The sequence below is a fragment of the Martinezella sp. CNPSo 3795 genome (assembly GCF_057784475.1).
Map to the genome: position 1 here is coordinate 396,648 of NZ_JBXSOQ010000001.1, position 459,232 is coordinate 855,879.

The following is a 459,232-nucleotide window of genomic DNA, read 5'->3' on the forward strand; positions in this document are numbered from 1 at the left end:
TATGGAATAGGCCGTTGGCTGGGACCTGCGCGTGGCGACCTCTTCGTGCTGAGGATGACCCGGCGTCTGGATATCAAAGAAGAGTGGTATCTGCGCCTGAAACGCAATTATCATGGTCATGCCATACGGGCCACGCTCTTCGGTCAGCTTGTGCCTATCGTTCGCGCCTATATGGCATTGCCAGCAGGTGTGCTTGCCATCCCGGCGCCAGGCTTTGCCATCGCGACATTCTGCGGCGCGTTGATTTGGAATACGCCGTTTCTGGTATCGGGTTATTTGCTGCGTCAACAAATATTGGCGCCAGATGCAGCAGCACCTGCCGCCGTCGCAGCAATCATCTTGGTCAATCTTCTGCTGCTTGCGCTGCTGCGATTTTACCGGCCAAGCCGCAGCGCGGCTTAGCCGGTCATCACGCTTGCCGTCGGCTATACGGTCAGAACGGCGTATATGACGCCGCCGTTTTCGCCGCGTGTAAGGGAAACATCGGCGATCGGGTGTTTGACCTTGTCGATGATCGACTGGACATCCTCGTCCGTTCGCCAGATCAGCGGCCAGTTCATGAAGGTCTCCATGTAGCCTTCGACGCCGATATCCTTGGCGAAGTTTGCGAGCAGGAACTTGCCGCCGGGCTTCAGCATCTGCAGGCAGCGTTCCGTCAGTCGTACGGCTACGCTTTCGGCCAGATAATCGTAAAGGCCGGCTGCATAGATGAAGTCGAACGTACCAAGCTTCTGCGCGCGCCCCAGAATGGTGCGAACGGAGCCGTTGATCGCTTCGATGCAGGTGCCATGGAAGGTCGAGCTCACCGCCCCGACACTGACCGGGTCCTGATCAAGCGCGACCCAGCGCTTGAGCCTGCCGCTTTGCAGAGCCTTTGAGAGCTCCGCTTCGCGAAGATGGCCGGCCGCGATTGCCAGGACTTCGGCGCCATCCGTCGCCTCCGCCACTGCATCGACGTGGGCTGCCAGGATCTCCCGCCTTTCTCGCACGGCGACGGCGGATGGTGCGCGCCGGGTGAAATCGTAAACTTCTGCGCCCAGCGCCGAAGCTTCCGCCACCTGTGCGGCAACGGCCGGATGTTCATAGATGAAATCCAGCAGATAGGCATCGCCGCTGTAGCCGCGCGGCTTTTCGAAGGACCATCGCGTCAGAGGGTCCTGCAGCAGGTAGGACGACACGGGATGCCCCTGCGCCACCGAGGCGAGATGTGCCCAGGTCAGGGGTGTCGTCTTGTTTTTCAGCGCCTGCAGACGCTCCGTCAAGGCTTGCATGGTGCCTGGAACGGGCGCGTTTGCTTCGAACGCCTGCTGCGTGAGGGAGAGAATGAGGGCGAGTTCGGCCTCGCCCTCCTTTATTTGGTCGGTTGCAATGTTGTTACCGGACGATCTCGTATGTTCCGAGATGGACTGGGAGGTAACGAGGCTGAAGCCATCAAGAGCGGTTTGAAATTGTTTCAATTTTAAATCATTCCGTGAACACTACGCAAACCATATCTCATATAAAAATTGAGCGCTATGGTTTTGTTAATGTCGCTGCGGCAACGCTGTCGTTATCAAACGGATCAAATTAGCCGCCGTGGTGAAGCGAGCGATTTGTTCATTCGAGCGACGCAAAGGTAACGCGGTGGACATGAGGTCTCGGCTAACTCGGGTGATGATGAGCATGCGTCGATTGTCGGGAAACAGCGATCTTGGTCAGAGCGAGGCTCGCATGACTAACCGCCCCGATGAGCTGCGCGGGCTCTACAAAGCCTATAGCAACGATGCGCGGCGCGTCTTGGCTCGCAGCGGTCTGTGGCTTGCCGTGCCCGTTTATATCCTCTTCCTGGTCACGGATCTGGTCTTCATTCCCGACGTCTCGCACGTGACGATCCCTGCGCGGTTTCTGATTGGGGGCTTTTCGCTTTTGATCCTGGAAATGCAGTTTTCGCGGCAACGTCGTGCCGGCGAGCTTGAGGCGACATGTGCTGCGGCCGTCGTTCTTGGATATGTCGTGTGGCTGCTGCCGGCATTGCAGACGGCCAATGCCGAGGCATTCTCCTATTATGCCGCCTTCGGCGCCATCTTCATGATGGGCGTTAACCTGTTCTTCAGCCTTGAGTTCGGCCTGGCACTGATGTCATCAGGGCTGATCTTCGCCTTTTTCCTACTGTCGCTGACGGAATTTCATTATAGCGCCGCCTACTGTCTGGCCTTCACCACCTTCTATCTCTGCTGCTTCGTGTTCACCTCCTATGTGAACTGGAAACTGAACAAGGAGCGTTTCAACGTCTTTCTCAATGCCAGGGAAGCGGAGCTGCAGCAGCGCCAGGCGACGGAACGCGGCGAGGCGCTTCTGCGGCTTTCGATTACGGATTCCCTGACCGGGATGGAGAACAGAAGAGCCGCGGATATAAGGCTGAAACAATTTTGGGATCGCTGGCGCGAGAAGGGCGCAGCATTCGCCATCCTGCTGGTCGATGTCGACTTCTTTAAGAAGTATAATGATTATTACGGCCATCAGGAGGGGGATCACTGCCTTGTGACGGTTGCCAATGCGCTGTCGAACATCGTTGCTCCACTCGGGGCAACGGTCGGACGTTATGGCGGCGAGGAATTCATCGTTATCCTCGATCTGGAGAGCAGTTCGGATGCGCTGGCTCTGGCGGATGCCATTTGTCAGGGGATAGAGGCTCTCGATATCGTCCATGCACAACGTCTGGACGGCTTCCGGCATGTCACGGTGAGTGTTGGAGCGACCATTACGAGAGACGTCGCCGGCGCGAAGCTGGAGAACGTGATCAACGAGGCCGACCGTGCTCTGTATTCGGCAAAGGCGAGCGGCCGCAATTGCGCACGGATCTTCGATCCGAACGAGCTGCCGGGCGGCGATGCGAGCGAGAATATCGCGGCCATTTTGAAGATCGCCATCCAGCAGAACCTCGTCTCGCTGGTCTATCAGCCGATCCAATATCTCCAGACTGGAGAAATCGGTGCCTATGAAGCTCTGATGCGCCTGCAGTTGCTCGACGGATCGAATGCTTCTCCGGCCGTCTTTATCCCGATAGCGGAACGCACCGGCGCCATCATGGAACTCGGCTATTGGGCGATCAGAAGGGCCTGCTGTGATTTGCTTACCCGCGACATTGTCGACACGGTCAGCATAAACGTCTCCCCGATCCAGCTGCGGGCTCCGGGTTTCGCCGCGCAGGTGGCCGCTATTCTGGCGGAAACGGGCGTTTCGGGTCACAGGGTGGCGTTCGAGATCACCGAGGGCGTCGATATGGAGATACGCCCCGATGTCCTCGACAGCATTAAGGATCTGAAGAAGCTCGGCATCAAATTCTGGCTGGATGATTTCGGTACAGGTTTTGCCGGATTGTCATGGCTGCGGCTGATGGAATTCGAAACCGTCAAGATCGATAAATCCTTCCTGCACGACGCGGCAAGCAACGACGGTGCGAAGATCCTTCTCGAGGACATCATCGGCCTGGTGCGCAATCGCGGCCATCGCATTCTGGTCGAGGGCGTGGAGGACGAGGAGCAACTCAATCTCGTCAAATCCTTTGGCATCGATGCCGTTCAGGGATACCATATCGGCCGTCCTGCACCGGCGCTCAAGCATCCGATTACGATGATGCATACGAGTCGCCGCCGTCTGCAGGCATCGGCCTGAAGCGCAGGCCGCCTCCAGGGCGTGGGTGATGAGAATGGCAAGCGTCGATCTGTCCGAGGTCTACCGAGGCTATATTGCCTGCCTGAACAAGCAGGATTGGTCGAATCTGGGTAAATTCGTCCATGAAGACGTGCATTACAATGACGCCTACATTGGACTATCAGGCTATCGGCAAATGCTCGAAGGCGATTTTCGCGCCATTCCCGATCTTCATTTCGATATCACTCTACTGATCTGCGAACCGCCACGCGTCGCAAGCCGCCTGCAATTTGATTGTAGGCCGACGGGAATGCTGTTCGGTATGGCGGTGAATGGCAGAAGGGTGCAGTTTGCCGAGAATGTCTTCTATGAGTTTCTGGACGGGCGAATCCGGAACGTCTGGTCTGTCATCGACAAGGCTGCAATCGCAGCTCAGCTCTAGGACTTCTTCCCAAGGCGCAACGCGATAAAGCCTGCTGCGAATGCCGCGAGGCCGCTTGCGATAATCGGGCCGGAATAGCTGCCGGTATGGTCGAAAATAAAGCCTGCTGCAGTTGGCCCGATCAGGGCTGCCACACCCACGGCCGAATAGAGATACCCGATAACCGCACCAATCTGGCGTGTGCCGAACAGATCGGCGGCGACAGCCGGATAAAGGCCGACGCACCCGCCATAGCTCATGCCGAAGATCAATGCGAACAAGATCAGCTGGATCATGCCTGATGCCGACGCCCATATGGCAAAGGAGGCCGCGACTGCAAGGGTGAGCGATGCCAGGAGTTGCCGACGGCCGAAGCGATCTCCCAGGCCTGCCAGAAAGAAGCGGCCGATGACGCTGCCGACACCGATAACGCTGACAAGGGCGGTTCCGTCCTGAATGGAAAGTCCCATGTCGCGGGCGGCGGCGACGATATGAACATAGGGGATGAAGGTGCACAGAGAGGACAGGAGAAGCACTATATAGAAAAGCCAGAACCGTCCGTCGCGCCATATAGCGGGGAGCTTGGGATTGCCGGCGTGCGCCGGGAACGAGATCGTACCGTCACGGCGCTTGCGGACAAGCAGAGCCGCCGGTATGCCAAAAATGGCGAAGATGCAGGCAAGCGCAAGGAAACACCCTCGCCAGCCGATGAAGGGAAGAGCCTGGCCGATGGCGAAGGGCAGGATCAAGGTCCCAAGCCCAATCCCGGCCGTCGCGACGCCCGACGCCTGGCTTCGTTTGTGGATGAACCAGGATTGCACCGCTCCGATCGCCGGAACGTATGACAGGCCGATCCCAAATCCGACGCCGAAGCCATACCAGATGTAAAGTGCGGTCAAGGATCCGGCACGACTAGCGGCGATATAGCCAATGATCATTGCTCCCAGTCCCAGAAGAACAAGGCTGCGCGACGACCATCTGTCGGCGAGAGGCCCGGCAATCGCGCCGAGCGAGTAGAAGAGAAATGCGGAAATGGAAAAGACGAGGGCGACCTCGCCGCGCGACGCATTGAACTCCGCAGCAAGCCCCGGCAAAGTGGCGGAGAAGGAGTAGGCGGCTCCGAACGTCACGGTCGTCAGCACATGGGTGGCGGCAACGACCTTCCATCCTTCCCGCGTATCGGCTTCTTCATGGTCGCGCGAAAGGATAAGGTCGGACATATCGGGCTCTGCAAAAGATCGTGCTGCCGGTCAATATGCTTCACGGGGCTACGTTCGAGAAATGAATAGTGCTGATGGCGCCTATTGATTCTCTTGATCCATCCCACCGTTGACGGACAGGGCTATTCGCGAATTGCCTGCGAGGCGGCCAGGTCGGTTTCAATGAAGACGCATGATCTGTCTGCCGTTTGCAGCAGTGTGTCTGCCACGCTGCCATAGGAGAGGCTGCCACTGGCTCGCTTGCTCACGCCGAGCACGATCAGATTATATTTGCCGCTTCGGGCGTGCCGCAGGATCGAGAGCTCCGGTGACGGTCCTTGCTGAACCACCTTCTCGATCTCGACGCCATAGTAATCCGCGATCGCGCCGACCTTGTTGAGAACGTCCCATTGGTCATTGCCTCGGTCGCTGATGCGCGGAATGGCTCTGACCTGTCGCGGTTCAACGATCCGCAGCAGGGCGCAATGGGCTCCCGCCGCCTTCGCAATCGCAAGCCCGAATTCGGCTGCCCGGACGGAGCGTTCGGTGCCGCTGACCGGCAGCAGGATTCTCAAGTCCTGGGGACGTTCGGGGAGCATACCGCGTGCTGTTACGATAGCTGACGTTCCCTGGAAGGCAGAGGTCATGATTTGCAGGGCCGTGCTGAAGCGCCCGTCTTCGCCCATGGTCGGTTCGATGCCCATGAAGAGGAGATCGTGGCCGGCACCCGAGACATCTTCGAGCATGGTTTCCAGCGTGTCGTTCTTCTCCCAGACCGTAACATGGATATCGCTTTCGCTGGCCATATCCTGCTTCGGGGAAGCCGACGCCAGTAAATCGGTCGCGCATTGTCTCAAATCGTCAGCGACGGCTCGACCTTGCGGCGCTGCGCCTGTCGTCGCTGTATCATTTGGATCGTATATTGCGTCGCGTGGTTCCCTGATATCCAGGACGGTGACAGGCATCTTGCGCGTCACGGCGAAGAAGGCGGCGATCCACGTGGCGAGGCGGCTGCTTTGCGAGCCATCCACGGTCAGCAGGATGCGTTCGAAATTTCCGAGGAAGCTTTCGCTTTCGAATTCTTCACGTTCGAGCCGGTCACGCTCCTCTTCGCGCAATGGCAGGCGGGCAAGCGCCCAGCGAAGTGTTGGTGGCATCGCCATCGTAGTGATGACGGCCATGGCGACAATGATGGAGAAGAGTTTCTCGTCCAATACGCCGACGGACAGGCCTATGGTCGCGACGATGACTTCCGTCGATCCCCTGGCGTTCATTCCACAGCCGAGCGCCAGAGCTTCGGATGCCGAATAGCCGCCAAACTTGGCGGCGGCAAAAGCGCCTCCGAACTTGCCGATGCTCGCTATGATGACGATGGCGGCCGTCAGCAGCAAGATGGAGGGATCGGCCAGCACGGTAAGATCGGTCTGCAGGCCAGTCAGCCCGAAGAAAACAGGCATGAACAGCGCCGTCGTCAAGCCGCGAAGCTGGACGTCGATCTGTCGGGTAAGGATCGGCGATTCACCGACGAGAATGCCGGCGACGAAGGCGCCGAGCACGGTATGGACGCCGATGAGATTGGTGATGATGGCCATCCCGCCCATGATCGCAACGATGGCGCTGAGCACGGGCAGGTCGCTGCGAAAATTATCGTTGGTCCAGCGGATGATCTCGAACACGATCCGCCGTCCTACAGTGAAGCTCACGGCCATGAAGGCCAGTGTGCCGATGACGCTGGTCGCCAGTGTCATGAGATCGACCGTCCCTTTTTCCGCAAGACCAAAGGTTATGGCGATGATGACCCACCCAACCGTATCGTCGATAATGGCCGAAGCGACGATCAGCTGACCGATGTTCCGGCGCATGAAATCCATTTCGCGGACGACGGAGGCGACGATCTTCACGGAAGAGATGGAAAGCGCGGTACCAAGAAAAAGTGATGTGACCAGCCGCTTTTCGGGATCGGGAAGAAAGGCGTCCGGGATGAGCTCGCCGAGTGCAAAGCCGGCCGCAAAGGGAATGACGATGCCCGTCAACGAAACGCCGGCCGCCGATTTGCGCAGGCGTTTCGCAAGAGCGAGATCGGTCTCCATGCCTGCGAGCAGCAGGAGAAAGAGAATGCCGAGCTGGCCGATCGCGTCGGTCATGCTCTTTTGTGCGCCCTCCGAAGGAAAAAGGCTCGCCTGTGCATGGGGGAAGATTAAGCCGAAAAGGGAGGGGCCGAGAATGATGCCGGCAATGATCTGACCCATGATCGATGGCTGGCCGATGCGCACCATCAATTCGCCGAGCAATCTGCCCGATACCACAAGCAGAATGATCTGGACCAGGAACAGCCCTTCCGAAGGGTGGCTGGCCTTCTGCCCTTCGACAGCGAAGGCGGATTGCGCAATCGACAGCAACAGGGTGATGGCAATGAGAATGATAACGGCGGCTGACGGAAATGCTTTTAAGACATTCTGGCGTGATGGCATGGACTGATCCCACTGAGCAGCAGGAAAAACGCGCCAGAACCTTTGCCGTTCCAGTTTTATCGCTGGTTGCAGCCTTCAATGACCCGGCGTCGGGTTTCGGCCGCGAGCATGATCCGCCGCTCATGTGGCGCCGGACCCCCGCCTGTTCGCAACGATCAGACCCGTTCCAGCGCGATGGCGATGCCCTGGCCGACGCCGATGCACATGGTCGACAGCGAATAGCGGCCGCCGGTTTCCTTCAGCTCCAGGGCGGCGGTACCGGTGATGCGGGCACCGGACATGCCAAGCGGATGACCGAGCGCGATGGCGCCTCCGTTGCGGTTGACGCGCGTATCATCATCGGCAATGCCGAGTTCGCGCAGCACGGCAAGCCCCTGCGAAGCGAAGGCCTCGTTCAATTCGATAACGTCGAACTGTTCCTGGTCCATGCCGAGGCGCGTCATGAGCTTGCGGGAGGCGGGAACCGGGCCGATCCCCATGATGCGCGGGGGAACACCGGCGGCCGCACCGCCGAGAATGCGGGCAATCGGTGTCAGGCCGTATTTCCTGGCAGCTGCCTCTGAAGCAATGATGAGCGCGGCAGCGCCATCATTGACGCCGGAGGCGTTGCCGGCCGTCACCGTGCCGCCTTCCTTCTTGAAGGGCGTGCCGAGCTTTGCAAGCGCCTCCATGGTGGTTGCGCGCGGATGCTCGTCCTTGCCGACAATGACAGGATCGCCCTTGCGCTGCGGGATCGTGACCAAAGTGATTTCCTTGGCAAGCCGGCCGTTTTCCTGTGCCGTGGCTGCCTTTGCCTGCGAACGAACGGCAAAGCCGTCCTGGTCTTCGCGGCTGACCTTGTAATCTTCTGCGACGTTCTCGCCGGTTTCCGGCATGGAATCCACGCCGTATTGCTTCTTCATGACAGGGTTGATGAAGCGCCAGCCGATGGTGGTATCGTAGATCTCGGCATTGCGCGAAAAGGCGCTTTCAGCCTTGGGGATGACGAAGGGCGCGCGCGACATGCTTTCGACGCCGCCGGCGATCATCAAATCAGCCTCGCCGGCGCGGATGACGCGGGCGGCTGCGATAACGGCATCCATGCCCGAACCGCAAAGCCGATTGATCGTCGTGCCGGGCACTGAAATCGGCAGGCCGGCCAGCAGGCTTGCCATGCGCGCGACGTTGCGATTGTCCTCGCCCGCCTGGTTGGCGCAGCCATAGATCACGTCGTCGACGGCTTCCCAGTCGACAGAGCCGTTGCGTTCGATCAGCGCCTTCAGTGGTATTGCACCGAGATCGTCGGCGCGGACGGAAGAAAGCGATCCGCCGAAGCGGCCGATCGGCGTGCGGATGTAATCACAGATGAAGGCTTCGGTCATGGTCTTCTCCCTACGGCATGGCGCGCAAAAGTGAGCAGCGGATTTGCGACAACGGCATGCGAAATATTATAAGCTTAAAGCATTGCGCGCGAATCTGAAAGATCGCAACGAGCTTTAGAGCGTCGGCACGATCAGGTCGGCAACCGGGCCGTCTGTATGCAGGGGCGCACCGGTCATCGCTTGCAGCTCGTTCATCGTCATGGCAGCGAGTTTTTCGCGCACGACGAAACCTTGCTTGCCAATGTCGATGACTGCATGGCTCGTATAGATACGGGTGATGCAGCCGACACCGGTCAGCGGAAAGGTGCAGGCCTCCACCAGTTTCGGTTTGCCGTCCTTCGTCACATGTTCGGTGATGACAAAGACCTGCTTGGCGCCATGGACCAGATCCATGGCTCCGCCGACGGCAGGTACACCCTTGGAGCCGACGCGCCAATTGGCAAGATCGCCGTTCTGCGCCACTTGATAGGCGCCGAGGATCGCGACATCCAGATGGCCGCCACGCACCATGGCGAAGCTATCGGCGTGGTGGAAAAAGGACGCGCCCGGTTTCAGCGTGACGGCCTTTTTGCCGGCGTTGATCAGATCCCAATCTTCCTCGCCTTCCGCCGGCGGCTCGCCGAAATTCAGGATGCCGTTTTCGGTGTGGAAGATCGCCTGGCGGCCCGGCGGCTGATAGCGGGCGACCATTTCCGGAAAACCGATGCCGAGGTTAACATAGGCGCCGTCTTCGATATCCTGAGCCGCGCGCCAGGCGATCTGGGCGTTGGAGAGCTTGATGTCTTCGCGTGTGTCGATGGTCATACGTAGGCCACTCCAGCTCGAATGAGATTTTCTTCCTGCTGCGGATCAGCGACTTCAACGACACCATTGACGAAGATGCCGGGGGTTACGATGTGCTCGGGATCGAGCTCGCCGGCGGCAACGATTTTCGAGACCTGTGCGATCGTCTTGGCCGCGGCCATGCACATCAGCGGATTAAAATTGCGGCCGGCCTTGTTGTAGATGAGATTGCCCTGCACGTCGCCGACTTCAGCCTTGACGATGGCAAAATCGGCCTTGAGCCAGCGCTCTTGAACATAGTGGCGGCCGTCGAATTCGGCGATGACCTTGCCGTTGGCGAGTTCGGTGCCATAGGCGGTTGGGGTATAAAAGGCTGGAATGCCGGCGCCGCCGGCACGGATACGTTCGGCGAGCGTCCCCTGAGGCACCAGCTCCAGCTCTATTTCGCCAGCTAGATAGCGGTCGGTGAAGGCGCGCGGATCGGACGAACGCGGGAAGGAGCAGATCATCTTCCTGACCATGCCGGCATCGATCATCGCAGCGATGCCGATACGCCCGTTGCCGGCATTGTTGTTGATGACGGTCAGGTTCTTCGGGCCTTTGTCGATCAGCGCATGAATGAGTTCGATCGGCGCACCGGAGCCGCCAAAGCCACCGATCATGACGGTCGCACCATCGCCGATCTCGGAGACGGCAGCCGCCGTGCTCGCAATTGTCTTATCCATGCGCAAACTCCCACTTGCCAATGCGGGCGGACCAAGGCGCCCCGTCCTCTTCCTTTCGAATAGATCAGCAAGGGCTGGACGGCAATTATTTTGTGCGATATTTGACATTTGTTCATATATCGCACAAAATGCCGCCAAAATCGGGGATCAGAGATGCGCGAAACGGATTTCGTCAGCGGCTTTGCCAAGGGATTGAAAGTCATCGAAGCCTTCGGCGAGACGCAGCAGCGCCTGACGATTGCCGAAGCATCGAAGCTGACCGGCCTCGATCGCGCCACCGTGCGCCGTTCGTTGCTGACGCTCTCCGAACTCGGCTATGCCACTTATGACGGCAAATTCTTCACGCTGACGCCGAAGATCCTGAGGCTCGGCCACGCCTATCTGGCCGCGACGCCGCTGCCGACGATCATCCAGCCCCATCTCGATCAGCTTGCTGAGCGCGCCGGGCAGAATGCGTCAGCCTCGGTGCTCGACGGCACGGAGGTCGTCTACATCGCCCGCGCCTCGCAGCGCCGGGTGATGTCGATCAACTTGACGCCGGGCAGCCGGCTTCCGGCCTTCTGCGCCTCGATGGGCCGCGTTCTGCTGGCCGCTTTGCCGGAAAGCGAGGCGCGCTCCGTGCTTGGGCGAACCGACCTCAAGGCGAACACGCCCAATACCAGGACCGATCCGGAGGAGCTGATGGCGGAATTCCGCCGGGTGAGGGAACAGGGCTACGCCGTTATCGACCAGGAACTGGAGATCGGGCTGTGCTCGATTGCCGTGCCGGTCGAAAACGACCGTGGCCAGACTGTGGCGGCGATCAATATCGGCGCACCGGCCGCCTATGTCGCGGCTTCCGACATGGCCGAGCGCTTTCTGTCGCTGCTGAAAGAGACGCAGAAGGCACTGCGGCTAGTGCTGCCGTAGCTTTTGTGTATTTTCGGGGCCATCCTCGTCCTTCGAGGCTCCGCCTTCGGCTGCGCACCTCAGGATGAGGATGGAGCATGCCCGACGCTCGATATGCTTTGGAGCCTCTTTTTGGCGAAGTGAGAGGATTAGCCCTCATGGTGAGGAGGCCTGTAAGGCCGTCTCGAACCACGAGGGCGGGTGATTACCCGATTGATTTCTGTTCACATTCCCAACCTCTCCCTCTCCTCGATGCGCCAGGCGCGCGGCGTCTGGCCGGTCTGCTTGACGAAGAAGCGGGAGAAATAGGCGGGGTCGGCAAAGCCGAGGCGATAGCTGATTTCCTGAACGGTCGCGAAGGTGAAGACCAGCTCGCGCTTGGCCTCATCCAGCAGCTTGCGTGTGATCAGCTCGTGCGCGCCATGCCCGGTTCTGCCACGCACGATGCGGCTGAGATGGGCCGGCGAGATGCCAAGGCTTTCCGCATAGAAGGCGGCCGGCTTGTGCGAACGGAGGTGGCGCTGGATGAGGCCCTGCAGCATCTCCATACGGCGCTCGCTCTCGTCGCCTGGGTTCGACCCGTCGTCGGCGTTTTGGGCGATCCGCGCCGTCAACAGCAAGGCCGCGGTCAGATAGGCCTCCAGCAGGTCGTTGCGGCCGCTGCGGTGGCTTGCGAATTCTTCGCCCAGACGTTTCAGCGTGCTGGCGACGTGCGCGGCATCTTCGTTGCCGGTGTCGAGCAAGGTCAGATGCGGATCGGCAAGCCATGTCCCGAGCCTGCTGCGATCGCCAGGCGAGGCCTTCAGATGCGAGATCAGCACCGTGATGACGAAGCCCTCTATGTCTCGCGAAAACCGGAAGCCGTGATTGAGGCGTGGCGGAATAGTAATCACGGCGGGTGGCGTAATGGCGTGGGAAATTCCGTCGAAGATTGCGTCGCCGGATCCGGCATCTATGTACAAGATCTGAAAGAAGCTCTCATGCCGGTGTGGACGGATTTCCCAGTGATGGAGGCTGCTGCGAGAGGAGATCGTCTCGCAATGTAGCCAGAAATCGGGCTTGCGACCGGTATTTTCGCCATAGAGCTCATAGGTCGGCACATTCTTCGTCATGGCACTCCTCGCTTACCATGTTCGATTTGTGCAATTTCGTGGCCGAAATGTCCATTGCGGACTTACCTCGCGCCGAAGAGACTTGAGGCAAGAAATACGCATGGGAGGAGACGATGCGCACTCAAGTCGCCATTATCGGTTCGGGGCCGTCCGGGCTTTTGCTCGGCCAGCTGCTGACGGAGGCCGGCATCGACAACATCATTCTCGATCGGGTCGGCAAGGATTATATTCTCGGCCGCGTGCGCGCCGGCGTGCTGGAGGAAGGCACCGTCCGATTGCTGGACGAGGCAAAATCCAGCGCGCGGCTGTATGCCGAGGGCTTGCCGCATGACGGCTTCTCGCTCGCCTTCGACGGCCGTGATCATCGTATCGACCTTCATGGCCTCACCGGCGGCAAGCGGGTCGTCATCTATGGACAGACGGAGATGACCCGCGACCTGATGGCCCGCCGCGAGGAAAGCGGCGCTCTAACCATCTACAGCGCTGCCAACGTCCAGGCGCACGGGTTCGATGGCGATATGCCCTATCTGACCTATGAGAAAGACGGCGTTTCCCATCGCATTGATTGCGATTTCATTGCCGGCTGCGACGGCTTTCATGGCGTCAGCCGCAAATCGGTTCCGGAAAAGGCAGTCCGCAGCTTCGAGAAGGTCTATCCCTTCGGCTGGCTCGGCGTGCTGGCGGAAGTAGCGCCCGTCAATCACGAGCTGATCTATGCCAACCATCCCCGTGGTTTTGCGCTCTGCTCGATGCGGTCGATGACGCGCAGCCGCTATTACATCCAATGTCCGCTCGACGAGAAGGTCGAGGACTGGAGCGACGATCGCTTCTGGGACGAGCTGCGCCGTCGATTGCCGGCCCATCATGCCGAGGCGCTGGTGACCGCACCACCCTTCGAGAAATCGATCGCGCCGCTGCGCTCCTTCGTGGCCGAGCCCATGCGTTTTGGCCGCCTCTTCCTGGTTGGCGATGCGGCCCATATCGTGCCGCCGACCGGTGCCAAAGGGCTCAATCTGGCGGCAAGCGACGTGCATTACCTGTTTTCGGGTCTTGTCGAGCATTATCAGGATCGCTCCAATACCGGATTGGATGCCTACTCGGCTCATGCGCTCGCCCGGGTCTGGAAGGCGGTGCGCTTCTCCTGGTGGATGACAACGATGATGCATCGCTTTCCCGATACCAGCGATTTCGACCAGAAAATCCAGGAAGCCGAACTCGACTATCTCACCCATTCGCGTGCCGCGTCGACCGCGCTCGCCGAGAATTATGTCGGCCTGCCGTTCTGAGCGAGCTTTTAGAGCTTCTTGGCGATCTCGCTTGCCGCTTGCCGGATGGTCTGCATCAGGATCGACAAGGGAAGGGTGGGGATGGCGTCGGTGCGCATGGTCAAGCCCACCGGCCCCTTCGTCTCGCTGGTATCGATCGGCAGAAGTGCTAATAGTCCGTCCTCGACATCGCCGGCAACGACGCCGGCCGAGATGATCCAGATAGCGTCGCTCGAGCGCACGAAGGCGCGGCCGAAGGAATCGGAGACGGTCTCGATCTGGTTGGGCAGCCCGCCGGCGCCGTTGGCGATCAGAAAGCTCTCGACGAAGGGTCGGATGATCGAGCCGCGCGTCGGCATCAGGACTGTATAGCGATTGAGATCGGAAAATAGCGACTGCCTGTCGGACAGAAGCGGATGGCCGGCCCTGACGGCGAAGACGACCTGTTCGGAGTAGAGGTGCTCGAAGGAAAAGCCGGTCATTTTGTCGGGGCTTGCCAATCGGCCGACGACCAGATCGAGATCGCCGATGCGCAACTGCTCCAGAAGGACCGCGTTTTCGCCGGTCACGATCTTGATGCGGCTCCAGGTCTCTTCCTTGAGAAACAGGTCCATTGCCCGCGGCATGATCCGCGTCGAAACCGTCGGCAATGCGCCGACGCGGATCGGCGGCGCTTCGCCGGAGCGCTCCTGCGAGACGGAATCCAGCCCTTGTCGGAGTGCTGTCAATGCGGCACCGGCATGGCGAAGGAAGACTTCGCCGTAGCGGGTGATGCGGATGCCGCGCCCGTCGCGCTCGAAGACGGCGACACCAAGCGCTTCTTCCAGCTCGCGGATGGTCTTCGTCACCGCCGGCTGGCTGATATTCAGCAGGCCAGCCGCCTTGATCACGCTTTTCTGGCGCGCAACCTCGACAAAGGTCTGCAGATGGCGGAACTTGATGCGTGCGTCGAGCATGCTCACCCATAACCCCGGAGTTATCGTAGAGCAAAGAAATATCATTTTACCTAACCAGATTATACATCCAATCTCGCACCCGAGGAGATTTCCAGTGCAGTTTGCCCGCATCAACGACGTCACGATCCATTACCAGATCATTGGCGGCCCCGCCGACAAGCCGGTTCTTGTCTTTGCCAATTCGCTCGGCACCGATTTCCGGATCTGGCGGGATGTGATCGTGCGGCTCGCCGGCGATTTCGCCATCGTGCTTTACGACAAACGCGGCCATGGTCTCTCCGATCTCGGCCAGATGCCCTATACCATTGAGGACCATGCGACCGACCTCGCCGGCCTGCTCGATTTTCTCTCGGTCAAAAATGCGATCGTTTGCGGCCTGTCGGTCGGCGGGCTGATCGCGCAGTCGCTCTATCAGCGGCGACCGGACCTGGTACGGGCGCTGATCCTCTGCGATACTGCCCCCAAGATCGGCACGACCGAGAGCTGGAATGCCCGCATCGCCAAGGTCGAGGCTGATGGTATCGAATCCATCGTCGATTCCATCATGGAGCGCTGGTTCACGCCCGCCTTCCGTCGTCTGGAAAACCTCGCCTATGCCGGCTATTGCAACATGCTGATCCGCCAGCCGGTTGCGGGCTATGCCGCTACCTGCGCGGCCCTTCGCGATGCCGATCTGACCGAAGCCGCGGCAAAGATCGCCGTGCCAACCATCTGCATCGTCGGCGATCAGGACGGCTCGACGCCGCCGGAGCTGGTGCTTTCGACGGCAAAGCTTATTTCGAATGCGCGTTATGAAGTTATCAAAGACGCGGGCCACATCCCCTGCGTCGAACAACCCGAGGCGTTGACCGAAGTCATCCGTGCCTTCATCGATGTCGTCCTGCGTGGAGAACAAGCCTGATGAATGATCCCACCGCGCCGTCCGAGCGTTATCTGCAGGGCATGGGAACGCGCCGCGCAGTCCTGGGCGACGAGCATGTCGATCGCGCGCAACAGGGCGTGACAGAGTTTGACAAGCCTTTCCAGGAGCTGATCACCGAAGCGGCCTGGGGGCACGTCTGGTCGCGCCCGACGCTCAGCCGTCGCGAGCGCTCCATCGTGACGATCGCGCTTCTGGCGGCACTCGGCCAGGATGACGAGGTGGCAATGCATGTGCGCGCCACGCGCAACACCGGCGCGACGCGCGACGATATCTGCGAGGCGCTTCTGCATGTGGCGATCTATGCCGGCGTGCCGGCGGCAAACCACGCGATCAAGATCGCCAAGCAGGTTTTCGAACAGATGGACGCCGAACAGGCGGCATGAAGCGAGGCAGACATGTCCGATAGAAGCAACAGCAAGCCCGAAACGGGCGCCTTTTTCGCGAGAGACCGCGCCTGGCATCCGCCGGCCCTCGCGCCCGGCTATAAGACGTCCGTATTGCGCTCGCCGCAGCGCGCATTGCTGTCGCTTGACGGCACGATCTCGGAGATCACCGGGCCGGTCTTCGGCCATTCCATATTGAACGAGCTCGATAACGACCTGATCCATAATTTTGCCAAGCCGGGCGAGAGCGCTATCGGCGAGCGGATTATTGTCCATGGCCGCGTGCTCGATGAGCGCGGCCGGCCGGTGCCGGGCGTCCTGCTCGAGTTCTGGCAGGCCAATGCCGGCGGCCGTTATCGCCACAAGAAGGAAACCTATCTCGCGGCCATCGATCCGAATTTCGGTGGGTGCGGCCGCGCCATCACCGATGATGAAGGCCGCTATGCCTTCCGCACCATCCGCCCCGGCGCCTATCCCTGGCCGAACGGCGTCAACGACTGGCGCCCTGCGCATATCCACTTCTCCGTCTTCGGCCATGGCTTTGCGCAGCGGCTGATCACGCAGATGTATTTCGAGGGCGATCCAATGATCTGGAAATGTCCGATCGTCGGCACGATCCCCGACAAACAGGCGATCGAGCAGCTGATCGCACCGCTCGACTGGGGCAATACGATCCCGATGGATGCCCGCGCCTATAAATTCGACATCGTGCTGCGTGGTCGCCGGTCGACCTTGTTCGAAAACCGGCTGGAGGGCAATTGATGGTACAGGATCTCGGTTATCTCAAGGAAACGCCGTCGCAGACGGCAGGGCCTTACGTCCATATCGGTCTGACGCCGAACTATAGCGAGATCGGCGGTGTCTACGAAACCGACCTTGGCTCCGTCATGTTGAACGACAAGACGCTCGGCGAGCGTATCACCGTGACGGGCAGGGTTCTCGATGGCGCGGGAGCGCCGGTCAAGGATGCTGTTCTCGAAATCTGGCAGGCCGACAGTGCCGGGCTCTACAACAGCCCCTCGGAGCTGCGCGGCACGGCTGATCCGAATTTTACCGGCTGGGGGCGTTGCCCAACCAGCTCGACCGACGGCGTCTTCCGTTTCGAGACCATCAAGCCGGGCCGTGTTCCCTTCAAGGACGGCCGCAAGATGGCGCCGCACATCACCGTCTGGATCGTGGCACGCGGCATCAATATCGGCCTGCACACGCGCATGTACTTCCCCGAAGAGGCCGCCGCCAACGCCGAGGATCCCTTGCTGCAACGGATCGAACATAAGGATCGTGCGGCAACGCTGATCGCCCACAAGGAAGGTTCCGTCTACACGTTCGATATCTATTTGCAGGGCGACAAAGAGACGGTTTTCCTCGATATATAGGCCATGAGCGTTTCTCCCTTCGACCACCCTTTTCTGTCTGGTCTTCTCGGTGACGAGGAGATGGCGGCATATTTTTCCGCCGAGGCTGATATCCGCGCCATGCTCTCTTTCGAAGCGGCACTTGCCAAGGTCGAGGCGCAGCATGGTTTGATCCCGCAGGAGGTGGCTGGACGGATCGCGGAGGTCTGCACGACTTTCGAGCCTGACCTGCCAAGCCTGAAGACGGCAACGGCGTCCGATGGCGTCGTCGTACCCGATCTTGTTCGGCAGTTGCGCGAGGCGGTCGGTGAGGATGCAGGCAAGCATGTCCATTTCGGCGCCACCAGCCAGGATGTCATCGACACCAGCCTGATGCTACGTCTGAAGGCGGCCGCTTTTGTCCTGATTGGTCGTCTTTTCGCGGTATCGTCCGCGCTTACCAAACTGGATGAGCGTTTCGGTTCGAACCGGCTCATGGGCCGCACCCGGATGCAGGCCGCGATCGCAATCACCGTGTCCGATCGGCTGCGGGCGTGGCAGCATCCGCTCGATCAGTATCGCGATCGGCTGACGCAGGAAAGCTTCCCGCTGCAGTTCGGCGGCGCGGCGGGCACGCTCGAAAAAATCGGCGAGAAGGCAGCCGAAGTAAGGAGCGCGCTGGCGCAGGCGCTTGGGCTTACGGACGAGCCGCAATGGCAGAGCCAAAGGGCGCGCATTGCCGAGCTGGCGGGGTTGCTCTCCATGATCTCGGGCAGCCTTGGCAAGATCGGCCAGGACGTGGCACTTCTGGCGCAGGCGGGCGACGAGATCGAACTCGCCGGCGGCGGCGGCTCCTCCGCCATGCCGCACAAGCAAAATCCGGTCGCGGCTGAAACGCTTGTCACGCTAGCTCGCTTCAATGCCGTCCAGCTTTCCGGCATTCACCAGTCGCTGGTACACGAGCAGGAGCGCTCTGGCGCCGCCTGGACATTGGAATGGCTGCTATTGCCGCCTATGGTGGTGGCAACGGCAGCTTCATTGCGCCACGCGTTGCAACTGGTCGGTTCGATCAAGCGCTTGGGAACGACGGCTGAGTAGGATATTCGTCGCATCCATAACTGAATCGGTATGGAAGCAAGGTTTTATTTCATTTTACATCACCATTTCTCATGAGAAATTGGCGATGATCAGAATTTGAATGATCAAGGGCAGCTCAAAAAGACGGCTGCCGGGAGGAGAGAAAATGAAACGGTTTGTCTTGGCCGCCATTGCGGCCGTTGCTCTTGGCGGTGCTGCCTATGCCGATACTATCAAGGTCGGCGTCATCGGTCCGTTTTCGGGTCCGTTCGCGCTGCAGGGCAAGAATTTCAAGGCTGGCATCGATGCCTATATGGCCGTCAATGGCAAGAAGGTCGGCAATGATGAGGTGGAGGTGATCTATCGCGACGTGCCGCAGGCCGATCCCGCCCAATCGAAGTCGCTCGCCCAGGAGCTCGTCGTCAAGGAGAAGGTCCAGTATCTCGCCGGGTTCTACTTCACGCCGGATGCGATGGCCGTGACGCCGATCCTCAAGCAGGCCAATGTGCCGATGGTGATCTTCAACGCTGCCACTTCGGTAATCGTCACCAAGAGCCCGCTCGTCGTACGCACGTCCTTCACCACTTGGCAGACCTCGACGCCGATCGCCAAGGTTGCCTACGATGCCGGCGTGAAGAAGGTCATCTCCGTCGTCAGCGACTACGGTCCGGGCGTCGATGCCGAAAACGCGTTCAAGGCCGGCTTCGAAAAGCAGGGTGGCGAAGTGGTGCAGGCGATCCGCATGCCGCTCTCGACCAATGACTTCAGCCCGATCATGCAGCGCATCAAGGATTCCGGCGCGCAGGGCGTCTTCGCCTTCCTGCCCTCCGGCCCGACTACGCTCGGCTTCGTCAAGGCCTATAATGAGAATGGCCTGAAGTCCGCCGGCATCAAGCTCTTTGCGCCGGGCGACCTGACACAGGAGTCCGATCTGCCGGCGCTTGGTGATGCCGCGCTCGGCATGCAGACGACCTTCCATTACGCGATTTCGCATGACTCGCCCGAAAACAAGGCTTTTGTCGCAGCCGCCGACAAGGCGATCGGCAATCCGGCCGAGCTGACCTTCCCGGCCGTGGGCGCCTTCGATGGTATGCATGTCATCTACAAGATGATCGAGGCGACCGGCGGCAAGCAGGATGCGCAGAAGGCGGTCGATGCCGTGAAGGGCCTGTCCTGGGTCAGCCCGCGCGGTCCCGTTACTATCGATCCCGAAAGCCGACATATCACGCAGAACATCTATTTGCGCGAGGTCGCCAAGGGCGATGACGGCAAGTACTACAACAAGGAAATCCAGACCTTCGAGAAGCAGGGCGATCCCGGCCTTGCCGCTGCGAAGTAAGTTGCGCCAAAACTTCATGCGCCTGAGTGTAGACATCCTCAGGCGTGTGATGGCAGCGGCCGCGCTACACAAACCGGACCAGCGATATCAATGCAAACCGTGCTCAGCATAGCAGTCGATGCCCTCGCTTACGGCATGGTGCTGTTCGTCATCTCCATCGGCCTTTCCGTCACCATGGGGCTGATGCGCGTCGTCAATCTGGCCCACGGCGCCTTTGCCATGATCGGCGGCTATATCGCTTCCTATGCGGCGCGCGATCTAGGGCTTGGTTATGGCGCCGCCGTATTGCTGGCGGTCGTCGGCACCGTCATCATCTCCATCCCGATCGAACGGTTGCTTTATCGGCGCATCTATGGCGCGCCTGAATTGACGCAGGTGCTGATGACGATCGGCATCACCTTCTGCATCATCGGCATTGCCAATTATGTCTTCGGCCCAACCTTGAAAACCATCCCCTTGCCGGGCAGTCTGCAGGGCTCCGTCGATCTTGGCTTCCGCACCATTGGCACGCATCGCATTTTCGCAATCACCTGCGGTCTCATCGTCGCCTTGGCCTTGTGGTACACGATCGAGAAGACCTCCTTCGGCGTCAAGCTGCGTGCCTCCGTCGATAATGCCGCGATGGCGGCCGCTCTCGGCGTCAGGACGGAAATCGTTTATGCGGTCAGCTTCGCCATTGCCGTCGGGCTGGCCGCCTTCGGTGGCGTGGTGGGTGCGGAGCTTCTGCCGGTCGAGCCCTATTATGCCCTGCGCTACATGGTGACCTTCTTGGTTGTCGTCTCGGTCGGCGGCGCGGGCTCGATCTCCGGTGCGCTGCTCGCCTGCCTCATTCTTGGCTGCATCGATACGACTGGCCGCTACCTCATGCCGGAATATGGGGAATTCTTTTTCTATCTGGCCGTCATTGCCATTGTCTGCGTCTTCCCGCGCGGCTTTGCCGGGAGAATGAAGTAACATGGCGCTGACGCTTGAAAGAGAGGCCGCTTCGATCGTGACCAGACATCGCACACTTGGACAGGATTTTATCGCGGTGGCGGTCATCGTCCTGCTGGCTGCCGCCGGCTACCTGCTGTTTCCGGATAATCTCGCTCTTCTCACCCGACTGATCGCGATCGCGCTTCTCGTCCTATCGCTCGATCTTGTCACCGGCTATTGCGGCGTGGCGACTCTCGGCCATGCGGCGTTGTTCGGCGCGGGTGCCTATGCAGCCGGCATTGCGTCAGCCCATTACGGCATCAACGATCCCTTGCTGATGACGCTTGCCGGCATCGCCGGCGGCGCGGCTGCCGGGTTGATTTGCTCCATTGTCATTTTGAGAGCTCATGGCCTGCCGCAGCTCGTGCTCTCGATTGCGCTGATCTATCTCTTCCACGAATTCGCCAACAAGGCGTCGAGCTGGACAGGCGGCAGCGACGGCCTGTCGGGTATTTCAGCTGATCCGCTGTTCGGTGTTTTCGAATTCGATCTCTATGGGCACACGGCCTACTTCTATGGCGTGGCACTGTTGCTGATCGTGCTCGTGCTTTTGCGCTTTCTCGTGCGTTCGCCCTTCGGCATGCTCTGCCGCGGCATCCGGCAGGATCCCTTGCGCATCCGCGCTATGGGTGCCTCGCCGAAAGTAGCTCTCATCAAGATGTATGTCATTTCCGGTGCTGTTGCCGGCATCGGCGGTGCGCTGAATGCGATCTCTACGCAGGTCGTCGGTCTCGACAGTCTCTCCTTCACACAATCGGCCGAGGCTCTGGTCATGCTCGTGCTCGGTGGCACCGGATCGCTGTTTGGTGCGCTCGTCGGCACGCTGATCTTCATGCTTTTCGAGGATTATGTCTCCGCCGCCAACCCCTTCCATTGGCTGACGATCGTCGGCGGGCTTCTCATCCTCGTTGTTCTCTTCGCGCCCAAGGGTATTTACGGCACGGCGGCTGCCTATGTGGCCCGTCGTAGGGAGGCGCGGGCATGAGCGTGATTTTCGAAGTCAGCAATCTGAAGAAGGCGTTCGGCGGGCTGACGGTGACGAACAATGTCAGCCTGTCGATGGCGCCGGGCGACCGCGTCGCTCTCATTGGCCCGAACGGCGCCGGCAAGACCAGCTTCGTCAATCTCGTGACGGGCAATCTGCAGGCGGATTCCGGTGAAGTCCGCATTGCCGGTCAGAACGTCAACAAGGTCGATGCCATCGGTCGTGTGCGACGCGGGCTGGTGCGCTCGTTCCAGGTGACGCGGCTGTTTCAGGATATGACGCCGGCCGAGCATGTCGGCATGGCGGTGCTGCAGCGGACGGGTCGCTCCGGTCGCATGTTCGGTAACTTCCTCTCCATGCGCGATGTCATGGCCGAAACGGAGGAACTACTCGGAACGCTCGGCCTCAGCGCGCTTGCGCATCGCAAAGTCAGCGAGATTGCCTATGGCCAGCAGCGGCTATTGGAAATTGCCGTTGCCATGGCGCTGAAGCCGAAGGTGCTTTTGCTGGACGAGCCCGCCGCCGGCGTGCCGCAGAGCGACACCGGCCGCATCGAGCAGGCGCTGGCCGATCTGCCTGCCGATCTCGCCGTGCTGATGATCGAGCATGACATGGACCTCGTTTTCCGTTTTGCCAAGCGCGTCGTGGTGCTTGCGGCCGGCACGATCATATTCGACGGATCACCGAAAGACGTGACGCAGGATGCGCGGGTGCGCGAAGCCTATCTGGGGAGCTACGCCAATGCCGGCCACGCCGCTTGAAGTCGAAAATCTGTCGGCCGGTTATGGTCCGACACGGGTGCTGGAAGGCGTCTCCTTTTCCGTGCCGGCAGGCGGACGGCTCGCCGTGCTCGGCCGCAATGGCATGGGCAAGAGCACGCTGCTGGCCACGCTCGCCGGGCAGACCCGGCGCTATGATGGCCGCATCCGGCTCGGCTCGGCCGATATCGCCGGCTTACCGAGCGCACGCCGCGCTCATCAGGGCCTCGGCTATGTGCCGCAGACGCGTGACGTCTTTCCGACGCTGACGGTGGAGGAAAATCTGTCCGTCGGGCTGAAGGGGCGGCCGAAGGCCGCCCTGCAGGAAGCCTATGACATGTTTCCACGCCTGCAGGAGCGCCGCAGAAACCTCGGCGGCCAGCTTTCCGGCGGCGAGCAGCAGATGCTGTCGACGGCCCGCACCATCCTCGGCCGGCCCTCAGTCCTGCTTCTGGACGAGCCGCTGGAGGGGCTTGCCCCCGTCATCTGCGAGGAACTGATGGCGGCCTTTACCAAGCTCGCCAAGGCGGGCGACATGACGATCCTGCTGGTGGAGCAGCGCATCCAGAGCGCATTGGATTTTGCCAGCGATGTCATTATTCTGGAGCGCGGCCGGCTGGCCTGGAAGGGTACACCCGAGGCGCTGGCCGCGGATCATCACGCGGTTGAACGCCTGCTCGGCGTTGGTGGCCTGCACTAGCACCTTTTACAGCGGCCTCGCGCCCTTGCATTTCATGACGGTTCATCGCTCCGGGAACGGTTGCGCCGCCAGCCTATCTGGTCTGGCTGATCGCGACTTTGCCCTCGCTTGCCTCTTGGCCGACTCGACATACTAGTGGTGAAACGCGCCGCTATCGGCGATTTATGTTGACGACAAAACGTTGACGATTTATCGATATATTGTCATCGTTGTTGGTGTCGTTCTGCTGGAGGCGGGTTTGTCGGAGAATATTTCGGGTCGTTGGGATTTCTGGATCGACCGCGGCGGCACCTTTACCGACGTTGTCGGGCGCGATCCGTCCGGCGCTCTCCACGCCCGCAAGGTCCTCTCTGAAAATCCGGAGGCTTACCGCGACGCAGCCGTTCACGGCATCCGCCTGCATCTTGGTCTTGGCAAAGGTGAGCCGGTTCCCGAAGGTGCAATCGGCGAGGTCCGCATGGGCACGACGGTCGCCACCAATGCTCTGCTCGAGCGCAAAGGCGAGCGCCTCGCTCTGGTAACGACAAAGGGTTTCCGTGACGCGCTGCGCATCGGCTACCAGGAACGCAAGAAAATCTTCGCGACCGAGATCGTCAAACCGGAAGCGCTCTATGAAGATGTCGTCGAGATCGAAGAGCGCGTGCTTGCCGACGGTACCGTCGAATTGGCTCTGGACGAAAAGGCCGCCGAAATGGCGCTGCGTGACCTTCTCGCCAAAGGTTATCGCTCCGTCGCCATCGTCTTCATGCATGCCTATAAATTTCCGGCGCATGAGGCGGCCGTTGCCCGGATCGCAAGGTCGATCGGCTTCGAGCAGGTCTCGGTCAGCCATGAGGTTTCGCCGCTGATCAAGCTCGTCGGCCGCGGCGATACGGCTGTGATCGACGCTTATCTCTCGCCGGTTCTCGGACGCTATATCCGCCAGGTCTGTGATGAGCTCGATGTCGAGCGGACCGGCGCGCGCGTCATGTTCATGATGTCGTCGGGCGGGCTGACGGCGGCAGACATGTTCCAGGGCAAGGATGCCATTCTCTCAGGCCCCGCCGGTGGCGTTGTCGGCCTTGCGAAGACCGGTGAGCAGGCGGGCTTTGCCAATGTTATCGGCTTCGACATGGGCGGCACCTCCACGGATGTGGCGCACTTCGACGGCGAATATGAACGCGCCTTCGAGACGGAAGTGGCCGGCGTACGCGTCCGTGCGCCGATGATGCTGATCCATACCGTGGCCGCCGGTGGCGGCTCGATCCTGCATTTCGATGGCGATCGCTTCCGCGTCGGCCCGGATTCGGCCGGCGCCTTTCCGGGTCCGGCCTGCTATCGCAATGGCGGTCCGCTGGCCGTCACCGACGCCAATGTCATGGCCGGCAAGCTGCTGCCGGAATTCTTCCCCTCCATTTTCGGACCCAATCAGGACCAGCCGCTCGATGTCGAGACGGTGCGGTCCAAGTTCGCCGCACTCGCAGCCGAAATCGGCGATGGCCGCAGCCCGGAAGACGTCGCCGACGGCTTCATCCGCATCGCCGTTGCCAATATGGTCGAGGCGATCAAGAAAATCTCGGTACAGCGCGGCTATGACGTGACGCGTTATGCGCTCAACTGCTTCGGCGGCGCCGGCGGGCAGCATGCCTGCCTGGTTGCCGACGCGCTCGGCATGAAGAGCATCCTTCTGCATCCGATGTCCGGTCTTCTCTCGGCCTATGGTATGGGCCTTGCCGATATCAGGGCAACGCGCCAGAAAGCGCTCGGCGTTTCGCTTGATGATGCCGCACCCGTCGCCATTGCAGCGCTCGGTAGCGAATTGCGCGGCGAATGCGTGCCCGAGTTGGAAGCCCAGGGCGTCGCAACGGGCGACATCAAGACGGTCCAGCGCGCCCATATCCGCTATGCCGGCACCGATACCTTGTTGGCGGTCGAGACGACTTTCCCCGAAATCGACGATCCCGCGCGGCTGCGCAGCCAGTTCGAAACGCTGCACAAGCGCCGCTTCGGTTTCGTTGCCGAGGACAAGCCTCTGGTCGTGGAAGCCGTCGAGATCGAAACGATCGGCGGTGCTGCTGCCGATATCGCAGTCGAGCTTGAAGCGGCGGCCGAGGGTGAGGCGCAAGCTGCAAGGCGCACCGCCTTCTACTCAAACGGCGAAAGTCACGATGCGGCCGTCGTCCTGCGTGAGGCGATCAAGCCGGGCCAGACTGTCACCGGCCCGGCCATCATCATCGAGCCGAACCAGACGATCGTCATCGAGGATGGCTGGCAGGCGCAGCTGACCACAAAGGATCATATCGTTCTCAAGCGCATCAAGGCGCTGCCCGAGCGCAATGCCATCGGCACCAAGGCCGACCCCGTCATGCTGGAGATCTTCAACAATCTCTTCATGTCGATCGCCGAGCAGATGGGTATGACGCTGCAGAACACCGCCTATTCGGTCAATATCAAGGAGCGGCTGGATTTCTCCTGCGCCGTCTTCGATGCCGAAGGCAATCTGGTCGCCAATGCGCCGCATATGCCGGTTCATCTCGGCTCAATGGATGCCTCCGTTGCGACCGCGATCCGCGAAAATGCCGTCATTCATCCGGGCGATGTCTTCCTGATCAATGCGCCCTATAATGGCGGCACGCATCTGCCTGACCTCACCGTCTGCACCCCTGTCTTCGATGATGCCGGTCAGAAGATCCGCTTCTGGGTTGCCAGCCGCGGCCATCACGCCGATATCGGCGGTATCTCGCCGGGATCGATGTCGCCGCTTGCCACCCATATCGAGGAGGAAGGCGTCTATATCGACAATTTCAAGCTGCTTGATCGGGGCCGGTTCTGCGAGGTGGAGCTTACCAAGCTGCTGACGGGTGCCCGCTATCCTGTGCGCACGCTGGCGCAGAATATCAATGACCTCAAGGCCCAGGTTGCCGCCAATGAAAAGGGCGTCGCCGAGCTGAAGAAGATGATCGCGCTCTTCGGCGAAGATGTCGTCGATGCCTATATGGGCCATGTTCAGGACAACGCGGCGGAAAGCGTGCGGCGTGTCCTCGATCGTCTGTCGGACGGCGAATTCAGCTATGAGATGGATCAGGGCTGCAAGATCGTCGTCAAGATTTCGATCGACAAGGACAAGCGCGAGGCGACGGTCGATTTCACCGGCACATCGGCGCAGCGCCCCGACAATTTCAATGCGCCGCAGCCCGTCACGCGCGCTGCCGTCCTCTATGTCTTCCGCGTTCTCGTCGAGGCGGATATTCCGATGAATGCCGGCTGCCTCCGGCCGATCCGGATCATCATCCCCGAAGGCACGATGCTGACGCCGAAATATCCGGCTGCCGTCGTTGCCGGCAATGTCGAGGTCAGTCAGGCCGTGACCAACTGCCTGTTCGGCGCGGTCGAGGCGCTTGCCGCAGCCCAAGGCACGATGAACAATCTGACCTTCGGCAACGATGCCTATCAATATTACGAGACGATCTGCTCCGGCGCGCCGGCAGGACCGGGCTTCAACGGCGCCGATGCTGTGCATACGCACATGACCAACTCGCGCCTCACCGATCCCGAAATCCTTGAGACGCGGTTCCCCGTCGTGCTGGAGGATTTCCATATTCGTCCGAATTCGGGCGGGCGCGGCAAATGGAACTCCGGCAACGGCACGCAGCGCACGATCCGCACGCGTGAGAAGCTGGAATTCGCGATCCTGTCGGGCCATCGGCGTGTGGCGCCCTTCGGCATCAAGGGCGGCGAAGCCGGACAGACTGGCCGCAATTATGTCCGCCGCAACGATGGCAGGATTGAAGAGCTGATCGGCTCGGCCCATACCGTGCTCGAAGCTGGCGAAGCCTTTACGGTCGTCACTCCCACCGGCGGCGGCTACGGAAAACGGGAGGAATAGCAATGTGATGCCGGGTCGAGCGGCCTTGATCGCTCGGCCCGTCGAATCTGCTGGGCCTTGATCCGGTTCGAAGGAGTTTTCAGGTGACGTCCGAGGAAAAGAGCAAACGACGCGAGTTGATCGTATCATCGGCCCATCTTGCCGGCGGCAGCTCGCCAGCCTTGTCGGAGCTGGAATACGGGTCGATCCTCTTTTCCCATGCCTTCAATCGTTGGCTAGTGCGCTGCATGGCAGCGGCCGGCGTGCCCGGTCTTTCACCGATCGAGATCCTGATCATCCATTCCGTGCGGCATCGCGACCGGCCGAAGACGCTCGCCGATCTCTGCCTCGTCCTCGATATTGAAGACACGCATGTTGCCAATTACGCCATCAAGAAGCTCGAGGCGGCAGGCCTCGTCAAGAGCGGCAAGGCCGGCAAGGAAAAGACCATCCGGGTGACGGATAAGGGCTTGGACGCGCTGAAGCGCTATACCGAAATTCGCGAGCGGCTATTGGTTGAGGCAACGAAAGTATCGGGTCTCTCGCAAGACGATCTCTCCGATATCGCTTCGCATCTAAGGGCATTGTCCGGCTATTACGAACAGGCGGCGCGGTCGGCCGCCACGCTCTAGGATAGACGCGCGCAAGTCTCGGCCAAATCTTCTCAGTCTCTCGCACAGGTTCGCATCTTGTTGTGGTCTAATATAGATTAGCCCATCGGGACCACACGCAAATTCCCCCTCTTATCTATTCTGCCATTTCATACCTATATTAGGCCTGTGCGATCCGTTGGCGACAATCCGCCCAACGATCTGTGTCGGCTGACCGATGAGATCCAGTTTTTACCACTGCACGACTTTTAGAAATTGCTGGCTTCGCACGATAGCAAAAGTGTGCTTTTTTTGACCGAAAGGGGAATGGTGTAAAAACTTCCATGAACAACGATAGTTTTGAGCTGAAATTTTGGGGCGTGCGGGGGAGCATCCCTGTATCGGGACCGGAATTTGAGCGGTACGGCGGTAACACGTCGTGCATTGAGTTACGGCATGACGGCAGGCATATCTTGTTCGACGCAGGGACCGGTTTGCGCGAAGCGGCGGCATCCCTTGCCAAGGAGGAGGTCCGCAACATCGATCTCTTCTTCACCCATTCGCACTATGACCACATCATCGGCCTGCCTTTCTTCAACGCGATATACGATCCACGCGTTAGCGTCGATCTCTGGTCGGGCCATCTGGCCGGCAAAACGACGACGCGGCAGCTGATCGGCCAATTCATGCGGCCGCCATGGTTCCCCGTCGAACCCGACATCTGTCGGGCGACGATGAATTTCCGCGATTTTGCCGCCGGCGACACGTTGAAGCCGCATCCCGGCATCGTCATTCATACGACGAGGCTGAACCATCCCGGCGGCTGTATCGGCTATCGCATCGAGTGGTCGGGGCGAGTGATCGCCATGGTCTATGATACCGAGCATGTGGCGGGCCGTCTCGACGAGGCGGCGCTTGAGCTGATGGCGGATGCCGATCTTGCCATCTACGATGCGACCTATCTCGAAACGGAGATGCAGAAATATCTCGGTTTTGGCCATTCTACATGGCAGGAGGGCATCAAGCTCGCGAAGAAGGCCGGTGCCAAGCGGCTTGCCATGTTCCATCATGCGCCCGGCCGGACGGACCGGGAACTGGATGACATGCAGCGCGATGCGCAGAAGAGCTTCCCCGAAGCGTTCTTCGCCTTTGACGGGCAATCGCTGCAGCTCTGAGACACCGTTTGGCTAGAAGTGTCCGTTATTACACGGGGTAACAACCCTTTGACTGAAACGGCTTTCGGGAGGTTGAAGAGATGGCCGTCAAGCGAATGGACAATGTCGGAATCGTCGTCGAAAACCTGGCAGGGGCGATTGATTTTTTTCGCGAACTCGGCCTCGAGCTCGAAGGGCAGGCGACGATTGAGGGAGAGTGGGCCGGGCGTATCACCGGCCTAGGCGATCAGCGCGTCGAAATTGCCATGATGCGCACGCCGGACGGCCACAGCCGGCTCGAGCTCTCCCGTTTCCTTGCGCCGGCCGTCGTCGCGGATCATCGCAACGCCCCGGTTAACGCTTTGGGTTATCTCCGCGTCATGTTTGCCGTGGACGACATCGACGACACCCTTGAAAGGCTTCGCGCGCGTGGCACGCAGCTCGTCGGCGAAGTCGTCCAGTATGGCGACGCGTATCGCCTCTGCTATATCCGCGGACCTGAAGGACTTCTCATCGGGCTCGCCCAGGAACTCGGCGCGTAGCTGAACGACTAATGTACGAAGTCGCCGACCGGCCGCCATTCGATGGCGGCATGGTCGGCCGTCTCCTCAAACAGCGCCTCCACGAAATTCCAGGCGAGATCGTCATGGGCGAGATGGTGCGTCATCACCCCGATCGGTTCGTCATGGCCGTCGAAACGGATCCGGAGTTCTTCCACGAGACGTCCGATTACTTCGGCATGCGGTAAACCACCACGTACGCCGTGCCATCTCATGATGTCGATATGGGTGTTGATCAAGCCGATGGGGGCCTGTTTTGCCAGTCCGAAAACGGAGACGGCGCGATAGCCGAAGGGGGCGAGATGTGGCAACAGCGCATCATCGATCCGGTTCCACGGCGGGACCAACAGCGGCACGAACTGTTGTGGGTAAAGGGTCTTCAGCTTATCGAAGCCGCGGTGCAGCTCGTCGAGCACGATCGACTGCGGCCGATGCAGACCGAGCTCCTGCTTTTTGGTTTCGTCAGGAGCATAGTTTTGATGCGTCCAGCCGTGCACCGTGGCGGTGATGTGGCTTTCCCGCGTCAGACGTTCGGCGAGTGCCTCGCCCGTCGGTCCCGGAATGATCGCCAGAGCCATCGGCATGTCGAAACGATTGGCAAGCGACAGAAGCCGGTCGAGGGCAGGGGTCGGCTCGATGGCGTCGTCGTCGCGGAACCAGAATTTCACCTTCCGTCCCGCCTCGCTCCATCGCCGCAGTTCGTCACGCACGGGCTGCCAATCGGCTCTATCGCTCATAATAGGTGTCTCCCAAATGGTTTCGAAGAATGGTTTCCAACCGCCGCGCTGCGGCGGTCAGCGAGCGCTCCTGATGCACGAAGTCATAGGCTGCGTCTGCCATGGTCTGCCGCAGGTTCTGATCGTTCAAAAGTCGAGCGATGGCACTGGCATAGGCCTCGATATCGCCCTCTGGTGTTAGAAGTCCGGTCTTGTCCGCCATCACCACCTCCGGCACGCCGGCCGTTGCCTGCGCGACGACGGGCAGGCCCGCCGCCTGCGCCTCCAGATAGGCGAGGCCATAGGCTTCGTTGCAGCCGGGCCAGACATAAAGACCGGCGGCCGCCAGTTCTTGCGCGATCTCTGGGGTGGAACGCTCTCCGCGCCAGATGATGCGGCTTTCGCCGAATGTGGAAAACAACGACCTTGCCTCGGCCCGCATCGGCCCGTCGCCAATGATGGTCAGGATCCAATCCTGATCGCGGATAAGATCGAGCGCACCCGCCAGCATGGCGTAGCTGTCAAACTTGTCGCCCTTCCGTAGCATTGCCACTGTAATCAGCCGTCGCGGATCGGAGGACGAGCGGGCGAAGGGTGCGGTATCGATGAAGGGCAGGAAGCGCTCGTAGCGGGCATCGGGGATCGCATCGAGCAAACCAAGCCGGTCCCGCTCGGTAAAGCACAGATTGACGGCGGCAAGCCTTACCGCATCGGCGATAAGGCGCTGGTTCTCGCTCCAGCCGGTCTCGTCATGACGGCGAGAGTAGGAGGCCTCGGCCGTCACATAGGGAATGCCCAGCGTCCTGGCGACGCGTGGACCGATGAGATCGGGTGTCTTGTAGTAGGGATGATAGGTGAACCACAGATCGGGTGCCGCCTTGTCCCGCCATTGCTCCCGCAGTCGGCCCATCTCGCTCTCCGCCTGCCGGGCGATCTCCGCGCGTGAGTCGGCTTCCGGGGTAAGCGTGAAGCTGCGCAGTTCGGACGCGACTTCGACCTCATGCCCGGCCATCTTCAATGCTGCGATGATCTGGCGCGCCATCAGCCGGTCGCCGGATGGGACCGGATGGGCAGGCGACTTCAAGGGAGCATAAAAGGCAATCTTCATGATGTCGTCGCACAGTTGACGATTAAGTGATGGCAGGAACCCGAATCGTGAGAGGATTGCCCGAATTCCGACCGGTTGCGTGACAATAAGGTCCCTGCTTCAAAAAGCCGCATCCTCGACAGTATGCGGTGTTGCGGCTACTGCATAATTCCTTAAATCGGAATCGATTTGAGGATAAAATTATGCAGCAGGTTAAAAGTGCTTCAGCGATTTTTGCGCGTCATATATGACGCGCGCCGCTGTAGATAAATAGGCGATAGCCGTTTTCGGATCTGTTGTGAACGGGCAATATACATTGGGTTTGATGACCATCGAGGCAAGAAAGCCAATCATAACCGATCGCCTCGTGCGAAAGCTCCGTCTCGGCTCCGGTCTGATCGTTTTTGCTTTCGTCATCATGCATCTGGCCAACCATTCCCTCGGTCTGATCTCGCTCGGCATGGCCGAACGTGCGCAGCATTGGTTCATGGCGGTTTGGCGCAATCCGGTCGGAACCGTGCTGCTCTATGGGGCACTGATCCTGCATATCCTGCTCGTGTTGCGAATGCTCTACAAGCGCAGGACGCTTGTCATGCCCGCGGGCGAGGCTTTTCAGATCGTTACCGGTCTATTGGTCCCCCTCCTGCTGATCGACCATATCGTTGCGACGCGCATCGTTCATGAGGTCTATGGCTATCACGATACCTACAAGGCGATCGTGCGCAGCCTGTGGGTGACGTCGCCATTCAACGGTGTGCGCCAGTCGCTCGTCCTTCTGATCGTTTGGCTTCATGGGTGTATCGGCGTTCATTTCTGGCTGCGCTACCGCCCCTGGTACATGGTGATCGCGCCCGTCATGCTGTCGCTCGCCATTGTTCTGCCGATCCTCGCTTTGCTCGGCTTTGCCGCAATGGGCAAGACGGTGGCACATGAGGTCGCCCAGGAGGATGAGCGCGGCTATCCCGGCGGCTATTACAGCGACGTTCGAAGCTTTGGCGAGTCAGGCTCGGCGCCTGGCAGTAAAATGGCGGAAGACTTGTTGCCGTACCGCGCCGGATTCTATGGCGCCTTCAGCCTGTCGATCGCCGCCCTTTTCGCCTTCCGGGCACAGCGCAGGCTAAAAGAGCGGCAATATCAGGTCGCCATTCGTTACGCGGGCGGGGAAGTCGTGCACGCGCCGCGCGGCTTCAGCGTGCTCGAGGCAAGCCGTCTCGGCGGTATCCCGCATTATTCGGTCTGCGGCGGCAAGGGGCAATGTTCCACCTGCCGCGTGCAAATCATCGAGGGAGCGGAAAACCTGCCGCCGCCCGAGCCGTTGGAGCAGAAGACCCTGAACCGTATCGGCGCCACGCCGGATGTCAGGCTTGCCTGTCAACTGCGTCCGACCGGAAACGTCAGCGTTGTGCCGCTGCTGACGCCGATGGCCGAGGCGACGATTCCGGTCTACACGCAAACGGCAAGTCCCGGCCGCGAGCGCGAGATCGTCGTCTTCTTCTGCGATCTGCGCCATTTCACGTCGTTGACGGAATCGCGGCTGCCTTTCGACATCGTCTTCCTGCTCAACCGCTATTTCGCGATCGTCGGCCGTATCATCGAAGAAAATGGTGGCCGGATGGACAAGTTCATCGGCGATGGCGCCATGGCGCTCTTCGGCCTTCGCACGACCCCGAAGGAGGCCAATCGCCAGGCATTGAAGGCCGCCGCGGCGATCATCCGCGAGATCGACAAGCTCAGTGCGGAGCTCGCTGATGAACTGGCTGCCCCACTCGAAATCGCCATCGGCATCCATACCGGCCTCGCTGTGGTGGGCTCGATGGGGTATGGCACCGTCAAGAACGTGACGGCAATCGGCGATACGGTCAACGTCGCCAGCCGCCTTGAGAGCGTCGCCAAGGAGTTCAATACCGCGCTCGTCTTTTCAGAACCGGTGGCGCAGCTTTCGGAAGCAGATATTGCCGGCACAGAAAGCCGGGAGATTGCCGTCAGAGGCCGGGGTGAGCCCTTGCGGGTCTACATCGTTTCGAAAGAGGCGAGCGCCCACTTTGCCTGATTTTCAGAGCGTAGCGGCATCGTCGACCTTGTCCGTTTGCAATGCAATGGCGCCGGTGTAGAGATGGCGCTCATGTTCGATCGTAGGATTCTCACAAAAAAATACTGGAGACGGGCTTTTCGCCGCAAGCGGGATGCGATCGCCACGCGCTTCTTCGACACCAGGCTGGGCCGGGATATCCTCGTCAGTGCGATTGGGCCTCGCGTCAAGATGATGACGGTCGATTGCGGGGATCACGTCCTCAGTTTCTCGCCGGCCGACTATATCGGCCGCAAGGTTTTTCGCAAAGGGCATTTCGAGCGCGACCATGTCGACCGCTTGCTGAGCGTATTGCGCGAGCGCGGCTTACTACGCAAGGGCTCGGCGCTGCTGGAACTCGGCGGCAATATCGGCACGCAGACCTGCTATTTTGCCTTGAGCGGCGCCTATGATCGTATCGTCAGCGTTGAGCCGGATCCGCGCAATTTTCGCCTGCTGGAGGCCAATATCGCCGACAATGGCCTGCAGAATATGGTGACGGCGGTCAATTGCGCCGCCGGCGATCGCGAGGGGCAGCTCGATTTCTATCTCAACCACAAGAATCATGGCAAGAGCAGCGCATTGCGGCAGAGCGCGACCGACGAGAAGATCTCGGTGCCTGTCCAGCCGGTCGGCGATATTCTCCTGCAGGCGGGCGTCGATTCCGCCGATATCGGGCTGATCTGGATGGACATCGAGGGCTATGAGCCGGTTGCCTGTCGTTCGATGGGTGCGCTGATGGCCTGCAAAGTGCCGCTTTATATGGAATTCACCCCGGCCTTCTACGGCAAGGATCAGACCAAAGACTTCATCGCCGATCTCGCCGGACACTATAGCGAATGTCTTGCGTTCTTCGAAGACGGCGAGCAGGTCATGAAGGTGGTCGAACTGCCGGTCGAAGGCGAACAGTTCGACGTTCTGTTTCTGCACTGAGCCTATTTGCGCCGATAGATGAAATAGCGGCCGTCCTTGACGGTCGAGGGCAGGGGCAGCGCCTCGAGATCTGGATGATCGAGAGGAAGGCCGCTGACCGCAAGCCCGCCCGGTGCCAGCACCCCAGCCATGATCTCGGGCAGCCAGGTCAATGTTATTGCATCCTTGTCTTCGTAGCCGGTGCCGATATCGGCATGGGCGAGCGAGGCATTGGCGCCGATGAAGGTTTTCGCCGTGTCCCTGATTTCGCCGAGCACAAGATCGTCGGCCGATGGCATCGAAGGACCGTAGGCATTGACCGTCCGGTCGAAGGCAATGATGCGGCGATCGGGAAAAAGTTCGCGCAGGTGATCGAAGGTGCGGCCATTGCCAAGACCGAGCTCCAGCACGGGGCCGGCAAGCGTTCTCACCTCGTTGGCAACGGTATTTAAGATATCGCGCTGCGCGCTGAGGCGGCGAATGAAACTATCGAGGCGGCTCATCGTATTTGAAGTATCCTTGGCGTCTTGTGCCTCTCCCGCAGTGGGCGTAGCACGGCGGGTATTGCGGCGTCGACCACCCGCTAGATTTTCGGCGCATTTGCTGTAGGGATAGATTGTCGCGGCGCTCAATGAAGGGGGACATCATGGCCGAGCCATCCAATGATGATTTCTTCCATAAGCTTGCGGGTTTCACGCGTTTCGAAGGCGTGACGGACAGCGCCAATTACCAGCCCCTACCGGATGACTGGCTGATTGCGATCGCCGATATCGTCAGCTCCACGAAGGCGATTGCCGCCGGACATTACAAATCGGTCAATATGGCAGGCGCCAGCGTGATTTCCGCCGTACTCAACGCTTTGGACCGAGGCGACTATCCCTTCGCCTTCGGCGGGGATGGTGCATTGGTCGCCGTCCCGCCTTCCGGCGCGGAGCAGGCGCGACAGGCGCTTGTGGCGGTACGAGGCTGGGTGATGGAGGAGCTGCAACTCGATCTGCGCACGGCTTTGGTGCCGATGAGCGCCATTCGCGGGGAAGGGTTCGACGTGCAGGTCGCGCGGTTCAACCCGAGCGACCATGTTTCCTACGCCATGTTTTCCGGCGGCGGCACGAGCTGGGCGGAACGACAAATGAAGGCAGGACGCTTCATCGTCGAAGACCAGCCGGAGAAGGAGGAGCCAGATCTCACGGGCCTTTCCTGTCGTTGGAACCCGATCAAGGCGCAAAATGGCGAGATCGTCTCCATCATCGCCATTCCCGGCGAGGGTGGAAACGGTCCGCAATTTCAGCAATTGGTCGCCGATATCATCGCGATCTCTGCAGAGCAGAGCCGCGACGGCCACCCTGTCCCGGTCGAAGGTCCGACGCCGGCATTGAGTTTCGGTGGCGCCGATATCGAAGCGCGGGCTTTGGCCACCCCGGCCAATCGCTGGTGGCGAAAGCTTGCAATTGACGCGCAGGTCATTCTGTTGTGGGTTCTCTCTAAGTTCGGAGCGAGGGCTGGAAGCTTTGATGTCAAGATCTACCGGCGTGATCTCGCAGCGAATTCCGATTTCCGCAAGTTCGACGACGGTCTGAAAATGACGATCGATGTCGACGCCATGCATCTTGAGCGTATCGAGGCGCGCTTGCGTCAGGCCGAGGCGGAGGGTGTCTGCCGTTTTGGTCTGCATCGCCAGGATAGCGCGTTGATGACCTGTTTCGTGCCTACCCCGCTGATGCGCGACCACATGCATTTCATCGACGGGGCGAGCGGGGGTTATGCGATGGCGGCCATGGCGCTGCGGGAAAAGAGGCCGCCCGAGCTTGCCGCGAGCGAATGATCTTCGATTGCCACGCGCAGCTGGCCATGGGTTTCAGTCGTGATTTTTATCGACCCATTTCGGTTTAGCCCATTGTTTCAGCTGAATATGCGCCTTATCTGAAAGAGAACAAAACGAGAGTCGCCGATTGCGACGGCTGTCGTTGTGCTGCATTTCTGGTGCGGGGGCGTGAGAGATGCAGTCGATTTTCTGGTGTCCGCGCGATCCAGGGGTAGCAAGGGAACGCGCTGGTGCCGTTGAATGATTGTTTCATCCAGCCTTGAACAATAGGCCGGAAATTCCGGAAGTGGACGTCGGCGAAAGAGCCGGTGCTCCATGGCCGGCGAGACATCGGGCATTGCAAGATAGGCCGCGGGGACAATGACTATCCATTCGAGTGTTTCTGATCTTCTTCTCGATAAAGTAGCGGAATGGCTGACACAGGCGGCGCTCACGGGCGAGAACCTGGAGACCATCATTCGCGGCTTCTGCGAACGCATGGCTGCGACGGGGATGCCGCTCAAGCGCGTGCATTTGACCTTTTCCATGCTTCATCCGCTCTATGATGCGCTCGGCTTTACCTGGCGGCGTGCCGGCGGTCTGATGATCGAGGGCTATCGGCATGGGAACGAGAAACCGGAACGCTTCGTGCAGAGCCCCTACTACTATCTCTTGTCCAACAATCTTCAGCACCTGCGTCGCCGGATCGATGTCGACGGTGCGGTCGAATTTCCGATTTTCGAGGATCTGCGCAAGGAGAAGGTCACCGACTATATGGCCTTCGTGCAGACTTTCGGCGCGGGCTCGGTGCAGGGGATGATGGGTTCCTGGTCGACCGACAGCATCGGCGGTTTCAGCGAAGAGATGATCGGCGCGCTGATGCGCATGCAGAACCATCTGGCCATGGCCGCCAAGATGGCGGTCCTCGGCAAGCTCGCCAACAATATGCTGACCACCTATCTCGGCGGCGATGCCGGAAAGCGCGTGCTGAACGGCCAGATTCGCCGCGGAGACGGCGAGACAATCCGCGCAGCCCTCGTCATGGGCGACATGCGGCAATCCACAGTTTATGCCGAAAAGGAAGGGCGCCAGGCCTATATCGATACGCTCAATGAGTTCTTCGACGCGATCGCGGCGCCGTTCAATCGCAATGGCGGCGAAATCCTGAGCTTCCTTGGCGACGGATTTCTCGCCGTCTACCCATGCGGGCGGCACAAGGACCCGTCAAAGGTGGCTTGCGAAGCCGCACTTTCGGCTGTTTTCGAGGCGCAACGCCGTGTCAAGGCACTCAACAGCGATCGCCAGTCGCGCAATTTGAGCGAAGTTCGCTATGGGATCGGCCTGCATGTCGGCAACGTCATGTTCGGCAATGTCGGCTTGAGGGACCGGTTGACGTTTTCCGCATTCGGCGCGGCGGTCAATGAGGTCGAGCGCCTACAGTCGCTGACCAAGAAATATGGGACCGAAGTCGTCGCGAGCCAGGCATTTTCCAGCTACACCGATTGCGAATGGGGAAAACTTGGAGAGGAGAAGCTGCGCGGTGTGCGTCAGCGCTTCACCGTCGTCTCCCCGAAAGCGGCGACGCCATCCAATGGCGCGCTCGAGACCTTTCAGGAGACGGCACCAGACAGCCTCTCCGAGGCCGAACAGGTCATTCTCTTGCATAGGGACGCCAAGAAGTTCGAGAGCCGTCTTCAAGTCGAAAACCTGACTCCGTGACTGCGCATGCCTCGCGCTTCAGCATAAGCCGATATATCACTGGAAAGGCGACAGTTTTTTTACAGTCTCCGCATTGCTTTGACCAGCTAGACACCCGTTATGGCCTACGTTAGTGTGCCGTCCAAGGCCACAAAGGTCATGTGAGCGGGAAGTAATATGTATGGCGTCAGGGACTGATCTACTGCGTATCGAGAACCTCGACGTCTCGTTTTCCCTTTACGGAGATAGTCTGCGCGTCGTCAAGAATGCCGGCTTGAGAGTGCTTCCAGGCAAGGTTACGGCGCTCGTCGGCGAATCTGGCTCCGGCAAGTCGATCATCAGCCAATCGATCATGGGCATTCTCCCAACGGCGGCAAAGGCGACGGGCCGGATTCTCTTCACCGATCCGCTCAACGGTCTGACGACCGATATTCTCCAGCTGCCGCGCGACGGCGCCGCGATCCGCGGGCTGCGTGGCGCGCGCATGGCAAAGATCTTCCAGGAGCCGATGACCTCGCTGTCGCCGCTGCATACGGTCGGCAACCAGATCAGTGAAGCGCTTCGCATTCACAGCGCAGGCACCAGTAGAGCTGAGCAGCGCGAAAAGACGGAAGAGATGCTGAACCTCGTCGGCTTTCAGGACCCGGTTCGCACTTTCGACATGTATCCCTTCGAACTTTCCGGAGGCATGCGTCAGCGCGCGATGATCGCCATGGCGCTGATCTGCAATCCGGCGCTGCTGATCGCCGACGAGCCAACGACGGCATTGGATGTCACCATTCAGGCGCAAATTCTCGGACTGCTGCGCAATCTCCAGCAGACGTTCAACATGGCAATGTTGCTGATCACCCACGATCTCGGCGTGGTTGCGAACATGGCCGATGAGGTCGTGGTCATCTATCACGGCGAGATCATGGAAGCAGGTCCCGTTGAGACGATCTTCCGTCAGCCGCAGCATCGCTATCTGAAGGCGCTGATGTCGGCGGTGCCGCATTTCGACATGAAGCCGGGAGAGCGATTGAAATCTTTGCGGGATGTCCCGGTCAATCTCGGCACTTTCTCGGGGAAGAAGAAGCTTATCGGCAACGGTGTGCCGGCTGCGGGCACCGCACTCGATGTCCTGCTCAGCGTGCGCAATCTGACCAAGACCTACACCTCGAAGGCCGGTGGGCTGTTCGGGCGGCGGGATGGCACGAAGTTCCGTGCGGTCGATGATGTCAGTTTCGATATTCGCCGCGGCGAATGTCTCGGCCTGGTCGGGGAAAGCGGTTGCGGCAAGACGACCGTCAGCAAGATCCTGATGCGGGGTGTTACCGCCGATAGCGGTTCCGTCACCTTCGATGACGGCAGCGGCAAGATCGATGTGCTTGCCGTCAAGGGCGATGAATTGATGGATCTGCGCACGAAGATCCAAATGGTTTTCCAGGACCCGGTCTCTTCGCTTTCTCCGCGCATGACCATCCGCAACATCCTGAGCGAACCCCTGGAAATCCACGGGCGGGGCGAAAGCGACGAGCGCAAGGAGAAAGTCACGGCGCTGATGCAGGCGATCGGGCTCGACAAGCACTATCTGAGCCGCTATCCGCACAGCTTCTCCGGCGGCCAGCGCCAGCGCATCGGAATTGCGCGCGCATTGGCGCTTGGGCCAAAACTTCTGATCCTCGACGAGCCCGTCTCGGCTCTCGACGTGTCCGTCCAGGCGCAGATTCTCAATCTCCTCAAGGATCTGCAGAAAGAACTCGGCCTGACCTATCTGTTCATTTCGCATAATCTGGCGGTGGTCGACTATATGGCTGATCGGATTGCCGTCATGGCGCGTGGACGCATCGTCGAAATCGCGCCGCGCGAGATCATCCTGCGCGATCCCGTTCATCCCTACACGCGCTCGCTGCTTGCGGCGGTGCCATTCCCCGACCTGGACCGGCCGCTGGATTTCTCCGCCCTGGGCAGCGAAGGCGCCGCGGCCAAGCAGAAATGGGGGCCGCAATTCTCCGAGGGATCAGACGGAGATCTGGCCTATGCCGATTTGGGCGGGGGGCATTTCGTGCGCGCCCGCCGGGGCCTCGGTGCCCGGGAGCTGCGCAAATGATCAATCGGCGCACTTTTCTTGGCCTTTTGGCCTCTACCGTTCTGCCTCAGCCCGTTCTCGCAGCCGACATCGACAACGAGCCGGAATATTTTGCCGATTGGCTGAGGGCGGGTCAGATGCCGCACCTTGCCAAGCGTTTGCCGAAATTCCCGCGCATCGTCAACGTCGCGGCCATGGGCCGTACGCCGGGTCAATATGGCGGCTCCGTGCGCACCATTGTCGGCAGCCAGAACGATATCCGCTTCATGACGATATACGGCTATGCCCGTCTCGTCGGCTATGACCGTACCCTGTCGTTGCAACCTGATATTCTGGAGTCATTCACCTCCGTCAACGACATGGTTTTCACCTTCAAGCTGCGCGACGGACATAAATGGTCGGATGGGCATCCTTTCACGGCCTATGATTTCCGCTATTGGTGGGAAGACGTCATCCTCAACAAGGAACTGACACCGGGCGGCGGCGCCTTGGAGTTGCGCCCGCACGGCAGCCTGCCGCGCTTCGAGCTGCTCGACGAACTGACGGTGCGTTATTCCTGGGATGATCCTAATCCCGATTTCCTGCCGATCCTTGCGGCGCCGCAGCCGCTCGTCATTGCCGGCCCTGCGCATTATCTGAAGCAGTTTCACAAGAAATATCAGGACAGCATTCGCCTTTCCTCGCTGATGAAGGAAAACCGCGCCAAGAAATGGCAGGACCTTCATATCAAGATGGCCCGTTCCTACCGGCCTGAAAATCCCAACCTGCCGGTACTCGATCCCTGGCGCAACACGACCGCCCCACCGGCCGAGCAGTTCGTCTTCGAGCGCAACCCCTATTTCCATCGCGTCGACGAAAACGGCCGCCAGTTGCCCTATATAGACCGGATGATCCTGAACATCAGCTCTTCCGCGATCATCGCTGCCAAGACCGGCGCGGGAGAAAGCGATCTGCAGGCAAACGGCATAGATTTCAACGACTATACCTTCCTCAAGGAAGCGGAGAGGCTGCACCCGATCAAGGTCAATCTCTGGAAGGCGGCGCGTGGGTCGCGGGTCGCACTGTTTCCCAATCTGAACAGCGCGGATACCGTATGGCGAGACGTTTTGCGCGATGTCCGGGTGCGGCGGGCCCTGTCGCTGGCGATCAATCGCCATGAGATCAACATGGCCGTCTTCTATGGCCTCGGCACTGAAAGCGCCAACACGGTCCTGCCAGACAGCCCTCTCTTCAAGCCCGAATATGCGGCGGCCTGGATTGCGTACGATCCGGATCAGGCCAATGTGCTGCTGGACGCCGCCGGTCTTGCCAAACGCGATGAAGACGGCGTTCGCCTGTTGCCCGACGGGCGGCGCATGGAGATCACGGTTGAAACACCGGGCGAAAGCCCGCTGGATGCGGACGTCCTCGAACTCGTCACCGATCACTGGCGCAAGGTCGGCATTGCGCTGTTCACGCGTGTATCGCAACGCGACATTTTCCGCAGCCGCGCCATGGGCGGGCGTATCCTGATGTCCTTGTGGTACGGCCTGGACAATGGCGTGCCGACAGCGGACATGAACCCGGCGGAACTGGCGCCGACAACCGACGACCAGATGCAGTGGCCGCTCTGGGGCATGTACTATCTTTCGCGTGAGACGCAGGGCGTTGCGCCCGATGTTCCGGAGGCGGCCAAGCTCGTCAAGCTGCTCCGCGAATGGGAGGCGGCCGCCTCTTCCTTCGAGCGCGCCGAGATCTGGCACGAAATGCTGTCGATCTATACGGACCAGGTTTTCTCCATCGGCCTCATCAACGCCACGCTGCAGCCGATCGTGCATTCGGCGCGCATGCAGAACGTGCCGGAGAAGGCGCTTTACGGTTTCGATCCAACCTGTTTTCTCGGTGTCTACATGCCGGATACCTTCTGGATGAAGGAGGATCGCCGGAATGCTTAGATATATCCTTTGGCGCATCGCGGTGATGATCCCGACCCTGATCGTCATTTCGATGCTGGTCTTCACGATCATCCAGCTTCCGCCTGGCGATTTCTTCGAAAGCCAGATCGCCGAGCTGCGCGCCCAGGGCGAGACGGCGAACCTTCAGGAGATCGAGAATCTTCGTCACGAATACGGCCTCGATCAGCCTATGCCGCTTCAATATGTCCATTGGGTTGCCGGAATGCTGCATGGCGATTTCGGTTATTCCTTCGAATATCAGCTGCCGGTTTCGGATGTCGTCGGCGACCGCTTGTGGCTGACCATTCTCGTATCGATGACGACGATTCTCGTGACCTGGCTGATCGCCTTCCCGATCGGCATCTATTCGGCGACTCATCAATATAGCTGGGGCGATTACGGCCTGACTTTCCTTGGTCTGCTCGGTATCGCCATTCCGAATTTTATGCTGGCGCTGATCCTGATGTATTTCGCCAATGTGTGGTTCGGCGTGTCGATCGGCCATCTGATGGATCAGCAATATCTCTCGCAGCCGATGAGCTGGGAAAAGGCGCGCTCGATCCTGTCGCATCTGTGGATTCCGGTCATCATCGTCGGCACGGCAGGAACGGCGGGCATGATCCGCCGCCTTCGCGCCAATCTGCTCGACGAGATGCAGAAGCAATATGTCATCACCGCACGGGCAAAGGGGTTGCACCCCCTGAAGGCTCTGGTGAAATATCCGCTGCGCATGGCGCTGAACTTTTTCGTCGCCGATATCGGCTCCATCCTGCCGTCGATCATTTCGGGCGCTGAGATCACCGCCATCGTGCTGTCGCTGGAGACGACCGGCCCAATGTTGATCCGGGCCCTGCAAAGCCAGGACATGTATCTTGCCGGTTCATTTCTGATGTTTCTCGCCTTCCTCAATGTTATCGGCGTGCTGATCTCGGATATCGCGCTCGGCTTTCTCGATCCCCGCATCCGCTTGCAAGGCAGGAGTACAAAGTGAGCGTATCTCTGCCAAAACCCGGGGCTCCCCTGGAGCATTACGTCTCGAACGCGGATTTCGATCCGGATCAGTTCGAAGCCATGTCGGCCGGCCAGCAGCGCTATTACATGGCTTCGCAGAAGAAGCTGATGTGGTGGAAGTTCAAAAAGCACAAGCTTGCGCTCGCCTCCGGTATCTTCCTGCTGCTCGCCTACGGCATGATCCTGATTGCGGAATTCCTGGCGCCCTACGGTCTGCACAGCCGCAATGTCGATTACATTCATTCGCCGCCGCAGATGGTTCATTTCTTCGACAAGGGCGAGTTCGTCGGACCGTTCGTCTATGGCCGGAAAATGACGCTCGATATCGATACGCTGCGTCGGATCTATACCGAAAATCCTTCCGACGTGCAGCCGATCCGTTTCTTCTGTCGCGGCGATTCCTATCGTTTCTGGGGCTTGGTGGATTCGAACCTTCATCTGGTCTGCCCTTCCGTCGGCGGGCAAATGTATCTGCTTGGAACCGATCGCCTGGGCCGGGACGTGCTGTCGCGCATCATTTACGGCGCGCGCATATCCCTGACGATCGGGCTGATCGGCATAGCGATCAGCTTCGTGCTCGGCGTCGTCATCGGCGGTCTGGCGGGCTATCACGGCGGTCTTTTCGATCTCCTCGTTCAGCGCGTGATCGAGGTGCTGCAATCACTGCCGAGCCTGCCATTGTGGATGGCGCTGGCGGCGATCATGCCCGTGAGCTGGAGTCCGATCATCGTCTATTTCGGCATTACCATTATTCTCGGCATTCTCGACTGGACCGGCCTTGCACGCGCCGTGCGCTCGAAGCTTCTGTCCCTGCGGGAGGAAGACTACGTGCTCGCCGCGCAATTGATGGGCGCAAGCACACGCCGCATCATCGGCCGTCATCTCGTTCCCGGCTTCATGTCGCATCTCATTGCCACGGCGACGATCTCTGTTCCCAGCATGATTCTCGGCGAAACCGCCCTTAGCTTTCTCGGATTGGGGCTTCGCCCGCCAATCACGAGCTGGGGCATTTTGCTGACCGAGGCAAGAAGCGTCAGCGTCATCGCCTTCTATCCATGGCTCCTTTTCCCTATGATCCCGGTGATTTTGGTCATTCTGGCGTTCAACTTTTTAGGAGACGGCTTGCGCGATGCCGCCGATCCCTACAAATAGCAGGATGAACGGCGAAGACAGGATTGCAATTCGAGAAGCGGCCCGCGGATGTCGTTTGCCGACATACCGCGTATAACTTTCACCCCCAGAGGTTTTTGCCTATGAAGCGGCGCTTAGAAGATGCTCGAATCCTCATGTATAGCCATGACACGTTCGGTCTCGGCCATCTGAGGCGGTGCAGAACGATTGCCCATGCGCTTGTCGAGGACTATCGCGGCCTGAATGTGCTGATCATATCCGGCGCGACGATCGCCGGCGCATTCGATTATCGCGCCCGTGTCGATTTCGTCAAAGTGCCGAGTGTCATCAAGCTGCGCGACGGCGAATACACGTCTATGGCGAGCCATGTCGCATTGCAGGAAACGCTGAAGATGCGGCAATCGATCATTCGCCACACGGCCGAAACCTTCCAGCCCGATGTTTTCATTGTCGATAAGGAGCCGATGGGGCTGAAAGGTGAGGTCGAGGAAACGCTGACCTATCTCAAGGCGCGCGGCACGACGCTCGTACTCGGCATGCGCGACGTCATGGATGCGCCGCATCTCCTGGAAGCCGAATGGAAGAAGAACAACGCCCTGCAGAAGATCGATCAGTTCTACGATCGCGTCTGGGTCTATGGCCCGCCGGACTTTCACGATCCACTCGTCGGCCTCGATGTTCCCCCCGGCGTGCGCCGGAAGATGGAGTTCGTCGGCTTCCTGCAGCGCAGCGTTTCCACCCTGGGCACGAAGTCGGAACATGTGCCTGACGAGGATTATATCCTGGTGACGACTGGCGGCGGCGGCGACGGCGCCGATCTCGTCAGCGATGTCATTGCCGCTTTCGAGGAGGATAGCTCTCTCACGCAGAAGACGCTGATCGTGCTCGGCCCCTATATGCCAGCCAAGGAGCGCGGTCAGCTTTTGGAACGCGCGAGCAAGATCGACTGTCTGCAGGTCATCGAGTTCGACAACAAGATGGAAGAGCTGATCGCCGGCGCCAAGGCCGTTGTTGCCATGGGCGGCTATAATACCTATTGCGAGATCCTGTCCTTCGACAAGCCGGCGCTGATCATTCCGCGCACGCGGCCGCGCGAGGAGCAGCTCATCCGCGCGCAGCGGGCAAGCGAACTCGGCCTCGTCGACATGCTGCTGCCGGAAGAATCGGCCGATCCGAAGCAGCTTGCCGCTGCGCTGAAGCGCCTGCCGAACAGGGCGCCACCTTCGGCGAGCAACAGCAACATGCGCCTGGAAGGGCTCGTGCATATTTCGCGCACCGTCGGCGAATGGTTCGATGACCGCGAGCGCTATACGCCGCTATCGATCGTTGCCGAGTAGATCACCGGAACCTGTCGATGCGGAAGAAAATACTGGTGGTCCTGAAAGGCTATCCCCGCCTGTCGGAAACCTTCATCGCGCAGGAGCTGCTCGGCCTGGAAAAGGCCGGCTTCGACCTGACGCTGATTTCGATGCGCAAGCCTACGGACAAGAAGCGCCACCCCGTCCATGACGAGATCAAGGCGCGCGTCATCTATCTGCCCGAATATCTGCATAACGAACCGTTGAGGGTGCTTCGCGCGTTCTTTGCCGGTATCGGCAAGCCCGGGTTCAAGCCGCTCCTAAAGCAGTTCTGGACCGATCTCAAGCGGGATATCACGCCGAACCGCGTGCGGCGCTTCGGTCAGGCCCTGGTGCTGGCGCATGAATGGCCCGATGGCGGCGAATGGCTGCATGCGCATTTCATCCATACGCCGGCCTCGGTGACATCCTATGCCAGTATCATGACCGGCATTCCCTGGACGTGTTCGGCCCATGCCAAGGATATCTGGACGTCACCGGACTGGGAGCTTTCGGAAAAGCTCGGCCGCGCCCGCTGGACTGTGACCTGCACGCGCACCGGTTTCGAGCACATGCGCGATCTGGTCGGAGCGGACGACAAGGTTCATCTGAGCTATCACGGGCTGGATCTGGATCGCTTCGGCTCCTTCACTGGCGAACATTCCAGCCGCGACGGCAAGGACGCTTCCGATCCCGCTTTTATCCTCAGCGTTGGACGTGCGGTGGAGAAAAAGGGATACGACGTGCTGTTGAAGGCGCTGGCATTGCTTCCCGGCGATCTCAACTGGCGCTTTACCCACATTGGCGGCGGAGATGGCTTGACGAAACTCAAGGCATTGGCTGATACGCTTGGCATCGCCGACCGCATCACCTGGAAGGGTGCGCTGGCACAGGAAGACGTGCTTGCCCAATATCGCCAGGCCGATATCTTCGCGCTCGCCTGCCGGGTGGCCGCCGACGGTGATCGCGACGGGCTGCCGAACGTGCTCGTTGAAGCCTCTAGCCAGCGCCTTGTCTGCGTTTCCACCGATGTCTCCGGCGTTCCCGAACTCCTCGAAGATGGTGCGAACGGTCTTGTCGTTCCTCCGGAGGATCCGCAGGCGCTCGCCGTCGCTATGGAATCCGCCATTCGCGACCCGGCGCTGCGCCACAGGCTGGGCGAAGCGGCCGAAAGGCGGGTGCGCGAGCATTTCGACTATCACGCCAGCATCCGGCAGCTGACGGGGCTGTTCGAGGAGCAATGGCAGAGAGAAGATCAATGGCGGAAATCCGCATGACAACCTCGCATAGCCTACCGTTGCGGGTCTTTTTCTACGTTCAGCATCTGCTTGGCATCGGCCATCTGGCGCGGGCGAGCCGCATCGCCAGCGCGCTGGCGAAAGACGGCTGCCAAGTGACGGTGGTCACCGGCGGCCTGCCGGTAAACGGCTTCCCGGGGGCGGATGTTACCTCCGTCACATTGCCGGCCGTGGTCGCGAGCAGCGCCGGCTTCTCCGGTCTTGCCGATCAGTCTGGCAATGCCGCCGGCGAGGAGTTCCTGTCTCGGCGCCGCGACTTGCTGCTGGAGGCGTTCCGGCAGGCGGCGCCCGATGTCGTCATCATCGAGGCCTTTCCCTTCGGCCGCAGACAGATGCGTTTCGAGCTTCTGCCGCTGCTCGATGTCATTTCTGAAGCCGATCCGAAGCCGAGGCTCTATACCTCGGTGCGGGACATTCTGCAGCAGCAGAAGAAACCGGGGCGCGACGAAGAGACGGTCGGCCTGCTTCGCGATCATTTTGATGGTGTGCTTGTCCATGGCGATCCGCATTTCGTCCGGCTGGAAGAGACCTTTCCCCTGACCGAGGCGATCGCGGACAAGATTGTCTACACGGGTCTTGTCGCACCCGCTTTGCCACCGGAACCAGTCGAAACCTTCGACATCGTCGTTTCAGCCGGCGGCGGCGCTGTCGGGCGCGACCTTATCCGCGCCTCGCTGGAAGCGGCAAGCCGAGTGGCGAGCGATCGCCGCTGGCTGTTGATCGCCGGGCCGAACCTCCCGGAGCGGGATTATGCTGAGCTCGCCAGCGACGCGCCCGGTAATGTCGAACTGGTTCGCTTCCGCAAGGATTTTCCCTCCCTTCTGCGCGGCGCCGAGCTTTCGATTTCGCAGGCCGGCTATAATACGGTCGGCGATCTTCTCGTGGCCGGTTGCCGCGCCATTCTGGTTCCTTTCACCGCCGGCGGCGAGACGGAGCAATCCGTCCGAGCCGAGCGGCTGGAGAGATTGGGATTGGCATTGGCCTTGCCGGAAGCGGGATTGACGACGGACATGCTGGTCGAGGCCGTGAGGACGGCGCTGTCCCGACCCAAGCCAGGCAAGCCGGATATCGATCTTGGCGGCGCCGCCAGAACATCCGCCATTCTGCGTGAGGTCATGTAGCGACGTGTGTGGCTGATATCGGAGACATCCTGTCGTTTTATCCTCCTGGATTCCCGCAATCTTGTGATATAAATCGAAAAATCGATGAATCGGGAGGAGCGTGGACGAAAGACCGGGCGGAGTCCCCTTTCACATATGGGGCCACGTATCCGTAACGAAACCTTCCCGCATCTCTGCAACATCGGTGCCGGCATCGCGCTGGCGCTGGGCGTTGAATTTGAAAGCCTGCAGTAAGCAATGGAAAAAAGCCTAGCGCGTTACATTTGGTCGAATACCCGGCTGGAGCAGGTCTGGATACTGCTCGTCGTCGCGGCCTCGATGATCCCGTACTTCCTGTCCTTCGACTTGCCGAAGCAGATCGTCAACGGGCCTATCCAGGGCAAAGGTTTCGAACATCCCGGCGATACGCAGACCTTCATGCACATTGCTTTCAATGTGCCGCTCATCGGCCATGTCGAGATTTTTCAGGGCGTGCAGCTGACGCGCATGTGGATGCTCGTTGCGCTGAGCATGGTGTTTTTGGCGCTCGTCGTCCTCAACGGTCTCTTCAAGCTCTATATCAACACCTATAAGGGACGTCTGGGCGAGCGCATGCTTCGCCGTATCCGTTTTGAGCTGATCGACCGGGTCTTGCGGTTTCCGCCGGCGCACTTCAAGCGCGTCAAGCCCGCGGAAATCGCCACCATGATCAAGGACGAGGTGGAGCCGATGGGCGGCTTTACGGGCGATGCCTTCGTGCAGCCCGCCCTTCTCGGCGGCCAGGCGGTGACGGCGCTCGTCTTCATCATCATGCAGAATTTCTGGCTCGGCATGATTGCCGCGGCCATCGTCGCCGTGCAGGCCATCGTCATTCCGCGTATGCGCAAGCGGCTCCTGGAACTCGGGCGCCAGCGGCAGCTGACGGCGCGCGAACTTTCCGGCCGCGTCGGTGAGATCGTCGATGGTATCGGCACTATCCACGCCAACGATACCACGAACCTGGAGCGCGCCGATATCGCGCACCGGCTCGGATTGATCTTCTCGATCCGCTACGATCTCTACCAATGGAAGTTCCTGGTCAAATTCATCAATAACTTCCTCGCTCAGGTAACACCGTTCCTGTTCTATCTGATCGGCGGCTTTCTGGCGCTGCAGGGCCGACTGGACATCGGTCAGCTCGTCGCCGTCATCAATGCCTACAAGGATCTGCCAGGACCGCTGAAGGAGCTGATCGACTGGGACCAGTCGCGTCAGGACGTCCAGGTAAAATACAATCAGGTAGTCGAACAGTTCAGTGTCGAGCATCTGATCGATCCGAAAATCCAGGCGGTTTCGCCCGCGCCCGCCGCCCGCATCACCCATTCTCTCGTCGCGACCAATCTGACCATCGTCGACGACAGCGGCGCGCGTGTGCTGGACCACGTTTCGGTTGAGATTCATCCGGGCGAAAGGGTAGCGATCGTCGGCGACAGCGGTGCGGGCGGCGAATATCTTGCAGAGGCGTTCGGACGCCTGATCTGGCCGGATAGCGGCCGCATTTCCATCGATGGCCACGATATTCTGGAACTGCCGGAATCGCTCATCGGGCGACGCATCGCCTACGCCTCCTCCGAGACCTTCTTCTTTCACGGCACTTTGCGCAGCAATCTCCTCTATGGTCTCAAGCACGCACCGCTCGTTGCCCCTGTCTACAGCGAGGATGAGGCGGCAAAGGTCAAATGGAGCATGGCCGAGGCACGACGTGCGGCCAATCCAGAATTCGATCTCAATAGCGACTGGGTGGACTATGCCGCCGCCGGGGCGACGGGGCCGGATGATATCTATTCCGCCATCCGTCCGGTTCTCGATGCCGTCGCCATGTCGCAGGATATTTTCGACATGGCCTTGCGCTCGAATGTCGATGCCACGGCACATCAGGATCTGACGTCGCGCATCGTCGAGCTGCGGCAGGCATTGCGGTCGCGGCTCGAGGAGGAAAAACTCGCGGATCTCGTGGTTCCCTTCGAGTTCGATGCTTATAATCCGCAGGCGACCGTTGGTGAAAATCTGCTTTTCGGTACGCTGAAGCGGCCGCAGATGACCAATCGCAAACTGGCGGCTCATCCCTATTTTCGGCAGATATTCGCCGAAACGGGTCTGGTCTCCGATTTATATGATATGGGCCTGGAGATCGCCGAAAACGCAGTCGAACTCTTCACGGACCTGCCGCCGGACCATCCGTTCTTCCAGCAGCTGACCTTCATGACGGCGGAAGACATCCCGACCTATGAGGCGCTGCTGCAGAAGCTGAACGGCAAGGGCTATGAGGCGGCCACCGACGACGAGCGCGCGGCCATCATCCGGCTGAGCTTTTCTTATATCGAACCGCGTCACCGCTTCGGTCTTCTGACGCAGGTGCTCATGGAAAAGATCGTGCAGGCGCGCGCGAAATTCTACGAGAATATTCCGGCCGATCTCGCCAAGGTCATCGAGCGCTACGATCCGGAGCGCTTCACTGCGTCTGCCACCTTGATGGACAACGTGCTGTTCGGGCGCATCGCGCATCAGCAGGCGAATGCGCCTGAGCGTATCCATCAGATCATGTATGATGTGTTCGGGCGTCTCGGCATGCATGATGCAGTTCTGTCGATCGGGCTGGATTTCGACGTCGGCTCGGGCGGCAAGCGCCTGACCAACGTGCAGCGCCAGAAACTTAATCTCGGTCGCGCCCTTTTGAAACGAGCCGATTACATCATCTGCAATCGCCCGCTGCCGGCACTCGACCATCGCGTCCAGGATCAGATCGCGAGAGCCATTCTGGGCGAACTCCATAGCGGCGATTATGCGCCGGCGATCATCTGGGTTCTCTCCAACCCCAGTTTTGCCGAATTGTTCGACCGTGTCATGGTTTTCGATCACGGCAGCCTCGTCGAAAATGGCTCTACCACCGATCTTTTAGAGAAAAACGGTATGTTCAAAGAACTGTTATCGTAATATCCTATCTCGACAGTGGCGTCTGGGGCCGAACACTGGGGGTACCGAAGCTCATGCTTCTGAAGGACGAAGTTGAAATGCTGAAGCGGGTGCCGATTTTTTCGCGCATTGCACCCGCGAAATTGAAACTCTTGGCGTTTACGTCCGATCGGGTCAGCTACAATGCTGGCCAAACCCTGTTTCATCAGGGCGATCAAGGTGATGCGGCCTATGTTGTTCTTTCAGGAACTGCTGATATTCTCGTCGATAGCCCAGCCGGCGAGATCAAGGTTGCCGAAGTCGACCTCAATTCCATCGTCGGCGAAATTGCCATCCTCTGCGATGTCTCCCGTACAGCCACGGTGAAAGCGACTTCCAGGCTGGAAGCCTTGAAGATCAGCAAGGAGCATTTCCTGAAGCTGCTTAGCGATTTCCCGGAGATGGCCGTCGAGATCATGCGCGTGCTCGCAGATCGCCTCAACCACACGACTTCGGAACTGACCGCTGTGCGCAGCCGCCTCGACCAGCCGCAGTCGATGTCCACTCATTGAGATTGAGGGAGCCGGTGCTCGTGCTTTTGAGAGGCAGGCGCCCCATTTCAATATGGCGAACGCAATTCCGAAATATGCGCGGCCCGAATATGAACGCCGATTTCTTGTCGGCGACATTCCAGATCTTTCCGGTATAGCATTCCGGCTGATCGAAGATCTTTATCTCGACGGCACCCGGCTGCGCCTGCGCAAGATCATCTGCGAGGATGGAAACGAGCAATACAAGCTCTGCAAGAGGTACCCTGGCCCGAGCGCCAATCCCCTCGCAATCGTCAATATCTACCTGACATCGCAGGAATATGATCTTCTTTCAGCGTTGAACGGCAAAGGTATTCGGAAGAGGCGGTACAATATCGCCTCTTCCGAATACCTTTGCCTGGATGTTTTCGAAGGTCAGCTTGTCGGCCTGGTTCTATGCGAGATCGAGGCGGAATCCGTCGCCTTGCTCGAAGCGCATGCATTGCCTCACTGGATTGGACGCGACGTTTCAGACGATCCGTTTTTCACCGGTGGCAATCTTGCTTCTATCGATGCTGCGCAACTCTCGGCGAGACTGGTGTCGCTCGGATCTTGCGCTTAGTCGTCAACGATCTCGCAGGCAATGAAGAAGCCCCACTGTAGGCAGCGCGATCCAATCAAGCCAATCGGAGGGAGGTGCGGCGTTGCGTCGTCCTTTTTCGCGAGGGGGTTTTTCTGCCGCCTCGTCGGCTCCGACGGCAAGGTTGCTGGTGGCCCGGACAGTCGTCGCGATGATACGGCGCGCTCTTACCCGTGAAGAATATTGACAATATATGCTACGAACTCCACAATTGAGGTGGAATGGAAGGATAGTTCCGATGGCGTCGGGTAGCATTCATGTGAAGGTCAGCGGTGCGCTGCAAGACCACATTCAGCAGCAGATCGGCGACACTGGTCTTTATGAGAACGCCAGCGAATACATTCGCGCCTTGATACGTCGCGACCTTCAAACCCGTAATGAGGCGTGGGATGCGCTGCAAAAGGAGCTTGCACCGGCCATGCGCGCGGATGACAGCGAGTTTATCGCAGTTTCCGCCGAAGATGTCATTCGCCGCAATACGCGTCGCTGATCATGGTGGTGTATCGCTTTTATCCGCGCGCGGATGCGGCGCAGGACAAGATTTGGCGGGATACAGTTGAGACATGGGGAGAGAAGCAGGCGGTGACGTATATCACCGGCTTGCATACCCATTTGCAGCGGCTATGCGAGGAAAGGGCGATATGGCGCAAGCTTCCGCAGCGTCTTGCAGTTCCCGCCGACGTGAAACACGAGGCGTATTTCAGTCGCTACGAGCATCATTATGTCTTCTTCCGGGAGCTCGATAACGGCGATCTTGGCGTGATGAGCATTTTGCATGAGCGCATGGACCTGCCCGTGCGCCTTGCCGAGGATCTGGCGGCGCTTTCCGGGAGAGCGGGATCTTTCAAGGCATAGGGTCGGTGTGGCCAATTCGCCTTTGAAGTCTCAGATCAATCCCCGCCGGGCCAGATTGCGCATCAGATGCGAGGCGCCGAAGGTCCAGGGCGGGCATTCGGTCGACAAAAGCACGCGGTTGCGCAGCGAACCGAGCTTGTCGTTGGAAATAGTGACGATGTCGCCGACCTTGTGGGTGAAGCCTTGGCCGGGCGTGTCGCGATCCTCGACGGGGGCGAAAAGCGTTCCCATGAATAGCACGAAGCCGTCGGGATATTGATGATGGCGGCCGATGGTCTGGGAGACGAGATCGAGCGGATCGCGGCTGATTTCCTTCATCGACGAGCGGCCGTGCAGCACATAACCGTCCTCACCTTCGACTTTGAGGTCGAGATCGGCGTTGCGCACGTCATCAAGATTATAGGTCTCGTCGAACAGACGGATGAACGGCCCGATCGAGCAGGAGGCGTTGTTGTCCTTGGCCTTGCCAAGGAGCAGGGCGGATCGGCCTTCCACGTCGCGCAGGTTGACGTCGTTGCCGAGGGTGGCGCCCTTGACCCGGCCCTGGCTGTCGACCGCCAGCACGATTTCCGGCTCGGGATTGTTCCACTTGGAGATCGGATGCAGGCCGACATCGGCGCCTTGTCCCACAGACGACATTATCTGCGATTTGGAAAAGACTTCCGCGTCCGGTCCGATGCCCACTTCGAGATATTGCGACCAGACACCCTCCTCGATCAACGCCGCCTTGACCTTGGCCGCTTCCGCTGAACCGGCCTTCAAATTGCGCAGACTGTCGCCGATCAGTGCGGTCACCTTGCCGCGGATCGCTTCGGCTAGGTCCGGATTACCGGCTGCGCGCTCCTCGATGACGCGCTCCAGCATCGAGCGGGCAAAGGTGACGCCACAGGCCTTGATCGCCTGCAGGTCGATGGGGGCGAGAAGGTGGATGGCCGAGTGGTCGGCCTTGGCGGCCAGCAGATCATCGAGTTTGGCGATGGCTTCGCCTTTCTGCGTGCGAATGAAAGCCACCGGATCATCTTTTTCCAGAAGGTCGCGCATGGTCGGCGTTTCCTTCGAGGTGATGTCATAGAGCGTGCCGTCGCGAAGGGTGACGAGAGCGGGGCCTTGCACATCCGGGCGCCAGATGCGGCCGACGAATGTTCCGGTGGTGAATGTGTTCGAGCTGGCCATGTCGTTCGTCTCCTCCAAACTGCGAGCGTTTCTAGCGCAGTCGATCCCGCTTTGCCATCTGTTATGACGGCATCATTCGCTGCATTTTGGATTTTCATCTTTTCCTGGAAGCTAAAAATGTAAGGCCCCGCGGCGCCACCGCGAGGCCTTTTGGGCCGCAAGCCGGGAGAGAGTGGCTTTACGCGGCCTGAACCTTGCGATTGCCGCGCGCCCATTCCGGCAGCCAGTCGCCATGGGCAGCCAACAGCTCGTCGACCAGCGACCAGATTTGGTCGAGATCGAGTTCGGCTGCCGTGTGCGGATCCATCATGGCGGCATGGTAGATGTGCTCGCGATTTTCGGTCATCAGAGCTTTCACGGTCAGCTCCTGCACGTTGATGTTCGTGCGGATGAGCGCCGTCAGCTGCGGCGGCAGATCGCCGACATAGGTCGGCTGGATGCCGGAGGCATCGACGAGGCAGGCGACTTCCGCCGCGCAATTATAAGGCAGCGAGGTGATGCAGCCATTGTTGCGGACATTGCCGTAGATGACGGAAGGCTCGCCGGTCCAGACCGAATTGATGATCGAGGAGGCATATTCCTTCGACTGCTTGACCTCGATCTTTTCCGCCGTGCGGTATTCCTCAGCCTGGTTCTTCCAGCGCGCCACCTGCTCGATGCAGCGTTTCGGATATTCGTCGAGCGGAATGCCGAACTTCTCGATCAGATCCTCGCGGCCCTCCTTGATGAAGTAGGGGGTGTATTCGGCGAAATGCTCGGAGCTTTCGGTGACGAAATAGCCGAGGCGGGTCAGCATTTCATAGCGCACCTTGTTCGGGCAGCGCGGGTTCCAGCCGGGCTTCGGCGCGCGTCCTTCGCGATAGGCGCGAACGAGATCCGGATAGAGATTACGATAGGAACCATCCGGCTGACGATGCTCGAATTCGAGATAGAAGGCCATGTGGTTGATGCCGGCCGAGCGGTAGCGGATCTCGTTGTAGGGAATGTCGAGATCGTGCGCCAGTTCCATGGCCGTGCCCTGCACCGAATGGCAAAGACCGACCTGCTTGATCGTTGGGTACTTCTCCCCGATCGCCCAGGTATTGATGGCCATCGGGTTCACATATTGCAGCATGATCGCGTTCGGGCAGACGGCGAGCATGTCCTCGCAAATCTTCCACAGATGCGGAACCGTGCGCAGGCCGCGCATGATGCCGCCGACGCCGAGCGTGTCGGCGATCGTCTGGCGCAGGCCATATTTCTTCGGCACTTCGAAATCGGTGACGGTGCAGGGCTCGTAGCCGCCGATCTGGAAAGCGACGACCACAAAGTGCGCGCCGTCAAGCGCCTTGCGCTGATCGGTAAAGGTTTCGACCGTCGCGGAGGTGCCCAGCGTCGAGGCCAGCTTCCGGGCAACAATGGCGCTTTCGTCCAGCCGCTGCGGATTGATGTCCATTAGCGCGATCCTGGCGTCGGCAAGGGCGGGCCGCTGCAAGACGTCGCCGATGATATTCTTCATGAAGACGGTCGAGCCGGCGCCGATGAAGGTGATCTTGGGAGTACCTGTCATGTCAAAATCTCCTGGGATGCTACGAAGCTACTTCGAACGCCGCTCTGACAAGGCGTTCTGTGTAAGCGGTCTTGGGATGGGACAGAACCTCTTCGACCGGCCCTTGCTCCATGATCTTGCCATGCTGCATGACGATGACGCGATGGCAAAGGGCGCGGACGACCTTGAGGTCGTGGGAAATGAAAAGGTAGCTCAGGCCTTTTTCATCCTGCAGCTTGCGCAGGAGGTCGATGATCTGGGCCTGAACGGAAAGATCGAGTGCGGAGGTCGGCTCGTCGAGCAGAATGAATTCCGGCTCGAGCGCGATGGCGCGGGCAATGGCGATACGCTGGCGCTGGCCGCCGGAAAATTCATGCGGGAAGCGCGAGAGAATGTTGGCCGGCATGCCGGCACTGACCAGTGCCTCCTTGACGCGCTCCAGGCGCTCCGCCTTGTTGGAACCGAGATTGTTGACAATCAGCCCCTCGCAAATGATCTGGCCGATGGTCATGCGCGGATTGAGCGACGAAAAAGGATCCTGAAAGACGATCTGCATGCGCGAGCGCAACGGCCGCATCTCGGCGCGAGACCGGCCATGGATCGGCTGCCCGTCGAAGAAAATCTCGCCGCCATCGGCATCGATCAGCCGCAGCAGCGCCTGACCGAAGGTGGTCTTGCCGGAGCCGGATTCGCCGACAAGGCCGAGCGTCTCGTGGCGGCGCAGCTCGATATTGAGGCTGTCGACGGCGACGAGCTCACGCATGTCGGGTTTAAAGAAGCTGCCGTGCCGCAGCATGAACGCCACCTTGACGGACTTGCCTTCGAGAATCGTGTCGCAGTTCGGCGGCAGCGGCTTTGCCTGTCCGCGTGGCTCCGAGGTCAGCAGGTGCTGCGTATAGGGATGCTGCGGGCGCGCAAAGAGCGCCTCCGTCGTATTGTGCTCGCGCATCTCGCCATGCTGCATCACATAGACGTAGTCGGAGAACTGGCGCACGACCGTCAGGTCGTGAGTGATCAGGATCACGGCCATGCCGAGCTGCTTTTGCAGGTTGCGGATGAGGTTCAGGATCTGCGCCTGCACGGTGACATCGAGCGCTGTCGTCGGTTCGTCGGCAATCAGTACGTCCGGGTCGTTGGCGAGCGCCATGGCGATCATCACGCGCTGGCGCTGGCCACCGGAGAGCTGGTGCGGATATTGTTTCAGCCGCGCTTCCGGATCGGGAATCTGAACCTGCTTCAGGAGATCGAGCGCCCGCTTCTCCGCGTCGCGGCGGCTGACCTTGCGATGGACCCGTATCGCTTCGACGATCTGGCTACCGATGGTGTAGATCGGATTGAGCGAGCTCATCGGCTCCTGGAAGATCATCGAGATGCGGTCGCCACGCAATTGCCGGCGCGCCCGCTCCGAGAATTTCAGCACGTTCTTGCCGTCGTAATGCACGGCGGACTTGTCGGAGACGACGGCGCGTTTGGTCAGCAGGCCCATCACCGTGCGGGCGGTCACCGATTTTCCCGAGCCGGATTCGCCGACGATGGCGATGGTTTCGCCGCGATAAAGCTGGAAGGTGATGTCTTTGACGGCATCGACCATGCCGTCCTCGACCTTGAACTTGACGGCAATATTGCGAGCGTCGATGACAGGTGCGGCTGTCTTGTTCGCAGCATCGAGTCGCCTGTCGGGAGCGAAGGAATTGACGAGTGCAAGAGCCATATCCGTTCTCCTCTCAATAGGGATCGATCGCGTCGCGCAGGCCGTCGCCAAGGGCGTTGAAGGCGAAGACGGTGACGAGAACGAAGGCGACGGGCGTCAGGATCCAGGGATAGGAGCCGATGACCGAATAGGTCGACGTATCCTGCAGCATCAGACCCCAGGAGATCAGCGGCGGTTTGACGGCAAAGCCGAGGAAGCCGAGGAAGGATTCCAGCAGCACGACGCTCGGGATCGCGAGCGTGACCGTCACGATGACGTGGCTCATGACGTTCGGGAAAATATGCTGCAGGATGATGCGCCGGTCGGTCGCGCCGACCGCCATGGCCGCCCGGACATAATCGATCCGCGCCAGAGCCAGCGTCTTGCCGCGCACCTCGCGCGACATCTGCGCCCAGCCGAGCGCCGACATGACGACGATGACGAAGGCGAGGAAGACGTTGGTCGGAGCCGTCACAGGGATCAGCGAGGTCAGTGCCAGGTAGAGCGGCAGTTGCGGGAAAGCCAGTACCACTTCGACGAAACGCTGGATCCAGGCATCGAGCGTGCCGCCGAAATAGCCAGATATCATGCCGACCGCAGTGCCGACGACGGTGACGATGGCGACTACCGTCAAGGCGATCATCAAGGAGATGCGCGAACCGTAAATGGCGCGCGACAGCACATCCCGGCCGAATTTGTCCGTGCCGAGGAAATGAACGGGGCCGCCGTCGGTGGCGCCGAAGAGATGCCGGTCACCGGGGATCAGGCCAAAGAGATGATAGGGGTCACCCTTGACGAAGAGACCAAGCAGGCGAGGGTGATCGTAATCCGGTCCGACGATCGGTTGGAACGTGACCGGATCGAGATCGCTGGTCTCGGCAAGCGCGTAGACCCGAGGCTGGAGGACGAAATTGCCGTCCTTGTCGTGAAAGCTGATGACCTGCGGCGGCGCGAAGCCGGTGTCGGTCGCCTTGGGGTCGAGCGGTGCGATGAATTCGGCGAAGATCGCCATCAGCAGCAGCAGGACGACGAGAGTAAGGCCGCCCATGCCGGTCCAGGAGCGCTTCAGGCGACGCCAGACCAGGGCGAGGTAGCTCTCATTGCCGCTCTTCTGCTTGATTTTCTCTTCGGGCGGCGGCGGGGAGTTGCTGAAGGCGAGCATCAGTGGATTCCTCCCTGTTGACGCACACGTGGATCGAGCAGGGCAAGCAACACGTCGGCGATGATATTGCCGACGATGAGGGTTGCCGAAAGCACCATCATGAAGGTTGCGGTCACGTAGACGTCGCCGACGGCCATCGAGCCGACGATCGCCGGCCCGACGGTCGGCAGCGTGAAGATGATCGCGGTCTCGATTTCGCCCGTCAGCATATAGGGCAGAACCACGCCCTGATACATGATCAGAGGATGCAGCGCATTCGGCACGGCATGGCGCATAATGACGGCTCCGCCGGAAAGGCCCTTAGCTCGCGCTGTTTCCACATATTGGGCATTCAGCGTATCGAGCAGATTGCCGCGCATGATGCGCATGTTGTAGGCGAGGCCGCCGAACGTGGCGATCGCGACGACCGGCCAGACATGCTTGACGAGATCGACGAATTTGGCCCAGGACCAGGGCGCACCGCCATATTGCGGCGAGAAGAAGCTGCCGATCTCCGAGACGTTGAGCTGGAAGACGAGGAGATAGACGATGATCAGCGCCATCAGAAAGCGCGGCACCGTCATGCCGAGGAAGGAGATGCCGGCAAGCAGATTGTCAATCCAGCTATATTGCCGCGTTGCGGCCCAGATGCCGAAACCGATGCCGAGAATGGAAGCCAGGATGTGGCACACGAGCGCCAAGGCCAGTGTTCGCGGCAGGCGCTCGCCGACGACATCGGCCACCGGCTTGTTGTAGACCATGCTGTAGCCGAAATCGCCCTTGGTGACGATGCCACCGATCCAGTTGAAATACTGGACGATCATCGGCTTGTCCAAGCCATGTTCCTTGCGATAGGCCTGCGCCTGGGCGTCGGCCTGTTCGAAGGACGCGCCGCCCTGGTTCATCAGTTGCGAGCGGATATAATCGGCATAATCGCCCGGCGGCGCCTGGATGATGGCAAACGTCACCACGCTCAGGATCAGGAGCACGGGAATGGCGGAGGCTATGCGAACGAGCAGGAATCGTAACATGGGACGGTTCGCTTCTCTTGATGCTGTCGACTGTCCCATTCTCCAGGAACGACATCGCCAGCGCTTCATTTAACCCGGCGATAGCTGATCGCTGGATGTTTCAGGTCCCATGGCAGCCTGCATCATACAGGCTGCCATGGGGTTGGTTGGAACCTTATTTGATCGGGCCGGCGCTGCCTGGGGCACCCGGCAGTTCCTCTGGGAACAGCTCGTATTTGCCCTGTTTGTCTGCCGCCACCCAGAGCCGCTCGCGGATGATCGAATCTTCTGCCCAGTTGAACAGGAAGATCGGCGTGCCCGGAGGAACGTTGGAGAAGCGCTTGTTGATGATGAGAGCGCCTGGATATTCGGTCAGGCCGATATTGTAGAGATGCCCGGTCGAGATCTTCTGGAACTGCTTCATCAAGGCCACGCGCTCGTCGTTATCTTTCGACGTGATGAACTTGTTGACGACATCGACCATGTCTTTTTCGAAGGGCATCAGGTCCAGCTGACCGCTTTCCGGGGCGCGGTGGTTCCAGCTGGTGCGGGGGCCGACCGGTGCAAGCTGTTCGGTATTCTGCACGACCGAGGCAAGCTCGGTGCTGTTGCGGCGGACCATCCAGTCGAAACGGCCGCTATAATTGGCATCGTCGCGCTTCGGACCAACGAGCGAGTTTATGATCACTCGAAGCCCGAGTTTTTCCATCTGGCTGACGACACCCTCGGCAAGGCTCTTGTCGGTGGTGTAGTCGCTGCTGACCAGAAGCGTGATCTCGACATCCTTGCCGCCGTTGATGCCGGCCGGGAAGTTGACGATGCCGTCGCCGTCCGTGTCCTTCAGGCCCGCTTTTGCAAGCTCGGCCTTTGCCGCCGCGAGATCGAACGGGTAATAAACCGTGGAATTGCGATCATAGAAGCTGCTGCCGGAGGATAGGCCGCCCGGATAGATCGCGGTGAACGGTCCCTTGACCAGTGACTCGCCAAGCGCCTTGCGATCGAGCGCCATAGTGACGGCCTTGCGGAAATCCTCATTGCGGTTCAACTCGCGCACCGCTTGTGCACGCTCGTCCGGACTGCCCCAGCCATTGGCAGAGAAATTCATCTGCAAATTATAGCCGATGAGGCGGGGACCGAAGGCGAGACGGGCAGGAGCATCGGGCTGTGCGGCGCGCTTCAGAGAGGCGACGAAGTTTTCCGGCTGCTCGAGGTTCGACAGGTCGCCAGAGCCGGCAACTGCCTGTACGTCGCGGTCTGCCCAGGTCGAGAGCTTGTAATGCAGCTCGTTGAGGTAAGGCAGTTGGTTGCCCTTTTCGTCGACCTTCCAGTAATAGGGATTGCGGCGCATGACGATGATATCGTCGGAACGGTATTCGACCGGGACCCAGGCACCCATGACCGGCATGTTCATATATTCCGGCGGGAAGGCGTTCTTGAACTGGTCGTAGGTGTTCTTGGAATATTTCGGGTGCTGCGGCTTCAAAAGATGCGACGGGCCTGGGCAGAAATTGGGATAGGCCATCGTGTAGAGATATTGTTTCGGGAAGGCGTCCTTGAAGGTCCATTCGATTGTGTAATCGTCGATCTTCTTGAGAGTTGTTCCTTCGCCGAAAGCTTCCGGAGATGCACCGCCGCCAAGCGGCGAGACGTTCGGATCGATGACCTCGTCATCCCAGTAGAACATGATGTCATCGGCGTTGAAGGGCGCGCCGTCGGACCATTTTGCACCTTCGATCAGGTGCATGGTGAGCTTATGGCCGTCCGACGACCATTCCCAGCTCTTGGCGAGGTTCGGCAGCGGTTCGGTGTCCTTGGCTTCCACCTGGAAGAGGGGAGCCGTGCGCGTCAGGCACTCCGAAAGGCCGATGTCGATGCCGCCCCAGCCCTGCGTCTGGCCGGCGCCGTAGTTCCAGCCTTCCGGCCGGCCGCCGATGACATGGCGCAGCGTGTCGCCATAGACACCGATGCCGTCGGGCATGTTGCCGGTTTTGAACACGAGCGGCTCTTTCGGCAGGCGATCCTTGACGGGCGGCAGTTTGCCGGTCTTCACGAACTTCTCCGTCACCCAGGCAGGCTCGTGATATTCCGGCAGCGCCTTGAACTCCAGAATGGAGTTGCGCTCGACATATTTGATTTTTCCTTCCGCCGGAAAGACCGGTGGAACGGGCGGCACAGTCGGGTCGGCCGCATGGGCGCTGATCGCGATTGCGGATGTGGCAATCGTCAACGCAGCCAAAAGGCCGATCGGTCGAAAATGTCTCATCTTTTCTCTCTCCCTAAATCGCGAGCGTTCCGTTCGAGACCTCGCGTTCCTCCTTTGAAACGAAAGATGGCTGGTTGAAGCGGGATATCCCCTTAAGATCCCGCCTCAACCTCCACCTTCCGGCCTGCCTGCTCGTCAGCCAGCCTGTTTCAAGGCTGCTTTCTCTGCGCGCAACTCCTCGATCGAGCGAATGTTGCGGCTCGCCGCGCCCTTCCAGTCGCGTGTCTTGACCTTGCCGCGCGACAGGCGCTCCTTCGCCTCGTCCACGGCATGTGCATATTGCGGCAGCCAGCGCGCTTCCGCGACGACCATTTCGTCGACCATCTGCCAGACCTCTTCCGGCGTGGCGACGGCGCCGACCAGCGGATCATGCAGGACGGCAAGTTTCAGGAGGTCGATATCGCCGCTAATGGCGGCATGAACCGACATACGCTGAACGTTGATCGAGGATATGCAGGTGGCCGCACATGCCTCCGGCAGTGTGATACCCGCCACCATATTGATGCCGAAGCGATCGACGAAGCCGGGTGACTCGATGATGGCATCGGCAGGCAAATTGGTGATGACGCCATTGTTCTTGACGTTGAAATGGCCGCGATAGACGCGGTTGGTTTCCAACGCTTCGAGAATATGGCTGGCGTGCTCGTTGGAGCGGCGTGTGGGATCGATCGGTTGCGACGCGCTGTCGAGGATCTGCTGGAATTCCGTCTCGAACCAGTTGCGCGTCTCGGTGGAGTGGCGAAGATAGCCGCCGGTCTCGCCATGGATCCAGTCCGACATGTCGATCCATTTGTTGATCTCGTCGGGGCGCTTGCGATACCAGGGCAAGTATTCCGACAGGTGTCCGTTGCTCTCGGTCGAATAGACGCCGAAACGCTTCAGCACGTCGATGCGCAGCTTTTCCTGCTGCGAATAGACTGGATGCGCCTCGAAGGCCGCGATCAGCTCGTCCCTGCCGATCTTGCGGCCGTTGAGGCGCAGGTCGACGAACCAGGTCTGGTGGTTGATACCGGAGCAGATATAGTCGAGTTCGCGCTTGTCCTTGGCGCCGAGCACTTCGGCAATCTGTTCGGCGCCGTGCTGGACGCCGTGGCAGAGGCCGATCGTATCGACTTTGCCGTATTCGATGGCCGCCCAGGTGTTCATCGCCATCGGGTTGGCATAGTTCAGGAATTTGGCGCCGCTCTCGGCGACTTCACGGATATCCTTGCAGAAATCGAGAATGACCGGAATGTTGCGCTGGCCGTAGAGAATGCCGCCGGCGCAGATCGTATCGCCGACGCACTGGTCGATGCCGTATTTCAGCGGGATGCGGATATCCTCGGCATAGGCTTCCAAACCACCGACCCGCACGCAGCTGATGACATAGCGGGCGCCCTCCAGTGCCTTGCGCCGATCCGTGCTGGCGGTGACGCGTGTCGGCAGCTTGTTGGCTTCGACGATCCGATCGAGGATCGCCTTGATCATCGTCAGATTGTGCTCACTCACGTCGGTTAGCGCGAATTCGACGTCGCGGAATTCCGGCACGCAGAGAATGTCGGTGAACAGCTTTTTCGTGAAGCCGACGCTGCCGGCGCCGATAATAGCGATTTTGAAACTCATGATCCTCACCTTCAAGTCGATCGAACAAGCAGCGGCAGGGAAATCGACGGCATTTTCGTCCAGTGTCGTATCGGTTGCGGAACAGGCCGAAATCGAGATTTTTCCTCCGATCGCCGTTCCTCGCCGGCGAGCATGCGCTGTTTTCTGGCGGGATTATGCCTATAATCGCCGAGGCGAACAGAGAACTATTATGCTTTTGAGGGTAATTTTGTGCTGCAAGAATTGATCGACAACGGACAGGTCATGCGGACGGTTTCGCTGCCGCGCGGACGCCACCGATTGCACGCCATGCCGACCAGTGCGGGATATGAAGTGCGCTATGACGAACCCTATGATTGGGATGGACGACGGCGCGGTCTGACACCCTTCACCGTGCTGCAGCACACGATCAGTGGCACCGGGCGCCTGCGCTATGAAAGCCGCAATTATCGTGTCAATGCCGGCGACACGCTCCTCGTTCTCGTGCCGCATAATCACCGCTACTGGCTCGAGAAGGGGGAGCGCTGGGAATATTTTTGGATTTCCATGAACGGCGAGGAAGCGCTGCGCATTCATCGGCTGATTCTCGCCGCAGCCGGTCCTGTGTTGAAGCTGCAGCAGGCGACGATCGATCATCTTGCCGATTGCAGCCTTCGGCTCGTCAAGGGCGCCACGACGCCGGCTTCGGCTTCGGCCATCGCCTATGAGGCGGCCATGGCGCTCTATGACGACGTCTTCGGCTCGCATGCCTTTGCCGCCGACCGATCCGTCATGCAGATCGTCATCGACTACATCAATGCCAATCTCGACAAGCCGCTGCCGGTCGAAGAGCTTGCGAAGGTGGGCGGCCTCAGTCGCGCGCATTTTTCGCGCGTTTTTGCCGAGAGCGAAGGCGTGCCACCCGCGGAATTCGTTCTACAGCAGCGCATGCAGCGCGCGGCGAAGCTGCTGACGAAGGCTGCCTTCATTCCGGTCAAGGAAGTCGCGATCATGTCGGGCTTCGACGATGCCAATTATTTCTCCAAGGTGTTTCGCCGCATCTACGGCATCAATCCGACGGAGTTCCGCACGACGGGCATGTATGCCGCGGTGCGCAGTCCAGTCGAGGAGACGAAGAATGCACGGAGCCGATAGAACCGTAATAGGTCGACGTTCTTGCTATCGCTTGCCTGTCTTGAAAATGGAAATCCGCCAACCCGTCGCATTGCGCAACGACGGCGAGCCTGTATAGATATCGCCCCGCGGCGTCCCGCCTGCCTCGCCGCGCGTCTGACTTCCCAGCAACATCTGTTCGTCATCCGATGCGACGGGCTTAATCGATAGGATTGAATATGCGTTCTGTTGTCGCCTTCAATGAATCCTGGACGTTTCATGAAGGGTTTTCGCCCGGAGATGCCGGCCGCCCGCAGGATGGACAGCAGGTCACTCTGCCGCATACGGCCGTCGAACTGCCCTTCAATTATTTCGACGAGAAATCCTATCAGCGCGCCTTCACCTATCAGAAAATCGTCAATTGGGATGAAAGCTTCGCAGGCCGTGAGGTATCGCTGATCTTCGATGCGGCCATGGCCGATGCCGTCGTCTATCTGAACGGCGAGGAAATCGTTGCCCACAAGGATGGCTACACGCCGTTCGAGGCGCGGCTGACTGGTCGCCTGCATAAGGGTGAGAACCTGATCACGGTCAAGATCGATGGCAGCGAGAATCCCGAGATCCCGCCTTTCGGCGGTCGGATCGACTATCTCACCTATGCCGGACTCTATCGCGATGTCTGGCTGAAGGTCGCTGCGCCCGTCTCGGTCGCCAACATCAAGATCGAGACGACAGATGTCCTTTCCGACCACAAATCCGCGACGGTGCGCTGCGACATCTCCAATCCGCAAAATCTCGCTTTCAAGGGTACGGTGACTGTTACTCTGCGCTCTGCCGACGGAGCAGCCATCGCTTCGGGTGAGGCTGACACATCAGGTGAAAGCGTCAAGCTCAGCTTTAGCGGCCTTTCCGGTCTTGCGCTTTGGGAGCTCGACAACCCCGTCCTCTATTCGGCGGAAGTGGAGCTTGCGAGCGAGCACGGCGCGGACCGTCTTGCTGCGACTTTTGGCTTCCGTACCGCGAGCTTCACAGCGGAAGGCTTCCTGCTGAATGGCAAAAAGCTGAAGCTGCGCGGTCTCAATCGCCATCAGGCCTTCCCCTATGTCGGCTATGCGATGGGCCGTTCCGCCCAAGAGCGTGATGCCGAAATCATGAAGCGTACGCTGAAATGCAACATCGTACGCACTTCGCATTATCCGCAATCGAAATGGTTCCTCGATCATTGCGACCGTATCGGCCTCTTGGTCTTCGAGGAAATCCCCGGTTGGCAGCATATCGGCGATAAGGAATGGCAGCAGGAATCGATCCGCAACGTGCGTCGGATGATCGAACGCGACTGGAACCATCCCTCGATCGTCATCTGGGGCGTGCGCATCAACGAATCCCAGGATTCTCACGATTTCTACGCCGAGACGAACCGCCTGGCACGCGAGCTCGATCCGACGCGCCAGACGGGCGGGGTGCGCTATATCACCGAGAGCGAAATGCTCGAGGACGTCTATACGATGAACGATTTCATCCTCGGCAACGAGGAACTGCCGGGTGCCAACCGGCCGCGCACGCCGCTGAGGCCGCAGCAGGAAAATACCGGTCTCTCCAAGGATGTGCCCTATCTGATTACCGAATTCGGCGGCCATATGTATCCGACGAAAATCTATGACCAGGAGCAGCGCCAGGCCGAGCATGTCCGCCGGCATCTGGAAGTCCTGAATGCCGCCTATGGTGATCCGTCGATATCGGGCGCCATTGGCTGGTGCATGTTCGACTACAACACGCATAGCGATTTCGGCTCGGGTGACCGGATCTGCTACCACGGCGTCATGGACATGTTCCGCGAGCCGAAATTCGCCGCTTATGTCTATGCCAGCCAGTGCGAGCCCGCCGAAGAGATCGTCATGAAGCCGGTAACGATCTGGGCGCGGGGCGAGCGCAACATCGGCGGCGCGCTGCCGCTGATCGTGCTGACGAACTGCGACGAGGTCGAACTGCGCTATGGGTCGCTGACCAAGCGTCTCGGCCCGGACCGGGAAACTTTCCCGCATTTGCCGCACCCGCCTGTCGTTTTCGATCATCGATCCTTCACACCGGACGAACTCGGCGTATGGGGGATGGAGTGGGAGGACGTGCATTTCACCGGTTACATCAATGGCAAGCCGGTAGCGCAGCAACATATGGTCGCCAATCCGCTGCCGACCTCGCTGCAGGTGGAAGCCGATGCCGATACTCTGCGCGCGGGTGAGCGTGACACGGTGCGTGTCATCGTGCGTGCCCTCGATCAGGCCGGCTCGCGTCTGGCTTTTCTCAATGAAGCCATCACGGTCAAGATCGATGGCCCGGGCAAGGTCCTCGGACCGCAAACGGTGGCATTCCAGGGTGGAACCACGGGCTTCTGGCTGCAGGCGACGGGCAAGTCTGGGACGATCAACCTCGAAGTCTCGTCCCCGCGCTTTGCCAGCCAAAGCTTGAGTTTTACTGCGAGGTGAGCGAGCAGCCGGCTCTTGCCGTCAGGCGACCGAGCCGGCAATTTCCCCCGCACCCTGGGGGATCGACTGTAACAGCGTCTGCCGCGCCGAGGCGAGATGCCGGCGGCACGCGGCCTCGATCCTTCGCTGGTCGCGTGATTGCAGGGCCTCGATATAGTCGAGGTGTTCGGTCACGGCGCGGGCATTGCGCTCGCGGGCGAACGTCTTGTTCCACTGGTAGTGATAGTGAAAGATGATGGCGATGACGTCGTAGAAATCGGCGATGAAGCGGTTCCTTGAGGCGCGATGGATGAGAAGATGAAACTTTTCATCGAGACGCGAGAAATCGCGGTAATGCGCGTCGAAATCCTCGAGCAGGGCGTGATGCTCCTGCTCGATCGCTTTGAGATCCTCCCAGGCGCGGTGATTGGCGGGCAGGCGGCCGAATTCGGCGGCGGAATGCAGCTCGAACATTTCGCGCACGTCGGCGAGCTCAAGCGCAAATTCGCTGGTGAAGCCCTTGAGGATCCAATGGCTGTTTGGTCGCTTTTCGATCAGGCCGAAGCGGCTGAAACGAATGAGGAATTCGCGCACGACCGAGGTACCGGTGCCGATCTCGCGCGCCAGTTCCAGCTCGTTGATCTGCATGCCGGGCTGTGCTTCATCGGACATGATGCGCATCATGAAACTGCGTTCGATGATGTCATGGAGTGAATCGGTCTCTTCCTTCGGGAAGAAATCGTCCTCCGTCGGCCGGCGCAGAACCGTCTTCTGCCGCTTGTTCCAGAGAATGATGCCGGCGTCATTTAGACGCATTAGGATCGCGCGCGCCGTGCTGCGGCTGACGCCGAGTTCGGCGGCGATTTCCGGCTCGCTTGGCAGCTCGGTATCGGGCTTCAGGCGCGCCGCATAGCGATTATACGCCTCCTTGAAGAGCGTGTTTTGCCTTGCCATTTCCCCCTCGCGTATCGTCGCCGCTCTTTACCGGCGGCGCTGTCTGAACCATGATCGAATGGCAGTCAATTGCAGGAGTGTTGATGGAGCGCACTGGCCACCTTCCTCCAAGGCGTCAGGCGATTTGCTCGTTGACACCAAAATGTTTATTGTAGATAAAAAACAAAATCAATTGGTGGATGGACTATCGGGAGCTGACCGCCACCAATGACGAAGGAGGAATGGGAGCGGCCCGCTTGGATCGCTCCGATAGGGATACAAGAGCGCCGGAAATGCGCTCATGGGAAATTGCGTGACAGCCATCACAAGGGAGAGGTGATGCAAATAAGAACAATCGGCAGGACGGCCCTCAAGGTCACGGAGATCAGCTTCGGCGCTGCGGCGCTGGGCGGCCTCTATCGTGCCTGTCCGCGCGACCAGGCAATGGCAACCCTCCAGGCCGCCTGGGACAGCGGTATTCGCTATTTCGACGCTGCGCCCTGGTATGGCTTTGGCCTTGGCGAACGCCGCGTTGGTGATTTTCTACGAGACCAGCCCGAGGACAGTTACGTGCTGTCGACCAAGGTCGGTCGTCTCATGCGCCCGGTGCCGACCGACAAGGTGCCGAATTACGGCTATGTCGATCCTCTGCCCTTCGATGCCGACTACGACTACTCGTATGATGGCATCATGCGCTCAGTCGAGTTCAGCTATGCCCGTCTCGGACTCAATCGCATCGATATTCTCTATGTCCACGATATCGGCGGCTATACGCACGGCAAAGCCTTGAACGAGCGTTACCTTGGGCAGCTCCTGGGGTCGGGATTGAAAGCTCTGGGGGAGCTGAAGTCGTCCGGCGCGATCAAGGCCTATGGTCTCGGCGTCAACGAAGTGCCGGTCTGCCTGGATGTGATGAACGCGGCTGATATCGACTGCATTCTGCTTGCAGGCCGCTATACCCTGCTGGATCGTTCGGCCGTTGCCGAGCTGCTGCCGCTTTGCGAGAAGAAGGGAACGTCGCTCATCGTGGGCGGCGTCTTTAACTCCGGTATTCTGGCGACTGGCCCCGTGCCTGGCGCGCATTTCGACTATCTGCCGGCGACGCCGGATATTCTGGCCAAGGTGGGGGCGATGGAGGAGATCGCCCGCAAGCACGGTGTACCGCTTGCCCAGCCGGCGCTTCAGTTCCCGCTGCGCAGCCCTTGCGTGGCGTCGGTACTGATCGGTACGGCGAAGCCGGAAAGTCTTGTCCGCAACATGCAGCTCGTGGAGCCAAGGCTTCCCGACAGTCTCTATGCGGAGTTCGAAGGTTTGACTGTGGTCGCGCCTCCATTGGGAGACGAGGCGGTCAGAGTCTAGCAGATTGGGAGCTATCGAGCCGTCGGGAGAGACGGCCTCGAAGAGGAGGAAAGCCTGTTTTGGCGTCGGTGGCCTTTCCGCCGCGCGATGCGTAATGCCGCAAGGCGTTGCGATACCGAGCCGTAAGCGTTCAGCGGCGGGTGTGCAGGAGAACAGAGCGCGTTGAGAGGAGAAGCAGATGAAAATTGCCAAGTCACTTCTATCCCGCCGCAGCTTTACCGGCCTTGCCGGCGCTGCCATCATAGCGATGGCGATGCCCGTGCAGTCCTTCGCGGCCGACGTGACCATTCCGATCATTGTCAAGGATACCACATCCTTCTACTGGCAGATCGTTCTTGCCGGCGCTCGCCAGGCGGGCAAGGATCTCGGTGTGAAGGTGCCGGAACTCGGCGCACAGTCGGAATCCGACATCAACGGTCAGATCAGCATTCTCGAAAACGCCGTTGCCGGTAAGCCGGCTGCTGTCGTCATTTCGCCGACCGAGTTCAAGGCGCTCGGCAAGCCCGTGGATGAAGCCGCCAAGTCCGTGCCGGTCGTCGGTATCGACTCTGCTGCCGATTCCAAGTCCTTCGTCTCGTTCCTGACGACCGACAACGTCCAGGGCGGCCGTATCGCTGCAGACGGTCTTGCGGCCGCAATCAAGGGCATGACCGGCAAGGAAGAGGGTGAGATTGCCATCATCACCAGCCTGCCGGGCGTCGGTTCTCTCGACCAGCGCCGTCAGGGCTTCCTGGAAGAGGTCAAGAGCAAGTACCCGGGCCTGAAGGTCGTTGCCGACAAATATGCGGACGGTCAGGCCACGACCGGTCTCAACATCATGACCGACTTGATCACGGCCAATCCGAAGCTGGTCGGCGTCTTCGCTTCCAACCTGATCATGGCGCAGGGTGTGGGCCAAGCGATTGCGGAAAACAAGCTCGGCGACAAGATCAAGGTCATCGGCTTCGACAATGACGACAAGACGGTCGGCTTCCTGAAGTCGGGCGTTCTTGCCGGCCTCGTGGTGCAGGACCCTTACCGCATGGGTTATGACGGCATCAAAACGGCGCTCGCTGCTTCCAAGAAGGAAAAGGTCGAGGCCAATGTCGACACCGGCGCCAACCTCGTCACCAAGGCGAACATGAGCGATCCGAAGATCGACGCGCTGTTGAACCCGAAGGTCAAGTAAGGCTTGAGGCCGCGCCTGCACAAAGCGGGCGCGGCCTTTTCGTCTGGCCGCTTCTCCGAGGCGGTCGCGCGGCGGTGCGAGAGGGAGGAGACCTCATGACGAGCCTTGAAGAAATCAGCCATCGGCACGACGATACCGTCAAGACGGAAGCAAACCGCATTCCGCCAGGCTCGCCAATCCTGGAACTCAAGGGCCTGCAGAAACGCTATGGCTTCGTCGAGGCGCTGAAGCCGGCGACCGTCACGTTTCTGGCTGGAGAGATTCATGCGATCGTCGGCGAAAATGGTGCGGGCAAATCGACCCTCATCAAGCTCCTGACCGGCGTCATCACCAGGACGGCGGGCGAAATTTTCTGGTGTGGGCATCCGGTTGCGCTCGCAACGCCGAATGAGGCAATCGCCCGCGGCATCAATGCGGTGCATCAGGAAGTCGTGCTTTGCCCGCATCTGACCGTCGCTGCCAATCTTTTCCTTGGCGATGAAGTCAATCGTTTCGGCCTGATGCGCAAGAAGCAGATGGTGGCGATGGCGCAAACCGTGCTCGATGATCTCGGCTTCGGACTGCCGGCCGGCGAACTCCTGAGCTCGCTCACCATCGGCCAGCAGCAGCTCGTGGCAACGGCAAGAGCCGCGATGCGCGGCACCCAATTCCTGATTTTCGACGAGCCGACTGCCTATCTCACCCGCCAGGAATCGGCGCAATTGTTCAAGCTGATCCGCCGTCTGCAGGGCGAAGGCGTAACGATCGTCTATATCAGCCACCGCATGGAAGAGGTGTTCGAGCTGGCCGATCGCGTCTCGGTTTTGCGTGACGGCACGCATGTCGGCACCCGCACGATCGCCGAAACCAACGAGGACGAGCTGATCAAGCTGATGATCAATCGTTCCATCGAGCAGATCTACCACAAGGAGGAGATCCCGATCGGCGATACCATCCTCGATGCCCGCGGCCTTTCCGGCCCCGGCTTCGAGAATGTTTCGCTCAGCGTCCGTGCAGGCGAGATCGTCGGTCTTTACGGACTGATCGGCGCCGGCCGAAGCGAATTCGCGCTGGGTCTTTATGGTCGCCAGCCGCTTTCTGCAGGCGAAATCTACTGGCAGGGACGCAAGGTCGACATCCGCAACGAGCGTGACGCGATGGAACTCGGTATTGCCCTGGCACCGGAGAGCCGACGCGATCAGGGCCTCTGCCTCAACCTGCCGATCGGGCTCAACATCAATCTCCCCGTGTTCCGGCGGCTGAGCCACGGTCCGATCATCAACAACAAGAGTGAAGCTGCGAATGCCGACAAGCAGATCCGCGATCTCAGCATCAAGACACCGAGCCGGCGGGTTCTGGTTTCAGCCATGTCCGGCGGCAATCAGCAGAAAGTGGTCATCGGCAAATGGCTGAGCCACGGTGCCAAGCTCTTCATCTTCGATGAGCCGACAGTCGGCGTCGATGTCGGAACGAAGGCGGAGATCTATCGGCTATTTGCCAAGCTGCTGCGCGCCGGCGCCGGCATCATCGTCATTTCGTCCTATCTGCCCGAGGTTTACGAGCTCGCGGACCGTCTGCACGTCTTCCGCCACGGCCAGCTGGTCGCCAGCCATGATTTCCATGCCGCGACGCATGAAGAAGTCCTCGGCGAGGCGATCGGCGTCTGAACAATAAACAAGTCTAAAGAGGGAGAACAAAAATGGCCGCGAATACGACAGAAGGCCCGACCGTTGCGCCCCGGCGCAAGATGAACATCCTCTTCAGCTTGACGCTGATCCTGCTGTTGCTGGCACTGTGGGTCGTGCTCGGACTCTGGACCGACAAGTTCTGGACGCCGCTCAACATCACCAATCTGATGCGTCAGGGCTCTATGACGGCCATTCTTGCGCTTGGGCAAACCTTCGTCATCATCACCGCGGGCATCGACCTTTCCGTAGGCGCGATCGTCGGCTTCTGCACCGTCATCATCGCCTGGCTGCTGCAGGCCGGGTTTCCGGTCTGGGCGGCCATCCTGATCACATTGCTGTTCGGGGTTCTGATCGGGGCGTTCCATGGTTTCGGCATCGTGCGCATGGGCCTGCCACCCTTCATCATCACGCTCGCGACATTGACATCGCTTCGCGGTATCGGCCTGCTGATTACCAACGGTTCGACGATCAATATCGTCAATGATGATTTCACCAATTTCGCTGTCTCGGATTTCTTGGGAATCCCGAGCCTGTTCTGGATGGTGATCCTCGTGGCGATCCCGGCCGTGATCTTCCTGCATCTGAGCCGCTGGGGGCGCTATCTCTTCGCCGTCGGCTCAAACCGCGAGGCTGCACGTCTGTCCGGCGTCAACGTCAACTGGATGATCTATCTCGCCTATATCCTTTCAGGGACCTGTGCGGCGTTCGTCGGCATTCTTCTTGCCTCGCGTATCGCCATCGGCAATGCCACGCAGGCCGACGGCTGGGAGTTGCAGGCGATCGCCTCTTCGGTGATCGGTGGAACCAGCCTGTTCGGCGCCGTCGGAACGGTCTACGGCCCGCTGATCGGCGCCTTCATCCTGGCAACCATCAACAATGGCGCCAACCTGCTGAACCTGAATTCCTTCTGGCAGCGCATTATCACCGGTGTCCTGATCATCGTCATCGTTTATTTCGACCAGCTGCGGCGCCGCCGGGCCTAGGAAAGGGACAGGGCGAGGCATGGGGCGACAATCGAGCGGGACGCTATCCCCGTTCGATTGTTGCCCATGCTTGTCGTCAAGGAAGGTCGCTTTGGAGCGCTGTGGGCCTAGACCTATCCGGGCAGGCGCCAGTTTAGAGGCTTGCAGGTAGAAGCAGGCATCAGTCTGCGCACAAGCTGCGCCGGAACCAACTGTCCTTTAGGAGAGGTCTACCGAGGCGTCCTCAAGCGTATGCGCGATATTGCGCAACGGGTGTGCGCAGCGCGGGCCTCAGGCCGGCGAAGGGCGCGATCTTTGCCAGCTCAGGTTTCTCAGCAGATTGCGCAGCGGCTTTTCGACAGCTTCGTAGGCGCAGATGCCGAGAATGGTGCCGCTGATGACGGCGACGAAGGTGATGGCGTCGGAGGGTATCTGCATCCGCGCCATCAGCTTGACGACCACCGAAATGGCCAATGTGTGCCAGAGGTAGATCGAATAGGAGCTGTTGCCGAGATAGGTAAGGAGCGGGATGGAGGGCAACTTGCCGCTGCGTTCCACCGACACCATGCCGAGTACGAGGGCAACAGCGAGGGGTCCGCAGGTCACCTCGTTGAAGTCCAGGCCGAGAATCTGGATCGCAGCAAAGCCCGACAATGCGACGGCGATCAGGGCAAGACCGAGGCCCGCCCCCGGCACGTGTCCGGATAGCCAGAGGCGTCCGAGGATTGCGCCGGCGACGAATTCCAGGATGATCGGCCGCGTATAGGTCAAAAGCAGCGGGGACTGTGAGGCGATGATGCCGCCGGCAAGGACAAAGGCGAGGAAGATCGCCGTCATGCTGGCAAGCCGCAGCCGTTGCGGCAGGAACAAGCAGGCCGCGAAGATGACGTAGAAGAACATTTCGAAATTCAGCGTCCATCCCTGCACCAGAACCGGCCAGATCTCATCACCGCTCGTGCTTGGCGAGCGGACAGGAATGAACAGCAGCGAACCGAGGATATGACCTGCCGTCAGCTTCATGTTCGGAAACAGGCCGATGGCGGCGCCGGCAATCATGATGGCGGTCACGATCCAGTAGGATGGCGCGATGCGCTGCAGCCGGTCGAGCGCAAAGCGCAGCGGCGTCACCGGTCGACGCTCGCTCATGGTCCACATGATGAATCCGCTGATGACGAAGAAGACGTCGACGCCAGCGGCGCCGATGCGGAAATGGCCGCCGCTGCGCTCGGCTGCGTGAAAGAACACTACCGCGAGCGCTGCAAAGGCACGGAGATATTGAATGCCGTAGAGTGTCTTCATTGGCCCGTTCGCGGCTCCCAGTTGACAGGCGGCGCGAATGGTATCTGCTCATCCGTTCGCAATGGCATGTTCGCCGGCATGCGCGCTCGCATGGAAAGCTTTCCTGCTGTGAAGTAAAACAGGAAGGACCCGACATGGTACGGATTGAGAATATCGATCTCGACGAAAGAGCGGATCAGCAACAGGGTCGCGACACCCAGAAGGATGTAGGATTCATCGTTTCTGATGTCGCTCAGAAAGCGGCTGATATGGCCGATGAAAGCCGTCAGCAGGATCGAGGCGAGCAGGAAGACGCCGACGAGTCCGGTTTCGACCGTAGTTTCGATATAGGTATTATGGAAATGGAAGCCAGCGCGGGAGGCGATAAAGAACTCATCCCACAGTCGCTCGGGCTCGGAGAAACCCTGGACCCAATAAGCTTGATAGCCGACGCCGAAGAAAGGATTCTGCTGTGCGGCCGCGATGCCCTGCTGCCAAAGATAGGTACGCCCGGTAAGCGTGGAATCCTTGCCAAACGCACCGAGAACAAGATCGACCGCACCGAGATAGACGCCGGCAACCGCGAGGATGACGCCGGAGACGGCCGCTGTCACAAACAGCCTTTTACGCTGCTTGGGAGACAGATACAGGATGACGCGCAGGCTTATGCATAACACTACGACCAGTCCCGTCGTCAGCACCGATGTTGCCGATGCCGAAGCATGGAGGCAATAGGCGGACAGCAGGCCGGCAAATCCTGCACCCAGCATCCAGATCCGACGTTCGCCAAGGACGAAGACGGCTGCGAAGGCGAAATAGATGCCGAGCGAGGCATAAAAGCCGAGCTGGTTCTTGGAATCGAAGGCGCCGACGAAGCTGTAGCTTCCGTCGATCGGATCATAGGCGTAATAGCCGAACAATATCGAATAGATGAGCACGATGGCGGTGCCCGCGATCGCGCCGCGCGTCAGCGTGCGGATATCGAGCGTGCGCATGGCGACCAAGGCGCAGAAGATATGCGTCATGTACTGGATCGCCGCGCGCGCCGTCACGGAGGGCACGACCGACCAGAAAATCGAAAGGCAGGTGAAAACGCCGAATGCGAAGAGCCAGAGCTGTCTATTATAGCTGCCGAGCACGTTCCGGTAATCGATCATGACGAGCGGAAACCAGAGGGCATAGTACAGCAGAATCGAGGGCTGGCCGAAGCGGGAGGAATAGGCAAATACGAAGAAGGAGAGAGCAATCGCCACCGCTCCGTAGGTGGCGTTGCTGCCTGGACGCACAAAGATCGATTTGGCTATCCGCATCGACTTTCCTATCGGATGGCAAGGCCGGTAGTGACCTTGATTAGGTCGCCCGGCAGTACCTGCGTGTTCTCCTGAGCCTGAATTTCCTTCGACTGGCCGTTTTCGTCACGAATGATGGTGTAGGAGATGCTGACACCCGGTCCGCTTGGATCGAGGTTGCTGGCGTCGGCGGATTGGGCCACGGCTTCCTGCATGAGCGATTGGCTGGTCGACAGTTTCAGCTGCAGCGTTTCCAGCTGCGTGTCGGTATCCTGCATGTCCTGGGCCAACGAGCTCTGCCAGTCGTTGTGCAGAGTGATCTCGTCCTGGTTGGCCTTGTTGATATCCTGTTTGGCTTTCAGGGACGCGGTTTCCGTATCGAGAAGCGTCGCTTCCAGATCGGAGGCGCGTTGTTCAGCGGAGATCCTGCGGGAGGCAAGCTCCAGGCCGCGTTCCGTCAGGCTTTCGACTTTGTCGCGATCGGCCTTGGCCAGATCGAGCTGGCGGCTCTGCGTGTCGTTCTTTTTCGAAAGCGCCTCGACTTCGTTCTGTAGGAGCGCCTTCAGATCTTCCAGTGATTTTAGCTGCGTCGTCATGCGCTTGGCGCGCGTGTCCATCAGCGCTTTCTCGCTTGCGAGCAGACTTGCCGTTTGGGGCAATTGCTTGAGCTCTGGCGGCACATCGATGTCATCCTTGCCAGCCAATTCGGCCAGCAGCCGCGCCTTGCGCATCAGCAGGCGGCTGCGCTCCGCCATGTAGACGACGGCGTCGCCCTTGGCATTGATGAAATCGCGCGCAAAGCGCTGTCCGGCATCGGCACGGCGCATGCCGCCGCCGAGGCTTACGGCTTTCAGCACGGTCAGGTTGGGTACGAACGGATATTCACCCGGATTCTGCACTTCCCCTGAAAGGTAGATCGGTCGGAACTGCGACATTTCAACTGAAGCCGATGGGCGATCACGCAGGCCGAACTGCTTCTGCAGCCCGAGGCCGATGGCTTCGGCGATCTGATCCGTGGTCTTGCCGACTGCGGGCATGTCCCCGATGAAGGGAATGGATATCGAGCCGGAAGGGCCGACCGTATAATCGCCCGAAATGGTGGACCAGTCACGAACCGTGCCTTCGGCGGTCTGCCATTCGGCGACGCGCACATGCAGCTTGTCCATGACGCCCAGATGATATCCGGGAAGGTTTTCGGCCGAGGCCGAGACGGAAGCTACGCAAAGGCTGAGAGCAACGATAGTTGCGCAGCGTAGCGATGTATTGACGCGTACAAGCCTCTTGGAAGGCCGAAATTCAATCATGCAGGATCTTCCCTGTTATTGGTAGGCAACCCGCAAGACGCGGGAGAACCGCAGGAAACCTCCCGCGGTATCTGTCAGTCATCATCAATAGCTGCCGCGCGAGAGGCAGACTGCAGGAATGGTTTTGGCGATGATCACCATGTCGCTGCTGAGCGACCAGTTCTTCACATAATGCGTGTCGAAGGCGACACGGCTTTCATAGGAGACGTCGTTGCGGCCGCTGACCTGCCACAGACCGGTCAGGCCCGGACGGGACTGCAAATAGTAGATTGCCGCGGTCTCGTAGCGTTCGAGCTCGTCTTCCACGACCGGGCGTGGTCCGACGACGCTCATTTCGCCGCGGATGATGTTGATGAGCTGCGGCAGCTCGTCGAGGCTGAGCTTGCGCAGGACGGCCCCGACGGTGGTGACACGGGGGTCGTTCTGCAGTTTGCGCGTTGCGCGCCACTCTTCCATTGCCTTCGGATTGGCCTGCAGGTAGGCATGCAGCACCTTGTCGCCATCGACGACCATGGTGCGGAACTTCAGGCAACGGAAGGTCTTGCCGTTATGGCCGATACGGCGATGACCGTAGAAAGCGGGGCCGCGGTCTGTAAGTTTTACCAGCAGCATCAGCATCAGAAAGAGCGGGCTGATGAGAACCAAAGCGAGCATAGCGGTAGAGACGTCGAAAACGCGCTTCAGTACTCCACCAGTGGGCGGAAAGACGTCGCTTTCCGCGGCGCTGAAAAAAGCCGATGTGGCCGATCTCGTCGCAGACTTCATAGAGAAAACTCCATTCATGTTGACGATTGGTCGGAAATTCTCGGACGCGTAATTAGAGCCGGGATGATCGGAGTGTAGGTTCCGATTTGGACTTTTTAAGCCAAACTTTTGTAGCGATATGGCATGGCGGTATAGAATTACCGCACCGATGGTGAATTGGTTTAATTTAGTGATCAACTATAGATGGGTTGTACTGTATCGTGTTGCGTATAATGTCACGGTTGACAGCTCTGCCGCGTCATAGTCGACGATTTCTAAGGATGTTATAGGCATCGAACGGTAAGTTGTTCATTATCATTGGCTTCGATAGCCTGTGTTTGGTTTCCCTTCAGCTATATGCTATCCCGATTTCTTCATGAGATATATTGCGCTGCAGCAATATTTTGCAGCGCACATACTGAGATCGGATTTTTCAGGACTTTGTAATAAAAGTTGATTGGATTGACGATGAAACGATGGAGGCGCGGCTGACCTCATGCTTCGTAAAAATTGCATTATTTCATTACATCTCCATATAATTGCAAAGAGAAAGATGAACAAATTCAATTGTAATTATAATCGAGGTGTAGTTTTAACAGGCCCGGCGTTAGGGTCGTCTCAAATCGCAACGGATCTGGGTAACTTGGTTGAATCTCAATGAATCATAAAATATATTTAAGACTTAGGTCTGATAAGGGAGGAAAGACCTTGATCGTTTTTCATTTGATGGTCGAGCGGGCGGGGTAAGATTATGTATGCGCCCCGCGTTTTCATCAGCATGCTGGGCACGCTGATCGTATTTGCCATCGCAACATATTTCCTGACGAACTCGCTTTCGACCACCCTGATCGAAACGGTCATCTGTGCCGTCCTTCTGCAGGTCGGTTATTTCCTGGGTGTGCTCTACCTTGTCTGGAAAGAGCGCAAGGCGCATGAAGCCCTGTCGAGCGAAGATAAGGTGCCGTCATCGGCCCAGGAGGACAGCAAGGTCGCCGGTCTGTCCGCCTCCAGTTTAAAGCGTTCGGAACCGTTCAACCCCTGAACCGGCTAGACGATTAGATCTTTTGATGATCCGGTAGTTGCCGGATCGGCGCCATGTCCTAAGTCTCCGCCTGAACCATTGGAGGCTGACGTGATCGACAGTGCAGAAAAAAGTGTCTGCGTAATCATTGCCGCAAAGAATGCCAGCGACACCATCGGGCTGGCCGTTGCCTCGGCCCTTCGCGAGCCCGAAGTGGCGGAAGTCGTCGTCATCGACGACGGTTCGACGGATGGGACCGCTGCCGCGGCGGCCAAGGCCGATGACGGCAGCGGCAGACTGACGATCCAGGAATTCGAGAAGAACCGTGGTCCCGCCGCAGCACGAAACCACGCGATCGACATATCCAAGGCTCCGCTGATCGGCATTCTCGATGCCGACGATTTCTTCTTTCCGGGGCGTTTTGCTGCGCTGCTTGCCGCTGACGATTGGGATTTCGTCGCCGACAACATCGCCTTCGTCAGTGCCGACACCGTTCCTGACGCGCATGCACGGCTCGATCATTTCGATGCGAAGCCGCGGTTTCTTGATCTTGCTGCTTTCGTCGAGGGCAATATTTCCAAGCGAGGCGTGCGCCGCGGCGAGATCGGCTTCCTGAAGCCCTTGATGCGGCGTTCCTTTCTAGATGCGCATGGCCTGCGCTACAATGAGGCGCTGCGCCTCGGCGAGGACTATGACCTTTACGTCCGCGCGCTGGCGAAGCGTGCACGTTACAAGGTCATCCATAGCTGCGGTTACGGCGCCGTGGTGCGCAGCGATTCCCTGAGCGGCCGGCACAGGACGGAGGATTTGCGTCGTCTCTATGAGGCTGACCGGACCATTCTTGCCAAGGGCGGGCTTTCTTCGGAAGATGCTGCGGTAATCCGCCGTCATGAGCAGCATATCCGCGATCGCTACGAGCTCAGGCATTTCCTAGACATCAAGTCGCAATCGGGGCTCTTGTCTGCTGCGATCTATGCGCTTTCGCATCCCTTCGCCGTCCCGGCGATTGCCGGCGGCATTCTGGCCGATAAGACCGAGCGCTTCCGCAAGCGGAGCGGTGCGCCCATTGCCCATGCCGGTGCGAACGGCCTGCGCTATCTTCTGCAGGCCGCTCCGAAATAGCGGTATCGCGGCTTACAGATAATCGCGGCGAACGCCTTCGACCACATTGAGGAGGCGCTCCTTGCAGGCGGCGAGCGCGCTATCCTTGCTCAGCTGCGGCCTCGCCTTGCTTGCCTGCCACAGAGCCAGGGCGGAAGGCATGGCAAGTGCCTGCTTTGCCATGATGCGCAGCGTAGTCTGCTCGGGATCGGCAAGCATCACGTTTTCCCCGTAGCGCTGTTTTCCGAGCTCGTCTGCTGCCAGCTTGCTGCGTTCGAAGCCGACTCCCCAGAACTTCGCGCCCTTGGCGATCGCCTCGGCGCGGGTCGAAACGGGGATGTGCTTCGGCTGATAGGTGACGCCGAGCGAGCGCGCCCAGTCGTTCCATTTGAAGCTGTTGATGGAGCGCGAGGAGCTGACTGCAATCCATGGAACGCGGAAAGCATCGGCAAGGATGGCGCCATGCATGGACTCCGCAACGATCATTTCTGAGGCGGCAATTTCGCGGATCACGGCCTTTGCCTCGCCGCGGGGATCGAGATAGGAAAGGCCCACGGTCTTGCAGATTTCAGGCCAGAGACCAGCGGCAGCCGATTCCCAATGCGGAATGAAGGTGCGCTTGCCGTTTTTCGAAATGCTCTGGAACTCGGGCATTTCCGTCACCAGGACGGCGGGGTCGACAATGCCCATTGTGGCAGGCAGGCCAGCCTTTTCCGCTGTCAGCGGGCCGCGTACGCTGCGAATGTCCCATTGCGATGTGTCGCGCATGTCGGGAAGGGAACCATAGCCGAAGCCGCTGCCGATGACGAGCTTGCGTCCCTCGTCGGGCAGGATCTCTGTGTTGAGGACGGTTCCGACGCCGACCAGCAGTGTTTCCTTGTGAACATCGCGAAGGCCGGGAAGTAGGAAATCCCAGAGCCAGAGATTGAGATCATCACCGAAATTGCCATGGGTGGATTCCCAGTGGAACGGCTTCATACAGGACTCCTTGCTGATCCAAACGATAGCGGGGCACGCCGTGGCTCTTCGATGCGGCATGCGCAGCTCATGCTGCGCTGCAAAATCTAGGGCGCGAGTTTGCCGACGGCAAGCTGCATGACGCTTTGTAAAATCGCCGGGTCGCGCAAGGCCCATTTTGCCAGCAGTCCAAATTGCGGCAGACGCCGCTGCCGCACCTGCCGCGCCTGGCTCCAGAGCGCCTGCCGCCGGGCGCGATTTTTATAGAGGCGGATGGACTCGACATCCTGAGGCCGCCGCGAAAATCTCTGTTCCAGCGTGTTGAGCGCCGTCCACGTGTTGAATTGCTGACGCAGGAATTCGGGGGAATCGTTATCGATGCTGTGGAAGATATTCACGCCTTCGCCACGCAGTGCACCGGCATTTTCACATAGCAATACCCGCTTGGCTGCGAGAACGCAGTCGCAGAAGAACAAGACGTCCTCTGCCGCCAGCCGCAATGACGGCTCGAAACGGATCTTTTCGAAGAGCGGCCGCCCGATCACCATGCAGGACATATGCAAAAAGCTCCAATCCTGCAGCATGACGCTGGCAATGTTCGGAATTTCGACGACGGCGGGCCTGTCCGACAATCGTATCGTATCGGCCGACTTTCCGAGTTCGGCGATGCTGAAATGATAATAGAACTCCTTGCCGCCATCGATGGAGTCCCAGTAGCAATCTGCATTGTAATGGGTCAGCGTTCCGAAGGCGTTGCTGAGATGTTCCGGTGCCCATTCGTCATCGGAATCCAGAAAGGCCACGAACCGGCTCTCAGCTGGCACGCTGTTAAGGCCGGTATTCCGGGCCCCGCCGGGACCCGCGTTGGTCTGACGGATCACACGAATGCGTTTTCTTTCTTCATTGCTCAGCGACTGCAGCTCGTCTTCCGCCGGAAGCGGCGATGCATCGTCGACGATGAGGATGTCGAAATCCTGAAATGTCTGCCGGGATATTGATTTCAACGCGCGCAGCAGAACGCCGGTTTGCTTCTGATAGAACGGAATAACAATTGTGATAGACGCCATTTTCCCGCCTTTACGGTTTTGATTCAGGGGCTTGCGGTCTCATCCCCGAGGGCATGATCATTGGCTTTCCAACGGCATCCGCGGCAATTTTCCGGCCGATTGACCCATAACGGAGGTCGTTGTGACGCCAACAGGTAGCGTCCAATCGGTGTCGAGCAATGTTGAGAAACGAGATTTTCTGAAACTTTATCCCAGCGCGACGGCATCCAGACCATCCCGCCGTGGGATCCCAGACCATCTCGCGAGGGATCATTGTGACACATTGCGCGCCATGATCTTACATTTATGCACCCATGAGGGGAGCGACGTAAGCCGCTTTTCTCACATGGATTGAAATGCTGTCGCATTTTGGTCATGGTTCGCCTACCAAACTCTGCTGCGCTGCAAAAAATCTTCACCTTCCAGTAAAAAAACAAGACGGGTCGAACTCTTCCTCGGAAGCCGGCATCGAAAGTTCGCGCGGGCGTCTAAGTGCCTTTCGCAGCAGAGCTTTTCTCCAATTCAAATCGATTATTCCATGCTCAAAGGCATGCAGACCGGTGTTTTCAGCACTGGTCCGCATATGATTTTTTACTCATTTTTGCTGCGGTGCCATATTCCCTTTCCAAAGAGCGCCCTAGGTTAAGTCTGCGAGCTCTGCTGTGCTCTGTTTGAAATGGCTGCAAGGGGGGATGCAGCACGAAGAAGGGGTGACAGACATCGTGAATGTGACTGCCAACGTATCTTCGCGGATAAACCTCATGCGTATCGTGCTCATCTCGGGCATAATCTTTGTTCATATACCGTTCGATCCGCATAGCAGCCCATTCAACGGCGCCTATGGCTTTTTCGATTGGCTGCGAGTGTTCCTGCGTGACAGCTTGTTCCGTGTAGGTGTTCCCTGCCTGAGCGTAATCTCCGGATACTTGCTGTTTCGAAATGGAAAGGCACCGCAGAGCTATACAGAGACCATTAGCCGGAAGACAAAGACAATTATTCTGCCGTTCCTGTTGTGGAATAGCGCGTTCTTCCTCTTCGTACTTCTTCTTCAGTATTATGGTATCGGAGATGGATACCTGCCGGATCTGTCGGAGGCTAATCCGTACACGATATCGAATCTCCTGCTCGCTATCGATGGCGAACCGATAAATCTGCCGCTCTATTTCCTGCGCGATCTTTTTGTTTGCATTTTGCTGTCGCCGGTGCTGGCTTTTCTTATTCGTCGTGCTCCGTTACCGACGTTGATCTTTCTGCTCTTGCTGGCGGCATGGCCAATATCTATCGGGATAGTGTTGCGGAACTCGATCCTCTTCAGTTTCAGCTTTGGAATCTACCTGAGCCTCCATCGTATCGACGTGACGCTCATAGATCGCTATGCCGCCCTGATCGCGCCCGCCTTCATTGCGCTTGCCGCGCTTCTGGCCACGGCTGCCTATATGACAGGGCCTGGATTGCCGTTGTGGCTCGAGGTTTGTCGCAATCTGATGGTGTTGGTGGGCATTCCCGGGTTCTGGGCAGTATCGGCAATCTTCATCCGCAGCCGGATCGGGATGGGTCTGGCGGGAACGGGCAGCCTCAGCTTCTGGATTTTTTGCGCCCATTATCCGTTGCTCTTCTGTCTATGGGTTCTTTGGAACCGCGGCGGCAGCGAACTCTATCCGATTTTCTATCTTTTGGCGGCAGCGCTTGCCTTACTGCTGCTGCCCTTGACCAACGGCATGGCGCGCTACGCCCTGCCAAGCTTCCACAACCTGCTGACTGGCAGCCGGGTACGCCCGCAAACCGGAATCCGTGCTGTCCAGAACCGCGCCGCCGAAGGTCGGCAAGTGCGTTCGAAGCAAAGGTGATGCCATGACGACATCGAAAAGAAGTTACATGCAAAGACTTGGTCTTGTCTCAATCGCTCTCCTGAGCGCGTGCTTCCTGCCACAGGCCGTGTCTGCCCAGGATGATCAGGCAACCGGCCAGTCATTCGTCGACAATTTCGAACGTTTGGATACCAGCCGCTGGTATATTTCCGATGGCTGGAACAATGGAGCTTATCAGAATTGCACCTGGTCGCGGAAACAGGTGAACGTCAAGGATGGGACGCTGCAACTGCAGTTCACCCAGTCCAAGACTGGCGATCGCAATTATGCTTGTGGCGAAATCCAGACGATGAAACGCTATGGATACGGCACCTACGAGGCGCGTTATCGCACAGCCAAGGGGCCTGGCCTCAACTCAGCCTTCTTCACCTATATCGGTCCCACCGACAAGAAGCCGCATGACGAGATCGATTTCGAAGTGCTCGGGAAGAATCCCGGCCAAGTTCAGGTCAACCAATATATTTCCGCCAAGGGCGGCAACGAAAAGCTGGTGCCGGTTGCAGGTGGCGCCGACCAGGACTTCAACGATTATGCCTTCGTCTGGGAAAAGGATCGTCTGCGCTACTACGTGAACGGCAAGCTCGTTCAGGAAGTCACCGATCCTTCGAAGATACCGACGAACGCGCAGAAGATCTTCTTCAGTCTCTGGGGCACCGATACGCTCAGCGGCTGGATGGGCAAGTTCGCCTATAGCGGCGAGCCGGCAACCATGGAGATCAAGCGCGTCGCCTTCACTGCGCCGGGAGAGAAGTGCCTGTTCCCGGAATCGATCACCTGCAAGCTCGATTGAACATGGCCGGCCGCGTGGCATCTCGCGCGGTCGGTTGCAATGCCACCATGCAACACCAACCACACAAGGCGCCCGGTCGTGGCCGGGCGCAAAAGCGGAAATTTTGATGCTGCATATACTGTATTTCGTCCATGATCTTGCCGACCCGGCTGTGCGCAGGCGGGTGCTGATGCTGCAGGCCGGCGGGGCACTCGTGACGCTCGCGGGGTTCCGGCGCGATGACAATGCGCTGGCTGCCATCCAGGGTGTCGAGCCGATCGAGCTCGGCAAGACGCGGGACGCCCAGTTTGCGCAGCGCATCGCGGCGGTGGCCAAATCGGCGGCGAAACTGCGTGGTGCGCTGCGCTCGGTCGCAAGGCCGGACATCATCATCGGCCGCAATCTCGAAATGCTGGCGCTGGCCCATCGCGCCAAGTCCATTTTTGGCGGCGATATGCCTGTTGTCTATGAATGCCTCGATATCCACCGGCTATTGCTGCGCGACGATGTCGTGGGCAGCGCGCTTCGCAGTGCGGAACGCCATTTCGGTTCGCAGGCGGCATTGCTGGTGACCAGTTCGCCAGCCTTCATCGAACGTTATTTCCGCCCGCGCTCCGGGCTGCATGTGCCGGTCATGCTGCTCGAAAACAAGGTGCTGGCGCTTGAACCTGCGGCGCGCGCCATCGCATCGACAGCAAGACCGCCGGCTGCGGGCAAGCCCTGGAAGATAGGCTGGTTCGGCGCTCTTCGCTGCCGCAAGTCCTTGGCCTTGCTCGATCAATTCTCGCGGCGGATGGAGGGCCGTTTCGAGATCGTCCTGCGGGGTCGCCCGGCCTACTCCGAGTTCGAGGACTTCGATCGCACCGTCCGCGATGCACCCTTCATGCATTTTGCCGGCGCCTACAAGAATCCCGAGGATCTTTCGGCGATCTATGGCGAAGTCCAATTCTCCTGGGCGATCGATTTTTTCGAAGAAGGCTTGAACTCCAACTGGCTGCTGCCGAACCGCCTCTATGAAGGCGGTCTTTATGGCGCTGTGCCGATTGCGATCAAGGATACGGAGACGGCAAGATTTCTTGCCAGCCGAAAGATCGGGCTTACGCTCGACCAGGCTGATGCCGAACATCTGACGGCGCTTTTGGGTGAGATGGACATGAGGCGTTATCTCGACGCCTTCGAGGCGGTGGCTTCCCAGGATCGCAAGCAATGGATGATGGATCGCGCCGACTGTCAGGGGCTGGTGCAGCGGCTGGCGTCGCTGACGCACGCCAATGAGCAGATTGCCGAAGTACAGGCCCTCCCACAACTGCATCGCAATAGAGGTGGATTGCAATGACGACTGAAAGCTCTGGGGACATGCGCTGCATAATCGTTATTCCTTGCCTCAACGAGGAAAAGCATATCGAGCCGCTGATCGCCAAACTCGGGCAGGCTCTGGACGAACTCGACGCCAGGATCGTAGTGGCTGATGGCGGCAGCACCGATCGCACGCGCGAGATCGTCCGGGATATAGCTGTAAGAGATCCCCGCGTTCTGTTGCTCGACAATCCGAAGCGGCTGCAGAGCGCAGCGATCAATCTCGCCATCGAGACGTTCGGCGACGATCATGAGTATTTCATCCGCATTGACGCCCATGGCGATTATCCCGACGATTACTGCCAGACGCTGGTGCAAGAGGCCGGTGCGACGGGCGCGGATTCCGTCGTCGTTGCTATGCGCACCATGGGTTTCAGCGCCTTCCAGAAGGCAACGGCCGTCGCGCAGAACTCCAAGCTCGGCAATGGCGGCTCCAAACATCGCGAAGGAGCCAAGGGCCATTGGGCGGAGCATGGGCATCATGCGCTGATGCGCGTTGCCGCCTTCCGTGCCGTCGGCGGCTACGACGAAACCTTCAGCCATAATGAGGATGCCGAGCTGGATTATCGGCTGAACAAGGCGGGGTATCGGATCTGGCTGACGGACAAGACTGCCATGACCTACTATCCGCGCTCCAGCGTCCCGACGCTCTTCAAGCAATATCTCGGTTATGGCCGTGGCCGCGCGCGCAATATTCTCAAGCATCGCAGCATGCCGAGCCTGCGCCAGATGCTGCCGCTTGCGGTCGTGCCGATTTTCATCGGTGCCTTCCTGGCGGTCCTTAACTGGATTGCGGTTATTCCGGTTGGTCTGTGGGCTGTGGCCTGCATCGCCTACGGTTTCTGGATCGCTCTCGGCCAGAAGAACCCCTACGGCCCCCTGGCCGCAATTTCCGCCATGGTCATGCATTTCGCTTGGTCCATGGGCTTCTGGATGGAAGTTTTCAGCTTTCGCAATCGCAGGGTCGCGTCATGACACAAGTCCATCGACGCCCCATTAAGATCGACATAGCGGTCTGCACCTATCGGCGGGCAGAGCTCGATCAGACGCTGCTGTCGCTTGCCGTGCTCAACGTCCCCACAGGTGCGGTCATCCGGATCATCGTCGCCGACAATGATGTGACGCCGAGCGCGCGGGGCCGTGTCGACGCCATGCGTTCGGCCGTACCCTTCGAGATCGTCTATGTCCATTGCCCGGCATCGAACATCTCGATTGCCCGCAATGCCTGCCTCGATCATGCAAGCGGCGATTTCCTTGCCTTCATCGATGATGACGAGACTGCTTCGGAAGACTGGCTGACGGAAATGCTCATCATGGCCGACACGACCGGCGCCGACGCCGTTCTCGGCCCCGTGCAGGCGGTTTACGCGAATGTCGCTCCGGCATGGATGCAGCAGGGCGATTTCCATTCGACTCTGCCGGTCTGGGTCGCGGGAGAAATCCTGACCGGCTACACCTGCAATGTATTGCTGCGCCGCGGCGCGCCTTCGCTTGCCGGGCGGCGTTTCAATATCGCCCTCGGGCGCAGCGGCGGCGAAGATACCGAGTTCTTCACCCATATGCACAAGGCGGGCGGCAGGATCGCCTATGCCGCGGATGCGCTGGTCTACGAACCCGTTCCCAACGGTCGGGCAACCGTCTCTTGGCTCTCGAAGCGCCGGTATCGCATGGGACAGACGCATGGTCGCATGCTGCTGGAAGCCAGGGGTGGCTTCGGGCGCTGGCGCGCGATCGCGCTTGCAGGCACGAAATCTGCCTATTGCTTTGTTGCCGCGGCGTTGCTCTCGGCATCGCCCATCAAGCGCCATCGCTATGGCCTGCGCGGCATCATGCATGCCGGCGTCGTCAGCGGCCTCTTCGGAGTTCGCGAAATAGAACAATACGGAAATCTGGAGAAGGCACCGCAATGACGGATTTCATCCCCGATGTCAGCTTCGTCATTGCTGCCTATAATGCCGAGGAAACGCTCGAGCGCGCCATTGACAGCGCGCTGGCGCAAGGTGCCGTCAGCATGGAAGTCATCGTCGTCGACGATTGCTCGACGGACGGCACGCGCGAGATCGCCAGCAACCATCCCGATCCGCGCGTACGACTCGTCGCCATGGCCCGCAATGGTGGCCCGGGCGCTGCCCGCAATGCCGGGCTCGATGCGGCCCGGGGTCGCTGGGTGGCCGTGCTCGATTCTGATGATGCCCTGCGTCCGGACCGCATGGCCCGCCTGATCGCCAGGGCGGAAAAGGCCGAGGCGCAGATCGCGGTCGACAATCTCGACGTCATCCGCGAGGACGTGGGCACGATGCTGCCGATGTTCCCCGAGGCGATGCTGGCACGCATGCCGACGCTGACGCTGGCAAAGTTCATCGCCTCCAACATGATTTTCCAGTCCGAGCACAATTTCGGCTATATGAAGCCGGTCTTCGAGCGAGCCTTCGTCGAGAAGCATCGCCTGCGCTTCGATGAAACCCTGCGGATTGGCGAGGATTACATTTTCCTGGCTTCCGCGCTCGCTCGTGGCGGCCTCTGCGTCGTCGAGCCGACCGTAGGCTACTTGTATTACATTCGCGATGGATCGATCTCGCGTGTTCTCAGGCAAGACCATGTCGAAGCCATGCTTGCCGCAGATACCAGATTCTTCGCCGAACATCCCTTCGGGGCTGCTGCCCTTGCCGCACAGCGGCGACGCACGCGCAATCTGAAGGACGTCATCGCGTTCCTGAAGCTGGTCGACAGCATCAAGGAACGTGAATTGCAGGCGATGCTCAAGATCGCATGCCTCAACCCGCGGGCGGTGCGCCATCTCAGCATGCCGATCTTTGCGCGTTTTCGTCGGTTGGCCGCATCTCTGCGGAGCGGTCGCCAGCCGTCGCCTACCTCCCAACTTTCCTCCCCCCTGCCCAACATGGGCGCAGGCCCTCACTCTAACAAAGGATAGAGCCATGGACCCCAAACGTCGTGTGAGAAAAGCAGTCATCCCGGTTGCCGGCAATGGAACGCGCTTCCTGCCCGCCACCAAGGCGATGCCAAAGGAGATGCTGACGATCGTCGATCGTCCGGTCGTGCAATATGCCGTCGATGAAGCCATCGAAGCCGGCATCGAGCACATCGTCTTCGTCACCAGCCGCAACAAGTCGGCGATCGAAGACCATTTCGACGACACGCCGGAGCTGATTTCTTCGCTGCAAAGGGCAGGCAAGAGCCACCAGGTCAGCGAGCTGGAACGCCTCCTGCCGCGGCCGGGCGCTGTCAGCTTCACCCGCCAGCAGGCTCCGCTCGGCCTCGGCCACGCTGTCTGGTGTGCCCGCGATCTGATCGGCAACGAGCCATTCGCGCTGCTTCTGCCTGACATGCTCTGCTACGGCATTCGCGGCTGCATGGCCGGCTTGATGGACCTCTATAATGAGACCGGCGGCAACATCGTCGCTGTCGAGGAATGCGCTCCGGAAGAAACCTCGAAATACGGCATTATCGGCAAGGGCGAGTCCGTGCGCCATGGCTTCGCCGTGACCAAAATGGTCGAGAAGCCGCATCCGTCCGAGGCGCCTTCAAACTTTTACCTCAATGGCCGTTATATTCTGCAGCCCGAGATTTTCGACATTCTGGCCCGTCAGGAGCGCGGCGCCGGCAATGAGATCCAGCTGACCGACGGCATGCTGCGCCTTTCCGAGACGCAGACCTTCCATGCCCAGGTCTATAACGGACGCACGTTCGACTGCGGGTCCAAGCACGGCTTCATCGAAGCGAACGTCGCCTTCGCGCTCGCTCGCTCCGATATCGGCAGCTTGGTCTATGACTCGATCCGCAACATGGTCGTCTCGCACGAAGCGCAGATGACCGCCGCTTAAGCCTGTTCACATTGTGGCCTGCGGCCGGTAAGGCCGCGGGCCATGGCTATTGTTCATTCGGGCTTCTCCGACAAGGTGGTCGCCATGCATCAGAAGAACTTCACTTTCCACAGCGCTCTTCCGCAAGCGGAGTCGCAGGATAGCTTTATCGATCTCGACCGGCTGATGGCCGTCGTGGTCCGGCGCATCCGCACCATCATTTTCGCCGTGGCCGCCTTTGTCATCCTGGCCGTCGTCTATCTGTTGACGGCCACCTCGAGCTATACGTCGATGACGCAGATATTGCTCGACGAAACCATGACGAAATATGCCGAGGATCAGCCGCCGGCGGCAAGCAGCCAGCAGGCGGACATGGAGATCGCCAGTGCGGTCGAAATCCTCAAATCGAACGAGATGGCGTTGCGTGTCGTCGACACGGCGGGCCTCGCGGACAACAATACCTTGCTCAATCCGCCCGTATCTCCGGCGGCCTTGCTCAAATCCGGCGTTAGCCTGATCGTCAGCGTCTTCACACCTGGCCGCCCACCTATGACGCCCGAGGAACAGCGGGAAGCCCAGCGCCAGAAGGTTGCTGCCGTTCTGCAGGATAATCTGAAGGTCGAGCGCGTCACGCGAAGCTCGGTCGTAGCCGTCTCCTTCAGTTCGACGGACAAGCGTCTCGCCGCCAAGGTTACGAGCGCTTATGCCGACGCTTATCTGACCGACCAGCTGAACGCCAATTTCGACGCAACCGAACGCGCTTCCGTCTGGTTACAGGAACGCTTGAACGACTTGCGCCAGCGCGCTCAGGAGGCTTCGCTGGAAGTCGAGAAATACAAGGCGGACAATGGCCTGACGTCAACCGGCGGCGAACTGATGTCGGAACAGCAGATTTCCGACCTCAACAAGCAGCTGATCATCGCCCAGGCCGACACGGCCAGCGCCGCCGCCCGCTACAATCAGTATAAGTCGATCATTGACCAAGGCCCTGATAACGCCGTCAAGAACGCGACCATCTCGTCGAGCTCGACCGACAATTCGGTGCTGCAGGATCTAAAGACGCGCTATCTCGCCGTCGAAAAGCGCGAACAGGATGTCACGCAGAATTTCGGCGCCGATCATCCGCAGGCCGTGGCGCTCAAGGCCGAGCGGCAGGACATCACCCGGCAGATCTATCAGGTCCTTCAGCAGCTCACCGCCAGCTACAAGAACGAGTATGATGTCGCTCAGTCGCGGGCGGAATCGCTGCGCGAAAGCATCGACAAGGTCGTCGGCAAGAATTCCGAGGCCAACAAGTCGCTGGTTCACCTGAATGAGTTGAACCAGAAGGCATCGGCGCTGAAGACGCTTTACGAGTCCTATCTCGGCCGCTTCGAACAGGCGACCCAGCAGCGCTCGTTCCCCATCGCCAAGGCTCGCGTCATTTCGGTGGCCGGCGTGCCCACTGCGCCGTCCAGCCCGAAGAAGACGCTCGTCATGGCGCTCTCGGTCATCCTCGGTCTGATGGTCGGCTGCGGTGTAGCTGCATTCCAGGAGTTCCGCGACCGTTACTTCCGCGTCGAGGCCGACGTGCGGGCTGCTCTCGGTTTGAAATTCCTGGGCTATCTGCCGCTGCTCGGTCAGCAGAGCAAGAGCAAGAGCAAGAAGAAGTCGCGCAGGGCCGATGCCGGAGCGGAGCCGATAACGGCGGAAGAGGGAGAAAACGGCGTCGCCTTCGAGCGCATAATGCGCATCTCCGTCGAAGCGCCGCGCTCGATCTTCGCCGAGACCTTGAGGAATGCGAAACTCGCCAGCGACGTGATGCTGCAAGGCCGTGCCGACCGTGTCATCGGCGTCGTCTCGGCACTGCCGGGCGAAGGCAAGTCAACGACGGCTGCCAATTTTGCCGCCCTGCTTGCGAGCAGCGGTAAGCGCACGCTTCTCATCGACGCCGACTTGCGCAATCCGGGCCTCAGCCGCACGCTGAAGACGCCGCCGCAGGCGGGCCTGATCGAGGCTGTGCTTGGCGAGGTGCCCTGGACGAATGCCGTGAAGGTCGACCCGCGCACCAAGCTTGCCATTCTTCCGGTCGCCGTGCGTGATCATCTGCTGCACACCAGCGAGCTTCTGTCCTCGCAGGGCATGCAGCATCTGATGGAAAATGCCCGCAAGATGTTCGACTACATCATCGTCGATCTTGCGCCGCTTGGTCCCGTCATCGACGCAAAGGCCTTCGCGCCGCAGGTCGATGCCTTCCTGCTGGTGACCGAATGGGGCGCAACGCCGACCAATCTGGTGCGTGATGTTCTCGAGCAGGAGCCGCAGATCAACTCGCGCATCCTCGGTGTGATCCTCAACAAGACCGACATGTCGGAACTGCCGCGCTACAGCGATTTCGGCGGAACGGAGCGCTACCGGCAGAAATATGTGAGCTACTATACCGAGGTGCAGCCGCGCGCCCAGGTGGATGCTTAGCCCGCCGGTCTCTTGCCGGTCTTGAGCCGGGTTCTCGCCAGGGCATGTTCGCGCCAGATCGTGAATATGCCCGCCGCGACAACGATAAGCGCGCCTAAGATCATGGGCGCGCTCAACTTTTCGCCGAATATCATGACACCGATAATGGCGGAAAAGACGAGCTGCAGATAGGTCAGCGGCTGGATCACCACCGCGTCCAGCATATCGTAGGCTCGGATGAGGAAATAATGGCTTGAAACGCCGGTCAGGCAAAGAATGCCCATGAAGATCCAGTCATGGGGCGCAAGCGGTGTCCAGAAGAACGGCCCGATGCAGGTCATGGCGATCGCGCCCACCACACCCGTATAGAAAAAGCTGGTCATGGCGCCGTCTTCGCGGCTGACATAGCGTGTCAGGACGACGTAAAGCGAAAATAGCAATGCGCCGAAGAGCGGCACCAGGAAGCGCGCATCGAAGACGCCGCTTTCCGGCTTCAGGATCAACAGCACGCCGAAGAAACCGAAACAGATCGCCAGCCATCGCCGCCAGCCGACCTTCTCGCCGAGGATGGGGATCGACAGCAAGGCCACCATCAGCGGACCGGATGAAAAGATCGCCTGAGAATGGGCAAGGCCGACGACGACGAAGGACGAGATGGCGACGACGATCTGCGCGGCGAGCAGCAAGCCCCGGGCAATCTGTAGGACAGGGCGTTTGGTCCTGACGTTGCGCCGCAAGCCGCCAGGCGCGCGCGAAGCCATTGCGATGGCGAAAAGCATGAAAGCCCAATAGCGGATCATCGCCACCAGAAGCGGCGGGTAGGCGCTGACAAGGTGCTTGGAGATGCCGTCCTGTATGGCGAATATGCTGATTGCCAACAGCGTGAAGACGTAACCGGTACTATTGGATTTCATGGCTTTCGAAGGAAGAAGATGTGCGGGGCCCCGGAGGCGCCGGGACCCGGCACCACATTCACATTAGGTCATTCATCGGTTCAATCATAGGCTCCATGTTTGCGGTCCGGTCCATCCGCAGAGCCACGCATCAGTCCTTTTTGCGATCCGCGACGAAGGCCGTGAAGCCATCGATGAAAGCCGCAAGATTGTGCTTCACTTTCTCGTCGACGATTGCGCCATCGGCATCAAAGACACTGCCGGCACGTGACACCATGAGCCGACCGCCGAACCAGGCTTCGGCGCCGAGCGTGCGCAACACCGTCAACCAGGCGTTCTGGCTGAGGATGGTACCGAAATTGCCCGGCGAAGCTCCGAGGACGGCGATCGGCTTTCCGCCGAAAACCTGAGCGATGTCTGTGGAGGGCCGGCTCATCCAGTCGATTGCGTTCTTGAAAACGCCCGGAAGCGAATTGTTGTATTCCGGCGTAAACAGGATCAGCCCATCGGCTGAAATGGCGAGGTCCTTGAGTTCCTGTACTTTTTCCGGAATGCCATCCGCAGCCTCGAGATCGGCATCGTAAAGCGGCACGCCATGGATGGTGCGGGCGATCAGCTCGACGCCGTTTGGTGCCAATTCGACGGCCGCGTGCAGCAGGGCCGTGTTGAAGGAGCCTTTACGCAGGCTGCCCGATATGCCGAGTATCTTCATCGCTTCCCCCATTTGCCGTGATGGGAAGACATTTATGTTTCGCCGTCCTTCGTCAAGGCCTGACGGAATCTTATGTGGTGAGCAATAACTTCGGTTTGACCGTGCTTACCGCCCGGAAGGCATGACCCGGATCGGCGCTGAAGCCGATGCTGGCCGCCGCCGGCATCACTGGCCCTGTTGAAGCCGCCTGGTTTTGGTTGCCGCTCTCAAGGAGTATAGCCTAAGTCATCAGCTCTAACTGGGTAGTCCGCGGGCAACTTGCCGTCCACTCAGTCATGCGAATGGGGTTCGGGGTGGTCTGCGCCGTTGTCGGATGGAATGATGTGCAAGTTCCCGAAGCGTACGCCGCGTTGCGTCACGACGCTGTCGGCAAAGGTCTTTATCTCGTCCACCTTACCCTTCAGCACGGAGACTTCGAGGCAATCTTGCCCATCGATATGAACATGAAGCGTCGAGACTGAAAGATCGTGGTGATCGTGTTGCGCCGTCGTCAGCCGGCGCGACAGGTCGCGGGTCTCGTGTTCATAGACGTAGGCAAGGGCCGCGTAGCATCGCGCTTCGCCATCTATGGTCGGCTGCGCGCGGGTCACGGCATCGCGCACGAGATCGCGCAAGGTTTCCGAGCGGCTGGCATAGCCGCGCTGCGCGCTGATCTTATCGATCGTCTCCAAAAGATCGTCGTCGATGGTGATGGTTATGCGTTGCATATCCTGATCCTCGTTCCACGCAGCGGTTGACATCGACTAGAGGAAATTTCGAAGCGATTTGCAACGGTATCAGGCGTTATTGGCGGCCACGGAAACGACGCTGATAGGTGGGATCGTAGAGCGAGCTTTCGCGGAAATCACTAGCGGCGAGCGACGGGCCGACGAAGATCAATGCGGTGCGCTCGATCGGCTCCGCCGCTACCTTTGCCTCAATCGTGGCAAGCGTGCCCCGGATAATCCGCTCATCGGGCCAGGATGCCTTGACGACGATCGCAACCGGGCAGTCCGCGCCATAAAGCGGCGTCAGATCCTCGACGACTTCCTTGAGTGCATGGATGGCCAGATGGATCGCGAGCGTCGCGCCGGTCGCGCCGAATTTCGCTAGCGTCTCATTGTTCGGCATCGGCGAGGCCCGACCGGAAACGCGGGTCAGAACTAGGCTTTGGGCGAGGGCTGGTATGGTCAGTTCGCGGCCGAGCGCCGAAGCTGCGGCTGCGAAAGCGGGAACGCCTGGGGTCAGCGTATAGTCGATGCCATGCTGCTCCAGCCGGCGGATCTGTTCGGCAACCGCGCTCCAGACCGAGAGATCGCCCGAATGCAGGCGCGCGACATCCTCGCCCGCTGCATTGGCTTTCAGGTATTCGGCCTCTATCTCGTCAAGCGACATCGGCGCCGTATCGATGATGCGGGCGCCGGGTGGGCAATATTGCAGCAGTTCCGGCGAGACAATCGAGCCGGCATAGAGGCAGACCGGGCATTTGCCGATCAGGTCGCGGCCGCGCACCGTGATCAGGTCGGCGGCGCCTGGGCCTGCGCCAATGAAATGCACTGTCATCACTCTACCTCATTCTCAATTATGGCTTGATCCAAGACCATTGCGTCACCGGCATGGCCGGCCGCCAGCCGGTCATGCGGCCGACAGGTGCGGCGCGCGCAATGTCGATACGGATCAGCGAGCCGCCGCGGCGTGCCTGTTCGGCCAACAGAAGGACTTCCATTTCGGTCGTGACGGCATTGGCGACCAGCCTGCCGCCGCTTTTCAATTGGCCGATGGCGGCCTCCAGCACGCCGGCATCGCTGCCGCCACCGCCGATAAAGATCGCATCCGGTGCCGGCAGGCCGGTAAGAGCAGCCGGCGCCTCGCCTTCGACAACGGTCAGGCCCGGTACACCGAAATTCGCTGCGTTTCGGCGGATTCGAGCGGCGCGTTCAACGGAAGCCTCAATGGCAATGACGCGCAGTGACGGATCGGCCAGCATCCATTCGATGCCGATCGAGCCGGAGCCGGCACCGATATCCCAGAGCAGCTCACCATAACGTGGCGCCAGCGCGGATAGCGTCATCGCGCGGATCTCCCGCTTGGTGATCTGGCCGTCATGTTCAAAAAGCTCGTCGGCGAGGCCTGCGCTTAGCGGCAAAATCCGCGCGCCGGCTTCCGCCTTGACCTCGACGCCGCAGATGTTCAGATCGTTGATGCCGGAGAGGCTAAAGCTAGCCGCAGTTTCCCGGGAGACTTTTTCGTATGGACCGCCAAGCGCTTCCAGAACCGTCAGTTCTGACGGACCGAAACCAGAGCTGCGCAGCAGGGCGGCCAATTCGGCGGGGCCTTTGCCATCGGATGTCAGCGCCAGGATCTTGCGGCCCGAATGCAGGTGCGGCCGGATCAGATCGATGGACCGGCCATGGAGCGACAGAACCGTCGTCTCCTGCAGGGGCCAGCCGAGGCGCGACGCGGCAAGGCTGAAGGAGGAGGGTGCTGGGATAACGGTCATTTCAGCGGCCGGAATGTGCCGCGAAAGTGTCGCGCCGACGCCGTAGAAAAAAGGATCGCCGGAGGCAAGAACCACTGTCGGTTCTCCGCGCCGGGCAAGAACCGCTTCAACGGATTTTTCGAATGGCGAAAGCCATTGATGGGTTTCGCCTGTTATCAGTGACCTCATCAACTCGATGTGGCGTACACCACCGAAGACCGACGGCGCGTCAGCGATCTGCCGTTTGGCCTCGTCGCCGACACCGGCTGGACCGTCTTCGCCGATGCCGATAAGAGTAAGCCAGCGTTGAACTGAAGGTGTCTCAGCCATGGGCAAGGTCCGCATTCTGATCCTCGGCGGCACGACCGAGGCCCGAGCGCTGGCGGCGGCGCTTGCCCCGCGCACTGATCTCGACATTGTTCTGTCCCTTGCCGGACGAACCGCCGATCCGGCGCCGCAGCCCGTTCCGGTGCGCAGCGGCGGTTTCGGTGGCGCAGAGGGGCTTGCCCGCTATGTCATCGATGAAAAGATCGATCTGGTGATCGATGCCACCCATCCCTTCGCGGCCCGCATTTCCGCCAATGCCGCGCAAGCGGCTGTTCAATGCGCTGTGGCGGCCTTTGCGTTGCGCCGTCCGGCGTGGATGCCGGTCGAAGGCGATGACTGGCTTTCCGTACATAGCGTTTCGCAAGCCATCGCTGCACTTGGCGCCAAGCCTTTGCGTGTCTTCCTTGCGACTGGCCGGCAGGAGGCGCATCAGGCGAACGCGGCGCGGCAGCATCATTACTGGGTCCGCAGCGTCGATCCCGTCGAGCCGCCGCTGACCGTGCCTGACGTCAGCTACATCCACAGCCGCGGTCCGTTCCGCCTGGAGGACGAGCTGGAGATGCTGCAACGGCATGGAATCGAGGCGGTCGTCGCCAAGAACAGCGGCGGTGACGCGACCTACGGGAAGATAGAGGCGGCAAGGCAGCTCGGAATCAAGGTGATCATGGTCGAGCGCGCGGATACCGCCGGGTTGCCGGTGGTCGAAACGGTAGACGCTGCGCTCGATCGGATCGATCATTTCGTCTCTTCCCTGATGAAGCGCGGCGTATAGACCAGATCGGGGCGTCCTTCGCGGGCAATGACGCGCGTCTCGGCCGAGCCGATGATGACGCAGGTCGCCATATCCGCCTGCGAGGCCTCGGCATCGGCGAGCCGAGCCACTGTCATGCGCTCGTCGGGACGACCGGCGGCCCGACCGAAGATGGCAGGTGTTTCGCCGGGCAGCACGGCGCGCAGGATCTCGAAGGCTTTGCCAAGCTGCCAGGGCCGCGCCTTGCTGATCGGATTGTAGAGCGCGATCACAAAGCCCGCTTCGGCAACGGCGCGGAGGCGACTCTCGATCAGCGGCCAGGGTTTCAGATTGTCCGAAAGCGAGATCGCGCAGAAATCGTGCCCAAGGGGAGCGCCGATGCGGGCCGCAACGGCAAGCATGGCCGTGATACCCGGCACGACGATAAGGTCTACCGTCCGCCATTCAACCGGACCATGATCGATCGCCTCGCAAACGGCGGCCGCCATGGCAAAAACACCGGGATCGCCGCCGGAAACAACGCAGACATTGACGCCGGCTGCCGCCCGCTGCAGCGCCACCTTGGCGCGGTCCAGCTCCTCGCGATTGTCGGATGCCTGACGGATCTGGTCGCTGCGCAACGTCAGGCGGTCGAGATAGGGGCCGTAACCGTAAAATTCATGAGCATCCGTGACGGCAGCAAGCGCCTCTGGCGTCGTCTGCTGGGGATTGCCGGGGCCGGTGCCGATTACATAGAGACGTCCGCTCATGGCCGGCTTTCCCAGCCGGGAACCAGCACAATGGAGAAATAGGGCGCTTCGGCATCGTCGCGGCTGGCAAGCGGCGTCATGGCGCCGTTCGCCATCGTGCCGCGCTCCACATAGATCGCTTCCTCCAGCCGGCCGGCGGCATCGAGCGCGCGGCGGATTTTTGGCAGATTGCGGCCAACCTTCATAATGACGGCAGCCTGTGTATCACCCAATCTGCGGGTTAGCTCGGCCTCCGCCATCGTTCCGGGGAGCACGGAGAGAACGTCGTCTCCCTGCACCATCGGCAATCCTGCAAGAGACCAGCAACCGGACATGGCTGTCACGCCCGGGATGACTTCAGTGGGGAAGCGATCGGCAAGGCGCACATGCAGATGCATGTAGGAGCCATAAAACAGCGGATCGCCCTCGCTGAGTACGGCAACCGTCTTTCCTTCGCGAAGATGCGCCGCCACCATCTCGGCCGAGGCGTCATAGAAGGCGGTGATCTGACGGAGATATTCCGGCGCGTCCTTCTCGATCTCGGTCGTCACCGGATAGTAGAGCGGCAGCAGCGTGACGTCCGCTTTCAGCAGGTCGCTGACGATGGCCTTGCCGTTGCCGTTTCTGCCTTGCTTGGCAAAATAGGCGACGACATCGGCGCGCTCCAAAGCCTTGACGGCCTTGACCGTCAGCAGTTCGGGATCGCCAGGCCCGGTGCCGACACCGATCAGATTTCCGTTGGATGGTGCGCTCATAGGCCCGGCCTCGCAAGCGCGTTGAGGGCGGCTGCCGTCATGGCACTGCCGCCTAGCCGGCCGCGCACGATGGCAAAGGGAACGCCGTAGGAGTTTTCGGCAAGCGCATCCTTCGATTCCGCCGCGCCGACGAAACCGACGGGCATGCCGATGATGGCAGCAGGCTTCGGCGCGCCATCGCGCAGCATTTCGAGAAGGTGGAAGAGGGCCGTCGGCGCGTTGCCGATAGCAACGACGGAGCCCGCCAGCCGATCGGTCCAAAGATGCATGGCGGCCGCCGAGCGCGTGTTGCCAATGGACTTGGCGATCTCCGCCGTGCGCGGGTCCTGCAAGGTGCAGATCACTTCGTTGGCGGCAGGCAGACGGGCGCGCGTGATGCCGCGAGCGACCATCTCCGCGTCGCAGAAAATCGGTGCACCGTCAGTCAGCGCCTTGCGGGCGGATGCGACGAAATCGGGAGAGAAGAGAAAATGTTCTGCCGCTTCCACCAATCCGCAGGCATGAATCATGCGGACGGCGACATCGGTCTCGGCTTCAGGGAAACGCTGGAGATCGGCTTCGCTGCGGATTATCGCAAAGGAGCGCTCGTAGATCGCATCCCCTTCGCGGATATAGTCATAGTCAGGCATTTCTATCCCTGTCGTAAGGCCGTCGCGATTGCGTCCCGGCCGAGCCGTTTAAGACACTGCTGTGCCGATTCGCCAGCAGCTTTGTTGTTTCGCACCAGTTCCCCGAGCGCAGCCAGCGCCGATTTCAGATATTCCTTATGGATGTAAGCCACGGGCTCTGATGATGCTGACCCATTTACGACAATAGCATAGCCCGTTGCAGCACCGACGATGGTCAGCATCGCCGGGAAAGGATGGGCGCAGCCTTTTGCGCAGCCGGATAGATGCACCTTGAGCGAACCATCCAGCAGCTCAGGCCCGATTTCGACCAGATCGGCGGCCGCCTTTTTCGTGGCGTAGTGGGCAGAGGCGCATGCGCCGGCACCGGAACAGGGAACGGCATAATTTGCAGGATCATCGGCGCGTGTCTGAAAGCCGCAATCAGCTGCCGCGGCGAGAATGCCATTGATCCGCTCGCGCGGGAGGCCGAGCAGCAACAGGCTGTGTTCGGGGCCGGTCCGTAATTCATGCGCCCCCGCCATCTCTGCATGGTCAAGAAATCGGATGAATTCTTGAGCGTGGATTTGACCGAAGGCGGGCCGCAATCCGAGTGCGGTCTGTTCGTTGTCGAGCGGAATGACACCGACAGGAAGGGCGGATGAGTTAGTTTCTCGTCGTGGGAAGCTGGAAGGGGCAGGAAACTGTAGTCCTAAAGCGGCGATGTCCAGGTCACGGCCACGGGCGCGGGGTCCGATTGCAGCCAAGGCTTTGAGCAATGCCATGACACAGGCTATCGCTTCTTCGCCAGGCAGGACGACAAGCCGTATGGCCGTCGCCTCGGTTCCCGCAATGGCAAGAGTCCAAAGCTTTCGGCCATCGGCGGCAGTGACAGCCTTCAGCCTGATATCCGCCGAGAGTTCGTCAAGGACGAGCCGGCCGCCGCCGTCAACGATAATGGCGAGCTTTGCAGCGAGCAATGGCTTGGGACGAAGTGCATCGATGGCGCTTCGCAGACGCTCAGAAAGCCCGCGTGCATCAGCGATCTCGGACGGATCGACACCGCTGAGCGGCGGGACTTCGATCGCGACGCCGCTCTCTGGCACGATGCCGGCCCGATCGATATCGGCGGCCAGTCCAGGCATGCTTTGCAGCGTCATGCCACGTAGCTGAATATTGCCGCGCGCAGTGATCTCGATCAGGCCATTGCCGTGTCTCTCGGCTGCTTCCGCCAAGAGGCGTAATTGCGCGATAGTCAGCCCCGGGGTCGACGGCCGCAAGCGAACAAGAAGGCCGTCGCCGGTCTGCATCGGTGCACTCAGCGAGGGGCAGGCACCGCGAACCATAGAGGGCAGGGGCGATGCAACGCCGTCCTCGGCAGCTCCCCCCTGAGAGAAGCACGCTTGTTCCTCCACTGTCTGCGCGTCGACCGCAACCATAAGACTGCCCTTCATAAGGGACATTTTCTTGCACAAACCGGATCGGCGGGCAAACGATTTGGTATTTGGCGCTTATTCGAGATCGTCGAAGTCCCGACCCTTACGCATAAGATAGATATCCATGATCCATCCATGCCGGGCGCGGGCTTCGGCGCGGGTCGCAAGAATCCGCTCGCAAACGTCCGCCAGCCTGCCGGCGATGATGATTTCATCCTTGGTGCCGAGATAGGCGCCCCAATAGATATAGGCATCGGGATCGTCGATCTTGCTGAAGGCCTGCTCGCCATCGAGCATGACGACGGCCGTTTCGGCAATTCCGGGAAAGCTTTCGGCCAATCGCCGACCGGTGGTGATCTGAACCGGCTTGCCGACCAGATTGAGGGGGATGCGATGACTTGCTGTCAGCGCTTGGATGCTGGTGATGCCGGGAATAACGCTATAGTCGAGCGCAACATTGCCGCGGGCGACGACACGCTCGAGAATGCGGAGCGTGCTGTCATAAAGGCCGGGATCGCCCCAGACGAGGAAGGCAGCACTTTGGCTTTCCGTCAGATGTTCCAGAAACAGCCGCTCGTAGGTCGCGGAAATCGCGTCATGCCATTCATCGACGCTCCGCACATAGCTGCGGTCCGCCGTCTGGCGTGATGGCACGTCGTAATCCACGTAGCGGGTGGCTGGATTGGTGACGTAGCGCTGGCAGATCTCGCGCCTGACGTCGGCAAGCTCGCTCTTGGCCGCGCCCTTGCTGGGAATGAGGATGACATCGGCTGAGTTCAGCGCATTGATTGCCTGCACGGTCAGATGTTCGGGGTTTCCCGTGCCGATACCGACGATGTGAATATGCCGCATATGCTTTGCCTCGCTCTTCAGCGCTGTTTGCCGGAAGCGCCTGCTCATTTCAAGAGGAGGCTTCAAGCTGATTGCCGCTCAAGGGTCCAGCGGTTGGCCATATAGCTGCGCGGCGAGGTGCCGAGCATGCGGCGGAACATGGTGGTAAACGCCGCCACGCTCTCATAGCCTGCTTCGAGCGCGATGTTGGTGACGGGCTGGCCCTCCGCCAGTTGCGGCAGGCAGGCAAAGACGCTTGCCTGCTGGCGCCAGGTGGTGAAGCTGATGCCGGTTTCCTTGCGGAACTGCCTGGTGAACGTTCGGCGGCTTACCGAAAGCTTTTCGGCCCAATCATCCAGCCTGGCATTAGGCGATGGGTTGGAGAGATAGTTGCGGCAGAGCGCAGTCAATCGGCGGTCGGACGGGAAGGGCAGGCCGAGCGGACGCTCGGGCAACGTTGCGATTTCCTCGACCAGTAGCGACAGAACGAGCTTGGCCTTGCGATGGCTGACCGGCGCCTCCCGCAGCCGGATGGCTTCGAGCAGCAGGCTGCGGGCAAGATCGGTCACTTCGACGACACGCGGCGCTTCACCCTTCGGCGGCTGGCCGCGCGGCGTCACGTAGACGGATTTCATGCTGACGTCGCTCAGGATCTCAATCGAATGCTCCAGCCCGACGGGGATGAATAGGGCATGGCCGGGCGGCACCATCCAGCGGCCGCGCGCCGTCATAATCAGGGCGACGCCGGCGAAGATGCAAAGCAGCTGCGTGCGGCGGTGGTGATGCCAGGGAACCGTGTAGCCCTGCGGCGGCTCGGCGCTATGGACGAGCACGTCGGCTGGCGATTCCTCCATCCAACGCATGTTTCGCACATGGTCGTCGTCGAGGGTCGCCAGCAACTGTTTCGATAGCTTTTCCATTTTGGCCCAATCGAGAAACTATTGGACCAAAACACGAAAGAAGGACATTCGCAAGCCGTGCTAAAGGCGGATCAAGTCATATCGTCGGCAAGTCTCGCCGGCGCAGGAGGATTCCCCACATGGTTGCGGAAGTGGCGGGTACGCAGGCCCGATATCAAAAGACGACGATGTCGATCGTTATGGCGGTCAGCACCTGTCATCTGCTGAACGATACGATGCAATCGCTGCTGACGTCGCTCTATCCGATGTTCAGAGAGAATTATGCGCTCGATTTCGTGCAGATCGGCCTGTTGACGATGATGTTCCAGATTACCGCCTCGCTGCTGCAGCCAGTGGTCGGTATCGTGACCGACAAATGGCCGATGCCCTATTCGCTGCCCGTGGGCATGGTCAGCACCTTTGCAGGCCTGGTGCTGCTTGGCTATGCCGGCAGTTTCGGCGTGCTCCTGATCGCTGCAAGCCTGATCGGCTTCGGTTCGGCCGTCTTCCATCCGGAGGCTTCGCGCGTTGCACGTCTCGCTTCGGGCGGACGTCACGGGCTGGCGCAGTCGCTGTTTCAGCTCGGTGGTAACGCCGGCTCGGCGATCGGGCCGCTCATTGCCGCGTTCTTCGTCCTCCAGCATGGCCAGAAGAGCGTCGCCTGGCTTTCGGTGCTGGCCGTCATTGGCTTCATCGTTCTGAGCTGGGTCGGCAACTGGTTCATCAACCATCGCCGCCAGCAGTCGGCCCGCCCTGCACCGAGCCGCGCCTTGCCGATCGCGCGCAACAAGGCGATGTGGGCGCTTGCCATCCTCATCCTGCTGACGGCGACGAAGAACGTCTACATGGCGAGCATTTCGAGCTATTTCACCTTCTACGTCATCGACAAGTTCCATCTCGATGTCCGGGATGCGCAGCTGATGCTGTTTCTTTTCCTCGGCTCGGTCGCGGTCGGCACGATCATGGGCGGGCCGGTGGGCGACCGTTTTGGCGCGCGTTTCGTGATCTGGTTCTCGATCCTCGGCGTCATCCCGTTTGCGCTGCTGATGCCCTATGCGAACCTGTTCTGGACCTGCGTCCTGACCGTCGTCATCGGCCTCGTGCTTGCCTCGGCCTTCCCGGCGATCGTGGTCTTTGCGCAGGAGCTGATCCCTGGCCGCGTGGGACTGATCGGCGGCATCTTCTTCGGCTTTGCCTTCGGGGCGGGTGGACTGGGTGCGGCCTGGCTCGGCGATTTCGCCGATGCGCGTGGCATCCCTTTCGTCTATACGCTCTGCTCGTATCTGCCGTTGTTGGGATTATTCACGATCTTCCTGCCACGAATTCCGCGGCATTGATCGAAACCGGCGGGCGATCAGCCCCGCCGCTGTTCTTGAGCGCCCGCGTTGAGACCCCTTTGTCAGGCGTAGCGGCTGATCGCGAGGTCGGTCGCGTCGATATCAGGCTTGCGGCCACTGACGAGATCGCTGATGACGCGTGCCGAACCGGAACTCATGGTCCATCCAAGCGTGCCATGACCGGTATTGAGATAAAGCCCCTTGATCCTCGTCGGTCCGATGACCGGCGTGCCATCCGGCGTCATCGGCCGCAGGCCCGACCAGAACGAGGCCTTGGCGACATCGCCGCCGGGGAAGAGATCGGTCACGGAATGCTCTAGCGTCCGGCGCGGGGCAAGGCCGAGATCATTGGTATAGCCGGAGATTTCCGCCATGCCGCCGACGCGGATGCGGTCGCCGAGGCGAGTGATGGCGATCTTGTACGTTTCGTCCATGACGGTCGATTCCGGTGCGCGCGAGGCATCGGTGATCGGGATCGTCAGCGAATAGCCTTTGACCGGATAGACGGACAGGTTGATGCCGAGCGGTTTCAGCAGCAGCGGCGAATAGCTGCCGAGCGCGACAACGATCGCATCGGCATCCAGGCGTCCACGATTGGTCACCACGCCACGTACTTGGCTGCCCTCGATGTCGAGCCCCTTGATCGTCGTGCCGTACTGGAACCGGACGCCAAGCTCAATCGCTTTTGCAGCAAGCGCATTGGTGAATTTGAAGCAGTCGCCGGTCTCGTCCTTCGGTGTCAGCAGACCACCGACGATCTTGCCGCGGACATGCCGAAGGGCCGGTTCGACGCGAATACAGCCATCGGGATCAAGCACCTCATACGGAATGCCGTCGGCCGCAAGAGCCTTGACGTCCTTGGCGGATGCATCGAGCTGCGCTTGCGTGCGGAAGAGCTGGAGCGTGCCCTGCATACGCTCGTCATAGGCAATACCCGTCTCTTCGCGAAGCTCAGCGAGCGAAATGCGGCTGTAATCGGCAAGGCGCAGCATGCGGCTCTTGTTGATCGCGTAACGCTCCGACGTGCAGTTCGACAGCATCTTGACGAGCCATGAGAGCATGGCGCCATCGACCTTCGGGCGCAGGATGAGCGGCGCGTGGTGCATGAACAACCACTTGATCGCCTTCATGGGAATGCCGGGGGCCGCCCAGGGCGAGCAATAGCCGAAGGAAACCTCGCCGGCATTGGCGAAGCTCGTTTCCAGCGCCGGGCCCTGCTGCCGGTCGATGACCGTAACCTCGTGGCCCGCCTTGGCAAGCTGATAGGCTGACGTCACGCCGATGATGCCGGCACCCAGAACGACGACTTTCATGATGTCCTCAGAGACTTGAGAGATGGGAAGGTCAGCGATATTGACGGTGGAAGCGATGGCCGAGACTGGTCAGGATTTCATAGGAAATCAAGCCGGCGTCGCGCGCAAGATCATCCACGGTCTGATGATCTCCCAGAACTTCCACCATGCTGCCGAAAGAGAGAGCGCCTTCGGGCAAGGCGCTGATATCGATTGTCGTGCTGTCCATCGACACGCGGCCGACGATGGGCAGACGCACGCCGTCGTAATAGACGGCGCCGCGATCGCTGAGGCTGCGCGGCAAGCCGTCGGCGTAGCCGGCGGCGATCGTCGCGAGCCGGGTCTTGCCTTTCGTCACATGCACGCCGCCATAGCCGACCCGAGCGCCTTCCAAAACGGTCCGTGTCTGCACCACGGCAACTTCGAGCCGGACAACCGCTTCCATGGGGTTGGCAACGCCACTGGTGGGAGCGCCGCCATAAAGAGCGATGCCTGGCCGTGCCAGTACGCCATGGAAATCTCCGCCAAGAAAGATGCCGCCGGAATTGGCGAACGAAACATCGTATTGCGGAAACTCCGTTGCGACGCGACACATCTCGGCAAGCTGATCACCGTTTTGCCTGCTGTCGGTCTCATCTGCGGAGGCGAGGTGGCTCATGATGAACAGGATATCGACGTCGTCGGATGTCTGCAGATGAGCTGCCACGGCGCTTCTGTCCTCCGGCGGTATGCCGAGCCGCGACATGCCGGTATCGAATTGGAGAACCGCGGGGAGCCTGCGGTGAAGAGAGCGTGACATCTCCGACCACTGCCGCAACTGTTGGAGCGAATTGATCACAGGCACGATGCCGCCATCGGCGCAGGCAGCCTCATTGCCGGGTAAAAGGCCGTTCAGCACAAAAATAGTTGCATCGCCACGGAGTTGCGGACGCAGCCGTAGCGCTTCAATGAAGTGGGCGACGAAAAAGTGGCGGCAACCGCGCTCGTAGAGTGCTTTCGATACCTGATTGGCGCCAAGTCCGTAGGAATCCGCCTTGACGACGGCGGCGGCCCGCGCCGGTGCGACGATAGTGGATAGCTTGTCATAGTTCCGGCATAGCGCGGCCAGATCGATCGTCAGATAGCCACACGCTCCACTATCGATCGCCAATTTTGGCGCCAGAGAATCCACAATACCGTCGTCCATGTCCGCCCTCGTCGTTCAATATAAGATTATTGAAAGGATCGCGAAATTGCTTGCTAAACAGTGATTGATTATTGTTTAAATGCATTGATATTGAAAGGATCTGCGAATTTTTGAAAGAATCCACATGCCCGCTCTCGACGCCATCGACCGCAATATTCTCCGCTTGCTTCGCCTCGATGCCCGAGTCAGCAACGCCAAGCTGGCAAGCGAGGTGGGGCTGTCGCCATCGGCCTGCCTGCGGCGTATCAAATTGATGGAACAGGCGGGCGTGATCAGGGGCTATACGGCCCTGGTGGACACGTCCCAGGCAGAGGCATCGATCGCCGTCATCATCAACATCACGCTCGAGCGGCAAACGGAGGAGCATCTCGATCGTTTCGAGGCGGCGGTACGCAAACATCCCGAGATCAAGGAGTGCTTTTTGATGACGGGCGGCTCCGACTATCTGCTGCGCGTCGAGGTCGCCAATCCCGGCGACTTCGAACGCATCCATAAGGATATTCTGTCGACCATGCCGGGAGTGCTGCGAATCCATTCGAGCTTCTCGATCCGCAATGTGCTTGCGACGCGGCCGAAAGGACTGCGTTGAATCGACCGGGATTGAGCACCGGGTGCGGCGTTACTCTGCCTTGTCGTGAGCTTGATCCCAGCCGATCCCTGCGGCGGCATCCACCGCGCAGATCAAGCCGCTCGGCTCGTAACGGACTTGGACCTTGCCGCTCAATTCCGCCGCCAGCAGGTTTTCGATCAAGCGGGAGCCGAAGCCCTTGCGGGTCGGAGGCTTTACGATTGGCCCTCCCGATTCCTGCCAGCGCAGTTTGAGGTGATCCGTCCTGCCCGTTTCCAGTGACCACGTGATCGCAACACGGCCATCCGCCACCGAAAGCGCACCGTATTTGGCGGCATTCGTCGCAAGCTCATGCAGCGCAAGCGATATGGAAACGACAGCTCTCGGCGCGAGTTTGATTGCCGGTCCGGAAATTTCGAACCTGTCCTTCGGATAGGGGGATAGCGCCTGGGCAATGACGGCAGTCAATTCCGCCTGCTCCCATTGGCCGTGGATCAGCAGATCGTGGGCGCGTGCCATCGAGGACAGCCGCGCCTCGAATGTCTCGACGGATGCCTTGTCCACATCGTCCCGCCCGAGCGTTTGGCGCGCGATGGCCATCACGGTTGCGAGCACATTCTTGACGCGATGATTGAGCTCGCCCACCAGCACGGTCTGCAGGCGCTCGGCCTCCTTCTTGGCGCTGATGTCATGAGCAGTTTTGGACGCCCCCACGATTCTGCCATAGACGTCATAGATCGGGGAAACGCTAAGCAGAACATCGACAAGCGCGCCGTTCTTGTTGCGTCGCTTGGTTTCGTAAGGCTCTACCTTTTGGCCCGCACGAATCCGCGCCAGGATCGCCGGCTCTTCGTCGCTGCGGTCTTCCGGAACGAGCATCATCACGGATTGGCCGATGGCCTCTTCGGCCGATTGTCCGTAAAGCCTCTCAGCACCGCTATTCCAGCTTGTAATGATCATGTTGAGATCGATGCTGAGGATAGCGTCGTCCGATGAGGCGACAATCGCCGCGAGTTGCCGCTCTACTTCCTGTGCACGCTTGCGCTCGCTTATATCGGTGACGATCGCGGCAGCCTGCTGGATGCGTCCCGAACCGTCTTTCAAGGCGGAAACGCAGTTCGCGACCCAGACGAGGCTGCCATCCTTGCGAACATAGCGCTTTTCGATCTCGAAGCTTTCTCCCGTCGCCATCATCGCTTCGAACAGACGAGTATTCTCATGCAAATCGTCCGGATAGGTGATGTCGTATGTCTTCATGCCGAGGAGCTCGCTCTCGGAATAGCCTACAATTTCGCAGAAACGCTCATTCACCCGAACGAAACGGCCGTCGAGTTCGCACTGGGCAAACCCTGTCGTCGATTGCGAGATGACGGCGCGAAACAGCTCTTCACTTTCACGCAGCGCCTGTTCCGTTCGGACCCGTTCCGTCGTCTCGTTGACGATGCAGAATACACCCAACGCCTTGCCGTCCGTACCGCGGACGGGCGAATAGGAAATGTCGAAGTAAACCGTTTCTGGATAGTCGTAGCGCTCGATATAGAAGGGCCGGTCCTTGGCAACGACCGCCATGCCATCATGAAGGACGGAGCGAAGAAGCGGTTCGAGATCGCTCCAGAGTTCGGCCCAATTTTCCCGCGCAGGCCGTCCGAGCGCTCGCGGATGCTTGTCGCCTATGGTTCGCGCGTATGCATCGTTGTAGAGTGCGATAAAGTCCTCGCCCCAGAACATGACGATCTGTGCTTGGGCAGGGAGCATGAGGTCGACTGCAGCGGTAAGGCACATGGGCCACGCCGATCTGGGGCCAAGACTGGTGGCTGCCCAATCGTAGCTAGAGATAAGTGCAGCCATCTCGTTCGTTTGTCTCGACAGTTCCGGCACGATATTCAGGATGCATCCTCTCTTTGGCGACCGTAATCCGCACGGATTGCCCGGTTCGTCTTATGCTTGCGAGAATTCATAGCATATTATCCCTCACGAAGTGCAGAGAGAAAAACTGCTGATTTCAATGTATTTTAGCTGACATAAGCAGCGTTTCCGTCGTGACTATTTCCGATTGCTCGAGGTGGTGTTGCAAAGCCTCTCATCCGAGGCGAGCGCAATCCGCCCCTGGCTCCGAGTGAGTTGTCAGGTGTCCGGCCTTGCATGCATTTCGGCCGTCAGCCATCTTTCGAGCGCTAGGGCATCCGGCCTTCCGGCAATGTGCGGCGCGATCCAAAGCACCATGCGGCGCGGGCCGGGTAGAAAACCGAAAGGTGCCACCAGCCGCCCGGAAGCAAGTTGATCGAGCACGAGCATTTGCGGCACGACCGCCATACCGAGGCCGCATGCGGCGGCCTGGATCAGCAGATAGAAATGATCGAAGGCCGCCTGTGGTGTCAGACGCAGATCCGCCTGTCCGGCTATGGCCTGCCAGTCGCTCCAGGCTTGCGGTCGTGTCTGCGTGGAGAGGATCGCTGCATGTTCCATATCGTCGGGACGCGAAATGCCGGAGCGGTTCAGATATTCCGGCGAACAGACAGGACCGATGGCCTCGCCGCCGAGCTCCCGGATGATCGCATCCTTCGGCGGATCGATGACACTGGAGCGGATGGCGAGGCTGATCTTGTCTCGGACGAAGTCGACCTGATCGTAATTCATGTTGAACTGAAGGGCGATATGCGGGTGGCGCTCGTGAAACTGGCCGATGCGCGGAATGATCCAGCCCATCATGATCGAGGAAGAGCAGGAGAGCGTCAGCGGGCTTGGGCGGACGCGCTCGACGCTTGCCTGCATCAGGCCGAAAGCACTTGCCAGCCCTTCAGCAAGCCGCGAGCCTTCCGGCGTCGGCTCTGTCGAACGGGCGCGGCGGGTCACGAGGATGACGCCGAGCGTCTCCTCTAGCCCGCGAATGTGCCGGCTGATCGCACCATGCGTAACGCAGAGCTCGTCGGCAGCAAGCGTCATCGACCTGTGCCGCGCGGTTGCTTCGAATGCCTTCAGCGCATTCAAGGATGGAAGAGGGCCGCTCATTTTTTAGATTCTGCTATCCCGTGATGTGATTTTTCCTCACATGATAGGGAGATTAAATCGTTTGCTTGCGGCTTGTCCATCCCGCTAGAGATCAAGGTCATTCGAAGGCGCATGCGGCCGAAGGCAGGGACTGGAGGGGAAGTCGGAGTTTCCGTCCTGTCAGCGACGCAAGCGGATCGCTGCGTTGTCAAGATTTCAGCACGGGGGAGGGATTTTCATTGCAGCCCGCAAATCAGGAAATGTCACAGGTCGAGCGTTCGGCCATATCAAAGGTTTCGAAGCGGCTGGTGCCGTTCATCGCCTTGATGTTCTTCATTAACTTTCTTGACCGCACGGCGATTTCCTTCGCCGGGCCGAACGGCATGACGACGGATCTGGCGCTGACGGCGGCGCAGTTCGGCTTTGCCGCCGGCATCTTCTTTTTCGGTTACATCGTTCTCGAAATCCCGAGCAACCTCGCGCTTCACAGATACGGCGCGCGCCGCTGGCTTGCCCGCATCATGGTAAGCTGGGGCATTGTGGCGATCTTGTTCACCTGGGTATCGAGCGCGACGGAGCTCTATGTGCTGCGCTTCCTGCTGGGCGTTGCCGAAGCCGGCTTCTTCCCGGGGGCCATCCTGTTCTTGAGCATGTGGGTGCCGGCCAAGCATCGCAGCAAGATCCTGGCACTGTTCTACCTTGCCCAGCCGCTGACAACAGTCGTCGGAGCGCCCTTTGCGGCCACGCTGATCCAGATGCATGGCCTCTTCGGCCTCGAAGGCTGGCGTGTCATGTTCTTCGGCGTTGCCATTCCGGCTGTCATCGTCGGCATCATCACCTGGTTCTACCTCGCTGATCGCCCCGATGATGCGAAATGGCTGACCCAGGCCGAGAAGGATTGGCTGAACCGGGCGCTTGCCGGCGAGGAAAAGGCAAAGGCGGCGGCGCATGGCAAGATGACCGGCCTTGCCTTGACGGACGGCCGCGTCTGGTTGCTGTCGGTCATCTATTTCGGCCTGATCTACGGCCTCTATGCGCTGGCCTTCTTCCTGCCGACGATCATTGCCGGCTTCGAAACGAAATTTGGCACCAAGTTCGATGTCTTCGACAAGGGGCTGATTACCGCTATCCCCTACCTGCCTGCGGCTTTTGCCCTCTTCTTCTGGAGCCGCGATGCGTCCAGACGTGGTGTGCGGCCGTGGCACATCGGCATTCCGGCCTTGGTGGGCGCCTTCAGCATTCCGGCCGCGCTTTATATGGGCTCGCCTGAAGCGACGATCGTGATGATCACACTGACGGCTTGCGCGATCTTTTCCGCCCTGCCGAATTTCTGGGCCATTCCGTCGCGCTTCCTGACTGGGCCGGCGGCTGCCGCGGGCATAGCCCTGATCAACACGATCGGCAATATCGCAGGCTTTGCCGCACCCTATGTGACGGGTCTCGTCAAGGATGCGACCGGCCTCTATGAGCTGCCGATGTTTATCGTAGGCGCACTGATGCTGTTGTCGGCCCTGCTGGCCTTCTCTTTGAATGGACGGGTCCGCGAGCCGGAACTGGTTGCTTACGGCAGCAAAGGCTGAATTCGCCTAGCCTGAAGGACGGATGTGTTTGATGGCGACCGTGGAAATGGCCGCCATTATCTTTCGTCAGGCTGCCCTGAGCAGCATGCCGAAGAGATCGCGCGGATCGTCCGGGTCGGCGATGATGTCGAGCTTCTGGAAATAGTTCGTGCCCGCCAGCTTCTCGCGAACGTAGCGCAGGGCGGAGAAATCTTCGATCGCGAAGCCGACGCTGTCGAACAGCGTGATCTGCCGGTCGCTGCTGCGGCCGGGTGCCCGGCCGCTCACGACCTGCCAGAGTTCGGTGACCGGATAATCCGGATCCATCTGCTGGATTTCGCCTTCGATGCGGGTCTGCGGCGGATATTCGACGAAAGTGTCGGAGCGCAGCAGGATATCGCGGTGGAGCTCCGTCTTGCCGGGGCAATCGCCGCCGATGGCGTTGATGTGCACGCCGGCACCGACCATATTGTCCGTCAGAATGGTCGCGAATTGCTTGTCGGCCGTACAGGTCGTGATGATGTCGGCACCTTCGATGGCGGCCTGGGCCGAAGTGCAGTGCACGAGCTTCAAGCCGGTCTTTGCGAGATTGCGAACCGTCTTTTCCGTGGCTCTCGGATCAATGTCGTAAAGGCGGACTTCCTCGATGCCGAGGACGGCCTTCATCGCCAGCGCCTGGAATTCCGCCTGTGCGCCATTGCCGATCAAGGTGAGGCGGCGCGAATTGGCCGGCGCCAGATGTTTCGCCGCCATCGCCGAGGTTGCCGCAGTGCGCAGCGCCGTCAGCAGCGTCATTTCCGTTAGCAGCACGGGATAACCGGTCGAAACTTCCGCAAGCAAGCCGAAGGCGGTCACCGTCTGCAGGCCCTGCGCCATGTTCTTTGGATGGCCGTTTACATATTTGAAGCTGTAGACGGCGCCATCCGATGTCGGCATCAGCTCGATGACGCCGTCATGCGAATGGGAAGCGACGCGGGGCGTCTTGTCGAAGAGGTCCCAGCGGCGGAAATCCGCTTCGATGGCGTCGGTGAGTTCGATGAGCACGGTTTCGATGCCGATGTGATGGACGAGCCGCATCATGTTCTCGACGCTGACGAAGGGAATGAAAGCTCTTTCCGATGGGAGCGGTGCGGACATTCTCGTATCCTCGATGGAAATCATTTCCCATAGGGTATCAAGCGGATCGATTGACTGAAATCGCAAAACTGTGCCAGTTTTGGTATGGGTTTGCACAAATTACCCATAATTTTTGACGGATTGAACAAGATCAGGATCGTGCGATGACGCTCGCCAAATATATTCCCGATGATCTCGACCGGCGTATCATCGCTCATCTGCGCGCTGACGGGCGGGCTTCGCTCTCCAAACTGTCCGATGTCTTGGGCGTCGCGCGTGGTACGGTGCAGAACCGGCTGGATCGACTGATAGAGACCGGCACGCTGCTTGGCTTCACCGTAAGGGTTCGGGAAGATTATGAGGAGCAGACCGTGCATGCCGTCATGATGATCGAAGTCGTCGGGAAATCGACGACGCAGGTCATCCGTAAACTGCGCGGCCTTCCCGAAATATATTCGCTGCATACGACGAATGGCAATTGGGATCTGGTCGCCAATATCCGCGCGACCAGCTTGTCGGACTTTGATCGGGTCTTGCGCGAAGTGCGGATGATCGATGGCGTTGCGAACAGCGAGACAAGCCTTTTGCTGAGCAGCCTGTGAGAGGCATCGTTGGCGGATGTGGCCGATGCGAACCGCATACAGCCAGCCATCATGGATTCTCGCGCTGTCGAACGGAAGCGCAGACAGGCCGTGCCCCGCAGCTTGAAAACTCGCGGCTTGTTGTTATGATTTTCGTATGGAACTTGCTCTGCTTGCCCATGCCCTTGCCTGGATCGTGCTTGGTCTGATCGCCGTGACGACGGTCGTTCCGGTCGGGACGAGGTATCCGTTCATGGCGATGGCGAGTATCGATAGCGTCATCCCGTTCGGCCTTCTGGGGTTTTTGTTTGTCATGGCTTACCCGGAAGACCGCCGCATCATTGCTCTTGTGTGCATATTGGTTGCAGCTGCAAGCGAGTCGCTCGCGCTCATCCTGCCGCAGAAGTGCCTCAGGATCGAGCGCGCGATCTTGAAAGTGCTTGCTACGGTTTCGGGCCTGCTTTTGGGCGCATTATTTATGGAGTGCATGCTGCAGGCATCGTAATTTGCCGACAGCACCCAGCCCATTCGACCCCCCTTGCATCCTTTGCGCCTTCTCAAAGCGAATGAATGATCATATCTTCCATATACAACTAACGATCAGACGGCTTGCCGCTTTGGCTCTCCAGCCGATAGCGATGCCCAGGATAAACGAGGCGCGCTGTGGAGACAATGCCGCGCGCCGACCATGTGCGCCTCCAGATCGTCAGGCAGGGTTCGGTCTTCAGGATCGTCAGCAGCTTGCATTCCCAGGCTTGCGGCATGACGGCTTCGACGACATGTTCCGATCCGCTGAGCGGAGCAACGGCCGAGAGATAGGCGTTCGGCGTCATGTCGGTAAAATCCTGCTGCAGATAGTCGGGTGCGGCGTCCGGATGGACATGCCGGTCCTCGATCTGCACGGGCACGCCGTTCTCGCTATGCACGATCAGCGAATGGAAAACCGGCGATCCGATGTCGAGTTCCAACGCGTCGGCAATGTCGGGCGATGCGGCTTCCCGGGCGAGAACGACTACGCTTGCCTGATGGGAATGGCCGCGTTCGGCGATCTCCTCGGCGATGTTGCGGACCTCGAACAGGGCGGAGGCGCCCTTGCGCTCGGCGACGAAGGAGCCGACGCCCTGGATGCGAACGAGCTCGCCTTCATTGGCCAGTTCCCGCAGCGCACGATTGGCCGTCATTTTGCTGACGCCAAGTTCGACCACCAATTCGTTTTCGGAGGGAACGCGATATTTGGGCGGCCACTCGCCACTATGAATGCGGTCGAGTATCATCTGCTTGACGCCGGCATAGAGGGGCGCGGCGTCATTTTCCGCCAGTTCGCGTTTCATCTCGCCGGAACGTTTCATTGCCTATTTCCTTTGCACAGAGTGAATCTGCCTCGAAAACAACTTTCCCACTTGCATATCATAAATTATCACATATGGTACCCTATACAACCTCGCAATCAATCCTAAAAATTAATTGGGAAAGCGGGCAAGCCGGCGAAGATCGGTAGGAAATGCTGCAAGGCTTATTTCAACCTCAGAGGAGCTCTACACGATGAGATTCAGTGCAATTCTCTTGTCAGGCGTCGTGGCTGCCGCCGCTTTTGCCGCGCCGGCCTTCGCCAAGGACTGGAAGACGGCAACGATCACCCTGGAAGGTGCTTACGCGCCGTGGAACATGACGAACGCCGATGGTACGCTCGGCGGCTTCGAGCCGGAGCTTGCCAAGGTTCTGTGCGAACGCGCCAAGATCGATTGCAAGCTCGTCGCTTCCGACTGGGATGGCATGATCCCGGCGCTGAACGCCGGCAAGTTCGACGTCATCATGGATGCTCTGTCGATCACCGACGAGCGCAAGCAGGTCATCGGCTTCACCATTCCTTATGCTGCAACGCCTGCCGCTTTTGCGACCGCCAAGGACAGCCCCCTTGCCAATGCTGCCGGCACCGGCACCACGATCAAGATGACCCCCGGCCAGACCGGCGTTAAGGAAATCGACGTGTTGAAGGAAGCCTTCAAGGGCAAGACCATCGGCATCCAGGCCGCAACCGTCTATGCCAAGTTCGTCTATGACAATTTCGGCTCGATCGCCACGATCCGCGAATACAAGACCGGCGCCGACCGCGATCTCGACCTGCAGAACGGCCGCATCGATCTCGGCTTCGACGATGCCGTCTACTTCGCGAACGCTTTTGCCAGCGCGAATGATTCGCTCGCCTTCACCGGCCCGGAAATCGCCGGTTCCATCTGGGGCGAAGGCGAAGGCCTTGGCATCCGCAAGGCGGATACCGACCTGCGCGACAAGTTCAATGAGGCGATCAAGTCCGCGCTTGCCGACGGTACCATCAAGACCCTGTCGATGAAGTGGTTCAAGGTCGACGTCAGCCCGAATTGATGAGTACGTCTTTGGGCCGTTATCATCGGTCTCCGGCTTTGCGGCCGGAGACCCTATGGTATCCTGACGCCTAAAACTGCCACGGACAGGGATTGGATCTATGGCAAGCTTGCAATTGCTGGGCTTCGGCTCGAACGGGTGGGGCGCGCTGCTGCTTGTTGCCGCCTTGATGACGCTGGCCGTGACGGCGACCGCCTTGGCCATCGGCGCCGTCCTCGGCGCGGCCATTGCCTTCGCGAAGCTCTCGGGAAGCATGGTGTTGAAGACGCTCGGCAATATCTACACCACCGTTTTCCGCGGTGTGCCCGAACTTCTGATTATCTATCTGATCTATTTCGGCGGGTCGTCGGCGGTAACCTCCATCGGCAAATGGCTTGGCTATGAAGGCTTTCTCGGCCTGCCATCCTTTGCCGCCGGTGCTCTCGCTGTCGGCATCATTTCCGGCGCTTATCAGGCAGAGGTTTTCCGTGGAGCCTATCTCGCCATTTCCAAGGGCGAGCTTGAGGCGGCGTCCGCAATCGGCATGCATCGCGGTTTGCGTTTGCGTCGCATCATCATTCCGCAGGTCTTCCGCTTCGCCATTCCCGGGCTCGGCAATGTCTGGCAGCTCAGCCTCAAGGATTCCGCTTTGATCTCGGTCACGGGCCTTGCGGAATTGATGCGCACCAGTCAGGTGGCTGCCGGTTCCACCCGCCAGTATTTCCTTTTCTTCATAGCCGGCGGCATTCTCTATCTGGTCCTGACCAGCCTATCGGATCGCATCTTCAACAAGGCTGAACGTCGCGCCAATCGCAGCATGCCGGCTGCGACGATCGGCCAGGCTTGAGGAGGACGGTATGGATTTCGATTTCCTTTCGAGCACGATGGTCACACTGCTGAAGGCAGTGCCAATGACGCTGCTGCTGTTCTTCCTGTCGATCTTCTTTGGCGGCATTCTGGCGCTTGTCATCGTCGCCATGCGCGTCAGCGGCAATCCGATTCTCTCCGGTTTTGCCAAGGGCTATATTTTCGTGTTCCGCGGCTCGCCGCTGCTGATCCAGATGTTCCTGGTCTTCTACGGTTTGGCGCAATTTTCGATCATTCGCTACTCCTTCCTCTGGCCCTTCCTGCGCGAGCCGGTCGTCTGCGCGATCCTGTCGCTGGCGCTTTGCACCGCCGGCTATTCGGCCGAGATCTTCCGCGGCGGCATCCGTGCCGTTTCGCCGAAGGAGATCGAAGCCGCCCGTTCGATCGGCATGTCCGGCTTCCTGCTGGTGCGTCGCATCATCGCGCCGATCGCCTTCCGGCATGCGCTCCCGGCCTATTCGACCGAGATCGTGCTGATGATGAAGTCGACCGCGCTCGCGAGCCTCGTCACGGTCTGGGAGGTCACGGGCGTTGCGCAGCGGCTGATCTCGCAAACCTACCGCACGATGGAGGTCTTCATCTGCGCGGCGATCATCTACCTCGTGCTGAATTTCATCATTCTGCAGGCCATGGCCCTGCTGGAATATTCTCTGTCCCGCCATCGCCGTGCGATCCCGCCGGCGCTGAAGGCTTAAAGCTTACTGGAGCAGGCAAATCATGCCAGGTGTCACCCGACTTTCCGTCCGCAACATCCGCAAGAGCTTCGGTACTCACGAGGTCTTGCGCGGCATTTCCCTCGATGCACAGGATGGCGATGTGATTTCGCTGCTGGGCGCTTCCGGCTCGGGCAAATCGACCTTCCTTCGCTGCATCAACCTCCTCGAAATCGCCACGGATGGCGAGATCTGGGTGGATGGCGAGCAGATCCGCATGGTCCACAAGAATGGCAAGAGCTATCCGGCGAGCCATAAGCAGGTGGATCATATCCGCTCCGAACTCGGCATGGTCTTCCAGAGCTTCAATCTCTGGTCCCATATGACGATCCTGCAGAATGTGATCGAAGGTCCGGTTCATGTCCTGAAGCGTCCCCGCGCAGAATGCATCGCCGAGGCGGAAGTGCTGCTGGAAAAGGTCGGTATTGCCGACAAGCGCCATGCCTATCCCGCGCATCTCTCCGGCGGGCAGCAGCAGCGTGCGGCGATTGCCCGCGCGCTTGCCATGAAGCCGAAGCTCATGCTGTTCGACGAGCCGACTTCGGCGCTCGATCCCGAGCTTGTCGGCGAAGTGCTGCGCGTCATGCGCTCGCTTGCCGAAGAAGGCACGACGATGCTGGTCGTCACCCACGAGATGAGCTTTGCCCGCAACGTCTCCAACCGCGTCGTCTTCATGAAGGAAGGCCTCGTCGAAAGCACCGGCACGCCGGACGAGATGTTCGGCAGCGGCGCCTCGCCGGCCTTCCGTCAATTCATCGGCCATTTCGGAAATGGGCAATGACCGTCATCGTCGATAAGTCGCTATCCTGGCGCGACGTCGCTCGTGTTGGCGGCGGCGAGCCGCTGACCCTGTCCGACAAAGCCTGGAAGCGCGTTGAGCAGGCAAGCCGCATCGTCGAGCGTATCGTCGAAACGGGCGTGCGCGCCTATGGCGTCAACACCGGCGTCGGCGCGCTCTCCGATACGGTGGTCGATCGCGATTCCCAGAGCCGGCTCTCGCGCAACATCATCTTGAGCCATGCCTGCGGTGTCGGTCCGCTTCTGCCGGCGCGCGAGGTGCGCTCGATCATTGCGGCGCAGATCGCCAATTTCGCCCATGGTTATTCCGGTGTGCGGCCCGAGATCGTCAGGCATCTTGCTGCGTTTCTCGAATATGACTGCATTCCGGAAGTCCCGTCCAAAGGCTCTGCCGGCTATCTCACGCACAATGCCCATACGGCGCTTGTCGTGATCGGCGAGGGCAGGGCTGTCGTCAAAGGAAAGTCGATGAGCGGCGCCGATGCGCTTGCCGCAATCGGCTTGAGCCCGTTGGTGCTTGGCGCCAAGGAAGGTCTGAGCCTCGTTAACGGCACGGCATGCGCCACGGGATTGTCGGTGCTTGCAGTCTCGCGTGCCGAACGCCTGCTCGATTGGGCCGATGCCATCGCCGCGCTGACCCTGGAAGCCGTAGGCTGCCAGATGGCAGCTTTCGAGGAAAATGTGCTTGCGCTGCGTCCATCGGCCGGGATCGCCAAGGTCGGGCGCAGGCTTCGCAGCCGCTTGAATGGCAGCGGCCTTGTCGCTGCTGCCCTTGGGCGGCGGACGCAGGATGCTCTGAGTCTGAGATCGGTACCTCATGCCCATGGCGCAGCCTGGGATGTCTTCGAGCAGACGGCGCGCATTGTCGATCAGGAACTGGCTTCGGTCACCGATAATCCGGCCGTCTCGGGCACGCCGGAGGAGCCTATCGTCTCGTCCGAAGCCCATGCCGTTGCCCCCGCTCTCGGCCAGGCGGCCGATAGTTTGGGGATCGCGATCGCCCAAATTGCCGCGATGAGCGAGCGGCGGACGGATCGTCTCGTCAATCCCCTGGTCAGCGGCCTGCCGCCGTTCCTTGCGAGCGACGCCGGCAGCCATTCCGGCTTCATGATCGCGCAATACACGGCTGCCGCGCTGAGCAACGACAACCGGCGGCTCGCCGCGCCCGCATCGCTTGACGGCGGACTGACCTCCGGCCTGCAGGAGGATTTTCTGGCCCATCCGACAGCGGCGGCGAACAAGCTGCTCGCGATCCTCGATAACGCGGAATACATCCTGGCGATCGAACTGATGGCGGCGGCCCAGGCGCATGATTTTCTTACCTCGCACGGGACGCGGGCGCCAGGAACCGAGCGTATCTACGCGGCCGCCCGTTCCTGCGTGCCCATCTATGGCGATGACCGTCCGCTGAATGCGGATATGGAAGCCTTGCGGGCCATGATCGCCAAGATCGCGCCACCTGCGGAAGATGAAACTGGAGCATGAAATGACTGCGGAATTCGACCTTGCCGTTATTGGCCTCGGCGCAATGGGAAGTGCAGCCTTGTCTTTCGCCGCAGCGCGCGGTGCAAAGGCGATCGGGATCGAGGCACATTTTCCCGCCCATGCGCTCAGCTCCTCGCATGGCGACAGCCGCCTGATCCGCCTCGGCTACTTCGAAGATCCGTCCTATGTTCCGCTGCTGAAGCGTGCCTATCAAAACTGGCGCTCACTGGAGGCGCGGCTGCGGGCCGAAATCCTGACCGTCACGGGTGTTCTGCAGATTGGCACGCCCGACAGCAAGATCGTCAGCGGCACGCGCGCCTCCTGTGACATGCATGGATTGCCGCACGAGATACTCGATCGCGATGCCATGAAGCGGCGCTTTCCGGCTTTTGCGCTGGAAGAAGGGGAGGTCGGCGTGCTCGATCCGCAGGGCGGCTATGTCAGGCCTGAAGCAGCGATCATGGGCTATTTGAAGCTTGCGGCGGAAGATGGTGCCGTTTTGCATTTCGGCGAGCGCGTTGTCGTGATCGAGCCCGACGATACGGGCGTGACGGTCGTTTCCTCGACGGGACGATATCGCGCCCGCAAGGTGATCGTTGCAACAGGTGCATGGATTGCCGAACTCGTGCCACAGCTGAAGGCGCACGCACAGCCGATCCGCCAGGTGGTTGCCTGGTATCAGCCGAGGGACGGTTTTGTTGCTGAGCCGCAGCGCATGCCCTGCTTCCTGCGGGATGAAGGCGCCGAAGGCTCCTATTTCGGCTTTCCGGCCATTGGCATCGATGGTGTGAAAATCGGCCGCCATGCTCACTTCAGGGAGCCGATCGATCCCGCCATGCCCAATCCGCCGGTCAATGACGCCGACACCGATCTGCTCGACAGCTTCGCCCGCAAGCGCTTGCCGAATGCCGCGTCATATCGCGTGCGGGCGACGACCTGCCGCTATACAATGCTGCCGAGCGAAGATTTTCTCATCGATAAAGTGCCTGGACAGCCGAATGTGGTGGTCTCGTCAGCCTGTTCCGGCCACGGCTTCAAGTTTACGAGCGTGGTCGGCGAGATTCTCGCCGATCTGGCGCTCCAAGGCGGCAGCGCGCTGGCGACTGCTCTGTTCTCCTTCGAAAAGCACTTTGGCGGCCAACCCGCTTAGCCGCCAATTTCGCAGATGACCTAGCCGATCGTCATGCGTCGCAGGACATCCGATTTGAAATAGAAGTGTTGAACAAACGCTCCGAATATGTGCAGTACGACAGCGATCCAAAGCAGCGTCTTGATCGGCCCACCATGGACGAAGGCGGCTGTATCGATACCGAAATAGTAGGCTGCCATTCCCGATAGGGGCATTGCGAAGATCAGTGCATAAAGCAGGAAATGCGTGATGTTTGCGATGTAATGCAGAAATGCGGGCTGATTGTCGGGCAATGCTGGGACATCGGACACCAATCTCAGGCAAAGGCGCACGATAGCCAGCAGCAGGATCGCGATACCGGCATAGGCATGGATGTTGGCACTGGCGACATCGGCCGGTGTTGGCACCTGGCCATGCCGCACAAGACGCCGCCACGCGTTCATGCCATCGGGAAACAGGAGATTGAAAAAGATGAGAATGGCCATGAGCCAATGAAGAATGCGTTGCGGAGCAGAGTAGGTCGATCTGGCAGGCATCGGGTCTCCTTAAATTGGAATTGTTCTAAAGGTAGAACATGATTCTAACGAGAACCTGAATGCGAGCCTTCCAGCGTACTTCGTTCGGCATCCTCATATCCTGGCGCATACCTGGCGGTATCCTGAGGGCGCCAGCCTTCGCGTTCGGCTAGGGAGATGCCCGGAAGGCTGTTAAGCTCTTCCGGGGCTCCGGGCTTCCTCACATCAGCTGAGCACCGCGCGCGGTTCGAGAAATGATTCCAGGCCGAAGGCGCCGAATTCTCGGCCTATGCCCGATTGCTTGAAGCCGCCGAAGGGTGCAGTCGGTTCATGCGGCGCGCCATTGATGACGACGCGGCCCGCTTCGATGCGATCCGCCATCCGCTTTGCCCTGTCGACATCGGCGGAGAAGATGTAGGCCTGCAAGCCATAGACGGTGTCATTGGCGATCTCGAGTGCATGCGTGTCATCGCGATAAGGGATGACACAGAGTATCGGTCCGAAAATCTCTTCGCGAGCGATCCTCATGTCGTTATTGACGCGGGAGAAGATGGTTGGACGAACGAACCAGCCGCGATCGACCCCTTCCGGCCGCCCTTCACCACCCGCGAGCAGCCACGCGCCTTCTTCCTGGCCGAGACGGATATAGGACTGCACGCGATCCCATTGTTTCCGGCTGACCATGGGGCCGATCCTGACGGCGGGATCGCTTGCATCGCCCACCTTGAGTGTCGCAACCGCTTGAGCAAGACGATCGTGGATTTCCGCCAGCCGGCCTTCGGGCGCGAGAATGCGTGTGCCGGCGATGCACGCCTGGCCGCTATTGGCAAATCCGGCTGCCAAGACCTGCGGGATGACAAGATCGAGATCGGCATCGTCGAGAATGATGTTTGGGCTCTTGCCGCCAAGCTCAAGCGTCACGCGCTTAAAGGTCGCCGACGCCGCCTGAAGGATCGCCCGTCCCGTCACCGTCGAGCCGGTGAAGCTGATCTTTGCGATATCGTGGTGGCTGCTGAGAGCGGCGCCTACCACATGGCCGTAGCCGTTGACGATGTTGAAAATCCCATTCGGCAGGCCGGCCGCATGCAGGCACTCGGTGAGGAGCTGCGTCTGGATCGCACTCATCTCGGAGGGCTTGATGACCATGGTCGCGCCTGCCGCGATGGCTGTGGCCAGCTTGTTGCAGATGAAGCCATAATTGCTGTTCCAGGGCGTGATCGCGGCTGCAACGCCGGCCGGGCGCATCTCTATTTCCGCATGGCCGATACGGCGGCGAAATTCATAGGTTTCGAGTGTCTTGGCCATGTTGAGGAATGCCGTGGCGGCATGTGGCACCGAAAAACCGATGAAGGATGCCGGCGCGCCATATTCCTCGCGCATGGCGTCGGTGAGGTCTGAGGCTCTGGCCGCAACCGCGTCGTGCAGGCTGTGCAGCATGGCGACGCGCTCGGCCTTCGAGCTTTGCGACTGGCTCGCAAATGCTGCCTTGGCAGCGCTGACGGCATTGTCGACATCCTGCTCGTCGCCAAGGCATACGGTGCCGATCTGCTCTTCCGTGGCCGGGTTGAAAAGAGGTGCTTCCTCTTTGCCATGGGGCCGAACGAAGCTGCCATTGATGTAAATCGTATCTATCGCGCGCATGAGCGTCTCCTTCATCTTCACGGCAGAGGTAAGATGCGCTATCTGTTCGGTCTAGTAGGACAAAGTGGGACAGGCTGATAAGGAAAATCGCGCAATGAAGGCCAGTCTGACGGAGCTTGAAGCGATCGCTGCGGTTGCCCGCCATGGCGGTTTTCGCGCGGCCGCCCGCGAACTCGGCATGTCCTCCTCGGCGCTCAGCCACGCGGTCGCAACACTGGAGGAGCGCCTGTCCGTACGGATATTCAACAGGACGACGCGCAGTGTCACGCTATCGGATGCCGGCGAGCGCTTCGTGGCGGAAGTGGCGCCGGCGCTCGTGGCAATCGACAGGGCGATCGAAAATGCAGGCCTATCTTCCGGTACGATATCAGGTACGCTTCGTCTCAATATGGCGCCCGGCGCAGCGCGCATACTACTGACGCCGCTTATTCTCGAATATGGCCGGCGCTATCCCGATGTCGAAATCGAGATCGTCACCGATAACGCCTTGGTCGATGTCATCGGCAAGGGCTTTGACGCCGGCATCCGGCTTGCCGAGGCAGTTCCGACCGATATGGTCGCAATCCCGATTATTCCGACGCTGCGCTCGCTGGTCGTCGGCTCACCTGCCTATTTCAGCAACAGGCCATACCCGCTTGTTCCGGGCGATCTCCTGCGACATCGCTGCATCCGTGCTCGCATGGCGAGCGGCAAGCTTTATCGCTGGGAGTTCGAGCGGCACGGCCAGTCCATCCTTGTCGATGCACCGGGAAGCCTCACCCTCGATGCTTCCGACCTGATGTTAAGCGCTGCGCTCGAGGGGGCGGGGCTGGCCTATATCAGCGAAGCCTCCGTTGCCGGGCACATAGCGGCGGGCAATCTGATCGCGGTGCTGGAGGATTGGAGCCCACCCTATCCGGGGCTCAGCCTGTATTTCGCCGAGCGCCGCCAGATGCCGGCCCGATTGCGGGCCTTGATTGATCTGATCCGCGAGCACAATGCGTCCCGCTGAACGTCGGTGAAAGATTAAGTTTCAGACATGAATCTCCATAGCGCTTGAGTGGCGCCATATCGAGATGTAGCCATATCGCCTGAGATATCGTCGAGATGATTGCTTGGAAGGTGAGCGTGTCATGGACCAGAAGATCGAAGCCGTTCTCGAAGCCTATCATGAGCTAATTCGCGAAGAGCACAGCAAGCCGAGGGAAATGCCGCCGGGCGGGCGTGACGGTGGTCAGGATCGTCGGTTGAGGGCGGTCGGACCGGAGACGGGTCGCTTCATCAACATTCTGGCGAAGAGCCTGAAGGCGCCCACCATTCTGGAGCTTGGCACATCCTTCGGCTATTCAGGTATCTGGCTTGCCGAGGCCGCGCGCGCCAGCGGCGGCAAGCTTATTTCCATGGAGTTGCACGCCTACAAGACCGAGTTTGCCAGAGAGATGGCTGAAAAGGCGGGGTTATCGGCGCATATCGATTTCCAGATCGGCGATGCGGTGGAGATGATCAAGGCGCTGTCGTCCGGCGTCGATTTCGTGCTCGTTGACCTGTGGAAGGATCTCTACATCCCATGTCTTGAGGCCTTCTATCCGAAGCTCAATGCCGGCGCCATCATTGTGGCCGACAATATGTTCATGCCCGGGAATGAGGATGTGAAACGCTATGGCGAAGCCGTTCGCGCCAAACCTGGCATTACCTCTGTTCTGTTGCCCGTCGGTTCCGGGATCGAAGTTAGCCGCTACGATCCTGTATAAGGACTGGAGGCAGGCGGCGGTTCATTCCTGAGCCGCCGCCTGCTTGAGTTTACTTGCCGGCGTCCTTGGCTGCCTTTTCGATGACGGCGGCGACCTTTTCCGGCTGCGAGGCGAAGACGGCATGGCTCGCCTTGATTTCGGTCACGTTGCTGCCGGCGCGCTTTGCCATGTCGCGCTCAAGCTCGGGGTTGATGGAGCGGTCGTTGGTTGCGACGACCGCCCAGCTCTTCTTCGCCCTCCAGGCGGGATCGCCGACTTTGGCGGTGAAGGCGGCCTTCGACGCGAAAACCTGTGACTTCGCCAGAAAATTGGCTTCATCCTTCGGCAGGTCGGCAGCAAAGTCAGCAGCGAAAGTCGCCGGATCGAGATAAAGATACTGGCCGTCCTTGGTTTCGCGGATGTTCATGCTACCTGCCGGCTTTGAGCTCGCAAGGCTGATCAGGCTCTCGCCCTTGTCGGGCTGGAACGCTGCGACATAGACGAGACCGGCAACATCAGGGCGATTGCCCGCTTCGGTGATGACCATGCCGCCATAGCTGTGGCCGACGAGCAGGCTCGGCCCGTTCTGAAGGTCGAGCACGCGATTGGTGGCGGCGACATCGTCGGCGAGCGAGGTGATGGGTTCCTGCACGACCGTGACCTTGAAGCCGTCCTTTTCAAGGATCTCGGCGGTCTTGCGCCATCCCGAACCGTCGGCAAGGGCGCCGTGGACGATAACGATGTTCTTGATCTCGGCTGCCTGTGCAGCAAAGGCAAAGGTGCTTGCGGCAAGGCCGAGAGCGATGATGGAGAGAAAACGGGTCTTCATGGGTATAACTCCTGTCAGTTGAGCTTCATGCTTGGGGGGGGGTGAAGGGGAATTTCAGCCGAAAGTGAAGGCGTAGGCCTGCACCGCGGGATCGAGGAAACGGATCTCGAAGTTGCGGGCGGTGACGTCGCCGGACTGGCGGACGAGCTGATAGAGCTTGGTGGCCGTCACTGTGCCGTTGCCGTCGGCGTCGATATCGGAACCGTGGTCGGCGCCGGGCGCCTTTCCATCCACGGTTACTTGGAAGCGGATCGGCTTTCCATCTGCCGAGGGACCGAGGACGAGGTGCAGGTCGCGGGCGCTGAAGCGGTAAGTGATGCCGCCGCCTGCCTTATCGAGCGATGCCTGTTCCGGGCCGATTGTCCAGGTGCCCGTCAGGCCCCATTGATTGAGGCCGGGATTGGCAATGGAATAGTCGGCGGTCGTATCTGCCTTCAGCCCTTCGGGGGAGACGAAGCCTGTTGCCTGGCTATAGCCGATATAGGTTTCGCCGGAGCGGATATGGCTGAGGTCCGGGCTTGCTTCCGCACCCTTTGCATTCGGAACCACAGGGGCGCTCTGGGCCATGTCGCTGCCTGCTTCGCGCAAGAGGTCCTGGATTGCCTGTTCGGTCTGGCGGTAGTTGCCTTCGCCGAAATGCTGGTAGCGGATCTGTCCCTTGGTATCGATCAGATAATGGGCAGGCCAGTAGTTGTTTTCGAAGGCTCGCCAGATGCGATAGTCGTTGTCGATCGCAACGGGGTAGCTGATCTTGAAGTCGGCGACCGCCTTCTTGACGTTGTCGACATTCTTCTCGAAGGCGAATTCCGGAGCATGGACGCCGATGACGACGAGGCCCTGATCCTTATACTTTTCCGCCCAGGCACGAACATAGGGGATGGTGCGGATGCAGTTGATGCAGGAATAAGTCCAGAAATCGATGAGGACGACCTTGCCGCGAAGCTCGGCCGTCGTCAGCGGCTGCGAGTTCAGCCAGGTGACCGCGCCATCGAGCGACGGAGCGGGGCCTTCGACGGGAAGATCGCTGTGGAACGGGCGCACCGCGTCTGTCGCAACCTTGACGGCGCTGTTGCTGGCAACCTCGGTTTCCGGGGCTGAGGTCTTGGGGTGCAGCTTCTCTAGCAAGGCCTGCTCGAAGGAACCGGTGCTTGCGTAGGAGAGGCGGGCGAGCAGGCCGGTATCGAGGCCAAGGGCGATCGCTGCAACACCGGCCAAAACGGCGGCGCCAGCGAATTGGCGGATGCGTTCGCTGACGCCGAGAGACTGCTTCATGCGGGCAAAGATCTTGCCGCCGGCAAAGAGAGCAACGGCAAGCGAGGTCGCGGCACCGGCACCATAGGCAAGCAGCAGGAATGTCGTCTGCAGATTGGCGCCCTTCAAAGCCGCACCAGTCAGGACCAGTCCGAGGATCGGGCCGGCGCAAGGTGCCCAAAGCAGGCCGGTTGCGATGCCAAGCACGAAGGAGCTTCTGACGCTCGCTGTTGCCCGATTGGCCCCGGCGGCGTTCAGCAGGTTGTTGCCGAGATCGACGGCCGGTCGGGAGAGGGCGCTGGCGATACGCGGCGAAATCAAGCTCAGGCCGAAGACGCCGAGCAGAACGATCGCCGCGAGGCGGCCATATTCATTGGCGCGGATCGCCCAGGCACCGCCGACAGCAGCCAGCGTCGCGACGACAGCAAAGGTGAGCGCCATGCCCGCAAGCATGGGAAGCGTGCTGCGGACGAAGGGCTGTCCTGCACGGGCAAAGACGAAGGGGAGGATAGGCAGGATGCACGGACTGAGAATCGTCAGCGCTCCTCCGAGATAAGCTATGATAAGAAGCGTCATCGTTCTTGTTCCTTTAGAAGCGATTGAGCGGCTGCGAACGGCCAGGTGCCGTGTGCAGCAGTGACGCTATCTGCCGGTGGCGACGTATCTCAAATGTGTCTGATTGGATGGCCGAATGTACCGAAACGTCGACGTCTCGGGCTGCGATACATTGCGATACAAATTGATTGTCGCGAGCCGATTTGGACGGGGGTCTCGGCGCCTATCGATTGTTTGCGGGTCAGGCCTAGTGGATTGTATCACACTGTATCTGTGCCGCCTGAAGCTACAAAGGCATTCAAAACGCCACCGGCTGCGACACATCGGCGATACATGCGGCTGGCTTTCTTATGCTCACGATCCAATCGACAGGAGATAGAGATGTCCGAGGAAATCAACCACACCCGCCGCCGCTTTTTCGGCATGGCCGCCATCGCCGTCGCCTCCGCCGAATTCGGCCTGCCTGCCATTGCCGGCGCACAAGAAACAAAGGCTTCCGCATCGACCCTGCCGGCGATCAAGGCCGGCACTCACACGTCCTTCGGCGCGCTGAAGCAGATCAATGCCGGCGTGCTCAATGCCGGTTATGCGGAAGCCGGCCCGGCCGATGGCCCGGTCGTGCTGCTGCTGCACGGCTGGCCCTATGATATCTATAGCTTCGTCGATGTCGCACCGCTCTTGGCTGGTGCCGGTTACAGGGTCATCATCCCCTATCTTCGCGGCTACGGGACCACCCGCTTCCTTTCGAAGGACACGCCGCGCAATGGCCAGCAGGCCGCACTTGCCGCTGATATGATCGACCTTCTCGATGCGCTGAAGATCGATAAGGCCGTCGTTGCCGGCTACGACTGGGGTGGCCGCACCGCTGACATCATGGCGGCTCTCTGGCCTGAGCGTTGCAAGGCGCTGGTCTCGGTCAGCGGCTATCTCATCGGCAGCCAGGAGGTCAACCGCAAGCCGCTGCCGCCGAAGGCGGAGCTTGCCTGGTGGTATCAATTCTATTTCGCCACTGAGCGCGGCCGACTTGGTTACCAGGAAAACCGGCACGATTTCGCAAAGCTGATCTGGCACACCGCCTCGCCGCAATGGGCTTTTGACGATGCCACTTTCGATCGCTCGGCCGCAGCATTCGACAACCCCGACCATGTCGATATCGTCATCCATAACTACCGCTGGCGCCTCGGTCTGGTCGAAGGCGAAGCGAAGTTCGATGCCTATGAAAAGAAGCTCGCCGGAGGTCCGGTGATTTCGATCCCAACCATCACAATGGAGGGCGATGCCAACGGTGCGCCGCATCCGGAGCCTGCGGCCTATCGCGGCAAGTTCTCGGGCAAGTACGAGCATCGCACCATCACCGGCGGCATCGGCCACAATCTGCCGCAGGAAGCGCCGCAGGCTTTCGCCCAGGCTGTAATAGATGTTGATCGTTTCTAGTTCAGCGGTAGCGTGTGGGAGGGTGCCGGCGTAAGCTGGCGCCTCCTGTCGTTGGTGCTATGAGGGAATGTTCGTAGCTCGATGCTTACGATGATGAGTGGGAAATCGAAATGGATCATATCGACCATATCCTGATCGTGGATGACGATCGGGAAATCCGCGAACTGGTGTCGAGCTATCTGAAAAAGAACGGTCTGCGGGCGACAACGGCCGCCGATGGCCGGCAGATGCGCAGTTTCCTCGAGGCCAATTCGGTCGATCTGATCGTGCTCGACGTGATGATGCCTGGTGATGACGGCCTGGTGCTGTGTCGCGAGCTTCGTGCCGGAAAGCACAAGGCGACACCCATTCTGATGCTGACGGCGCGCAGCGACGAAATGGACCGGATCCTTGGCCTGGAAATGGGCGCGGACGATTATCTGGCAAAGCCGTTTGCCGCCCGCGAGCTGCTTGCCCGCATCAAGGCGGTTCTTCGGCGCACCCGCATGCTGCCGCCCAATTTGCAGATCAGCGAAGCCGGTCAATTGTTGGTCTTCGGAGACTGGCGGCTGGATACGGTCGGCCGTCATCTGCTCGATAAGGACGGCACGGAGATCACGCTTAGCGGTGCGGAATACCGCCTGCTGCGCGTTTTCATCGATCATCCGCAGCGGGTGCTCAACCGCGACCAGCTTCTGAATCTCACCCAGGGCCGCGACGCCGATCTCTTCGATCGCTCCATCGACCTGCTCGTCAGTCGTCTTCGTCAGCGGCTGGGGGATGACGCGCGGGAGCCGATGTATATCAAGACGGTGCGCAGCGAAGGCTATGTTTTCTCCGTGCCGGTGGAAATTGCGGAGCTTCGCCCATGACGGTGATCGACCTTCCGGGTCACCGGCCATGGTGGCCGAGTACCCTGCGTGCTCGCATTTCGCTGATCCTGCTGGCTGGCCTCGCAATTGCTTACGGCCTGTCTTTCAGCGTGCTTTATATCGAGCGCTATATGTCGGCAAAGGCGGTCATGCTCGGCACGCTGGAGAACGACGTTGCGACCTCGATCGCGGTTCTTGATCGCCTGCCGGCCGATGAGAGGGCGAATTTCGTCGATTGGCTCAGCCGCGGCAATTACAATTTCGAGCTTGGGACGGGCCTGCCTGGTGTGCCCGATACCTCTGCGCACGGCGCGGAGATCGCCGCCAAGATAGAGGACGCGGTCGGCCATCGCTTTCCCATTCGCATGGAATCGATACCAGGCCCGATCTCGCGGCTGCAGGCACATCTCAATTTGAGCGATGGCAGTCCGCTGACGATCGATGTTACGCCCAAGGGCGTCATGCCGATCGCGGCCTGGCTGCCCTATGTCTTCGTTGTACAGATGCTGCTGATCGTGCTTTGTACCTGGTTTGCCGTCCGCCAAGCGACACGTCCGCTCGCCGAGCTTGCTGCTGCGGCCGATGCGCTCGATCCGAACAACAAGAGCCCGGCCTTGAGCGATCGGGGGCCGAGCGAAGTGGCGCATGCCGCCAGGGCCTTCAACGCCATGCGGGATCGAATAGCGCATTATCTCGAAGAGCGCGTGCAGATCCTTGCGGCGATATCGCACGATCTGCAGACGCCGATCACCCGCATGCGCCTGCGCGCTGACATTGCCGATGATTCGCCAGAGAAAACCAAGCTGCTGCAGGATCTCGGCGAGATCGAGCGTCTGGTGCAGGATGGGATCGTCTATGCACGCAGCGCGCACGGCAATGGCGAGAAGAGCGCCCGCATCGATCTCGCTTCCTTCATCGAAAGCATCAGCTACGATTATCAGGACACCGGCAAGTCCGTCGAGATTCTTGGCCTGATCCAGGGCACGGCGACGACCAAGCCGCATGCGCTCCGCCGCATCCTCACCAACTTCATCGACAATGCCCTGAAATTTGCCGGTGCGGCGGAGATCGCCGTGGAGCGGCGGGATACGGGCCAGATTGCGATCACCGTTCTGGATCGCGGTCCCGGCATTCCGCAGGACCAGATAGAGGCGGCCATGCAGCCCTTCTTCCGGCTGGAGCAGTCACGCAACCGCAACACCGGTGGCACTGGGCTTGGTCTGGCGATTGCCCAGCAGCTAGCCCAGACGCTCGGCGGCTCCGTCAGACTCTATAACCGCGAGGGCGGCGGCCTGGCCGCCGAAGTTGTTATTTCCTGATCAGTCCTCAAAAGATCTTCAGGATCTTTGTAAGCATTTGTATCCGGCGTGTTAAGGCCTACGTTTTGTAACACTTCCGGCGATTCCGGAAACATGCCGGATACGTCGATCCATCAAAAACAACTCCGTCAACAGACGTTGCTCCCACGACATAACAGATCGGGCAGCGCAACAAAGGAGTGTTCCATGACCAAGATCGACAAGGTTCTCTACACCGGCAAGACCCACACCATCGGTGGCCGCGACGGCTTCGCGCGCAGCGATGACAACCAGCTGGATGTCAAGCTTTCGCCTCCCGGCAGCGCCCATGCCGGCACCAATCCCGAGCAGCTCTTTGCCGCCGGCTGGTCGGCGTGCTTCATCGGAGCCATGGGCCTGGCCGCTGGCAAGCGCAAGATCAAGCTTCCTGCCGATCTCGCCGTCGATGCCGAAGTGGATCTGGGTACCACGGATGGTGCTTACTTCCTGCAGGCGCGCCTGACCATCAGCATGCCCGGCATCGAGCCAGAGCTTGCCCGTACGCTGGTCGAGGAAGCTCACCAGACCTGCCCCTATTCGAAGGCGACTCGCGGCAACATCAATGTCGAGCTGAAGCTCGCCTGAGAATCGCTCAAGCGTCGATATTGCGCGTCGTTCCGGAAGGTGCGGCGCGCCGAATCGTTAATTTTTCTGCATTGACTATCAAGCAGGCCGGCGCCTGCTTTTCCCTCTGGAGGATCTCATGCGACCAATCATTCTTCTCCTTGCAGGAGCTGCGATTTTTGCCGCTCCCTGCGTCTACGACCCCAGCTCCAACGAGCCTTCGGCGCTTGCGAGCCTCGCCGTTTTGTGGGGCGGTTCGGGCCCCAATCGAGCCCCGAATTAACCATTTGTTAACCATATCAACGGTACACAGGATCAACGATTTATTCACATAGATGACCAAAGTGCTAACAGACGCTCGTTCGATCCGTATCAAGGGCCGCTCTTTTCTTGCGGTCATGCTTTCGCCGGATCTTCCGCTGGATCAGTGGTTGACCAGGCTTGACGACCTCGCAGCCCGTTCGGCCGGCTTCTTTCTGGGGCGGCCGGTCGTGCTCGATATCACCGATCTGCCGATCGACAAGGCGCAGCTCAAGGAGCTGATTGCCGAGCTTTCGGCCCGCAATGTCAGCATCATGGGCATCGAGGGCGGTCGCCCGTCGATATCGGGGCCTGGTATGCCGCCGATCCTGAAGGGTGGGCGTCCGGCTGCCGATTTCGAAGTCTCCGAGGCCGAACCGGTCGTGGAGCGCCGCAATAGCGAGCCCAAGGCGCCGCCGCCGGAAGTTCGTGCGGTTACGCAGTCGCTGATCATCCGCGAGCCGGTACGATCCGGCCAATCGGTGATCTTTCCCGAAGGCGATGTCACTGTCATCGGTTCGGTGGCATCGGGCGCGGAAGTCATTGCGGGTGGATCGGTCCATATTTACGGCGCCCTGCGCGGCCGCGCCATGGCGGGCTCGATCGGCAATGCCTCGGCGCGAATCTTCTGCCGCAAGCTCGAGGCCGAGCTGCTGGCGATCGATGGCATCTACAAGATGGCGGAAGACATATCACCCGGCCTCAAGGGGCAAGCCGTCCAGCTCTGGCTGGATGGTGAAACGATCATGGCCGAAAAACTAATCTGAGCCGAAGCCGGCCAAAACAGGAGAGCAAGATGGGCAAGGTAATCGTCGTCACATCAGGCAAGGGCGGAGTTGGAAAGACGACTTCGACGGCCGCATTGGGGGCGGCTCTGGCACAGAGAAACGAAAAGGTCGTCGTCGTCGATTTCGACGTTGGCCTGCGCAACCTCGATCTGGTCATGGGCGCGGAACGCCGCGTCGTCTATGATCTCGTCAACGTCATTCACGGCGATGCCAAGCTGCCGCAGGCCTTGATCCGCGACAAGCGGTTGGAGACGCTCTTCCTCCTGCCGGCTTCGCAGACGCGCGATAAGGACAATCTGACGCCCGAGGGTGTCGAGCGCGTCATCAACGAGCTCAAGAACTATTTCGACTGGGTCATCTGCGATAGCCCGGCCGGTATCGAGCGCGGCGCCACGCTTGCCATGCGCCATGCCGACGTCGCCGTCGTCGTCACCAACCCGGAAGTCTCCTCGGTACGCGATTCCGACCGGATCATCGGCCTGCTGGACTCCAAGACGCTGAAGGCGGAGCGCGGCGAGCGCATGGAAAAGCACCTGCTGCTGACCCGCTTCGATACTGGCCGCGCCGAACGCGGCGACATGCTGAAGGTCGACGACGTGCTGGAGATCCTCTCCATCCCGTTGCTCGGCATCATCCCGGAAAGCACTGATGTCCTGCGCGCGTCCAACCTCGGCTCGCCGGTGACGCTTGCCGATGCGCGCTGCGCGCCGTCGCTTGCCTATTTCGACGCCGCACGCCGTCTTGCCGGCGAGCAGGTGCCGATCACTATCCCCGGCGAGAAGCGGGGTATCTTCGGCAAGATCTTCGCAAGGAGGGCCGCATGAGCATTTTCGGACTGTTCCGCAAGCAGAGATCTGCACCTATGGCGCGTGAGCGTCTGCAGATTCTCCTTGCCCATGAGCGCGCCTCGATAGGCTCGGATCTCGTATCCGTGCTGAGGGAGGAAATCCTCGCCGTCATCGCCAAGCATGTGCAGGTCGATCGCGACAAGGTGCAGGTGAAGATGGATCGCGACAAGGATGTCTCCATGCTGGAGATCGATGTCGAGATCCCGCGTGATGCGGCCTTGCAGGCTGCCTGACGAAAGATCAGCGCTTGTAAAATGTGCGAATTCTGTCACATGGAATTCTCGTGTGACAGAATTGCTAAAATTTTCGCAGCCGCCTCTTGCAAAGGGTGCGATTCGCGATTATTTGCAGCCCATCACCTGTATCGATGGCCTGCCGCGTTGACATTTCTGTGTCGAGCCGGTGTTCGCTGTCCGGGTCAATAAGCAAGGGCGCTCCCCAGAAATGGGTAGAGCGCCCTTTGCTTTTGTCGCATTCCTGATGCTTTTCTTGTTCCATGCGATATGCCAGTTTGCAGCGATGAGGCGGGAGGCGGCTGGCTTGAGCGGGTTGAATTATCGAAGGAATGCGATCTTCAGATGGCTGCTCGCCAGCCTCTTGGTTGCGGCCTACGCCGTCTCTGCTCGCGCTGCCGATAAGACGATCTTTCTGACTTTCGATGACGGCCCTTTGCCTGGAACGAAGAACATTCTTTCCGTGCTAAGTCAGGAAAATGTCCCCGCCGCCATGTTCATGGTCGGCCAGCATGTCGAAACTATTCCAGCCGGGCGTGATCTCCTGGCAGAAGCCAAGGCGATGCCGCTGGTGACCGTCGGCAATCACAGCTACAGCCACGCCAATAATCGCTATAGACGATACTATTCCAATACCCAGGCCGTGGTTGCCGACATGCTACACGCCAATGAGGTGCTGGGTCTGACGCCGATCGTCAATGCGCGACTGCCGGGCAGGGACGTCTTCCGGCTTCCGACCGTATCGCGGGAGGATCTATCCATCAACGTTGCCCAATGGGAACGCGAGTGGCTGGATTACGAGCTCGTCGCCGAAGCAGGCTTCTATCTCTATGGCTGGGATTTCGAATGGGTGCATAGCGACGACGGCAAGCCGGTCCAATCGGTGGACCATCTCGTCAACGAGATCGACCACCTTTTTCAATACGGTCGTTTCACGCAGCGTGGAAAGATGATCCTGCTCATGCATGACGAGATGTTTCAGGACCAGTTCAATGGTCGCGAAAACCTGCAGTCGCTGATCCGCAAGCTTAGGGAGCGCGGCTACGCTTTCGGCGACATCAGGAATTATGCGCCCTCGAAACCTTGAACACTTCTGTGTCTTCAGGTTCGGGTCTGTGATCTCTCGGACATAGCGTGAAATCACCGTGCATGTTTGCGCGGCAGGGCGAAGGCTCGAGACAGAAGCGATCGTCGTTTTCGAATATGCTCGCCTTATGTATTCGCGCGAGCGTCATAGTTTTCCTGTGCCTCTTCGATGTGCCGCAGATGGTTGATCGCCCATTCGTAGACCGCGCCGAACGGCACTTGAAGCGTCCGGCCAAGATCGGTGATCGAATATTCCACCGCGACCGGTGAGGTTGCCAGCACTCTGCGCGAAATCAGCCCGTTTCTTTCAAGCCGTCGCAATGCCTGGGTCAGCGCCTTGTGAGTAATTCCTTCCAACCTGCGCATGAACTCATTGAAGCGGGTGGGCTTTTCCTCAAGCACGGTCAGTATCATGACGGACCATTTGTTCGCGACCTGATCGAAGAACGAGCGCGCCGCACAGTCCGCGAAGAAGACGTTGTCCACCTTGCCGGGCATCTGGATATCCTCCGGTATATCTACGCACTTTAAGGTGCGTAATTGATCGTAGATTTCCAATGTATATCTACAAGTCACCCGAGCAATCAACACCGGGCTGCCGAGCGGGAAGCTGGCGGACATGCCAGAGATTTCAAAGGAGACTATCAGTGGCAGAGAGCAATTTCGACCTATCGCGGCGCGGTCTGATGACCATCCTTGGAATGACGGTTGCGGCTGCTGCTGCAGGCCCCGGTGCTGCCCTTGCCGCGCCGCCGCGCACCGCCAAGCTTTTCTATACGGTCTCCGGAAAGGGCCGGAACGTAATGCTGCTGCATGGCTGGACGTGTGATTCCCATGACTGGAGTTGGCAATTGCCCGCCCTTGAAAGCCGCTATCGGGTCGTTGCCGTCGATCTGCGCGGCCATGGCTGGTCCGAGATCATGCCATCAGGCAGCTACATGCCTGGCGACTATGTTCGTGACATCGAAGCTCTGATCGAAAGGAAATTCGAGGGTGAGAGATTTATATTGATAGGACATTCCATGGGTGGGCAGGTCGCCGCGCGCCTTGCGGCAAAGCGGCCGGATCTTGTCGATGCGGTTGTATCAGTCGATGGTTCTCTCGGCTTTGCGGACAGCCTTGGGCCGATCTTCAAGAAAACCGTCGACGGCCTCCAGACGCAGAGTCCCGGCGTGGTCGGTCCGGCCCTGTTCGAAAGCGTCTACGACCCTTCAACCGATCCGGCAATCAAGCGCTGGCATGCGAGACGACTTCAGGGAATGCCGGAGCATCCTGTTCGAGAATCCTTCGGACCGCTATTCTTCGGATCTGATCAAGTCGGCCTTGGCAGCAATAGCGAAACCTTCTGCAAGACGATCACAGTCCCTTTCTATCATCTCTGCCGCGACGAGAGCCAGGCCGTACGGATGCGCACATGGTTCTCGAACGAGAAGTCCAAGGTCGATGTCTGGAAGAACGCCGGGCACTGGATCATGCAGGACCGCAAGGACGATGTGAACTCGGCGATCGTGTCTTGGGTAGAGTTGCTATGAGCGACGGGGGGCTGAGTGCTCCCTTAATGAACTTCCAAGCTGACAGAAGGAGTCGACGAGGATATCGAGGCAGTCAGGAAACCGTTCGTTGAAGCGGCGGTCTGAACGGCACCATACGACGGAGCGCGTTTCCCTTACAACGGATGTTAGCCTTACCTCGCCGCAGCTCCTGCTGCGACCGTCAGGATGAAATCGTCGAGCTCCTGTTCCAGGCTTTCGATCGGCAAGCCGACGAAACGCCCTTCGAGGCTGATGCTGACGACGCCATGCACGGCGCCGAAGAGCGTTCTCGCCCGGATGGCGCGTGCCGTCTCCGACATGTTCGGCTGCAATTCCGCGAGCGGCTCGGCAATGACGCCCATCAGGAACATATGCTCTTCCAGATGCCATTCGGGGCTCGGGCGGTCATCCGGCGGGCGGTGATCGAAAAGCGCCTTCCACAGATTGCGATGGGTGACCGCAAAGCGCAGATAGCCGCGCGCGAGATTGCGCAGCCGGTCCGTCGGTGTGTGATCCTTGACTTCGGCGAGTGTCAGCGATGCTTCCAGCGCCTTCAGGGTTGCCGAATTGACGTGAATGACTAGATCGTCAAGGTCAGCAAAGACAGTGTAAAGACCTCCGAGAGCACAGCCGACATCCTGTGTGACGTCGCGCGCTCTCAGGTTGGAAAGCCCGTCGGCTGCGATGCGATTGCGCGCCGCCTCGATCAACCTGAGCTTCAGATCCTCGCGCTTTTCCAGAGTTTTTCTCGCCATTGACAATTCCAATTCGATTTTTTGAACGTCGTTCAAAATTTTCTTGAACGACGTTCATAATTCTGGCATAAGTCGTTTTGTGAACATCGTTCATAAACGGGAGACGACAAATGTTCAATTCAATTCTGACGCTCATTCGCGGTCGGTCCTACGATGCCGAACAGGCATTCATCGATCGCAACGCGGTGCCGCTGCTGGCCCAGCAGATCCGCGAGGCGGCCAGCGCGATTCAGTCGGCGCGGCGGGCCGTGGCGATTGCCATCGCGCAGAATGAGCAGGAAAAGAACCGGCACGCAGCGATCATCGGCCGCATTGCGGACCTGGAAACACGCGCCGTCGCCGCCCTGCAGAAGGGAAGCGACGAACTTGCGCGAGAGGCGGCCGAGGCGATCGCCCAGCTCGAAGCCGAGCGCGATGCATCCGAGAAGGCACAGGCGCAATTCACTCAGACGATCGGCAAACTCAAGGCAACCGTTCGCACATCGGAAGCGCGGCTGCAGGAACTGCAGCGGGGCGAACGCCTGGCGCGCGCCACCGAGCAGACACAGAAGCTCAATGCCGCCTGCGACGACAATTCCGGCCTGGCGACGCTTGATGACGCCGAGGAGACGCTTGCCCGTCTTCAGGCCTATCAGAGCCGCTGCGAGATCGCAGCCTCGGCCATGAAGGAGATGGATGCCGCGAGCCGGCAGGCACATATCATCGAAAAACTCGCCAATGCCGGTTGCGGCGCTCCGTTAGGCCCTTCAGCCGACGACGTGCTTACCCGCCTGCGTGAGCGCATGAATTCAGCAGCCTGAAACCGAACACAACGAACACATTTGAGAGGATACAATCATGAATGACAGCTTTCAGAAACATTCCCAGGCTTGGGTCAGCTTCTCCTACATCTCTTTTGCGGCCGCGGCTTTCATGCTCCTCATCGGCCTTTACATGATGCCAATCGATCTCTGGGGCAAAGGCTATCTCGCCATGGGCATCCTGATGCTGGTGCAGACGGCGGTCAACGTCACTAAGACGATCCGAGACAATAGCGAGGCTGACAAACTGATCCGCAAGGTAGAAGATGCCCGTACGGAAAAGCTTCTGGTTAAGTTCAATCGTGACGGTCAGGACTAGTCTTTATTAACGACGCCGTAGAGTTGTATCCGCGCTCAACCTTTGCGTAACAACTCTATGGCGTCCTGTTGGCCGAATGAGGGATACGCCATGCAAACGCACCTGATGAGATCGAGGAAGTTCGCGCCGCTGTTCTGGACGCAATTCCTGACCGCCTTCAATGATAATTTCTTAAAGCAGACCCTGGTTTTCGTCATTCTCGCGCAGATGGCGACGGAGGGTGCGGCGCTGGTGACGCTTGCCGGCGGCATCTTCATCGTCCCGTTCCTGCTCTTGTCGGCGATTGCTGGCGAGCTTGCCGACAAATACGACAAGGCCAAGATGGCAGAGCTTCTGAAGCGCTGCGAGCTCGGTGTCGCGGCGATCTCCGTTGTCGGCATCGCCTTCTCCTCCATCTGGATCCTGATGCTTGCCCTCTTCGGCTTCGGCGTCATTTCCTCGCTCTTTGGGCCGATCAAATACGGCATCCTGCCGGATCACCTGCAAAGCCGGGATCTTCCAAAGGCGAATGCCTGGATCGAGGGCGGTACTTTCATTGCCATCTTGACCGGCACGATGGTTGCGGCGGTCGCCTTCCGCGAGGGCGAAAATGTCTGGATCTTCGGGCCGATGATGATGGGGCTTTCCATCCTCTGCTGGTTCGCCGCCCGTCTGATTCCTGCGACCGGTTCCAAGGCACCTGATCTCATCGTCGACACCAATGTCGTGCGCTCGAGCTACCGGCTGGTCAACGAGCTTCGCGCTGACAGCCGCATTTGGCGCGCTTCGCTCATGAACTGCTGGTTCTGGTTCGTCGGCGCCTTCATCATGTCGATGCTGCCGGTCATGGTCACCGATATTCTCGGCGGCTCGGAAATCGTCGTTCCCGCCTATCTGGCGATCTTCGCCATATCGGTTGCCATCGGCTCGGCCATTGCCGGATGGATGGCGGCCGGCCGCATCGTGCTCTTGCCAGCGCCGATCGGCATGCTGATCGTCGCGCTCTTCGGCCTCGATCTCGGCTGGAACCTCTGGGGTCTGCAGTCGACCTCTCATGCCGAAACCATTCTCGCCTTCTTCGAGGGACCAAAGACCATCCGCGTTGCCATCGACCTCGCCGGCATGGCGATTGGCGGTGCCTTCCTGGCGGTTCCAACCTTCTCGGCCATGCAGAGCTGGGCGCATGAGGATCGCCGCGCTCGCGTCATCGGCGCGTCGAATGTGCTTTCCGCTCTCTTCATTGCCGTCGGCCTGGCGCTTGTGGCGGTGCTTCAGGCCGTAGGCCTGTCGATCCCGATGATCATCCTCTGCATCTCCGTGCTCAACGTGGCGATCGCCTGGCTCGTGCTGAAAATGCTGCCAACCAATGCCTTCCGTGATCTCATCTCCATCATCTTCCGCGCCTTCATGCGGCTGGAGGTCGAGGGCCTTGAGAACATCCGCAAGGCCGGCCCCGCACCGATCATCGCGCTCAACCATGTAAGCCTGCTCGACGGTGCTCTCGCGCTCGCCATCACCGAGGAAGAGCCGGTCTTTGCCATCGACTATGCCTTCGCGAGGAAATGGTGGGTACGGCCACTTTTGAAGATGTGCAAGTTCCTGCCGCTCGACCCGACCAAGCCGATGGCGACGCGCTCGCTGATCAAGGTCATCCAGGACGGCAGCCCGGTCGGCATCTTCCCCGAGGGACGCCTGACCGTCACCGGCACGCTGATGAAGGTTTACGACGGTGCCGCCATGGTGGCCGACAAGACCGGCGCCATGATCGTGCCCGTTCGCATCGATGGGCTGGAGAAGAGCTATGCCTCCTATCTGACCTCAAGCCATGTCCGCCGCCGCCTCTTCCCCAAGGTCAAGGTGACGATCCTAGAGCCGGTCAAGCTCGACGTATCCGCAGAACTCAAGGGCAGGAAGCGCCGTATCGCCGCGGGTGCCGCTCTCTACCAGATCATGTCGACGCTGATGTTCCGCACCGCCGACACCAATAATACCGTCCTTGGACGCGTCATCGACAGCGCCCATGAATATGGCGGCAAGAAACTCGCTGTGGAGGATCCGATTGCCGGCAAGCTCTCCTATGCCAAGCTGCTGACAGGCGCTGCGGTATTGGGTGCGAAGTTCAGGAAGATGTTTCCGAACGAGAAGACGCTCGGCGTGATGCTGCCGAATGCCAATGGCACGGCCGCGACTGTGCTTGGCGTCATGTCGGCGGGCAAGGTTCCGGCCATGCTGAACTTTACGGCCGGTGCGGCCAACATCCTGTCGGCCTGCCGGACAGCTGAAGTCAAGCATGTGCTCTGCTCGCGCGCCTTCATCGCGCAGGCCAAACTCGGCCCTGTGGTCGAGGAGCTCGAAAAGCATGTGACCTTCGTCTGGCTGGACGAGCTGCGCACTGAGGTCACCTTCGTGAACAAGATCCTCGGCCTCATGCGCAAGTACCGACCGCTGGTTAGGCGTAATGCCGACGACCCGGCCGTCATTCTCTTTACATCCGGTTCCGAGGGCGCGCCGAAGGGCGTGGTGCTGACACACCGCAATGTTCTCTCGAATGCGGCCCAGGCTGCCTCGCGCATCGACTTCCACCCTGGTGACAAGGTGTTCAACGTCCTGCCGATGTTCCACTCCTTCGGCCTGACGGCAGGCACGATCCTGCCGCTGGTCTCGGGCGTGCCGGTGTTCTTCTATCCGTCGCCGCTGCACTACCGCATCGTGCCGGAGCTGATCTATGTGTCGAACGCCACCATCGTCTTCGGCACGGATACGTTCCTGAACGGCTATGCCCGCACAGCGCATCCTTATGATTTGCGGTCGATCCGCTACATCTTCTCGGGCGCCGAGCCGGTGAAGGCATCGACCCGCGAGGTCTACATGGAGAAGTTCGGCCTGCGAATCCTGGAGGGCTACGGCGTGACCGAAGCCGCGCCGGTCATCTCATTGAACACGCCGATGTACAACCGCACCGGGACGGTCGGTAAGATCATGCCGGGCATGGAATGGAAGCTCGAGCCGGTTCCCGGCATCGACGAGGGCGGCCGTCTTCACATCCGCGGCGCCAACGTCATGGCCGGCTACCTGCGCGCCGACAATCCCGGCGTCCTCGAGCCGCTGCCTGAGGGTTGGCACGATACCGGCGACATCGTTACGATCGATGAGGACGGCTTCGTCAAGATCCGCGGCCGCGCCAAGCGCTTCGCCAAGATCGGCGGCGAAATGATCTCGCTTGCCGCGGTGGAAACGCTTGCCGCACAGCTCTGGCCGGGTGCTCTCAGCGTCGTCTCGGCGGTGCCCGACGTCAAGAAGGGCGAGCGTCTCGTGCTCCTGACCGATGCGCCGGGTGCGACGCGAAGCGATTTCCTAGCATTCGCCAAATCGAAGGGGGCCACGGAAATGATGGTCCCCGCCGAAGTGACCGTCGGCAAGGTGCCGGTTCTCGGCTCCGGCAAGGTCGATTTCGTGACGGCGCGTGCCATGGCTTTGGAAGCTCAAGCGCAGTCACAGGCGGCGTAAGCTCCGGATCCTGAAGCAGTGGAGCGGTCGATGGTTTCTGCCATCGGCCGCTTTTTGCTGCCAGTTCATGGCGGAGTGCATCACTTTCGTTTCAGGCGGCAATTGGCAGGATGATCTGAAACGTCGTGCCATCCTTGCCGCTATCCAACAACTCGACGCTACAGCCATGCGAGGCGAGCATTGCTCTCACGATGCCGAGGCCCATGCCCGTGCCGCCATCGTCCCGCCGCGTCGAAAAGAAGGGCTCGAAGACACGATCCCGATTGCCATCGGCAATGCCGCGACCATTATCGCGCACTTGGATCGTCATTCTCCGCCCTTCGTCGCTTGCCTTGATTGTAAGGCTTGTGGCGCCGTTCTGAGAGGCATTTTCTGCCAGATTGGCGAAGACAATACCGACGGCCTCGACTGGCAACGGCAGCATCATGACGACGCTGCCCTCGTCGCTAATGGTCAATTGGCGAAATTGCATCTTTAGCTCGGTTATAACGTCGCGAAGGCTGCTTGAACCTTGCTCGGACGGAAGCTCGGCTTTCGCCAGCTCTCGCAGGCGGGACAATAGCCTGTCCAGCCGTTCGGTGTCTGCGATGATGTTTGCGAGAAAGCGGTTGCGCTGCTCCTGGCTCATCGGATTGCTATCGTCATCGTCGCGCAGCAGTTCCGCCGCTCCCTTGATCGAGGTGAGGGGCGATTTCAGTTCGTGCGAAACATGGGTGGCAAAGGAGCGCACATAATCGGAATGATCGACCAGCTTGCCGGCGAGATCGAGAAAGCTCTGCGAAAGGGTTGCGACCTCGCGCGTGCCGTAGATGTCGAGCGGCCGGATTGCGGATCGTCCGCCGCGGGCGATCTCTTCGGTGCGGGCGATCAGGGCATTGATCGGCGTAGTCAGCGTGCGCGTGAGCACATAGGCGACGATGAGGGTGAGGATCAGAACGGCAGCGAGGGTGGCGATCTCCGCCGGTGCCATGGCTCCCGAGGCGGCGCGTACGGCGCGAAACCAGATGACAGTCAGCAGCGGCAGCATCATCACGGTCAGAAGCACGGCATAGACGATGAGGGCAAGCGGCGGCCGCCATTTCGGCTTTACCCTTGGCGCATGCATCAGACGCTTCCTTCCGTTGGTGATGTCAGCTTGAAGCCGATGCCGTGCACCGTGGCGATGATGCCCTTGCCGCCGGCGGCCGAAAGCTTGGCGCGAAGATTGCGGATATGGCTGTCTATGGTGCGGTCAGCGACCTGCATGTCAGCGCCATAGGCCGCTTCCATCAGTTGATCGCGGCTGAAGACGATCTCGGGGCGCGACAGCAGCGTATCGAGGATCGAGAACTCAAGTGCGGTCAAGGTGAGCGGTACATCGGCAAAACTGGCGGTGCGGCCACCGCGATTGAGCCGCAGAGATCCCACGGACACGGAGCTATTGGCCGCATCCGGCTCAGAGCCATGGCCGGTTCGCTTCAGGATAGTCTTTACCCGGGCAACCAGTTCGCGCGGGCTGAAAGGTTTGGTGACATAATCGTCGCCGCCGATTTCCAGGCCGAGGATCCTGTCGATTTCTTCGTCGCGCGCCGACAGGAAGAGGATCGGAAGGTTCGATGTCTTGCGAATGCGGCGGCAGACTTCCAGTCCATCCATATCGGGCATGCCGACATCAAGGACGATGAGGTCGAGACCGCCTTTGTGAAAGGCCATCATGGCCTCAGTGCCATTGCGCGCGGTCGTCGTCTTCATGCCGGCGCGGTCGAGCGCGAAGCAGATCACGTCGCGAATATTCGGTTCGTCGTCGGCGACGAGGATGCGCTGGGCCATGCTGTAAGGATCCTGGTTCACCCATTCGTTTTCTTCGTTTCCGCCTGATCTTGCAAGAGTTGCGTCCGCTTGAGGTAGCCGTCGAGGCGGGCTCCACGATATGTCCAGCTTCGCCAATCGTGCGAGCGTCCGAGATGCTGCCATAGTAGTGTTTCGCGCACCCTGCGAGCATCCGCGTCGGCGGGCAGCGATGCCAGATAGGTGTCGAGCGCCGGAATGGCTGCTGGGCCAAGTGTCAAGAGATAATCAAGATCGAGCACGATGCCTTCACCCGATATCTCGCGGCTATGGGCAACGTTGAAGCGGGCGATGAAGGCGGGAATATCCGCGAGCGCGGCGGCATAGAGCGTAAGAACCAGCATTGCGGAGCTTAACGCGATCAGCCACTCGTTGGAGCGATCCAGCAGGATGCGCAGAAGGATGAGGCAGAGACCGACCGCAACCAGCCCCATCCAGATGCCGGCAGCAATGCGCAGTTCCGTCAGGGAATAGACTTCGACATAGAGGTCGAGCCGCAGAATGGAGGAAAGGCAAAGCAGGATGTTCTGCGCGATCCAGAGATGCACCAGGCCGCGAAGCATGGGGCTTCTGTCGCCTGGCCCGCCGCGCCGCATGGCGGCAAGCACGAAGATGGCAGCGAGGATTGCGGTGAGCATCAGCGGATAGGCGCCGCGATGGGCGTATTCGGCATGGCTCATGCCATCTGGCAGGCTGGCGCCACCCCAGAGATAGGTGAGATCGAGCAGCGTCTGCACGGCAAACAGCACATTGAAGACCAGCAGCGAACGCAGCAGGGCACCATGGCTGAATAGCGCATCTTCAGCTCCGGTTGCGATATCGGGAACATCCCGTCGGCGAAGGCGCCGCCGCATGAGGCGTGGGCGAAGCAGCAAGCACAGGAAGGCTGCAACGGCAAGCCAGAAGCCGATCCGCCATATGCTCAACAGTTGCAGCAGGAAGGTAAGGTCGATGCTGCGCAGCGTCTTGTCGATCAGCGGATTGGCGGCTGCAAAGAGGGCAAGAAAGCCTGTTGCAAAAACCAGCGGCATGATCCAGTTGCGAAGATGATGCCGGACGCCGCGCGGTGACGGTTTTTGCAGGTGCTGCAGCCAGCGATAGCTCGCGCGGCGAAAAGGCCGCGCCGGCACGTCCAGAAGGAAACGCAGCAGCACGAGCGGCAGGCGAGTCCATTGCGAGGGGATCAATCCGCCGATGCCGAGCGAGATCAAGCAAAGGCCGAGAAGGCTGATTGCGATGCCCATCCAGGAGGTGGCTTCGGCAAGCGGAATGGACGCGACAAGGCCGAGGGCGACAAGCGCCGCGATTTTTTGAACGGATGGTCTTTTTCGGAAGGAGCTGAGCAGACCGGCGGCAACGGCATTGGTGAAGATAAAAAGATTGAGGCCGGGCTGTCTGTCGAAAAGGAGAAGGTCTGCCAGGGCGACAAGGGCAATGAATGTGAGGAGTTTGCGATGGGATTTATTTGTGGAGTTTAAGGGAAGGGGCGCTGCATCGGATAGGCTCATCGGTATCGGCTCCGTGCGAGATATTCGGCGAAAGGTATGATCTTGGCCCCTTGAGCGGGCGGATCGACTTGAGGATGATGATCGTCCCCGAGCCACCAGCCTTCTTTGAGAAGGCTGCGTGGCAAGCGGGTGGGCGGAGCGGTGATGGTCTCGGGCGTGTTATTCATGGCGCGACGATGGCGCCCGTCTTTGCAGAATCTGTGCAGAAGCCGAGGAGCTATTCAGGAAAATGGGTTAGGTTGGAAAGTTCAAATCATCGCACTTGTCTGAGATTTGAACAACAATTGCCGTGCGCAAGGCCAATCTGGGCAGGATAAATTTTAGCATTGCGTGAAAGATGTCTCAAAATGGGGCAGTCACTTGTGGAACTTAAGCATATATTTCCCAGCTTCCAGTCGGCCTATGGATTGCGGGTCTGAAAATCGATTTGTTGACGCGGCTGTCGTACTCACCCCTGACGACAGCCGGGAATCTCGGAAGCGGCCGCTCGGCCGCAACCGAGGTTCTCGTCAGAAGGTCGCGACGCCTACAGCTCTCCGCGCCGCGCGATGCAGACGAGGGTTCGTGCCTGTGCGCCGGGAATGAGCTTTCCACGCTGCATATTCTCGCTTGATCCCGCGGCTGCTTTTCTTAATAGAGGGCTCGGCACGGCATGTACTTTAGGGGTGCCTGAAAAAAGGCATAGAGGACGGCAGATGAGAATTACCACAATTACGAATTGGGCCTACGGTATCACCGTGGTCCTGACCGTGCTGTCGGCTGTGGCATTCATTCTCTCGGCCCGAAGTGCTGTGCAGGAGCGGCAGGCCGTGGAGCAGCATCTGCTGCTGAACAGCATGGGCGAGGAGCTTGCACTCGGCGCGGAGGAGACGACGGACGAAGCTCGCCTCTATGTCGTGCGCGGCGAGGAGAGGCATCTGAATGCCTTCACCGTTGATGAAGGTGAAGAGCGTCGTCGGGATGCGGCCATCAATGCTCTGCGCGGCCCCGGCATTCCGGATGCCGAGCGTCAGGTCATCGAGGAGGTGGCGGTCAATGCGCAGGCGCTCGATAAAGTGGAGGCGGCGGCGGTCGCCGCCTATACCGGCGGCGATCAGACCGGTGCGCGCGATACGCTGTTCGGCCCTGAACATGAGCGCATCCAGACGGCACTGCTCAACAGCGTCAATCAGTTTCGCGCCCTGGCGACGGCGCGCACCGAGGCCTCCTTCCATTCCGCGCAGGCACGCAGCGATCTCTGGGCCAACATTGCCAAAGTGATGCTGGCCTTGACTGCGGTCATATTCCTCGGCGTGCTCTATTTCATCCTGCGGCGCCGGGTGGCGCTGCCGCTGGTGCGCATGACCGGGATCGTCAACCGGCTGGCAAGACAGGATTATGCCGTCGAGGTGCCGACCGACCGCCGCCGTGACGAGATCGGAGAGATGAACGACGCGATCCAGATCTTCCGCGAGAACGGTCTGGAGCGAAACCGTCTCGACGCCGAGCGCAAGCGCGATCTGGAAACCAAGGATCTCATCCTGCAGATGATGCATCGCCTCCAGGCCTGCTATGCCCAGAACGAGCTTGCCGAAGTCGTCGCACTCTTCGTGCCGCAGATCTTTCCCGGTGTCGCGGGATGCCTCTACACGATGAACGAAAGCAGGACGGCGCTGAGCGAGGTCAGCCGGTGGCTGGAGCCAGAACATACCGAGCCGTCCTTTGCTGCTTCCGCCTGCTGGGGCCTGCGCCGTGGTCGCCCGCACGTCAGCCACGTGGCGGATACCGATATTCCCTGTCAGCATCTGGACCACTCCCGCGTGCCGGGTCTTTGCGTCCCCCTGACCGCGCTCGGCGAGGCGATCGGCCTGCTTTACTTCGAGGACCGCACGAAGGATGCGACGGCCGCCGATGCGCCGCGACTCTATCTGGAGCTGATCGCCGAGAATATCGGCCTTGCGATCGCCAATCTGCAGCTGCGCGACCGGTTGATCAATCTCGCCGTGCGCGACGCGCTGACAGGCCTGCTCAACAGGCGCTCCCTGGACGAGGCGCTCAACAACCTTCACAGGGATCAATCCGCCCGCACGGTCATCTGCATGATGATCGACATCGATCACTTCAAGCGTTTCAACGACGAGTTCGGCCATGATGCCGGTGACGAGGTGCTGCGGCATGTCGGGCAGATCGTTGCCGATACGGTTGGCGAGGCCGGTACAGTCTACCGCTTCGGCGGGGAGGAGTTGACGGTCATTGCCACGGATATGACCGACGAGGAAGGTTTTGCGCTTGCCGAGAAGCTGCGTACGAGTGTGTTCGGCACGCCTTTTTCTTATCGCGCGCGGATTGTTGGGCCGCTTTCCGTCTCCGTCGGCATCGCCTCTTCCCCGGTGTCGGGACCGACCACGACCCTGATCAACCGCGCGGACGGCGCTTTGCTGAAGGCAAAGCTGAACGGCCGCAATCGGACAGTGGCGGCGTTCGTCGTGGAGGCGGGCGGTGAATTGCGGGTGGAACGGAGCTGATTTCGACGGACGACAGCGGCGGCGAAATGCGGTGTGGTCACCTTGCCGAACACATGCTTGGATTGTAGCCTGAGCTGAAGGTCGCATGGCGGAGGAAGGTGATTTCATGGCCGTGACGCAGAGCAACTCATCCTTGTTACCTGATCGCGAGACCTTGCAGGCCATGGGCTTTGATCCCGGCCTCGGCCGCAAATTTGAAGCCGGCATCGAATCTGGCCTGCTGCGCGATCTGCATGTCGTGCTTGCCGCCCGTTCCGGGCGCGTATGCCTGGAATATTACGCCGTTGGTTCCGACGAAAATTGGGGAGATCCGCTTGGGGATGTCGCCTTCGACGCCGATACGCTGCACGATCTTCGTTCGGTCACCAAGAGCATTGCCGGCCTTCTTTATGGCATCGCGCTCGACAGGGGATTGGTACCGCCACTGGATGCATCGCTCTACGAGCAGTTCCCGGAATACGGCGATCTCGCCCGAGATCCTGCGCGCGCCAAGATCACTGTCGGCCATGCCCTGACGATGACGCTGGGGATGGAGTGGGACGAGGATCGCCCCTATACGGACCCGCTGAACAGCGAAATTGCGATGGAGAATGCGCCGGACCGATATCGTTTTGTTCTGGAACGTCCGGTGATCGCCGAGCCGGGAACGCACTGGATTTATTCCGGCGGCAGCGTCGCATTGGTGGGGGCGATCATCGAGCGCGGCACGGGCAAGCGCTTGCCCGATTTTGCGCGAGAGGTTCTCTTCGAACCGCTGGGGATTGCAAAATTCCACTGGAACGCCGGGCGTGACGGCGTGGCGTCGCCTGCATCCGGATTACGCCTGACCGCTCCCGATTTGCTGAAGATCGGGATGCTTTTCCTCCAGAAGGGCGTGTGGAACGGCAAAAGGATCGTCTCGGAAGAGTGGATCGCGCAATCTCTCGCGCCGGCGATTTCGACCGGGGACGGTCTGAGCTATGGCAGGTTATGGTTCTCGGGCGACGCGCCGGTGCCGGCGTTTGATGGGCCGCGTCCATGGTATGCTGGCTTCGGCAATGGTGGGCAGAGGCTCTGGCTGATGCCCGATGCGGATATCGCCGCTGTCATCTACTCCGGCAAGTATAATTCCTGGGACGCCTGGATCACGCCCACCCGCGTCTGGCGCGAAATCATCCTTGCCAATCTGCTGAAAGCGTGACGATGGCGCCTTCAAAGGCCGAGTTCCCCACCCTTGTCACCGAGCGGCTGCGGCTTCGCGAAGCGAGTATGGCCGATCGCGACGACTTCCATGCGCTGATTTCGATTCCGGAGGTCACGCGGTTCTCGAATTGGGTTGATGCGCCCAAAATGGCGCAGATTGAACGTTCCCTGCGATGGATGATCAAAATCTTCCCCAAGGGAGCAGGTTGTTCATGGATCATCGAGGATTGGCTTTCAGGCCACTTGCTCGGCGCGATCCGCTTCAATAGCATCGATCGGCGTGCCAAATGCGCCGAACTTGGATATGAGCTGCATCCTTCGGCCTGGGGCAAGGGGCTGATGAGTGAGGCGGCGAAGGCTATCGTCCGGTGCGGCTTCGACGATTTTTCGCTCAATCGCATCGAAGCCTGGACGTTGCCGGGAAACACAGCTTCCGATCGGGTTCTGGAAAAAGCGGGCTTCCAATATGAGGGCACACTGCGGCAGAAGGCGCGGTTCAAAGAGGCCTTCCATGATTTCCGCATGTTTGGCTGCCTGGCCAGCGACCGACAGAACTAGCCTAGTCAGTCCCCTGGCTGATTTCGCCGGTCAGTGTTGCGGTTTGAAAATAGTCTCGGGGCGAGCGCCCGAGCGCCCGCCGGAACATGGCCGAGAAGGCGCTTGGGCTCTCATAGCCGCAGTCCAGCGCGACATCGAGAACACTTCGACCTTCCGCGAGCAAGGTGAGAGCCTTCAGCATGCGTGCCTGTTGTCGCCACCGGCCGAAACTCAGTCCCGTTTCGCGCTGAAATAGCCGCATGAGGGTTGCCCGGCTCATATGCAGCCCATTGGCCGCCTCTTCGATCGAGATTGTGCTCGCAAGATCGCCGAGCAAGGTTTCACAGAACGCCGCAAGCCCCGGATGTTTCGGTAGAGGGAGCTTCAGCGGCTGTGCCGGCAAGAAGGTAAGTTCGAGAAGCAGCAGGTGAATGACTGCCTCCACAACCTCTTTCTGATCGGGTTTGTCGACAAGACCGGCGAGCCGCAGGATGAGTTCGCGCAGCAGCGGGGTGACTTCCACCACCGTGCACTCATTCGGTAACGCATCTCTGCCATTGGGATCGATCAATAATGAGCGAAACTGCACGCTCGTATGGCTTGCCGTCACGTGTTCGAGCTGCGGCGGCAGCCAGACCGCTCGGCTCGGCGGTACGACCCAGGTGCCGCTATCCGTGGTCAAGGAGATCACGCCGCTGACGGCGTAGAGCAGTTGCGCCTGCCTATGGCTGTGGCGAGAACTGGTGAAGCGATGATCGTCATGTGCGATGACGGCGACACCTTCAGCGACATCGGTGCCGTGCTGAAGATAGTACTGATCCTTTTGCGACGATGAATGATCCATACGCGCGAGAATATCAAAGATGTCGACAGTAACCTAGAGTTCCTTTCCAGCAGGATATCTACTTTCGTGTCTGCCGCATCCCACAATCTGCATCGATCGGATCGGCCGCATGGCGCTGCCGTCGCATCGCTGCGCGTGCGGATGGATGCCGACACCTCGTCCTGCATACCCGTTTTTCTTCAGTTTTCCGTTGCATTGCGACTTAGCCGCGGTCGTCGGGCCTGACGGCATCCCGGCGGCCGTATTCTGCTGTCCGCTTTCTCCCCAATTGACCGACATGCAACGGAACGGATCATGCTGAAGAATCCTGAAACCAAATATCGTCCTTTCATCTCGCCCATCGAATTGCCGGATCGGCGATGGCCCAACAGGCGCCTCGCCAAGGCACCCCGCTGGCTGTCAACGGATCTGCGCGACGGAAACCAGGCGCTTGCCAATCCTATGGATGTCGAGCGCAAGCTGCGCTTCTACGACATGCTGCTCGCCTCCGGCTTCAAGGAGATCGAGGTCGCCTTTCCGTCGGCCTCGCAGATCGAGTTCGATTTCGTCCGTGCGCTCATCGAGGAACACCGCATCCCCGAGGATGTGACGATCCAGGTGTTGACCCAATCGCGCGCCGATCTCATCGCGCGCACGTTCGAATCCCTCATCGGCGCCCGCAAAGCCATCGTCCATCTCTACAATGCGACCGCACCACTCTTCCGCCGCGTCGTCTTCGGCATGGAGCGACACGAGATTGTCGACCTTGCCATCAGCGGTGTTACCGCAATGCTGGAGGAAAGCCTGAAGCAGCCGGAGACCGACTGGACCTTCGAATATTCGCCGGAAACCTTCTGCTTCACCGAGCCGGATTTCGCGCTCGAAATCTGCGAGCGCGTGCTCGATGTCTGGCAGCCGACTGCGGAACGCCCAGCCATCCTCAACCTGCCGGCAACGGTGGAAGTGGCGATGCCGAATGTCTATGCAGACCAGATCGAATGGTTCTGCCGCCATATTTCGCGCCGCGATGCCGTCATCATCAGCGTTCATCCGCATAATGATCGCGGTACGGCGGTGGCCTCGGCCGAGCAGGCGCTGCTGGCGGGCGCCGATCGGGTCGAAGGTTGCCTGTTCGGCAATGGCGAGCGTACCGGCAATGTCGATCTGGTGACGCTGGCTCTAAACCTCTACACGCAGGGCATCGATCCCGGCCTGACCTTTCCGTCGATCCGTGAGGTGGTGAAGACGGTGGAATATTGCAACGGTCTGCCCATTCATCCGCGCCACCCTTACGCGGGCGAACTCGTGCACACGGCCTTCTCCGGCTCGCATCAGGATGCGATCCGCAAGGGATTTGCCGCGCATGAGCGGCGCAATGACGGCGTCTGGGAAATGCCCTACCTGCCGGTCGATCCCGCCGATATCGGCGAGAGTTACGAGGCCGTCATTCGCGTCAACAGCCAGTCGGGCAAGGGTGGGGTTGCCTGGGTGATCGAGCAGGACAAGGGCTTGAAGCTGCCGCGCGCCATGCAGGTCGATTTCAGCAGGCGGGTGCAGCTCCTCGCCGATGAGACGAAGCGCGAACTGACGGCCGAAGATATCTGGAAGGCGTTCGTCGACGCCTATCATGTTGACGATTTCGAGCGCTTCGAACTCGTCGATTACGAAGGTGGTTTTCGCAGGGGAACCGGCACCGAGCGCATCTTCACTGGCCGGATTCGCCATGGCAATCAGGATGTCGTCGTCAGCGGTCGCGGCAACGGCCTCGTTTCGGCGGTACTTGCCGCGATTGCCGAGGCCTTCGCAGTGGAGCTGAGCGTCATGGACTATCAGGAGCATGCCCTGCGTCGCGGCAGCGATGCGCAAGCGGCCGCTTATCTGCAATGCGTCCGGCCGGACGGATCGCAGCTCTTCGGCGTCGGTATCGATGCCGATGTTGCGACGGCAACCGTCAAGGCGGTCCTCAGTGCCGCCAGTGCGGCCGGTTGACGATCGTCTGTTCCGCCCGCGCTATCGGCTGCAAATCGGCCGATAGCCGGGCGGCGCCAAGACGCCGGATTGGATCATTCGATTGGCTGCAGCCAGCCCCGATAATGAACGACGGGGCCGATGAGAGGGAGGGCAATCGATACGTCGAAGTGGAAGCGATCGTCCTCCGCCCATTCACGAGCGATGCTTTGGGGCGCCAGAAGGCGCGGCAGCGGAATGCGCAGGAACGACCAGTGTCGCATCTCCATGCTGAGCCCGTTGCCACGGCTAGGAAGATCGAATGCAAAGCGGAAGGGACCGAAGCGTTCGACAAGGTGGCCATTCTCTTCGTTCAAATGGCTGTGGAAGCGCTGGCCGGAAAAATCCCGCGTCCATTCTTCTATGCCGTTGGTTTCCTCGAAGGACACATGTAATGCGTGCTTTCCTGCCGCGGGAAAGCCAAATATTTTCGCGACCAGCCGTGCAAGCGGTGAGCGCCCACGGGTGACGACCGCCTCGCCTCTGGCGCCGCCATCGCCGAAGACCTCGTGCATGGCACGGACCGGTTCGGATAGATGAGCAAATGCAGGCCCCATGACACGCTGATAGAGCGGCATATAGGGTGCTTCCGTCGTTTCCTCGGCAACCGCCAGATCGCGAAACAAGCCCCGGAAATCCTCAAGCGACAGGAGCCTGCCGGCGTGACGGGCGCCGGGCGAAAGACGGCAGTCGCGCAAGGCCCGCGCCAGCAATTGCGCCGGAAGCGTGGGAATTTCCACGCCGTCTCCATTTTCGGCGATCAGGGTCCAGCGACGAGCCTTCATGGTGCCTTGCTCTATGCCCTTGATCTCGATCATCACAGCCGATCGCGCCGTGCCAAGCCTCGCTGTCAGGCGTTGCAACGGCAGCAGAAAGCGGCTGATCTTTCTAAGCGATGTCAGCCAGCCCCAGGCGACCGGCCAGGACAACAGCCAGAGCGCCAAAGACTGAAAGACGAATTCCGGCCCCGCGCGGAAAATGACGCTGGGCTGTCCGGCAAAACTATCGACCAGAAGATCGTGATCCGGCACGTCGGCAAGCGCCACCAGCCGGCGCAGAGCGCGGTGGCCGGAAACCGCATAGGTTTCGCGCTTCAGCATGTGCCAGCCCGTCGCATCCTGCCAGTGCCGGCCGCGCCAGAGCCGCACCGGCTTGCCGACGTAACTCAGGATCGCGGCTGCGACCGAGGCGCCGGCGGTCGCGCGATTGGAGGCGCTGATCGACATTTTTATCGAGCGAACCTCCTCCATGTTCTTGGCAAGGGCGGCTACGACGGCGCCGGAGAGCGCCGGGACGCTCGACGCGCCCGAGATGATGGTGACGCCAGCGGTCTTAGCCTCTTCGTCAAGCGAGCTGATCGCGCCGACGAAATCGCGCGCGTCGGCAAGATCGATATAGTGGATACCGGCCTCTATGCAGGACCGCGGAACTCTCTGCTCACTATATTGGAAAGGGCCTGCCGCATCGATCAACAGAAAGGGTCTGTGCTCCCCGAGGATCGCAGAGATATCGCCATTTCGATCGGCTTGCAGGGCAAGTGCGTTGGGTAATCGAGCGGCGATTGCTTTTGCTGCTTCAAGATTGCGTCCGGCGACCAGAACCTCGAAGCCGTCTTCGGCAAGGCGCCGCGATAGCCGCGCGCCGAACCCGCCATAGCCGCCGAGAACGAGGGTTCTTTTCAAAGTATGCGGCTCGCCTGCTCGGGTGTCGGCAGCCAGCATGTCTCCCGTTTGCCGAAGATGCGATAGCGATTGCGGGCAAGCCAAAGGTAGATCGGGTCGCGCAGCATGCGCGGTACGATGCGCAGTACGGAAATGGCCTTCCAGGGCCAGCCGAGACCGGCATAAATGGCCAGCACCGCGTCACTATCGCGCAGCACCTTCGCGCCGTCGACGATGATGAGGCTATCCGGATCGGTGGGGTCCATGCCGCAGCGGCGATAGAGGGCGATGCCGGTTTCATTCTGCATGGAGGCAAGACGAAAACGGCCGAGGCGATCATGACGCAGCACGAACTGGGCGTTGGCGGTACACAGGACGCACATGGCGTCAAAGACGATGATCGGCCCTTGATAGTCGCTGATGGTGCTTTTGCTCATGTTGGCGGCATTGTTTTCCGTAGACCCGTCTGGTCACAGCTTTGACCGGTTGCATTGTCGCCGTCAATTGCACGTTTCCGTGGGCTGCCATGTCAAACCGGCAAACGACCGCGAGCTTTGCATCGCAGCGCTGGGCAGCGGAAGGATCGAGAGAAGCAAGCCGTTCGATCGCCGGTTGGCATGCGGCCCGATCTGCAAGATCGGGCCGCGCGCATCGCGGAAGAGTAGCTTAGCGATAACGCCAGCCACCATGCCACCACTCGCGATGCACCCAATAGCGATGCCCATCCCAGTAGCCGCGGCCGGGATAGTAGATGCCATAGGCCGGAACCGCCGGCACGACGACCACAGGCCGTCCATCCGGACGGCAGTAGCCATAGGGATTGCGATGCCAGCCGATGCCGCAGCCATCGCGGGCTTCGGCTGGAGAGATGGCCGCAAAGCAGGCGGTCGCGGCGAAAGCCAGCAAAATGATCTTTTTCATGATGTCCTCATTCGTCCTTGAAGAGCTTCAAGCTGTTATCCCTTCAGCGCTTGAACGGGGACGAGCGGCAAATCCGTCGCTGCATAGCGATGATTTTGCATTCGGACGGGAAAGGCTGGCATACGCGGTGCGTAAGCCGGCGAGCGATGCAGGAGAACTGTACTTACCGCGGAATCAGGCCGCGAGATCAGGATCGAATTTCAAGGGCTCGGGATGCGAGGCGAGATTGAGCCGGGCACGATTTTGCTGCAGGCACCGTTTTCCTGCCGATGAGCGGCATGCGCCGGATCAACGCGCGCAGAACGGCGAGAATTGCCTTGTATTGTTCCCCAGGACACAAGCGGCCGCTGGAATCATAGGCAAACAGGAGACGGCGTCGCGCGAATGCATGCGCGAGCCACAGGGCAAAAGCTACGCCGACGCCCCAGCCCATTAGCGTGTCGCTTGCCCAATGTGCGCCGACCCATTGGCGCGACAGGCAGATGAGGACGCCGACAGGCATGAAGACGGGGCGAAGGCGGGGAAAGACCAGCGCCAGCGACATCGCCATGGCGCCGGCCGTTGCCGAATGTCCGGAAGGAAAGGAGGCAAAGTCGGCGTGGAAGGCAAAGGGACGAAAGAAAAAGGCGCCGTTCGTATCCAGGAGTTCCGGCCTGGCGCGACCGATGATGTTCTTTGCGAGCGAATCGACAATGCCGCCGCCGGCCACCGCCAGGAAGACGAAAGCAGCCGCGGTCGCGATGAGATCTGCCCCCGTTCGCATGGATTTCCGCAGCTTATGCGCGGGCGCGAGGATCGCAAATATCAGCAGCGCTCCGCTGAATGAGAGCACCAGAAGCCCGGTGCCGAGGCTGCTGATCCATTTCGCCGTCCCACGCAATTGCGCGGGAAACGATTTCATCCAGATGCCCAAGGGATAATCGGCCGCCCACATGACGAGCAATGATAAGGCGAGGAAGATGGCGATGATAACGATCGGGCGCTCCAGAAATGCGCGATTCGCAGGCGGCTTAATGGTCGGGGTGTTGAAGAAGCAGTGAAGGCCGCCAGCCATGCGTCTGCGACCGGTGTCGGCGGAACGTCCCAGCATTTCTTTTATGGCCTCTCGGCCCCGCTGCCATGCCTGCATAAAGCCGACTTCCATCAATGTCGAAACAGCCGCTCGTGGAGCTGGGCTCACCAATCGCCTTCCGCTCCGTTTCCCTAGGAAGAAGCTGCTACAGCAACACGCTGACAGCGGCCTGAAAGGTCGCGATTGGCGGGTCAGATCTCGGTTGTGTAGGCGGCAAAACCAAAACGCACGGCATCTGCCAGACAGCTTCGATGTTCGGACTGTGCAATCATGGGCTGAAGAAACAACGGTGCCGAAAAAGACTGTGCCATCAACAAGGTAGCCGCCGAATTTCGCGGCCCTGGGCGAAAGTCGCCACGAGGATTGCTTCGATGGCCTTTTTTAGCGACAATTGGGCTAGCGTTCGGTGGGAGGAGCCAAATGCAGCACTATTCCGCACATGCGGATCAGGTTTACGCGTCGGCGCAATCGGCGGCGGCGAGTTCTTCGGTCGTTGCCTCCTGGCGACGGTGCATGGTCATGCATCGTCTGGCGCCGGAAGAGAAGCGTCTGCCGATGCGCTTGACCAGCCAGGAATTTCAAACAGCGCTGGAGCGATCGGAACGGCTGGTTGCCGAAGCGGCCAGTGAACTGGATCGTCTTTTTCTCGCGGTCGGCAAAGCCGGTTGCTGCCTGCTTTTGACCGACCGGGATGGCATCGCACTCGAACGCCGGGGTGCTGCCGGCGACGACAAGGATTTCCACGATCTCGGTCTATGGACGGGATCCGTCTGGACGGAAGCGAGCATCGGCACCAACGGCATCGGTACGGCGCTTGCCGACGAGCGGGCAGTTGCGATCTTCCGTGACCAGCATTTCTTCTGCTCAAACATCAATCTCAGCTGCACCACAGCGCCGATCCGCGATCATCGCGGCCAGCTTGCCGGCGCGCTCGACATTTCCACCTGCCGCGATGACGTGAACGACGCGACACTGGCGATCCTGTCGCAGACGGTGCGCGATGCGGCTGTGCGCATCGAACTCAATCTTTTCCGCAGCGCCTTTGCAGGTGCCCGCTTCGTCATGGTGCCGACGGATACGGCTTCCACCTCAGCACTGCTGGCCGTCGACCGCAACGACCTCGTGCTTGGTGCGACCCGCGCGGCCCGTCTAGCACTGCGGCTCGATGATCACCGCATTGCTGCAGGCATTCCTGCTTCTGACATTCTTAGCGAGCAGGGGGCCGGGAGTGAGGATCTCCTGGAGGCCGAGCGCGCTGCTTTGCTGAGGGCTCTTTCGCGCGCCAACGGCAATGTCTCCCAGGCGGCCGCAGCGCTCGGCATGAGCCGCTCGACGCTGCATCGGAAGATGAACCGCCTCAATCTCCACTGAAGCGCCATCAACGCGCATTCGATCTGGCAGCTGTCGCAGAGTTGCGACACTGTGCGCTGCAGCACGGCAAGCCGCCTCTATCGCCCGCCGCGATATGCCCTCAGACTTCTCCCATCGGTTCGCTTATTGAACCTGCCGACCAAGGGAGGATGGCATGCTGCATCAGAAGATCGTGGAATCTCCGTTCAAACTCAAATATGGCAACTATATTGGCGGCGAGTGGCGCGAGCCGATCGCGGGCAAGTATTTCGACAATCTCACGCCGATAACAGGCGGCAAGATCTGCGAGATACCGCGCTCCGACGAAAAGGACATCAACGCCGCGCTTGATGCCGCCCATGCAGCCAAGGACAAGTGGGGGCGGACGTCTACCACCGAGCGCTCCAATATCCTGATGAAGATCGCCCAGCGCATGGAAGACAAGCTGGAAGTGCTGGCGCAGGCTGAAAGCTGGGACAACGGCAAGCCGATCCGCGAAACCATGGCGGCCGATATCCCGCTCGCCATCGATCACTTCCGCTATTTCGCCTCCTGCATCCGTGCCCAGGAAGGCTCGATTGGCGAGATCGACCACGATACCGTCGCCTACCACTTTCACGAGCCGCTCGGCGTCGTCGGCCAGATCATTCCCTGGAACTTCCCGATCCTCATGGCCGCCTGGAAGCTTGCGCCGGCACTGGCCGCGGGCAACTGCGTCGTCATCAAGCCGGCCGAGCAGACGCCCGCCTCGCTTTTGGTCTGGGCCGAACTGGTCGGCGATCTCCTGCCGCCGGGCGTACTCAATATCGTCAACGGCTTCGGCCTCGAAGCCGGCAAGCCGCTCGCCACCAGCCCGCGCATCGCCAAGATCGCCTTTACCGGCGAAACGACGACGGGTCGGCTCATCATGCAATACGCCAGCCAGAACCTGATCCCCGTCACGCTCGAACTCGGCGGCAAGTCGCCGAACATCTTCTTTGCCGATGTTGCGGCCGAAGACGATGACTTTTTCGACAAGGCGCTTGAGGGCTTTGCGATGTTTGCGCTTAACCAGGGCGAGGTCTGCACATGCCCGAGCCGAGCGCTGATTCAGGAATCAGTCTACGACCGCTTCATGGAGCGTGCCGTCAAGCGCGTGGAAGCCATCAAGCAGGGCAATCCGCTTGATGCCGCAACCATGATCGGCGCCCAGGCATCGAGCGAGCAGATGGAGAAGATTCTCTCCTATCTCGATATCGGCCGGCAGGAAGGTGCCGAGGTACTGGCGGGTGGCGGTCGTGCCGATCTCGGCGGCGAGCTGTCGAGCGGCTACTACATCAAGCCGACCATCTTCAAGGGCCACAACAAGATGCGCGTGTTCCAGGAGGAAATCTTCGGTCCGGTCGTATCGGTCACGACGTTCAAGGATGAGAGGGAAGCGCTTGAGATCGCGAACGATACGCTCTACGGCCTCGGTGCCGGCGTATGGACCCGCGACGGCAATCGCGCCTATCGCTTTGGTCGCGAGATCCAGGCCGGCCGCGTCTGGACGAATTGCTATCACGCCTATCCGGCCCACGCCGCTTTCGGCGGCTACAAGCAATCGGGCATCGGACGTGAGACGCACAAGATGATGCTCGATCACTATCAGCAGACCAAGAATATGCTGGTGAGCTACAGCCCGAAGGCTCTGGGCTTCTTCTGAGACCTCCCAACGGAAGCTGACAAGGCTCCCGGCTGCGGCCGGGAGCCTTCGAGTATTCGCACATTGGGGATGGAGGATCATCATGGACGATAATGGGTCGGAACCGCGGGTGCTTGCGACCGAGAAGGCACTTGAGCTTATCCGCGAGATACAGAAGGACCATCCCGATATCCTGTTTCATCAGTCGGACGGGTGCTGCGACGGCTCTTCGCCGATGTGCTATCCGGCCAACGAATTCATGATTGGCGACAATGACGTCAAGCTCGGCGAGATCGGCGGTGTGCCCGTCTATATCAGCGGCAGTCAGTTCGAGGCGTGGAAACACACGCAGCTCGTCATCGATGTCGTACCGGGACGCGGCGGCATGTTCTCGCTCGACAATAGGCGGGAGAAACGATTTCTCACACGCTCGCGCCTCTTCGGCGGTGGCGAAGCCTGCGTAATCCCGGACATCAACCGTGCGCCGGTGCAATAGGCGGGGCCATAAACGGCGTGTAGTATTCGCCTAATACCTGCGACCGCAGACACTTTGCTAAAGTGCCGTCCGTTGGTTTTCAGGGAGGAAGACGATGCCAGCAGCAAAGATCCTGATGATTACAGGTGATTTCACCGAAGACTACGAGACCATGGTGCCGTTCCAGACGCTGCTTGCCTGCGGCTACACGGTCCATGCCGTCTGCCCTGGCAAGAATGCCGGCGAGACGGTGGCAACGGCCATTCATGATTTCGAAGGCGATCAGACCTATTCCGAGAAGCGCGGTCATAATTTTGCATTGAATGCGACATTCGCCAGCATCCGCGCCGAAGATTACGATGCGCTCGTCATTCCGGGCGGCCGTGCGCCGGAATATCTGCGCCTGAATCCAGACGTCATCAAGGCTGTTCAGCACTTCTTCGAGGCGGGCAAGCCGGTTGCCGCCATCTGCCACGGCGCGCAGCTGTTAGCCGCGGCCGGTGTCCTCAAGGGACGCACCTGCTCGGCCTATCCCGCGTGCCGGCCCGAGGTGGAACTTGCCGGCGGCATTTATGCCGACATCGCCATCAATGATGCAGTTGCCGACGGCAACCTCGTGACTGCACCCGCATGGCCGGCGCATCCGTCATGGCTGCGCCAATTCATGGCCGTGCTGGATGCCAATGCCTTGTCGTCAGCAAACGCTGCTTGAACTTGAGGGGAGACGCGCATGTGCGAATTGTTCATCAAGGCCGATGCCAGGCTCTGGGAAAGCACCACGCGCTCCCTGCGCATCGATGGCATGGTGACCAGTGTCCGGCTGGAAAATTTCTTCTGGTCGAAGCTGGAGGAAATCGCGCGACGTGACGGAATGAATGTGGTGCAGCTGATCACCAAGCTGCACCACGAATCCATCGACGCCGGCCACGATCTCGGCAATTTCACCTCGTTCCTGCGGGTGTGCTGCGCCCGCTATCTCGACCTGCAGCTGGCCGGCGACATTTCCAGCGATCTTTCCCAGCCGATCGCTGGTGTGGACGCGCCCGCCATCCTCGGTCGCGAGCGCCTGAAGTATCATTGAGCGTATTGCTATGCAGCGCCCGAGAGCCGGTTCTCGGGCGTCTTTGCATCCGACAATCGTTCGGCAATCAGCCGTGCCGCCGCATCAGCAGCGGTTTCCATGTAGCTCGGATCGCGATGGAGCAGGACCACCGCAAATGAACCGTCGAGGAGCAGCATGATCTGGCGCGCGAGCGGCAGGGCATTGTTGCCCGCGCCCGCCTCCACGAAGACCGATCCCAGCCACTCCTCAACCCGCTTCTTGTGAGCGCGCGCCGCAACCAGCGCGGGATGGCCGGGAAGGTTGATGAGTTCCACCGAAGTCCGCAAAAAACCACAGCCCTTCCATTTGGCGCTGCGTGCCGATTGCGCCAGCTGGCGGAAAATGCCGGCAACCTTTTCTGAAATGTCGCCTTCGGTTTCTTCGAACCAGCGTTTGAAGAAGGCAAGGTTCGGCTCGTCGCGCGCCTGCAGATGGGCGGCGATCAGGTCGTCCTTGCTGCGGAAATGATAATAGAGGGTGCGCTTGGTGACGCCTGCCTTCTCGGCGATGGCGTCGACACTGATCGCGCGGATGCCGTCGCTGTGGAAGAGTTTTGCGGCGGCCTGAAGAATACGCTCGCGTGTCGGCAGGGAACTGTCTCTCATGGCTCAATGTATACCGGGTAGTGAATATACACAACGCGGCGATCGTCCCATCTTGACGCCCATGAGCCAGCAACCTCGACCATCCTTGAATGAAGACAGTCTTTCGATTTCCATCCCCTGTCGGGATGACGTCGTTCTCGGTGGCCGCCTTTGGCTGGCGGAGACGAAAAGGCCGGAAGGCAGCGTCATCATCAACCCGGCCACCGGAGTTCTCGCACGCTATTATCACCGCTATGCGCAATTTCTGGTGCGGCATGGGTTCGATGTCCTGACCTTCGATTATCGCGGCATCGGCCAGTCGCGCCCGCAACGGCTGCGTGGGTCCCGTTATCGCTGGCGGGATTGGGGCGAGCGGGATTTCGATGCCGCGCTTCGGCTGATGTCCGATCACCGTCGCAACGGTCCGCTTTTGGTGGTGGGTCATAGCGTCGGCGGATTCCTGCCGGGATTGGCTGAGAATGCTCCGGAGATCGACAGGATGCTGACGGTCGGAGCTCAATATGCCTGGTGGGGCGATTACATGCCGAGCAGGCGGGCCGCTCTGTTCCTCAAATGGCATGTGGCTATGCCTGCGATGACTGCGCTCTGCGGCTATTTCCCGGGCCGGCGGCTTGGCTGGCTGGAGGATCTGCCGAAAGGTGTGGCAAACGAGTGGAGCTTTCGTGGCCCCCGGTTCGAGCGCAGCCATCCTGTGGGCGAGAGGCGGGAGGTGCTACGGCGAATGAGCGCCGTGAAAGCATTGATCCTGGCCGTTGCGGTTTCGGACGACGAACTTGGCACCGTACCGGCAATTCGCCGCACACTGAATTACTATACCGGCGCGCAACGTCAGTCGGTGCTGCTCCGTCCGGCTGATTTTGGTCGGGACGCAATCGGCCATTTCGGCCTCTTTCACGATAGCCATGCTGCCGGTTTCTGGGTCGATACGCTGTCGTGGCTTCGGGAGGGCCGTAATCCCTGGCCGGCATCCGAGCTGAAATAGCAAAGCCGAGTATCCGCATCGGCGCACCACTTCGCGCTTGTTGCATCGGCTGATTGTCTCGGGTAGATGCCATTCACAGATCGTGAATGAGATGAAAGCTAGGCATTTGCCGGCTTTGGAATACTCAAGAAACTTGCAGAATGGAGTTTGGCATGACCAGCCAAAATGACGAATATGTCTATGACGAAGTGACCGGCGAGTGGCGACCTGCCGCGGAGATGGCAGCGGCTGCCGTCGCTACGGAGCTTGTCGTTCACGATGCAAGCGGCAACGTCCTCGCCGATGGCGACTCCGTCACCCTCATCAAGGATTTGAAAGTGAAGGGCGCCAATCAGACTTTGAAGCAGGGTACCGTTATCAAGTCGATTCGACTGACCGACAATCCTGAAGAAGTCGATTGCCGTTACGACGGGATCAAGGGTTTGGTTCTTCGCACCGAGTTCATACGCAAGCGCTAGAACTGTTCCTCCCTCTTCGCATTGCAAAATTGAACGATATCGGGCCGATTATCCGGATTCCCGAATTGTAAAATTGGAAATTGGTGCTTATCTCCTTTGCTGGATGCTTTTACATAACCTGCACGGGTATGTAACGGTTGCAGGCCGGCTGGGGGATTATGCATGCATCTTGAAGACTATGCCGCACTCGGCCGCTCGGAGTTGCGCGTCAGTCCGCTTGCGCTCGGAACCATGACTTTCGATAAGGGGTTCATCCGGCATTCGCATGAAAATCAACCTGCGGCGATCCTGACGCGCTATCTCGAACTCGGTGGCAATTATCTCGATACCGGCAACGGAGCGATGAAAGCGGGCGGCCAGACGGTCGTCGGCAGCTATGTCGCACAAAACTCGATCCGGCGCGATCGTCTTGTCATCGCAGCCAAATTCGATGTCGCGCGACATGGCGAAAGGCTTGGCCGCAAAGCCGTGATCGACGGCTTCGAGGAGACCCTTCGTCGGCTGCGCACCGACTATCTCGACCTCTATTGGCTGAACAATTGGGACATACAGGCGCCTTTGGAAGAAATGCTGGAGGCGCTCCACGATCTCGTTCAGTCGGGAAAGCTGCGTTATTTCGGCATTTCAGATACGCCGGCCTGGAAGGTAGCGCATGCCCATCTCCTGTCGCAGTCCAACGGCTGGGCTCCATTCATCGGTTTGCAGATCGAATATTCGCTTGCCGCACGGCTGTTTGAAATCGAGCTCATTCCCTTGGCGCGCGGGTTGGGGCTTGGCGTCGTCTCGCATTCGCCATTGAGCGGCGGCCTCATCAGCGGCCGATATACGCGTGCCAACAATGCGGGCGCAAGAACAGGGCATGCGGCGCAATTGATGCAACGGCCCGACGAACAGGATCTTGAAATCGTCGACGCCCTGTTCCGCGTTGCCGATGAACTCGGTACGACGACCGCACGCGTCGCCCTTGCCTGGGCAATGGCGCGCCTTGGCGTATCTTCGACGATTATCGGCGTCCATACGCTGAAGCAACTCAATGAGGATATCGGTGCGCTCGAAGTCCGGCTCTCGCCCGAACAGACAGCGACGCTGGATGCGCTTACCATTCCCAATCACACCATCGCCCTGCCGTTGCCGTTGCAGAATGCCGCGCCTCTGTGCTGCGTCGATTGAACTCCCAGCACGTGTTTGAGGAGTTAGTGTAACGAAGTCGCATTACTCCAAATGCCAGCGTGTGCTTAATTTCGGTAATACTTAAAGTAATTTCATTAATATTGATGTCTTACGCTAGCGGTTGGATAGCTCAACCGATGGTTACCGATGTCAGAAGCAGGAAGACCGCCCCATATTCCGGCCCTAGATGGATGGCGTGGACTGGCCGTCTTTCTGGTGTTGATGGGTCATTTCGGCGGTGACAACTACCTGCCCGGTCTTGGATCCGCCGGTGTTGATCTATTTTTTGTCCTCTCAGGACGGCTTATGGCCGAGATCCTTTTCGTCAGGGAGATGCCTTTGGGCATTTTCTTCTTTCGGCGTTTCAGCCGCGTCTATCCGACTTTGTTTATATTTGTTTTGGTGAATGCAGCGATCTTCTCCTCAACGTCGCTTGCACCCGATCTTGCGGGTGTGCTCGCCGCGCTTTCTTTCACGCTGAACTACTTTATAATTACGAGCCATACTTTCATTTCGATATTCGATCACATTTGGTCATTATGCGTCGAAGAGCACAGCTATCTTCTGCTCGGACTGCTGGCCTTTGGCTTGCGCGATGCCGGCAACAAATTCGTGGGATTTTCCCTGTTGTTACTTGGTCTTACCGCACTTGCCACCGGCATTTTGCAATATGACGTTTACGGGCAAAATCCATTTATCGTCTTTTGGTCGAGCCAAGTGGCGGCAGCGCCAATTTTGATTTCTGCCGCGTTGTTCCTGCTGATCGGGCAGCGAAGCTGCGGATTATCCCTGGAATGGTTGGTACCTTTGATATTTTTCTGCGGCTTGGCCGCACGCTTGTTCGCGGACGCCGCCTGGCTGTTTTTTGGCGTTAAAACCTTGTTGCTGGCGATCAGCGTATGTTCGATCGGGAGTGCTACTCGCTTCTCTAAGATTTTATTTGAAGGCTCTGCCATCCGGCGACTTGGGCGGATGTCGTTCTCAATATATTTATGGCAGCAACCGTTTTACGTACTGGCTCGGCTAGATCGCTTGGCCGAACTGCCTGCGCTTGTCATAGCCGTATGCCTCGGGTTGCTTAGCTACTATCTGATCGAGCAGCCGGCACGCACGGGATTGAATGCGTGGTTCGAAAGAAGCAAGCGGCAAAATGCCGTCTCTGAGACCGGTTGAAAAGGGCGCGATCACCTTTGATCGCGCCCGATATCTTGCATCAAGCGATGTCGAAGCGGTCGGCGTTCATGACCTTGGTCCATGCCGCAACGAAGTCCTGGACGAACTTCTTCTCGGCATCGGACTGGCCGTAGACTTCGGCGATCGCGCGCAGCTGCGAGTTGGAGCCGAAAACGAGATCGACGCGCGTGGCGGTCCACTTCACGTCGCCCGTCGCGCGGTCCCGTCCCTCGAAGACGTCTTTGGCATCCGAAACCGCCTTCCACTCCGTGCCCATGTCGAGCAGGTTCACGAAGAAGTCGTTGGTCAGCGTTTCCGGACGCTTGGTGAAGACGCCGTGCTGGCTCTGACCAACATTGGCGTTCAGCACACGCAGGCCGCCGATGAGGGCGGTCATTTCCGGCGCCGTCAGCGTCAGCAGCTGTGCCTTGTCGATCAGCAGTTCTTCGGAAGAGACGGTGTAGGCCTGCCGCTGGTAGTTGCGGAAGCCATCGACGATCGGTTCGAGAACGGCGAAGGCCTCGACGTCGGTCTGTTCCTGCGTCGCATCGGTACGGCCGGGAGCGAAGGGGACGACCAGGTCATGACCGGCCTTCTTCGCAGCCTGTTCGATAGCGACCGAGCCGCCGAGAACGATCAGATCGGCAAGCGATACCGTCTTTCCACCGGTCTGAGCATCGTTGAACTTCTTCTGGATGCCTTCGAGCGTCGCCAGCACGGAAGCGAGCTGGGCCGGCTGGTTGGCTTCCCAGTCCTTCTGCGGAGCAAGACGGATGCGAGCGCCGTTTGCGCCGCCGCGCTTGTCCGAGCCGCGGAACGTCGAAGCTGAAGCCCAGGCTGTCGAAACCAGCTGCGGAATGGTGAGACCCGATGCAGCAATCTCGGCCTTGAGGACAGCGACATCGTTGGCATCGATCGATGCGGGACCGGCAGCCGGGATTGGGTCCTGCCAGATGAGCTCTTCGCTCGGCACTTCCGGACCGAGATAACGAACACGCGGCCCCATGTCGCGATGAGTCAGCTTGAACCATGCGCGGGCGAAGGCATCGGCGAACTCATCCGGATTTTCGAAGAAGCGGCGAGAAATCTTCTCATAGGCCGGATCGAAGCGCAGGGCGAGGTCGGTCGTCAGCATCGACGGCGCATGACGCTTGGACTTGTCGTGCGCGTCGGGGATCGAGCCGGCGCCGGCGCCGTGCTTCGGCACCCACTGATGCGCGCCAGCAGGGCTCTTCGTCAGTTCCCATTCATAGCCGAACAGGTTCCAGAAGAAGTTGTTGCTCCACTTGGTAGGCGTCGAGGTCCAGGTGACTTCGAGACCGCTGCCGATCGTGTCGCCGCCCTTGCCAGTGCCGAAGCTGTTCTTCCAGCCGAGGCCCTGTTCTTCGATGCCGGCTGCTTCCGGCTCGGGGCCGACATGGGCGGCATCGCCTGCGCCATGCGTCTTGCCGAAGGTATGGCCGCCGGCGATGAGGGCGACGGTCTCCTCGTCGTTCATTGCCATGCGGGCGAAGGTCTCGCGGATGTCGCGTGCGGCTGCAAGCGGGTCCGGATTGCCGTTCGGTCCCTCAGGATTGACGTAGATGAGGCCCATCTGCACGGCTGCGAGCGGGTTTTCCAGATCGCGATCGCCGCTGTAGCGCTTGTCGCCGAGCCAAGTGTCTTCCGCGCCCCAATAGATGTCTTCTTCCGGTTCCCAGACATCTTCACGACCGCCGCCGAAGCCGAAGGTCTTGAAGCCCATCGATTCCAGCGCAACGTTGCCCGTCAGGATCATGAGGTCGGCCCAGGAGATGCTATTGCCGTATTTCTGCTTGATCGGCCAGAGCAGGCGGCGGGCCTTATCGAGGTTGACGTTATCCGGCCAGCTGTTGAGCGGAGCGAAACGCTGCGTGCCGGAGGAGGCGCCACCGCGGCCGTCGCCCGTGCGGTAGGTGCCGGCGCTATGCCAGGCCATGCGGATGAAGAGCGGACCGTAGTGACCGAAGTCGGCTGGCCACCAATCCTGCGAATCCGTCATAAGGGCGGTGAGGTCCTTCTTCAGGGCCTCCAGATCGAGCTTCTTGAATTCCTCGGCGTAGTTGAACGCCTTGCCCATCGGGCTGGAAAGGGCCGAATTCTGGTGAAGAATCCGAAGGTTCAGCTGATTCGGCCACCAGTCTCGGTTCGAACGTGCGGAAACGCTCGTGTTTCCATGCGGAAACGGACATTTGCCGGCAGTTTCGACTTTTGTATCCATGATACTCTCCCTTACGATGATTTGATTTGTGACGACCGGAGAAGGAGCTTTGCCAGCCCGCCGGAAAATGGCCCGGTTCTAAAACGGGTATGGCAGCGACATGTCAGACGCATGAATCTCTCGTTGTTCTGGCCTCGCGTGAAACGGAGACGTGGAAGCAGGCAAAGCTTGGGTCCCCTGCCTTCCGACCGGCCCGTGCATCGATGGACTGAACGCAGTCAATGCTCTCAATATGAGCTTCGTATGACAGGCGGCCGCATCTCATCTCTGCTGCGGCACTATAGCCAAGCCTTTCCATTAATTTAAGTTGGATTTCCTGATTGGCACGATAAGATGGGCTTATGGCAAACTTCACGCTCAAACAGCTTCGCTATTTCGAAGCGCTGGCTCGGCTCGGCCACTTCGGACGTGCGGCCGATCTATGCGCGATCTCCCAGCCCGCCTTGTCGATGCAGATCAAGGAGCTGGAGGAGCAGCTCGGCACGGACCTCTTCGAAAGAGGCGCGCGCCAGGTCCGGCTGACCAATTTCGGGGAAGCTTTCGCGATTCGCGTCCGCGACATCCTGCGCTCCGTCGACGAGCTGGGAGATCTTGCCCGCGCATCGCATAATCAGCCCGTGGGACGGTTGCGGATCGGCATCATCCCCACGGTCGCGCCCTATCTCTTGCCGAGCATCATCGGCAACCTCACCCGTATCTATGACGGGCTTGATATCCATGTGCGTGAGACCCTGACCTCGAAACTGGTCGAGGAGCTGGAGGAGGGGAGGCTGGATACCGCGATCGTCGCCCTGCCGATCTCCGAAACATCGCTCACGGAAGTGCCGCTATTTGCGGAAAACTTCGTACTCGTGCGGCCGAGCGAGGACGAGGGCAAGCCGGTGCCCAACCGGGAAGCGCTTCGCGAAATGCGGCTGCTGCTCCTGGAGGAAGGACACTGCTTTCGCGATCAGGCGCTCTCCTTTTGCAACATCCACTCAGCCCTGCCGCGGGAGCTGATGGACGGCAGCTCGCTGTCGACGCTGGTGCAGATGGTCAGCGCCGGCATCGGCGTCACTCTGATACCAGAGATGGCGGTAGCCGTGGAAACCCGCTCGGCCTCGGTGTCGACGGTGCGCTTCCAAAGCCCGCAGCCCTCACGCACCATCGGCATGATCTGGCGCAGGACGAGCCCTCTCGCCAAGCAGCTTCTGCAGATTTCCGAAGTGGTCCGTGAGGCGGCCGATGCCATGCGCGAACAACACGATTCAATCTGGCGCGCGCAAGACCTGGAGCTCGAAGGGCGATTGCAACCGCCGGCTGCTCGCCGTCCCGGCTTTGGCACCATCGATGATCCGGCTTCGCATCGGTAAGCTCCGCATTGCGCATTAACGCTATTTGGATCTTTTCCACAGAAGGTGATATTTCAAACGATTGAAAATATTCTAATCGTTTAAATATTTTAATAGCTTGATTTACAAAGAAACTCCTCCATGTCATGCCAGTAACGCATGACAATGGAGGTCGTGATGCAAGAGCTTGAAAGCGTAAGAAATGAAATTCCTACGTATGTGATTGATCGCCTCGAAAATGAATGGCGGGTAATGCAGACTCGGAATGTGCAGCTGGAAACCGGGCTGCGGACTGAAACGCCTGCAAATACGGCGCCTGCAACGGGCGATAGTCGCGGATCGCTCGATAAGTAGTATTTATGAATGCAGGAATCGCACTGCTCTCGCAGGCCTGGCGTCGCTATTGAAGGCGTCGCATTCCGCTTTTTCCATGACATTCCAGAAAACGGACCAGCCCCGGCTTATTGCCAGGGCTATCGTTTATTGTCGCGTCGCCGGTTCCTCGTGCGATCGAGATAAGAATAGGTTCAGGCGTCGAGATAACGCTCGGTCAGGCGTGCCCACATCGCCGCACCGACGGTGAGACTTCCGTCGGCGAAATCATATTTGGCGCTGTGGAGAATGGCCGAATTCAAGCCATTGCCGAGGCGCAGGAAGCTGCCGGGCTTATGCTCCAGATAATGGGAGAAATCCTCGCTGCCGGGAATCAGGCCACAGGTGGTGACTTTATCAGCGCCGACGAGCTCCTCGGCAACCATCCGCGCGAATTCCGTTTCCTTCTCCGAGTTGACGACGACCGGATGGCCGTGGACATAGTCGATCTCTGCACTCGCACCATAGCCATCCGCGATAGAAGCCGTCAGCTTGCGAATACGGGCTTCAAGCAGCTCACGCACCTTCGGATCGAAGGAGCGGACCGTGAGTAGCATCTTCGCGCTTTCCGGAATGACATTCGAAGCCTCGCCGGCGTGGATGGCGCCGACGGTCACGACCGCCGTCTGCGTTGGGTCGACACTGCGGGCAACGATCGTCTGCAGACTGACGACGAGGTTGCAGGCGACGACGACGGGATCGATGGTCAGATGCGGGCGTGAAGCATGGCCGCCCTTGCCTGTGATGGTGATCTCAACTGTGTCGGCGGCGGCCATTAGCGGGCCGGAGCGTAGCAGCCACGTACCTTCCGGCGCACCCGGATGATTGTGCAGCCCGTAAATGACGTCGAAGGGAAAGCGTTCGAAGAGGCCATCCTTGATCATCGCGGGAGCGCCGCTGACCGCTCCCGCCTCTTCGGCCGGCTGGAAGATCAGGTTTACAGTACCGTTGAAGCGGCGGGTACGAGCGAGATATTCGGCAGCTCCGAGCAATATGGTGGTGTGGCCATCATGGCCGCAGGCATGCATCTTGCCGGGCACCTTGCTGGCATAGGGCTTACCAGTCTGCTCGGTAATCGGCAGCGCGTCCATATCGGCGCGGATCGCGATGCTCTTCTTGCCGGCACCGACCGTCATGCGCGCAACGACACCATGGCCGCCGACATTGCGCGTCACCTCATAGCCCCAGGCTTCCAGCTTCTCGGCGACGAAACGCGCCGTTTCCGCCTCCTCGAAAGACAGCTCAGGATGGGCGTGCAGATGCTGGCGAATATCTGTCAGTTCGGCCTTCATCGGCTCGAAGTGGGAAAGGCGGGCGAAATCGTTGTCGAGGGTCATGGCTATTCCAATGGTTCGCTTGAGCCGCCATCCGCCATAGAGCGTGCGGGCTTCACTGATGATATCTGTGTCGCGCTAGATGAAGCGCGACAGGAAACTTCTGGTGCGCGGATGCTGCGGATTGCCGATTACATCCTCCGGTTTGCCCTGCTCGACGATCTTGCCGCCGTCCATGAAGACGACACGGTCGGCAGCCTCGCGGGCAAAGCCGATCTCGTGGGTGACGACGATCATTGTGAGGCCCTGTCTGGCAAGGTCACGCATGGTGGCGAGCACTTCGCCGACCAGTTCCGGATCGAGCGCAGACGTCGGCTCGTCGAACAGCATCAGCTTCGGCTTGATCGCCAGCGCTCGGGCGATTGCGACGCGCTGCTGCTGGCCACCCGAAAGCTGGCGCGGATAATTGTTGGCCTTGGCTGACAAGCCAACGCGGTCAAGCAACGCCAGCGCATTTTCCGTCGCCTGCTTCCGGCTCTCGCCATGGATGCCGATCGGTGCCTCGATGACATTCTGCAGCGCCGTCATATGCGGATAGAGATTGAACTGCTGGAACACCATGCCGATCTTGCGCCGCTGCAGCGCGATCGCATGGTTGGAGAGCTTGACTAGCCGGCCCTTGTTCAACCGATATCCGATCTGTTCGCCGTCGACTTCGATCGAACCGCGATTGATTGCTTCCAGATGGTTGATGCAACGCAGAAAGGTCGACTTGCCGGAACCGGAAGGGCCGAGGATGACGACCACTTCGCCTGGCGCCACATCGAGGTCTATGCCTTTCAGAACTTCGAGATGTTCGAAGGACTTGTGGACGTTGCGCGCCTGTACCAGGGGACTGACGTTGATGGCTGAGTTCATGGGAGCGTTCATTGGCCCGCCTCCTGTGCCGGCACGAGCGCGGGCGTGCTCTCCGTTGCCGCCTTCGTCCCACCGGTGCGGCGGTCGGCGCGGCTGTAATAGCGCTCGATATAGCTCTGGCCGATGTTGAGCACCGAGGTAATCAGCAGATACCAGATGACGGCGACGAGCAGCATCGGGATCACTTCGAAGGTGCGGTTGTAGATCGATTGCACGGAATAGAGCAGGTCGGCCATGGCTATGACGCTGACGAGCGAAGTCGCCTTGATCATGCTGATGAGCTGGTTGCCGGTTGGCGGCACGATGGAGCGCATGGCCTGCGGGATGATGATGCGGCGCAGAGCCCGGATTCTCGTCATTCCGAAGGCCTCGGCGGTCTCGAACTGGCCTCTGTCGACGGAAAGCAGGCCGCCGCGAATGATCTCGGCCATATAGGCGGCTTCGTTGAGGGCGAGGCCGGCGATTGCCGCCGTCATCGGGCTGATGACGGAATTCGTGTCCCAGCTGACGAAGGTCGGGCCGAATGGAATGCCGATCGACAGCGTCGGGAAGAGCGTCGAGAGATTGTACCAGAAGATCAGCTGCACGAGCAGCGGCGTACCGCGGAAGAACCAGATGAACAGGGACGCAAGTGTGCTTGCCAGTCTATCCTTCGACATGCGGGCAATCGCCAAAAGCAGGCCGAAGATGATGCCAAGCGCCATGGCGACGACGGTCAGACCGAGCGAGACATAGAGGCCGCTGATGACGACGGGATCGAAGAAGTACTGGGCGACAACATGCCAGCCGAAGTTTTCATTGTGGGCGACCGACCAGGCCCAATAGGCTGCGATCGCAAGCGTGACGACCCAGGCCGTCACACGACCCTTCGGGAACGGCGTGTGGGCATTCGCCACATCCCGTTCCGACGCATCGCCAGAAGGCGATGCGTTGTTTCTGGAATTCGTATTCATTTCGGCAATGTCCCGCCAAGATTGATACCGGGTTCCTTGATCATGTTGTTCTCAAGGCCCCACTTCTTCATGATGGCGGCATAGGTGCCATTGTCCATAAGCAGTTTGACGGCATCCTTGAGGATGGGACCGAGAGGCGAGCCCTTCGGCACGACGGCGCCCTGATAGAGATCCTCGAAGCCGTTCTTCTGGCCGACGCCCGTCAGTTCGAGCTGGCCATTCGCCTGCGAGACAAAATAGGTGAGTGGGGCCTGCGAGGAGAAGAAGGCATCCGAACGCTTGGAGCGGACGGCGAGGATCGAGCTCGGCTGGTCTGTGAAGGACTGGACCTCGATCGCGCCCTTGCCATCCGTCTTGCATTTCTCGGCCTGAACCTGGATCACCTTTTCTGCCGATCCTCCGGCCATGACGGCGATGCGCTGCCCACAGGCGCTGTCGAGCGAGGTGATGCCCTTCGGATTGCCTTTCTGGACGGCGAAGACGACGAATTCCTGTACCCAGTCGACGAAGTCATTGGCTTCCTCGCGGCTCTTGAAATCGCCGATCGGGCCGAAGGCGAATTGATAGCGGCCGGAGTTGATGCCGGCGAGGATCGCAGGCAGCCCGCTGACGCTTTCATGCTCGATCTTCACGCCGAGCACCTCGCCGATCGCATCGGTCAGATCGGCGCTGGCGCCCGTCAACTTGGTGCCGGTGACGATTTCATAGGGAGGGAAGGAGCCGTTGTTGACGGAAATCATCTTGCCCGATGTGCGGATCGCCTCTGGCAGCTTGGCCTGCAGGTCCTTGTTGATCGAAAGTTTCGGCAAGCTCGCATCCTCGGCGAAGGCAGCGCCCGACATCATCAGGCTTGCCAGGGCGACGTAGGTCATTTTCTTCAGCGACATGTTCATTCCCCTTTTTTGCTTTGCGTCTCTGATTTTCAGTTGGTGGTCAGGCAGCGCTCGTCCGGCTGCCGTCGACGTCGAACGGGAAGAGTTCCTCCGGCGTCATGAGCCGGTGCAGGATACCCTGCACATGCAGTTCCCTGGCGAAATCGGCGATCATCTTGCGGTTGGCGGCAAAGCCGCTCGCGTCCCACCCTTCGGGCAGCTCGGTTGCCGATTTCAAGAGTTCGTCGAGCATGAAGGGCGTGGTGTCGGCATATTTGCGCCGCTTGCTGAGCCACATGCGTTGCGATTCATCGATAAGAGCGCTCAGTTCGCCCATGACCCAGGGATGCTCGGCGACGAGCTCGGCCTTCAAGCCGATCAGGTGCATGCCGGGTACATAGCCCACATCGGCAAAATAGCGATGCTCGGCGGCGCGGAAATCCGGCAATAGCTGGCGGAAGCCGGAATTGCCGGCGAAATAGCCATCCGGCATGAAGGGCGTGAAGATTGCGTCGAGTTTGCCTTCCTTCAGCAGATCCACCATCGGCCTTTCGCCAGGTGCTGCCTCAATGCGGCCGGGGCGGCCGAAGCCGTCGAGGCGATCGGTGATCGGATGGGCTTCAGTGAGGCGGCCGGCATACCACATGGCATCTTCGACGCCGACACCTTCGCGCCGTAGTGCTGCCCGAGTCCAGGTATTGCCGGAGTCGCGCCAGCCGGTTACGCCGATGCGCTTGCCGGCGAGCTCGGCAAAGCTTGTGATCGGGCTTTCCTTGGTGGTGATGACGCAGCGATGGCGGAAGCCGCGCATGATGAAATTCGGAATGCCGACGACACTTTCGTCACCGTCGATGCGCATCTGCGTGTAGCGGCTGAAGGACGTTTCCGCCGCGTCATAGGCGTCGCTCTTGCCGACATGCGGGATCAGCGTGCCGACCCGGTCCACTCTAATGTCGAGTTTTGGGGAAGAGACATCGCCCAGGACCAGAGGGGTCATGTAATCCCAGTCACGAAGGGCAAGGCGGAGAGCAAGGGGCATGAAATTCACTCGCAGGAAAACTTGTTTTCTCAACGAGTAAATGTTCAATATAGGTCGATCAAATGTTATTACGTTATTGAACATTAAAAATGGTGCGAAAATGAGCGAAGAGTGGGATGCGAAATGGTTTGCCTCGAAATTGAGCGATCGGACCATTCGCGGCATCGCGCTCGAGACGAGCGCGCTCATCCGAGCCGGTGCCCTACCTGTTGGCACCAAGCTGCCGCCGCTCCGCGACCTGGCCTTTGCCCTTGGTGTGAGCCCGGCTACCCTATCGGAAGCCTGGAGCGAGCTCAGACGCCAGAAGATCATCAGCGGGCGCGGCAGGAATGGCACATGGGTGAGCGGCGACCGCTTCGTCGCCAAGCCGGCACGGCTGGCAAGCGTCGGCGACTACGGTTCCGATGCCCTCAATCTGACGGCAGCCGTTCCCGATGTGCAGCTACTGCCGAAGCTGGAGGCCGCGATGGCCTATGGCGCCTCGGCCGAAAATCTCAACAGCTACGAGCGCAGCCGCATCCTGCCGGAGCTTGAGCGCGAGGTCAGGAAGACATGGCCCTATGAGCCGGAAGCGTTCCTGGCGACCAATGGCGGCTATAATGCCGTCTATACCCTGATCAATGCCTTGGTCATGCCGGGTGCCGCCGTTGCGATCGAGGATCCGACGGGAATGCGGCTTCTCGATATTCTTGAGGATCGGGGCGCCCGCATCATTCCGGTGAAATGTGATGAAGAGGGTCCGCTGCCGGCCTCGCTGGAGGAGGCGCTGAAATATCGCCCGGTCGCCTTCATCTTTCAGCCGCGCATCCATTCCGTCACGGGCCAGAGCGTGAGCCCTGCACGCATGGCAGGGATCGCGGAGATCCTTCGCGACAAGGATACGTTGATCGTCGAAGACGATGGTGTCGCCGACATCTCGATCTCGCCTCGCCATTCCATGGGGCATCTCTTTCCCGATCGGGTCATCCATATCCTGTCATTTTCGAAAACGCATGGGCCGGATCTGCGCCTCGCCGTATTGTCGAGCTCGCGCGCGATCATCGACCAGATCCAATCCTATCGCAGCTTCAGCTCCGGCTGGACCAGCCGCATTCTGCAGGCGGCGGCTGCCTGGTTGCTGCGCGATCCGGCAACGGCATCATGCCTCGATCATGCCCGCAGGACCTATCGGGAACGCCGCGCAGGCCTCATCGATGCGCTTCGCGAGCGCGGCGTCGATGCGTGGCATGGAGAAGGACTATGTGCCTGGGTGCCTGTCTCGTCGGAGCCCTTCGCAATGGTGACGCTTGCCGCCCGGGGCATTGCAGTGCATCCCGGCGCCAAGTTCTCGATCCTGCCCAGCAGCCATTTGCGGGTCGCGACGGCCAAACTCTTGGAGCGGCGCGAATATGTTGCGGATGCCATCGCACTGGCGGCCGTTCACACGTGAAGGGTGGAGCTAATGGCTTGAAGTTGCGCCCAGGCTTTTAGGCGTCTCCCTCCAAGAGGAAGCGTACTTGACGAGGATAGTCGCAAGCCTGGCCGAGATGAGCGAAATGATGGAAATTGCGACGAGATAGATCGCGATGTAGACGGGCTGCGGCAAGTGGATATTACGCATCAGATGCCCGTAGATCTCGGTAAAGCCGCGATGGCACATGTAGATCGGGTAGGAGAGATAGCCGAGAAAGATTCCGAGCCGCTGCAGCCTCTCCGGCAGTTCGAGCATGGTGCCGGCAAGGACGATGAGCGGCGAGATCAGAATGCAGAAGACAAGCGCATATTTCAGCGAATAGGTGGGGAGAAACAGCAAGGCTAAGATCGCCGCGATAGGCAATAGTGCGGCATAGCTGTTCACCGTGCGCCCCAGCACGGTTTTACCTCGAAGCCGATAGATGATCATTCCGAGGGTGAAGGAGAAGAAGACGCGGGCAAGGCCGCCATCCACAGAGTGCCATTCCCAGCCGAGATCGAGCGATTTGTGGAGAAAAACCGAGACGATCAGCATCGCCAGAGATGCGGCGGCAATGAGGATGAGGCTCCGCGTTTTCAGCCTGAACAGCACCAGTGCGAATACCAGATTGGCCAACAGCTCCCAGAACAGCGACCAGGCGGGACCATTCAGCGGGTAGAGCGCCAAGATGTCTCCGGCCGACCGCGTCAGAAAGCTTGGAGAAGGCAGCATGAAGACGGTGGTGAGGATGCTTGCGGCAAGATCGGCCCGCCCGACGCCTGCCGCCTGCCAATGTAGCAGCAATTGCACGAGGCCGTAGACGCTGCCGATCAGGAAGAGCGGATAGAGACGCGCGTATCGTGCCTTCATGAAGGCCAGCACCGTCATGCCGCCATCAAGCTTTTCACCATAGGCCCTGGCGATGACGAAGCCGCTGAGCACGAAGAAGAAATCGACGGCGATATAGGCCGAAGGCGCATAGGGCCTGTCGAGGTGATAGACGACAACGGCGAATGCCGCCAGGCCGCGCATCGCATCCAGGGCGGCATATCTATGTCTCGTCGCATCAGCCGGCATTGATCGAAACCTCGTTGAGCGGAAAGGATTGCGCTTACGCTATCCAGCGGCACGCGCGCCGAAAAATTCGCTTCTCAAATTTCGATCGAGCGGGCGCACCCGCGAAAGATTGCCCAGGAACTGACGGGGACTTGTCAGCACCGACCGGTTCAGGAAATGGGTCCTGATGAGATTGGAGGACTTGCTGTGGGCACCCGCATGGCCGACCCGATAGATCGCGCCGCGGAAAGGCAGCGAGCCGAGCGGCGCGCCGGCGTCTGCAAGCAGCTTGCCGATGCGCACATGGCTGCCGAGCATGGATTTGATATAGTCGATCTCGGCATCCTCGAAGGTCGCCGGCAAACGGTAGAGATCGGAGCGGATGATCAGCGATGTCCCGCAAAAATTGGCGAAGTCGTTGTGATGCATAAGCAGCCGGCCGCCTTCGTTCCAGAGATAGCCGCGGTCGATCTTCCAGCCGTTGGCATCGGGATTTCTAGCGGCGAAATCGACGATATTGGCGCTGACGAAATCATCGTCGTCGACGATCATGAAGAAGCGGGTATCGCGCGCGGACAGCATGCCGCTCAAGACGCGGCGGCCCTTGTCCAGCCGGAACGCATCGTAGACCTTTTCGCGATCGGCACCATCGATGTCGTGGAGCTGGTTCGGCGGGAAGGTCACGCGTTCCGCCGTAAAATTCGGCGGCAGATCCGGCAGATCTGCGCCTTCATTGGCGACGACTACGCCGCGCCAGTTTTTGTTGGACTGCCCGGCGATCGATGCGATCGTTTGCGACAGGCGTCGTTTGAGCGCCGGCCAATCATTGGAATTGGCCTGATGGCGAACGGGAATGATGAACGTGACCAGTGTCATGAGGCGCCTTTCCGACTTGGTATTCTATCGCGGGATCGAATGAGCGTTGTTTCCGTCCTTATTCGGGATGGCGGCTACTATGCCTTCGCGCGACGGCCTTGCAGCGTCGTCCGCACGAGGAAGAGGACCCTTTCCTTGCATAAGAGAAGGATGAGGGCCGAATAGGCGAGGCCACCGACCAGGACTTCGCAGACGAGGCGTTCCGCAAGGGGCCGGTCGATCAGCGCCGACGAGATTGCCAAGACGGCGACAAGCATGCCGAGATAAGCAGCGATAGGTCTTAGGAACTGGCCGAAATATTCCAGAATGCTGAGGCCGATCAATCGCGACACCATCCACAGCGTCACCGGCCAGAGCATCACCACTCCGAGCATGAGTCCGAAGACGACGGTTGTCACCCCATATTGGTGAAGAACGAGCACGGTGAGGATCGAGACGATGTTGCGCACCAGCTGATAGTAGAACCACCAGTCGGATCTGCCCTGGCTGGTAATCAAGGAAGCCTGGATGATGCCGATGCCGGCCATCAGGCCGATGACGCAGAAGAAGCGAACCGGCCAAACGGCGGCAGCCCAGTGCGGCCCGAAGATCAGCGGAATGGCATCGTCGGCGACCGCTGCAAGCCCCATGAAGGCCGGAAAGGACACTAGCGAGCACCCGAAGGTCGCCATGAGGAAGGCTTCACGCACTTTGTCCTTATCATGCTGCAGTGAGGAGAGCAGCACGTGGCTGACCGAATTCAGCCCGCCCGCCACGACATTGTTGAGCATCTCGTAGAGCCGCCGGGCGAAATTATAGATACCGAGAGCAGCCGGGCTTACCAGCGTGCCGATGATCAGCTGGTCGAGATTCATGGTCTGGAGGAAGCGGTTGCCTGAGGCGAAGATGCCGTAATGCAGCAGTTCGCGCAGGCTCGAGAGCTTTACCCTGAAGCCAGGCAGCCATTTCGCCCCCCAGAAAGCGGCGATGCAGGCGGCCGCCGGTGCTGCGATTTGAGCAATCGCAAGCGCCCACAGGCCGAAACCGGCGAAAACCAGCGAAAGACAGATGATCGCCGAAACAGAGGTGGCGATCGCGGTGCGGGCCGCAGCAAGATGGAAGGACATCGTGCGGCCGATCAGGGCATTGGGCACGATGATCATCATGTCGAAGAAGATTTTCAGGCCGATGATCAGCAGCAGTTTGACGATATCGTCATGTCCTAGCCAATGGGCGAGAAACGGCGAAAGCAGAAACAGCGCGGCATAGAGGATGGCTGCGGAGACGAAGGATAGCCAGAAGACCGTATCGAGATGGCTGCGCCGAATGGATTTCTGCTGGATCAGTGCCTCGCCGAAGGCCGTCGGGCCGAAGCCGGAGGCGAAACTGACGATGGCGAAGGCGAGCGCGACCAGGCCGAAATCCTGCGGCAGAAGGAAACGGGAGGTGACGACGAAGACAAGGCTGTTGAGTGCCGTCGGGATAAGCGTATCCAGCGCCGACCAGAAAGCGCCCCTCAATGCGGCCCGCGACCGGTTTTCGCTTAAGTGTTCAAAGACGATTTCATCCGCTTCGGACGCTAGCAATCGCATACCTCGCCGTTTTAGATCTGCAGCGGATGCCGGAGATCCGGCGCCCGCCATTGCCGCTTCGCCATCATTCGATGGAGCAGGACGGCGTGTTGGATGCTTGATCTAGGCCAGCCCCTCGATTTGTCTAGAGAGAATTGTTGCATTGCAACATTGCGTTGCTGAAAGTGATCTCGCGATCAAGGCAAACGCGAATTTTATCACTTCAGAGCGGCGAAAAGCGCCGCCTTCACTGCGCGGCCGAGCGGACTCTTGGCTCGTCCCATTCGATTTCGGGAGCAGCATCGGCTTCATCCAGAGGCTCGTTCATCTCGTAAAGATAGCCTTCGAGCATGTCGCAGGCGCGTTCGTTGGCGCCGATCTTGGCTTCCGTTTCGCTGATGGCGGTGGCGATCGCCTTGATGCGGGCGCGCAGCATGTGTCCGACCACGTCCTTGCCGGGGCGCTTACCGAGCCGGTCGAGATGAAGGCCGATGCGATTGGAGTGTCGCTCGAGCTCGCTCTTGCTGAAATTCGCCTTGCGAATTTCTTCCAGAAGGCTCGCTCGCATCTTGGCGACCGGATCGAATGTGCCGGGTTCCCGCTCGTCCAGCACTATCTCGGTAATCAGCTTTTCGATGGCGACCAGCGCCTGCAAGTCGACGGCATCGGTCAGTTCGACGTCATAGCCGGTATCGTCGAACACCTTGCGGCGAACGGGGTCGAGAAGAAGCTCGTAGGCCTTCTGCAGCTGCGCGAAAGCGTCGGTATCGCCGCCGGAATCCGGATGGGCTGCCTTCGCGCGCTTGCGATAAGCCGCCTTGATCTGCTCTTCGCCCGCATCGCGCGCAACGCCGAGAATATCGTATGGATCAGTCACTCCAACTCCTGCCGCCGCTTGTTCCTGTTTTAAGGCCTGGCCGCTGATATCGCCCGCGCGGTTTAAATGTCCCGCCCGGCCGTTTCAATCGGCTCCGGCGCTATTTGTACCATCACAAAGGCAGAGTTTGGACAAAAAGAGTCCTATGTCAAAGGCGAGCAGCCTCTTCTGTGGAAATTCAGCATCTCAAATCGTTCGGTCGAGCGCGACTGCTTGAGCCGGCAGAGTTGACAATGGTCAGCCTTGTGGAACGTCGGCGTCTTTTGGTGACATAACGGCAATCGGCCCGCTTCGTCGACGGAAGCGGGCCGATCATTCACTGCCTCAGATGCTTAAGCCGCCGAGAACGGCACGGCGACGAAGGTCTTGTTGCCGTCGCGCTCGATCAGAAGCAGCACGGATTTGCGACCATCCTTGCCGGCCTTGGCGACGGCCGTCTGCACCTCATGGGCGTTATGCACCGGCTGGTCGTTGACCGAGACGATGATGTCGCCGGTCTGGATGCCGGCCGCAGCGGCGGGCTTGTCCGGATTGACACTGGCAACGACGGCGCCTTCGACACCATGCGGCAGATTCAGCTGCTCACGCACATCCGGTGTGAGGTTGGCGAGGCCGACACCGATGCTTGGCTGGTTGGACGGCTGCACCTTGCCGTCGCCAGCGTCGTTGGCAGCCTGCTTGCTGTCGTCATTGCCGCCGATGGTGACATTGACGTCCATGCTCTTGCCGTCGCGCCACAGTGTGACCGAACGCTTTTCGCCGGGGGAGAGATCGGCGACCAGCCGCGACAGATCCTTCGGCGTCTTGACGGCCTCGTTGCCGACGGCGGTAACGATGTCGCCGCTCTTGATGCCGGCGCGTGCGGCTGGCGTATCGTCATTGACGCTGGCAACGAGCGCACCCTGGGTCTGCGAGAGGCCCATGGCATTGGCGATATCCGAGGTCACCGGCTGGATGGCGACGCCTAGATAGCCGTGATCGATCGAGCCGTTCTTCTCGAGCTTGGCGACGATCGCCTTGGCCTCGTCGGAGGGAATGGCAAAGCCGACGCCGACGCTGCCGCCATTCGGCGAGTAAATAGCGGTGTTGATACCGACCACATTGCCTTCGCGGTCAACCAGCGGCCCGCCGGAGTTGCCGTGGTTGATGGGCGCATCGATCTGGATGAAATCGTCATAGGGGCCGCTGTGCAGGTCGCGACCGCGGGCCGAGACGATGCCGGCGGTAACGGTCGTGCCGATGCCGAAGGGGTTGCCAATCGCCAGAATCTGGTCGCCAAGCTTCAGCTTGTCGGAATCACCCCAGGCGATTGTGGCGAGCGGCTTCGGCGCGTTGATCTTCAGGACGGCAAGATCGGATTTAGCATCGGCACCCAAAAGCTTGGCGGGCAGCTCGGTGCCGTCATCGAGCGTCACCTTGATGTCGACGGCGTTCTGAATGACGTGGTTGTTGGTGACGATGACGCCGTCCGGGCTGATGATAAAGCCGGAACCGAGCGCCATGGCGCGCTGGTTCTGTTGCTGGTGCGGCATCTGCTTCGGGAACGGGATGCCCTGATTTTCGAAGAATTGCCGGAACTGCTCGTCCATCGGCGAATTGCTTTCGGCACTGGTGTCGGTCGCCTTCATGGTGGTGGTGACGGTGACGACGGCCGGTTTATCGGCGTCGACGATCGGAGCGAAGGAGCCGCCGGGCGCGATGATGCCGGCCGGCTCTGCCGCCGAGGCGAGGGTTGCGGATGTGCTGAAGGCAAAAGGCAATGCGCCGGCGCCGACGATGATAGCGGCACCGACGATGGCGGCTGTGCGATGTTTGCGGAGAAGAGAAGGCATGGCAAAAGTCCCTTGCGAGATCGTTGGCGGTTTGGCAGCCCGTCCATATCGGGGATGGGCTGCGATTGGTCCGCGTCAATTTTGCGAGCGACTTCGTTTCCCATTTTTTACTACGGGAAGCAAAGTATAGATTTGAATTGGCGCTTGGTGTTAATATGATCCGCAAATTAACTTTTACAAATTAAATATTGATCATATTTTTATTGCAAAATTTTAAGATATTACATGAATTTAATGTTGGACGGCCGGAAATTTTCCATATTCAAAGCTGCGCTGCCGGCCAACGCTTGAGGGCCTCTGTTCCAAGCTCCGTCAGCGCGTAGATGCCGCGGTCGATGCGCTCGAACCAGCCATAGACATTATCCCTTAGAATTTGTGGGGCCTTCGGTGCCGCTTCGCGCATATCCTTAGGGCGCTGCACGCCGTTTTCGATGGCGGCGGCGCAGGCAAGGGCCTGTTGGCGGTAGGCGGTCATGATCGGCTTGCGGGTGCTGCCGCCGAGTGCCGGGTCACCCTTGCGCCGGCGATGTTCCTCGACAAGGCGCGATCTGCGCCGTGTGTTCTTGCGCGGCATTGGCGCGATGGGGCTGACGACGATATCCACGACGTCGTTGTCCGATACGGCGAGCATGCCAAAGCCCAGCCGGCGGCACAAGTCGCGGAACCGGCGATCGCCTTCCCGGCCCTTTCCCTTCTTCGAGACGCGGGCGGCGATCCAAACTTCATCGCTGGCAGCTGCGCGATCCACCGCCTGCAGGATGAGTTCGAGATTAAAGGTCATCTTCAGTTCGCAGATGACCACGACCGGCGGCTCGCCATCAGTCACTCCAACGAGGTCGCAGCCGCCGATTTCGCCTTTCACCGCATAGCCGGCGGCTTCGAGAAATGACTTGATGGGGAGATAGAGCGCCGTTTCCAAATCCGCCTCCGGGCTTTGCATGTCCGGACAAGGTTAGCCGATTCGGTTAACCAGACGGTCGATAAAGGTGCGAAGCGGGTCTTGCTGCAAAGGCGAATATTGCAGGCGTGTGAAAAAAAAGGGCCGATGGCGAGGCCCCTCTCACGGGTAGCTTACGCCTTGAAATCCAGCTTGACGTCGCAGGCGCCGATCGAAGCCGGCAACAACGGCTTGCGGATGCGCTGCCCGAATTGCCGCTTGAAACCGAAGATATTGCCGATGAGGCTCTTGGTATAGAGGCCGGGGCCGCTCGAATAGATGCGCCAGCCGCCATCGACGGCGATATCGCCTGCCTTGACGCGCGCCCATTCCGCGGAAGCCTGATAGCGGTCGTCGAAGGCCGCATCGCTGCTGCTGAAATAGGTATTGCGCTGGCGCAGCGACGCATGTTCCACCCGGCCGCTGACTGCGATCGGGTTGGCAAGTGCCAGTGCTGCCCATACGGCCTCTGCATCGTCTTCAAGCGCCAGGGCTTCGCAGTATCGCAGATGCGCATGCACATACATGAGTCCGATCTCGCGGCCGAAGAACGACGAGGATTCGGCACGCCGGAAGAGCTTTTCTGGGCCGCCGGAATAGGTCGCCGGCTTTTCCATCAATCGGACGCCATCCGGGAACAGCAGGTTCTCGCGGATGATCTTCATATGGACATGGCGCTGATCGGGCGTGAACAGGCCGCCGATCATCGGCTGCGTCATCGCGATCAGCGAATAATGCAGGCCCGTGCGCGTATCCTCTGGATGCAGAAGCAATTCGACGCCGTCATGGCTCGGATCGAAGACGCCATAACCGGCAACGATGCCGTCACGCATCAGGAGCCGGTTGAAATCGGCGCGCATGGCGACCGCAGTCGCTTGAAGCGACTGCGCTTCCTCATTGCGGCTGGCAAGCGTCAGGATATTGGCGTAGCGCACCAGCTGCTCGTAAAGAAGTGAAACGGTCCAGCTGCTGACCATCCAATCGCGCAGATGCGGGTCGGCCGGCTGCAGGCTGTCGTTCCAGTCGCCCTCGCCGTAGCGGATGAGGCTCGTGCCCGGCACGAAGCGGCTGCGTACGGTGTTCAGCAGTTTTTCGATGTGATCGGAGATCGTCGCGCGTTCCGACGTCAGCTGCATGGTGTCGTCGGCACGCCACGGCACGGTTTCTGCAAGGAAAGCGATGTCGCCGGTCGCCTCGATATAGTCGCAGAGCGCCTTCAGCGGCCAGACGACGATATCGCCGTGAGCCTCGCCGGCGCGGATGTTGGCATAGGGCTCCAGCATGAACCATTGCGGCCAGTCGCCGCGATCGCGATACTGCTCGGAAAAGAGCGTTGAAAGGATCTGCCGGACTTCTTCGTCATGCTCGTAGGAAAGCAGGAACTCGATCGGCCCCTGGCAGACGTCCCGCGTGCCCCAGGCAGCACCCGTATATTGTTCGAGCCCGTGCGGCACGCTCAAATGCACGATGGCATCATGCGCGATCCAGGGCAGCATGACCGCCTGTGCCGCCACATCGCGGCCATCGCCCTCGATGCGCGCGCTTCGCGTTACATGGCTCCAGAAACGTTGCGCGGGTGCGAGCATCTCTTCGCTCTCGACACCGGCGCTGTAGCGCGCGGCAAGCGCTTCCGCCGCATCCGGATCGGTCATCGAGCCCGTGACGGCAAAGCGTAGTGCCTTCGTCGGGCGCGATTTCAGGGCGATGAACGGGCCGTTGCGGGTGGTGCCATCGGTATAAAGCAGCTCATCGCCGCCAACGGTTTCGAAGGCATCCGGGGTCGACGTGACGAGGTGATAGCCGGCCTTCGGGTAGCGATCCCAGAGCCAGGACGGCTGCGGCCGGAAGGAGATGCGCTTGCCTACCGTATCGATTGCGATGTTCGCCACGGCCTCATAGTCTCGCTCGCCAAGCACGACATAGCCGAAGACGAGGAAACGGCAGGGTTCGCCCTCCACCGAAACGCTCCATTGCATGGCCGGATCGTCGCCAGAGGCGATTGCCGAAACGATGATGGTGCGACCGGGGAGCTTGTAGATCCACCTGGTATCGCTGAGCCCCATTTCGAAGGCGGCGGGCACGCCGAGCAGGCGCCAGCCGTCGCCAAGGTCGACGAGAATGCGCAGGCCGCTCGATCGCGTCATATTGTAGGGATCGCGCGAGACCGAGAACAGCTTATGGAAGGAGGTGTTGCCGATGGTCAGCTGCGCGGCGAAGATGCCCTGCATCCAGCAGGTGGCAGCCAGCGTCTGGTCATCGAGCAGCATATTCTGGCCGCTGCGAACGATGGCGCCGTGGCGGCGAGCCACCAGGCGTTCCTTTTCCTGGAGCACGATGTGCCTGTTATGCACTCCATCCGGCACGAAGAAGGAGAGCAGTTTTCCATCGGCCCGCTCCTCCAACATCCGCTTCGGATAAAGCGTGTCGATGGCGGCCTGATCCAGGCTGCCGCTCTCAGCAAGAGGGGCAGCCTGCACGAGACTGCGTGCCGATTGAGCGGCAGCAATCGTGTCGATCGCCAATTCGCCCTGAAGTTTCGGCAGGCCATCGAGATGGGCAAGGTCGGCATCGCTGGAAGCAGCCGGATGATCGGCGATGAAGAGGCCGAAGAAGGTCGTAGTGGCGGCGCCACCTGCTGCGAGCGAAAGCGGCTTCGACTGGATTGTCGGGCAGGCGACCTCATGCTGGCGGCGCGTGCTCGGCAGGCTGGCGCCGAAATCCGGCACCATGACGCCATCATTGCTCTTGGAGGGCACGAGGAGCTGGATGGCATCGGTCGCGTAAGCCGCGGCACCCTCAAGGCAGCCTTGCGCGAGCCACGGATTTCGCCCGCCGCCCTGCTTGAGATTCTGCCTGACCATAATGACAGGGCCGAAGGCGGCATGGGTGGCGATGTGATGGTCGATATATTGCGAGGCATAGGCCTCGCTGTTCATCAGGAAGCCGCGATCGCCGAGGCCGACATCCTGAACGAGGATGAGATCAGCCGAAAGCATCGCGTTGGTGCTGTTTTCCAGCGAAATTTGCCAGAACCATGCGGTCTGGCTCGGATGCAGCCGGAGGCTGACGGTGTGTCGTACGCCTTCCGTTTCGCCGCTCCAGGAAAAGCCGCTCTTGCCATGGCCGAACTCTACCGTGGCTTTCGGGCCGACGATTTCGGCCGTCGCCGGCTTAGGCCCGCCGATGCGCAGATAGAGCCGGCCAATACCGCCATACACAGGCGATCCGAGCACCTGATTGATCATGACGCCGCCCTGCTGGTCGGCAAAGTCGATCGAAAACAGTGTGCCGTTCGGCAGCGCCGAAGCCGAAAGACCGGCGGTATTGGCGAGCGTGATAAGGCCAAGTTCTTCGCGGCGGGGCGTTTGAAAGCTGCGATTGGTGTCCGAGGACATAAGCGTGATCTCGCTGATTCATGGATCGGATGAGGGGCACTAGATCACAAGGCGGCGCCCGATCATAGGAGGCAATTCGCCATTCACCAGCGCAATCTTTTGTGACGGCCTACGGAAAATACAGGCGCCGATCCGGCGCAATGCGCCGGATCTTTTCTGTGGGAGAGCACCCGGTGTCAGTGGTGCGGGTGCTCCGCAACCTGGTTGGCCGTGCGTATAACAGCCGAAAGATCGGCATCGTCGAAGGCTTCCTTGGAAATGCCTTTGACCTTGAACGTCCTGCTTTCGCCAGGCGCGAGATTGACCAGCATGTCGTCGACTTCGGCATTCGGGCTGATGCGATCGACGAACAGGCAGACATCGCGCAGGAAGGACTGGGCGGTGATGGTGACAGCAATGCCGTCCGGCGTCTGCACGCTCTCGATGTCGAAGCGGGGCTGCGGATATTGCAGCTGCATGTCCTTCTCGAAGAACCACCAGGCTTCTACATCGCCGAGGCGAGCGCGCAGATATTCGCGGCGCGGATCGCCCGGGGTCGCGACCTCGGACGGGATGTCGATATCGGTATTTTCGAAGCGATCGCAGAGGATGCGCCAGACGTGGTGACGGGCGAGCAGCTTGCCGGTGAAATCGAAACGCTCGACCGTGAAGGGCACACGCCAAAACAGGGTCGCGTCATTGACGGCAACGGCGGCCAACCCATCGCCGCGCGGCTGGATGGTGAGGAGATGCGGCGCATAGCTATGCTTCAAGGCATACCAGAGCGGCTTCTTCCTGCCAGCGCCATCGACGGCCGCCCAGGAGGTGACCGGCCAGCAATCGTTGAGCTGCCAGACGATGGTGCCCATGCAGGTCGGCCGATGCGAGCGCATATGGTCGATGCCGTAGCTGATTGCGCGCGCCTGGTTCAGCTGCGTGACGAAGAGCCAGTCGTCGAAATTTTGCGGGTGGGGAAACCAGCCTTCCAGCCCCTGTAGAAGCTTGTCATTGCCGCCTGTTGCCTTCTGGTGATGCAGGACGGCGGGGGAGGCCGGCGCGCGATCCTTCTCACGAACGGATTGGGCAAGCGTTGCGAAGGTCGGTGGCGCCTGCCAGCCGAATTCGGAGCAGAAGCGCGGGATATAATTGCGGTAGGTCTCGTAGCCCACCTCATTCCAGACATCCCAGATGTGCCGGCAGCCGTGCTCGTCGGCATTCGGCGCGATCTCCATCGAGCCGGAATAGGGGCTGCCTGGCCAATAGGGACGGGTCGGATCGATCTCGGCGACCAGCTTCGGCAGGAGGTCGAGGTAGTAGCCGGCGCCCCAGGGGCGATTGCCCAGCATGTCCTGCCAGCCCCAGTCGAAATAGCCCCAGATATTCTCGTTATTGCCGTTCCAAATGACCAGCGAAGCGTAAGGCATGAGCCTTGTGATCGCCTCGCGCGCTTCCGCCTCGATCTCGCTGTAGACCGGCTCTTCTTCGGGATAGGTGGCGCAGGCAAACAGGAAATCCTGCCAGACCATGATGCCGGCGGCATCGCATTCCTCGTAGAACGTATCGGTCTCATAGATGCCGCCGCCCCACACGCGCAGCATATTCATATTGGCATCCCGGGCCTGGGCGATCCGCTCGCGATAGCGTTCGCGTGTCACGCGCGGCAGGAAGCAATCGTCGGGAATCCAGTTGGCGCCGCGGGCAAAGACCGGCACATCGTTGACGACGAGGGTGAAGGCGGAGCCGACTTCGTCGGGCGTCGTATCCAACCGCACGGAGCGGAAGCCGACGCGCCGCTTCCAGCCGTCAAGCGCCGCACCATCCGAGCCGAGCAACTGCAGGTCGAGATCGTAAAGCGGCTGACCGCCCATGCCGTGCGGCCACCAGACCTGCGGATTGTCGATGCGGCATTCGATCAGCGCGTGGGTCTCCCCCTGCGCGACGCGCACTTCCGCGCGCTTGCCGCCGACGGAGAGCACGAGCGCCACGCTATCCGTGCCCTTGTCAGCCCATTCGATTTCGACATGCAGGCGCGCGACGCCCTGGCTGCCTTGCAGGGTGATTTCCGGGCGGATGCTGCCGAGACGGGCCTTCGACCAGCTCTCGATCAGGATCGGTTTCCAGATGCCCGAAGTGACGACGGTCGGGCCCCAGTCCCAGCCGAAGTTGCAGGCCATCTTGCGGATGAGATTGCTTGGGCCGGGATAGTTCTGGGGAATATCGGCGGCGCTGCCCAGCTGCTTGCGGACTTCCTCGCCATGTTCATAGGCGGATTGGAAATCGACGATCAGCTCGTTGCGGCCGCTTTTCAGATGATCGCTGATGCCAAAGCGGTAGCTGCGATGCATGTTGCGGGTTTCGCCAAGCAAACTGCCGTTCAGTTCCAGGCGCGCGGCAGTGTCGAGGCCGAGGCAGGAAAGATCGATGCGCTCGGCGTCCTCGCCGTCCCAGTCGAAGGCCAGACGATAACGCCAGGCGGCGCGGCCGATCCAGTCCTGCGAGATTTCGTTGACGTCGAGATAGGGATCGGTGATCAGCTGCGCCGCCATCAGGTCGAGATGAACGTTGCCCGGCACGGTCGCGGGAATCGAATTGGGCAGGGCCGGTGCGCTGGAGGGCGCGCGAAGGCGCGAGATGGTCCAGCCGGTGTCGAGCGTCTGTCTTTTCATGTCATGTATCCGTGATGAAATGGATGTCTCAAACAGCCTTTGGCGCGATGAACTGCAGGCCCGCCTGCAGGTGGCGGTTCATGTGATAGGCGTAAGCGATTCGATCCCGTTGTTCCAACGCTTCGATAATGGCGCGATGGTCATGATAGGCGCTGTCGACGGCCTCGCGTGAGCGCTTTCCCGCCTCCATCAGCCGCTGCAACAATGGCTGCAGAATGCCATAGACTTGTGACAGGGTCTGATTGCCGGCGAAGCCGACAAGGGTGGCATGAAACCTGAAATCCAGTTCCGCAGCTTCGGCCAATGTCGATGCGGCCTTCATCGCGTCGTTGATGGAGCGCAGCCTGTCGACGGCGACTTCATCAAGCGTTTCGAACAGAAGATCGCTGAGATTGACCTCGATGAGGCGACGAAATCCCTGGATATCGAGAAAGCTCTCCGCCGAGATGTCGATAGCGAAGGAGAAGAGGTCCATCAGTGCCTGCTGGCGGCGGTCCGTAATCACCGCGCCGACCTTCTGGCGGCTTTCGACAATGCCATAGGCCTTCAGGATGCGGATCGCTTCGCGCACCGTATTGCGGCTGGTATTGAACATGGAAGCGAGCTCGGCTTCCGAGGGCAGTGCGTCTCCGAGACCGAGATTGCGCTCGCGCATCAGTCGCCGCAGCGCGTCGACCACCTGATCGACCGCGGAACCTCTATCCTCGATATCAGCGGTATCCACCACCGTCTCTCCTCCGTTGTTGAAAGCATATTGTTGGTCAATAGTGGCGTCAAGCGACCAAAGATGATGGACATTTCGCTTTTCAGCGGTATTTTGACCGACAAATGGAGGGGACATCATATGGAAAGCTGCTGGCGGTGGTTCGGCCCGAAGGATCTCGTTCCGCTCTTGCATGCGCGCCAGGCCGGCGCGACAGGCATCGTCACGGCATTGCATGAAGTCTCGCATTCGCGCGTCTGGACGCCGGCCGAAATCGAGGCGCGAAAGGCGCTGGTGGAAGCGGCGGGGTTGCGCTGGAGCGTCTGTGAATCGATCCCGGTACCAAACGCGATCAAGCTCGGCGGGGCAGGAGCAAAGGCTGCGATTGGTGTCTGGAAGGACAGTCTCGCCCATCTCGCCCGCGCTGGCATCAAAACCGTCTGCTACAATTTCATGCCGGTCGTCGACTGGACGCGTACGGATCTGCGCTTCGAAATGCCGACCACCGCGCTCGCATTGCGTTTCGACATGGCGGAGTTCGTTGCCTATGATGTCTTCGTCCTGCGCAGGCAAGGTGCGGAAGAAAATTATGCGCCGGACCTGCTGCGGCGTGCCGAGGAGCGGCTGAAAGGGCTCTCGCCGGAGGCCGTGCAACGGCTGGAGAATAACATCATCGCCGGTCTTCCTGGCGGCGAAGACAGCTATGGCCGCGATGCCATACGCTCGGCCATCGCACTCTTCGACGGTATGACGGCTGAGGATCTCCAGGCCAATCTCGAAGCCTTTCTGCACGAGATCGTGCCAGTTGCCGCAGAGCTCGGTGCGAGACTTGCGATTCACCCCGACGATCCGCCCATCTCGCTTTTTGGCCTGCCCCGCGTCGTCTCGACGGCGTCGGATCTGCGCCGCATCCTCGGCAATGTCGACGATCCGGCCAACGGTTTGACGCTCTGTGTCGGATCTCTCGGCTCTCGCGCCGACAATGATGTGTTTGCTATCGCAAGCGAATTTGCCTCGCGCATCAATTTCGCGCATCTGCGCGACGTTGCGCTCGAAGCCGATGGTTCATTCGTGGAGGCCTCCCATTTGGAGGGGCGCAGCGATATGTATGCCATCCTGCGCACATTGCTCACGGAGGAGGCACGGCGTCGCAAGGAAGGCCGGGAAGACCATATGATCCCGATGCGGCCGGACCACGGACATCTGATCGGCGACGATATCGATAAGCCGACCAATCCCGGCTATTCCCTCATCGGCCGCTTGAAAGGTCTTGGCGAACTTCACGGCGTCATCCATGCGATCGGCAAAGCAGGGCTTTGAACCTCACGGCATTTGCCGTCCCATGTCGGTGAAAAGGGGCGGAGGAATAAAGCCTGCTGTTGCATATTCGATAGGCTTTTGCCTAAAGTTTAACCTTGTTACAATTTTGATTTTATTTAGTTTTCTCGTCTATCAATGTCCAATTCGCTGATCTTCAAACTCGAATTGGCAAGGTCGACCTTCCTATGAATTCCGTTTGGCCCGACGCCCCGAACGACGATTTTCGGTCACTTTTCAAGACGCATCCGTCTCCGATGTGGGTCTATGATCCCGAGACGCTGAAATTCCTGATCGTCAACGATGCCGCCCGCGATCTCTATGGCTATAGCCTCGCTGCTTTTGCGGTCATGACCGTCCTTGATATCCGGCCTCCGGAAGAGCGCGAACGCATGCTCGATGCGGTGCACCACCGCACCGACATCGAGACGGCGCAACGCTGGACGCATCTGAAGGCGGATGGCGAGACATTCGAGGTTCTGACCTATGGGCGGGAAATCCGCTTCGACGGCAAGATGGCGATTCTGGCGATCGTGCAGGACCGCACCGAGGTCAATGCGGCACGGCGGCAGGTCGATGCCACCCAGTCGCTGCTGGACAGCATCGTCGACAATCTCCCCGTCGGCGTTTTCGTCAAGGACATGGAGCGGGATGGTCGTTATATCCTGTTCAATGAGGCGTGCGGCGCCATCGTCGGGCAGGCAGCACCAGATGTGATCGGCAAGTCGGATCGTGCGATATTTTCCGATGAGCAGACGGCGCTTTTCCGGGAGCAGGACAAGCTTGCCTTCGAAACCGCCGAAACCGTCTACTTCGAGGAAACCATTCACACGGTGGACGGCGTATTGCGTATCCTGAAGACAGCGAAACGGGCGCTTCCCGCCCCGTCAGGGCAAGCGCCGCGCTATGTTCTCGGCATTTCCCAGGATGTGACCGAGGAGCGCAGCGTCGAGGCAAGGCTTGCGCATCTTGCCATGCATGATTCCTTGACCGGGCTTCCGAACAGAGCTTTCTTTTCCGAGAACATCGTGCGGCAGGTGGCTGCTGCGAGGCCGGAAAAGCCAATCGCGCTGCTCTATATCGATGTCGATCATTTCAAGCATATTAATGACAGCAAGGGCCATGCCGCCGGCGACATGCTCCTGCGCCAGGTTGCCGAACGCCTCCAGCAGCTTGCCGAGAGGAGCGATCTGGTCGCGCGCCTGGGTGGCGACGAGTTCGCGCTGGTTTTACGGATGACGGATGCCGGGCGAGCGCGCCGCTTCGCCGACCTGTTGTTGCAATCGCTGTCGGCACCCTTCGATCTCGATGGCGTCCGGGAACATGTGACCTGCAGCATCGGCATTGCCATTGCGCCCGAGCACGGCAACGATGCTGACGTGCTGATGCGGGACGCGGATCTGGCGCTCTATGCCGCCAAGACGAGCGGCCGTTCGACCTATCGGTTCTACCAGACGGAGATGCGGCTCGAAGCTGAACGGCGCCATCAGCTCACGCTGGAGCTTCGTGAGGCGTTGCAGAACGACGAATTCGAACTTCATTACCAGCCGATCATTCGTCTGGACGAAGATACTCTCTCCGGCTTCGAAGCTCTGATCCGCTGGCGCCATCCGAAGCGCGGACTCATCTCGCCGGCAGAATTCATCCCCATCGCCGAAGAAACGGGGATGATCGTTCCGATCGGCGACTGGGTGCTGAGGGAAGCTTGCCGGACCGCCATGGAGTGGCCCGGCAACCTGAAAGTGGCAATCAATCTCTCCGTCTATCAATTCCGTCATTCGAGCCTGCTGGCCACCGTCGTTTCAGCACTGAGCGAGACAGGTCTTTGTCCCGGACGCCTGGAGATCGAGGTCACGGAATCCATCCTGCTTTCCGAGGTCGAGCAAAGCTTATCGCTGCTGCGTGCCCTCAAGGAGCTCGGTATTCGCATCGCGATCGATGATTTCGGCACGGGCTATTCCTCGCTCAGCTATCTGCGCTCCTTCTCTTTCGACAAGATCAAGCTCGACCGCAGTTTCGTCGCCGGCATGGATGCCGATCCCGGTAATCTTGCCATCGTGCGGGCCGTAGTTGGCATCGCCTCCGGCTTCAATGCGGTCACATTGGCTGAAGGCATCGAGACGGAGGCTCAATTGGCAAAATTGCGAGCCGAGGGCTATCACGAGGTGCAGGGTTTCCTGCTCGGCCGGCCAATGTCACGCGAGGATGCCCTGGCGCGAATTCTCCGTGAGGCCTATCCCGCCCCGACGTTACGTGCCCGAAAACCAGCGCATGTATGACCGCCGAAACCTTCGGGCGGCCGTCGCAATTAATAACCAAAAAAATTTGGTACCTTGTTGTCGGGAAGGGTGGTTGACCAACGTCCTTGGATCAGCCCCGACAAGGGCGCGACACAAAGAACCGTTCCAAGGAGACCAACATGAGTGATGCAACAGAACAGTCCCAGCAGCCGCGCGTGCCGGTTCGCGGCGGCGTCGTAGCCTATCTGACGGTAGATGGCGCTGTGAAGGCAGCCGAATTCTACAAGCGCGCCTTCGGCGCCGAGCAGGCCTTCATGTATCCGGTCGATGAAAAAGGCCGGACCATGCATATTCATCTCTACATCAACGGCAGCTCGGTCATGCTCGGCGACGCTTTTCCGGAATACGGCCATGCGCTGGAAAAGCCGCAGTCCTTCACGATGCAGCTTGTCGTCGATGACCTCGATTTCTGGTGGAAGCGTGCCGTCGATGCGGGAGCGGAAGTGGTCGTCGAGCCGCAGGTTATGTTCTGGGGCGATCGCTGGGGCCAGCTGCGCGATCCATTCGGCGTCGCCTGGGCGATGAATGCGCCGGTCAACGGCTGACGATATAATGCCCTCGGTGTTTGTGGCGCCGAGGGCATTTCTTTTGGTCCGGCTGCGAAGACGCTATTCTGCAAGCAGGGTCCGCGAGAGAGGATGCTCAGCGTCCGTAAGGCCGTCCAGAACCGAATAGTGATGCTTGTCGGGCTCCACCACGACCTCGGTCGCCGCGCCGAGCCCGGTCCAGATATTGGCGAGCAGCGCATTCTGGCGGACGAATTCGGCGCGCTCGGCACCGCCAGCCCAACAGGTTAGGCGAATGTTGTCGACCGGCTCGAGGAGAGCCGGGCTTTCGGTCCTTGCTTCGGCGTCGTCGATCTGAAGCTGCGCGTTCATGCTGCGCTTCATGATCGGGCGCAGATCATGAAGGCCGGAAATGGCAAGCACATGGCGAATGCGTTTGCGGATTGTCTCGTTCAGCGGCGATGTCGTTGTCATCATGCGGGCGACAAGCTGACCGCCCGCCGAATGGCCGGTCAATACGATGGGTCCGCTGACGAGTTCAGCCGCTTTCGTGATCGCGGAGGCGATTTCCTTGCCGATCCCGGCGATGCGATTTTCCGGGCAAAGCGTATAGGACGGGATCGCAACCGCGTATCCTCTGATAATTGAGCCTGCTGCAAAGTGCGACCAGTAGCTTTTGTCCAGTTGCAGCCAGTAACCGCCATGGACGAAAACCACCAATCCCTGCGGCTGGCTTTCGGGCAGAAAGAGATCGAAGCGATTGCGCTCCGCAGGACCATAGGCCAGATCGAGTTTCGCGCGTCCCGCGGTCGTCAGCCTGTCACGGAAGGATTTTGCCGGCTCGACCCAGGCGGCTGGCCAGTGATCGCCGTCGACGATATAGGCGCCATTGGTATAGGCTGCGTCCCAATCGGTGACCCTGAAATAGCTCATGTTCAGCTTCCTCTCTCCAGCTGCCGACGCCTGTAGATCAGGTCACGGCCGCGCGCACCGCAAAGCGTGCGTCCTTCCATGATCCGCTGCTCAGGATTTCCTCAAGCACCGTCACGGCGCGCCATACGTCATGATAACCGACATAGAGCGGCGTAAAGCCGAAGCGCAATGTCGACGGGGCGCGGAAATCGCCGATGACGCCGCGTTCGATCAGCGCCTGCATGACCTCATAAGCATTGCTGTGGATGAAGGACACCTGGCTGCCGCGCTTTTCGCTGTCGCGCGTCGTCTCGAGTTCCACACCATATTGGCCGCATTTGGCTTCGACCAAACGGATGAAGAGATCGGTCAGCGCTATGCTTTTCCGGCGCAGCGCGTTCATGTCCACCTCATCCCAGATGGAGAGCGCTCCTTTCAGAGCCCGCAAGGAGAGGATCGGCTGCGTGCCGCAGAGAAAACGCTTGATGCCGGCATCGCCGTCGAAGCTTTGTTCGAAGGCGAAGGGACGGGCGTGGCTCCACCAGCCACTGAGCGGCTGGACGATCGATGCGTGATGACGCTTCGCCGCGTAGATGAAGGCCGGCGCGCCCGGGCCGCCATTCAGATATTTGTACGTGCAGCCGACGGCGAAATCGGCACCGGCACCGTCGAGATCGACGGGCAGGGCGCCGGCGCTGTGACACAGATCCCAGATGACGAGTGCGCCCGCTGCCTGGATGCGCTTCGTCAGTGCCACCATGTCGCGCAGTTCGCCGCTCTTGTAGTTGACATGATTGACGAGAACGACGGCGACGGTCTCATCGATCAATTCCTCGATGGTGTCGGCATCGCGGCCTTCGAGGCGCAGCGTGACACCTGGGCGCGTCGAAACGACGCCTTCGGCCATGTAGAGATCGGTCGGGAAACTGTCGCCCTCCGCCACGATCACGTTGCGATCCGGTCGCATCGCGAGCGCCGCATGAAGTGTCTTGTAGATGTTGATCGAGGTGGAGTCGGTCACGACAGTCTGCCCTTCGGCAGCGCCGATCAGTCTGCCGATACGATCACCGAGTTCCAGTGGCAGATGAAACCACCCGGCGCTGTTCCAGCTGCGGATCAGGCCATTGCCCCATTCTTCCATGGCGGCCTGGCGCACTTCGGCAAAAACCTCGTGCGAGGCCGCGCCGAGCGAATTGCCGTCGAGATAGATGACGCCAGCGGGCAGGGCGAAGCGGCTGCGGAAGACGCGCAGCGGGTCGGCCTCGTCCATGGCCTCGACGGCCGCGAGATCGGGAAGGCTATCCATGATGTCGTTGCCTCGTAAACTTATTCGCGAATGGTTTCTCGGGTGACGGCTCCGCCGCGGCTGCGGCGGATGCTCGGCAGCGCCAGCATGATCAGCACGAACAGGCCGGTAGCGAGTTTGAGGTTCGGCGGCGGCATGCCGGCGGCAAGGCAGAGCGATACGAGCTGATAATAGATGATGGAGCCGACGAAGGGCGCCAGCAACTGACGCAGGACTGTCTGCTTGCCGGTGAAAGCTTCGCCGATCATCAGCGCTGCAAGGCCGTTGATGAGGATGCCGATACCCATATTGACATCGGCAAAGCCCTGCGATTGCACCATCAGTGCACCGCTTGCGGCTGAAAAGGCGCTGGCGATGCCGACGCCGCCGATGGTGGCAGCCCAGACATTGATGCCCTGTGCCTCGGCCATGTCGGGATTGGAGCCGACCGCCCGCATGGCCGTGCCTTTCTCCGTCTTGAAGTAAAGGTTAAGGGCGATCAACACGATGATGGCAAGCAGGCCGGCGATGACGATCTTGCTCGCGGGAAAGCCGGGCTCGGTGAATGGCACGACATCGAACACGGTCGGAGAGCCGAAGACGGAGAGGTTCGATTTGCCCATGATGCCGAGGTTGACACTATAGAGCATGGTCGACATCAGGATGCCGGCAAGCAGCGTATGGATGCGGAAGCGCAGGTGAATGAAGGCCGTGCAGCAGCCGGCGGCAAGGCCGACGGCGAAGGCGACCGCAATGGCAAGCGGCGGCGCGACGCCGGCGGCAAGCAGGATGCCGCAGACGCAGCCGCCGAGCGGAAACGCACCTTCACTGGTCAGATCCGGAAAGCTCAGCATACGGAAGGGGATCATGATGCCGAGGACGACGAAGCTCAGGATGAAGCTCTGCGCCAGCGTGACCGGGATGAGCGAGACGAAGCTCGAAACGGTTGATTGAATGAAATCCATCATGATGTCAGCTCACCAGCAGCATGCGGTCGGTCTTGACGGCGAAGTGGCCGATCAGTTCGGGCACGGTGATGCGCCGCTTGCCATCTCCGGTTATTTCGAGATGGACGCGGCCGGCATCGAGCATGATGATGCTGTCGCCGAAATCGACGGCGTGCTGCATGTTGTGCGTGACCATCAATGTCGTCAGCTTCAGCGCCTCGACCGTGCGCACTGTTGCCTGCATGACGATATCGGCCGTGCGCGGGTCGAGCGCGGCTGTGTGTTCATCGAGCAGCAGCACATCTGGCGAGCCACCGACCGCCATGATGAGCGACAGCGACTGGCGCTGGCCGCCCGAAAGAAGCTCTACTTTTGTGTCCAGCCGATTTTCGAGGCCGAGGCCGAGGACGGCGAGCCGATCCTTGTAGGCGGCGAGCCGCGCCGCATTCAGGCCGGGCCGAAATCCTCTGGCTTTGCCGCGCAGTTCCGCCAGAAGCATGTTTTCGCCGACCGTCATGCTGGCGGCGGTTCCCTTCATCGGATCCTGAAATACGCGAGCCAGACGCGCGGCGCGTTTGTGGACCGGCATGTTCGTCACGTCATCACCGTTAATGAGGATCTGACCGGAATCGAGGCTGAGAGCGCCGGAAATCGCATTCAGCATGCTGCTCTTGCCGGCGCCGTTGGAACCGATGACGACGCCGAATTCGCCTGTCTTGAGGGAGAGCGTCAGGCCATTAAGCGCGACCTTTTCGTCGGGCTGGCCTCTGTAGAAAACCTTGCGCGCGGATTTGATCTCAAGCATCCGTGCCTCCCCTGCAGTGTAGGGTTATGAAATGGCGGCGTTCCTGACGCCGCCATGGATCGGATTGATCCTACAGCGCCGCGCGTCACATCTGACGCGCAAAAGTCGCTGTAGCACTTTAAAGCTGCTGCATAATTTTATCCTTAGATCGACATCGATTTAAGGAATTATGCAGTAGAAAATGCCGCCTATTACTTCGTGAAGCAATTGCAATCGGCAAGCGAAGCCGGAACTTCGGCGCCGAATGCTTTCAACACGGTCTTGTTGATCAGCGGCGCGTGGTCCTTGTAAGCCGGAACGGAGGGCTTGATCGTCTTCGGATCGGCACCCTTGAGGATCTCAGCGGCGATCTTGCCGGCATTTTCGCCAACCTGCTCATAGTTGACAGCAAAGCTTGCCGGCACGACGCCATTGCGGACGGCCGCGTCGTCGGAATTGACGATCGGGATCTGAGCCTGGCGGGCGGCGGCGGCAACGGCGGGGATTGCCGGCTGCAATAGGTTGGAAGCGGGCGTGTAGATCACGTCTGCCTTGCCGGCGAGCGATGCGATGCGCTGCTGAATGTCGTTGACATTGTCGACGCCGACCGGAACCACTTCGAAGCCGGCTGCCGGAGCGGCGGCCTTGACCTTGTCGATCAGCGCAACGTCGTTGGCCTCGCCCGGATTATAGGGCACGCCGATGCGCTTGGCATTCGGAAGCAGCTTCTTGGTGAAGGTGAGGATGGCCGAGATGTCCTGCAGGTCGCTCGAGCCGGTGATGCCTGTGTCACCGGCGTCCCAGGACGGGACGAGCTTGGCGGCGACGGGATCGGTGACGGCCGTAAAGACGATCGGAATGCCGGAGCCGGCCAGCGCCTTCTTGGCAATCTGCGATACGGGGGTGGTCACCGTATACATCAGCTTCGGATGTTCGGATTGCAGCTTGGCGATCATCTGCGGAACGAGCGAGGCGTCGAAGCTCGTGTTGCTTTCGGAATAGACGACATCCTTGCCTTCGACGAAGCCGTTGTCAGCAAGAGCCTTCTTAAAGCCGGCAATCGATGCGTTGAGCTGCGGATGCTCGCCGAAGTTGGCGATGGCGATCTTGATGGGCTCGGCCGATGCGGTTGCAACGCTTGCTGCGAAGGCGCCGACGACAGCGAGGCCGGCCAGCCACTTGGACGTAGATCTCAGCATATTTTCCTCCCGGTGTAATAAGGAGCCGTTTTCCTTCGGCTCTCTCGGGCAGGGATCATAGCGAGTGCTGCAGGCCTGTCAATTTGTGATATATGATATTCACGATGGGCATATATAATATATAATTTCCGGATAAGGAGCTTTTATATATAATCTGCGCCTGGGGAGGATCGGGACGAGGGCCATGCAGGACAAGGATGCGCTGAGCAAGACGGAAGCGGCTTACTGGCTGTTGCGACGCGACATCCTCAATACCAAGCTAAGGCCTGGTGCCTCTCTTCGGTTGAGCGCCCTTCGGGATATCTACGGCCTCGGCTGGACGCCGCTTCGCGAGGCGCTGTCGCGGCTGGAGGCCGAAAAGCTTGTGACTGCGATCAGCAATCGCGGCTTCGCTGTCGCTCCAGTATCGCGGGCCGAACTGGAGGACCTGACGCGGGCGCGCATGGTCGTAGAGCTGCCGCTTCTCATGGAGTCGATTGAGAAGGGTGGCCCGGATTGGGAATCGGCCGTCGTTACTGCACATTATCGCCTCTCACGCTGCAAGATCGTGCCCGACTCCGCCTCGGAGGAGATGGCGGACGAATGGGATGAGAAGCACAGCGCCTTTCACGCTGCGCTTGTCAGCGCGGCAACGTCGAACTGGCTCCAGCGTTTCCAGTCCACCATCTCGGATCAGCTTCGCCGCCACCATCGTTTTCTCGGCCTTGCGCCGACGCAGCGCGCGGCTGCTGGCCTTTCGATCGGTTATGAAAAAGCCGTTGCCGCTTTGCAGGATGCCATGGCGATCGAGCATCATACGGCATTGATGGAAGCGGCCCTCGACCGGGATCTGGAACGTGCCAGAGCGCTGATGACCGAGCATATCGGGTACACGCTGCAGGTTTATATTCGCTCGGAGGGTCATGTGAGTTAGGTCGAAACCGGATCATCGGAGAGCTGGAACGCTTGGCGCGCGAGATGTCTCCCCCTGCAGGTTTTCGTCGATAAGCCGCTCGTCAGCGCCGCCAAGGAAAATATCCTTGCCGGCGTTGCCGCTATCGAATGCGAACTGGTGCGCACCCCAGGGTCTTTCCAGCCCGTTCCAGTGATTGCAGCTCCATCGGTTCGATTCCCGTTAGGAGCGCTCAACTTGGGCCTGCCTGGGGTGGGTGATCGGTCATTGCCCAAAGCGACTGGGTAGGAAAGGGCATGCGTTGTCGCTGATGCGACGTTCCAATGCGTCGAGTACCAGATCCGCCGTTTTGGGAGCTGCCGCGATGCCGACATGCCCGTGGCCGAATGCGGCGATCAGGCTGGGATGGCGTGACAGTGGGCCGATCACAGGAAGCCCGTCGGGCGTGGATGGCCGATGTCCCATCCAGAGGCGAAGGTGGGGTGTCTTGTCGGCAGCCAGATAGGGGTAGCTCGCCAGGGCATGGCGTTGCAGCACCTGCGCGCGCTCCCAATTAGGGGGTTTGTTCACGGTTGCAAGCTCGACCTGGCCCGAAAGGCGCAGGCCCATATTGGTCGGCGTATTGGCCATCCGGCCGGTACTCGGCATGACGGGAATTTCGAAGGGTGCCTGCCCTGATGTCACAGTCACATGATAGCCCCGTTCGCTCTGCATCGGAATGCGCACGCCAAGCGGGCGAAGCAGGCGGCCGGAATGTATGCCCGCGGCCACGACGATGCGGTCGGCAGATAGCGTCTCGCCACCCTCCAGCACCGCCTGCGGCGTTACGCCGTCGAGGATAGCTGTCACGGCGGACTGGTGGAATTGTACACCCTTGCGTCGAGCGGCTTCCACAATGCCGGCTACATAGCTTCCGGTGTCGCGGCAATGGGCGCCGTTCACCACATGGATGGCGAAGCGATAGGGGGGACCGAGAGCCGGAAGCCTTTTCCGGATTTCGGTCTCGTCCCACTCCACATATGCTACGCCGTTTTCTCGGCGCAGTTCCCAGCTCAGCGCTTCCGCCTCGAAGGAGGCCCGGTCGGGATAAGCGTAGAGCAGCCCTTTCTGAAGAACGAGCTGTTCCTGTCCGGTCTTTCGCGCGAGTTCCAGATGTCGCTCAGGGCCATCATGCAGCAGGAAGTTCAGCAATTTCGCCGTCCGGCGTACGCGGGTCTTACTGGCGCCAGCCCACAAGAACCGCAGGAGCCAAGGCGTCAGCTGCGGCAGCGACCTCCAGTCGATCGTCAGCGGCCCGTTTCGATCGAGAAGGAAACCGGGAACCTTACGCCACAAACCGGGCATGCTCATCGGAATGATCGATGCCGGGCTGATCCAGCCGCCATTGCCGTAGCTTGCCCCGGCTTCGCTACCCGGGGCGTTGCCGTCGCAAAGCGCGACATCCCAGCCTGCCTCCGCCAATCTCAATGCCGCGGTGGCACCGATAATGCCAGCGCCAACAACGATTACCTTGCCTGTCATTGCCGTTTTCGTCCTGCTCTCAGGAAAGTCCGCCATGGAAATGGCTGAGGAATTCTCGCGTTCTCGCCTCGCGAGGCTCGTTGATGACCTGGCGCGCATCACCCGACTCGACGACGAAGCCGTCCTGCATGAAGATGACCGTATCGGCGACATCGCGGGCAAAGGCCATCTCATGAGTGACGAGGATCATCGTCATGCCCTGCTCGGCTAGCTGACGAATGACCGCCAGAACTTCGCCGACCAGTGCAGGGTCGAGTGCCGAGGTGGCCTCATCAAACAGCATGACTTCCGGTTTCATGGCGAGCGCGCGCGCGATCGCCACGCGCTGCTTCTGCCCGCCCGAAAGCTGCTCCGGGCGCGTGTCGGCTTTCGCGACCAGGCCGACCTTGGCGAGAAGCTCCATCGCGACGGTTCGCGCGGAATTCCTGTCCTGCTTCAGCACGCTCACAGGCCCAACCATCACGTTGTCGATGACGCTCATATGCGGGAACAGATTGAAGTTCTGAAACACCATACCGGTATTGGCACGGAAGGCCGCAAGGTCCCGGTCGCGCATGGCAACCCGGCCCGCGGAAAAATCCATCCGCCTCCCGCCGATGGTAATGCAGCCCGCATCCGGCAACGACAGCAGATTGAGGCTGCGCAACAGGGTCGACTTTCCCGAGCCGCTTGGCCCGATCATCGCCACCACATGACCGCGCGGCACCGAAAGGTTGATGTCCTTCAAGACGTCGAGAGGACCGAAGGATTTCTTCAGGCCCACGACCTCGATCATCGGCTCTTCTGCGCCCATTCTCTCTATCTTGCCATTCATGCCTTACGACCCTCCAGCCAGTGCGCCAGGCGCGTCATGGGGAACAGGACCGCCAGATAGACGAATGCAATCAAAGTGTAGGTTTCAAGCGGCCGGTAGGTGGCCGAGGTCACGAGCTGACCTTGATAGAGCAGGTCGGGCACGGCGAGCACGGAGAGAAGCGAGGTGTTTTTGAGCTGCAGGACAGACTGGTTGACCAGCGGCGGCACCATGCGGCGCAACGCCTGCGGCAGAATGATCTTGGCCATCAACTGGCCTCGACGCATGCCGATCGCGCGGCCGGCATCCCATTGCCCGGCATCGATCGAGACGATGCCGCCCCGAATGATCTCCGCATAGAACGCGGCGCCGTACATGGTCAGCGTGATGAAGGCTGCCATCGCAGGGGAGATCTGAATTCCGACCAGCATGGGCAAGGCATAGTAGCACCAGACCAATTGTACGAGCACGGGCGTACAGCGAAAGAGTTCCACGATCGTCATGATCGGAACGGTGACGATTTTCAGACCCGAAAGCCGGGCAAGAGCGAAGAGCGTGCCGACAAGGATTCCGGAAACGATGGTCAGAACGGTAAAGCCGACCGTGTAGCCCAAGCCCTGAAGAAAGAGGCCGCGATACTGCCATAGGCTGGAAAAGTCCCATTGATACTGCATCACAGCGCGCTTTGTTCGGCCCGGCTGAAAGTCCGGGGAGAGGTTGATGTAAAAAGCCACTCGCCCAATGTCAGGATGTCGAAGACGGGAAGGCCGAGAGCCGTCGCGATCGCCTGCGCAAAGGGTGGCATGTTGGTGCATTCCAGCACGATGGCGCCGACCGACGGATGCTCGGCGACGAGCTTGCGAGCAGCATCGATCACTTCGGCCTCCAGCGCCGCGTGATCGTATGCGGCAGAGCCTTCGATGAGCGCGTGAAATGCCCCGTTGGCGGGCACGCCGCGCACGGGCACGGATGGATCTGCTCCGCAGGCTTCGAACACCTCGGGAACGAGGCTTCCTGCATCATACGTTATCACGCCGGGGCGCAGGCCTGCGCCGAGCGCCATCTCGACCATGGGCAGCTGCATGAGACTGGAGGCAGCCACCGGCACGCCCAACGCCTCGGCCAGTTTCCGTTGGTGTCGCGCCATGAAGCCGCAGGACGTGACAATCGCGCGGCAGCCCTCCGAAATCAGCTCCCGTCCGGCGGCGACGAAATCGTCGACGAGACCCTCGCCGCCAGCACGGACGACGAGGGAAACGGATGCACCGCGCACCCGACGGAACCGGACCGGAAAGCGCCATGATCCAGCATGGCCGACATCGCCGGGCGGGCGTTCGAACGTCGTGTCCAGCATGATGATGCCCAAGGCACCCGAAGAGACAGACATGGTCGTGCCTGTCAGAAGGTCAGGCTTGCAGGCAGTGCAGCCTTGTCGACACCCACGAGCGCGAGGCTATCGACAATCCAGCCCGAGACCTTGCCTTGTCCGCGGCGTTCCGCAAGCCAGGCATCGACATAGTCGCGGAACTCGCCATTCGGATCGCGGCGCACGCCGATCGTGGTCGGCTGGCTTCCGTGAGGGTCGGGAATGATGAGTTTGACGTTTGGAGCGAGGTGTTTCGTCGTCACGACAGCGAGGAGCGCGACCTGGATGATGGCATCGGCGCGACCCGACTGAAGCGCCAGAATGGTCTCATCGGCAGATTTGAGCGCAACCAGCGTGCAGTTCGGCAGGTTCTTGCGGGCGAAGTTGTCCTGCGTCGAGCCGAGGTCGACGGCCACCCGCATCTCCGGTCTGTTCATTTCCTCCCACTTCGTCACCTCCAGATCCTTGCGGGCAACGAGTGTGAAGGTATTGTCCATCAGTGCCTTGGTGAAATCGACAACCTTGGCGCGCTCCGGATTGTTGCTGAGCCCGAACATGATATCGATCTTGTTGCTTTGGAGATCGATCACGGAGTTGCCCCAGGTCGTCTCGACCAGTTCCAGCTTGACGCCGATATATTGCGCGAGGTCTTGTCCCATCGCGACGCAGAAACCTTCCCATTTTCCGGTTGCGAGATTCTTGTGATAATAAGGCTCGGTGCCTGCAAACACGCCGATCCGTAGCGCCCCCCGCGCCCGGATCGCTTCGAGCGTCGGACCTTCGGTCGCTGCAAGAAGTGCGGAGGATGGAAGTAGCGCAGCAGCGCCTGCGAGCAGCACTGCCCTTCCGAAATCACGTCTGTTCATGGTCATATCCCAGTTGATTGCTCGTTCCCTATTGCGCCTTGCGGGCGATCAATGCGTTTTCGCGATTGATTTTGTTGGAAAGGACGACCGAATAGGTCACGCTTTCGATTTCTTCGATCCGCGCAAGCTCATCGATGAGCGCTTCCAGATCTTCTAAAAAATTGACGTTCACGCGGCAGAGAATGTTGGCCGGGCCGCTGATCGCGTCGGCGGTCAGGATCTCGGGATAGCCGCGCAATACCGCAAACAGCCTTTGCGTCGCGCGCAGGGCGGTGGTGATGAAGATATAGGCTGAAACGCTTTGATCAATCTCGCGACGGCCCACGATCGCACGATAGCCAAGAATGACGCCGCGACGTTCCAGCCGCTCGATACGCTCCTGGACACTTGAGCGCGCGAGGCCGACGCGTCGCGCCAGTTCACTGGCCGTTACGCGTGCGTTTTCCTCCAGGATGCTAAGCAGATTGCGGTCAATGCTGTCGCCGTAGTCCATGTCGTTCCCACTTTCTTTTGCGGGAAGACTGGGGCCAAATTTTCCCAAAGAAAAGCATTGAAAAATGGGTTCTTCATGACTTTTATTCATGCTGGTCAACAGGAGCTTCGTCATGCGCCGTTTTCTGCCGTCCTTGAGCGCCCTGCATGCCTTCGATGCATCCGTGCGTCACTTGAGCTTTACCAAGGCTGCCGAGGACATGGGGATCACGCAGAGCGGCATCAGCCGGCAGATAAAAAACCTTGAGGATTTTCTGGGGCTTACCCTGTTCGAGCGCGCCGGCCCGAAGCTGGTGCTGACGGAGGAGGGCGCGCGCTATTACGATGAGATTTCGCGCCTGCTCGACAAGTTGGAAGATGTCTCCATCGATGCCGTCCGCGGTCGAAAGGCGCAGAGCATGCTGAAGATCGGCTTTCCGCCGACATTGATGCGGCGCTGGGGTGCTGCGATGCTGACCGCCTTTGCAGCCGCGCATCCTCAAACATGGTTCGAGGTCTATCCCTGTCGTCACGATCTCGATTTCGCGGCATCCGAGCTGGATCTTGCGTTCGTGCGCGGTACGGGCAATTGGAGCGGGGCGCGCAGTCAGTTGCTCTTCGATGAAGAGTTGATCGTTGTGGGAGCGCCGAATCTGGTGCCATTGCAAGGCCTGCCAAACGACGAGGCGCTGCTGGAATACCCGCTGATCCAGAATTCCAGCCGGCCGAGCCTGTGGCTGCATTGGCTGCGGGGAGCAGGTGTGCACTACAAGAGCCGCATCTACGGTCCGCGTTTGCCGAACTTCGATATGATCCTCGAATGTGCCATCAGCGGCATGGGGCTGGCGGTCGTTCCCGAGCTCCATGTGCGCACCGAACTTGCCGCAGGAATTCTGAAGCCCGCCTTAAGCAGGCTCCAGACGTCGGGGGAAGGCTTTTATCTCTGTTTCCCGCAGGCGCGGATGAACTCGGCCAACGTGCGGATCTTCCGCGATTGGTTCGCCACCGAATTCACGCGCCGGCGGCAATTCCTGCCTCTGGCGTATCCCTTGGATCAAAAATAGGCCTTCTCCACCGGCTTTAGCTCGAGCGGATCCTCTCCCCGCTTCAATAGCCATGAATAGACCGGCGGTACCCGGTCTGCGATGGATTCGACATGAACGTCGATGAAGCACGGCCCATCGTCGTGAGCAAAGGCGGACGCCAACGCGGTATCGAGTTCCGAAGCCGTTTTGGCCGTCCATGCCTTGAGACCATAAGCCTCCGCGATTGCCTGACCGCGCGGCGCCAGAAAATCCACACCGAAGCACTGATTATGACCTTTGAGCCGGTGGAGGCCCTTGATCCAGCCGAATGTCCCGTTGTTGAAGAGGATAAGGATCGCCGGCACCTGCAGGCGCATCAGTGTTTCCAGTTCGCCGACCGTCATGCCGAACGATCCGTCGCCGAAGAGACCGATCGGCCTCTTGGATGGATCGGCCCGCCAGGCTCCGACTGTGGCGGGAAGCGCTGAACCCAGGCCGCCAAAGGCACGTGGTATGGCAAAGCGGGTCTCGCGGTCATTGATTTTGAGGAAGCGCGTCATGTATGGGGTCGGCGTTCCCGCATCGGAGTAGATGAGCGCGGGCTTGCCGGAAGATTGCAAAGCTTGATTGAAAGCACGCACGGCGCGCTCGGGCCGTAAAGGAACCCGCTCGTCGGAAAGCGCCTCCTCCGCATGCTCCCAAAAGACTTGCCGGCGCCGGTTGAGCTCGCCGACCCAGGCTTCGTGCAATGCGGGCTCGATACTTGCTTTCAGCTCCAGCAACTCCGTGAGGACAAGCAAGGCATCTCCCTGGATGGACAGCAGATTCTCGTAGTTGTTCGCCATGATCTCGGGCGAGATATCGATCTGCGCCAGGCGTTTATTGAGCGTGATCCGCGGAAAGGTCCAGCCGATGGTGACGACCGAACCAATGCGCGAGCCTACGAACAGCGTGAAGTCGGAATGTTCAAGCGCCCAGTTCGCATGCGGATGATATCCGTTGTCGCCGATGACGCCGATTGCGAGGCGATGGTCGTCATCGATTGCACCCTGGCCAGTCATCGTCGTGCACATCGGCACATTGAATTTTTCGGCAAGCCGGGTGATCTCGTTGCCTGCACGGGCGCGGTTCACCCCACCTCCCGCCACGATCAGCGGTCGCTCGGCCCTGGAAAGAAGCTCCAGCAGCTTTTCGAGCTTCGAGCGCGGCGGCAGCGTAGGATAAGCAGGGAAGGTACGGCATTCCTCCTCGACATGCAGAGATATTCGCGTCAGGTCTATCTCGGCCAGAAGCATATCCTCGGGGATCTGCAGATGTACCGCGCCAGGTTTGCCTGAGCAGGCGACGCGAAAGGCGCGGCGGATGATTTCGGGCAGTTTTTCCGGCGTCTTTACCTGCACGGACAGCTTTGTGACCGGTTCGAACAGTTTCGCGCAATCTAATTCCGTCAGGACGCCGCGTCCCTCGCCGGGTAGTGGAATGTCGATGGTCAGCAGGATTACCGGCACCGACGATCCGTTCGCTTCAGCGACCGGCGGCAAGGAATACATCGCGCCGGCGCCCGATGGGCATTCAAACACGCCGGGCTTGTTGGTGAACCGCCCGTAAGCATCCGCCATGAAGCCGGCAGAGCGCTCGTCGCGGGCCATCACATGCCGTATTTCGCCTTCGCGGTGCTGAAGTGCTTCATAGAGCGGCACATTGGTATCTCCGGGGACACCAAAGATCGTATCGACCCCGTATCCGATGAGCATGTCTACCAGAATGTCAGCACCGCGCATTCGTCTCTCCTGTATCTCGCTGTGCTGATCAGGATAATGAAGCAGAGGTTTGCCGGGGACCGGCAAATCGGCGGCTTGAAGCGGCAGCCGCCGGCAATCTGCCGGCTCTGTCCTTGAGATTGTATGGGGCTGGCGTGCGCCAAGCGCATTGCGATCATATCCGCGCTGTGACTTACCAAGCGAGGCGTTATCGATTGCTGTCGTGAGGTGGTGAGGCGACCGATCCGCGCTCGATCAGGCCTGTTTTGATGGCGGTTCGCCCGACGGGCAGATCCTTGCCGTTCAGCCGCGAGATAAGGCGCTCGGCCGCCTTCTTTCCCATTTCGTAGACCGGCTGGTCGACGACGGTGATCGGCGGTGTCGTGACGGTCGTCCAGTCCGCATCAAGGAAAGAGATCATCGATATATCGCGCGGCATGGACAATCCCAGTTTTTGCAAGGTCTTGAAGACCCTGAGCCCGACGAGACTGTCCGACGCTATGATGGCGGTCGGAGGCGCCGCATCGTGCAGCAGGCTCTTGACGACATCATCCGTCCTTGACTGGTCGGTCGCGCCGAGCCGCACGTAATATAGCGCGTTCTCGATGCCCGCATCGGCCTGCTCCTTCAACATGCCATCCACCCGTTCGCGCACGGCAGAATTGGAAATGCTGCTGATATCGCCAAGGGGTTCGCTCCCGGCATCCATCGCCGATATATAGGCGATCCGTCTATGCCCCATGTCGAGAAGATGGCGGGTGGCGACCATGGCGGCATCGAAATCGTCACCCGTCACGGCGTCGACGCCGAGCTCCGGAATGTTTCGGTCAAAGAGGACAAGAGGCACGCCGACGCGGCGTATGTCCTGAAGATGCTCCATTCGGTCGCAGCGTGCCGGCGTTACGATCAATCCATCGACGCGCTTGCCGATGAGCAGGTCGACCGCCGACTTTTCCGCATCGAGTTCTTCACCGGAATTGGCAATGATCACATTGAAGCCGGCCATGCGCGCGGCATCGCTGATGCCCCGGACGGCAAGGCTGAAGAAGGCATTTTCGATATCGCCGACCACGACCCCGATGATGCCGGATTTGCCTGTCGTCATGCTCCGGGCAAGTTCGTTCGGCCGGTATTCGAGCGCCGCCGCAGCGGCAAGCACCTGCTCGCGAACCTTGTCACTGACGGTGCCATAGCCGCCGAGCACGCGGGCAGCGGTCGCCTTCGAGACTTTAGCGACCCTGGCAACATCGGCGACTGTTACGGAGCGTTTCGAGGTGAGGGGCTCTTCCATGGTATGACGATTACAAGAGTTGTTGACGGGCGGTCAATCTGAAGTTAACAAATAGCATTGAGACCGGTCTCTTTATGCATGATACCGGTCTCTTGTCCAGAAAATCTCTTGCTGCCGCAAGGAGTGGAGATGCGGACGCGCATGCATGAATGCCGATAAGAGCATCCTTCAGAGCGGAGAACGAACATGAAACTATCCAGCATTTTCTCGGCCATCGCCGCGCCTCTGCGCGCTGGCGTGCTCGCCTATATCGTCGCGGCAAGCGTCGGCCCGGCGGTCGCCGCCGACAATCCCTATAACCTGATCGATCCGAACGTCATCAGCGTCGGCACGATGGGAGATTCCAAGCCCTACACCTTCACGACGGCCGATGGGCAATTCACCGGCTTCGATATAGAGCTCTTTCTGAACGTCGTTTCCCGCATGGGCTTTCCCAAGGACAAGGTGACGTTTACCGGCCAGGAGTTCTCGGCCTTGCTGCCCTCCGTTGCCAACCAGCGTTTCGACGTCGCCGTCGCGGCGATCGGAACGACCGAAGCACGCAAGAAGACGGTCGACTTCTCCGATGGCTATCTCGCCGGCTATCTCTCGGTTCTGACATCGGATGCCTCGATGAAGGATGCAGCCGGCCTCAAGGGCAAGCGCCTCGGCGTCGTGCAGGGCACGCTGCAGGAGGTCTATGCCACGAAGAATTTCACCGGCACCGATCTCGTCAAATTTCCGGACAACAATTCTGCCGTGGCGGCGCTGAACAACGGCACCATCGATGCACATTTCCTCGATTATGAAGCAGCCAAACAATATGGCGAGCGCTATCCGGCACTGAAGATTGCCGTGAATATCCCATCCTTCGACGCACCGGCGGGCTTCGTCGTCCACAAGGGCAACGACGCCTTCCGGCTGGCGCTCAACAAGGCGCTGCACGAAGCGATGCAGGATGGCACCTGGAAGACGCTCTATGAGAAATGGTTCCCCGGCTCGCCGATGCCCGATCAATATCTTCCCAAGAAGTAAGGCCGCGCTGCTGCCCGGCTTCCCGGGCAGCAGCATCAACCTGCCTCACGAATTTCATGGGGAATTGAATGGATTGGCTTGAAAATCTCCGTCGCAGCTTCCTCGATTGGGATGCGATGGCAGAAGTCCTGCCGAGCATGATCACGGTCGGACTGAAGAACACACTCATCCTGGCGGCAGCCTCCACCGTGCTCGGCGTCATCATCGGCATGGTGCTCGCCGTTATGGGCATTTCGCAGTCACGTTGGCTGCGCCTGCCGGCGCGCATCTATACCGATATTTTTCGCGGCCTGCCGGCGATCGTGACGATCCTCATCATTGGCCAGGGCTTTGCCCGCATCGGTCGCGAGATCTTCGGGCCGTCGCCTTTTCCGCTTGGCATCATCGCGCTGAGCCTGATCGCCGGTGCCTATATCGGCGAGATCTTTCGATCCGGCATTCAGAGCGTCGAGCGCGGGCAGATGGAAGCCTGCCGCGCGCTGAGCATGAGCTACGGACAGGGCATGAGACTGATCGTCATTCCGCAAGGGGTCCGGCGTGTCCTGCCCGCCCTCGTCAACCAGTTCATCGGCAACGTCAAGGATTCGAGCCTTGTCTACTTCCTGGGGCTGCTGGCCTCTGAGCGCGAAATCTTTCGCGTCGGCCAGGATCAGGCTGTGGTGACGGGCAATCTCTCGCCTCTGCTGCTGGCCGGCATCTTTTATCTGGTCATCACCGTGCCGCTGACGCATCTCGTCAACTACATCGACGCGCGTTTGCGCCTTGGACGGCAGGGGCGCGGATCCGGTGGCACGAGCGGCCTTGTCGAGGTCGGCGAGCTGGAGGCCGCTTCGGGTACCGGGATGCCTACAGACGCCGCTACTCCGCGCTCCAAAGGTGGGGCCGTTCAAATCCGCGATCTCAGCATGTCCTATGGCGATCTCGAAGTGCTGAAAGGCATCGATCTCGACATAGCCAGAGGCACGGTGACCTGCATCATCGGGCCGTCGGGATCGGGCAAGTCGACGCTGCTCCGGTGCTTGAACAGGCTCGTTGAGCCGAAACGCGGCGACATCGAGCTCGATGGCGAAAGCATCCTGTCCATGAAGCCGGAAAGCCTGCGCCGCCGCGTCGGCATGGTGTTTCAGCACTTCAATCTCTTTCCGGATCACACCGCGCTTGAAAACGTCATGCTGTCGCTGACGAAGATCAAGAGGATGCCGAAAGCTGAGGCGCGCCGGATTGCCGAGACCCGCCTGGCGGAAGTGGGGCTTGGTGGCCGCAAGGACCATCGCCCAGCCGGTCTTTCCGGCGGCCAGCAGCAGCGCGTCGCCATTGCCCGGGCGCTCGCCATGGATCCGGAAGTCGTCCTTTTCGATGAGGTCACGAGCGCGCTCGATCCGGAATTGGTGAAGGGCGTGCTCGACCTGATGGCCAATCTCGGGCGCCAGGGCATGACCATGGCGGTCGTTACTCACGAAATGGGATTTGCCCGCAGGGTCGCCGATCAGGTCGTCTTCATGGATGAAGGCCGCATCGTTGAAGCCGGCCCGCCGCAACAGATCTTCGACAATCCGCAAAGCGAACGGCTGAAACGCTTCCTCGCCGAGGTCCTCTGACAAACGGGCCGGCGAGAAATCGGACGGCCCTTCCATCGTAACAATTCCTACTGACAAGGTTTTCCAACATGCATGCTCCCACTCGTTCTTCAAAAGTCGTCGTTGTCGGCGGCGGTATCTTCGGGGTTTCCACGGCCGTTCATCTAGCGCGGCTTGGCATTCAGACAACGCTGATCAACGACGGCCCGCTGGCGAATGGCGCATCGGGCCGCTCGCTTGCCTGGCTCAATTCCGCAAGGCGCCGCTCCGATGCCTATCATCGGCTACGTCTCGCCGGCATCGACCGCTATCGCACGCTTTCCGCACGATATCCGGACGCGGCATGGCTACGTTTCGACGGCGGCCTGACCTGGGATGCCGACGAAGCCGATAACGACATTGCCGCCGTCTTCGATTACGAGCGTGACCTTGGCTACCATGCCCAATTGCTGACGCCGGGCCAGATTGCGAAAGTGACGCCAGGCGTCAATGCAAGCGCCGTCACGCAGCAGGGCGCAATCTTCAATCCGGGCGAGGGGTGGGTCGATCTGCCGTCCCTGATCGGCGTTCTTGCCGAAGAGTTCCGGGCATTGGGCGGCGAAATCGTCACCGATGCCGGCCGGGCGGCTGTCAAGGTGGAGGATGGCTGCGCCCGTGGCGTCACGACTGCGAATGGCGCCCGTTGGGCCGCCGATGCCGTATTGTTGGCGGCCGGCGGCGAGGTGCCGGCGATCGTTGCGGAAGCCGGTCAGCATATTGGCGACGATACGCCGATCGCTCTTCTCGTTCGGACGAAGCCGGTCAAGCATCCCCTGAAGGCTGTGCTGAATACGCCAAGGGTTGCCATCAGGCCCACTCCTGACGGCGCTTTTGCGCTCGATTCAGCCTGGTCGGAGGAAGAGGTTGTCGTAAAGGACGATGGCAGCTATGCAATCAAGCCTTCGACCCTTGAAGGGCTCCTGCAGGAAGCCTCAAAGGTGTTGGAGGGGAATCCGAAGCTCGAAATCGGCGACTACGGCGTTGGTCCCAAACCCATTCCGGGGGATGGCGAGCCGGTTTTCGGCGAATTGCAGGCCATACCGGGCTATTTCGTTGCCTTCAGCCATAGCGGTGCCACTCTCGGCCTGATCGCCGGCGAACTGCTTGCCGATGAGATCGCCACCGGCAAGCGTCATCCGCTTCTGGCCCCTTTCCGGCCGGAACGCTTCGTCAGATAGTTTGATCGGAACAGCAGCAGACAGGTTCAAGAGTGTCCGTGAGCGCACACAAGCGATCTTCACGGTCAAACCTGTCGCGCCTGCCGGCATTTCGGCCTTCTCCTGATCGAGGATGTTGGCGGCGATCAGGCATGCGGCGGCAAAGGAACGCCCGCCAGTTTGGTCTTGATCCAATCCGAAATACGATAATAGCGCAGCGTCAGCTTCGGACCGTAATTCATATAGAAGGGAGCCGCTGAAAGCGGCTCCAGCTTCAGCGACAGGTCTTTTTCCGGCACGCCTCTGGCCCATTCCGAGAGGATACCGCCGAGCATGCTTCCTGTTGGCACGCCGCGGCCAGACAGGCCCGTCAGCGCCACGACGCCTGGTGCCAGATCGTAGAGGCGGGGGATGGTGCGGTATTGCATGTCCAGCTCGCCAAACCAGAAATATTCCCAGCGGATCTCCTGTTTGATCTGCGGATGCAGCCATTTCAGCCGGTCGCTCATGACCTGCCGCGTATAGTCCATGTCGCGGCCGCGCCGTCCCATCGGGAACATGGAGGCGACGATCCGGCCTTCGGCATTGTATTTGTAGACATAGATATCGCCACGTCCATCATGGATGGTGGTGTTGCGCGGCAGCACCGACAGCCGCTCGTCGTCGGAAAGCGGCTGGGTAGCGGCGACGAAGACCCTCTGGATCTTGAAGGTCCGATCGAGTTTCGGCCAGCCGCCGACGGTATAGGCGCCCGTCGCGAAGATCACCTTGTCGGCAATGACTTTCCCTTTCAGCGTGCTGACCGCCCAGCCGCCCGCCACGCGCTCGCATCCGGTCACTGGCGAATCGGTGTGAATGACGCCGCCTTCCTGGATGACGGCACGTGCGAGACCACGAGAATAGCCGAGGGGATTAAGATGGCCGGCCTCTTCATGCAGCCAACCGCCGTGAAAGCGCGGGCTGCCGGTGATCGCTGCAACCTCGTCCCTGCCGATGGCCCGCGTTTTCGCGCCGACAGCATTGTAGGTGCGAACCTTCTCCTCGATTGTCTTCATCAAGCCGGGATAAAGCGCGCCCATGACATAGCCGTTCTGCTGCCATTCGCATTGGATCTGGTACTGCCGGATCATGCTGGAGACACGGTCGTTGGCGCGCGTCTGCCGGGCGATCAATCGCTCGGCCCAGGGCTCGCCTAGCATGGAGCGCAGTTCCGGCAGGCTGTAATGGGTGAAAGTCGGCGTGCAGTGCCCGGCGTTACGGCCAGAGCCGCCGAAGCCGATTTCCTCCTTTTCGAGAAGTACGACGCTTGTGCCGCTCTTCGCAAGCTCAAGAGCGGTGGTCAGGCCCGTATAGCCGCCACCGACAATGCAGACATCGACCTTGATCGTGCCTTCCAGCTCCGTCGTATCGGGTGCGGGGGCCGCAGTGGCATACCACAGGGTTGTTTTGAACGGCGAAAATTTCGTCATCCCGCATCCTCAGTGCAGATCGCTGCGGGCATCGAGCGCATCGCGCAGGCCGTCGCCGATGAAGTTGAAGCTGGTGACGGCGAGCGTGATGGCGACGCCCGGGACGATGGCCAGCCATGGTGCGCTGGCGAGATATTGCTGGGCGCCGTTCAGCATATTGCCCCAGCTCGGGAGCGGCGGCTGGATACCGTAGCCGAGGAAGCTGACATAGGCTTCGAGCAGGATGGCGCGGGCAACCGTCAGCGTAGCGGCGACGATGATCGGGCCGATTGCGTTCGGCAGCAGTTCGCGAAACATGATCCATCTGTTGGAGAGGCCGAGCATGCGCGCGGCGAGCACGAAATCGCGTTCGCGCAGCGATCGCACTTCCGCCTCGACGATGCGCGCGGTCTCCATCCAACTCGTCACCGCGATGATGACGGTGATCATGAACGGGCTCGGCTTGATGAAGGCGGCCAGCGCCAGCAGCAGGAAGATGCTGGGAAAGGACAGAAAGGCATCGACGAAGCGCATAAGCAATATCCCGATGCGCCCACCGTAATAGCCCGCCACCACGCCGATCACCGTGCCGATCAGTGTGCTGAGCACCATCGCGAAGAAGCCGACGAGGAGCGAAATCCGGCCTGCCATGAACAGGCGTACAGCAACGTCGCGCCCAAGCGGGTCAGTACCGAAAATATGGTAGCCGGCCGTAAAGGGCGGTGCGAAACGAGCCCGCAGGTCGATATAGAGCTCGTCATAGGGAAGCAGTGACGGCCCGAGCAGGCAGGCAAGGACTATGAGCGTGATCATGGCCACGCCGAGGAGCGCGAGCCTATGGCGGACGAAACGGCGCAAAGTCCGATTTTGCCACCAGCGCGAATGGGCGAATAATGATTGCGAAAGGGTTGCGGGGGAGGAGGAAGACATGGCGTTTCTCCTAACCAAGCCGGACGCGCGGATCGACGAAGGCGACGAGCAGATCCGCAAGCAGATTGCCGATCAGCACGAAGATTGCCGAGAACATCAGGAGGCCCATGACGACCGGATAGTCGCTGTAGCCAAGGCTATCAAGGAAAAGCCGGCCCATTCCCGGCCAGGTGAAGACGGTCTCCGCCACCAGAGCACCACCGAGAATGGTCGGCAATTGCAGGCCGGCAAGCGTGATCATCGGCAATAGCGCGTTGCCGACGACATGGCGCATCAGGACGCGCCGGGGCGAGAGGCCCTTGGCCCTGGCGGTGCGTACGAAGTCCTGGTTGATGACCTCGAGCGTGGCTGTGCGCATGTAGCGGCTCCAGACCGCGATGTTGACAAGCGCAAGCACGAGGCTCGGCATGATCAGATGGATCGCATAATCACCGAGCGAGCCGTTGCCGACCGTGTACATGTTGCCCGCCGGCAGCCATTTCAGCTTCAGCGAGAAGATATAGATGGCGACGAGACCGAACCAGAAGGTCGGTATCGACAGCGCCACCATGGCGCCGACGGTGGCGCTGTAATCGAAGATCGAATAGCGGCGGGTTGCCCCCTTGATGCCGATCCAGGTGCCGATCGCGATCGAGATCACCATCGATGTGCCCATCAGCAGCAGCGTGGCGAACAGATGGCCGAAAATGATCGACAGTACCGGCTGGTTGTCCCGGTAGGAGCGGCCCCAGTCGCCCATCAGCAGATGTCTCAACCAGTCGAGATATTGGATCGGCAGCGGCCGGTCGAGACCCATTTGGGCAGCGATCCTGTCGAGCGCTTCCTTGGTCATGCCTGGCGTCAGCGTATATTGCGACAGCGGACCGCCGGGAGCGAGGGTAAGTACGGCAAAGCCGATCATCGATACGAGGAGCAGCAGCACCAGGCTCTGCCACAGGCGGCTCAGGAGATAGCGCAACATGGCATTCGTCTCCGATGGTTGCGGAATGTGAAGCGATCAGCCCTTCGATGCTTCGGCCGAAGGGCTGGAACGAGCAGCCTATGCCTTGGCCCAATACCAGGTGCCCACATTCCAGCTGTCGATGCGCACATTGATGTTGGGAGTGACGTTTTCGACCCCCACCTTATGGCCGCGTACGGTCGCATACTGGAATAGCGGCAGGAAAGGCAGGTCGTGGCGCATGATCTCCTGGATCTTCTGGTAGACCTTCTTGCGTTCCTCCGGCACGAAGATCTGGCCGCCTTCCGCAAGGAGCTTGTCGACCTCCGGATTGGCATATTGCCAGGAGTTCTGGCCGGCTCCGCCCTTGGCGGTGATCGCCGAGGAACGGAAATAATCGGAGGTGTCGGGGTCGGAGCCGGTCTGGAAGTTGATGCCGACGATGACGGAATCGAACTTCGACATTGTCCAATAATCGCCCCACATGACCGCCGGCGGCAGGTTGGAGATCGTAAGCTCCACGCCGATGTCCTTGAAGGTCTGCTGCATGAACTGCTGCACCTGTTCGCGGATATGATTGCCGGCGGTGGTGGAGTTGGTGAAGGAAAGCTTGACGCCGTCCTTCATGCGAATGCCGTCGGGACCGGGCTTCCAGCCGGCATCGTCGAGGATCTTCTTGGCCTTGTCGGTGCTGAATTCCTGCTTCGGCAGGTCCGGATTATAATAGAAGGACTGCTGCGGAATGTAGCTCTCGGTCGGTGTCGGCAGGCCGTAGTAGAGCGCATCGATGATCGTCTGCTTGTCGATCGCGTAGTAGAGCGCCTCGCGCACCGCCGGATCCTTGAATTGCGGCTTCTCCATGTTGAAGCCGACGGATTCGACCGTGGCGGCCGGAACGACGGCAACAGCCTTTCCATCCAGCCCCTTGGCCTCGTCATAGTGATCCGGGGTGATCCATTGCAGGCCGACGACGTCGATATCGCCGGTCTTGAACTGCGTATACAGCACCGTCAGGTCGGGAACATATTTGTAGACCAGGGTTTCGAGATAAGGGCCGGTGCCGAAATAGTCGGTATTGGCCGCGAGCGTGATGTGATCGCCGGGGACGCGCTCGACCCATTTGAAAGGGCCGGTGCCGATGGGGGCATTGTTGAAGGGGGCGGTGTTCTTGTCCTTCTCCGCACCAAGGATATGCTTTGGCACGATGAAGGTCATGGCGAGGATCGACGGGTAGGGCGCAAATGGCTTTTCCATCCGCCAGGTGATTTCCGTCGGCGAGACGACGGTCAGGTCGCGTACCAGCTCATGGCCGGTCTTGCGCCAGCTGCGGAAGTTCGGATCGACCATGAGTTCGAGGGTGAACTTGACGTCTTCGGCGGTGAACGGCGTGCCGTCATGCCACTTCACGCCATCGCGCAGTTTGACCTTCCAATGAAGGCCGTCGGCCGAGATGCCGCCGTTTTCGACCGTCGGAACTTCGGTTGCAAGCGAAGGGGAAAACTTGCCCTCCGGTGTGACGGTAAAGAGCGGATCGAAGACACTGAAATGGATGCCCTCATCGACTTCGATGTGGATCAGATGCGGATTGAAGACGGTCGGCTCCTGCGAGAAGCCGATGACTAGCTGGCCGGTCGGCTTGGCGGGAGGTGCCGCGAAAGCCTCGCCGCGACCGAGGATATTGGGCATGATCAACCCGGAGGCACCGAGCGCCATCATAGTCAATGCCTGGCGGCGGGTTGGTTTCAGGAGGATGGTGTCATTTGCATCGGTCATGATCGTTCCCCTTTTTGTTGGTAGGATTCGGCTGTTTTTCTCTTTCGTCTTTGTATTGTCTGCTTGGTTCGGAGAGGTCAGAAACCACTGATCAGTTCGATCTTCGAACCGTCATGGAAGCGGGAAAAGCGGAAGTTCTTGCGATCCACCACTGGCGGCTTGCCGGTGACGATGTCGGCCATCAATCGTCCGGCCGCAGGCCCGATGCCGAAGCCGTGGCCGGAAAAGCCGGTGGCGATATGAAAGCCCGGAATGCTGTCGATCGCATCGATCACCGGCACGGCATCCGGTGTCACGTCGATATAACCTGCCCAGCGCTGAGCGATCTCGGCCTTCTCGAAAACCGGAAAGGCTTTCTTGAGGTTGGCAAGCGCCGCATTCGAAAGCTTGGTGGAGGGTTTGGGGTCGAGAACGCGGCAATATTCGAAGGGGCTTGCCTCGTCCATCGCCCACCGATTGGGAATGCGCGCTTCGTCGAAGAACCGGCCGGAAACGCGGAAGTTCAGCGAGCGCCACTCCTTTTTCAGCGCCGGCAGGAACTTGCCGGCGTAGCGGAAGGAGCTCGGCACGATGTCCACGATGTTCTCATGGCCCGAAGCGATGGTGTAGCCGCCATCCTGACGCTTGCGCAGGGCAAAGCCGCTCGCCCAGATGGCTTGCTCGGGGCCGCCTTCCAGCGGCTTGGTGCGCAAGACGGAATTCATCACCTTCAACTGCGGCAGATCGAGCCCGAACATGCCGGCAAACAGGCTTGACCAGGCGCCGCCGGCAAGCACGACGGCCTTGCAGGCGATGGGACCACGTTCCGTGATGACGCCGGAGATGCGGCCGCCGGCTGTCTCGATACCGCGCACGGCGCATTCGGTCAGAATGGAGGCTCCCTTGTCGCGGGCGGCCTCGGCAATGGCGGGGGCGGCTCGCTGCGGCTCGGCACGGCCGTCGGCGGCGGTAAAGAGCGCACCCTTGAGCTCCATCTGCGTGCCGGGAAAGAGGTTCTTGAATTCGGTGCCGCTAATCATGCGGCTTTCCAGCTGGTAGCCTTCCAGATTGCGGTTCCAGCGCTCATGATCGGCATATTGCTTGTCATCCGCGCAGGTGAAGATGATGCCGGCGCGCTTGTAGCCGGTGTCGCGGCCGGTACGTTTGTCGAGCGTGCTCCAGATGCGCAGGGCCTCCGCCATGAGGGGCACCTCGCGCGGATCGCGCCTCGAAATGCGCACCCAACCCCAGTTGCGGCTCGATTGCTCCTGGCCGATGCCACCCTTCTCGCAAAGCGCGACCCGCAGGCCCCGTTCGGCAAGTTCCAGCGTCGTCGAGGTGCCGATGATGCCACCACCGATGACGACGACGTCGACTTCCTTGGGCAGTTCCGCATCCCCGTGAACGGGAACAACATAGGGGCCGGGCATGGTCAGAAGGACTCCTCTAACTGGCAATTGATGGTAAATTCGGCAACGCTTGCCTCGTTCGGCAGCTCCATCAGCATGGAAATGATGCGGGCGAGGTCGCGCGGATCGGTCATCTCGCTATCGGGCTTGCTCGTAAGTCCGCGCGCCATGTCGGTCGCGACGAAGCCGGGGCAGATGGCGGTGGCGCGGATGCCAAGGTCAAAGCCGGTGTGGCGTATGGCGTGGGCCAGCGCGACCGCCGCGAATTTGGAGACGGCATAAAGGCCGGAGTTCGCGGACTTCACCCGCTTTCCCGAGAGCGAAGCGACGATGATGACGCGGCCGCGACCGCTTGACGCAAGGGCGTTCCACGCGGATTTTGCAAGTCTTCGCGGTGCCTTGACGTTCACCTCGAGCAGATCGTCGAGGTCGGCATCATCGGCTTCGATCACCGTCTTTGCGATGCCAATGCCGGCATTGGCGACGATCGCGTCGATGCGCCCGAAGGTGCGAAGCGTCTCTTCCACCCAGCGATCGGATGCGTCCGTATCGATGGCATCATAGGCAAAGGCGCTAACGTGCGCAGGGTCTGCCCAGGCGGGCATTTCAGGACGGCGCATGCCGAGCGAGAGCCGCCATCCCTTGGCGGCAAGTTCCTCGGCGAGTGCGGCGCCGATCCCCCGGCTGGCACCGGATATCATTGCTACCCGCTCGTCACTCATGCCCATGTTTGCTCTCCCACGGTTTGCCGGCTCACGATTGCGCCACGATGCGCCGGTAAGTCCGGCGCAGTATGTCGATCAGGAGCCTGTGTTCTTCGTCGGTGATGTCGGAAAAGAATTCGCGTGATTGCTTGGTGACGATGGCACGCACACGTTTTGCCAGTTCGTGACCTTTTTCCGTGATGTAGAGTTCCTGGGCGCGGCTGTCGTCCGCCGACGTCTCGCGCGTAAGGAGATCATGTGCTTCCATCTGTTCGATCAGCCTGCCGGTCGCCGAGCGGTCTTTCAGGATGATTTGCGCGATGGTGGAAGGCCGGATTCCCGGATTGTCGTCGACCAGGAACAGGGTCGTGATCTTTCCCGTTCCGCGGGCGACGTCCAAACCTTCCAGCTTCTCGTCCAGATCGCGCGAGACGGCGAGATTGATGCTGCGGATGTAAAAGCTCAGCGTATCCTCCAGGACGTCGATATCGATGTCCTTGACAGAAGTTGGCGGGGCCTTGGTCGGCGGCATGGCTCGGAACCTTTGAAAGGCGACGAAACACCGTTCCCGCCACCCCTAATGCGTGGCAGGTCCATGATCGTCTGCGGCGGATCGTCGCTGGAAATTTCATGCTCATGAAAGGACGGATAGTGGATAAATGCAACTATTTTTTCGCCCAATCAGATAAAAAATAATCAGTGCGGAAGGCTGCCCGTTTCTCAGGCATCAATCGCCGCCGGTGCATGCACGAATGGTGGTAATTAAGCAGAAGCGGGTCGCATTCGGCGCCGCCATGCCTCGTTGGTGGACATTTAGCCGACCGCTTCCCAATCGCCGCCGGGGATGGCAGCCAACAGGTTTTGGGTATAGGCATGAGCCGGCGCACGAAAGATCTGCGAAGGCGGCCCACATTCGACAATCTCGCCCTTGTACATGACGGCGACTTCGTCACAGATCTGGCTGGCGACGCGCAGGTCGTGGGTAATGAAGATCATCGCGACCCTGGTATCCTGCTGGATTTCGGCAAGAAGCTTGAGGATTTGCGCCTGGATCGAGACGTCGAGAGCGGAGACTGCCTCGTCGGCCACCAGCAGCACGGGGTCGAACATCAAGGCGCGGGCGATGCCGATGCGCTGGCGCTGGCCACCGGAGAACTCATGGGGAAAGCGGTCAAAGGCACCTTCGTCGAGGCCGACGCGCTTGAGAAGACGCAGTGCCTTCGCCTTGGCCTCATGCATCGACAGGCCGTGCGCCATCGGTCCAACGGTGAGAATGCGGCCGATCGTATGGCGCGGGTTTAGCGAGGCGAATGGGTCTTGAAAGATCATCTGTATATAAGGACGCAATGGCCGGAACTCGTCGTCTGACAGCGGAGCGATATCGCGGCCATCGAAGAGAATCCGACCACTGTCCGAGCTCAAAAGCTTCAACAGGACGCGGCCGAGCGAGGATTTTCCGGAGCCGGATTCACCGACCACTCCCAATGTGCGTCCCTTGCGGATCGAGAAGCTGACGTCGTTGACCGCCTGCACCGTCCGCGATTTCGACAGGAAGCCGCTTCCCGCTCGATAGGTCTTGTTGAGCTTATCGACTTCCAGCACCACGGGCGCTTCGGCAATGGTTTCGCGACCGGCGGTCGTCATGCGGGGAACGGCCGCGATAAGACGCTGCGTATAGGGATGAACAGGCGCATTCAGCACCTGCGCCGCCTGTCCCTGTTCGACAAGATGCCCCTTCTCCATGACGATCACCCTGTCGGCAATCTCGGCGACCACCCCGAAATCATGGGTGATGAACATGACGCTCATCTTCTTGCGCGCCTGTATCTTGCGGATCAATTCGAGGATTTGGGCCTGCGTCGTCACGTCCAATGCAGTGGTCGGTTCGTCGGCGATCAGCACATCCGGATCGAGCGCCAGCGCCATGGCGATCATCACGCGCTGACGCTGCCCGCCGGACAGCCGGAAGGGATATTGATGCTGGAGAAGATCCGGATCTGGCAGGCCGACTTCGCCGAGGAGTTCCTTCACCTTCTGTCGCCGGCTTTCCGGCGTGCCGATCTTATGAGCATCGAGAACCTCGATGATCTGGTCGCCGATCGTCATCAGTGGATTGAGTGCCGAGAGCGGGTCCTGGAAAATGATCGAAACGGCTCGTCCCCTCAGGCTTTGAAGGGTGGCAGCGTCGGCGCTTACGAGGTCCACGCCCTTGAAGCGGATCGTACCCGCCGTTACTCTTATGATGGATGGCAACAGGCCCATGATCGCATTCGCGGTCACCGATTTCCCCGAACCGGATTCACCGATGATGCAAAGGATCTCGCCTTGCATCAGGTCGAAGGTGATATCCTGCACGGCATGCACGCGTTCCATGTTCTTCGGGAGGCTGACCGTCAGACCGCGCACGGAAAGTACCGGCTCGTTCGGCAGGACTCTATCTTGAGTATCGGATGGGATCATGGAAGGCCTCCTTGCTCTGAACCAGCGAACACGCCCTCTCAGGGAGAGCTGACGAATTGCCAGAAGCAAGAAGAATGCCGGTATTGCTGCCCTGAAGGCAAGCGAAGGAAATTAATCGACAGATTTTTGCCGTCCACCCGCGCTTCAAGCGATCGGTCACAGCAACCTGCGGGTATGGAAATCTTCGCCTATGCACATTTGCTATCGTTCAAACGGTTCGCCAAGTGAGGCGACACCATTGAGCTTCAGGAGCCGGCGATCTACGGAGATGATGCCAAGGACGATGATCGTCACGAGATAGGGCAGGCATGCGAGCAATTGCGAGGAAATTGCGAGCCCGCTGGCCTGCGCCGCAAGACCCATCAGCGACACCGCACCGAACAGGCAGGCGCCCAGGAAAATCCTGGATGTCAGCCAGGTTCCAAAGACAACGAGGGCAATGGCAATCCAGCCCCGCCCGGCGATCATGCCGTCCGCCCAGAGCGGCGTATAGATCGTGGAGGCGTAAGCGCCGGCAAAGCCTGCCATCATGCCGCCAAACGCAACTGCCGCGAAGCGGATCGAGACAATGGGATAGCCGATAGCATGCGCAGCTTTCGGATTTTCGCCGACGGCGCGAAGAATAAGACCGACCTTGCTATAGGCAAACATCGCCCATATGCCGACCGTCACGACAAGCGAGATCCAGACGACGATATCCTGGCTGAAGAGGCCGCCCACGACTGGAATTTGTGAAAGCCCGGGAATTGCGATCTTTGGCAAGGTGGTGACGGTCAGGCTCTCATAACTCTTGCCGAATAGTGCCGAGAGGCCCTGGCCGAGAATGCCGAGGGCAAGACCGGCAGCAACCTGGTTTGCGTTGAAGCCCAGTGTGATAGCGGCAAAAATCATGGAGAGGAGTGCACTTCCGAGACCGGCCGCAAGGAAGGCAAGAAGATGACCGCCGCCATGATAAACGACAATGAACGCGATGACGGCGCCAACGGCCATCAAGCCCTCTACGCCGAGGTTCAAGACGCCGGCGCGCTCGGCAACAAGCTCGCCCAGGGCTGCCAGCAGAAATGGCGTTGCGGCTGCCAGCATGCCGGCAAGAATGAACTCGACGGCGCTCATGATGCGCTCCGGACGGGCATGGGGCGCCAGACGATGCGATAGCGCACGAAAGCCACGGCGATGAGATAGATGAGGAGCAGACTGCCCTGGAACACGCGGACGGCTGCAATGGGCAGATTGGCGGAGACCATGGCGTTATCGCCACCGATATAGAGAGCTGCCATGATGATCGCGGAGATGACGATGCCGATTGGATTGAGGCCGCCAAGATAGGCAACGATGATTGCCGCGTATCCATATCCGGTCGAGATCGAACGCTGCAGCTGGCCAAGCGGTCCGGCAACTTCAGCGGCGCCCGCAAGTCCGGCGGCCGCTCCGCCAATGATCAGCGACAGCCAGATTGCCCAGCTCTCCTTGAAACCGGCATAGCTCGCGGCCCGGGGAGCCAGTCCGCCGACCTGCAATTTATACCCGGCGAAGCTCTTCTGCATGAAGATCCACGCCGCGATCGACAGGCCGACGGCAAGGATAAGCGAGACATTGACGCGGGTTCCCTCGAACAGGATCGGCACCATTGCGTCGTACTGGAACATGACCGATTGCGGGAAATTGAAGCCGCCGGGATCTTTCCATGGGCCGAGAAGAAGATAGTTGAGCAATTGCGCGGCAACGAAGCTCAGCATCAGTGAGACAAGGATTTCATTGGCGTTGAGCCTGACGCGCCAGAAGGCAGTGAGAGACGCCCACAGAGCACCGCCGAGAGTGCCGAGCAGCAGCATTGCCGGCCATATCCATTGGCCCGTTGCCTGCGGCATCCAGATGGGTATGGCGGAGGCGAAGATTGCGCCAAGAATGAATTGGCCCTCAGCGCCGATATTGAAGACCTTCGCGCGAAAGCCGATTGCGAGACCCTGTGCAATCAGAAGCAGGGGGCCAGTCTTGAGCAATACTTCCGAGAATGAGGCCCAGGAGACGAATGGTTCGATCAGCATGGCATAGATCACCGCCATCGGATCACGGCCCATCGCGACATAGAGGCCGAGATTGAGTGCGATGGTGACGATGAGGGCGATCGGCGGCGCGAGCAGCTTTGCGGCGAACGAGGCTCGATCGCGGCGGACAAAGCTGGGAAGGATTGCAGAAAAGGAACGGCTCATGCGAATGCCTTTTCGCCTTGGGGCTGTGCGCCGATCATGTATCGACCGATATCTTCAGCTTTTGTATCGCGGGTCACGAGTGGCAGGCTCAGCGTGCCGTGGTAAAGGACCTGAATGACGTCGCTAAGCTCGAACAATTCCTCGAGCTCTTCCGATATGACGAGAATTGCCATGCCTTGATTGCGCAGCTCGATCAGTCGCTTGCGAATGGCGGAAGCCGCGCCGACATCCACGCCCCAGGTTGGTTGCGCAAGAAACAGCAGTTTCGGGGCGAGCATGATTTCGCGGCCGACGATGAACTTCTGCAGGTTTCCCCCGGAAAGCGACCCGGCTTCAGCCTCTGGACCGCGCGTGCGCACGTCATAATCCCGGATGCACTCGTTTGCGAAATCCGTAGCCTTCGCTTTGTCGATGAAACCATGCCTGACAAGCTTCAAGGGATGGGCCGTCAGTAAGCTGTTGAGCGTTAAGGACATTTCGGGAACGGCGCCATGCCCGAGCCGATCCTCCGGAACAAAGGCAAAGCCAAGCTTCCGGCGGCTGGCGGCGTCGAGACTGCCGACATCCTGTCCCATCATGAAGATCTGATCGCGTTTGTCTCGGGGCAGGGGCATTTCCCCTGAAATCAGGGCGGCAAGCTCCTTTTGCCCATTCCCGGAAATGCCGGCGATGCCCAGAATCTCGCCGCTGCGCACCGTCAGGCTGATCATGGAGAGCGGCATGCCAAAGGGGTCGTCCGGCCGGTAGTCGAGGCCGATGATTTCCAGGCGCTTTTCACCCTCGGCCAAAGCCAAGGCTGGCATCGCTTCGGGCATGTCGCGGCCGATCATCATGCGGGCGAGATCATGGGCGTCGTGTTCGCGCGGATCCACATGCCCGGTCACGCGTCCGCCGCGCAGGATCGTAGCCCGGTCACACAGGGATTGGATTTCTTCCAGCTTATGCGAGATGAAGAGGATCGACACGCCGCGATCGCGCAGCCGGCGCAGCGTGTCGAACAGCTTCTCGACGGCTTGCGGCGGCAGGACCGATGTCGGCTCGTCGAGGATCAGCAGCTTCGGATCAGTCATCAGGCACCGGATGATTTCCACCCGCTGCCGCTCGCCGACCGACAGTTCGTGCACATGGGCGAGCGGATCGACTTCGAGACCGAATTCATCTCCCAGGGCGCGGATGCGCTGCGCAAGCTCGGCCCTGCTCCCGGAGACGATCAGGCGAATATTCTCGACCACCGTCAGGCTCTCGAACAGCGAGAAGTGCTGAAAGACCATCCCGATGCCGGTACGCCTCGCTTCCGCGGGGGAGGCAAGGCTCAAGGGCTTTCCATGCCAGGCAATGGTGCCTTCGTCCGGTTGTTCGACGCCGTAGATCAGCTTCATCAGCGTCGATTTGCCGGCGCCGTTTTCTCCGAGGATGGCATGGATCGAGCCCGGGGCTACGTCCAGATCGATATGCTTGTTGGCATGGACCTGGCCGTAGCTTTTGGAGATGCCGCGCAGCGACAGCAGCGGAATGGTCATGAGCGACTTACTTCGGCAAAGGCGTCTTCACACCTTTGACATGCCAGTCCATCGCGACGATCTGGGCATCCGTCAGTGTCGCGCCCGAAGCCGCTCCTTCGCTGCCATCGGCCTTGGTGATCGGGCCGGTGAACGGCGAAAAGCCGCCGCTTGCGATCTTACCTTCGATTTCCTTGATCTTGGCCATGGTGTCGGCCGGAATTGCAGGGCTCCAGTCGACCACTTCGACGACCTTGTCCGCGACGCCGAGGAAAGCGTTGGCACCCTTGAAGGTGCCCGCGAGATGGGCATCGACCGATGCCTTGAAGAAGGGCGACCAGTCTGTGGACACGCAGCCGAGATAGGTTTTCGGCGCATATTTCTTCATCGAGGAATTCAGGTTGAAGGCGTAGACACCGGCAGCCTCGCAGGCTGATATGACCGAGGGCGTATCCTGTGCGTTCGAGAAGATCACATCGCAGCCTTGCGAGATCAAAGCTTTGGCGGCCTCTTGTTCCTTGGCCGGATCGAACCAGGAATTGACCCAGACGACCGATACCTCGATATCAGGCTTGACGGCCTGCGCGCCTAACGTGAAGGCGTTGATCGACGTGATCAATTCGGGAATGGCGAAGGCGGAAACCGAACCGAGCTTGCCGGTCTTGGAAACGGCGGCCGCTGCCATGCCGAGCAGGTAGGTTCCCTGGAAATACTTGGCGGCGAAGGGCGAGAAATTCGGCGCGACCTGGAAGCCGGAGGCATGCAGGACGGTCACCTTCGGGTTGCGGCGGGCAATCTGAAGCGCGCCGTTCTGATAGCCGAACGAGCCAGCGATCAGGAAGTGGTTTCCGTCGGCGACTGTCTTGTTCATGATGCGATCCGCATCCGGGCCTTCGGCGATGTTCTCGATCACGGTCACCTTGACCTTGTCGCCATAGGCGGCCTTGATCGGATCGAGGCCCGCGGCCAGCGCATGTCCCCAACCGACATCGCCGATCGGCGAGGGCACGACGAGCGTAATGCCGAGCGGTTCGGCGGCGGCAAAGGCGGAGCGACCGGTAAAGGCCGTTGCGAGGCCTGCGACGGCCGCGCTCTTCATCAATGTTCTACGGGTCAGATTCTTCTGCATCCCAGTTCCCCTTTTTGGCTTTTCAGAATTCTACTGTTGCAAGAGCCGCCTCAGCCGCGGCAAACAGCGCGGCCTCGTCCAGTCCGGTGAATTCACCGCCTTGCCAGACGATGCGTCCGTTGATCATGGTCAGATCGGTGGGCATGCCGATCCCGACCTTCGCAATCAGGCTCAGCGGGTCATGCCGCGTCCCGACATAATCCATTCGTCGCGTATCGATCGCGAAGAGGTCGGCGGCCATACCTGGGGCAAGTCGCCCGATATCCGTGCGCCCCAACAGGCTTGCGCCCCCGCTGGTCGCATATTGGAGGAAGTCGAGCGGGGCCGGAACGGCATGCGCGCGCGTGGATGCCGTCAGGCATTGCAGCATGTAGGCGGAATGGATGCAGTGCATGAGGTTCGAGTTGTCGTTCGATGCCGCTCCGTCGCAGCCGAGACCGATGCGCAAGCCGAAGGCCTGCATCGCCGGGATGTCGGTCACTTCGGCGCCGACAAGGTAAACCGGTTCCGGGCAATGGGAAACGCCGGTGCCGCTTGCCGCCATCTTGCGCAACTCGTCATGCGTCAGCTCCCAACAATGGGCGTAGAAGGTGTCAGGGCCTGCAAAGCCCAATTCCGCGCAGTAGTCGACCGTGCGCATGCCATGCCGCGCCTCGATGACTGGGCTTTCGCCTTCGCCGACATGGGTGTGCATTTGCACACCGCGATCGCGCGCCAGCGCGACCGATTCGACGAAGGTTTCGCGATAGCAATTGACCGGCTGGCAAGGCGCGACAACCACCTGGCGCATGCTGAAGGGGCTGGCATCGTGATAGCTATCGATCAGCCGCGCGCAGTCGGCGATGAATTCGTCGGTGGTTTCGAGCATGGCATCCGGGATCGTCGATCCCTCGGACTTCGGCAGGGTGTTGCCGCCACGGCCTGCGTGAAAGCGCATACCGAGCAATTCTGCCGCCTCGAACTGGCGATCGATCAGGCGCTTTCCGGCATGGCGGGGAAAGCAATATTGATGGTCGAAGGCGGTCGTGCATCCGTGCTTGATCATCTCGGCCATGGCGGTGACCGAAGAATGATAGAAGCAGTCTTCCGTCAGCCGTGAGAAGATCGGATAGATCCGGTCGAGCCATTCGATGACCGAAAGCTTCGTCCAGTCGAGGTCGGCCCGGTTGCGCGCGAAGCATTGAAAGAAGTGGTGATGGGTGTTGACGAGCCCCGGATAGACGAACCAGCCGGATGCGTCCTGGACTGCCGTTCCTTCGGGTAGGCCGTTCAACGACAGGTTTTCGCTAATCGCCTGGATCGCTGAGCCCTTGGTGAGCAGGTCGACGTTCCGGCGTACGCTCGGCCCATTGCCCTCATCGACGATAACAGCCGCACAATTCTTTAGGAGATAGCCGGTCATTCCATCATGCCTCTGCTGCCGGATGCGGATCGGGTTTCAACTCATGCAGGCGATGAATGCCGGGCATTTCGATGAAACCGGGTAGGCTGCGGATGGCGCGCATCCAGAGGCGGATCAAGGGATAGGGATCAAGCGGGATGCCGCCGTCAGGCGCAAGCGCGACATAGGGAAAGCAGGCGATATCGGCGATGGTCGCCCGGCTTGCTGCAAGGAATTGCATGCCGCGCTCGCCCTGTTCGAACAGGGCAGCTTCGAGTTCGCGCAATGCCGCAATCCCCTGAGCCTGTAGAACCTTGATGTCACCCGGTCGCAGGAGCATTTCGTGGAGCCGCGCGCCACCAAGATTGGCGGTCAGGCGATGAGAGAAGGAAAGCCATTGCTGTACGCGCGCCGTCTCCTGCGGCGAATCCCGGCCCAGCCATTCCGGCGCAGCATTGGCAGCGAGATAGGCAAGTATTGCCGAGGACTCGGTGAGCACGAGATCGCCATCCTCGAGGATCGGGATGGAGCCTGCCGGATTGAGCGCCAGAAGCTCCGGCCCGCGATGCTCCGCGCCGGGATGGAAGTCGACCGGCCGGATTTCGAGCTTGATGCGGAGGATCGCGGCCATCAGCCGGATCTTGTAGCAACTCGGCGATAGAACATAATCGTAGAGCTTCATTGTGCGACCAACTGTGCGCCGTAGGTATAGTTGTGGCGCTTGAGCCATCGCCGGTAGGCGACCGAGGTGAGGTCTGCCCTTGTCGGAATTTCCATGCCGGGATCGAGCGGAAGAAGCGCGGGTATCTGGTTTTCGAGGATCGAACGATCCTGCAGGAAGATCGTCTGTTGAAAGTGGATGAGGTCGGTCATCGGCGTTTCATCATCGAAGAGCGCCATCCAGGGCCATACGTCGCATAGGTCTTCGGCAAGAGGCTGGACGAATAAGGTGATGACGTCCCATTCGCTGGGGCGCGGAGGGCACGTCTTGTAGAGGACGGAACAGGTCGGGGCCGGCACGCGGTACATATATTCGGTCGTAATGCCACCGGTCGCGGATTTTGCAGCCTGCGGCTGGTAGAATTTTACCTGCGTTGCCCAGACTTCATCCACACCCTCGCGGATCTCGACCTTGTAATTTTCGACCTCCGTATGTGGTTCCGCACCGAGGATGTCAGTATGGACGAAGGGAAAATGCGCGATGTCCAGAAAGTTCTCCACCGCGCGAAGCGGCGAACAGCGCACGCGAACGACGCCGACATCGACGAAGCGCCGGCCCGGCTGATCGGCCTCCGGAATGGCGAAAAGCTCCTTATCCGGGTTGCCGAGGGAGGACCAGACATGGCCATACCGGACACGGATCGGGAGGGCTCTTCCCTCGGCGGTCGTCACACGCGCATTGCCATCCTGATCGCGCGCGACCTCGATGGCCTCGCCCATCAGCCAGGTCTTGATTGCCTTCTCGCTGAGCTGGCTGAAAAGGCCCACCGGATACCATTCGTCGATCATAGCGCCGCCTTTCATTCCGCACTCTCCTTCAGGCGCTCTTCCGCCGCGCGGCGGAGGGACTCGACAATCCTGGACGCCGCAATGCGGTCTGCCGGGCTCCGATCCCTATCGATCAAGAGAAGAAGGAGCGTATGTTTTCCCTGGGGTGCCAGCAGCAGCCCGATCCAAGGAAATTGAGGTAGGCGAACCAGCCCCCTTGCATCATTCTTTGCCCCTGCCGCAGCTTCGATCTCCGCGACGCCCGTTTCAACGATCAGGGAGCGCAGCGGGATGAATTCCTCGAGCTGAGGAGGCGGTGTTGCCGGTTGTCCGATTGCCACCCATAGAACACCATCCGCTTCTTCCACTTGCTGGACGGCGACGCGGATGGTTTCCGGCGGAACGAGATCGGGATGGGCCGGAATGCGAATACATCCGCCTGACGGCGAATAGCTCCACCCGTGGTAGATGCAGGAGAGTGCCTCGCCGCGGACGAAGCCATGTGACAAGCTCATTCCGCGATGCGGACAGCGATCGGATGATGCGGTTGCGCGACCCGACTGACTGCGCCATAGAGCAATCGGGCCAACCGATGTCCAGGCCGGTATGACGGTTCCTGGTGGCAGATCGGAGGAAAGGGCGACTGGCGCCCAGGATCCGGCCCCATCAAATGGCATGGTCTCAACTCTCTAATTTCACCAATGGCTTAGCGCCACAGGTCATAGGCAGGCACTGATGCCTGCATCCCCTTAGCGTTCAAAGATTTTGCATAAATAATTCGCATTGGCAACAATGATTAAATAAAAGGCAATAGATCAGGAATTCCTAAGATGCGATGTTTCCGGCCCATTCATGACCCTGCGTTGAATCTCCTCAACCCAGACGTCGATCGGACCGAGTGAGCAGCCCATTTCCAGCATGTCGATCAGTTCCACAGGTCCGGTGACCTCAAGTTCGATCCGGGCCGCATCGGAATGGAAGAATGTCTGCGCAAGTCCGAGCTTGTTGGCGTGACGCCGGATCCACGGGACGAATGAGGCTGCGTTAAGGTCGCCCAGTATCGTCATGCGCTCCCGAAATTCACCTTGCGGCACGTGCATTCGCCAATGATCCCTGCCTTGCATCAAGATTACAGAATAACCGCTTCATGGGTTTGCGAAAGGGGCATCTCCCAAAACAATGCTCCGCCGTCCCTGTGGGCAGCGGAGCTTGAGGCTGTGTCAATTCTTGACGGTGTCTTCCAGGAAGAATCGGCCAAGCGGGTTTTGATGGAAATTATCGATATTCTTGCGCGCGACGTTGATATACGGGCTGTAATATAGGTCGATCCAGTTGACGTCGTCCTTCGCCATCTTCTGCAGATCGATATACATCTGCTCGCGCTTCTTCGGATCCAGCTCCAGCCGCGCCTTGGCGACGAGATCCTTTACCGCATCATTCTTGTAGTTGGTCATGTAGTTGTTGTTGGAATCGTGGCCGAGAACGAAGGTCGTCTTCTGGTCCGGATCGAGAATATCGTTGGTCCAGTAATTGACGGAAATGTCGTAGTCGCCAGCGATGGTCATGTCCCATTCCTGGCTGGGGTCCACCTTTTGCAGGTCGGCGGTAATGCCGGCCTTGGCGAGTTGCTGCTGGACCAGCACGGCCGTCTGTTCATCCACTTCATCGCCGGCGCGAATGAGGTATTTTAACGTGAGATTGGAGACGCCGGCCGCTGAAAGCATCTGCTTGGCCTTTTCCGGATCGTAGGGGCGTTGCGGATTATCCGCATAGTAATACAAGGCGCCCTTGGGAATGTAGGAATTGGCAACGGTGCCCTGATGGAAGGTAACGGCGTCGACGATCGCCTTCTTGTCGATCGCCATATCCAGAGCCTGGCGGACCTCCTTCTTGCCGAGGTCGCCATGGGCGTGGTTGATCAGCAGGTGATCCTCACGCGTGGAAGGATCGATCAGCACGTTGAGGTTTGGGTCCTTTTTCAGCTCTTCGACACGCGAGAACGGAACGAAAATGGCGGTATCGAGCTGGCCGGCCTGCACGTTCAGCATCCGGGTGTTGTCGTCCGGTACCGAGATCCATTCGACGCCGTCGAGTTTCACGCGGTCGGCCTGCCAGAAATTCGGGTTCTTCTTCAGGATGATGCGATCGCCGCGGCGCCATTCCTCGACGGAGAAGGCGCCGGAGGCGATCGGCTTTTCCGCATAGGCATCCGGCCCCATCGATTCCATCCCGGCCTTCGAGATGACCGATGCGTTCGGCAATGCCAGCGTTGAAAGGAAGGGCGCCGATGCATGTTTGAGCTTGATCGTCAGCGTGTGCGGATCAGTCGCGACGGCGGTATCGATCACCTTGTATGAGTCGCTCCAGAGCGATGCCTTGTCGTCGCGGATGCGCAGCAGGCTGAAGGCTGCATCGTCAGCCGTCAGCGGCGAGCCATCGGAAAACTTCGCATCGCGAATCTTGAAGACATAGGTCAAGCCGTCATCCGAGGTCGTCCAGCTTTCTGCGAGACCCGGCTCCAGCTTCGTGCCCGTCTTGTCGACGCGCACCAGCACGTCGTAAACGTTGGAGAACACCCAGTTGTCGATATTCTGCGCTGTTTTGATCGGATCGAACGTCGTCGAGTCCTCACGGCGGCCGATGGTCAGCACGCCGGCGGCTTCCGCATAGCTCGCGCTCAGCGTCAGGCCGGCGAGGACGGCGGCAAGCCCGATTGTCTTCCATTTGTTGATCATGAATTCGTTCCCTTCGTTGTTATCGCATGCGTTTGGCTGATTGTGTCTGCCCTGCGGGTGCCGCATCGCGTTCGCCATGCAAGGGCTTGTCCGGATCGATATCGGGAATGGCTGCAATGAGCGCTGCGGTATAGGCATGCTTCGGGCGGGAGAAGATCTCCTGCGAGCGGCCTTCTTCGACGATCTCGCCGCGATACATCACAACGGTTCGCTCACAGAGGTCGCGCACGATGGCGAGGTCGTGAGCGATGAAGATCAAGGTCAGGTTTATCCGGCGCGTCAGTTCGCGGAAGAGATCGATGATCTGCGCTTGGATGGTGACATCGAGGGCAGCCACGCATTCGTCGGCGATGATGAGCTTCGGATCGACCGCAAGCGCCCTTGCAATGCCGGCACGTTGGCATTGGCCACCGCTCATGCTGCGCGGCTTGCGATCGGCGAATTCGCGCTCCAGCCCCACGAGATCCAGCAACTCGCCGATGCGCGCGGGGATGTCGGACTTTGCGATCTTGCCCTGGACTTTCAGCACCTCGGCAAGCGTCTGGCCGATCGTCAGCCGCGGGTTAAGCGCATTGAAGGGGTCCTGGAAGACCATGGCGGTTTCGCGCCGGAGCCTTGCGAGGCCAGCGCTCTTCTGCTGGGTCAGATCGACACCATCGAACGTGACGTGACCGGAGGAAATCGGGGTAAGGCCGAGAACGGCACGCGCAAGCGTGCTCTTGCCGCTGCCGGATTCTCCGACGATGCCGATGGTTTCGCCCGGCATGACCTGCAGGCTGACGCCGGAAACGGCGCTGACCGTCTTTGCGCCGCTGCCCCTATAGAGACCGCCGCCGACCCTGAAGTCGACACGCAGGTCATCGATTTCGAGCAGCGGCTTGGTTGACGTTTTCGGCCTGGTTGGCTCCGATTGCGTTGCAGCTTCGTCGGGCAGGGAAGGGTGGCTGTTGATCAGGTCGATCGTATAGGGATTTTCAGGCCGGCTGAGGATCGTCCTTTTGGGACCCTGTTCGAGCAGCCGGCCGTTGCGCATGACGGCGATCCTGTCGCAGGTCTGGGCGACGATGCCGAGATCGTGGGTGATGAGGATGATCGAAAGCCCGCGCTTGTCGCGAATGTCGATCAACAGTCGCAGGATCTGCGCTTGGATGGTGACGTCGAGCGCTGTCGTCGGCTCATCGGCGATCAGGATCTTAGGGTTGCAGGAGAGTGCGACACCGATCATGGCGCGCTGCCGCATTCCGCCGGAAAACTCGTGCGGATAGCTGTCATACTGTCTTTTGGGATCGGGAAAGCCGACCTGCTCAAGGATCTCGGTCGCGGCTGCGCGCGCCTCGCGTGCCTTGAGACCTTGATGATAGCGGATGCCTTCGGCGATCTGGTCGCCGATGCGCATGACGGGATCGAGATGGCTTGTCGGATTCTGGAAGATCATGCCGATCTCGCCGCCACGCACCTCGAGCATCTCGGCATCGCTGATTTCCGTCAGTTCCCGCCCTTCGAGGCGGATGGAGCCACTGTCGATCTTCAGAAGCGACGATGGCAGCAGTCGCAGCAGCGAACGGCACAGGAGGCTCTTGCCCGAGCCGCTCTCGCCAACAAGGCCAAGTATCTCGCCCTTGCAAAGATCGAGCGAAACGCCGTCGATCAGCGTGCGGGCACCATCGTCTAGGCGGGCCTTAACCACGAGGTCGCGGACGGAGAGGATGGGCTCGCTCATTCATGCACCCCGAGCAGTTCGCCGAGCGCATCGCCCAGCATGCTGAAGCCAAAGGCGAGGCAGACGATGGACAGGCCGGGAAACAGCGTGATCCACCAGGCCGTGGTGATGAAGCTCTGGCCTTCCGCGACCATGACGCCCCATTCGGCAAGTGGCGGCTGAACGCCGAGGCCGAGATAGCTGACGGCCGCACCGCTTAGGAGCACCAGAACGGCGTCCGACATGGAAAAGACGATCGAGCCGGCAATGGCATTCGGCAGCAGGTGACGGAACATGATCCTGGGCCGGCTGAAGCCGAGACTGACGGCGGCAATGGCATAATCGCTGCCCTTCAGCACCAGCATTTGTGCGCGGATCAGGCGCGCATAGGAAACCCAGCCGACGAGAGCCATGGCGATATAGAAGCTGCTGAGCCCCGGTCCCAGAATGGCGATGATCGACAGCATCAGCACCAGGAAAGGGAAGGCGAGGATGATATCGACGATGCGCATGAAGAGCGCATCGACAATGCCGCCGAAGAAGCCGCCGATGGTGCCGACCGTGGTGCCGATCAGAAAGGGGAAAAGCACGCCGATCACGGCGATCTGCAGATCGATGCGCACTCCCCAGATGACGCGCGAAAGAATATCGCGCCCGAAATTGTCCGTGCCGAACGGATGCAGGAACGACGGTGCCTGCAGACGCATGTCGGCATTCTGGAATATCGGGTCATAGGGAGCGACGATCGGTGCTGAAATCGCCAGAAGAAGGAAGAACAGAAGGATGCCTCCGCCAAGCGTCAGCGTCAGGTGTTTTCCGAAGAGCCTGTTCAAGCCGAGGGAGGTTGTCGCTGTCGTGCCGATGCTCATAGCTTCACCCGCGGATCGACGGCGACCGTGACGATATCGGCGAGGAAATTGACCAGCACCGTGGCGCAGGCAAACACCATCGCCACGCCCTGGACGACCATGTAGTCGCGCGAGAAGATGGCGCGCACCAGCAGTTGACCCATGCCGGGCAGGGCAAAGACGCTTTCGACGACGACCGTGCCGCCGATCAGCCAGCCGATGTTGACCGCAAGCAGGTTGATTGATGGCACCAGCGAGTTCGGCACGACATGCCGCCAGAAGACGATGCCCTCAGGCATACCCCGGGCGCGGGCCGCAGTCGCCACATCCGATTTCAAGGATTCGATCATCGCCGCCCGCAGGCTGCGGGTGAGCACGGTTGAAAGCGATAGCGCAACCGTCAGGGCCGGCAGGATGAGATGGGCGATCTTCTCGCCGATCGTCGAGCCATATCCCGAGACCGGCAGCATCCCGAGTTGAACGCTGAACAGGATGATCAGCATCAGCCCCAGCCAGAAGGGCGGGAAGCCGATGCCGAAGGTCGAGACCACGCGCACGATGTGATCCGGTGCGCGCCCGACATTGCGTGCGGCAATCGCCGACATCGGCACGGCAATCAGGATCGACAGGATGACGCTCGAGACGACCAGCGAGACGGTCGGTTCGATCCGCGTCGAAATCAGCGGCAGCACGTCGATCTTGTAGAGGATCGATTTGCCCATCTCGCCATTGCCGAGATTTCTGATGAAATAGAAATATTGCAGCCACATCGGCTGATCGAGGCCGTATTGCGCGCGAATGCTGGCAAGCGCTGTCGGGGTGGCGCGTGTGCCGAGGATATTGCGCGCGGGATCGCCGGGAATGAGGCGGACCAGAACGAATGTGATGACGCTGATGCCGAAGAGGACAGGCAGGAACTGCAGCGGTCGCGTCAGTACGAATCTATAGCGATGCATGGCGGCGATCGCCCCCTTGTCGTCGGTGGGATTGGATCACCTTAGCTTGCATCAGCTTGCCCTATGCCGCGACAGGAAGTCGAGGAGCGCCGGATAGTAATCCCACGGGTTCTCATAGAAAGGCATGTGGCTGGCATTGGCGAAGACCTTGAGTTCGGCATCCTTCAAGGCACGCTTCATCCTGAGCGCACAGGCCGGCGTCAATTCGTCATGTTCGCCCGCCGTGATCAGCACCGGCATGGCAAGCTGCGGAAGGTCCGGAATGCGGTTCCAGTCCTTGAGATTGCCGATATAGAGAAATTCATTCGGCCCCTGCATCGTCTCGTAGGGACCCATGTTCCAATCGTCGAGCGAGCGGCGGACGGGTGCCGGCCATTCCGGCAGACGGCAGACATGGCGATAATTGAGGATGGTGACGGCGGCGAGATATTCGGGGTGATTATAGGTGCCCTGCGCCTCGTGCTTCTGCATCATGGCGACCGTTTCCGGACCGAGTGCCGCGCGCAGCCGCTCCAGCTCGGAAATCAGGTGCGGCATATCGGCGACGGTATCTTCGAGGATCAGCGTCTTGAGGTTCTCGGGATAGGTCAAAGCATAATCGATTGCCAGCCAGCCGCCCCAGGAGTGACCGAGCAGATGGACCTTGCCGAGGCCGAGCGCCTTGCGGACAGTCTCGGTCTCCTCGACATAGCGGCCGATGGTCCACAAACCCTTGTCTGTTGGGCGGTCTGAGGCGCCGGTGCCGAGCTGGTCGAAGGCGACGACCCTGTACCCCTTGTCGATCAGGCAGGAATGCGCCTCGCGCAGATAGTCGCAGGGCAAGCCTGGGCCGCCATTCAGGCAGTAGACCGTCTCCGGCCCGCTGCCGAAGCTGTAGGCAACCACCTTGTAGCCATCGACCTCGACGACATACCGCGCCTCCGGCTCAATTTCACGCCACATTGATAACTCCGGCGAAAGATTCTGCTTGCTCAATATTTGAGCATGGCTAAATTTTTACCTTAAACCGTGCTCGGCACCAGCTATAAGAAGTGATAGGTTGGGAGGTCGCAGGCACAGACGGGAACCGCTGCATGTTCGATCAAATCGGAACCATCAGGCGCCAGTTCACGGCGCATCAGACGCTGGACGGCCGTATCGATCATATCTTCGAGAGCATGAAGGCGATCGGTTTCGAGGCTTTGATCTACGATTATTCGCCGGTGCCCTACGACCTAGACGGCAAGATCATGATCCCTTCGCTTCTGAAGCTCAGGAACATCTCCGACGACATGTATGAATATTGGTTCGATCGCGGCTATTTCCGCATCGATCCCGTACAGCAAGTGGCGCTACGGACTTCGGCGCCGTTCTTCTGGAATTACGATCCCGATGCCGATACGCTGATCAAGCGCTTCATGAGCGAGGACACGGTTCCCGTCGCGCGCTACCTGAGTGAGCGCGACATGTCGACGGGTGTCACAGTGCCTGTGCACATGCCGCGCGGCGATTATGCGACGGTCACCGGAGTTCGTTTTGGTACCAACAAGGAGTTCGAGCGCGACGCCCTGCGCTATATCGCTGATTTCAACCTGCTTGCGCATGTCTTTCATGAGACGGCCTATTCGCTCTTTGATACCGCAGCGCTGAGTGTCGGCAAAATCCGGCTGACGGAGCGCGAGAGGGAATGCCTGCGCTATTCCGCCGAGGGCTATTCCGCCAAGGAGATCTCGCGCATCATCGATCGCTCGGTGCCGACCGTCGTCATGCACTTGAATGCCGCGGCAAAGAAGCTCGGCGCCAAGAACCGCACGCAGGCAGTCGTCCGGGCCACGCATTATCGCCTGCTGGACGCACAGCCATCCTATAACTTGTGATAGCTGCCGTACCCGTTTCGGCCGCGTTATGGTCTGGTCCATCGAAGCCTGGAGATGGAGAGATACGTGGCCGCAATCCCGACGCAGGAAGCCTTTCTGCCCTTCCGTGAATACCGGACATGGTACCGCATCACCGGCTCGCTCGATTCCGGCAGGCTGCCGCTCGTCGTCGCCCATGGCGGGCCGGGCTGCACTCATGACTACGTCGACAGCTTCAAGGGCATTGCCGAAATCGATGGCCGCGCCGTCATCCACTATGATCAACTCGGCAATGGCAAGTCCACGCGCCTGCCGGAGAAAGGCCCCGACTTCTGGACGCCGGCGCTTTTCCTCGATGAGCTGGATGCGTTATTAAGGCATCTCGGCATTCAGGAGCGCTACGCCTTTCTCGGGCAATCCTGGGGCGGCATGCTGGGTGCCGAACATGCGGTGCGTCGACCAAAGGGTCTCAAGGCGCTCGTGATCGCCAATTCGCCGGCCAACATGCATACCTGGGTGGCGGAAGCGAACCGCCTTCGCGAGGAGCTGCCGCAGGAGGTGCAGGACACGCTGCTGAAGCACGAACGGGCTGGCACGATCACCGATCCGGAATATATCGCCGCTTCCCGCGTCTTTTACGATCGCCATGTCTGCCGTGTCGTGCCTTGGCCGGAGGAGGTTGCTCGCACCTTCGCCACCATGGACGAGGACAATACCGTCTACCGCAATATGAACGGCCCGACCGAGTTTCACGTCATCGGCACCATGAAGGATTGGACGATCGAAGACAGGCTTGCCCTTATCGAAGCACCGACCTTGCTGATTTCGGGCAAGTATGACGAGGCGACGCCGCTGGTGGTCAAGCCCTATGTCGATGGCGTGAGGGGTTGCGAGTGGGTGCTCTTTGAAAATTCGAGCCATATGCCGCATGTCGAAGAGAAGGATCTTTGCCTGAAGACGGTTTCAAGTTTCCTGGAGCGGCATGACTGATCGTTGGGCCTTAACAGTGTAGCTAATCCCGATGCCAGGCTCGCTTCTTCCGCGTGGACCAATCGGATTCCATAGCGGAATAGCGCGCTGTCCTAGATCGGTTTGTGGAGCATAGGGCGGCCGTTGTCGAAGCTCTTGCGCCCCTTTTTCCAGCCGGCAATCACTCGGGCAATCTCGCGCACGGCCGCACCGGGGCCGGCACTGTCGAGGAGCACGATCGTCGCTTCGTCGCCGGCCTGCAGACGCGTGCTGCCGTCGCGTTGGCCCGCTGCCATTCCGCTCACCATGTCGAAAGCCAGGCTCATATCTTCGTCACGCGAAAGCTGGGCGACATTGGCGTAAAGATTGGCCATGCGAATGAGCGAAGCGTCGCCATAGGGCGTGAAGGGATTGAGAATATTGTTGGTCGCGATGGAGGTGACGACCCCTCTTTTTGCGAGCAGATGGGCCGGCGCTACGCCACGTGGAATCAGCCGGTCTTGACCTCGGCCCATGAGGAACAAATCGGTCGCCGGAAGCACCGATAAAGCGATCCCTGCTTTTACCAGGTCGTTGGCAATGGCAAGAATCTGCGCCTGTGGCATGGCCGACAGATTGGTGACGTGGCCGATCGATACGCGGCCCTGCCAGCCATGACGGAGCGTCGCGTCAATCACGTCAGGCAGATCGGTTCGATCCGGATCGAGACTGAAATCGAGATGAAAGTCGACCGCGACATTGTGCTTTACGGCAAGGGCAAAAATCATGTCCACGTGCCGGCCGGGGGAGGGATCTGTATAGGGGCAGCCGCCGACCAGATCCGCACCATCGGCAAGTGCTGCGTCGAGCATATCGTATGTTTGGGGTTCGTTCGTAAGCCCGTCCTGGGCAAAGGCACAGATTTCGATGTCGATCGCGAAGGCATAATCCCGACGGAGACGCTTGATCGCTTCAAAGGAGCGGAAGCCCGCGCGCGGATCGATTTCGACGAAGGTGCGCATCCGCGTCGTGCCATGGGATATCGCTTTCTCCACGACGCGCGCAGCGCGCGAATAAACATCGGCTTCTTCGAAGCCTGCCTTCGCTTTGGCGACTTCCCGCACGGCCTCAGTCAGTGTCCCCTCGCACATTGCGCAACGATCGAGAATGCAGGCCTTGTCGAGATGAATGTGGGTATCGACAAATCCGCCAAAGGCGAAGCTTCCCCCGCCGTCTACGTTCGATACTGCGTCACATCGAATGCGGGGTTCGATGGCTGCAATCCGGTCATCCCGCACGCCGATGTCGACGAAATCGCCATCTTCTACAACACGGACATTTCGAATGATGAGATCGAACGGTTGGCCGTTGGCGCTCACAGCAGGATCGCGCCTCCGTCGCTCCGCGGATCATGCGCGCCGTCAATCGCCCCGTCTTCGCCGATGCGGATGATACCGGCTTGGCCCCCAAGTGGACTGAAGGCGTCGATGGTGGAGATCTCATGCCCCATGGCTGCGAGGGCAGAAACCGTTTCGGCGCCAATATTTTCCTCGATCTTTAAGCTATCCCGACTGTCGGAAAATGTGCGGCCGAGCAAGAAGCGCGGGCGTGCGAGTGCTGCAGCGGGATCAAGGCCGTGGTCGATCAGCAGGCTGAGCAGCAGCGACAGGGTCTGGGGTTGACCGTCCGCGCCCTGTGTGCCGTAGACCAGATGCGGACGCCCGTCCTTCAGCGCAAGGCCCGGGTTGAGCGTATAGAAAGGACGCTTTCCCGGTTGGATGCAATTGGGATTTACCGGATCGGTGCTGAAGGCCGCCCCTCTGTTTTGCCAGAGGAGGCCAGTGTCGCCGACCACTACGCCGCTGCCCCAGTCGAAATAGAGGCTTTGCAGCAGAGAGGCGCATCTTCCATTGGCATCCACGGCGGCAAGCAGCGCTGTATCGCCGTGTCGATAATCTTGTGGCCAAGGCAGGGCTCGTGCCGGATCGATCGCCGCAGCCTTGGCGGCAAGGCGCATTGGATCGAGGAGGTATTTCGAGGCGTCCTCGGCGAAACGAGGATCGGCGATCGCATGCCGATCGAGGAACGCCTGTTTCACGGCTTCGACCAGCGCATGATAATAGGCTGGACCGTCAGGTCGGAAATTCGCCATCGGCAGATGGTCGAGCACACCCATGATGGCGAGGGTGGTTATTCCTTGCGTCGGAGGGGGTGGAGCAAGAAGTATCGTGTCGCGATACGCCTTCTGGAGAGGAGCCGCGACATCAGTCCGCGTGGCAGCAAGATCTGCGGCCGAAAGAGGAGAGCCGGCCTCGGCAAGCCCGTTTACAATTCGACGGGCGAGAGCCCCCTCATAGAATTCGCGGGTGCCGTGACGCGCTATGGCTTTGAGCGTCTGCGCCAAGGCAGGCTGGTGCTGGATGCCGCCGGACTGGAAGAGCCCGGTAAAGCCCGGCCAGCCCTCCAGTTCATCGCGCCGGAATTCGTACCAGAAGGCTTGCGACCTGCTGACTTCGAAGCCGGCGTCCGCCAGTGCGATGGCGTCATCGAGAAGGGCCGGCAATCGCTCCGTGCCGCCCCATTCGTCGGCGGAATAGGCAAGCACTTTCTCCCAACTATCCACGAGGCAGGCCGTCGTCAGGGTAGAGGCTGCGCCCCGCAAAAGTATGTCTCCACGCGGAATGGCCGCAGCCGCCTGCCCGATGCCGAGGAAAGTCTGTGCATTGCCTATTTCGTCCGCCACCAGCCAGACAGCGTCACCGCCGAGCCCGCAGAAATGGGGGTAGGTTACCGATAGAGCAGCTCCGGCCGCGACCAGTGCCTCAATCGCATTGCCGCCGCGTCTGAGCACTTTCGCGCCTGCTTCGCTGGCCTGCCAATGCGGTGTCGCAATCATGGCGCGGGACGATGGCGAATTGGTTTGAGCGATCTGTCTGGTGGAGGGAATCATGAAATCAGCGGTCGCACTGATGGCGATGATGTCTTGTTCGGCATTGGTAAATCCTGGCGGCATGGTCTGGAAAACCGGACATGCAATACCGATGCCATAAGGCGACGCAGCCGGACGATCATGATTCAAGCCATTGTATCTATTCAGAATAAATCAGTTCCTTGTCGCCAAGGCGGCAAAGATGCCAAGGGCCGATCTTGCGTTCATGCCTCAGCGAGTGCCCAGGAATTCGCATGCTCGTGTATTGGTGATGGAAAAAGTGGCGGTTCAGCCCCCGATGCAGTCCGGAAGACGCCGCTGCCATTGGATGACGCGCTGGACTGTCTGCGAGTGCCACCCGCAATCTCGATCGCAGCGCACTACACCGCTGCCTGCGCCAAAGTGATGCTCGGATGCCTCCGTCACCGCCTCCAGCAATGAAGACGGTGATGAATGACTTTTTCAGCCATGAGAGGGGATGACAAAGCCGTTCGCTCTCCTATTCTCACGGAGCAGATCATTTCTTTGATATCGGCAGCCGCCGATTTCGATCTTGACCTTGGGAGGACATCATGACGCGCACGGTGATTATCGGTGCAACGGGCCATATCGGCACCTATCTCGTGCCGCGGCTCGTGGAAGCAGGGCATGAGGTCGTGGCGATCAGCCGCGGCCACGCCAAACCCTATTCGCCGAACAAAGCGTGGAATGATGTGGAGATGCAGGCGATGGATCGCTCCGCCATGGAGAAGGAGGGCAGCTTCGGTCGAGCCATTCGCGCCTTGAAACCGGATATCGTCATCGACATGATCTGCTTCACGCTCGATAGCGCAAGGCATCTGACTGAGGCGCTCACCGATCATGTCGGCCATTTCCTGCATACGGGTACGATCTGGACACATGGATTTTCGACCGTGGTTCCGACGCCGGAAGAGGCGCCGAAGCGGCCCTTCGGCGACTATGGCATCCAGAAGGCGGCGATCGAAGCGCATCTGCTCGAGGAGGCGCGCCGCAGGGGATTTCCCGCAACCCTGATCCATCCCGGCCATATTGTCGGTCCAGGCTGGGAGCCTCTTAATCCCGCCGGGCATTTCAATCTGTCGGCGTTTTCGACATTGGCGCGCGGTGAAACCCTCGTCCTGCCGAATTTCGGCCTGGAGACAGTCCACCACGTTCATGCCGACGATGTCGCGCAAATGTTCATGGGCGCTATCGCCAATTGGCGGGCCTCGACAGGAGAGGCTTTCCATGCGGTTTCAAGCGGTGCGCTGACGCTTAGAGGCTATGCCGAAGCGATGTCGCGCTGGTTCGGACATGAGCCGAAGCTGGAATTCCTGCCCTATGAAGCATGGGCCGAAGGCCAGTCGGCGGAAGATGCGCAGGCGACCTGGGAGCACATTGCCAGAAGCCCGAATTGCTCGATTGCGAAGGCCGAGAGGCTGCTTGGATACCGGCCGCGCTATACGTCGCTGCAGGCCGTTCAGGAGGCGGTTACCTGGCTGATGGAGAATGGTCGGATCGGTTGAAAGGCCAGTCTTTAAGCCTGGTCAGTGGTTTTGAGCCAGGCATCCATGCCTTTTGCTGCAGCATGACCAGTCGCAAAGCAGGCCGTCAGAAGATAGCCGCCGGTCGGCGCTTCCCAATCGATCATTTCTCCGGCCGCGAACAGGCCGGGAAGTTTCTTCAGCATGTATCTCTCGTCGAGCTCATCCCAGCGAATGCCGCCGGCAGACGAGATGGCTTCGGCAATGGGCCTTGGCCTCAGCAACGGAATCGGCAGGGCTTTGATCAGGCGGGCAAGCGTTTCCGGATGCGAGAGAACGGCGGGCTCGGCAAGCTCGCGCAAAAGGCCCGCCTTGACGCCCTCGATGCCGGCGCCCTTGCGCAGGCGATTGGAGAAGCTGGCCTTTGGGTCCTGCCGCGCCAGATCGCGCGCCAAGCGCACCTCATTGCGTCCGGGCGCCAGATCGACAATGAGCGAAGCCTCGCCCATTTTTGCCAACCGGTCGCGCAACGAGGCGGCATGCGCATAAACCAGACTGCCCTCGATTCCCGTTTTCGAGATGACGAATTCGCCGGGAAAAGTCCCTTCTTCCGATGTTGCCGTCACGGATTTGAGGGGTTCGCCGGCAAAGTGCTCGCTGAAGGTCGCATTCCAGGTGACGTCGAAACCGCAATTGGCCGGCTGGAAGGCGGCGATATCGATGCCTTTGTCGCGAAGCCAGCTGACCCATGCCGCATCCGATCCGAGCCGGGCATAGCTTGCCCCGCCGAGTGCCAGCAGAACGGCGTCATGATGCACGAGCTCGCGCCCGTTCGGTGTTTCGAAGACCAGGCCGCCATCTTCGAAGCCGCACCAGCGATGCCGCGTCATGATGCTGACATTACGCGCCTCCAGCCCTGCCAGCCAGGCACGCAGCAGCGGCGAGGCCTTCATGACTTTTGGGAAGACGCGGCCGGACGAGCCGATGAAGGTTTCCGTTCCCAGGCCTTTCGCCCAGGCTCTGATGTCATCCGGTTGGAAATCGTCAAGCGCTGCGCGCAATCGGGACGAGGCGGCGCCGAAGCGGTTGGCAAAGACATCGTAATCTTCCGAATGCGTGATGTTGAGACCGGATTTTCCGGCCAGCAGAAACTTGCGCGCAACCGTCGGCATGGTGTCGTAGATCACGACGCGATGGCCAAGCCGCGATAAGGTCTCTGCCGCCATCAACCCGGCAGGGCCGCCGCCAATGATTGCAATTTGCTTTTTTGTCATACTCACCCGGTGCCGCTTGCCTACTGTTCTCTAGGGCCGGATGGGGGCCGAACGCAAGATCGCCGCCGTCCCGGTCCAATCTCACTGTCGTTGAGCCGGGTTACGGCAGCGCCGGAAATCCCACGTTTCCTCTCGTATCCCGTGCCATATCCACGTTTAAATCGATATAACCATATGGTTACTATTGCTTCTGATTCACCGGGGGCTGTCAACTTATGCGATGATCGGTTACTTATCGGCGTGAGGGTGGGCCGCATAAGCCTTACGAAATGCCGCCGGGAGCCATGATGTCAGAAGCCAAGACCGTGAAGCGCAGCGCAAGGAATGCAGGCCTTGCGAATGCAGAGAAAGCTCCCTCGCGCGCAGCTTCGGAACGGCCCCGTCTCAGGGATGCGGAACGCACCAGCAAGGCGATTTTGGCGGCCGCGACCAAGGAATTTGCCGAGCGCGGCTATGGCGGTGCTCGCGTCGATGCCATCGCCGAACGGGCGAAAATCAATAAGCGGATGCTCTATCACTATTTCGGCGGTAAGGATGCGCTCTACGTCGCCGTTCTGGAAGGCAGCTATATCGCCATCCGTTCGGCGGAAGCACGGCTCGATCTCTCGCATCGCTCCCCTGCAGACGGCTTGCGGGAGCTCGTCGTCTTCACCTGGCAATATTTTCTGGATCACCCGGAATTCCTAGGAATCCTCAGCACGGAAAACATGCATAAGGCCCGCTTCCTGAAGCGTTCGGCGCGCATTTTCGAGCTGCACTCGCCGCTGGTGTCGGAGATCTCCGGCTTGCTGGACCGCGGCGCGGCCGCGGGCGTATTCCGCAGCGGCTGCGATCCGGTGAAGATCTATATGAGCATCGCGGCCCTCGGCTCGTTCTTCCTGACGAACCGTTGGACGCTCTCGACGATCTTCCGTCGCAATCTCTCGGACAAGAGCGAAATCGACGCCTGGGGGGAGCATATCGTCGACGTGATTTTCGCCTATCTGCGTCCCTGAAATCTCCCGCGCAACAGACTCAGCAACGATAGACGATTGCCGCTGTGACCATTGACGATGGCCGTTGACAGCATGGCTTTGCCATGTCAGTTATGTAACTATATAGTTATTTACGGGAGGAAGAAACTCATGGCAACGAAGCCGATCGGCATCATCATGCACGGCATTACCGGCCGCATGGGCTATAACCAGCATCTCGTGCGTTCCATCCTGGCGATCCGCGAACAGGGCGGCGTTCTTTTATCGAACGGCGACAGGCTGATGCCGGAGCCGGTGCTTGTCGGCCGCAATGCTGAGAAGATCGAGGCGATTGCCCGCAAGCACGGTCTGTCCAAGACGACGACCGATCTCGATGCCGCTCTTGCCGATCCCAGCAATACGATCTTCTTCGATGCCGGTTCGACGCAGATGCGCGTCGAGCTTCTCGAGAAGGCGATTGCGGCCGGCAAGCATGTCTATTGCGAGAAGCCGATCTCGGAGACGCTGGAGGAGGCGCTCTCGGTTGCGGCTTCGGCAGAGCGTCGCGGCGTCAAGAACGGTGTCGTCCAGGACAAGCTCTTCCTGCCTGGCTTGCGCAAGATCGCCATGCTGCGCGATAGCGGCTTCTTCGGCAAGATTCTCTCCGTGCGCGGCGAATTCGGCTATTGGGTTTTCGAAGGCGATTGGGGCGTCAAGGCACAGCGCCCATCCTGGAACTATCGCAAAAAAGATGGCGGCGGCATGATCCTCGATATGTTGCCGCATTGGCGTTATGTGCTCGACAATCTCTTTGGTGAAGTCAAGTCGGTCAGCTGCCTCGGCGCCACACATATTCCAAGCCGCGTCGACGAGAACGGTAACACCTATGTCGCCGATGCTGACGATGCCGCCTATGCTACCTTCGAACTCGAGGGCGGCGTTATCGCCCATATCAACTCCTCCTGGGCGGTGCGTGTACGCCGCGACGATCTCGTCACCTTCCAGGTCGACGGCACCCATGGATCCGCCGTCTGCGGCCTGATGCGCTGCTGGACACAGCATCGCGTCAACACGCCGAAACCGGTCTGGAACCCCGATCAGCCGCAGCCAATCAATTTCTTCGATACCTGGGAAGAGGTGCCTGACACGCAAGCCTTCGACAATGGTTTCAAGGCGCAATGGGAGCAGTTCCTGTGCCATGTGGCCGAGGACGCGCCCTGGAAGTTCACGCTGCGCGAGGGCGCCAAGGGCGTGCAGCTGGCAGAGCTGGCACAGAAGAGCTGGGCGGAACGTCGCTGGGTCGACGTGCCTTCCCTTTCGGCCTGCTAGGAGGCTGATCTCATGGAGAGAAGCCTTCACTTGCCAAGGGCGGACGGCACGATCACTGCCTTCTCGCCCGTCAATGAGCCGTTGATCGCGCCTGTAAAACCGACGGGCGGCCATCACTTCAATCGCGTGGCCTATGCGGCGGCGCATGTCGTGGTCGATGCGCTTGCGGACAACGATCCCTGGCTTGACCGCAACATCGACTGGGAGCGCACGATCGCCTTCCGCGAATATCTCTGGGGTCTCGGCCTCGGCGTCGCGGAAGCGATGGATACCGCACAGCGCGGCATGGGACTCGACTGGACCGGCGCAAAGGAGCTGATCGCGCATGCGCAGTCGGCCGCCCGCGGCCGGCCGGATGCCGTGATCGCCTATGGCGCCGGGACTGATCATCTGCAGCCCGGTCCCGATGTCACGATCGATGATGTCATCCGCGCCTATGAGGAACAGGTCGCTTATGTCGAAGGACAGGGCGGCCGCGTCATTCTCATGGCGAGCCGGGCTCTGGCGGCAGTCGCCAAGAGCCCGGACGACTATGTCAGGGTCTACGACCGCATCCTCGGTCAGGTCAAAGAGCCCGTCATCATTCATTGGCTCGGCTCGATGTTCGATCCGGCCCTGGCGGGCTATTGGGGCTCGGCCGACGACATGCTGGCCATGAAGACGGCAACAGCGATCATCAATCAGAACGCAGCCAAGGTCGATGGCGTGAAGATTTCGCTGCTTTCGGCAGAGAAGGAAATCATCATGCGCCGCCGGCTCGATCCGTCGGTCAAGATGTATACCGGCGACGATTTCAACTACGCAGAACTGATCGCCGGTGACGAGCAGGGCTATTCGCATGCCCTGCTCGGCATCTTCGATGCCATCGCGCCGGCAGCGAGCGCAGCTCTCGCAAAGCTCGCTCAGAACGACCTCGACGCCTTCCACGCGATCCTGGCGCCGACCGTCCCGCTATCGCGCCATATCTTCAAGGCACCGACGCGCTTCTATAAGACAGGTGTCGTCTTCCTCGCCTATCTTAACGGCTTCCAGGACCATTTCCAGATGCTCGGCGGCCAGCAGAGCGCCCGCTCGATCCAGCATCTTTCGGAGCTGTTCCGTCTGGCGGACACGGCGCGCGTACTGCGTGATCCGGATCTCGCAGTCTATCGCATGAAGGCAATCCTTGCCACCATCGGCATCGACTAGCGGATAAGAATGGGGGAGGATCACGATGGCCGTAGAGGGTCTGTCCATCAATCTGGCGACGGTGCGCCAGCAATATGACATGCGCCAGGCGGTCGAAGCCTGCCTGAAGCAGGATATCGTCGCTATCGCGCCCTGGCGCGATCAGGTGCATAAGATCGGGCTTTCGGAGGCTGCTCGCATCGTCGCCGACAACAAGCTCAAAGTGACTGGCCTTTGCCGCGGCGGCATGTTTCCCGCGGCAAGCGCCGAGGGTAGGGCGGCTGCAATCGACGACAACAAGCGGGCGATCGACGAAGCGGCGGCGCTGAATGCCGATTGTCTCGTCCTTGTTGTCGGTGGCCTGCCGGAAGGATCGAGGGATATCACGCATGCCCGCGAGATGGTAGCGGACGGTATCGCGGCGATCCTGCCACATGCGCGCAGCGCCGGTATTCCGATCGCGATTGAGCCGTTGCATCCTATGTATGCGGCCGACCGCGCCTGCGTGAACACGCTGGAGCAGGCGCTCGACATCTGCGATCTCCTCGGCGAAGGCATTGGCGTCGCGATCGATGTCTACCATGTCTGGTGGGACCCGAAGCTTTATCAGCAGATCGCGCGCGCTGGCGCCGGTGGCCGCATCCTGGCGCATCACATCTGCGACTGGCTCGTGCCGACCACGGACCTGCTGCTCGATCGCGGCATGATGGGCGACGGTGTCATCGACTTGAAAGGCATCCGCGCCGAGATCGAAAAGGCCGGCTTCTTCGGCCTGCAGGAGGTCGAGATCTTCTCTCAGAATAATTGGTGGAAGCGCCCGGGTGAGGAGGTCCTCTCCACCTGCATCGAGCGTTTCCGCAGTGTTTGCTGAGTGGCAGTACCCAGGATCGATAACAAAAAACCGGACCAGCAAGTGGCCCGGCTCTTTTTCGAAGCGATGAGGTGACGGCTTACTCGGCCGAAACGATCTTGCCGCCTTCCCATTTGTAGAGCGAGAAGCTCTGCGAGGTCAGGTCGCCGGTTTCGCCGTAGGTGACCTTGCCGATGGCGGTGTCGATCGGTTCGCCTTTCTTCAGAGCGGTACCGACTGCTTCGGCATCGTCTGCCTTGCCGGCCTTCTCGATGCCGGCCTTCAACACCTGCACGGCAGCATAGGCGTTCAGCGTGAAGGCTTCGGCCGGGATGTTGCGCGCCTTGAGGGCGGCAACGGCGCTCTGCGAATCCGGGTTCTTCAACGCGTCAGACGCGTTGGTGAAGAGCGTGCCGGCAGCCGAATCGTTGGCGATCGCCCAATATTCGGTATTGGAAAGGCCGTCGCCGCCGATGATCTGCGCCTTGACGGAGATGTCGTGCAGCTGGCGGGCCAGCAGACCTGCTTCCGGATGATAGCCGCCGAAGTAGATCACGTCGACGCCGGCCTGCTTCAGCTTTGTCGTCAGAGCGCTGTAGTCTTTCTCGCCGGGGGTCAGCGAGTCATTGACGACCTCAGTGATGCCACCTTTGTTGATCGCAGCCTTGAAGGCGTCTGCCAGGCCCTTGCCGTAAGCGCCCTTATCGTTGAGGATGGCGATCTTCTTGTCCTTGAAGTTCTTCACGACATATTCGCCGGCGACGACGGCCTGCTGGTCATCTCGGCCGCAGGTGCGGAAGATGTTCGTGAGACCACGATTGGTCAGGTCCGGAGCGGTTGCGGTCGGCGTGACCATCAGGATGCCGTTTTCGGCCAGCGCGTCCGAAACCGGAATGGCAACACCCGAAGTGACCGGGCCGACGACGAAGCGGATGCTATCGCCGACAAAGCCGTTGGCGACGGATACGCCCTGCTTCGGATCGCCGGCATCGTCGCCGAGCTTCAGGATGAGCTTCTGGCCGAGAACGCCGCCGCTCTTGTTGATTTCGTCGATGGCGGTCTGTGCGCCATTCTTGACCTGCTCGCCATAGGCAGCGACGGGGCCGGTCAGCGGCGCGATGAGGCCGATGGTGATGTCCGCATGTGCGAGAGGTGCGAAGGCCAGCGAAGCGACGAAGGTCGCGGCCGTCAATGTCTTCAGACTCATGTTAGCTCTCCTTGGATGGGCGCGGCAGCGCCCTTTGAACCCGCTCGCAATCGCCTGTCTCGACGCGCAAACTGCCGTGAGGCGTTCTTTTTAAAGAGACAAAGCTGATATCGAAGCCGATGATCGCCTTCGGACATTTTTTGATCTCGAAAGCGCTCATGAGGGTATTTTGTGTAGGAATATTGCGACGATTCCGCAAGAAAATAACCGTCGCGAAGACAATTTTAGCGTTTTTTCGAAAAATTTTGACGAGGGATGGTTGTTGCCTGCTTGCCGCAAGGGCCTAGGTAATAGGGCGGCAAAGCGAGGTGGATCTGAAAGTGGAAATCTGCATGCGGCGGATCCACATAAGCCGCGGCGTCTGTCATGGTGCGGCCCGGGCCAAGGAGATCAGTATCGCGTGAACGACAATGACGATTCGAAGGTCTATTTTGACCTCTGGCGGCTGATTCCCGACGGTACCCCGATCGTGACGCATTCCAGCCGGCTTTTTCCCGTGCGTCGTGATGGCGAGCCGGCGATGCTGAAGATCGCCGACGCACCGGAGGAGAAATCGGGGGCCGAGCTTATGGTCTGGTGGAATGGCATTGGTGCTGCGCGCGTTCTCGAGCATCAGGACGATGCTATCCTGCTCGAACGGGCAATAGGCAGCCGCTCACTTGCCGAGATGGCAAGGAATGGTGAGGACGACCAGGCAAGCCGGATCATCTGCAAGGCCGTCGCCGGGCTCCACGCCTCTCGCGGCGGCGCCTTGCCGCAATTGGTTCCGCTTGTCCACCGCTTTCGTTCGCTCGAAACCATGGCTCATTGTGAAGGCGGTATCTTCGTCCAGTCCGCGGTTGTCGCGCGCATGCTGTTGGCGGAGCCCCGCGATGTCGTCGCCCTGCATGGGGACATTCATCACGGCAATATCCTCGATTTCGCGGAGCGTGGCTGGCTTGCGATCGATCCCAAGGGCCTGGTGGGCGAGCGCGGCTTTGACTACGCCAATCTCTTCTGCAATCCCGATAATGCCGTCGCCACATCTCCCGGCCGTCTTGCCCGGCAAGTAACGGTCGTTGCCGAGGCGGCGGGAATGGAGCGCGGACGCCTGTTGCAATGGATCATTGCCTGGGCCGGCCTTTCGGCAGGTTGGCTGATCGAAGATGGCGAGGATGAACACGTCGAAGCAGCGTTGCGCGTTGCCGAAATCGCGGCGGCAGAACTCGCCAGAACCGAAGATTAGGAGATCAGGGTCCCGCGCCAGGACTGCCGATAGCGCGCCAACCCCGGCAGTTCGGTGCGAGTGGAGGAGCTGGCCGCGGCACTGATGGGTCTTATCCCCGTCAGCAAGGCGGCACCCTGGCTGGTGCCCGTTGAGCCGGCTAGTGCGATGACATCGGTGCTCGTCAAGGCAGAGAGGGCGATGAGGTAGGCGCGATTGAACGCAAAGGGACCTTCGACGAAGATTGGTCCTTTAGCGCCGATCAGATCGAGGCAGGCTTCCGTCATCAGCGCGAGATAGACGCTGACGGCGGCAAGGCGTTCGGCGGAATTGGTCGCACTGCCGATCCAACGCATTTTCCTGCCCGGAAACGGACCAGAGCCCTCGACTACATTGGGCAGTAGCATGAGGCCTTTCTCGATCACCCGTTCCAACGCGGCTTCGATTGCTTCATGGGATGCAATACCGATTTCCGCTGCCAGAATCTCGAACTCGCGGCCGCCCATGAAGCGGGAAGACGGCACGGCGCGGCCATAGGCATCGACATTGGCAAGGGTATCGCGGGCGGGATCGAGATGATCGAGATCGCCGCCGACGCCAAAACTGATAACCCATGTCCCCGTCGAGACGACGGCAAAAGGCGCTTCATTCTCGACAAGATGCGGCAGCAGCGAGGCGTTGGAATCATGAATGCCGCAATAGACAGGGACAGGCGACGAGAGACTGATATCGGCGGCAAGTGCTGGTAGCACCGGGCCTAGGGCGTCGAATGCCGAACGGACCGGCGCCATCAAGGCACGAATGCCAAGCGTGTCAACCAGGGACGAATAGCTTTGGGTCGTCGGGTTCCAGAGATCGGTATGGCAGCCAAGAGACGTCATCTCGTTGGCCGCGACGCCGGTCAGGCGAAACGCCCAATATTGCGGATAGGTCAGGATCGTTGCGACGCGGGCAAAATCAGCGGGGAAGGCGCTTTGCTGATAGTGGATCTGCGCGCCAGCATTCAGGCCACCGGATAGCCGCGGCGAAAAGGTTTCGGCAAAAGCCGGACGCACTTGCCCATAGGCTTCCTGAACGGTTTGCGGATAGATGTGTTCGTAATCGAGAACCGGCAAGGCAAGATCGCCGCCGGCGTCCAACAGGACCACCGAAGCACCGTGCGTCGTGATTGATATGGCATCGAAGCCGGGCGTGGCTGCAAAGCCCTTCAGCGCATCAATGATGAAGCGCCATAGGCTTTCGATATCGTAATGCGGGTAAGGACCTGACTTCAGGACGCTGTTTGTAGTCCTGACGGCGGCAATCTCGGCTCCGGTCCCGGCATCCAGCACAACGACCTTGGCGTTGGTCTTGCCGATGTCGATCACGGCGATGTGGCGGTAGGCTGTCTCGCTGTTCATGGCAGATGAAAGACCGTGACAAGATCGCTTTGGATGGGCGAGTTATCGGGATTGGTCGCCATGATGTCCGCCATATGTGCCCACCATTTCTTCATGATGGGATGTTCGGGCAGGCTGGCCATGGTGTGATCTTTCGGCCGGGTCAGCACGCCGAAAAGCGTATTCGTCTCGCGGTCGAGATGGATGGAGTAATCGCTGACACCTGCCTGATGCAGCAGATCCACCAGCTCAGGCCAGATTTCATCATGTCTCTTGCGGTATTCTGCTTCCATGCCTGGATTGAGCGTCATCTTGAAGGCGTGGCGTTCGTGAGCAGCGGTCATTTGGAGCTCATGGTCTTGATGCGCTTTGCCACGATCGGCAGCGCGATGGTGATGATGAGGAGGAGGCCGATGAAAATCGACATGACAATGCCGGGAACATTCAGCAGGCCAAGGCCGAAGGTGACCAAGCCCATGACGAAAGCAGCGATGACGACGCCGCCGATCGTCCCCGAGCCGCCGAGGATCGATACGCCGCCGAGCACGACCATGGTCACCACCTCCAGTTCCCATCCCAGCGCGATCGAGGGGCGCGTCGAGCCGAGGCGCGAGGTGAGGCAGACGGCGGCGATACCGCTCATGATGCCGGTTAGGAGAAACAGGATGAATTTGACCCGCTCGACTGGAATGCCCGAGAAGCGCGCAGCAAAATCATTGTTGCCGATCGTATAGACCTGCCGGCCGAAATTCGTCGCATGCAGCAGGATGGCAAAGGCGATCGCCAGCACGATGAAGAGCACGAATTCGAACGAGAAGACCCAGACGACATAGCCCTGGCCGAAATAGGCGAAACTATCCGGATAGTTGCCATAGGCCTGGTCGCCGAGAACGATATAGGAAATGCCGCGAAACAGGCTCATCGTGCCGATGGTGACGACGATTGACGGCAGCTTCAGCACGGAAACGAGGAATCCGTTGAAGATGCCGCAGACGAGGCCGACGCCGATACCGATCGCAACGAGGCCGGCCGTGTCGACGCCCATTTGCGCGGCAGCGCCCATCGCCGTCGACGCCAGCGCGATGATGGCTGCGACCGAGAGGTCGATTTCGCCCGCGATGACGAGCAGCGCCATGGCAAAGGCGATCATCGCCTTTTCGGTAAAGTTGAAGGTCGCGTCCGAGAGATTGAACGGATCGAGGAAATAGGGCGAGGCCAGCGAGTTGAAGATGAAGATCGCGACCGCGACGCCGAAGAGCAGTGTTTCCCAGCTTGCCATGATGCGCTTGAAGGGCGTGCCGAGGCGATCAGGAATGGCGCGCTTTTCCGCGGTTGCCGCTTGCGAACCGTTGCTCATGCGTGTGCTCCCTGGCTGGCGGTGTCCTTTGCGGCTTGATCGCGCAGGATGATGCGGCCGCGGTTGCGTTCGCGCCGGGCGTTGAAGACGACGGCAAGGATGATGACGGTGCCTGAAATCGCCATCTGCGTGAACGGCGAGATGCCGATGACCGGAAGTGCGTTCTTGATGACGCCGAGGAAGAGGGCGCCTAAGACCGCGCCGGCGACTGAACCGACACCGCCGGCGATCGATATGCCGCCGATGACGCAGGCGGCTACGCTATCGAGTTCGAAACCATTGGCGATATCGACATAGGCGACCGCATAGCGCGAAACCCAAAGGTAGCCGCTCAGTCCCGCGAGCGCACCAGAGAGGACGAAGGCGAGGAAGCGCGTCCAGCCGACATCGATACCGGCATAGACGGCGGCAACCGGATTGCCGCCGCTGGCATAGGCCGAGCGGCCGAACTGCGTGTAGCGCAGCACCAGATACATCATCAGAACGATGGCGATACCGATCCAGGCAAGCACCGGCAGGCCGAGAAGCGGCGTGCGCGGCACGTTCAGGAAAATCGGCGTGAATTGATGCGCATTGACCCAGGCGCCGCCCGATAGGACGAATGCCATGCCGCGATAGATCGTCAGGGTGCCAAGCGTGACGACGATCGGCGGGATTTCCAGCGCCCAGACGAGATAGCCATTGATGGCGCCGAGAGCCGCGCCCATCAGGATTGCCGTAATGACGAGTGCGATCAGCGGAATATCGGGATAGGATGCGTTCAGCATTGCAACCGCCATGCCGGTCAACGCCAGATTGGCGGCAACGGACAAATCGATCGATTTTGTCAGGATGACCGTCATCTGGGCGAGCGCGAGGATGATGAGGATCGATGTGTCATTGAAGATATTGGCGAGATTGGCGGGCTCGGCAAAGCCGGCTGCGCGCGTCGCGAAGCCGGCGATCATCACGACGATGATAATGGCGAGCAGAGTTTCGCGCTTTTTGAGGATGCGTGGCATCCCGTCCTCCCTATGCATTTCCAGTGGCGGCGCGCACCAAGGTTTCCGGCGTGAGCCCCTCGCGCTCGAAAAGGCCAGCGGACAGGCCTTCCTTCATGACCAGCACACGATCCGACATGCCGAGGATCTCGGGCAGTTCGGAGGAGATCATGATGATGCTGAGACCTTCAGCCGCCAATTCGCTGATGAAACCATGGACGGCGGCCTTTGAGCCGATGTCGATACCCTTGGTAGGCTCGTCCAGAATGATGATCTTCGGCTGCGTCGCCAGCCACTTGCCGATGACCACCTTCTGCTGATTGCCGCCAGACAGCGTGCCGACGGGCACGGAAAGTGCGGCAGCGCGCAGATCGAGCCGCTCGGCATATTTGCGGGCGAGAGCGAATTCGTTGGCTGCCTTCAGGAAGCCCTTGCGCGAGGTGCGCCCGAGTGAAGGCAGCGACATATTCTGATAGATCGGCATCGGCAGTGCCAGGCCGTGGCGACCGCGCTCTTCGGGCACATACACGATCCCCGCGCGAATGGCATCCTGCGGCGATCGCACTTGGATTTCCTGTCCGTCGAGCGTCAGGCGTCCGGACAGCGGTTTGGTAATGCCGAAGAGCGATTGGCAAAGCTCGGAACGTCCGGCGCCGATCAAGCCATAGACGCCGAGGATCTCGCCGCGCCGAAGCTTGAAGGAAATATCGCGGAATTCGGTGCGGTGACAGTATTTGTCGACTTCGAGAACGGTTGCACCGATCGTCACAGGCACTTTCGGGAAAGCGTCCTTGACATCGCGGCCGACCATCATACGGACGATCTCATCCTGTGGTGTCAACTTCAATTTGCCGTGGCCGACGGCCCGGCCGTCGCGGAAGACGACGAAATTGTCGGCGATCTCGTAGAGTTCGTCGAACTTGTGGCTGATGAACAGGATGGCCTTGCCCTTTGCCTTCAATCCCTCGACGATGCGGAAGAGATCATCGATCTCCTTGCGGGAGAGAGCGGCGGTGGGTTCGTCCATGATGACGATGCGGGCCTCGATCGACAAGGCGCGTGCGATTGCCACAAGATGGCGCTGCGCGATGGAGAGGTCCTTCAAGCGGGTTGTCGGATCGATCGCGCTTTCCAGCGATTGGAGAAGCTCTTTCGATCGGCTGTTCATCCTCTTCCAGTCGATGGTGCGCCAGGATGTGCGCGGCGCATGGCCGAGGAAGATGTTTTCGGCAACAGTCAGCTCGTCGAAGAGTACGGTTTCCTGATGAATAGCTGTGACGCCGGCATCGATAGCGGCCTGCGCATTCGCAAAGGCCATCGCCTTGCCATCGACGAGGATCTCGCCCTCGTTCGGGCGGTAGATTCCCGTGAGAATCTTGACGAGTGTCGATTTGCCCGCGCCGTTCTCACCGATCAGGGCGGTCACCTTGCCGGGATAGAGCGAAATGCTGACGCCATCCAGCGCCTTGACGCCGGGAAAGATCTGGGAAATGCCGCGCATTTCCAGAATGGCCTGATTGTTCGCGGCTGGTGCGTCCGCGATGGAGCGTTGAAGGACTGTGGTCATCAGCAATGTACCGGATCAATGAAACCAGGTCCGGCGGCTGATGCCGCCGGAGAGCTGCGAGTTCGATTTTCGATCAGAAAACCTTGGAGAACTGATCGATGTTCGAAGCATTGTAGACGAACGGATCGGCCATGGCGGCTTCGCCGTTTTCGCCAACCTTGATCTTGCCCATGCGGCCGGCATTGATCTCGCTGCCCGGCTTGCCGTCGGTCTCGCCCTTGACGAGGCGATAGGCGATCTGCGTTGCGGAATAGCCGAGATCGATCGGATTCCAGATCGCAAATTCCTTCGTCGCGCCGGACTTGATGGCGCCGGCCATTTCGGACGGCAGGCCGAGACCGGTGACATAGACCTGGCCGATCTTGCCGGCATCCTTGACGGCCTGCGAAGCGGCGAGCACGCCGACGGTCGTCGGAGCGACGATGACCTTGACTTCGGGATGCGAGGTCAACAGGCCCTGGGCTTCACGATAGCTCTTGTCGGAGAGATCGTCGCCATAAACGGTCGTGACCAGGTTGAGGCCGGGGAAATCCTTCAGCTGCTTCTTCATCTCGCCGATCCAGATGTTCTGGTTCGTCGACGTCGTCGTGGCCGACAGGATGGCGAAATTGCCCTTGCCGCCGTCGAGGTGATCCTTGGCGAGCGTCAGGCACATCTTGCCGATCAGTTCGTTGGACGAGGGGTTCAGCTGCAGGATACGGCCAGCCTTGGCGACGCCGGAATCCCAGGAGATCACCTTGATGCCGCGCTGTGCCGCCTTCTTCAGGGCCGGAACAACTGCGTCGGGATCGTTTGCGGAAATCGCGATGGCATCGACCCCTTGGGCGATCAGCGAGTTGATGACTTCGATCTGGCCTTCGGCCGTGGTCGAGGTCGGGCCGGTGTAGATCACCTGCACGCCGCCGAGATCCTTGGCTGCTTCCTGTGCGCCCTTGTTGGCGGCTTCAAAGAAGCCGTTGCCCAGCGACTTCACCACGAGGCCGATCTTGATGTCCTTTGCACTGGCCGCGCCGGCGAAAAGCGTGGCGGCGAGCGCGACGCCGATCGCCAATTTCTTTGCAATATTCATGTCACTTCCTCCCAAAGTTAATAGGCATGCTCACCCCACCTGAGCCGCGCGTCTCATGCGACCGACGGGGAATCTTCCTCCTCGGCTTCAGCCGAAACATTTGCAATAATGAGCGAAATGCCCGCATCCTCGATCATGCGCATGGTTTCGGCGGTAACACCGTCGTCGGTGATGATGGTCGAGACCTGATCGAGCGGGCAAAGGATCAGGCTGGAGCGCTGGCGGAATTTGCTTGAATCCACCATGACGACGAGTTCGTCGGCCTGGCGCATGAGCTTCTGCTCGCTCTGGATGACCAGCGCGTCGGCTTCCATGACGCCCAGCGGGCCTACGCCCTGCGCACCGATGAACATGCGCTGAGCATAGAAATTGCGGATCGTATCGTTGTCGAAGGGCGAGAGGATCAGGCTTTGTTCGCGATAGATCGCGCCGCCCGGCACCGTCACGTTATTCTTCGAATGCTTGACCAGGTGTTCGGCGATCGCGAAGGAATTGGTCATCACCTGCAGCCGGAAGGCCGAGATATAGTGAACCAGCTGGAATGTCGTCGTGCCGCCATTGATGATAATGGCGTCGCCGGGATTGCAGAGTTCGGCCGCCTTGCGCGCAATTGCGCGTTTCCTATCGATGTTGACGGCTTCGGATACACGAAACGGCCGCGCGGCCAGATTGCCGAGCTGCGGAGGATGGATCGATTCCGCTCCGCCGCGCACACGCCTGATCTTTCCCTGTACGTGCAGGGCAGCGATATCACGGCGTATCGTCGCTTCCGAAGCCTCGGTCAGCTCGGAAATATCCTGAATCGTCACGACAGACTTTTCCTGTACGGCGCTCAGAATAATGCGATGGCGTTCGCGTTCGTGCATTGGCTCCTCCTTGTCGGCGGTTATTTCGCAAATATGACAATGTGTCAATCATAAACGATCATAAACTTTCATATTGCATCGCAACATTATCGAATTTGATCGTTTTCGATTGACAAGGCGACTATACGTGAGCGATACCCTGCTCACAAAGGGCGGTTCCATCATGATCCGATCTGCCCGAAAGACTTGATTTCAAGGGAGGATGACATGGCGGCTGGCGTTCAGCTTCTGGAAAACCGTTGGGATGATGCACATGCTGATGGGCTCGATGAGCCTGGCAAGCTGCTTTATCGGTCGAATCTGCTCGGTGCCGATAAGCGTATCACCAACTATGGTGGCGGCAACACGTCGGCCAAGGTCATGGAAACCGATCCGCTCTCCGGCGAGAAGGTTAGGGTGCTCTGGGTCAAAGGCTCCGGCGGCGATGTCGGCACCATCAAGCTTGACGGTTTCGCCACGCTTTATCAGGACAAGCTGGACAGCCTGAAGAACATCTATCAGGGCGTTGCAGACGAGGATCGCATGGTCGGCTTCCTGCCGCATTGCACTTTCAACCTCAACGCCCGTGCCGCTTCGATCGATACGCCGCTGCATGGCTTCGTGCCGTTCACCCATGTCGACCACATGCATCCGGATGCCATCATTGCCATCGCCGCCTCGAAGAACTCGCGCGAGCTGACGCGCGAAATCTTCGGCGACGAGATCGGCTGGCTGCCCTGGCGCCGTCCGGGCTTCCAGCTCGGCCTTGATCTCGAAGCCTTCGTCAAGGCGCATCCGAATGCCAAGGGTGTTGTTCTCGAAAGCCATGGCCTCTTCACCTGGGCCAACGACGCCAAGGAATGCTACGAGCTGACGCTCGCGATCATCAACAAGGCGATCGAATGGTTCGCAGCCAAGACCGAAGGCAAGACGATTTTCGGCGGTGCCATCACCCAGAGCCTGCCGCAGGCGGAGCGTCGTGCGATCGCCGCCCGGCTAATGCCTGAGATCCGCGGCCGCATCGGCAAGGCCGAGCGCAAGCTCGGCGATTTCGACGACCAGGATGCCGTGCTCGAATTCGTCAACTCAAAAAACCTTCGCCCGCTTGGCGCGCTCGGCACCAGCTGCCCGGATCACTTCCTGCGCACCAAGATCCGGCCACTGATCGTCGATTTCGATCCGGCCAAGCCTGATGTCGATGCCGTCATCGCCGGCCTCGACAAGGCATTGGAAGATTACCGCGCCGACTACGCACGCTATTACAATGATTGCAAGCATGACAATTCGCCGGCCATGCGCGATCCGAACCCGGTGATCTTTCTCGTGCCCGGCGTCGGCATGCTGTCCTTTGCCCGCGACAAGGCGACTGCCCGTATTGCTGGCGAGTTCTACGTCAACGCCATCAACGTCATGCGTGGCGCCTCCACGGTTTCCGAATATCAAGGCCTGCCTGAGCAGGAAGCCTTCGATATCGAATATTGGCTGCTGGAAGAGGCAAAGCTGCAGCGTATGCCGAAGCCGAAAAGCCTCGCCGGCCGCGTTGCCTTCGTGACCGGTGGCGCCGGTGGCATCGGTCGCGCCACGGCCGCCCGGCTGGTAGGCGAGGGCGCCTGCGTCGTTTTGGCTGATATCGACCAGTCGGCACTTGAAGATACCCAAGCCGATTTTGCCAAGAGATACGGTGCGGATGCCGTGCGCAGCGTTAAGCTCGACGTGACGAAGGAGGATGCCGTTATATCCTCCTTCGCTGAGGCTTGCGTCGAATTCGGCGGTATCGACATTCTGGTCTCGAATGCAGGCATTGCTTCGTCCGCGCCGATCGAAAGCACCGAGCTTTCGATGTGGAACCGCAATATCGATATCCTCGCGACCGGTTATTTCCTCGTCTCGCGCGAAGCCTTCCGGCTGTTCCGCCGTCAGAACCTGGGGGGCAATGTCGTTTTCGTCGCGTCGAAGAACGGTTTGGCGTCCTCGCCGAATGCCGCTGCCTACTGCACGGCAAAAGCCGCCGAGATTCATCTCGCCCGCTGCCTGGCTCTGGAAGGTGCGGAAGCCGGCATTCGTGTGAACACGGTCAATCCCGACGCCGTGCTGCGCGGCTCGAAGATCTGGAACGGCGAGTGGCGCGAGCAGCGCGCTGCTTCCTCGAAGATTGAGGTGGACGAGCTGGAGGAACATTACCGCAAGCGCTCGATGCTGAAGCTCAATGTTTTCCCCGAGGACATTGCCGAGGCGATCTACTTCCTGGCATCGGATCTTTCCGCCAAGTCGACGGGTAATATCATCAACGTCGACGCCGGCAACGCGCAGAGCTTTACGCGGTAGTTGGCCGCACTTCCTTCTCCCCACTGGGGAGAAGGTGGCCCAAAGGGCCGGATGAGGGGGCGCGGCAGATGCAGTTCTATCTTTCGCTCACGCTCAAGATGGTCGTCGCTCCGCTCCTTATCCCCTCATCTGCCCGTTGGGCATCTTCTCCCCGCGGGGGAGAAGAGGGAATAAGCTGATCGAAACGCCGATATTTCGAATAACGCATTGGGAGGAAAGAATGGCCGAATACAGGATCGCGCCCGATCTGGTCGCCGCAGAAAACGACAAGCGCGCCGCCGCATTGAAATCCGATTATGAGGCGCTGGGCGCCACGCTCGCCCGCCGCGGCGTCGATATCGAAGCCGTCACAAAAAAAGTTTCGGAATTCTTCGTCGCGGTCCCGTCCTGGGGTGTCGGAACCGGCGGCACGCGCTTCGCCCGTTTCCCCGGCACCGGCGAGCCACGCGGCATCTTCGACAAGCTCGACGATTGCGCCGTCATTCAGCAGCTGACGCGGGCAACACCAAGGGTTTCGCTGCATATTCCCTGGGACAAGGCCGATGCGAAGGAATTGAAGGCGAAAGGCGATGCACTCGGCCTCGGCTTCGACGCCATGAACTCCAACACTTTCTCCGATGCGCCCGGTCAGGCGCATTCCTACAAATTCGGTTCGCTGAGCCATGTCGATGCGGCGACCCGCGCCCAAGCTGTCGAGCACAACATCGAATGCATCGAAATCGGCAAGGCGATCGGCTCGAAGGCGCTGACGGTATGGATCGGCGACGGCTCCAACTTCCCCGGCCAGACGAATTTCACCAAGGCCTTCGAGCGCTATCTCGCCGCCATGGCCGATATCTACAAGGCGTTGCCAGATGACTGGCGACTGTTTTCCGAGCACAAGATATACGAGCCGGCCTTCTATTCGACGGTCGTGCAGGACTGGGGCACCAACTATCTGATCGCGCAGACGCTCGGCCCCAAAGCGCATTGCCTTGTCGATCTCGGCCATCACGCGCCGAATACCAATATCGAGATGATCGTCGCGCGCCTCATCCAGTTCGGCAAGCTCGGTGGCTTCCACTTCAACGATTCCAAGTATGGTGACGACGATCTCGATGCCGGTGCCATCGAGCCCTACCGCCTGTTCCTCGTCTTCAACGAGCTGGTCGATGCGGAACGGCGCGGAGTGAACGACTTCAATCCGGCGCATATGATCGACCAGTCGCATAACGTGACCGATCCGATCGAGAGCTTGATTTCCAGCGCCAACGAGATCCGCCGCGCCTACGCGCAGGCGCTGATCGTCGATCGCGATGCACTTAGCGAGTATCAGGACGCGAATGACGCGCTGATGGCATCGGAAACGCTGAAACGCGCCTATCGCGCCGATGTCGAACCGATCCTGGCCGAAGCTCGCCGCCGCGCTGGCGGTGCCATCGATCCGGTCGCCACCTACAGGGCGAGCGGTTATCGCCGCAAGGTTGCCGGAGAGCGTCCGGCTTCCGTTGCCGGCGGCGGCGGTATTATCTGAGATTATCGGGTGCCGGCACAAAATGGCGCCGGCACCCGATGCCTATCGCGCCTGCCCCAATTGCTGGAGTTCGGCCTCTCGCCAGGCGGACCAGCGACGCCGCAATTCGCCTGGCCGCAGGCCATAGTTTTCGTCGAGCACCTCGACCGCGAGAATTCGCTCCGTGCGGAAATGCCGGAAGCCTCCACGTAGCTCGCACCACGCCACCAGAATGCGGCTCGTGTCGGAATAACCAAGGATGACGGGCCAGACGATCCTTGTGCTTTCCGCGCTCGCATCGGACCGATAACGCAGGCGAAGTTTTCGTCCTTCGCGGATTGCCGCCCGCAGCATTGGCAGGTCGATGTTTTCCTCTTCGGATTCCTGAAGAAGCGGTTTGGCGCCGACGCTCGGCTCGAGGATGAAGGGGCGCAGGTGCTCGGGCACGATGGCAGTGATCTTGGCAACCACATCGCGTGCGGCATTGGCAAGGGCCTTGTCGGCGCGGCTTGCAACCCATTGCGCTCCGAGGACGACAGCCTCGATCTCCTCCGGTGTCAGCATCAACGGCGGCATTTCGTAGCCGGGCGAGAGGAGATATCCGAAGCCGGCCTCACCCTCGATCGGCACGCGCTGGCCCATCAGATCGGCGACGTCGCGATAGACCGTGCGTTTGGAGACTTCGAGCTCACCCGCCAGCGCGGCAGCGGTCACCGGCCGGCTCGACCGGCGCAATATCTGTATGATCTGAAACAAACGGTCGGCGCGACGCATTCCTGCTGACTCCTGCTGTCAGTATGGTGGCAACAGCCTTATGCAACAAGAGCCTTCGAGCGCCAACGATATGTTCGGCCGGCCTTTTGAAGGAGTATGCGATGAAACTGGCATCCACGCGTCTGATCGCCTCAGACATCAGGAAAATGGTCGGCTTTTATGAGATGGTCACCGGCCATCGGGCCGAGTGGCTGGCACCGGTCTTTGCCGAGATCGTCACCCCCGCGGCGACGCTTGCGATCGGGAGCGTCGAGACCGTCGCTCTGTTCAAGGAGGGCAGTGCCGAGCCCTGCGCCAATCGCTCTATCATCATCGAATTCCAGGTTGATGATGTCGATGCCGAATTCGCAAAGCTAAAGGACATGGTGGAGGTCGTGCACGAACCGAAGCTGATGCCATGGGGCAACCGGGCAGCGCAGATCCGCGATCCCGAGGGTACGCTCATCAGCCTCTACACGCCTGTCACGGACTTTGCGAAGCAGCGTTTTGCTGGACGTTGAGCGATAAGGCGCCGGCGAAATCCTGCGGTTGGGCGATGCCGTCTGCCTGTCGGCATTTCTCGTCTTCAGTCACGCCTTGGCGTCTTGCGAGCGTGACCAACCGACCTAAATAACTGCATATTTGTCATGGTCGTCTGGCAGATTTGAAATCATCTTTCGGCACGACAACCGAAGATGGTCGCAGCCGTGCTTCGTCGATTTGCTTCAGTCGCATGTGCACTTTCGAGTGGCCCGACAGTGGGAATTGGGTATTGTCGCTTGCAACGGCTCGCCTTGATTTGACGGTCGAGGCTGGCAAAAAGCAGAGCCCTGCTGTTGATAGGTGAGGAAAGACGATGACGACTGACATGAACGGTTTTACCGGACGCCTGAAACGCCGCGAGAATGGCGGCATGATCTCCGGCTGGGTCGGCATACCCGATCCGATGCTCGTCAATCATCTGGCGCAGGAAGACTTCGACACCATCGTGCTCGATATGCAGCATGGCATGTGGAACATGGAGTCTGCCGCCAACGGGATTGCCTATGTGCGCCTGGCCGGCAAGCCGGCGATTGCCCGCATTCCCGTCGGCGATTTTGCCTCTGCCTCGCGCCTTCTCGATGCGGGCGCCTCCGCGATTATCGCGCCGATGATCAATTCTGCCGATGATGCGCGCGCGTTGGTGCAAGCGACGAAATATCCGCCGCTCGGTGAGCGGAGCTGGGGGCCATCGCTGGCGCTCAATCATTTCGGCCTGCCAGCTGAAGATTATCTGCAGAGCGCCAACAGCCTGACCGCCACCATCGCCATGGTGGAAACCCGCATGGCACTCGATGCGATCGACGAGATTCTCGCGGTCGACGGCATCGATGGTATCTTTGTTGGCCCGTCCGATCTTTCGATCGCGCTTTCGAACGGCGCCCGTCTTGCACCCGATAGCGCCGCGATCGATCAGGCGCTTGCAACCGTGCTGGCACGCTGCCGCGCCCACGGCAAGGTCATTTGCGCCTTCGGCGGCGATGGCGCCCGCGCCGGGGAATATCTGAAGCTTGGCCTCGATCTGGTTATCGCCGGCACGGAAACGGCGCAGCTGCGCGCCGGCGCCCGCACGGCCATTCAGGCTGCGCGAAAAGGCGCTGATTCATAATCGGCTGAGATAAAAGCTGCCCGAGGTATCCCACGGGCAGCGGTGGTTGCGCTAGAGCCGGATGATTTAGGTCTGTTCAACCTAAAATCTGGATCCGCTCTAGTTCACCAGCTTTACATAGCAGGGCCGATAGGTCTCGGTACCGCAGCCGCCACCGACCGCTTGTGCCGGCGTGATTGTGTTTTGGATGGCGATTGCCGCGAGCGCGACGGCGATGATTGTCAAAACAGTTTTGGTGTATTTGTCCATGAGTTTCCCCTAATGATAGAATGACTAACGATATGCATCTTAAAATTGCTTTTCTGAATGCGGGCTGAATACAGATGCTCAAGGTTGTGCCCCGATGTCGGGTGATACTATCGGATAACAGCCCAAACACGACCTTCCCCCCTTGTCGACTTTGATCGCAGCCTGCGCTTGCATCGTCACCCGCCTGCGGGCATTCTCGCTCCGACATGGCGGAGCGGAATGATTTGTCGAAGGTGCAGGGATTGGCGGCGGGGCGCGGCTTGCGTCGCGAAGTAGGTCAGCGCGTGACCTTGCGGACCGTTGCTACGGCTCTCGGTCTTTCGGTCACGACGGTCAGCCGTGCCCTTAAGGAGGGCGCAGAGGTCAATCGCGAGACCATCGAACTGGTCAAGCGCGTTGCGGGCGAGCTTGGCTATCGTCCCAATCTCGGTGGCATCAATCTGCGCACCGGCAAAACCCACGCCATCGGCATCGTGCTGCCTTTCGGGCGTGAGGGCGAGATGAACATTGTCGTTGCCTCGCTGATCGAAGGCGCTTCGCGCTATATGAAGTCGCGAGGGTACCGAACGACAATCGTCCCGCAGCTCCAGGCAGATGATCCACTCGCGACGGTGCGCGATATCGTCGAGGAGGGATCGGTCGACGGCGTCATCATCACGCATACGACACCACAGGACGATCGCGTCAAATACCTGCTTGAAGTCGGCATGCCTTTTGTCACCTTCGGGCGGACGGAGCTCTTGAGCGTTCATCCGAGCATCGATCTCGATCATGAAGTGATCGGCGCAGAGGCTGCACGCCTTCTGCTCGATGCCGGCCACCATATGCCGCTGCTGATCGCGCCCAACCAGCAATTCACCTACAGCCTGCAATTCGTAAGAGGGTGGCGCAGGACTTTTGCCGAGCATCATCTCGATGTGCCTGATGATGGCATCCATTTCACCACGGCGACACCCGACAATGGTCGCGAGATGGCAAAGCACATAGCAGCGCAGAATCCCGCAGCGACCGCCGCTTTCGTTGCCAGCGAGGAGGCAGCTCTCGGTTTCCTCGCCGGCTTGCGCGATGCCGGGCGGCAGGCCGGCAGTGATTTCGCGCTGATTACCTATGGCGGCACCGCACTGCCAGATTTCTTCAACCCGCCTTTGAGTACCTTTCACTATTCGAACCATGCCATAGGCGAGCGATTGGCGGCCTTCCTGCATCGGGCAATCGCCGGCGAAAATCCGGCCGATCTGCGCGAAGTCGTCCAAGCCGCCTTCGTCGATCATCAAAGCCAGTCACGTCACGCTTGAAAAATATTGCTGCTTGCAGGATGAGCAGGCGGCGAGAAGGTATTCGTAACGTTACGAATTTGCAGATTGCGCAATATTGAAACGTTAGTCGGCCAGAAAATCGCTGATTGACAGTCTTCCTCTTTTCCATAATCGTAACGTTACGAATTGCCGATTTCGAGTGAGGAAGCTCATCGGCAAGGCACATTGTTCAGGCGTGGAGGCCTCGCCGCGCGCGGCTTCACGCATTGTAAGGGGAGGATGACGTGAGCGACGGATCGCTTTTTTTCGGATCGCCTATTTGGACCTTCAATTGGAACCCGCCGTATCAAGCGCCGTTGCGGCGGCTCGCTGCGACAGGCTGCAAGGGATTTGAGCTCACCGCCTGGTCGGTGGACATGTTGAGCTACTACACGCGCGAAACCATCCGCGAGTTGAAGCAGATTGCAGACGGAGAGGGGCTGGTGCTCACCAACTTCTTCTTCAATCTACCCTTCAGCCGCGCAGCAAATGCTGCCGTCTCGACAGTTGACCTCGATGGCTACAGGCGCGGCATGGAAGTCGCCGCCGCGATCGGCACGCCGATCGTTACCAGCATGACACCCTATCCGTTTCAGTCCGAGGTCAGGCCGATCCTGCAGCGGCCGATCTCGCAGGAGTGGGGCGCGGCAGTCGAACCGCAATGGGATTGGACGGGTGAATATGAAGCCGTCGTGGAGGGTTTTATCCGGGCTTGCGAGATTGCCGCCGCCGCGGGTCTCAAGGTCGCGATCGAGCCGCATCCTTATCGCTGGGTCAGCTCCGGTCAGGGCATGCTGCGGCTGATCGAGCGCACCGGTGCCGCCAATCTCGGCCTGAACTTCGACCCGAGCCATCTCTTTCCGGCCGGCGACATGCCGCATTACGTCGTGCTGGCGCTCGGCGATCGGATCTTCAACACGCATTTTTCCGATAATGAAGGGCACACCAACGCCCATTGGCGCCCGGGGCGCGGCAAGATCGATTGGAAGGCGATTTTCGCGGCACTCAAGACCATCGGCTATTCCGGCCCGATCACGCTGGAGCTGGAAGACGCGCCGGGTGCATCGCATTGGACCCATTTCCGCGAAGCGACGACGGAATTCGATGACGAGATGCGCCGTGGCATGAGCTATCTGCGCGCCGCTGCCGCCGAACTCGATATCACCATTTCCTAGAGGCAAGCCAATGAGCAACGAACCCATGAAAGTCGGCATTGTCGGCGCCGGCAATATCAGCGCCACCTATGTTGCGACCCTGCATATGTTTGATTTCATTCGCGTGAAGTCTGTTTACGATCTTTATCAGGAGCCTGCCCGCAAGCTCGCCGAGCAGTTTGGCATCGAGGCCGTTGCGCTCGATACGATGCTTTCCGATCCGGAAATCGGTCTCATCATCAACCTGACGACGCCGGTCTCGCATTATGCCATCAGCAAGAAGGCGCTGCTTGCCGGCAAGCATGTCTATTCGGAGAAGCCGCTTGGCGTCTCCATGGGCGAGGCGGAGGAGTTGATGGCCATCGCGCGGGCAGGAGACCTGCGGCTCGGTTGCGCTCCCGACACCTTCCTTGGCGGCGGTCACCAGTTGACACGGCGCTTGCTCGATGAAGGGCGCATCGGCAAGACGATTTCGGCCACCGCCATGCTGCTGTTGCCGGGTCATGAGCATTGGCATCCCAACCCAGACTTCTTCTACGGCCGCGGCGGCGGGCCGATGCTCGATGTCGGTCCGTACTACGTGACGAACCTCATCGCCTTGCTCGGCCCCGTGCGCGAGATCTTTGGCACTGCGAAGATCACCCGCATCGAACGCACGGTGAAGACTGATCCGCGTCGCGGCGAGACGATTAAGGTACTGGTGCCGACCCATCTGACGGGCGTTATGGAGTTCCATAGCGGTGCGACCGTCACCATTGCCACCAGCTTTGATGTTATCAAGCACAAGCACAATCAGATCGAGCTTTACGGTTCGGAAGGTACTATGGTGACGCCGGATCCAAACAATTTCAGCGGCAAGGTTGAGATATTTCGCGATGGCGATGAGGCGTGGAGGGAGATCCCCGTCGATCACCCCTATACGGAAGGTGTGCCAGGTCATCTCGGTCTGCGCGGATTGGGCGCGGCGGAGATGGTGGATTCCCTTCGCTCGGGACGTCAGCATCGGGTATCGTCGGAACTAGCTTTCCACGCCCTTGAGGTGATGACGGCATTCGAGCGTTCGGCGCAATCGCGTTCTGTGGTTGCAATCCACAGTAGTTGCGGTCGGCCCGATCCAATACCGCGCGCAATAAATGAGGGACGTTTCTCATTGAGTGCGCTATAGAGTTGAGAAAATGCGGTCCTTTTGGACTGCGGGCTTGACGAAGGGGCAATGCCTGAGGAAGCATTGCTCACGTGCTGCAGGGAACGGAGGCCCTGCCGCACAGTTTTGGAGGATCAGGAGATTCGGCATCCGGTGTCTGGAGACGGCGGCGGCTGAGGAAAGGCGTTTGAAGAACGCCCTCAAAGGAGGAGGAACGCATGCGCAAATTGATGATGGCATTGGTCGGCGCTACGGCGCTGGTCGCGGCGAGCGTGACCGGCGCTCTGGCCGAAGGCAAGAAGGCCGAAGTTCTGCATTGGTGGACTTCGGGCGGTGAAGCCGCAGCCGTGAAGGAGCTGGCCAAGGCCTTCAACGCTGCAGGCGGCGAATGGGTGGATACCGCAATTGCCGGCTCCGGCTCGACTGCTCGTCCGATCGGCATCAACCGCATCATCGGCGGCAATCCGCCGACGGCCATGCAGTTCAACACCGGCACGCAGATGAACGAACTGGCCCAGCAGGGCCTGCTGCGGCCGCTCGACGATCTCGCCAAGGAGCAGGATTGGAAATCGGTTCTGACACCATCTTTCTATCAGGCCATCCAGTTCCAGGATCATATCTATGGCGCTCCCATCAACGATCACGGCCAGAATTGGGTCTTCTATTCCAAGGCCGTTTTCACCAAGGCCGGCGTGACGGAAGAGCCGAAGACCTGGGATGAAATGTTTGCCGCGCTCGACAAGATCAAGGCTGCCGGCCTGATCCCGGTTGCCGTCGGCGGTCAACCTTGGCAGCTGCAGTCGATGTTCAACGCCATCCTGCTCGGCGAGGGCGGGAAGGATCTCTATGCTAAAGTCTGGAAGGATCTCGACACGGATGCCGTCAAGTCCGACCAGTTCAAGCATGTGGCGGAAGTCTTCGCCAAGCTCCGCAACTATCAGGACCCTGGCAGCCCGAACCGCGACTGGAACGTCGCGACCGGCATGCTGATCGACGGCAAGGCCGGCATCCAGTTCATGGGCGACTGGGCCAAGGGTGAATTCATCCATGCCGGCCTCGTCGCCGACAAGGATTTCGGCTGCATCCTCGGACCTGGCGAATCCAACTTCATGATGGGCGGCGACATTTTCGTCTTCCCCGTTCTCAAGGATAAGACGGCGACCGACGCCCAGACCCTGCTCGCTACCGTCATCATGTCGAAGGAAGGCCAGCTTGCCTTCAACTCCAAGAAGGGTTCGGTGCCCGTGCGTCTCGACGTCGATACGTCAAAGCTCGACGCTTGCGCCCAGAAGGGCCTGAACGCACTCAAGGATCCGAGCCGCCAGATCCTGGCACCCGACGTGCTGACCCCTCAAGATATCGTCCAGACCGAAGGCGATCTCATTGCTCAATACTGGACGACGCCCAGCATGACGGCGGACCAGTTCGCCACGCAGTTTGCCCAGGTCATCGAACAGGCCAAGTAAGCTTCGATCGACATCCATGCGGCGGCAGGTGAGCCTGCCGCCGGTTTCCATGAATGCTGAGGAGGAGCGCGTCCATGAGCAGCCCCAATACGAGCGCCACTGCTGCAAAAGCGGCTGTCGCACCTGCGAGCGTCAGCCGCAGGAGGATACATTTTTCGCCCTACGTGGCCCTGTTTCCAGCCTTCGCCATCGTGCTTCTGGCCTATGTCGTCACCGTCGTCTGGAACATCTGGATATCGTTCACGGACAGCAAGGTGCTGCCGGTCAACACTTTCGTCGGCACGAAGCAGTATGAGCGGTTGTTTTCGACGGCGCGCTGGCTGCTGTCGCTGCAGAACGTCGTCGTCTTCGGCATTCTCTTCATTGCCGGCTGTCTGATCCTCGGCTTTCTTCTCGCCGTCGCGCTCGATCAGAAGGTCCGTTTCGAAAACACCTTCCGGACGATCTTCCTCTATCCCTTTGCCATGTCCTTCATCGTCACCGGGCTGGTCTGGCAGTGGATCATGAATCCGACGCTCGGCCTGCAAAAGGTTGCCGACAGTGTCGGCTTCACCTGGTTCCGCTTCGACTGGATCGTCCAGAGCGATCTCGCGCTCTACGTCATCGTGCTTGCCGGTGTCTGGCAATCTTCCGGCCTCGTCATGGCGATCATGCTTGCGGGCCTGCGCGGCGTCGACCGGGAATTGTGGAAGGCGACCCGCATCGACGGCATACCGAGCTGGCGCGTTTACCTGCATATCGTCATCCCGATCCTGAGACCGACCATCATCACCGCCAGCGTTCTTCTGGCGATTGCGGTTGTGAGGGTTTACGAACTGGTTCTGGCGACGACCGGCGGCGGTCCGGGTATCGCGACCGAAGTGCCCGGGAAATTCATCATGGATTACCTCTTCGGGCGCGGCAATATCGGCCTTGCAACCGGAGCATCGACCGTGATGTTCATCACGGTGGTTATCCTGGTGACGCCCTGGCTCTATTATGAATATTTCCGTGAAAAGCCGAGGGGGAACTGATGACGACGCCATCTTCCGTCACTGGTGCCATGCAGGGTCCGACCGGCCGCAAGCCGCAGCATCTGACCCCAGGACGCATCGGCCTTTATCTCTTTCTCGTCATCGCGGCCCTGTTCTTCCTGCTGCCGCTCTATGTGATGCTTGTCACCTCGTTCAAATCCATGCCGGAGATCCGTCAGGGCAATATCTTCGCCTTTCCGCAAATGTGGACTGCGGATGCCTGGATACAGGCGTGGAGCACGGCCTGCACCGGACTGGAATGCGGCGGCATCAGCGTCGGCTTCTGGAATTCGGTGAAGATCCTGATCCCGAGCATGATTTTGTCGATCCTGATCTCGTCGCTGACCGGCTATGCGCTATCCTTCTGGCGGGTCAAAGGGGCAAACGTGCTCTTTGCCATCCTGCTGCTCGGCGCCTTCATACCGTACCAGGTGTTCATCTATCCGCTGGTTCTGATCTATCGCGACGTGGGCATCTATTCGACGTTGCCCTGCATCATCATCACCCACACAGTCTTCGGTCTGCCGGTGCTGACGCTGCTTTTCCGCAACTATTATTCGAGCCTGCCGATGGAGCTCTTCAAGGCAGCTCGCATCGACGGCGCGGGGCTGTGGCAGATCTTCTTCCGGCTGATGATCCCGATGTCGATCCCGATCCTGGTGGTCGCGGCGATCCTGCAGGTGACCGGCATTTGGAACGATTTCCTCTTCGGCGTCGTCTTCGCCGGCCGAGAAAACTTCCCCATGACCGTGCAGCTCAACAACATTGTCAACTCCACCCAGGGTGAGAAGCTCTACAACGTCAACATGGCGGCGACCATCCTCACCGCCCTGGTTCCGTTGATCGTCTATTTCGGCTCGGGCCGCTGGTTCGTGCGCGGTATCACCGCCGGCGCAGTCAAGGGATAGTTCATGGCCAATGTTTCCATTCGCGAACTTGCAATCGATTTCGGCAGCGTCAGCGTCCTGAAATCGCTCAATCTTGAGATACAATCCGGCGAGTTCATCGTACTCCTCGGCCCCTCCGGCTGCGGCAAGTCGACCTTGCTCAACGCCATTGCCGGGCTGACCGATATCACGGACGGCCAGATCTGGATCGGCGACAGGAACGTCACCTGGGAGGAACCGAAGGACCGCGGCATCGGCATGGTGTTCCAGTCCTATGCGCTTTACCCGACGATGACCGTCGAAGGAAATCTCTCCTTCGGGCTGCGCATTGCGGGCATGGCGAAGGAGGAGATTGCCGAGCGTGTCGACCGCGCCGTGCAGATCCTGCAGATCGACCCCTTGCGCAAACGGCGACCGGGGGAGCTTTCCGGCGGCCAGCGCCAGCGTGTCGCCATTGGCCGTGCGCTGGTGCGTGACGTCGACGTCTTCCTGTTCGACGAGCCGCTCTCCAACCTTGACGCCAAGCTCAGAACCGAGCTGCGTGTCGAGCTGAAGCGCCTGCATAGCGGCCTCGGTTCCACCATGATCTACGTGACGCATGACCAGATCGAGGCGTTGACGCTCGCCGATCGCATCGCCGTCATGAGCGGCGGCGTCATCCAGCAATTCGCCACGCCGAAGGAGATCTATCGCCGTCCGGTCAATCGCTTCGTGGCAGGCTTCGTCGGCTCGCCATCGATGAACTTCCTGTCGGGGCAGGTGGCGAGCAATGGCGGCATGCCGGCGTTCATGTTGCCGGATGGCCGCGCGATCGACCTCAACGGCTACGAGTTTTCCGGCACGCCGGGCGAGGGCCGCAAGGCGACACTTGGCGTTCGGCCCGAGCAAATGCAGTTCCGGCCCGCGAGCGGGCGGGCTGCCAGCCTGCCGGCGACGTTCACCATCGTCGAGCCCATGGGCTCGGACAATCTGATCTGGGGCCAGGTCGGCGGCGAAACACTGTCGGTGCGGATCGATGCCGATGAGGATGTCGCACTCGACACCGAGCAGCCGGTTTATTTTCAGCCGGCGCTCGCGTCGTTGTTCGGGGAAGACGGGCAGCGTCTATAAGATGCGGTGCCGCGCGTTGGACGAAGCGTGCGGCACAATCTTCATGCCCTGACTTCGAAGATCATGTTGAACGGCGTTTCAGTCGCCTTGCGGAAATGCGAATAGCCCGCATCCATGGCAACCTTGCGCAGTTTCAGCTCGCCAGCCTGCGCGCCCAGACCAAGCCCGACCTCCTGCGACAGCGAGGCTGGCGTACAGATCATCGTTGAAGCCCCGTAGTAGACGCGGCCGACGGGGTTGAGATTGTCCTTCAGGCAATCATGGGCGAAGGGCTCGACGATCATCCAGGTGCCGTCATCGGCGAGGGTTTCCTTAATATGTTTGCCGGCACCGACGGGATCGCCCATGTCGTGCAGGCAATCGAACATCGCCACAAGATCGTAGTCGGCAGCCGGGAAGTCCTTGGCGGTCGCCTGTTCGAACGTGATACGGCCCGCAACGCCCGCTTCCTGCGCCGCAGCTTTCGCTCGTTCGATGGACGGGAGATGGTAGTCGAAGCCGAAGAAAGTCGAGTTCGGATAGGCTTCTGCCATCAGGATGGTCGAGGCGCCGTGGCCGCAGCCGACATCGGCGACGATCGCGCCGGCCTCGAGCTTTTCCTGCATGCCGTCGAGCGCCGGTATCCATTCCGAAACGAGATGGCTGTTGTAGCCTGTCCGGAAGAAGCGTTCCGTGCCGCGAAACAGGCAGGTGCTGTGCTCATGCCAACCAAGGCCGCTGCCGGTCTTGAAGGCGTTGACGACCTTCGGCTCGTCGATCCACATGGATTGAACGACATCGAAAGCGCCGGCGAAAAAGGCAGGGCTGTCTTCCTCCGCAAATACCATTGCCTGTTCCGGCGTCAGGTAGAAGCGCTCGGTCTTATCGTCATAACTGACATAGTCGGCGGCTGCCTGAGCTGACAGCCATTCGCGCACATAGCGTTCTTTCACACCGACTTTGTCGGCCAAATCGGCCGAAGTCCTTGGCGTTCCGTCAGCCATGGCCTTGAACAGGCCCAAATGGTCTCCGAGCGTTACCAACACGCCTGAGACCGCCGCGCCGAGATCGCCGACCAAGCGCCCGACAAGGGTATCGAGTTTCTGCATATCAGGTTCGCGCATGACATCCTCCCATCAGAATTGATGCAGCGTTCCGTCACGATGTATTCGGATAGGGAAAGATACTCCCAGGCTGGAGGGCAGGCAATTACGCCATCCGGCTGAACACGCCAGGCCCTCGCCCTGAAAAGTAGCGCAACCTATTGATGTGATGTGTTATTTTTGGAGGTCCAAAAGAGAGCTCACGCCTCAGTTGGCGCGCGCCAGCTCCTTTTCCAGAACTGAGAGCAGGCGCGGATCGTCGGCGGTTACGTCGGGCGCAAAGCGCGCGGCAACCTTGCCGTCGCGGCCAATCAGGAATTTCTCGAAGTTCCAGACGATGCCGCCATTGTCGCCGGTGTGCAGGCCGCGATCGGCGAGGCGGGCACGCATCGGACCGTCGCCGATGGTCTCGACGCCGGATGCGATCAGGCTGTCGTACAGCGGATGACGCTCGTCGCCAGTCACTGCGATCTTGGAGAACATCGGGAACTGCACGTCGTAGGTCAGCGTGCAGAAGTCCAGAATCTCTTTGTCGGTGCCTGGCTCCTGGCCCTTGAAATCATTGGCCGGGAAGCCGGCGATGACCAGACCTTCGCCGCGCTTTTCTTCATAGAGCTTTTCCAATCCTTCGTACTGTACCGTCAGGCCGCATTTGGACGCGACATTGACGACCATGATGACCTTGCCGCGATAGTCGGCAAGCGTCGTATCGCTGCCGTCGATCCTCTTTACCGGAATATCGAGCACGCTATCGGTCATATCATTCACTCCAGATGAGACGGAAAACAGGATGCCGATATTTGCCCGGAATTCGGTGGCGTCAAGGTCAGAATGCGCGTCAGGCAGCCTCCTCCATTCGAACCAGATGGCCCTGCGAGACTTCGCGGTAGTGTCGCGCGGGTGGCTGATAGCCGACGGGGCGCACCGGGCTCTTCAATTCGTCGACGGCGAGGTTGCGCCGGATGCCGCGCCGGGATGGATCCGGTACCGGGACGGCCGCCATCAGCTTCCTCGTGTAGGGATGCTGTGGATTCTCGAAAACCGACGCGCGCGGGCCGATCTCGACGATCTCGCCGAGATACATGACGGCGACGCGGTGGCTGACGCGCTCGACCACGGCCATGTCGTGCGAGATGAAGAGATAGGAGAGATTGAGGCTCTGCTGCAGATCCATCAGCAGATTGCAAACCTGCGCCTTGATCGACACGTCGAGTGCCGAGACGCTTTCGTCGGCGACGATTACTTTCGGATCGAGCGCAAGCGCGCGGGCAATACAGATGCGCTGACGCTGGCCGCCGGAGAATTCGTGTGGATAGCGGCTCATCATGTCGGCCTTTAGCCCGACGCGCTCCAGAAGATCGGCGGCTTTTTCCCGGGCTTCGGCGCGCGTGCCCAAGCGATGCTCGATGAAGGGTTCGGCAACCGCAGCGCCGATCGTCATACGCGGATTGAGGCTCGCGAACGGGTCCTGGAAGATCATCTGGATGCTGCGGCGCATCCGGCGCAGATCTAGCGTATTGAGCTTCATCACGTCATAGCCGTCGAGGCGAACCTCGCCGGATTTGGGATTGATGAGGCGCATGATGGAGCGCCCCGTCGTCGACTTACCGCAGCCGGATTCGCCGACCAGCGACAGCGTTTCCCCTTGTGCAAGATCGAAGGAGACATTCTCGACCGCATGGATCGCGCCCGTTGGGCGGGCCAGCAGGCCGCCACGAAGATCGAAGCGGGTGACGAGGTTCTTCACCTCGAGCACCGGTGTCTTGCCGTGATCGACGGTATCCGCGAGCGCCTTCGGTTCGCTGCGCTCGCCAGTGCTTGCGTCGACGACCGGGAAGCGCAGCGGCTGCGGCTGATCTTTCATGGAACCGAGGCGCGGCACGGCTGACAGCAGGGCGCGGGTGTAAGGATGCTGGCCGCGATGAAAGATATCGTCGGTCTTGCCGGTCTCCACCGCTTCGCCGCGATACATGACGATGGTGCGGTCCGAGATTTCGGCGACGACGCCCATGTCGTGGGTGATGAAGAGGACGGACATGCCTTCCTCTTCCTGCAGCACCTTGATGAGATCGAGGATCTGGCCCTGGATTGTCACGTCGAGCGCGGTCGTCGGCTCATCGGCGATCAGGAGTTTCGGGCGACTGGCAAGCGCCATGGCGATCATCACGCGCTGGCGCATGCCGCCGGAAAACTGGTGCGGATATTCGTCGAAGCGCGAGGACGCGTTGGGGATGCGCACTTTCTCCAGGAGGCGGATCGTTTCGGCTTTTGCCTCCGCCTTGGAAATATTGCGATGGCAGGTCAGCGCCTCGGAAATCTGCCGGCCGATGGTGAAGATCGGATTGAGTGAAGTCATCGGCTCCTGGAAGATCATCGCGACGTCCTTGCCGCGCACCTTGCGCATCTCGGCCTCCGGCAATGCCAGGAGATCGCGGCCGTTTAGCCGGATCGAACCTTCGGTGCGGCTGTTTGCTCTTGCAAGAAGCCGCATGATCGAGAGCGAGGTCACGCTCTTGCCGGAGCCGCTTTCGCCGACGATGGCGACCGTCTCTCCCGGCATGACATCGAAGGAAATGTCCTTCACGACCTTGCGCCACTCGCCATCGACGAGAAACGACGTGGTGAGATTGGAGATGGAAAGAACAGGCTGGGTGTGTGGATTGGTCATCTGCGCTGCAACGGTCGGCATGAAGTTCCCTTTTATGATTTTACCATTGGTCAGGCTTCAATCGCGATTGCTCACGATGGGACTGCCATCGTGGCACGGGAGGCTGAAGGGCGACCTTCGGCAATCCTCTTGGCCTCAAGCGCGGCAATCTTTTCGTCGACCTCGCGGCGGTCGGTCATCCCGCTGGGGTTCTGCCGCGTCGGCATGGTTTCTGCGACATGCAAATAGCGTTCCTGCGCAACTGTGTAGAGCCGCTCGAGTTCGGTCAGCGGATCGGCGCTGTCGTCGACTCGGATGTTCAGCCAAGCGTAATCCTGGTCACGGTGGATGACGAGTGCTGCCGATTGCTTGCCACGCTTATCCCCGCCTGCATCTTCGCCCGCCCGCATGGCTTCGAGCAACCGCTCCGCAAGTGGTTTGCCTGCGGCCTTCTTGAAGGTCGCAAGCGTTTCCGCAATCACCTGCGGTCCAGCCAGCATGTTGCCGGCCACCGATACATTGTCGTCGACCAGATGCCCCGCCCAATCGATACACCTGGCGCCGGTAAAGGCGGCATTGTTGCCCTTGTTGTCGATCAGGTGAAACTGCCGCTGTTCGCGGCCTTCGTCGCGGGCGCTCAGCGTTTCCAGAATTTCATGGGGCGCATGCCCGGATGCCAGCATCGCAAGTCCGTCGATGCCGTAAAGCGGGCTGGCAAAGGCCTGCGTCGCAACCGCGCCGATGCCGCCGCGAATATGCGGCACGATGCTGCCGACGGCAAAGAAGCGCGTGGCGACGGCGATGGCGAGATTTCCGGTTTCGGGTTCTCGGGCAACGATCGACCATGTCATCGGCTCTATCTCCCAACGGCATAGGCTTGCATCAAACGAGGTGTTGCCGCTGCGCGCAAGAGGCCATCGGCGTCGCGCCGTGCGGCGGTCAGCCGACCCACGGTCCACTCCGGTGCGACGGTCAGCTGGTGGCCTCTCTTGCGGAGCGTATCGAGCACGTCAGCGCCGAAATTCGCCTCCGCCGTCAGGCCACCCGGTTCGCGGGTGCGCGGATAGAAGGAGCTCGGGAAATGCGTGCTGTGGAACAGCGGCTTGTCGATCGCTTCCTGCAGGTTCAGCCCATGATGGACATAGCGCAGGAAGAAGGAGAGCTGCCACTGCTCCTGTTGATCGCCGCCGGGCGTGCCGAAAGCGAGCGTCGGGCGTCCTTCATGCAGTGCCATTGTCGGGGTCAGCGTCGTACGTGGCCGCTTGCCCGGTGCCAGCGAGGAGGGCAGACCCGGCTGCAGCCAAAACATCTGGGCGCGAGAATTGAGGCAGAAGCCGAGGCCAGGAATGATCGGCGAGGATTGCAGCCAGCCGCCCGATGGCGTGACCGAGATCATGTTGCCTTCGCGGTCGATGACATCGATATGCACGGTGTCGCCGCGCTTCTCGGTAAGATGCGACATGGTGGGCTCATAGACCGCGCCGCTCTTGGCTTCCGGTGCGTCGAGCATCGCCATGGTAAGATCGTACTGGCTTTCAAAGCCGGGCAGCTTGCCGGGGCGCAGGGCAAGCGACGCCTCTGACGAAACCAGCCGGCGGCGCTCGTCGGCATAGGCGTCCGACAGTAGGGTTTCGAGCGGTACGCGCGTGAAATTGGGGTCGCCGTAATAGACCTCGCGATCGGCAAAGGCGAGTTTCATGGCCTCGGTCACGGTGTGGACGAAATCGGCGCCGGCGGGATCCATGCCGGCCAGATCGAAACCCTTGAGCAGCGACAGTGTCTGGAGGAAGACGGGGCCTTGACCCCAGGGGCCGATCTTGGCGACCGTCCAGCCGTGATAATCATAGGTCAGCGGCGCCTCGACCGTCGCCTGCCAGTTGGCCATGTCGTCGGCGGTCAGCACGCCCTTGTGGCGCCCGCCGCTTGCATCCATGACCTCCGTCTTGCTGACATAGCTGTCGATGGCTTCTGCGACGAAGCCGCGGTAATAGGCATCGCGAGCGGCTTCGATCTGCGCTTCGCGATCGCTCTTGCTTTCCGCTTCCGCGACAACACGCTTCCAGGTGTCGGCAAGAACCGGGTTCCTGAAATTGGACCAGGGTTCGGGCGCAGCTCCCCCCGGCAGCCAGGTCTCGTAGGAGGTCGGCCATTCCTTGCGGTAGAAATCGGCAAGACCTGCGATGGTGGCGGAGACGCGCGGCAGGACTGGATGGCCTTTCTCCGCATAATGGATCGCCGGTTCCAGTACGTCGCGGACGGTCAGCCTGCCGTAATCGCGTAGCATCAGCATCCAGCCATCGAAGGCACCGGGGATGACGGTGGCGAGCAGGCCATCGCCGGGGATCAGTTTCAGCCCCTCGCGCCTGTAATGCTCGATCGTCGCGCCGGCCGGTGCCGGGCCTTGGGCACAGATGACCTCGACCTTATCCTTCTTCTTGGAATAGAGGATGGCTGGCATGTCGCCGCCCGGCCCGCAGAGATGCGGCTCGACGATCTGCAGCACGAAGCCTGTAGCAACGGCCGCGTCGAAGGCGTTGCCGCCCTTTTCGAGAATGCTCATGCCGACGGCGGATGCGATCCAGTGCGTCGACGTGACGACGCCGAAGGTGCCGAGGATTTCAGGGCGGGTGGTGAATGCGGTCATTGGGGGCATCCTTTTGAGTTTATTCATGCTTCGCGCGGGTCGAGCGCATCGCGCAGGCCGTCGCCGAGGAGATTGAAGCCGATCACGACGAGAAAAATAGCGGCACCCGGCCACATGGCCATCCAGGGCGCCTGTTCGAGATAGTTCTTGGCGACATTGAGCATCGAGCCCCAGCTAGGGGCAGGCGGCTGCTGGCCGAGCCCGAGGAAGGAGAGGCTCGCCTCGGCGATGATGGCGGTCGCGATGGTGAGTGTTGCCTGCACGAGGATCGGAGCAAAGACGTTGGGCAGGATATAGCGGGAGATGATGCTGAAATGGGTGAGACCGATCGAGCGGGCGCCCTCGACATAATCCTCCGTCTTGACCGCCAGCACCTGGCCGCGCGTCAGCCGCACGAAGACCGGCGTTGCGGACAATCCGATCGCGATCATCGCGTTGGTGAGGCTCGGGCCGAGGAAGGCGGCAAGCGCAATAGCGGTGATAAGGAATGGCATCGCCAGGAAGGCCTCGGTGATGCGCGAGATGATCTGGTCGATCCAGCCGCCATAGTAGCCGGAGATGAGACCGAAGGGCACGCCGATCGCGACCGCGATGGCAACCGAGAAGACGCCGGCCATCAGCGATGCCCGTGCGCCCCAGATCATGCGGGAGAGAATGTCGCGGCCGAGATCGTCGCTGCCGAGCCAGTGTGCGGCGGATGGCGCCTTGCGGATCGCAGACCAGCTGGTTGCGACCGGGTCCGGAATCGGCAGGAGCGGTGCAAGCGCAGCAAGTGCGGTAAAGAAAAGGATGATGGCAAGTCCGACCAAGGCCCCCTTGTTGGCCCTCAGCTTCCGCCAGGCCCGATTGGGAGCGCGCTTGGCGGGAGGGGCTGCAGCGGCCGTCTGAACGATGGTGCTCATAGGGCTGCCCTCATGCGCGGATTGAGGAGGACGTAGAGAATATCGGCAATAAGGTTCATGGCGATGAAGCCGATGGCCGTGCAGAGCACCACGCCCTGGACGACGGCGTAATCCCGGTTGAAGACCGCATCGACGATCAGCTTGCCGAAGCCGGGGATGGTGAATATCTGCTCGGTCAGAACGGCACCGGCCAGGAGCTCTCCGAACAGCAGGGCGCTGACGGTGACAACGGGCAGGATGGCGTTGCGGAAGCTGTGCTGCAGCACGACGGCCATCTCCGGCAGGCCCTTGGCGCGGGCAGTGCGGATATAGTCGGCGCTGAGCACGCTCAGCATCGACGAGCGCGTGTGGCGCATCAAGGTGGCAGCAAGCGCATTGCCGAGCACGAAGGATGGCATCAGCATCGTCTGGATGGAGCGCCATGGATCTTCGAAGAAGGGTTGGTATCCCGAGGCCGGCAGCCAATGCAGCTTCACCGAGACCAGCAGGATCAGCATGATGCCGAGCCAGAAATTCGGCACGGACAGGCCGCACAAGGCGATGATGTTGGCGAGAAAATCGATGAAGCTATTCTTCTTCACCGCCGCCAATATGCCCATGGGAATGCCGATGGCGAAGGCGAAGATCATCGACATGACGGCGAGCTGAATGGTGACCGGCAGCTTTTCGGCAACGAGCGTCAGCACCGGTTGGTTGGTGCGCAGTGAAACGCCGAGATCGCCCTTGGCGACGCCCTGCAGCCAGTAGCCATATTGGTAGATCACAGGGTCGCTCAGGCGATATTTCTCGCGCAACAGCTCCAGCACCTGAGGATCGCGCTCCTCGCCTGCCATGGCTAGCACCGGATCGCCGGGCAGAAGCTTCTGCAGCGAGAAGACGAAGATCGAAATGATCAGAAGCGTCGGTATGGCGACGAGCAGCCTCTTTCCGATATAGCTATACATGGGCAGATCCTTGCCGCGATGTCGAATGTGAAAGCGCCATCCGGAAAGAAGCCCGCATGGCGCTCATAGCTCAGCCGCTTTTCTTCACGCCTACGAGGCGGATCATGCCGTCCGGGGAGGGCACAAAGCCGGACACCTTCTTATTGTAGGCCCAGATCCAGGCCTGATGCCCGAGAAAGATGATCGGCAGGTCCTGGCTGAGGATCGCCTCGGCCGCATCGTATTTCTGCTTGCGTACGGTGTTGTCCTGAGACTGGCGCGCCTCAAGCAGCAGCTTGTCGACCTCCGGATTGCTGTATTTGGAATCGTTGAGGCCGGCGCCTGTTGTCACGAACTGCTGGATATTGCCGTCCGGATCGGAGCGGCCGGACCAGTCGGATCGGCTGAGCTGGTAGTTGCCGCTCGACTGCGCGTCGAGCAGGGTCGCGAATTCCGTCGTCTTCAGTGTCACGTCGAAGCCGGCTTCAGCAACCATCGACTGGATGATCTGCATCATCTGCATCGATACGGGATTGTTGGCGACGGCGAGCTCGACCGGGATACGGTCGAAACCGGCTTCCTTGACCAGAGCCTTAGCCTTGTCGACGTCGCGGGCGGGTACCGGAATATCCTTGTCGAACCAGGGGCTGTTCGGTGCAAAAGGCTGGTTGCCGGCAAGCCCGGTGCCATCGAAGACGATCTGCATGGCGGCTTCGCGGTCGATTGCCAGCGAGAAGGCCTGGCGCAGGCGCTTGTCCTTGCCCATTGGATTGTCGGCGCGAGCGCCATTGCCGACATTGGCGTAGACGCCAAGCCAGCCGGTGCCGACAGCGTCGGCATAGACGAGATTGGGATCGCTCTTGACAGTGCCGGCATCGGAGGCGGCCACGCGCTCGATCATGTCGAGGTCGCCGGAGCGCAGGTTTGCAAGACGCACCGTTGTGTCGGGGATCGGCAGATAGGTTACCTTATCGATGAAGATATTGTCCTTGTTCCAGTAATCCTGGAATTTTTCGAGCACGATCCGGTCCTGCTGCACGCGCTCGACGAATTTGAAGGGGCCGGAGCAGACGGGATGGTCGCCGAATTTGGCACCGGCAGCCTTTGCAGCCGTTGGCGAAACCATCATGCCCGAGCGGTCGGAAAGCTGGGCAAGCAGCGTGACATCAGGCGCCTTCAGGGTGAAGGTAGCTTCGTATTCACCGGATGCTTCGACCTTGGCGACAGAGGAAAGCTCGCTCTTGCGGCGTGATTCCGGCATGGTCTGATAGCGCTGGATGTTGTCGACAACAGCTTGCGCATTGAACGGCGTGCCGTCCTGGAATTTCACGCCCTGGCGCAGCTCCATGACGAGCTGCTTGCCATCGGCGGACCATTTCCAGGATGTGGCGAGCTGCGGCACGAACTTCAGGTCCGGTGTTACGTCGACGAGCTTGTCGCAGAGCGCGGTATAGACGATGCGGCCGACGAAGGTGCGGGATTGAGCTGGGTCCAGCGCATCGGCATCGTCCTGCAGGCCGATCTTGAGTTCGACGGCGAAAGATGGCAGCGCGATCAGGGCGCCGGCGGCAAGCGATGCCATGAATTTGGCGATCTTCATTTCGTTCTCCTGTTTATCGTTTTCGTTCTTTGCAGTTTCGACCGGTTTCCTCTCCGGTCGTGGTGGGCAGGCCGGCTTTGGGGTCAGCCCACCTCCTCGGTCAGTGGCTCCTCAGCTTGCTGCGCATCCAGCGACGTGATGCGGATCAGGCTTTCCTGCAGCATCAGCAAATGTTCGCGCATGGCCTCGGCCGCCTTCATCGGATTGCGCGCGGCAATCGCGTCGATGATCGTCCTATGCTGGGCGTAGGAGACCGGGCGGGTCTTGTTGATGCTGCGGGCCAATTCGCGAATGGTTTGCCAGGCTTCGTCCTGGCGGACATGGTTGATGACGTCGAAGATGGTCAAAAAGAACTGGTTGCCGGCGCTTTGCGCGATCAGCCGATGCAACGCGCCATCCCAGAGTTCGCGGCTGTCGGCGTCGTCGCTGGCGGTGATCTTCTTTGCCAGTTCGTACATGCGGTCGATGTCGTCGGGCTTGGCGCGCATGGCGGCGAGCTGGGCGAGTTGCGGCTCGATACGCAGGCGGACTTCCATGACCTCCATGAGATCCGTGCCTGCCACAAGCGTGCTGACATGCTGGCTCCAATCGTCCGGTCGCTGTCCGACATAGGTTCCCGAGCCTTGGCGCCGCCAGACGTGGCCTTCGGCTTCCAGCACCTCGAGCGCTCGCCTGATCGCTCGCCGGCTGACGCCGAGGTTCTCCGATAGAGCCCGCTCCGTCGGCAGCTTTCCATCCGCCGGGAGATCGGCCGAATTCAAGAGCCCACGGAGCCTTTCCAGGGCATGAACCGAATTTTCCGGAAGGCTGTTGATTGCCATATTGAAAGGTGAACCAATTTGGAATTGGTCCAATAGAAGTTGAACTCGATCGTCTCGTCAAGCGCTTTTTTGTGCAATTTCGGCAATGCACAATGTTTGTGCGCAATGCAGAAAGGCGACCCGCAAAACGAGTCGCCTTCTTGAGATGACGGATCAACGATGTCCGCCCTCGCGGTTATGGGACTTGAGCTTCAGCGACCGACGGCGCGTGCCGAAATGGCTATCTCAGGCGTGAAGTCGAAATCCTTGTCGAAGGGATAGGTCGGCTTGGCCTTGCGCAGGCGCGGCAGGCGTTCGACGAACTGGTCGACGACACCGGGGGAGAGAGCCATCAGGTTCGGGTTGGCGATCGGCGCCAGTTCCGGCGAGAGGTAGCCGGATTTGACGACGATGATCTTCGCTTTGTGCGGATCAAGGCCGAGGCGGGTGAAATCGGCGATATTATGGTAGGGGCGGCGCTTGGCCGACAGGACGAGATCGATGCCGCCGATGGAGACGACGGCCTGTCTGTCGCTGGCTTCCGTAGTGTCCAGCAGGTACTTGATCGTAAAGTTACCCTTGACCGGCTTGCTGCCTTTAGTGTCGAGCGATGCGCCTACGGAGAGATCGAGGGTGGCGCCGATGCCAGCGGCATAGCATGCTTCCGTAGCAGCCTTGTCGGCGATGCCAGCGAAGATGACGCCTTCTGCACCGTTGGCAATTAATTCAGCCAGCACATCGGCACGGTCGCCGACACCGCCGCCCGTCGGGTTATCGCCGGATTCCGCCAGAACCACGGGCGCGGTCGTACTGGCGATTGCCTTCGCGACGCATTCCTCGATCGAGCCGATCTCCGAGCCGAAAACGAAATCCTCACGCACGTCCCAATAGGCCTGGGCCAGTCGTTTCGCCTCGCGTTCGAGTATGCTGCGATCCGTGCCGGTCATGATGGCAGCAGCCGTTGCGCGCGGCTCGTCGGCCCAGACATAGCCGACCATGAGCGAGGCATCCCAGACGCCCTCGATGGCGTCGATGCCGGGCAACATGTCGTAGAGGCTCTTGGCCGGCTCATCGACCGTACTGGTACGTTCGCCCGGCAGCACTACGGGGATCGGCGCCCAGAGCAGGATCGGCTTCACGCCGGTCTTCAGGCTTTCGGTCAGCATCTTGACGGCGCGGCGCATGGTTTCCTCGACATCGATATGCGGCGCTGTGCGATAGGTGGAGTACATGTCGAGCGCATCGATGATGCGCTGGGTGACATTGCCGTGCAGGTCGTAGCTTGCCGAGACCATGCAATCCTCACCGACGACGGCGCGAGCCGCACTGATCCAGTCACCCTCGGCGTCTTCCATACCTTCGACATACATGGCGCCGTGCATGGCGAGATAGAGTCCATCCAGCGGCAGCAGGGCCTTCAGCCCTTCCAGAAACTCCGCCTTGAAGGCTTCGTATGTATGACGGGCGACCGGGCCGCCGGCGATCGCTCTGGCATGGATGGTTGGCAGGAATTCGCCGTCATAATCCCTAAGGAAGGCGAAGTAGGGCGAGGCAGTCAGCTCCGCGCCGCGCAGAACGCGAAAATCCTTCTCTTCGTTCAGGACGGGATTGTAGGTGCTGCATTCGATGTGAATGCCTCCAACGGCAATACGCATGGGAACCTCAATAGGGGTTGGGACCAATCAGGAAATTATGGGCGGCAATGCTGGCAGCGCCCCGCGCCCAGACATCGCCATCGACACGCTGCGTGCGGATCGGCGTCTGGCCGGCATAGCGCGGCAATACGTTCGCCTCGACCGCCTGCCGCATGACGGTGCCGAAGAGGCGATCAAACCGGCCTTCGACATGGGTAATCAGGATTAGGCCGGGATCGTTGAACTGGATGAGATGCGCAATCGCAAGCCCAAGTGCGCTGCCGGCGCGGTGCAAGATGCGGATTGCGGTGGCACTGCCGAGAGATGCTTCCGTCTCCAAGTCGTCGAGGGATTGACAGGCGAGACCTTCCGCTTTTGCCATTTCCTTGATCGCCTTCAGCGAGGCCACGGTATCGAGACAGCCGCGCTTGCCGCAGCGGCAGGGCGAACCATTGAGCTCGATCGTGCAATGAGCGATTTCGCCAGCGCCGCCATGATTGCCGCGGTAGAGCTTGCCGCCGACGAAATGGGCGCACCCGATACCGTCATCGAAGGAAACGACGCTGAAATTCTGCACGTCACGGGCGCCGCCGAACAGCTTTTCGCTGACGGCGACCGCCTTGGCGTCGTTTTCGATAAAGGTGGCGATGCCGGTCTTCTGCCTGACGATACCGGCAAGCGGTACATCCTGCCAGCCGAGTAACGTGGATTTGACGCAGCTCGCTTGCTTTTCATCGACGAAACCGGAGAGCGCAACACCAAGGCCTGAAAGCTTTCGTCCGGCATCTTTACATTCGGAAAGCAATTTCGGCAGCGTGTCGGCGATCATTGCGGCGATGACATCAGGATCGCGCGACAGTGGCATCGTCTGACGCGCGACGATATTGCCGTTGAAATCGCAGAGAACCAGCGGCGCCGGGTCTTCGAGAAGCGAGATGCCGCCGAAGAAGGCGCCTTCCGGATGCAGGTCCAGCAGGATCGAGGGGCGGCCCTGTCCGTAGATCGTTTCCGTTTCCCGCAAGATGCCGAGGGAAATCAGATCGCGCGCAATCCCGCTCATCGCAGCCTTGCTCAGCCCCATGGAGGCTGCCAGAACTGTGCGGCTGGAAGGGCCTGATTGGCTGATGACCCGTAAGAGCTGCTGCTGGGAGGACGTTAGCAATTCGACGTTCCGCCTGGATTTTTGCTTGTTTTGCCGAGAATAAGTTCAGAAAATAAACAAAGCAACCATATTTGGTTTCATTGCAGCCCTAATCACGCCGCGCTGCAATGTAGCGGAAGAACGCACCGATTGCTCGACCTGCTTTGTGAAAGGCGGCAGTCCAGGCGCCGTCATGGGGCGATTTCGCAAAACATGTTCGCGTTTAAATGGTTGACATCGACCCGTATCAATATGCAAAGCTTATCATAACGATTCAGCCGGCGCTCGCCCGCAATCGTCTCGTCCCTAGACTTTGATCCCACAAGCTTCGCGCTCGACCATGGCCGTTATGGCGGCATGTGCATGTTTCGATCCCGGGTGCAGCAGTCAGAAAGGAATGCCATGTCCAGCACGGTCGATCGTTCGAGACGCCCGTTGGTCATCGTCTCGATCATGCTTGCGACCTTCATGGTCGCCATCGAAGCGACCATCGTTGCGACCGCCATGCCGCGCATCGTTGGCCAGCTCGGCGGCTTCACCTATTACAGCTGGGTCTTTTCCGCCTTTCTGCTGGCGCAATCCACCACCACCGTCATCTATGGCAAGCTTTCCGATATTTTCGGCCGCAAGCCGATGCTGATCGGCGGCATCATCATCTTTCTCATAGGCTCAACGCTCGCCGGTTTCGCCTGGTCGATGGCGTCCCTTATCGTCTTCAGGCTGCTGCAGGGCCTCGGCGCGGGTGCCATTCAGCCTGTGACCATGACCGTCGTCGGCGATCTCTATAAGCTGGAGGAGCGCGCCAAGGTGCAGGGCGCGCTCGCCAGCGTCTGGGCCATCTCCGCCGTCATCGGCCCGCTTGCCGGCGGCATCATCGTCGACAATCTCTCCTGGGCCTGGATTTTCTGGATCAACCTGCCGCTTGGCCTGCTCGCCATCGTCGGGTTCATCCTCTTCCTGCACGAGTCGGTTACGCCGCGCGAGGCGAAGATCGATTATCTCGGCACGATCCTGTTTTCGATATCGATCGTGTCGCTTCTCGTCATCCTGACGGAAACCGATGCGGGCTTCGCCGTTCTCTGTCCCCTGGCGATCGTCTTTATCGTTACCGGCATCCTGTTCCTGTGGCAGGAGCGGCGAGCGCCGGAGCCGATCATTTCGATCGCTCTCTGGAGCCAGCGGCTGATTGCCACCAGCAATGCCGCAACGCTGCTTGCCGGCATGGCGCTGATCGGCCTGACGACCGTTCTGCCGATCTATGTTCAGGGTGTCCTTGGTCGTTCGCCGCTAGAGGCAGGCTTTACGCTGACGATGCTGATTGTCGGCTGGCCGCTGGCCGTGATGCTGGCGAGCCGGTTCTTCCGCACTTTCGGCATCCGCAACACCTTGCGCGCCGGCAGTCTCATGTTTCCCTTCGGCTCGCTTTTCCTGCTGTTCCTAACGCCGGAGAGCAGCCCGGTGATCGCCGGTATCGGCTCGTTCCTGATGGGCTTCGGCATGGGTCTCATCAGCCTGACGAGCGTCGTGCTGGTGCAGGAAAGCGTGGAGTGGTCGATGCGCGGCAGCGCCACCGCCTCGATCATCTTCTCGCGCAGCCTCGGCAACACGCTTGGCGCAACCGCGCTCGGCGCGATCATGAATGTCGGCATCGCCCATTATGGCAGCGGCGAGCTCGCAACCAGGCTGCACGATATCCTCAATCAGCCCAGCGGCCTTTCCGATCTTGTCACCGATCCCGCGATCAGAAGCGTCTTCGATGCGGCCCTGCACTGGAGCTTCTGGGGGGTCGTCATCGTCGCTCTGACGACCTGCGTGACCATCTGGCTGATCCCGGTCACCCGAGACGCCGGCCGTGGGTCGTCAGTACCCAAGGCGGATGCACAGGAAGCCATGACTCATTAGCGCGAGGTCCGGGCGGTCGGGCAGGGCTTGATCTGTCAGAAGCCGTAGTCGCGCGCGAGCCAGGCTTCCAGTAGGTTTCGCGATGCCTTGATTGCGGCGTCCGTATCCTGTGCGACGATGGCGTCGAGGATCGCCTTGTGGAGGGGCAGGGCGCGCTTTTGCCCTTCGGCGATGTCCTCATGGCCGGAAAGCGTGCGATTGGCGTAGATCCCGACGGCGATCAGATCGATCAGCTGCGAATAGATCATGTTGTGTGTGGCGGCGAAGATCGCCGTATGAAAGCGCAGATCGGCATCGGCATTGCTGTTGACGTCGCCAATGGTGGACGCCATCTCCTCGTAGGCGGAGCTGATCGCGGCAATATCGCTCTCGGTGCGGCGCAGTGCTGCGCGCGCCGTCGCCTCCGGCTCGAGTGCCAATCGCAGGTCCTTGATCGATCGCATGATTTCGACTGAGGGGCCGGTCTCATAGTACCAGACCATGACATCCGTATCGAGATGATGCCAGTTGGAGCGTTCCTTGACGCGCGTGCCGACGCGGGTCTTGATCTCGACCAGTCCCTTGCCGGCCAGGCACTTCATCGCTTCGCGGATGACCGTGCGGCTGATGCCGAATTGTTCGACCAAATCGGGCTCGTTTGGCAGTGTTGCGCCGACTGGATAGTCTCCGCCGACGATACGGCGGCCGAGCTCGTGGACGAAATAGCCGAAGACGCCACGCCGGGGGATCGTGCCGTATTTTCGCACAAAGGCATCGAAGGGCGACTGTGTTACGATCAGTTTCGACTCCGGGGTAGCCCTGGAGGTTATTGCGTCCTGGCCATGTTTCATTATGCGGGACTCTCGTTCCTTATTGATGCGCCGTTCGCGAGAACAATCATCAGCCTACGTCGATTTGCGAGGCTTCTTGCTGGTATCTCGGCCAGTTTGGGGCTGTTCCATGTTGATGTTGTATCGATCCCATTGTTCTTCCCGCGGCATTTTCCAGTGAAAACCCTAGCATGTCTTGCGTATGCATGCCTACTGGCACCGGGTTGATCGATCTGTTCACCAATTTGAACATGCTAATGCGTTTCGCCTTAAGGCCTCTATCGGGATCGGCAGCGGTGATCAAATTGCGCACCATCCGCTAAGCGAAACGTGATCGCTCAATCCATTGATGGGACGATTTCGACTATCGTAAACGTTACCGAACCGGTTAAATGCAGGCGGGATGCGAGGCGGATTCGGAGTTGCTGATCCATGAATGACATGTCCACGCCTGGGCAAAGGGAGGATGCGCAGGAAGCGGGCTCGCGCTCGCTGTTGATTGCATTGCTTGTAGCCGGTGCCTTCTTCATGGAAAATCTCGACGGTACGGTCATCGCGACCGCCTTGCCGCAGATGGCCGTTTCGTTCGGTGCTCGCCCGGTCGACCTCAATATAGGCATGAGTGCCTATCTTCTGACCCTAGGCGTCTTCATCCCCATCAGCGGCTGGATCAGCGATCGCTTCGGTGCGCGTCTGGTCTTCACAACTGCCGTCGTCATTTTCACGCTCGCCTCCGTTCTCTGCGGCTTTGCCAATGGGGTCGGCTCCTTCGTTGCCATGCGCATTCTGCAAGGCATCGGCGGGGCGATGATGGTGCCGGTGGGCCGGCTTGTCGTCTTGAACAATACGCCGAAGGACAAGCTGATCTCGGCCATTGCGACGATCACCTGGCCGGCGCTGGTGGCGCCGATCCTCGGGCCGCCGCTCGGCGGTTTCATCACCGACCATGCTAGCTGGCGCTGGATCTTCTTCCTCAACCTGCCGCTCGGCATTCTGGCCTTTATCTTCGCGCTCATGCTCATTCCGGAGACGAAAAGCATGGCGCGCCCGCCTTTCGACTGGATCGGCTTCGTCGTCAGCGGCATCGGACTTGCCGGCCTCATGTATGGGCTGGAATTGATCGGACGCCCCGATCCCGTCTGGCTGGAAGCCTGGACCTATGTGATCGTCGGCTTTGTCCTGCTGGCCATCGCCGTTTTTCATTTTCTCCGCACGGAGCATCCGCTCATCGATCTCTCGGGGCTGAAGCTGCCGACGTTCGCCATCACCATCTCAGGCGGATCGCTATTCCGCACCGCTATCGGCGCGGTGCCCTTCCTGCTGCCGCTGATGTTCCAGGTCGGCTTCGGGCTCAGCGCCTTTCACGCCGGCATGCTGACGCTCGCCGTCTTTGCCGGCAATCTGGCGATGAAACCGGCAACGACGCCCATTCTGCGCCGCTTCGGCTTCAAGCCGGTGCTGATCGTCAACGGCCTGTTGAATGCCGTCTTCATTGCCGCCTGTGCGCTGTTTTCGCCAGATACGCCGCTCTGGTTCATCGTGCCGGTACTGTTCATTGGCGGCATGTGCCGGTCGATGCATTTTACCGCACTCAACACGATCGCTTTTGCCGATATCCCACCGGGGCAGATGACGGGTGCCAACACGCTGTTCAGCACCGTCTTTCAGCTGACGATGGGCATGGGCATCGCCGTTGGCGCGATCGGCATTCGCATCGGTCAGGCGATCAGCGCACCGCTCGGAGTGGGGAGCATCGTCGCCATCGAGTTCCGCCTCGCCTTCGTGCTGCTCGGCATCATCGCGCTTCTGGCTGTGCTGGATTGTTTGCCGCTTGACCGCAAGGCAGGCGAAAACGTCTCGCGCAAGCCAAGGAAGGGTGTGTCGAAAGCGGCGTAGTGATGTCTTTTTCCGAAGCGGTTAGTATGAGAGTTGGATGAGATTATAATGCAGCAATATCGCTGGAATCGCCATCAGGATGATCAGAACTATTGCGACACTTGCCGCGCGCATCATCCGCCTCCGGCGGGCGCGCTGACCGGTCCAATCATATACTGTCATAATGAGCCCCTCCTTCTCATTAGTGATTAGAAAGACAAGAAATGGAACGCCAGTCAATATCGGCAATAGCGAGCTAAATAATAAGCCTTATCTAATATTTGGAGGGCGAAGCATACTTCGATGGCTGAAGAGAGCCGTCGAACTTCATCTGCAAGAGCCTAAAGATCGTTTTATGATGCCGGCTCACACGATATAACGGAAAAGGATTTCGTCCCTGTGTCAGCGGGACGCCGGCTGCTTTGGAAAAGAGGAAAAGGCAATGAGCAAGATGCGTGCCCTGGTTTTGGAACGTCAGCATGAACTGGCGATCCGCGATATCGATCTGCCGCAGGAGGTCGGGCCGGGCCAGGTGAAGATCAAGATCCATACGGTCGGTGTCTGCGGGTCGGATGTGCACTATTACACGCACGGAAAAATCGGCCCCTTTATCGTCAACGAACCAATGGTGCTCGGGCACGAAGCGGCGGGAACGGTAGTGGAAGTCGGCGCAGGTGTGACGCATCTGAAGGTCGGTGACCGGGTCTGCATGGAGCCCGGCATTCCCGATGCCAATTCCAAAGCGAGCCGTCTCGGCATGTACAATGTCGATCCTGCGGTCACCTTCTGGGCGACGCCACCGATTCATGGCGTGCTGACGCCATTCGTCGTGCATCCGGCCAACTACACCTTCAAGCTGCCTGATAATGTCAGCTTTGCGGAAGGGGCGATGGTCGAGCCTTTCGCCGTCGGTATGCAGGCGGCGACCAAGGCACGCATCACGCCCGGTGACACCGCTGTCGTGCTTGGTGCCGGCCCGATCGGCATCATGGTTGCGGTTGCAGCGCTTGCCGGTGGCTGCGCCCGGGCGATCGTTGCCGATCTCGCCCAGCCGAAACTCGATATCGCCGCGCAGTATCAAGGCGTCATTCCGGTCAATATTCGCGAGAAGAACCTCGTCGAGGAAGTCGATCGCCTGACCGATGGCTGGGGTGCGGATGTCGTCTTCGAATGCTCGGGCTCGCCGAAGGCCTGGGAGACGGTCATGGCGCTGCCGCGTCCCGGCGGCGTCATCGTGGCCGTCGGCTTGCCGGTCAATCCGGTCGGCTTCGATGTTTCCACGGCGTCGACCAAGGAGATCCGCATCGAAACGGTCTTCCGCTATGCGCATCAGTATGAGCGTTCGATCGCGCTGATCGCGTCCGGCCGCGTCGATCTCAAGCCCTTGATCTCTGAGACATTCGATTTCGAGGACTCGATCAAGGCTTTCGATCGCGCCGTCGAAGCCCGTCCGACCGACGTCAAATTGCAGATCGTCCTCGACCAATAGTCGCTCGCTGTCTCATCGCCTTGCCTCAAGTCTTCTTCTGGCTTCACGCACCGGCAAGGCGATGTTTTCCCTTAGGTTTCATATCTCCCGTAGACGGCCTGGCAAAAGCGATGCTAGGTAGCCTTTCACAGAGGGAAACAGGCTTTGACGCCGTGAAACGGGAAGGACCGCCGTGCCGCACGACGTTGCATTGATCGCATTGATTGCCGCCGGCTTCGTATTCGCGGCCATTTTCGGCTATCTGGCCGACAGGCTGCATTTGCCGCCGCTGGTCGGCTATCTGGTGGCCGGCGTCATCATAGGCTCGTCCACGCCGGGTTTTGTCGCCGATGTTTCGCTGGCATCGCAATTGGCCGAGATCGGCGTCATCCTGCTGATGTTCGGCGTCGGTCTGCATTTCTCGGCCGCCGACTTGTTGGCCGTGCGCGGCGTCGCCATTCCCGGCGCCATCGGTCAGATTGCAATCGCGACGTTGCTCGGGGTGGGGTTGACCTCACTATGGGGCTGGAGCGTCGGCGCCGGGGTTGTCTTCGGCCTTAGCCTTGCCGTTGCCAGTACGGTCGTGCTGTTGAAGGCGCTGGAAGAGCGCAATCTCGTGAGTTCGACGAATGGTCGTGTCGCCGTCGGCTGGCTGATTGTCGAAGATCTGGCCATGGTGCTTGCGCTCGTGCTCTTGCCGGCCTTTGCCGGTGTTTTGGGCGGTCACGCGGACGCCGGCGGCCATGCCGCTTCCGGTTCGATCTGGCTGACAATCGCCATGACGCTGCTCAAGGTCGCAGCCTTCGCGGCTGTCGCGATCTTCATTGGCCCGCGTGTGGTGCCATGGCTCCTGACTTCGGTTGCGCGCACGGGTTCACGTGAACTGTTCACGCTGTCGGTTCTGGCGATCGCGCTCGGTATCGCCTTCGGCGCGGCCGAAATCTTCGGTGTGTCCTTTGCGCTGGGCGCCTTCTTTGCCGGCCTCGTGATGAGTGAATCGCATCTCAGCCACAGGGCGGCGGCCGACTCCCTGCCGTTGCAGAATGCCTTTTCGGTTCTCTTCTTCGTGTCCGTCGGGATGCTTTTCGATCCGACCGTCCTGATCCGCGAACCGCTGATGATTATCGGCGTGCTTGCCCTGATCATGCTCGGCAAGGCATTGATCGCCTTCTGTGTCGTGCTACTGCTGCGCTATCCCGCCAGCATCGGCTTTGCGGTTGCAGCCGGCCTTGCGCAGATCGGTGAATTCTCCTTCATTCTCGCGGGGCTCGGCGTCTCGCTTGGATTGCTGACGCGGGAAGGGCAGGATCTCATTCTCGCCGGTGCGATCCTGTCGATCACCCTTAATCCACTGGCTTTCTACGCCACGGAAAAGCTGGAAAACTGGGCCTTTGCGCGCTGGCCGTTCCTGGCGAACAAATATGGCATGGCCAAGCAGGAGGCTCTTCGCCGCCAGCTGGCCGTCATCAACAAGCAGCGCGAGGAGCGGGATCGCCAGCATCATCTCGAGATCGAGCAGCTCATCGAAACCTTCCCGATGTTTGCCGAACTTGATGATAACGAGCATGAGGAACTTCTGCTGCTCTTCCGCCCGAGATCGGCGTCGCCCGGTGACCGGGTGATCAGAACCGGCGATCGCGGTGACAGCATGTTCTTCATCGCTTCCGGTGCTGTCGAAGTGCAGCTGGAGAATGACGAGATCCGGCTCGGCGCGGGCGCCTTCTTCGGTGAAATGGCACTGCTGACGGGGGCACGCCGCACGGCCGATGTCGTTGCCGTCGATTTCTGTCAGCTTTTCGTGCTGGACCGCCGAGACTTCAATCTGTTCATGTCGCGCCATCCGCAGCTGCGTGCCGCCGTCAGCCGCATGGCGCGGGAGCGGCAGGAGAGCAATGTGTCACGCCAGCGGCGCGATCTTTCCCAGGATGCCAGCTGATATCAGGCTGATATTTTATCGGCGTTTCAGCCAGCTTTTCGAAACGCGGCAGGCCATCGTGTAGGCAGGGTCGAAGACATTGCCGACATCATAGCGCACGACCTGACCGAGCAGGTGGCTGGCTGCGGTCTTGTCGAGACCGTAATCGGAGCCGAGCCAGCGCAGCATCTCGCTGGTGGCATGCTGCAGGGCTTGATCGAGCGGCCGGGCATTGCCGATGGTGAAAATATCCTCCGCCGTCTCGCCGCGCGGCCAGATGATCGTCTTTTTCTTTTCGACGCTGAGGCGCACCGTCACCTCGAAAGTGGTCTCGATCCCAGTGCCGACGATCTCGCCGTCTCCTTGCACTGCATGGCAATCGCCCAGGAAAAAGAGAGCGCCAGGCGCAGAGACCGGAAACCAGACGGTCGTGCCAGGCCCCAGCAGGCGATAATCCATGTTGCCGCCGAATTCGCCGCTGGTGGCGGTCGATATGGCCTGACCGAGAGACGGCGCAACTCCGAAGCAGCCGATCATCGGAGCCAGCGGCAGGGTAAGGGTTTCGAGACCCGTCACCGGTTCGGCCAATCGCGCCGTGAGATTCTGGCGGTCGATCTGCCAGATAACCCTCTCGCGTGCCGGTAGCGCCCGGACATCCTGCGGATCGACGACGTTGGCGGCGACCACGCTGCCGGTGAAACCCGTATCGCGCGTCGGCACCATTGCGACGATCTCAACCTTGAGAGAATCTCCCGGCTCAGCACCCTCGACGAAGATCGGCCCGTTCATCGGATTGGGGCCGGATATCTGGCGGACATCATGCTTGTCGTAGCCGGCGGCATCGAGCGTTTCGGTAACAACCGTATCGCCATCGGCAACATGCAAGGCCGGAGGCAGCGAGCCGATGACATTGTGATAATGGGTAGGAGCGAAACGGTGTATTGCCATTTTGCTTAAGCCTCACGTGGAATCCGGTCGCGTCAGCCTATGACGACTCCGAACGTCTGGGAAAGAGCGCAACGACCATATTTACGCATAAAGGCCACTTTGTTTGGTATGCGGTTAAATGCCTGCCACCGCAGACAGGCCTCAAGCAAAATGATCGCGAAATGCCTGCGGCGTCGTGCCGAACTTCCGCATGAAATTGCGTCGCATGGTTTCTTCCGAACTGAAGCCGCAGCGCATGCGTGCCTGATGCACGCTGAGGCCTTCCTCCAGAAGGCGGCGGGCTGCCTCGATGCGGATTTCCTCCACGGCGCGTGCAGGCGTCCGCCCGGTCGCCTTCAAATAATGGCGCGAGAAGCTGCGTGCGCTCATATTGGCCTGCTCGGCAAGCGTCGGCAGGGAAAGATCGGCGCGCAGATTGTCCATGATCCAGCCATGCAGACGGTCGAAGCGTTCGCCGCCCTCCTGAAGTTTCAGTGCCGCGCTGAACTGCGCCTGGCCGCCGGGACGCTTGAGGAAGACGACGAGTTCGCGAGCCACGGAAAGCGCCAGCGAGCGGCCGAGATCGGCTTCAACCAGCGCAAGCGAGAGATCGATACCGGCAGTCACGCCGGCGGAACTCCAGATCTGCCCGTCCTGAACGAAGATCGGATCGGGCTCAAGCTTCACTTGCGGAAAGCGCTTGGCGAATTCCTCGCAACGATTCCAATGGGTCGCTGCCCGCCGCCCGTTCAGAAGACCGGCTTCCGCAAGCAGAAAGGCGCCGCTGCAGACCGAGGCTATCCGTCGGGCATTCGCAGCTCGCCGGCGCACCCATTCGATCAGGTCGAGGTTCTCGCAGGCTTTATTGACGCCCCAGCCGCCGGCGATGATCAAGGTGTCGAGCGGTGTATCGATATTGCCGAGTGGGGCGGTCATGAGCACGAGACCCGAGCTCGTTTGCGTCTGCGGGTCTTCCGCGACCACGATGGCCTCGTATGGTTTCGGCCGATCGAGCTCATGCGCCGCCTCGTTGGCGCTGGTGAAAACCTGCAGCGGACCGGTAATGTCGAGCAGCTGGGCATTGTCGAACGCAAGAATTTCGATGCGGCGCATGATTGGCAAGAAATGACGGTGGTTTGGCAAATATGCCAGATCGTTGTCGCATAGGTTTGGAAAAGTCAATCCTTGGAGACATGTCATGACCATTCGCTTCGGCCTGCTTGCCTTTCCCGGCGTCCAGCAACTCGATCTGACCGCACCTTATGAGGTATTCGCCTCGATGGATGATGCGGAGGTGCATCTGGTGTGGAAGGACACGTCACCTATCGTGTCGGCAACGAAGCTGGTGTTGCAGCCGACGACAGCGTTTGCCGAATGCCCGCCGCTCGATGTGATCTGCGTGCCCGGCGGTGTCGGCGTCAATGCATTACTCGAGGATACGGCCGTCCTGAGCTTCGTCCGGGAACAGGCGACCCAAGCGCACTTCGTAACATCGGTGTGCACCGGTTCTCTCGTCCTTGGAGCGGCCGGCCTGCTCAAGGGCAAGAAGGCCACGACCCATTGGAATGCGTTTGATTTCCTCGAGAGTTTCGGAGCTGTTGTCACGCCGGGGCGCGTGGTGCGGGATGGCAATCTCTTCACCGCGGGCGGCGTGACTGCTGGCATCGATTTCGGATTGACGATTGCTGCCGCTTTGCGCGGTCGAGAGGAAGCCGAGGCGATCCAATTGTCGCTGGAATACGCGCCAGAGCCGCCATTTCATTCCGGATTGCCCGAGAAGGCCAGCGCTGGGGTGTTGGCGAGAACCAGGCAACGCCTTGCTGGCTCGAGAATGGCGCGGCGGGAGATCGTCGCTCGCCTCATGGCGGCCAGACATGAGCCTGAATGAACATCGGCTTGTCCACCGGTACTGTCACCTCAATGAAACGGAGCATCGATAGGGAAGCGATCAACGGTTGATCGTGTCGAGGCAATGATGGGCAGCGGATGACTGGAAATTCCAGTCTCACGTCGCCCATCATACTTGACACAAATAGCTTTTCTGCGACCGTGGCATCACAATAGCGTCCACGGCCTTACGGGGAAAAGGCTTATTTGATGAACGAGTTCCGATCGTTGCGCTGCATTTTCCGTTTCGTCATGGCAGTGACCGTTCTGATATGTGCAGGCCTGGGGTCGATATCGCACGCTGCAGCCGCCGAGACATCCGAGATCGCTCCGCAGACAAAGGCTTCGAGCGAGCAGATCGAGAAGCTGATCGGCACCTTGCGTGACAGCGGCGCGGTGGCCGGAGCCGACCTGTTGCAACGCCGCTCCGATTTCGAAAAGCTCATGGCATCGACGCCAGGCCCGGCGCGTGTCCAGATACGTCATGTCGACGCTAACGGGGTGGATGGCGATCTGATCTGGCCGGCACGATTGCATCATCCGATCGGGCGGCGTGCCATCCTTTATTTGCATGGCGGCGGCTTCTATAGCGGCTCCCTTCGGACGCACGCCAACATAGCGGGTTCGCTCGCCAAGGCCGCCTCGGCTGATGTGCTGTTGATCGATTATCGCCTCGCGCCCGAAAATCGCTTCCCCGCGCAAAGAGACGATGCCATTGCGGCCTATCGCTGGCTTCTGACATCTGGATACAAGGCCAGCAACGTTGTTATCGTAGGCGAGTCGGTTGGCGCGACTCTGGCCATCGAGGTCGTTTTGAACCAGCTTAGGCTGAGCGGTCCGCTTCCCGCTGCCGTGGTCGCAATGAGCCCGATTACCGATTTCGCTGCAACGGGCGCTTCCCTGGCCGCCAATGCCGTAAGCGATCCCTTGATGAACAAGGCCGAGTTGATCCTTATCCACGATGCGTTCGCGCGTGATCGCCCTCTCGCCGATCCCGATATATCGCCGCTCTATGGCAATGTCTCCGGGTTCCCTCCGCTGCTGATCCAGGTCGGCGCTCGCGAAGTGCTACTTGATGACGCCTCGCGGTTCGCAGACAAAGTGCGCCAGGCGGGTGGCAATGTGAGCCTGGAAGTCTGGCCGGGGATGATCCATCAATGGCAGATTTTCCCGTTCTGGCTCGATGATGCGAGGAAGTCGAACGAGCGCGTTGCGCAGTTCGCGATTGCGCATTTCGTCGATAAGCCAGTGCAATAGCTCGCACACCTGGTCGAGCTCAATCTGATTGCGAAAATGTCTGCTCTTCTGCGGTGCCTCATCAAGCGCGCTCGGTCGAACGGCTTATGGCGCCTAATTATTTATCGCAATAAATAATCGTGGATTAAATTTTTATATAGACAGGGCAGGCGAAAGCCATTATGCATGTCAATGTCGCGATAATAAATCGCACGATAAATTTAAGTGGAGATTGAAATGAGCCAGTCGATCCCTCAAGCTACTCGTCGGGGCGTTATGACAGCCGGGCTGGGCCTTGCCGCTGCTGCAGCTGCCAGCCCCTTCGCTCAACCTGCACAAGCCTCTACAAAGCAATCAACTTCGAAAGGTAAGGACACAATGAGCAGCAGCACGATCACCACCAAAGACGGCACCCAGATCTTCTACAAGGATTGGGGAACGGGCCAGCCGATTGTCTTCCATCACGGATGGCCTTTGAGCTCCGACGATTGGGACGCCCAGATGCTATTCTTCCTTCATCAGGGCTACCGCGTCATCGCCCACGACCGCCGCGGCCACGGCCGCTCCAGCCAGACGGCGACCGGAAATGAAATGGATACCTACGCCGCCGATGTGGCGGCTCTTGCCGAGCATCTCGATCTCAAGGGCGCCATCCATGTCGGCCATTCGACAGGCGGCGGCGAAGTTGCGCGCTATGTCGCCCAGTATGGCGGCCATGGCCGCGTCTCGAAGGCCGTGCTGATCGGCGCCGTACCGCCGATCATGGTCAAGTCCGACAAGAACCCCGGCGGCCTGCCGCTGGAAGTTTTTGATGGCTTCCGTGCAGCGCTTGCAGCCAACCGCGCTCAGTTCTTCCGCGATATTCCGGCAGGGCCGTTCTACGGTTTCAATCGTCCGGGCGCAGCTGTTTCGCAGGGTGTTATCGATAATTGGTGGCGCCAGGGCATGATGGGCGGCACCAAGGCCCATTACGATTGCATCAAGGCCTTTTCGGAAACAGACTTCACCGAAGACTTGAAGAAGATCGAAGTCCCGACCCTCGTCATGCATGGCGACGACGACCAGATTGTGCCGATCGCGGATTCGGCGCTTCTCTCCTCGAAGCTGCTAAAGAATGGCACGCTCAAGGTCTATAAGGGCTTCCCGCACGGTATGGCCACCACGCATGCGGACGTGATTAACGCCGACCTGCTCGCCTTCTTCAAGGCCTAAGCATTAAAATGGTCATGCGCCCGCCAAAAAGGCGGGCGCTTCACAGCCTGCCGGGTGCTGGTTACCACCCTCACCATTTCAGCTGTCGAGTTTCAACGAGAGCTGAACGGCGCGGGGCAAGGGCGGTAGCGGCCGGCTGATTTCAACGCGGCGCGTCCATGTGGCGCGCCGTTCCTGTTCGCGCTCCCGAAGGGCCTTCGAGACAGCGACAAAGGTCATTGCACGTTCGATGACTTGTTCTGCCTTGGTCATGGAAATCTCCATTTGTTCACTTTATGTTCTCATATGGAGTTCTGAAAGTCAAGCAAGACAGCGTTCGGGCCGCGGCCGCCGATAGGCGCAGCGGCTTCCCAATGAAAACGCCAACCAGCGACTCTAATTCCCTTGTAATTTATGGGTGATTTTCGGCCAAACTCGTCAATCAGAAAATGTGGTCTTGCCTTTGCCCTATCATTGACAAAGAAGCAGCGGGCTTTCGTTTTGAGCATCATTGACGGTGCAGATTGATCTCGCTGGTTACGACCGATTTGCCGGAGCTCAGATCCTTGTCGATGGTCCGGAGCGTCAGCTGGTCGTCGCCCTGCCTGCGAATGGTCATACTGGCATCGCGATCGCCGTTGACGAGACGTGCCCAGCGCACCGCCAGATTGATGACATCGCCCTGCCTGCTGCCCGACAGCTGCGATGTCGCACCGGAAGGACCGGTGTAGGTACCTGAGTATCTGTTTCCGCGCGCTGTGAGCTGGGCCGAGATCGCGCGACTGATGATGAGAAGGCCGCGGCAGTTTCCCCTCATCGAAATCGAGGAACCCGGTGCGCTGATGGTGAATCTGCAGGAGACATTGATCGGCGTGTCGCCGATCTTCCGAAGCACCTTGCCGGTTCCCGTCCAGCTGCCGTTCAGCGGCTTCAAAAATCCGATTTCATCGGCGGTGACAGGTGTCGCCAGGCAAACAGCGGCAAGGAGGGCAAGAAGGCACGCCTGATAACGCATGATATCAATCCCTTCGTCAGACTAACTAGGAACGTCGCAGGCTATGCTCAGTTCCCAGGCAGTCAGAGCCAGTTGATGCGCTTCAGAATATAGAGAGTGATGATGGAGGTGACGGCGACCAATACGACGATGATGATGAAGGCCCAGGTATCGTTGACGCCTGGAATACCGCCGACATTCATGCCGAACAGGCCGGCAACGACGCTCGGCGGCAGCAGCAACGCGGCAAGCGCTGCAAGCCTGTTGGAGTTGCGGGCGATGCGCTCGCTGATGACGGTCGAAAGGTCATCGTGCAGGATGCCTGTCCGGTCGCGGATTGCATCCAGATACTCGATGCAGCGCATCAGCTTGTCGATGACCTCACGCATGCGAAGCTTGTCGCGTTCGGCAAGCCAGGGAGCGTCGTCATGTTCGATGCGATTGAGGGCATCGCGTTGCGGCGAAAGATAGCGTCTTAGCTGCACGGCGCGTCTGCGAAGCAGCTTCAGGCGCTCGCGGACTTCGGCGGCCTCGCCATGGAAGATCAGCTCATCCAGCTCGTCAACTTCCTCATCCATTTGATCAAGAACGGGCTCCAGGTCCCTCACGAGCTTGTCGCTGACGAGGGCAAGCAGTTCGCCGGTACGCTTCGGTCCCTTGCCCTTTTCGAGCGCCTGGCGAATGTCCCGAAGAGCGGTGATGTAATGGCCGCTGTCGCGAAGCGTCACGACGCGGTTCTCGTCCACCCAGGCATGCAGGGGAACGAGATCCAGATCCTCGACCGTCACATCCGCTTCGTCGGGCGGTGCAGCGCAGACGCCGCGAAGAATGATCAGCAGGCCGTCGTCAACCGGCTCGACACGGGGACGTGATTCATCCTCGAGCAACGCGTCGGCGACGAGCGGATCGAAACCGCCATTTCGTGTTATCCAAGCGGCCGCCGCATCATGGTCACGCTCGAGATGAACCCAGAGAATTCCGTCTGTCGGCTTCCAACTCTGGAGGCCGGCGGCACCGATCTCGCGACAGCTGCCATTGCCGTCGAGAAGGACGGCGAAGCGTATGCCCGGCTCGGCGCCGTAGCTGAGTTGAACCTTCCGGCCCTCGATCTCCATCCGCTCCCATCCTCCCCCGAGTGTAAAAGGAAAGCGAAATCATGCAGCTATTTTCAATAGTTCTAGCACCGAGAACGTTAAGGTGAAACTGCAGTTTAACGCGAATGATCGGTTATGATGCCAGACCGTTCATTCTGCCGCCGCGGCAAGACAGCTATCGATGATCATACGGATCTCGGCACGGCAGGAGCCGCAATTGGTTCCAGCATTAAGCTTCTTGCCGACGGCTTCGACACTGTGACAGCCGCCGCGAATGGCCGCGACGATTTGATTGACGCCGACGCTGAAGCAGGAACAGACCGTCGCGCCGGCATCAATCGTATCGGCTCCCGGCCTGCCTGCGATCAGCGCAAACCGCTTGTTGAGATTGCCGTGCGATGCCGAAAGCTGGGCGATCGCCCAGTTTCGGGCGACCGCGACGGGCTGGCGGGCGACAAAGAGAGCCGCAAGCAGCCGTTCGCCATCGAAGAAGGCAAGGCGCAGGTCTCCGGAAGCCCGATCGGCATAGCCGAGCGGCTCGAGGTCAACTGGTATATCGAATGTCGCGCGGCACCAGCTGACCCAGTCGTCCGGTACCAGATCGAATGCAAGTTCTGTCCGCCATCCACCATCGGTCTTGGCAAGCGCCCAATAGGCACTCTCGAGGTCGCGCGGCTTTGCTGTGGAGACCGTGAAGCAATAATGCGAGGCTTGGAAGCGGCGTGCGCAGACTGCGACATTCTTCGACGCGGGCTGACCGGAAATCGGATCTGTAAGGGGAGCGACCACGGCGTCGATGCGGGCTTTGGCGGCGAAGCTATCGTTCCAGTGGATCGGTACGAAGAGGCTGCCGCGCGCCTGCCGCTCTGTCACCAAGGCGCGGACGATCACCTTGCCATGCGGGCTCTCGATCTCGACCAGGCCCGCTTCGGCGACACCGATCTCGATTGCATCACGCGGATGGATCTCGACGAAGGGCTCGGCGATGTGGCCCGATAGGCGGGCGCTTTTGCCGGTGCGCGTCATCGTATGCCAGTGATCGCGAACGCGTCCGGTATTGAGCGTCAGGGGGAAGCGACGGTCGGTTCGATCGGTAGCCGGCGGTTCTATGGCGACGAAGCGCGCCTTGCGATCGGAATGATAAAATCCGCCATCTGCGAAGAAGCGTGTGATCCGTGGTGCCGCCCCGGCTGGCTGTGGCCATTGGAACGGCGTGAGCGCGTCGTATTCTTCTGTGGCGATCGCTTGATAAGCGCCGATGTCGAAGTCCCGGCTGCCCTCGTTTTCGAAGCCGGAAAGGCCCGCGTGCTCGGCGAAGATCTCCGCATGTGTGCGAAACGAAAAGGCTTGCGAAAATCCCATGCGCCGGCCGACTTCGGCCATTTGCCACCAGTCGGGCCTGGCTTCGCCGGGGGCTGCGAGAAACTGGCGCTGCCTCGAAATCCGCCGTTCGGAATTGGTGACGGTGCCGTCCTTTTCCCCCCAACCCAGCGAGGGCAGCAGCACATGCGCGTGCCGCGTCGTATCCGTCTCGCGCAGGATGTCGGAGACAACGACGAAGGGACAGGCTCTGATGGCCGCCTCGACGGCATCGGCGTCCGGCATGGAGACGACGGGGTTGGTCGCCATGATCCACAATGCCTTGATGCGGCCGTCGGCGACGGCGCGAAACATGTCGACCGCCTTCAATCCCGGCTTTCCGGCAATCCGCGGTGACTGCCAGAAGCGCTGCACGCGGTCGCGATCCATAGCGCTCTCGATCGCCATGTGAGCGGCAAGCATGTTGGCGAGGCCGCCGACCTCGCGGCCGCCCATGGCATTCGGCTGGCCGGTCAGTGAGAAGGGTCCCATGCCGGGCCGGCCGATGCGGCCGGTCGCGAGATGGCAATTGATGATGGCGTTGACCTTATCGGTGCCGGATGAGGATTGGTTGACACCCTGGCTGTAGCAGGTAACGACCTTCTCGGTCTGCGCAAACAGTCGGTAGAATTCGCGAAGCTGCATGGCAGGCAGGCCGGTCAGCTCAAGCACGCGGTTGAACGACAGGGCGCCGGCGGCTGCGAAGGCTTCGGCAAAGCCGCCGGTATGCTCGGCAATATAATTCTGATCGATGGTGTTGCTTGTGATCAGATGCTCGAACAGACCCAGGAAAAGGGCAACGTCACCATCCGGCCGGATCGCCAGATGCAGATCGGCGATATCGCAGGTCATGGTCCGGCGCGGATCGATGACGACGATCTTCATCGTCGGCCGTGCCGCTTTTGCCGCCGCCAGCCGCTGGTAGATGACCGGATGGCACCAGGCGAGATTGGAGCCGGTGAGGATGACGAGGTCGGCAAGCTCGATATCCTCGTAGGTGCCAGGCACCGTATCCGAACCGAAGGCGCGGCGATGACCGGCGACCGAGGATGACATGCAGAGCCGCGAATTCGTGTCGATATTGCCCGAGCCGATGAAGCCTTTCATCAGCTTGTTGGCGACGTAATAATCCTCCGTCAGCAGCTGGCCGGAGACGTAGAAGGCAACGGAATCAGGGCCATGCTCGGCAATCGTCTCACTGAGGCGTCTCGCGACCAGATCAAGCGCATCGTCCCAGCTTGCCCTCTGGCCGGCAATTTCCGGATGGAGCAGACGGCCGTCGAGATCGATAGTTTCACCGAGCGCCGAGCCCTTCGAGCATAGCCGTCCGAAGTTGGAGGGGTGGTCGGGATCGCCTTTGACGGAGACCTTGCCGTCGTCATCGACCCTGGCGATGACGCCGCATCCGACGCCGCAATAGGGGCAGGTGGTTTTGGTTTCAATGGACATGGGTGGGGTCCATGAAACTCAAAGGACGTGGCGAAACACCCCCCTCTGTCAGCTTTGCTGACATCTCCCCCACAAGGGGGGAGATCAGTGGGAGCGTGAGATTGCCTCCGCGCTGCGAAAATGATGACTCCGCTTGCAGGAGCACCATATGATCTCCCCCCTTGTGGGGGAGATGTCCCGAAGGGACAGAGGGGGGTATTCTCCCGCGCACCGTCATCCTCATTCCGCCGCCATCATCAGGCTTTCAAGCGCAATGAAGAGCGCGCCATCCTCGTTGCGGACGGGAATGGTCCTGACCTCGCCCTGGTCGGCGCCAAGCGCCTTGCCGGTTTCGAGCGAGATCACCCAGTTGTGCAGCGGGCAGGTCACCGATGCTCCATGAACGATGCCCTGACTGAGTGGCCCACCCTTGTGCGGGCAATGATCCTCAATGGCGAAGACCTCGTTTTCGGCGGTGCGGAACACGGCGATCTTGCCCTCAGGGGTTTTCACGCAGCGTGCGCCGCGCAGCGGAATGTCCGAGATATCGCCGATTGCATGCCAGATTTCCTTTGGCCAGGTCGTCATATCCATCTCCTCACTCGGCGGCCTGCGGGAAGCCGACCGTCGCCATCGGCTTGAACTCGTGCTTGTCCTTGCCGGAGACACGCTCCGACCAGGGATCGACCTGGGCGAATTTCTGGCTGAAAACAAAGCGCTCGTAATAAGCCTTGCGCTTTTCGGCATCACCCATGATCTGGCGGCGGATCTCATCGAGGCCGATGCGCTTGGCCCATTTGTAGATGCGCTCGAGATAGCGGGCCTGCTCACGATACATCTGCGTCAGCGCCACGATATGCTCCAGCGCCTCGTCCTCGGTCTTGACGAGGCCCAGAACTTCCGTGCCCTTGATATCGAGGCCGGCGGCACCGGCGAAATGGATTTCGAAGCCGGAATCGACGCAGATGACGCCGACATCCTTGCAAGTCGCCTCGGCACAATTGCGCGGACAGCCGGAAACCGCCATCTTCACCTTCGCCGGCGTCCATGAGCCCCACATGAATTTCTCGATGCGGATGCCGAGACCGGTGGAATCCTGCGTGCCGAAGCGGCACCAGTCGGAGCCGACGCAGGTCTTCACCGTACGCAGGCCCTTGGCATAGGCTTGCCCCGAGATGAAGCCAGCCTTGCCGAGATCGGCCCAGACGGCGGGCAGATCCTCCTTCTGTACGCCGAGAAGATCGATGCGCTGACCGCCGGTCACCTTTACCATCGGGATTTCGAACTTGTCGACGACGTCGGCAATCGCGCGCAGCTCGTTCGAGCTGGTGACGCCGCCCCACATGCGTGGCACCACGGAATAGGTGCCGTCCTTCTGGATGTTGGCATGCACGCGTTCATTGATGAAGCGCGACTGGTAGTCATCGGCATATTCGTCCGGCCAATCGCAGACGAGGTAATAGTTCAGAGCCGGGCGGCACTTGGCGCAGCCGCAGGAGGTCTTCCACTCAAGCTCCTGCATAACGGCAGGAATGGTCTTCAGTCCCTTGGCTTTTATCAGCCTTCTGACATCGTCATGGCCGAGCTCGGTGCAGGTGCACATCGGTTGGACGGCGGCAGGGTTGTAGCTGTCGCCGAGCGTGATCGACATCAATTGTTCGACAAGGCCCGTGCAGGATCCGCAGGAGGCTGAAGCCTTCGTGTGGGCGCGCACGTCGTCGAGCGATGTCAGGCCCTTGGCCGTGATGGTCGAGGTGATCTTGCCCTTGCAGACGCCGTTGCAGCCGCAGATTTCCGCATCATCCGGCAAGGCTGCAACGGCCGCCATAGGGTCCAGCGGTGACCCTCCCTGATAGGCCTGACCGAAGATCAGGGTATCGCGCATCTCAGAGATATCCACCGCCTTCTTCTTCAGGTCGTTGAACCAGGCGCCGTCGGCGGTCTCTCCGTAAAGCACCGTGCCGATGATCTTGTTGTCCTTCAGCACGAGGCGCTTGTAGATGCCGGCCGCCGCGTCGCGCAGGACGATCTCTTCGCGATCGTCGCCATCGGCGAAGTCACCGAGCGAAAACAAATCGATGCCCGTGACCTTGAGCTTCGTCGGCGTGTCCGAGTGTACGAAGGCGGCGCTCGTATCGCCGGCCAGATGCGAGGCGGCGACACGCGCCATCTCGTAGAGGGGGGCGACGAGGCCATAGACCATGCCGCCGACTTCGGCGCATTCGCCGAGCGCCATGATCGAGCCATCCGAGGTCTGCATGCCGTCATCGACGACGATGCCGCGGTTGACGGCGATGCCCGCTTCCTTGGCAAGGCCGACATTGGGACGGATCCCGACGGCCATGACGACGAGCGTGGCCGGGATCACCCGTCCATCATCGAGTTCGATCCCCTCGACCTTGCCATCACCGATGATCGCCTTGGTATTGGCCTTGGTGATGACCTTGATGCCGCGCTCCTCGACCGCCTTTTGCAGGAGATAGCCGGCGGCCGGATCGAGCTGGCGTTCCATCAGAGTCGGCTGCACATGAAGAACGGTCACATCCATACCACGCAGGCTAAGCCCAGCGGCCGCTTCCAGACCGAGCAGGCCGCCGCCGATGACAACGGCCTTTTCGCGTGACTGAGCCGCAAGCAGCATGGCCTGCACGTCGTCCAGATCGCGATAGGTGATGACCCCGCGCAATTCCTTGCCCGGAACCGGAATGATGAAGGGGACGGAGCCGGTTGCGATGACAAGCTTGTCGTAGCTCTCCGTCACGCCGTGATCGGAGGTGACCGTCTTTGCCGCCCGGTCGATGGCGACGATCTTGTGTCCCTTGTAGAGCGTGATGCCGTGCTTGATGTACCAGCCGTCGCCATGGATGATGATCTGCTCGTAGTCCTTCTCGCCTGACAGCACCGGCGACAGCATGATGCGATCGTAATTGACGCGCGGTTCGGCGTTGAAGATCGTGACCTGATAGAGGCAGGGCGCCTTTTCCAGCAGATGTTCCAGCATGCGCCCTGGCGCCATGCCATTGCCGATGATGACGAGTTTCTGGGTCATGGTATCACTCCGCGGCTTCGACGAAGCGGTGGCGTTCGTAGAGGAACTTCAGCACGGCCTCGCGGCATTTGAGGTAGGTTCTATCGGACGCAAGCTCGATGCGGTTGCGCGGCCGCGGGATCGGCACTTCAAGGACATCGCCGATATGAGCGGCCGGGCCATTGGTCATCATGACGATGCGGTCGGAGAGCAGCACTGCCTCGTCGACATCATGGGTGATCATCACCATCGTGCTACCGAGGCGGGCGTGGATTTCCATGACGGCATCCTGAAGATGGGCGCGGGTGAGCGCATCCAGCGCGCCGAAGGGCTCGTCAAGCAGCAGGATCTTTGGCTCCATGGCGAGTGCGCGGGCAATGCCGACACGCTGCTTCATGCCGCCTGATATTTCCGAGGGACGCTTGTCCTTGGCATGGGCCATCTGCACGAGATCGAGGTTGCGCATGACCCAGTCATGACGCTCCGCCTTGCTCTTCGTGCCGCGGAATACCTTCGAGACAGCGAGATTGACGTTCTCGTAAACGCTGAGCCAGGGCAGCAGGCTATGGTTCTGAAAGACTACGGCGCGATCCGGACCTGGCGCGTTGACTTCCCGGTTCTCAAGCAGCACCGCACCGGCGGAAACCGGCGTCAGGCCGGCAATGAGGTTCAAAAGGGTCGACTTGCCGCAGCCGGAGTGGCCGATGATCGACACGAACTCACCCTTGTCGATGACGAGTTCGATGCCCTTCAGAACTTCGGCGCGCTGGCCGCCGCGGTCGAAATATTTGTCGATATGATCGAGCTTCAGATAGGCGCTCATTGGGTTCTCCTCAATTGCTCGTCATGCCGCGGGTCACGACGGCACCGAGGCCTGCGACCAGGCGGTCGAGGACGAAGCCGGTGATGCCGATGTAGGCGAGTGCGACGATGATGTCGGGCAGACGCGAGGAGTTCCACGCGTCCCAGATGAAGAAGCCGATGCCGACACCGCCGGTCAGCATCTCGGCGGCAACGATTGCAAGCCAGGAAAGCCCGGCGCCGATGCGAAGGCCCGTGAAGATGTAGGGAGCGGCCGCCGGCACCATGATGCGGAAGAAGAATTCGATCTGGTTTAGCCGCAGCACCTTGGCGACGTTGCGATAGTCCTGTGGAATGTTGCGAACGCCGACTGCCGTGTTGATGATGACAGGCCAGATCGAGGTGATGAAGATCACGAAAATCGCCGACGGGTTGGAATTCTGGAAGGCCGCGAGCGACAGCGGCAGCCAAGCAAGCGGCGGGACGGTACGCAGCACCTGAAAGATCGGGTCGAGACCGCGCATCGCCCAGACCGATTGTCCGATCACCGCACCGATCAGCACGCCGGCAACGGCGGCAAGGCCGAAGCCATAGGCGACGCGCTGCAGCGAGACGAGCACGCGCCACGCAAGCCCGATATCCTGCGGCCCGTTATAGAAAAAGGGGTAGACGATGAGGTCGTAACTGTCCTGCCAGACCTGCGAAGGCGGCGGCAAGCTGGCACCCGCCTGCTCACAGAGCAGCTGCCAGATAGCGAGCAGAAGCACCAGGACTACCAGGGGCGGCAGGGCGTTACGCAAGACCGAGACAGCGATACGACCTGGATTGATGCGCCGAGCCGGGCGGGCCGCCAATGTCACGACATCGCTCTTTGCGGGAGCAGGCGCTTGCGCAACGGCAGCTTGCTGTTTGCGGGCGGTTACGGACATTGAACGAATCCTTTTTGGAAGAGAGTGCCGAGCCTCATGACGCCACCTTGATCGAGAGGCTTTCGAGGTAGGCAGTGGGATTTTCGGGATCGAAAACCTTGCCGTCGAAGAAGGTTTCCTTGCCGCGCGAAGTCGATGCGGGAATGTCCGACGCGGCAACGCCGAGATCCTTGGCGGCATCGCGCCAGATGTCCTGGCGGTTCACCTGGCCGACCAGCGTCTTGATATCGGTATCGGGAGCGAACTTGCCCCAGCGAATGTTTTCGGCGATGAACCAGGCGTCATGGCTCGGATAAGGATAGGAAACGCCTCCCTTCCAGAACTTCATGTAAAGATCGGTGCCCTTGGCGATCCGGCCGTTGCCGTAGTTGATGTCGCCCTTGAGGCGGCCGAGCACGTCCTTGGGCGGCACGTTGAACCATTGCCGCTTGCCGAGAATGGCCGCCATCTCCTCCTTGTTGTCCATGCTGTCGCACCATTGCTGGGCTTCCATGACCGCCATCAGCAGGGCCTTGGCCGCATTCGGATTCTTTTCGATCCAGTCTGCGCGCATGCCGAGCGCTTTTTCCGGGTGGCCCTTCCAGATTTCGCCGGTCGTACAGGCGGTAAAGCCGATCCCCTGATTGACGAGCTGCTCGTTCCAAGGCTCGCCGACGCAGAAGACGTCCATGTTGCCGACCTTCATGTTCGCCACCATCTGCGGCGGCGGTACGACGATGGTCGAGACGTCCTTGTCGGGATGGATGCCGCCGGCCGCCAGCCAATAGCGGATCCAAAGATCATGCGTGCCGCCAGGGAAGGTCATGGCCGCCTTGATCTCCTTGCCCGCGGCTCTTTTCGCATCGAAGGCGGCTTTCAGCTTGGATGCGTCAAGCTGCACACCGGTTTCCGCATATTCCTTTGCAACCGAAATGCCCTGGCTGTCGTAATTGAGACGGGCGAGGATCGCCATCGGCACGGCTTGGTTGTTCTGCGTTACCTTGCCCGTGTGCATGAGGTAGGGGAGCGGTGAGAGGATGTGGGCGCCGTCGATGCCGTTTGCCGCCCCGCCGAGCACGAGATTGTCGCGGGTTGCACCCCAGGAGGCCTGCTTGGCCACATCGACGTTGGAAAGGCCATGCTTTTCGAACAGGCCTTTTTCCTTGGCAATAACCAGCGGTGCGGCATCCGTCAGCGCGATGTAGCCAAGCTTGACCCCCGACACTTCAGGTCCGGCGGTTGCTGCAAAGGCGCCGGAGGGGAGAGCGGTCCTGACGGCGCCGATCAGGGCTGCCGTGGCGGATGTCTTCAAAAGGTTTCGGCGCGTAATACCACCGGAAAGGATCTTCTTCACTTGCAGTTTCCCCTTGTTTTGCTCGTGACGCGTGGATTTTGGACATAAAAAAAACGCCGCTCGGTTGATGCAGCCCGGGACAGGAAAGGAATCCTCGGGGCAAGAACCTTGCGACGTCGATGTCTTTGCGAGCGCGTTTTCCGCGCATTGCGTGCTTCGATCGCCGTTGATCGAAGCGAAATTGAATAAGCAAGCCGCGTGCCAGTTTTTCACGGCGCGATCATAGCATTGTAATTGCTCGATTATTCAGGAAGATGGTTCGAAGGCCGCTGTGCGGGCAGTTGCGATTTCTGCAAATATTTTGAGCGGATGCCGCTCGCCGGCTTTTGATCCTGCGTTTATTCTGTGCAGCGCAGCATGCCTTGAGGCTAGATGTCGTCGCTCAAAGACTGCGTCGCGCTTGTCGTTTTCACGGCAAATCCGGCGACATAGGCGGCGATCTCCGCTGGATCGAAAATATGGCCGTCCATGAAGCGGTCGCCATCCCTGCCGCCCTCGATACGGATATCGGCATCGTCGGGCGACGCCTCGCTGCCGAGTGCCAGCCGATAGAGATCGGAACGGTAGGCCGAGGCTGCCATCTTCATGTTCTGCTCGGAAAATGCGCTTTGCCCCCAGCGTATCATCTGGCTGAAGATCCAAAGTGCCTGGCTCGGGCGCGGATAGTTGGCAAAGCCGCCATGGAAACTGAAATACCTGTCGATGATGCGGCGATGGCCTCTGGCATCAAGGTTGAATTCGCCTGCCAGCACATGGCGGATGATGTGTACAGGTGCCGCAATATAACGCTGATCGGCAAGCGCTTCGGCAAGGGAATCGTGATTTTCCGGCCGATCACACCAGCGCGCAGCTGCGTCCAGCGCCACGATAAGGCGCGACACGGTTTCCGGATGGTTTTCGGCCCATTCCGGGCGCATGCCGATCACCTTTTCGGGTGCGGAGGGCCAGATATCCTGCTTTGCTGCGACGATGCGGCCGACGCCTCGTTCGGATGCGACCATGTTCCAGGGGGCGCCGACGCAGAAGCCATCGATGGCGCCGGCGGCGAGCGCATCGGATGTGAGAGGCGGCGGCACGACGACGAGCTTCACGTCCCGGTCCGGATCGATGCCGCCGGCGGCCAGCCAATAGCGGAATTCGTAATTATGCGACGAGAAGGGATAGGTCATGCCAAGCGTCGGCGGCTGCTCCCCGCGCGCCTTCATGGTATCGACCACCTTCGCAAGCGCCTGCGAATTTTCCAGTGCGCTTGCCTGATCGCACAGGCCTGTTTCTTCGCACATGCGGTCGAACAGCCGCGTCGATAGCGTGATGGCATTGCCGCCACAGCCGAGAGAGAATGGCGTAATCGTGGGCGAGGGGTTTGAGCCGAGCCCTAGCATCGCTGCGACCGGCATCGGCGAGAGCATATGGGCGATGTCGAATTGGCGAAAGGCAAGACGGTCGCGGACATTGGCCCAGGAGACGTCCTTGACGAGATCGAGGGCGATCCCCTCCTTGCGGGCGAAACCGAATTCCGCCGCCGCAATCAGGACAGAAGCATCGACGAGCGGAATGAAGCCGGCGCGCAGTATGCGCGGGCCTTCGCCGGCAATCTGGGCAGGCGCCGAAGGATTGCTGTCACCCGCCTGTTGGGCTTTGGCGGAACGGGTTGCCTGCGCTCTCATATTCACTCCGATGCCTCCCCTCTCAAGGCGACGGACAAGATGGGGCTCGGTACGCTCACATCAGCAACCCCGCTGCCGTCACAACGCTTTGCGCGATCTCGGACATCTTCTTCTTCTCGTTCATGGCCGTCTGTCGCAGCAGCGCGAAGGCTTCCTCTTCCGAAAGGCCGCGCATCTTCATCAAGATTCCCTTGGCCCGCTCGACGATCTTGCGTTCTTCAAGCGCAGACTTGGCGTCCGCCAATTCCCGCTGTAGCCGGCTGAAGGCATTGAAGCGGCTGACGGCCATATCGAGGATCGGCTTGACCCGCTCCTTCTTGAGGCCGTCGACGATATAGGCTGATACGCCGGCCTCGACAGCCGCTTCGATCGAGGCGGTGTCGGAACGATCGACGAACATGGCGATTGGCCGCCCTACCGTCCGCGTCAGCTGAAACAGATGCTCCATCATGTCGCGGTTTGGATTTTCGAGATCGATGATAATGACGTCGGGACGCAACGTCTCGATCGTGCGTGCGACGCCCTGCACTTCATGGATGACCGTCACCCGCGCATGACCAGCCTCCCGCAGCCCCTCTTCGATAATCGAGGCGCGGATCGTGTTTTCATCGATCACAAGAATGGTCAGATCGAGACGGCTCATTGCATCTTTATGACGCAACGCAGCAAGGCGAACAAGTGTTGTTCGCTGAAATATTGGGCGACTTTAAAAATCGCCTAAATATTGGGCTGCCTCGACCTGTTCTGGCTATTTCCTCATCAACGCTGCCAATAGGCGGCGATGCTGAAAGTGCCAGGATCCCTGGCGATCTCGCTCTTGACGAAAGCGCGGACGGCACGCGCCTGCTTCTGTTCGCAGGCGACCCAGACAAAGGTTTTCGGATCGGCCGCAGGCACGATGTCGCGCAGGATGCGTTCAAGCGTATCCGTCGTCCCGGCAGCGGCATCATTGCGATGCAGCCAGGTGACATTCATCGATGCGCTTGATGTCAGCGGCTGCTCTTCTTGTTTGTCGGCGACCTCAAGAAGGATCCGCAACTCGGCATTGGCAGGGACGGAGGCTGCGATGCGGGCGATGGCCGGCAGCGCGGTTTCGTCGCCGGCGAGAATGAGCTTGCGTGCTGTCGGCACGCCGCCGCCACCGGGGCCGATCAGGCCGGCAGGATCGCCGGGGCGAGCAGTCAACGCCCAGGTCGCTCCCGGCACATCGTCGCCTTCATGTACGACGAAATCGATATGCATCTCGCCGCGGTCAAGATCGATGCTACGGATCGTATAGGCGCGGATGGTCAGCGCATCATCGCCCTTCGGCCAATGGATGCGGCCGTCCGGCTCCGTATGCGGCCAGACCGGCTCGCGGCCTTTCGGCGGAATGAGCAGGCGCGCATGCAGGCCGCCCTCGACGAAATGCCTGGCATCATCAGTCGCAACGACGACGCGGCGCATGTGCGGAGTGATATCGTAGGCATCGACGACCCTGATTTCGCGGAAGTTCGGTATGGCTGATGGTTGCGGGCCGTCGGCCCAATCGAGGGCGAGAGTGTTGCTGGTGGAGAGTTCGAACAGGTTTTCGGCGACCATGCTGCGGATCGTGAAGAGCATGGCTGCCGTCGGGCAACGTAGCTTGATGTCGAGACGATCCTTGCTGACGGCGATGTCGGCGCTGCCGATGACGGTATCGAGGCGGGCTCCGGCCTCACTTCTCGTGATGGTGACATGTTCGGCAAAACGCGCGCAGAACTGATCCAGCAATTGACCGGCATCCTTGTGGGTCGCCACGCCGGAAGCGGTGAAATCCCTTGAATGCATCATTTTTTCGTCTCCTTGCGGGTCAGGAACCAGATGAGATAGGGCCCGCCAATCAGCGCCGCGAACAGACCGACGGGAACCTCATAGGGAAAGATCACAATGCGCGACAGCCAGTCGGCCAGCACGAGCAGCATGGCGCCAAGCAGCAAGCTCGCGCCCAACTGTTTGAGGGTGCTACGAAAGCCTATGAGACGCCCAAGATGCGGTGCGATCAGCCCAGTCAGGCTGAGCGGGCCGACGAGGAAAGAGGGGATCGCAGTCAAGATGGCCGCAAGAACCGCCAGAGTGAGGCGGCTTGCCGCAACCGAGAGGCCGACGGAGCGCGAAACGTCGCCGCCGAGCGGCAGCACATCGAACCATCGCCTCAGGATCGGCAGGATCGGAACGAGAAGCACAAGCGAAATGACGCCGGTCCAGGCTTCGAAGGAACCGGCCCGATTGGTGGAGCCCGACAGCCAGGTCAGCAGGAGATAGGCGCGCAGATCGCCGCGTGAGAGAACGACAGTGACGATTGCCATGCAGAGGGCGCCAATGGCGACGCCCGAAAGCAGCAGTCGCTCGGGGTCGAAGCCGCCGCGCGCGCTGAATGCCATCATGGCAAGGAATGCAATCAGCGCGCCGATCGTCATTGCGGTGATCGTGACGACGGGGGAGGGGAATGCAAAGAGCAAGAGTGCAATCGTCAGGCCCGCACCGCCGCCGGCGCTCACTCCCAGGATCTCGGGGCTTGCGAGCGGATTGGCGGTGAGGCGCTGCATGATGAAGCCGGCTGCGGCGAGCATCGCGCCCGCAGTTGCCGCAACGACGGTGCGCGGCAGGCGGAAAGGCAGAAGTTCCCGAAACTGGCTGCCGATCGCTACGTGCCAGCCATCGAAACTGCGCCCGACCGACAGAACAATGAGGATCAGAAGAACGAAGCCGAGTGCGAGCAAGGCAAGCGCTCGTCCCAGTGCTGCAATCGTCAGCCGCGCGCGAGGACCGTCAACGGCGCGCAGCGCATTGCCGGAATGCAGGCGCCGCAGAAGCAGCAATAGGAGGGGGCCGCCAAGGAGCGCGGTCGCTGCTCCCGTCGGGGCAAGGTCGGTGAACCCCGGCGAGAGGAGCTGCACCAGGCAATCCGTCAGGAACAGCAAGCCGGCGCCGGCGATAGGGGCGGCGATCAGCAGGTGCTGCGTGCGCCGCGCGCCGCAGAATCTGGCGATGTAAGGTGCGGCAAGCCCAAGAAAGCCGATGATGCCGACCTGCGCCGTCACCGAAGCCGCCAGCCAGACGGCAAGCGCCAGAATGGCGAGGCGCATGCTGTGCAAGGCAAGGCCGAGGTTCTTGGCGCTGCTGTCGTCCAGGCTCATCACCGTCAGAGGGCGGACCAGTACCAATGCGGCTGCAAAGCCGATGATCAGGCGCGGCGCAAGCGTGATGACGCCGTCCCAGTTTTGCTGGTTCAGCGCGCCCGCGCCCCAGATGAAGACGGACATGGCATATTCGCCGCGCGCGAGAATGATGGTGACGCTAAGTGCGGTTGCAACCAGCGTCACCATCATGCCGCATAGCGCCACCGTCACCGGGTCGAGACCACGCCTCCAGCTCAATGCCAGAACGATCAGGACCGCAGCAAGCCCGCCGACAAAGGCAGAGATCTCCCGCGGCAGGCCGATCAGCAAGGGAAAGAGCCCGACAGCGATCGTCATTGCCAGCTGCGACCCGGCGGCGATCCCGAGCGTCGAGGCGTCGGCGATCGGATTGCGCAAGACTCTTTGCAGCAAGGCGCCCGAAAGGCCGAGAGCCGCACCGGCTATGATTGCGATAGCCGAGCGCGGCAGCAGGCTATCGGTGAGCAAGATATGGTTGAGTGCGGCTGCCTCGCGTACATCAGCGGCAAGCTGCGGCCGCAGCAAGAGCAGAGCTGCAAAAGCAAGGATGCAGAGAGTGGCGAGCAGAGCACCGTTGCGTGCCAGCGATTTGCCTTGGGCAATCACAGGCCGATCAATCATTCCATGCACGGTTGAGGCCTCCTGCAAGGAGATCGGCGAAGCGTTCTGCCGCCGGCAGCGCACCATAGGGATTGATCGAGCCGAGCATGAGGACACGACCTTGCCGTACCGGCGGAAGCGCATTCCAGAATGCGCTTTGCTGGAGTTCCGCCAGAGCTTCGGCCGGATGCGGCGGGATGAGGACGATCCATGCATCCGGCATGGCGGCTAGCCGTTCGATGCCGACCGGTGCGGTTGCCGAATAACTCGTCAAATCCGGCCAGGCATTGGTTAGGCCGGTGCGGGTGAGAACTTCGCCGAACATGCTATCGGAACCGAAGACGCGAAAGTGCCTGGCGTCGCCCAGATTGATCGGCAGGATCGGCCGGTGATCGCCCTTGCTGAAACTGACGCGATAGGCTTCGAGTTTTTCGCGCATTGCATCGACGAGGGTGCGACCTGTCATAAGTCCGAGCCGTTCGCCGATCGCAAGGGTTGCCTGTTCCGAAAGCCGGTAAGGGCTGGCTCCGGGTTGATAAATGGCGTGGCTCTCGACCGGTGCGATCAGCCGCATGCGATCGTCGGCCCAGGTATAGAAATTGGAATTGAAGATCAGATTTGGCCGGGATGCATAAAGGGCTTCGAAGTTCGGCGTGCCGCGCAGCCCGAGATCGGCAACGCCCGCGGGAATGGCCGGGGTCACGGCAACGTCGCGGAATTGCAGTAATTCGGTGCCGGCAACCACATTTGCGCCGATCGCCAGCAGGGTTTCCAGAATGGCCCAATCGAGCGTCGCCACACGCGGGCTCGCCGCGGCGCGCGCCGGCGTCACGCCGGCGATCGCACTTGCGCCTGCCATCGCAATGAACTCTCTTCGAGACAGCTTATGAGCGTTTCCTGCTGTCATTGGAAATAGCTGACCAGGCTGCAGCACTGTGACTGGGCAAGCATCCCTGCGCCGACGCGGTAAATTCGCAGCCACTGCGTCGTCATGCGTAAGCGTTGCCTTCGTTTTGAAACGAGTTAGAGGATTGCGTTGCGGCAATCCCCCGGTTCCTTGCCATGATTGAAAATAAAAGTATACCTTAATCCTCAACTTACCACTTCTTGCTGAGCTTGAAGGTGATGGTTCTCGCTTCGCCGTAGCCGCAGACATTCTCGCCGGCGCAACCCGAGACATATTCCTTGTCGAACAGGTTCGAGACGTTGAGCGCCGCACCCCAGCCCTTCTTCTCGTAGCGAATGCCCGCATCAAAGAGCGTTGCGGAGGGTACACGCAGCGTATTGGCCTGGTCTGCCCAGGACTTGCCCTGGTAGCGCACGCCGGCGCCGATGCTGAGCCCGTCAAGCGCATCGCTCGTGAAGGCGTAGTCGATCCAAAGGGATGCGGTGGAATTCGGCACCAGATAGGGCGAGTTGCCGATGATGGAGGAGTCGAGGTCCTTGGTGATCGTCAGATCCGTGTAGGAATAGGAGCCGAGGAGCTTCCAATTATCATCTAGATTGACCTTGCCTTCGAATTCGACACCGCGCGAGCGGACCTCGCCGACCTGGCGCTGCAGGAAGGTGACCGGATCGGTCAGCGCCATGTTCTTGCGGTTAATCTGGAAGATGGACGCCGTGAACAGGCCGTCGATGAAGTCGGGCTCATACTTGATGCCGGCCTCGTATTGCTCGCCCTTTTCCGGGGTCAGGCCGCCGCCGCTGACGCTGGTGCCGATCAGAGGATTGAAGAAGGTGCCGGCGCTGACATAGGGCGTGATGCCGTTGGAAAACTCGTAGGCGAGGCCCGCACGGCCGCTTGGCGCTGATGCGTTCGACTTGTAACTTGTGCCGACCTTCGAGTCGGAATTGGTGTCGACGAAGTCGTAACGGCCGTTGAGCGTGACCAGCCAGCCATCGCCGAAGCGCATCTGGTCCTGCGTATAGATACCGAGTTGCTGCTGCGTCATGACCTGATTGAGGTAGACGAAGTTGGTTCCCTGCGGCGTGCCGTAGACCGGGTTCGTTGCGCTGATCGGATTGGAGCCGCAGCACGCCTGGATCTGGTCGAGGCGGTAGATCGAATAGTCCGTGCCGATCAGGAAATCATGGCTGATCGGGCCGGTGTCGAACTTGTTTTCCGCGCGTGTGTCGACGGAGAACGTATCGACCTTTGAGCGCTCGAAGAAGCCGATGCGGTTCAGCATGTAGTTGGGATCGTCATAACCAGGGCTGAGCGGATTGCCGTCGACATAGCCGTTCAGATAGGGGCCTTCCTCGCGCTTGTAGAGATGGCCGTAACGCGCGTTCTGCGACACGGTCCAGCCGCCGTCGAAATCGTGTGAGAATTCGTAGCCCAGCATCTGCTGGGCATATTTGAGATTATCGATGCTTCGCTCGCCATAGAAGGCATCGCGCTTGATCTTGCCGAAGGGCGCATCGACAACGGTGCCGACATAGGGGAAGAAGCCGTTGCCGCTATGGATTTCATCCAGGCCGCTCAGCATGCCGAAGACGGTCAGCTTGGTGGACTCATCGGGTGAGATGGTGACCTGCGGCATGATGAAGCCGCGCAGGTCGTGGGTGCCATCGCTATAGGTGTCGCCGCCGGCGATCTTGCCGGTCAGGCGGTAGCGATAGACGCCGTCGGCCGAAAGCTTGTCGGAAAAGTCGAAGCCGACGAAGGCATTGCCGAGATTGTTGATGCCGATCTCGGTCGAATATTGCGGAATGTCCGTTGGCTCCTTGCGAACCATGTTGACGAGGCCGCCCGGATTGGCGCCGCCATAAAGCACGGAGGAAGGCCCCTTCAGCACTTCGACGCGCTCGAGCATATAGGGATCGATTTGGAAGCCACCGAAGCCGTAGCTATAGAGCGTCAGGCCATTCATGAAGACGCCGCTCTGCGTCGCGTCGAAGCCGCGAATGTAGAACCAGTCGGTATCGCCATCATTGCCGAAGGGCTGCGCGGTGACGCCGGGCGTATAACGCAGAGCCTCATCCACCTTGTTGGTGATGCCGCGATCCTGCATTTCCTGCTGGCCGATGACGGAGACCGATTGCGGTACCTCGGTGATTGGTGTGTCGGATTTTGAGCCTGCCGTGGTCTTCCTGGCGACATAGCCCTTAACCGGCGCGGTACCGTTGTCTTCACTCTTCTGTTGCGAACCCTGAATAACCAAAGGCTGCAACTCCGTCGGCGTTTCCTGCGCCATGACCTTGGAGCCCGCCAGCAGCGCGATAAGGGCTGCGCCCGTTGCCATGAGCCGCGCTCGCGATACGTCCTGCTTCAATCCCTGCATTTCCGTCAATTGTCCCGAATTCTTGCGCCCGTTCAGCCCCGGTGGCCGATCCGTCGATAAGATGAGCAGTTAACTCATATTTACAGGCGCGGCTTGTCTGTCACGGGGGAAATTGAATGTTTTTGGGCAATTCTCCGCAAAACCTACAATTGCTCGCGGGCTGTGGTTTTCAGGCAAGCCTGCTGCGCTTCCAGCTGGCAGGCGCAGCGCCGACATTCTTGCGGAAGACGCGGGTGAAATGCGCCTGATCGGCAAAGCCGGTTTCGACGGCAACGGTTGTCAGCGGCATCTCGCTGTTCAGGAGCAGATGCTTGGCCTTTTCGAGTCTGGCCTGCGTTTGCCATTGATGCGGCGGCAGGCCCGTCGACGCCTTGAAGGCGTGGCTGAAATGCGACTGCGAGAGGCCGGTCAATTCAGCCAGTTCTTCCAGCCGGATGGCGCGCGTGCAGTTCTCTTCGATATAGTCGACCGCGCGCCGCAGCTGCCAGGTGGCAAGGCCACTGCGCTTGCGCGGCTGGGTGCCGCGCAGTTGCAGCACATTGATCAGCAACGAAAGTGTCAGGCCGTCGCCGTAGAGATCGTGCAGCGGCTCCGGGTTTTCACACTCGGCCGCGATCAGCTCGGCAAGCGCCATTATGCGCGGGTCGTTGAAATGCAGCTGCGGACGGTCGAGCCGCGCCGCGTCGATATGTTCCATCAGGCGCTGGCTGATGATCTCGGCGTCGAAATGAATGTCGAGGTGGCGGACGAACTCGACGCCTGCCATGTCGACCCAGAGCTCCATGCCAGCGGGAATGTAGGAGATGCGACCACTACTATAATCCTGCAGCTGGGCCTGCGCGCGAGGCGAGGGGCGGACATTGGTCTTACCCGCACCGCGCTGTTCCAGAAGGATGAACAGACGCGGATCGCGTGCCACATAATATCCGCCAGCCTGCGCCGCGCAATTGACGTTCCAGATGTCGGCAACCATGCCGTTCCAGTGGCGGCGATGCATACCGCCGATGACGGAAAAGCCTCCGATCTTGTTCTGCATTCTTGGCTGAAACGTCATTTGCTGCTTCCGGCGTTGCTTCTGCGCAATAATCCTTCAAATTAAACTCAAGTTATTATAACAACACTGCCAGGATAGCAATCCGCATGGGCGCGAGGGCGGTTGCCATGCAAAAAGATCTCTACCCGCGTCTCCAAATACAAACGGGATGCCCTTTCGAGCATCCCGCCTTTGAGATCGATACTACTGACTTAAGGTCTGTATCCTAGAACAGACCTGCCAATCTCACCGTTTTTGCATCGGGCTGAAACGAAGCCTGGATCACGTTGGACGGCTGATGGTTGGGAGATGGCTGGGGTGCGACGGCATGTGCCGGCCGAGGAGCCGGGCTCTGAGCCGGGCCGCAGCTTCCGGAGCTCGTTTTCTCGACCCGAGGCTTGCCGCTGCCGGAGCTGAAATACTCCACGGTTTGCGTGCAGGTGCCCTTGCCCGATGTCATCGAGATGACCGTATATCCTTTCACGCCTGCGGGGAGCTTCGACAGATCGATCTTCATGAGATTATCCGAGCCATCCGGCCACGGCGCGAAAAGACGCGGATCATTCATCAGGGCTGCAGCCTCGCGATCCATGGCAGCCGAGATGCGCTCTATGTCGGCGAAGGGCGAGACGTCGTCGATTGGAGCAAAGCCCGCCATCGACGCCGGATCGTCCCGGAAGGTAATCGTCGGTGGCTGAGCACCGCTGTAGCGGATCAATTCCAGCGAGCCGTCCGGCAGGCGAACTGTCATTTGGTGCGTATTGGCGGATTGCTCAATCTTCTGCTGAGCGACGGCCTGGCTCGCCAATCCTGTGGCTGTGATAAGGCCGGCGCTGATGAGAAATGCATTGCGGAGGGTTAGCACGATGATCTCCTTTGCGTTGAGAGCATGTCGGATCGGCTCCCGCTTGAATGGCTTGGAGCGCCGATCGATGCGAACCCTTTCGATCTTGGTCTCGCCTCTGCCAAATTTATGGCAGTCACTGCGGCACCACGCCGCAGTGGGGCCGCACTGCTGTCAATCCTGCGTGATAAACTCGTGACAGAAGCGTCGCGTGAACGCTTCCGCACGCGAAGCGGGCCCATTCGCTCGTTTTGAGCTCTATGGGACAACGCCCGCTTGAAATTTCGCTTGTCTTCCGCCACCTGTGCGGCGCGACTTTTTTTATTCCCAGGAGACTAGACGCTTATGACGACCACCACCGCAGAAAATACCGCCGAGAGCCACGTTTTTGAGGCCGACGTTGCCCGCCTTCTGCACATGATGGTTCACTCGGTTTATTCGGACAAGGATGTCTTCCTGCGCGAGCTGATCTCGAACGCGGCCGATGCCTGCGAGAAGCTGCGCTACGAAGCGATTGCCCATCCCGGCTTGCTTGCCAACGATCCCGACAGCCGCATCCTGCTGACGCTTGATGCCGATGGCAGCAAGCTCATCGTCGAGGATAACGGCATCGGCATGAGCCGCGACGAGATGATCGAAGCGCTCGGCACAATTGCCCGCTCGGGCACGCGCGCCTTCATGGAGCGAATCGAGGCCAACAAGCAGGGCGAGGGTGCGCAGCTCATCGGCCAGTTCGGCGTCGGCTTCTATTCCTGTTTCATGGTTGCCGACCGCGTCGACGTCATCTCGCGCCGCGCCGGTGCGGAGGATGCCTGGCTCTGGTCTTCCGATGGCAAGGGCGGCTACAGCGTTGCGCCTGTTGACGTCAGCGAGGCACCGGCGCGCGGCACTCGCATTACGCTGCATCTGATGGAAGATGCCAAGAGCTATGCCTCGCGCTGGAGCGTCGAGCGCATCGTCAAGGAACAGTCCGGTCATGTGCCGGTGCCGATCAAGATCGCCGAAAAGCCCGGCGAGGAAGCGACGCAGCTGACCGACGGCACCGCGCTCTGGACGAAATCGAAGAACGACATCACGTCTGAAGAGTACACCGATTTCTATCGCGGCGTTTCCGGCCAGTATGACGAGCCGGCGCTGACGGTGCATTTCCGCGCCGAGGGTCGCCATGAATATTCGGCGCTTGCCTTCGTGCCGGGCTCGCAGCCCTTCGATCTTTTCGATCCGGACCGCAAGGGCCGCATGAAGCTCTATGTGAAGCGCGTCTTCATCACCGATGAAGCCGAATTGCTGCCGCGTTATCTCCGCTTCGTGCGCGGCCTCGTCGACACGTCGGACCTGCCGCTCAACGTCTCGCGCGAGATGATCCAGGAAAGCCCGATCCTGACGGCGATCCGCAAGGGCGTGACCAATCGTATCATCACGGCGATCGAGAAGCAGGCGGAGAGCGATCACGACGCCTTCCTGAAGATCTGGGAGAATTTCGGCAGCCTCATCAAGGAAGGCCTCTACGAGGACTTCGAGCGCCGCTCGCAGCTTCTGGCGCTCTCGCGCTTCCGCACGACTACCTCGGGAGATGGCTATCGCTCGCTTGCCGACTACATCAAGGATGCCAAGGAGGGCCAGCAGTCGATCTACTATCTCGTCGGCGGCAGCCTCGAGCAGCTGAAGGCGTCGCCGCAGCTCGAAGGTTTCCGCGCTCGCGGTATCGAAGTTCTGTTGCTGACCGATTCCGTCGACAGCTTCTGGGTGACCAATGCTCCGGAATTTGAGGGCAAGAGCTTCAAGTCGATCACGCAAGGCTCCGCTGATCTCGCCCAATTCAAGAAGCAGGACGAAGACAAGCCGGAAAGCGAAAGCGCGCCCGCCGAAGTCCAGGCCTTCCTCGACTATGCCAAGCAGAAGCTGGCCGACGAGGTCTCCGATGTCCGTGCATCCGATCGTCTGATCGAAAGCGCCGTTTGCCTCGTTGCCTCCGAGCAGGGTTATGACCGCCAGCTTGAAAAGATACTGCAGGGCGCCGGCCGCCTGCAGTCTGGTGCCAAGCCGATCCTTGAGATCAATATGGATCACCCGGTCGTCAAGGCGATTGCCGCCAAGGCGGATGCGCCGTCCCTGCGTGACGATGCGGCTTTCCTGCTGCTCGATCAGGCCCGCGTTCTCGACGGCGACAAGCCGGCCGATCCGCGTGCCTTCGCCGAACGACTGGCGCGGCTGATGGAAAAGGCACTGCAGTAATCAATCAGTCGGCACGGCTTTGAAAGGCCGTGCCGACCTGCTCGGCAGAGCTTGCGTCCGCGTGGGCGTCGGATGCGAAACTTGTCTAAAATTATCATCTTTTCGTTGCGCGAGGAAACGTCCTCTTTTATAGAAGACATGCACACTGGCCGGATCGCTCGGCCACGTAAGCGTTAACGTCACTCAACGCGTATGATCGAACGGCTCTGCGGCTTCGGTCTGCGCGACTGTGTCCTGCGGATCGAGATCAAAGTGCCTCGAAAGGACACCCATGGATACCCCCCATAGTTCCAACCCGGCCATCTCCGCTCCGAAGATCGAGCGCGTGCGCCATGAACTGAAGCGGCGCACTCTGACTGTAACGGCCATCGACAGGATCACGCCCGGCATGCTGCGCATTCGGCTGGCCGGCGAAGATCTCGCCGATTTTGTCAGCCTTGCGCCCGACGACCACATCAAGGTGATGGTTCCGGGCGCCGGCGAGGAGATGGAGCGGCGTGACTATACGCCTCGCCAATACGACACCGACGCGCGGACACTCGTCCTCGATTTTGCCGTCCATGAGGCAGGCCCTGCCACGCAATGGGCGCTCGACGCTCGCGTCGGCGACAGGCTGGAGATCGGCGGTCCCCGCGGCTCGGCCGTCGTGTCCGCAGATATCGAGAACTGGCTGCTCATCGGCGACGAGACGGCGCTGCCGGCCATCGGCCGCCGGATTGAGGAGGCACGTGCGGGGGCACATATAACGGCGATCGCCGCGGTTGCCGATGCTCATGAACATCAGGCATTTCAAACCGATGCGCAGCTGGATATGCGCTGGGCATATCGGCCTCTCTCGGAAGCGGCGGATCCGTCCTCGCTTCTGAAGATATTGCAGTCGATCGATGTGGTGCCCGGCACGTTCGTCTGGATCGCCGCCGAAGCCTCCGTCACGCGCGCCTTGCGCTCCTACCTCGTCGAAGACCGCGGCTATCCGCTGAGCTGGATCAAGGCGTCCGGCTATTGGGTCAAGGGCAAGGCGGACACGACGGAGAAATTCGACTGAATGCGGGAGGCAGGCGGCAAGATGCCGCTTGCTCATTCTAATATGATAGGTCAGGCATCTTGCCGGAACAGGCTGCTGCCCCATTTCATGGCGCAATTGTCCCGCAAGTGGACAAGGCGTTCCGCGATAAGGTTGGGTTCACCGAAACTGCATTCTGGATAGATTTCGACTTCCTAAATTACAAGGGATCGTTGAAGGTTAGGCTTGAAGCGGGAATGGTGGCAAAGCCATAGGCGATCGCTTTGCAGGTCCATGCGCCGAGCGGGAGGCGGTGCTTTGGGCGTCATGTAAATCCCTGCCGTACGCGACGGCCAATGTTGAGGATCGACGCAAGGTGCTTGCCGTCCCGAAAGACCCGCCGCAGACATTCGTCGCATTGATGTTGTCGGCGCTTCGTAAGGCCTTCATCGGCATCGCTCTGGCGAGCGCGGCCATCAATGTGCTGGCGCTGACCGGCTCCTTCTTCATGCTGCAGGTCTATGATCGGGTCATTCCGAGCCATAGCCTGCCGACGCTGTCCGGTCTCGTCATCATCGTCGTGACCCTCTATCTGTTTCAGGGCGTAATCGAATTCCTGCGCTCCATGCTGCTTGTGCGCATCGGCATGTCGCTCGATGAGCGTCTAAACAGGAAGGTCTTCGGCGCGCTTCTGTTCCTGCCGAGCAAAAAACAGACGTCGGACGATGGGCTGCAATCGGTGCGTGATCTCGAGCAGATCCGCTCCTTCCTTTCCGGTACCGGTTCGACGGCGCTTTTCGATTTGCCATGGGTGCCGTTCTATCTGATCCTTTGCTTTCTGTTCCACTTTTGGATCGGCTTTACGGCTCTTTGCGGCGCCTTGCTGCTCGTCGGCATTACCGTGGCTGCCGAAATGCTGTCGCGTCGACCGGCGCTGGAGGCGGCCAGGTCTTCGGCAGCACGCCTCGGCTTTGCTCAGGCTGCGCGGCGGAACTGGGAGGCTGCTATTGCTATGGGGTTTTCCGGCCGCCTCACCGATAAATGGGCTGTCATGAATGAGGATTATCTCAGTCACCAGGCGATAGCGAGCACCCGTGTCGGCGCGCTGACCATCGCCGCCAAGATTGCACGCATGATGCTGCAATCCGGTGTCCTTGCCGTCGGCGCGATCCTCGTCATTCGCCAGGAAGCGACGGGAGGTATCATCATTGCCAGCTCGATCCTGGTGACGCGGGCGCTGGCGCCCGTCGAGCTTGCGATCGGCCAATGGAAGGGTTTTGTGGCTGCACGCCAGGGTTGGACTCGGCTTGCCGCACTCCTCGACGCCGCGCCGCCCGAGAAGCAGGCTTTCGCCTTGCCCGCACCGTCGCGGGAGCTCAGCGTCGAGAATATCACCGTGACGTCGCCCGGCAGCCGCGATCTTATCCTGCGCAATGTCTCGTTCAAGATATCGGCGGGAACCATACTCGGCGTCATCGGCCCGAGCGCATCGGGCAAGTCTTCGCTGGCACGTGCAATTGCCGGCTTGTGGCCGGTTGCAATCGGCTCCGTGCGGCTCGATCGTGCCGCTCTTTCGCAATGGGATACCGATGAACTTGGGCAGCATATCGGCTATCTGCCGCAGGATGTAGACCTCTTCGACGGCACAATCGCCGAGAATATTTCGCGTTTTGCTGAGGACATGCGAACCGAATCGATCATTGCGGCGGCGAAAGCGGCGGGTGTCTACGACATGATCGTCAAACTCCCGGATGGCTTCGATACCAAGATCGGCGAAGGCGGATCGCGCCTTTCGGCCGGGCAAAGGCAGCGTATCGCCCTGGCGAGGGCGCTTTACGGCGATCCCTTTCTGGTGCTTCTCGACGAGCCGAATTCCAATCTCGATGCGGAAGGCGAAGCGGCACTGACGGCGGCCCTCGCAGGCGTCAAGGAGAGGGGTGGCATTGCGATCGTCATTGCCCACCGGCCAAGCGCTCTTGCCGCCGCCGATAGGGTCATGATCGTTGCCGGCGGCCAGGTCCAGGCATTCGGGCCAAAGAAGGACATCCTCGGTCCGTCGCCCAAGCAGCTCGGAACGACGCATCTGGCCATCGCCGGCGGGGAGACGCACGGATGATCGGCAAGGCCTCGTCATCGAACGAACGAATGATCCGCCGCCTGTCGCTGTTGGTGATAGCCGCCATTTTGCTGTTGTTCGGCGTCATGGGCGGCCTTGCCGCCGCTACAAAGATTTCCGGCGCGGTCGTCACCTCCGGCACGCTTGTCGTCGACAGCTATGTAAAGCCAGTAAAGCATCTGAAGGGCGGGATCGCCCGTGCGATCCTGGTGAAGAATGGCGATCATGTCGCCGCCGGCCAGGTGCTCGTCCGGCTTGACGACACCCAGACCCAAGCCAACCTCTCGATCATCCGCAAACGGCTCAACGAACTTTCTGCCCGCACGGCGCGTCTGGCAGCGGAGCGCGACGGCCGGCAGGATATCGACTTTCCGGCCGATCTGCTCTCGTTTGCCGAAGATGCTGATGTGGCAGCTATCCTGGCAGGCGAGCGTCGGCTCTTTCGCGATCGTCAGATATCGCGCGATGGGCAGAAATCGCAGCTTCACGAGCGCATTCAGCAGCTCAGGCAGGAGATTGACGGTCTCGTCGCCCAGGAAGAGGGCAAGCGGCGGGAAATCGCGCTCATCGCCAAGGAGCTCGGAAGCCTCGAAGGCCTGCTCGATCAGGGCATCATTTCGGCGACGAAGGTCTACTCGTTGCAGCGGGAAAGCGCTTCGCTGAACGGCGATCTCGGAAACCTCGTCTCGTCCGTCGCCCAGACCAAAGGCAAGATTGCGGAAACCGAGCTGCAGATCCTGCAGATCGATGCCGACCGCAGTTCGGAAGTATCCGAGCAATTGCGCCAGGCGGAAAGCGATAGCGGCCAGTTTGCCGAGCGCCTTATCGCCGCCGAGGACGATCTGAAGCGGATCGACATCAAGGCGCCGCAGGCGGGGATCGTCGACCAGCTAAGCGTCCATGCCGAAGGGGCAGTCATTTCGCCGGCAGAGGCGATCCTGCAGATCGTTCCGGACAAGGACGCGCTGGTCGCAGAACTGAAACTCGCGCCCCAGGATATTGATCAGATTACCGTGGGACAGGCGGTGTCCCTGCGTTTTCCTGCCTTCAATCAACGGATTACCCCGGAGCTGAACGGGCATGTCGATACGATCTCCGCGGATCTGACGACGGATCAGCGTTCGGGGCAAAGCTACTATGTCGTGCGGGTCAAGGTGGCAAAGCAGGAATGGGATCGGCTGGGGCAGCTTACGCCGCTGCCCGGCATGCCTGTGGAGGCCTTTCTGCAAACGGGCCAACGAAGCGTCCTTGCTTATCTGACAAAGCCGATGACCGACCAGATCAGGCGAGCGTTCAAAGAGGATTAGGCATATAGGTGCATCGGCGCAGAGTTGTGATGCGCAGGAGCGCTATTGCTCACAGCGATCAATTGCGCAGCGGTCGATGCAAACGCTTCATCGCTTGACTTTTGAGGAGGGTAGCATGGATCAATACAAGGGCGGTTGCCTATGCGGCGAGGTCCGATTTGTGGCATCGGGTCGGCCGTACCGGGTCGGCCTTTGCCATTGTCTCGACTGCCGCAAGCATCATGGCGCGCTTTTCCATGCCTCTGCGATATTCCCCGAGCAGGCGGTCAAGATCGACGGTGAGGCCCGGGATTATGCAGGGCGCTTCTTCTGTCCCCGCTGCGGCTCGTCCGTTTTTTTGCGCACCGTGGATGAAATCGAGATAAGTCTGGGCTCCCTGGATGCTCCCGACCAGCTAAAGCCCACTTACGAGCTATGGACCATCCGTCGCGAATCGTGGCTGCCGCCTTTTCCGCTCGAGAAGCGATACGCACGCGATCGCGAGGGTACCGGCCGCTTCGAGGAATAGCTCCCGATGGCGGTTGGTTTCGGCCGGATCAATCCGTCCGAAACACCTGTTTTGACGCACCGATTGTTCGATGCAGTCAGATGTGCCAGTCCGTCGTGTGGGCGGATTGCGTCGAGGCGGCAAGCTGGGCGTTGTGATCGTCCAGGGAATAGGCCTTGATATAGTCGATCTTCATCTCCGACCCATTCGGGAGACCATCCGTCGGCGTCCCCGCCACGCCGCCGACCGCGAGATCGACCAGCATGTACATCGGCCCGTGCATATCGGCCGGCGTATCGGCATGGGCAACGGCAACGTCGTCGAAATACCAGACGATCTGATCCTTGTCCCAGAGCACGCCGTAATTGTGGAAGCCATCGGTGCTTGGCACTTCCACTGGAATAGAGGTCTTCGTGTGCTCGCCGGTGGCATTCGAATGAACCGTCACATTGACCGTGGTCGGGTTTTGTCCGCGCATTTCCACCACGTCGAGTTCCGGTGGCCAGGAACCATCCTCCGGCAGCAGCCAGAAAGCGGGCCAGACGCCCTGATTATGCGGCATCTCTGCCCGCATTTCGAAATAGCCGTAGGTCTGCGAGAAGGTCGAGTGAGTGGTCAGAATGCCTGAAGTATAATCATGGTTCTCGACGATCGATTTCAGCGCGTCCGGCGTCTGTTTCGCCGTAATCGTCAGAATGCCGTCGGAGACAGAAAAGGGGTTGGCGGATGCGGTCGGTGCATAAGAAGGATTGATGTACCACTGCAGTTCATCATTCAGGCTGCTGCCCTTGTCCGGCGCCCAGGAATATTTAGCATCCCAGGTGCCCTGCGTCCCCTCGTGCAGCGAAAGCGTATTGAAATCGTCCGAAAAAGTCTGAGTGAGCGACGATCTGTCGAGCCCGAGCTGAAACTGGTCTTCATGCAGGTCGGAGATGGTCTTGTTGGCGAAGACCAGGCTTTCGCCATTACCGAGATCGAGCCGGACATTGGCACCTTCCTGCGTGGAATGGCTCACGACCTGATCGAACGACGTCAGGCCATACTGATTGAGCCTGACCTTGTCGTCATCGCTGAAATCGGTGATGAGATCGCTGCCGTTGCCCTTGCTGATGATGAAAGTATCGGCGCCGCCACCGCCCGTCAGCACGTCGTTGCCGGCACCGCCATCGATGGTCTGGCTGCCGCTGCCGCCGGTGATGATGTTATCGGCGTCATTGCCATAGGCATGGCGATTATTGCCCGTGACCGTGAGATTTTCGAAATTTTCGGGCAGCGTATAATCCATCCAGGTATTGATGGTATCCACGCCGGCGTTGGATGCTTCATAGGCGTGATTGATGCTGGAATAGAGATAGTAGATATCGTCGCCGGTGCCGCCCATCATCGTCACATTGACGGAGGCGTCACCCCACATGGAGTCGTTGCCGGCGGTGCCGTAAAGCACCGGGCCAGAGCCGGTGGCGGAAAAGAAACCTGTCGACGTATCGCTATAGTAAAGTGGCTGTCCAAGGGCATTCAAAACTGAATTGGGCATGAGAATCCTCTTCCTTCGTGCCGGACGACCTCCTCCATCGAGCTAATATTTCTCCCCGCTCATATGCATCAAATAGCGTGCATTGTTTTTCTGCCCACCCCCGACGGCAAGTTTTTTCGCCAACCTGCCCAAAAGTGCTGGTTGGAGCATTCGTGCTCATGGCTATGAGGCCGGGACGCAGTTATTCACCGCGTCCCCGAAGCCAGAATTTAGAGCGCGGCCTTTACCTTGGCAGCGACATCCGGGCTTACCCATGTCGCCCAGATGTCTTCATGGTTCTTCAGGAAGTATCGGGCGGTGTCTTCGTTGGTGCCCTGGTTATCCGTCTGCCATGCAAGAATGCTATTGACGAGATCGTTCGTCCATTTCCGTTTCTTCAGATAGTCCATCGCGAGGCCGGCGTGATCGGCAAACTTCTTGGTGACGACGGTGTAGACTTCCGAGACGGGATAGGAATTGACCTTTGGATTGGCGCAATCCATGACCGAGGTGCATGCGTCCCATTCGGCCTTGTCGTGGGGTACGCCGAAGGAAAGGCGCACCATCGGATACTTACCGAGGATCGCGGTCGGCGACCAATAATAGCCAAGCCAGCCCGTCTTCTTTTCGAAGGCATTGGCGATCGTACCGTCAAGAGCGGCGGCAGAGCCGGTCTCGACGATTTCAAAGCCCTTCTTCTCGCCGTCGAGCGCCCGGTAGAGATTGCCGAGCGACGCCTGGCATTGCCAGCCGGGCGGGCAATTGTAGATGACGCCCTTTTTCGGATCGTCCGGCGCGGGGAAAAGTTCCGGGTGTTCCAGCGCCTGCTGGACGGTCTTGATATCGGGATGGGCGTCGGCGAGGAATTTCGGAATCCACCAACCATCCTGGCCGCCATCGGAAAGAATGCCGGCAGCGATGACCAACCGTCCCTCGGAAACCGCCTGATCCAGCGGCGTGCGCACCGCATTGATCCAAAGTTCCGGCGCAACGTCCGGTTGGCCTTTCTCGTTCATCGAAGTAAATGTTGGCAGCGTGTCGCCCGTGAGGAGTTCGACCGAGCAGCCATAGCCTTCCTGGAGGATGATCTTGTCGACATTTGCCGCAACGCCGGCCGACGCCCAGTTCATTTCGGCGATGGAGACCGAACCGCAATCGGCATGCGCGGCGCCGGCAAAGGTATAAAGTGCTGCAGCGAAGACGGCGGCAGCTATAGGCTTCTTCATGTAAGACCTCCAGGTCCTGATGTTGCTGTTGTCGAAGGATGTCGCGGGTGAAGCCGTTGATCTTTTCCTTCGCTCTTGCGATGCCCCGGCAGCGCAACGGCCACGCAGAGGCAAATCCGGACAGTCAAACCCGTCCGGGCGCGTCCGGATTACTGCCACATCGATCCCGATGCCATGTGTTGGCCGGATGAAGTTTGAAGCTTTCCCACAGGAAATGAACGGATGCTACCGGCGTCATCGGCGTCTTATGCCCGACACGGAAGCTGGAGATCCGTTTGATCGCTGCCGAATGGACCTGCGCGCGAGCTGCGGAGGGAACGGGCAGTTCCGTTGGCGACCACGATCATATCGAAGGCTTCAGCTTTTTTTGACCCTCCGCAGCGATGCTCTCGTGGGTAGAGCGTTTTCCGACTTTGCAGCTATTGCCTTCAGGGTGATCGAGGATAGATCGCAGCATGTTGAAGCAATCAGGAGTTTCATATGCGGAAGATCATTCTGATCGGTATCGTGGCATGCGGATTTGCCGCGCCAAGCTATGCACAGGTATCAAACGACCAACTGGAATTGGCTTACAATTCGGCACGCAATCAACTTGGCGTGCTGAAATATTGCCAGAATGCAGGCCACATCGATGGGGCTGCTGTCGAGACTCAAACGAAAATGCTCGCTCTCATACCGGCGCCCTCGGATACGGCGAAGGGCGAAGCGGCCGAACAAGAGGGTGAAAAAGGCAAGATCTCCGCCATGGGCGTGAATCAGGATCTTGCAGCCATTACAAAAGCGCAGAACGTGACCGAAAAGCAGTTTTGCGAAACCATCGCAAATGCGGTGAAGCAGGCTGGCGCGCAACTTCCAAAATGAAATGCAAAACTGCGACGGCGCGAGCCGTCGCAGCTTGCCATGTACAATATCCGCTTGGCATCCGCATCGCTTCGGACTGCCTCATAGTTTGCTTGAGATCATTCCAACGCCAGCGAACGCGCCACGGTCAGGTTGCTGCCGACGGCCTCAGCGATCTTGAAACGGATTTCCGCCTGTCTTCGCATAAACGCATCACAATGCCTTTAGTCTAGTATTTTTATAGACAATTATCGTGCCGTTCAGCCTGCGCGGTGCCGAGCGGCCTTTTGGCCGCATGATCGATGTCGTGGCGGCCAAAATAGGGACGGGATATGAGAAAAACGCATTCAAGCGCGAAAACCATCGGGCGAAGCAAGATCCGCATTGCCCTGGCATTTTCTTTTCTGACGATGATGGGCACTGTCGCAAATGCCGCATCCGATACGGCAAAGCCGGTCGATGGGGGCATTCTCAACGTCGGATTGGCAACGGATGCCTCCATTATCGACCCGTCGATCACGGGCAACTCGGTTACGGCATTGATTACCCGCAATATCGTCGACTCGCTTGTCGGGCAGGCCGAAGACAACAAGTTCACGCCGTGGCTGGCAGAAAGCTGGGACATCAACGGCGACAATACCGTCTATACTTTCCGTCTGCGTCAGGGCGTGACATTCAGCGACGGCACTCCGCTCGATGCAGCCGCGGTCAAATACAATTTCGATCGCATTCTCGATCCGAAGACGACATCGAGCTACGCCAAGTCGCTGCTCGGACCGATCGACAAGATCGAGGCGCCGGATAGCCGTACGGTCGTGATCCGCTATCGCCAGTCCTTCGCGCCTTTGTTGCAGGGGTTGAGCCTTCCCTATCTCGGCATTCAATCATCGACCTATCTTCAGAAGGCGCAGAGCACGACGAATACGGTCATCGGATCGGGTCCCTACGTGCTCGACAATTTTACCAAGGGCAGCGGCAGCAAGCTGAGCCGCCGTGCGGATTACAATTGGGGTCCTGGCTATGCCGCGCATAAAGGGCCGGCCCATTTCGATCAGATCGTCTTCAAATATCTGCCGGAGGCTTCCGTGCGTCTCGGTGCGCTGGCAAGCGGTCAGTTGCAGGCGATCGACGCGGTGCCGCCGGCAAATTATCGCTCCGTTCAGGGTAACGGCAAGCTGCAGGTGGTGACGCGGGAAAACCCGGGCGTCAACAGCGCCTATTTCCTGAACACCTCGAAGGGACCATTTCAGGACTTGAAGGTGCGGCAGGCTTTCCAGAGCGCCGTCAATGGACCGGCAGCGGTCAAGGCTGCCTTCTTCGGAACCTTGAAGCCGGCCGACAATATCCTCGGCCCCTCGACGCTCTATTATGACCACGATATTTCCAGCTCATGGGGCTTCGATCTGGCAAAGGCCAACCGGCTGCTTGACGAGGCGGGCTGGTCACAGAAGGACGCCGATGGTGTCCGCAAAAAAGATGGCGGCCGGCTGACCCTGCATTATGTCTACGACAGCACCTCGCTCGCCGCGACGGAAGTGACCTTGGCGCAGGCCATTCAATATCAGGTGCGGCAGGCGGGTTTCGATTTGCAGCTCGATCCAGTCGATTCCGGTGGCTGGACCGCTCGCGCCAATGCCAATGATTACGATCTCGTGTCCTTCTACTATGTGCGTGCGGAGCCCGATATCCTGCGCACGGTATTCCATTCGGCCTATATTCCTCCAGCCGGTCAGAATGCGTCTCGCGTCAAAAGCCTCGATGAAAAGCTGACGAAAGCGGTCGGGGCTTCCGATGCCGAGCGTAAGAAACTCTATGCCGAGATACAGAAGGAAGTGATCGAGCAGGCTTATGCCGTACCACTTTTCGTAGCCGCCTATCAGCTCGGCGCCTCGAAGAGCCTGCATGGCATTTCCTGGGCCACCAATGCGAAGCCGAATTTCTACGATGCCTGGCTGGACCGCTAAGCTCTTCCAAACCGCTGTGCGGCGGACCGGGGTGATCGTTGCCGTGCTTTGGGGCGCGGCAACGATTGCCTTTATCGCCGTAAAGCTCATTCCCGGCGATCCCGTCGCGATCCTGGCTGGCGGGGAGAACGTCGTCGATGAGGCAGAGCGGGCCGCATTGGTGCATCAATATGGCCTCGACCAGCCGCTTGCGCTGCAATATGCGCATTATATCGCCAAGGCCTTAAGTGGCGATTTCGGACAAAGCTACCAGTACAGACAGCCTGTTTCAGAGGTGATCTATGAGGCTGCGGGGCCGACATTGCAGCTCGCCGGCAGCGCGATCGTGCTTGCTCTCCTTCTGGCGATCAGCGTGGCCTTGGCAACCGCAGGCCGTCGCAAAAGCCTGACGCTGCTGTCCTCGGGAATAGAATTGATCCTTCTGAGCACGCCCGTCTATTGGATCGGCATTGTCCTATTGTCGGTCTTCAGCTTCAATCTCGAATGGTTTCCGGTCACAGGCAATGATGGACCATCGGCGCTTGTGCTGCCCGCCATTGCCTTGAGCCTGCCGCTCGCCGCACTCTTGAGCCAGGTATTGCGCAACGGCCTGGAGGAGGCGCTGTCCCAGCCGTTTTCTCTGACCGTGCGGACACGCGGCGTCGGCGAGACGGTCCTGCGTGTCAGACATGGTTTGCGGCACGCCGCACTGGCGGCCTCGACCCTCACCGGCACGTTGCTTGCCAGCACCCTAGGCGGCTAGATCCTGACCGAGACGGTATTCGGCCGTTCGGGCATCGGGCAGGTCACGCTTCAGGCGATCAAGACCCGCGACATGCCGTTGATCCTCGGTCTGGTGATGCTGTCTGCCCTTGTCTTCGTTATCGTCAATCTGCTGGTCGATGCTTTCTACCTTGTGATCGATCCACGTCTAAGGAGGACAGGCCTTTGAGCGATGTCGTGCTAGCTGAAAGCGGGCAGCGCCGCATCACGCGCAGACGCCCCGTCTGGCTGTCTTTCGGACTGCTTGCTCCCTTCGCCTTTTTTGTCCTTCTTTGTGTAGCGGTCTGGGCGCCACAATGGCTCTCTGCTCTCGATCCCGAGGCAGTCGATCCGAATGCGATCCTCTTGCCGCCTGATGGGCAACACTGGTTTGGAACCGACGAACTGGGCCGGGATCTGTTTTCGCGGGTGGTTTATGGCACCTCGCAATCCCTAACCATCGGCATCGGTGCGACCCTGATTGCCAGTCTCGGCGGGATCGTGTTGGGGACGACGGCTGCACTGGCTCCAAGGCCGATCGCCCGGCTTTTGTTACGCATCATCGATATCCTGCTTGCCTTTCCGGAAATGCTGCTTGCATTGCTGGTGATTGCCGTTCTCGGCCGCGGGCCTGCGAACACGCTCTTGGCGGTCGGGCTTGCCAGCATCGCCGGCTACGCGCGGCTGATCCGTTCGCAGGTGCTTCACATTAAGCTGTCGGGCTATGTCGAACATGCTGTGGCACTTGGCGAGCATCCGTGGACGATCATCAGCCGGCATATCGTCCCCAACGCCATCCGGCCACTTCTCATCCTCGCGACGATTGGTGTGGGCAGTTCGGTACTGTCCGCTTCGGCCTTGAGCTTCCTTGGTCTGGGCGTCGTGCCTCCGGCCGCCGAATGGGGTGCACTCCTCGCCAATGGCCGCAATTTTCTCGATATCGCGCCCTGGACCAGCCTGTTGCCGGCGACGGTGGTTGCGCTTTCCGTCATTTCGATCACGCTCCTGGGCCGCCGGCTGCAAACCCTCCTCGCAACGGGAGATCTGCGATGAATATTCAGTCCGGCCTGCGAAACTTTCAGACCACCGCTTCCGAGCCGCCCCAGCTGCTTGCGGTCAAAGGGTTGAATGTGGCCTTTCAGACCCCGCAGGGCCGCGTGGATGCGGTTCGCGACCTGTCGCTACAGATCGCGCCTGGCGAGATCCTCGCTTTGGTCGGCGAATCCGGCTCCGGAAAATCTGTAACGGCCCGGGCGATTGTCGGCCTCGCCGGCTCGCGCTCCGTGGTAAAAGCCGACAGGATGGATCTGAGCGCGCATGATGGCCGGCCGCTCGACCTCCTTGATCTGTCGGAAAAAGCCTGGCGCCATGTGCGCGGCCGCGAAATCGGTTTCATTCTTCAGGATGCGCTCGTATCGCTCGATCCCCTGAGGACGGTCGGTCGCGAAATCGCCGAGCCCATCCTCACGCATCGACTGGCACCACGTTCGCTTGTATCGCAACATGTCGTGGAATTGCTGGAACGTGTTGGTGTTCCCGAGCCGGATTTGCGGATGGCGCAATATGCGCATCAATTGTCCGGCGGATTGCGGCAAAGGGCATTGATTGCCTCCGCGCTTGCCGGGCAGCCGCGCTTGCTCGTCGCCGACGAGCCGACGACAGCGCTGGATGTCAGCGTCCAGAAAAGAGTGCTCGCCATCTTCAAGGAACTGGCCGCCGCCGGCCACGGCATCCTCCTGATCACGCATGATTTCTCCGTTGCCGCTCAGCTCGCCGATCGGGTCGCGGTGATGCAAAAGGGCCGGCTGGTGGAAACGGGCCTGGCGCGCAGCGTCCTGTCAGATCCACAGCATGACTATACCCGGCGGCTCCTGGCAGCCGTAACTACAGCGGTCAATCGCGGCCGTCGCCTCAGTGCAGCGAATACGCCCTTGCCGCTCCGGAAGCCCGTTTGCTCAACCGAGCGTCTGCTGGAGATACGCAACGTATCGATGAGTTTCAGGCACGCGGATGGCAGCCTTCTGCGCGCCGTCAGGGACGTATCGCTTCATATCGGCAGCGGCGAAACGCTGGGTGTCGTCGGCGAATCCGGTTCGGGCAAGACCACGCTCGGCAAGATTGCGCTGGCGCTGCAGCGGCCGGATGCGGGGGAGGTGCTGTACGAAGGGCGACCGTGGAGCGCGCTTTCAGAACGCATTCGCCGCCCCCTCAGAGCCGGAATACAGACCATTAACCAGGACCCGCTGAGCTCCTTCAATCCGCGCTTCACCGTCGAGCGCATCATCGAGCAGCCTTTGCTGCTTCATGGCGGCCTCGGCAGATCGGAGCGCCGCGAGAAGATCATCGGTCTAATGGATCTGGTCGGGTTGCCGCCGGATTTGCTCGCCCGGAGGCCGACCGCGCTTTCAGGTGGCCAGCGCCAGCGCGTATCGATCGCCCAGGCTCTTGCGGCCGCGCCGAAGCTTCTGATTTGTGACGAGCCGGTTTCGGCACTCGATGTCACGACGCAAGCCCAGGTTCTGGATCTATTGGTCGATCTGCAGGCAAGGCTCGGCCTGTCGATGATGTTCATTTCGCATGATCTGGGGGTGATCCAGCATATCAGCCATCGGATCGTCGTCATGAAGCAAGGAGCGATCGTCGAGGCTGGGTCTGTCGAAGAGGTCTTCCAGCGGCCTCGCCATGCCTATACGCGCGAACTTATTGCATCCGTGCCGAGGTTTTCGCGCTAAAAGGCCTGATCATAACATGGTTGGCTTCATTCTTTACGTCTCCTTGCCGCCGGCAAAATAGCCGGTTCCGGCCTAATTACTGTCGGCGCGTTACCCTTGAGAAGCATCACGCTGTCAACCTGCTCGGTATCAGCTTCACAATATCTGCCAGAACGGACCTGAGCCGAGGCTGCTGACGTTGCCGCCGGGATGGTTGGCGACCAGCGTTTCGCCGGAAAAGCCGCTGCCGCTGATCCTGCTGTCACCGGGGCGGCGAGAGAGATTGTCAATGCAGTCTTTCTGGGAGCTGTCATTCAAATGACCGCCGGCCAGCCTCGCTCCATTCGTGAGCGGCTTTTGCAATATCATTCAAACCTATTTTGTCTGTGATTTCTATTTTCAATATAAGTGAAATTGAAGTAACAATTAATAATACAAATTGAAAGAGATATTTCGGAATCATAAATCCTATGTATAGTCTACAAAAATACCTTACTAAGGCTGACGAGGGTTATGGTGATTGAACGTGATGAAAGTGTAATTCTTATCGCTACATAAATTCTATGATGCAATGGCATAAAATTAACGCTATTGTTGTCGAAATAACCTCGGGTTTTGAGGGGCGAGGGGTAAGGTGGGGCGCATAATGTTGCGGGGAGCAGAGATGAATGGGATGGCGCTGTTCGCGCTCATAAGGCGTGCCGATAGGCGCTTGCCCATATTGGCAAGTCGACCGAGCGGAGGATTGTGATGGCTGGCCGGACTACTATCGCCGCCGGTTCAGGCACATTGCAGGAGCGTTACGGCGACTGGACGCTTACCATCGTCAATCAGGGAGCCGCCGATCAAGCGCGGCCACATTATGCGATTTCCTATACGCTGTATGATCTGCAGACAAATGCGCCAGTGCTTTCGATCGAACTTACTCCCGACGGCGGAAGCCTGAGGGGTATACTGGCGTTGCCGCTGGGGCTGCATCTGCGGAGCGGGCGGTTGCCGCGGGGTGACGAAGCTGCTTTGGGTCTGGCTCAGCCGCTCGGTGCGGCTTCTTCGCGCGGCTGTCCGGTCGAGCTGAAGCTCGATGCAGCCATGATTGCCAACCTGCGGCGACGGCGTAGCCTCCGCGTGATGCTGGCGGCGACCGATACGGGTCGTGATGTGAGCTACGTCATTTCGCTCAATGGATTTGCCGAGGCTCTCAGCCGGGCGCTCTCCATTGTCGATCCCTACGCCGCAAGAGCCCACATCAGGTCGGGCTTGACCCTTCAGTAGCAGGTCGGATTTCGGGCAGGGTTGCCCGTGCGATTGGCGGTGCCGCCAACCGCACGCATTTTCTTCGCTCCGGCAGTATGCTCGAATTCCGATGTCAAGTTTCCCGGCTAATGCTTGCAAGCAATGTCCGGCGCGCCTCGCTCAGATGTGCCGTGCAGGTCTGGCCAATTTTTCTTTGGTCCCTTGAGAGAATCGCATCGATATAAGCCAGATGCTGATAGACAGCCGCTTCGTTGCGAATGCGCTCGTCTTTCTTGTTCCATTGATAATGGTAGAAGAAAATCAGTGAGATGACGTGGTAGAATTCGGTGACGAAGCGATTGCTGGAAGCACTGTTGATCAAGCGATGCAATTGCTCGTCAAGGAGCGAGAACCGGTGATAATCGGTCTCGATCGTCTCCAGCAGCTTGAGATGCTCGGTGCGCAGTCTGCGCAGCGCGTTCCAGCTCGGGTCGCTGTCATCGAGTTCCGCAAAGCGCATGACGGACCGCATTTCGAAAATTTCGCGGATATCGGAAAGCTCGTTGGCGAATTCCAGGGTCATGCCGCGGAAGACCCATTTGCCGCCGGCTTCGCGCTCCATCAGGCCAAAATGCCGGAAGCTCTGCAGAAACTCGCGGATCGTCGTCGTCGACACGCCGAATTGCCGCGCGAGCTGAAGCGCATTGATCGCCTGGCCCGGACCGCTATCGGATTGGAGTATCCAGGTCAGGAAGGCGCGCTCGACGATCAATGTCGGCGGGATGGTCTCCGCTTCGGCATAGAGCTCGGATGGTTCTGCCTGCCGCAGCACTATCCTGTCCTTGGATAGAAGGCCGTTCTCCATCGCGGCCGCCAGGCACTTGCGGACCGTCGTTCTGCTGGTGCCGAGGGTTCGGCCGATCTCGCGTTCCGAGCCAAGAGAGTGGCCGTGACCGACCGATTGTACGTGGCGCAGGAACTCGTTGAACTGCCGTTTGAAGAGGTTTTCAGAACGCATGCCGATTTGGTTTCGTTGGTTTTTTAAACAAAAAATACCACTTTAAATCGATCGCCTCAACCGTGTAGATTCCGCCTCAAGCTAAGGAGGATAGCTCGGGAATGAGACCAGCATATCTCGTTGCTCACTGGCGCTGCCGGGAAGATGGCGTCGTATGAGCTACACTTTTGATTTCGAGGGCCTGCTTCCCTATTGGGATCAGTTTGCGGAAGGCGTCTGGCTGACGATTCAGCTTTCGGTGGCGGCAACTATCGTGGGGTTTGTGCTGGGCACGTTCTGTGCGATCGCACGGACCAGCGGCTCGGCGACGCTGAAGACGGTCGTCGGCGCCTATGGCGTCGACCTGCCGGCCGACATCGCTACCCTGAACTGATCTGTTTCCAGCGAACCGGGTGCAAGCGCTCGGTTCACGCCCCCAAACCGGAAAGGTATCGTCACGTGAAAGCCCTATTGATCGAAAGTGAAGGTGTCAGCCGTTTCACCGATGTCGCCCGCCCGCAGCTCGGAGAAGGCGATGTCCGTATCGCCGTCCGCCATGTCGGCATCTGCGGGAGTGATCTCAACACGTTTCGAGGCCTCAACCCGCTGGTGGAGCTGCCGCGCATCCCAGGGCACGAAATCGGTGGCGAGATCATCGAGACAGGGGCGGGCGTTTCGTCGGCCTATCAACCGGGACAGCGCGTCATCGTTCTTCCCTATACCAGTTGCGGTACTTGCTCTTCCTGTCGCAAGGGTCGCGTGAATGCTTGTCGCTACAACCGCACGCTTGGCGTCCAGCAGGATGGCGGGCTTGCCGAAGAGATCGTTCTTCCCGCAGAGAAGGTGATCCTGAACGACACGCTCGATCCTCGCTTTCTTGCTTTGGTCGAGCCGCTGTCGGTAGGCTTCCATGCGGTGGCGCGCGGCCGCGTTTCGTCGAGTGATCGCATCGTCGTGCTGGGCTGCGGCATGATTGGTATGGGCGTGGTCATCGGAGCCGTTGCGCGCGGAGCCGAGGTGATTGCCGTCGATCTCAGCCCGGAAAAGACCGCGCTGGCACAACGCTTCGGAGCGCGCCACACAATCGATGCCGGCACGGAAGATGTCGCTGCGCGCATTGTTGAACTGACTGATGACCAGGGCGTCGATGTGGCCTTCGAGGCGGTCGGTCTTCCGGAAACCTTTCGTCAGGCGATCGATCTTGCCGGCTTTTGCGGGCGCGTCGTCTATGTCGGCTACGCCAAGGCTCCCGTTACCTATCAGACACAAATGTTCAATCTCAAGGAGTTGGATATCATGGGCTCGCGCAACGCGACCAGGTCCGATTTCGATGCGGTGATCGCTTATCTGGAGACGATCGGCGACCGCGCCGCCTCGCTCATTTCCAAGATCATACCCTTCGCCGAGGCCGAAGGTGCATTGCCCTTTTGGGACAAGAACCGTGACGTTTTGAAGGTCATTGTCGAAAGATGAATACGCAAGCATCCATGAAATCTCCAACAGGGCTTCCCGACTGGCATGGTGCGTTCCGACTGGACGGACAGCGCGCGCTGGTGACTGGCGGAGGCAGTGGACTGGGCCTCGCGATCGCGCGTTGCCTCGCCGGCTCCGGCGCTGAGGTGGTGCTGGCTGGCCGCAGGTCGGATCTCCTTGAGATGCTGCGGCGTCGATTAGCCCCCTGGCGAAAGCCGCACAGCTCGACCTTCGTGATCTTGCTTCGATCAAAACCTTCGCCACCGGAGTCGAGGAGACGCACGGCCCGGTCGATATCGTCGTCAACAATGCCGGGAATACGGTGAAGAAGCCGTTCGAGGAAGCCGATATTGCCGACTTTGACGAAGTCATGGACGTTACCGGTGGCAAGACGAGCCTTGGCCACGCGACTGAAAGACGGACCTTGCCCCATTATCGGTGTACCGGAGAAGCCGGCTTTTTCGACAATCTGGGAGAGAAATGAACCGCTTCTTTGCGGCAACGCCTCCTGCAATGCTTCGGCAGGACAACCCATCCCATTCCAGCCGCCATTTGGCGTCCGCGGCACTTTTGAAAGACGCAAGCTTGTCGTCCAATCCTTCAGCCGGGTGGCATTTTTGCGCCCTGTCCAGCTGGCTCCAACGTAGAAAGAGATTTTCCAATTCCCATGCCTTCAGAGATCGCTGTTTCTTTTAATCTACTATTTTTATGGACAATATTTGCATTATCGAAAATGCATGCGATCTTCGGAAGGGATGAGAATGAGTGCGCCCAAACTCGTCGGCATTGCCGGCAGCTTCAACAGGCCGTCGAAGACCTACGCGCTGGTCCAGACCGTCGCGGATTTGGCAATTAAGCGATATGGCTTCTCAAGCAAGGTCTATGATCTGCACGATGTTGGTGCGTCCCTTGGCGCCGCTCAGTGGCGCAACGAGCTCGACGACCAGGCGAAAGGTGTGATCGACGATATCGTCTCATCGGATGCGCTGATTATCGGTTCGCCGACGTTCAAGGGATCCTATCCCGGGCTGTTCAAGCATCTGATCGATCTTATCGATCCGCACGAGCTGCGCGCCAAGCCGATCATCATCACCGCGACCGGCGGCGGAGACAGGCACGCGCTGATGGTGGAACATCAGCTGCGGCCGCTCTTCGGCTTCTTCATGGCACACACCCTGCCAACCGCTGTCTATGCGTCTGATCGTGATTTTACCGACTACAAGGTCTCTTCGGAACCGCTGGCCAACCGGATCAATGAAGTGGTCGGTGAGCTCTCGGCTTTCTTCCCGCATTCGGTAAGGGTGCTGGCTGCGGCCGAATGATGGGCTGATGGACAAATTGCCTTCGACCGCCTCGGATCTATCAACCAAATGGAGGGTTACATGAAATGGAATGTCATTAGCCGCCTGAAGACGATTTTCGCTGGGCGCGCGTTGCGGGATGCGGATGGACGCATCCAGTCGGTCGATCGGCCCGAGTCCGTCGAGCGAGAGCTCTCCGCGCGCGACTACGAGATCTACTATTGGTGTACATCCCCTGGGCCTTGGCATTGAAGGGAGATGTGCTTTTGATGTCCTGTCGCAAGCTTTGTGTTCGATCTTTCTCGTGAGGCTTACATGACCAGAGTACTGATTGTGCCTGGCCTTTTCGGCTCGGGCGAGGGGCATTGGCAGCGCTATTGGCTGCAGGATCATCGCGACGTTCGGCTTGTCGAGCAGGATGACTGGGACTTTCCCAATCTCGGCAGTTGGATGGAGAAATTAGAAGCCGCGCTGGAAGAGGCCGGTGAAGCCTATATCGTCGCCCACAGCCTGGGCTGCGTGTTGACGGCGAGGCTGGCTGGCCGCGAGGCTGCGCGAAGGGTCAAAGGTGCACTGCTCGTAGCGCCCTGCGATATTCCTGTGACGGAAGCCCTGCATGCCGGACATCTGTCCTTCGGCACCATGCCGACCGACACGCTGCCTTTTCCCAGCACGACGGTCGGGAGCTTGAACGACATCTATATGAGCCTCGACCGGCTCGGCATGTTCGGACGGCTTTGGAATTCAGATGTTCGCAATATCGGCCTTGCAGGACATATCAACATAGCAAGCGGTTACGGGCGCTGGGCGGGTGGTTACCGCTTTCTGGACATGTTGAAGGCGCGTAGCAGGCATCGCAGGCCGCAGGGATTTTCAGCGGCAATCGCGGCGTCCATTTGAAAGAAGGGCTTTTCATATCCGACATTCGACGCCATTGTGCGACGGATTTTTTTCTCGCCTTTTGGCCGCCATCCCAAGCGCGCGCCGGGGCATGTTCTTTGGAGGTAAGGCAATGAGTTTGCGCATCAACGATATCGCGCCGGATTTTACGGCCGAGACGACGCAGGGCGAGATTAAGTTCCATGACTGGATCGGTAATGGCTGGGCCGTGCTCTTCTCGCATCCGAAGAACTTCACGCCGGTCTGCACGACGGAACTCGGCGCCATGGCTGGCCTGGAAGGCGAATTCCGCAAGCGCGGCGTCAAGATCATTGGCATTTCCGTCGATCCCGTGGAGAGCCATGGTCGCTGGAAGAACGATATCAAGACGGCGACCGGCTTCGACGTCGACTATCCGCTGATCGGCGACAAGGATCTCAAGGTTGCCAAGCTCTATGACATGCTGCCGGCAGGTGCCGGCGAAAGCTCGGAAGGCCGCACGCCGGCCGACAATGCCACGGTCCGTTCCGTCTTCGTCATTGGCCCCGACAAGAAGATCAAGCTGATCCTCACCTATCCGATGACGACAGGCCGCAACTTCGGCGAAATCCTGCGCGCGATCGACTCGATCCAGCTGACATCCAAGCATCAGGTCGCAACACCGGCAAACTGGCAGCAGGGCGAAGACGTCATCATTACGGCCGCCGTCTCCAACGAAGACGCCATTACCCGCTTCGGCTCGTTCGATACGGTATTGCCCTATCTGCGCAAGACCCGGCAGCCGTCAGCCTGATCGGCGTGGTGACTGAGAGTTTTAGCTGATACGATGCGGCCCTGACGGCCGCGTCGCTTTTTACAGGTGAACATTCTCGCGCAAAAAATCCAGCAAGGTACGCACGCGCGCTGGCAGGGGGCCGCCTTGGCCGATATAGACGGCGTGGAATTCCTCGATATCGCCGGAATTGAATTCTTCCAGCAGGGGCTTTAGCCGCCCGGCCGCGATATCCGATTTGACGGTGAAGGCAGCAAGCCGCGCCAGGCCGGCACCGGCAAGCGCCAGATGCCGCATGGCTTCGCCGTCGCCCACCTGCAGGCTGCGCGCTGCCGGTACCGTCGCAACCTCGCCGTCAATGAGCAGCGGCCAGTCTTCGATGGCTCTGGAATAGCTAAAGCTGATGCGGCAATGTTTTGCCAATTCCGCGGCGGAGTGAGGCGTTCCATGCTTACGCAGATAGTCCGGCGAGGCGACGATGATATTTCGCGTCGCTCCGAGCTTGCGGGCCGTGAGGCTGGAGCTCTTCAGCGGCCCGGCGCGGATTGCGACGTCGGCGCGCTCCTCCATCAGGTCGATGACCCGGTCCGTATGGAAGATCTCCAGCGAGACATCGGAATGTAGCGCCATGAAGCTTGGAATGAGCGGAGCCAGCACATGATTGCCGAAGGAGCCGCTGGTGTTGATGCGGATATGACCGGCTACCTGCTCTCCCGCCGATGCGTGGCGTTCGGCTTCGGCAATATCGGCAAGAATGGCGACGCTGCGCTCGAAGAAGGCACATCCCTCTGGGGTAAGCTGCAGCCGTCGCGTCGAGCGATGGATAAGACGCGCACCGAGGCGCTTTTCAAGTCTCGTGACGAGCTTGCTGACGGCTGAAGGCGTCATGCGGCAGGCCCTGGCCGCGGCGGTGAAGCCGCCGAGTTCCACGGCGCGCACGAAGACTTCCATTTCCCCAGAACGATTGATCTCTTGACGGCTCATGATGAATTAAAATCATAAATCAGTTTCTTTCCGGCAATCTATATCACCTTCATCCGAGCGTCTATCTATCTGAAGAACCAATAGGAGACAGACCATGGAATACAGAAATCTCGGTGCTTCCGGCTTGCGCGTTCCGGTTCTCAGTTTCGGCGCCGGCACCTTTGCCGGCAGCGGGCCTCTCTTCAGCGCCTGGGGTTCGACGGATGCGGCGGAAGCGCGGCGTCTGGTCGACATCTGCCTGGAGACCGGCGTCAATCTCTTCGATACGGCCGATGTCTATTCGGCAGGCGCATCGGAGGAGGTGCTTGGCGAGGCGATCCGGGGTAAGCGAGATGCCGTGCTGATCTCGACGAAGACAGCTTTGCCGATGGGCGATGGACCGGCCGATTGGGGCAGCTCGCGTTCGCGCCTGATCAGATCGGTCGACGCCGCCCTGCGCCGGCTCGGGACAGATTACATCGACCTTTTGCAATTGCACGCCTTCGATGCCTCGACGCCGATCGAGGAAACGCTTTCCACCCTTGATGGCCTCGTGAAGGCGGGAAAGGTCCGCTACATCGGCGCTTCCAACTTCGCTGGCTGGGAGCTGATGAAATCGCTCGCGATCTCCGACAAGTACGGCTATGCCCGCCATGTCGCCCATCAGGTCTATTATTCGCTCGCCGGTCGCGATTACGAATGGGAGCTGATGCCGCTGGGTCATGATCAGAACGTCGGCGCCTTGGTCTGGAGTCCGTTGGCGTGGGGCAGGCTGACAGGCAAGATCCGTCGCGGACAGCCATTGCCGGAAAAGAGCCGCTTGCATGAGACCGCGTCATTCGGCCCGCCTGTTGATGACGAGAAGCTGTTCGATATCGTCGATGTGCTGGATGAGATCGCCGGCGAGACCGGAAAGAGCGTTCCACAGATCGCCCTCAACTGGCTCTTGAGCCGGCCAACGGTCGCAAGCGTGATCATCGGCGCGCGCAACGAAGAGCAGCTGCGGCAGAATCTCGGTGCGGTCGGCTGGACGCTTTCGAAAGAGCAGATCGAGAGGCTAGACAAGGTGAGCGAGATGACAGCGCCCTATCCCTATTTTCCCTATCGGCGACAGGAAGGCTTCGCCAGACTCAACCCGCCGCTGGTTTGACGCGGCAAGCGATCCGATGGCGGCGGCGAAGCAGGCAAATGCTTCGCCGCCGGATGTCATTTAACGGCCACCCTCGATCTTGCGATGGCGCTGGTTTCGGCCGCTTTCGCCATAAGGATAGGCGGCTGGTTGCGGCGCGCTGACCTCGTTCAGCCGGTCCATCTCCGCCTCCGACAGCGTCAGCTTAGCGGCGCCGAGATTGTCGGCAAGCTGTTCACGCGTGCGGGCGCCGAGAATGACTGACGTCACCGCCGGGCGTGCTGCCGTCCAGGCAAGAGCTACCTGTGCCATGGTCACATCTCGTGCCTTGGCGATTTCCTCGACAGCGGCAATGATTGCCCAGGTCCGTTCCTGCGCATTGCGCGGCGCAAAGGATTCGCTGCCGCGGTTGGGGTTCTCGCCAAGCCGCGTGGCGCCGGTCGGCATTTCGTCGCGCTTGTATTTGCCGGTCAGCCATCCGCCGCCGAGCGGCGACCAGGGAAGCAGGCCCATGCCGGCATCCAAGCAGGCATCGACGATCTCAAGTTCGATATCGCGAACGAGCAGGTTATATTGCGGCTGCAGCGTCACCGGTCGCGTATAGCCGCGCGCCTTGGCAATCTCGACCGCCTTGGCGATATGCCAGCCGACGTAGTTGGAGAGGCCGTAATAGCCGATCTTGCCGGCGCGCACGGCATCGTCGAGAAACCGCAACGTCTCCTCGATCGGTGTTAGGGCATCCCAGGCATGCATCTGATAGAGATCGATATGCTCGATGCCGAGACGGCGCAGGGAATCGTCCAGCGCCTGGCCGAGATGACGGCGCGACAGACCGAGATCGTTTGGTCCGTTGCCCATCGGAAAGCGGCCCTTGGTGGCAATCACGGCCTGGCGCGCTTCCGTCGGACGAGCCTTCAGCCAGCGTCCGATGATCTCTTCCGACTTGCCTGCACTATAGACATCGGCGGTGTCGATGAAATTGCCGCCCCATGCGAAATAATCGTCGAGAAGTTTATGTGATGCGGCCTCGTCTGCTTCCGCGCCGAAAGTCATGGTGCCAAGGCAATAGGCCGTGACAACGGCCCCGCTTGGGCCGAGCTTGCGATAATCCATTCCTGCCTCCTCTGAACGGAACGCTGGCACCCGATCGGCAAAGCTGTCGGGAAAGCCGCAGGCTCCGTGATCCATAGCAATGTGGTGCTTGAGACGGCCTCCACCGTCGATGGGGATTCGACGCTCGGCGTTTCAATGCCGTGGCCGCAGAGACACCATAGTCAATCATCCCATGATTACCAAGCGCATTCGTTGCCTGAGTGGCCTCGCTTGCGTAAAATTCTCCGTGATGATTCTTCTCTCGCCGAATGCTTCCCTTCATGGATGAAACGCCGACAAGCCGTATGCTTTCCTGGGCACGCAACTCCACCATCTATCGTCTCGAGCGCCGGATGATGACGGAAAAGCAGCTGTTCGACGCGATCACCAAGAAAGCTAAACAGAAGTTCGAGGATATCAGCGACGCACAGATCAAGGCGCTTGCCGATTTCGCCGTTAAATTCGCTTACGAACTGAAAGTCCTCGACGATGTCGCTTTTGCCGAGATCAGCACGCGCTCGGCCGTTCGTTCCGGCAAATCGAAGAAAGCCATCGCCTTTAAGCTTGCTTCCAAGGGCATCAGTGGTGAAACGGTTGACGCGGCCGTGGAGGAGGTCGACGATCTCCATTCCGCCGTCATCTTTGCCAGGAAGCGTGGTTTCGGCCCGTTCCGGCGCGGCGATCTCGATGAGAAGCGCAAGGCAAAGGAACTATCCGCCTTCGCCCGCAACGGTTTCAGCTTCGCAGTCGGCAAAAAGGTCTTCGAGATGGAGCGAGAGGATGCCGAGGAACTGTTGCTGTCGGCCTCGGCATTCTGAAGATCGATGCTCATTGAAATAGCTGAGGTCACCCGCTAGCTTTGCCGCGCTTGAGTGGGGCATGCAGGGGACGTTCGTGAAAGCAGTCATTCGATTACTGGCAGCGGTGACGTGCGTTGCCTCTTTGCCGATGGCCGCCCATGCCGAGTGGCAGGCGGTCGAGACGACCAAGACCTACGCGATTGCCGGAACATCGGGGCGCGAACTCTACGATTCCATAGGCGAGCGCGGTCCATTGCTCGGACCCAAGGTCAGGGCGATTGCGCATACCGATTTCAAGCTGACCTGGACTCGGAAATATGAGTTGCAGCCGGACGGCGCCTGCATGATCACGGTCAACATACCGAAGCTGATCATCACCTACACCTTGCCGAAACCCCCGGCGCAATTGCCCGCTTCGACCCGAAAAAGCTGGCAGAAATTCATCGCCGGGGTCGAAGCCCACGAGCGGGTGCATGGCGGCTTCATCAAGGACATGGTCAGGGAAATCGAGACCATGAGCGTCGGCTTTTCCGTGCCCGACGACCCGAAATGCAGCAAGATCCGCGTGGAGCTGACGAAGCGGCTCGGTGAGATTTCCAACAGGGAACGGCAGCGCAACAGCGATTTCGATAGGGTCGAATTCAGCGATGGCGGCAATCTCCAGCAGCTCGTTCTGAAGCTGGTCAAGGAAGAGTAATTGAGGGTGACGCAGCCGGACGTATCCGCCGGCTGCGTCACCCAATATGTGCCTTATCGACCCTTCTGCTTCCGCCATTCGGCGAACTTCTGTTTCGGAGCGTCGCTGGTTGCCGGGTAGAGGCCGATGATGGTCGCGCCGTTCATGACCTCTTCGGTAACGAAATCCTCATAGGCTGTCATTTCCACGGTCTCAGTGGCGATCTCATCGGCGAGGTGCGCGGGAATGACGATGACGCCCTCATTGTCGCCGACGAGAACGTCGCCGGGGAAAACCGCGACATCGCCGCAGCCGATCGGGCCATTGATTTCGATGGCCTGATGCAGCGTCAGGTTCGTCGGCGCGGACGGGCGGTGATGATAGGAAGGGATATCGAGGGCGGCGATTTCCGGACTGTCGCGGAAGCCGCCATCGGTGACGACACCGGCCACGCCACGCACCTGCAGCCGCGAGACCAGTATGGAGCCAGCGGAGGCAGCGCGTGCATCCTTGCGGCTATCCATGACCAGCACGAAGCCGGGCGGGCATTGCTCGACGGCGGCGCGCTGTGGATGTTCCGGGTTGCGGAAGACTTCGAGCGTGTTCAGGTCCTCTCGCGCCGGAATATAGCGCAGCGTGAAAGCCTGGCCGACCATGTTCGCCTTCTTCGGCGAAAGCGGCCGCACATCCTGGATGAACTGGTTGCGCAGGCCGCGCCGGAAAAGTGCGGTGGCGATCGTCGGTGTTGCGACGCCTATCAGCTTGTCGCGCGTCTCTTTGCTCAGCACGTAATTGCTCATGCGATATATCCCTCGTGATCAATAGATGTCTGGTTCGCCCGGCGTCGGGCCGAAGCCGGTTTCCAGGAAGTCGAAATCGCAGCCGGTATCGGCCTGCGCCACATGGCGCGAGAACATCCAGCCATAGCCGCGGCCGAATTTTTCCGCCGGCTTGACCCAGGCGTCGCGCCGGCGCTGCAGCTCGTCCTCATCAACAAGCATGTCGACGCGCCGTGCTTCGAGGTCGAGGCGAATGATATCGCCGTTGCGCAGCAGCGCCAGCGGGCCGCCGACATGGGATTCCGGCGAGACGTGCAGGATGCAGGCGCCATAGCTGGTACCGCTCATGCGGGCATCCGAGAGGCGGAGCATATCCCTGTGCCCTTTCTTCAGAAGCGCCTTCGGGATCGGCAGCATGCCCCATTCGGGCATGCCGGGACCGCCTTGCGGGCCGGCACCGCGCAGCACCATGACGTGATCGGGCGTAATGTCGAGATTTTCATCGTCGACCGCCGCCTTCATCTCCGGATAGCTGTCGAAGACGAGCGCTGGCCCTTGATGCTTGTGAAAGCGCGGATCGCAGGCGGCCGGCTTGATGACGGCACCGGTCGGTGCAAGGTTACCCTTCAGCACCGCAAGCGACCCCTCATGATAGACCGGATTGTCGAGCGAGCGGATCACGTCGTCATTGTAGCATTTCGCCCCCTCCAACGTTTCGCCGAGGGTGACACCGGAGACTGTTAGCGCCGAAAGGTCGAGCTTCGGGGAGAGCTTCGCCATCAGCGCGCGCAGACCGCCGGCATAATAGAAATCCTCCATGAGATAGGTCTTGCCGGTGGGCCTGATATTGGCAAGCACGGGAGTCGTGCGCCCGGCCTTGTCGAGATCGTCGAGCGAGAGATTGACGCCGGCGCGGCGTGCCATCGCGATCAGATGGACAACGGCATTGGTGGAACAGCCTGTCGCCATCGCGACAGCAACGGCATTGTTGACGGCGGCTTGCGTGACGATCTTTGAGGGGACCAGATCTTCCCAAACCATCTCGACGATACGTCGACCGACAGCTGATGACATGCGGATATGATTGGCGTCCGGCGCGGGGATCGAGCTGGCGCCGGGCAGGGTAAGGCCCAGTGCTTCGGCGATTGCCGTCATCGTGCTTGCCGTGCCCATGGTCATGCAGTGACCGTAGGAGCGGGCAATACCGGCCTCGACATCGACCCATTCTTTCTCCGAGATGGTGCCGGCGCGGCGCTCGTCCCAGAATTTCCAGGCGTCGGATCCGGACCCTAGATATTCGCCGCGATAATTGCCGCGCAGCATCGGGCCGGCCGGGAGGTAGATCATCGGCAGCCCCATGGAGAGCGCGCCCATGACGAGGCCGGGCGTGGTCTTGTCGCAGCCGCCCATCAAGACGGCACCATCGACCGGATGCGACCGCAACAGCTCCTCCGCCTCCATCGCCAGCATGTTGCGATAGAGCATGGTCGTCGGCTTCACATAGCTTTCCGAAAGCGACAGGGCGGGCAGTTCCAGCGGAAAGCCGCCGGCCTGCAGGATGCCGCGCTTCACATCCTCGACGCGATGCTTGAAATGCGCATGACACGGATTGGCGTCGGACCAGGTGTTCAGGATGGCGATGACGGGCTTATCGGTCCATTCTTCGGGCGCATAGCCCATTTGCATGGTGCGCGAGCGATGCCCCGAGCTTCTGAGATCATCAGGCGCAAACCATCTGGCGCTGCGTAAATCCTGGGGCTTCTTCCTGCTGTTCATTGTATTGACGCCTTGTATTCGGATGTTGGTCGAAGGGATAAATCCGTGCGCCGCATCATTCCTTCATGCCCCATTTTAGCAGGGTGCGCCGCTCGATGGTCTGGAAGACCAGGTTTTCGACAATAAGCCCGATGACGATCACAGTCAGCAGGCCGGCAAAGACCGAGGGGATATCGAGAAGATTGCGGTTTTCGAAGATGAACCAGCCGAGGCCGCCCTGGCCGGAGGAGACGCCGAAGACGAGCTCGGCGGCGATCAGCGTGCGCCAGGAAAAGGCCCAGCCGATTTTCAGGCCGGTCAGGATCGACGGAAAGGCGGCGGGGATCAGGATGCGGAAGACATAGGATAGCCCCGTCAGCCCGTAATTGGCACCGACCATGCGCAGAGTGCGCGAGACCCCGAGAAAACCGGCATGCGTGTTGAGCGCGACAGCCCATAGGACGGAGTGGATAAGCACGAAGACGAGGCTTGCTGGACCGAGGCCGAACCAGATGAGCGCGAGCGGCAAGAGCGAGATGGCCGGCAGCGGATTGAACATCGCCGTCATGGTTTCGAGGAAATCGGTGCCGATGCGGGTGTTGATCGCAACGACCGTCAGGACGGCGGCGAGCACCGTTCCCGAGACGTAGCCTGTCACCAGTATCTTCAGCGTGGTCCAGATGCGGGCCGGCAGCACACCGTCGGCAAACCGGTCGTAAAGCGCCGTCAGCGTGTCGCTCAACGTCGGAAACAGCAGCGGATTGTCGAGATGCCGGGCATAGGCCTCCCATATGACGGCGAGGACAACGATCAGCAATGACTTGCGGAAAAGGCCCGACTGCCAGAGGAGCTCGATCGTGCCGAGCTTTTGTTCGACGGCTGCGATATGGCCGGCCGTTTCCGGTGACTGCGGCGCAAGGATAATCTGCGGTGCGCTCATGGATTACTCCCTGTGCCCCTGTTCGGCAAACAGCATGTGATGGATCTCCTGCTCCAGCTTGGCGGCGGCTGTGGGGTCGTCGCGGACGGCCTCCACATCGCGCACCTCGGCCTTGACCCGACCGGGATGCGGCGACAGCAGCAGGATACGATTGGAGATCTTGATCGCCTCGGCGATCGAATGGGTGACGAAGATGACGGTAAAGCGTGTATCTTCCCAGAGCTGCAAGAGCTCGTCCTGCATCTGCCGGCGGGTGAGGGCATCGAGCGCTGCGAAAGGCTCGTCCATCAGCAGGATATCAGGCTGCATCGCCATGCCGCGGGCAATCGCGACACGCTGTTTCATGCCGCCGGACAGCATGTGCGGATAGGTATCGACCGCACGTGTGAGCTTGACTTTCTCGATATAATCGCGGGCGATCGCCTCAGCTTCGCTACGCGGCAGGCGGCGGGCTGTCGTCAGTGGGAACATGACGTTTTCAAGCACCGTCTTCCAGGGGAGCAACTGGTCGAATTCCTGAAAGACCATCATGCGGTCGGCGCCTGGTTTCTTGACCGGTTGCCCCTTGATTTCGATCCGGCCTGCCGTCGGTGTCATATAGCCGCCGATCGCCTTCAGCAGCGTCGATTTTCCGCAGCCCGAGGGGCCGAGGAGGACGAAGCGATCGGACTGGCCAACGGAGAAGCTGACATTTTCCGTCGCGGTGATCAGCAGGTTCGGCGTCTTGTAGCGAAGCGTCACCCTGTCGACATTCAGAAGCGGTGTCGCGGTCATTGTTTCCGTCATCGGCATGTCAGCACGCGTTTTTGCCTGAAGCATGGGCCTTCTCCGTGAGCTGGCTTGAAGGCGGCATTCGCGCCGCCCGTAGACATCAGTTGCCATTGAGATCGGCGGCTTCCGGCAGGTAGTAGTCGGTCCAGGCCTTGGGCATGGTCTTCAGCGTACCGATCTTGTGGAGGTGCGCCGCGAACTTCATCGTTCCCTGCGGATCCATGCGGAACTCCATCATGTGCGGCTCGTTCAGGATCGCCAACAGGTCTTCGACGCTGGTCTTGTCGCCGCTGACGGTCTTGTAGGCTTCCACCGCCGATTTCGGATCCTTCTTGATGAAGTCGATCGCTTCAGCCGTCGCCTCGCGTACCGCCTTGATGATCGTCGGGTTGGCGCTTGCAAACTGCGTCGTGGTGAAGAAAGTGCCCTGGGTCAGCTCGCCGCCGATGATGTCGCGGGAATCGATGACTTTGTGAACGCCCGGCTGCTTCAATTCCAGATATTGGAAGGGTGGGGCGGAGAAGTGGTTCTTGACCTCATGGGTCTGGTTGGCGAGCGCTGCCATCGCGTCGGGGTGACCGAGCTGCACCGTATTGGCGTCGAACTTGTGTACCTGGTCGTCGCCATACATTTGCGCGGCGGCCATCTGCAGCAGAATTGCCTGCGTGGAGACGCCGACCGTCGGCACCGCGATCTTGTCGCCGGCCTGAATATCCTTCAACGACTGGATGCGCGGCTCGCGCGAAACCATGATGACCGGCTGGGCCGAATTGGTAACGATGCCCTTGACCTTGCCTCTGGTGCGGTCCCAAAGCAGCAGCAGATTGCCGGTGCCGGTGTTGACGATGTCGACATTGCCGGACAGCAGCGCGTCGGTCTGCGCGCCGCCACCGCTGAAGGTCCGCCATTCCACCTTGACGCCCTGTAGGCCGTCTGCGGCCGCGTGCTTCTCGATCAGCTTCTGCGTTTCCATGACGTGACTGGCGAGATAGAGAATGCCGGGCTGGCGCGTGATCGAAATATCCGTCTTTTCGGCTGCTCCGGCTGAAAAGCTGCCCGCAATCACCATGCCGACCGCAGTCAGACAGCGAAGAAATCCTCTCATTTGCTCCTCCCGATTGATCCAACCTTTGAGAAAGGAGGTTGGCGTCGGTTCACTAAAGCACTAATGTATCAGTGCATCAAGCCCTGAATTGTGTTTAATGAGCAGACGCTCTTGCCCAGAAAGGCCGCCAGTGAAGCTCAATCCGAAAGAATTTGCCCTCGATCGCTCCCGCCAGGTCGCGCCTCAGATTCTCGAGATCCTGCGATCGCGCATTCTTTCGATGAGCCTGCCGCCAACGACGGTCTTGTCGCGCATCTCGCTGCAAAGCGAATTCAATGTCAGCCAGACTCCCGTGCGCGATGCCCTGATCCGGCTTGAGGAGGAGGGGCTTGTGGAGGTCTATCCGCAATATGCGACTGTCGTTGCGAGGATCGATATCCGCAACGCAACCGAGGCGCATTTCCTGCGATTGTCGATCGAACTGGAGGCTGTCCGCAGGCTGGCTGCGGATTCGCCTGCGGAAACCGCAGCAATCCTCGAAGGCATCCTGGCTCGCCAGAAGCATGTGGCGTCACAGGAAACCTATGATCTCTTCGACATGCTCGACAAGGATTTCCATCGCGTTCTCTACGAGCGGGCCGGCATTCTCGGCCTCTGGTCCACGGTCCGGCGCCAAAGCGTGCATCTCGACCGGCTGCGCATGCTCAACCTGCCCATGCCGGGCAAGCTCGAGCAGATCATTGTCGATCATCAAGCCGTGGTCGATGCTATCAGCTCGGCCGATGCGGAGGCCGCCGTTGCCGCTTTGCGCCGGCATTTGTCAGGCACCTTGTCGATCGTCGATCTTATTTGCGAACAATATCCGGATTATGTGAGCCGTTAGCCTATCGGCTTTTCGGACCGATGTGAGGTGTGGAGCGCGCCGACCCGCGGATTGGCTTATGCGTCGCTTCATGCGACAAAGTCGCAGGGAAACAATTCATGGAGTTTGCTTGACCATCGGGCTTGCGCATGCCGAGTTGATCGCGGTTTTGACGGCTGTTACGGGCGGCGATCCAAGGGTGATGACGGTGCGGTCGGGCGATGCCTTGCCATCCGGTCCGTTTGAACTCGGACACCGCACGCTGCAAAGCGGGTTGCGCGAATGGGTTCAGGAGCAGACGGCCCATCCCGTCGGCTATCTGGAGCAGCTTTATACCTTTGCCGATCGCGACCGAAACAACGAAATTCTCGGCGGTCGCACGATTTCGATCAGCTATCTGGGGCTGGTGCGCGAGCAGGCAGCCCCTGGCGGCGGGATGCCGGGCTGGCACGGCTGGTACGAATATCTTCCCTGGGAGGATCATCGAGATGGCCGGCCGCCGATTCTCGACAATATCGCCGCTCGGCTCACATCCTGGGTCGAGGAGGACGCGACGCGCAGCAGCCAGCGCCGTCGGCGGGCCGACTTCGACTTCGGGCTGAATGGTGCGGCGTGGAACGAGGATCTTGTCCTGCAGCGTTATGAACTGCTCTATGAGGCGCGTCTCGTCGCCGAGGCGGGCTGCGATCTCAAGCACAATTTCGGTCGGTCGATGTTTGCCGATCATCGCCGCATCCTTGCGACGGGCATGGCGCGGCTCAGGGCCAAGATCAAATATCGGCCTGTGGTGTTCGAACTCATGCCCGAGAATTTTACGCTGCTACAATTGCAGAAGACGGTCGAGGCGCTGGCCGGGCTGACGCTGCACAAGCAGAATTTCCGCCGGCTGATTGAGCAGCAGGAACTGGTCGAGGAAACAGGCGGTACTGAAAGCGAGACCGGCGGCCGTCCGGCCAAGCTCTTCCGCTTCCGTCGCGCCGTGCTCGAAGAACGCGAATTCGCCGGAACGAAATTACCGCTCTCCCGCAATTGACATATGCTCACGCTGAGAATATCTATTTGCTCATGATATACTCAAAATGAGTATAATAAGGAGCCGGCCATGAATCTTCCCGTATCCGCATCTTCCCTTTACGATCGCGTCAGCCGCGTCATTCCCAAAGCTGAATGGCTGACTTTTCAGGATGACGTCGAGGCGATCCTCGAATTGAAGCGGCGGCACAATGCCGTCATTCTCGCTCACAACTATCAGACGCCGGAAATCTTCCATGGCGTTGCCGATATCGTCGGCGACAGCCTCGCGCTTGCGCGGAAGGCCGTGGAGGTCGATGCCGATATCATCGTCCTGGCCGGTGTGCATTTCATGGCCGAGACGGCCAAGCTGCTGAACCCGGAAAAGACGGTTCTGATCCCGGATATGGAAGCGGGCTGCTCGCTGGCGGAATCGATCACGCCGGAAGATATCGCGCTGCTGCGTCAGGCTCATCCGGGCGTTCCGGTGGTCACCTATGTCAATACGTCGGCAGCCGTAAAAGCGGCGTCAGATATCTGCTGCACTTCGGGCAATGCCCGGCAGGTGGTGGAATCGCTCGGCGTGCCGAAGGTGCTGATGCTGCCGGACGAATATCTGGCGCGCAACGTCGCACGCGAAACCAATGTCGAGCTCATCGCCTGGCATGGGCATTGCGAAGTCCACGAGCTCTTCACCGCGGACGATATCCGCCAGCTTCGCGAGAATTATCCCGGCGTGACCGTACTGGCCCATCCGGAATGCCCGCCTGATGTCGTCGAAGCCGCCGATTTCGCCGGTTCTACCGCCGTCATGTCTGACTATGTCGGCAAGAAGCACCCGTCGCGTGTGGTGCTGCTCACCGAATGTTCGATGAGCGACAATGTCGCCGTGCATCACCCGGATGTCGAATTCATCCGGCCCTGCAATCTTTGCCCGCACATGAAGCGCATCACGCTTGGCAATATTCGCAAGGCCCTGGAAGAGGGGCGGCATGAGGTGACGATCGACCCGGCAATTGCCGCAGACGCCCGCCGCGCAGTGGAAAGGATGCTGGCGATATGAGCGAGATTCGTGAAGACTTGAGCGGCCGCATCGTCATCGTCGGCAGCGGCCTCGCCGGATTGATGACGGCGCTGACGCTGGCTCCCGAACCAACCGTGATTATTACCCGCGCCTTGATCGGCGCGGAGACCTCAAGTGCCTGGGCGCAAGGTGGCATCGCCGCCGGCATAGGTGAGGGCGACAGCGCGGCCCTGCATCTTGCCGATACGCTCGCTGCTGGCGATGGACTTTGCGATGCAAAGGTCGCGGCAAGGATCGTTGCAGAAGCCCCTGCGGCCATCGCGGCGCTGGAGCGCTTCGGCGTCGAGTTCGACCGCAACGATGCCGGCGAATTGTCACTCGGTCTCGAAGCTGCACATTCGCTTCGGCGTATCGTGCATTCCAAGGGCGATGGCTCGGGTGCCGCCATCGTTCGCGCACTTGCCGAGGCGGTCGCCCGCACGCCGTCGATCACAGTGCTCGAGGGCTATCAGGCGCAGCGGCTGCTGCTGGATGGGGATCGTGTCGCCGGCCTTTTGTGCCTGACCAGCAAGGGCAACGTCATCTTGCCGTCCTCCCGTATCGTCCTTGCCACGGGCGGCATCGGCGGCCTCTTCGATGCCACGACCAATCCGGTCGGCAATTTCGGGCAGGGGATTGCGCTTGCGGCACGGGCAGGGGCACGGCTTGCCGATATGGAATTCGTGCAATTCCATCCGACTGCGCTCGATAGTCGCAGGCGTCCGCTGGCGCTTGTCAGCGAAGCGGTTCGCGGCGAAGGCGCGCTCCTCGTCAATGAGAGCGGCGAGCGCTTCATGGCCGGTGTCGAAGGTGCCGAGCTTGCGCCGCGCGATGTGGTCGCACGCGCGATCAGCGCGGAAATCGCCCGCGGCGGTCGGGTCTTCCTCGATGCGCGAGGCGCGCTCGGCAATCGTTTTGCCACACGCTTTCCAGTCATCGAGGCCCTTTGCCACGAGGCAGGCGTCGATCCTGCGAGCGATCTCATCCCGGTGCGTCCGGCGGTCCACTATCATATGGGTGGCGTTGCGACCGACGAGAACGGCCGCAGTTCGGCTCCCGGCCTATGGGTGGTGGGCGAGGCGGCTTCCACCGGCCTGCACGGCGCCAACCGCCTTGCCAGCAACTCCCTGCTGGAGGCTGCGGTCATGGGTATGCGGGCGGCGCACGATATCGCCGGCACGGATGCAAGCCCCGCAAGATTGCAGAAGCAACTTCCCGAGACATTTGCGCCAGACCTGACGTTCGTCCGGCCGATCGCGTCGCGCCATCTCGGTGTGCTGCGCAACGCAGGTGCCATCCATGGTGCGATTGCCGCACTCCTGCCGCTTTGCGAGAGCGAAGGGCCAGCGACAGACCCCGCGCTGGTGGCCCTGCTGATCGCCGTCTTTGCGAGCCTCAGGACGGAGTCGCGCGGTGCCCATGCGCGCACCGATTTTCCGCTGAAACTGCAATATGCGCAGCGCCGCATGATGAACCTTTCCGACGCCTTGGATATTGCCAGGTCCGTCACCCCCTATTCGCTCGCAAGGAGTGCCTGACATGACGCTTGCTCCCCTCCCGCGCCTGATCGTTGAGCCACTGGTGCGCAATGCATTGGTCGAAGATCTCGGCCTCGCCGGCGACATCACATCTACGGCCGTCATCCCGGCGGAACATCGGTCCCGCGTTGCTATGGTCACCCGCCAGCCGGGCGTTATCGCAGGTCTCGACGCCGCTGAACTTGCCTTCCAGCTGGTCGATCCCACCATTGTCATGACCCGTCACGTGCCAGACGGTACCAAGGTGGAAGCGGGCGAGGTCATCGCGACGATCGAAGGGCCATCCCGCGGCCTGCTGACGGCGGAACGCACCGCGCTCAACTTCCTCGGTCATCTCTCCGGTATCGCCTCCGTGACGGCCGGCATCGCCGAGGCGATCGCCGGCACGAAGGCCTCGATCGTCTGCACGCGCAAGACGACACCTGGTCTTCGGGCGCTGGAAAAATACGCCGTGCGCGCCGGCGGCGGCATGAACCATCGCTTCGCGCTCTATGACGCGGTATTGATCAAGGACAATCACGTCGCTATTGCCGGAGGCATCACTGAAGCCATTCGCCGCGCCAAGGCGGGCGTGGGTCATATGGTCAAGATCGAGGTCGAGGTGGATACGCTGGAGCAGCTTCGCGAAGCGATGCAGGAGGGCGCCGACGCCGTGTTGCTCGACAACATGACGCCGGATCAACTGCGCGAGGCAGTCGATATCGTCGGCGGCCGGGCGATCACCGAAGCCTCGGGCCGCATCATGCCGGCGACGGCTTCCGCAATCGCGGCCTCCGGCGTCGATCTCATCTCCGTCGGCTGGCTGACTCACAGTGCGCCGACGCTCGATATCGGGCTGGACTGGAAGACAGAAACCTGAGGTAGGGTAAGTTCCGCATTTTGGAGGGCCGGTAGCGCGAGGTTACCGGCCCTCCAGCTTCCAGTTGGCCATTTACTTCATCAATGCGGATCGCACGTCGGTCAACGCAAAATCATCTCCGACATAGAGCAGAGGGGCTGAATGTCGTTTGGCAAGAGCATAGGCGAAGCAATCACCGAAATTCAGGCCGCCTCGCGTGCCGAAATCCTTGCCGTATTCCACACGGGCCTTCATCGCGGCTCGCGCGAGATTTTCGTCTATCGAGGCAATCTCGATGCGGAATTCGGTTAAAAATTCATCCAGATCGGCAATCGCTTCATGCCGGTCTCCCTCTTTGATCCTGCCCGCCATGACTGTTCCGGCCTCGACGTAATTGACAGCTGATATGAGACGCTGAGCGTCCGTCTGAAGGGCCATCATGCAGTCCGGAGCTTCCGTCTCCTCGAACATGATCGCAATGATGGCAGACGCATCAACGATCATCATCGGGGGAAATCGAGATCTTCAGCTGTGTCGCCGACCGCTTCATCCCATTCCTGTTTCGTGACGGGCCGGCGGTCGTAGCGGCTGGCGCGCCCTCGAACGAAATCTCTCATGCGGGCAATATAGTCGCCCTGCGCCTCCTGCTCGGCACGCAGCCGTTCAAGCCGCTCGCGCATGGCCTGGGTAATGGCGTCGGTCATGGTTTCGCCGGTCAGGCGGGATAATTCCCGCGCCAGCCGATCCGCTTCCTCAGTCTTGATGCTCAACGCCATGGTCGCAATCTTTCTAGATGAGTGATCTAGATAGCACGCATATATCGCTTCTTCAATGCAAAAGGGTCCCGATCAAGTTGAGCCCGGTCAACACGCAAGCCAAATTGACTTCTTGATTCTGATGCGACCAAGTCACTGCTCAGTTTTCACACAACGACCGGCACTTGCGCGCCGTCCATGCTGATCACGACGCCGGTGACATAGCTTGCTTTGGCCGAACTCAGGAAAGCAACGACATTGGCAATGTCGGCGGGCTCTGCCATGCGGCCGATCGGAATACGCTTCAGCGCATCGGCTAGCGCCTCCTTCTCGGTCGAGCCGGAAGCCTTCGCGGCTGCTTTGAGACCCTCGGCGACTCGATCCGTTTCGGTGAGGCCGGGGTTGAGGCCGACGACGCGCACACCTTTGCCGGCATAGGCGTTAGCAAGCCCGACGCTTGCGAGCATCAGGGCGGCATTGGCCGATCCTCCGGCCAAATGGACGGGCGAGGCGACCTTGCCGCCGTTGCCGATGATATTGATGACGGTACCTGAGCCGCGTGTGCCCATGCGCTTGATGACGGGATCGATCACATTGATGTAGGAAAAGTATTTCGCATCCATCGCAGCGCGCCAGATGGCGGGCGTCAGCTCGTCGGCGGGCGTGCGCGCTGCGGCACCGGCGCTGTTGACGAGGATGTCGATCGGGCCGATTTCCGTTTCGACCTTGTTCACCACGGCAAGCGCCTGTTCATCGGAGATCAGGTCGGCGGCATAGCCGCGCGCACCAGGAAGACGGGAAAGCGCGGCGTCGATATTCGACTGTGAGCGCGAGCAGATCGCAACCCGTGCACCTTCCTGCAGGAAGAGTTCAGCACAGGCGAAGCCGATGCCCTTGGAGCCGCCCGTGATCAGAACGACTTTATCCTTGAGGCCGAGGTCCATGGAATGTCTCCGGTATGATTTGCTTGGATCGCCAAGCTACGTCCCGAAATCACCACCGTACAGGGTCGCGGTCGTCACAGCTTGGTTACCGGAGCGCGATCTTATGAAAGACGCTTGGCCTTCAGCACCGAAACGGCTGTCTCGCTGTTATGGACATAGTCGTTGGCATCAGGCTGACGCTGCACCAGGAGAATGAACAGCAGGTCGGTCAGCATCAGCTGTGCATCGCGGGCGGTGATCGCCGACGAGCGCACGCGATCCTCGTCGCCGACGGTATGAAGGCAGATATCAGCGACGCGGGCAAGCGGATTATCCTGCAGCCCGGTGACGGCAATGACGGTTGCCTGGCGCTGGCTTGCCAGCTCCGCAATCCGCAGTGTCTCGATGCTGGCGCCGGAATAGGACAGCGCAAAGAGCAGGTCGTCAGGCCCAAGCGTCGATGCATTGGCCATCTGCACATGGCTGTCGCTGTCATGCAGCACGTTACGGCCGAGCTTCATCAGCTTATAGGAAAAGTCGCGCGCGACCAGCGACGAGGCGCCGACCCCGGCCAGATGGATGCGCCGGGCATCATGAAGCGCCTCGAGCGCCTTTTCGATATCGGCTTCGTTGTTGACGGAAATGGTCTGCTGCATGGCCTGCATCTTGCTGCCGAGCAGCTTCTGCAGGATCGTGAGATAGCCGTCACCCACTTCGATCGTGCCGTGGATCATGCCGGCCGGCGCCTGCCATTCCTGCGCCTTGGCTTCACTGACAGCAAGTTTCAATTCCTGATAGCCGGCATAGCCGAGCTTCTGGCTGAATTTCACGACGCTCGACTGGCTGCGGCCCGTTTCAACAGCAAGTGCTGCGGAAGAAAGGCGCAGCATCTGGTCGGGATTGTCGATGATGAACTGTCCGATCTGACGATCGGCGGGGGCCATGGTTTCGAGCTGCGCGCTGATTTTCTTTAAGATCGACATTTGTCCCTTCGAGCCCTCAAGGCCGCTTCATCCACCCACACGAGCGCACCAAAAATAGCATCCGGTTCAAGCTCGGCAATCTCGCTTCGTGCGATCGGACGTTATCACAGCAGGTTGGAATAAAAAATTCCAAATCTGGTTGACAGCATGGAATGACCGATTAGTCTTTGGGGGAACGCGTGAAGGACTCGTGGCGTCCTTACCTTTTCCTCGACGGATTTTCATCATGGACAGACTTCGCATCTCCGGCGGCAAAAGGTTGCAGGGCGCGGTGACCATCGCGGGTGCCAAGAACGCCGCCTTGCCGCAGATCGCCGCAGCGCTTTTGAGCCCGCATCCGCTGGAGCTCACGAACCTGCCCGCCGTCAGCGACGTCGAGAATATGCTCGGCGTTATTGCGCTGCACGGCGCCAAAATCACTCGCGGGCCGCACGGCACAACGATCGATGCGAGCGAAATCGTCTCGAAAGAGACGTCCTACGATACGGTCAGGCGCATGCGGGCGACCGTTCTTGTGCTGGCGCCGCTGCTAGCCCGCTTCGGCCATGCGCGTGTTTCCCTTCCGGGCGGCTGCGCCATCGGAGCCCGGCCCGTCGATATGCATATCAAGGCGCTGGCGACTTTGGGCGCCGATATCGCGATCGAAAGCGGCCTGATCGTCGCCTCGGCGCCGAATGGGCTGAAGGGGGCGCGGATCGTGCTGAGTTCGCCATCCGTCGGCGCAACGGAGACGGCCATGATGGCCGCCTGCGCGGCCAAGGGCGAAGCCGAGATCCTGAATGCTGCCCGTGAGCCGGAGGTGGCTGATCTCGCAGCCTGTCTTTGCGCCATGGGCGCGCGGATCGAAGGGGCGGGGACCCATCGCATCCTCATCGATGGTGACACCGGCTGGCGCCCCGCCAGGCATCACAGCATCCCTGATCGTATAGAAGCCGGCACCTATGCCGTTGCGGCGGCGATTACCGGTGGTCAACTCGAGCTTATCCATGCACGGCTGGAAAATCTGGCTTCGGTCGTCCAGGCTTTGGAAGCCATGGGAGTGAGCGTCTGGCCGAGCGATCGCGGCCTTGTGGTCTCCAGGGACGGCCCGCTGAGGGGGGCCGATATCACGACGGAGCCCTATCCTGGCTTCCCGACGGATCTGCAGGCGCAGTTCATGGCTCTGGCCTGCTGCGCCGAAGGCGCGTCGTTGATCCGCGAAACGGTATTCGAAAACCGCTTCATGCATGTACCGGAGCTGACGCGGCTCGGTGCCAACATCACCCTGCAGGGCACGACGGCACTGGTGCGCGGCGGTGCGCCGCTCAAGGGTGCGCAGGTGATGGCAACGGACCTCAGGGCGTCAGTGTCGCTGGTTCTCGCCGCCCTCGTGTCCAAGGGCGAAACCATCGTCAACCGCGTCTATCATCTCGACCGTGGCTATGAGCAGCTTGATCGCAAATTGCGTCTCTGCGGTGCCGATATCGAACGGCTGACATCATGACCGCCCCATCGGAAAACGCTCCCTATTTCCTCGGCATCGATGGCGGTGGCACCGGCTGCCGGGCTCGCATCGAGGATGTCGAGGGCACGGTTTTAGGGCAGGGATTGTCCGGGCCGGCAACGACCCGGTTAGGGATTTACGAAGCGTGGGCATCGATTTCGCGCGCCTTCGATGCCGCTATTGAGGAGGCGGGGCTGAGTGCCTCCGATCTTGGGCGCATCCATGTCGGCGTCGGGTTGGCCGGGATCGGCCGCAAAGGCGCCCTTGCCGCGCTGAAGGCGATAGAACACCCCTTCGCCAGTATTGACTTCATCAGCGACGGGGAGGGCGCCTGTCTTGGCGCCCATTCCGGTCGCGATGGTGCCATCGTCATTGCTGGTACGGGCTCCATCGGTCTCGGCCTCGTCGAAGGACGGCAATTGCGGGTCGGCGGCTATGGTTTTCCGATTTCGGATGAGGGTAGTGGCGCTTATCTCGGACTGAAAACGGTTCAGCTTGCACTGCGCGCCCATGATGGCCGCGAACAGAAGACGGCGCTGCTGGCCGAGATCATGCAGCGCTTCCAGAGCGATCCGATGGAGGCGGTCGCCTGGATGGACCGGGCATCGGCGACGGATTATGCCGCTCTTGCGCCGATGGTCCTTAGGCATGCCGATCAGGGCGATGCTGCCGCACGGCGAATCGTGCAAAGCGCGGCCGGCCATATCGATACGCTGGTTCGCACCCTGTTCGAAAAAGGTGCGCCGCGCGTCTGCCTGCTCGGTGGTCTCGCAAGCCCGCTCGAACCCTGGCTCTCGCCTGATGTGCGCCGCCGCTTGAAACCCATCGATGGTGACGCCGTATCCGGTGCGATCATTCTGGCAAGACGAGCTGTTTGCGGTCGTACTGAATGATTGCGGGCATACAATAAACGTCTTTCTCTTCCCCCTTGATTCCGTCGACGGCAGATCCTATTTTGACTATATATGGTCATTTTCGATTGAGGGCCGTGATGTCAACAATTAGCGTAGCAGAAGCAAAGGCAGGCTTTGCCAATCTGGTCGATGAAGCTGCCAACGGTGATTTTGTCACCATTACGCGCCACGGGAAGCCCGCTGCCGTACTTGTGTCGGTCGAAGCGGCAGAGGCCGCAAAGAAGGCTTTGGAGAAGCCAAAGCCGAATTTTGGGGATTTCCTGCTCACCTTTCCCGGTGGTGTCGATCTGGATCGAAACTCGTCAAACACGAGGGACATTGATCTGTGACAGGGTACCTGCTCGATACGAATATTATCAGCAGGTTTGCGCCGGATAAGGTGCCGCCCTCCGATGCCATCCGGATCTGGTTCCACAGTCAGGGCGAAGCCGATGCGCTCTTTCTGTCGGCCATGTCTGTCTCGGAGATCGAAAAGGGAATACGCTCTCTTCATCGCCGTGGCGTGACTGAGCGAGCCAAGCGTCTCTCTGATTGGCTCGATTTCATCACGGACAGTTTCAGTGATCGTATCCTACCCATGGATACGGTGGTTGCGCGGGTCGCCGGCGCTCTGGAAGACGATGCCCTGAGCAAGGGTCACAATCCCGGCCTCGGCGACATTATCATTGCGGCGACGGCGCGGGCTTATGACCTGACCGTCATCACGGAGAACTTGCGGCACTTCCAGCCGCTCAACGTATCGGCGGATCTTCCGATGGTTTTCAGATCGGAATGATCGCTATCTCCACAATGAATAGCAACCAGCGCGACGATGGCGACCTCCTCTACGATTAAGCTGACCGAGCCGCAGCGCTAGCTAACGCAGTCGGCAAATTACACATGCCGCTGTGTGCTGCCTCGCATAATCGCAGTGGTGAATTTGCGTGGCAGAAGTGGAATATTTTATTCCTTTGTAGATTGACGAAAGGAATAATCAGACATAGTGTTAACCAAGGTAAACAGGGAGTGGGCAGGAAGCGAAGCCGAAAAAGGCCGTCCGAGCCCAGGCTGAATTTGATCGGCCGTCTGACTGAAAGCCGACCCTTGCTGCGGTGTGTTCGATATTAGAATGATCGAACTTGCCCCTGCGAGCTATTGATATCGAAGCGTTATTTCGCGAGCAGGCCCATGACAGAACAGACGTTGATATCCGAACTGGAACAATTGGTTTCCGAAGGGCGCAATCCGAATACGATGCATATCGATCTATTGCCGACTTTCGATATCTTGCGTGAAATCAATTATGAGGATCAGACGGTGCCTCTCGCCGTCGAGAAGGTCATTCCGGCGATTGCCGCCGCCGTCAATCAGATCGTCGCCGCCTTCCAGAAGGGCGGACGGCTGATCTATATGGGGGCCGGCACCAGCGGCCGTCTCGGCGTTCTGGATGCCTCCGAATGCCCGCCCACCTTCAGCGTGCCGCCGGATATGGTCATCGGATTGATTGCGGGCGGCCCGGATGCGCTGCGCCGTTCGATCGAAGGCGCGGAGGACGATCCGGTACAGGGGCGTCAGGCGCTGGAAGAGATCAATCTCACCAAGGATGATGTGGTCGTCGGCATCGCCGTCAGCGGCCGTACACCCTATGTGATCGGCGGCCTGAATTATGCCAAGAGCATCGGCGCTTTCACGGTCGCGCTCTCCTGCAATCCCAATTCCATCATCGCCGGCATCGCTGATCTGGCGATCTCGCCTGTTGTCGGCCCGGAAATCCTGACCGGCTCGACCCGTCTGAAATCCGGCACGGCACAGAAACTCATTCTCAACATGCTGACGACGGCGAGCATGATCCGCATCGGCAAGAGCTATCAGAACCTGATGGTCGACGTCAGCGCCAGCAACAAGAAGCTGGTGGCGCGCGCTTCGCGCATCGTCATGCAGGCGACCGGCTGTACGCAGCAGGAAGCGCGCCGTGTGCTCGACCTGACCGGCAATGACGTCAAGCTAGCCATTCTCATGGAAATTACCGGGATGGGCATTGAAGAAGCCCGCGTGGCATTGCAAAACGCTGATGGATTCCTGCGCAAGGCCATCAACGCCAGGACTGCTTGAGACAACCGTCGCAGCTAACCGCGACGGCAATCAATGGCCAAAATCGGCCGGGGACATTTAAAAAATTTGGAGGACTGAAAGTGGAAGGGAATTTTGGAAAGAAGCTGATTTCAGGCGTGGCGCTGGTCGTGGGGATCGGTCTGGCGACGGTTGCGATGCCTGTGGAGGCAGCGACGTTGCGCATGGCATGGTCGCAGGACGCAACCGGTCTCGATCCGCATAAGCAGACCGCCTTCTCCTCCATCCGCCTGCTGGAGCTGATCTATGAGCCGCTGGTTCGCCTGGACGGCAATCTGCAGATCGTGCCGGGTGTCGCTGAAAGCTGGCAGTTCTCGCCCGACGGCAAGCAGTTGACCTTCAAGCTCAACGCGAAGGCCAAATTCCAGAACGGTGCAGCCCTCACGTCGGCCGACGTCAAGGCTTCCTTTCAGCGCATTCTCGATCAGGCGACCGGTGCCGTCGCCCGCGCTAATTTCCTGTCGATCGCAAGTATCGATACGCCCGATGCCACAACCGTCGTCTTCAACCTGTCGCAGCCCGACGTCCCGCTTCTGACGGCCATGACGAGCCTCAACGCTGCCATCGTGCCGGCAAGCGAGATTTCCGCTGGCACCATCGGTACTAAGGCGATCGGTTCCGGGCCCTTCAAGCTCGACAGCTGGGTTCCAAACGCCAAGGAAGTCTTGAGCGCCAATAAGGATTGGGCAGGCGGCGCCACCGGCGTCGATGGCATCAACATTAGCGTGCTGCCGGATGAAACCGCGATCCTTGCCTCGCTCCGCACCGGCCAGATCGATTTCGCGCTTCTGAACGATCCGCTCGTCGCAACGCTTGTGCCGAAGGAGCCGAAGCTGCAGCTCACCCGCACGCCGGTGCTCTCCTACAACGTTCTGCAGCTCAATCCCTCGCGCAAGCCGATGGATCAGCTGGCCGTGCGCCAGGCGATCTCGTGTGCCATCGACCGCAAGGATGTGATGGACACCGCAGCTCTCGGCGAAGGCAAGGTGACCGGGCCACTGACGATGCCGCTCTATGCGACCGATCCCAGCAAGCTCTTCTGCTATACGCGCGATGTTGCCAAGGCGAAGAAGCTGATGGCCGATGCCGGCTTTGCCAACGGCTTTTCGGCGACTGTGATCGCCGCAACCGGCGAGCCGCCGACGGCCACGGCCGAGGCGCAGGTCATTCAGTCGCAGCTCGCCGAAATCGGCATCAAGCTCGATATCAAGGTGATGGAACTCAACGTCTATGTCGACACCTGGCTGAAGGGCAATTTCGACATGGCCGTGGCACTTAATGGCGGCAGTGCCGACCCTTATTCAATGTATAACCGTTACTGGACCAAGACCGGCAACCTGCAGAAGGTCGCCAACTATATCGATGATACGCTGGACAGCCTGATGCAGAAGGGCCGCGCCGAAACCGATCCGACCAAGCGCAAGGAGATCTTCGCCGAGTTCGAAAAGCATCTTGCCGAAGTCTCGCCCTGGATCTGGCTCTACACGGCCTATGGCTACACGGCCGAGCAAAAGAACGTCGAAGGCTTCGTGCCGACGCCGACCGGCTCGCTGTTCGGTCTGAGCAAGGTTTCGATTAAGTAACGACGATCGGGAGCTAGAGCATTTCCTTTTCAAATGACATCATGGAAGTGCTCTATCTCTTTGTTTTTACGCAATTTCGGCCGTAAGCTCACGTCTTGGTTCAGCTGAAATTGTTCTAGAGGAATTATAATGTCGTATCTGACGCGCCGGCTGATGACATTCCCGCTGATCATGCTGGGCGTGTCCATCTTCGTCTTCGTCGCCATCCGGCTGGTGCCGGGCGATGCGATCACGGCGATGCTCGGAACCAATGCGGGCCTGCTGACGCCGGAACAGCGGCAGGCCCTTGCTGCCTATTTTGGCATCGACCAGTCCTGGCCGATCCAGTACTGGCATTGGCTGCTCGGTGTATTCCAAGGCAATCTCGGCATATCCGTCACCTACGGAAAACCGGTGCTCGACATCATCCTGGAGCGCTTTCCGCTGACGCTCGAGCTTGCTTTGCTTTCCATGGTGATCGCGCTTGCCATCGGCCTGCCGGCGGGCGTCTTTGCCGCCACCCGCAATGAAAAACTGTCCGATCTTGCCGTGCGCATCGTCGCCATGGTCGGGCAGTCCACGCCGAACTTCGTTCTCGGGCTGCTGCTGATCTATGCCTTGTCGGCGGGATTTGGCGTGTTGCCGACTATGGGCGCCTTCACACCCCTTTGGGAGAATCCGCTCGAAAATCTCGGCCAGATGATCCTGCCCGCGCTGACGCTCGGTTTTGCTTTCGCCGCGTCGGTGACGCGCGTGGTGCGCTCGGCGATGCTCGATGTCCTGAGCGATGATTATGTCCGCACCGCCCGCAGCCGTGGCGTGCCGGCGCGCGGCGTCATCTGGCGACATGCTCTGCCGAATGCATTGATCCCGGTGGTGACCCTGAGCGGCGTCGAATTTGGCTATCTGCTTGGTGGTGCTGTCCTGGTCGAGCAGATCTATGCCCTGCCCGGGCTGGGGCGCATGGTGCTCGATGCCATCCTGCAGCGTGACTATGCGCTGGTGCAGGGAAGCGTGCTGTTCATTGCCTTCAACTTCATGATCGTCAATCTGCTTGTCGATCTCGCCTATGTCGCGCTCGATCCGCGTGTTCGGCTAGGAGAAGGCTGATGCGGATCATCGGAGCCATCTTCGGACATATGAGCGGGCGGATCGGCGGCGTCATCGTCCTCATCTATATCTTGCTTGCCATCCTCGGCACGCTCGGGGTCACGCCGCACGATCCACTGACGCAGAATAGGATCGACAGGCTGCATCCGCCGAGCCTCACCTATTGGATGGGCACGGATCTCTTCGGCCGCGATGTCGCAAGTCGGTTAATGCACGGTATCGGCGAATCCTTCACCGTCGCCTTCTTTTCCGTCGCCGTTGCTACCCTGATCGGCACCGTGCTTGGCTTAACCGCCGCCTGGTCTGGCAAGCGCTGGGATGGCGTCATCATGCGTACCATGGATGTGCTTCTCGCTTTCCCTGCGATCCTGCTCGCGTTGCTCATCATCGCCATCGTTGGCCCCGGTACCTGGACAAGCGTTGCCGCAATCGCGATCGTCTATACGCCGATCTTCACCCGCGTCGTGCGCGGCCCGGCTCTTTCCTTGAAAGGACGCGATTTCGTCGATGCCGCCCGCACCTTCGGCAGCAGCCGTTCCTATATCCTGACGCGGCATCTTCTGCTCAATCTCGTCGCACCCTTGACCGTGCAGGTGACGCTGGCGCTTGCCTGGTCGCTGCTGACGGAAGCGGGCCTCAGCTTCCTCGGCCTGGGAACGCAGCCGCCGTCCTCTTCGCTTGGCCTGATGCTGAGCGACAGTCGCAATCTTATGGAAACGGCGCCTTGGCTGCTGATCTTCCCTGGCGTGACCATCATGATCTCCATCCTCGGCTTCAATCTGCTCGGCGATGCCCTGCGCGATATCCTTGATCCGAAGATGCGGAGGGCGACGGTATGACACCGCTTCTTTCTGTCTCTGATCTCAGCGTCGGCTTCGGACGCAACCCCCAGACCAATCCCATCGTTCGCGGTGTCAGCTTCGATCTTGATGCCGGCGAGACGCTGGCAATCGTCGGCGAAAGCGGCTCGGGCAAGTCGGTCACCGCACTTTCGATCAATCGTCTCGTCGATTTCGGCGGTGGCCGCATCACCGGCGGCTCGATCCGCCTGAAACGTGCCGATAACAGCATCCTCGATCTGACCAAGGCGAGCGAAGCGGAACTGACGAAGATCCGTGGTGCCGAAATCGGCATGATCTTCCAGGAGCCGATGACCTCCCTCAACCCCGTCCTGACCATAGGTACGCAGATCGAGGAATCCTTCCGGCTGCATCGCGGCCTGACGGGGAGTCAGGCGAAAGCGGCGGCCAGGGACGCCTTGGATCGCGTGCGCATTCCGGATGCCGCGCGGCGCTTGACCTATTGCCCGAACCAGCTTTCCGGCGGTATGCTCCAGCGCGTGATGATTGCAACCGCGCTTGCTTGCAATCCACGTCTTCTGATTGCTGACGAGCCGACGACGGCGCTCGATGTCACCGTACAGGCGCAGATCATGGCGCTCCTTGCCGAATTGAAACGCGAAACCGGCATGTCGATGATCTTCATCACGCATGATATCGGCCTCGTCGCCGGTATTGCCGATAAGGTGATGGTGATGCAGGCAGGCCAGGCGGTTGAGCAGGGCGAGCTTAATCAGATCCTCGATCATCCAACCCATCCCTATACCCGCCATCTGCTGCATTCGGTTCCCCATTTTTCGTCCGGACAGGCGGCACGCGCCGATTTTCAACGGGACGAGGTGTCGTCCCAGCCGGCATTGAAGGTCGATGGCTTGACCGTCCGTTTTCCGGTCAAGGGCGGCCTCCTTCGGCGGTCGAGCGGCGCCGTTCATGCCGTCGAAGGCGTTGGTTTTGACCTGATGCCGGGCGAGACACTGGCAATCGTCGGCGAGAGCGGATCGGGTAAATCCACCACAGCCCGCGCGATCCTCGGATTGGTGAAATCGACCCGCGGCACCTTTACGACGAATAGCGGCAAGGCGGCGGATCGCACGAGCGCGGTGCAAATGGTTTTCCAGAACCCATACGCTTCGCTCAATCCGAGACTGCGCATCGATAGCATCCTTGCCGAACCGGTGATCGCCGCGGGCGCGCGGGTTTCCGCCGAAACCCGCGAGCGAATGGTCATGCTGCTCAAGCGCGTAGGCTTGCCAGAAAACGCGCTGGAGCGCTATCCGCACGAATTTTCCGGGGGCCAGCGGCAAAGACTATGTATTGCGCGCGCTTTAATGCTGAATCCGTCAGTGCTTGTGCTGGATGAAGCTGTGTCCGCGCTCGACGTATCCGTTCAAGCTCAGGTTCTCGAATTGCTGATCGAACTTCAGCGCGAATACGGGCTCGCCTATCTGTTCATCTCGCACGACATGGCTGTCGTGGAGCGCATCGCCCATCGCATCGCAGTGATCTATGCCGGGCAGATCGTCGAGATCGGTGATGCCGCCTCGGTCTTGTCGGAACCCAAGCATTCCTATACCAGGCGGTTGATCTCGGCGGTCCCGACGGTTGCGCGGCGGAGGGAAAACTTCACGCTCGACACTCGTCAGGTTCCGTCCCTGGTGCGCCCCTTGGGCTTCGAGCCGGCCATTCCCGAGTGGCGCCGCTTTGCGCCGGATCACATCGCGCTGGCAGAAGCCTGAGCGGGCCGAGGAGAAGCGAGATGGCAGCGAGGGGGAGCATGCAGTTTCAAGAGCGTTTCGATCGGGCCTTCGCGCCGATCGAGCAGTCGGTTGCGGCGGCGCGCATCCCCGGCGGTGTGCTTGGCATTGTCGATCTCGACGGTATCAGACAGGTCCGCGCCGTCGGTTCGGCGCAGAAGGTGCCTGATGTCAGGCCGATGCTTCCAGATACCTGGTTCGACCTTGCATCCCTCACAAAAGTCATTTTCACCACACCGCGTATTCTTGCTCTGGCAGAGGCCGGCACGATCGACCTCGATGCTCCCTTGATCGAACTCCTGCCCGATCTGCGCCAGTATAGTGCCGAGGCCTGGGAGCGAAAGGTAACATTCCGCCAATGCCTCGGCCATCAGACGCCGTTCCCGGCGGTCGAGCCGATCTACACCTATGGCCGCGACCCAGAGCTTCTGCGCGCCTTCATCCTGCAGCGCGAATGGCGCGCCGGGCCGCCCGTCTATTCCGACATTAACTTCATTCTGCTTGGCCTCGCGCTGGAGCGGCTGAATGGGAAGACAATCCGCGCCATGGATCCCGGGCCGGGATTTGCCTTCTCCGCGCCGCCGGAATTAGCTGCTGCAACGGAAGACTGCACCTGGCGTCACCGTGTTCTGTCGGGCGAGGTCCATGACGACAATTGTTCGGCATTGCAGGGTGCCGGCCATGCCGGCTTGTTCGGAACGGCGGATGCGATCCTCGACTTCGCAAAGGGGCTGCTGGATGGCAACGGCGCACCGGCCCGCTCGATCACCCTGATGCGAACACCGCTTTCGGCAACGCGGACCCATGGCTGGGAACGGCCCCATGACGGTTGGCATGGCGGTGCTCTCTGCTCGTCCGGCACGATCGGTCATACGGGGTTTACCGGCGTGGCCCTCTGGGTCGACTTCGACAAGGGCCGAGCCTGGACCCTTCTTACCAACCGCATTCACCCGACGCGCCACTTCGACAGCGGCATTCTGGCGCTCCGTCAGGCCGTCAGCGATCTCGTCAACGCAGCATAGGAGTCTGACCATGGAACCAATCTGGGCAGTCGGTCTGATGACCGGAACCGTCCTCGACGGCAATATCGATGTCGCCATGCTGAAGACGGACGGCGAGCGCGTCGAGGAATTCGGCCCCTATGTTTTGGCCCCTTATCCCAGCTGGATTCGAGAACTGCTGGAAGAGACGCTGCGGCAGGCGCGCGCATGGAATTTCGAAGGACCTGAACCGGCGATCTTCAAGGCGGCCGAGGAAGCCTTGACGCGAGCACAGTCGGAAGCCGTGAAGGAACTCGTGGAAAGCAACGGCATGACGATGGCAGACATCGGCGTCGTCGGCTTCCATGGCCAGACCGTCTTGCATCGCGCGCCGCAGAAGGACCGGCTGGGGCAGACGCGCCAGCTTGGCGATGGCGAGCTGATGCGGTCCATTCTCGGCACCAAGATCGCCTATGATTTCCGCTCGGCCGACATGCGCGCCGGCGGCCAGGGCGCGCCGCTTGCTGCTGCCTATCATACCGCGCTGCTGCGCGGGGCGGGTGCAGCAGGAGAGGCGGCCATTCTCAATCTCGGCGGCGTTGCGAATGTCACATGGTGGGATGGAGAGGGCAATTTCGTTGCTTTCGATACCGGCCCGGCCAATGCGCCGCTCAACGATTTCATCAAGTCGCACGGGCTTGGCGAGATGGACCGCGACGGTGCGCTTGGAGCTGCCGGCAAGGTCGATGAGGCACGGCTCGAGCGGCTGCTGCAGCACCCCTATATGACTGCACCCTATCCGAAATCGCTGGATCGTTTCGATTTCGGTGCCGCCATGGCAGATGGCCTCGGCCCGGAAGATGGCGCCGCCACGCTTTCGGCCTTCACGGCAAGCGCCGTCGGCAAGGCGCTGGACCTGCTGCCGCGCAGGCCCACTAAGGTCGTCGTCAGCGGCGGCGGCCGACACAATCCGACGATCATGTCGATGCTGAAGAGCCGGGCCGGCGTCGAGCCGATCTTTGCCGAGGATCTCGGCTGGCGCGGCGATGCTGTCGAGGCCGAATGCTTTGCCTTTCTCGCCGTACGCGTTCTGCGTGGCCTGCCGATCAGCTTTCCTGGCACGACGGGCGTGCCGGCGCCGATGCGCGGCGGACGCCTTGCGGAGTAACAGCCTGCGCGTTGGCTGTCGCGCGAGAGGTTTTCGCTTCCGTCCATCGATGATATGAAGAGGCCGCGAATTTGCGATCGGTTGGTGTCGGACGGATATCGCTTAAATGGCAGGCAGGCATTACCGAGCAGGCTTCTTCGGCATCATCGTCGCTTTTGCGATCGCATTTTCCATTGACGGTTTTGCTTTCAGACCCGCGAGAGCTCAACCGGAATGGACTGTCGCACCACCTGTCTGCATTTCGGGGCCGCTGACGACGGAGACGGGCCAAACGCTGTGCCTGCGCAAGGACAGCTACAATCGCGATCTCTGCACCGCCATCGAATATTTCGCGCATGCCAACCGTCTGCCGCCGGATTATCTGGCACGGCTCGTCTGGCGCGAAAGCCTGTTTCGCTCCGATGCCGTCAGTCCCAAAGGCGCGCGCGGTATCGCGCAGTTCATGCCGGGAACAGCGAGGCTGCGTGGCGTGCGCGACAGCTACGATGCGCTTGAAGCGCTCGGCAAGGCGGCAACCTATCTCGATGAATTGCGGGGCCGCTTCGGCAATCTCGGGCTTGCGGCGGCTGCCTATAATGCCGGCGAGGGCGGTCTTGCCAATTTCCTGAATTCGGGCGGGCTTCCCTATGAGACGCGCAACTATGTGAGCGCGATCACCGCCCACAGTGTCGAAGAATGGCGCGATGATCCGCCAGATATAGCAGCCCCCGTGCTGGATAAGAGCAAGCCGTTTGTCGATTCCTGCGTCGCCCTTGCTCAGAGCCGACGCCTGAAACCCATTCCGTTGGAGCAGGAGCGGCCGTGGGCGCCCTGGGGTGCGCAATTGGCCGAGCATTTTCAGCTGGATGCCGCTCGCCGTCTGTTTACCGCAAATATCCGGAAGCTGCCGTCACCGCTGAATTTGGAGAAGCCGTTGATCGTGCGGCAGCGCAATGCCGACTTCGGTCGCCGGGTCCGTTATGCGGCGCGCATTCCGCGGCAAACGCGGGAGGAAGCGGATGCCGTTTGCACGCAGGTCCGGCAGCAGGGCGGCAGTTGCCTGGTTTTTAAGAACTGAGTTTGGGGCGCGTCAATACCTGCGTCATTTGCGGCCGGCGCGTATCGATTGTTTTGTCAAGTGCCTATTGGTAGCGCTTTACTCTCTCCTGCCGCCCGCTTATTCGTTAGAGATCGGCATTTGGGAGGAAGCCGTTTGGGTAGCCAAAGGAGCGTATGATGACGCAGAAGCGTGAAGTCCCCGGTATCCGTCCCTATAATAGCCCAGCTGGCGGTTGGGGAGCCCTGAAGGCAACCGCCAAGGCGGTTCGCGACCAGATGGATGTCACCGAGGCGCCGGGCCTTCTCCTGCGCACCAACAAGCCCACGGGCTTCGATTGCCCTGGCTGTGCCTGGCCCGACAAGGAACACACCTCCACCTTCCAGTTCTGTGAAAACGGCGCCAAGGCGGTCACCTGGGAAGCGACGAACAAGCGCGTGACGCCGGAATTCTTCGCCGAACATACGGTCAGCGAGCTTTTGACCTGGAGCGATTATGAGCTCGAAAATGCCGGCCGGTTGACCCATCCGATGGTCTACGACCACGCATCCGATACCTACCGGTCGATTGCCTGGGAAGACGCCTTTGCCCGCATCGGCGACGTCATGCGCAGCCAGCCCGATCCGGATATGGTCGAGTTCTACACATCCGGCCGTGCCTCCAACGAAGCGGCCTTCCTCTTCCAGATCTTCGCGCGTGAATACGGCACCAACAATTTCCCCGATTGCTCGAACATGTGCCATGAGGCGACCAGCGTCGGCCTGCCGCAATCGATCGGCATTGGCAAGGGCACCGTCTCGCTCGACGACTTCGATGAATGCGATCTGATCATCTCCATGGGGCACAATCCCGGCACAAATCATCCGCGCATGATGGGTACGTTGCATGGATGCTCGCGCCGCGGCGTGCCGATCATTGTCTTCAACCCGCTGAAGGAGCGGGCGTTGGAGCGTTTTGCCGATCCGCAGGATCCGATCGAGATGGGAACCTTCAGCTCGACCCGAATCGCGTCGTCCTATTATCAGGTGAAGATCGGCGGCGATGCCGCCGCGCTCAAGGGAATCATGAAAGCGGTTCTGGCGCTGGCCGAAACATCACCTGAAGTCCTCGATCATGCCTTCATCGCCGAACACACCACCGGCTTCGAAGCCCTTGTTGCCGATATTAACCGGACTGAGTGGGCCGATATCGAGCGGGTCTCCGGGCTCGCCCGCGCTGATCTGGAACGAGTAGCGGAGATCTATGCCAAGTCGAAGGCCACGATCGTCGCCTACGGAATGGGCATCACCCAGCATGCCAAGGGAACCGCGAATGTGCAGCAGATCGCCAATCTCTTGTTGCTACGCGGCAATTTCGGCAGGCCTGGTGCCGGCATCTGCCCGCTGCGCGGCCATTCCAACGTCCAAGGCAATCGCACCGTCGGAATTACCGAGAAGCCGACGCCGGCTTTGATCGAGGGCATCGAACGTGCCTTTGGCTTCACCGCGCCGGCTCATCATGGTCACGATGCCGTCGCCGCCATGCAGGCTATGGCGGAAGGGCGCTCCAAGGTGCTCATCTGCCTCGGCGGCAATTTCTCGATCGCGCTTCCCGATCCGGAACTCTGCGCGCAGGCGATGCGCAAGCTCGATCTCGCCGTTCACATGAATACCAAGCTCAATCGCTCCAATCTGCTTATTGGTAAGGAATCCTTCCTGTTCCCCGTACTTGGCCGCACTGAACAAGACGTTCAGGCTACCGGTGCGCAATCGGTGACGATCGAAGATTCGATGTCGATGGTACATGCGTCGCGCGGACGGCTGAAACCGGCCTCCGACCAGCTGCGTTCGGAACCTGCGATCGTCGCGGGAATAGCGCAGGCGACCCTGCCGAACAGCAAGGTTGCCTGGATGGAGCTCATCACCGACTACGATCTGATCCGCGACAAGATCGAAATCGTCTATCCGGATTTCGCCGACTATAACGAGCGCATCCGCGTGCCGGGTGGCTTTCGCCTGCCGATCGGACCGACCGAGCGCGTCTGGAAGACGCCGTCCGGCAAGGCAGAATTCAAGCTCTTTGATGGTCTGAACGAAGATATCTCGCTTTCGGATGGAACTATCCTCAAGCTCGCTACAATCCGCAGCCACGACCAGTACAATACGACGATCTATGGGCTCGATGACCGCTATCGTGGCGTCTTCGGCCGCCGCGACATCCTGTTCATGAACGACAAGGATCTGAAAGCAAAGGGCCTGGAGCACGGCGATCTGGTCGAGATCGAAACGGCGCTCCCATCGGGTGCCAAGCGATTGCTGAAGCTGACGGCGATTTCCTACGATATTTCCGAGGGCTCCGTCGCTGCTTATTACCCGGAGGCAAATTGCCTGATCCCGATCGACTATCAGGACAAGGAAAGCGGCACGCCGTCGTATAAATCCGTTCCGGTGCGGGTCAGCAAGGCGGCATAGTTTCGTTTTGCCTTCTAGCCGTCTTTTGCCATCTTGATGGCTGACTATCCTGTGGCTATGTTAGTTGGAACAGGAGACAGATATGGCTGAACCACAACTATCCGTTCGCAGTGCTCGAGCACGTGACCTCGCGCATCGCCTTGCGCGGCGTGAAAACCGGACGATCGCCGATGTCGTCGAACGAGCATTGGAAGCCTATGAAATTCGCGAGGCTGGTCGCGAACCCGCATCGTCTTTCTATGCTCGAATGGCGATGAGGGATGATGATGATATCGACCTCGAATCCGTCATTCGCGATGGGCGTCAACCCAATCACGGTATTGATCTGTGATATTTCTGGACACGAATGTCATCTCCGAAACTTTCCGGAAACTGCCTGACGAGGCTGTGATATCGTGGCTTGGTCGGTATGATGCGGAGATAGCACTTTCCACTGTGGCTATTGCTGAAATCGCCTTTGGTATTCAAAAGATTGCTCCCGACCAGAGGGCTGCCCGGCTTGAGCAGAGATTATCTGAATGGCGCCATCGTTTCGCGGATCGGATCTTCGGTCTTACCGAAGAAGCCGCATTAGACTACGGCGAGCTAATGGGTGCAGCGAAGAGGCAAGGACGACCAATGTCGACGGCGGATGGCATGATTGCAGCCATCGCCCGCGTAAATGGCGGACGTTTGGCCACTCGCAATCTGTCCGACTTCCGTGAGACTGGGCTGGATCTGATATCTCCTTGGGAATTCTAGTCCGCTTGCAATGGTGACGACCTTTCCGGCATATGTGCGGTTGCTCGAGAAGACAGCTACCGCAGCCGTCCTCCCTGCTTGTCGAAATAGCGCCGACGTTCGGGCGGGCAATGCAGATGGAGCGTGTCGCCGCGCTCTATCTCCGGTCCGTCGCGATATTCAGCGATGATCGCCTGGCCGTCCTCTGTCTGGCAGTAGAGATAGCGTGTGCCGCCCAGATATTCGGTGACGTCGACCGTCACCCGCACGGCATCGTCGGCATTTGACGCGACGACGAAATGTTCAGGGCGCATGCCAAGCAGAATCGTTTCGCCCGCCGATGGCTTGGTCTGTGAAAGGTCAACCTTGATGCTGTCGTTTCCGACCTTTGCCGTCCCGTCATCCGACCATGTCGCGCCGATCATGTTCATCCTTGGCGAGCCGATGAAGCCGGCCACGAAACTGTTAGCCGGGTCTTCATAGACCTCGCGCGGAGTGCCGACCTGCTCGATCCGGCCGTCCCTCAGCACGACGATCTTGTCGGCGAGCGTCATCGCCTCGGTCTGGTCATGGGTGACATAGATCATCGTATTGCCGAGTTCCCGGTGAAGCCGGGCAATTTCAATGCGCATGGAGACGCGAAGTTCCGCGTCGAGGTTGGAGAGCGGCTCGTCGAAGAGAAAGACATCCGGCTCGCGAACGATGGCGCGGCCGATGGCGACACGCTGGCGCTGGCCGCCGGAAAGCTGTCCCGGGCGGCGGTCGAGGAGATGATCGATCTTGAGGATCGCGGCGGCGGAGCGCACGCGTCTTTCGATTTCGGATGCATCGGTCCGGGCCATTTTCAGCCCGAAACCGAGATTGTCGCGAACGCTCATATGCGGATAGAGCGCATAGGACTGGAAGACCATGGCGATGCCGCGCTCGGACGGATCGAGATCGGTGACGTCCCGGCCCTTGATGGCGATCTCACCGTCGGTCACCTCCTCCAGCCCGGCAATCATGCGCAGCAGCGTGGATTTGCCACAGCCGGAGGGGCCGACAAAGACGACGAAAGCGCCTTCCGGTATGTCGAGATCGATGCCATGAATGACCTCCAGCCCGCCGAAACTCTTGCGGACGCCGGTCAGGCGCATACCGTTCTTCGTCATGTCAGGCTCCGCGCTGCAGCTGATCGGCGCGGATCCAGACCAGCATCTCGCCCGGATCGCGATTGTCCCAGAGATGATAGGGCACGAAACGCGCGGTGGAGGCAGCGCTTTTCGGTGGTGTCGTCCGATAGAGATCGGAGCCCCAGTCGGCCTCATCGCGCATAACCGAAACATCGAGCGCTACCGCGCCCTCCAATGCGGCAATTTCCGTCGTCTTGGCGGAAGCCGGATCGCTGGAAAGCGAGATGCCGTTGAGGTCGTGACCATTGTCGGTGGTTTCGACGCAATAGACGAGCGGACCCCGCATCAGGGCCGCACGACCGGCGTCCTGGCGGACTTTCGGATTGGCAAACAGCGTGCGCGGGATGAGCGGAAGGGTGAGGTCGACGCTGTCGCCCGCCTTCCACTCGCGCTCGATACGGGCATAGCCATCGACAGTGATCGCTGCCAAATCGATCGATGCACCATTGATTGCAAGCGTCGCGCCCTCGGCCCATTCGGGGATGCGCAGCGATAGTGCGAATTTGGCTGCGCGATCGGGATTGACCTCGAAGCGAATGGCGCCATCCCAAGGATATCGCGTTTCCTGTGAGAGCTGCACGGTCACGCCGCCGGCAAGCGGCACGCGCGCCTTGCTCTCGCCGTAGAGATGGACGGCAATCTCATTGTCGGCCGCGGCGTACATGTAGGAGCCGACGGAGGCGAGAAGACGCGCGATATTGGGCGGGCAGCACGGGCAATGGTGCCAGATCCAACGGTGATGCTTGCCGGCGCTCTCCAGCGGATTTTCGTAGAAGAAGGTCTTACCGTCCTGCGATAGCCCGGCCATTGCACCGTTATAGAGCGCCACTTCCATGATGTCGGCATAACGGCGGTTCGGGCCGCGGCCGAGCATGCGGTTGGCCCAGAAGACCAGACCGACGGAGGCGCAGGTCTCGGCATAGGCGCTCTCGTTCGGCAGGTCGTAATAATCGGTGAAGCCTTCGTTCGAGGCAGCCGGCCCGATGCCGCCCGTCACATACATCTGCTTGGTCGTCAGGTCGTCCCAAAGCGTCTCGAGGGCCGAGGTCAGCGTATCATCGTTATATTCCGTGGCGATATCGGCCATGCCGGAATAGAGATACATGGCGCGCACGGCATGGCCGACGACCTTGGTCTGTTGGCGCACCGGCAGATGCGACTGGCTGTATTCGTAGGTCTTCTGCACGAAGTTCTTCGGGTCGCGGCCGTCGCGAAGCGCTTCCTCAGTGAAGAAATGCGGTTCCTGGCCACGCTCGTCGATGAAGTATTTCGCGAGATCGAGATATTTCGTCTCGCCGGTGACCCGGCCGAGCTTGACGAGCGCGAGCTCCACCTCTTCATGGCCGCAATAGCCGCGCAGCTGGCCTTCGCCATGCCCGAAGACGGTAATCATGTAATCGGCAAAACGGCTCATGATATCGAGCAGCTTGCGCTTGCCCGTTGCCTGGTAATAGGCGACGGCAGCCTCGATCAGATGGCCGGCACAATAGAGTTCGTGATGATCGCGCAAATTGGTCCAGCGGCGGCCTGGCTGGACGCGCTGGAACCAGGCGTTCAGATAGCCGTCCTCCTGCTGCAGCTTTTCATACATGTCGATGATGGCGTCCGCGCGCGCTTCCAGTTCGGCATTAGGGTGGCGATAGAGCGAATAGGCGATGGTTTCGATCGACTTGCCGAGATCACTGTCCCAGAACATCTGCGTCGAGCCTGACCAGGTCTGCAAGGGAATGACGATGCCGGGGCTTGGCTGGCTGACGTCGATGGCCTTGATCATGCCGGCCTCGACGCAGCGGTCGAGTAGCGTCGCTGCGGTGGAATTGCAGATGGCATCCTGGCGAGCACCGAAGAGCCCTCCAAGTTCGACATTCGGAACGGGCAGGGGGCGAAACTGGCGACTTTGCTTGTCAGACATGGCTTTGATCCGTTGTTGAAAGGGTTATTTCACGGCGCCGGCCATCAGCCCGCGCATGTAATAGCGTTGCAGAAGCAGAAAGACGATGACGCAGGGGATGGTCATGACGGCAATGCCGGCCTGGACCGCACCCCAGTTGACTGCACCGAGGCGACCGGTCCTGACGGCGATCATCAGCACCGGCAGCGTGAATTTCTCGTTGCTCGACAGGAGCACCAAGGCTGCCAGGAACTCGTTCCAGGCGTTAAGGAAGGCGAAGATCGCAACGGTTGCGACACCCGGCAGCACCAGCGGGAAGAGAACGCGGAAAAGAAGCTTCAGATCACGCGCGCCATCGATGCGCGCCGCCTCCTCGATTTCCTTCGGTACGGCGTCGAAGGCATTGCGCATCATGAAGACGGAAAAGGGAAGCTGCAGCGTCACATAGACGAGCGTCAACCCGATCAGCGAATTGTTGAGGCCGAGCCGTGCCAGAATGATGAAGAGCGGCGTCAGGATCGACTGGAAGGGGATCATCAGCGTTGCGATGATCAGAATGAATAGGGCGCCCTTGAAGGGGAAATGATAGCGCGAGAAGCCGTAGCCGGCGAGCAGGCTGACGATCACGGTCAGAAGCACCGTTGCGACGGAGACGAAGAGCGAGTTCAGCGTATGCTGGACGACCCCGGCGCCAAAGCCATCGAGCGAGCGATAGGCGTCGAAGCTGAAGCCGGTTGTCGGCCATGGCGGCAGCGGCGGCAGGCTGGCTTCAGTTCCATGCCGGAACGATGACAGCAGCGCGATCGCGAACGGCGCGAAGAAGAAGATGACGATGACGACGCCGATGCCGTGATAGCCGATGCTGCCCCGGAGCTTGCGCCTTGCGCGGCGCTCCTTTGCTGTAGTCATGGCTTGTCCTCCCCGACGCGCAGCAGCCAGAGCTGGACGATGCTGATCAGCACCAGGATGACGAGAAGCGCGATCGAGAGCGCCGCGCCATAGCCGAGATTGAAGGACACGAAGGACTGGTTGAAGATGTAGTAGACGACCGAAATCATGCGGTTCTGCGGGCCGCCTGATGTCATGATGTAGAACTGGTCGAAGGCGAGCACCGAGCCCGTGATGGAGATGATCAGCGCGAGCGCGATCGTGCGGCGCATTAGCGGCAGGGTCAGATGCCGGAAGCGCTGCCAGCGCCTCGCGCCATCGATGCGGGCCGCCTCGGTCAGCTCGGAGGGGATCGCCTGCAGGCCGGTCAGCAGAATGATCATGGTAAAGCCGGCGATCTTCCAGACCACCATGACGATGATCGTTGCGAAGGCCATGTCGAAATCGGCAAGCAGGTTCGGCCTCTTGTCGACAAGACCAAGCGCCAGCGCGACCGGCGCGAAGAAGCCGGCGTCGACATTGGCAAGCCAGACCCAGAGCAACGAAGCCGTTGCAAGTCCCACGACGACCGGAAGGAAGATGATCGTTCGGTAGAAGCCGACGAACGGCTTGTGCTTTTCGACGAAGAAGGCGAGCGGAAAGGCAACGGCGAAGATCGCGATGGTGACGATGACGGTGTAATAGGCGGTGAAGCGCAATGCTGCCATGAAGCGCATGTCGGAGATCATGCGGACATAGTTTCCAAAGCCAATCCATCGGGGATTGCCGAGCAATGGCCAGTTGTGGAAGCTCATCCAGACGGTAAAGACCACGGGCAGCACGAAGAAGACGATAACGAGCGCCATGGCCGGCGCGATGTAGAGAAACCCGTGCCAGCCGGCACGCTTTCGCCGTTTTCGCGGACGCGCGGTTGCGATAGCTCCAGGGCCAGCCATGGAATGCTCCCGATATTGCGATGGAGGGACCGGGGAGTATCGAAGCTCCCCGGCGTTCATGGGTCGATTATTGTTGGGCGTTGTCGATGATCGACTGCATCTCCGATTGGGCATTGGAGAATGCGCCATCGACATCGCTTCCGAAGATAGCCGCGTTGGTGAAGCCCGCCCAGGGACCGTTGGCGCTGTTGATCAGGTCGTTGAACTGCAGCGTATAGGGCGTCTTGGCGACAGCAATCGCCTTCAGGCCGACCTGCATGCGCGGATCCAGGCCCTGCAGCACCTGGTCGGCGATATCGCCGCGCGTCGGCAGGCTACCATATTTCGCCATGATCTTCTGTCCCTCAAGCGAATAGGTGTATTCGAGAAACTTTTTCACGGCATCGAGCTTCTTCGTGCCCTTGGATATGACGAAATTATCGCCGCCGGCAAAAGAGGACGGCTTGCCGTCGACGCCGGGGATCAGGGTCACGCCGAAGTGGATATCGGGATATTGCGTGATCAGCGTGCCGATCGAGAAGGCGCCGATGCTCTGCTGGCCGATCTTGCCGTTGCTGATGCTGAGGAAGTTGGCGCCGGTGTCACTTGCGGCACCCGCCGGCACCAGATCCTTCTTGACCATATTGCGGTATATATCGACCGCCTTGCGCATTTGCGGCGTGTCGAGCGTCGCCTTCTTGCCGTCTTCCGAGAGAATGTCGGCGCCGGCACCCCAGACAAGCGGCGTAAAGGTGAAGATCATGCAGCCGCCGCAGCCGCCGCCGGAGAAATAGAACCCGTAGGTATCGCTGCCGAGCGCGCGGATCTTTTCGGCATTGCTCGTGATCTCGTCCCAGCTGGTCGGCGCCTTTTCAGGGTCGAGGCCCGCCTTTTTGTAGAGATCCTTGTTCCAGGCAAAGACCGACGTCTCGACGGAGAGCGGCAAGCCATAGATGTGGCCGTCATAGGTGCCGAGCTTCACATGCGAGGGCGACAGCGAATTGAAATAGGGCAGGCTCTTTGCCCAGTCCGTCAGGTCCTCGAGTTGGCCGGCGGCAGCAAAGGCCGGTGTATAGATGAGGTCCATCGACAGGGCGTCGGGCGCCTGGCCGCCGGCAATGGCGGTCGCATATTTCTGCACGAGTTCGGCAAAAGGCACTTCGGTCAGCGTGACCTTGTCCTCATGGCCGGCATTATAGGCTTCGACGACCTTCTTGAAGGAATCGCCGATGCCGCTTCGCACCCACATGGAGATGTTTTCGGCGGATGCGGCGGATGCAAGCATTAGGGATATAAGGCCGGTGGCGGCCAGAAATCGCTTCATCATGTTCTCCTCCCATGGGGCTACTCCCATCAGCCCCTTTTCCTTTGATCAACGACCGGGGTTTCCCCCGCATGATTGCCGCACGATAAGCTCGCAGGGCAAAGTTCTGATGCCAGGTTCGACGCTGCGTCCTTCCGCAAGCGCGAGAACCGTCAGCCCGGCCTCACGGCCAAGGGCTTTAAGATTCATATCGACCGTCGTCAGCGGCGGCCGGGTCTGGGCGGCGACGATCTCCCAATTGTCGAAACCGACCACCGAGACATCCTCCGGCACCCGTACGCCGCGCTCACGAAGCGCATCGACGACTGCACGGGCAATCTGGTCGTTGCCGCAGAAGATCGCATCCGGCTTTGCTCCGGCCACGCTCCAGAGCTTTGCGACGGCCTCGTGTCCCCAGGCCTCGGACCACATGCCGAACATGACCGGCAGTTCGTCTCCGGCGAGGTCGCGATAGGCCTTGGCGCGCTCACGCACTGAAACGAAGCTTTCAGGACCGGTCACATGGGCAATCCGGCGTCGGCCAAGCCCCTGCAACCATTCTACAGCAAGGGCAGCCCCCTGATAGTCATCCGCGCAGAAGGTGACGCTTCCCGGCGCCCCTTCAGTGAAGGCATAAATCACGGGAATCGGCAGATTGGACAGATCCACCGGCAGGCGGCGGTCGATCCGCTTTCCCGAGGCGATAATGCCATCCACATGCTTGTCCAGCATCGCGTCCACATGAACCTTCCCAAGCGCCGGATCGTCCTCGATCGTGCAAAGAAAAACCGAGACGCCGTGATCGACGAGTGCCTCCGTGATGCCGGCCATGACCGGCAGCGTGAAACGTCCGTAGGTATCATTTGTCAGAAGACCGATCGTGAACGTGCGATTGCTGAGCAAACCCTTGGCCAAGGCATTCGGACGGAAGCCTATGTCGGCGGCAGCGCGCTTGACCCTCTCGCGGGTCTCGTTGCCCATGCGGCCGGTATTGTTCAAGGCCTTGGATGCCGTTGAAATGCTCACGCCTGCAGCCGCCGCAACGTCATGGATCGTTGCACGTCCGCTTTTCGCACGCTGATTTTCCAGATGTCTTCTCCCAGTCAGTTTTCGTGAGAAAAGCTTTTCTCACGGCGAGAGTCAATATGAGAAAAGCTTTTCTCAAAAATTTCTGTGCAGGAGAGAAGGAGGCCCGGAAGCTGGATGAGGGCCGCAGCGAATTTGCAGGTTACTGCAGAATGTGCGCCATGAAAACGAAGCGGCGGCTGAGACCCTGCGGGTCCCGACCGCCGCTTAAGTTCTAGATCGCTGTCAGCTTTAGCCGATTGTCATCAGGCTGGCATTGCCACCGGCCGCCGCGGTGTTGATCGACGTCGTTATTTCCTCGAGCAGCCAGTTGAGGCAATAGGCGTCGGGGTTCTTGGCAATGTCCTCGCTCGACGCTGCCTGTGTGAGAACCAGCGGGCCGGGGATAGCCGCGATTGTCTTGATCGCCTGCTGGACGCGTGCAGCATCACCTTCGATGAGAGCGCCGGCAAACGGTCCATCCGCTGTCCAGTCCTTTGTCCAGGAGATGCGGTTTGCGACCTGCGCAGGCAAGCCATGAAGCTCGCCCTGCAGGCCCGATGCAGCATCGATGACGATTGAATTGCCTGTCGCAAGGCCTGCGGCGATTTGGACATGCAGACCAAGTGCTGTCTGCGGAGCGAGCAGAATTCTCCCTCGCGGATGCAGCGCATAGAGGTTCAGCTCGCCAACCGGGCCTTGCAGTTCGGTATTGAAGCCGAGCGACGACTGGGCGGCGACGACACGAGCCTGTTTGGCCGCATTCCCAGTGCCCTTGCTTTCGAGCCAGGCGATGAACTGCTGTGCAGCCGGATCGGCCTGCACGGAGGCATCGCGCAACGGTTCGGTCGGGGAGGCGACAAGGCGGCGCAGGTACATTGGGCCGCCGGCTTTCGGCCCCGTGCCGGAAAGGCCACGTCCACCAAAGGGCTGGACGCCGACGACAGCGCCGATGGTATTGCGGTTGACGTAGAGATTGCCGGCACGGACGCGCTCCGTGACATGGGCGATCGTATCGTCAAGCCGGGTGTGCAGGCCGAAGGTCAGGCCGTAGCCGGAGGCATTGATATCGGCGATCAGCTTGTCCAGGTTCTTGCGTTGATAGCGCATGATATGAAGAACGGGACCAAAGACTTCGCGCTTCAGATCGCTCAGCTTCTTCAGCTCGATGATTGTGGGAGCAACGAACGTGCCTTTCTCGGCGCTTTCGGGAAGGTCGAGCTGTTCGACATTGCACCCAAGCTTGCGCATGCGTTCGATATGCTCGTCGATGCGGCGCTTGGCGTTGTCGTCGATGACGGGGCCGATATCGACGGCGAGCCGATCGGTCCTGCCGACCGAGAGTTCGCGAAGAGCGCCGCGCAGCATTGCTAGCGTGCGATCGGCGACTTCTTCCTGCAGGCAGAGGATGCGCAGGGCCGAGCAGCGCTGGCCGGCGCTGTCGAAGGCCGAGGCGATGACATCGCCGACGACCTGTTCGGCAAGGGCCGAGGAGTCGACGATCATGCCGTTCTGCCCGCCGGTTTCGGCAATTAACGGAATCGGCTTACCGAATTTGGAAAGCCGTTCGGCCAGCTGAGCCTGGATCAGGCGGGCAACTTCCGTGGAACCGGTGAACATGACGCCGGCGGTTTCCGAAGCGTCGACGAGGGCGGCACCCATTTGCCCCCCGCCCGGGACAAATTGCAGAACATCGCGCGGAATGCCCGCCTCATGCAGGATGCGGACGCCTTGGGCTGCGATCAGCGGCGTATTGCCGGCGGGTTTGGCGACGACCGGATTGCCGGCGACCAGTGCGGCCGCGATCTGGCCGGTAAAGATCGCCAATGGGAAGTTCCATGGGCTGATGCAGACGACGGGGCCGAGGGGCACGCTCTCCGGCTTCAGTACTTGACGTGCCTGCGCAGCATAATAGCGAAGGAAGTCGATAGCTTCACGGATTTCACCGACCGCGTTCGCAGCCGATTTTCCGGCTTCGCGGATGGTCAGCCCGACGAGAACAGGCATCTCGCTCTGCATGAGATCGGCAGCACGTTCAAGAATGGTGGCCCGCTCAGCAGGGTTCACCGCGGCCCAACCTTCGGCTGCCGCGGCGGCAAACCGCATGACGTCGGCTGCATCCTGCGGCTCAAGCTCGGTGACGTGGCCGACGACATCGCCATGATCGGCGGGGTTGAGGACGGCGCGAGCCACGCCGCGTTCGGAGGCGTCGGCGAGAAGCGGCTTGGCGATCCAGTTCCTGGCTGCCGAGGCTTGCAGCTGCGCGGAGAGATCGGTTAGCGCCGCTTCATTCGACAGATCGACGCCGGCGGAATTCCGTCGCGCGCTACCGAACAGATCGGCCGGGAGAACGATCTTGTCGTGCTGTGCGCCGACCACGGTCATGCCGCGCACGATCTCGACGGGATCGGCAATCAGCTCGGAAACGGGCACGGCTGGGTCGGCGATCTTGTTGACGAAGGAGGAATTGGCGCCGTTCTCGAGCAGGCGGCGGACGAGATAGGCAAGCAGCGTCTCATGTGTGCCGACCGGCGCGTAGATCCGGCAGGGGCGATTGAGATTTTCGGCGCCGACCACCTCTTCGTAGAGCGGCTCGCCCATGCCGTGCAGGCACTGGAACTCGTATTTGCCGATAGCAAAGTCGTCCCCGGCCATATGGTAGATGGTCGCCAGGCTTTGGGCGTTGTGGGTGGCAAATTGCGGGAACACTACGTCGGTCGCGGCCAGGAGCTTCTTGGCGCAGGCGATGTAGGAGACGTCTGTATAGATCTTGCGTGTATAGACCGGAAAGCCTTCCAGGCCGTCGAGCTGCGCGCGCTTGATCTCCGCGTCCCAATAGGCGCCCTTGACGAGGCGAACCATCAGGCGATGCCTGGAGCGACGGGCAAGATCGATGATGAAATCGAGGACGAAGGGGCAGCGCTTGCCGTATGCCTGCACGACGAAGCCAATACCATCCCAGCCGGACAGATCCGGATCGAGGCACAGTTCTTCCAGAAGGTCGAGCGAGAGTTCGAGACGGTCTGCCTCTTCGGCATCGATGTTCAGGCCGATGTTGTAGCCCTTGGCAAGCAGCGCCAGCGCCTTCACCTTCGGCAGAAGCTCACCCATCACCCTGTCGGCCTGCGAGCGCGAATAGCGCGGGTGCAGCGCGGAGAGCTTGATGGAGATACCGGGGCCTTCATAGATGCCGCGGCCAGCCGAGGCCTTGCCGATCGCATGGATGGCGTTTTCGTAGTCGCGATAGTAGCGCTCGGCATCGGTATGCGTCGTCGCGGCTTCGCCAAGCATGTCGTAGGAATAGCGGAAGCCCTTTGCTTCGAGCGCGCGGGCGCGCTTCAATGCTTCATCGATCGTCTCGCCGGTGACGAATTGTTCGCCCATCATGCGCATGGCCATGTCGACGCCGCGGCGGATGACGGGCTCGCCGGCGCGGGCGATCAGCTTTGTCAGTGCGGCGGAAAGCCCGCCTTCGTTGACTGTCGATGTCAGCTTACCGGTGACGACCAGTCCCCAGGTCGCGGCATTGACGAACATCGAGCGGCCGCCGCCGATATGCGACTTCCAGTCGCCGCCGGCGATCTTGTCGCGGATCAGCGCATCGCGCGTCGCCGTGTCGGGAATGCGCAACAGCGCCTCGGCAAGGCACATCAGCGCGACGCCTTCCTGGCTGGAGAGGGAATATTCCTGCACCAGCCCCTCGACGCCGTCTCCCTTGTGTTTGGCGCGTAGCGCTTCGATCAGTTTCCTGGCCGTCTTCTTTGCCGCTTCGCGCGTCGTGTCCGGCAGGGTCGCCGCTTCGACAAGGAACGGCAGGCATTCGGTCTCGGAGCGTCTGTAGGCGGCAGTGATCGCCTGGCGAAGCGGGCTCTGCTCGCGAATGGGCGGCGCGAAATGCGAAAATGGGGCAGCGTCTGGAGCTGGTTCTTCAGTTGCGAGCTTGGCAGAGACAGTCATGATAACCTCAAGGTGCAAGGGGCCTAATGGTTTGAGCTGAGGTCAGCGATATTGCCACGCCCAGCTGTCCCATTGCTTCGACGAGAACATACTTCATTGCAGAAAAGCGTTCCGCCTTGAAACTGCGGCTTTCCAGTCATATTGAACTTCAATAGCGCTTATTTCAAATAGGAATGCCTGCGAAAATGACCAAATCCAGTGAAATTGACCAGTTCGACCAAAAGATCCTCGACGCCCTAGTCGAGGATGGCCGCATGTCGATCACGGAGCTTTCAGAGCGGGTCGGTCTTTCCAAGACTCCCTGTCAGGCACGGCTCAAGAAGCTGATCGATTCCGGCTATATCGACGGCTTCAAGGCCATCCTCAATCCGATCAAGCTTGGCCTCGATCACGTTGCTTTTGCCGAAGTGAAACTCACGGATACCCGTGAGGAGGCCTTGCTGAGCTTCAACAATGCCATCAAGAAAATCAAGGAAATCGAAGAGTGCCACATGATCGCTGGCCGCTTCGATTATCTCCTGAAGGTCCGGACGTCCGACATTCGCCGCTACCGCATTGTTCTCGGCGAAAAAATTTCCAGCCTGCCTTTCGTGGCAAGCACGTCGACCAATGTGGTGATGCAATCTGTCAAGGAAAACTGGTCGTAATTCCGCTTCCTGCTCCATCAGCCGGGCGAGGGGTCGCCGCTCTATTCATCTTGCCGGCTAAACAATGACCTAGATTTCGCCATTCGAATCGGATCATTGCAAGGCGCTAAAATAAGTAGGATGGAGTAGGCATGGAGACCAGTGCAGGCGACCGAGACCTTGTCGAGGTCATGAAGCGGTACTTTGCGGTGAAGGCAGAAGTCGAGGAAATAAAGCTCCGCCTGGAGGCGGCAAGGCGGGAAAGCGGCGAAGAGATCGACGCATTCTACAATCCGCGCACCAACGCGAACCACGCCGCCGACATCATTCGTTCTCATGCTCTCAAGCAGGAAATGGTACGTCTGATGGATTGGGCCGAAGGCTGGGGGCGGCAGAGCCTCACGCCGGATGTGGCCTGACGGTCGCATAAGGACCGCCAGGCTTCGATCGTGAAATCAGGTCGTTCAGCTATCCGATTTCAGTTTGCCCGCCGTGGCCCAGGATTCTTTCGATATCTCCGTGACGATGATTTCCACCGATTCCGGCGGGCAAGCGAGGGTTTCCACAGCGGCCCTGGTCGCTTCGCGAACGAAAGCGCGCTTCTGGTCTTGTGTGCGGCCGGGATGCATTTCCAAGCGGAGGATTGGCATGGCAACTCCTTGATAGATCATTGAATAGGTTCTGCCTGATGTCAGGCACCGCGGACTATCTTGCAAAACCAGCTGGCGATAAATACGCTCTTATTTGCTTCATTCCGAACCTATAGGTATGCAATCATGGACAAGTTGGCCGGCATGGCGATGTTCGTCAGAGTGGTCGAACAGGGCAGCTTTGCCGCCGCTGCCGACATAAGCCGGGTGTCGCCAGCCATGGTCGCCAAGCATATCAGGACGATCGAACAGCGGCTTGGCGCACGCCTGCTTCACCGCACGACGCGCCGTCATCAGCTGACCGAGGTCGGCAGGCTCTATTACGAGCGCTGCAAGACGGTGCTGGCGGAGGTGGAGCTAGCCGAGCAATCGGCCTCCGAACTGCAATCGGCGCCGCGCGGGCGCCTGCGGCTCGTCGCACCCGTCAGTTTCGGGACGCAAAGCCTCGTGCCGGCACTCGTCGACTATCTGCATGAGAATCTGGAGGTCAGCGTCGATCTGGCGCTCGACAATAATCCGCATGATCTGATCGGCGAAGGCTACGAACTCGGCATCCATATCGGCGATCTGACGGACACCAATCTCGTGGCGCGTCCGTTAAAACCCTATCGGCGTGTTCTCGCAGCATCGCCGGATTATCTGGATCGCCGTGGCAGGCCGCAAAGCCCTGAGGACCTTGCCAATCATATGTGTCTCGGCCATTCCTACTGGCGTCTACAGGGGCGCTGGCATCTCGTCGGCCCGGATGGGGAAACGCGCGAGATCGCCATCAAGGGCAGGTTCACCACCAATCAGGGCGGTGCTCTGCGCGTTGCCGCTCTGCATGGAGCCGGCATTGTGCTGCAGCCGGAACTGCTTCTGGCAGCCGATCTTGATGCAGGCCGGCTTGAGCCGGTTCTGCCCCTCTGGTCGTACCAGCCGACACCCATGCACCTTGTCTATGCACCGGACCGGCGCCCGACGGCCATGCTGCGCAGCGTTATCGATTTTCTCGTCGCTCGCTTCGGTTGACATTTTCACCTCTTTCATCCGCCACGGATCCATGATCAAATCTGATCATCGGGGGCAAGTGAGGGACGCGTGGCCAAGATTACGTTGAAGGATGTGGCGGCGGCCGCGGGTGTGGGAGCAGCCACCGTCGAGCGTGCACTCAACGGCCGCGGCAATGTGTTGCCGGAGACGGCGGAAAAGGTATTCATCGCTGCAAAGCGGCTCGGCTACCGTATGCCGCTCGCCGGCACTAGGCATGGTCTGGTGCGCATCGAAGTCGTGCTGCTCCGTCCTGAGACCTATTTCTACTCAAGGCTCAATCGCGCTTTCGAGCGCATCGCCGCCTTGCTCGATAAGGATATCCAGATCCAGCGCACTTTCGCCAGGGAAGACGATCCTGCCGATTTTTCACGTCATATCGCCAATCCGCAGGCGCGGCGTTCCGCCTTGATCGTCGTCGCGCCCGATCATCCCGATGTTGTCGGCAGCATCCGCAAGGCTGCCAGCGGCGGCATTCCTGTCGTGCAGATCATGACGCGGCCAGCGCTGGAGCTGCCTTACGTCGGCATCGACAACGAAGCGGCCGGTCGCACCGCTGCTTTCTACATGGCGCGCATGCAGGCTGGCATCTCAGGCACTTTCGTCGCGCTCTGCCACAGTGGTGCTTACGAGAACCACAAGGCACGTATTCGTGGTTTTTCCAGCTATCTGCTTGATCACGCGACCCCATTGCATCGCTTCGTCGAAGTCATGTTCGATGAGGATGATGAAATGAAAACGATCGAGCTGCTGACGAGTGCCTTCGCCCGATATCCCGACATTGTCGGCCTTTATAGCGCCGGCGGCGACAATGCCGCGATTGCGACGGTTCTGCGCCGATATCGTCAGCAGTCGGTCTTCTGGGTCGGGCACGAATTGTCCGACGCGACGCGCACCTATCTCAAGGAGGGGCTAATGACGATCGTTCTCGATCAGGCTCCGGAGGTTCAGGCTCGGCGTGCCATCGATCTGACACTGAAGCGGCTGGGCCTGATTGATACCGACGTGGATCTCGAACCGGTGCGGTTTCTAACCATTACTCCTGAAAGCCTCTGAAGACATTGGTGCGTCGGCTCAGATATCTCGCGCCAACCGGCGCTTGTTTGCTTTAAACCGCATAGGCGCCTAGAGGAGCGGAGTCTTGATTTTTCAAGCCTGTGGAATTAAGTATATCCCAATTGCATATCCCAAAATCAGGAGCCGAACATGACGAGTTCGACTGTATTCACCAGCAATCGAAGCCAGGCTGTGCGTCTGCCCAAGGCCGTAGCATTCCCTGAGGACGTACATCAGGTCGATATCCTGAAGATCGGTCGCAGCCGCGTGATCGTGCCGCAAGGTAAACGATGGGATGATCTCTTCCTTCATGGCCCCCGTGTCAGTGACGACTTTCTGGACGAGCGCGAACAGCCAGCGGTGGAAGAACGCGAGTCCTTCTGATGCTGACCTACATGCTCGATACGAATATTTGCATTTATGTGATGAAGACCTATCCGCCTGCCGTGAGGGAAAAATTCAACGCGCTGGCGGAGCAGCTTTGCATATCGAGCATAACCCTTGGCGAGTTGTATTATGGTGCGGAGAAGTCGACTCGGCGCGCGGAAAACTTGACTGCCGTCGAGCATTTCGTGGCTCGGCTGGAGGTTCTGTCGTTCGGCGACAAGGCGGCTGCACATTACGGACAAGTGCGAGCCGAGTTGGAGCGCGCAGGGACTCCATGCGGCCCGCATGACATGCAGATCGGAGCCCATGCCCGCAGCGAGGGGTTGATCGTGGTGACGAACAACATGAAGGAATTCATCCGCATGCCTGGCATTCGGGTGGAAAACTGGGTCTAGCGGTCGTGATCGTCGGCGTCGGGCTCGAGCAGTCCAGCTTGGTGCCTAAGCGATTGCGGCACTGGCAGCAATCAGCCAGTCGCGAAACGTTTCCGCATCGTCGGAAAGATGGTCGGCTTCGATCAGCCAATAGGACTTATCGGTATCCAACGCCGTATCGAACAGGGCAACCAGCGTTCCATTGCCCAATTCTTCTGCAATCAAGGCCGTTGGGCAGAGGCCCACACCTTGCCCGCCGATGACGGATCCGATCATCAAGCCGAAATCGGCAAAGATCGGTCCGGGTTTAGGAGGCTGGTGGATGCCTTCAAGGGTGAACCAGCGTGTCCAGACGGCCGTCGTTTCATCGTGCAGGAGGTCGACATTAAGGAGATCGGCTGGCGTCCTGATCGGTCCGTGACGGCGCTCATATTCTCTCGAACAGGTTGGCCGCGTTTCGGCGGGCAATAGGGAGATGGCATGCGTCGAAGGTCTTGGTCCGTGACGAATCAGAAGATCGACGCTTGCCTCCTCCGGCGTCCTCGCATCAAGCGCGTAGACGATATTGATCTGAATTTCAGGGTATTCCTTCTTGAATGCCTGCAATCGCGGTATCAGCCAACGGGTGGCGACGGAAGCGATGCAGGCCACGCTGACCGGCCGATTGTTGCCGGCAAGCCGCAGCTGCCGGGCGGCGATATCAATATGTCGAAGACCGTTTGCCACCGCTGCCCCGAAACTGCGGCCGGCCATGGTCGCAGTGACGCCACGGGCATGTCGCGTAAACAGCTTGATGCCAAGCCATTCCTCGAGGGCGCGCACATGCTGGCTGACACCCGCAGCCGTGAGATTGAGTTCAGCCGCCGCCTTGGCAAAACTCTCATGGCGAATGGCCGCCTCGAAGGCGCGAAGGGAGGCAAGCGGGACATGTTGCATCGGATAAGGCTAAGTAAAACTTGGTCAAAGCGCAAGGATAATCGCTGTTGCGCAGGCGCCTTGTATTCGTAGAGTGATGCCAAAACGAATGTCTTCCTGTCAGATCGGTGAGGAATGAAAGCCGCCATGAACAGTATTTTCGATATGCCCGCGCCCGGCGATGCCGAAGAGCGGCGTGGCAAGCCACCTGTCGTCGTCTATCCGAACGGCACGCTACCGCCCGCTGACATGGATGCGCTGCGATCGGCGCGGCAAACCATGACCAAGATGGCCGAAATCGTCGTCCCCCCGCGCGAGGGCGGCAGTTTTCGCGTGCCGAAGGGACATTTCTTTCGGATCGTCAGCGTGGAGGGAGCGCAGGTCGGCGATCTCAATCTGTGGAATGCCGCCGATCTTTCCGAGCGTTTCTTCAGCGGCAAGACGCGAGCGTTGCATGCCACCCATGTCGGTCTCGGCGATCGCCTGTGGAGCACGTTGCCCTATCTGCGCCCCATGGCGACGATCACGCATGATACGCTTGGCTGGTATGGCTGGGACGCGGACGGGGCAGGCGTTCATGACGTCATCGGCACGCGCTGCGATCCCTATACGAACCGGCTGCTGAAGGGCGACGACTATCACCATTGCTGCCATTCGAACCTGTCACGCGCGCTCGCCAAGGAAATGGACATCTCTGTCCAGGAGGCGGAGTTTCACGTTCACGACGTGCTGAATGTCTTCATGTGTACGGGCTTTACGCGTGACACCCATCAGTATTTCATGAAGGCGAGCCCCGTGCGGCCGGGCGACTTCATCGAGTTCTTCGCGGAAATCGATCTGCTTGGCGCTCTCTCAGCATGCCCTGGCGGTGACTGCGGCAGCGAACATTCGAGCGATACGGTGCCCTGCTATCCATTGCTGGTCGAAATCTGGCGGCCCAAGCCCGAAAGCCTCGTCGGGCGAATATTCCCGGAGCGCAATGCCTATCCGAGGACGCACGGACTGTAATTTGCCGGCCTAAAACAGTTTGCCGGCGGTCTTGGCCGCCGGCAAATCCAAATCATCCATCAAACGATGCGCCCATTCAGGACGATGCATCGTTGACCGCTTAGTTACAAACGCGAATGCGCTCGTAATGCCAGCCATAGTCATACTCGTTCTGGACGCGGCGATCCTCGTACCAGCATCTTGGCGGCGGCGGGGCGACTTCGTAAACCGGGCCTCTATTGGCAAGGGCGCCGCCGACGATCAGTCCGCCGAGGAGACCGGCAGCAACACCGCCGGCGATCGCGCCGCCATTGCCATGGTGGTGATGGCGACGCCAATCATCATGGCCGCGCCAGTCGCCGCGATGGCCGTCGTAATACTGTGCCTGTGCGCTGCTGACGGGCGCCAATGCGCCGCCTACGACCGTAGCGGCCAGCAAAACCGTAAGAACCGTCTTCTTTATCATGACCACCTCCAAAGCAGTCTTTGTGCTCAGCGAATGCGCGAGTCATCTAATTAACGTCTTCAGCATGATTATGTTCAGCTGAATATTCAATGAATGGCCCGTTCATCGGGCAAAGCGGCTGAAAATAACCCCTCCCACGGGCTCTGAGGCGCGAACTTGTCAATTTGGAGGCAGCCGCCGCGTCGCGTTCAGCCATTCGAGCGTCCGCGATTCGGGGTCTGGATTGCGAGTAATATCTGTCACGACTGCCGCGACATCGGCGCCGTGCTCAAATACGCCCGCAAGACGCTCGACCGTCAGGCCCCCGATTGCGACAAGCGGCCGATCGCCGATGCGAGCCTTCCACTCGCCGATCCGCTCAAGGCCCTGGGGCGCCCAGGGCATGGCCTTGAGGACGGTCGGATAGATCGGTCCAAGCGCTATATAATCGGGTTCGGCAGCAAGTGCCGTCTCCAATTCCGCCTCATCATGCGTCGAAAGCCCCAGCTTCAATCCGGCATTCCGTATGGCGGAGAGATCGGCGTAAGCGAGATCCTCCTGGCCGAGATGGATGAAATCGCAGCGCTCCTCGGTCGCGAGCTGCCAATAATCATTGATGATCAGCTGGCATCCATGCGCGGCACAGATTGCCTTCGATTGGCGAATTTCCGCGCGAACGTCGGAGGTTGGGCGATCCTTGATGCGCAACTGCACCAGTCTGATGCCGAGCGGCACCAGCCTCTGTATCCAGGCGGCGCTATCGACAATGAGGTAGAACGGATCAAGCTTCATGAGAACACCGCCTTGCCGATGACGGGTGTCGATGGCACGGCCATGTCGCGCGGCTCCAGCATCCCGGCGCCAAATGCCTGCCTGCCGGCATCGATGGCCTTGGCGAAGGCTTCCGCCATCGCGGCCGGATCGCCGGCGCCGGCAACCGCTGTATTCAGCAGCACGGCATCGAAGCCAAGTTCCATGACGGTCGCTGCATGCGACGGCCTACCGATGCCGGCGTCCACGATCAGCGGTACCTCGGGAAAATGTGCCCGCATCGATCGCAGGGCCGAGAGGTTGAGCGGTCCCGCCGCCGTTCCGATTGGCGCGCACCAGGGCATCAGCACCTTGCATCCGGCTTCCAGCAGCCGCTCGGCCACGACAAGATCGTCCGTCGTATAGGGAAAGACCTCGAACCCCTCGTCGGTGAGGATTTTTGCCGCTTCCACCAGCGCGAAGACGTCTGGCTGCAATGTATCGTGGTTGCCGATCACCTCGAGCTTGATCCAGTTGGTCCGAAAAACCTCGCGTGCCATTTTCGCGGTCAGGACCACCTCGGAGACGCCGTGGCAGCCGGCGGTATTGGGAAGGACACGAACGCCGAGTTCGCGAATCATCTCGAAGAATGCACCGCCGTTGCGCCCGCCTGCCGTTTCCCTGCGCAGCGACACGGTGACGATCTCGGTTTGGGAACGTTTGACGGCTTCCGCCAGTACGACCGGAGAGGGATAGCGCGCCGTGCCGAGAAGAAGGCGCGATGCGATTTGGGTTCCATAGAGTTCAAGCACGGGTCAACCTCCTTGCATGGGAGTGAGGATTTCGATCCTGTCGTCGTCGGTCAGGGTATGGTCATCGCGCTCGTCGCTATGGATGAGCTCGCCGTTGACGGCGGTTGCCAGCCATTCCCCCTCATATTCGAGCGCAGTGAGAAGCTGCGAGAGCGTGGTGACTTCGACAATCTGCGCTTCGCCGTTGATGATCAGGCGCATTGGCGACTCCTTTCGTTGTGTCCGGAAAAGACGAGATCGGCGGCTTTCTCGGCCATCGCCGGCGCCAGCAAGAAGCCGTGACGATAAAGGCCGTTGACGAAGACGGTGCCTCCCTCGCGCGTTACGCGGGGAAGATTGTCAGGAAAGGCAGGTCGGATGCCGGCGTCTGTTTCGATCACGGCGGCTTCGGCAAAGGCCGGGTGCAGCGCATAGGCTGCATTCAGGAGTTCCATCAGCGAACGGGCGCTGATCGGCCCTTTGAAATCGGTCTCGATCATCGTCGCGCCGACCATGAACAGGCCGTTGCCGCGCGGCACGATATAGACGGGAAAACGCGGATGCAGCAGGCGGACGGGGCGCGAAAGCGAGATCTCGTCGCTTTGCAGATAGAGCATTTCGCCGCGCACGCCGCGCAAATCGCGGATGCTGCCGATGCTGGCAGCCCCTGTACAGTCGACGATGTCGGAGAACCTATCATCATCCAGGTGCCCGTCGACAAAGGTGACGCCTTTTGCAGATAGATCGTCCTTCAATGATCGCAGGATCTCGCGGGGATCGAGATGCGCCTCCTGCGGAAAGAACAGGCCCAGGCGGAACCGGCCGGCAAGCGAAGGCTCAAGAGCGGCGATTTCGTCTTCGCCCACCCAGCGATGGCCTGTCGTGCGGCTGGCGAATCGCTTCAGCTCGTTTTGATCGCGGTTCGGCGCGACGACGAGCGTTCCGTTGCGGACGACCTTGCCCGGCAGAATCGCGTCCCATCGATCGGCGGAATCACGACCGCGCTCGAGCACAGCCTCATCAGCGCTTTCCCGCTCGCACCATGGCGCCAGCATGCCGCCGGCAAGCCAGGAGGCGGCGCGATGAAAATTCCGGCTTGGATCCGAGATCGTGACCTCTGCTCCGCGCCGGATCAGCTCGTGAGCGACCGTGAGGCCGGCAACGCCGGCCCCTTTGATGAGGATGCGCATGTCACTCGGCCGGCTGGGTAGGGGCTTCGACCGGCATATAGAGATCGCCGCCCTCCCGATATTTCGCCGCCATCGCTTCCAGCCCTTCCTTCTGTGCCTCCGCGCGAATGTCGTGCGAAATCCGCATCGAGCAGAATTTCGGGCCGCACATCGAGCAGAAATGCGCGACCTTGTGAGCCTCCTTCGGCAAGGTTTCGTCGTGGAAGCTGCGGGCGGTATCCGGATCGAGCGACAGGTTGAACTGGTCCTCCCAGCGGAACTCGAATCTCGCACGCGACAATGCGTCGTCGCGGACCTGAGCGGCCGGATGACCCTTGGCGAGGTCGGCCGCATGCGCGGCGATCTTGTAGGTGATGACGCCGGTCTTGACGTCGTTGCGGTCGGGCAGGCCGAGATGCTCCTTCGGCGTGACGTAGCACAGCATCGCCGTGCCAAACCAGCCGATCATCGCAGCGCCGATGCCCGAGGTGATGTGATCGTATCCCGGTGCGATATCCGTCGTCAGCGGTCCGAGCGTGTAGAAGGGTGCCTCGCCGCAGACGGCGAGCTGCTTATCCATGTTCTCCTTGATCTTGTGCATCGGCACATGGCCGGGGCCTTCGATCATCACCTGGCAATCTTTGGCCCAGGCGATCTTCGTCAGTTCGCCGAGCGTTTCGAGCTCGGCAAACTGCGCGGCATCGTTGGCATCGGCGATCGAACCGGGCCGCAAGCCGTCGCCGAGCGAGAAGGAGACGTCATAGGCGCGGCAGATGTCGCAGATTTCCTCGAAATGCTCGTAGAGGAAGCTCTCCTTGTGGTGATGGAGACACCACTTGGCCATGATCGAGCCGCCGCGCGAGACAATGCCGGTGACGCGGTTGACGGTGAGCGGGATGTAGTGCAGCCGCACGCCGGCATGGATGGTGAAATAGTCGACGCCCTGTTCGGCCTGCTCGATCAGCGTGTCGCGATAGATCTCCCAGGTCAGTTCCTCCGCGATGCCGCCGACTTTTTCCAGAGCCTGATAGAGCGGCACCGTGCCGATCGGCAGCGGCGAATTGCGGATGATCCATTCGCGGATATTGTGAATGTTGCGGCCGGTCGAAAGATCCATGACGGTATCGGCACCCCAGCGTGCTGCCCAGACCATCTTCTCGACTTCCTCCGCCATGGAGGAGGTGAGTGCGGAATTGCCGATATTGGCGTTGATCTTCACCAGGAAATTCCGGCCGATGATCATCGGCTCGCTTTCGGGATGATTGATGTTGGCCGGAATGATCGCTCGGCCGCTCGCAACTTCCTGGCGAACGAATTCAGGCGTGACGTGATCGGGAATATGCGCGCCGAAGCTCTCGCCATCGCGGATCAAGGCTTCTGCCTTCGCCTTACGGCCGAGATTTTCGCGGATGGCGATAAATTCCATTTCCGGGGTGATGATGCCGGCACGCGCATAGGCGAGCTGAGTGACGGCCTTGCCATCCTTGGCGCGCAGTGGCTGGCGCTTGGCCGGAAATTCCGGTGTCAGCCGTTCGCCGGTGACGAAGCCGTTGTCTTCGGGACGCACATGGCGGCCTTCATAAGCCTCGACATCGCCACGGGCGAGAACCCAATCGCGGCGCAGCTGCGGCAGGCCCTCTTCGATGCGGATATCTGCACCTTCGACAGTATAGGGGCCGGACGAATCGTAGACGATAACTGGCGGCTCGCCCGATGTCGGATGGACGCTGATTTCGCGCATCGGCACACGGATATCGGCATGGATATCCCCGGTGATATGGATTTTTCGAGAGGCCGGCAGCGGGCCGGTGGTGACGGTCGGAGTGAGGTTTTTTGCGGCAATGTTCATGGTGTGAGGCTCCAAGTTGCAGTTGGAGACCCAGTCAATCAGCCGGAATGATGAAAAGACGCCGGCATGGAATCCAGGCGGGAATCCGAAGCCTCGAGCGCTTGCACCGTCCCTACGCCAGTATGAACTGGATCAGGTTCAACGGGTCACTGCGCCCACAACCGGCATAGCCGTATTGTTCAGCAGTATCTCAGCCCCTTGCCGGGACCCCCCTGGTGAATGTCAAAAGGCTATGCCTTACTCTTGTCCTCTGTCAACCCCGCAGCGGCGGTCGCATTTTCCGGGAGATTGACCATTGCCGCGCCCGTCGAATTGCAACTTTATCGCGCAGATCATCGTGCGGACTTGTCGCGCCTTAGTAACGTGGTGTGGTATTGCCGACGAAGCGATGGGGGCCGGTATGGGACAGCTTACTCGCGGTATCGAGCCAGATCTTGCCGCCGAGGGCGCGCCAGCGGTGACAGAAGGCGAAGTCCTCGCTGAGATAGATCCCCGTTCCCTCCTCGACCATGCATTCAAACAGGGCGTATTGGGTGCTGGGCGAGCGTTTGGTGCTGGGATAGGCGTGGATTGCGTTGTAGCGCAGCTCCGGATAGGCCGCGATCATTCTTTCTATAACGTTGCGCTTGATCAAAAGCATGCCCGTACCTGCATAGATGGCGCTGACGAAATCGCCATCACGCTCTGCAACCTGGCCGACAAGTGGCGTGCCGACATAGTGAAGTGCGGCTGCCGCAAGTGTTTCGCCGTCTGCTGAATTGATACGGGCCGCCGTCTGCCAATCATAATCCTTGATCGGATACATGGCGGCGACCACATCCTTATCGGCTTCCAGAAGCCTCATGACCTGATCGGGCTCGAAGCTGATGTCGGCGTCGATGAAGAGCATATGGGTCGCCGTCGTATCGTTCAGGAAGGACGAGACAAGCGTGTTTCGGCTGCGGGTAATCAGGGCGTCATTGCCGAGCAGAGCCAGCGTCAGCTGTATGCCCGCCTGCGCTCCCGTCTGCATCAGTGAGAAAATGGACTGCATGTAGTCCTTGGTAACGAGGCCGCCGAAGCAGGGGGTCGCTATGAAGATCAGCCGGTTCTCATTCATTCGCGATTTTCCCTCTCCGATGGCGCGAGTCGCCGGAATCTAGGAAAATTCAATATTTCTGTGTGTAGCGAATTATTGAATTTCATTGCTGATCTTTGCTCAAACCGACCGGTCATTGTGCCGTGGAATTCCCGATGGCCATATCATAACCAGATTGGGCAGCCATGGTCGTCATCGACCGCCGACATCGCGGTGGCCTTAAATGCGGTGACGGCCCTGACTGGCAGGCGTTCTCGTGAACAGGGACATCTTTGCGATCTCTGCCGGTGCCGCCATGGCCTGCGGTCGCCAGTTGCATTTAAGCAACAGAGGCCAAGACTAACGCCCCAGCGCCCTTCATATAATTGACAAACATACGGGCTGTTTGTAAATCCAATACAGGACATAAGTTGTCTTACGGTCGAGCAATCGGTCGGATCGGTAGAGGCATTTCAAAACCTTTTGCCGCGGGGGTAATCATGAAGGTTCGAGGGGACTCAAGCCAACATCAGGTGCGTATTTGCCGGGCTGCCCGGTCGTGTTTAGACCAAACCGATCCCCAGGGCAGTGTTCCAGTTTTGCGCTCGCGGTAAAATAGAAATGCATAATACAACCAGGAGTTTAAAATGAACATCAAGAGCCTTCTTCTCGGCTCCGCTGCCGCTCTGGCGGCAGTATCCGGTGCCCACGCAGCAGACGCGATCGTCGCCGCCGAGCCGGAGCCGCTGGAATACGTTCGCATCTGCGACGCATACGGTGCTGGCTACTTCTTCATTCCGGGCACGGAAACCTGCCTCAAGATCGGCGGCCGCGTCCGTACCGAAGGCGAATGGTACGATGCCTACAACCCGAACAGCAAGAACGGTACGCTCTGGCATACCCGCGCCGAGCTGAGCGTCGATACCGCGACCGACACCGAGTACGGCCCGCTGAAGACCAACACGGTCATCCGTTGGGACTGGAACGACGGCAACTCGACCTCCACCAAGCTGCTGTTCGCCAACATCAGCCTCGGCGGTTTCCTGGTCGGTAAGGCCGATTCGCAGTATAACTACTACATCGGCTACGCCGGCGACGTCATCAACGACGACGTGATCTATGACGGTCCGTACGAACTCAACCAGTTGACCTACACCTACGATGCCGGCAACGGCTTCACGGCTGTCGTCTCGGTTGAAGACTCGAATTCCAGCGGCTCCGGCGCCTCCTACGGCTCAAGCTGGTGGTCTGACGACAAGGGCAACCACTACGCTCCTGACGTCGTTGCCGGTGCTGGCTTCAAGTCCGGCGCATGGGGCTTCAAGGTCGTCGGCGGTTATGACTCCATCGTCGAAGAAGGCGCCATCAAGGCTCGCGTCGACGCTGACTTCGGTACCTTCTCGGCCTTCTTGATGGGCGGCTGGAACACGGACGGCGACAAGCTGAACAAGTACGCCGGCACCAACCTCGATCGTTCGGCTTGCCCTGTTAACGATGAATCGAAGTGCGGCTGGGGTGACTGGGCTGTCTGGGGCGGCGTTGGCGTTCCGATCAACGAAAAGCTGAAGTGGAACCTCCAGCTCGCCTACACCGACTCCAAGATCTTTGCCGCTACCACGAACGTCAAGTGGAACCCGGTCAAGAACCTGCTCATCGAGCCGGAAGTCTCCTACACCAACTTCGATTCCGTGAACCAGGATCAGTGGGCTGGTATCCTGCGCTTCGAGCGTAGCTTCTAATATTGAATTACCCGGCTTAGCGCCGGGTATGAGAAGCCTGACGTTCCAATCCGTCAGGCTTCTTCCATCGATCGGTTGACCTCCGATCAAAGCAAAGGATCTGGCTTTCCCTCCGGATCCTTTTTTATTTCCAGCTTTTGGCAATCGATTCAGCGCCCAGCAGAAGCTTAAGGCCGTTATCGTTGGTTCTCTTCACTTCAGAAGGGAAAACCGCTGTCTGCTTTTTCCGATATCGTCACATCGCGGTAATTGCCAGTTCCTGCGTCTGTGCCAGCGGGAACCAGGTCTTTAGCACCATCCTTATGAACATCTGTCCACACGGGACCAGTTCGAAACTGCCCCGGTCGAGCGTCCATTCGGTGATCAGGCCGCCGATGACCGCTGTCAGAGCGGAAGCAGCCGTATCCGGCGTCCACGGAGCCGGAAGCTTCGTCTTTTCATCCATCAAGGTGAAAATGCGTTCGAAATTTTCATGCATGTCGTGCCGGAACGAGCTCGCCCGGCTTGTCGTCCCGTCGCAAAATGCCATGTCAAGATGCATCATCACCTTCAACATGCTGCGCTTGCGCGGATCACCGTGAACGTCGTCGAATATCGCAGCTATCGTATCGGCAATGAGGTCGAGTGGATTGGGCGGCAGCTCCTTGGACATTCGCTCCGCCAATTCCTGAAACGGCTGCTGGGCCTCGTCGCGAATCGCGAACATCAACCCCTGCTTGTTCTTGAAATGCCAGTGTACTGCCCCCCGCGTGACACCAGCGGCTGCGGCTATCTCTTCTAGGCTGACATTCTCGTAGCCTTTGTCGAGGAACAAAGCCTTTGCAGACTGCAAAATCTCGCTCCTCGTTTCCGCCGCCTCCTCCTTAGTTCGCCTCATTCACCTCTCCACAGAAACCGATGTTCAAGCTGTGCCCCTCTTCTTGATATTCTTTATCCATCAATGCCGCTCAGTGCTGGAGCCCATATACCAGCAATGCGCAACAGAGTGGCGGAATTTATATATTCCCTAAAAATCGAGGAAGGAAATCGCAACAGGATGTTTTCGTCAAGCGTCTATAAGCCACGCGCAAGTTTCCTTGTGCAATTTCCCCGCGTTGGGAAGTGAAAATCGAAATGTGCAGATGCCGATATAGCCATGATGGCGACATACATATTGCTGGGGTGATCCCGGGTACGCCTGCTCTGGAAAAGATGCATCGGTCAAGTTGGGGCGCTAGATGCGTTTGATCGGCGGCGTTCGCAAGTCCATCCGCACATATCGATTGTGTTCAAGTCGCGTATGCATAAGCCATCCGAGTTCCTCTCAACGCTCGTATCTGGAGGCCCCAATGACGAGCATCTACTCGATCTCATCGAGCAATTATTATCAATACCAGACCTCGCGCTCGACAGCGTCGACGGCTGACGATTCTATCGCCTCCCTGCTGTCCGACAGCTCCTCCGGTAATTCGTCGGGCAGTTCTTCCGGCACGAATTCCTCTTCGTCTTCGGACGATCAGTCTCAGATCGCTTCGGCAGAACAGCTCGTCGCGCAGCTGATGAACATGATTCTCAATCTGCAGGCCGGCATCGGCAGCGATAATTCGACATCGGACTCCGACAGCAACTCCACCAGTTCGACGTCAAGTACTCAGCAGACTTCCGCAACCGGTAGCCAGGATGGCAGCCAAAGCGACATGATCAGCGCTATGGACACCAATGGCGACGGCAATATCAGCGAAGCGGAATTCGTGGCCGCACGCCCGTCGGAGGTCAGCGAAACCCAGGCGCAACAATTGTTCCAGAGCTTCGACACCGAGAATACAGGTTCTCTCACCGAGGCGCAGCTCGCAAAAGCCATGCAGGCAGGCCATCACGGCCGTCCCGCACCGGGCGACGGGCAGATGAGCGAGGACGATCTCTCCACTGCATTTTCCTCCATGGATACGGACGGCGACGGCAGCGTCAGCGAATCCGAATTCGTGGCCGCCCGTCCTTCCGATGTAAGCGAGGACCAGGCAACATCGCTGTTCAAGAGCCTCGACACGTCGGGCGCCGGATCCTTGACGCAGAGCCAGTTCGAGCAGGCCATGAAGGCGCAGCAACCGCAGATGCCGGATTTCGGAAGCTTCTACGCGAACAATGAACAGGATCTGACGACGAGCGACTTATTGACGCTCTGATCGAGCCTGAACTTTCGCATTTCATCATGCGAAGTGCCGGCAAGCCCCGGGCAGGGAAGGTTGAAACTCCCGCCTCCGGGCGAGCCGGCTCTTTGTTTTTGCCTGATATTTTACCCGATAGATGCCTTTTGGGCTCGAAAAGAAAATTCGAAAACCTTCGACATGAAAGCGACGGAATTCGGCAAGTGCGGCGTTCAATCCTTGTGAGCCTGTGTTTGATGTCGAAGGATGATACGCTGACCGAGATGCTGCGATCTAAGTGGCGCCGCTTGCCGAAGTTGACGGCGAGGCGGGATTTGCCGGCCGAGAGTCCCGAGGCCCCGGTGTCATGGCGGTATCGCAGGAAACTGGAGCGGTAGCGATTGTCGATGAAGTGGGATCGCGCGCCCAAGAGTGGCGACCCTGATGAGGACCTGCTCGGTCGCATCGCTGCGGGCGATGTTCCGGCGATGCGCATGATGATAGCACGGCAGTTGCCGCGCATCGTTGCCGTGGCAACCCGCATGCTTGGCGATGCGACCGAGGCCGAGGATGTGGCGCAGGAAACATTCCTGCGCGTCTGGCGCAATGCCGGCGGCTGGCGCCAGGGCAATGCCCGCTTCAGCACCTGGGTGCACCGCGTAGCGACCAACCTTTGTTATGATCGCCTGCGGCGTCGCAAGGACGTTCTTGCCGAGCATCCACCCGATGTCGAGTATGAAGGGCCGACGCCGGATGCGGGCTTGATGAGCGAGGACGATCCGTCCAGGCGCGTGGAACGGGCCATGCAGATGATCGCGCCCAGGCAGCGCGAAGCGATCATTCTGGTCTACTATCAGGCGCTGTCGAATGCCGAGGCAGCTGAGATCATGGACGTCAGCGTCGACGCACTGGAAAGCCTGCTTGCGCGTGGACGGCGCTCCTTGCAGGCGCTTTTGTTGAAGGATGAGGGCGATGGTTGAGAATATCGCGGGTCCGATGAATGCCGATCGCTTTGAAGCGCTGACCGCGGCCTATGGCGGCGATATCGGCCGATGGCCGCAGGCTGAGCGGGCGGCCGCTCGGGATTTTGCCAAGAGCTCCACCGCCGCCGAAACGCTTGCGCGCGCGGCCGATCTGGATGCGTTGCTCGATACCTACGTCGTCAAGCCTCGCCATGCCGGCCTTGAAGAGCGAATTCTCGCAAAGCTCGTTCGCCGCCTGACGATAAGAAACTGGTTCCGCTTCGGCTCGGCCGGCATCGGCCTCGTGGGGGTCGGCATAGCCGGCGCGCTTGCCGGCAGCATCGCCATCGCCGTCTTGGCCCCGAGCTTGACGTCCGATACCTCAGTCGTCTCCGACGGAACCGCGACCATGTTCGGCGATATAGGGCCGGACGCGGGTGCAGCACAGCAGGACAGCCAATGACGGAACGCAGCTTTCGAATAGTGGTCATTTTTCTTTTGGTGCTGAATACGTTCCTGGTCGGAGCGTTGGCCGGTGGCGGGCTGACATGGATCCGCAAGACGCAGGCGCGGGCCGGAATGATGCCGCTCGCCGGCGAGCAATTGCCTTCGGCGAAGAAGAAGGCTCTGCGCGCTGCGCTCAACGAAGCCCGCAAGGACGAACGTCAGATCATTCTCGAGGCACAACAGGCCAAGGTCGACGCCGCCTCCATTCTTGGGCAGCCGACGTTGGATAAAGAGGCGCTCTCGGCCGCGCTGGCGAGGGCGCGCGATGCCGATATCGCCTTGAGGGCGAAGCTGGAGCAGCGTGCCGTCGATTTTGCGGCAGGGCTTTCCTACGACGAGCGTCGGGCGCTGGCGGAAAGCCTGGTCCGCCGCAGCATGCCTAAAGCCGCTGCCACAAAATGATCACACTTGCCGAGCGACGGATCGAAACCAGGCCTGCGTTAAAGGAGCATGTTTGATGCAGGAGTTGGCAAGGCCATGGCCCAGCAGTCCAATGATGTTTATGCCGCGCTCGCTCTTTCCCGTTTTGGGTTAGGGGCGGACCACAACGGCACCGCTTCGATCGCATCGGATCCGCGCGGCGCGTTGCTGGAAGAAATCACCGAGCGCTTCGTCCCGGTTCCGGTCGGGCCGCAGCTGCAATCGACGGCCGATCTTCTAGTTTCTCTCTACGCATTCCAGGAACAGCGCAAGGAGGCCAGACAGCAGGCCGCAGCCGCTGTCGCCGCCGTGCCGCAGGACAAGCAGATGCAAGGCCCGCAGCCGCCGCAGAAGCCGCAGCTACAGCCTTCCGGCGCCACGGCAGGGCAGCCGAATAATCAGGTCCAGCCGAGTAACCAGGCCATGGCGGCTGTCATCGGCAAGGCAGTCGAGAAGTTGGAAAAGCCCGCAATGCCCTACCTTCCGCAGCAGGTCCTGCTGGCCGAAGTGGATGCCCGCTTCAACGGCACGATCCGGCAGCCATTGATCGGCTTTGGCGAGCGGCTTGCCATGTTCTGGGCAAACCATTTCGCTGTCGCCGTGTCGAAGAGCGAGGAGGTGCATATGATTGCCGGCGCCTTCGAGCGCGAGGCGATCCGGCCGCATGTCTTCGGGCGCTTCGCCGACATGCTGGTCGCTGTCGAGACCCATCCGGCTATGCTCGGTTATCTCGACAACCAGCAATCGATCGGGCCGAATTCCAAGGCCAATGCCAACAAGAAACGTGGTCTCAATGAAAACCTTGCCCGGGAAACGCTGGAGCTCCACACGCTTGGTGTCAACGGCGGCTACACGCAGACCGACGTGACGACGCTCGCCAAGATCATCACAGGCTGGACGGTGGCGCGCGCCGAGGGCAAGCTCGGGACACCCGGCACCTTCGTCTTCAATGCCGGTGCCCACGAGCCCGGCGATCAGACGCTGCTCGGTCTCACCTATGCCGATAATGGCGTGGGGCAGGGGCGGGAAGCGCTGCGCGATCTCGCCCGCCATCCGGCAACAGCGCAGCATATCGCCACCAAGCTTGTCCGGCATTTCGTCGCCGATACGCCGCCACCAGGACTTGTGCAAACCGTTGCGGCGACCTTCAGCAAGACGGATGGCGATCTTTCCGCCGTCTATCGGGCGCTCGTCGGCTCCGAGGATGCATGGAACCCGACCCTGTCGAAAGTTCGCTCGCCAATCGAATTCATGACCGCGCTCTTGCGGGCAAGCGGCGAGACGCCGAAGCCGAATGTCATCCTCGGCGCCTTGACCGCGATGGGGCAGCCCTTCTGGGCGCCGGCCGGCCCCAACGGTTTTGCCGATACCGTCGATGTCTGGGCCTCCAGCGAGAGCCTCAGCATGCGCATGGATGTCGCCAATATGATCGCCAATGCGGTGCCGCCTCAGGTCGATCCTCGCAGTTTCGTGTCCGACAGCCTGGGGCCGCTTCTTTCGAATGAAACGCTGCAGGCGGTATCGCGCGCGGAAACCCGCAAGCAGGGCCTGATGATCGCTTATCTTTCCCCCGAATTTCAAAGGCGCTGACCATGACCTGCGAACTCATGACCCCCACCCGTCGTGCCGTGCTTGGCGCCTCCGGCGCCTTGTTTGCCTGGGCCTTCATCCCGCGCTTTGCCCATGCTGCCGGCGGACGGGACCCGCGCTTCATCACCATCATCCTGCGCGGTGCGCTTGACGGTCTGACGGCTGTCCCACCCGTTGGTGACCCCGATTATCAGGCCCTGCGGCAGTCGATCGCCATGACGACGAGCGGCCCTGAGGCGGCTCTCCCGCTCGACAGCTTCTTTGCGCTGCATCCGTCGATGCCGAATTTCAATCGGCTCTATCGCGCGGGGCAGGCGGCCGTCGTGCATGCCAATGCGACGCCATATCGCGACCGGTCGCATTTCGATGGTCAGGACGTGCTGGAGTCCGGTTACGAAATGCCCGGCCGTGTCGAATCCGGATGGCTGAACCGGATGCTGGAGGGGCTGCCGAAGGGTGACAAGGTTTCGCCGGGAACTTCGGAAATCCGAGGTCTCTCGGTCGGCGCCAATGCGCCACTCGTCATTCGCGGCAAGGCGCCGGTGCTGGGCTGGTCACCGTCCAACCTGCAGCCCGTCAGCGACGACCTGCCGCCGCGGCTGATGGATCTCTACAATCACACCGACCCGCTCTTTGCGAAAATCCTCGCTGAGGGCATTTCGACCGGCAAGATCGCCGCCGGCCTTGATGTCAAGGCGAAGGGAGGTCCCGGCGATCCCACCGGCATGGAACAGATGGCGAGAGGGGCCGCGCGCCTGCTGGCTCAAGACGATGGCCCGCGCGTCGCAGCGCTTGCCTTCGAAGGATGGGATACTCATGCCGGAGAGGTCGATCGGCTGAACAAGCTGCTCGTCGGGCTCGATAATTCGTTTGCCGCCTTCCAGCAGGAGCTTGGTCCGGCCTGGAAAGATACCGCCATTCTTGTTGCGACCGAATTCGGCCGCACCGCGCAGGTGAATGGCACCCAGGGCACCGACCACGGCACCGGAACGGCGGCCTTTCTCGCCGGCGGCGCGATCAAGGGCGGCCGCGTGATCGCCGACTGGCCCGGTCTTAAACAGGCGCAACTGCGCGACGGCCGTGACCTTGCCGCAACGACGGATCTGCGTGCTGTGGTCAAGGGGATCGCGGTCGATCTGCTTGGGGCGTCACCGACCCTGTTGACGCGCGATGTCTTTCCGGGCTCCGATCATGTCCTGCCCATGAAAGGGCTGATTGCCTGATTTGCGCTGGCGGCCTGGGTTAAGGGCCGCCGTCTTCCAATAGAATTACGTGAGAGCCGCATTGGGAGGAACGGCGCCGCTGCGCCTTTCGCGCGCTGCGGAGAGGATGGCAACCACGCAGGCCAGGGCAAGCGTGATCGCGCCAAGCACCGGCAAGCTGCGATAGCCATAGCCGCTCTCGAGCAGCGCCGCACCGACACTGGCTGCGATCGCAATGCCGATATTGAACCCTGACGGAATGAGCGAGGAGGCAAGGCCCGGCGCATCGGCGGTCCATATCAGGATGCGAGCCTGGATAGGGGTGCCGATTGCAAAATTGAGCGCGCCCCAAACGAAGATCGCCACGCTCATCGGTATGGGGTAGGGGCTGACCAGGTAGAGAATGACGAGTATCGCGGACTGGATGGCGAGCATCGCGATAAGCGAGGGCATCAGCTTCCAGTCCGACAGCCTGCCGCCGATCACAACACCCAATGTCGCTCCAACGCCATTGAGCAGGAGAACCCAGGGAATGAGCATGACATCGAGGCCCGTTACTTCGCTCAGGAGCGGCGTTATGTAGGTGAACGGCACCATCTGGCCGATCATCAATGCGAGCATCATGATAAGGGACGTCCAGACCTGCTGACGGCCGAGAACGCGCACTTCGCCGCTCAAATGGCCGGATTGCTGAGATTCTGCTTTCGTTTGCGGAATCAAGACCCATATCGCGACCAATGCGAGGACACCGACCAAGGTCATCGCCCAAAACGTCATCCGCCATCCCCAAAGCCCACCGATTGCCGCGCCCAGAGGAACGCCGACAATATTGGAGACCGTCAGGCCTGCGAGGATCACGGAGACTGCACGCCCTCGAAACGCTTGCGGCACGAGGCCGACCGCAACCACCATGGCGATGCCGAAATAGGCGCCGTGGGCGACGGCAGTCGCAACACGGAAGAAGAGCATGGCGGCGAAGTCAGGTGCAAGCGCGCAGGCGATCTGACCCAGGCAAAAGGCGATCGTCAGAGCGATCAGAATGGTTCGGCGCGAAATCTGTCGTGTCGCCATGGTCAGGAGCGGCCCGCCGAGTGCAATCCCCAGCGCATAGCCGGAAACCAGATAGCCGGCAAAGGGGATCGAGACGTCCAGGCCCAGTGCCACGTCCGGAAGGATGCCGGCGATGACAAACTCGGTCGTGCCGAAAGCAAACGCAGCCAGAAACAAGGCGAAGAGGGGTAAGGGCACGTCCAGCTCCGATATAAAGGAATAAGGATTTCTTTATATCGACATGGAGGATACATCAAGCACGAGTTATCGTCGGTGACATTCTCCACATAACCCCAGTCCTTTCGGCGGGCTTTCAGCCGGAGAGACATGCACCAATTCGGGGCGCGATCGCTTGACAAGCGAAGAATGTTTGTGAAGTTTGACTGTTATGAGTGAGGTGGCTGATTGGTTATCTTATACAAGTCCGATCAGTCGGAAAAACGCTGCCGAGGCAGTGTTTGAGGATATTCGTTCGGCAATAACATCGGGACGGTTGGCGGTCGGGACAAGGCTGCCCGCCGAGTCGCAACTTGCGACGCGTTATGGTGTCAGTCGTCCGATCATCCGCGAAGCGCTCCGCTCGCTTCAGACGCTCGGCCTCACCCAGACGCGCACCGGCAGCGGCACCTACGTTCTGACCTCCACTCCCGGTCCGGAACTCCGCTATGGCGGTTATTCCGCCCGCGACCTGATCGAGGCGCGTCCGTTTATCGAAGTCCCGGCGGCAGGTTGGGCGGCGCTACGGCGCACGGAACAGCAGCTGGCGCGCCTGCTTGAACTTTGTGATGAGATGGATCGAGAAGAAGACCCCTTGAAGTGGGTAACTCTGGACTCGGAATTCCATTCCATGATTGCCGAATCCTCTGGAAATGCCGTCTTTGCCAAGATCGTTTCCGACGCCCGCGACGCACTGATGCGCCAATCGGAGCTGGTCAACATGATGGCGCAGCGCCGCGTGGCCTCGAATGTCGAGCACCGCCGCATCGTCGAGGCGATTGCGGCGGCGTCGGAGGAGGACGCCATCGCGGCGATGGAGGCCCATCTCGGTCAGGTCAAGCGCGTGGTGACCACGATCATTGGCGAGGGGCAACAGCCTCATTGAGAGCAATCGGCAGGTTGGCGAGCCGTTCCGGCCGTAGCGCCTCGAAAAGCTCTTCCGCGGTCAGATATCCATGATCCAGCACGATTTCCGGCACTGTGCGTCCTGTTGCCAGCGCCTCGCGAGCAACTTTGGTCGCCGCCTGGTAGCCGATTAGTGGATTGAGCGCTGTCGCAAGGCCGATCGATTCCTGCAGGCGTTGTGCCATCAGAGCCGGATTGGCCGTGATGCCATCGACACAGCGTTCGGCTAGGATATGGCAGGCGGCGGTCAGATGCATGATGCTCTCCGATAGCGAGCGCACGATGATCGGCTCGAAGGCATTGAGCTGCAGTTGGCCCGCTTCCGCCGCCATGGTCACGGTAATGTCGTTGCCGATGACGGAAAACGCCACCTGGTTGACCATTTCCGGGATCACTGGATTGACCTTGCCGGGCATGATGCTCGAACCCGCCTGCATGGCCGGCAGCGTAATCTCGCCAATGCCGGCGCGAGGCCCGGAAGAGAGCAAGCGCAGGTCGTTGCAGGTCTTGGATAGCTTGACCGCGACACGCTTCAAAACGCCCGAAAGATGGACGAAGGCGCCAGGGTCCTGCGTTGCTTCGATGAGGTCGCTTGCGGTGACCAGCGGGCGGCCCGTCAGCCGGGCGAGGTGGGAACAGGCAAGGGCAGCATAGCCGACAGGTGCATTGAGGCCGGTGCCGATGGCGGTGGCGCCGAGATTGACCTCATGCAGGAGGGCCGCCGATTCGATCAGGCGGGATCGATCTTCCCCGAGCATGACGGCAAAGGTCCTGAATTCCTGGCCGAGCGTCATCGGCACGGCATCCTGTAGCTGCGTGCGGCCGATCTTCAGAATGCCGTCGAATTCCTTGGCCTTGCGTTCGAAGGCCTCCTGCAGCGTCTCCATTGCCGCCGCCAGATTGTCGATCGCTTCGATCAGCGCGACATTGACGGCTGTCGGATAGGCGTCGTTGGTGGATTGGCTGAGATTGACGTGGTCGTTCGGATGAAGGTGAGCATAGTCGCCCTTGGCATGGCCGAGCAGTTCGAGCGCGCGGTTGGCGATGACCTCATTGGCGTTCATATTGGTGGAGGTGCCGGCGCCGCCTTGAATCACATCGACGACGAACTGGTCGTGAAGCTCGGCGGCGCGGATTTCGCGGCAGGCGCGCACGATGGCGTCGAGCCTTTCCTTGCTGAGCAAGCCAAGTTCGTGATTGGCAAGAGCCGCTGCTTCCTTGACGAAGGCCAGGCCTCGAATGAGATGTGCATAGCGGCTGATCGGCGTTCCCGTGACCTGGAAATTCTCGACGGCTCTTGCCGTATGTACCCCCCAATAAACCTCAGCCGGAATATCCTTTTCGCCCAGCAGGTCATACTCGCTTCGCGTCTTGACCACATTATCCTCCTATGGTCGAAATCAAGCTATATCTGTCAAGCTGTATGACAGATTTTGAAATCTGTTATCCGTTCGCTCCTGCCGCGTCAATAAGTGCTGCCCGGCTTGACCTGCGGACTTTTCTATGTCTAAGAGAAAATCTGTCATACAGCATTGCAGCATGACCGGCGATCACTAGACTTGATCGGCGGCCAGATTAAGGCAGCGGCATCCGGTCGGGTGCGAAATCAGCACCCCGGATCCGCCCATGGACAAACGGCTCGAGGGAGGAGCAATGTCAGTCGAACCTATTCAGAATATTCCGGCGGATCGCCGGCCGCCGGTCAATGAGGATCTTGGCTACCACAAGGCGTTGAAGCCACGGCAGATCCAGATGATCGCGATCGGTGGCGCAATCGGCACCGGTCTCTTCCTCGGTGCGGGCGGACGCCTTGCCACAGCCGGGCCAGCGCTCATCTTCGTCTACGCGCTCTGCGGCTTCTTTGCCTTTCTGGTGCTGCGCGCGCTCGGCGAACTCATTATGCACCGCCCGAGCTCCGGCTCCTTCGTCTCTTACGCCCGCGAATTCTACGGCGAGAAGATGGCCTTTGCCGTCGGCTGGATGTACTGGCTGAACTGGGCCATGACCTCCGTTGCCGATGTGACGGCCGTCGCCCTCTACATGAACTTCTTCAAGCATTACGTGCCCTGGCTCGCGGGCATCGATCAATGGGTCTTCGCGCTGATCGCGCTGATGGTCGTGCTGGCCATGAACCTTCTGTCGGTGAAGGTCTTCGGCGAGCTCGAATTCTGGTTCAGTCTGGTGAAGGTTCTGGCGCTGGTCAGCTTCCTCGTCATCGGCATCTATTTCGTCGTTTCCGGCACGCCGATTGCCGGTCATTCGGCAGGCTTCAGCATCATCAGCGACAGTGGCGGCTTCTTCCCCAACGGCATTTTGCCGGCCTTCGTCATCATACAGGGCGTCGTCTTCGCCTATGCATCGATCGAGCTGATCGGCACGACCGCCGGTGAAACCGAAGATCCGCGCAAGGTCATGCCAGGCGCGATCCGCACGGTGGTTGCCCGTCTGTTGGTCTTCTATGTCGGCTCGGTCCTGCTTCTGTCGCTGCTTCTGCCCTATACGGCCTACAAGGCAGGCGAGAGCCCGTTCGTCACCTTCTTCGGGACGATCGGTATTCAAGGTGCTGATATCATCATGAACCTCGTCGTGCTGACGGCCGTGCTGTCCTCACTCAATGCCGGCCTCTACTCCACCGGCCGCATCCTGCATTCGATGGCGGTTTCGGGCTCGGCACCGGCCGCGCTGGCCAAGATGAACAAGGCAGGCGTCCCCTATGGCGGCATTGCGGTGACGGCCGTCGTGACCGTCATCGGCGTGGCGCTGAACGCCGTCGTTCCGTCGGCCGCTTTCGAGATTGCCCTCAATATCTCGGCACTCGGCATCATCTCGGCCTGGGGCGTGATTGTGCTATGCCAGTTGAAGCTCTGGAAGCTCTCTAAGCGTGGCGAGATGGCTCGTCCGGATTTCCGCATGTTCGGCGCCCCTTATACCGGTATCCTGACGCTCGTCTTTCTCTTTGCGGTGTTGGTGCTGATGGCGCTCGACTATCCGGTCGGCACGTGGACGATCGCCTCGCTGATCCTGATCGCGCCGGCTCTCGTCATCGGCTGGTATCTGTTGCGTGACCGCATCTATCGGCTGGCAGCCGAGCGGGGCCAATCGTGACGGCTGGGCAAGTCAATCCGCTGGTGGCAGTCATTGCCACCGGCGGCACCATTGCGAGCGAGCGCACCGATAGCGGCGCCAGCATACCGTCGCTGACGGGAGAGAGCCTGTTGGCACTGCTCCCGGACATGCCTGTCGATCTCAGGCCCGTCGAGCTGATGGCAAAGGATTCGGCGAGCCTGACGCTCGCCGACATGCAGGGGATCAGCGACAAGGTCGGCGAATTGCTTGCAGATGATGCCATCAACGGTATCGTCATTTTGCATGGCACGGACGCGATGGAAGAGACGGCGCTGCTCGTCCATCTTCAGCACGGCCTGAATAAGCCCGTTGTGTTTACCGGTGCGCAATTTACCGCAGACCATCCCAAGGCCGACGGGCCGGCCAACCTTGCTGCTGCTGTTGCCGCAGCCGTCGATTCTGCAAACGCGAGGCGTGGCGTGCTCGTCTGTTTCGGTGGTCGGTTGTTGCCGGCTTGGGGGCTTTATAAGCATTCTTCGGATAGTGCTGATGCGTTCCGTCAATCGCGGCCGCTCGAAAATCCGCCAAGTCCGCGGCTTGCGGCGCCGCTCGATAATGTGCGGATTGATGTCGTCGCAATCTATCCTGGCTGTGACTCGGTGCATGTGGATGCAAGCCTGAGGGCAGACGCCCATGGCATCGTTCTGGCGGCTCTCGGTTCCGGCAATGCCAATCCGCGTCTGGTCGAGGCTGTCAGGCGCTGTGCCGATGTCAGCGTACCCGTCGTGGTTTCCAGCCGCGTACCGGAAGGCTTGCTCGTTTCAAGCTATGGCGGTGGCGGTGGCGGCCATGATCTTGCGGCGGCCGGTGCAATCCACTCCTCCACACTGCGACCGGGGCAGGCGAGAGTTTTGCTGGCAGCCCTGGTTGCCTCTGGAGCCACTGCGGACGTCGTCAAGCAGGCATTCTCTGATTTCGCAGACGTGAAGTCCTAAGCAAGGGCTTTCGCGGAAAAGTAATCTTGTGTCGTTGGATTCAGCGGGCTTGAAATCAGATCCGTTACGTTGCATATACATATGGATATGCAAGGAGGGAGGTTAGCATGCGCCATCTCCGAGATAACGAACCTAGTCCGCCACGAGAAGCCAAGCTGTTTCGTAACAACAAGAGTCAGGCCGTACGCATCCCGGCTGACTTCGAGCTTCCTGGCGATCGAGTGATGATTCACCGGGAAGGAGATCGGCTTATTATCGAGCCGGTGCGCCGCAAGAGCTTGCTTGACGTTTTGGCAAGTTTGGAGCCTCTCGGACCAGAGGATCAGTTTCCCGATATAGATGATACTCTGTTGCCAGCGAAGGAAATCGAGCTTTGAATAAGCTCTACATGCTGGATACCAATATCGTATCCGAACTTGCGCGAAACCCGCAGGGTACCGTTGCCAAGCGCATCGCAGATGTCGGGCCGAATGCAATTTGTGTCAGCATCGTTACAGCCGCAGAGTTGCGCTATGGCTGCGCTAAAAAGGGATCGCCGAAATTGCTGGCACAGATCGAGGCCATCCTGGGAAGCATACCGGTGCTCGCGCTCGATGTCCCTGCCGATGCCGAATACGGAGCCATTAGGGCCGAGCTGGAAGTTGCTGGCAAATCCATCGGCCCAAACGACCTGCTGATTGCTGCCCATGCTCGTGCGCTGGAGGCGGTCCTGGTAACAGCTAATATCGGCGAGTTTAAGCGCGTCCGCGATCTCCGTGTCGAAAACTGGCTGGATTGAGCGTCGGGCCGGCCGTTAATGACGGCGCGGCCCGAACATCGTTGTATCTATCTTCGTCAAGCCTGATGCGCAGCCTTGGCGACGACGACGGGGATCAAGAGGTCGCCCCAATTGCCGTTACCGCCATGGTGGCGGGCCGAGCGGACGAGCTCGACGGAAACGCCGGCTTCGACCGCATTCATGACCGCCTGGTTGAGGCGATGCAGTTCATTGGCCAGCATGCGGATGACCGCCTGCTGATCGGCATTCATGGTGAGAGATTGCTCCTCTGCTCTCTCGCGAACGCGTGCTATCGATGCCATGTCATTCTCCTCCTAAGATCCTGATATCACTCTGCTGCCGGTTTGAACTGGGCATGCTCCGTCGATCCGTGCATGGCGGTGGTGGACGACTGGCCGCCGGTGATTGCCAGCGAAACCGCATCGAAATAGCCGGTGCCGACTTCGCGTTGATGCTTGGTGGCGGTATAGCCATTGGCCTCGGCTGCAAATTCCGCCTGCTGTAGCTCCGAATAGGCGGCCATCTGGCGAGCCTTGTAGCCGCGGGCGAGCTCGAACATGCCGAAATTCAGCTGGTGGAAGCCGGCAAGCGTGATGAACTGGAACTTGTAGCCCATGGCGCCTAGTTCGCGCTGGAACTTGGCGATCGTCGCGTCATCCAGGTTCTTCTTCCAGTTGAAGGACGGCGAGCAATTGTAAGCGAGCAGCTTGCCGGGATGGATCCGATGCACGCCCTCGGCAAATTTACGCGCCTGCTCCAGATCCGGCTTCGACGTCTCGCACCAGATGAGATCGCAATGCGGCGCATAGGCGACAGCACGGGCGATGCAGGGTTCGATGCCGTTCCTGACCTGATAGAAGCCTTCGACCGTGCGGCCGGCGTCGTAGTCGACGAAGGGCTGATCGCGCTCATCGATGTCCGAGGTCAGAAGCTTGGCGGCCTCGGCGTCGGTACGCGCAACCACGAGGGTCGGCACGCCCATGACGTCGGCGGCAAGCCGTGCTGCGTTGAGATTGCGAATATGGGCCGCCGTCGGGATGAGGACCTTGCCGCCGAGATGGCCGCATTTCTTCTCCGATGCCAGCTGATCCTCGAAGTGGACGCCCGCAGCCCCCGCCTCGATATAGGCCTTCATGATCTCGAAGGCATTGAGGGGGCCACCGAAGCCCGCTTCGGCATCGGCAACGATCGGCGCAAACCACGTGTCGACGGAAAGCCCTTTGCCTTCCGCGGTCTCGATCTGGTCGGCCCTTTGCAGGGTGCGGTTGATGCGCTTGGCCAATTCCGGACCCGCATTGGCAGGATAGAGCGATTGGTCGGGGTACATGGCCGAAGCCGTGTTGGCGTCGGCGGCAACCTGCCATCCCGAGAGATAGATCGCCTTCAGGCCGGCGCGGACCATCTGCATGGCCTGATTGCCCGAGAGCGCGCCGAGCGCATTGACGAAATCCTCCTCGTGGATGAGCTGCCAGAGGCGGTTCGCACCCATCTCGGCCAGTGAATGACGGATGCTGACCGATCCGCGCAGCCGCTCCACATCCGCGGCCTTGTAGGGGCGCTCGATGCCATCGAAACGCCCAGTGGGTGCGCTGGGAACCAGTTTGTAAAAATCTGTCATGCTATTCTCCCGGTACTTCCTCTTGATCCTTCGATCGATCTCCGTTGCACGACTATTTTTACAATATCGATGCTGTAAGGGCGAGGAAAACTGGAAAATGCCGTTAGATAAAAGGGTTATGATGTGTTACTGTTGACATTAGTCTTCGGTAAAATTGTAAATCTTGTAAAAATCTTGCTGATGAGAGCTTTGTAAAAGGTATGACACATGGTTGAGCGCAAGATCTTTGCAGGTCCGAAGGTTCGGCGCATTCGCATGGGCCTCGGTCTGACACAGACGACGATGGCGCAGGCGCTCGATATCTCGCCATCCTATCTCAACCTCATCGAGCGCAACCAACGGCCGCTGACCGTGCAGCTGCTGTTGAAGCTGTCGGCGGTCTATAAGGTCGACCTCGACGAGCTGCAGGGCGGAGAGGCCGGCAGTGCAGGGCAATTGCGTGAAGTTTTTGCCGATCCACTGCTGTCAGGCGAGATCCCTGGGGATCAGGAGCTGATCGAGCTCGCCGAGGCCGCGCCGAATGCGGCAAACGGCATGATCCGGCTTTATCGCGCCTATCGCGAGCAGGCGGCAAGGTTGTCCGATCTCGCCGAGCTTCTGGGCCGCGAGGGCCGGGTTGCCGAGGTCGCCGGACCGCGACTGCCGCTCGACGAGGTTCACGATCGCCTTCAGTCGCGTCCGAATTTCTTTGCCCGCATCGAAGATGCTGCGGAAACCTTCCATGAGCGCCTGTCGCCCGGCGACGACCTGGCGGGCGCATTGAAGGCATGGCTAAAGGCCGAGCATGGCATCGCGGTGCGCCTGTTGCCAGTGCGCGCCATGCCTGGTTTGCGTCGTCGCTACGACCGGCATTCGATGCGGCTTTTCCTGTCGGAGCGTCTTTCGCCCTTCGATCAGATCCGGGAGATTGCGACTGAAGTCTCCCTTTTGGCCCTGCGTCAAGAGATCGCCGCCGAACTCGATGCTCTCGCGCTTTCGACGCCTGAGGCCAATCGCATCGCCCGTTTCGAGCTGGCGCGCTACGCTTCTCATGCGCTTCTGATGCCGTATGGCGCCTATCTCTCGGCAGCACAGCGACTGCATTATGATATCGATCGTCTGAGTGGCCGTTTCGGCGTTTCTTACGAGCAGGCCGCCACGCGGCTGACCAGCCTGCAGCGCCCCGGCGCATCCGGCATTCCGTTTTTCCTGATGGAGATCGATAATGCCGGCCATCGCCTGCGCAAGGCAGGCGCCCAAGGTTTTCCGCAGGCGCGTTTCGGTGGCGCCTGTCCGAAGCTCAATATCCATGCCGCTTTCACCCAGCCCGGCCAGATATTGGTGGACGCTGCCCAAATGCCTGACGGGGGCGGCTTTCTGACAATCTCGAGAACGATCGAGGGGCCGCGGGCCGATTTCGGCGAAAGGGTGCGCCGCACCGCACTTCTGATCGGCTGCGATATCTCCCATTGCGACGAGGTGGTCTACGGGAAGGCGCTGGGTAGCAATCAGGTCATGATCGGTCCTGCCTGCCGCCTATGCGAACGGCAGGGCTGTCTGGCGAGAGCCGAACCGCCGGTCACGCGCCCGCTTGGCCTCGATGAAATGGCGGCTGGTCTGAGTGTGTTCGATTTTCAGTAACGGCATTGATTATCGCTGGTTAGAAGAAGGCCGGGCCGCCGAGCCCGGCTCCTGTTTTTTTTGATGTTTCAGCCAAAATCAGGCATAAAGCCCGAACTGTGCATCATATAGCCGCGCATAAGCGCCGCGCCCGGCGAGCAGCTCGTCATGCGATCCCTCTTCGACAATGCCCTTGTCGCCCATAACGATGATGCGGTCGGCATTGCGGATGGTCGACAGTCGATGAGCGACGACCAGTGTCGTGCGTCCCTTTGCAAGCTCGAGCAGTGCCTGCTGGATGGCGTATTCGGTGGCCGTATCGAGCGCCGAGGTGGCCTCGTCAAGGATGAGGATCGGCGGGTCTTTCAAGAAGATGCGGGCGATCGCAAGGCGCTGTTTCTGTCCGCCCGAAAGCTTGACGCCGCGCTCGCCTGTCGGCGTATCGAGGCCGGCGGGCAGGGAGCGGACGAATTCGTCAAGCGAGGCGCGCCGCAGCGCCTTCATGATATCGTCGTCCGTCGCGCCGAGCTTCCATAGGCGATGTTCTCGCGGATGGTCGAACCGAACAGGAAGACGTCCTGCTGCACGATGCCGATCTGGCTGCGTAGCGAGGTCTGCGTCATATCGCGAATGTCGGTGCCGTCGATGGTAATGCTGCCAGCCGTCACATCGTAGAAGCGCGGCAGCAACGAGCAGATCGTTGTCTTGCCGGTGCCGGAGGCGCCGACGAAGGCCACCGTCTCGCCCGATGCGATAGTCAGGTTCAGATCCTTGAAGATCGTCGCCTGATCGGAATAGCCGAAGGTAACGCCCTGGTAGGCGATATCGCCTTTCAGGTGATCGATCGCGACAGCATTCGGCCGATCGGCAAGATCCGGTTCCGTGTCGATCAATGATAGGAAGCGTTTGAAGCCGGCAATACCCTTGGGATAGGTCTCGATGACCGATGTGATCTTGTCGATCGGCCGGAAGAAGACGTTGATGAGCAGCAGGAAGCTGATGAAGCCGCCATAGCTCAGCTCCCCCGATATGACGAACCAGGTACCCGCCATCATCACGATCAGCTGGACGAGGCGCGTGCTGAAATAGCTGAGTGCGATGCTTGCCGTCATATAGGCATAGCCGTCGAGCTTGGTCGCCTTGTAATCCTCGTTGTCGCTGGCAAACAGCTGGCTTTCGTATCGTTCATTGGCAAAAGCCTTGACCACACGGATGCCGCCGACTGTTTCCTGCATGCGCGTGTTGAAGTTGCCGACCTTGCCGAACAGGCTGCGCGAATTCAGCGTCATTTTCGAGCCGTAGCGGCTGACGAGCCAGGTCATGAACGGCACGATGATCGTCGTCAGCAGCGCCAGCTTCCAATGGACGCTGAACATCAGCAGGAAGGCCCCGACGAAGGTCATGATCGCGATGAACAGGTCCTCGGGGCCATGGTGGGCGATCTCGCCCACTTCCTCGAGATCCTTGGTGACGTGGGTAATCAGATGGCCGGTGCGGTTGTTGTCGAAATAACGGAAGGAAAGCTTCTGGATATGATCGAAGGCCTGGCGGCGCATGTCGGATTCGATCGAGATACCAAGCGCATGGCCCCAATAGTTGACGATCGCCGAAAGGCCGGTCGCCACCGCGTAGACGACGAGGAGCAGCACCGCCGTCGTAAAGATCAGGCTCCAGTCGCGGCTTGGAAGCAGTTCATCAACGAAAAGCTTGACTGCCAGAGGGAAGCCGAGTTCCAGCAGGCCGGCGAGCACGGCGCAGCCGAAATCCAGGAAAAACAGCGTCTTGTAACGCGCGTAATATGAAACGAAACGACGAAGCATGAATGCCCTCCATGGGCACTGAAGAGGATATGGGAGACAAGAACGGACTGAGCGGCAGCCCGAATTCGGCATCGCCGTTCAGCGTTAATTGGTGCCGAAATTTCTCATCTGGCGATCCTCCTGTTTCGGTCGCGCGTTTGGTATAGCCGACGCATGCAGGCATGTCACCCCCATAAAGGAGGGGTGACGACCGTTGCAGATGGCCTGCCGTACCGATGTAGAAAACGCTCGCTTAGGACGAACAACGGCTGGAGGTAAATGCCTCCAGCGGGTCATGAATTCGCGACAGGTTTCGACGGCATCCTCATGCCGTCAGAGCCTATGAAGCAGCCCGGAACGTTTGATCACATCGACACGCCTCGGCGCACCGGTACGCCCTCCGAAGAATTCGCATTTGATCGCCGCGGCGATAGAGGAGAAGCGGATGGCATCTTCCGCCGCCATGCCCTCGGCAATCGCAAGAGCGAAGGCGCCGTGGAAGATGTCTCCGGCGGCAAGCGTATCGACGGTCTTGATGGATATGGTCGGGCAATGCTCGACCTTGCCGGTATCATCATTGAACCAGTGACTGCCCGCTGCACCCGCCGTTACGCAGATGAAGGCATGGTCGAACCGTTGTTTCAGACGCCGCGCCCTCTCGGGCACATCGCTTGTTCCCGCGATACGCTGTGCGGCTGGCTCCGAAAAGATGATGTGGGTCGCTTCCGGCGCCAGCTCCTCGATGACGCCGTCAGGAGCCACGTCGCCGTCTAGAATGGCTGGCCTGCCCATGGCTCTTGCGGTCTTGAGAACTTGCAGCGCCAACGCCGGCCAGCGGACGTCGACGAGTACGGCATCGAAGGCGGCGATCTCGTCGGCCGAGAATGCCTTGACGGTGTGGTGCAGTTCCGGATCGTAGAAGGGAACGATCAGTCTTTCGCCGTCATCGTCCACCAGGATGGTCGAGACGGCAGAGCGTGCGCCCTCTATGCGCGACATGCCTCCGACGTCGATGCCGGCGGCGTCCAGATCGCGGATAATGCGCTCGCCGGTATCGTCGCGGCCAACGGCACCCCACAGGCTTGCCTTGCCGCCGAGCCGGATAATGGCATAGGCTGCGCTGGAGGCCATGCCTTCCGCGATCTGCAGCATGTCGTAAGGCAGAACCTTTCCCTGACCCTGCGGAAGGGTGCGGACGCGAAAAAGCGTATCGAGAACGGCAGCGCCGACACAAAGGACGTGCCTGGCCCTACCGGCCGGTGGATCGAAGATGGACAGAGCGCTCAAAGCCGCTTTCCGCTCGCCTTGTCGAAAAGATGGATGCTGGCCGGGTCGATGCCGATTTCGATCTTGTCGCCGAAGCGGATGTTGAGCCGCTCGCGGAACAGACAGGAGATGTCTTCTCCGCCGCAGTCGAGTTTGGCGTAGATCTCGGAACCTGTGCCTTCGACGATGCCGACCTTGGCCGACAGGCCGCTTGCCACAGCTCGGATATGCTCGGGCCGGACACCGTAGACGAGTGGGTGCCCACCATGCTGCGCGATCGGAAAGCCTTCCGGCAAGGGCAGGATCAGACCTTTGTCGCTGCGGAAGACGCCCTCCTCAACCCTGCCGTCGATGAAGTTCATTGAGGGCGAGCCGATGAAACCGGCGACGAAGAGGTTGGCCGGTCGATCGTAGAGATCGAGCGGCGCGCCGATCTGCTCGATGAGGCCACCGTGCAGCACGACGATTTTGTCCGCCATGGTCATCGCCTCGACCTGGTCATGCGTCACGTAGATCGTCGTCGTGCCGATGCGCTGATGCATGGATTTGATCTCGCCGCGCATCTGGACGCGCAGCTTTGCATCGAGATTGGAGAGCGGTTCGTCGAACAGGAAAACTTGAGGATCGCGGACCAGTGCGCGGCCCATGGCGACGCGCTGGCGCTGGCCGCCGGAAAGCTGACGAGGCAGGCGGTCCAGCAGATTTTCCAGGCCAAGGACGGCGGCCGCCTTCTGCACTTTAGCGGCGATTTCCGAAGCCTCTGCCTTTTTCAGCTTTAGCGCAAAGCCCATGTTTTCGGCGACCGTCATATGCGGATAGAGCGCGTAGTTCTGGAAGACCATCGCGATGTCGCGGTCGCGCGCCGGCAGATGGCTGACTTCGCGCCGGCCGATATGGATCTCGCCGCCGCTCACCTCTTCAAGCCCGGCGATCATGCGCAGCAGCGTGGACTTGCCGCAGCCCGAAGGGCCGACGAGGACGACGAATTCGCCGTCGGCGATATCGACGCTGATATCGTGAATGACCTTTACCTGGCCGTAGCGCTTCTGGATGCTCTGTATATTGACGGGTGCCATAAATGTGATCCTATCCAAAAGATGAAGGCTGCGTCACTTGACGGCGCCGGCTGTTAGACCGGCGATGATCTGTCGTTGTGCGAACATCGTCAGCACGAGCACCGGCAGCGTCACGATCAGAGCAGCCGCTGCAAGCGGCCCCCAGCTCACCTGCTCGAAGGAGAGCATGTTATAGACGGCCACCGGCAGCGTGCGGGTCTCGCGGCTCGCAAGCACAATGCCGAAGACGAAATTGTTCCACGAGAAGATCACCGACAAAATGAAGGCGACGACGATGCCGGGCCGGGCGATGGGCAGAGCGACGAGCCGGAAGACCTGCCACGGTGTCGCGCCGTCGATGCTTGCCGCCTCCTCCAGTTCCATCGGGGTCGTTTCGAAATAGCCGATCATGATCCAGACGACGATCGGCACGGTGACGACGAGATGGATGATGATCTGCGGCCAGAGCGTTCCGAGCAGATTGAGCCATTGGAACAGCAGGAACAACGGGATGAGGAAGGATAGGCCGGGCGTCATGCGGGCGATCATGATGACGATGGCGGATTTCTCAGCCTTCAGCCGTGCAATGCCATAACCGGCCGGCACGCCGATGATGAGTGCGAGTAGGGTCGCTGCCCCCGTCACGAGAATGGAGTTCCAGAAATAGAGAAAGAAGTTGTTTTCCTGGAAGACATTGACGTAGTTCGTCCAGGCGAAACGATCGGGAATAAGGATCGGCGGATAGGCGCCGTTGTCGATCTCGTATTTCAGCGATAGCGAGATCATCCAGAGGAAAAACAGAATAACGGGCGAGACGATGACCAGGGCCACGAAGAATAGGCCGATACGGTTGAGTGTCGAACGCTTCATCTCAATGTCCCTCCGCGTCGGTCCATTTCGTCCGCTGCCGCATCATCAGGAGGATGAAGGAAAGCGCGACGATGAGGATGAAGAACACCACTGCCATGGCCGAACCATAACCGATGTCGTAATAGGAAAAGGCGGTGTTGTAGAGATAGATGTTGATGGTCTCGGACGCCGTTCCCGGGCCGCCCTGCGTCATCGCGTAGATGATGTCGAAGCTCTTGATCGCATCGATGCCGCGGATGATAATGGCGATCATCAGGAAGGGCGAAATCATTGGCAGCGTCAGATAGCGGAACTTCTGCCAGGCATTGGCGCCATCGATTTCGGCACTTTCATAGGGTTCGCGCGGCACGGAGGCGAGACCGCCGAGCACGATCAGCATGACCAGCGGCGTCCATTGCCATACCTCGACGAGGACAAGCGAGGGGATGACGCTCGCTTGATTGTAGATCCACTCCTGCGGTCCGATACCCACAAGCGAGAGCAGGTAATTGAGCACGCCAAGCTGCGGGTGAAACATCATGGTCCAAACGAGCGCCACCGCGACGGGAGTTGCCATCATCGGCATGACGAAGATGCCGCGCAGGAATCCGCGCAGAGGAAAGTTTGCATCGAAGATCAGCGCCGCCAGCGTTCCGAAGATCAAGGGGCCGACGACGGAGAGCACGGTATAGAGAACCGTGTGCCAAAGGGATTCCCAAAATCGTACATCGGTCGCCAGCCGGACATAGTTGTCCCAGCCGACGAAACTCTGCGATTGACCGAGCGTCCACTTGTTCACGCTCATCCAGAGGGTGAAGACCCAGGGGAAGACGATGACAGCGGCAATGACGATCAATGCAGGAATGACAAAGGGCCAGTAGTTGGTAGCAAGCCGTTGCGGCTTGCTCCTTCCTTTGGTTGCCTTCGCGGCGGTATCTTCGATGCTCACGGAAGCCATCATCCCTCGCTTCGTGCCAGAACAGGCTCGAACTGGGCGGTTGCCGTCTTCAGTTCGGCTGCCGGATCTGCGCCGCCGATCATGTTTGTCAGCGCGACACCATAGATGTCGCGGAACTCGGTGACCGGGATGATGACGGGTAGCGCCAGCTGGGAGACCTTGGCGGAGCCAGCGACGGCATCGAGCCAGGCACCCGGCATTTTCACACCTTCGCGAACCTTCTGATCCTCCAGAATGGATTGACGGAAGGGAACGCCTGCACCGGCCTGCAGAAGACGCGCGCCCATGTCGTGCGAGATCGCCCATTGGCAGAAGAGATAGGCGGCTTCCTTCTTCTGACTGGCAGCAGTCACGCCGATGCCGTCGCCGGTCGTCGCAGCTGCCTGTGCGTTCGGCCCTTTCGGCATGACGCCGTAGCCGACCTGGCCGACGACGCGGGATTTTTCCGGATTTTCGATGGGCGGCGCAAAGCCGACGCCATCGACCCACATGCCGATCTTGCCTTGCAGGAAGGCTGATTGCGCTTCCGCCCAGTTGAAGCCGGAAACACCCGGAGGTGCCGATTTCGTCATCAGGCGTTGATAAAGCTTGGCGGCGTCGACGGCGCCCTGCGATTCCGTCTGCAGCTTGCCGTCGGCCGAAAGCGGCGTCGTACCGTAGCCGAGCATGAAGGTCGTCCAGACCGGCGCGTTGGCATTCTTCAGGCCGCGGGCGACGAAGCCGTAAGTGTTGGTCGATTTGTCCGTCAGCGCCTCGGCGGCTTTCGCCATATCTTCGAAGGTTTCGGGATAGGCCAGGCCCTTCTTCTCAAACAGGGCCTTGTTCCAGTAGACGATCCAGTAGTCCACCGAGAAGGGCAGGGAGCGCATGACGCCTGCGGAATCCTTGGCGAACTTCAGCCCGGCCTCGGCGAAATCGCTTTCCGTCAGCGAGGGATCGGTGAGCGACGGGTCCTTCATGAAGCCGCTGATATCGGCGAGCCAGCCGCCCTTTTCGAACTGGCGCTTCTGGACGTGGTAACTCAGGTGCACGACGTCGAAGCTCGGCTTGCCGGAGCTGAGCTCGATGGTGGTTTTCTGGCGCTGCTGCTGCTCGGGTGTCGCCTCGGCATTGACCTTGATGCCGGTCAGGGCTTCGAACTCGCTTAAGTATTTGAGGATCGTTTCGCTGCGCGGGCTCTTGACCAGATTGACTTCGAGCGTCGTGCCGGCAAAGCGCTTCCAGTCGACGGCTGCCGAAGCGGTGCGGACACCGAGAAGGCTTGCCGCGCCGAGTGCAGCCGTGCCGGCCATGAAGCCGCGACGTGTCGGATTGAAAAGTGACGATGACATTGCGTTCCTCCTCCTTTTGGCCGAAAATCTCCTCATTCGCGGCCTGTTATCCAAAGCTATTTACATCTTTAATGCGCGATCCCGGGCTCCGCCGATGTGGGCGACCAGCGCGGTAACCGCCTCTTCGGCGGATCGTCGCTGGATGGCCTCAAGCACTTTCAAATGCTCGTCCATGACCGGCCCGACATGGCCGTTGATGCGGAACCTGTCCTGACTGATCAGTCGCATCTTGATCGAATTGACCCGATAGGCGTTCGAGATGATCGTATTGCCGAGCGCATCGATGAAGGCATCATGCATGCCCCAGTCCACCGATTGCGCGTGAAGCTCCAGCTCCGGGGAATTGTCGCCGGAGCGGATGGCATCGGCGATATCGCGATGATCCTTCAGAAGCTTGGCAATCGTCTCGTCCGATGCTGAATGGGTAAACAGCGCAACGGCTTCCTTCTCCAGAAAAAGACGAAGCTGGAAAGCTTCGCGGATCAGGTCCAGATCGATATGGGCGATCTGCAATCCGCGCTGCGGAACCGTCTTGATCAGACCTTCCGCTTCCAGACGCGGGATCAATTCGCGGATCGCGCCGAGCGTCAGTCCCGTCAGCTCAACCAGCCGCCGCTGCGAGATGAATTGCCCGGGACGAACGTCGCGCGCCAAGAGATGGCGTGTGAAGCTCTCATAGGCTTTCTCTCTCAACGTTGTCTGTTCGCCTGGTCCGTCCATCGGCAGCTCCGGATTGTTCGGTTAGGCTGCCTTGGCGCGAAACAGTGCGCCGAAAGCAGCAAAGAGCGTGTCGGAATCTTGGCTGTTCAATGCCACGAGCGGCGGGCGCACGGCAAGCCAGCTATCGTCCTCCGTCAACCGGGCGAGAATAGCCTTGATCGAAGGAATGACTGGATAGTTCAGCAGCTGTTCGACGAAACGCTCGACATTGGCGTCGTCGATGCCTTTTTCCGCCATGGCCTGCACTTCGCGAGGAAGAAGATTTGCCATGCCGGAGATTGCTCCCTGTCCGCCGAGCCGAACGCCGCGGGCAAGATGCCGCTCATCGCCGATCAAAATGATGAGATCGCCATGCGTCTTCAGCAGCTCCTCGGTATAGGGCCAGTCACCGGAGGAGTCTTTGACGCCGACAACGACATCCGGAAATGCGGTGCGCAGGCGGCCAACGAGGGAAATGGATAGCGGCACCATCGTTACCGACGGAATATTATAGACGATCACGTCGCGGGCATGCGTGCCGAGCATAGTGAAAACGGCCGCGAACCATTTGAAGAGGCCATCGTCGCTGACGTTCTTGAAGTAGGAGGGCGGGGCAAGGAGAATGTTGCGGACACCCTGCGCCAGCGCTTGTCCAGCCTGCGCTGCCGCATCTTCTGCGGCATCGACGAGCACGCCCATGACGATCTGCTTCGGCGCAATGCCGGCGGCGAGCATGGCGGCCAGAACTTGCTTGCGCTCCTGCATGCCGATCGAAGCGCCTTCGCCCGTGGTGCCGAACAGGGTGACGCTTTTGCAGCCCTTGGCAAGGCAATGCTTCGCCTGCTCGATCACGCCCGGGATTGCAATCTCGCCATCCGCATCAAAGGGCGTTGCCAGCGCGGCCGACAGGCCAAAATTCTCGTTCATCCGATCCTCCCGATCTTATGGGATTAGTGCGTAGCACACTGACATGTTAGTTGTAAAGCGAAATCTATATCAGTCGCCTATATGTGATTACATTGACGTCGAATTGGCGGCGGTAGCAGTTGATGGGTGGGGATTTTATGGAGCCTCGGCCCCGGCCTCTGTTAGCCCCTTGCAGGCACGTAGTCGAGCCCGCCATCGATTTGTGAAGGCCGGCCATCGAGGAAGAGTTCGCCGATGCGCGGCGCGGAGCGGGCAATGACCTTGCCGCGCCTAATGACGGCGAGGCGAGTTGGCTTCAGGCGCAGCGCTTCCAGCGTGTCGACGGCCTGCAGCACTACAAAATCGGCATTGCAGCCCTTTTCCAGGCCGTAGCCTTCCAGGCCGAGCGTCTTGGCGGAGTTGATGGTGAGCGCATCGAAAATCTTCTTCTTGTCTTCGATGCCGGCCATTTGTGCGACGTGGATAGCCATGTGGCCAACTTCGAGCATGTCACCCGAGCCCATCGAATACCAGGGATCCATCACGCAATCATGGCCGAAGGAGACGTTGAGCCCTGCATCCATCAACTCACGCACGCGCGTCATGCCGCGCCGCTTGGGGTAGGTATCATGCCTGCCCTGCAGCATGATGTTGATCAGCGGATTGGGAATGACATTGATCCTTGCTTCCGCCATCAGGGGGATGAGCTTGGAAACATAATAGTTGTCCATCGAATGCATCGAGGTCAGGTGTGACCCGGCAACACGCCCCTGCAGCCCGAAACGAATGGTTTCTGCCGCAAGCGTCTCGATGTGGCGCGACATCGGATCGTCGGTTTCGTCGCAATGCATGTCGACGGGAAGGCCGCGATCGGCGGCGATCCTGCAAAGCGCTTCCACGGAGGCTCTACCCTCATCCATCGTGCGCTCGAAATGCGGAATGCCGCCGACGATATCGACGCCCATGTCGAGAGCGCGTGAGAGCGAAGCAACGCCGTCCTTGGCGCGGTAATAGCCATCCTGCGGGAAGGCGACGAGCTGCAGGTCGATATAGGGCTTGACCCTGTCCTTCACCTCCAGAAGCGCCTCGGCCGTCACCAGCTTCGGATCGGACGTATCGACATGGCTGCGGATGAATAGCAGTCCTTGCGTGACGGCGAGATCGCAGTAGCGCAGCGCACGCTCGACAAGCTCCTCCTTCGTCACGATCGGACGCAGCTCGCCCCAAAGGGCGATGCCTTCCAGAAGCGTGCCTGATATATTCATGCGCGGCAGGCCGAGCGAAAGCGTAGCGTCCATATGGAAATGCGGGTCGACAAAGGGCGGGCTCACCAGCCGGTCGGTCGCATCGATCTCTTCCTTCGCTTCTGCCGCGATCGAGGCTTCGATTGCTGCGATCTTGCCATCCTTGACCGCGATGTCGATGCCCTTGCGGCCATCGGGCAGATTGGCATTGCGAATGATCAGATCGAACATGAACGGCTCCTCGGATTATCTTTCGCCACGGCGATAGGGTTGCATCAGCGCCTGCGGCACGCGGGCGCGCCTGCTCATGACGGCAAGGGCGACGATGGACAGGATATAGGGCGTCATCAGGAAGATCTGATAGGGCACCCCTTGCACCGTGGTCTGCAGGCGGAGTTGAAATGCGTCGAAGAAGGCAAAGAGCAGGGCGCCGAACAGCGCTCGGCCCGGCCGCCAGGACGAAAAGACGACGAGCGCGATGCAGATCCAGCCGCGTCCCTGCACCATCGTCGGAAAGAAGCTGTTGAAGGCGGAAAGCGTCAGGAAAGCGCCACCCATGCCCATCAGGGCGCTGCCGGCGATGATGGCGCCATAGCGGATCCTCATGGGGTTGAGGCCCTGGGCCTCGGCCGCATGCGGATTTTCGCCCGCCATGCGGATCGCAAGCCCGACCGGCGTGCGGAAGATGAGGTAGGCCATGGCCAGCGCCACCAGGATCGCGAGATAGGTCGGGGCGGTCTGCGTGAAGAGAGCGGGGCCGATGAAGGGCAGGGTGGAAAGCCCGGGAATAGCGATCGGCTGAAACGGTGTGATGGTCGGCGGCGTCCCGGCGACGGGAACGATCAACCGGAAGACGTAGTAACTGAAGCTGGAAGCAAAAAGCGTCACGCCGAGGCCGGAAACATGCTGCGACAGGCCAAGCGTCACTGTCAGGGCCGAATGCAAAAGCCCGAAAATGCCGCCGGCAATCGCCGCGATGAGAAGGCCGGTCCACAGATCGGCACCGTGATAGACGGAGAGCCAACCGATCATCGCGCCAAAGGTCATGATGCCCTCGATGCCGAGATTGAGAACGCCGGCCCGCTCGCAAAGAAGCGCGCCGAGCGTGCCGAAGATCAAGGGTGTCGCAATCCGCAACACGGCAGCCCAAAGCCCGGCCGAAGCAATGATGTCGATCAGCGTGCTCATCGGCGGATCCTGTACTGCGTGAAGAACAAAGCGATCAGCATGGTCAACAGAGACAGGGCGACCGTGACGTCGGCGATGTAAGTTGGGATGCCGAGACTCCGGCTCATGCCGTCAGCGCCGACAAACATCGTGGCCGTAAAGATCGCCGCAAGAACGACACCAAGCGGGTTGAGGTTGGCAAGCATGGCGACGACGATGCCGGCATAGCCGAAGCCGGGGGACAGATCGGTCGTGACATAACCTTTGACACCCATGACTTCGATGGCGCCTGCAAGGCCGGCAAGCCCGCCCGAAAGACAGGCAACTTTGACGAGGGTCGAGCCGAGACGAACGCCTGCAAAAACGGCGCCCGAAGGATTGAGGCCGGCTGCCCGCGACTGCATGCCGAAGACGGTGCGCGACTGGACGAAATAGACGATCGCCGCGATGACGATCGCAATTGCAAAACCGATATGAAGACGCGATCGCGCAATCAGCTTCGGCAGCATGGCATGATCGCCAAGCGCCTGGGATTGTGGCCAGCCGAATGCCGTCGGGTCCTTCAGCACGCCGTCGATCAGCATGGAGACGAAAAGGACGGCGATGAAATTCAGGATAAGGCTGGTGACGACTTCATCGACGGAAAAGCGCAGCCGCAGCCATAGTGGCACGAGGATCAGGACCATGCCGGCAATGGCGCCGATCACCATCAGGAGCGGAATAAGGATCGGGCCGGGCAGGTCGGCGAGCATTTTCGATCCGAAGGCTGCAACGGCTATGGCGCCGAAATAGAATTGTCCCTCGGCGCCGATATTCCACAGACGGGCGCGAAAGGCGACTGCGGCGGCCAATCCCGTTAGGATCAATGGCGTCGCGCGGGTGAGCGTCTCCGTTGCCGAAAGCCGCGAACCGAAGGCTCCAAGCAGAATCCGCCGATAGGCTTCGAGGACGGGTGCGCCGGCAATCGCGATCAGTATGCCGGCGAGCGCAAGGGCCGCGACGACCGAAAGCACGGGAGCGAGGATCATCATAGACAGTGGACGGTGTTCGCGCCGTTCAAATCGCATGATTGGCCCCACTCTTTTCTTTCCATTCTCCCGCCATCATCAGTCCCAGCAGACGCGCATCGACCTTATCGGCATCGATGGGCGCTGAAAGGCGTCCGCCGACGATTGCCTGGATGCGATCGGCCAATGCAATGACCTCGTCCAGATCCTCCGAGATCAAGAGAACGGCAGTGCCCTGCCGGCGCGCTTCCAGAATGCGTCCGTGAACGGCGGCCACTGCACCTTCGTCCAGCCCGCGCGCTGGCTGGGCGGCGATCAGGATTCGTGGTCGCTCATGGAGATTGCGACCGAGGATCAGCTTCTGCATATTGCCGCCCGATAATAGCCGGGTGCGTGTCGCAGCATTGCCGCCGCGCACGTCGAATGCCTCGATGATCTCCTGCGCAAAGGCCATGCCGGCACCTTTGTCGACCAGACCATGCTTCGAATAGGAAGGCAGGCGCTCGAGCACGGCATTCTCCCAGATCGCCATTTCGCCGATGGCACCATCACGGTTTCGGTCTTCCGGAATGCGCCCGATGCCAGCCTCGATAATCGCGGCAACGTCGAGATCGCCGACTGGCTTGCCGAACAGAAGAAGCTCGCCGGATGTGCGGTTCGACATGCCGGACAGAATTTGCCCCAAGGTCGCCTGACCGTTGCCCGATACGCCGATGATCCCCAGAACCTCGCCGGCCCGGACATGGAAGCTGATCTTTTTCAACCGTTCGACGCCACCGGTCTTGACGATGATATCGCGAGCTTCGAGCACGATGTCGCCCGGCGTCGACGCTTCGCGGGTCGGGCGTGTGACGCGATGTCCGACCATCAGCTCCGCAAGCTCGGCCTTGCTGGTCTGAGATGCCTGTCTTTCGGCCGCGACCTTGCCGCCGCGCAGGACGACGATACGATCGGCCGTCGCCATGACTTCATCGAGCTTGTGCGAAATGAAGATCAAGGACAGGCCTTGTGCGGCCATCTGTTTCAACGTCGAAAAGAGCTTTTCTGCCTCGATCTGAGTGAGAACGGCGGTCGGCTCGTCGAGGATCAAGATGCGTGCATCATTGTAGAGTGCCTTCAGTATTTCCACCCGCTGCTGCTCGCCAACGGAGAGATCGCCCAGGCGCGCATCCGGATCGACTTTCAAGCCGAAGCGTTCGGCAATCGCCAGAAGCTTGTTGCGGGCCGCTGCCGTTTGGGACTTGAGCGACCAAAGTCCCTCCGTGCCCGTCATGATGTTTTCCAGCACAGTCAGGTTCGGCGCGAGCGAGAAATGCTGATGCACCATGCCGACGCCCGCCCGGATCGCCGCGCGCGGCTTGCCCTGCGGCAATTCCACATTGTCGACCAGGATGCGACCGGCATCGGGCACATAGTGCCCGAAGAGGATGCTCATCAGCGTCGTCTTGCCGGCACCGTTCTCGCCGAGCAGGGCAACGATCTCACCCTTTGCTAGAGACAGCGAAATATTGTCATTGGCAATCGTGCTGCCGAAGCGTTTGCTGACACCTTCGATGGAAAGGACGGGAATGGTCATGCCGGAAAGCCTGCAATCGGGTAGCGATGCTGCCAACGTTGCTCAGCCTCGAGCGCGGATGCAAGCTGCAGCAACAGCTTATCCTCACCCATGGGGGCCATCAGTTGGACCGGCAGCGGCAATCCCTCCGCATCCTCGCCGAAGGGAAGTGTGATGGCCGGAAAGCCGGAAATATTGACGAGCGCGGCAAGAGGGGCAAAGGATGTCATGCGCTCGAGGTGCAATTGAGTGTCCGAATGATCCGTTGGAAAGGACCCGATGGGTGGCGGTGCCGAGGCGAGCATCGGCATGACGATGACGTCGACCCTGTCGAAGATCTCCCACAGAATGCGGCTAGCCTTCACGGCGCCATTGAGGGAGCTCCAAAGGACTGTTGCCGGCATGGCGCGTCCGCGCATGATGAAGGCTTGCGTCATCGTCTCGGCGAGACGCGTGTCCAGTTCGAGATCGTCAATCAGGTGGGCGATATTGACGGAAATGATATCGCCAAACGCGCGGCTGCTGGCCTGAGCGGCGCTTTCCATCTCATCCCAACGGATGGATATCAGCTCGTTTCCCCGGCCTTCGAGGAAACTGGCCGCTGCTTCCACCGCTTGGGCCTGATCCTGTTCGATTGCGTAACGCTGGCCAGTGTCTGCAAGGAGCCCAATGCGAAGCTTACCCGTCTTGGGCGGGAGTTGAGCGATATCCGCGTATGGCCCTCTTGTCTTTCCCCGGACAACATCGAAGATTTGTGCGGTATCGCGTACCGAGCGGGTGACCGCGAGTTCGCTGGCGATGCCGCCGAGATGATTGCCGAAGGAGGGGCCGGCGGGCACGGCGCCGCGTGTCGGCTTCAGTCCGACAAGGCCGCAGCAGGCAGCCGGCACGCGGATCGAGCCGCCCGCGTCCGTCGCATGCGCGATCGCAACGATACCGGCGGCGACTGCGGCCGCGGCTCCACCCGACGAGCCGCCGGCAGTTCTGACAGGATTCAACGGGTTTCGGCAGATCGGACCGATTGCCGGTTCGGATGCGAGTGAGAAGCCGAATTCCGGACTGGTGGTCAAGCCGAAGGCGCAGAGACCGGCATCGCGAAAACGCTCTGCCAAATCGCTGTCCGCGCCTTTGCCCGTGCGGGCGAACAGGCGAGAGCCAGCGGTCACCGGCAGCCCCGGGAAGGGGCCGCCGAGATCTTTGGCGACCGTCGGTACGCCGGCAAAGGCGCGCTGCGCAAAGCGCTCGGGATACGCCGATGCCTCCTGATCCAGGGCATGTGCTGCCGCGAGCCCGGCTTCAGGATTGACATAGGTAATGGCGCCAAGCTCATCTTTCATGGCACAGGCGGCAAGCGCCGCCTGCATGGCATCCGCACAGGTAAGCTTGCCGGACTTGATCGAGCCGGCCAGCTCCGTGGCGTCAGTAAATGACGGTCTGGTCATGATCGAGCCGAAGGATTACTTCGGCTGATCCGCTACCTTCGGCACTTCGAAGCTGCCGGCCTTGATGTCGGCGCGGACCTTCTCCATTGCAGCTTCGGCCTCTGCTGGTGCTGTGCCCTTCACATAGACGATATCGCTGCCGCCTTCCTTCATCAGGCCGTAGGCCGTGTAGTTGCGGCCAACCGGCTTGCCGGCGGCAACATCGGCGATTGCGGCATTGAGAATGGGGCGGAAATACCACATGGCATTGGCGAAAACGGTGTCGGGATAGCGCGGCGTGTAATCGATCAGCGATCCCACTGATTTGATATGCCGCTCCTTGGCGGCATCAGCCGTGCCGATGCGCTCACCGAAGAGCACGTCGGCACCGGCGTCGATCTGCGCGAGACCGGCTTCACGCGCCTTCGGCGGGTCGAAGAAGGTGCCGATGAAGGAGACGAGGTGCTTGCAATCGGGGTTGACCGCTTTGACGCCCGCGGCAAAGGCATTGATCAGCATGTTGACTTCGGGAATCGGGATGGCGCCGACGGAGCCGACGACGTTCGACTTGGTCATCTTGCCCGCCAGCATACCGGCGAGATAGGCGCCGTCATAGTTCCAGGTGCCGAAGACGCCGAAATTGCTCCCGGCAGCCTCGCCGCTGGACCCGAGAACGAAAGCCGTATCCGGATAGTCGGCAGCAACCTGGCGCGCTTCCTTCTCTACAGCATAGGCCTCGCCGATGATCAGCTTGTTGCCCTGTTCGGCATATTCGCGCATGGCACGCGGATAGTCCGTGCCCGAAACGCCTTCGGAAAAGACATATTCGATAACGCCTTCCTTGGCGGCATCCTGAAGCGCCTTGTGAAGACAGGAATTCCACGCGTTTTCGACCGGCGAGGCATGAATGCCTGCGACCTTGAGCGGCGCTGCGGCGCGGGCGGCTGGCGCAAGAGCGCTGACGCCGAGCGCGATGCCGGATGCGATGACAGCGCGGCGTGACAGTATGATTTCATTGGTCATTTTTCAGTTCCCCTGGTTTTTGATCGTTTGGTAAAAATCATAGGAGGGGGCTAAAAAAGTGTCAAGCAATTGGCGTGCTTAAATAATATGCGAGAGCGCTCGAAATCTACTCGTCGCTTACAGCATTAGATAGCCCGAGCGGGTATTCAATTGTTTTTCGGGCGACCACCGTTTGTGGTCTGGCGAGCAAGCATGATGTCAAGCTGCAATACGGTCGATCATATGTGCAATGGCTGCGCGATAGCGATCCACATCACCCCCCGCATCGATGGCGAGGGCGGCGCGATCGAAGGCCGCTGAGAGAATGTCGGCGAGGGCCTCAACGGCGATATCCGACCCCTGCCCACGACTGAGCGCTGCTTCCAGACCATGTTTCAGTGTAAGGGTAGTGGTTTCCTCATCCAGTTGCTTCATATCGACAAAACCAAGCACAGTCGGTCCTTCAATCAGCAGAAGTCGCGTGCGGCCGACAACCCGCATTGCATCGAGATAGGCATTGCTGCCGGCGATCAGGGCGGCGCGGGGCGCAAGATGATCAGGGGTTGCCTTCTCTATGGCGCGGGTCACCGCCAGAGCTTCCTCTGTGACAACTGCGCGAAACAGCGCACGCTTGTCCTCGAAATGATGATAGAGCGCGCCGCGCGTGATGCCGGCGGCGGCCACGATCTCCGGCGTCGAGGTCTCGGCATAGCCCTTTTCCACGAATAGGGCGCGGGCAGCCGCGATGAGTGCAGCCTTGGTCTTTTCGGTTCTCTCACGGTTTGAGCGTGGATCTTGCATGCATGCAGCCTGTATGTCATTCGAAATAATACAGACAGATTGTATGTCTTTTGAGGGGGGAAGTGAAGCATGAAGGTAACGAGCTATTATCCGGTGATCATGACTGAGCGCGTCGAGGAGACCGCTGCCTTTTACGTGAAGCATTTCGGCTTCCAGGAGAGTTTCACCAGTGATTGGTACGTCCATCTGCAGTCGGCTGAGGACAGCGCTGTCAATCTCGCTATTCTGAATGGGCAGCATGAGACGATTCCGCTACAGGGGCGCGGTAAGGTCGCAGGCCTATTGCTCAACTTTGAAGTGGATGATGTCGATGCCGTTCATGGGCGCTTGCGGGCGGCCGGCTTGCCGATTCTGCTTGCCATCTGCAATGAGGATTTCGGTCAGCGTCATTTCATCACGTCCGATCCGAACGGCGTCTTGATCGACATCATCAAGCCGATACCGCCAAGTGCGGAGTTCGCATCTCTCTATGCCGAGCACGCACTTCCGCGGGATCGTTAAGGTGCTGGGCGCAATCGATAAAATCGAGCGATACAACTCTATCTTTGATTAACTAGGTCGCTTCACCCAATATTTCGGTTTTCATGCGACAAAGCGGGCCAGAGGTAAGGTGACCCATGCAAGAGCTCCCGGTTTCGTCAAAAATCATCAAATCAGTCTATTTCCGCCCGGATGACGGACGGCTTTACATCCGCTTCAAGAACGGTGAAGAACGTCAATTCACCGGCGTTCCGCAGAAGGCGGCGATCGCCATGGTGAAAGCGCCGTCGCCCGGCCAGCACTATATCGAGCATATCCGCACGCAGTTCGAACGCGTCGCTTGAGGCGAAGGCCGCACGGCTGACGCCCGCTTGGCAGAAGGGATTTGCGGTGCTGCCATTTGAATTCTGTGGGCAGGATGTGCTTTATCAATCAGCGCATTGATAAACGCTTAGTTGCGCTATCTATATCAATCACAAACATCTTTCAGGGAGGAAGAGGCGTGGTTGATGAAAAGCAGCTTATATCCAAGATCACCTGGAGGCTTATGCCCTTTCTGGGCATTCTCTATCTGATCGCCTATATCGATCGCCAGAATGTCAGCTACGCGAAGCTTCAGATGGTCGATGCGCTCGGCATGAGCGAATATGCCTATGGTCTCGGCGCCTCGCTGTTCTTCATCGGCTATTTCATCTTCGAGGTGCCGAGCAACCTGCTTCTCGACAGGTTCGGAGCCAGCAGGTGGTTTGCGCGCATTCTGATCTCTTGGGGTGCGGTCACGGTCGCGCTTGCCTATACGCAGAATGCGACCATGTTCTATATTCTCCGTTTTCTGCTCGGTGCCTGCGAGGCCGGATTTTTTCCAGGCGTACTTTATCTGCTGACCCTTTGGTATCCTTCGGCCTATCGCGGCACGATGGTCGGGCTTTTCATGATCTTCAGCGCTTTCGCCAATGCGATCGGCGCGCCACTTGGTGGCGTGCTTCTGGACCTGAACGGCCTTTATGGTATTGCCGGCTGGCAATGGGTCTTCCTGGTGACCGGTATCCCAGCCATTATTGCCGGCTTCATAACGCTGTTTTACCTGCCGGATCTGCCATCCAAAGCGACGTTCCTCGACGATACGGAAAAGAACTGGCTGAAGGACCGGCTCGAGGTGGAAAATTCCGGGATGGAGCAGAACGCCGCCGACGGCTTCAAGGCGCTCGTCAATCCGCGCGTGCTGCTGATGGCGCTTTGCTATATCGGTTTCCCGCTCGCCGCCTATGGACTTAGCTACTGGCTGCCGACGATCGTCAAGAATTTCGGCGTCAGCAACACGACGAACGGTTTCCTGAACATTATCCCGTGGATTCTCGTCGCCATCGCTCTGTATGCCGTCCCGCGTACAGCGGACAAGGCGGAGTCCAAGACGCCCTATATCGTCATTCCCGCGCTGGTCGGCGCCGTAAGCCTGGTATTATCTGCCGTTATTCCCGACCATACGCTGCAGTTTGTTTTCCTCTCCATTGCGGCGGCCGGCATCTTCGCGGGTCAGCCGGTGTTCTGGAGCTTGCCGTCGCGCTTCCTACAGGGAGCGGGTGCGGCAGCGGGCCTTGCTGCCATCAATTCAGTTGGCAATCTCGGCGGCTTCATCGCTCAGAACGTCGTGCCCTGGATCAAGGATTCCACGGGAAGCACGATCGCGCCGATGTTCTTCTTGGCCGCCTGCCTTCTGATTGCGGTGCTGTTGGTCCTTGTGATCGGACGCATGATACCGCGCACACCCCGGCCGGAAGATCTTGGCAATCCTAACGCAGCCCGCGTGAAATGATTGCGCTCATGCTCGCAAAAGCATCCGCCAAATGAGAGGGGCGGCCTGATGGCCGCCCCAATTTTTTTAGGTGCTGATACCAAGCTCACGCAAAGGCGTAGGAACCATCCGGACGCTTGGGCACGCGCCGCTGCCAATGGATATAACCTTCCTCTTCCATGGCCTTTTCGTCCATCTCGACGCCCCAGCCGGGCCGATCGGGTCTAAGCTCGAGATAACCGTCCTTCGGCAGATAGGGGTCGACGACATAGCGGGTTTCGCCTTGTCGCTGTTCGACTTCGTTGCCGCCATAGACGTAGGCCTGACCCTTCGGCAGCCGGTATTCGAGTATCCGAAAGTTCTGTGCGGCGGCCGAGAAATGCACGTTGACGGCGGTCGCGAGCGGCCCCATCGGGTTGTGCGGAGCAACGCCGACGAAATGCGCCTCGGCGATCGTCGCGATGCGCCGCATCTCGCTGATGCCGCCGACGACGCAGATGTCGGGCTGGATCAGGTCGGCGCCCTTGACCTGCAGCAGGCGCAGGAACTCGTTGCGATTATAGAGGGACTCGCCGGTCGCGAGCACGCAATTGAGGCCCTGTTTCAACTCGCCCCACATCTCGATGTTTTCGGGCCGGAGCGGCTCTTCATAGAAAAGCGGATCATAAGGAGCCAGCGCATTGCCGAGCTGGCGAGCGGCGACCGGCTCGAAAATTTTCGCATGGGCGTCGAAGGCGATCTCATAGTCGTCGCGCACGGTCTCGCGCAGCGAACGGAAATAGTCGGCCGATGCCTTGACGACATTGCCCCAGCGATGAGCGTGCATGTCGATGCGCCATGGGCTGAGCTTGAAGGCGGTAAAGCCCCATTCGGCGTTCAGACGGTCGAGCTCATCGCGCGCAGCCGGCGCATCCGGAGCGGTATAGACGCCGGCATAGACCTTGATGCGATCGCGCACCGCGCCGCCGAGCAGCTTGTAGACCGGAACGTTGAGGGCCTTGGCCGAGAGATCCCAGAGGCAGTGATCGAGCGCGGAAATCGCCGAAAGGCCAAGCGCGCCCGGCGGGAAGCGGCTCTGCTGGATCAGCAGGTTGACGAGATAGTCGATCCGGCTTGGATCCTGGCCGGCGAGGAAACCGTAGAGATAGTCGAGAATCGGCGGCAGTGCCAAATCGGGGCCGTGATTGTAGCACTCGCCCCAGCCCGTCAGTCCATCGTCCGTATCCAGCGCCACGATGACGCGCGGACGATCCTTGTCGCGGGTCACGAATACCCGCATGCGGTCGATCTTCATCTTATCTTCCTTCTATCGATTGACATGAATGCGGCATGGGAGCTGCCGCAGGTGGGGAAATCATTGCGCGCATCGCGGGGAAGCCTGGCTCGTGGAAAATGGGCGTTGCGGCGTTGTCGAGGGAAGGCATCACGTCGCGCTCCCGTTCTTCACGGTTTCGGGCTCGACATAGCGGAACCGCCGCGAGTGATCCCTGTCGCGAGGGTCAGGGCGAGGGATCGCCGAAATCAGCGCCTGCGTGTAGGCATGTTCGGGTGCATTGCAGACCTTGTCGGCATCGCCGACCTCGACGAGGCGCCCTTTGTACATGACGCCGACGCGGTCGCACATGTAGCGGATGACGCCGATATCATGACTGATGAAGATATAAGCGAGGCCAAGTTCGTCCTGCAGCCGCATAAGGAGATCGAGCACCTGCGAGCGGACGGAAACATCGAGAGCCGAGGTCGCCTCGTCGGCGACGATCACGCGAGGATTGAGGGTAATGGCTCGGGCAATGCCGATGCGCTGGCGCTGGCCGCCTGAGAAGGCATGCGGATAGCGCTCGCGCGCCCTCGGATCGAGACCGACCTGCTCCATCAGATGGCAGACGCGCTCGTCGAGCGCCCGGCCCCTGGCAATGCCGTTGACAAGCAATGGCTCGCCGATGATCTGTGAAACCGTCATGCGCGGATTGAGCGAGCCGAATGGGTCCTGGAACACCATGCGCAGCTCGCGACGCGCTGCCGCAAGGGTCGTGCCCTTGGCGCTTGCGAGATCGGTGACGTCGCCATCAGTGTGGCGATAGAGAATTTCGCCTGCACTCGGGTCGATAAGGCGCATGATCGAGCGGCCCATCGTCGTCTTGCCCGATCCGCTCTCGCCGACGATCCCAAGAGTTTCGCGCGGCAGAAGCGAGATCGAGACGTCGTTGAGAGCACGAACCTCGCCGAAGGCCATCGACACGTTGCGCAGTTCAAGGATCGGGGCGGCGCCTCTGTCGAGCGGCGGTCGCGCCAGCCGGATTTCGGCCTTCCTCTCGAGCTTCAGCACCGAGCCGATCAGCATGCGGGTATAATCGTCCTTCGGCGCATGGAAGATCTGCTCGACTGGACCGTATTCCCTGACGACGCCATTGTGCATGACGAGCACGTCATCGGCGATCTGAGCGACCACGCCCATGTCGTGGGTGATGAACAGTACCGCCATGCCATTGGCCTTCTGCAGCCGGGCAATGAGGTCGAGGATTTCGGCCTGCGTCGTGACATCAAGTGCCGTCGTCGGCTCGTCGGCGATCAGAAGCTGCGGCTTGCAGGCAAGCGCCATGGCGATCATGGCACGCTGACGCATGCCGCCCGAATATTGAAAAGCGTAGCGGTCGATCGCCTTTTCGGGCGAGGGGATTTCCACCTGTTTCAAAAGCGAGATCGCTTCGGCTCGCGCCTCGGCCTTGCTCATCCTCGTATGAAGGCGCAGCGCCTCCATGATCTGGTCGCCGACCGTGTGGACCGGCGAGAGCGATGCCATCGGCTCCTGAAAGATCATGGCAATGTCGCGCCCGCGGATCGATCTGATCTGCCGCCCGCGCGGATTGAACCTGACGAGATCGACCGAACTGCCGCCAGCACCGTTGAGAATGATCGAGCCGCCGGTGATGCGGCCGGGGGCATCGACGATCTGCAGGATCGAGCGTGCGGTAACAGATTTGCCCGATCCGCTCTCGCCGACGACGCAGAGCGTCTTTCCGGGCTCGATCGCAAAGGAGAGATTGTCGACCGCGCGGAAAATACCCTTTCTCAAGGGGAAGTCGACGGTGAGATTCTTGACCTGCAGCAAAGGGCGGGCGGTGTTCATGGAAACGATATCGGTCATGCCCGCCTCATTTATTGTAGGGATCGGCCGCATCGCGCAGGCCATCGCCGAGAAGGTTCAGGGCCATGACGGCGATAACGACGGCGACACCCGGCAGAAAGAGCCATGGTGCGGTTGCGATCGAGCGGATGTTCTGCGCCTCGCGCAACAGCACGCCCCAGGAAATGGTCGGCGGCTGCAGGCCGAGCCCCAGAAAGGAGAGGGACGTCTCGGCTAGGATCATCGCCGGCACGGCAAGGGTGATGGAAGCGATGATGTGGCTGGCGAAGCTCGGCAGCATATGGCGGAAGATGATGCGCCCTTCGCTGGCGCCGTCGAGTCTGGCTGCGGCGACAAACTCTTCCGTTCGCAGCGACAGAAAGCGGCCGCGCACGACGCGGGCAAGCTGCGCCCAGCCGGTCAAGGACAGGATGATCGTGATCATCATATATTGCAGTGCCGCCGGCCAGCCCTGCGGCAGGGCCGCCGCCATGGCAAGCCAGATCGGAATGGTCGGCAGCGACAGCACGAAATCGATCAGGCGCTGGATGAAGAAGTCGAGCTTTCCGCCGTAATAGCCTGAAATTCCCCCCAGAACGATGCCGAGCAGGAGCGAGAAGAACACACCGACGAGGCCGATCGATAGCGAAATCTGCGCACCTTGGACGGTGCGGCTGAAGACGTCACGGCCGAGCCGATCTGCGCCGAACAGCAAAAGCGGTGTCGTCTTGTCCGAGGAGGCCAGCAGGTGAATGTTGCTCGTGAAAAGGCCGAGTACGGAATATTCGTAGCCGCGACCGAACAGGCTGATTGAGACGCGCTTGGTCGTGTCTTCCTTGAAGATCGGCGCAAGCGTTTCCGGATCGCGTGTGAGCTTTAGCGAATAGTAGTGCAGCCCGAAGGAAAAGCCGTTGTCCGTATCGAAGAAGTGGACCTTCTGCGGCGGGTGAAAGGTTGCGCGTGCATTCTGCTGATTGGGGTCATTGATGGCAAAGAAGCCGGGCGCGACCGCGACGATATACATCAATATGGTGACGACGAGGGCGACCATGGCAAGCTTGTGGCGGCGGAAAGCCCACCAGATCAGCTGCCATTGCGAGGCGACGGCGTTTCGGTCGGGGCGCAGGTTCGTGACGGCGATATCGGCCATGGGCTGCTCCTATTCCAACCGGATACGGGGATCGACAAGGGCAAGCAGAATGTCACTGATGAGTGACCCGATCAGCGTCAGCGCGCAGATCAGCAGCACGAAGGCACCGGCCAGATACATGTCTTGCGCCATCAGCGCCTGCAGCAGCAATGGCGCCGCCGTTGGCAGGTTGAGAACGATCGCGACGACGACTGAGCCCGAAATGAGATTGGGCAGCAGCCATGCGATGGTGGAGATGAACGGATTGAGCGCTATGCGCAGCGGATATTTGATCAGTAGCCGGAATTCGGAGAGGCCTTTCGCGCGCGCCGTCGTCACATAGGGTTTCGGCAGCTCATCGAGCATATTGGCGCGCATGACGCGGATGAGGCTTGCGGTAGAAGAAACGGCAAGAATGACGACCGGCAGCCACAAATGCGAGAGCAGATCCACCATCTTGGCGATGCTCCAGGGTGCCGTCTCGAATTCGGTGGAGAACAGACCGCCGACATCCTGGCCGAACTCGACGGCTGCGACATACATCAGCACCAGCGCCAGCAGGAAGGAGGGGATGGCAAGCCCGAGAAAGGTGAAGGCGGTAAAGAAATAATCGCCGATCGAATATTTCTTGACGGCGGAATAGACGCCGATCGGCAGCGCGATCGCCCAGGTCGCGATCAGCGCTGCAAGCGCCAGAATGAGCGTCAGCGCCATGCGCTCCCAGATGAGGCCCGAGACCGGTTGCTGCCATTCGAACGAAATACCGAAATCGCCGCGCGAAAGAATGCCCCACATCCATTTCAGATATTGGATGAGCATCGGCTGATCGAGGCCGAAGCGTTCGCGCAATTGCGCAGCTGTGTTCTGATCGACCACTTCATTCGAAGAGGCGAGCGTGGCGATGTAGGTCGTCACATAGTCGCCGGGAGGCAGCTGGATCAGCACGAAGGCCAGGAAGCTGATGGCGAAAAGGGATGGGATCATCCACAAGAGGCGTTTACCGATGAAGACCAGCATGGCTGTTTCTCGCAGTGAGTGCTGCCACGGGCAGCTCCGCATCAAGGAAAGCGCCGCCCGTGCAAGGCGGCGCTTGATCGGCGCAATCAACTGGTGAAGAAGAATTGCTGCGGCATGGCCGGTCCCGGATTGGGCCAGGACCAGCTGTCCGGCTGCTTTTCCGGAACATTGTGCAGGTTATTGCGGATGATGCCGAAGCCGCCGACGGCAAGGCAAAGCCCAACAGTTTCAAATTCTTCGGCGGCGATGTCGAAGATCTGCTTCATGACGGCGCCGCGCTTGTCGAGATCGGCCGTCGAGCGCGCCTCGTCAAAAAGCTTCATGCGCTTTTTCTGGCTCTCCGGCGGCTCCTCGCCCTGTTTGCCATTCGAGGTGTACCAGACCGACCATGGAATGGCGTAGCGCGAACCCTGTGGGTGGAAAGCGAAGAAATCGCGCGGATCGAGCATCGGATCGAGGCCGCCAGGCCCCGGCCAGACCTGAGCATCATGGGCATTGTCGTCGCCACGGGTGTAGTAGAGCGCACGCTCGATCGTATTGACCTTCATGTCGACGCCGATCTGGGCCCAATGCGCCTTCACCAGTTCGAGGGCATCGACCAGATCGGGATAGAGGGTCGGTATGACGTCGACGGCGAAGAAGACTTTCTGGCCGTCCGGCCTCAGGCGGAAGCCGTTTGCATCCTTCTTGCCGTAGCCGGCCTGATCGAGCATGGATCCGGCCTTGTCCGGATCGTAGTTGGTGAATTGGCGGGCATATTTTTCATTGTACCAGGGATGCTCCGGTCGCGGCCCGGCCTGGTATCCCTCGCTCTGGCCGAAATAGACGATGTCGATGATTTCCTGTCGATTGATCCCGAGCGAGAGCGCCTGCCGGACCGACTTGTCGGCAAACATCTTGCGCATGGCCGGATCTTTATGGGTGATGTTGAAATAGATCTGGCATTGCTGCGAGGTGGAAGGGACAAGGGTTAAAAGGCGATAATCGCCTTTCTTCATGTTCTGCGAGAGCGTCGGCTTGTTGGCGAGCACGCTGATATGGCGCTCCTGAATATCGATCTTGCCGGAAATGACGTTCAGCATCAGCGATTCCACATCCTGCGAGATGCCGAAATTGATCTCGTCGACATACGGAAGCTGGTTCCCTGAGGTATCGACCTGCCAGAAGTATGGGTTGCGGGTCATGACGACACGGGTTGCTCCGCCGGTATAGGGTTCCTTGACGACCCAGGGATCGAGCGTCGGCTTGTCCGGATTGCCCCAGCGTGAGGGTATTTCGATGTCGCCGCAGCGTGCGCGGAAGAGTTCGGGCCAACTGCTGACGCCGGCCTTCTTCGCATCCTCCGCGACGTTCGGATTGTATTTGGGCAAGAACTGGCTGCAATAGTGCTTCGGAAACAGCGTTGGATGCTGGCCGAGCGGGGTTGCGAGATTTTCCAGATAAAGCGCGTTCGGAGCAGCAAAGGTGAATTTCACCGTATAGTCGTCAATCTTCGTGACATCGACTGCCTTGCCGGCAACGGAGAGCTGAGCCGGCGTTGCGCTATAGAGATCGGTATTCTTGACGCAGTCCTCGATGGCGAAAACGACGTCATCCGCCGTGAATGGCTGACCGTCGGACCAGCGTGCACCTTGAATGAGATAGAAGGTGAACTGCGAGGCGTCGGCATTGACGTCCCAGCGCTCGGCGAGGTTCGGCAGAACCTGTGTGAATTCGAGATTCCAGCGCACCAGACTCTGGTTGCCCACCATGCGCAGGATACCGTTGTGGTCGGACGAGCCTCGCAGGCCGCGCCGTAAGGTGCCGCCATAGGTGCCGACTTTTTCATAAGGGGTGACGACCATCGGCTTTTTCGGCAGCCGGTCGGCCAGTGGCGGCAGCTTGCCATCCTTGACGAGCGCAGCCAGGGCGGGTGCCTCACCGCCTGCATCGGCAGCGTTGACACGACCGGCCAGAGACAGGGTTGCCATGCCAGCCATACCGCCGAGGACGGCACGCCTGCTCACGCCGCGGGACAATATTTCATCGCGCATCGAATCCCTCCCGTTTTGATTTCGGCCGGGTTTTGCCTCGACCGATGCGACAGGCTCCCGTCCCGTCGCCATGCACCCCTCTGGCGCAGCGTCGAGACCATATTACGTTCTCAGATAATTACAAGAGTTGACAGATTTTTACAGATTTAGTAGCCCTGTCGCGCAGGAAATGCGCTATGGCTGTCGCCGGCCAGCATTCACGAAGGACGATGATGAAACTCTCTGTCGCCAACGATTCCGGTGCGGGCGCGACGCGCTTCGGCGACATCATCTATGAGAGGATCGTCGCCATGATTGCGGATGGAACCTTTCCGGTGAATGAGCGGCTGCCAGCGGAAGCGAAGCTTGCGGACATGTTCGGCGCGTCACGACCCGTTGTGCGCGATGCCCTGGAGCGGCTGCGTGCCGACAGCCTGATCGTGTCGCGCAAGGGGTCGGGTTCCTATGTGAGGCAAAGGCCGGATTCCTCGGTCCTGAAAATGGTGCCCGTAGGGTCGCTTGCCGATGTCCAGCGCTTTTTCGAATTTCGCGCCGGGCTCGAGGCCGAGGCCGCCGAGCTTGCGGCGCGCAACTGGCAGGCTGACGACAAGGAACGGATCACCGCAGCGCTTCAAAAGATAGAACAATGTCTTCGCGAGGGCCGGCTTGGCGCGGAAGAGGATCAGGAGCTGCACGACGCCATTGCGATCGCGACTGGCAATCAGTTCCATATTACCGTCCGTGAATTGTTCCGGCCGCATTTCGCTATCGGTCATTCCGTGACCCGCAGCCTCAGCCTCAAGCGGACGCCCGAGCAGATCCGCAGTGTTCAGGATGAGCACGCCGTCATCGTGCAGGCGATTTTCGCGCGGCAGGAGACTGAGGCTCACGATGCCATGAAGCGACATATCTTGAATGCACGCGCCCGCATGTTTCAGGGCGTATAGGGAATTGGATGGGCGAAGGCGAGGTGATGACTTCTTTACGCCTCCTCGTTTGCGTCTCGATGGATGATAAAGGGTAAGGGTAGGAAGATGAGCATTGAAACCATGCGGCAGGTGCTGACCGGCGTCTCCGGTGTTCCGGTCACGGCCTATGATGGGAGTGGCGAAGTGGAACCGCGCGTGACCGCTCAGGTCTATCAGCGGGTAGCAGCTGCCGGGATTCATAACATCGTCGCAGCGGGCAATACGGGCGAATTCTATGCACTTACTCCGGGAGAGATCCGCCAAGTCTACAAAGCTGCGATCAAGGGTGTCGACGGCAAGGCGCCGGTGACGGCGGCGATCGGCCGTTCATTACGCGAGGCGATCCAGATGGCGAAGAATGCTGCCTCGATCGGCGCCTCCGCCGTCATGTCGCATCAACCGGTGGATCCGTTCGCCGCACCCGGTTCGCAGATCGACTATTTTCGCGATCTGGCGGAGGCTTCGCCGCTCCCGCTCGTTGCCTATGTCCGTGCCGAAGGCTTCAGCGTTGACGACATGGTCCGTCTGGCCGGTCACGGCAATATTGCCGGCATCAAGTTCGCGACAACGGATTTGATGCTGCTTTCACGGGCGATTGCAGCTTCCGATCCGAACGGCGCGCTGTTTGTCTGCGGTCTCGCTGAGAGCTGGGCCCCGACATTCGCCGCCGCCGGCGCAAGGGGCTTCACGTCGGGCCTCGTCAATGTTGCTCCGAAACTGTCGCTTGCTGTGCACGCGGCTTTGGAGAAAAGTGATTTTGCCGCTGCCCGCGCCATCGTCAACAAGCTCGAGCCCTTCGAACGCATGCGCACCAAGTTCCGCAACGGAACAAACGTCACCGTCGTCAAGGAGGCCGTCACCTTTTCCGGCCTGAAGGTCGGCCCTGTTCGCGTTCCCGGTGTGCCGCAGCTCGATGTGAAGGATCGCGAGGAGCTTTTTGCCTTGTTGCGCAATTGGCAGAAAGCAGGCGAACTTGCCACCGCCTGACCCGGCGGTATCCGGCGATCGCGGCCTCTTCATGAACTGAACTTAGCGTTCTATGGGGTATCGTCATAATATATATGTCAGCGGCTTAGCGAATGGTGCTGTGTGAAATGATACTGGCCGACCCGTCAGCTTTTGCCGGGGTCGGCCGTTCGTTGGAGCGGACCAAGCCTTAGAGCCCGGTCTCTACTTTACCTCCTCCGATCCCGCCAGATTTTCGACGGCAGTCAGGATCTTGTAGGCCGACGAAACGCGTGCAGGGATCGGAAAATTCCTGTTTGCCAGCAGAACGATGCCGATCTGCCGACCCGGTATGAAGGCTGCGTAAGCGCCAAAGCCATTCGTTGAGCCTGTCTTATTGAGAAGGACATCCTTGCGTGGCTGTTGAGGCGGGTCGAGCCGGGTGATCTTGTGGGGCTCAAGCGCCATGTCGGACGAATTGCCGGCAAGCAGCCGGGCAAGCGTCGTCGGATAGGCATAGATTTCCCAGCCGAGCGCCTGCGTCGTGTTGTCGACGCGGTAATAACCGACATGCGTTGCATCGATTGCCTGCCGAAGTGTGGCGTCGAGCTTTGCTTCACCCATATTGGCCTCGAGAAAAGCAAGCATGTCGGAGCCTGTAGTCTTGATGCCATAGGCCTGCGTGTCGAAGACGCCGCCACTGACGCGGATCGGCTTGCCCTGCTTCGAATAGCCATAGGCATAGTTGCTCATCTCAGCCGGTGGAACGCGGATATAGGTGTGGTTGAGGTTGAGACCGGAAAGAATTTTGTCCTGCATCAGCCTGTCGAACGGTTCGCCCATGGCCTGCGCTGCCAGATAACCGAACAGGCCGATGCTGGGATTGGAATATTGCCGATACGTGCCGGGCGCGAAGGAAGGATGCCAGTTGCGATAATAGGCAACCATCTTGTCCTGATCCGTTACCCCGTTGGGAAACTGCAGAGGCAGACCGCCGGCCGAATATGTGGCGAGATCGAGGAGGCTGATCTTGTCGAAACTGGTACCCGCAAGTTCCGGCATATATTTCGTCGCCTTGTCGGAGAAGGAGAGCTTTCCGCTGATCTGGGCGTAGGAGCCAAGGGCTGCCGTAAAGGTCTTGCTGATGGAGCCGAGCTCGAAGATCGTGTCGTTCGTCACCTTCTGGCCGCTCTCCTTCGAGGCGACGCCGTAGTTGAAGATGTAGCGCTTGCCCCTGACAGTAATCGCGATCGCCATGCCCGGTACGTCGTTATCCTTCATGAGCGGACGAATGATTTCATTGACTGCTCGCTCCAGCTGCTCTGGGTCATTGACTTCGGCGGCGTGGGCACCGACCCCATAGAAAAGGCAGCCTGCGACGATACCGAGCTTCTGCAAAGAATTGGCACGTATATTCAAGATGATATCCTCAGTGTGATGATCGACCGTGAAAGATCGCAAGGTCGAAAAGGAAGCGATGATTGGCGGCTGTTATCCGGCGCGATGAACTCAGATCGCTGCGGCGATGCGGCCGATTTCAGCAATGATGGCGTTGCGTTCGTCAGCTGCGATGGCGGGGATCTCGCAATAGGCCGTTACGATGATGGGGGCGTGCTTCGATGGCCATAGCACCGCGATGTCGTTGGCATTGCCGTATTTGTCACCGTTTGTTCCGGTCTTGTCGCCCACCAGCCAATCCTTCGGAAGGCCGGCGCGCAGTCGGGTGTCTCCCGTCTTGTTGGTGATCAGCCAGGCGGCCAGTTGCGATCGCGAGGCGGCTGTCAGTATATCGGTGAACAGAAGCCGACGCAGGTTTTCCAGCATCGCCGAAGCTGTCGTCGTGTCACGCTCATCGGTCGGAGTGTCATGATAATTCAGCGTTGGCTCGGTGCGGTCCAGACGGGTGATCTCGTCGCCCATGCTGCGGCAGAAAGTCGTAATTGCCTCCGGCCCGCCGAAACTCGCGAGCAGCAGGTTGGCCGCGGTATTGTCGCTGAGCGTGACGGCGGCCGCACAAAGTTCGCCAACCGTCATGCCATTGTCTCCGGCATTGGGTTCGGTCGCCGGAGAATAGTCGACGAGATCGCTCTTCTTGTAATGAATGCGCCGGTCGAGCTTTTCATCGCCCTTGTCGACCCGGGCAAGCACCAGAGCTGCGGCCAGTGCCTTGAAGGTGCTGCACATCAGGATGCGCTCGCCGGCGCGATGCTCGATGCGCTTGCCCCTTGCCAAGTCGAGAATGCTGACGCAGATGCGGCCCGGATGCTTGCTTTCGAGTGCGGCAAGCTGCGCCTCGCCCGTATTATCGTCTGCAGTACGTCCAACCGCGCTTAGCCCCGCCAGAACAGGCAGCGCAAGCAAGCTGCCGGCAAGGCTTTGCCGGCGCGACAATAAGATCGTCATCACGTTTCCACTTCGATTGATGTTTGAGCAAAGAGGTGCGTCTCGGATCTCGTGGACGTCATTGGGACCCTGCAAATCACCTTGCGAGGCAGACTATGGCTCTGCTTTCTGCCCTAGACAAACGATCAATTCTGAGCTTAGACATGAGAAAAACTTGGCCTTAGGACACAAATGGACATCTCCCAGCTGCCATTGAACGCGCTGCGCGTGTTCGAAGCCTCGGCGCGGCACTGCAGCTTCACGCGGGCGGGCCTTGAACTCCGGGTCACGCAGACGGCGATCAGCCATCAGGTCAAGGCATTGGAGGACGTGCTGGGCGTGACCCTCTTCAAGCGCCTGCCGCGCGGCCTAGCCCTGACCGATGAGGGGCACGCACTGCTGCCAGTGCTGACGGACGCCTTCCGACGGATGAGCGCCACGCTCAGTCAACTGGAAGAGGGGAATTTTGCCGAAATCCTCACCGTCGGCGTCGTCGGGACTTTCGCGATCGGCTGGCTTTTGCCGCGCCTCGCGAGCTTCAAGGCGCAGCACCCGCATGTCGATCTGCGCCTGAAGACCAACAACAATCGCGCCGATATGGTGCTCGACGGACTGGATTTCTTCCTGCGCTTCGGTGACGGCGCCTGGCATGGAACGGAAGCGATCCATCTGATGGATGCGCCGCTCTCCCCGGTTTGCACGCCCGATATCGGCGCGCGATTGCGCAAGCCTGCCGATCTCGCCGATGTCGAGCTGTTACGATCCTATCGGGTGGACGAATGGTCGCTCTGGTTCAGGGTGGCGGGTCTGCCACCGCCGCATCTTCGCGGTTGGATGTTCGATTCGTCGCTGACGCTCGTGGAGGCGGCTGCGCGAGGCGTCGGCGTCGCGCTCGTGCCCGTCGCGATGTTTTCGCATGACATCGAGGCCGGCAGGATCATGCAGCCGTTCCAGATCACGGCGATGACCGGCAGCTACTGGCTAACGCGCTTGAAATCCCGAGCGGAAACGGCTTCGATGAAGGTGTTTCGCCAATGGCTATTGGCGGAAATCGAGGAGATGCCGGGCTAAATGTGCGGCAAAACGGCCCCGAACTATTGTCCGAAGCCATCTCATTGAAAGTGCTAACGATGTTGTCGGCCGCGTCAGCTCGCGATTTTCAGCCTGACGGCTCCGGTCCGCGTTCCCGAACGCACCGTTTTGAACCGTCCAACCAGACCGGCGAGTTCGTTGCTGATATCGGCGAGGTGCCGCGTCGAGGCATTCGTCTCTTCCATGAGCGCGACATTCTGCTGGGTCATCTGGTCCATGTTGCGGACAGCGGAGTTGATCTCGCTGATGCCGACGGCCTGTTCCTGCGTCGAGCGGGCAATGGCGCCGACATTCCGGTCGATGGACGCGACCTGATTGCCGATCAAGGCCAGCGCCTCGCCAGTCCGGTTGACCAGTTCTACGCCGCGCCGCACGTCATTTGACGACCTGTCGATCAGATCCTTGATTTCCTTTGCCGCCGTTGCCGAGCGTTGCGCCAGTTCGCGGACTTCCTGGGCAACGACGGCGAAGCCCTTGCCCTGTTCGCCCGCTCTGGCGGCTTCGACGCCGGCATTCAACGCCAGAAGGTTCGTCTGGAAGGCAATGTCGTCGATGACGGAGATGATGTCGGTCATCTTGCGCGACGAGGTTTCGATATCGCCCATGGCGGACACGGCCTGCTGCACGACCTCGCGCGAGCGTTCCGCCTCCGAGGCGGATTCCTTGACGATTGCCTGCACCTCGCGCGTCCGCTCGGCGGTCTGTTCCGAAATGGTGGTGATCTGGTCGATAGCAGCGGCACTTTCTTCAAGCGCTGAGGCCTGCTGTTCCGTGCGCCTTGCCATGTTGTCAGCAGCAGACGAGATCGAACCGGCTTCATCGCGAACACGGGTTACCGAAGCTTCGATGCGCTGCATTGCAGTGCCCAGGGATGCAAGCGACTCGTTGTAGTTCCTCTTCAGGACCTCGAATTCAGCCGAAAGGGCTTCTGTGATATCAGCCGTTAGGTCGCCGTTCGCAAGGCCGTTCAGCGCTATGCCGAGTGCATCAAGCGCGCGTTCCTGCTCGCGCTGTGCAGCAGCCCGCTCGGACTCCGCGCGGTCGCGCTCATCGGCGAGCACCTGCAGGTAAACCGAGATGCCGTAATCCATATCGAGCAGAGCGGCCTTGACGATCGCCGAGAGCCGCCGTGACAAGGCTTGTTCATGCTTGCGCTGCATGAAGCCATTGAGCTGTTGCGCAACGATCGATCGCACCATCCCTTCGAGGATCAAGGCGTAGCCGCCAATATACCAGCGCGGCTCGAGACCGAGGCGGGCATGCGTCCTGCCGACCGCCGAGACCGCTTCGACATAATCGGGTCCGTATTTGCCTGACGCGATCGTCTTCCAATGGTCCTGCTGCTTGGATTTGGCGTGGTGCACATGCTGCTGCGACGAAAAGAATTTCGACATTGCCGGATGTTTGGTGATCTTCTCGTAAAAGCTGTCGAGAGCGTCTTTGACGGCCGATTCGATAGTCGGCTGCAACTCCGAAAGAGCCTGCCTGGCATCCTGTCCCAGTCCAACAAAGTCGAGCCGATCGTTCAACTCGTCCATTTTCGATGCGCGCACCATAATCTGCTCCAAGAAAGAAATTACAAGCAGTTAGGGCATAGTCATGGTTAAAAATTCATTAGATTTTCACCTCATTTTCGGTGCGCGGCTAGCCGCATTGCATGTGGTGGTTGCGACCATGCCCGTCCCAACATCATTGCCCGGTCCGATGTCATCTGCTATACGCTGTGGTCATCACGTATCTCGCCACGAGGCCATCGGCATGGGGAACTCCAAGTCAGCAGATAGATAAGCCGCAACAGCTTTTTGTTGTTGCGGCGTGCTGTCGAACTCATTCCCATTGATGCCAGTGGCAGGCGCCGCCCGATCTCTCTTTCGAGCGGAATTTTCTCATGTCTGACATACGCCCGTCCTGGGCTTATTCGCTGCCGGCGGCACTGCTGCTGATGGCGCCTTTTGATATCCTCGCTTCACTGGCCATGGATATCTACCTTCCTGTCGTGCCGTCGATGCCCGGTATTCTCAACACGACGCCTGCGGTGATCCAGCTGACGTTGAGCCTCTATATGATCATGCTGGGTCTCGGACAGGTCGTGTTCGGCCCTCTTTCGGATCGCATCGGCCGCCGCCCGGTCCTGCTTTCCGGTGCCGTTCTATTTGCCGTCGCCTCTCTCGGAGCAGCCCTTTCATGGGGTGCGCCTATCTTCGTGCTATGCCGCCTGCTGCAGGCCATAGGCGCGTCGGCAGCCTTGGTCGCGACCTTCGCGACCGTGCGGGATGTCTACGGCAATCGTCCTGAACAGGCCATTATCTATGCCACATTCGGCTCGATTCTGTCCTTCGTGCCGGCCTTTGGACCGATAGCCGGTGCGATGATCGCCGACCGGTTCGGATGGCGTGCCATCTTCATGGTGCTCGCGATGCTGACGCTTCTTGCAAGTATCCATGCTGTTGTGAAATGGCATGAAACGTGCCCCGAGGGCGCCCCCGGTCCACGCCGTTCCATATGGCCGATCTTTAAAAGCCGATCGTTCTGGACCTATACACTGGCCTTCAGCGCGGGCATGGGCACATTCTTCGTGTTCTTCTCGACCGCTCCGCGCGTGCTGATCGGCCGGGCCGGTTATTCCGAGCTCGGTTTCAGCATCGCATTTGCGACGGTCGCCGTCGTGATGATTATCACGGCGCGCTTTGCCAGATTGTTTGTGGAAAGATGGGGCGTTGCGGGCTGTGCTGCACGGGGTATGGGACTGCTTCTGATCGGTGCGGCAGCTCTTGGTCTCGGTCAGCTCTATGGGATGCCGTCCTTTGCAAGCTTCGTGCTTCCGATGTGGATCATGGCGGTCGGCATCGTCTTTGCGGGATCGGTGACGGCAAATGGGGCGCTGGCGGAGTTCGGCGATATCGCCGGATCGGCCGTGGCATTCTATTTCTGCATTCAGAGTCTGATCGTAAGTCTCATCGGGACTCTGGCCGTCACAGCGCTGGATGGCGATAGTGCATGGCCTCTGGTCGGCTTTGCCACGCTGATGGCGTTGCTGGTGCTGGCAGCGCTTCATCTGTTGCGGCGTCACAATGCCCTGGCTTGATCTGCGGAGCCCTGCGCCGCTCATGATGTAAAATCTGAAACGACCGCCCGCGAAAGCTGGCTTTCGCGGGCGGTCAATTTCGTTTCTTCCATTTTCTGCCTCACGCAACCCCGCCGTCGGCAGACGTACCTTCGCCATTCGCAGCCGTCCTAGCGCCAACCTAATGCCGGCGCGACATGGGTCAGGATGGACTCGATGACATGGGCGTTATAGTCGACCCCGAGCTGGTTCGGCACGGTCAAGAGCAGCGTGTCTGCCGCGGCGATGGCTTCGTCCTTTGCCAACTGTTCGATCAGCACATCCGGCTCTGCGGCATAGCTGCGGCCGAAGATGGCGCGCGTCTTTTCATCGATGAAGCCGATCTTGTCTGCATCCTGGCCGCTCTGGCCGAAATAGGCTCGGTCGAGATCGTTGACCAGCGCGAAGATGCTGCGGCTGACCGAAACCCGCGGCTCGCGCTTGTGCCCGGCTTCTTTCCAGGCCTCGCGATAGAGCCTGATCTGATCGGCCTGCTGGACGTGGAAGGGCAGGCCGCTTTCATCGTCTTTGAGCGTCGAGCTCTGCAGGTTCATGCCAAGCTTTGCGGCCCATACGGCCGTGGCATTAGAGCCGGCACCCCACCAGATCCGCTCGCGCAAACCCTCGGAGTAGGGTTCGAGGCGCAGCAGGCCAGGCGGGTTGGGGAACATTGGCCGAGGATTGGGCTGTGCGAAGCCCTCGCCGCGCAGCAGATCGAGCAGCACTTCCGTATGCCTGCGGCCCATGTCGGCGTCGCTCTCGCCCTCCATCGGCGCATAACCGAAGTGGCGCCATCCATCGATCACCTGTTCGGGCGAGCCGCGGCTGATGCCGAGCTGCAGCCGACCGCCGGCGATAAGATCGGCAGCGCCCGCATCCTCGGCCATGTAGAACGGGTTTTCATAGCGCATGTCGATGACGGCGGTGCCGGTTTCGATGCGGCTGGTCTTGGCGCCGACAGCCGCCAGCAGCGGGAAGGGCGATGCGAGCTGGCGAGCGAAATGATGCACGCGAAAATAAGCGCCGTCCGCTCCCAGCTGTTCCGCCGCGACGGCGAGATCAATCGACTGTAGCAGCGTGTCGGCTGCCGAGCGCGTCTGCGATTGCGGCGACGGCGTCCAGTGGCCGAATGAAAGGAAACCGATCTTCTTCATGGTACAATCCTATTATATCCGGTTAGCACGGCCTGCTTTTGCATCACGCATGTCCATGCAGAAACCGGCGCGTCAAAGGCGCCGCTTGCTTGCGTCTTCATGGCATGGCTTGCAAAAGCCGAAGGTTCAGGCGGCTATATGTGCATGGATGCAGCGGATGGAACAGCGCAAACTGTGAACTGATCGTCAATGCCGACGAGGTTGCGTTCTTCCCACATATGGTTTCTTACGCGCTTCCTAACATGAACAAATTTTAACGAAGACGTTAACAATCGGATAACGCACCGCACCGAAACTGCCGCGCGTGTGAGTGCATCTCTCGCTTTCAATGTCCTTGAAACAAGAAATGGCAGGAAACTATGTTTGCAAGAAATTTCGCCCCGGCTCTGGTCCTCGTCGCATTCAGCGCCGGTATCGCGCATGCGGAAGTGCCCGTCCGTATCGATCAATTCGATCATTGGGGCGCGTATTCTTATAAGTCCGGCGACAGCGTCAGTTGCTATGTTTTATCGAGACCGGTTGCGCAGCAGCCCGCCAGCGTCGACCACGGCGACAATTTCTTCATCGTCTCGCGCCTGTCTCCCGGTGACAAACTGGTTCCGGAGGCGGCAATGGGCTATGACCTGAAAGACGGGGCGCAGATGACGGCGACGGTTGGCGATAAGACATTCCCGATGTTTACGAAAGACCGGCACGGCTGGGTAAGGAACGAGGCGCAGGAGCCGACCATGGTCAACGCCATGAAAGGCGGCGCGCAGCTGCAGCTGCAGGCAACCTCGAAACGAGGCACTGAGACGAGCTATTCCTACTCTCTTTCCGGCATTACAGCCGCGTTGAAGCGAATAGAGACTTGCCGGTGAGGCCGGCGGCGTCCGAGGATCTACCGGCGATTTCGTTGCAGCGGGTTGTGTAGCGGACAAGCGGATTGGCGTCTTCTCATTCCGCGGAGAAGGCGCCAGTCAGGGCTTTCGAACTGATATCTCTTGTGAAATCAAAAATCCTGATATAAATGAGATCTATTGATGGGGAATTCAGGATTCAATGAAGCGCGGCTTTCTGACAATTTATGCGGGTGAGAACGCTGCAGTCTTCAGGGCGCTTTCGGCGCCAGCGCGCGTCGACATGCTGAAGCTGCTTTGCGCCCGAGGCTCACTGAATGTCAACGAGATCGCCCGGGAACTGGATCTGCCGCAATCGACTGTCGCGACGGGCATCATGATCCTGGAGGAGGCCGGTCTTGTCGAAACCAAGGCTGCGAAAGCGCGAAAAGGCTACCAAAAGATCTGCACCGCGCTTTACGACGAAATCCTGTTGAGCTTCGAGGACCAGGCCTTCAAGCATGATGAGGACGTGATCGAAGTTGCCATGCCAATCGGTCTCTACACGAGCTGCGAGACGCATGCGCCTTGTGGCCTGTGCTCCACCGAGGGCGTCATCGGCCTACTCGATGTTCCCGATTATTTCCTCGACCCACAACGCATGCAGGCCGGTCTTCTCTGGTTCGGCCGCGGCCATGTCGAATATAAATTCCCCAACAATGCCAAGATCTTGAATCGAAACGTCAACGCCATCGAATTCTCGATGGAGCTCTCATCCGAAGTGCCCGGCACCAATCCGGATTGGCCGTCCGACATCACTGTCTGGATCAACGGCGTTGCCGTTGGCACATGGACCTCTCCCGGCGATTACGGCGACAAGCGCGGGGCCTTCACGCCAAGCTGGTGGAAGCTGGAAGGTTCTCAATACGGCAAGCTCAAGACCTGGCGAATCTCCAAGAAGGGCACGTTCATCGACGGGGTCGCCTCTTCCGATGTAACGATCGATGACCTTGCCATCAGTCAGCATTCCTCGATCCGTCTGCGGATCGGTATCGCCGACGATGCGCGCAACACCGGTGGCATCAATATCTTCGGCCGCGGCTTCGGCAATTATGGCCGCGATATCCTCATGCGCATCGATTTGGCGCAATAGTATCGTAATTTATGATACATAGCATATTGTCGGAGTTGAATTCCGATAAGTCATATTTTTCATAAATCACTGATTTCACGGAGAGTTTTGTCATTCCGTGCGTGCCGCTCCTGTGGTTTCTGCGATATTTTCCTCCGTGAGTGCGTTGACGGCCTTTCAAAAGTGTATCAAGATCAAGGTATAAGAACGAAATATCTGATATATATGGGAGGAAGGCCGTGAAGGCGCATGTGATCGTCCATCGTGATTTCCGAATTGCCGACATCGATGATCGGCTCTACAGCTCTTTTCTGGAGCATCTGGGTCGGGCGATCTATGGCGGCATCTACGAGCCGGGCCACCCGACTGCCGATGAGAACGGTTTCCGTAAGGATGTGATTGAGCTGGTGCGCGAGCTCAACTCGCCCTACTGCCGTTATCCGGGGGGTAATTTCGTCTCAGCCTATAATTGGGAAGATGGCGTTGGGCCCCGTTCTGAGCGGCCGGTGCGCCTCGATCTTGCCTGGCGGACGCGCGAGAGCAACCAGATCGGCGTCAATGAATTCGTGGATTGGTGCAAGAAGGCCAATACCAAGCCGATGCTTGCCGTCAATCTCGGCTCGCGCGGGCTGGATGCGGCACGAAACTTCCTTGAATATTGCAATCATCCGAGCGGCACATACTGGTCGGACTTGCGGCGCAAGCACGGCTGGGCTGATCCGCATGGAGTGAAGCTCTGGTGCCTGGGCAATGAGATGGATGGTCCCTGGCAGGTCGGTCACAAGTCTGCCTACGAATATGGCCGCCTGGCCGACGAGACCGCCAAGGCCATGCGCGGCTTCGATAAATCGCTTGAACTGGTGGTCTGCGGCTCGTCCAACTCGGACATGAAGACTTACCCCGATTGGGAAGCCCAGGTTCTGGAGCAGTGCTACGACAGCGCTGATCATATCTCGCTGCACATGTATTTCGCCAATCGCGAGAAGAATACGCTGAACTATCTCGCCAAAGCCGAGAAACTCGATCGCTATATCGTCACCATCGGCGGCGTCATCGACTATATCAAGGCTAAGAAGCGCTCGAAGAAGACGATCGGCATTTCCTTCGACGAATGGAACGTCTGGTATCACTCCAACCAGCAGGACAAGGAGATCCTTGCGCGCGACGAATGGCCGGATGCGCCGCATCTGCTTGAGGATGTCTATAATTTCGAGGACGTGCTGCAGGTCGGCGGCATTCTCAACACCTTCATTCGCCGTTCCGACCGCGTGCGCATTGCCTGTATTGCCCAGCTCGTCAACGTCATCGCGCCAATTATGACGGAGGACGGAGGCCCGGCATGGCGGCAGACGATTTACTATCCGCTCTATTTCGCCTCGAAATATGGCCGCGGCTACGCGCTGCGCCTGGTCACCGACGGCCCGACCTATGACAGCGACGAGGCCGACGACGTGCCCTATCTCGATGTGTCGGCCGTTCACGACGAGATCGGAAAGATGGTTACGCTCTTTGCCGTCAACCGCCATCCCGACATCGCGCTCGATCTAGATACGCGCCTCGAAGGCTTTGCCGGAGCCCGTGTCGTCGAACAGCATGAAATGGTTCACAGCGATTTGCAGGCGACCAACACGGCAGCGCATCCGAACGCAGTCGTCCCAACCAATACGGGCGACGCCAAGATCGAGGATGGACGGCTTCGCGCGACACTGAAGCCGCTATCCTACACGGTGATCCGACTGGCAGTCTGACACCTTGTGGCCGGGGCGAATGCACCCGGCACTGAAAACGGTCTGATGGTCGCGAGGAGGCGGCTGAGGACCCATTGCAGGCCCGGACAGCCGCACGCCACTTTGTGCCGCCGGCCGGGAAAAAGGGTGAAATCGCGGTCTGCTCACTATCGCTTGAGCGTCCGCGCAGTCGATAAAAATGGGAGGAGATCATGAAGCAGTGGAAGAAGCTTGCCTTCGGCGCCGCGCTGGCCACGTTCGGCCTCATCGCTGCGGCCAAGGCTCAGGACTATACCTCTTTGCCCCGCAAGGAGACCTTGATCGTCGAAAACCCTGAAGGAACGATCAAGAATCCAGGCTGGTTCAACATCTGGGTCAATGGTGGCGGCGGTGTTTCGACTGGCCTTCAGCAGCTGACGATGGACACGCTCTGGTACATCGATCCGGAGAAAGGTCTGGGCGGCTCGGCCTGGGACAACTCGCTTGCTTCCGACAAGCCGCAATATAATGACGATTTCACCCAGATGACGGTGAAACTGCGCAAGGGCCTCTATTGGAGTGACGGCGTCGAATTCACCGCCGATGACGTTGTCTACACCGTCAAGACCCAGATGGACCATCCGGGCATG

General features: G+C 60.0%; 408 protein-coding genes, 2 pseudogenes and 1 riboswitch (2 of these 411 only partly in view). Of the genes and pseudogenes, 199 read left to right on the forward strand and 211 right to left on the reverse strand.

The window, feature by feature from the left end:
• Positions 1-402, forward strand: partial view of a DedA family protein gene (locus AC13QY_RS01920; RefSeq protein WP_233788591.1) — the 3' portion only. 201 nt of this gene lie to the left of the window's left edge; 402 of the gene's 603 nt are visible here — the last part of the coding sequence; the start codon falls outside the window, past its left edge; its stop codon occupies positions 400-402.
• 23 nt (positions 403-425) lie between these two features.
• Here AC13QY_RS01920 and AC13QY_RS01925 read toward each other — a convergent pair whose 3' ends face one another.
• The gene (locus tag AC13QY_RS01925) at positions 426-1,457 is read right to left on the reverse strand and encodes a class I SAM-dependent methyltransferase (protein WP_113329572.1); all 1,032 of its coding nucleotides are present in this window, start codon (positions 1,455-1,457) and stop codon (positions 426-428) included.
• A 253-nt stretch (positions 1,458-1,710) separates the two neighbouring features.
• Here AC13QY_RS01925 and AC13QY_RS01930 point away from each other — a divergent pair, with 253 nt between their 5' ends.
• Both AC13QY_RS01930 and AC13QY_RS01935 read left to right on the forward strand, forming a co-directional pair.
• A complete protein-coding gene (locus AC13QY_RS01930) occupies positions 1,711-3,654 on the forward strand; it encodes a putative bifunctional diguanylate cyclase/phosphodiesterase (RefSeq protein WP_233788568.1) in 1,944 nt (647 codons plus the stop codon).
• Between the two features lie 34 nt (positions 3,655-3,688).
• A complete protein-coding gene (locus AC13QY_RS01935; RefSeq protein WP_152095407.1) occupies positions 3,689-4,075 on the forward strand; it encodes an ester cyclase in 387 nt (128 codons plus the stop codon).
• On the opposite strand, the gene AC13QY_RS01940 is transcribed toward AC13QY_RS01935, so the two are convergent.
• The 5 genes from AC13QY_RS01940 to AC13QY_RS01960 all read right to left on the reverse strand — a co-directional run bounded on the left by AC13QY_RS01940 (position 4,072) and on the right by AC13QY_RS01960 (position 10,593).
• Positions 4,072-5,274, reverse strand: coding sequence for an MFS transporter (locus tag AC13QY_RS01940; protein WP_152095408.1), 1,203 nt, complete (start codon positions 5,272-5,274; stop codon positions 4,072-4,074). The two genes, AC13QY_RS01935 and AC13QY_RS01940, sit on opposite strands and share 4 nt — an antisense overlap.
• Before the next feature lie 122 nt (positions 5,275-5,396).
• Complete coding sequence (locus AC13QY_RS01945) at positions 5,397-7,724, reverse strand: cation:proton antiporter domain-containing protein (protein WP_152095409.1); 2,328 nt, start codon at positions 7,722-7,724, stop codon at positions 5,397-5,399.
• A gap of 155 nt (positions 7,725-7,879) precedes the next feature.
• Positions 7,880-9,085 (reverse strand): 3-oxoadipyl-CoA thiolase, encoded by a 1,206-nt coding sequence (gene pcaF, locus AC13QY_RS01950; RefSeq protein ID WP_113350651.1) that lies wholly within the window; start codon positions 9,083-9,085, stop codon positions 7,880-7,882.
• A gap of 114 nt (positions 9,086-9,199) precedes the next feature.
• Positions 9,200-9,889 carry a 3-oxoacid CoA-transferase subunit B gene (locus AC13QY_RS01955; protein ID WP_113350650.1) on the reverse strand — a complete coding sequence of 230 codons (690 nt, stop codon included), beginning with the start codon at positions 9,887-9,889 and terminating at the stop codon, positions 9,200-9,202.
• Positions 9,886-10,593: a 3-oxoacid CoA-transferase subunit A gene (locus AC13QY_RS01960; RefSeq protein WP_069610268.1), complete on the reverse strand. Its 708-nt coding sequence runs from the start codon at positions 10,591-10,593 to the stop codon at positions 9,886-9,888. Before AC13QY_RS01960 ends, AC13QY_RS01955 begins: the two co-directional genes overlap by 4 nt.
• A 153-nt stretch (positions 10,594-10,746) precedes the next feature.
• On the opposite strand from AC13QY_RS01960, the gene AC13QY_RS01965 reads away from it, so the two are divergent.
• Positions 10,747-11,502 carry an IclR family transcriptional regulator gene (locus AC13QY_RS01965; protein ID WP_113329580.1) on the forward strand — a complete coding sequence of 252 codons (756 nt, stop codon included), beginning with the start codon at positions 10,747-10,749 and terminating at the stop codon, positions 11,500-11,502.
• 203 nt (positions 11,503-11,705) lie between these two features.
• On the opposite strand, the gene AC13QY_RS01970 is transcribed toward AC13QY_RS01965, so the two are convergent.
• Positions 11,706-12,593, reverse strand: coding sequence for a helix-turn-helix domain-containing protein (locus AC13QY_RS01970; RefSeq protein ID WP_113350649.1), 888 nt, complete (start codon positions 12,591-12,593; stop codon positions 11,706-11,708).
• A 113-nt stretch (positions 12,594-12,706) separates the two neighbouring features.
• Between AC13QY_RS01970 and pobA the strand changes: the two genes are divergently transcribed.
• Positions 12,707-13,879, forward strand: a complete 1,173-nt coding sequence (gene pobA / locus AC13QY_RS01975) for a 4-hydroxybenzoate 3-monooxygenase (protein ID WP_113350648.1) — start codon at positions 12,707-12,709, stop codon at positions 13,877-13,879.
• 8 nt (positions 13,880-13,887) lie between these two features.
• On the opposite strand, the gene pcaQ is transcribed toward pobA, so the two are convergent.
• The gene (pcaQ, locus tag AC13QY_RS01980) at positions 13,888-14,814 is read right to left on the reverse strand and encodes a pca operon transcription factor PcaQ (RefSeq protein WP_113350647.1); all 927 of its coding nucleotides are present in this window, start codon (positions 14,812-14,814) and stop codon (positions 13,888-13,890) included.
• Positions 14,815-14,908: 94 nt separating this feature from the next.
• Between pcaQ and pcaD the strand changes: the two genes are divergently transcribed.
• The 14 genes from pcaD to AC13QY_RS02050 all read left to right on the forward strand — a co-directional run bounded on the left by pcaD (position 14,909) and on the right by AC13QY_RS02050 (position 29,417).
• A complete protein-coding gene (pcaD, locus tag AC13QY_RS01985) occupies positions 14,909-15,715 on the forward strand; it encodes a 3-oxoadipate enol-lactonase (RefSeq protein WP_113350646.1) in 807 nt (268 codons plus the stop codon).
• Positions 15,715-16,119, forward strand: a complete 405-nt coding sequence (gene pcaC, locus AC13QY_RS01990) for a 4-carboxymuconolactone decarboxylase (protein ID WP_113350645.1) — start codon at positions 15,715-15,717, stop codon at positions 16,117-16,119. Before pcaD ends, pcaC begins: the two co-directional genes overlap by 1 nt.
• A gap of 12 nt (positions 16,120-16,131) precedes the next feature.
• Positions 16,132-16,881, forward strand: a complete 750-nt coding sequence (pcaH, locus tag AC13QY_RS01995) for a protocatechuate 3,4-dioxygenase subunit beta (RefSeq protein WP_113350644.1) — start codon at positions 16,132-16,134, stop codon at positions 16,879-16,881.
• On the forward strand, positions 16,881-17,495 hold the full coding sequence (pcaG, locus tag AC13QY_RS02000; RefSeq protein WP_113350643.1) for a protocatechuate 3,4-dioxygenase subunit alpha: 615 nt from the start codon (positions 16,881-16,883) through the stop codon (positions 17,493-17,495). The genes pcaH and pcaG overlap by 1 nt, the downstream gene beginning before the upstream one ends.
• A 3-nt stretch (positions 17,496-17,498) precedes the next feature.
• The gene (locus tag AC13QY_RS02005; protein ID WP_113350642.1) at positions 17,499-18,551 is read left to right on the forward strand and encodes a 3-carboxy-cis,cis-muconate cycloisomerase; all 1,053 of its coding nucleotides are present in this window, start codon (positions 17,499-17,501) and stop codon (positions 18,549-18,551) included.
• 145 nt (positions 18,552-18,696) lie between these two features.
• Positions 18,697-19,869: an ABC transporter substrate-binding protein gene (locus AC13QY_RS02010; protein WP_113350641.1), complete on the forward strand. Its 1,173-nt coding sequence runs from the start codon at positions 18,697-18,699 to the stop codon at positions 19,867-19,869.
• Positions 19,870-19,959: 90 nt separating this feature from the next.
• A complete protein-coding gene (locus AC13QY_RS02015) occupies positions 19,960-20,823 on the forward strand; it encodes a branched-chain amino acid ABC transporter permease (RefSeq protein WP_113350640.1) in 864 nt (287 codons plus the stop codon).
• 1 nt (position 20,824) lies between these two features.
• Complete coding sequence (locus tag AC13QY_RS02020; RefSeq protein ID WP_113350639.1) at positions 20,825-21,829, forward strand: branched-chain amino acid ABC transporter permease; 1,005 nt, start codon at positions 20,825-20,827, stop codon at positions 21,827-21,829.
• Positions 21,826-22,590: an ABC transporter ATP-binding protein gene (locus AC13QY_RS02025; protein WP_113350638.1), complete on the forward strand. Its 765-nt coding sequence runs from the start codon at positions 21,826-21,828 to the stop codon at positions 22,588-22,590. The genes AC13QY_RS02020 and AC13QY_RS02025 overlap by 4 nt, the downstream gene beginning before the upstream one ends.
• Complete coding sequence (locus tag AC13QY_RS02030; protein ID WP_113350637.1) at positions 22,571-23,287, forward strand: ABC transporter ATP-binding protein; 717 nt, start codon at positions 22,571-22,573, stop codon at positions 23,285-23,287. The genes AC13QY_RS02025 and AC13QY_RS02030 overlap by 20 nt, the downstream gene beginning before the upstream one ends.
• 238 nt (positions 23,288-23,525) lie before the next feature.
• On the forward strand, positions 23,526-27,152 hold the full coding sequence (locus AC13QY_RS02035; protein ID WP_113351043.1) for a hydantoinase B/oxoprolinase family protein: 3,627 nt from the start codon (positions 23,526-23,528) through the stop codon (positions 27,150-27,152).
• A gap of 83 nt (positions 27,153-27,235) precedes the next feature.
• The gene (locus AC13QY_RS02040) at positions 27,236-27,763 is read left to right on the forward strand and encodes a winged helix DNA-binding protein (RefSeq protein WP_069610284.1); all 528 of its coding nucleotides are present in this window, start codon (positions 27,236-27,238) and stop codon (positions 27,761-27,763) included.
• A 302-nt stretch (positions 27,764-28,065) separates the two neighbouring features.
• Complete coding sequence (locus AC13QY_RS02045; protein ID WP_113350636.1) at positions 28,066-28,896, forward strand: MBL fold metallo-hydrolase; 831 nt, start codon at positions 28,066-28,068, stop codon at positions 28,894-28,896.
• An 80-nt stretch (positions 28,897-28,976) separates the two neighbouring features.
• Complete coding sequence (locus AC13QY_RS02050; RefSeq protein ID WP_113350635.1) at positions 28,977-29,417, forward strand: VOC family protein; 441 nt, start codon at positions 28,977-28,979, stop codon at positions 29,415-29,417.
• Positions 29,418-29,425: 8 nt separating this feature from the next.
• Here the strand turns inward: AC13QY_RS02050 and AC13QY_RS02055 are convergent, their stop codons facing one another.
• A complete protein-coding gene (locus AC13QY_RS02055) occupies positions 29,426-30,172 on the reverse strand; it encodes a polysaccharide deacetylase family protein (protein WP_113350634.1) in 747 nt (248 codons plus the stop codon).
• Positions 30,162-31,259, reverse strand: a complete 1,098-nt coding sequence (locus AC13QY_RS02060) for a glycosyltransferase family 4 protein (RefSeq protein WP_113350633.1) — start codon at positions 31,257-31,259, stop codon at positions 30,162-30,164. Before AC13QY_RS02060 ends, AC13QY_RS02055 begins: the two co-directional genes overlap by 11 nt.
• A gap of 304 nt (positions 31,260-31,563) precedes the next feature.
• On the opposite strand from AC13QY_RS02060, the gene AC13QY_RS02065 reads away from it, so the two are divergent.
• A complete protein-coding gene (locus AC13QY_RS02065; RefSeq protein ID WP_113395014.1) occupies positions 31,564-33,288 on the forward strand; it encodes an adenylate/guanylate cyclase domain-containing protein in 1,725 nt (574 codons plus the stop codon).
• 72 nt (positions 33,289-33,360) lie between these two features.
• On the forward strand, positions 33,361-34,239 hold the full coding sequence (locus tag AC13QY_RS02070; protein WP_113350631.1) for an FkbM family methyltransferase: 879 nt from the start codon (positions 33,361-33,363) through the stop codon (positions 34,237-34,239).
• Positions 34,240-34,241: 2 nt separating this feature from the next.
• Here AC13QY_RS02070 and AC13QY_RS02075 read toward each other — a convergent pair whose 3' ends face one another.
• Positions 34,242-34,721: a class I SAM-dependent methyltransferase gene (locus AC13QY_RS02075; RefSeq protein WP_113329599.1), complete on the reverse strand. Its 480-nt coding sequence runs from the start codon at positions 34,719-34,721 to the stop codon at positions 34,242-34,244.
• A 143-nt stretch (positions 34,722-34,864) separates the two neighbouring features.
• Between AC13QY_RS02075 and AC13QY_RS02080 the strand changes: the two genes are divergently transcribed.
• The 14 genes from AC13QY_RS02080 to AC13QY_RS02145 all read left to right on the forward strand — a co-directional run bounded on the left by AC13QY_RS02080 (position 34,865) and on the right by AC13QY_RS02145 (position 52,552).
• Entirely contained in the window at positions 34,865-36,040 is a 1,176-nt protein-coding gene (locus AC13QY_RS02080; protein WP_113351042.1) for a DUF3095 domain-containing protein, read from the forward strand.
• Between the two features lie 360 nt (positions 36,041-36,400).
• Positions 36,401-37,738: an adenylate/guanylate cyclase domain-containing protein gene (locus AC13QY_RS02085; protein WP_113350630.1), complete on the forward strand. Its 1,338-nt coding sequence runs from the start codon at positions 36,401-36,403 to the stop codon at positions 37,736-37,738.
• A 160-nt stretch (positions 37,739-37,898) separates the two neighbouring features.
• Entirely contained in the window at positions 37,899-39,806 is a 1,908-nt protein-coding gene (locus AC13QY_RS02090) for an ABC transporter ATP-binding protein (protein WP_113350629.1), read from the forward strand.
• Positions 39,803-41,719 carry an ABC transporter substrate-binding protein gene (locus tag AC13QY_RS02095; protein ID WP_113329602.1) on the forward strand — a complete coding sequence of 639 codons (1,917 nt, stop codon included), beginning with the start codon at positions 39,803-39,805 and terminating at the stop codon, positions 41,717-41,719. The genes AC13QY_RS02090 and AC13QY_RS02095 overlap by 4 nt, the downstream gene beginning before the upstream one ends.
• Positions 41,712-42,710, forward strand: a complete 999-nt coding sequence (locus AC13QY_RS02100; RefSeq protein ID WP_095437102.1) for an ABC transporter permease — start codon at positions 41,712-41,714, stop codon at positions 42,708-42,710. The genes AC13QY_RS02095 and AC13QY_RS02100 overlap by 8 nt, the downstream gene beginning before the upstream one ends.
• Positions 42,707-43,882, forward strand: coding sequence for an ABC transporter permease (locus AC13QY_RS02105; RefSeq protein WP_113350628.1), 1,176 nt, complete (start codon positions 42,707-42,709; stop codon positions 43,880-43,882). The genes AC13QY_RS02100 and AC13QY_RS02105 overlap by 4 nt, the downstream gene beginning before the upstream one ends.
• 101 nt (positions 43,883-43,983) lie before the next feature.
• Positions 43,984-45,198 carry a glycosyltransferase family protein gene (locus AC13QY_RS02110; protein WP_113350627.1) on the forward strand — a complete coding sequence of 405 codons (1,215 nt, stop codon included), beginning with the start codon at positions 43,984-43,986 and terminating at the stop codon, positions 45,196-45,198.
• 11 nt (positions 45,199-45,209) lie between these two features.
• Positions 45,210-46,475, forward strand: coding sequence for a glycosyltransferase family 4 protein (locus AC13QY_RS02115; protein ID WP_488492748.1), 1,266 nt, complete (start codon positions 45,210-45,212; stop codon positions 46,473-46,475).
• Complete coding sequence (locus tag AC13QY_RS02120; RefSeq protein ID WP_113329606.1) at positions 46,472-47,617, forward strand: glycosyltransferase; 1,146 nt, start codon at positions 46,472-46,474, stop codon at positions 47,615-47,617. Before AC13QY_RS02115 ends, AC13QY_RS02120 begins: the two co-directional genes overlap by 4 nt.
• Before the next feature lie 237 nt (positions 47,618-47,854).
• A complete protein-coding gene (locus AC13QY_RS02125) occupies positions 47,855-50,569 on the forward strand; it encodes an ABC transporter transmembrane domain-containing protein (protein ID WP_488492705.1) in 2,715 nt (904 codons plus the stop codon).
• Positions 50,570-50,622: 53 nt separating this feature from the next.
• The gene (locus AC13QY_RS02130) at positions 50,623-51,099 is read left to right on the forward strand and encodes a cyclic nucleotide-binding domain-containing protein (protein WP_069610301.1); all 477 of its coding nucleotides are present in this window, start codon (positions 50,623-50,625) and stop codon (positions 51,097-51,099) included.
• Positions 51,100-51,151: 52 nt separating this feature from the next.
• Entirely contained in the window at positions 51,152-51,679 is a 528-nt protein-coding gene (locus AC13QY_RS02135; RefSeq protein ID WP_488492706.1) for a CYTH domain-containing protein, read from the forward strand.
• A gap of 256 nt (positions 51,680-51,935) precedes the next feature.
• The gene (locus AC13QY_RS02140; RefSeq protein ID WP_112723358.1) at positions 51,936-52,187 is read left to right on the forward strand and encodes a ribbon-helix-helix domain-containing protein; all 252 of its coding nucleotides are present in this window, start codon (positions 51,936-51,938) and stop codon (positions 52,185-52,187) included.
• Positions 52,188-52,189: 2 nt separating this feature from the next.
• A complete protein-coding gene (locus AC13QY_RS02145; RefSeq protein ID WP_113329609.1) occupies positions 52,190-52,552 on the forward strand; it encodes a type II toxin-antitoxin system RelE/ParE family toxin in 363 nt (120 codons plus the stop codon).
• A gap of 30 nt (positions 52,553-52,582) precedes the next feature.
• Here AC13QY_RS02145 and AC13QY_RS02150 read toward each other — a convergent pair whose 3' ends face one another.
• From AC13QY_RS02150 to melA (AC13QY_RS02180), 7 genes are all read right to left on the reverse strand, one after another.
• On the reverse strand, positions 52,583-53,725 hold the full coding sequence (locus AC13QY_RS02150; RefSeq protein WP_145318881.1) for a fumarylacetoacetate hydrolase family protein: 1,143 nt from the start codon (positions 53,723-53,725) through the stop codon (positions 52,583-52,585).
• A 178-nt stretch (positions 53,726-53,903) separates the two neighbouring features.
• Positions 53,904-55,274, reverse strand: coding sequence for an alpha-glucosidase/alpha-galactosidase (gene melA / locus AC13QY_RS02155; protein ID WP_145318878.1), 1,371 nt, complete (start codon positions 55,272-55,274; stop codon positions 53,904-53,906).
• Between the two features lie 19 nt (positions 55,275-55,293).
• Complete coding sequence (locus AC13QY_RS02160) at positions 55,294-56,964, reverse strand: ABC transporter ATP-binding protein (RefSeq protein ID WP_145633960.1); 1,671 nt, start codon at positions 56,962-56,964, stop codon at positions 55,294-55,296.
• A gap of 13 nt (positions 56,965-56,977) precedes the next feature.
• Entirely contained in the window at positions 56,978-58,105 is a 1,128-nt protein-coding gene (locus AC13QY_RS02165) for an ABC transporter permease (RefSeq protein ID WP_113350620.1), read from the reverse strand.
• Positions 58,105-59,115, reverse strand: coding sequence for an ABC transporter permease (locus AC13QY_RS02170; RefSeq protein ID WP_152093166.1), 1,011 nt, complete (start codon positions 59,113-59,115; stop codon positions 58,105-58,107). Before AC13QY_RS02170 ends, AC13QY_RS02165 begins: the two co-directional genes overlap by 1 nt.
• 154 nt (positions 59,116-59,269) lie before the next feature.
• Positions 59,270-61,357: an ABC transporter substrate-binding protein gene (locus AC13QY_RS02175; RefSeq protein WP_113350618.1), complete on the reverse strand. Its 2,088-nt coding sequence runs from the start codon at positions 61,355-61,357 to the stop codon at positions 59,270-59,272.
• 135 nt (positions 61,358-61,492) lie between these two features.
• Positions 61,493-62,959 carry an alpha-glucosidase/alpha-galactosidase gene (gene melA, locus AC13QY_RS02180; RefSeq protein ID WP_113350617.1) on the reverse strand — a complete coding sequence of 489 codons (1,467 nt, stop codon included), beginning with the start codon at positions 62,957-62,959 and terminating at the stop codon, positions 61,493-61,495.
• Positions 62,960-63,169: 210 nt separating this feature from the next.
• Here melA (AC13QY_RS02180) and AC13QY_RS02185 point away from each other — a divergent pair, with 210 nt between their 5' ends.
• The gene (locus AC13QY_RS02185; protein WP_113350615.1) at positions 63,170-64,072 is read left to right on the forward strand and encodes an AraC family transcriptional regulator; all 903 of its coding nucleotides are present in this window, start codon (positions 63,170-63,172) and stop codon (positions 64,070-64,072) included.
• A 197-nt stretch (positions 64,073-64,269) separates the two neighbouring features.
• Positions 64,270-66,513, forward strand: a complete 2,244-nt coding sequence (locus tag AC13QY_RS02190; RefSeq protein WP_113350614.1) for a glycoside hydrolase family 2 protein — start codon at positions 64,270-64,272, stop codon at positions 66,511-66,513.
• A gap of 21 nt (positions 66,514-66,534) precedes the next feature.
• Here AC13QY_RS02190 and AC13QY_RS02195 read toward each other — a convergent pair whose 3' ends face one another.
• Positions 66,535-67,446 (reverse strand): GntR family transcriptional regulator, encoded by a 912-nt coding sequence (locus AC13QY_RS02195; RefSeq protein WP_113350613.1) that lies wholly within the window; start codon positions 67,444-67,446, stop codon positions 66,535-66,537.
• Positions 67,447-67,764: 318 nt separating this feature from the next.
• On the opposite strand from AC13QY_RS02195, the gene AC13QY_RS02200 reads away from it, so the two are divergent.
• The 4 genes from AC13QY_RS02200 (at position 67,765) to AC13QY_RS02215 (ending at position 72,602) form a co-directional block, all read left to right on the forward strand.
• On the forward strand, positions 67,765-68,784 hold the full coding sequence (locus AC13QY_RS02200; RefSeq protein ID WP_113350612.1) for an aldo/keto reductase: 1,020 nt from the start codon (positions 67,765-67,767) through the stop codon (positions 68,782-68,784).
• Between the two features lie 178 nt (positions 68,785-68,962).
• Positions 68,963-69,952, forward strand: coding sequence for an ABC transporter substrate-binding protein (locus AC13QY_RS02205; protein ID WP_113350611.1), 990 nt, complete (start codon positions 68,963-68,965; stop codon positions 69,950-69,952).
• A 95-nt stretch (positions 69,953-70,047) separates the two neighbouring features.
• On the forward strand, positions 70,048-71,598 hold the full coding sequence (locus tag AC13QY_RS02210; RefSeq protein WP_113350610.1) for a sugar ABC transporter ATP-binding protein: 1,551 nt from the start codon (positions 70,048-70,050) through the stop codon (positions 71,596-71,598).
• A gap of 32 nt (positions 71,599-71,630) precedes the next feature.
• A complete protein-coding gene (locus AC13QY_RS02215) occupies positions 71,631-72,602 on the forward strand; it encodes an ABC transporter permease (protein WP_069610314.1) in 972 nt (323 codons plus the stop codon).
• Positions 72,603-72,872: 270 nt separating this feature from the next.
• Here the strand turns inward: AC13QY_RS02215 and AC13QY_RS02220 are convergent, their stop codons facing one another.
• The 4 genes from AC13QY_RS02220 to AC13QY_RS02235 all read right to left on the reverse strand — a co-directional run bounded on the left by AC13QY_RS02220 (position 72,873) and on the right by AC13QY_RS02235 (position 77,217).
• Positions 72,873-73,880, reverse strand: coding sequence for an acyltransferase family protein (locus tag AC13QY_RS02220; RefSeq protein WP_113329622.1), 1,008 nt, complete (start codon positions 73,878-73,880; stop codon positions 72,873-72,875).
• The gene (locus AC13QY_RS02225) at positions 73,877-75,169 is read right to left on the reverse strand and encodes an O-antigen ligase family protein (RefSeq protein WP_113350609.1); all 1,293 of its coding nucleotides are present in this window, start codon (positions 75,167-75,169) and stop codon (positions 73,877-73,879) included. Before AC13QY_RS02225 ends, AC13QY_RS02220 begins: the two co-directional genes overlap by 4 nt.
• Before the next feature lie 8 nt (positions 75,170-75,177).
• Complete coding sequence (locus tag AC13QY_RS02230) at positions 75,178-76,452, reverse strand: polysaccharide biosynthesis/export family protein (RefSeq protein ID WP_113329624.1); 1,275 nt, start codon at positions 76,450-76,452, stop codon at positions 75,178-75,180.
• 84 nt (positions 76,453-76,536) lie between these two features.
• Entirely contained in the window at positions 76,537-77,217 is a 681-nt protein-coding gene (locus tag AC13QY_RS02235; protein WP_095437080.1) for a sugar transferase, read from the reverse strand.
• Positions 77,218-77,947: 730 nt separating this feature from the next.
• Here AC13QY_RS02235 and AC13QY_RS02240 point away from each other — a divergent pair.
• Positions 77,948-78,238 carry an exopolysaccharide production repressor protein gene (locus AC13QY_RS02240; protein WP_113350608.1) on the forward strand — a complete coding sequence of 97 codons (291 nt, stop codon included), beginning with the start codon at positions 77,948-77,950 and terminating at the stop codon, positions 78,236-78,238.
• A 90-nt stretch (positions 78,239-78,328) separates the two neighbouring features.
• Entirely contained in the window at positions 78,329-79,339 is a 1,011-nt protein-coding gene (locus tag AC13QY_RS02245; RefSeq protein ID WP_113350607.1) for a glycosyltransferase family 2 protein, read from the forward strand.
• Between the two features lie 12 nt (positions 79,340-79,351).
• On the opposite strand, the gene AC13QY_RS02250 is transcribed toward AC13QY_RS02245, so the two are convergent.
• Positions 79,352-80,296, reverse strand: coding sequence for a polysaccharide pyruvyl transferase family protein (locus AC13QY_RS02250; protein WP_145633963.1), 945 nt, complete (start codon positions 80,294-80,296; stop codon positions 79,352-79,354).
• An 86-nt stretch (positions 80,297-80,382) separates the two neighbouring features.
• Complete coding sequence (locus tag AC13QY_RS02255; RefSeq protein WP_113329627.1) at positions 80,383-81,342, reverse strand: glycosyltransferase family 2 protein; 960 nt, start codon at positions 81,340-81,342, stop codon at positions 80,383-80,385.
• A 740-nt stretch (positions 81,343-82,082) separates the two neighbouring features.
• Between AC13QY_RS02255 and AC13QY_RS02260 the strand changes: the two genes are divergently transcribed.
• From AC13QY_RS02260 to AC13QY_RS02295, 8 genes are all read left to right on the forward strand, one after another.
• Complete coding sequence (locus tag AC13QY_RS02260; protein ID WP_233788569.1) at positions 82,083-83,168, forward strand: acyltransferase family protein; 1,086 nt, start codon at positions 82,083-82,085, stop codon at positions 83,166-83,168.
• 4 nt (positions 83,169-83,172) lie between these two features.
• A complete protein-coding gene (exoK, locus tag AC13QY_RS02265) occupies positions 83,173-83,979 on the forward strand; it encodes an endo-1,3-1,4-beta-glycanase ExoK (RefSeq protein WP_145633965.1) in 807 nt (268 codons plus the stop codon).
• Positions 83,980-84,085: 106 nt separating this feature from the next.
• Positions 84,086-85,294: a glycosyltransferase family protein gene (locus AC13QY_RS02270; RefSeq protein ID WP_145633967.1), complete on the forward strand. Its 1,209-nt coding sequence runs from the start codon at positions 84,086-84,088 to the stop codon at positions 85,292-85,294.
• On the forward strand, positions 85,291-86,289 hold the full coding sequence (locus tag AC13QY_RS02275; protein ID WP_112723370.1) for a glycosyltransferase family 2 protein: 999 nt from the start codon (positions 85,291-85,293) through the stop codon (positions 86,287-86,289). The genes AC13QY_RS02270 and AC13QY_RS02275 overlap by 4 nt, the downstream gene beginning before the upstream one ends.
• Positions 86,286-87,224 carry a glycosyltransferase family 2 protein gene (locus tag AC13QY_RS02280; protein ID WP_095437072.1) on the forward strand — a complete coding sequence of 313 codons (939 nt, stop codon included), beginning with the start codon at positions 86,286-86,288 and terminating at the stop codon, positions 87,222-87,224. Before AC13QY_RS02275 ends, AC13QY_RS02280 begins: the two co-directional genes overlap by 4 nt.
• A complete protein-coding gene (locus AC13QY_RS02285) occupies positions 87,221-88,246 on the forward strand; it encodes a glycosyltransferase family 2 protein (protein WP_113350604.1) in 1,026 nt (341 codons plus the stop codon). Before AC13QY_RS02280 ends, AC13QY_RS02285 begins: the two co-directional genes overlap by 4 nt.
• Positions 88,247-88,250: 4 nt before the next feature.
• Complete coding sequence (gene galU / locus AC13QY_RS02290) at positions 88,251-89,156, forward strand: UTP--glucose-1-phosphate uridylyltransferase GalU (RefSeq protein WP_069610329.1); 906 nt, start codon at positions 88,251-88,253, stop codon at positions 89,154-89,156.
• Between the two features lie 84 nt (positions 89,157-89,240).
• Positions 89,241-91,589 (forward strand): polysaccharide biosynthesis tyrosine autokinase, encoded by a 2,349-nt coding sequence (locus tag AC13QY_RS02295; RefSeq protein ID WP_113351040.1) that lies wholly within the window; start codon positions 89,241-89,243, stop codon positions 91,587-91,589.
• Here the strand turns inward: AC13QY_RS02295 and AC13QY_RS02300 are convergent.
• From AC13QY_RS02300 to cbiE, 5 genes are all read right to left on the reverse strand, one after another.
• Positions 91,586-92,482, reverse strand: coding sequence for a DMT family transporter (locus tag AC13QY_RS02300; protein ID WP_113329632.1), 897 nt, complete (start codon positions 92,480-92,482; stop codon positions 91,586-91,588). The genes AC13QY_RS02295 and AC13QY_RS02300 overlap by 4 nt on opposite strands.
• Positions 92,483-92,612: 130 nt before the next feature.
• A complete protein-coding gene (locus AC13QY_RS02305) occupies positions 92,613-93,173 on the reverse strand; it encodes an NADPH-dependent FMN reductase (RefSeq protein ID WP_113389411.1) in 561 nt (186 codons plus the stop codon).
• A 269-nt stretch (positions 93,174-93,442) separates the two neighbouring features.
• The gene (nikR, locus tag AC13QY_RS02310) at positions 93,443-93,880 is read right to left on the reverse strand and encodes a nickel-responsive transcriptional regulator NikR (protein WP_113329634.1); all 438 of its coding nucleotides are present in this window, start codon (positions 93,878-93,880) and stop codon (positions 93,443-93,445) included.
• Positions 93,881-93,956: 76 nt separating this feature from the next.
• Entirely contained in the window at positions 93,957-94,715 is a 759-nt protein-coding gene (gene cobM / locus AC13QY_RS02315; protein WP_113329635.1) for a precorrin-4 C(11)-methyltransferase, read from the reverse strand.
• 19 nt (positions 94,716-94,734) lie between these two features.
• Positions 94,735-95,976, reverse strand: a complete 1,242-nt coding sequence (gene cbiE / locus AC13QY_RS02320) for a precorrin-6y C5,15-methyltransferase (decarboxylating) subunit CbiE (RefSeq protein WP_113501176.1) — start codon at positions 95,974-95,976, stop codon at positions 94,735-94,737.
• Here cbiE and AC13QY_RS02325 point away from each other — a divergent pair.
• Positions 95,960-96,730: a cobalt-precorrin-6A reductase gene (locus tag AC13QY_RS02325; protein ID WP_113389336.1), complete on the forward strand. Its 771-nt coding sequence runs from the start codon at positions 95,960-95,962 to the stop codon at positions 96,728-96,730. The two genes, cbiE and AC13QY_RS02325, sit on opposite strands and share 17 nt — an antisense overlap.
• Here AC13QY_RS02325 and AC13QY_RS02330 read toward each other — a convergent pair.
• From AC13QY_RS02330 to AC13QY_RS02355, 6 genes are all read right to left on the reverse strand, one after another.
• Positions 96,694-97,458 carry a precorrin-3B C(17)-methyltransferase gene (locus tag AC13QY_RS02330; protein ID WP_113389337.1) on the reverse strand — a complete coding sequence of 255 codons (765 nt, stop codon included), beginning with the start codon at positions 97,456-97,458 and terminating at the stop codon, positions 96,694-96,696. The two genes, AC13QY_RS02325 and AC13QY_RS02330, sit on opposite strands and share 37 nt — an antisense overlap.
• Positions 97,455-98,192 carry a precorrin-2 C(20)-methyltransferase gene (locus tag AC13QY_RS02335; protein ID WP_113389338.1) on the reverse strand — a complete coding sequence of 246 codons (738 nt, stop codon included), beginning with the start codon at positions 98,190-98,192 and terminating at the stop codon, positions 97,455-97,457. Before AC13QY_RS02335 ends, AC13QY_RS02330 begins: the two co-directional genes overlap by 4 nt.
• Positions 98,189-98,821 (reverse strand): precorrin-8X methylmutase, encoded by a 633-nt coding sequence (locus tag AC13QY_RS02340; RefSeq protein ID WP_113329640.1) that lies wholly within the window; start codon positions 98,819-98,821, stop codon positions 98,189-98,191. Before AC13QY_RS02340 ends, AC13QY_RS02335 begins: the two co-directional genes overlap by 4 nt.
• 2 nt (positions 98,822-98,823) lie before the next feature.
• Positions 98,824-100,251, reverse strand: coding sequence for a precorrin-3B synthase (gene cobG / locus AC13QY_RS02345; protein ID WP_113389339.1), 1,428 nt, complete (start codon positions 100,249-100,251; stop codon positions 98,824-98,826).
• Positions 100,252-100,308: 57 nt separating this feature from the next.
• Positions 100,309-101,085 (reverse strand): precorrin-6A synthase (deacetylating), encoded by a 777-nt coding sequence (gene cobF / locus AC13QY_RS02350; RefSeq protein ID WP_113389412.1) that lies wholly within the window; start codon positions 101,083-101,085, stop codon positions 100,309-100,311.
• Positions 101,086-101,147: 62 nt separating this feature from the next.
• Positions 101,148-101,984, reverse strand: coding sequence for an AraC family transcriptional regulator (locus AC13QY_RS02355; RefSeq protein WP_113389340.1), 837 nt, complete (start codon positions 101,982-101,984; stop codon positions 101,148-101,150).
• Positions 101,985-102,103: 119 nt separating this feature from the next.
• On the opposite strand from AC13QY_RS02355, the gene AC13QY_RS02360 reads away from it, so the two are divergent.
• A complete protein-coding gene (locus tag AC13QY_RS02360) occupies positions 102,104-103,300 on the forward strand; it encodes an MFS transporter (protein WP_113350599.1) in 1,197 nt (398 codons plus the stop codon).
• A 62-nt stretch (positions 103,301-103,362) separates the two neighbouring features.
• Here AC13QY_RS02360 and AC13QY_RS02365 read toward each other — a convergent pair whose 3' ends face one another.
• A complete protein-coding gene (locus AC13QY_RS02365; protein ID WP_488492707.1) occupies positions 103,363-104,613 on the reverse strand; it encodes a D-amino acid dehydrogenase in 1,251 nt (416 codons plus the stop codon).
• A 31-nt stretch (positions 104,614-104,644) separates the two neighbouring features.
• Positions 104,645-105,778 carry an alanine racemase gene (gene alr / locus AC13QY_RS02370; protein WP_488492708.1) on the reverse strand — a complete coding sequence of 378 codons (1,134 nt, stop codon included), beginning with the start codon at positions 105,776-105,778 and terminating at the stop codon, positions 104,645-104,647.
• Between the two features lie 124 nt (positions 105,779-105,902).
• Here alr and AC13QY_RS02375 point away from each other — a divergent pair, with 124 nt between their 5' ends.
• Positions 105,903-106,367, forward strand: coding sequence for an Lrp/AsnC family transcriptional regulator (locus AC13QY_RS02375; RefSeq protein WP_069610343.1), 465 nt, complete (start codon positions 105,903-105,905; stop codon positions 106,365-106,367).
• Between the two features lie 30 nt (positions 106,368-106,397).
• On the opposite strand, the gene AC13QY_RS02380 is transcribed toward AC13QY_RS02375, so the two are convergent.
• Positions 106,398-108,194 carry a PAS domain-containing sensor histidine kinase gene (locus tag AC13QY_RS02380; protein WP_113350596.1) on the reverse strand — a complete coding sequence of 599 codons (1,797 nt, stop codon included), beginning with the start codon at positions 108,192-108,194 and terminating at the stop codon, positions 106,398-106,400.
• Between the two features lie 276 nt (positions 108,195-108,470).
• Positions 108,471-109,355, reverse strand: a complete 885-nt coding sequence (locus AC13QY_RS02385) for a LysR substrate-binding domain-containing protein (protein ID WP_113350595.1) — start codon at positions 109,353-109,355, stop codon at positions 108,471-108,473.
• Positions 109,356-109,594: 239 nt separating this feature from the next.
• Here AC13QY_RS02385 and AC13QY_RS02390 point away from each other — a divergent pair, with 239 nt between their 5' ends.
• Positions 109,595-110,914: an MFS transporter gene (locus AC13QY_RS02390; protein WP_113350594.1), complete on the forward strand. Its 1,320-nt coding sequence runs from the start codon at positions 109,595-109,597 to the stop codon at positions 110,912-110,914.
• Between the two features lie 66 nt (positions 110,915-110,980).
• Here the strand turns inward: AC13QY_RS02390 and ocd are convergent, their stop codons facing one another.
• Positions 110,981-112,030, reverse strand: coding sequence for an ornithine cyclodeaminase (gene ocd / locus AC13QY_RS02395; RefSeq protein ID WP_113351037.1), 1,050 nt, complete (start codon positions 112,028-112,030; stop codon positions 110,981-110,983).
• A gap of 143 nt (positions 112,031-112,173) precedes the next feature.
• Between ocd and AC13QY_RS02400 the strand changes: the two genes are divergently transcribed.
• Together AC13QY_RS02400 and AC13QY_RS02405 are read left to right on the forward strand one after the other, a co-directional pair.
• Positions 112,174-112,611 carry an Lrp/AsnC family transcriptional regulator gene (locus tag AC13QY_RS02400; RefSeq protein ID WP_015343394.1) on the forward strand — a complete coding sequence of 146 codons (438 nt, stop codon included), beginning with the start codon at positions 112,174-112,176 and terminating at the stop codon, positions 112,609-112,611.
• Positions 112,612-112,747: 136 nt separating this feature from the next.
• Positions 112,748-113,095, forward strand: coding sequence for a hypothetical protein (locus AC13QY_RS02405; RefSeq protein ID WP_113350593.1), 348 nt, complete (start codon positions 112,748-112,750; stop codon positions 113,093-113,095).
• 88 nt (positions 113,096-113,183) lie between these two features.
• Here AC13QY_RS02405 and hutC read toward each other — a convergent pair whose 3' ends face one another.
• Positions 113,184-113,939, reverse strand: a complete 756-nt coding sequence (gene hutC / locus AC13QY_RS02410) for a histidine utilization transcriptional repressor HutC (protein WP_069610348.1) — start codon at positions 113,937-113,939, stop codon at positions 113,184-113,186.
• Positions 113,940-114,132: 193 nt separating this feature from the next.
• On the opposite strand from hutC, the gene AC13QY_RS02415 reads away from it, so the two are divergent.
• From AC13QY_RS02415 to solA, 6 genes are all read left to right on the forward strand, one after another.
• Entirely contained in the window at positions 114,133-114,972 is an 840-nt protein-coding gene (locus AC13QY_RS02415; protein ID WP_113350592.1) for a transporter substrate-binding domain-containing protein, read from the forward strand.
• A 100-nt stretch (positions 114,973-115,072) separates the two neighbouring features.
• Entirely contained in the window at positions 115,073-115,798 is a 726-nt protein-coding gene (locus AC13QY_RS02420) for an ABC transporter permease (RefSeq protein WP_113329653.1), read from the forward strand.
• Between the two features lie 10 nt (positions 115,799-115,808).
• A complete protein-coding gene (locus AC13QY_RS02425) occupies positions 115,809-116,513 on the forward strand; it encodes an ABC transporter permease (protein WP_113329654.1) in 705 nt (234 codons plus the stop codon).
• A gap of 22 nt (positions 116,514-116,535) precedes the next feature.
• Positions 116,536-117,312: an ABC transporter ATP-binding protein gene (locus AC13QY_RS02430; RefSeq protein ID WP_113329655.1), complete on the forward strand. Its 777-nt coding sequence runs from the start codon at positions 116,536-116,538 to the stop codon at positions 117,310-117,312.
• Positions 117,309-118,814, forward strand: coding sequence for an HAL/PAL/TAL family ammonia-lyase (locus AC13QY_RS02435; RefSeq protein ID WP_488492709.1), 1,506 nt, complete (start codon positions 117,309-117,311; stop codon positions 118,812-118,814). Before AC13QY_RS02430 ends, AC13QY_RS02435 begins: the two co-directional genes overlap by 4 nt.
• Before the next feature lies 1 nt (position 118,815).
• Positions 118,816-119,964, forward strand: a complete 1,149-nt coding sequence (solA, locus tag AC13QY_RS02440) for an N-methyl-L-tryptophan oxidase (protein WP_488492710.1) — start codon at positions 118,816-118,818, stop codon at positions 119,962-119,964.
• A 20-nt stretch (positions 119,965-119,984) separates the two neighbouring features.
• Here the strand turns inward: solA and AC13QY_RS02445 are convergent, their stop codons facing one another.
• Positions 119,985-120,479: a cytochrome b gene (locus AC13QY_RS02445; protein WP_069610354.1), complete on the reverse strand. Its 495-nt coding sequence runs from the start codon at positions 120,477-120,479 to the stop codon at positions 119,985-119,987.
• 204 nt (positions 120,480-120,683) lie between these two features.
• Positions 120,684-122,099 carry an aldehyde dehydrogenase family protein gene (locus AC13QY_RS02450; RefSeq protein WP_488492711.1) on the reverse strand — a complete coding sequence of 472 codons (1,416 nt, stop codon included), beginning with the start codon at positions 122,097-122,099 and terminating at the stop codon, positions 120,684-120,686.
• Between the two features lie 94 nt (positions 122,100-122,193).
• Between AC13QY_RS02450 and AC13QY_RS02455 the strand changes: the two genes are divergently transcribed.
• Both AC13QY_RS02455 and AC13QY_RS02460 read left to right on the forward strand, forming a co-directional pair.
• Positions 122,194-123,090 (forward strand): LysR family transcriptional regulator, encoded by an 897-nt coding sequence (locus AC13QY_RS02455; protein WP_488492712.1) that lies wholly within the window; start codon positions 122,194-122,196, stop codon positions 123,088-123,090.
• Positions 123,091-123,211: 121 nt separating this feature from the next.
• The gene (locus tag AC13QY_RS02460) at positions 123,212-123,829 is read left to right on the forward strand and encodes an O-methyltransferase (RefSeq protein WP_113329659.1); all 618 of its coding nucleotides are present in this window, start codon (positions 123,212-123,214) and stop codon (positions 123,827-123,829) included.
• A gap of 49 nt (positions 123,830-123,878) precedes the next feature.
• On the opposite strand, the gene AC13QY_RS02465 is transcribed toward AC13QY_RS02460, so the two are convergent.
• Together AC13QY_RS02465 and AC13QY_RS02470 are read right to left on the reverse strand one after the other, a co-directional pair.
• Positions 123,879-124,637 (reverse strand): alpha/beta fold hydrolase, encoded by a 759-nt coding sequence (locus AC13QY_RS02465; RefSeq protein WP_145318776.1) that lies wholly within the window; start codon positions 124,635-124,637, stop codon positions 123,879-123,881.
• Positions 124,638-124,691: 54 nt separating this feature from the next.
• The gene (locus AC13QY_RS02470) at positions 124,692-126,464 is read right to left on the reverse strand and encodes a cytochrome c biogenesis protein DipZ (RefSeq protein WP_488492713.1); all 1,773 of its coding nucleotides are present in this window, start codon (positions 126,462-126,464) and stop codon (positions 124,692-124,694) included.
• A 360-nt stretch (positions 126,465-126,824) separates the two neighbouring features.
• Between AC13QY_RS02470 and AC13QY_RS02475 the strand changes: the two genes are divergently transcribed.
• The 8 genes from AC13QY_RS02475 to AC13QY_RS02510 all read left to right on the forward strand — a co-directional run bounded on the left by AC13QY_RS02475 (position 126,825) and on the right by AC13QY_RS02510 (position 133,885).
• The gene (locus tag AC13QY_RS02475) at positions 126,825-127,877 is read left to right on the forward strand and encodes an alpha/beta fold hydrolase (RefSeq protein WP_269244753.1); all 1,053 of its coding nucleotides are present in this window, start codon (positions 126,825-126,827) and stop codon (positions 127,875-127,877) included.
• A 110-nt stretch (positions 127,878-127,987) separates the two neighbouring features.
• Entirely contained in the window at positions 127,988-128,728 is a 741-nt protein-coding gene (locus tag AC13QY_RS02480) for a response regulator (protein ID WP_113329663.1), read from the forward strand.
• Positions 128,725-130,047 (forward strand): sensor histidine kinase, encoded by a 1,323-nt coding sequence (locus AC13QY_RS02485; protein WP_113329664.1) that lies wholly within the window; start codon positions 128,725-128,727, stop codon positions 130,045-130,047. The genes AC13QY_RS02480 and AC13QY_RS02485 overlap by 4 nt, the downstream gene beginning before the upstream one ends.
• Positions 130,048-130,233: 186 nt before the next feature.
• Positions 130,234-130,650, forward strand: a complete 417-nt coding sequence (locus AC13QY_RS02490) for an organic hydroperoxide resistance protein (protein ID WP_113329666.1) — start codon at positions 130,234-130,236, stop codon at positions 130,648-130,650.
• Between the two features lie 314 nt (positions 130,651-130,964).
• The gene (minC, locus tag AC13QY_RS02495) at positions 130,965-131,696 is read left to right on the forward strand and encodes a septum site-determining protein MinC (RefSeq protein WP_069610362.1); all 732 of its coding nucleotides are present in this window, start codon (positions 130,965-130,967) and stop codon (positions 131,694-131,696) included.
• 29 nt (positions 131,697-131,725) lie between these two features.
• Positions 131,726-132,541: a septum site-determining protein MinD gene (gene minD, locus AC13QY_RS02500; RefSeq protein ID WP_113350580.1), complete on the forward strand. Its 816-nt coding sequence runs from the start codon at positions 131,726-131,728 to the stop codon at positions 132,539-132,541.
• Positions 132,538-132,798, forward strand: coding sequence for a cell division topological specificity factor MinE (gene minE / locus AC13QY_RS02505; protein WP_069610364.1), 261 nt, complete (start codon positions 132,538-132,540; stop codon positions 132,796-132,798). Before minD ends, minE begins: the two co-directional genes overlap by 4 nt.
• A 307-nt stretch (positions 132,799-133,105) precedes the next feature.
• The gene (locus AC13QY_RS02510; RefSeq protein ID WP_113351036.1) at positions 133,106-133,885 is read left to right on the forward strand and encodes a polysaccharide deacetylase family protein; all 780 of its coding nucleotides are present in this window, start codon (positions 133,106-133,108) and stop codon (positions 133,883-133,885) included.
• A 125-nt stretch (positions 133,886-134,010) separates the two neighbouring features.
• Here the strand turns inward: AC13QY_RS02510 and AC13QY_RS02515 are convergent, their stop codons facing one another.
• A complete protein-coding gene (locus AC13QY_RS02515; RefSeq protein ID WP_308936578.1) occupies positions 134,011-134,505 on the reverse strand; it encodes a winged helix-turn-helix transcriptional regulator in 495 nt (164 codons plus the stop codon).
• A gap of 26 nt (positions 134,506-134,531) precedes the next feature.
• Here AC13QY_RS02515 and AC13QY_RS02520 point away from each other — a divergent pair, with 26 nt between their 5' ends.
• Positions 134,532-135,416 (forward strand): alpha/beta fold hydrolase, encoded by an 885-nt coding sequence (locus tag AC13QY_RS02520; RefSeq protein ID WP_246661123.1) that lies wholly within the window; start codon positions 134,532-134,534, stop codon positions 135,414-135,416.
• Between the two features lie 152 nt (positions 135,417-135,568).
• Here AC13QY_RS02520 and AC13QY_RS02525 read toward each other — a convergent pair whose 3' ends face one another.
• Positions 135,569-136,171: a TetR/AcrR family transcriptional regulator gene (locus tag AC13QY_RS02525; protein WP_113350579.1), complete on the reverse strand. Its 603-nt coding sequence runs from the start codon at positions 136,169-136,171 to the stop codon at positions 135,569-135,571.
• 110 nt (positions 136,172-136,281) lie between these two features.
• Here AC13QY_RS02525 and AC13QY_RS02530 point away from each other — a divergent pair, with 110 nt between their 5' ends.
• From AC13QY_RS02530 to AC13QY_RS02540, 3 genes are all read left to right on the forward strand, one after another.
• Positions 136,282-136,971: a PspA/IM30 family protein gene (locus tag AC13QY_RS02530; protein WP_113350578.1), complete on the forward strand. Its 690-nt coding sequence runs from the start codon at positions 136,282-136,284 to the stop codon at positions 136,969-136,971.
• Positions 136,972-137,008: 37 nt separating this feature from the next.
• Complete coding sequence (locus AC13QY_RS02535; protein ID WP_069610368.1) at positions 137,009-137,290, forward strand: YiaA/YiaB family inner membrane protein; 282 nt, start codon at positions 137,009-137,011, stop codon at positions 137,288-137,290.
• A 90-nt stretch (positions 137,291-137,380) separates the two neighbouring features.
• Complete coding sequence (locus AC13QY_RS02540; protein WP_113350577.1) at positions 137,381-140,776, forward strand: acyl-[ACP]--phospholipid O-acyltransferase; 3,396 nt, start codon at positions 137,381-137,383, stop codon at positions 140,774-140,776.
• Between the two features lie 91 nt (positions 140,777-140,867).
• On the opposite strand, the gene AC13QY_RS02545 is transcribed toward AC13QY_RS02540, so the two are convergent.
• From AC13QY_RS02545 to AC13QY_RS02555, 3 genes are read right to left on the reverse strand one after another with little or no spacing between them, the layout of a single operon-like run.
• Positions 140,868-141,881: a sensor histidine kinase gene (locus tag AC13QY_RS02545; RefSeq protein ID WP_113350576.1), complete on the reverse strand. Its 1,014-nt coding sequence runs from the start codon at positions 141,879-141,881 to the stop codon at positions 140,868-140,870.
• Positions 141,881-142,585 (reverse strand): response regulator, encoded by a 705-nt coding sequence (locus tag AC13QY_RS02550; protein ID WP_113351034.1) that lies wholly within the window; start codon positions 142,583-142,585, stop codon positions 141,881-141,883. The genes AC13QY_RS02545 and AC13QY_RS02550 overlap by 1 nt, the downstream gene beginning before the upstream one ends.
• Positions 142,586-142,602: 17 nt before the next feature.
• Complete coding sequence (locus AC13QY_RS02555) at positions 142,603-144,111, reverse strand: DUF4153 domain-containing protein (RefSeq protein WP_145633973.1); 1,509 nt, start codon at positions 144,109-144,111, stop codon at positions 142,603-142,605.
• A 695-nt stretch (positions 144,112-144,806) separates the two neighbouring features.
• Here AC13QY_RS02555 and AC13QY_RS02560 point away from each other — a divergent pair.
• The 3 genes from AC13QY_RS02560 (at position 144,807) to AC13QY_RS02570 (ending at position 148,355) form a co-directional block, all read left to right on the forward strand.
• Positions 144,807-146,615 carry a diguanylate cyclase gene (locus tag AC13QY_RS02560; protein WP_113350574.1) on the forward strand — a complete coding sequence of 603 codons (1,809 nt, stop codon included), beginning with the start codon at positions 144,807-144,809 and terminating at the stop codon, positions 146,613-146,615.
• An 85-nt stretch (positions 146,616-146,700) separates the two neighbouring features.
• Positions 146,701-147,795, forward strand: coding sequence for a serine hydrolase domain-containing protein (locus AC13QY_RS02565; protein WP_246661124.1), 1,095 nt, complete (start codon positions 146,701-146,703; stop codon positions 147,793-147,795).
• A 2-nt stretch (positions 147,796-147,797) separates the two neighbouring features.
• On the forward strand, positions 147,798-148,355 hold the full coding sequence (locus AC13QY_RS02570) for a GNAT family N-acetyltransferase (RefSeq protein WP_113350573.1): 558 nt from the start codon (positions 147,798-147,800) through the stop codon (positions 148,353-148,355).
• Position 148,356: 1 nt separating this feature from the next.
• On the opposite strand, the gene AC13QY_RS02575 is transcribed toward AC13QY_RS02570, so the two are convergent.
• Positions 148,357-149,178: an AraC family transcriptional regulator gene (locus AC13QY_RS02575; RefSeq protein WP_113350572.1), complete on the reverse strand. Its 822-nt coding sequence runs from the start codon at positions 149,176-149,178 to the stop codon at positions 148,357-148,359.
• Between the two features lie 294 nt (positions 149,179-149,472).
• Here AC13QY_RS02575 and leuA point away from each other — a divergent pair, with 294 nt between their 5' ends.
• Positions 149,473-151,146, forward strand: coding sequence for a 2-isopropylmalate synthase (leuA, locus tag AC13QY_RS02580; RefSeq protein WP_152095424.1), 1,674 nt, complete (start codon positions 149,473-149,475; stop codon positions 151,144-151,146).
• 74 nt (positions 151,147-151,220) lie between these two features.
• On the opposite strand, the gene AC13QY_RS02585 is transcribed toward leuA, so the two are convergent.
• From AC13QY_RS02585 to AC13QY_RS02600, 4 genes are all read right to left on the reverse strand, one after another.
• On the reverse strand, positions 151,221-152,846 hold the full coding sequence (locus AC13QY_RS02585; RefSeq protein ID WP_233788575.1) for a saccharopine dehydrogenase family protein: 1,626 nt from the start codon (positions 152,844-152,846) through the stop codon (positions 151,221-151,223).
• Entirely contained in the window at positions 152,843-153,262 is a 420-nt protein-coding gene (locus AC13QY_RS02590; RefSeq protein WP_113350569.1) for a thiol-disulfide oxidoreductase DCC family protein, read from the reverse strand. Before AC13QY_RS02590 ends, AC13QY_RS02585 begins: the two co-directional genes overlap by 4 nt.
• A gap of 229 nt (positions 153,263-153,491) precedes the next feature.
• Positions 153,492-153,746, reverse strand: a complete 255-nt coding sequence (locus AC13QY_RS02595; RefSeq protein WP_113329682.1) for a GCG_CRPN prefix-to-repeats domain-containing protein — start codon at positions 153,744-153,746, stop codon at positions 153,492-153,494.
• Between the two features lie 187 nt (positions 153,747-153,933).
• On the reverse strand, positions 153,934-154,836 hold the full coding sequence (locus tag AC13QY_RS02600) for a phosphatase PAP2 family protein (protein ID WP_233788576.1): 903 nt from the start codon (positions 154,834-154,836) through the stop codon (positions 153,934-153,936).
• Between the two features lie 402 nt (positions 154,837-155,238).
• Here AC13QY_RS02600 and AC13QY_RS02605 point away from each other — a divergent pair, with 402 nt between their 5' ends.
• From AC13QY_RS02605 to AC13QY_RS02625, 5 genes are all read left to right on the forward strand, one after another.
• A complete protein-coding gene (locus tag AC13QY_RS02605) occupies positions 155,239-156,189 on the forward strand; it encodes a GAF domain-containing protein (protein WP_113329684.1) in 951 nt (316 codons plus the stop codon).
• A 154-nt stretch (positions 156,190-156,343) separates the two neighbouring features.
• A complete protein-coding gene (gene adh / locus AC13QY_RS02610; protein ID WP_113350566.1) occupies positions 156,344-157,852 on the forward strand; it encodes an aldehyde dehydrogenase in 1,509 nt (502 codons plus the stop codon).
• A gap of 82 nt (positions 157,853-157,934) precedes the next feature.
• On the forward strand, positions 157,935-158,327 hold the full coding sequence (locus AC13QY_RS02615; protein WP_145633978.1) for a DUF779 domain-containing protein: 393 nt from the start codon (positions 157,935-157,937) through the stop codon (positions 158,325-158,327).
• Positions 158,328-158,421: 94 nt separating this feature from the next.
• Positions 158,422-159,018: a DJ-1/PfpI family protein gene (locus AC13QY_RS02620; RefSeq protein WP_113329687.1), complete on the forward strand. Its 597-nt coding sequence runs from the start codon at positions 158,422-158,424 to the stop codon at positions 159,016-159,018.
• An 18-nt stretch (positions 159,019-159,036) separates the two neighbouring features.
• Positions 159,037-159,387, forward strand: coding sequence for a ribbon-helix-helix domain-containing protein (locus tag AC13QY_RS02625; protein ID WP_004124790.1), 351 nt, complete (start codon positions 159,037-159,039; stop codon positions 159,385-159,387).
• A gap of 8 nt (positions 159,388-159,395) precedes the next feature.
• Here AC13QY_RS02625 and AC13QY_RS02630 read toward each other — a convergent pair whose 3' ends face one another.
• The gene (locus AC13QY_RS02630; RefSeq protein WP_113350564.1) at positions 159,396-160,013 is read right to left on the reverse strand and encodes a TetR/AcrR family transcriptional regulator; all 618 of its coding nucleotides are present in this window, start codon (positions 160,011-160,013) and stop codon (positions 159,396-159,398) included.
• A 61-nt stretch (positions 160,014-160,074) separates the two neighbouring features.
• Between AC13QY_RS02630 and AC13QY_RS02635 the strand changes: the two genes are divergently transcribed.
• From AC13QY_RS02635 to AC13QY_RS02650, 4 genes are all read left to right on the forward strand, one after another.
• Positions 160,075-160,995: an alpha/beta hydrolase family protein gene (locus AC13QY_RS02635; protein WP_246661125.1), complete on the forward strand. Its 921-nt coding sequence runs from the start codon at positions 160,075-160,077 to the stop codon at positions 160,993-160,995.
• 140 nt (positions 160,996-161,135) lie between these two features.
• Positions 161,136-161,453 carry a zinc ribbon domain-containing protein YjdM gene (locus tag AC13QY_RS02640; protein ID WP_113350562.1) on the forward strand — a complete coding sequence of 106 codons (318 nt, stop codon included), beginning with the start codon at positions 161,136-161,138 and terminating at the stop codon, positions 161,451-161,453.
• A gap of 162 nt (positions 161,454-161,615) precedes the next feature.
• On the forward strand, positions 161,616-162,623 hold the full coding sequence (locus AC13QY_RS02645) for an aldo/keto reductase (protein WP_113350561.1): 1,008 nt from the start codon (positions 161,616-161,618) through the stop codon (positions 162,621-162,623).
• Between the two features lie 147 nt (positions 162,624-162,770).
• On the forward strand, positions 162,771-163,796 hold the full coding sequence (locus AC13QY_RS02650) for an acyltransferase family protein (RefSeq protein WP_113420135.1): 1,026 nt from the start codon (positions 162,771-162,773) through the stop codon (positions 163,794-163,796).
• A 40-nt stretch (positions 163,797-163,836) separates the two neighbouring features.
• On the opposite strand, the gene katG is transcribed toward AC13QY_RS02650, so the two are convergent.
• The gene (gene katG, locus AC13QY_RS02655) at positions 163,837-166,035 is read right to left on the reverse strand and encodes a catalase/peroxidase HPI (protein ID WP_113350559.1); all 2,199 of its coding nucleotides are present in this window, start codon (positions 166,033-166,035) and stop codon (positions 163,837-163,839) included.
• A 341-nt stretch (positions 166,036-166,376) separates the two neighbouring features.
• Between katG and AC13QY_RS02660 the strand changes: the two genes are divergently transcribed.
• A complete protein-coding gene (locus AC13QY_RS02660) occupies positions 166,377-167,387 on the forward strand; it encodes a hydrogen peroxide-inducible genes activator (protein ID WP_113350558.1) in 1,011 nt (336 codons plus the stop codon).
• Positions 167,388-167,893: 506 nt separating this feature from the next.
• Here the strand turns inward: AC13QY_RS02660 and AC13QY_RS02665 are convergent.
• From AC13QY_RS02665 to AC13QY_RS02685, 5 genes are all read right to left on the reverse strand, one after another.
• Positions 167,894-169,075 carry a M20 aminoacylase family protein gene (locus tag AC13QY_RS02665; RefSeq protein WP_113350556.1) on the reverse strand — a complete coding sequence of 394 codons (1,182 nt, stop codon included), beginning with the start codon at positions 169,073-169,075 and terminating at the stop codon, positions 167,894-167,896.
• A gap of 75 nt (positions 169,076-169,150) precedes the next feature.
• Complete coding sequence (locus AC13QY_RS02670) at positions 169,151-169,942, reverse strand: amino acid ABC transporter ATP-binding protein (protein ID WP_442966485.1); 792 nt, start codon at positions 169,940-169,942, stop codon at positions 169,151-169,153.
• Positions 169,939-170,883 carry an amino acid ABC transporter permease gene (locus tag AC13QY_RS02675; RefSeq protein ID WP_113350555.1) on the reverse strand — a complete coding sequence of 315 codons (945 nt, stop codon included), beginning with the start codon at positions 170,881-170,883 and terminating at the stop codon, positions 169,939-169,941. Before AC13QY_RS02675 ends, AC13QY_RS02670 begins: the two co-directional genes overlap by 4 nt.
• Positions 170,880-171,770, reverse strand: a complete 891-nt coding sequence (locus AC13QY_RS02680) for an ABC transporter substrate-binding protein (protein WP_113329823.1) — start codon at positions 171,768-171,770, stop codon at positions 170,880-170,882. Before AC13QY_RS02680 ends, AC13QY_RS02675 begins: the two co-directional genes overlap by 4 nt.
• Before the next feature lie 46 nt (positions 171,771-171,816).
• Entirely contained in the window at positions 171,817-172,794 is a 978-nt protein-coding gene (locus AC13QY_RS02685) for an ABC transporter substrate-binding protein (protein WP_113351031.1), read from the reverse strand.
• A 100-nt stretch (positions 172,795-172,894) separates the two neighbouring features.
• On the opposite strand from AC13QY_RS02685, the gene AC13QY_RS02690 reads away from it, so the two are divergent.
• The gene (locus tag AC13QY_RS02690) at positions 172,895-174,223 is read left to right on the forward strand and encodes an aminotransferase-like domain-containing protein (RefSeq protein ID WP_113350554.1); all 1,329 of its coding nucleotides are present in this window, start codon (positions 172,895-172,897) and stop codon (positions 174,221-174,223) included.
• 9 nt (positions 174,224-174,232) lie between these two features.
• On the opposite strand, the gene AC13QY_RS02695 is transcribed toward AC13QY_RS02690, so the two are convergent.
• The 9 genes from AC13QY_RS02695 to AC13QY_RS02735 form a co-directional block, all read right to left on the reverse strand.
• Positions 174,233-175,303 carry an acyltransferase family protein gene (locus AC13QY_RS02695; protein ID WP_488492714.1) on the reverse strand — a complete coding sequence of 357 codons (1,071 nt, stop codon included), beginning with the start codon at positions 175,301-175,303 and terminating at the stop codon, positions 174,233-174,235.
• Between the two features lie 39 nt (positions 175,304-175,342).
• Positions 175,343-176,158 carry a galactosyl transferase gene (locus AC13QY_RS02700; RefSeq protein WP_113350552.1) on the reverse strand — a complete coding sequence of 272 codons (816 nt, stop codon included), beginning with the start codon at positions 176,156-176,158 and terminating at the stop codon, positions 175,343-175,345.
• A 77-nt stretch (positions 176,159-176,235) separates the two neighbouring features.
• Complete coding sequence (locus AC13QY_RS02705; protein ID WP_152093231.1) at positions 176,236-177,729, reverse strand: lipopolysaccharide biosynthesis protein; 1,494 nt, start codon at positions 177,727-177,729, stop codon at positions 176,236-176,238.
• A 226-nt stretch (positions 177,730-177,955) separates the two neighbouring features.
• Positions 177,956-178,585: a DnaJ domain-containing protein gene (locus AC13QY_RS02710; protein WP_113329703.1), complete on the reverse strand. Its 630-nt coding sequence runs from the start codon at positions 178,583-178,585 to the stop codon at positions 177,956-177,958.
• Positions 178,586-178,917: 332 nt separating this feature from the next.
• Positions 178,918-180,417, reverse strand: a complete 1,500-nt coding sequence (locus tag AC13QY_RS02715; protein WP_152093232.1) for a DegQ family serine endoprotease — start codon at positions 180,415-180,417, stop codon at positions 178,918-178,920.
• Positions 180,418-180,679: 262 nt separating this feature from the next.
• Complete coding sequence (locus AC13QY_RS02720; protein ID WP_113350550.1) at positions 180,680-181,336, reverse strand: DUF2161 domain-containing phosphodiesterase; 657 nt, start codon at positions 181,334-181,336, stop codon at positions 180,680-180,682.
• Between the two features lie 152 nt (positions 181,337-181,488).
• Positions 181,489-184,749 (reverse strand): GH36-type glycosyl hydrolase domain-containing protein, encoded by a 3,261-nt coding sequence (locus AC13QY_RS02725; protein ID WP_488492715.1) that lies wholly within the window; start codon positions 184,747-184,749, stop codon positions 181,489-181,491.
• 176 nt (positions 184,750-184,925) lie between these two features.
• Complete coding sequence (locus AC13QY_RS02730; RefSeq protein WP_488492716.1) at positions 184,926-187,394, reverse strand: glycoside hydrolase family 2 protein; 2,469 nt, start codon at positions 187,392-187,394, stop codon at positions 184,926-184,928.
• Between the two features lie 28 nt (positions 187,395-187,422).
• A complete protein-coding gene (locus AC13QY_RS02735; RefSeq protein WP_233788579.1) occupies positions 187,423-188,118 on the reverse strand; it encodes a FadR/GntR family transcriptional regulator in 696 nt (231 codons plus the stop codon).
• A 120-nt stretch (positions 188,119-188,238) separates the two neighbouring features.
• Between AC13QY_RS02735 and uxuA the strand changes: the two genes are divergently transcribed.
• From uxuA to AC13QY_RS02750, 3 genes are all read left to right on the forward strand, one after another.
• On the forward strand, positions 188,239-189,417 hold the full coding sequence (gene uxuA, locus AC13QY_RS02740; RefSeq protein ID WP_113351030.1) for a mannonate dehydratase: 1,179 nt from the start codon (positions 188,239-188,241) through the stop codon (positions 189,415-189,417).
• Positions 189,418-189,602: 185 nt separating this feature from the next.
• The gene (locus AC13QY_RS02745) at positions 189,603-191,693 is read left to right on the forward strand and encodes a putative bifunctional diguanylate cyclase/phosphodiesterase (protein WP_113350546.1); all 2,091 of its coding nucleotides are present in this window, start codon (positions 189,603-189,605) and stop codon (positions 191,691-191,693) included.
• A 140-nt stretch (positions 191,694-191,833) separates the two neighbouring features.
• Positions 191,834-192,259, forward strand: a complete 426-nt coding sequence (locus AC13QY_RS02750) for a VOC family protein (protein ID WP_069610406.1) — start codon at positions 191,834-191,836, stop codon at positions 192,257-192,259.
• 63 nt (positions 192,260-192,322) lie between these two features.
• Here AC13QY_RS02750 and AC13QY_RS02755 read toward each other — a convergent pair whose 3' ends face one another.
• The 5 genes from AC13QY_RS02755 to AC13QY_RS02775 all read right to left on the reverse strand — a co-directional run bounded on the left by AC13QY_RS02755 (position 192,323) and on the right by AC13QY_RS02775 (position 197,347).
• The gene (locus tag AC13QY_RS02755) at positions 192,323-193,153 is read right to left on the reverse strand and encodes an alpha/beta hydrolase (RefSeq protein ID WP_113350545.1); all 831 of its coding nucleotides are present in this window, start codon (positions 193,151-193,153) and stop codon (positions 192,323-192,325) included.
• A gap of 37 nt (positions 193,154-193,190) precedes the next feature.
• Entirely contained in the window at positions 193,191-194,438 is a 1,248-nt protein-coding gene (gene kynU, locus AC13QY_RS02760; RefSeq protein ID WP_113350544.1) for a kynureninase, read from the reverse strand.
• Positions 194,439-194,458: 20 nt separating this feature from the next.
• Positions 194,459-195,382 (reverse strand): ABC transporter permease, encoded by a 924-nt coding sequence (locus tag AC13QY_RS02765; RefSeq protein ID WP_069610480.1) that lies wholly within the window; start codon positions 195,380-195,382, stop codon positions 194,459-194,461.
• Between the two features lie 7 nt (positions 195,383-195,389).
• Positions 195,390-196,169, reverse strand: a complete 780-nt coding sequence (locus tag AC13QY_RS02770; RefSeq protein WP_113350543.1) for an ABC transporter ATP-binding protein — start codon at positions 196,167-196,169, stop codon at positions 195,390-195,392.
• 191 nt (positions 196,170-196,360) lie between these two features.
• Entirely contained in the window at positions 196,361-197,347 is a 987-nt protein-coding gene (locus AC13QY_RS02775; RefSeq protein ID WP_113329712.1) for an ABC transporter substrate-binding protein, read from the reverse strand.
• Between the two features lie 184 nt (positions 197,348-197,531).
• Between AC13QY_RS02775 and AC13QY_RS02780 the strand changes: the two genes are divergently transcribed.
• Complete coding sequence (locus AC13QY_RS02780; RefSeq protein WP_113350542.1) at positions 197,532-198,260, forward strand: GntR family transcriptional regulator; 729 nt, start codon at positions 197,532-197,534, stop codon at positions 198,258-198,260.
• Positions 198,261-198,503: 243 nt separating this feature from the next.
• Here the strand turns inward: AC13QY_RS02780 and AC13QY_RS02785 are convergent, their stop codons facing one another.
• The 6 genes from AC13QY_RS02785 to AC13QY_RS02810 are packed head-to-tail and all read right to left on the reverse strand — an operon-like array spanning position 198,504 to position 203,392.
• Positions 198,504-199,760, reverse strand: a complete 1,257-nt coding sequence (locus AC13QY_RS02785) for an NAD(P)/FAD-dependent oxidoreductase (RefSeq protein WP_113350541.1) — start codon at positions 199,758-199,760, stop codon at positions 198,504-198,506.
• 19 nt (positions 199,761-199,779) lie between these two features.
• Entirely contained in the window at positions 199,780-200,574 is a 795-nt protein-coding gene (locus AC13QY_RS02790) for an amino acid ABC transporter ATP-binding protein (RefSeq protein ID WP_281408392.1), read from the reverse strand.
• Complete coding sequence (locus AC13QY_RS02795) at positions 200,571-201,227, reverse strand: amino acid ABC transporter permease (RefSeq protein ID WP_113350540.1); 657 nt, start codon at positions 201,225-201,227, stop codon at positions 200,571-200,573. The genes AC13QY_RS02790 and AC13QY_RS02795 overlap by 4 nt, the downstream gene beginning before the upstream one ends.
• The gene (locus tag AC13QY_RS02800) at positions 201,227-201,940 is read right to left on the reverse strand and encodes an aspartate/glutamate racemase family protein (RefSeq protein ID WP_113350539.1); all 714 of its coding nucleotides are present in this window, start codon (positions 201,938-201,940) and stop codon (positions 201,227-201,229) included. The genes AC13QY_RS02795 and AC13QY_RS02800 overlap by 1 nt, the downstream gene beginning before the upstream one ends.
• A gap of 11 nt (positions 201,941-201,951) precedes the next feature.
• Complete coding sequence (locus AC13QY_RS02805; protein ID WP_113350538.1) at positions 201,952-202,785, reverse strand: transporter substrate-binding domain-containing protein; 834 nt, start codon at positions 202,783-202,785, stop codon at positions 201,952-201,954.
• A gap of 28 nt (positions 202,786-202,813) precedes the next feature.
• Positions 202,814-203,392 carry an Lrp/AsnC family transcriptional regulator gene (locus tag AC13QY_RS02810; protein WP_233788580.1) on the reverse strand — a complete coding sequence of 193 codons (579 nt, stop codon included), beginning with the start codon at positions 203,390-203,392 and terminating at the stop codon, positions 202,814-202,816.
• Here AC13QY_RS02810 and AC13QY_RS02815 point away from each other — a divergent pair.
• Positions 203,391-204,320 carry a LysR substrate-binding domain-containing protein gene (locus tag AC13QY_RS02815; RefSeq protein WP_069614756.1) on the forward strand — a complete coding sequence of 310 codons (930 nt, stop codon included), beginning with the start codon at positions 203,391-203,393 and terminating at the stop codon, positions 204,318-204,320. The genes AC13QY_RS02810 and AC13QY_RS02815 overlap by 2 nt on opposite strands.
• Here AC13QY_RS02815 and AC13QY_RS02820 read toward each other — a convergent pair.
• Both AC13QY_RS02820 and AC13QY_RS02825 read right to left on the reverse strand, forming a co-directional pair.
• Complete coding sequence (locus AC13QY_RS02820; protein WP_113350536.1) at positions 204,311-206,062, reverse strand: thiamine pyrophosphate-binding protein; 1,752 nt, start codon at positions 206,060-206,062, stop codon at positions 204,311-204,313. The genes AC13QY_RS02815 and AC13QY_RS02820 overlap by 10 nt on opposite strands.
• A gap of 187 nt (positions 206,063-206,249) precedes the next feature.
• Positions 206,250-207,332, reverse strand: coding sequence for a LacI family DNA-binding transcriptional regulator (locus AC13QY_RS02825; protein WP_113350535.1), 1,083 nt, complete (start codon positions 207,330-207,332; stop codon positions 206,250-206,252).
• Positions 207,333-207,518: 186 nt separating this feature from the next.
• Here AC13QY_RS02825 and AC13QY_RS02830 point away from each other — a divergent pair, with 186 nt between their 5' ends.
• The 3 genes from AC13QY_RS02830 (at position 207,519) to AC13QY_RS02840 (ending at position 211,140) form a co-directional block, all read left to right on the forward strand.
• Positions 207,519-208,346 (forward strand): ABC transporter substrate-binding protein, encoded by an 828-nt coding sequence (locus AC13QY_RS02830; protein WP_069614691.1) that lies wholly within the window; start codon positions 207,519-207,521, stop codon positions 208,344-208,346.
• Positions 208,347-208,414: 68 nt separating this feature from the next.
• Positions 208,415-209,944, forward strand: a complete 1,530-nt coding sequence (locus AC13QY_RS02835; RefSeq protein WP_113389373.1) for an amino acid ABC transporter permease/ATP-binding protein — start codon at positions 208,415-208,417, stop codon at positions 209,942-209,944.
• A gap of 68 nt (positions 209,945-210,012) precedes the next feature.
• Positions 210,013-211,140 carry an NAD(P)/FAD-dependent oxidoreductase gene (locus AC13QY_RS02840; RefSeq protein WP_113350533.1) on the forward strand — a complete coding sequence of 376 codons (1,128 nt, stop codon included), beginning with the start codon at positions 210,013-210,015 and terminating at the stop codon, positions 211,138-211,140.
• 125 nt (positions 211,141-211,265) lie between these two features.
• On the opposite strand, the gene AC13QY_RS02845 is transcribed toward AC13QY_RS02840, so the two are convergent.
• From AC13QY_RS02845 to AC13QY_RS02950, 22 genes are all read right to left on the reverse strand, one after another.
• A complete protein-coding gene (locus AC13QY_RS02845) occupies positions 211,266-212,588 on the reverse strand; it encodes an NAD(P)/FAD-dependent oxidoreductase (protein WP_113350532.1) in 1,323 nt (440 codons plus the stop codon).
• Positions 212,589-212,597: 9 nt separating this feature from the next.
• Entirely contained in the window at positions 212,598-213,497 is a 900-nt protein-coding gene (locus AC13QY_RS02850) for an ABC transporter permease (protein WP_113329724.1), read from the reverse strand.
• Positions 213,498-213,507: 10 nt separating this feature from the next.
• Positions 213,508-214,458 (reverse strand): ABC transporter permease, encoded by a 951-nt coding sequence (locus AC13QY_RS02855; RefSeq protein ID WP_069614686.1) that lies wholly within the window; start codon positions 214,456-214,458, stop codon positions 213,508-213,510.
• A 78-nt stretch (positions 214,459-214,536) separates the two neighbouring features.
• Entirely contained in the window at positions 214,537-216,210 is a 1,674-nt protein-coding gene (locus tag AC13QY_RS02860; RefSeq protein ID WP_113350531.1) for a peptide ABC transporter substrate-binding protein, read from the reverse strand.
• Positions 216,211-216,287: 77 nt separating this feature from the next.
• Complete coding sequence (locus AC13QY_RS02865) at positions 216,288-217,619, reverse strand: NAD(P)/FAD-dependent oxidoreductase (RefSeq protein WP_113350530.1); 1,332 nt, start codon at positions 217,617-217,619, stop codon at positions 216,288-216,290.
• Between the two features lie 2 nt (positions 217,620-217,621).
• A complete protein-coding gene (locus AC13QY_RS02870) occupies positions 217,622-218,320 on the reverse strand; it encodes an SDR family NAD(P)-dependent oxidoreductase (RefSeq protein ID WP_113351028.1) in 699 nt (232 codons plus the stop codon).
• Between the two features lie 31 nt (positions 218,321-218,351).
• Positions 218,352-218,834: a MarR family winged helix-turn-helix transcriptional regulator gene (locus AC13QY_RS02875; RefSeq protein WP_145633996.1), complete on the reverse strand. Its 483-nt coding sequence runs from the start codon at positions 218,832-218,834 to the stop codon at positions 218,352-218,354.
• A 281-nt stretch (positions 218,835-219,115) separates the two neighbouring features.
• Positions 219,116-220,762 (reverse strand): ABC transporter ATP-binding protein, encoded by a 1,647-nt coding sequence (locus AC13QY_RS02880; protein WP_145633998.1) that lies wholly within the window; start codon positions 220,760-220,762, stop codon positions 219,116-219,118.
• Between the two features lie 201 nt (positions 220,763-220,963).
• Positions 220,964-221,875, reverse strand: a complete 912-nt coding sequence (locus AC13QY_RS02885; protein ID WP_113329729.1) for an ABC transporter permease — start codon at positions 221,873-221,875, stop codon at positions 220,964-220,966.
• Positions 221,872-222,972 carry an ABC transporter permease gene (locus AC13QY_RS02890; protein ID WP_113350526.1) on the reverse strand — a complete coding sequence of 367 codons (1,101 nt, stop codon included), beginning with the start codon at positions 222,970-222,972 and terminating at the stop codon, positions 221,872-221,874. Before AC13QY_RS02890 ends, AC13QY_RS02885 begins: the two co-directional genes overlap by 4 nt.
• Positions 222,969-224,492, reverse strand: a complete 1,524-nt coding sequence (locus tag AC13QY_RS02895) for an ABC transporter ATP-binding protein (protein WP_488492717.1) — start codon at positions 224,490-224,492, stop codon at positions 222,969-222,971. Before AC13QY_RS02895 ends, AC13QY_RS02890 begins: the two co-directional genes overlap by 4 nt.
• Positions 224,493-224,499: 7 nt before the next feature.
• Positions 224,500-225,600: a BMP family ABC transporter substrate-binding protein gene (locus AC13QY_RS02900; RefSeq protein ID WP_113350524.1), complete on the reverse strand. Its 1,101-nt coding sequence runs from the start codon at positions 225,598-225,600 to the stop codon at positions 224,500-224,502.
• 22 nt (positions 225,601-225,622) lie between these two features.
• Positions 225,623-227,002: an amidohydrolase gene (locus AC13QY_RS02905; RefSeq protein ID WP_145634002.1), complete on the reverse strand. Its 1,380-nt coding sequence runs from the start codon at positions 227,000-227,002 to the stop codon at positions 225,623-225,625.
• Between the two features lie 4 nt (positions 227,003-227,006).
• Positions 227,007-227,663 carry a glutathione S-transferase family protein gene (locus tag AC13QY_RS02910; protein ID WP_113350522.1) on the reverse strand — a complete coding sequence of 219 codons (657 nt, stop codon included), beginning with the start codon at positions 227,661-227,663 and terminating at the stop codon, positions 227,007-227,009.
• On the reverse strand, positions 227,660-228,505 hold the full coding sequence (locus AC13QY_RS02915; RefSeq protein WP_113350521.1) for an aromatic ring-hydroxylating oxygenase subunit alpha: 846 nt from the start codon (positions 228,503-228,505) through the stop codon (positions 227,660-227,662). Before AC13QY_RS02915 ends, AC13QY_RS02910 begins: the two co-directional genes overlap by 4 nt.
• Positions 228,502-229,146, reverse strand: a complete 645-nt coding sequence (locus AC13QY_RS02920; RefSeq protein ID WP_113329736.1) for a Rieske 2Fe-2S domain-containing protein — start codon at positions 229,144-229,146, stop codon at positions 228,502-228,504. Before AC13QY_RS02920 ends, AC13QY_RS02915 begins: the two co-directional genes overlap by 4 nt.
• Positions 229,147-229,284: 138 nt before the next feature.
• Entirely contained in the window at positions 229,285-229,569 is a 285-nt protein-coding gene (locus AC13QY_RS02925) for an acylphosphatase (RefSeq protein WP_113329737.1), read from the reverse strand.
• Between the two features lie 120 nt (positions 229,570-229,689).
• On the reverse strand, positions 229,690-231,204 hold the full coding sequence (locus AC13QY_RS02930) for an ABC transporter substrate-binding protein (protein ID WP_113350520.1): 1,515 nt from the start codon (positions 231,202-231,204) through the stop codon (positions 229,690-229,692).
• Positions 231,205-231,223: 19 nt separating this feature from the next.
• Positions 231,224-232,924 carry a dipeptide ABC transporter ATP-binding protein gene (locus AC13QY_RS02935; protein ID WP_113350519.1) on the reverse strand — a complete coding sequence of 567 codons (1,701 nt, stop codon included), beginning with the start codon at positions 232,922-232,924 and terminating at the stop codon, positions 231,224-231,226.
• On the reverse strand, positions 232,921-233,772 hold the full coding sequence (locus AC13QY_RS02940) for an ABC transporter permease (protein ID WP_113350518.1): 852 nt from the start codon (positions 233,770-233,772) through the stop codon (positions 232,921-232,923). The genes AC13QY_RS02935 and AC13QY_RS02940 overlap by 4 nt, the downstream gene beginning before the upstream one ends.
• Positions 233,769-234,707, reverse strand: coding sequence for an ABC transporter permease (locus AC13QY_RS02945; protein WP_113350517.1), 939 nt, complete (start codon positions 234,705-234,707; stop codon positions 233,769-233,771). The genes AC13QY_RS02940 and AC13QY_RS02945 overlap by 4 nt, the downstream gene beginning before the upstream one ends.
• A 51-nt stretch (positions 234,708-234,758) precedes the next feature.
• The gene (locus tag AC13QY_RS02950; RefSeq protein WP_113350516.1) at positions 234,759-235,649 is read right to left on the reverse strand and encodes a proline iminopeptidase-family hydrolase; all 891 of its coding nucleotides are present in this window, start codon (positions 235,647-235,649) and stop codon (positions 234,759-234,761) included.
• Between the two features lie 131 nt (positions 235,650-235,780).
• On the opposite strand from AC13QY_RS02950, the gene AC13QY_RS02955 reads away from it, so the two are divergent.
• Together AC13QY_RS02955 and AC13QY_RS02960 are read left to right on the forward strand one after the other, a co-directional pair.
• Positions 235,781-236,563, forward strand: coding sequence for a LuxR family transcriptional regulator (locus AC13QY_RS02955; protein WP_113350515.1), 783 nt, complete (start codon positions 235,781-235,783; stop codon positions 236,561-236,563).
• Between the two features lie 54 nt (positions 236,564-236,617).
• Positions 236,618-237,532: a proline iminopeptidase-family hydrolase gene (locus AC13QY_RS02960; protein WP_162748752.1), complete on the forward strand. Its 915-nt coding sequence runs from the start codon at positions 236,618-236,620 to the stop codon at positions 237,530-237,532.
• Between the two features lie 92 nt (positions 237,533-237,624).
• Here AC13QY_RS02960 and AC13QY_RS02965 read toward each other — a convergent pair whose 3' ends face one another.
• Both AC13QY_RS02965 and AC13QY_RS02970 read right to left on the reverse strand, forming a co-directional pair.
• Entirely contained in the window at positions 237,625-238,869 is a 1,245-nt protein-coding gene (locus AC13QY_RS02965) for an amidohydrolase family protein (RefSeq protein ID WP_113389391.1), read from the reverse strand.
• Positions 238,866-240,386, reverse strand: coding sequence for a gamma-glutamyltransferase family protein (locus AC13QY_RS02970; RefSeq protein WP_442966487.1), 1,521 nt, complete (start codon positions 240,384-240,386; stop codon positions 238,866-238,868). The genes AC13QY_RS02965 and AC13QY_RS02970 overlap by 4 nt, the downstream gene beginning before the upstream one ends.
• Before the next feature lie 605 nt (positions 240,387-240,991).
• On the opposite strand from AC13QY_RS02970, the gene AC13QY_RS02975 reads away from it, so the two are divergent.
• Positions 240,992-241,945, forward strand: a complete 954-nt coding sequence (locus AC13QY_RS02975; protein ID WP_269244724.1) for an NAD-dependent epimerase/dehydratase family protein — start codon at positions 240,992-240,994, stop codon at positions 241,943-241,945.
• Between the two features lie 11 nt (positions 241,946-241,956).
• Here the strand turns inward: AC13QY_RS02975 and AC13QY_RS02980 are convergent, their stop codons facing one another.
• A complete protein-coding gene (locus tag AC13QY_RS02980) occupies positions 241,957-243,177 on the reverse strand; it encodes a TIGR03862 family flavoprotein (RefSeq protein WP_488492718.1) in 1,221 nt (406 codons plus the stop codon).
• Between the two features lie 287 nt (positions 243,178-243,464).
• Here AC13QY_RS02980 and AC13QY_RS02985 point away from each other — a divergent pair, with 287 nt between their 5' ends.
• From AC13QY_RS02985 to AC13QY_RS03000, 4 genes are all read left to right on the forward strand, one after another.
• Complete coding sequence (locus AC13QY_RS02985; protein ID WP_113351026.1) at positions 243,465-244,172, forward strand: TetR/AcrR family transcriptional regulator; 708 nt, start codon at positions 243,465-243,467, stop codon at positions 244,170-244,172.
• A 129-nt stretch (positions 244,173-244,301) separates the two neighbouring features.
• Positions 244,302-245,459 carry a Gfo/Idh/MocA family protein gene (locus AC13QY_RS02990; protein ID WP_113350510.1) on the forward strand — a complete coding sequence of 386 codons (1,158 nt, stop codon included), beginning with the start codon at positions 244,302-244,304 and terminating at the stop codon, positions 245,457-245,459.
• Positions 245,460-245,471: 12 nt separating this feature from the next.
• Complete coding sequence (locus AC13QY_RS02995; protein WP_113350509.1) at positions 245,472-246,647, forward strand: dihydrodipicolinate synthase family protein; 1,176 nt, start codon at positions 245,472-245,474, stop codon at positions 246,645-246,647.
• A 25-nt stretch (positions 246,648-246,672) separates the two neighbouring features.
• Complete coding sequence (locus AC13QY_RS03000; protein ID WP_113350508.1) at positions 246,673-247,497, forward strand: sugar phosphate isomerase/epimerase family protein; 825 nt, start codon at positions 246,673-246,675, stop codon at positions 247,495-247,497.
• A gap of 79 nt (positions 247,498-247,576) precedes the next feature.
• On the opposite strand, the gene AC13QY_RS03005 is transcribed toward AC13QY_RS03000, so the two are convergent.
• The gene (locus AC13QY_RS03005; RefSeq protein WP_113329751.1) at positions 247,577-248,683 is read right to left on the reverse strand and encodes a branched-chain amino acid ABC transporter substrate-binding protein; all 1,107 of its coding nucleotides are present in this window, start codon (positions 248,681-248,683) and stop codon (positions 247,577-247,579) included.
• Between the two features lie 400 nt (positions 248,684-249,083).
• On the opposite strand from AC13QY_RS03005, the gene AC13QY_RS03010 reads away from it, so the two are divergent.
• Entirely contained in the window at positions 249,084-249,908 is an 825-nt protein-coding gene (locus AC13QY_RS03010) for an aminoglycoside phosphotransferase family protein (protein ID WP_113389393.1), read from the forward strand.
• On the opposite strand, the gene AC13QY_RS03015 is transcribed toward AC13QY_RS03010, so the two are convergent.
• The 7 genes from AC13QY_RS03015 to AC13QY_RS03045 form a co-directional block, all read right to left on the reverse strand.
• Positions 249,905-251,287 carry an FGGY-family carbohydrate kinase gene (locus tag AC13QY_RS03015; RefSeq protein ID WP_113350506.1) on the reverse strand — a complete coding sequence of 461 codons (1,383 nt, stop codon included), beginning with the start codon at positions 251,285-251,287 and terminating at the stop codon, positions 249,905-249,907. The two genes, AC13QY_RS03010 and AC13QY_RS03015, sit on opposite strands and share 4 nt — an antisense overlap.
• On the reverse strand, positions 251,284-251,610 hold the full coding sequence (rhaM, locus tag AC13QY_RS03020; RefSeq protein WP_113350505.1) for an L-rhamnose mutarotase: 327 nt from the start codon (positions 251,608-251,610) through the stop codon (positions 251,284-251,286). The genes AC13QY_RS03015 and rhaM overlap by 4 nt, the downstream gene beginning before the upstream one ends.
• Positions 251,607-252,623, reverse strand: coding sequence for an ABC transporter permease (locus AC13QY_RS03025; RefSeq protein WP_113350504.1), 1,017 nt, complete (start codon positions 252,621-252,623; stop codon positions 251,607-251,609). The genes rhaM and AC13QY_RS03025 overlap by 4 nt, the downstream gene beginning before the upstream one ends.
• On the reverse strand, positions 252,620-253,624 hold the full coding sequence (locus AC13QY_RS03030) for an ABC transporter permease (protein WP_113350503.1): 1,005 nt from the start codon (positions 253,622-253,624) through the stop codon (positions 252,620-252,622). Before AC13QY_RS03030 ends, AC13QY_RS03025 begins: the two co-directional genes overlap by 4 nt.
• A gap of 10 nt (positions 253,625-253,634) precedes the next feature.
• On the reverse strand, positions 253,635-255,170 hold the full coding sequence (locus AC13QY_RS03035; protein ID WP_113351025.1) for a sugar ABC transporter ATP-binding protein: 1,536 nt from the start codon (positions 255,168-255,170) through the stop codon (positions 253,635-253,637).
• A 73-nt stretch (positions 255,171-255,243) separates the two neighbouring features.
• Positions 255,244-256,239 carry a rhamnose ABC transporter substrate-binding protein gene (gene rhaS, locus AC13QY_RS03040; RefSeq protein WP_075853916.1) on the reverse strand — a complete coding sequence of 332 codons (996 nt, stop codon included), beginning with the start codon at positions 256,237-256,239 and terminating at the stop codon, positions 255,244-255,246.
• Between the two features lie 53 nt (positions 256,240-256,292).
• Positions 256,293-257,105, reverse strand: a complete 813-nt coding sequence (locus tag AC13QY_RS03045) for a DeoR/GlpR family DNA-binding transcription regulator (RefSeq protein WP_113329757.1) — start codon at positions 257,103-257,105, stop codon at positions 256,293-256,295.
• A gap of 207 nt (positions 257,106-257,312) precedes the next feature.
• Between AC13QY_RS03045 and AC13QY_RS03050 the strand changes: the two genes are divergently transcribed.
• Together AC13QY_RS03050 and rhaI are read left to right on the forward strand one after the other, a co-directional pair.
• Entirely contained in the window at positions 257,313-259,409 is a 2,097-nt protein-coding gene (locus AC13QY_RS03050) for a bifunctional rhamnulose-1-phosphate aldolase/short-chain dehydrogenase (RefSeq protein WP_113350502.1), read from the forward strand.
• A gap of 220 nt (positions 259,410-259,629) precedes the next feature.
• Complete coding sequence (rhaI, locus tag AC13QY_RS03055; RefSeq protein ID WP_488492719.1) at positions 259,630-260,922, forward strand: L-rhamnose catabolism isomerase; 1,293 nt, start codon at positions 259,630-259,632, stop codon at positions 260,920-260,922.
• Between the two features lie 42 nt (positions 260,923-260,964).
• Here the strand turns inward: rhaI and AC13QY_RS03060 are convergent, their stop codons facing one another.
• On the reverse strand, positions 260,965-261,675 hold the full coding sequence (locus AC13QY_RS03060) for a helix-turn-helix transcriptional regulator (protein ID WP_113350500.1): 711 nt from the start codon (positions 261,673-261,675) through the stop codon (positions 260,965-260,967).
• A 101-nt stretch (positions 261,676-261,776) separates the two neighbouring features.
• Between AC13QY_RS03060 and AC13QY_RS03065 the strand changes: the two genes are divergently transcribed.
• Positions 261,777-262,175 (forward strand): VOC family protein, encoded by a 399-nt coding sequence (locus tag AC13QY_RS03065; RefSeq protein ID WP_113350499.1) that lies wholly within the window; start codon positions 261,777-261,779, stop codon positions 262,173-262,175.
• A 335-nt stretch (positions 262,176-262,510) separates the two neighbouring features.
• Positions 262,511-263,302 (forward strand): HpcH/HpaI aldolase family protein, encoded by a 792-nt coding sequence (locus tag AC13QY_RS03070; protein ID WP_113329762.1) that lies wholly within the window; start codon positions 262,511-262,513, stop codon positions 263,300-263,302.
• 99 nt (positions 263,303-263,401) lie between these two features.
• Here AC13QY_RS03070 and AC13QY_RS03075 read toward each other — a convergent pair whose 3' ends face one another.
• Complete coding sequence (locus AC13QY_RS03075; protein ID WP_015342612.1) at positions 263,402-263,551, reverse strand: hypothetical protein; 150 nt, start codon at positions 263,549-263,551, stop codon at positions 263,402-263,404.
• A 233-nt stretch (positions 263,552-263,784) separates the two neighbouring features.
• Here AC13QY_RS03075 and AC13QY_RS03080 point away from each other — a divergent pair, with 233 nt between their 5' ends.
• The 7 genes from AC13QY_RS03080 to AC13QY_RS03110 all read left to right on the forward strand — a co-directional run bounded on the left by AC13QY_RS03080 (position 263,785) and on the right by AC13QY_RS03110 (position 271,620).
• On the forward strand, positions 263,785-264,846 hold the full coding sequence (locus AC13QY_RS03080; protein ID WP_233788593.1) for a LacI family transcriptional regulator: 1,062 nt from the start codon (positions 263,785-263,787) through the stop codon (positions 264,844-264,846).
• Positions 264,847-265,091: 245 nt separating this feature from the next.
• Positions 265,092-266,021, forward strand: a complete 930-nt coding sequence (locus tag AC13QY_RS03085) for a sugar phosphate isomerase/epimerase family protein (protein WP_113329764.1) — start codon at positions 265,092-265,094, stop codon at positions 266,019-266,021.
• 10 nt (positions 266,022-266,031) lie between these two features.
• The gene (locus tag AC13QY_RS03090) at positions 266,032-267,165 is read left to right on the forward strand and encodes a Gfo/Idh/MocA family protein (RefSeq protein ID WP_113350497.1); all 1,134 of its coding nucleotides are present in this window, start codon (positions 266,032-266,034) and stop codon (positions 267,163-267,165) included.
• 197 nt (positions 267,166-267,362) lie between these two features.
• The gene (locus tag AC13QY_RS03095; RefSeq protein WP_233788581.1) at positions 267,363-268,610 is read left to right on the forward strand and encodes an ABC transporter substrate-binding protein; all 1,248 of its coding nucleotides are present in this window, start codon (positions 267,363-267,365) and stop codon (positions 268,608-268,610) included.
• A gap of 74 nt (positions 268,611-268,684) precedes the next feature.
• On the forward strand, positions 268,685-269,623 hold the full coding sequence (locus tag AC13QY_RS03100; RefSeq protein ID WP_113329766.1) for a carbohydrate ABC transporter permease: 939 nt from the start codon (positions 268,685-268,687) through the stop codon (positions 269,621-269,623).
• Entirely contained in the window at positions 269,623-270,531 is a 909-nt protein-coding gene (locus tag AC13QY_RS03105) for a carbohydrate ABC transporter permease (RefSeq protein ID WP_069614645.1), read from the forward strand. Before AC13QY_RS03100 ends, AC13QY_RS03105 begins: the two co-directional genes overlap by 1 nt.
• A gap of 3 nt (positions 270,532-270,534) precedes the next feature.
• Positions 270,535-271,620, forward strand: coding sequence for an ABC transporter ATP-binding protein (locus AC13QY_RS03110; protein WP_113389394.1), 1,086 nt, complete (start codon positions 270,535-270,537; stop codon positions 271,618-271,620).
• 41 nt (positions 271,621-271,661) lie between these two features.
• Here AC13QY_RS03110 and AC13QY_RS03115 read toward each other — a convergent pair whose 3' ends face one another.
• The 11 genes from AC13QY_RS03115 to AC13QY_RS03165 all read right to left on the reverse strand — a co-directional run bounded on the left by AC13QY_RS03115 (position 271,662) and on the right by AC13QY_RS03165 (position 285,014).
• Positions 271,662-272,723 carry a class I SAM-dependent methyltransferase gene (locus AC13QY_RS03115; RefSeq protein WP_113329768.1) on the reverse strand — a complete coding sequence of 354 codons (1,062 nt, stop codon included), beginning with the start codon at positions 272,721-272,723 and terminating at the stop codon, positions 271,662-271,664.
• A 186-nt stretch (positions 272,724-272,909) separates the two neighbouring features.
• On the reverse strand, positions 272,910-273,461 hold the full coding sequence (locus AC13QY_RS03120; protein ID WP_145634013.1) for a glutathione peroxidase: 552 nt from the start codon (positions 273,459-273,461) through the stop codon (positions 272,910-272,912).
• A 79-nt stretch (positions 273,462-273,540) separates the two neighbouring features.
• Complete coding sequence (locus AC13QY_RS03125) at positions 273,541-275,391, reverse strand: ABC transporter ATP-binding protein (protein ID WP_173004575.1); 1,851 nt, start codon at positions 275,389-275,391, stop codon at positions 273,541-273,543.
• 50 nt (positions 275,392-275,441) lie between these two features.
• Complete coding sequence (locus AC13QY_RS03130; RefSeq protein WP_145634015.1) at positions 275,442-276,200, reverse strand: DUF1028 domain-containing protein; 759 nt, start codon at positions 276,198-276,200, stop codon at positions 275,442-275,444.
• Between the two features lie 5 nt (positions 276,201-276,205).
• On the reverse strand, positions 276,206-277,993 hold the full coding sequence (locus tag AC13QY_RS03135) for a gamma-glutamyltransferase family protein (protein ID WP_145634017.1): 1,788 nt from the start codon (positions 277,991-277,993) through the stop codon (positions 276,206-276,208).
• A gap of 23 nt (positions 277,994-278,016) precedes the next feature.
• Complete coding sequence (locus tag AC13QY_RS03140; protein ID WP_113355826.1) at positions 278,017-278,895, reverse strand: ABC transporter permease; 879 nt, start codon at positions 278,893-278,895, stop codon at positions 278,017-278,019.
• Positions 278,892-279,839, reverse strand: a complete 948-nt coding sequence (locus tag AC13QY_RS03145) for an ABC transporter permease (protein ID WP_145634019.1) — start codon at positions 279,837-279,839, stop codon at positions 278,892-278,894. The genes AC13QY_RS03140 and AC13QY_RS03145 overlap by 4 nt, the downstream gene beginning before the upstream one ends.
• A 70-nt stretch (positions 279,840-279,909) precedes the next feature.
• A complete protein-coding gene (locus AC13QY_RS03150) occupies positions 279,910-281,418 on the reverse strand; it encodes an ABC transporter substrate-binding protein (RefSeq protein ID WP_145634021.1) in 1,509 nt (502 codons plus the stop codon).
• Positions 281,419-281,501: 83 nt separating this feature from the next.
• Positions 281,502-282,239: a FadR/GntR family transcriptional regulator gene (locus AC13QY_RS03155; protein WP_113355829.1), complete on the reverse strand. Its 738-nt coding sequence runs from the start codon at positions 282,237-282,239 to the stop codon at positions 281,502-281,504.
• Between the two features lie 191 nt (positions 282,240-282,430).
• Positions 282,431-283,873, reverse strand: coding sequence for a M81 family metallopeptidase (locus tag AC13QY_RS03160; RefSeq protein ID WP_145634023.1), 1,443 nt, complete (start codon positions 283,871-283,873; stop codon positions 282,431-282,433).
• 7 nt (positions 283,874-283,880) lie between these two features.
• Positions 283,881-285,014 carry an ROK family protein gene (locus AC13QY_RS03165; RefSeq protein ID WP_488492720.1) on the reverse strand — a complete coding sequence of 378 codons (1,134 nt, stop codon included), beginning with the start codon at positions 285,012-285,014 and terminating at the stop codon, positions 283,881-283,883.
• A gap of 381 nt (positions 285,015-285,395) precedes the next feature.
• Here AC13QY_RS03165 and AC13QY_RS03170 point away from each other — a divergent pair, with 381 nt between their 5' ends.
• Entirely contained in the window at positions 285,396-286,895 is a 1,500-nt protein-coding gene (locus AC13QY_RS03170; protein WP_269244721.1) for an MDR family MFS transporter, read from the forward strand.
• 35 nt (positions 286,896-286,930) lie between these two features.
• Here AC13QY_RS03170 and AC13QY_RS03175 read toward each other — a convergent pair whose 3' ends face one another.
• Positions 286,931-287,725: a FadR/GntR family transcriptional regulator gene (locus AC13QY_RS03175; RefSeq protein WP_113333149.1), complete on the reverse strand. Its 795-nt coding sequence runs from the start codon at positions 287,723-287,725 to the stop codon at positions 286,931-286,933.
• A 411-nt stretch (positions 287,726-288,136) separates the two neighbouring features.
• Here AC13QY_RS03175 and AC13QY_RS03180 point away from each other — a divergent pair, with 411 nt between their 5' ends.
• The 3 genes from AC13QY_RS03180 to AC13QY_RS03190 all read left to right on the forward strand — a co-directional run bounded on the left by AC13QY_RS03180 (position 288,137) and on the right by AC13QY_RS03190 (position 292,983).
• The gene (locus tag AC13QY_RS03180; protein ID WP_269244720.1) at positions 288,137-289,600 is read left to right on the forward strand and encodes a DHA2 family efflux MFS transporter permease subunit; all 1,464 of its coding nucleotides are present in this window, start codon (positions 288,137-288,139) and stop codon (positions 289,598-289,600) included.
• Between the two features lie 421 nt (positions 289,601-290,021).
• The gene (locus AC13QY_RS03185; protein WP_113389403.1) at positions 290,022-291,068 is read left to right on the forward strand and encodes an NAD(P)-dependent alcohol dehydrogenase; all 1,047 of its coding nucleotides are present in this window, start codon (positions 290,022-290,024) and stop codon (positions 291,066-291,068) included.
• A gap of 172 nt (positions 291,069-291,240) precedes the next feature.
• Positions 291,241-292,983 carry a cation:proton antiporter domain-containing protein gene (locus tag AC13QY_RS03190; RefSeq protein ID WP_113389404.1) on the forward strand — a complete coding sequence of 581 codons (1,743 nt, stop codon included), beginning with the start codon at positions 291,241-291,243 and terminating at the stop codon, positions 292,981-292,983.
• A 15-nt stretch (positions 292,984-292,998) separates the two neighbouring features.
• Here the strand turns inward: AC13QY_RS03190 and AC13QY_RS03195 are convergent, their stop codons facing one another.
• Positions 292,999-293,910 (reverse strand): acetamidase/formamidase family protein, encoded by a 912-nt coding sequence (locus AC13QY_RS03195; protein WP_113333153.1) that lies wholly within the window; start codon positions 293,908-293,910, stop codon positions 292,999-293,001.
• Positions 293,911-294,051: 141 nt separating this feature from the next.
• Positions 294,052-295,002, reverse strand: a complete 951-nt coding sequence (locus AC13QY_RS03200; RefSeq protein WP_113333154.1) for a GlxA family transcriptional regulator — start codon at positions 295,000-295,002, stop codon at positions 294,052-294,054.
• An 85-nt stretch (positions 295,003-295,087) separates the two neighbouring features.
• Here AC13QY_RS03200 and AC13QY_RS03205 point away from each other — a divergent pair, with 85 nt between their 5' ends.
• From AC13QY_RS03205 to AC13QY_RS03215, 3 genes are all read left to right on the forward strand, one after another.
• Complete coding sequence (locus AC13QY_RS03205; RefSeq protein ID WP_269244719.1) at positions 295,088-295,777, forward strand: DJ-1/PfpI family protein; 690 nt, start codon at positions 295,088-295,090, stop codon at positions 295,775-295,777.
• Positions 295,778-296,028: 251 nt separating this feature from the next.
• Complete coding sequence (locus tag AC13QY_RS03210) at positions 296,029-297,033, forward strand: alpha/beta hydrolase (RefSeq protein ID WP_269244777.1); 1,005 nt, start codon at positions 296,029-296,031, stop codon at positions 297,031-297,033.
• Positions 297,034-297,390: 357 nt separating this feature from the next.
• Positions 297,391-298,224 (forward strand): alpha/beta fold hydrolase, encoded by an 834-nt coding sequence (locus tag AC13QY_RS03215; RefSeq protein ID WP_113333156.1) that lies wholly within the window; start codon positions 297,391-297,393, stop codon positions 298,222-298,224.
• A 78-nt stretch (positions 298,225-298,302) separates the two neighbouring features.
• Here AC13QY_RS03215 and AC13QY_RS03220 read toward each other — a convergent pair whose 3' ends face one another.
• From AC13QY_RS03220 to AC13QY_RS03300, 17 genes are all read right to left on the reverse strand, one after another.
• On the reverse strand, positions 298,303-298,476 hold the full coding sequence (locus tag AC13QY_RS03220; RefSeq protein WP_015342656.1) for a hypothetical protein: 174 nt from the start codon (positions 298,474-298,476) through the stop codon (positions 298,303-298,305).
• Positions 298,477-298,711: 235 nt separating this feature from the next.
• Positions 298,712-299,218, reverse strand: a complete 507-nt coding sequence (locus AC13QY_RS03225) for a hypothetical protein (protein ID WP_145634037.1) — start codon at positions 299,216-299,218, stop codon at positions 298,712-298,714.
• A 62-nt stretch (positions 299,219-299,280) separates the two neighbouring features.
• Complete coding sequence (locus AC13QY_RS03230) at positions 299,281-300,312, reverse strand: CorA family divalent cation transporter (protein WP_113389406.1); 1,032 nt, start codon at positions 300,310-300,312, stop codon at positions 299,281-299,283.
• Between the two features lie 129 nt (positions 300,313-300,441).
• Positions 300,442-303,099: a nitrate reductase gene (locus tag AC13QY_RS03235; RefSeq protein WP_113391719.1), complete on the reverse strand. Its 2,658-nt coding sequence runs from the start codon at positions 303,097-303,099 to the stop codon at positions 300,442-300,444.
• 219 nt (positions 303,100-303,318) lie between these two features.
• On the reverse strand, positions 303,319-303,666 hold the full coding sequence (gene nirD, locus AC13QY_RS03240) for a nitrite reductase small subunit NirD (RefSeq protein WP_113390390.1): 348 nt from the start codon (positions 303,664-303,666) through the stop codon (positions 303,319-303,321).
• Between the two features lie 10 nt (positions 303,667-303,676).
• A complete protein-coding gene (gene nirB, locus AC13QY_RS03245; RefSeq protein ID WP_113354356.1) occupies positions 303,677-306,127 on the reverse strand; it encodes a nitrite reductase large subunit NirB in 2,451 nt (816 codons plus the stop codon).
• Between the two features lie 4 nt (positions 306,128-306,131).
• Positions 306,132-306,929 (reverse strand): ABC transporter ATP-binding protein, encoded by a 798-nt coding sequence (locus AC13QY_RS03250; RefSeq protein ID WP_145634040.1) that lies wholly within the window; start codon positions 306,927-306,929, stop codon positions 306,132-306,134.
• Between the two features lie 10 nt (positions 306,930-306,939).
• Entirely contained in the window at positions 306,940-307,836 is an 897-nt protein-coding gene (ntrB, locus tag AC13QY_RS03255; RefSeq protein WP_113333168.1) for a nitrate ABC transporter permease, read from the reverse strand.
• A gap of 34 nt (positions 307,837-307,870) precedes the next feature.
• Entirely contained in the window at positions 307,871-309,169 is a 1,299-nt protein-coding gene (locus AC13QY_RS03260; RefSeq protein WP_145634042.1) for a CmpA/NrtA family ABC transporter substrate-binding protein, read from the reverse strand.
• 368 nt (positions 309,170-309,537) lie between these two features.
• A complete protein-coding gene (locus tag AC13QY_RS03265; protein ID WP_269244776.1) occupies positions 309,538-310,836 on the reverse strand; it encodes a CmpA/NrtA family ABC transporter substrate-binding protein in 1,299 nt (432 codons plus the stop codon).
• 55 nt (positions 310,837-310,891) lie between these two features.
• A complete protein-coding gene (locus tag AC13QY_RS03270; protein ID WP_069614611.1) occupies positions 310,892-311,479 on the reverse strand; it encodes an ANTAR domain-containing response regulator in 588 nt (195 codons plus the stop codon).
• Between the two features lie 116 nt (positions 311,480-311,595).
• Positions 311,596-312,648 (reverse strand): siderophore-interacting protein, encoded by a 1,053-nt coding sequence (locus AC13QY_RS03275; protein WP_145634045.1) that lies wholly within the window; start codon positions 312,646-312,648, stop codon positions 311,596-311,598.
• Positions 312,645-314,636: a Fe(3+)-hydroxamate ABC transporter permease FhuB gene (gene fhuB, locus AC13QY_RS03280; RefSeq protein ID WP_488492749.1), complete on the reverse strand. Its 1,992-nt coding sequence runs from the start codon at positions 314,634-314,636 to the stop codon at positions 312,645-312,647. The genes AC13QY_RS03275 and fhuB overlap by 4 nt, the downstream gene beginning before the upstream one ends.
• Positions 314,629-315,474, reverse strand: coding sequence for an ABC transporter substrate-binding protein (locus tag AC13QY_RS03285; RefSeq protein ID WP_233788582.1), 846 nt, complete (start codon positions 315,472-315,474; stop codon positions 314,629-314,631). Before AC13QY_RS03285 ends, fhuB begins: the two co-directional genes overlap by 8 nt.
• 238 nt (positions 315,475-315,712) lie before the next feature.
• On the reverse strand, positions 315,713-317,899 hold the full coding sequence (locus AC13QY_RS03290) for a TonB-dependent siderophore receptor (protein WP_145634049.1): 2,187 nt from the start codon (positions 317,897-317,899) through the stop codon (positions 315,713-315,715).
• Positions 317,900-318,068: 169 nt separating this feature from the next.
• Complete coding sequence (locus AC13QY_RS03295) at positions 318,069-318,953, reverse strand: AraC family transcriptional regulator (RefSeq protein ID WP_113354365.1); 885 nt, start codon at positions 318,951-318,953, stop codon at positions 318,069-318,071.
• Between the two features lie 205 nt (positions 318,954-319,158).
• A complete protein-coding gene (locus AC13QY_RS03300; RefSeq protein WP_113354366.1) occupies positions 319,159-319,797 on the reverse strand; it encodes a hypothetical protein in 639 nt (212 codons plus the stop codon).
• A gap of 324 nt (positions 319,798-320,121) precedes the next feature.
• Between AC13QY_RS03300 and htpG the strand changes: the two genes are divergently transcribed.
• The 5 genes from htpG (at position 320,122) to AC13QY_RS03325 (ending at position 326,945) form a co-directional block, all read left to right on the forward strand.
• Positions 320,122-322,011, forward strand: a complete 1,890-nt coding sequence (gene htpG / locus AC13QY_RS03305) for a molecular chaperone HtpG (RefSeq protein ID WP_113354368.1) — start codon at positions 320,122-320,124, stop codon at positions 322,009-322,011.
• A 271-nt stretch (positions 322,012-322,282) separates the two neighbouring features.
• A complete protein-coding gene (locus tag AC13QY_RS03310) occupies positions 322,283-323,056 on the forward strand; it encodes a siderophore-interacting protein (RefSeq protein WP_113354369.1) in 774 nt (257 codons plus the stop codon).
• A 334-nt stretch (positions 323,057-323,390) separates the two neighbouring features.
• Positions 323,391-325,130, forward strand: a complete 1,740-nt coding sequence (locus AC13QY_RS03315) for a type I secretion system permease/ATPase (protein ID WP_113354370.1) — start codon at positions 323,391-323,393, stop codon at positions 325,128-325,130.
• Positions 325,127-326,437 carry an HlyD family type I secretion periplasmic adaptor subunit gene (locus AC13QY_RS03320; RefSeq protein WP_113354371.1) on the forward strand — a complete coding sequence of 437 codons (1,311 nt, stop codon included), beginning with the start codon at positions 325,127-325,129 and terminating at the stop codon, positions 326,435-326,437. The genes AC13QY_RS03315 and AC13QY_RS03320 overlap by 4 nt, the downstream gene beginning before the upstream one ends.
• Positions 326,438-326,552: 115 nt before the next feature.
• Complete coding sequence (locus AC13QY_RS03325; RefSeq protein ID WP_488492721.1) at positions 326,553-326,945, forward strand: GFA family protein; 393 nt, start codon at positions 326,553-326,555, stop codon at positions 326,943-326,945.
• 76 nt (positions 326,946-327,021) lie between these two features.
• Here the strand turns inward: AC13QY_RS03325 and eglC are convergent, their stop codons facing one another.
• On the reverse strand, positions 327,022-328,458 hold the full coding sequence (gene eglC / locus AC13QY_RS03330; protein WP_113354373.1) for an endo-1,3-1,4-beta-glycanase EglC: 1,437 nt from the start codon (positions 328,456-328,458) through the stop codon (positions 327,022-327,024).
• A 209-nt stretch (positions 328,459-328,667) separates the two neighbouring features.
• Positions 328,668-329,663 (reverse strand): ABC transporter substrate-binding protein, encoded by a 996-nt coding sequence (locus AC13QY_RS03335; protein ID WP_113354374.1) that lies wholly within the window; start codon positions 329,661-329,663, stop codon positions 328,668-328,670.
• Between the two features lie 480 nt (positions 329,664-330,143).
• Between AC13QY_RS03335 and AC13QY_RS03340 the strand changes: the two genes are divergently transcribed.
• From AC13QY_RS03340 to AC13QY_RS03360, 5 genes and pseudogenes are all read left to right on the forward strand, one after another.
• Complete coding sequence (locus tag AC13QY_RS03340) at positions 330,144-330,524, forward strand: pore-forming ESAT-6 family protein (protein WP_113354375.1); 381 nt, start codon at positions 330,144-330,146, stop codon at positions 330,522-330,524.
• Between the two features lie 311 nt (positions 330,525-330,835).
• A complete protein-coding gene (locus AC13QY_RS03345; protein WP_113354376.1) occupies positions 330,836-332,467 on the forward strand; it encodes an ABC transporter substrate-binding protein in 1,632 nt (543 codons plus the stop codon).
• Positions 332,448-333,398 (forward strand): annotated as a pseudogene (locus tag AC13QY_RS03350) (ABC transporter permease). The gene AC13QY_RS03345 and the pseudogene AC13QY_RS03350 overlap by 20 nt, the downstream one beginning before the upstream one ends.
• A complete protein-coding gene (locus AC13QY_RS03355; protein WP_113390392.1) occupies positions 333,395-334,261 on the forward strand; it encodes an ABC transporter permease in 867 nt (288 codons plus the stop codon). Before AC13QY_RS03350 ends, AC13QY_RS03355 begins: the two are co-directional and overlap by 4 nt.
• Entirely contained in the window at positions 334,258-335,940 is a 1,683-nt protein-coding gene (locus AC13QY_RS03360) for a dipeptide ABC transporter ATP-binding protein (protein ID WP_113354378.1), read from the forward strand. Before AC13QY_RS03355 ends, AC13QY_RS03360 begins: the two co-directional genes overlap by 4 nt.
• A 135-nt stretch (positions 335,941-336,075) precedes the next feature.
• Here the strand turns inward: AC13QY_RS03360 and AC13QY_RS03365 are convergent, their stop codons facing one another.
• Positions 336,076-336,237, reverse strand: coding sequence for a hypothetical protein (locus AC13QY_RS03365; RefSeq protein WP_162748860.1), 162 nt, complete (start codon positions 336,235-336,237; stop codon positions 336,076-336,078).
• Positions 336,238-336,669: 432 nt separating this feature from the next.
• Here AC13QY_RS03365 and AC13QY_RS03370 point away from each other — a divergent pair, with 432 nt between their 5' ends.
• Positions 336,670-337,191, forward strand: a complete 522-nt coding sequence (locus AC13QY_RS03370; RefSeq protein ID WP_113333190.1) for an invasion associated locus B family protein — start codon at positions 336,670-336,672, stop codon at positions 337,189-337,191.
• Between the two features lie 94 nt (positions 337,192-337,285).
• On the opposite strand, the gene AC13QY_RS03375 is transcribed toward AC13QY_RS03370, so the two are convergent.
• Positions 337,286-338,170: a GntR family transcriptional regulator gene (locus tag AC13QY_RS03375; RefSeq protein ID WP_113354380.1), complete on the reverse strand. Its 885-nt coding sequence runs from the start codon at positions 338,168-338,170 to the stop codon at positions 337,286-337,288.
• A 154-nt stretch (positions 338,171-338,324) separates the two neighbouring features.
• Between AC13QY_RS03375 and AC13QY_RS03380 the strand changes: the two genes are divergently transcribed.
• The 8 genes from AC13QY_RS03380 (at position 338,325) to AC13QY_RS03415 (ending at position 342,595) form a co-directional block, all read left to right on the forward strand.
• Positions 338,325-338,543 (forward strand): hypothetical protein, encoded by a 219-nt coding sequence (locus AC13QY_RS03380; RefSeq protein ID WP_113354381.1) that lies wholly within the window; start codon positions 338,325-338,327, stop codon positions 338,541-338,543.
• 65 nt (positions 338,544-338,608) lie between these two features.
• Positions 338,609-339,622 (forward strand): zinc-binding alcohol dehydrogenase family protein, encoded by a 1,014-nt coding sequence (locus AC13QY_RS03385; RefSeq protein ID WP_113333192.1) that lies wholly within the window; start codon positions 338,609-338,611, stop codon positions 339,620-339,622.
• Between the two features lie 14 nt (positions 339,623-339,636).
• Positions 339,637-339,948, forward strand: a complete 312-nt coding sequence (locus tag AC13QY_RS03390) for an SDR family NAD(P)-dependent oxidoreductase (protein ID WP_210248380.1) — start codon at positions 339,637-339,639, stop codon at positions 339,946-339,948.
• Positions 339,945-340,106, forward strand: a complete 162-nt coding sequence (locus AC13QY_RS03395; protein ID WP_210248381.1) for a hypothetical protein — start codon at positions 339,945-339,947, stop codon at positions 340,104-340,106. The genes AC13QY_RS03390 and AC13QY_RS03395 overlap by 4 nt, the downstream gene beginning before the upstream one ends.
• Positions 340,107-340,383: 277 nt before the next feature.
• A complete protein-coding gene (gene msuE / locus AC13QY_RS03400; RefSeq protein WP_145634052.1) occupies positions 340,384-340,944 on the forward strand; it encodes an FMN reductase in 561 nt (186 codons plus the stop codon).
• A 60-nt stretch (positions 340,945-341,004) separates the two neighbouring features.
• The gene (locus AC13QY_RS03405; protein WP_173004576.1) at positions 341,005-341,175 is read left to right on the forward strand and encodes a hypothetical protein; all 171 of its coding nucleotides are present in this window, start codon (positions 341,005-341,007) and stop codon (positions 341,173-341,175) included.
• A gap of 63 nt (positions 341,176-341,238) precedes the next feature.
• Positions 341,239-341,823, forward strand: a complete 585-nt coding sequence (locus tag AC13QY_RS03410) for an RBBP9/YdeN family alpha/beta hydrolase (protein ID WP_145634054.1) — start codon at positions 341,239-341,241, stop codon at positions 341,821-341,823.
• Between the two features lie 112 nt (positions 341,824-341,935).
• Complete coding sequence (locus AC13QY_RS03415) at positions 341,936-342,595, forward strand: peroxiredoxin (protein WP_069614590.1); 660 nt, start codon at positions 341,936-341,938, stop codon at positions 342,593-342,595.
• A gap of 60 nt (positions 342,596-342,655) precedes the next feature.
• Here AC13QY_RS03415 and AC13QY_RS03420 read toward each other — a convergent pair whose 3' ends face one another.
• Positions 342,656-343,558, reverse strand: a complete 903-nt coding sequence (locus AC13QY_RS03420; RefSeq protein ID WP_145634055.1) for a LysR family transcriptional regulator — start codon at positions 343,556-343,558, stop codon at positions 342,656-342,658.
• A gap of 94 nt (positions 343,559-343,652) precedes the next feature.
• Between AC13QY_RS03420 and AC13QY_RS03425 the strand changes: the two genes are divergently transcribed.
• Positions 343,653-344,687 carry an aldo/keto reductase gene (locus tag AC13QY_RS03425; protein ID WP_113333198.1) on the forward strand — a complete coding sequence of 345 codons (1,035 nt, stop codon included), beginning with the start codon at positions 343,653-343,655 and terminating at the stop codon, positions 344,685-344,687.
• 60 nt (positions 344,688-344,747) lie between these two features.
• On the opposite strand, the gene AC13QY_RS03430 is transcribed toward AC13QY_RS03425, so the two are convergent.
• On the reverse strand, positions 344,748-345,779 hold the full coding sequence (locus tag AC13QY_RS03430; protein WP_113333199.1) for an aldo/keto reductase: 1,032 nt from the start codon (positions 345,777-345,779) through the stop codon (positions 344,748-344,750).
• Positions 345,780-346,039: 260 nt separating this feature from the next.
• On the opposite strand from AC13QY_RS03430, the gene recX reads away from it, so the two are divergent.
• Entirely contained in the window at positions 346,040-346,576 is a 537-nt protein-coding gene (gene recX / locus AC13QY_RS03435; RefSeq protein WP_145634057.1) for a recombination regulator RecX, read from the forward strand.
• A 61-nt stretch (positions 346,577-346,637) separates the two neighbouring features.
• Positions 346,638-347,255 (forward strand): DUF922 domain-containing Zn-dependent protease, encoded by a 618-nt coding sequence (locus AC13QY_RS03440; protein ID WP_145634059.1) that lies wholly within the window; start codon positions 346,638-346,640, stop codon positions 347,253-347,255.
• Positions 347,256-347,308: 53 nt separating this feature from the next.
• On the opposite strand, the gene AC13QY_RS03445 is transcribed toward AC13QY_RS03440, so the two are convergent.
• From AC13QY_RS03445 to AC13QY_RS03465, 5 genes are read right to left on the reverse strand one after another with little or no spacing between them, the layout of a single operon-like run.
• On the reverse strand, positions 347,309-348,034 hold the full coding sequence (locus tag AC13QY_RS03445) for a ribonuclease activity regulator RraA (RefSeq protein WP_145634061.1): 726 nt from the start codon (positions 348,032-348,034) through the stop codon (positions 347,309-347,311).
• An 18-nt stretch (positions 348,035-348,052) separates the two neighbouring features.
• Entirely contained in the window at positions 348,053-349,789 is a 1,737-nt protein-coding gene (gene araD / locus AC13QY_RS03450; protein ID WP_145634064.1) for an L-arabinonate dehydratase, read from the reverse strand.
• 55 nt (positions 349,790-349,844) lie between these two features.
• Entirely contained in the window at positions 349,845-350,708 is an 864-nt protein-coding gene (locus AC13QY_RS03455) for an ABC transporter permease (RefSeq protein ID WP_145318325.1), read from the reverse strand.
• Between the two features lie 3 nt (positions 350,709-350,711).
• Positions 350,712-351,527, reverse strand: coding sequence for an ABC transporter ATP-binding protein (locus AC13QY_RS03460; RefSeq protein ID WP_113333203.1), 816 nt, complete (start codon positions 351,525-351,527; stop codon positions 350,712-350,714).
• Positions 351,528-351,579: 52 nt separating this feature from the next.
• Positions 351,580-352,584: an ABC transporter substrate-binding protein gene (locus AC13QY_RS03465; RefSeq protein WP_145634066.1), complete on the reverse strand. Its 1,005-nt coding sequence runs from the start codon at positions 352,582-352,584 to the stop codon at positions 351,580-351,582.
• Between the two features lie 130 nt (positions 352,585-352,714).
• Between AC13QY_RS03465 and AC13QY_RS03470 the strand changes: the two genes are divergently transcribed.
• The 5 genes from AC13QY_RS03470 to nadC all read left to right on the forward strand — a co-directional run bounded on the left by AC13QY_RS03470 (position 352,715) and on the right by nadC (position 357,857).
• The gene (locus AC13QY_RS03470) at positions 352,715-353,407 is read left to right on the forward strand and encodes a GntR family transcriptional regulator (RefSeq protein ID WP_069614580.1); all 693 of its coding nucleotides are present in this window, start codon (positions 352,715-352,717) and stop codon (positions 353,405-353,407) included.
• A 109-nt stretch (positions 353,408-353,516) separates the two neighbouring features.
• Positions 353,517-354,419: an NUDIX hydrolase gene (locus AC13QY_RS03475; RefSeq protein ID WP_113354392.1), complete on the forward strand. Its 903-nt coding sequence runs from the start codon at positions 353,517-353,519 to the stop codon at positions 354,417-354,419.
• A 69-nt stretch (positions 354,420-354,488) separates the two neighbouring features.
• Complete coding sequence (gene nadA / locus AC13QY_RS03480; RefSeq protein ID WP_113354393.1) at positions 354,489-355,460, forward strand: quinolinate synthase NadA; 972 nt, start codon at positions 354,489-354,491, stop codon at positions 355,458-355,460.
• Positions 355,457-356,998: an L-aspartate oxidase gene (locus tag AC13QY_RS03485; RefSeq protein ID WP_113354394.1), complete on the forward strand. Its 1,542-nt coding sequence runs from the start codon at positions 355,457-355,459 to the stop codon at positions 356,996-356,998. The genes nadA and AC13QY_RS03485 overlap by 4 nt, the downstream gene beginning before the upstream one ends.
• 1 nt (position 356,999) lies before the next feature.
• Positions 357,000-357,857 carry a carboxylating nicotinate-nucleotide diphosphorylase gene (gene nadC, locus AC13QY_RS03490; RefSeq protein ID WP_488492722.1) on the forward strand — a complete coding sequence of 286 codons (858 nt, stop codon included), beginning with the start codon at positions 357,000-357,002 and terminating at the stop codon, positions 357,855-357,857.
• 72 nt (positions 357,858-357,929) lie between these two features.
• Here the strand turns inward: nadC and AC13QY_RS03495 are convergent, their stop codons facing one another.
• The 4 genes from AC13QY_RS03495 to AC13QY_RS03510 all read right to left on the reverse strand — a co-directional run bounded on the left by AC13QY_RS03495 (position 357,930) and on the right by AC13QY_RS03510 (position 360,497).
• The gene (locus AC13QY_RS03495; protein ID WP_152093327.1) at positions 357,930-358,343 is read right to left on the reverse strand and encodes a type II toxin-antitoxin system VapC family toxin; all 414 of its coding nucleotides are present in this window, start codon (positions 358,341-358,343) and stop codon (positions 357,930-357,932) included.
• Positions 358,340-358,612 carry a type II toxin-antitoxin system VapB family antitoxin gene (locus AC13QY_RS03500; RefSeq protein ID WP_113390397.1) on the reverse strand — a complete coding sequence of 91 codons (273 nt, stop codon included), beginning with the start codon at positions 358,610-358,612 and terminating at the stop codon, positions 358,340-358,342. Before AC13QY_RS03500 ends, AC13QY_RS03495 begins: the two co-directional genes overlap by 4 nt.
• A 146-nt stretch (positions 358,613-358,758) precedes the next feature.
• Positions 358,759-359,535, reverse strand: a complete 777-nt coding sequence (locus AC13QY_RS03505; protein WP_152093329.1) for an SDR family oxidoreductase — start codon at positions 359,533-359,535, stop codon at positions 358,759-358,761.
• Between the two features lie 101 nt (positions 359,536-359,636).
• The gene (locus AC13QY_RS03510) at positions 359,637-360,497 is read right to left on the reverse strand and encodes a MurR/RpiR family transcriptional regulator (RefSeq protein ID WP_112410867.1); all 861 of its coding nucleotides are present in this window, start codon (positions 360,495-360,497) and stop codon (positions 359,637-359,639) included.
• A gap of 226 nt (positions 360,498-360,723) precedes the next feature.
• On the opposite strand from AC13QY_RS03510, the gene murA reads away from it, so the two are divergent.
• From murA to AC13QY_RS03585, 15 genes are all read left to right on the forward strand, one after another.
• Positions 360,724-361,980, forward strand: a complete 1,257-nt coding sequence (gene murA, locus AC13QY_RS03515) for a UDP-N-acetylglucosamine 1-carboxyvinyltransferase (protein WP_152093330.1) — start codon at positions 360,724-360,726, stop codon at positions 361,978-361,980.
• On the forward strand, positions 361,977-362,873 hold the full coding sequence (locus AC13QY_RS03520; RefSeq protein WP_113333212.1) for a glucosamine kinase nucleotide-binding domain-containing protein: 897 nt from the start codon (positions 361,977-361,979) through the stop codon (positions 362,871-362,873). The genes murA and AC13QY_RS03520 overlap by 4 nt, the downstream gene beginning before the upstream one ends.
• 98 nt (positions 362,874-362,971) lie before the next feature.
• Positions 362,972-363,223: a type II toxin-antitoxin system Phd/YefM family antitoxin gene (locus AC13QY_RS03525; protein ID WP_113333213.1), complete on the forward strand. Its 252-nt coding sequence runs from the start codon at positions 362,972-362,974 to the stop codon at positions 363,221-363,223.
• Positions 363,220-363,669: a type II toxin-antitoxin system VapC family toxin gene (locus AC13QY_RS03530; protein ID WP_113333214.1), complete on the forward strand. Its 450-nt coding sequence runs from the start codon at positions 363,220-363,222 to the stop codon at positions 363,667-363,669. The genes AC13QY_RS03525 and AC13QY_RS03530 overlap by 4 nt, the downstream gene beginning before the upstream one ends.
• Before the next feature lie 392 nt (positions 363,670-364,061).
• On the forward strand, positions 364,062-364,985 hold the full coding sequence (gene murQ, locus AC13QY_RS03535) for an N-acetylmuramic acid 6-phosphate etherase (protein ID WP_113333215.1): 924 nt from the start codon (positions 364,062-364,064) through the stop codon (positions 364,983-364,985).
• Positions 364,986-365,140: 155 nt separating this feature from the next.
• The gene (locus tag AC13QY_RS03540; protein ID WP_233789876.1) at positions 365,141-366,586 is read left to right on the forward strand and encodes an ABC transporter substrate-binding protein; all 1,446 of its coding nucleotides are present in this window, start codon (positions 365,141-365,143) and stop codon (positions 366,584-366,586) included.
• 129 nt (positions 366,587-366,715) lie between these two features.
• A complete protein-coding gene (locus tag AC13QY_RS03545; protein ID WP_152093332.1) occupies positions 366,716-367,675 on the forward strand; it encodes an ABC transporter permease in 960 nt (319 codons plus the stop codon).
• Positions 367,675-368,514 carry an ABC transporter permease gene (locus AC13QY_RS03550; protein WP_152093333.1) on the forward strand — a complete coding sequence of 280 codons (840 nt, stop codon included), beginning with the start codon at positions 367,675-367,677 and terminating at the stop codon, positions 368,512-368,514. The genes AC13QY_RS03545 and AC13QY_RS03550 overlap by 1 nt, the downstream gene beginning before the upstream one ends.
• Positions 368,511-370,250, forward strand: a complete 1,740-nt coding sequence (locus AC13QY_RS03555) for an ABC transporter ATP-binding protein (RefSeq protein WP_488492723.1) — start codon at positions 368,511-368,513, stop codon at positions 370,248-370,250. The genes AC13QY_RS03550 and AC13QY_RS03555 overlap by 4 nt, the downstream gene beginning before the upstream one ends.
• Before the next feature lie 20 nt (positions 370,251-370,270).
• Positions 370,271-371,290 carry a serine hydrolase domain-containing protein gene (locus AC13QY_RS03560; protein ID WP_145634079.1) on the forward strand — a complete coding sequence of 340 codons (1,020 nt, stop codon included), beginning with the start codon at positions 370,271-370,273 and terminating at the stop codon, positions 371,288-371,290.
• 10 nt (positions 371,291-371,300) lie between these two features.
• Entirely contained in the window at positions 371,301-372,416 is a 1,116-nt protein-coding gene (locus AC13QY_RS03565; RefSeq protein WP_145634081.1) for an anhydro-N-acetylmuramic acid kinase, read from the forward strand.
• Between the two features lie 106 nt (positions 372,417-372,522).
• Positions 372,523-373,473: a lytic transglycosylase domain-containing protein gene (locus AC13QY_RS03570; protein WP_145634083.1), complete on the forward strand. Its 951-nt coding sequence runs from the start codon at positions 372,523-372,525 to the stop codon at positions 373,471-373,473.
• Between the two features lie 158 nt (positions 373,474-373,631).
• Positions 373,632-375,902, forward strand: a complete 2,271-nt coding sequence (locus AC13QY_RS03575) for an FdhF/YdeP family oxidoreductase (RefSeq protein WP_145634085.1) — start codon at positions 373,632-373,634, stop codon at positions 375,900-375,902.
• An 82-nt stretch (positions 375,903-375,984) separates the two neighbouring features.
• The gene (locus AC13QY_RS03580) at positions 375,985-376,233 is read left to right on the forward strand and encodes a type II toxin-antitoxin system VapB family antitoxin (protein ID WP_113354409.1); all 249 of its coding nucleotides are present in this window, start codon (positions 375,985-375,987) and stop codon (positions 376,231-376,233) included.
• Positions 376,230-376,643, forward strand: a complete 414-nt coding sequence (locus AC13QY_RS03585) for a type II toxin-antitoxin system VapC family toxin (protein WP_113333224.1) — start codon at positions 376,230-376,232, stop codon at positions 376,641-376,643. Before AC13QY_RS03580 ends, AC13QY_RS03585 begins: the two co-directional genes overlap by 4 nt.
• A 56-nt stretch (positions 376,644-376,699) precedes the next feature.
• Here the strand turns inward: AC13QY_RS03585 and AC13QY_RS03590 are convergent, their stop codons facing one another.
• From AC13QY_RS03590 to putA, 7 genes are all read right to left on the reverse strand, one after another.
• Positions 376,700-377,773, reverse strand: a complete 1,074-nt coding sequence (locus AC13QY_RS03590; RefSeq protein WP_145634087.1) for an ABC transporter ATP-binding protein — start codon at positions 377,771-377,773, stop codon at positions 376,700-376,702.
• A 1-nt stretch (position 377,774) separates the two neighbouring features.
• Positions 377,775-379,706 carry a glycoside hydrolase family 127 protein gene (locus AC13QY_RS03595; RefSeq protein WP_113354411.1) on the reverse strand — a complete coding sequence of 644 codons (1,932 nt, stop codon included), beginning with the start codon at positions 379,704-379,706 and terminating at the stop codon, positions 377,775-377,777.
• A 24-nt stretch (positions 379,707-379,730) separates the two neighbouring features.
• Complete coding sequence (locus AC13QY_RS03600) at positions 379,731-380,594, reverse strand: carbohydrate ABC transporter permease (RefSeq protein ID WP_113354412.1); 864 nt, start codon at positions 380,592-380,594, stop codon at positions 379,731-379,733.
• Positions 380,591-381,508, reverse strand: coding sequence for a carbohydrate ABC transporter permease (locus AC13QY_RS03605; RefSeq protein ID WP_113354413.1), 918 nt, complete (start codon positions 381,506-381,508; stop codon positions 380,591-380,593). Before AC13QY_RS03605 ends, AC13QY_RS03600 begins: the two co-directional genes overlap by 4 nt.
• A gap of 67 nt (positions 381,509-381,575) precedes the next feature.
• A complete protein-coding gene (locus AC13QY_RS03610) occupies positions 381,576-382,814 on the reverse strand; it encodes an ABC transporter substrate-binding protein (RefSeq protein WP_113354414.1) in 1,239 nt (412 codons plus the stop codon).
• A 45-nt stretch (positions 382,815-382,859) separates the two neighbouring features.
• Positions 382,860-383,816, reverse strand: coding sequence for a LacI family DNA-binding transcriptional regulator (locus AC13QY_RS03615; protein ID WP_371864853.1), 957 nt, complete (start codon positions 383,814-383,816; stop codon positions 382,860-382,862).
• A gap of 291 nt (positions 383,817-384,107) precedes the next feature.
• Entirely contained in the window at positions 384,108-387,812 is a 3,705-nt protein-coding gene (gene putA / locus AC13QY_RS03620; protein WP_145634089.1) for a trifunctional transcriptional regulator/proline dehydrogenase/L-glutamate gamma-semialdehyde dehydrogenase, read from the reverse strand.
• A 185-nt stretch (positions 387,813-387,997) separates the two neighbouring features.
• Between putA and AC13QY_RS03625 the strand changes: the two genes are divergently transcribed.
• Together AC13QY_RS03625 and AC13QY_RS03630 are read left to right on the forward strand one after the other, a co-directional pair.
• Positions 387,998-388,459, forward strand: coding sequence for an Lrp/AsnC family transcriptional regulator (locus AC13QY_RS03625; protein WP_015342703.1), 462 nt, complete (start codon positions 387,998-388,000; stop codon positions 388,457-388,459).
• 131 nt (positions 388,460-388,590) lie between these two features.
• Positions 388,591-388,857 carry a hypothetical protein gene (locus AC13QY_RS03630; protein ID WP_145634092.1) on the forward strand — a complete coding sequence of 89 codons (267 nt, stop codon included), beginning with the start codon at positions 388,591-388,593 and terminating at the stop codon, positions 388,855-388,857.
• A 45-nt stretch (positions 388,858-388,902) separates the two neighbouring features.
• Here AC13QY_RS03630 and AC13QY_RS03635 read toward each other — a convergent pair whose 3' ends face one another.
• Positions 388,903-389,154 carry a 4-oxalocrotonate tautomerase gene (locus tag AC13QY_RS03635; RefSeq protein ID WP_113354418.1) on the reverse strand — a complete coding sequence of 84 codons (252 nt, stop codon included), beginning with the start codon at positions 389,152-389,154 and terminating at the stop codon, positions 388,903-388,905.
• Positions 389,155-389,214: 60 nt separating this feature from the next.
• Between AC13QY_RS03635 and AC13QY_RS03640 the strand changes: the two genes are divergently transcribed.
• From AC13QY_RS03640 to vapC, 4 genes are all read left to right on the forward strand, one after another.
• A complete protein-coding gene (locus tag AC13QY_RS03640; RefSeq protein ID WP_113354419.1) occupies positions 389,215-390,099 on the forward strand; it encodes a LysR family transcriptional regulator in 885 nt (294 codons plus the stop codon).
• Between the two features lie 69 nt (positions 390,100-390,168).
• Positions 390,169-391,173, forward strand: coding sequence for a LacI family DNA-binding transcriptional regulator (locus tag AC13QY_RS03645; protein WP_113354420.1), 1,005 nt, complete (start codon positions 390,169-390,171; stop codon positions 391,171-391,173).
• Between the two features lie 150 nt (positions 391,174-391,323).
• Positions 391,324-391,557, forward strand: a complete 234-nt coding sequence (gene vapB / locus AC13QY_RS03650) for a type II toxin-antitoxin system VapB family antitoxin (RefSeq protein WP_113354421.1) — start codon at positions 391,324-391,326, stop codon at positions 391,555-391,557.
• A complete protein-coding gene (vapC, locus tag AC13QY_RS03655) occupies positions 391,557-391,955 on the forward strand; it encodes a type II toxin-antitoxin system tRNA(fMet)-specific endonuclease VapC (protein ID WP_113354422.1) in 399 nt (132 codons plus the stop codon). Before vapB ends, vapC begins: the two co-directional genes overlap by 1 nt.
• Positions 391,956-392,000: 45 nt before the next feature.
• On the opposite strand, the gene AC13QY_RS03660 is transcribed toward vapC, so the two are convergent.
• Positions 392,001-392,870, reverse strand: a complete 870-nt coding sequence (locus AC13QY_RS03660; RefSeq protein ID WP_113354423.1) for a LysR substrate-binding domain-containing protein — start codon at positions 392,868-392,870, stop codon at positions 392,001-392,003.
• Positions 392,871-392,996: 126 nt separating this feature from the next.
• On the opposite strand from AC13QY_RS03660, the gene AC13QY_RS03665 reads away from it, so the two are divergent.
• A complete protein-coding gene (locus tag AC13QY_RS03665; protein WP_113354424.1) occupies positions 392,997-393,857 on the forward strand; it encodes an urea carboxylase-associated family protein in 861 nt (286 codons plus the stop codon).
• Between the two features lie 100 nt (positions 393,858-393,957).
• Here the strand turns inward: AC13QY_RS03665 and AC13QY_RS03670 are convergent, their stop codons facing one another.
• From AC13QY_RS03670 to AC13QY_RS03700, 7 genes are all read right to left on the reverse strand, one after another.
• Complete coding sequence (locus AC13QY_RS03670) at positions 393,958-394,302, reverse strand: hypothetical protein (protein WP_113231059.1); 345 nt, start codon at positions 394,300-394,302, stop codon at positions 393,958-393,960.
• 159 nt (positions 394,303-394,461) lie between these two features.
• Positions 394,462-395,073: a thiamine phosphate synthase gene (locus AC13QY_RS03675; RefSeq protein ID WP_113354425.1), complete on the reverse strand. Its 612-nt coding sequence runs from the start codon at positions 395,071-395,073 to the stop codon at positions 394,462-394,464.
• Positions 395,070-395,843: a thiazole synthase gene (locus AC13QY_RS03680; protein ID WP_113354426.1), complete on the reverse strand. Its 774-nt coding sequence runs from the start codon at positions 395,841-395,843 to the stop codon at positions 395,070-395,072. The genes AC13QY_RS03675 and AC13QY_RS03680 overlap by 4 nt, the downstream gene beginning before the upstream one ends.
• Positions 395,844-395,846: 3 nt before the next feature.
• A complete protein-coding gene (gene thiS / locus AC13QY_RS03685; RefSeq protein ID WP_113354427.1) occupies positions 395,847-396,044 on the reverse strand; it encodes a sulfur carrier protein ThiS in 198 nt (65 codons plus the stop codon).
• Positions 396,035-397,012, reverse strand: a complete 978-nt coding sequence (gene thiO / locus AC13QY_RS03690) for a glycine oxidase ThiO (protein ID WP_113354428.1) — start codon at positions 397,010-397,012, stop codon at positions 396,035-396,037. The genes thiS and thiO overlap by 10 nt, the downstream gene beginning before the upstream one ends.
• 1 nt (position 397,013) lies before the next feature.
• Entirely contained in the window at positions 397,014-398,840 is a 1,827-nt protein-coding gene (thiC, locus tag AC13QY_RS03695) for a phosphomethylpyrimidine synthase ThiC (protein WP_113354429.1), read from the reverse strand.
• Between the two features lie 91 nt (positions 398,841-398,931).
• Positions 398,932-399,064, reverse strand: a riboswitch (TPP riboswitch).
• A gap of 131 nt (positions 399,065-399,195) precedes the next feature.
• Positions 399,196-399,939, reverse strand: a complete 744-nt coding sequence (locus AC13QY_RS03700; RefSeq protein WP_113354430.1) for a hypothetical protein — start codon at positions 399,937-399,939, stop codon at positions 399,196-399,198.
• A gap of 605 nt (positions 399,940-400,544) precedes the next feature.
• On the opposite strand from AC13QY_RS03700, the gene AC13QY_RS03705 reads away from it, so the two are divergent.
• Positions 400,545-401,636, forward strand: a complete 1,092-nt coding sequence (locus AC13QY_RS03705) for a porin (RefSeq protein WP_113390404.1) — start codon at positions 400,545-400,547, stop codon at positions 401,634-401,636.
• Between the two features lie 235 nt (positions 401,637-401,871).
• On the opposite strand, the gene AC13QY_RS03710 is transcribed toward AC13QY_RS03705, so the two are convergent.
• Positions 401,872-402,513: a TetR family transcriptional regulator gene (locus AC13QY_RS03710; protein ID WP_113333244.1), complete on the reverse strand. Its 642-nt coding sequence runs from the start codon at positions 402,511-402,513 to the stop codon at positions 401,872-401,874.
• Between the two features lie 451 nt (positions 402,514-402,964).
• Between AC13QY_RS03710 and AC13QY_RS03715 the strand changes: the two genes are divergently transcribed.
• From AC13QY_RS03715 to AC13QY_RS03740, 6 genes are all read left to right on the forward strand, one after another.
• Positions 402,965-403,798, forward strand: a complete 834-nt coding sequence (locus AC13QY_RS03715) for an EF-hand domain-containing protein (protein ID WP_488492724.1) — start codon at positions 402,965-402,967, stop codon at positions 403,796-403,798.
• A gap of 368 nt (positions 403,799-404,166) precedes the next feature.
• The gene (locus tag AC13QY_RS03720; protein ID WP_488492725.1) at positions 404,167-404,739 is read left to right on the forward strand and encodes an RNA polymerase sigma factor; all 573 of its coding nucleotides are present in this window, start codon (positions 404,167-404,169) and stop codon (positions 404,737-404,739) included.
• Complete coding sequence (locus tag AC13QY_RS03725) at positions 404,732-405,184, forward strand: hypothetical protein (RefSeq protein ID WP_152093355.1); 453 nt, start codon at positions 404,732-404,734, stop codon at positions 405,182-405,184. The genes AC13QY_RS03720 and AC13QY_RS03725 overlap by 8 nt, the downstream gene beginning before the upstream one ends.
• A complete protein-coding gene (locus AC13QY_RS03730) occupies positions 405,181-405,630 on the forward strand; it encodes a periplasmic heavy metal sensor (protein WP_152093356.1) in 450 nt (149 codons plus the stop codon). The genes AC13QY_RS03725 and AC13QY_RS03730 overlap by 4 nt, the downstream gene beginning before the upstream one ends.
• A gap of 75 nt (positions 405,631-405,705) precedes the next feature.
• On the forward strand, positions 405,706-407,238 hold the full coding sequence (locus AC13QY_RS03735) for a DUF1800 domain-containing protein (protein ID WP_488492750.1): 1,533 nt from the start codon (positions 405,706-405,708) through the stop codon (positions 407,236-407,238).
• A gap of 2 nt (positions 407,239-407,240) precedes the next feature.
• Positions 407,241-408,461, forward strand: a complete 1,221-nt coding sequence (locus AC13QY_RS03740) for a DUF1501 domain-containing protein (RefSeq protein WP_488492726.1) — start codon at positions 407,241-407,243, stop codon at positions 408,459-408,461.
• Positions 408,462-408,506: 45 nt separating this feature from the next.
• Here AC13QY_RS03740 and AC13QY_RS03745 read toward each other — a convergent pair whose 3' ends face one another.
• The gene (locus AC13QY_RS03745; RefSeq protein ID WP_488492727.1) at positions 408,507-409,688 is read right to left on the reverse strand and encodes an MFS transporter; all 1,182 of its coding nucleotides are present in this window, start codon (positions 409,686-409,688) and stop codon (positions 408,507-408,509) included.
• Positions 409,689-409,878: 190 nt separating this feature from the next.
• Between AC13QY_RS03745 and AC13QY_RS03750 the strand changes: the two genes are divergently transcribed.
• Complete coding sequence (locus tag AC13QY_RS03750; RefSeq protein ID WP_488492728.1) at positions 409,879-410,592, forward strand: FadR/GntR family transcriptional regulator; 714 nt, start codon at positions 409,879-409,881, stop codon at positions 410,590-410,592.
• Here the strand turns inward: AC13QY_RS03750 and aspA are convergent.
• Positions 410,564-411,991, reverse strand: coding sequence for an aspartate ammonia-lyase (aspA, locus tag AC13QY_RS03755; protein ID WP_488492729.1), 1,428 nt, complete (start codon positions 411,989-411,991; stop codon positions 410,564-410,566). The two genes, AC13QY_RS03750 and aspA, sit on opposite strands and share 29 nt — an antisense overlap.
• A 274-nt stretch (positions 411,992-412,265) precedes the next feature.
• Here aspA and AC13QY_RS03760 point away from each other — a divergent pair, with 274 nt between their 5' ends.
• From AC13QY_RS03760 to AC13QY_RS03775, 4 genes are all read left to right on the forward strand, one after another.
• On the forward strand, positions 412,266-413,717 hold the full coding sequence (locus AC13QY_RS03760; RefSeq protein WP_113353658.1) for an amino acid permease: 1,452 nt from the start codon (positions 412,266-412,268) through the stop codon (positions 413,715-413,717).
• The gene (locus AC13QY_RS03765; RefSeq protein ID WP_113353659.1) at positions 413,714-414,673 is read left to right on the forward strand and encodes an asparaginase domain-containing protein; all 960 of its coding nucleotides are present in this window, start codon (positions 413,714-413,716) and stop codon (positions 414,671-414,673) included. Before AC13QY_RS03760 ends, AC13QY_RS03765 begins: the two co-directional genes overlap by 4 nt.
• 107 nt (positions 414,674-414,780) lie before the next feature.
• The gene (locus tag AC13QY_RS03770; RefSeq protein WP_113353660.1) at positions 414,781-415,050 is read left to right on the forward strand and encodes an antitoxin; all 270 of its coding nucleotides are present in this window, start codon (positions 414,781-414,783) and stop codon (positions 415,048-415,050) included.
• Positions 415,047-415,451: a type II toxin-antitoxin system VapC family toxin gene (locus AC13QY_RS03775; protein WP_113353661.1), complete on the forward strand. Its 405-nt coding sequence runs from the start codon at positions 415,047-415,049 to the stop codon at positions 415,449-415,451. The genes AC13QY_RS03770 and AC13QY_RS03775 overlap by 4 nt, the downstream gene beginning before the upstream one ends.
• 56 nt (positions 415,452-415,507) lie before the next feature.
• Here the strand turns inward: AC13QY_RS03775 and AC13QY_RS03780 are convergent, their stop codons facing one another.
• Together AC13QY_RS03780 and aceA are read right to left on the reverse strand one after the other, a co-directional pair.
• Positions 415,508-415,753, reverse strand: a complete 246-nt coding sequence (locus AC13QY_RS03780; protein WP_069614529.1) for an SMc00767 family acetate metabolism repressor — start codon at positions 415,751-415,753, stop codon at positions 415,508-415,510.
• Between the two features lie 26 nt (positions 415,754-415,779).
• On the reverse strand, positions 415,780-417,069 hold the full coding sequence (gene aceA, locus AC13QY_RS03785) for an isocitrate lyase (protein WP_113353662.1): 1,290 nt from the start codon (positions 417,067-417,069) through the stop codon (positions 415,780-415,782).
• Between the two features lie 207 nt (positions 417,070-417,276).
• Here aceA and AC13QY_RS03790 point away from each other — a divergent pair, with 207 nt between their 5' ends.
• A complete protein-coding gene (locus AC13QY_RS03790; RefSeq protein ID WP_113353663.1) occupies positions 417,277-418,689 on the forward strand; it encodes a helix-turn-helix domain-containing protein in 1,413 nt (470 codons plus the stop codon).
• A 78-nt stretch (positions 418,690-418,767) separates the two neighbouring features.
• On the opposite strand, the pseudogene AC13QY_RS03795 reads toward AC13QY_RS03790, so the two are convergent.
• The 15 genes and pseudogenes from AC13QY_RS03795 to AC13QY_RS03865 all read right to left on the reverse strand — a co-directional run bounded on the left by AC13QY_RS03795 (position 418,768) and on the right by AC13QY_RS03865 (position 435,728).
• Positions 418,768-420,488 (reverse strand): annotated as a pseudogene (locus tag AC13QY_RS03795) (ABC transporter ATP-binding protein).
• 312 nt (positions 420,489-420,800) lie between these two features.
• Positions 420,801-421,754, reverse strand: a complete 954-nt coding sequence (locus tag AC13QY_RS03800; protein ID WP_113353664.1) for a sugar kinase — start codon at positions 421,752-421,754, stop codon at positions 420,801-420,803.
• Complete coding sequence (locus AC13QY_RS03805; protein WP_488492730.1) at positions 421,751-422,809, reverse strand: ABC transporter ATP-binding protein; 1,059 nt, start codon at positions 422,807-422,809, stop codon at positions 421,751-421,753. Before AC13QY_RS03805 ends, AC13QY_RS03800 begins: the two co-directional genes overlap by 4 nt.
• Positions 422,810-422,842: 33 nt before the next feature.
• Positions 422,843-423,658: a carbohydrate ABC transporter permease gene (locus tag AC13QY_RS03810; RefSeq protein ID WP_152093366.1), complete on the reverse strand. Its 816-nt coding sequence runs from the start codon at positions 423,656-423,658 to the stop codon at positions 422,843-422,845.
• 1 nt (position 423,659) lies between these two features.
• Positions 423,660-424,595 (reverse strand): carbohydrate ABC transporter permease, encoded by a 936-nt coding sequence (locus tag AC13QY_RS03815; protein WP_488492751.1) that lies wholly within the window; start codon positions 424,593-424,595, stop codon positions 423,660-423,662.
• Positions 424,595-425,926 (reverse strand): ABC transporter substrate-binding protein, encoded by a 1,332-nt coding sequence (locus AC13QY_RS03820; RefSeq protein WP_113353667.1) that lies wholly within the window; start codon positions 425,924-425,926, stop codon positions 424,595-424,597. The genes AC13QY_RS03815 and AC13QY_RS03820 overlap by 1 nt, the downstream gene beginning before the upstream one ends.
• 60 nt (positions 425,927-425,986) lie before the next feature.
• On the reverse strand, positions 425,987-426,646 hold the full coding sequence (locus AC13QY_RS03825; protein WP_152093368.1) for a GntR family transcriptional regulator: 660 nt from the start codon (positions 426,644-426,646) through the stop codon (positions 425,987-425,989).
• Between the two features lie 21 nt (positions 426,647-426,667).
• On the reverse strand, positions 426,668-427,552 hold the full coding sequence (locus tag AC13QY_RS03830; protein ID WP_488492731.1) for a dihydrodipicolinate synthase family protein: 885 nt from the start codon (positions 427,550-427,552) through the stop codon (positions 426,668-426,670).
• Between the two features lie 161 nt (positions 427,553-427,713).
• A complete protein-coding gene (locus AC13QY_RS03835; RefSeq protein WP_488492732.1) occupies positions 427,714-429,006 on the reverse strand; it encodes an amidohydrolase family protein in 1,293 nt (430 codons plus the stop codon).
• A 15-nt stretch (positions 429,007-429,021) separates the two neighbouring features.
• Entirely contained in the window at positions 429,022-429,963 is a 942-nt protein-coding gene (locus AC13QY_RS03840; RefSeq protein ID WP_488492733.1) for an ABC transporter permease, read from the reverse strand.
• A complete protein-coding gene (locus tag AC13QY_RS03845) occupies positions 429,960-431,009 on the reverse strand; it encodes an ABC transporter permease (RefSeq protein WP_152093370.1) in 1,050 nt (349 codons plus the stop codon). Before AC13QY_RS03845 ends, AC13QY_RS03840 begins: the two co-directional genes overlap by 4 nt.
• On the reverse strand, positions 430,999-432,525 hold the full coding sequence (locus tag AC13QY_RS03850) for an ABC transporter ATP-binding protein (RefSeq protein ID WP_488492734.1): 1,527 nt from the start codon (positions 432,523-432,525) through the stop codon (positions 430,999-431,001). Before AC13QY_RS03850 ends, AC13QY_RS03845 begins: the two co-directional genes overlap by 11 nt.
• Positions 432,522-433,946 (reverse strand): amidase, encoded by a 1,425-nt coding sequence (locus AC13QY_RS03855; RefSeq protein WP_488492735.1) that lies wholly within the window; start codon positions 433,944-433,946, stop codon positions 432,522-432,524. The genes AC13QY_RS03850 and AC13QY_RS03855 overlap by 4 nt, the downstream gene beginning before the upstream one ends.
• A 15-nt stretch (positions 433,947-433,961) precedes the next feature.
• The gene (locus AC13QY_RS03860) at positions 433,962-434,948 is read right to left on the reverse strand and encodes a BMP family protein (protein WP_113333269.1); all 987 of its coding nucleotides are present in this window, start codon (positions 434,946-434,948) and stop codon (positions 433,962-433,964) included.
• A gap of 198 nt (positions 434,949-435,146) precedes the next feature.
• Positions 435,147-435,728 (reverse strand): TetR/AcrR family transcriptional regulator, encoded by a 582-nt coding sequence (locus AC13QY_RS03865; protein WP_113353674.1) that lies wholly within the window; start codon positions 435,726-435,728, stop codon positions 435,147-435,149.
• 69 nt (positions 435,729-435,797) lie between these two features.
• Here AC13QY_RS03865 and AC13QY_RS03870 point away from each other — a divergent pair, with 69 nt between their 5' ends.
• The 3 genes from AC13QY_RS03870 to AC13QY_RS03880 all read left to right on the forward strand — a co-directional run bounded on the left by AC13QY_RS03870 (position 435,798) and on the right by AC13QY_RS03880 (position 438,021).
• Complete coding sequence (locus AC13QY_RS03870) at positions 435,798-436,229, forward strand: VOC family protein (RefSeq protein WP_113353675.1); 432 nt, start codon at positions 435,798-435,800, stop codon at positions 436,227-436,229.
• Between the two features lie 116 nt (positions 436,230-436,345).
• On the forward strand, positions 436,346-436,552 hold the full coding sequence (locus AC13QY_RS03875; protein WP_092706279.1) for a KTSC domain-containing protein: 207 nt from the start codon (positions 436,346-436,348) through the stop codon (positions 436,550-436,552).
• 158 nt (positions 436,553-436,710) lie between these two features.
• The gene (locus tag AC13QY_RS03880; RefSeq protein ID WP_113353676.1) at positions 436,711-438,021 is read left to right on the forward strand and encodes an MFS transporter; all 1,311 of its coding nucleotides are present in this window, start codon (positions 436,711-436,713) and stop codon (positions 438,019-438,021) included.
• Between the two features lie 85 nt (positions 438,022-438,106).
• On the opposite strand, the gene AC13QY_RS03885 is transcribed toward AC13QY_RS03880, so the two are convergent.
• From AC13QY_RS03885 to AC13QY_RS03905, 5 genes are all read right to left on the reverse strand, one after another.
• A complete protein-coding gene (locus AC13QY_RS03885; RefSeq protein ID WP_113333273.1) occupies positions 438,107-439,294 on the reverse strand; it encodes a galactarate dehydratase in 1,188 nt (395 codons plus the stop codon).
• Positions 439,295-439,423: 129 nt separating this feature from the next.
• Positions 439,424-441,145 (reverse strand): ABC transporter ATP-binding protein, encoded by a 1,722-nt coding sequence (locus tag AC13QY_RS03890; RefSeq protein ID WP_113353677.1) that lies wholly within the window; start codon positions 441,143-441,145, stop codon positions 439,424-439,426.
• A 7-nt stretch (positions 441,146-441,152) separates the two neighbouring features.
• Complete coding sequence (locus tag AC13QY_RS03895; RefSeq protein ID WP_113353678.1) at positions 441,153-442,274, reverse strand: ABC transporter permease; 1,122 nt, start codon at positions 442,272-442,274, stop codon at positions 441,153-441,155.
• 9 nt (positions 442,275-442,283) lie between these two features.
• A complete protein-coding gene (locus AC13QY_RS03900; protein WP_113353679.1) occupies positions 442,284-443,270 on the reverse strand; it encodes an ABC transporter permease in 987 nt (328 codons plus the stop codon).
• A gap of 86 nt (positions 443,271-443,356) precedes the next feature.
• Positions 443,357-445,303, reverse strand: a complete 1,947-nt coding sequence (locus AC13QY_RS03905; protein ID WP_113353680.1) for an ABC transporter substrate-binding protein — start codon at positions 445,301-445,303, stop codon at positions 443,357-443,359.
• 212 nt (positions 445,304-445,515) lie between these two features.
• On the opposite strand from AC13QY_RS03905, the gene AC13QY_RS03910 reads away from it, so the two are divergent.
• Entirely contained in the window at positions 445,516-446,229 is a 714-nt protein-coding gene (locus AC13QY_RS03910) for a FadR/GntR family transcriptional regulator (RefSeq protein WP_069614737.1), read from the forward strand.
• Positions 446,230-446,316: 87 nt separating this feature from the next.
• Positions 446,317-447,237 (forward strand): dihydrodipicolinate synthase family protein, encoded by a 921-nt coding sequence (locus AC13QY_RS03915; RefSeq protein ID WP_113353681.1) that lies wholly within the window; start codon positions 446,317-446,319, stop codon positions 447,235-447,237.
• A gap of 183 nt (positions 447,238-447,420) precedes the next feature.
• Here the strand turns inward: AC13QY_RS03915 and ampC are convergent, their stop codons facing one another.
• Both ampC and bla read right to left on the reverse strand, forming a co-directional pair.
• Positions 447,421-448,593, reverse strand: coding sequence for a class C beta-lactamase (gene ampC, locus AC13QY_RS03920; RefSeq protein WP_488492752.1), 1,173 nt, complete (start codon positions 448,591-448,593; stop codon positions 447,421-447,423).
• 111 nt (positions 448,594-448,704) lie between these two features.
• Positions 448,705-449,598, reverse strand: coding sequence for a class A beta-lactamase (gene bla, locus AC13QY_RS03925; RefSeq protein ID WP_145634096.1), 894 nt, complete (start codon positions 449,596-449,598; stop codon positions 448,705-448,707).
• Positions 449,599-449,769: 171 nt separating this feature from the next.
• Here bla and AC13QY_RS03930 point away from each other — a divergent pair, with 171 nt between their 5' ends.
• Entirely contained in the window at positions 449,770-450,648 is an 879-nt protein-coding gene (locus tag AC13QY_RS03930; RefSeq protein ID WP_113390416.1) for a LysR family transcriptional regulator, read from the forward strand.
• Between the two features lie 74 nt (positions 450,649-450,722).
• Here the strand turns inward: AC13QY_RS03930 and AC13QY_RS03935 are convergent, their stop codons facing one another.
• Positions 450,723-452,225 carry a globin-coupled sensor protein gene (locus AC13QY_RS03935; protein ID WP_113353685.1) on the reverse strand — a complete coding sequence of 501 codons (1,503 nt, stop codon included), beginning with the start codon at positions 452,223-452,225 and terminating at the stop codon, positions 450,723-450,725.
• Positions 452,226-452,557: 332 nt separating this feature from the next.
• Here AC13QY_RS03935 and cml point away from each other — a divergent pair, with 332 nt between their 5' ends.
• Complete coding sequence (cml, locus tag AC13QY_RS03940) at positions 452,558-453,754, forward strand: CmlA/FloR family chloramphenicol efflux MFS transporter (protein WP_113353686.1); 1,197 nt, start codon at positions 452,558-452,560, stop codon at positions 453,752-453,754.
• A gap of 149 nt (positions 453,755-453,903) precedes the next feature.
• Here the strand turns inward: cml and AC13QY_RS03945 are convergent, their stop codons facing one another.
• On the reverse strand, positions 453,904-454,926 hold the full coding sequence (locus AC13QY_RS03945) for an LLM class flavin-dependent oxidoreductase (RefSeq protein WP_113333283.1): 1,023 nt from the start codon (positions 454,924-454,926) through the stop codon (positions 453,904-453,906).
• Between the two features lie 359 nt (positions 454,927-455,285).
• Here AC13QY_RS03945 and AC13QY_RS03950 point away from each other — a divergent pair, with 359 nt between their 5' ends.
• The 4 genes from AC13QY_RS03950 to AC13QY_RS03965 all read left to right on the forward strand — a co-directional run.
• Positions 455,286-455,786 carry an invasion associated locus B family protein gene (locus AC13QY_RS03950; RefSeq protein WP_113353687.1) on the forward strand — a complete coding sequence of 167 codons (501 nt, stop codon included), beginning with the start codon at positions 455,286-455,288 and terminating at the stop codon, positions 455,784-455,786.
• A gap of 181 nt (positions 455,787-455,967) precedes the next feature.
• Positions 455,968-456,897, forward strand: coding sequence for an ArsR/SmtB family transcription factor (locus tag AC13QY_RS03955; protein ID WP_069614498.1), 930 nt, complete (start codon positions 455,968-455,970; stop codon positions 456,895-456,897).
• A gap of 218 nt (positions 456,898-457,115) precedes the next feature.
• Positions 457,116-458,624 carry an arabinosylfuranosidase ArfA gene (gene arfA / locus AC13QY_RS03960; protein ID WP_113353688.1) on the forward strand — a complete coding sequence of 503 codons (1,509 nt, stop codon included), beginning with the start codon at positions 457,116-457,118 and terminating at the stop codon, positions 458,622-458,624.
• 191 nt (positions 458,625-458,815) lie between these two features.
• On the forward strand, positions 458,816-459,232 hold the start of the coding sequence (locus AC13QY_RS03965) for an ABC transporter substrate-binding protein (protein ID WP_113353689.1). It continues 1,485 nt past the right edge of the window; 417 of the gene's 1,902 nt are visible here — the first part of the coding sequence; the start codon lies at positions 458,816-458,818; the stop codon falls past the right edge of the window.

Excerpts from the sequence above, each read along its gene's own strand:
- AC13QY_RS02810 (WP_233788580.1), bottom strand. The coding sequence starts at position 203,392 with ATGACGAAGCTCCTGTTGACCAGCATGAATAAAAGTCATGAAGAACCC.
- AC13QY_RS03580 (WP_113354409.1), top strand. The coding sequence starts at position 375,985 with ATGGCTGAACCACAACTATCCGTTCGCAGTGCTCGAGCACGTGACCTC.
- AC13QY_RS03270 (WP_069614611.1), bottom strand. The coding sequence starts at position 311,479 with ATGAGCCGTCTCGATCTGACCATTCTTGTGATCGATGAAAACACGATC.
- AC13QY_RS03430 (WP_113333199.1), bottom strand. The coding sequence starts at position 345,779 with ATGGATTATCGCAAGCTCGGCCCAAGCGGGGCCGTTGTCACGGCCTAT.
- AC13QY_RS02990 (WP_113350510.1), top strand. The coding sequence starts at position 244,302 with ATGGCAACGAAGCCGATCGGCATCATCATGCACGGCATTACCGGCCGC.
- AC13QY_RS03160 (WP_145634023.1), bottom strand. The coding sequence starts at position 283,873 with ATGCGTATTGCCGTTGGAGGCATTCACATCGAATGCAGCACCTACAAT.
- AC13QY_RS03830 (WP_488492731.1), bottom strand. The coding sequence starts at position 427,552 with ATGAACGAGAATTTTGGCCTGTCGGCCGCGCTGGCAACGCCCTTTGAT.
- AC13QY_RS03310 (WP_113354369.1), top strand. The coding sequence starts at position 322,283 with ATGGATACCCCCCATAGTTCCAACCCGGCCATCTCCGCTCCGAAGATC.
- AC13QY_RS03575 (WP_145634085.1), top strand. The coding sequence starts at position 373,632 with ATGACGCAGAAGCGTGAAGTCCCCGGTATCCGTCCCTATAATAGCCCA.
- AC13QY_RS03610 (WP_113354414.1), bottom strand. The coding sequence starts at position 382,814 with ATGATGAAGCGATTTCTGGCCGCCACCGGCCTTATATCCCTAATGCTT.
- AC13QY_RS03815 (WP_488492751.1), bottom strand. The coding sequence starts at position 424,595 with ATGGCTTCCGTGAGCATCGAAGATACCGCCGCGAAGGCAACCAAAGGA.
- AC13QY_RS03640 (WP_113354419.1), top strand. The coding sequence starts at position 389,215 with ATGGACAAGTTGGCCGGCATGGCGATGTTCGTCAGAGTGGTCGAACAG.
- AC13QY_RS03110 (WP_113389394.1), top strand. The coding sequence starts at position 270,535 with ATGGCCAATGTTTCCATTCGCGAACTTGCAATCGATTTCGGCAGCGTC.
- AC13QY_RS03840 (WP_488492733.1), bottom strand. The coding sequence starts at position 429,963 with ATGAGCACGCTGATCGACATCATTGCTTCGGCCGGGCTTTGGGCTGCC.
- murQ (WP_113333215.1), top strand. The coding sequence starts at position 364,062 with ATGACAGAACAGACGTTGATATCCGAACTGGAACAATTGGTTTCCGAA.
- AC13QY_RS02690 (WP_113350554.1), top strand. The coding sequence starts at position 172,895 with ATGAGCGAAGAGTGGGATGCGAAATGGTTTGCCTCGAAATTGAGCGAT.
- katG (WP_113350559.1), bottom strand. The coding sequence starts at position 166,035 with ATGGATACAAAAGTCGAAACTGCCGGCAAATGTCCGTTTCCGCATGGA.
- AC13QY_RS03750 (WP_488492728.1), top strand. The coding sequence starts at position 409,879 with ATGAGTGAGGTGGCTGATTGGTTATCTTATACAAGTCCGATCAGTCGG.
- AC13QY_RS02005 (WP_113350642.1), top strand. The coding sequence starts at position 17,499 with ATGAGCGTTTCTCCCTTCGACCACCCTTTTCTGTCTGGTCTTCTCGGT.
- nadA (WP_113354393.1), top strand. The coding sequence starts at position 354,489 with ATGAATCTTCCCGTATCCGCATCTTCCCTTTACGATCGCGTCAGCCGC.
- AC13QY_RS02865 (WP_113350530.1), bottom strand. The coding sequence starts at position 217,619 with ATGCCCGGCCCCTATGTTGTTCCCGTTCACGGGGATGCGGAACTGCCC.
- AC13QY_RS02465 (WP_145318776.1), bottom strand. The coding sequence starts at position 124,637 with ATGAAGACCCGTTTTCTCTCCATCATCGCTCTCGGCCTTGCCGCAAGC.
- AC13QY_RS03500 (WP_113390397.1), bottom strand. The coding sequence starts at position 358,612 with ATGGCGTTGAGCATCAAGACTGAGGAAGCGGATCGGCTGGCGCGGGAA.
- AC13QY_RS02475 (WP_269244753.1), top strand. The coding sequence starts at position 126,825 with ATGTCCGAGGAAATCAACCACACCCGCCGCCGCTTTTTCGGCATGGCC.
- AC13QY_RS02785 (WP_113350541.1), bottom strand. The coding sequence starts at position 199,760 with ATGACAGGCAAGGTAATCGTTGTTGGCGCTGGCATTATCGGTGCCACC.
- AC13QY_RS03095 (WP_233788581.1), top strand. The coding sequence starts at position 267,363 with ATGCGCAAATTGATGATGGCATTGGTCGGCGCTACGGCGCTGGTCGCG.
- AC13QY_RS02835 (WP_113389373.1), top strand. The coding sequence starts at position 208,415 with ATGGATTGGCTTGAAAATCTCCGTCGCAGCTTCCTCGATTGGGATGCG.
- AC13QY_RS02915 (WP_113350521.1), bottom strand. The coding sequence starts at position 228,505 with ATGAAAGGCGGCGCTATGATCGACGAATGGTATCCGGTGGGCCTTTTC.
- AC13QY_RS03375 (WP_113354380.1), bottom strand. The coding sequence starts at position 338,170 with ATGCGTTCTGAAAACCTCTTCAAACGGCAGTTCAACGAGTTCCTGCGC.
- AC13QY_RS02645 (WP_113350561.1), top strand. The coding sequence starts at position 161,616 with ATGCATCTTGAAGACTATGCCGCACTCGGCCGCTCGGAGTTGCGCGTC.
- AC13QY_RS03235 (WP_113391719.1), bottom strand. The coding sequence starts at position 303,099 with ATGTCCATTGAAACCAAAACCACCTGCCCCTATTGCGGCGTCGGATGC.
- melA (WP_145318878.1), bottom strand. The coding sequence starts at position 55,274 with ATGACAGGTACTCCCAAGATCACCTTCATCGGCGCCGGCTCGACCGTC.
- AC13QY_RS02890 (WP_113350526.1), bottom strand. The coding sequence starts at position 222,972 with ATGAGCCGTTCCTTTTCTGCAATCCTTCCCAGCTTTGTCCGCCGCGAT.
- AC13QY_RS02920 (WP_113329736.1), bottom strand. The coding sequence starts at position 229,146 with ATGCCATTTGATGGGGCCGGATCCTGGGCGCCAGTCGCCCTTTCCTCC.
- AC13QY_RS02120 (WP_113329606.1), top strand. The coding sequence starts at position 46,472 with ATGACAACCTCGCATAGCCTACCGTTGCGGGTCTTTTTCTACGTTCAG.
- AC13QY_RS03175 (WP_113333149.1), bottom strand. The coding sequence starts at position 287,725 with ATGAAACATGGCCAGGACGCAATAACCTCCAGGGCTACCCCGGAGTCG.
- AC13QY_RS03810 (WP_152093366.1), bottom strand. The coding sequence starts at position 423,658 with ATGAAGCGTTCGACACTCAACCGTATCGGCCTATTCTTCGTGGCCCTG.
- fhuB (WP_488492749.1), bottom strand. The coding sequence starts at position 314,636 with ATGATTGATCGGCCTGTGATTGCCCAAGGCAAATCGCTGGCACGCAAC.
- cobG (WP_113389339.1), bottom strand. The coding sequence starts at position 100,251 with ATGAAGGGCAGTCTTATGGTTGCGGTCGACGCGCAGACAGTGGAGGAA.
- AC13QY_RS02840 (WP_113350533.1), top strand. The coding sequence starts at position 210,013 with ATGCATGCTCCCACTCGTTCTTCAAAAGTCGTCGTTGTCGGCGGCGGT.
- AC13QY_RS03060 (WP_113350500.1), bottom strand. The coding sequence starts at position 261,675 with ATGCGTCGCGCCGACCGTTTGTTTCAGATCATACAGATATTGCGCCGG.
- AC13QY_RS03725 (WP_152093355.1), top strand. The coding sequence starts at position 404,732 with ATGGTTGAGAATATCGCGGGTCCGATGAATGCCGATCGCTTTGAAGCG.
- AC13QY_RS03865 (WP_113353674.1), bottom strand. The coding sequence starts at position 435,728 with ATGCAAGATCCACGCTCAAACCGTGAGAGAACCGAAAAGACCAAGGCT.
- AC13QY_RS02975 (WP_269244724.1), top strand. The coding sequence starts at position 240,992 with ATGACGCGCACGGTGATTATCGGTGCAACGGGCCATATCGGCACCTAT.
- AC13QY_RS03835 (WP_488492732.1), bottom strand. The coding sequence starts at position 429,006 with ATGTTCGATCTGATCATTCGCAATGCCAATCTGCCCGATGGCCGCAAG.
- AC13QY_RS02240 (WP_113350608.1), top strand. The coding sequence starts at position 77,948 with ATGTATGCGCCCCGCGTTTTCATCAGCATGCTGGGCACGCTGATCGTA.
- AC13QY_RS03570 (WP_145634083.1), top strand. The coding sequence starts at position 372,523 with ATGGCAGGCAGGCATTACCGAGCAGGCTTCTTCGGCATCATCGTCGCT.
- AC13QY_RS03130 (WP_145634015.1), bottom strand. The coding sequence starts at position 276,200 with ATGACATGGTCGATCGTTGCCCGAGAACCCGAAACCGGAAATCTCGCC.
- AC13QY_RS03520 (WP_113333212.1), top strand. The coding sequence starts at position 361,977 with ATGACCGCCCCATCGGAAAACGCTCCCTATTTCCTCGGCATCGATGGC.
- thiC (WP_113354429.1), bottom strand. The coding sequence starts at position 398,840 with ATGAACATTGCCGCAAAAAACCTCACTCCGACCGTCACCACCGGCCCG.
- AC13QY_RS03000 (WP_113350508.1), top strand. The coding sequence starts at position 246,673 with ATGGCCGTAGAGGGTCTGTCCATCAATCTGGCGACGGTGCGCCAGCAA.
- AC13QY_RS03370 (WP_113333190.1), top strand. The coding sequence starts at position 336,670 with ATGGCTGGCCGGACTACTATCGCCGCCGGTTCAGGCACATTGCAGGAG.
- AC13QY_RS02545 (WP_113350576.1), bottom strand. The coding sequence starts at position 141,881 with ATGCATGCGCCAAGGGTAAAGCCGAAATGGCGGCCGCCGCTTGCCCTC.
- AC13QY_RS02080 (WP_113351042.1), top strand. The coding sequence starts at position 34,865 with ATGGCCGAGCCATCCAATGATGATTTCTTCCATAAGCTTGCGGGTTTC.
- AC13QY_RS03415 (WP_069614590.1), top strand. The coding sequence starts at position 341,936 with ATGAGTTTGCGCATCAACGATATCGCGCCGGATTTTACGGCCGAGACG.
- AC13QY_RS02150 (WP_145318881.1), bottom strand. The coding sequence starts at position 53,725 with ATGGCCAGCTCGAACACATTCACCACCGGAACATTCGTCGGCCGCATC.
- AC13QY_RS02940 (WP_113350518.1), bottom strand. The coding sequence starts at position 233,772 with ATGAGCATCGGCACGACAGCGACAACCTCCCTCGGCTTGAACAGGCTC.
- AC13QY_RS03015 (WP_113350506.1), bottom strand. The coding sequence starts at position 251,287 with ATGAACAGCGAGACAGCCTACCGCCACATCGCCGTGATCGACATCGGC.
- AC13QY_RS03760 (WP_113353658.1), top strand. The coding sequence starts at position 412,266 with ATGTCAGTCGAACCTATTCAGAATATTCCGGCGGATCGCCGGCCGCCG.
- AC13QY_RS03665 (WP_113354424.1), top strand. The coding sequence starts at position 392,997 with ATGAACAGTATTTTCGATATGCCCGCGCCCGGCGATGCCGAAGAGCGG.
- cobM (WP_113329635.1), bottom strand. The coding sequence starts at position 94,715 with ATGACAGTGCATTTCATTGGCGCAGGCCCAGGCGCCGCCGACCTGATC.
- AC13QY_RS03555 (WP_488492723.1), top strand. The coding sequence starts at position 368,511 with ATGACACCGCTTCTTTCTGTCTCTGATCTCAGCGTCGGCTTCGGACGC.
- AC13QY_RS03675 (WP_113354425.1), bottom strand. The coding sequence starts at position 395,073 with ATGAAGCTTGATCCGTTCTACCTCATTGTCGATAGCGCCGCCTGGATA.
- bla (WP_145634096.1), bottom strand. The coding sequence starts at position 449,598 with ATGACGATCTTATTGTCGCGCCGGCAAAGCCTTGCCGGCAGCTTGCTT.
- AC13QY_RS02340 (WP_113329640.1), bottom strand. The coding sequence starts at position 98,821 with ATGCCTGACTATGACTATATCCGCGAAGGGGATGCGATCTACGAGCGC.
- AC13QY_RS02650 (WP_113420135.1), top strand. The coding sequence starts at position 162,771 with ATGTCAGAAGCAGGAAGACCGCCCCATATTCCGGCCCTAGATGGATGG.
- AC13QY_RS02980 (WP_488492718.1), bottom strand. The coding sequence starts at position 243,177 with ATGACAAAAAAGCAAATTGCAATCATTGGCGGCGGCCCTGCCGGGTTG.
- AC13QY_RS03070 (WP_113329762.1), top strand. The coding sequence starts at position 262,511 with ATGACGACTGACATGAACGGTTTTACCGGACGCCTGAAACGCCGCGAG.
- AC13QY_RS02140 (WP_112723358.1), top strand. The coding sequence starts at position 51,936 with ATGGCGTCGGGTAGCATTCATGTGAAGGTCAGCGGTGCGCTGCAAGAC.
- AC13QY_RS03065 (WP_113350499.1), top strand. The coding sequence starts at position 261,777 with ATGAAACTGGCATCCACGCGTCTGATCGCCTCAGACATCAGGAAAATG.
- AC13QY_RS01965 (WP_113329580.1), top strand. The coding sequence starts at position 10,747 with ATGCGCGAAACGGATTTCGTCAGCGGCTTTGCCAAGGGATTGAAAGTC.
- AC13QY_RS02715 (WP_152093232.1), bottom strand. The coding sequence starts at position 180,417 with ATGCCTTCTCTTCTCCGCAAACATCGCACAGCCGCCATCGTCGGTGCC.
- vapC (WP_113354422.1), top strand. The coding sequence starts at position 391,557 with ATGCTGACCTACATGCTCGATACGAATATTTGCATTTATGTGATGAAG.
- solA (WP_488492710.1), top strand. The coding sequence starts at position 118,816 with ATGACTGCGGAATTCGACCTTGCCGTTATTGGCCTCGGCGCAATGGGA.
- AC13QY_RS02045 (WP_113350636.1), top strand. The coding sequence starts at position 28,066 with ATGAACAACGATAGTTTTGAGCTGAAATTTTGGGGCGTGCGGGGGAGC.
- AC13QY_RS02200 (WP_113350612.1), top strand. The coding sequence starts at position 67,765 with ATGCAAATAAGAACAATCGGCAGGACGGCCCTCAAGGTCACGGAGATC.
- murA (WP_152093330.1), top strand. The coding sequence starts at position 360,724 with ATGGACAGACTTCGCATCTCCGGCGGCAAAAGGTTGCAGGGCGCGGTG.
- pcaG (WP_113350643.1), top strand. The coding sequence starts at position 16,881 with ATGGTACAGGATCTCGGTTATCTCAAGGAAACGCCGTCGCAGACGGCA.
- AC13QY_RS03955 (WP_069614498.1), top strand. The coding sequence starts at position 455,968 with ATGAAGCGCGGCTTTCTGACAATTTATGCGGGTGAGAACGCTGCAGTC.
- AC13QY_RS02575 (WP_113350572.1), bottom strand. The coding sequence starts at position 149,178 with ATGGATCATTCATCGTCGCAAAAGGATCAGTACTATCTTCAGCACGGC.
- AC13QY_RS03715 (WP_488492724.1), top strand. The coding sequence starts at position 402,965 with ATGACGAGCATCTACTCGATCTCATCGAGCAATTATTATCAATACCAG.
- AC13QY_RS01930 (WP_233788568.1), top strand. The coding sequence starts at position 1,711 with ATGACTAACCGCCCCGATGAGCTGCGCGGGCTCTACAAAGCCTATAGC.
- AC13QY_RS02275 (WP_112723370.1), top strand. The coding sequence starts at position 85,291 with ATGACGACTGAAAGCTCTGGGGACATGCGCTGCATAATCGTTATTCCT.
- AC13QY_RS02780 (WP_113350542.1), top strand. The coding sequence starts at position 197,532 with ATGCAGGACAAGGATGCGCTGAGCAAGACGGAAGCGGCTTACTGGCTG.
- AC13QY_RS03455 (WP_145318325.1), bottom strand. The coding sequence starts at position 350,708 with ATGAGCGCACCGCAGATTATCCTTGCGCCGCAGTCACCGGAAACGGCC.
- adh (WP_113350566.1), top strand. The coding sequence starts at position 156,344 with ATGCTGCATCAGAAGATCGTGGAATCTCCGTTCAAACTCAAATATGGC.
- AC13QY_RS03495 (WP_152093327.1), bottom strand. The coding sequence starts at position 358,343 with ATGATGATCGTTGATGCGTCTGCCATCATTGCGATCATGTTCGAGGAG.
- AC13QY_RS02195 (WP_113350613.1), bottom strand. The coding sequence starts at position 67,446 with ATGGCAAGGCAAAACACGCTCTTCAAGGAGGCGTATAATCGCTATGCG.
- AC13QY_RS03770 (WP_113353660.1), top strand. The coding sequence starts at position 414,781 with ATGCGCCATCTCCGAGATAACGAACCTAGTCCGCCACGAGAAGCCAAG.
- AC13QY_RS02930 (WP_113350520.1), bottom strand. The coding sequence starts at position 231,204 with ATGATCAACAAATGGAAGACAATCGGGCTTGCCGCCGTCCTCGCCGGC.
- AC13QY_RS03950 (WP_113353687.1), top strand. The coding sequence starts at position 455,286 with ATGTTTGCAAGAAATTTCGCCCCGGCTCTGGTCCTCGTCGCATTCAGC.
- AC13QY_RS02050 (WP_113350635.1), top strand. The coding sequence starts at position 28,977 with ATGGCCGTCAAGCGAATGGACAATGTCGGAATCGTCGTCGAAAACCTG.
- AC13QY_RS02210 (WP_113350610.1), top strand. The coding sequence starts at position 70,048 with ATGACGAGCCTTGAAGAAATCAGCCATCGGCACGACGATACCGTCAAG.
- AC13QY_RS03295 (WP_113354365.1), bottom strand. The coding sequence starts at position 318,953 with ATGACGTTTCAGCCAAGAATGCAGAACAAGATCGGAGGCTTTTCCGTC.
- AC13QY_RS02525 (WP_113350579.1), bottom strand. The coding sequence starts at position 136,171 with ATGGCGAGAAAAACTCTGGAAAAGCGCGAGGATCTGAAGCTCAGGTTG.
- AC13QY_RS03705 (WP_113390404.1), top strand. The coding sequence starts at position 400,545 with ATGAACATCAAGAGCCTTCTTCTCGGCTCCGCTGCCGCTCTGGCGGCA.
- AC13QY_RS03410 (WP_145634054.1), top strand. The coding sequence starts at position 341,239 with ATGACCAGAGTACTGATTGTGCCTGGCCTTTTCGGCTCGGGCGAGGGG.
- AC13QY_RS02110 (WP_113350627.1), top strand. The coding sequence starts at position 43,984 with ATGAAGCGGCGCTTAGAAGATGCTCGAATCCTCATGTATAGCCATGAC.
- AC13QY_RS03140 (WP_113355826.1), bottom strand. The coding sequence starts at position 278,895 with ATGAGCACCATCGTTCAGACGGCCGCTGCAGCCCCTCCCGCCAAGCGC.
- AC13QY_RS02205 (WP_113350611.1), top strand. The coding sequence starts at position 68,963 with ATGAAAATTGCCAAGTCACTTCTATCCCGCCGCAGCTTTACCGGCCTT.
- pcaQ (WP_113350647.1), bottom strand. The coding sequence starts at position 14,814 with ATGCTCGACGCACGCATCAAGTTCCGCCATCTGCAGACCTTTGTCGAG.
- AC13QY_RS02165 (WP_113350620.1), bottom strand. The coding sequence starts at position 58,105 with ATGCTCGCCTTCAGCAACTCCCCGCCGCCGCCCGAAGAGAAAATCAAG.
- cml (WP_113353686.1), top strand. The coding sequence starts at position 452,558 with ATGTCTGACATACGCCCGTCCTGGGCTTATTCGCTGCCGGCGGCACTG.
- AC13QY_RS02075 (WP_113329599.1), bottom strand. The coding sequence starts at position 34,721 with ATGAGCCGCCTCGATAGTTTCATTCGCCGCCTCAGCGCGCAGCGCGAT.
- AC13QY_RS02260 (WP_233788569.1), top strand. The coding sequence starts at position 82,083 with ATGCGTATCGTGCTCATCTCGGGCATAATCTTTGTTCATATACCGTTC.
- eglC (WP_113354373.1), bottom strand. The coding sequence starts at position 328,458 with ATGCCCAATTCAGTTTTGAATGCCCTTGGACAGCCACTTTACTATAGC.
- AC13QY_RS02285 (WP_113350604.1), top strand. The coding sequence starts at position 87,221 with ATGACGGATTTCATCCCCGATGTCAGCTTCGTCATTGCTGCCTATAAT.
- AC13QY_RS03915 (WP_113353681.1), top strand. The coding sequence starts at position 446,317 with ATGAGCATTGAAACCATGCGGCAGGTGCTGACCGGCGTCTCCGGTGTT.
- minC (WP_069610362.1), top strand. The coding sequence starts at position 130,965 with ATGACCAAAGTGCTAACAGACGCTCGTTCGATCCGTATCAAGGGCCGC.
- AC13QY_RS03360 (WP_113354378.1), top strand. The coding sequence starts at position 334,258 with ATGAATATTCAGTCCGGCCTGCGAAACTTTCAGACCACCGCTTCCGAG.
- AC13QY_RS02020 (WP_113350639.1), top strand. The coding sequence starts at position 20,825 with ATGGCGCTGACGCTTGAAAGAGAGGCCGCTTCGATCGTGACCAGACAT.
- AC13QY_RS02855 (WP_069614686.1), bottom strand. The coding sequence starts at position 214,458 with ATGTTGCGCTATCTCCTGAGCCGCCTGTGGCAGAGCCTGGTGCTGCTG.
- AC13QY_RS02550 (WP_113351034.1), bottom strand. The coding sequence starts at position 142,585 with ATGGCCCAGCGCATCCTCGTCGCCGACGACGAACCGAATATTCGCGAC.
- AC13QY_RS02445 (WP_069610354.1), bottom strand. The coding sequence starts at position 120,479 with ATGCCTGCCAGATCGACCTACTCTGCTCCGCAACGCATTCTTCATTGG.
- AC13QY_RS03510 (WP_112410867.1), bottom strand. The coding sequence starts at position 360,497 with ATGTCGATCTTAAAGAAAATCAGCGCGCAGCTCGAAACCATGGCCCCC.
- AC13QY_RS03600 (WP_113354412.1), bottom strand. The coding sequence starts at position 380,594 with ATGACTACAGCAAAGGAGCGCCGCGCAAGGCGCAAGCTCCGGGGCAGC.
- AC13QY_RS02135 (WP_488492706.1), top strand. The coding sequence starts at position 51,152 with ATGGCGAACGCAATTCCGAAATATGCGCGGCCCGAATATGAACGCCGA.
- aceA (WP_113353662.1), bottom strand. The coding sequence starts at position 417,069 with ATGACAGATTTTTACAAACTGGTTCCCAGCGCACCCACTGGGCGTTTC.
- AC13QY_RS03735 (WP_488492750.1), top strand. The coding sequence starts at position 405,706 with ATGGCCCAGCAGTCCAATGATGTTTATGCCGCGCTCGCTCTTTCCCGT.
- AC13QY_RS02845 (WP_113350532.1), bottom strand. The coding sequence starts at position 212,588 with ATGACGAAATTTTCGCCGTTCAAAACAACCCTGTGGTATGCCACTGCG.
- AC13QY_RS02670 (WP_442966485.1), bottom strand. The coding sequence starts at position 169,942 with ATGAACGCTCCCATGAACTCAGCCATCAACGTCAGTCCCCTGGTACAG.
- AC13QY_RS02605 (WP_113329684.1), top strand. The coding sequence starts at position 155,239 with ATGCAGCACTATTCCGCACATGCGGATCAGGTTTACGCGTCGGCGCAA.
- AC13QY_RS03230 (WP_113389406.1), bottom strand. The coding sequence starts at position 300,312 with ATGGAGATCGAGGGCCGGAAGGTTCAACTCAGCTACGGCGCCGAGCCG.
- AC13QY_RS03290 (WP_145634049.1), bottom strand. The coding sequence starts at position 317,899 with ATGCAGGGATTGAAGCAGGACGTATCGCGAGCGCGGCTCATGGCAACG.
- AC13QY_RS03420 (WP_145634055.1), bottom strand. The coding sequence starts at position 343,558 with ATGAGCCGTCAAGAGATCAATCGTTCTGGGGAAATGGAAGTCTTCGTG.
- recX (WP_145634057.1), top strand. The coding sequence starts at position 346,040 with ATGGATGAAACGCCGACAAGCCGTATGCTTTCCTGGGCACGCAACTCC.
- AC13QY_RS01940 (WP_152095408.1), bottom strand. The coding sequence starts at position 5,274 with ATGTCCGACCTTATCCTTTCGCGCGACCATGAAGAAGCCGATACGCGG.
- AC13QY_RS03045 (WP_113329757.1), bottom strand. The coding sequence starts at position 257,105 with ATGCACGAACGCGAACGCCATCGCATTATTCTGAGCGCCGTACAGGAA.
- AC13QY_RS03485 (WP_113354394.1), top strand. The coding sequence starts at position 355,457 with ATGAGCGAGATTCGTGAAGACTTGAGCGGCCGCATCGTCATCGTCGGC.
- AC13QY_RS02615 (WP_145633978.1), top strand. The coding sequence starts at position 157,935 with ATGGACGATAATGGGTCGGAACCGCGGGTGCTTGCGACCGAGAAGGCA.
- AC13QY_RS03105 (WP_069614645.1), top strand. The coding sequence starts at position 269,623 with ATGACGACGCCATCTTCCGTCACTGGTGCCATGCAGGGTCCGACCGGC.
- AC13QY_RS02630 (WP_113350564.1), bottom strand. The coding sequence starts at position 160,013 with ATGAGAGACAGTTCCCTGCCGACACGCGAGCGTATTCTTCAGGCCGCC.
- AC13QY_RS03825 (WP_152093368.1), bottom strand. The coding sequence starts at position 426,646 with ATGGACGGACCAGGCGAACAGACAACGTTGAGAGAGAAAGCCTATGAG.
- AC13QY_RS02685 (WP_113351031.1), bottom strand. The coding sequence starts at position 172,794 with ATGCCCCTTGCTCTCCGCCTTGCCCTTCGTGACTGGGATTACATGACC.
- AC13QY_RS02830 (WP_069614691.1), top strand. The coding sequence starts at position 207,519 with ATGAAACTATCCAGCATTTTCTCGGCCATCGCCGCGCCTCTGCGCGCT.
- AC13QY_RS02695 (WP_488492714.1), bottom strand. The coding sequence starts at position 175,303 with ATGCCGGCTGATGCGACGAGACATAGATATGCCGCCCTGGATGCGATG.
- AC13QY_RS02790 (WP_281408392.1), bottom strand. The coding sequence starts at position 200,574 with ATGAATGGCAAGATAGAGAGAATGGGCGCAGAAGAGCCGATGATCGAG.
- AC13QY_RS02485 (WP_113329664.1), top strand. The coding sequence starts at position 128,725 with ATGACGGTGATCGACCTTCCGGGTCACCGGCCATGGTGGCCGAGTACC.
- AC13QY_RS02450 (WP_488492711.1), bottom strand. The coding sequence starts at position 122,099 with ATGCGCGCGATAGATACGATTTACATCAATGGCAGCTTCGTTCGGCCC.
- AC13QY_RS02955 (WP_113350515.1), top strand. The coding sequence starts at position 235,781 with ATGTTCGATCAAATCGGAACCATCAGGCGCCAGTTCACGGCGCATCAG.
- AC13QY_RS03125 (WP_173004575.1), bottom strand. The coding sequence starts at position 275,391 with ATGCCGACCGTTGCAGCGCAGATGACCAATCCACACACCCAGCCTGTT.
- AC13QY_RS03930 (WP_113390416.1), top strand. The coding sequence starts at position 449,770 with ATGGACATCTCCCAGCTGCCATTGAACGCGCTGCGCGTGTTCGAAGCC.
- AC13QY_RS03380 (WP_113354381.1), top strand. The coding sequence starts at position 338,325 with ATGAGCTACACTTTTGATTTCGAGGGCCTGCTTCCCTATTGGGATCAG.
- AC13QY_RS02030 (WP_113350637.1), top strand. The coding sequence starts at position 22,571 with ATGCCGGCCACGCCGCTTGAAGTCGAAAATCTGTCGGCCGGTTATGGT.
- AC13QY_RS02415 (WP_113350592.1), top strand. The coding sequence starts at position 114,133 with ATGAGATTCAGTGCAATTCTCTTGTCAGGCGTCGTGGCTGCCGCCGCT.
- AC13QY_RS02300 (WP_113329632.1), bottom strand. The coding sequence starts at position 92,482 with ATGAAATCCAATAGTACCGGTTACGTCTTCACGCTGTTGGCAATCAGC.
- AC13QY_RS03870 (WP_113353675.1), top strand. The coding sequence starts at position 435,798 with ATGAAGGTAACGAGCTATTATCCGGTGATCATGACTGAGCGCGTCGAG.
- AC13QY_RS03135 (WP_145634017.1), bottom strand. The coding sequence starts at position 277,993 with ATGACCGCATTCACCACCCGCCCTGAAATCCTCGGCACCTTCGGCGTC.
- AC13QY_RS03820 (WP_113353667.1), bottom strand. The coding sequence starts at position 425,926 with ATGTCATCGTCACTTTTCAATCCGACACGTCGCGGCTTCATGGCCGGC.
- AC13QY_RS03700 (WP_113354430.1), bottom strand. The coding sequence starts at position 399,939 with ATGAATGAGAACCGGCTGATCTTCATAGCGACCCCCTGCTTCGGCGGC.
- AC13QY_RS03445 (WP_145634061.1), bottom strand. The coding sequence starts at position 348,034 with ATGAGCAATTACGTGCTGAGCAAAGAGACGCGCGACAAGCTGATAGGC.
- AC13QY_RS02160 (WP_145633960.1), bottom strand. The coding sequence starts at position 56,964 with ATGGCTCTTGCACTCGTCAATTCCTTCGCTCCCGACAGGCGACTCGAT.
- AC13QY_RS02765 (WP_069610480.1), bottom strand. The coding sequence starts at position 195,382 with ATGGATTTCATTCAATCAACCGTTTCGAGCTTCGTCTCGCTCATCCCG.
- AC13QY_RS03720 (WP_488492725.1), top strand. The coding sequence starts at position 404,167 with ATGAAGTGGGATCGCGCGCCCAAGAGTGGCGACCCTGATGAGGACCTG.
- AC13QY_RS02220 (WP_113329622.1), bottom strand. The coding sequence starts at position 73,880 with ATGAAGACACTCTACGGCATTCAATATCTCCGTGCCTTTGCAGCGCTC.
- AC13QY_RS02250 (WP_145633963.1), bottom strand. The coding sequence starts at position 80,296 with ATGAAGCCGTTCCACTGGGAATCCACCCATGGCAATTTCGGTGATGAT.
- exoK (WP_145633965.1), top strand. The coding sequence starts at position 83,173 with ATGACGACATCGAAAAGAAGTTACATGCAAAGACTTGGTCTTGTCTCA.
- AC13QY_RS02175 (WP_113350618.1), bottom strand. The coding sequence starts at position 61,357 with ATGAGACATTTTCGACCGATCGGCCTTTTGGCTGCGTTGACGATTGCC.
- AC13QY_RS03895 (WP_113353678.1), bottom strand. The coding sequence starts at position 442,274 with ATGGCCGATATCGCCGTCACGAACCTGCGCCCCGACCGAAACGCCGTC.
- AC13QY_RS03855 (WP_488492735.1), bottom strand. The coding sequence starts at position 433,946 with ATGACCAGACCGTCATTTACTGACGCCACGGAGCTGGCCGGCTCGATC.
- AC13QY_RS02125 (WP_488492705.1), top strand. The coding sequence starts at position 47,855 with ATGGAAAAAAGCCTAGCGCGTTACATTTGGTCGAATACCCGGCTGGAG.
- AC13QY_RS02360 (WP_113350599.1), top strand. The coding sequence starts at position 102,104 with ATGGTTGCGGAAGTGGCGGGTACGCAGGCCCGATATCAAAAGACGACG.
- AC13QY_RS02530 (WP_113350578.1), top strand. The coding sequence starts at position 136,282 with ATGTTCAATTCAATTCTGACGCTCATTCGCGGTCGGTCCTACGATGCC.
- AC13QY_RS03805 (WP_488492730.1), bottom strand. The coding sequence starts at position 422,809 with ATGGCACCCGTCAATATACAGAGCATCCAGAAGCGCTACGGCCAGGTA.
- AC13QY_RS03905 (WP_113353680.1), bottom strand. The coding sequence starts at position 445,303 with ATGCGCGATGAAATATTGTCCCGCGGCGTGAGCAGGCGTGCCGTCCTC.
- AC13QY_RS03505 (WP_152093329.1), bottom strand. The coding sequence starts at position 359,535 with ATGGACCTCGGCCTCAAGGATAAAGTCGTTCTGATCACGGGCGGCTCC.
- AC13QY_RS03120 (WP_145634013.1), bottom strand. The coding sequence starts at position 273,461 with ATGACCGATAGCGTGCTCGATATTCCGGTAAAGAGGATCGACGGCAGC.
- AC13QY_RS02700 (WP_113350552.1), bottom strand. The coding sequence starts at position 176,158 with ATGACACTGGTCACGTTCATCATTCCCGTTCGCCATCAGGCCAATTCC.
- vapB (WP_113354421.1), top strand. The coding sequence starts at position 391,324 with ATGACGAGTTCGACTGTATTCACCAGCAATCGAAGCCAGGCTGTGCGT.
- alr (WP_488492708.1), bottom strand. The coding sequence starts at position 105,778 with ATGGACGACGGTATTGTGGATTCTCTGGCGCCAAAATTGGCGATCGAT.
- minD (WP_113350580.1), top strand. The coding sequence starts at position 131,726 with ATGGGCAAGGTAATCGTCGTCACATCAGGCAAGGGCGGAGTTGGAAAG.
- melA (WP_113350617.1), bottom strand. The coding sequence starts at position 62,959 with ATGAGTTTCAAAATCGCTATTATCGGCGCCGGCAGCGTCGGCTTCACG.
- AC13QY_RS02270 (WP_145633967.1), top strand. The coding sequence starts at position 84,086 with ATGCTGCATATACTGTATTTCGTCCATGATCTTGCCGACCCGGCTGTG.
- AC13QY_RS02375 (WP_069610343.1), top strand. The coding sequence starts at position 105,903 with ATGCCCGCTCTCGACGCCATCGACCGCAATATTCTCCGCTTGCTTCGC.
- AC13QY_RS03740 (WP_488492726.1), top strand. The coding sequence starts at position 407,241 with ATGACCTGCGAACTCATGACCCCCACCCGTCGTGCCGTGCTTGGCGCC.
- AC13QY_RS02015 (WP_113350640.1), top strand. The coding sequence starts at position 19,960 with ATGCAAACCGTGCTCAGCATAGCAGTCGATGCCCTCGCTTACGGCATG.
- AC13QY_RS02970 (WP_442966487.1), bottom strand. The coding sequence starts at position 240,386 with ATGATTGCGACACCGCATTGGCAGGCCAGCGAAGCAGGCGCGAAAGTG.
- AC13QY_RS03625 (WP_015342703.1), top strand. The coding sequence starts at position 387,998 with ATGACCAAATCCAGTGAAATTGACCAGTTCGACCAAAAGATCCTCGAC.
- AC13QY_RS02565 (WP_246661124.1), top strand. The coding sequence starts at position 146,701 with ATGGCGGAGGAAGGTGATTTCATGGCCGTGACGCAGAGCAACTCATCC.
- pcaC (WP_113350645.1), top strand. The coding sequence starts at position 15,715 with ATGAATGATCCCACCGCGCCGTCCGAGCGTTATCTGCAGGGCATGGGA.
- AC13QY_RS02620 (WP_113329687.1), top strand. The coding sequence starts at position 158,422 with ATGCCAGCAGCAAAGATCCTGATGATTACAGGTGATTTCACCGAAGAC.
- AC13QY_RS03630 (WP_145634092.1), top strand. The coding sequence starts at position 388,591 with ATGGAGACCAGTGCAGGCGACCGAGACCTTGTCGAGGTCATGAAGCGG.
- AC13QY_RS02800 (WP_113350539.1), bottom strand. The coding sequence starts at position 201,940 with ATGTCTGTCTCTTCGGGTGCCTTGGGCATCATCATGCTGGACACGACG.
- AC13QY_RS02705 (WP_152093231.1), bottom strand. The coding sequence starts at position 177,729 with ATGCGATTGCTAGCGTCCGAAGCGGATGAAATCGTCTTTGAACACTTA.
- AC13QY_RS03210 (WP_269244777.1), top strand. The coding sequence starts at position 296,029 with ATGGCAGTGACCGTTCTGATATGTGCAGGCCTGGGGTCGATATCGCAC.
- AC13QY_RS03390 (WP_210248380.1), top strand. The coding sequence starts at position 339,637 with ATGAAATCTCCAACAGGGCTTCCCGACTGGCATGGTGCGTTCCGACTG.
- AC13QY_RS02625 (WP_004124790.1), top strand. The coding sequence starts at position 159,037 with ATGTGCGAATTGTTCATCAAGGCCGATGCCAGGCTCTGGGAAAGCACC.
- AC13QY_RS02390 (WP_113350594.1), top strand. The coding sequence starts at position 109,595 with ATGTCACAGGTCGAGCGTTCGGCCATATCAAAGGTTTCGAAGCGGCTG.
- AC13QY_RS02680 (WP_113329823.1), bottom strand. The coding sequence starts at position 171,770 with ATGTCGCTGAAGAAAATGACCTACGTCGCCCTGGCAAGCCTGATGATG.
- AC13QY_RS02950 (WP_113350516.1), bottom strand. The coding sequence starts at position 235,649 with ATGTGGCGTGAAATTGAGCCGGAGGCGCGGTATGTCGTCGAGGTCGAT.
- araD (WP_145634064.1), bottom strand. The coding sequence starts at position 349,789 with ATGAACAGCAGGAAGAAGCCCCAGGATTTACGCAGCGCCAGATGGTTT.
- AC13QY_RS03225 (WP_145634037.1), bottom strand. The coding sequence starts at position 299,218 with ATGCGTTATCAGGCGTGCCTTCTTGCCCTCCTTGCCGCTGTTTGCCTG.
- AC13QY_RS02595 (WP_113329682.1), bottom strand. The coding sequence starts at position 153,746 with ATGAAAAAGATCATTTTGCTGGCTTTCGCCGCGACCGCCTGCTTTGCG.
- AC13QY_RS02910 (WP_113350522.1), bottom strand. The coding sequence starts at position 227,663 with ATGAAGCTCTACGATTATGTTCTATCGCCGAGTTGCTACAAGATCCGG.
- AC13QY_RS02230 (WP_113329624.1), bottom strand. The coding sequence starts at position 76,452 with ATGATTGAATTTCGGCCTTCCAAGAGGCTTGTACGCGTCAATACATCG.
- galU (WP_069610329.1), top strand. The coding sequence starts at position 88,251 with ATGGACCCCAAACGTCGTGTGAGAAAAGCAGTCATCCCGGTTGCCGGC.
- AC13QY_RS02935 (WP_113350519.1), bottom strand. The coding sequence starts at position 232,924 with ATGAGCGAGCCCATCCTCTCCGTCCGCGACCTCGTGGTTAAGGCCCGC.
- AC13QY_RS03405 (WP_173004576.1), top strand. The coding sequence starts at position 341,005 with ATGAAATGGAATGTCATTAGCCGCCTGAAGACGATTTTCGCTGGGCGC.
- AC13QY_RS02660 (WP_113350558.1), top strand. The coding sequence starts at position 166,377 with ATGGCAAACTTCACGCTCAAACAGCTTCGCTATTTCGAAGCGCTGGCT.
- AC13QY_RS02215 (WP_069610314.1), top strand. The coding sequence starts at position 71,631 with ATGGCCGCGAATACGACAGAAGGCCCGACCGTTGCGCCCCGGCGCAAG.
- AC13QY_RS03910 (WP_069614737.1), top strand. The coding sequence starts at position 445,516 with ATGAAACTCTCTGTCGCCAACGATTCCGGTGCGGGCGCGACGCGCTTC.
- AC13QY_RS02470 (WP_488492713.1), bottom strand. The coding sequence starts at position 126,464 with ATGACGCTTCTTATCATAGCTTATCTCGGAGGAGCGCTGACGATTCTC.
- AC13QY_RS03215 (WP_113333156.1), top strand. The coding sequence starts at position 297,391 with ATGAGCAGCAGCACGATCACCACCAAAGACGGCACCCAGATCTTCTAC.
- leuA (WP_152095424.1), top strand. The coding sequence starts at position 149,473 with ATGCTGAAGAATCCTGAAACCAAATATCGTCCTTTCATCTCGCCCATC.
- nikR (WP_113329634.1), bottom strand. The coding sequence starts at position 93,880 with ATGCAACGCATAACCATCACCATCGACGACGATCTTTTGGAGACGATC.
- AC13QY_RS03285 (WP_233788582.1), bottom strand. The coding sequence starts at position 315,474 with ATGGCAGGCGCAAGTGCGATCGCCGGCGTGACGCCGGCGCGCGCCGCG.
- cbiE (WP_113501176.1), bottom strand. The coding sequence starts at position 95,976 with ATGCGGACCTTGCCCATGGCTGAGACACCTTCAGTTCAACGCTGGCTT.
- AC13QY_RS03890 (WP_113353677.1), bottom strand. The coding sequence starts at position 441,145 with ATGACCGATATCGTTTCCATGAACACCGCCCGCCCTTTGCTGCAGGTC.
- AC13QY_RS02025 (WP_113350638.1), top strand. The coding sequence starts at position 21,826 with ATGAGCGTGATTTTCGAAGTCAGCAATCTGAAGAAGGCGTTCGGCGGG.
- AC13QY_RS03560 (WP_145634079.1), top strand. The coding sequence starts at position 370,271 with ATGGCAGCGAGGGGGAGCATGCAGTTTCAAGAGCGTTTCGATCGGGCC.
- AC13QY_RS02925 (WP_113329737.1), bottom strand. The coding sequence starts at position 229,569 with ATGCACGTGCCGCAAGGTGAATTTCGGGAGCGCATGACGATACTGGGC.
- AC13QY_RS03090 (WP_113350497.1), top strand. The coding sequence starts at position 266,032 with ATGAGCAACGAACCCATGAAAGTCGGCATTGTCGGCGCCGGCAATATC.
- AC13QY_RS03030 (WP_113350503.1), bottom strand. The coding sequence starts at position 253,624 with ATGCCACGCATCCTCAAAAAGCGCGAAACTCTGCTCGCCATTATCATC.
- AC13QY_RS02425 (WP_113329654.1), top strand. The coding sequence starts at position 115,809 with ATGGATTTCGATTTCCTTTCGAGCACGATGGTCACACTGCTGAAGGCA.
- AC13QY_RS03265 (WP_269244776.1), bottom strand. The coding sequence starts at position 310,836 with ATGAGAGCGCAGGCAACCCGTTCCGCCAAAGCCCAACAGGCGGGTGAC.
- AC13QY_RS02560 (WP_113350574.1), top strand. The coding sequence starts at position 144,807 with ATGAGAATTACCACAATTACGAATTGGGCCTACGGTATCACCGTGGTC.
- AC13QY_RS02095 (WP_113329602.1), top strand. The coding sequence starts at position 39,803 with ATGATCAATCGGCGCACTTTTCTTGGCCTTTTGGCCTCTACCGTTCTG.
- AC13QY_RS02600 (WP_233788576.1), bottom strand. The coding sequence starts at position 154,836 with ATGCTGGGACGTTCCGCCGACACCGGTCGCAGACGCATGGCTGGCGGC.
- AC13QY_RS03170 (WP_269244721.1), top strand. The coding sequence starts at position 285,396 with ATGTCCAGCACGGTCGATCGTTCGAGACGCCCGTTGGTCATCGTCTCG.
- AC13QY_RS03345 (WP_113354376.1), top strand. The coding sequence starts at position 330,836 with ATGAGAAAAACGCATTCAAGCGCGAAAACCATCGGGCGAAGCAAGATC.
- AC13QY_RS02480 (WP_113329663.1), top strand. The coding sequence starts at position 127,988 with ATGGATCATATCGACCATATCCTGATCGTGGATGACGATCGGGAAATC.
- AC13QY_RS02305 (WP_113389411.1), bottom strand. The coding sequence starts at position 93,173 with ATGAAGATACTCGGCATATCGGGCAGCCTGCGTAAAGGCTCCTTCAAC.
- AC13QY_RS03670 (WP_113231059.1), bottom strand. The coding sequence starts at position 394,302 with ATGATAAAGAAGACGGTTCTTACGGTTTTGCTGGCCGCTACGGTCGTA.
- AC13QY_RS02880 (WP_145633998.1), bottom strand. The coding sequence starts at position 220,762 with ATGATCCCATCCGATACTCAAGATAGAGTCCTGCCGAACGAGCCGGTA.
- AC13QY_RS03180 (WP_269244720.1), top strand. The coding sequence starts at position 288,137 with ATGAATGACATGTCCACGCCTGGGCAAAGGGAGGATGCGCAGGAAGCG.
- AC13QY_RS03945 (WP_113333283.1), bottom strand. The coding sequence starts at position 454,926 with ATGAAGAAGATCGGTTTCCTTTCATTCGGCCACTGGACGCCGTCGCCG.
- AC13QY_RS03250 (WP_145634040.1), bottom strand. The coding sequence starts at position 306,929 with ATGAGCGCCTATCTGAAGCTCGATCATATCGACAAATATTTCGACCGC.
- AC13QY_RS02675 (WP_113350555.1), bottom strand. The coding sequence starts at position 170,883 with ATGAATACGAATTCCAGAAACAACGCATCGCCTTCTGGCGATGCGTCG.
- AC13QY_RS03550 (WP_152093333.1), top strand. The coding sequence starts at position 367,675 with ATGCGGATCATCGGAGCCATCTTCGGACATATGAGCGGGCGGATCGGC.
- AC13QY_RS02895 (WP_488492717.1), bottom strand. The coding sequence starts at position 224,492 with ATGACCATTCCGCTGCTGTCGCTGCGCGGCATCTCCAAAAGCTACGGC.
- pcaH (WP_113350644.1), top strand. The coding sequence starts at position 16,132 with ATGTCCGATAGAAGCAACAGCAAGCCCGAAACGGGCGCCTTTTTCGCG.
- nirB (WP_113354356.1), bottom strand. The coding sequence starts at position 306,127 with ATGACCCAGAAACTCGTCATCATCGGCAATGGCATGGCGCCAGGGCGC.
- AC13QY_RS02815 (WP_069614756.1), top strand. The coding sequence starts at position 203,391 with ATGCGCCGTTTTCTGCCGTCCTTGAGCGCCCTGCATGCCTTCGATGCA.
- AC13QY_RS02385 (WP_113350595.1), bottom strand. The coding sequence starts at position 109,355 with ATGAGCGGCCCTCTTCCATCCTTGAATGCGCTGAAGGCATTCGAAGCA.
- AC13QY_RS03185 (WP_113389403.1), top strand. The coding sequence starts at position 290,022 with ATGAGCAAGATGCGTGCCCTGGTTTTGGAACGTCAGCATGAACTGGCG.
- AC13QY_RS01935 (WP_152095407.1), top strand. The coding sequence starts at position 3,689 with ATGGCAAGCGTCGATCTGTCCGAGGTCTACCGAGGCTATATTGCCTGC.
- AC13QY_RS03195 (WP_113333153.1), bottom strand. The coding sequence starts at position 293,910 with ATGGCAATACACCGTTTCGCTCCTACCCATTATCACAATGTCATCGGC.
- AC13QY_RS03845 (WP_152093370.1), bottom strand. The coding sequence starts at position 431,009 with ATGCGATTTGAACGGCGCGAACACCGTCCACTGTCTATGATGATCCTC.
- AC13QY_RS02225 (WP_113350609.1), bottom strand. The coding sequence starts at position 75,169 with ATGCGGATAGCCAAATCGATCTTTGTGCGTCCAGGCAGCAACGCCACC.
- AC13QY_RS03545 (WP_152093332.1), top strand. The coding sequence starts at position 366,716 with ATGTCGTATCTGACGCGCCGGCTGATGACATTCCCGCTGATCATGCTG.
- AC13QY_RS02235 (WP_095437080.1), bottom strand. The coding sequence starts at position 77,217 with ATGAAGTCTGCGACGAGATCGGCCACATCGGCTTTTTTCAGCGCCGCG.
- AC13QY_RS03595 (WP_113354411.1), bottom strand. The coding sequence starts at position 379,706 with ATGTCTGACAAGCAAAGTCGCCAGTTTCGCCCCCTGCCCGTTCCGAAT.
- AC13QY_RS02570 (WP_113350573.1), top strand. The coding sequence starts at position 147,798 with ATGGCGCCTTCAAAGGCCGAGTTCCCCACCCTTGTCACCGAGCGGCTG.
- uxuA (WP_113351030.1), top strand. The coding sequence starts at position 188,239 with ATGGAAAGCTGCTGGCGGTGGTTCGGCCCGAAGGATCTCGTTCCGCTC.
- kynU (WP_113350544.1), bottom strand. The coding sequence starts at position 194,438 with ATGGATAGCCTTCCCGATCTCGCGGCCGTCGAGGCCATGGACGAGGCC.
- AC13QY_RS03885 (WP_113333273.1), bottom strand. The coding sequence starts at position 439,294 with ATGAAGATCGACCGCATGCGGGTATTCGTGACCCGCGACAAGGATCGT.
- AC13QY_RS03590 (WP_145634087.1), bottom strand. The coding sequence starts at position 377,773 with ATGACGAAGAACGGTATGCGCCTGACCGGCGTCCGCAAGAGTTTCGGC.
- AC13QY_RS02400 (WP_015343394.1), top strand. The coding sequence starts at position 112,174 with ATGACGCTCGCCAAATATATTCCCGATGATCTCGACCGGCGTATCATC.
- AC13QY_RS03850 (WP_488492734.1), bottom strand. The coding sequence starts at position 432,525 with ATGACCATTCCCGTCCTTTCCATCGAAGGTGTCAGCAAACGCTTCGGC.
- AC13QY_RS03540 (WP_233789876.1), top strand. The coding sequence starts at position 365,141 with ATGCCTGTGGAGGCAGCGACGTTGCGCATGGCATGGTCGCAGGACGCA.
- rhaI (WP_488492719.1), top strand. The coding sequence starts at position 259,630 with ATGGCCGAATACAGGATCGCGCCCGATCTGGTCGCCGCAGAAAACGAC.
- AC13QY_RS02635 (WP_246661125.1), top strand. The coding sequence starts at position 160,075 with ATGAGCCAGCAACCTCGACCATCCTTGAATGAAGACAGTCTTTCGATT.
- AC13QY_RS02280 (WP_095437072.1), top strand. The coding sequence starts at position 86,286 with ATGACACAAGTCCATCGACGCCCCATTAAGATCGACATAGCGGTCTGC.
- AC13QY_RS03460 (WP_113333203.1), bottom strand. The coding sequence starts at position 351,527 with ATGCTTCAGGCAAAAACGCGTGCTGACATGCCGATGACGGAAACAATG.
- pobA (WP_113350648.1), top strand. The coding sequence starts at position 12,707 with ATGCGCACTCAAGTCGCCATTATCGGTTCGGGGCCGTCCGGGCTTTTG.
- AC13QY_RS02145 (WP_113329609.1), top strand. The coding sequence starts at position 52,190 with ATGGTGGTGTATCGCTTTTATCCGCGCGCGGATGCGGCGCAGGACAAG.
- ntrB (WP_113333168.1), bottom strand. The coding sequence starts at position 307,836 with ATGTCCGTAACCGCCCGCAAACAGCAAGCTGCCGTTGCGCAAGCGCCT.
- AC13QY_RS02065 (WP_113395014.1), top strand. The coding sequence starts at position 31,564 with ATGACCATCGAGGCAAGAAAGCCAATCATAACCGATCGCCTCGTGCGA.
- AC13QY_RS02750 (WP_069610406.1), top strand. The coding sequence starts at position 191,834 with ATGAGTGATGCAACAGAACAGTCCCAGCAGCCGCGCGTGCCGGTTCGC.
- AC13QY_RS02330 (WP_113389337.1), bottom strand. The coding sequence starts at position 97,458 with ATGAGCGGACGTCTCTATGTAATCGGCACCGGCCCCGGCAATCCCCAG.
- AC13QY_RS03935 (WP_113353685.1), bottom strand. The coding sequence starts at position 452,225 with ATGGTGCGCGCATCGAAAATGGACGAGTTGAACGATCGGCTCGACTTT.
- AC13QY_RS03605 (WP_113354413.1), bottom strand. The coding sequence starts at position 381,508 with ATGGCTGGCCCTGGAGCTATCGCAACCGCGCGTCCGCGAAAACGGCGA.
- AC13QY_RS02090 (WP_113350629.1), top strand. The coding sequence starts at position 37,899 with ATGGCGTCAGGGACTGATCTACTGCGTATCGAGAACCTCGACGTCTCG.
- AC13QY_RS02085 (WP_113350630.1), top strand. The coding sequence starts at position 36,401 with ATGACTATCCATTCGAGTGTTTCTGATCTTCTTCTCGATAAAGTAGCG.
- AC13QY_RS01960 (WP_069610268.1), bottom strand. The coding sequence starts at position 10,593 with ATGGATAAGACAATTGCGAGCACGGCGGCTGCCGTCTCCGAGATCGGC.
- AC13QY_RS03660 (WP_113354423.1), bottom strand. The coding sequence starts at position 392,870 with ATGCAACATGTCCCGCTTGCCTCCCTTCGCGCCTTCGAGGCGGCCATT.
- AC13QY_RS02590 (WP_113350569.1), bottom strand. The coding sequence starts at position 153,262 with ATGAGCAAAAGCACCATCAGCGACTATCAAGGGCCGATCATCGTCTTT.
- AC13QY_RS02875 (WP_145633996.1), bottom strand. The coding sequence starts at position 218,834 with ATGCCGCCGACCAAGGCCCCGCCAACTTCTGTCAAGGACATCGATATC.
- AC13QY_RS02725 (WP_488492715.1), bottom strand. The coding sequence starts at position 184,749 with ATGTCCTCGGACACCAATCGCAGCTTTCAAACGCCCCGCCGCGAAGAA.
- AC13QY_RS03100 (WP_113329766.1), top strand. The coding sequence starts at position 268,685 with ATGAGCAGCCCCAATACGAGCGCCACTGCTGCAAAAGCGGCTGTCGCA.
- AC13QY_RS03025 (WP_113350504.1), bottom strand. The coding sequence starts at position 252,623 with ATGAGCAACGGTTCGCAAGCGGCAACCGCGGAAAAGCGCGCCATTCCT.
- AC13QY_RS02335 (WP_113389338.1), bottom strand. The coding sequence starts at position 98,192 with ATGAGCGCACCATCCAACGGAAATCTGATCGGTGTCGGCACCGGGCCT.
- AC13QY_RS03275 (WP_145634045.1), bottom strand. The coding sequence starts at position 312,648 with ATGATGCATTCAAGGGATTTCACCGCTTCCGGCGTGGCGACCCACAAG.
- AC13QY_RS03425 (WP_113333198.1), top strand. The coding sequence starts at position 343,653 with ATGGAATACAGAAATCTCGGTGCTTCCGGCTTGCGCGTTCCGGTTCTC.
- pcaF (WP_113350651.1), bottom strand. The coding sequence starts at position 9,085 with ATGACCGAAGCCTTCATCTGTGATTACATCCGCACGCCGATCGGCCGC.
- AC13QY_RS02295 (WP_113351040.1), top strand. The coding sequence starts at position 89,241 with ATGCATCAGAAGAACTTCACTTTCCACAGCGCTCTTCCGCAAGCGGAG.
- AC13QY_RS02420 (WP_113329653.1), top strand. The coding sequence starts at position 115,073 with ATGGCAAGCTTGCAATTGCTGGGCTTCGGCTCGAACGGGTGGGGCGCG.
- AC13QY_RS02535 (WP_069610368.1), top strand. The coding sequence starts at position 137,009 with ATGAATGACAGCTTTCAGAAACATTCCCAGGCTTGGGTCAGCTTCTCC.
- AC13QY_RS02770 (WP_113350543.1), bottom strand. The coding sequence starts at position 196,169 with ATGCTTGAGATCAAATCCGCGCGCAAGGTTTTCTACAGAGGCCAGCCC.
- AC13QY_RS02010 (WP_113350641.1), top strand. The coding sequence starts at position 18,697 with ATGAAACGGTTTGTCTTGGCCGCCATTGCGGCCGTTGCTCTTGGCGGT.
- AC13QY_RS02775 (WP_113329712.1), bottom strand. The coding sequence starts at position 197,347 with ATGCTGAGATCTACGTCCAAGTGGCTGGCCGGCCTCGCTGTCGTCGGC.
- AC13QY_RS02055 (WP_113350634.1), bottom strand. The coding sequence starts at position 30,172 with ATGAGCGATAGAGCCGATTGGCAGCCCGTGCGTGACGAACTGCGGCGA.
- AC13QY_RS02905 (WP_145634002.1), bottom strand. The coding sequence starts at position 227,002 with ATGACCGGCTATCTCCTAAAGAATTGTGCGGCTGTTATCGTCGATGAG.
- AC13QY_RS02825 (WP_113350535.1), bottom strand. The coding sequence starts at position 207,332 with ATGGAAGAGCCCCTCACCTCGAAACGCTCCGTAACAGTCGCCGATGTT.
- ocd (WP_113351037.1), bottom strand. The coding sequence starts at position 112,030 with ATGTCCGCACCGCTCCCATCGGAAAGAGCTTTCATTCCCTTCGTCAGC.
- nirD (WP_113390390.1), bottom strand. The coding sequence starts at position 303,666 with ATGACGACCTGGCCAAAGGAAATCTGGCATGCAATCGGCGATATCTCG.
- AC13QY_RS03525 (WP_113333213.1), top strand. The coding sequence starts at position 362,972 with ATGTCAACAATTAGCGTAGCAGAAGCAAAGGCAGGCTTTGCCAATCTG.
- AC13QY_RS02755 (WP_113350545.1), bottom strand. The coding sequence starts at position 193,153 with ATGAGCTATTTCAGGGTCACCGATTGGGACGCAGCCTATACCAATGGC.
- AC13QY_RS03205 (WP_269244719.1), top strand. The coding sequence starts at position 295,088 with ATGACCATTCGCTTCGGCCTGCTTGCCTTTCCCGGCGTCCAGCAACTC.
- AC13QY_RS02070 (WP_113350631.1), top strand. The coding sequence starts at position 33,361 with ATGTTCGATCGTAGGATTCTCACAAAAAAATACTGGAGACGGGCTTTT.
- AC13QY_RS03465 (WP_145634066.1), bottom strand. The coding sequence starts at position 352,584 with ATGAGAGGATTTCTTCGCTGTCTGACTGCGGTCGGCATGGTGATTGCG.
- AC13QY_RS03115 (WP_113329768.1), bottom strand. The coding sequence starts at position 272,723 with ATGCGCGAACCTGATATGCAGAAACTCGATACCCTTGTCGGGCGCTTG.
- AC13QY_RS03335 (WP_113354374.1), bottom strand. The coding sequence starts at position 329,663 with ATGAAGAAGCCTATAGCTGCCGCCGTCTTCGCTGCAGCACTTTATACC.
- AC13QY_RS03860 (WP_113333269.1), bottom strand. The coding sequence starts at position 434,948 with ATGACCAATGAAATCATACTGTCACGCCGCGCTGTCATCGCATCCGGC.
- AC13QY_RS02795 (WP_113350540.1), bottom strand. The coding sequence starts at position 201,227 with ATGCAGTATCAATGGGACTTTTCCAGCCTATGGCAGTATCGCGGCCTC.
- AC13QY_RS03780 (WP_069614529.1), bottom strand. The coding sequence starts at position 415,753 with ATGGCATCGATAGCACGCGTTCGCGAGAGAGCAGAGGAGCAATCTCTC.
- AC13QY_RS02365 (WP_488492707.1), bottom strand. The coding sequence starts at position 104,613 with ATGAAAGTCGTCGTTCTGGGTGCCGGCATCATCGGCGTGACGTCAGCC.
- AC13QY_RS02995 (WP_113350509.1), top strand. The coding sequence starts at position 245,472 with ATGGAGAGAAGCCTTCACTTGCCAAGGGCGGACGGCACGATCACTGCC.
- AC13QY_RS02885 (WP_113329729.1), bottom strand. The coding sequence starts at position 221,875 with ATGAGCGCCGTCGAGTTCATTCTTGCCGGCATGCTGGCAGCCGCAACG.
- cobF (WP_113389412.1), bottom strand. The coding sequence starts at position 101,085 with ATGCGGCATATTCACATCGTCGGTATCGGCACGGGAAACCCCGAACAT.
- AC13QY_RS03075 (WP_015342612.1), bottom strand. The coding sequence starts at position 263,551 with ATGGACAAATACACCAAAACTGTTTTGACAATCATCGCCGTCGCGCTC.
- AC13QY_RS02555 (WP_145633973.1), bottom strand. The coding sequence starts at position 144,111 with ATGAGCCTATCCGATGCAGCGCCCCTTCCCTTAAACTCCACAAATAAA.
- thiS (WP_113354427.1), bottom strand. The coding sequence starts at position 396,044 with ATGCGCCTGATCATCAACGGCGAAGCGCAGATTGTCGAAGTCACCACG.
- AC13QY_RS03200 (WP_113333154.1), bottom strand. The coding sequence starts at position 295,002 with ATGCGCCGCATCGAAATTCTTGCGTTCGACAATGCCCAGCTGCTCGAC.
- AC13QY_RS03050 (WP_113350502.1), top strand. The coding sequence starts at position 257,313 with ATGGCGGCTGGCGTTCAGCTTCTGGAAAACCGTTGGGATGATGCACAT.
- AC13QY_RS03005 (WP_113329751.1), bottom strand. The coding sequence starts at position 248,683 with ATGAGTCTGAAGACATTGACGGCCGCGACCTTCGTCGCTTCGCTGGCC.
- AC13QY_RS02430 (WP_113329655.1), top strand. The coding sequence starts at position 116,536 with ATGCCAGGTGTCACCCGACTTTCCGTCCGCAACATCCGCAAGAGCTTC.
- AC13QY_RS03730 (WP_152093356.1), top strand. The coding sequence starts at position 405,181 with ATGACGGAACGCAGCTTTCGAATAGTGGTCATTTTTCTTTTGGTGCTG.
- rhaM (WP_113350505.1), bottom strand. The coding sequence starts at position 251,610 with ATGACCGCTGCTCACGAACGCCACGCCTTCAAGATGACGCTCAATCCA.
- AC13QY_RS03220 (WP_015342656.1), bottom strand. The coding sequence starts at position 298,476 with ATGACCAAGGCAGAACAAGTCATCGAACGTGCAATGACCTTTGTCGCT.
- AC13QY_RS02490 (WP_113329666.1), top strand. The coding sequence starts at position 130,234 with ATGACCAAGATCGACAAGGTTCTCTACACCGGCAAGACCCACACCATC.
- nadC (WP_488492722.1), top strand. The coding sequence starts at position 357,000 with ATGACGCTTGCTCCCCTCCCGCGCCTGATCGTTGAGCCACTGGTGCGC.
- AC13QY_RS02985 (WP_113351026.1), top strand. The coding sequence starts at position 243,465 with ATGTCAGAAGCCAAGACCGTGAAGCGCAGCGCAAGGAATGCAGGCCTT.
- AC13QY_RS03440 (WP_145634059.1), top strand. The coding sequence starts at position 346,638 with ATGCAGGGGACGTTCGTGAAAGCAGTCATTCGATTACTGGCAGCGGTG.
- AC13QY_RS03145 (WP_145634019.1), bottom strand. The coding sequence starts at position 279,839 with ATGTATAGCTATATCGGAAAGAGGCTGCTCGTCGCCATACCGACGCTT.
- AC13QY_RS02640 (WP_113350562.1), top strand. The coding sequence starts at position 161,136 with ATGGAGTTTGGCATGACCAGCCAAAATGACGAATATGTCTATGACGAA.
- thiO (WP_113354428.1), bottom strand. The coding sequence starts at position 397,012 with ATGCGCATCCTCATCAAAGGGGCCGGCGTTGCCGGCCTCACGGTCGCT.
- AC13QY_RS02540 (WP_113350577.1), top strand. The coding sequence starts at position 137,381 with ATGCAAACGCACCTGATGAGATCGAGGAAGTTCGCGCCGCTGTTCTGG.
- AC13QY_RS02435 (WP_488492709.1), top strand. The coding sequence starts at position 117,309 with ATGACCGTCATCGTCGATAAGTCGCTATCCTGGCGCGACGTCGCTCGT.
- AC13QY_RS02405 (WP_113350593.1), top strand. The coding sequence starts at position 112,748 with ATGGAACTTGCTCTGCTTGCCCATGCCCTTGCCTGGATCGTGCTTGGT.
- AC13QY_RS02820 (WP_113350536.1), bottom strand. The coding sequence starts at position 206,062 with ATGCGCGGTGCTGACATTCTGGTAGACATGCTCATCGGATACGGGGTC.
- AC13QY_RS02805 (WP_113350538.1), bottom strand. The coding sequence starts at position 202,785 with ATGAACAGACGTGATTTCGGAAGGGCAGTGCTGCTCGCAGGCGCTGCT.
- rhaS (WP_075853916.1), bottom strand. The coding sequence starts at position 256,239 with ATGAATATTGCAAAGAAATTGGCGATCGGCGTCGCGCTCGCCGCCACG.
- AC13QY_RS02730 (WP_488492716.1), bottom strand. The coding sequence starts at position 187,394 with ATGAAAAGACAGACGCTCGACACCGGCTGGACCATCTCGCGCCTTCGC.
- AC13QY_RS02960 (WP_162748752.1), top strand. The coding sequence starts at position 236,618 with ATGGAGAGATACGTGGCCGCAATCCCGACGCAGGAAGCCTTTCTGCCC.
- AC13QY_RS02130 (WP_069610301.1), top strand. The coding sequence starts at position 50,623 with ATGCTTCTGAAGGACGAAGTTGAAATGCTGAAGCGGGTGCCGATTTTT.
- AC13QY_RS02900 (WP_113350524.1), bottom strand. The coding sequence starts at position 225,600 with ATGCAGAAGAATCTGACCCGTAGAACATTGATGAAGAGCGCGGCCGTC.
- AC13QY_RS02190 (WP_113350614.1), top strand. The coding sequence starts at position 64,270 with ATGCGTTCTGTTGTCGCCTTCAATGAATCCTGGACGTTTCATGAAGGG.
- AC13QY_RS01970 (WP_113350649.1), bottom strand. The coding sequence starts at position 12,593 with ATGACGAAGAATGTGCCGACCTATGAGCTCTATGGCGAAAATACCGGT.
- AC13QY_RS02355 (WP_113389340.1), bottom strand. The coding sequence starts at position 101,984 with ATGGAAAAGCTATCGAAACAGTTGCTGGCGACCCTCGACGACGACCAT.
- AC13QY_RS02460 (WP_113329659.1), top strand. The coding sequence starts at position 123,212 with ATGGACCAGAAGATCGAAGCCGTTCTCGAAGCCTATCATGAGCTAATT.
- AC13QY_RS02850 (WP_113329724.1), bottom strand. The coding sequence starts at position 213,497 with ATGTCTTCCTCCTCCCCCGCAACCCTTTCGCAATCATTATTCGCCCAT.
- AC13QY_RS02515 (WP_308936578.1), bottom strand. The coding sequence starts at position 134,505 with ATGTCCGCCAGCTTCCCGCTCGGCAGCCCGGTGTTGATTGCTCGGGTG.
- AC13QY_RS03875 (WP_092706279.1), top strand. The coding sequence starts at position 436,346 with ATGCAAGAGCTCCCGGTTTCGTCAAAAATCATCAAATCAGTCTATTTC.
- htpG (WP_113354368.1), top strand. The coding sequence starts at position 320,122 with ATGACGACCACCACCGCAGAAAATACCGCCGAGAGCCACGTTTTTGAG.
- AC13QY_RS02170 (WP_152093166.1), bottom strand. The coding sequence starts at position 59,115 with ATGTTACGATTCCTGCTCGTTCGCATAGCCTCCGCCATTCCCGTGCTC.
- AC13QY_RS01955 (WP_113350650.1), bottom strand. The coding sequence starts at position 9,889 with ATGACCATCGACACACGCGAAGACATCAAGCTCTCCAACGCCCAGATC.
- AC13QY_RS02665 (WP_113350556.1), bottom strand. The coding sequence starts at position 169,075 with ATGACCCTCGACAACGATTTCGCCCGCCTTTCCCACTTCGAGCCGATG.
- AC13QY_RS02745 (WP_113350546.1), top strand. The coding sequence starts at position 189,603 with ATGAATTCCGTTTGGCCCGACGCCCCGAACGACGATTTTCGGTCACTT.
- AC13QY_RS02860 (WP_113350531.1), bottom strand. The coding sequence starts at position 216,210 with ATGACCGATGCAAATGACACCATCCTCCTGAAACCAACCCGCCGCCAG.
- AC13QY_RS03340 (WP_113354375.1), top strand. The coding sequence starts at position 330,144 with ATGCGGAAGATCATTCTGATCGGTATCGTGGCATGCGGATTTGCCGCG.
- AC13QY_RS02870 (WP_113351028.1), bottom strand. The coding sequence starts at position 218,320 with ATGAGTGACGAGCGGGTAGCAATGATATCCGGTGCCAGCCGGGGGATC.
- minE (WP_069610364.1), top strand. The coding sequence starts at position 132,538 with ATGAGCATTTTCGGACTGTTCCGCAAGCAGAGATCTGCACCTATGGCG.
- AC13QY_RS02255 (WP_113329627.1), bottom strand. The coding sequence starts at position 81,342 with ATGGCGTCTATCACAATTGTTATTCCGTTCTATCAGAAGCAAACCGGC.
- AC13QY_RS02380 (WP_113350596.1), bottom strand. The coding sequence starts at position 108,194 with ATGGCTGCACTTATCTCTAGCTACGATTGGGCAGCCACCAGTCTTGGC.
- AC13QY_RS02060 (WP_113350633.1), bottom strand. The coding sequence starts at position 31,259 with ATGAAGATTGCCTTTTATGCTCCCTTGAAGTCGCCTGCCCATCCGGTC.
- AC13QY_RS02100 (WP_095437102.1), top strand. The coding sequence starts at position 41,712 with ATGCTTAGATATATCCTTTGGCGCATCGCGGTGATGATCCCGACCCTG.
- AC13QY_RS03790 (WP_113353663.1), top strand. The coding sequence starts at position 417,277 with ATGGTTGAGCGCAAGATCTTTGCAGGTCCGAAGGTTCGGCGCATTCGC.
- AC13QY_RS03155 (WP_113355829.1), bottom strand. The coding sequence starts at position 282,239 with ATGGCAATCAACAGCCTTCCGGAAAATTCGGTTCATGCCCTGGAAAGG.
- AC13QY_RS03035 (WP_113351025.1), bottom strand. The coding sequence starts at position 255,170 with ATGACCACAGTCCTTCAACGCTCCATCGCGGACGCACCAGCCGCGAAC.
- msuE (WP_145634052.1), top strand. The coding sequence starts at position 340,384 with ATGAGTGCGCCCAAACTCGTCGGCATTGCCGGCAGCTTCAACAGGCCG.
- AC13QY_RS03900 (WP_113353679.1), bottom strand. The coding sequence starts at position 443,270 with ATGCTGGTCTTCATCGGTAAACGCCTCTTGTGGATGATCCCATCCCTT.
- putA (WP_145634089.1), bottom strand. The coding sequence starts at position 387,812 with ATGACTGTCTCTGCCAAGCTCGCAACTGAAGAACCAGCTCCAGACGCT.
- AC13QY_RS03710 (WP_113333244.1), bottom strand. The coding sequence starts at position 402,513 with ATGAGGCGAACTAAGGAGGAGGCGGCGGAAACGAGGAGCGAGATTTTG.
- AC13QY_RS03320 (WP_113354371.1), top strand. The coding sequence starts at position 325,127 with ATGATCGGCAAGGCCTCGTCATCGAACGAACGAATGATCCGCCGCCTG.
- AC13QY_RS03150 (WP_145634021.1), bottom strand. The coding sequence starts at position 281,418 with ATGAAGATCGCCAAATTCATGGCATCGCTTGCCGCCGGCGCCCTGATC.
- AC13QY_RS02325 (WP_113389336.1), top strand. The coding sequence starts at position 95,960 with ATGGGCAAGGTCCGCATTCTGATCCTCGGCGGCACGACCGAGGCCCGA.
- AC13QY_RS02945 (WP_113350517.1), bottom strand. The coding sequence starts at position 234,707 with ATGCATCGCTATAGATTCGTACTGACGCGACCGCTGCAGTTCCTGCCT.
- AC13QY_RS03325 (WP_488492721.1), top strand. The coding sequence starts at position 326,553 with ATGGATCAATACAAGGGCGGTTGCCTATGCGGCGAGGTCCGATTTGTG.
- AC13QY_RS01945 (WP_152095409.1), bottom strand. The coding sequence starts at position 7,724 with ATGCCATCACGCCAGAATGTCTTAAAAGCATTTCCGTCAGCCGCCGTT.
- hutC (WP_069610348.1), bottom strand. The coding sequence starts at position 113,939 with ATGAAACGTTCCGGCGAGATGAAACGCGAACTGGCGGAAAATGACGCC.
- AC13QY_RS02455 (WP_488492712.1), top strand. The coding sequence starts at position 122,194 with ATGAAGGCCAGTCTGACGGAGCTTGAAGCGATCGCTGCGGTTGCCCGC.
- AC13QY_RS03565 (WP_145634081.1), top strand. The coding sequence starts at position 371,301 with ATGGAACCAATCTGGGCAGTCGGTCTGATGACCGGAACCGTCCTCGAC.